Below are 388938 nucleotides of genomic sequence, written 5' to 3'. Positions count from 1 at the left end.
TGATCACGATTGGTGGGGAAACTGATGGTGATAAGATCGAAATTACTAACGTAAAAGAAGAGCCTCGTGTCCTTTCTGGTGTTGCAGAGGGTCAGGTTGCAAAAGGCTCGCAAGATGCGGTTTCTGGTAAGCAGCTTTATAAGTTTGGTCAATACATTGAGCAGTTGAATAGCGGTGCTAAGGATGTTGAGGCAGATATTGCAACCTTTAATAAGAATCTGAATGCTTATTTAGGTGGTGGTGTAGATGTCCTTAAAGATCAACAGCCGACGTATGAAATTCAGGGCAAAGAACATGATAATATTGCGTCTGCTTTTGAGGGTATTGATACTTCATTGGCAGGGCTTGCTGATAAAATTGACGATGTAGCAAGTAGTGCAGCAAGCGGTAGTGGTAGTGGTGTGGTAGATAACGGCTTTGTGGAGCAAAATCCAGATAGTGGTTTAATCATTGTTGGCGCTGAAGCAGAAGGTACGGAGATCAATATTGCAAATAATGAAAAAGCATCTCGAACACTTTCAAATGTAGCTGATGGAGATATTTCGGAACGTTCAACACAAGCAGTGAATGGTGCACAGCTTTATGAGATAAACACCACAATTGCGCGGTATTTTGATGGTGGCGCTGATTATAATGGCCAATGGAAAGAGCCGACATTTATGGTTACAAACTTTGGTGCGCAAGGCAAGGGTGAAGATCAACAATATCATAATGTAGCTGAAGCCTTTGGTGCTGTTAACACTAGTATGTCAGGTTTCAATGATCGTGTTCAACAGGTTGAAAATCAGTATTCTAGTAGTGTAAATTGGGATGCCGACAAAGATGCCTATAGCGCTAGCCATAATGGTCAGGCTGGTAAGATTACCAATGTGGCCAATGGTAACATTAGCAAGGGTTCCACTGATATGGTCACAGGTGATCAGCTTTGGGAGACGAATGAAAAATTTAACAAAGTCGAAAACAAGGTTGACAATTTTATGGGTGGAATTGTCACCTATGACAGAGATACAGATGGCAACAAAATCAATAGCATCACCTTAGTAGGTACTAATGATGATACACCTGTGCTCATTGACAATGTTGCAGACGGTAAGATCGAAGAAGGTTCAAAAGAAGCAGTCAATGGTGGTCAGCTACATGATTACACCAAAGAACAAATGGACATTATTCTCGCAGACGCAAACAAATATACAGATGAAAAAATACAAAATATAAAAAATATAGAAAATATACCTGCCGATATCACGACACAAGCCAACGCTTACACTGATATAAAGTTTAACACTTTAAACTCTGAAGTCGAAAAAGCCCAAAAAGAAGCAAGACAAGCAGCGGCTGTTAGTTTGGCCGTATCTAACTTACGTTACAACAATACAGCTGGCAAATTCAGCGTTGCATTTGGTAGCGGTGTATGGCATGGTCAATCTGCATTTGCTTTTGGTGCTGGCTATACATCTGAAGACGGAAGTATTCGCTCTAACCTATCTGCCACAACTGCAGGCGGACACTGGGGCATAGGGGCAGGCTTAAGTTTAATGCTAAAGTAATAACCCCATTTATAAGATCTGACGCACCTAAACATTTTTTGAGGTATTTGTTATGAAAACTACACACCTTTAAATTTACACGCCCTTTATAAGGATAGACTCTTAAAGGTTTTCTCTCCTTACTAATTATTGTTGACACGAAAGCTTATTTGAAGGCTGAAAAACTGCACTCTTTTGTTTTTTAGCTACGAAACTGGCTCCGCTTTATGGTTTGTTTTTATGTTTTTTTGCAACACAAAACCCATTGTCAAATCACATAGCGCCCAATTGTGACTTTTAAATGGCTCAAATGCATTTTTTTGATGTTTTTTTATTTTTGAAAGATTTGTTATGAAAAAAGTATATATCACTCCAAAAAACAAAGGTTTAAATTATCAAAAGTTTTTTTCTGAATTACCTATAGTTAAAGCTGTTTCATTAGGGGCGGTAATGGCTGGGCTTTTGTCGAGTGTTTCTCCGATTTTTGCTTCTCATCTTTCTTCAACGGGGTTGACAGTTCAAAGTATCAGTACAGGTGTGGTTTCTGCTAATGTTGCTCATGGGCGTATTGGGGGAGCTAATGGCGATCGTTCTTGTGGGGCAGATGCATCAGTAAATGCTTTAATGAGTGCAAGTGCATGTTCTTCAGTTGATGTAGATGGAGCGACAAACGATTGGTTTTTGGAAGAAAATAATACCATCAACGGGTTTGCTAATACAAGGTCTGTTAATACAGTGGGTACGGGTGTTGCTAGCAGGCAGACGAGGGGCGTATCTTTTAGGGGAGACAGATCATATTGGTGTCAGGATAACGGGAGTCAACAAGGTGGGATATGTCTAGGTCTTAGGACTGGCGTTTATGTACAGGCTGGTGTTGCTTTAAGGGAAGATTCTGTAGCAAGACGTGGTTCTGGTCATTTTGTTTTTAATCCTTCAATTACTAGTCTTTTGTTTGAAGATGAAGTTCCTACATGGCAGGCTACTCTTGCAGACATTGCTGTTGGAAATTTTAAAACAGGAAAGACACGACAGGTTACGGGGGTAGCTGCTGGTAGTGAAGATACTGATGCAGTGAATATTACTCAGCTAAAAGCGTTACAAAAATGGGTAGAAAAGGGACATGGGGGTGCGGGAGGGAGAGGTGGGTCTGATCTTGTAATTCGACAAGACTCACGTGATCTAATTAGCCTAACAGTAGGTGATGTTATCTTGATTGGAAATGAAAGAGGCGGCGATGTTGTTAAATTTTTCAATAAAAACGGTGGGGAGCGTTTTCTTCTCGGTGTAAAAGGTGGCACTATTGGAAGAGGCTCGACAGATGCAATAAATGGCTCGCAGCTTTTTGAAACGAACACCATGGTTGCGAAGTATTTAGGTGGAGGTACTAAGTACGAAGGTAAATGGACAGAACCGACGTTTACGATTCAGAGGAAGCTTGTTCATGATGTTGGGGATGCCTTTGCTAGTGTTGATGCGAAATTGACAGAGCTTTTTCAGCAGGTTGGGAGTGCGGGAGGTGATGGCCTTGTTAAGCAAGATGGGTCATCGCATATTATCACGATTGGTAAGGAAGCTAAGGGTAATGAGATCTCTATTACCGGTAGTGATGGTTCACGCAAACTTACCGGTTTGAAAAATGGAGATGTTTCAGATAAATCAACAGATGCAATTAATGGTTCACAGCTTTATGAGCAGGGCAGTCGTATATCTCAGTATTTAGGTGGTGGTGCGAATGTGCTGAAGAATGAAGCACCGGTTTATACAATTCAGGGACAAGGTCATTCTGGTGTTGAAGCCGCCTTTGCCGGTGTTGATAAGAAATTGACAGAGCTTTCTAAGCAGGTTGGGAGTGCTGGAGGTGACAGTCTTGTTAAGCAAGAGGAATCAAATGTCATCACGATTGGTAAGGAAGCTAAGGGTAATGAGATCTCTATTACCGGTAGTGAAGGTTCACGCAAACTTACCGGTTTGAAAAATGGAGATATTTCAGGAAGCTCAACAGATGCAGTAACAGGTGCGCAGCTTAATGAGACGAACACCACGGTTGCGAAGTATTTAGGTGGAAAAGCTGCGTATGAGGGTGGTAAATGGACAGAACCGACGTTTACAATTACGGATTTTGGCGCGCAGAGCAAGAATGGCGAACAACAATATCATAATGTAACTGCTGCTTTTGATGCTGTTAATAACAGTATGTCTGGTCTTAATGATCGTATTAAGAAAGTTGAACAACAGACAGGTTCTTCAGTAAATTCTAATAGTTTAAATTGGGATGATGGCAAAAATGCTTACGATGCTAGTCATAGTGGCCAGGCTGGTAAGATCACCAATGTGGCAAATGGTGAAATTGAAAAGGGGTCTACTGATGTGGTCACAGGTCATCAGCTTTGGGCGATGAATGAGGAGATTGACAGCCTTAAAGACAAAGTTGATAATATAATGATTAATGGAGGTGGCACTCTTACTACTGAGGGGGTTGTTACCTATGATAAAGATAAACCTAATACCATTACGTTAGCAGGTACTGATGATGATACACCTGTGCTCATTGACAATGTTGCAGATGGTGAAATCGAAGAAGGTTCAAAACAAGCAGTCAATGGTGGGCAGTTGAAAGAACAGATGGGCGTTGTTCTTGCAGATGCCAACAAATATACAGATGAAAAAATAGGGAATATGGTTAATGATGCTGTTGTACAAGCTAATGCCTATACTGATATGAAGTTTGAGGCCTTAAATTATAGAGTTGAAAGCGTCCAGAAAGAAGCAAGACAAGCAGCAGCAATCGGTTTGGCAGTAGCGAACTTGCATTATATTGAGACACCAGGAATGCTCAGTGTTGCATTTGGTAGTGGTGTATGGCGTGGTCAATCAGCACTTGCTTTTGGAGCTGGTTATATGTCTGAAGATGGGAAGATGCGTTCCAACTTCTCCGTTACCACTTCTGGAGGTCACTGGGGTATAGGAGCAGGATTAAGCTTAGCATTAAAATAATGATGAGAAATCGGAAAATTATTGCAGGTCTTTTGTTTGTTCTTGTTTTTTTAGGAAAGGCTGTAAGCTTTGCTGAAGAGCAAGAGAGTGTTTATACAGTGCATCCACCGCAATTATCAGTGCCCGGTGGAAAGCCTGGTGAAACACGCCGGATTATTATGCAGTTTGATTACTGGACATTAATTTGCGATGAAAACAAAACAGCTAAACAAGGGATCTGTAATGTAACTCAGACAATCCATGATGATAAAGAAGGTAACAAAGTTTTTAGCTGGTCTCTTGTTTCTACAAAAAATGGTCAACCAGTTATGCTGTTACGGACATTGCCAAACGCTAACACAAATGCTCCTATTCAAGTCTTTATGGAAGGTGTCAAAAAGCCGCTTCTTATTAGTTATAAGCAGTGCAATCAAGAAATCTGTTTAGCGCAGTATCCTGTAGGGCCTGTTTTAATGAAACAGATAAGTAAGAGTAGCAATGTACGTATTTCTTATCAGCTTAAAGAGGGAAAGATGCTTTCCTTTCTAGCCCCATTTAAGGGGTTGGGGGAAGCGCTTCTCTCTTTGCAATAATAAAATCAAAAATATAATTTATTGGCGGAATTATAATGTTATCAATTATTGAATTTCATTTTATACAAAATTATCGGTAATTGAGCTTTTATATTGCAGTGTACTATAGAAACGATTTTTTCGAATAATGTATTGTTTTGTGAGAATAAAATCGCATAAATTTTTGTATATTTTTAATTGGTGCAAAACATTTTAAGCAATTATTGTACGATAAAAGCTTACTATTTTGACTGAACATGGCCAGTCCATTCAATGGATTTTGGGTGAGGTTGTAGCCTTAAATTAGAGATTGTGAATCAGGCAACAGAAGTGTGTTGTTCTTTTTGAGATTGGCGCATTAATTAGTTAAGTAAATACTCACACGATCGTGCTTTTTGATGTTGAAAGTAGATCATCAAGAATTGCATTCCTTGATATTTCTCAAAAGTGTTATTTACATTTGGCTAGGTAGATTACAATTTAAACATTTTTTATCGGTGTTATTTGCATTTTCTAGGTGTTTGAAAGTAGAGATATAATTTAAAAATCGTCAAAATGAAGAGATTTAATTAACAATCTGAGTTTTTATATTTTGGAACTTTTGGAACGCTTATTGCTTTAAGGAATATAGCTTAATTTAGTGCTTACAATCGAAATACATATGGGTATTAGATAGGTATAACTATAAGAGATTAGTTTTAGGTATTTGGTGAATTAATATAGGGATTGTTTTTGTAATAAAGCGCTTATTGTCATGAGAGAGCAGGAAACGAGAAATTAATCCTTACAATAGTCTGAAAAGAGCAAGTTTAATTTTAGATTTCTGTGTAATTTAAAACCTTATTTGAAAAGTTTAACCTTGCTAATGGCTAAAAGTTTCTAACCATTGGGTAAAAGAAGGTACTTTGGTAGCATTTCTGGTGCACTGTGGTGTATGGTGTAGTTATAAGAAAAGAGATTGTAAGTGCTAGTAATTATCAAAATATAGAGATAATAAACGACCATGAAAAAAACTATAAAAACATCGACAGGTGGACGTGGTGGTGCAGGGTCACATGAATTATATCAACGAGTCAAAAAAAAAGCAGGGACCATTAAAGCCTCATCACGGCGGTGGTTAGAAAGGCATTTGAATGATCCTTACGTTCATCAGTCGAAAGTGGATGGTTATCGTTCACGTGCTGCTTATAAATTAATCGAAATTAATGAACGCTATAAGATACTCAAAAAAGGTCAAAAAATTATTGATTTAGGAGCAGCGCCTGGGGGGTGGTGCCAGGTGGCAGCGCGTATAGTGGGGTCAAATGATCAACGCCCTAGCGTAGTTGGAATTGATTATTTACACGTAGATCCGCTACCTGGAGTTGTAATGTTAGAAATGGATTTTTTTCATGAAAATGCACCACAACAATTGATAAGTGCTTTAGGGGCAAAACCAGATGTAGTCCTTTCTGATATGGCAGCACCAACAACAGGTCATCGTCAGACAGATCATTTGAGAACAGTTTATTTATGTGAATCTGCTGCTGATTTTGCTATTTCAGTTCTCAAACCTGGCGGGCATTTTGTAGCAAAAACTTTTCAAGGAGGGGCAGAAAACGCTCTTCTTACGAAATTGAAACAGAATTTTAAAACAATCCACCACGTTAAACCACCTGCAAGTAGGGCTGAATCAGTTGAGCTATATCTTGTAGCTCTTAAATTGAAGGAGAAAGCCAAAACACAATAATAATTCTTTTTTTTGAAAAAGTTGGAAATTATTTTACTGATTTGAATATAAAAACATTTTCAAATAGTTTTGAATAATATTATGTGTGGTTTTCTTTTTTGAATGGAAAACTGGTAAAATTAATCCATTTTCTATAGAAATAAATATAATTAATTCCTCTGTGTGAGCACTGCCATGAAATTTCTTGATCAGGCTAAAGTTTATATTCGTTCTGGTAATGGCGGAGCAGGAGCGGTATCGTTTCGTCGTGAAAAGTATATAGAATTTGGAGGTCCCGATGGGGGCAATGGGGGACGTGGGGGTGACGTTTGGGTTATTGTTGTTGATGGGCTCAACACATTGATTGATTATCGCTACCAGCAGCATTTTAGAGCAAAAACGGGTGGGCATGGTAAAGGGCGTAATATGACGGGCGAAAAAGGTGAAGATGTTGTCCTTAAAGTACCGGTTGGAACACAAATTTTTGCAGAAGATAATGAGACACTGATTTGTGATTTAAAAGAAGTTGGCCAACGATATTGTCTTGCAAAAGGGGGCAATGGTGGTTTTGGTAATCTTCATTTTGCTACATCTACAAATAGGGCGCCCCGCCATGCAAATCCTGGTTTGAGTGGAGAGGAGCATACATTGTGGCTGCGTTTGAAACTGATTGCTGATGGAGGGTTGATTGGTTTGCCAAATGCTGGAAAATCTACCTTTTTATCGTCAGTAACGGCTGCAAAGCCAAAAATTGCGAGCTATCCTTTTACCACGCTGTATCCTCATCTGGGTGTTGTGCGGATTGATGATAGTGAGTTTGTTTTGGCTGATATTCCTGGCTTAATTGAAGGGGCGCATGAAGGTGTGGGAATTGGTGACCGTTTTTTAGGGCATGTAGAACGGTGCCGTGTTTTAATTCATTTAATTTCTGTTCAAGAAGAAGATGTGGTCAAGGCGTACCAAATTATTCGTACTGAACTTGAGGCGTATGGAAATAGTTTAAGCGAAAAAAATGAAATTGTCGCTTTAAGCCAGATAGATACTCTTTCTATTGAGGAGTGTAAGGCTAAACAGGAGATGTTGCAAAAGGCGATTGGTAAATCTGTTATGATGTTTTCTGCTGTTAGTCATGAAGGTTTAAACAATGTGTTACGCGTTGTCACTCACATGATTGAAATGGAGCGTAAAGGCAATATTAGTAAAGATGAGCAGGGTTAAAAAAGATGGCGGTTGGATTGCAAAAACTTGAGCAATATAAACGCATTGTAATTAAAGTTGGTTCTGCACTTTTAGTTGACCCCCAAATAGGTTTACGCGTTGAATGGCTTCAAAGTTTGATAAGTGATATTGTTGTATTACACCAAAAAGGGGTTGAAATTTTATTGGTGTCTTCTGGTGCTGTTGCTTTAGGGCGAACATTATTACATCTTCCTAACAGTGCTTTAAAATTAGAAGAAAGTCAGGCATGTGCTGCTTTGGGGCAAATTGAACTTGCCAAAGCTTATACTGATATCCTTGCTCAACATGGGTTGAGAACAGGCCAAATTTTGCTGACATTATTCGATACAGAAGAACGTCGGCGTTATCTCAATGCACGTGCTACGATTAATACGCTTTTACGCTTTAGAGCAATACCTGTTATTAATGAGAACGATACCATAGCAACCAGCGAAATTCGTTATGGTGATAATGATCGTTTAGCAGCACGTGTCGCAACTATGATGGGTTGCGATCTTTTAATACTTTTATCAGATATTGACGGCCTTTATACACAGTCACCTCATCTCAATCCAAATGCTGAATTTATTCCTTTTATCGCATCCATTACAAGTGATATTGAAAAAATGGCAGGTGGTTCTGATTCACTTCTTTCTCGGGGTGGAATGAAAACAAAACTTGATGCTGGGAAAATAGCTAATTCTTCAGGAACGGCTATGGTCATTACTTCGGGAAAGCGTATGAATCCTCTTTCCACGCTTGACCAGGGAAAACGTAGCAGTTTTTTTGCTCCAAGTAAAAAGCCAGTCAATGCGTGGAAAACGTGGATTTCCGGTAATTTAGATCCATCTGGTATTTTGATTATTGATCAAGGGGCTGTGAAGGCTCTTAAATCTGGAAAGTCATTATTGGCTGCGGGGGTTGTAGCCGTTAAGGGAGTTTTTTCCCGTGGAGATACAGTCGCAATTGTTGATGAAAGTGGAGTTGAGATTGCTCGCGGTCTTGTAAGTTATGACAAAGATGAAGCAGCAAGCATTATAGGGCGTAAAAATGAAGAAATAGAGCATATTCTTGGGTATGAGTCGCGCTCTGCTATGGTGCATCGCAATGATATGATTGTACGTAATTTGGCTAGTTTTTCTTAAAAGCTAGTTTAATGTATTGATTGTTTTTGATAAATGGATAATTGCATGACTTTAAAAGAAGAGATGAAAGCCATAGGGCAAAAGGCGCGTAATGCTGCTTCAAAGCTTGCAATTCTTTCTGCTGAACAAAAGAAAAATGCATTGGAAATGATAGCTCTGAGTTTAGAAGCTCAGTCAAGTGAGATTTTACGTGCTAATAGTCAAGATTTAGCAAATGCAGCTCAAAATAATTTAAAGCCAGCAATGATTGATCGGCTAAAGTTAGATGAATTACGTTTGCGCACAATAATAAACAGTGTCAGACAGATTGCATATTTTCCTGATCCTATCGGGCAAGTGATAAGCGAATGGACACGCCCCAATGGGTTACATATACGCCGTGTACGAACACCACTTGGTGTGATTGGTATTATTTATGAAAGTCGACCGAATGTTACAATTGATGCAAGTGCTCTGTGCTTAAAATCTGGAAATGCTGCAATTTTGCGTGGTGGTTCAGATAGTTTTCATTCTGCATATGCTCTCTATTTAGCGTTGGTAAAAGGGTTAGAGAAAGCTGGTTTACCTAAAGACATTATTCAAATGGTTGAAACCACAGATCGTGCTGCTGTTGGAGAAATGCTCAAAGGATTAGATGGTGCAATTGATGTGATTATACCTCGTGGTGGAAAAAATCTTATCGCACGTATTCAATCTGATGCGCGTATTCCTGTTTTTGCACATTTGGAGGGTCTTTGTCATATTTATATTGATAAATCAGCAAATTTAGACATGGCACGTGATATTGTGTTAAATGCAAAATTGCGACGTACAGGTATATGTGGAGCTGTTGAAACAGTTTTAATTGACCACCAGGCATTAGACAAATTTCTTCCTGTTCTTACTGCTTTACAGGAAAAAGGGTGTGAAATTCGTGCGACAGAAGATATTGTTGCAATGATGCCAGAAGCCAAATTGGCGGATGAGGAAGACTGGTCTTATGAATATCTTGATGCAATTCTTTCTGTCAAAACAGTTGATAGTGTAGAAGGAGCCATTGCACATATTAAACATTATTCATCAGGGCATACTGAATCAATTATTGCTGAGGATATGAAAGCGGTGGAAATATTTTTTGAGCATTTAGATTCAGCTATTTTACTTCATAATGCATCGACACAATTTGCAGATGGAGGTGAATTCGGTTTTGGAGCAGAAATTGGAATCGCAACAGGAAAAATACATGCACGTGGACCAATTGGTGTTGAACAATTGACGTCATTTCAATATCAAATTACAGGAAATGGACAGGTTAGACCTTGAATCAATTCCGATGGGAAAATTGTATGCCACATATCGAAAGGTCGAGTGTTGTTGGCCTGTTTGGTGGTTCATTCAACCCACCACATGCTGGGCATATTCTTGTTGCGAAAACTGCAATTCGGCGTTTACGTCTTGATCAATTATGGTGGATGGTAACTCCAGGAAATCCTTTAAAAGATTGTACACAATTACCATCTGTACACGAAAGAATGCGACTAAGTTTTGAGCTTATTGATCATCCAAAGATTCGTGTCACTGGTTTTGAGAAGGAGATAGGCAGCACGATATCGGTGGAAACGATTACTCATATTCTTGCACACTATAGAGGGATACGTTTTGTATGGGTTATAGGTGCAGATACTTTAGCAACGTTTCATCATTGGCATCGGTGGCGTGATATTATATCTATGCTTCCTATTGCGATTGTTGATCGCCCTTCGGTACGTACGCCAGCACTTTCTTCTCCTATGGCACGAACTTACCGTTATTTTCGTTTGGATGAAAGAAAAAGCGCACTTTTACCTTTTATGTCGCCACCAGCTTGGACTTATTTACATGGACCTTTATCTTTTCAGAGTTCAACACAACTTCGTTTAAAAGAAAATAATTTTTCTTGAACATTTTATAAGATTCTGCAAATCTCTATAGTAAAATTCCTCTTTTTTTATATTTCGAATGATAAGAAAGGGTATCAACCTGGAAAACAACTCACAAAAACGCCATCATTTCGCGGAAGTACCGGTCCTTTTAGTATCTGATGGTCTTAAAATTATTCTCAATAGTTTAGAAAATGCAAAAGCAGAAGATATTGTTTCTATTGATATTCAGGGCAAATCATCTTTAGCTGATTATATAGTTATTGCTTCAGCGCGTTCGCAACGTCATGTGTCAGCTATTGCTGATCATTTGTTATCGACTTGGAAAGATAGTGGATATGGCAAGGCAAAAGTAGAAGGGCTTTCTACGGGTGATTGGGTATTAATTGATATGGGAGATATTATAGTCCATCTTTTTCGTCCAGAAGTTCGTGCTTTTTATAATTTAGAAAAAATATGGCTTGCTCCAAATTTAGACGATATAAAAACGATTGTCTTTGGAGACAATTGATATGCAAATTTCTATTTTTGCTGTTGGACGCATGAAAAAAGGAGCTGAGCAGACATTAACTCATCGTTATTTGGATCGTTTTTCGAAAAGTGCTGGAGTTGTTGGATTTCATTTTAAAAAAATGCAAGAAATATCGGAGAGTCGTGCTCAAACGGCGTGTCAGCGCATGGAAGAAGAAGGCGCAAAACTTTTTGAGGCTTTGCCCGAAAAGAGCCGATTAATTGTATTGGATGAACGTGGAAAATTAATTTCATCATTTGCTTTTGCTGAAAAGTTAGCGTTTTATCGTGACGAGGGTATTCGTGATTTAATAATCGCTTTAGGAGGGCCTGATGGACATAGTGAGCACGTTAGAAATCGCGCTGACTTTCTTTTATCTTTTGGTTTAATGACATGGCCACATCAAATTGCACGTATGTTACTTACAGAACAGCTTTATCGGGCTGTAACAATTATGAGTCATCATCCATATCATCGTTTCTAGCTTTTTGTGTGATTTTTAGCATCGATTATTCCAATTTATTAATATTGTTTTAGTTGACACCGTTTAAAGCGTTTTATTTGATATGATTGTGCTTAACAGTTAGGCAAATGAAGCAGATTCTTCATGAAAAAATGCAATATTTTATATAAGCCATACATGATGTTTATGGTACTGATGTTGAGTATAGGGTCTTACTCATCTGTATCGTGTGCTGAAGATAATGATAGTCGTGAAGCAGCGCGTAAAATGTTGATAGAAATTCGCCAAAATATTTCTGTATCACGTGAGCGTATTGCTTTTCTTGATCGTCAAGTTACTCGTTTAAAGAAAGATCAACGGACTTTAACTGATGAATTAATAAAAGTAGCTAAAGCAGAATATGATATAGAGCGTAATATTATTGAAAAAAAAGAAAAACTTGAGAAACTTATAAAGCAGCAGGCACAAGTACACAAAAATTTAAAAAACAGTCGTGCTGAATTTGCAGAAGTATTAGCTATTTTGGAACGAATAGGGTTAAATCCGCCTCCTGCTATTATGGTGCGGCCTGAGGATGTATTGGCTTCTATACGTAGTTCTGTGCTATTGGGGTCTGTCATTCCTAAGATGCAGGAAAAAACACTGGTTTTATCTGCTAATCTCAAGAAATTAACCGATTTGAGCAATTCCATTACTGCAGAATATACGGCTTTAAGAGATGAAATGCAAAATCAAGCTGAACAGCGAAAACATTTAGAGCTTTTATTAAATGAAAAAGCAAAATTACAAAAAAAATCGGAAAAAGAACTAATAGAACAACAACAAAAAAATAGTGTTCTTTCTAAAAAAGCTCAGTCTTTGGAAGAATTAATTTCACAGCTTGAGCATGAATCACAGTTTAGCGCGGATTCATCAACACAAATGCAGAAGAATATTCGATTATTAGAAAAGCTTAATTTTGAGCGTCAAAAAGGCTCTTTGCTTTTACCTGTATCTGGAAAAAAAATTCAGCGGTTTAATAGCGGTTCTCATGCTACGCGCTTTGGTGAAATAATTGAAACAGAACCAGCGGCTTTAGTAACAACCCCTACAAATGCTCTTGTTGCTTTTGCTGGAACATTCCGTTCTTATGGACAGATAATTATTCTCAATGTTGGAAGCGGTTATCATATCATCCTTGCTGGGATGGAAAAAATAAATGTAACTCAAGGACAATTTGTTTTTGCGGGTGAGCCTCTTGGGGTGATGAGTACACAATTTGTTGCAAGCACAGTTACATTAGATATAGGTAAAAATGCTCTAATGCTTTACATTGAATTTAGAAAAGATGGAAAACCTGTGAATCCAACTCCTTGGTGGCGGACTGAAGAATTGAAAAGGGACCAAAATGATTCGTAAAGTTGTTTTTTTAGTTGTTGGGGTGTTGCTCAGCGCCAGCTCTATGATTGTAGTACAATCTGTTTCTGCAAATAATGAAAATAATACTTATAAACAACTAGCTATATTTGGTGATATTTTTGAACGAGTGCGTGCCCAATATGTGACAGTTCCGGATGATAAAAAGCTTGTTGAAAATGCTATCAATGGTATGCTCTCATCGCTTGATCCACATTCGTCTTATATGGATGCTGAGAAAGCCAAAGACATGAGGGATTCTACTAAAGGGGAATTTGGTGGCCTTGGTATTGAGGTGACTATGGAGAAAAACTTAATAAAAGTTGTGTCTCCGATAGATGATACACCTGCTTCAAAAGCAGGTATTTTAGCAGGGGATGTCATTTCAAAGATTGATGGCAAAGAAACGAACGGTCAAACATTAAGTGAAGCTGTCAATAAAATGCGGGGTGCCGTTGGAACACCAATTACGCTGACAATTATTCGCTCTGGTGTTGATGAACCGTTAGAAATTAAGATTGTTCGTGATATCATAAAGGTAAAAGCAGTAAAATATCGTATTGAAAATGATATTGGTTATTTAAGACTCATTCAGTTTAGTGAACAAACTTTTGTTAATCTTAAAGCTGCAATTAAAGATATTCAGTCTAAAATTCCTCAAGATAATTTAAAAGGATATGTTCTTGATTTACGGCTTAATCCTGGTGGTTTATTAGATCAGGCTGTAAATGTTTCAGATGCTTTTCTCAATAAAGGTGAGATTGTATCAACACGTGGTCGTAAAAAAAGTGACGTAATGAGGTTTGATGCTAAACAAGGTGATATAATTAATGGGAAACCTCTTATTGTTCTCATTAATGGGGGTTCAGCTAGTGCCTCTGAAATTGTTGCAGGTGCTTTACAAGATCATCGTCGCGCTACAATTTTAGGAACACAATCTTTTGGTAAAGGATCTGTTCAAACTATTATTCCTTTGGGTGAAAATGGGGCTTTACGCTTAACAACAGCACTGTATTACACGCCATCTGGTACATCAATTCAAGGAACCGGAATCACTCCAGATATTATTGTAGAGCAGCCATTGCCTGAGAAATATAAGGGTTATAATGTAACGCTTGGTGAATCTGAATTAAAAGGGCATATTAAAGGGAAAAGGGAAAGTGATAAAGGGTCTGGTTCAGCTGCTTTTGTTCCAAAAGATCCTAAGGATGATGTTCAATTGAATCAAGCTTATAAACTTTTACGGGGTGAAATAGTGAATGCAGCATTTCCACCAGATCCTAATAAAGGTATTTTAAAGTAACAATAAATATTTATAATTCACACTTTTATATGGGTTGTGCTCTTTTGAGAGGTTATTCAATGGATACAATTGCAGATTTCAAAGTTCTTCCTTATCGGAAAGGCGTTGGAATGCTTGTATTTAATCATGAAGGTAAGGTTTGGATAGGGCGCCGTTTAATGACCTTTTCTTATGCAAACACTGATGTATCTAAACTTTGGCAGTTACCTCAAGGGGGGATTGATGAGGGCGAAAATCCACTAGATGCTGCACGACGTGAACTTTATGAAGAAACAGGTATCCGATCGATAAAGTTAATTAAAGAAGCGCAAGATTGGTTCTATTACGATTTTCCACAAGAACTTGTTGGGCACGTATTAGGCAGTAAATATCGTGGACAAACACAAAAATGGTTTGCTTTTCAGTTTATAGGAGAAAACTCTGAAATCGCAATTAATCCTCCACCTGACGGTAATAAAGCAGAGTTTAATCAGTGGAAATGGGTTAATCTAGAAGAACTTCCATCACTTGTTATTTCTTTTAAGAAACATGTCTATATGCAAGTTGTTAGTGAGTTTCGAAATAGTTTTAGATATTTATAAATGTATGATTACAAAAAGCTATTGTTTCATTGAAATACTTTAGTATCATATACCGCTATTAGAAGTAGTTGAAATGATTCTATTTATGTGAGGAACTGAGTATAAGATGAAAAAATTACTAAATTTCTTTGTAATTTCTGCGTTATTAAGTATTTCTCCTGTAGCATTTGCCCAGAATTCAAAGCCAATTGCTAAGCCTTCTGTAACTACGTTGCCAAATGGTGCTTCTTCGTTAACAGAGACGTATGATTTGTGGAGCGTTAACTGTGGTATACAGGAGGGAAAGAAAGTTTGTTTCATGCTCCGTCAGGAAGTTAATGACCAGAATCGTGTTGTAGTGGCTATGAATGTTATGCTCGAGGCTGATGATGTTGTGTCTGGAAATTTGACAGTTCCTTTTGGTATTTTAGTTTCTAAGCCCATTCGTTTACATGTAGATGATTCAAAAACTGTTATTGAAACCGGTATTCGGACTTGTGTGCCAGCAGGTTGTGTTGTTCCAATAATTTTTGATAAAAGTTTTGTAGCAGCTTTACGCAGTGGAAAGCAGCTGAAATTATCTATGACGGTTGCTGCTCCAGGCGAACCACCTTTAAATGATTTATTTGTTCAACTGAATGGTTTTGGTGATGCACTTAATCGTTTAATCGTCTTGCAGAAATAATTTTCTTCTCAAAGAGAAAACGGCCTTTTTAGGCCGTTTTTAATTTAAAAACAGTTTCTTATAGAAAAAAGAACTGAAGTTACTTGATTAGTTAAGTGGAAGGCAATTGGGCAGTTTTTGAGGCTTCTTTTCCATTTGATTTTGCTCCTATTTAAAACTGGCTATTATCTTATCTAATATTTGTTGTTTAGTTTATATGGTATGTGTTTAACGATTAAGCCTGCTTAATTATTCTTTTTTGTGAAAAAGGGCTTAATTGTAGAGCCGTTTTGATAGGTTTGTTGGTATGAATGCACTATATATGATCTTTTATTCTATTGGTTGGTAAAGGAATAAAGAATGATCTATGCATTGCTTCAAGTGATTGATCTCATTCTCAATATTTATGTTGCTATTTTGATAGCTAATGTTGTCTTTTCTTGGCTTTGTGCATTTAATATCGTAAACATGCGTAATCCCTTTGTTGCGATGATAGGGAATTTCCTTTATTGTGCTACAGAGCCAATTTTAGGACGTATCCGGTATTTTTTGCCAAATCTTGGAGCAATTGATATCTCACCTCTTATAGTATTTCTGATTATTTATTTTATTCGTATTTTTATGTGGCGAGCTTATGTAGGTTTATTCTTATAAATATGAGAATATTACACCAGATAGATAAAGATGCTGTACCGTATTGATTCCAGTGGCTTAGTTTTATTCGTGCGTTTAATTCCCAAAGCTTCAATGGATAGCATAGTAGGGGTTGAGAGTAGAGATGGTGAGACACAGCATTTAGTTATACGTCTTCGTACTGTTCCTGAAGATGGCAAGGCAAACAAAGCATTAATTAAATTTTTAGGAAGGCAATGGAAAATACCGCCTTCTTATATTTCTCTTAAAAGTGGTATGACATCACGTTATAAACAGCTTCGTTTTTCAGGATATGTAGAAGAACTTGAACAGAAACTGCAACTTATGAGCAATATACATTCACAAAAATATGAATGAAAGCTGTATAAGCCTGTTTGAACAACAGGCTTTGATTTATTAGAGTTAATCTATTCTATTCCTTTGTTGCGTTTGCGATAGCTTCCTTAATCAATTCACGTGCAAAGTTTTTGTCACGCCAACCTTCAATTTTAACCCATTTTTCAGGTTCGAGATCCTTATAATGCTTAAAGAAATGTTCAATCTGCTTTAATGTGATTTTTGGAAGATCCGTATAATCATGAACATCAACATATCGCTGCGTTAATTTTGGGGTGGGAACAGCAATGATTTTTTCATCTTTACCACCATCATCTTCCATAATTAGGGCCCCAATTGGGCAAACATTAATGACACAACCAGGCATGAGTGGACGGGTGTTACAAATAAGAACGTCAAGTGGATCACCATCTTCTGAAAGTGTATGTGGGATGAAGCCATAATTGCCGGGATAGACCATAGGTGTATAGAGAAAGCGATCAACAAATAATAATCCAGATTTTTTATCCATCTCATATTTTATTGGTTGGCTACCAACAGACACTTCGATGATAACATTAATATCTTCTGGTGGATTATTGCCAATAGGGATCTCTTTAATATTCATTGTAAATATCCTTTCCGGAGTGAAATCAAACCAAATGCACTAGAATATTTGGTTAAAAGAGTATGATCAGGTTGAAATTGGTGAACGTGTTTTTTCAAAGCGTTTACGTTCATTCGGGTCTAAATAAAGTTTACGTAGACGGATATTTTTAGGGGTTACTTCAACAAGTTCATCATCTTGTATCCACGATAATGCACGTTCTAATGTCATTTTAATTGGAGGGGTCAATTTTACAGCTTCATCTTTACCAGAAGCACGCATATTGGTTAGCTTTTTTCCTTTTAGAACATTCACTTCTAAGTCGTTATCGCGTGAATGGATGCCAATAATCATACCTTGATAGACTTTAGCACCAGCATTGATCACCATAGGTCCTCGATCTTCGAGGTTAAAAAGTGCATAAGCAACAGCTTCACCATTATCATTTGAAATCATCACGCCATTAGTACGGCCGCTGATATCTCCTTTATAAGGTTCATAAGAATGGAAGAGACGATTCATAATTGCTGTACCACGTGTATCGGTTAAAAGTTCTGATTGGTAACCAATAAGTCCACGAGTCGGTGCATGAAAGACAAGGCGTACACGATTACCACCAGATGGACGTAATTCAATCATGTCTCCTTTGCGCTCTGACATTTTTTGAACAACAGTTCCGGAATATTCTTCATCAACATCGATCACGACTTCTTCGATTGGTTCAAGAGTTATTCCATTTTCATCCTTCTGCATAACTACACGTGGGCGTGAAACACTGAGCTCGAATCCTTCTCTGCGCATATTTTCGATGAGCACTGCAAGTTGTAATTCCCCTCGTCCTGAAACATAGAAAGAATCTTTATCGGTTGATTCCTCAATTTTAAGGGCTACATTACCTTCCGCTTCTTTCAACAAACGATCACGGATAACGCGGCTTGTTACTTTATCTCCTTCAGTACCAGCAAGGGGGCTATCGTTCACCAAAAAACTCATAGTCACAGTGGGAGGGTCAATGGGTTGAGCAGTGAGTGGTTCATTGATGGTGGGGTCACAGAAAGTATCAGCAACAGTGCCTTTTTGTAGACCAGCAATTGCTACAATATCACCGGCAACGCTTTCTTCAATTGGTTGTCGTTCCAGCCCACGAAATGCCAAAATTTTTGAAATACGTCCAGTTTCTAAAAGCGTTCCATTTTGTCCAAGAACCTTAACGCTTTGATTAGGTTTAATAGAACCAGAATGAATTCGACCTGTGATGATTCGGCCTAAAAATGGATCTGCTTCCAGAATAGTGCCAATCATACGAAACGGTCCTTCTGCCACAGTAGGTTCAGGCACATGGCGGATCACAAGATCAAATAAGGAACTCAGTCCTTGATCTTTTGGTCCTTCAGAAGTTTCAGCCATCCATCCATCGCGGCCTGATCCATAAAGAATAGGAAAATCAAGCTGTTCATCAGTTGCATTAAGAGCTACAAAAAGGTCGAAAACTTCATTAATGACTTCATCAGCGCGTGCATCAGATCGATCAATTTTATTGATAACAACAATAGGGCGTAATCCTACTTTCAATGCTTTCCCAACGACAAATTTAGTTTGCGGCATAGGACCTTCAGCTGCATCAACAAGCAAAATTGCCCCATCTACCATATTGAGAATACGCTCAACTTCTCCACCAAAATCAGCATGACCAGGGGTATCAACAATATTAATTCGGGTATCTTTCCAAACAACTGATGTAGCTTTTGCCAGTATTGTAATACCGCGTTCTTTTTCAATATCATTTGAATCCATCATACGCTCACTGGTGCGCTGATTATCGCGGAAATTTCCTGATTGTTTGAGAAGCTCGTCCACAAGTGTTGTTTTTCCGTGGTCGACATGGGCAATAATGGCAATATTACGCAATTGCATAAATTTTCTTCTTTTCGTTTAATGAAATTTCATTTCAGGCAAAGTTTTTGTATTTTTAACTTTGCAGTTTGAAGCCTTTTACAGTTTTTTTTATACTTTTGGAAGAGGAGAACTGTTTTTATAAAGAAGTAGTTGAGAAGATTTCTACAATTTTAAGCGAAAATGCCCAAAAACACCTTTTTATAAGATGGGCATTTTATAGCATGTATAAAGAATAAATAACACAATCTAATTACGTCATAAAAGAGCTTTTAGGTTGTTTTGAATATGTTTTTTCTTCTTATTTAAAGTAAAATTCCAGATAAAATAAGAGAAGCAACAGAAAAATAGATTACAATACCTGTAACATCTACTAAAGTTGCTACTAAGGGAGCTGAAGCACTTGCTGGATCAAATTTTAAACGTTTAAGAATAAAAGGCAACATGGAACCAGACAAGGAACCGAATGTGACGATTCCAACCAAAGTTGCACCCACTGTTATAGCAATGAAAATCCAATGTTCACCGTAGTTATAGATGCCCAGTTGTTGCCAGATAATAATGCGCATTATTCCAATAATTCCAAGTAAAAGGCCAAGAGACATTCCTGCTGGGATCTCGCGAAGGATGACTCTCCACCAGTCTTTAAGTGTAAGTTCACGTAAAGCTAATGCACGAAGAATAAGTGATGTTGCTTGTGAGCCAGAGTTTCCTCCTGAACTCATAATAAGGGGAATGAATAGTGTAAGGGTGATAACTTTTTCAATCTCTGCTTCGAAATATTGCATAGCGCTGGCTGTTAACATTTCACCAAGAAAAAGCAGAGCTAGCCAGCCACCACGTTTTTTCATCATTCCAAGAAAATTTATCTGCATATAGGGTTTATCTAGAGCTTCCATACCCCCAAATTTATAAGCATCTTCACTCATTTCATCAACCATAGTATCAAGCACATCATCAACTGTTACAATACCAATAACATGGTTACTGTCATCAATAACTGGTACAGAGAGAAGATCATGGCGTTGGAAAAGACGAGCGATATCTTCATGATCTGTAAAGGGTGATATTGTAATAGGTGTGTCATGTGTAGAGACGTTGAGAATTTGATCATCAGGTGAGGCAAGAATAAGATTTCGTAACGAAACAGCTTTGAGAAGTGCACCTGTTTTGGGGTCAATAACATAGCTTGTGTAAACTGTTTCACGTGTTCGTTCAACGTCACGAATGTGATCTAGAGTTTTTTTAACAGTCCAGTCTGCTGGGATAGCAATAAACTCGGTTGTCATTAATGCACCAGCTGTATGGTTGGGATAACTGGTGAGTTTTTTAAGTTCGGTTCGAGTTAAGGGTTTCAACAAGGCGTAAAGCCGTGTACGGGTCTTTCTATCCATTTCTTGAAAGACGTCTGCAGCAGCATCTGCGGACATACCCTCAAGAATTTCAACAGAACGATTAGTAGGTAGAAGTTCAAGAATAGCTGCTGGTTGTTCGAGTTCTGGTTTATCAAAGAGCTCAATAGCATAATCAAGAGGTAAAAGACTAAAAACGGTCACGCGTTCCATAATATCTAGATCGTTGATTATATCAATTGAATCAGCAAAATGACGGTTTTTTAATTCTTCAGCGAGAGTTTCAGGAGAAAGGTTTTTAAAGTCGAAGGTTGTGTTTATTTCAGTCATGGTAAAGCGCCTTCCAAAATTATAAGATTCAGGTATATGGATAGGATCAATCAAAGTGATAGAAAACTTAGAAACATCTCTCTGAATTGTTTTTGAGATTGTGAATATTTAAAATAAAGTCAAGGATAGATCACAATCTATAAACAATTTCATTTTTCAAATAAATGGAGCTTGTTCGTTTTTATGTATCCTATAATAAAATAGTTTTTTGCTTTTTTATTTTTTCTATCGAAATATTGGATTTAAAAATTTGTTTTAGAGCATACTCGATAATTCTTCCAAGATAGTTTGTATACTGAAAGTAATCATTTTGTTTTAAAGCATATAGTGGAGGCATAGATATTATGACAAAAACAGCAGTTTTAGATTGGAACGGATTTTCAGGACTTCCCGATTTTGCCTCAATAAGTGACGATGATTTTAAACCCGCTTTTGAACAAGCTCTTAAAGAAGCCGAAGAAGAAATAGAGGCAATTGCATCTGTGGAAGAGCCTCCAACACTTGAGAATTTTTTGCAGCCTTTTGAGCTTTCTGGCAAGGCACTTGATCGTATATGTTCAATATTTTTCTTACGTTCAGGCGCGCATAGCAATGTGTTGATTCAGAAGTTAGAGCAAGAATTTACTGTACAACTATCTCGTTATTTTTCAAAAATTATGATGGATGCGAGGATATTTGTAAAGATGGATACACTGTATGTACAGTCGCAACGGGGTATGTATAACAGTGAAACGAAGCGCGTAATTGAATTATGGTGGAAAAAGTTTGTTCGTAACGGTGCAAAACTTGATGTACAAGGTAAGAAACGTCTTGTCGAAATCAATGAAAAACTGGCTCTTTTAGGCACTACTTTTGGTCAACATGTATTGAAAGATGAAGCTGAATGGATTTTGTTTTTAGAACAAACGGATTTATCTGGCTTACCTGATGATCTTATTGCTTCAATGAAGGAAATTGCTTGCGAAAAAGGTCGTGAAGGATTTTATGCATTAACATTAGCACGTTCGATTGTTGAACCTTTTTTAAAATTATCTAATCGCCGTGATTTGCGTGAGATAGCATTTCAAGCTTGGTCTAAACGTGGTGAAAATAATGATGATAATGATAATCGAGCGATTATTGTAGAAATGATCACGCTTCGGAATGAAAAAGCCAAATTGCTGGGATATGAATCTTTTGCAGATTTAAAACTTGATAATACCATGGCCAAGAGTGTTAATTCAGTTATGAATTTGCTCATGCCTATATGGGAACGAGCAAAAGTTAGAGCTGTTACTGAACAGACTGAATTACAAAATTTAGCAAAAAATCTAGGGAGCAATGAACCTTTAGCAGCTTGGGATTGGCGTTATTATGCTGAAAAATTACGTGCTGAAAAATTTTCTTTTAATGAATCTGAGGTTAAACAATATTTTCAACTAGATCGTATGATTGAAGCGGCTTTTGCAGTGGCAAAGAAGCTCTTTGGAATTTCATTTGAAGAAAAAACAGCTATTGCACTTTGGCATCCTGATGTGCGTTTATGGGAAGTTAAACATTCTGATGGTAGTTTACTTGGGCATTTTATTGGCGATTATTTCGCACGTTCTTCAAAACGATCTGGCGCATGGATGAGTCAACTGCAGTCGCAGCATAAATTGAATGGTGGACAAAAACCGATTATTTATAATATCTGCAATTTTGCAAAGCCTCCTAAAGGGGATGCTGCTCTTTTGTCGCTAGATGATGCGCGTACACTTTTCCATGAATTTGGACACGCGTTACATGGTTTGCTTTCTGATGTAACATGGCCATCCGTGGCAGGAACATCGGTTTCGCGTGATTTTGTTGAACTTCCTTCTCAACTTTATGAGCATTGGTTGACTGTGTCAGAGGTGCTAAAATCTTATGCTACGCATGCAAAAACAGGTATTCCCATGCCACAAACTTTGCTGGATAAGATTATGTCAGCACAGACATTTAATGCTGGCTTTTGTGCTGTTGAGTATATTTCATCGGCTTTAATAGATATTGCTTTTCATAAAGGAGTAATAGTTTCTGATCCAATATTGTTTGAATATAAGGAATTAGAAAAGTTAGAAATGCTTGACACAATTATTATGCGCCATCGTCCTCCACATTTTACACATGTGTTTTCAGGTGATAGTTATGCTGCTGGTTATTATTCTTATATGTGGTCAGAAGTACTTGATGCTGATGCATTTCAAGCTTTTGAGGAAACTGGTGATGTTTTTAACCCAGAACTTGCTAGCCAATTGAAGCGTTTTATTTATTCTTCTGGAGGTAGTTGTGATCCAGAAGAGCTTTATAAAGCTTTTCGGGGAAGGTTACCTTCACCAGAAGCGATGATCAAAAAACGAGGGCTGTAAATCATACATAATACGAGATAGTCCATACCGATTTTTTATATTTTAGGTGTTTAGGTTATGTGCAATTTTAAATGTATTTATGACAGTATAATGAAAAATTAGAGTTGATATTTTTAACGAGTTTATAGGGAAAATTGTCAGCTTAACTTACTTAGTAGCTATTTACGTAATTTGTATTTTATGAGGTTCTAATTTATTTTGTTGAGTAAATAGCTATTTTGTACCACCTCATAAAGAAATTGTGGGTAATTTGTACTCAAGATTGTAAATTTAGCTTTTTCTTATAGCTTGAATAAAAGGCTTTGTTTGTTAATAAAATCGTTTCAAATATAGACAAAATATTCTCCCTATACTTCTAGAATTTTCATATAGAATACGTAAAAATTTGTTTTTCGTCGTTCAAGGGCAGGTTAGTCTCTATCCATGTTCATAATTTTCTAGGATTATGAAAGTTTTTATCAATTTTGATAGTTCTTTACTCATAGAAGTTTATTCATTTTGGCTAAATAATTGCTAAGAATACTATTGGATATCGTGATTGATTTTACTTCACACTTATCACCATAAAATATGCCTGGCTTATTTTTTCAATGAATTAAAAATATGATTTTTCCAAGAATAATAATCAATCGAAATGAAGCTGGAAGTAGGCATTACAATTTTATGGTGACTGTATTTGTTTTCTACATGCATACACAATTCAAAAAAGTTTTACATTTTAGTTGAAATGAGCTTTGTCATTGTAAAAGCAAACGTCAAAAAAAGAAAGTAAATCAAATATATTGAGTAGAAATGGTATGACTGTCTATTCTAGATCATTGTTTTCTGAGAAGAGAGAGAACTTGATAACTTGGGTATCCATTAGCTTCTAAGCCATGGCGCAGTTGAAAAGATTTAATGGCTTGTTTGGAAGCTGTACCAATTTTACCGTCAATTTCTCCTTTATAATCTCCAAGTGCAGCTAAGCGAGATTGCAGCTCTAAACGTTCTTGGAAAGTAATAGGTTTGAATGGTCGGTTCCAATCTTGCACTAATCCAGGGTGTCCAGCGATACGATTAGCAAGGAGAGCAACGGCAAAAGCATAACGATCTGCATTATTGTAACGTTTAATAACAAAGAAATTTTTTGTTACCAAAAATATAGGTCCCTCTGGCCCATCGGGAAATTTCAATATTGCAAGTTGAGAAGAAGAAGGAAAAGGTTGCCCGTGGGCATGGCGAACACCTAGCTTTGCCCATTGTTCAAAGGAAAGCCAATCTTCAGGGAGTTTTTTTCGATGTGGCAGTTTAACTTCAACACCCCAAGGGAGGTCAGATTGCCACCCATTCATGTGAAGAAGATTAGCAGCGGTAGCAAGTGCATCTGGAATTGATGTCCAAATATTACAGCGTCCATCTCCGTCCATGTCAACACCATAGGCAAGATAACTCGTTGGGATAAATTGGGTGTGCCCTAATGCACCGGCCCAAGATCCAATGAGTTGAGAACGATGAATGCCACTGCTTTGTAAAATTTTCATTGCAGCAATAAGTTGTGTGTGCGCATATTTTTTACGTTTTTGATCTGCGTAAGCTAAAGTTGCAAGTGAACGGATGACGTCATGCATCACATTTTTGTTTTGCAAAACTTTTCCATAGCTACTTTCTATAGACCAAATAGCAAGGAGAATATTGCGGTTAACACCGAAACGTTTTTCAATTTTGGAAAGCCATGGTTCCCATTTTTGGGCGTGGCGCTGTCCTTCCACAATGGCGATATTATGGACACGATTGTCAAAATAGTTCCATGGGGAATCAATAAATTCTGGTTGATATGCCGCTTTTTGTAAAACTGCCGGGTCAATTGTTTCAACAGTTTTAAAAGCCATATCAAATGTAGTTGATGAGATATTGTTGGCTAAAGCTATTTTTTTAAATTCGTTAATCCAGCTTTTAAAATCACGCTCAGTGTGTGCAAATGAAAAAAAAGGCGTTGAAAGAGCCAAAAGAGTAGAGATTACACCAATGATAAAAGCTCTGTGATTTATTAATTTCTTTGAAGAAGAAAATAGATTCAGTGTTATTGGTTTCATCTTTTTATTACTGCCGATTTTAGAACACTTTAGTGTGAAGTAAGTTCGTTTTTTGTATTTAGTTTGTAAAGTATACTACCCAGCTAAATCGAAAAACTTTGAAAAAGTATGCTGATATTTAACTATTCGTGTCTTTTATTATAACTAATTTTTATGATAATCCAACCAAAACAGTGAAGCATCTTTTTAGCATTTTAGTTAAAACACGGTGATACATTAAATCAGAAAGCTATATAGTAAACGCTATATTCATAATCAGGAGAATAAGTGTGCGTAAAATCCGGAAGGCAGTATTTCCCGTAGCAGGCCTTGGTACTCGTTTTCTTCCAGCAACGAAAACAGTTCCTAAGGAAATGCTGACTGTTGTTGATAAACCTATTATTCAATATGTTGTAGATGAAGCACGTGAAGCGGGCATTGAGCATCTTATTTTTGTTACTGGACGCAATAAAGCAGTGATTGAAGATTATTTTGATGCGCAAGTTGAATTATATACAGTACTTACTGAACGTGGCAAAAAAGAAGAACTTAAGCATTTACAAGATTTGCAGCCGCAACCTGGCATGACTTCTTTTACTCGGCAGCAACAATCTTTGGGTCTTGGGCATGCTCTCTGGTGTGCACGTGAGTTAGTTGGCAAGGAACCTTTTGCTTTATTATTACCAGATATGTTGATACAGGCTAAAAAGAATTGCCTTTCTGAAATGATCTACCTTTATGAAAAAACGGGTGGAGGAAATATTATTTCTGTTCAAGAATGTAAACTTGAAGACGTTCACAAATATGGTATTGTCGGTAGGGGTAAGCAAATTGCAAATGGTTTTGAAATCACAAAAATGGTAGAGAAACCAGAAAAAGAAACGGCTCCATCTAATTTATACATTAATGGACGTTATATTTTACAACCAGAAATTTTTGATATTCTTTCCAATCAAGAACGAGGGGCAGAAAATGAAATTCAGTTGACAGATGCTATGGTGCGGCTTTCAAATGAGCAAGCTTTTTTTGGTTTCCAATTAGATGGGTATACTTTTGATTGTGGCTCTACAACGGGTTTTATTGAAGCCAATGTTGCGTTTGCTTTAGCGCGTGCTGATATGCATCAGCATGTTTCTGTTTCATTGAAAAACTTACTTGAAACGATAAAAGCTTAAAAATTATATAGATCTCTGTTTTGATTTCATTTATCAAACTTAGTTATGATGATAGGGTCTTCTAATATGTTGGCTTTACAAGGTGCAATTACATCGGCACTTAAAACTATTTCTCGCGAAAAACAAGGGCTTGAAGCTCTTGAGAAAGCTCTTTCAAGCTATCTTTCAGATTCTTTTAAAAAAGCTGTTCAAACCATTAGTAATGCCCAGGGTCATGTGGTGATTACTGGTCTTGGTAAGAGTGGTCATATAGGAACAAAAATTGCTGCGACTTTAGCCTCAACGGGGACGCCTGCCTTTTTTGTGCACGCAGCAGAGGCTAATCATGGTGACCTTGGTATGATTAGTTCTGATGATGTTATTCTTGCTTTGTCATGGTCAGGTGAAACTATGGAATTAAGCGGCATTATAAACCATGCTGCGCGTTTTCGTATCCCACTTATTGCAATGACATCTGGCGAGCACTCTGTATTAGGGCGAAAAGCTGATATTGTATTATTATTACCAAAGGTAGAAGAGGCTTGTCCTCATGGACTTGCTCCGACAACTTCCACAGTTATGCAACTGGCAATGGGTGATGCATTAGCTGTTGCTCTTTTAGAAAGGCATGACTTTAGCGCAACAGATTTTAAAATTTATCATCCTGGTGGTTCGCTTGGTGCAAACTTTAAATATGTACGCGATATTATGCATCAAGGTGATAGTCTTCCTTTGATTATACAGGGTGCACCTATGACTGAAGCTGTAAATATTTTGGTTGAAAAACATTTTGGTTGTGTTGGTGTTATAAACCAAAAAGGTGAGTTAATTGGAATTGTAACAGATGGCGATCTTGCGCGTAATATTCACTGTGATTTATCAAAATTCAATGTTGATGAGGTAATGACAAAGGATCCTAAAATTGTAAACCCAGATACACTCGTTGGTGCTGCGACAGCTTTTATTAATGATCATCAGATTGGTGCTTTTTTTGTCATTGAAGATAAAAAACCCGTAGGGATTGTTCATTTTCATGATCTTTTGCGTATTGGTGCTGTTTGAGTTAATAGGTGCCGATATCAGGTAAGATTTTAATGTGCAAATTAAGGTGAATTCAATAATAACAGAAGCAATTTTAAATATAAAATTACTTCTGTTAAGATATCGTTGTCAAAGGACTATTGTTTACATATCTTAAGGTTGTACAGCAAGTTTATCAGCGAAATAACGTGTTAATGTTTACATTAATTCTAAAGCTCTATTAGGAAGAGGAATTACAATTTCTTATGAGTTTGTTTTGTAAATTTAAATAAAATTTTGACTTTCATTTAAATTTGACGGTTGAGAAAAAATTGTGATCCAGTACTTGATGTGCAGAAAAGCTGCATTGTGTCATTTGATAATCTACAATCAGCCCTAGATATAGTTCCACGGAGAATTGAGCGTATTTCAATTTCTACATGTTGGGCATTGACGTAATTGTAAGTGCCTTCTGATAATTTTTCTTTTGTGTCTGCTGCTCGTGTTTCAAAAGTGCCATTGCGGAAAGAAGAAATAATACCGTTTTTATCAATCCATTCACCATCAATTCCAGTTGGTATATTTTCTACAGTTGGGTGTTGCCCATAATGGTGTGGAAGGCTACAGGCTCCTATAGCCAAAACAGTAATTGTAAGCCATAAAATGCGGCAGATATGTTGCATTTGTTTCACTCTATTTATTTTATGTTGCTTTTCAATTGTTTATAATAAACTTAAGATTATTATTATTAAGTTACTTTATTAATTAATATTGAGGTTTTTGCTGAAAAATAATGAAAAAGCAAAAAATTGGAAAAAATATCTTAATGTTGTTAATTATTGAAATAATAAATTTAACACGCGCGATACAAAAGGTAAAATATTTTTTATGATTTACATAATTCTCAATATTAATATTGTTTAGTAGTCTCAAAGGAGATTATTAAATTATGGTTGGCCCTATTCTTGTTGCGAGTGAAGACCACGGAAAGCGTATAGAGTTTTCTACTATGCTCCGAGATCTTGGTTATCGTGTCATTGAAGCAGAAAATAGCTTACGTACGATTGATCTTTTACATAGACGTAAAAATGTCATGCTTGCATTGCTTGATGTTGTTATGAGTGATTTAAGTATAAGTGATTTGATTACGACAATTAGAGCTGCTGGAGTCTCTGTTCCTGTTATTGTTATAGCAAAGCAAGATAATCAAGAATCACTTCAAAAAGCTTTAAGAGCTGGAGCTATTGATTATTGGATTTATCCGGTTACACCACTACGATTGAGAATTACATTGAATAATCTTTCACGTACTTCTGCGTTAGAACGTGAAGTTTATTATATCCAACGACGAAATAAAAATTATTTACGATTTTCTGATCTCTATACAAAAAGCAGTGTCATGCAAGCGATTTTAGAACAATCGAAAAGTGCAGCTATTTCCCCACAGAATCTTTTGATAAAAGGTGAAATAGGAACTGGTCGTGAAACGTTAGCACGCATTATTCACTGTGAAAGCTTATTTTCAAAAGGGCCTTTTGTTCGTTTCCAATGTTCACCTGTTGTTGATCCAGAGCAAGAAAAACACATATGGTTTAAAGAATTTTTACCACTAGTTTCTTCTCTTGAAAAGGGAACTCTTTGTCTTTGTGATATTGATCGACTCGAGCCCATACAACAAAAACGTTTTGCACATTATCTTAAAGAGAGAGAAGAGGCTATAAAGAATGAACAGCCTCCTTTTCGCATTATTGCCATATCAACATCACAACTTGAGGATCTAGTTAAAGATGATGTTTTTTTTCATGGTTTATTTGAACAGTTTTCCCAATTATGTATCAATGTTCCCACTTTGCGAGAATTGAGAGATGATCTTCCAGAAATTTCTCAGCGCTTGATTGATCATATCATCACTGAAACAGGACGATCACATATACATGGTTTGTCGGGGTCAGCTATTTCATTACTTATGCAATATGATTGGCCTGGTAACCATAGTGAACTTGAAAATTTATTATTTCGCGCAGTTTTACTCAGTGAAGGACCTTTGTTAACTGTTCGCGATTTTCCACAATTAATGGGAAGTTCATTACTTGGTGTTCCAAGTATTATGTATAATCATGTTCAAGAGCATTCTGAAAAAAAGTCTATACAATTTTTAAATTCTGAAGGACATGTCCGTACCTTTGCGGATATGGAGCGCGATATTATTGAAAAGGCAGTTAAACATTATAAGAGACGTATGAGTGAGGTTTCTCGCCGTCTTTGTATAGGGCGTTCTACACTTTATCGTAAAATAGAAGAATACGAGGGTGACAAACAGTCAAAAATAGAAGGAAAATCTATAATAGATTTCCATTCATAAGAATTACTGCTTTTAATAGTAATAATATGAAGATTTCTGTCTTTTCTAAAGTACCGTTTACGATATAACTGACTAAATTTGAAGTGGTTTTTCAATCAATGTTTTTGTTTTAACTTAATAAATATGAAATTTTATTTGAGGGTATTCTCATTAGCTTTATTGCTTAAGGCTTGTGGTATTAAAGTTAAGACTGCATTTACAATAATAAACAGACATTTCATGCTCTCGCGCATCGGACGCAGAATTTTAGAATCACTGATGGGGTAAGTTAGGTTATATTTTTTCAAGTAAATAATAAAGATTCTACTTTATTGTATTAATTGAATGATAAGAACGTTGATTTTAGTGTTAGAGTACGTATTTATGAGTGTGCAATAGCTTTTAAAGTAGAAAGTGTATCACTTTGATTCTGTTAAATATTATTATCGGATCTATTATCTTTTTTACTACAGCATTTATGTTGGCAATTTACGCTTATGGCTGTTTTACCAAAAGTGCGATAAAAGAGTATTCTTATGCGTTTAATGTTGAGAAAGATGCGACCAAACTTGATCGTATAGTGAGTCGATTAGCAAAAGAGACGAATGGATTAGGGGTCGACAAGGATGCTCTTTCACTCATTACTAGCAATTTAGATGCGTTTTGTGTCCGTACAATGGCAGCGGCACAGGCTGAGCGCAGTCTTGATCTGATGTATTATATTTGGGACGATGATTTAACAGGGCGTTTGTTACTTAGCGAAGTGGTAGAAGCGGCTGATCGTGGTGTGCGTGTGCGTCTTCTTTTGGATGATATTAATGCTCAGGGTCGTGATCCAGCTTATATTGCGCTTAATAAACATCCTTATATTGAAGTTAGAATGTTTAATCCAGGGCGAGCACGCAGTGGTGGTTTACGTCGCGGTCTAGAGATTATATTGCGGGCACTTGTTGTAACACGCAGAATGCATAATAAAGCTTTTATTGTAGATGGACGGGTAGCTTTTGTAGGAGGACGCAATATTGCAGATTCTTATTTTGATGCAGGTAAGGAGGCAAGTTTCCGAGATCTAGACCTGATGTTAATTGGTCCATCGGTAAAAAAAGTAGAAACTATCTTTGATGATTTTTGGAATAGTTCTGTAGTTTTACCAATTCATGCTTTAGTCGTTCCAAAAAGTACAAATAACCTTGATGATTGGAAAGATAAATTGCAAAAATTTCGTCATTCCAAAGTCGCAAAAGTTTATTTAGATTATGTCAACAAATATATCAGTTTTGAATGTTTTATCCAAACGAGAAAGCGATTATTTCTAGCAGATAAAGTTGAAGTTCTTTCTGATCCTCCAGAAAAAGCATTAGGCAAAAAAGTAGGCAATTGGCTGATGGAGGTGCTCTCACAGGTTATTGAAGGTGCAAAAAAAACAGTCCAAATTACATCACCTTATTTTGTTCCTGGTAAAGCGGGTACACAGCATTTGAGCAGTTTGGTGTCAAAAGGTGTTGATGTTAGAATTCTTACTAATTCTTTAGCGGCGACTGATGTGGTGGTGGTGCATAGTGGTTATGCACCTTATCGTAAGGTTTTATTGAAAAGTGGTGTTAAACTTTATGAATTAAAACCGGATGGAGGTCCCCACCGATTGTGGTTGTTTAGATCAAGTAAAGCAAGTTTACATACAAAAGCTTTTTTAATTGACCATAAAACTGCTTTTATTGGATCTTTAAATTTTGATCCTCGATCAGCTTCATTGAATACAGAAATGGGCATTCTTTTTGAATGTGCACCAATTACAGCTATGTTGGATTTGCTTTTTTTAGAGGAAACAACAGGTGAAATGAGTTATTGTTTACGTCTTGGGGATAATGATCGTATTTATTGGGATTTTATTGAAAATGAAAAACAATATAGTATTGATTATGAACCAGAAAGCAGTTTTAGGCGTCGCGCATTTGCAAAGATAATGAGTTGGTTGCCAATTGAATCACAATTATAGCTTATACAAGAATATACTAGAAAAAATATTTATTTTTCTTTTCATTTTGTTTGTAACATGGCATAATTGATTGCCAAATTCACAGTGCACAAAAACTACAGCTGCATTTTATATTTATTTGCCAGTGTTTTATTATTAAAGGAATTTGGCTATGACAAAAATTGTTGAAACCAAAACAGGTGTATTGGCGCTTACCTTTGATGATGTACTTCTGCAACCTGGCCATTCGCTTGTTATGCCTAGCCAGGTGGATCTTAAAACACGTATTGCAGCTGATATTGAATTGAATTTACCCTTACTTTCTGCCGCAATGGATACGGTGACAGAATCGCGTTTAGCAATTGCTATGGCTCAAGCTGGGGGTCTTGGTGTTATTCATCGCAACATGTCCCCTACAGAGCAAGCTGAAGAAGTCCGTCAAGTGAAAAAATTTGAATCTGGTATGGTTGTTAATCCGGTAACAATTGGGCCAGATGCGACACTGGAAGAGGCAAAGAATTTAATGCGCTCTCATGGTATTTCAGGTATTCCTGTTGTTGAAAATGGAGCTAAGGGTGGAATTTCTGGTAAGCTGGTTGGTATTTTAACCAATAGGGATGTGCGCTTTGCATCAGATCCAAAACAAAAAATCCGTGAATTAATGACGCATGAAAATTTAATCACAGTACGTGAAAATGTTCAACTGGATGAAGCAAAATGTCTTTTACATTATCATCGTATTGAAAAATTATTGGTTGTAGACGAGCAAAATCGCTGTGTTGGTTTAGTGACAGTCAAAGATATTGAAAAAGCACGGTTACATCCGAATGCTACTAAAGATTCTCAAGGTCGTTTACGTGTTGCAGCTGCCAGTGGTGTAGGGGATAATGGAATTGAACGAGCTGAACGATTAGTTGATGCAGGCGTTGATGTATTGGTGATTGATACAGCTCATGGGCATTCTCAGCGTGTGTTAGAAACGATTGAACGTATTAAAAAAATGGCACTTTCTACAACTATTATGGCTGGTAATGTAGCGACTGCGCAAGCAACACAAGCTTTAATTGATAGTGGTGCAGATGCGGTAAAAGTTGGTATTGGGCCTGGCTCTATTTGTACAACGCGGATTGTTTCGGGCGTTGGTGTACCTCAGCTTTCAGCTATTATGGATGCTGTAGAAGTTGCTGATAAAGCAGGGATTCCCATTATTGCTGATGGTGGTATCAAAACTTCAGGTGATTTTGCTAAAGCTTTGGCAGGTGGAGCTTGTGCTGCTATGATTGGCTCTCTTTTAGCTGGTACAGATGAAAGTCCTGGAGAAGTTTATCTTTATCAGGGTCGTTCTTTTAAAGCTTATCGGGGTATGGGGTCTGTCGCTGCTATGGCGAGAGGATCGGCAGATCGTTATTTTCAAGCTGAGGTTCAGGATGAACTTAAACTGGTGCCTGAAGGTGTTGAGGGGCAAGTTGCTTATAAAGGCCCTATAGCATCAGTTCTACACCAGCTGGCTGGTGGATTACGTGCTTCAATGGGCTATGTTGGAGCACAAGATTTAGTTGAATTTCGTAAAAAAGCAACATTTGTTCGTATTACGAATGCTGGCCTTTATGAAAGTCATACACACGATGTTTCTATTACACGGGAAAGCCCAAATTATCGTGGTCCTGTTTAGACAACTAAGCTTGGCGTTATTTTTATATCAATACCACAAGTTCTTTTGGAAAAATGATATGATATCTATCATTTGTGCGCAGTCTTGTGTATTGCAATTCCAAATTTACCAAAAGAAGGAATTGGGTGTTATTATTCCAATTCCTTCTAGCAGTTATCTTAAAATGAAAAGATTAGCTTTTCATATTTTTCCGTCCTGCTTTTAATGCACAGTTGCGATCGCTAGCCTGATTACTTTGGACGGATTTCTTTCTATTATGTGAGGACATTGTATTCTGGTTGCTTTTAGATGCAGCTATTTTCTCATTATTATGGGTATTCATTAATTTTCTCCTTTTTAACTATCTGGCATATGCCAGTATAGAGGAACGGTCATATCAAATAGTAGTTCCGAGAATTTTTGAAAAAGTTCATCTATGCTTTGTTTGAAATGAGATAAATATAGTGGGGCAAGAGCTTTCCTAAGCAAACAGCGTTTTTTATAATGTTAACCGTTTAGTCTTCAAAACTATTGGTTAAGTCATTTAGTGTTTATTTTTATTTTCCAAGATGAAGAGAGCTTTATAATTCTCGTGCAATCATAACTGGAATAGGCGCTTTATGGATAATATTCTGAGTTTTAGAGCCAAATAAAAAATTATACATTTTAGAGTGGTGAAAAGCTCCCATAACGAGCATATCAAGATGAAGTGTCTGAATGTTCTGAAGAATCATTTGTTCAAGACTGTCTTCTGTTTTGAGTGGTTCAACTTTAATTTTAGCAGCTTGTAATCGCTCTAATGTTTCGTTGAAACTGTCTTGCACAGCTTGTGTTTGCAATTCTGCCATACCTAATACAAAGGTTAGGTTATTAAAAAATTTTCGTGTACAAATAAAATCAATAGCTTTCATGATCAAAGGGCCACCGTCAAAAGCTATGAGAACTCTTTGAATTGGGCGAAAATGACGTGAAGCAACGAGAATTGGAAGCTCAGAAGAGCGTACAACGTTTTCAAAATTGAGCCCTAATCGTTTTTTATCAGATGCTGTTTGTTCACCACGTTTTCCCATAACGATAAGGGAAGATTGAGTATTATAAGTATTCAATGCATCAATAAGACTGTCATGACGTAAGCGTGTTTCAATTTCAATATGACTCTGAGAATTGAGATAATCTTTCGCTTCTTCCAAAGCTGTTTGTCCAACTTTTTGTGCAAAGAGTGCTTTAGCAAGAGTGGTATCTTGTTGTTTTAAGTCAGATGGATTTAGTGTGTTATTGTCGGCTTGTTGTGTATCTGGTAAGCTAATTTCTTTTTCCGATTTGTCCAAGACGTGCAACAACCGAATTGTTGTTTGCATAGATTTAGCAGCCCATAACGCTAGGTCACATACATGTTTTGCATAAATTGAAGAATCAATAAGAGCGAGTATCGGTTTTGTCATTATATTATGTCCCAATGTTATTGCTTATAGAAGAGGTTTATAATTTTCGTTAATATCTACAAGTTATAGAAATAATAATTCTATCTTTCTTCAGAATAAAATTCTAGCCTACAGTGAGAAATATTCGGTTTTCAATAATAAATTTGGGGGTTATTTTAAGATTATCACTGAAAATGAAGAAGATCATTTAAAGTTTTTAATTTAATTATTTATTGATAGCATTTGCATAGGAGAATGAATTGCGATTAGGTGGGCGTTTGCAAGCAGCAATAGATGTTCTAAAAGAGATAGAGATGCGGCACCGTCCTGCAAGTGAAGCTCTGAAAGATTGGGGGCTTTCTCACCGTTTTGCTGGAGTGAGTGATCGTGCAGCAGTTGGTACAATTGTTTATGATGTTTTAAGACGACGTTATTCATTACAATGGCGTATGGATAGTGATGATATTCGAAACATAGCTTTTGGAGCTTTGTTAGATACCGGAGCAATGACCATTGAACAGGTTGATAGCACTTTAGAAGGAGATCGGTTTGCACCACAATTATTAGCGCTTAAACAGCGTCATTCATGGCAAAAACGTCAGCTGGTTGATGCACCAGACTATATTCGTGGTGATATTCCCCAATGGTGTCAAGCTCATCTTCAACCCTTATTTGCCGACAATTGGGTAACTGAAGCTGCTGCTTTAGCAACACGTCCTCCGTTAGATTTACGAGTGAACAGCTTAAAAGCAACACCAGAGAAAGTGCTCAAAGAATTAGCAAAAATAAAAGTTCAATCTTTTTCATGGTTTCGGCAAGCTTTAAGAATTGCACCAATTGAAAAATTTGGACGTCATCCTAATGTGCAAGCTGAACCTGCCTTCCAAAAAGGGCACTTTGAAGTACAGGATTTGGGATCTCAAATTGTTGCTCATCTTACAGAAACAAAAGCAGGTATACAGTTATTAGATTATTGTGCAGGAGCTGGTGGAAAAACATTAGCTTTGGCTGCCAATATGAATAATCGGGGGCAAATTTATGCTTATGATTCAAATAAAGTCCGCTTGGCTCCTATTTTTAGTCGTCTTCGCCGAGCTGGTATCCATAATGTACAATCACGGGTGCATGTAGAAGAATTAAAGCCATTAGTAGGTCAGATGGATATAGTTTTATTAGATGCTCCATGTAGTGGAACAGGAACATGGCGCCGTCGCCCAGATGCGAAATGGCGTCTGACGCCAGAACAAGTAAAAAAGCGCCAAGAAGAGCAATTTGCTATTTTGAATGAGGCATTGGTTTATCTTAAGTCAAATGGACGTTTAGTTTATATTACATGTTCTCTTTTTATAGATGAGAATGAAGAGCAAATTTCCCGTTTTCTCCAACGACATTCCAACTTTTTTCCTATAGATCTGCGTGCACTTTGGCAGCGACATTTTAGTTCTTCAACTATACAGCCAATGTTTTCGAGTTATGGATTGACTTTATCGCCAGCATCAACTCAGACAGATGGTTTCTTTTTAGCTGTTTTACAAAAGAAGCATTGAAGATATATTTCCACGTTTTTTATTTCAAATTGTATAACAATGATATTTTTCTAATGCCAAAAGGCTTGTGAAAAGAGAAAGATTAAATCATAAATCTCATTTGCTATTCTTTGCAATTATTGATTGGTTTTCTATGAGTACATCGCATTCAAATACTATTCTTATTATTGATTTTGGTTCACAAGTTACACAGCTGATTGCACGGCGAGTGCGGGCAATAGGCGTTTATTCCGAAATTGTTCCTTTTCAATTGGCTTTAGAGAAGTTCAAAAGTATTAAACCTAAAGCTGTTATTTTATCGGGTAGTCCTTATTCGACTGTTGATGATGGTTCACCGCGTGCTCCGATAGAAATTTTTGAAGCCGGCATCCCAGTTCTTGGTATTTGTTATGGTGAACAAATCATGTGTGTTCAACTTGGTGGAAAAGTTGAAGCTGGACATGAGCGTGAATTTGGACGTGCTTCTTTGGAAGTAAAAGAAGAAAATGCGCTTTTTGATGGTGTTTGGGAAAAAGGGTCATCTCAACAAGTATGGATGAGCCATGGTGATCGTGTAACAGCTTTGCCAGAAGGTTTTCGTGTAATCGGAACATCACAAGGTGCTCCTTATGCTGCCATTGCTGATGAGAAACGGCATTTTTACGCAGTGCAGTTTCACCCTGAAGTTGTTCATACACCAGATGGTATAAAACTTTTGCAAAATTTTGTTTATAAAATCTGTGGTCTTAAAAGTGATTGGTCCATGGCTGCTTATCGTGATCAGGCTATAGCTGCGATTCGCAAAAAAGTCGGAAAAGGTCGGGTAATCTGTGGTCTTTCAGGTGGGGTGGATTCATCGGTTACAGCTGTATTACTTCATGAAGCGATAGGAGAGCAACTGACATGTATTTTTGTAGATCATGGGTTGATGCGTAAGAATGAAGCTGAAGAAGTTCTTACATTATTTCGTGATAATTATAATATAAAGCTTGTTCATATTAATGCTGCTCATAGGTTTATCAATGCTTTGAAGGGTGAAACAGATCCAGAAAAAAAGCGCAAAACTATAGGTCACCTTTTTATTGAAGTTTTTGAAGAAGAAGCCAAAAAGGTAGGTGGTGCGCAGTTTTTAGCTCAAGGAACACTTTACCCAGATGTTATTGAAAGTATTTCAGCTGTTGGTGATGGGATAACAATTAAAAGTCACCATAATGTGGGTGGATTACCAGAGCGAATGAATATGCAACTTGTAGAGCCATTGCGTGAATTGTTTAAAGATGATGTCCGCTCTTTAGGGAGAGAATTAGGTTTGCCTGAGCAATTTATTGGCCGCCATCCTTTTCCAGGTCCCGGTCTTGCGATTCGATGTCCAGGTGGAGTAACGCCTGAAAAATTAGAAATTTTGCGTGAAGCAGATGCTATTTACCTTGATGAAATTCGTAAAGCAGGTCTTTATGATGAAATTTGGCAAGCTTTTGCTGTTCTTCTTCCTGTTCAAACTGTTGGTGTTATGGGTGATGGACGCACTTATGAATTTGTTTGCGCTCTTCGTGCTGTAACATCTGTAGACGGTATGACTGCTGATTTTTATCCGTATGATATGAATTTCTTGGGCAAGGTAGCAACGCGTATTATTAATGAAGTTCGAGGTATTAATCGTGTTGTTTATGATGTAACTTCAAAGCCTCCTGGTACTATTGAATGGGAATAATTAGAATCAGATGCAAGTGTTTGAAGAATCGAAAGCTGTTGGGGAGTGGCATTTTAGGTAATTGAAAGAAAAGAATAATTGCTTGGAAAGGAATATTCTGGGGCTGATATTGCCTTTAATCCTCATTTTTATTCTCTTTAATTGAGTTTGGAAGTAAAAAATAATCTATGTTTAAACCAAAAATTGTTGCTCATCGTGGTGGAGTTAATCTCTATTCTGAAAATACACTTTCAGCGTTTCGTCATGCAATTGCGTTGGGAGTTGATGAAATTGAATGTGATGTTCATCTCCTTAAAAGTGGTGAGGTGGTTGTATTTCATGATTTTTGCCTTGAGCAATTGGTGGGGCAAAAAGGGTATATTCATGATATTGATAATGAAACACGCAAGCAACTTTGCGTAAAAGGCAGTACTGAGTCTCCTCCTTTACTAGAAGAATTATTAGATCTTTTAGTACCAACAAACATTGCACTGCATCTTGAAATCAAAACATGTGGTGCGATTGAGCGCGAATATATTTTATCTCAAAAAGCCCTTGAATTGATTAATAGCCGCAATTTGGCAAAAAGAGTTTCAGCAATCAGTTTTGATTCTACTTGTTTACGCCCTTTTATTGAGGCAGGAATACCATCTGGTCCATGTATAGATAATTTTGAAGGTAATATGTCTTACCAGTTTTCTAAGTGGAAAAAATTAGGGTATTCTGATCTGAGTTTAGATGGTTCAATTGTATCGCGAAAATTTATTGAATCTGCACTTGATGCTGGCTTTACTGTCGGTGTTTGGACAATAAACGGGAAGGCTCGTTTATCACATTGGCTTGATATGCCTGTGCATTACATTACAACAGATCAACCTGATCTTGCTTTAGAATTACGTTCACAAAAATGAAAAATAGTCTTATACATCATGACAAAGACGAAAATTAATTAAGTAAAGAGCTCTCTAAAAAAGCTTATGAGGTTTAAATTAACTTTATTAATTTTATTAATTATGTGCGTTTTCCTGTAATCTTGTTAAAAGTATGAAAACTCTGATTAGGAACGGTGAAATTTAATTGTTGCCCATAACTATTTGTAAGGCGCTCTTTTATATCAACTGTGAAAACGGTATTATTCCAACGTGTTAAGACATGGCACCCTGTTCCTACAGGTTTGATGAGTTCAATATGCGTATGAAAAACGGGACCTTTGTCTGGATGCTCACCCAACAAAATTGCTTCCGGTCTAAATGCTAAAATATCAGTTTGTTCACTACAAGAAAATGAACTGTTTAAATGTTGTTCTAGAGCTTGACGATCAAGAAAATTCATAGGGGGAGAGCCAATAAAATTTGCAACAAATATAGTTTCTGGATAATCGTAAATTTCCATTGGCGTTCCAATTTGTTCTATGGCTCCTTGATTCATAACGACTATTCTATCAGCCAGTGTCATAGCTTCTAGTTGATCGTGGGTGACATAAAGGCTAGTTGTTTTTAGTGAGCGTTGTAGTTTTTTTATTTCGATACACATTTGTGTACGTAATTTTGAATCAAGGTTTGAAAGTGGTTCATCAAAAAGAAAGACACGTGGTTGACGAACAATAACACGCCCCATTGCAACACGTTGGCGTTGCCCTCCTGATAATTGTTGTGGTTTGCGATCAAGAAATGGCTCTATTTCCAAAAGTTTTGCAGCATGTGTCACACGCCTCTTAATTTCTTCTTTGGGTGTTTTTCTATTTTTAAGGCCATATTCCAAGTTTCCACGTACTGTCATATGTGGATAGAGTGCGTAATTTTGGAAAACCATAGCAATGTCACGATCAGCCGGTTCATAATCATTGATAAGTTCATTATCAATATAGAGCTCACCTGAGGTGACTTGTTCGAGCCCAGCAATGATACGTAATAAAGTTGATTTTCCACATCCTGAGGGACCAACAATAACAAGAAGTTCGCTATCAGCAACGGTTAAATTTAAATCATTAATGACCACAGTGTCATTGTCATATTGTTTTTTTATATTTGATAACTGAATGATAGCCACGGCTATTTCTCCATTTCGATGAGGCCTTTAACAAAAAGCCGGTGCATGCAGATGACAACTAAAACAGGTGGTACCATAGCGACAACTGATACTGCCATAAGGATATTCCATTGAGGATCATGTTGAAGTGATTCTACAATGAGTTGTTTCAGGATAATAAGAATGGTTTGGTGGTCTTGATCTGTCATAACAAGTAAAGGCCAGAGATACTGTACCCATCCATAAACGAACATAATAATAAATAAAGCAGCTATATTATTTTTACTAAGGGGTAAAAGAATATCCTTAAAAAATTTAAATGGTCCTGCACCATCAACGCGAGCAGCTTCTAAAAGTTCATCGGGAATAGTCAAAAAGAATTGACGAAATAAAAATGTAGCAGTTGCCGAAGCAATCAATGGAATAATCATTCCACTGTAAGTATTTATCATGTTTAACTGTGCAACGACTGCATATGTCGGAATAATACGAACTTCAATAGGTAACATTAATGTGACAAAGATCAAAGCAAATGCCATTTTACGAAAAGGGAAGCGCATATAGACAATTGCGTAAGCAGAGAAGAGCGAAATAATAATTTTTCCAACGCTAATACCAATTGCCATTATAAGTGAGTTTATTAAAAGTGGTAAGAGGTTTGGAAGACCAAGTTGCGCAAGACCATCACCAAGAATTATTTTATAATTTTCTAAAGTATATTGTCCTGGTAAGAGAGGGATTGTTCCCGAGCTAAATGCAGCTGAGTTATGAGTTGAAGCAATAATAGCAACGTAAACTGGAAAACAAATAATGATAATGCCAACAATGAGGATAAGATGGGTCAGAAATGTCAAAAAAGGGCGATTTTCAACCATATTTTCTTTCCTTAATATTGTACACGGCGATCAATCCAGCGAAACTGGATAAGTATTAAGCCAATAACTATAAACATTAAGATTATTGATTGCGCTGCTGATGCACCGATTATTTGGTTTCTAAAACCGTCGTCATATATTTTATAGACAAGCGTGGTTGTTGCATGCGCAGGTCCTCCAAAAGTTATATTATCAATAATGCCGAATGTATCGAACATGACATAATTGATGTTGATAACAAGAAGAAAAAAGGTTGTTGGTGAAAGTTGTGGGAAGACTATAGTCCAAAATCGTTTAAAGGGACCAGCGCCATCAATGGCAGCTGCTTCTATTTGAGATTGTTGTATAGATTGAAGTCCAGCTAGAAAAAAGAGAAAATTGTAGGAAATTTGTTGCCAGCTAGCAGCAATCACAATAAGGATCATTGCTTGAATACCATTAATACGGTGATTCCAAATAATATTTATTTTCTCAAGAAGAAAAGGAACAATTCCAATGGTTGGGTGGAAGATAAACAACCATAATATGCCTGCTAATACGGGAGCAACCGCATAAGGCCAGAGCAAGAATATTGTATAAGCCTTTTTTGCATGAATAACGCGATCAACTGAAACCGCTAAAAGAAGCGATATCGTCATTGAAACAACAGTAACACAGACAGAAAATATTATGGTTGTAAGAAATGATTTTATATAAATTGGATCAGAGAGAATCGTTACGTAGTTTTCAAATCCAATAAAAGTTGTGGTTAAACCGAATGGATCTTCACGTTCAAAAGATGATTTTATTGCTTGGGCAGTAGGCAAAAGGAAAAACAAGAAAGTTATAGCAAGCTGAGGCAAGAGTAGACAATAAGGGAGTAGTCTATTTTTAAAATATGCGTGTTTTTCTTGCATTTGCGTGCTCTTTAATAAGAGGCGTTGGAAGAGAAATTAAAAGAAAGTTGAAAAAATCGGCTTTTAAAGTCGAATTTTTAGCTTTTAACAATAATCATGAAATCTTAATGATTAGCTTTTTCAAATTCACGTAAAAGCTTATTGCCACGTTCAACCGCTTTATCCAATCCAGCTTTAGGTGTTTTAGAGCCGTTAAGAATAGCTTCCAATTCTTGATCAAGGATAGAACGAATTTGTGGCAAGTTACCAAATCTTATTCCTTTTGAGTTCTCTGTTGGTGGGTTAAGATCAATTTGTTGAATAGCGATATTTGCACCTGGGTTTTTTTCGTAGAAATGTTGTTCTTTGTTTAGCTCATAAGCAGCTTTTGTGATGGGAAGATAGCCTGTTGTCTGGTGCCATTTTGCTTGATTATCTGTCCGCGAGAGGAATTTGAGAAAGGCTGCTGCTCCTGCATATTCTTCAGGTGTATGACCTTTTAACACCCAAATAGAAGCTCCCCCGACAATTGAGTTTTGTGGTGTATTTTGTACATCAGCATAATAGGGCAGCATACCAACTCCAACATTAAACTGAGCTTCTGAAATGATACTGCTAAGTGATCCTGAAGATTGCATAAAGATTGCACAATGTTGTGCCATAAACATTGGAGCTGAATCTAATGCACCAGCTGGGCCACCGTAGCGGAAAATACCTTGATCTGACCATTTTTTAAGGTCAGTCCACATACGTATTTGCAAAGGTCCATTCACTGTTAGTTCTGAGTCAAGCCCATTAAAACCATTTTCTTTTGTTCCAAAGGGGATATTATGCAATGCTGAAAAATTTTCTAAACCAATCCATTGGGCTGCATAAGCCATTGTAAAACCACAACTTGCTGCTTTACTGTCAAGAATTTTTTGGGAAAAATTTTCGACATCTTGCCATGTTTTTGGTGGCTGTTCTGGGTCAAGTCCTGCTTTTTTAAAAATGTCTTTATTATAAAAAAGAATTGGTGTTGAAGCATTGAATGGCATGGAAAGCATTCGTCCTTTTTCATCAGAGTAATAACTACTGATGGTAGACAAATAGTCTGCAGAATTAAATTCTTGCTTTGTGTCATTCATAAGTTGATAAAGTGGATAAATTGCACCTTTTGCAGCCATCATGGTACTCGTACCAATTTCATAAATTTGGGCAAGAACGGGTTGCTGTTTTCCGCGAAATGCTGCAATAAGTGAGACCATACTTTCTTCATATTCTCCACGAAATGAAGGAATGATTTTGTAATCAGATTGGCTTGCATTAAAATCATTAATTAAATTTTCAGTTTGTTTTCCTAGCTCACCGCTCATAGAATGCCAAAAACTGATTTTTGTTTGCGTGAAACCCGTTGTTGCTGCAGTCATAATAATTGCAAATGCTGCTGCGGAAAGATAAAAACGGTTCATAATTCACCTTTTCTGAGTTAATGGAACACAGTTTTCAAGATTATATATTATGATGCATAAATAATACCATGATGGTTCATTTCAGAAATACGTTAATTTATTTAAACATGAACCATAAAAAGGTCAAACGAATTTGTATAAACTCACCAATTTTACCATTTTGAAATATTATGCAAATGAGTATAATAATAACTACAAGTAATTGACTGCAATAATTCAAAAAAAATAGAATAGAGGCCCGATCAAAGATAAAATCAAGCGGCTTGTTTAGATAAGAATATACAATATTTAAATTTATTATTTTTCAGTAAGATGCCATTGAATTTTTGTAATGTTTGTTGATAGTTTTGAATATTATTTTAAAAGCTGTTGTTCACGTCTTAGTTATTGATAATTTGAGTGGTCTGTATTGCATTGATGATAGTGTTAACATTGTATTGTATCATACTCAGATAAGTTGCTGCAGGGTCGTTTTTTTCCGATAATGCATCAGAATAAAGAGTGCCACCAATTTTCAAATTTGTTTCTTTTGCAATCTGTTCTATAAGGCGGGGGTTGGAGATATTTTCAACAAACAATGCAGATGCTTTATTGGCTTTAATTTGCTTAATAAGGTTGGCAACATCTGCTGCGGTGGCTTCTGTCTCTGTTGAAATACTTTGAGGTGCAAGTATAGTAAAATCATATTCATGAGCAAAATAATTAAAAGCATCATGAGATGTAATAATGATGCGTTTATCTTGTGGGATGGTCGCAATTTGTTTTGTAATAGCTGCTTGCAGTGTATCGAGTTTTTGGAGATAAGCATCAGCATTTTTATTATAGCTTTTACATGATTGGTGATCGATTGTACAAAAAGCAACAGCAATATTTTTGACATAAATTTTTACATTAGAGATAGCTTGCCAAGCGTGTGGATCAATACTGTTGTGATGATGGTGATGTTTTGTACCGTGTTCTTGATCTTTAAGTGTAAGTGCGGGAATGTTGGCACTAGCTTCAATAAGAAGTGCTTTTGTATCGCTTGCTGCGATGAGTCGGTTAATAGAATCTTCTAAATGAAGTCCATTTACAAAAATAATATGAGCGTCTTTAAGAACTTTTACATCACGTGGAGTGGGTTCATACGTATGAATGCTTGCATTAGGGCCAACTAGAGTTGTCATAGAAATATGATCACCTCCTACATTTTCCACCAAGTCTGCGAGAATAGAAAAGCTTGCAACAACTTTGATTTTATTATTTGCAGTGGCAGAAGATGAAAAAAAGGGAAAGAATAAAATAAAGCCGAGCAAGGCAAATTGTTTAACACGTGTGTGCATATTGTTTTCCTATGATGAAGAAGAGGTATAAAAAAGACGAGGAAACCGTGCTGCAATAAGGCCGCGTGGGCTTATAAAGCAAGAGAGAATATAGATAAATCCTGCAACTAAAATAATAGTAGGGCCAGAGGGAAGTGACATGTGAAAAGAAAGTAGTAGACCAAATGCGCTAGAAATTATTCCTAAAATGATAGATAGCACACAAATAGGCCCTAGCCGCGAAAGCCAAAAACGAGCCGTGATGGCTGGAATCATCATAATGCCGACTGACATTAAAGCTCCTAGTGAGTGAAAACCACCAACCAGATTAAATACCATAAGTCCAAGTAATAATATATGGATATATTTTCCTAAGGGAGAAAGTGATTTAAAAAACAATGGATCAAGGCTTTCCATTATAAGAGCACGCCAGAAAATACACAGACTGCTCATTGTTATCAACATTAAGGTGGTAATTAACCAAAGGGCTTCTGTGTCAATAGAAAGAACTGAACCAAATAAAAAATGGAGAAGATCAACAGTTGATCCTCTGAGTGAAATAATAATAACTCCTCCTGCCAACGCAATAAGGTAAAAGACTGCCATTGATGCATCTTCTTTTTGAAAGCCATTGCGTGAAATTAAGGCAGTTGCTAACGCGACAATAATGCCCGCTATGATTCCACCAATAGCCATAGGAATGAGGACAAACCCATAAAATAGAAAGGAAATTGCGACACCAGGAAGAATAGCATGAGACATGGCATCGCCTATTAAGCTCATTCCACGCAGTGTTAAAAACACGCCAATAGGACAGGCGCTAATGGCTAATAGAGTCGAACCGATTAAGGCATTTTGCATGAATTTGAAATCAATGAAAGGTGCAAGGAAAAATTCGTACACGTATTATGATCCAATCTGCTTAGAATCATTGATAGGGAAATATTGTTTTGATGAATTGTTAGGAGAAAAACTGGGTATAAAAAATGGCATGCTATGATGGTCACTAGGGGTGAGGAGTGGTGTCGTTTCTCTATAAAAGGCACATTGTTTATTGATTTGAATCGTTTTGGGAAAATGCTCTTGAACAATAAGAGGATCATGCAGTGCCATAAGAACAGTTCGTCCTTGTTTTTGCCAATGGGTAATCAGTGCAAGAAGATCTTTTTGGGTATTAAGATCTACACCGTTGAAAGGTTCATCAAGCAATATGATATCAGAATCCTGTACAATGATACGTGCAAAAAGAGCACGCTGTAATTGACCACTTGATAGTGTATCAAGTGAGCGATTGGCGAGCTCTGTAAGCCCAACTATTTCGAGTGCATTTTTAATTTTATCTTGATAAGAGCGCTGGTTTTTCAACAACCCACAAAAAGACCACAGTCCTGTCTTTATAAGCGTTTCTACATTGATTGGAAACGTTCGATCAATTTCACACTGTTGGGCAAGATAAGCGATACGGCTTTTCATTGGTTTTACAATTTTGCCACTAATAGGCTTAATCAATCCTGCAATGGCTTTAAGCAATGTAGATTTTCCAGAACCGTTATCACCAATTATTGCGATTAATGAGTTCACTGTTAATTTTGCTGAAAAATCCTTTATTATCGTCCTATTTGCATAACCTAGTGTTACATTGTTGAAATATAAGCACATATCCATACCATTTTTATTCTTTCTCTATAAGTTATGTTATATAGTTACATTTGTCAATGAAATGTTATATCATTGCATATGTTTTTGAAGGTTATATCCTTTGATGGGAAGATCGTGGAAAATTCACAATAATGGTTGAATTTTTCTTGACGAAATAACGTGCGTGTATACTATATATAGTATCGAAATGATTGATTGTTTTAAATGAGCGCAAATGGGAATATCACGCATTTTTGAAGCTCTGATTGCTTCTACAATATAGCAAAAATTATATTATGAATAATTGGGTAGTAGTTCCGCTAAAGTGTTTGTTTAGCGAGGGAGGGTCTTTTTGTATTGTTTGTAAATCGAAAACCTTTTTGCAATGTAAGAAGCCTAGAGGGATATAAGGAACATCCTCTTACTATTTTTATAAAAACAGTAAGAGAGGGGAATGGAAAATGAGTAAAGTAAGATGTTAAAAATGTTGTTTTGTAACTGATTATTGTGAAATGACCATTTGTTAGCATCAAGTTTTTATTATTTAGTAATGGAGTGTCATAACTTAATATTTAAGTTTGTATTTATTTGTAACTAAAATATAGCTGCATGTATTTTACATGAAAGTTGCTGTTTTATTATTTTGTATTTGTATAAATTGTCAGGGTAAACTTTTTTAGGTTGTTTTTTTTGAAATATGAAAGTTGAAGAGAATGTCTATAACTATTTATAGTAAGCCATCTTGTGTCCAATGTAATGCTACTTATCGTGCCTTCGATGCTAAAGGTATTAATTATCGTGTCGTTGATATTTCACGTGATGAACAAGCCTATAATTTTATTCAATCTCTAGGGTATCGTCAGGTTCCTGTAGTTGTATGTGGTGAAAATCATTGGTCGGGTTTTAGACCAGATATGATTAATGGTCTTTGTGGCTAATGGGGCTTATTGTCTATTATTCGAGTGTAACGGGTAATACTGAGTATTTCGTTTCTCAGCTAGGTCAACAGCTTTTCAAAATTGATAAAAAGAAACCATCTGTGTTAGTTGGGGAGCCTTATATATTGGTCGTGCCTACCTATGCAGATGGAGAAGGTAGAATGGCGGTGCCAAAGCCCGTTATTCATTTCCTTAATGAAATAGAAAACCGTAAATTAATTCGTGGAGTAATTGGAGGCGGAAATCGTAATTTCGGTCGTAATTATAGTTTAGCGAGCAAGATTATTTCTGAAAAATGTTTTGTGCCTTGCCTTTATCGTTTTGAGTTGCGTGGAACAGATGAAGACGTTATTTTTGTTAAAAAGGGATTAGAAAAGTTTTGGAAAAAATAGATATGGAAGGGCTTCAGAAGCCGGATCAAATTACAGATTATCATGCACTCAATGCAATGCTTAACCTTTATGATGAAAATGGTCATATTCAATTTGATATGGATCGCCTTGCTGCGCGGCAATATTTTCTCCAGCATGTTAATCAAAATACGGTTTTTTTTCATGATTTGAAGGAAAAAATAGATTATCTGATAGAAGAAGGTTATTACGAGAAAGCGTTATTTGAGCTTTATGATTTTTCTTTTGTCAAAAAGCTGTTTAAACGTGCTTATGCATTTAAGTTTCGTTTTCCTACCTTTTTGGGGGCATTCAAATATTATACCAGTTATACGCTGAAAACCTTTGATGGAAAGCGCTATCTTGAGCGTTATGAAGATCGTGTTTGCCTTGTTGCTTTATATTTAGCACAAGGCAATAAAACTCTTGCTGAGTGTTTGGTTGATGAGATTATTACAGGGCGGTTTCAACCTGCAACACCAACGTTTTTAAATGCAGGGAAAAAGCAACGAGGTGAGTTGGTATCGTGTTTTCTATTGCGGGTTGAAGATAATATGGAGTCGATTGGTCGCTCAATTAATTCAGCTTTGCAACTTTCAAAACGTGGTGGAGGTGTTGCGCTTTGTTTGACTAATTTGCGAGAAGCAGGGGCACCGATCAAACAGATAGAAAATCAGTCATCTGGTGTTTTGCCTGTGATGAAATTGTTAGAAGATGCATTTTCTTATGCTAATCAACTTGGTGCACGACAAGGCGCTGGTGCTGTCTATTTACATGCGCATCATTTAGATATTATGACATTTTTAGATACAAAGCGCGAAAATGCTGACGAGAAGGTTAGAATTAAAACTCTTTCACTTGGTGTTGTTATCCCTGATATTACTTTTGAACTTGCACGTAATAATGAGGATATGTATCTGTTTTCGCCTTATGACATTGAGCGGGTTGTGGGAAAACCCTTTAGCGACATTTCTTTGACAGAGCATTATCGATCTTTTGTTGATAATTCAAAAATCCGTAAGAAGAAAATAAGTGCACGTGTTTTTTTTCAGACATTAGCGGAAATACAGTTTGAATCAGGTTATCCATATCTTTTATTTGAAGATACAGCTAATAGAACCAACCCGATAGCGGGCCGTATTAATATGAGTAATTTGTGCTCAGAAATTTTGCAGGTAAATGAAGCAAGTGAGCTGGAAACAGATTTAACTTATCGTACAGTTGGGAATGATATATCGTGTAATCTTGGTTCAATGAACATTGCAAAAGCGATGGAAAGCAGTAATTTTGGTTGGACAGTGGAAACAGCTGTTCGTGCTCTTACTGCTGTTTCTGATATGAGTAATATTGCGTGTGTACCTTCTATTGCAAAGGGCAATTCCGAAAGCCATGCAATTGGTTTGGGACAAATGAATTTGCATGGTTTTTTAGCACGTGAGCGGATTTATTATGGGTCGCCGGAAGCTATTGATTTCACTAATATCTATTTTTATACAGTGGCATATCACGTACTGCGTGCTTCCAATTTGATTGCACGCGAACGTCAGAAAGTATTTGTAGGATTTGAAAAGTCAGCTTACGCAGATGGCAGTTTTTTTACAAAATATATTGAAACAGAATGGAAACCACAATTTCCACTTGTACAAGAGCTTTTTGAGCGTAATAACATCGTTATACCAAATCAAGAAGACTGGAAGGAGCTCAAGAAATTAGTTATTGAACATGGGCTTTATAATCGCAATCTTCAAGCTATTCCGCCTACGGGGTCTATTTCCTATATTAATCATGCGACTTCTTCGATTCATCCAATTGCTTCAAAGATTGAAATTCGTAAGGAAGGCAAGATTGGACGCGTTTATTATCCTGCTCCTTATATGGATAATACAAATTTAGATTTCTATCAGGATGCTTATGAGATTGGGCCTGAAAAAATTATTGATACTTACGCTGCTGCGACGCAGCATGTAGATCAAGGTCTTTCGTTGACTTTATTTTTTCCTGATACAGCTACTACGCGTGATGTTAACTGTGCACAAATTTATGCTTGGAAAAAAGGTATAAAAAGTGTTTATTATATCCGTCTGCGGCAAAAGGCATTGAGTGGAACAGAAGTTGATGGCTGTGTTTCGTGCAGCTTGTAGAAGGAAAATCATATGACACGAATTTCAACTAAAAATCCTGTTATTTGCGCTGTAAATTGGAATAAGTTGCATGATGAAAAAGATCTTGAAGTTTGGAATCGTTTAACTGGAAATTTTTGGTTGCCTGAAAAAGTACCACTTTCCAATGACATTCCTTCATGGGCAAGTCTGACAGAGGAAGAGCGCAAGCTGACAATTCGTGTTTTCACGGGTCTGACTTTGCTTGATACAGTTCAAAATACTGTAGGAGCCATTTCACTTATGGCTGATGCAATAACAGAACATGAGGAAGCTGTTTTGACAAATATTGCATTTATGGAAGCAGTTCATGCACGTTCTTATTCTTCTATTTTTTCAACCTTATGTTCAACAGCAGAAGTCGATGATGCTTTCAGATGGTCAGAAGAAAATGCTAATTTACAGAAAAAAGCAACATTAGTGCTTGAACGTTATGAAGCAAGTGATCCATTAAAGAAAAAAATTGCCTCGACTTTGCTTGAAAGCTTTTTATTTTATTCTGGTTTTTATTTACCTATGTATTGGTCAAGTCGTGCTAAGCTGACTAATACAGCTGATTTAATCCGGCTTATTATCCGTGATGAGGCGGTTCATGGTTATTATGTTGGTTATAAATTTCAATTAGGGTTTGCTAAACTTGATGAAGCTAAAAAGCAAGAAATAAAAGACTTTGCTTTTAATATGCTGTTTGATCTTTACAGTATTGAATGTAAATACACTGAAGATCTTTATGATGCTATCGGATTGACAGAAGATGTTAAAGTTTTTATTCATTATAATGCGAATAAGGCATTAATGAATTTGGGTTTTGAGCCTCTTTTTCCACCTGAAGTTTGTCGAGTTAACCCTGCTATTTTGGCAGCTTTATCGCCAAATTCCGATGAAAATCATGACTTCTTTTCAGGTTCAGGTTCTTCTTATGTTATTGGTAAAGCAGTTGCAACCACAGATGACGACTGGGAATTTTAAGCATTAAGTGAAAAAAGAAGTGCGCGAGGTATGCCATTTAAATCTTTGCGCATTTTTAAATATTCGAAACCGTTTTTTTTAAACAAATCGCAAACTTCTTTTTGCTGAGAATATCCTATTTCAACGGCGACATAAGCTTTTTCTTTTAAATAATTTGCTGATTCATGTGCGAGTTTTCGATAAAAATCAAGGCCATCTTTTCCACCAATTAAAGCACGTAGCGGATCATGCAGACGCACTTCTTTTGCAAGGTTTTGAACATCTTTTTCTGGAATATAGGGTGGATTGGAAATAATAAGATCAAATTGGCCTGTAACAGAAGTAAACCAATCACTAAGCAAAGGCGTAAAGCGTTGCGCAATGTCTGCATGTTTCGCATTTTTTGTAGCTGTTTTTAAAGCATCTTCAGAAATGTCAACGGCTATTGCATAAGTTTGAGTAATTTGTTTGAGAATAGCAATAGCAATGGCACCACTTCCTGTTCCCATGTCAAGAAAAGTTGCTTTCCCTGTTTTTTCTACCTGTTTTTTAAGAATTGGCAAAACAAGATCGACAAGTGTTTCTGTATCGGGGCGTGGCTCTAATGTATCTTGAGATAAAGCAAGTGATATACCATAAAAATCTCGTTTTCCAATAATGCGATGGGTGGGCTCTCCAGCAATACGGCGCTGTATGGCTTTTTCTAATTGTGCGATCTGTTTAGAAGACAGACGCATATTTGGTTGCAGAATTCGATCAGTAGGGGTTGTGTCTGTTACCCACTCAACAAGTAGCTTTGCATCAAGATTGGCTTCAGGAATTCCTTGATATTGTAACTTTTCTTGGGTTCTCCGGATGGTACTGTTTAGAGAATGATCACTCACTTGTTATCATCCATTTCAGTAAGGAGTCCTGTCTGATGATTGGAAATAAGTGCATGAATAAGTTCATCAAGATCTCCCTCCATGACACGATCAAGCTTATACAAAGTGAGATTAATACGATGGTCAGTCACACGTCCTTGTGGGAAATTGTAGGTACGAATACGTTCTGATCGATCACCGGAGCCAATTTGAGTTTTACGAGATTCTGAACGCTCATTTTCTGCTTTTTGTCGTTCAATATCAAATAAACGCGCGCGCAAAATTTGGAGTGCACGTGTTCGATTTTGGTGTTGTGATTTTTCTGCTTGTACAACCATAATTCCTGTTGGAATATGGGTGATACGTACAGCTGAATCCGTTGTATTTACATGCTGCCCACCTGCACCAGAAGCACGCATTGTATCAATACGAATATCTTCTGGGTGAATTGCAATGTCAATTTCTTCTGCTTCTGGCAGTACTGCGACTGTGGCAGCTGATGTATGAATACGTCCACCAGCTTCTGTTTCAGGGATTCGTTGTACACGGTGAACACCTGATTCAAACTTAAGTTTAGAAAATACACCTTTGCCAGAAACAGTAGCAACAATTTCTTTATACCCACCAACATCTCCATCACTTAATGAAATGATTTCAACTTTCCAGTTATGAGTATTGGCATAACGTTCATACATGCGAAAAAGGTCACCAGCAAAAAGCGCTGCTTCTGATCCACCTGTTCCTGCTCGAATTTCAATAATGGCGCTTTTTTCATCAGCAATATCTTTGGGTAGAAGAAGAATTTGGAGTTCACGCTCAAGTTGCTCAATTTTTTGACATAATAATGACAGTTCTTCTTGAGCAAGATTACGCATTTCCACATCTGTTTGCTTATCACTAATGATGTTTTTGAGCTCTTCTATTTCTTTGTAGAGAGCATTTAATGTGCGTATAGGAGTAACGATTAACTGTAATTCTGCATATTCAGAAGCTAATTTTATATAAGTTTCAGCATTTGGGCTTCCGGCCATTTGGCTTTCAATTATTTCAAAGCGCTTTTCAATTTGCTTTATACGGTTTTGTGGCAAAGAAACCATGGGCAATATTAGCCTAATTTGTTATAATATTAATAGTTCGTATAATCATCATATGGTAAAGGCTTGATCAAGCAAAAAAACGTTTTTAACTATGAAAACTGTAAAATTCTAAAGCGAATTTGTGTAAAACTTATTTTGCGTGGGCAATTTCTAAATAAGGCACATTAAATCACCAATTTAAGAATTACGTTTTTTCCCATAAAGCTCAAGACGGTGGTGGATTATATTGTAGCCAAGAGAATGGGCAATCTCTTCTTGCAATTTTTCAATAATATCAGACTGAAATTCGATAATGTGTCCTGTTTCCACATCAATAAGATGGTCATGGTGTTGGCCATTTGCTTGTTCAAAACGCGATGGTCCGCCACTGAAAGCATGACGATGAATTGTTCCATTTTCTTCTAATGTTTTCATTGTGCGATAAACAGTCGATAGTGAAATACTAGAATCTATTTTGTTTGCATGCTGAAAAATTTCAAATGCATTAGGGTGGTCATCTGTATCGGTTAAAATATCGAGAATAATACGTCTTTGGCGTGTTATCCTTAAACCTGCAGTTCGCAATACTTGTTCATAGTTTTGTTTTCTGTCCATCTTAACTGTCTACTTCTATGTGAAGGAGCCATGACAATGTTTATATTTTTTTTCTGAACCGCAAGGACAAAGCTCATTGCGTCCAATTTTTCCCCATGTGGTTGGATCATTGGGGTTACGTTCAGTTGGATCAACAAACCTATTTTCTTGTGTTCGAGCCCACAAGAAAGTATTATTTTTTTCACTTTGATTATTAGAAGCAGACTGGTCAATACAGGTTTGCACAGGTGCTGTTGGTTCTGTAGGTTGTTGAATAACCTCAAAACGCATGAGTTTAGAAACAGCATTTCTACGTAGATTTCTGAGCATGGTTTGAAAGAGTTCAAATGCTTCTGTTTTATATTCATTGAGAGGATCTCGTTGGGCATATCCACGAAAACCAATAATAGAGCGTAAATGATCTAAATTAACCAAATGTTCACGCCATAATGTGTCAATTGTTTCAAGTAATATAGCTTTATAAAAATAGGCCATAATTTCTGGACGATATTGCTCAGTGCGCTCATTTTCAAGTTTGGTAACGGCTTCTAATACGCGTTCGAAAATTTGTTTTTCAGCAACTCCATCTTCTTTTGCCCATTCTTCCACTGGTAGTTCAAGATTAAAAAGCTGATGCAACTCTTTTTGCAGAGCTTTCGTATCCCATTTTTCAGAATATGTTCCAGATGGGATGTAGGCTTCTACCAAATTATCAACCACCTCATGTCGCATTTCACTAATTGTTTCCGTTAAATTTTCTGCATTCATAATTTCCATGCGCTGCTCAAAGATAACTTTGCGTTGATCATTCATCACATCATCATATTTTAACAGATTTTTACGGATTTCGAAGTTTCGTGCTTCAACTTTTTTTTGAGCTTTTTCAAGCGCCTTATTAATCCATGGATGGATAATAGCTTCATCTTCTCTCAACCCAAGTTTTTGCAGCACGCTATCCATACGATCGGAACCAAAGATACGCATAAGATCGTCTTGAAGTGAAAGAAAGAATTTTGAACGACCCGGATCGCCCTGACGTCCAGAACGACCACGAAGTTGATTGTCAATACGACGACTTTCATGGCGCTCGGTAGCAAGAACATAAAGACCACCAGCAGATAATGCTTTTTCTTTAAGTTGCTTGACGTCTTTTATAATTTCTTCAATTCTAGCAGTTCGTTCTGCCCCTTCAGGGATATCCTGTAGCTCTTGTCGAATTCGCATCTCAACATTACCACCAAGCTGTATGTCAGTACCACGGCCTGCCATATTTGTTGCGATGGTTAATGCTCCAGGAACACCAGCTTGCGCGATAATATATGCTTCTTGTTCATGGTAGCGAGCATTTAAAACTTTAAAATTGGTAATACCTTCTTTGCGTAAGCGTTCTGCTAATTGTTCTGATTTTTCAATAGAAGTAGTACCTACAAGAATAGGTTGTCCTTTTTCGTGTGCTTGACGAATGTCTCGCACAATGGCACGATATTTTTCTTCTGCTGTTCGATAGATTTCATCATCTTCATCAAGGCGTTGCACCGGAAGATTTGTAGGGATTTCAACAACTTCAAGGCCATAGATATTATTGAATTCTTCAGCTTCTGTTACAGCAGTCCCCGTCATACCAGACAATTTTTTATACATACGGAAATAGTTTTGAAAAGTAATAGATGCTAATGTCTGATTTTCTGGTTGAATGGCTACATGTTCTTTGGCTTCTAATGCTTGATGCAAACCTTCAGAATAACGCCGCCCTGGCATCATACGACCTGTAAATTCATCAATAATGACGATTTCGCCATTACGGACAATATAATCTTTGTCCTGAATAAATAGTTTATGGGCTTTCAAGGCATTGTTGATATAGTGAACAGTAGCAACATTTTCTATGTCATAAAGACTTCCACTTTTAAGAAGCCCGGCTTGTTCAAGCATTTTTTCAATTTTTTCAGTACCGATTTCGGTAAAAATTGTTGTTTTTTGTTTTTCATCTATTTCGTAGTCTTCTGGAGTTAGAGAAGAAATAAATGTGTCAATAAGGTTATAGAAGTCGGTGCGATCTTCTAAAGGACCGGAAATAATAAGAGGGGTACGTGCTTCATCTATGAGGATTGAATCAACTTCATCGATAATTGCATAATGATGTCCACGTTGAACCATTTGGTTAGGGCTAAAGGTCATATTATCACGTAAATAATCAAAACCCAATTCATTATTTGTCGCATAGGTAATGTCACACGCATAGGCTGCTCGGCGAGCATCGCTATCGAGATCATGTAGAATAACACCTGTGCTTAAACCCAAAAATCCGTAAATTTTGCTCATTGCTTCAGCATCACGGCTAGCAAGATAATCGTTCACAGTAACAACATGAACACCTTTTCCTTCTAATGCGTTGAGGTAAACTGGCAAAGTTGCCATTAATGTTTTACCTTCACCGGTACGCATTTCAGCGATACCTCGATCATGAAGAACCATTCCACCGATGAGTTGTACATCAAAAGGACGCATGTTATAAACGCGTTTTGCTGCTTCACGGACAGTTGCAAAGGCTTCCACCAAGAGCGAATCAATAGTTGCGCCTTCAGTTAATCTTTGACGAAATTCGCTAGTTTTTTGGCAAAGCTGCGTATCACTTAATTTTTGGAATTGTTCTTCCAACGCATTAATTTGTACAACTTTTTGGCGAAAAGTTTTGATACGACGCTCATGAGCCGAACCAAAAAGTTTGCGCACAAAAACACCTAAATTGACCATTCCTGGTCCTTTCTTTTATTTATTACCATTGCGCTTGGTCGCTTCAATATTCAAATATATTGTCCCTATTTTGTATCTCTTAGAAGTACTTGATACAATCAAAATGTGGGCAGTATTATCATATTTCTAGTAGGTAACTTCTTTATATTTAAATTCTACCATAGAGATAAAAGGCTAAATTCATCGTGTCAACTTTAGGAATATTATTTAGTTTATGAGTATAGAATGATTTAGGGTATAATATGACATTTTTCATTATGGTCATGGTATATATTATCCGAGTAAAACAAGATAAAAGGATAAATTCTGTGTTTTTTTAACAAAATTGCTGATTTATTTATCATGTTAGAGATTAAAGTGCTATGATAAAAATTGAAGCCGGGAAGTACATTCATTCTTAAGGGAGTATATTTATGAAATTCAAATTAACAACGCTCTTTGTGGCATCAACTTTATTGGTAAGCACGAGTTTGAGTGTAGTGGCTCAAGATCACGTAAAATCTGCACCAAATGATTTGAATACTTTGGATAAAGCCTCAGCAAAACCAATTGCACCTTCTCACGTTATGGCCATTATTAATGGGAAGAGTGTTACAGCGGGTGAATTGGATGAGCTAGCACTTGAAATAAATCCTAATTTGGCACGTCTTTCTGATGAACAGCGTCGTATAACAGTTTTAAAAGCCTATTTAGATATGCAAGCGTTTGCTAAAGCAGCAATTGAGAAAGGTATCGATAAAACAGAAGTTTATGATAAACGTATGGCAATTATGCGTGATAATGTTCTTCAGCAACTTTATTTTAAACAGATGGTTGTTGATAAGATTCAAGATGCTGATTTGCAAGCTCTTTATGATAAGGAAGTTGCTGCTTTACCTAAAGAGGATGAGGTTAAAGCGCGTCATATTTTGGTTAAAACGAAAGAAAAAGCAGAAGCTATTATTAAGCGCTTAAAAAAGGGTGAAAGTTTTGAAGAGATTGCAAAAAAGGATTCAACAGATGGTTCGGCTTCTGTAGGCGGTGATCTTGGTTATTTTAGTTATGGTCAAATGGTTAAACCCTTTGAAGATGCTGCATTTAGTTTGAAAGTTGGTGAATACACTAAAAAGCCTGTTGAAAGCCCATTTGGTTGGCATATTATCAAAGTGGAAGATCGTCGCCCCAAACAACCTCCTGCATTTGATGATGTTAAAGAGGTATTGCGTACACAGATTATGAAAGATCGTTATCATGCATTAATCATTGATTTGCGTAATAAGGTAGATGTGAAATATCCTGATTCTCATATTGCAAAACTCATGCAATCACTTAATGAAAATAATGCAGCCCTTCCAGGTGAAACATCCAATGAAGAAGAGGAATAATATTTTTTCAATCTAGGTTATTTAATGTTTTTTCTTTTTCAAAAATTTCAGCAGTTATTTAATTGCATGAGATTTCATTGATTTTGACGGGAAAATACGTAATGGCTGTACAGATATCGCCTTTATCTCCCAAAACAATACAAGAGCTTCCGCCATTATCTGGTGTACGGATGGCGACGGCGGAAGCTGGGATTAAATATAAAAATCGTACAGATCTTCTTTTGATCGTATTTGATGAGCCAGCAAATGTGGCAGGTGTTTTTACACGTTCTAAATGTCCGTCTTCTTCTGTGGATCATTGTCGTGCATCACTTTCTCATGGAGTTGCGAGGGGTGTTGTTGTTAATTCTGGGAATGCAAATGCTTTTACAGGGTGTAAAGGGAAGCAAACAACAGATGCGATAGTACACACTGCAGCGAGTATCTTAAAGGCTAGAAAAAATGAAATTTTTTTGGCCTCTACTGGTGTTATTGGCGAATTAATGAATGCATCTTGTTTATTAAATCTTTTGCCCAATATGGCTGATGAAGCAGAAGAAGGAAATTGGTTAGAAGCTGCAAAAGCTATCATGACAACTGATACGTTTCCAAAGCTTGCAACACGCAGATTTGACTTTGGTGGGGAAGTTGTGACCATTAATGGAATTGCAAAAGGTTCTGGTATGATTGCTCCAGATATGGCAACAATGCTTTCTTTTGTAGTAACTGATGCAGCAATTGTTTCTGATATACTTCAATCTATGTTATCAGAGGCGGTTCAGGGATCTTTCAATTCCATTACTGTTGATAGTGATACTTCAACATCCGATACATTGATGCTATTTGCAACAGGGAAAGTAACAGGCAATTCCCTTTGTTTGACGAGTAAATCAGATCCGCGTTATAAGGCATTTACAAAGCAATTGAGTGAGCTTTTGCATGAACTTGCATTACAGGTTGTTTGTGATGGTGAGGGGGCCCGTCATTTAATTGAAGTTAGTGTAACTGGTGCCACAACAGATAGTGCCGCTAAAAGCATTGCTCTATCAATTGCAAATTCACCACTTGTAAAAACGGCTATTGCGGGTGAAGATGCTAATTGGGGGCGGGTGGTTATGGCAGTTGGAAAAGCTGGTGTTGAAGCAAATCGCGATCTCTTAACGATCTGGTTTGGCGAACATCGTGTGGCTGTTAATGGCGAGCGTGATCCTGATTATAGTGAAGAGATGATGAGCGCTTATATGAAAAACCAATACATTACGATTCGTGTCGATATCGGTCTTGGAAGTGGTAAAGCAACAGTTTGGTCTTGCGATTTAACAAAAGAATATGTTGCAATTAATGGCGACTATAGAAGTTGATTGATGTAATATAAATTAAGTACCATTCTCTTTTAATTATTAGACACTCAAACTTTTTCAATTCTTTAAGGGAAGATAATAGAAGAGCTTAGAGTTATATATTACTGTTGGAGATAAATAATGCAGATAAAACGCTCACTTCTTCTTGTCGTTGCATGTGCATTGTTGGATAGAGATAATCGAGTTTTACTTGCAAAGAGGCCTCCAGGAAAATCAATGAGTGGTTTGTGGGAATTTCCTGGTGGAAAGGTTGAAGAGGGGGAAACACCAGAGGAATCATTGATTCGTGAATTAAAGGAAGAGCTTGATATTCATGTTCAAAAAAATGATTTTTTGCCTTTAACATTTGCAAGCCATAGTTATGAAACATTTCATTTATTAATGCCATTTTATATATGTCGCCATTATAGGGGTATCCCTCAAGGACGAGAAGGGCAAAATTTAAAATGGATTTTTATTAACGATCTTGATAAATATTCTATGCCTGATGCTGATAAGCCATTAGTGCAGGTGTTGAAAAACTTTCTTCTATAATATGTTTATGAGTGGAGAAAATATTGAAAAATGGACGTTTTGTTCATTAAATATTTTGATAAAAAGAGGCTTTAGATAGATCTACCTCCGAAAAGGTGTTTTGTGATTATCCTCAAGGGTTTTCTTATTTCTCTTTAAGATCAAGAGCTCCATCATTACTGTTTATGGCTTTTATATATTGTTTTTCATTGAGATGCGATAGTGATTGCATGTAGCTTATTATTTATGAAAGAAATATTATATTCTTTAAAATAGAATTTTGCAGATATGTAAAAATCAGCTTATTTATTTTCTATTTTTATATAACTATGAATAGGTGAAAATTCGTTTCTGGCCTATAACTAATAAAAACAATGATTTTGTAAAAATGTAGTAAGCTCTATATTTTTAAAATATTACGAGTGAATTTTAAATTATATATTATTTTTTAATGTAAAGCACAAAAAATAGTAGGCATAAGCAATGACATTTAATTTTTTTATTAATTTATTTCTATTTATTATTTTTTTATTATTGCTTTCTCAAAGTAAAAAAATCAAATGGGGTTTTGCGTTACGTGTTATGTTGGGTCTTATTGTTGGCCTGATTTTTGGAAGTACTTTGCAGTTTATTTATGGGGAAGGTGAGTCAACACTATTAAAATCTGTTGAATGGTTTAACATTATTGGAGATGGTTATCTATTATTATTGCAAATGATTGTTATGCCATTAGTGTTTATCTCTATCGTTTCAGCGGTAGCACATTTGCATTCTTCTTATGCTGTTAGCAGAATTAGTGTAGTAACAATTTCAATATTACTTTTTACAACGTGCATTTCAGCATTGGTTGGTATTTTAGTAGTTAACTTTTTTGGATTAACAGCGAATGGTTTGGTACATGGAGGGGAGGATATATCTGCTGTTCTTGGTGGGAATACTTTTCAAGTTGGAGAAATAAATATACAAAAATTAATTTTATCATTTATTCCCCAAAATCCATTTGCTGACTTAATGGGATCTGAGCGTACATCGATTATTAGGGTTGTTATTTTTTCAGCGTTTTTAGGATCTGCTGTTCTTCTTTTAAAGAAAGATGATCCAGATAAAGGGGAGAAAGCTCTTTCGTTTATTCAAGTTATACAGTCTTGGGTTATGTGGTTAGTACGTATTGTAATTGCGTTAACACCTTATGGTATTTTTGCTCTTATGACTAAGGTGGGTGCAACCTCAAATGTTGCTGATATTTTTAAATTATTAGTTTTTATTGTTGCTTCTTATATTGGTATTATTCTTATGTTTGGAATTCATGGTGTGTTGCTTGGTATATCAGGCATTAACCCATTTCGTTTTTTCAAAAAAGTTGTACCTGTTTTGACATTTGCTTTTAGTAGCCGTTCAAGTAGTGCTACTATTCCTCTAAATATTGAAGCGCAAACACAGTGGATTGGTGTACCACAATCAATTGCAAGTTTTGCAGCTTCTTTTGGTGCAACGATTGGCCAAAATGGTTGTGCAGGTCTTTATCCAGCTATGCTTGCAACCATGATAGCACCATCTGTTGGTATTAATTCTTTCGACCCTATCTGGATTGCTACTCTTGTTGGGGTGGTAACTTTGAGTTCTATTGGAGTTGCGGGTATTGGTGGTGGTGCTGTTTTTGCTGCATTAATTGTTTTACCAATTATGGGGCTCCCTATTGCTTTGGTAGCCGTACTTATTTCTGTTGAACCTTTAATTGATATGGGGCGTACAGCTCTTAACGTTAATGGTTCAATGTTGGCTGGAGCTATGACAAGTCAAATATTACGCACAACGGATAAGAGCATTTTTGAAAAATGATTTTCCTATAAAATTTGCGGTTTTTTCATTGTTATTTTGATTGTTTTTCTAAAACATCAACAAGGGATATTTGCGCTGAACCAGGACGTAAGGGTTTTTGTTGATTTTGATCAGGTGCCCAACCGGATAACCATATGAAAGAAAAATGCGCGCGAATGCGACCATCTGGGTCACTAAACTGTTGTGCGTAGATTTCAGCAGCGCGAAGAAAAAAGCGCTTAGATACAGGGCGTTGTGAGCGATTAATTAACGCATTTTGCATCCCCATGGCTTTAAGGTCATGCATGAGATCAAACATTGTATTGTAGCGTATTGTGATATTTTCGACATCCACTACGGGCATAGCAAAACCAACACGTTGTAAAATAGCTCCTACATCACGAATATCGGCAAAGGGGTAAATTCTTGGGCTAACTCCTCCATAAATTTCGAGTTCAGCTTGAAGCAAACTTTCTCGCAATTCTCTTAATGTTCCAGCTCCAGTCATAACTGCAAGAAATAGGCCATCTGGTTTAAGAATGTCCTTTATTTGTTTTAAAATACCAGGGGTATCATTGGTTAATTGTAGTGAGAGAAGCGAAACAATAAGATCGCAATAGTGTGGTGGAAAATCAAGAAATTCTCTGTCACGTAAATGAAATTTTTGATCATGACTTTGGTAAAGAATGTCAGTTTCAACACGTTCTATAGAGCTAATTTTGCCAGATTTTTTTAAAGCTTGTACAGCAAGGCCCGTATGGCTATGTAAATCTAGAGCTAGTGTGAATTGACGCTCAACAGTTTTTAGACGTTTGTAAAGATCTTCAGCAACATAGGATAATAAAAAATCATATCCCTCTTTTGCTTTTTTAAAAGCGCGTTTGCGAAATTGTTCAATGCGGATATGATCAAAAATAAGAGGATGAGACATATCGCTTACCATTTCCTGTTTTGGGGATATAGTTTTAAATCAGTTTATTATGATGCAATGCTATATCAAGCTTATGATGAAAAAGGAACGACGAAATAGCTTGATAAAACTGAGTATTTTTGAAAAAATCAAATTTCATAGGTTTTGAAACGTAAAAAAAATGTCTTATGCTACAAAGCTATGAAAGAGTAAACTGATGAAGTGATACTTTTAAGATTTTTTTAAATAGGGGGATATGTTGGGTAAATTCATTGAGTCCTTAATAAAAATTTTATATCCACCGACTTGCCCTGGATGTAAGAAAATTGTTTCTGCTTATAGTACGGTTTGTTCTGATTGTTGGAAAGATTTTCAATTTATTACGAAACCTTATTGTCCTGTTATGGGGATTCCTTTTGCTTACGATATGGGAGAAGGTTTTCTTAGTGGTGAAGCAATTCAAGCTTCTCCTCCTTTTTCACGTGTTCGTTCAGTGGTTGTTCATAAGGGGTTAGCGCGACTTTTGACAATCCAATTGAAATATAGTGATCGTCTAGAATTAGCACGTTTTATGTCTAATTGGATGGTACTTGCAGGGCGTGAACTTCTTGATGATTGCGATGTTATTATTCCTGTTCCATTGCATTTTCGTCGTTTTTTCTGGCGACGTTATAATCAATCTGCTGAACTTGCCCGTTATATTGCAGCAGCACGGAAAAAACCTTTTAAACCTGGCTGGCTTGTTCGTTCTCGGCATACTCGTCCACAGGTTGGTTTATTTGCTAAGGAACGAAAACTTAATGTGCAAAGCGCTTTTAAGGTACCTCATAAAATTAAAAAGCATTTAAAAGGGCGTTCTATTTTGCTGATTGATGATGTTTTGACAACAGGTGAAACAATTACTGCAGCAGCTGCAACATTAAAACGTGCAGGTGCACAACAAGTTGATGTACTGACATTTTCGCGCGTATTAAAAGACGTTTCTGTTTTGTCTCACTCTTGAGAAGTGATTAAAGATTGATTATATCAAAAAAACATTGGAGAAATATTATGAAAGAAATAACACTTTATACACGTCCCGGTTGTCCCTATTGCACAAAAGCGCGTGCTTTATTTGATAAAAAGGGCGTCAAATATACAGATATTGATGCATCAACTTCCCTTCGTCAACAAATGGTACAACGAGCCAATGGGCGTAATACATTTCCTCAGATTTTTATAGGCGATTATCATGTTGGAGGTTGTGATGATCTTTATGCTTTAGATGCTGAAGGTAAACTCGACTGTTTACTCAAAAGTGCCTAATAATTATCTGTTATGGTTAGCTTATTCAAATCGTTTTGCAAGAAGCATATAGTTAACGTCCATATCTTTTGAGCGATTCCAGCTATCATTCAATGGATTATAAGTAATGCCAATTTCATCAATAACGGATAGAGTGTTTTGAGATAATAGCTTTTTAAGTTCTTGAGGTTTTAGAAATTTTTTATAGTCATGAGTTCCTTTTGGGAGCCAACGTAGAATATATTCAGCACCGACAATTGCTAGCCCCCAAGCTTTCCATGTACGGTTAAGTGTTGCGACAAACATAAGCCCTTGAGGTTTGAGCATTTTGGCAGTGGCCGATATGAAGAGATTAACATCGGCAACATGTTCAACAATCTCCATGTTGAGAATTACATCAAATTGTTCTTCTTCATCTGCAAGTTTTTCTGCAGTGGTGGCGCGATAATCAATTGAAAGACCGCTTTGGATTGCATGGGTTTTTGCTACCTCAATATTGGTTTGCGAAGCATCGGCTCCTATAATAGTGGCTCCAAGGCGTGCCATTGGTTCACATAACAAGCCGCCCCCACAACCAATATCAAGAATCCTCAAACCTTCAAAAGGCGCAAGAGACATAGGGTCACGATCAAATTCTAAACAGATTTTTTCTTTAATATAAGCAAGGCGTGTTGGATTGAATTGATGAAGGGGGCGAAATTTGCCCTGCGGATTCCACCATTCAGAAGCAATTTGTGAAAAATGATCAATTTCACTCTGATCAATCGTAGTGTGAGCTTTATTTATCATATCACTCTCCTTTTATTTTCATATTATCAAGTCAGGTAGATTTTTCTAAAGTCAAGAGTAAATTAACATAATCATGCTGGGCTTGCGAAAATTATAGATATTGGTTATGTCGAAAAGAAATTTGATACGGCGACAGGACCTTATTCTAACTGTCTCATTTGAAATAAGAAATATAAGAGTATTATAAATGGCACGTATTGTCATGAAATTTGGTGGCACATCTGTAGCAAACATTGAATGTATTCATAATGTTGCTCGACATGTCAAAAGAGAAGTAGATGCGGGTAATGAGATTGCAGTGGTGGTATCTGCAATGGCTGGTAAAACAAATGAGCTTGTTCAATGGACGCGTGAAGCTTCACCAATGCATGATGCTCGTGAATATGATGTAATCGTTTCTTCTGGGGAACAAGTAACAGCAGGTTTGTTGGCTATTACACTCCAAGCAATGGGGGTGAATGCTCGCTCATGGCTTGGGTGGCAAATCCCTATTTATACTGATAATGCGCATAGTGGTGCACGGATTGTAGATATTGATGGATCTTTTTTAATACAGCGTTTTCAAGAGGGGCAGGTAGCAGTTATTGCTGGTTTTCAAGGATTAGCTCCAAATAATAGAATTTCTACCTTGGGACGAGGTGGATCAGATACAAGTGCGGTTGCAGTAGCGGCGGCTTTGCAGGCTGATCGTTGTGATATTTATACAGATGTAGATGGTGTTTATACAACTGATCCGCGAGTTGAACCTAAGGCACGTCGTTTACCGAAAGTGGCTTTTGAAGAAATGCTTGAAATGGCTTCTCTTGGGGCAAAAGTTTTGCAAGTTAGGTCTGTTGAATTAGCTATGGTCCATAAAGTTCGTACTTTTGTACGCTCAAGTTTTGAAGATCCCGATGCTGTAGACATGTGCAGTTCAGTTAATCCCCCTGGAACACTTATTTGCGATGAGGATGAGATTGTGGAACAACAAAATGTTACTGGTATTGCTTTTGCTAAAGATGAAGCACAAATTTCACTACGCAGGCTGGCAGATCGTCCGGGTATTTCTGCAGCAATTTTTGGCCCTTTGGCTGAAGAGCGTATCAATGTTGATATGATTGTGCAGAATATTTCTGAAGACGGTTCAAAGACTGATATGACTTTTACTGTACCATCAGCTGATGTAGATAAGGCTGTTGCACTTCTTGAGAAGAATCGTGCAGAGATTGGGTTTGATGTTATTCAATTTGAGAGTGATCTTGCAAAAGTTTCTGTTATTGGTGTTGGTATGCGCAGTCATGCAGGGGTTGCAGCTACAGCATTTAAGGCTTTGGCTGAAAAAGGCATTAATATTCAAGCAATTACCACTTCAGAGATTAAGATTTCTGTTTTAATTGATAGTGCTTATACTGAACTTGCAGTAAGAACTTTGCATGCTGTTTATGGCCTTGAAATAGGATAAGTATTTTTAATTTTAAATATTTTCCAATTAATTAGGCATATTTAGATTTTATATGTACTCTAGCTAAGAGCCTTACTAAGATTGCTTCTTGTTTTTTACATCAGCTATTATGAGCATAAAGTTTTTCTTTATTTTGTTCTAAAAATATAGAAGAGTCTATTATTGAGGTGTTTATTATTAGAGTGTTATGTGGTTTGTTGACGCTTAATCAAGCTACATTAGTATGAATGCAAATTATACGCACTTTTAAAAGATTCTTGTAGGTATAAATTGCACTTTTTGTTGCCTATGATGAATGACTGAAATCAAAATAAATAATCATGTGCAGTCATTCATGGAGTGTAATTAAAGCCTTAAATGTTTTCAAAGTTTTAGCTTAAAGTAAGCTCTATGGCTTGGTTAATTGCAATTTGTGACACGCTTTTTGTTATTTTTGATATAACAGAGGCCATATCCAAGGCCAATAAGGGCAGAAAGGCCAGAACCACAAAGTACACCAATTTTTGCAGAATCAAGTTGAACAACATCTTTAAAAGCAAGCATTGAAACAAAGATTGACATTGTAAAACCAATACCTGCTAAAAATCCAATTAATAATATACCCGCCCATGCTACATTAGGAGGAAGGCGACATAGACCTGATTTTACTGCTAAATAGCTAGCTGCAATAATACCAAGTGGTTTACCAATACATAGTCCCATGATAATGCCGAGAACAATCAAGAATGATTTGTCGGAAGAGAGGTCAAAGTTTGCAAAGTTAACGCCAGCATTTGCGAAAGCAAAAATTGGCATCACACCGTACGCCACCCATGGATGTAACGCTTTTTGAACCCGTGTTACAGGTGCGATTATATCGCGTTGTCCTCTACGCACTTTTTTTAATGTGCTTGAGATATGATGAAGATCTGTGCTTGTGTTTTTTTCTTGAAGTGTTTCAACTGCGTTGCTTAGCATTGTAAGAGGAGCTACAAGATTACGGGTAGGTAAGACTGGGGTCATCATGCCTAAAATTACGCCGGCGAGTGATGGATGAGCGCCTGTTATCATTAACCCCCACCAAATGATTGCACCAGGCAAAATATAAAGCCACGCTGATGCAAACCCAATCCATTGAAAAAATAAGACTAAAACAATACCTGCTGCTGCGATAGCTAAACCACTGGGATCTAAATTAGTTGAGTAGAAAAAAGCAATAATAAGAACAGCGATAATATCATCAATAATTGCTAATGATAAAAGAATGATATGAAGATTAGAAGGAATTGCTTTCCCAAGAAGCGCGAGAATACCTAATGCAAAAGCAATATCGGTAGCTGTCGGCACAGCCCAACCATAAGTATCCCCCCCATTTAAGTTAATGCTCAGATAAATAATTGCAGGAAGGCAAACTCCACCTATTGCTGCTACAATTGGTAAAATTGCTTGTTTAAAATTAGCAAGAGCACCTTCGTGAATTTCACGCCGAATTTCCACTCCCGCTACAAGGAAAAACACAGTCATAAGAGCATCATTAATCCAAAAATGTAGATCCCATGATAAGTTAAAATAGCCAAAATTAAAGCCAAGAGGTGTATGCCAAAATGCTTCATAGGAAGAGGAATATTTAGAATTAGCAAGTATGAGCGCAGTTGCAGCTGCCAATAAAAGAACAATACCACTTACCGCTTCGATGTGGAGAAAACGCTCAATTGCGGAAAGTGCCCGATTTGTGACGAGAGAGGCTCGATTTGGTAAGCGATTTGAGGATAAATCAGGCATAAAAAACTCCAAATATCAATTTATTCATAGATGCTTTGTTTATAAGCTATTTCTGTATATCGCTTATAGTATTATATGAAGAAAAGAGGGGATGGTAATTCTCCAATTTTAAAACCAATTATGTTTTTAATGAGATGCTTCATTTTTAACAGTAAGACTCATTTTATTAAGAACAGCTGATAGATTATTTTGCAAAGCGGCTTCAAGATCAGATGCTGTAAGCCCTTTATTATCTTTTGCTGCTATTTTTATTTTTAATGTTTGTGGATTTCTAGCAAAATTACCGAGGGCTTTCGAAATATTTTCAGCTTCATCATGATTTTTTAATAATATTTTGGGGCTTTGGGTCACGATTAAATAAAAATTATCATAAAGTTCTTGTTTGAGATCATGTTTATTATCGTTAAGACTTTGTGCAAGATAAGAAAAGATTTTATCAATGAGGCCAGCATCTGTATAATATATGTCAATTTCAGAGATGCCAAGATTTTGAGAAGCAGCAATCATTGCGTCCTTTTGACCAGAGAAGAATGTTTTATCAACATCAATAACTCTAGCTGAAATTTTTCCAGAGCCAATGTTTTGGACGTTGAAAGACATTGCATTAAGCGAAAGGACACGCTCTTTTTCATTGTAAGAGATATCAAGCTTTCCTGAAACATCAAGGTACTCAAAGCCCGTATTTTTAAGAAAATCTAAGTTTTTTCTCTCCATTTTTTTAGGTAAGATTGAAAGGCCATTAAGAGAGAGCAAAAGATTTTCTGGTATGGCTTGTTGCCATTGATCTGATTTTAATTGGAATGATTCAAGATTTGTTTTTATCTGTGGTGTATCAATAATTACTTTATCAATTTTAGCATCAATTGAGGTAATAGCTGAAAGGCCATTTACGAGAATGGCATTTTGTGCTGTTTGATTGTTTGCTTTTTTTGCGCTGAGGTAATCTTGAATAAGTTTTTTAAAAGGCTGATCGAGAGGTTGTATTTTTAAGCCAGATGTTTCAAATTTCCTAAAGGAGAAAGAAGTGTTTTTTTCTTCTCCTTCAAAAATATCAGCTACTACATTACCCAATGTGATAGGGCCAATAACGGTTTCGCCTTGATTCTTGACGTTGTTTTTATCAGAAATGATAGAATAAGCATAACCCACATCAATATTATGGGCTTTTATTGGGTTACCTTTAACGGTTAGATATAGCTTTTTAGTACTATCTGCAGCTGTCTTTGCAAAACTTATATTAGTCGTTATGTCTTTGATACCAACGGAATGAATACGACCATTTTGAAGATTAGAAAGCTGAAAATTCTTGATATTAATTCTTTCAGTTGGCTTATTTTCATCCTCTATGAAAAGTGATATATCTGGTGCATTAATTGATGAAATATCAATACGCATAAACGATTGCAAAAAAGAAGACGTGATCGTAGCATCTTTGTTTTTCAAGGATACATTATTAATAGAGATTTTAGGAATTTGTAGACGAACATTCTTATATGTTAAATCAATATCATAAAGTGTGAAAGCACCAGGAATGAAGGCAATGGGGGGACGTCCTGAAATAGAACCAATTTTAAGTGATGTATCAGCTGGGGTTGGTAGAGTGACGTTAATCAAATTTATTTTACCTAGAATACTGACTTCGGATGTTTCTGCGTTGATAGAACGGCGGGCTATTTCTTTTTGTACAAAGCTATCAAGGTGGGGTTTTGCCATATAAAAACCACCAATAACTATGATTATTAAAATAGCAACAAATCCAATAATATACGTCAACCAATATTTTAGGTTATTGCGATACCAACTATTAAAATTGATCATTATTTTTTCTTTCAGTTTTGTCACTATATGCTGAGAGTATAAATAAATTTCTTTAAACAACGATAAAAGCTCAGATATGATGTATATCAACTACATATCTGTCTATTTCCTTTGATGTAAGATCATCATAATTTTTTTTTCAACAAGCTTTTATCAACTGTCACCAGTTTTTTTCAATATTTTACATGAGACTATAACCATGAATAAGGAACTATGCACTAATTATGACCTTATTTATCATGTTTAATCATTTTTAAGGAATAATAATGTGTCGTTTTTTATGTCGCTGACTAAAGGAACGATTAAAGGGAATATATGATGTTGGTGATTATAAGCTGACAGGGAGTCGTTAGTATTATGACAGAAGATCAAATAATGGCTTTTTCTATTATTGGTCTCATGATGGCTGTTTTTATGTGGGGTCGGTTTCGTTATGATATCGTTGCTGTTTGTACATTGTTAATTGCTTGCATTCTCGGTCTTGTTAATCCGAAGGAAGCATTTAGTGGTTTTAGTAATGATATTGTTATTATCGTAGGTAGTGCGTTTATCATCAGCACAGTTATGTCACGCTCTGGCATTGTGGAATATATTATTCAACGAATGTGGCCTGATGTAAGGTCAGTAAAACTTCAATTAGCTTTTTTAGTTATTTCTGTGGTTCTTTTATCAATGTTTGTTAAAAACATTGGTGCTTTAGCCATTATGCTTCCGATTGCTTTCCAATTTGCTCGCCGTTCTCATGTTTCACCATCTGTGTTTTTGATGCCCATGGCATTTGGTTCTTTATTAGGTGGACTTATGACACAGATAGGCACTTCTCCCAACATTGTTGTTTCAGCTATGCGAGAACGTTTAGAAGGAATCCCTTTCACTATGTTTGATTTTATACCGGTTGGTGCAACAATTGCTGCTATTGGAGTTTTCTATTTAGTATTTTTTTCTTGGCGTTTACCTATTCGTACGCATTCAAGCACATCATTTGATGATGCTGTTGATATTTGTAATTATGTTTCAGAAGTGCGTATTCCCGTTAATTCTCCCATTGTGGGAAAAACTATTATTGATCTCATTAAACCATCAGGCGGTGAAGTTATGGTTATTCAGGTCATTAGAAATAAAGTATCCATTTCACCATTACCAGATTTTGTTTTTGCCAAGGATGATACTGTTCTGCTGGAAGGATCACATACAGGGCTGGACACTGTGATTAATTCAGCTCGCTTAGAATTTGCTACTGGTCGTACTCTTTCTGCAGGTGATAAAGGTAGCCAACTTGATATTGTTGAGGCTGTTATTACAGATAATTCTCCTCTTATTGGTATCAGTGCTAAAAGACTTTCGTTGTTTGATCGCTATGATGTAAATTTACTTGCTTTAAGTCGTCAATGCGAAAGGATACGTGGTAGGCTTGGTGATGTTGTTTTCCGTCTCGGGGATGTCATTGTTTTACAGGGACAGGATATGGTTATTCCGAGCTTGTTAAGAGAATTGAAATGTCTTCCTTTGGCAAAACGCAATATCATGTTTGGTAATTTACGACATGGCCTTATGTCTTTAGCTATTTTATTTGTAGCAATTATTACGACAGCTTTTCAAATTGTTCCGGTTGCATTTTCTTTTTTTTCTGCAGCTATTGCGATGGTCGTTTTTCGGATTCTTCCAATGCGGGATTTGTACCATGCTTTAGATGGACAAATATTGGTGTTATTAGCAACTCTTATTCCAGTAAGTGAAATATTGGAAAAAACAGGGTGCACGGATTTGATTGGTGGTTGGCTTAGCCAAATGGCTGTATTTTTACCACCATCTGGTGCATTAGCACTTATCTTAATTACAGCAATGCTGATAACGCCATTTTTAAACAATGCAGCAACAGTGATGGTTATTGCACCAATTGCGTCAAGTTTTGCTCATTCTCTTCATTATAAACCTGAGGCTTTTTTAATGGCTGTTGCGATAGGCGCTGGGTGTGATTTTCTTACACCTATTGGACATCAATGTACTATGTTGGTAATGGGGCCTGGTGGTTATCGTTTTAGTGATTATGCACGTTTTGGTGCTCCGTTGGCAGTGTTAATAGCAATCGTTGCGGTTCCGATGTTAATGTGGGTTTGGCCATTACAATAGAACAATAGGAAAACCTTTGAATAGATTTTTTTTACTGAGGTGAAGATTTAAGTGGAAAAGCTATGTTTATGCAGAGGTATTTTAAGATGGGGAGATCTATTATGATAAAGCGCAAGCGTTTCCTTGGTATTGTAGCAATGTTTGTCTATTTTTCTCCAGATATTCTTAGTTATGAAAAGCTGGGCATATATAAATTGATAAGGATTTTTATGAACGTTTTAATTGTAATATTGACAGAAATAAGAATGATGTTTGTTGGTTGAAAATTTAATGATTGGCATCACCCTATAAAGTTATTTTTCTGATTTTGAGGCCATTGTAGTTGACACTTGATGTATGAAAAAACTATTTTCATGAGTTAATTTTTAATAATAGTTTTCTAATAGAAGCTATGGAAAGATACAGTACAATAGTTGTTATTTTAAGGTTTTAGAAGTTGTAATGTACACATAGATTGTTAATACAGCTAAACAATGCTACCGGAAATTGGCATGTAATCTATGCGTGTTAGATATTAAGGTGATTGTATCCGGTTGTTATTAGTATATTTGCAATTATCTAGTAGGTAATATAAAGCAGTATGGGCCAAATATTTCGCTTTTGTTTTAAGTTAACAATATAACATTAATGTATAACAAAAGTTGAAGTGATTGAAAGTAACTTTACGCATTTCAATAGGAGTGAGATGCGTAAAAAATTCATGTCAATCAAAAGATAATCGCAAGAGATTTTAGTTCGGTACAGTTATAAAGACAGTTGATAAAGGTATATGTTAATTTTAAATCAATCAACTGACAAAATTAAAGAGTGTTAGTGGATAGGGCTCTATCTTTGTTTATTTATACGTAATAGTGTAGGAATTTAAATTCTTTCTAGGGTAGGGTGCATGTCATACGATAGTTTTATTCGTGAAGTTAATGAAGAGCTCCGTCAGGAAAAAGTCCGTGCTTTTTGGGGGCGTTATAGTTTCTTGATTATTGTTTCAGTTATTATTTTTGTACTAGCGATAGCTGTTTATCAAATTTATCATTATGGGCAAATGAATAAAGCCAGCAAGATTGGTGATACATTTATAACAAGTCTTAATTTGGCGGACTCACTTCAATTTGATGAGGCGATGAATCAATTAGAGAGTGTCAAAACATCTGATTTTGGAGGGTATCCTTTTCTTGCTCGTTTACGTGAAGCTTCTTTGCTGATGCAGCAAGGCAATGCTGTTAAGTCAGTAGAGGTTTTTGATGCGGTTGCGGCTGATAAGAATGCACCGCAGATATTACAGAGAGTTGCAAAAATTCGAGCGGCTTATATTTTAGTTGATATAGGCACATTTAATGATGTAGAAAAGCGTGCCAAAGATATGGCAAATGATATCGATCCTATGCGCATGTCTGCAAGAGAAGTTTTAGGTTTAGCTGCTTATAAAGCTAACAAGATAGATGATGCGATTTATTATTTTCAAAAAATTTCTGAAGAAAATGTTTTAGGACTAAAAATAATTGATCGAGCAAAAATTATGCTTGAGCTTATTCAGTCTGAAAAAAAGGTGAATAAGGGGTAAATTAATGAGCCTCACCATTGCTATAGTTGGCCGGCCCAATGTTGGGAAATCAACATTATTTAATCGTTTGGTTGGGCAAAAATTGGCTTTGGTTGATAATAAGCCAGGTGTAACACGTGATCGGCGTGTTCATGAGGCAAGGCTTCAAGATTTACGTTTTAATGTAATTGATACAGCCGGTTTAGAAGATGCAAGTGATCAAACACTTGAAGGTCGTATGTTTTTTCAGACAAAGGCTGCTATTAAAGAAGCGGATCTTATCCTATTTGTACTTGATGCAAAGAGTGGGGTAACACCAAGTGATTGTAGTTTTGCTTCATTGGTTCGCAAGTCCGGAAAACCGATTGTGCTTATTGTCAATAAATCTGAGTCAAAGATGGCAATAGAAGGAGGATATGAAGCATGGTCTTTAGGTTTAGGTGAGCCTTGCGCAATATCTGCTGAACATGGTCTAGGCTTTTCGGATCTTCGTGATGCAATTGTAAATGCTGTTGGTAAAGATAAGGCTTTTGAGCAAGTAAAAGAAGAGGAATGTGCTCTTACGCGGTGTGTGTCTTTAGATAATGATTTTGACGATTTGGAAGAAAGAGGTTTTGTTTACGATGAAAGCAAACCTATTCGGATAGCAATTGCTGGTCGTCCCAATACTGGAAAATCAACACTGATCAATAGTATGTTGGGGCAGGATCGTTTGCTGACAGGGCCTGAAGCTGGTATTACGCGTGATTCTATTTCTGTAGATTGGGAATGGCGTGGTCGTTGTTTTAAACTCTTTGATACGGCGGGGTTGCGTCGAAAATTAAAAGTTCAAGAAAAGTTAGAAAAACTTTCTGTTGCAGACACTTTACGCGCAATCCGTTTCTCGGAAGTAGTGGTGATTGTTTTTGATGCAACCATGCCTTTTGAAAAGCAAGATTTACAAATTGCTGATCTTGTGATTCGTGAGGGGCGAGTTCCGATTATAGCTTTCAATAAGTGGGATCTTATTGAAAATTGCCAAGAAATATTGGCTGATTTACATGAAAAATGTGCTCGTCTTCTTCCTCAGGTTCGTGGTTTGAGAGCTGTCCCTTTATCAGGCCAGTATGGTAAAGGGATTGATAAACTTATGGAAAATATCATGATGATTCATCGTGTGTGGAATCGTCGTATTTCTACAGGGAAACTTAATCGCTGGCTTGAAACTATAGTTGCGCACCATCCACCACCGGCGGTTTCTGGGCGTCGACTTAAGATTAAGTATATAACACAAATTAAAACACGTCCTCCGGGGTTTATGATTTCTTGTTCACGGTCAGATGCAATGCCTCAATCATATTTGCGTTATCTGTCTAATGGGTTGCGTGATACATTTGATATGCCAGGCGTGCCCATCCGTTTATTACTGCGAACATCTGATAATCCTTTTGCATGATGGAAAAAGGTAACAATTTCCTTTATGTTCTAAGTCATTTTTAGACTTTTTAAAGGTTTAAAATGGGCATTTAATAACTAGCTTTTAAAGAGGCTTTGCTTTGATTTGTTAAGTTTTTGAAACAAAAATGAATGTGTAAAATAAACAAGCAATAATATTGCGTTCATTACAATCAAAGATATGAAATATATTTTTGTTAAATCGCTAAAAGTCAAAAGTTTTATAGAGAGTGCAACAGTTTTTCCTCAGTTTTTCTAAGGTGAAGTTTAATAGTTGTAACGATAATATATTTTTTGAATGACTAATATTTTCAAGGTTATCAATGTTTGAGCTTTTTGTATTTTGATCAATCATGGTTGTATTTGATGTATTAATTCTTGGTTATGCTCTTCTTAAAAATGCTATTTCTTTATCTTTGAGCAGTGTAATGAGGGGAGTTAAGACAGGAGAGATTAATCGTTTTTTCTGCGTTAGAAATAAGCATTTTGTGGGTAAGCGATGCTATGACCTGTAGCGACTTTTGAAATAAAAAAATGTCACATTGAAGCTCTTTATTTGAGGTGCACATGAAAATACTAAAAAGCAAAAGGCTAATTGTATGGGGATGGTTAGAATTCTATTATCGTCATTTATGTATGGCATTATGTATTATTAATATTATAAATTGAGTTAGTTTGTATTGACGTATGGTGGCTAAAATATATATGAATCAAAAGATTCCAATAGAGCAATTGTTTAATAGATTTCTAAAACTGCACAGTAAAATATAGCTTTTAAAAGTGAGAGCAGAAATGCAATTTATTGGTTCTAAGATAGCTATCTTGTTGTTTTTGTTGTTTGATAGTTAAAATTGATATACTTAAGTATTATAGGGTATATTTAAGTATTATAGAACGCATAATGTTAACCAGGAGTTGAGTCATATTATTATGTTTTTCGATGATAAATCATTATTGGTTTATTTATTGATAAAATCCTTGTGATAGACGCTTTTGGGTAGCTTGACGAATGAATTTAGTAACAATATGTTGCAGGAAGCTTTAGATGTATTTTGATTTTGCTTTTGATTAAGGAGCCAATTATGGCAAAGGGCGATAAACCCATTGTGCCACAAAAGGAGGCTGAAGAGAAAAAGCAAAGAGATTCTTTTCATTTAGAGGATTTAGAATGGCGTAGTCAAAATTTGGGATTGGCTTTAATGCGTAAGAAAGCATTAAAGAAACAGGATCTTAAAAATGAGAACAGGGAGTCACAAAACAAGGTAGGGCATGCCGTTAAGTTGTCGAGTGAGTTTCTGGCAAGTGTTATTGTAGGTATTGTTTTAGGGTTGGGATTTGATAAGCTAACAGGTTTGTTGCCATGGGGATTGATATTTTTTCTTTTTCTTGGGTTTACTTCTGGTATAGTAAATATTCTTCGGTCTTTAGGGCACATTGCTCCTAGTCAATTAGGAAAAAATAGCGTATCGCATCAGAATAAAAGGGTCGATAAATTTAATAAATGAGGTTAAAGTGACAGCGCACGCTCCAGATCCTATTCATCAGTTTGAGGTTTCACGGCTGATTAATATTTCTATAGGAAATATGGATTTATCGTTTACGAATGTATCATTTTTTATAGTCGTTACGGTTGTTTTATCTTCAGTATTTCTTTTTCTCTCATCATCAAGTCGTAGATTGGTTCCAACGCGTATGCAGTCTATTTCTGAAATGGCATATGAGTTTGTAGCGTCGACTTTGCGTGAATCAGCTGGCGTACAGGGAATGCGTTTTTTCCCTTTAGTATTTTCATTATTTATTTTTATTTTGGTTGCTAATTTTATTGGTCTTTTTCCTTATTTTTATACTATTACCTCTCAAATTATGATCACTTTTTCATTGGCGATGTTAGTTATCTTGACGGTGATTGGTTATGGTTTTTATAAACATGGGGTTTGTTTTTTAAAACTTTTTGTGCCTAGTGGTGTGCCTGTTATGATTTTGCCTTTAGTCACAATGATTGAGCTTATTTCTTTTTTGTCTCGCCCTATTAGTCTTTCACTTCGTCTTTTTGCTAATATGCTTGCTGGTCACATCACGCTTAAAGTATTTTCTGGTTTTATTGTTTCAATGGTTGGAGTAGGGGTTATAGGTATTGGTGGTTCTGTTTTACCTCTCATTATGACTGTGGCAATTACTGCTCTTGAATTTTTGGTAGCATTTCTACAAGCTTATGTCTTTACGGTTTTAACTTGTATGTATCTTAGTGATGCTGTTCACCCGGGGCACTAATAAATAATGAATTTTAGTCAAATAATGCAATTTCACTTCAAAGGAGAATAATATGGAATTAGCACTTGCAGCAAAATATATTGGCGCTGGTCTTGCCTGCTTTGGTATGGCTGGGACAGCATTGGGGCTGGGAAATATTTTTGGTAGCTATCTTTCTGGTGCCTTACGTAATCCATCAGCAGCAGATAGTCAGTTTGGTCGTTTAGTTTTTGGTTTTGCTGTGACGGAAGCTTTGGGTATTTTTTCGTTGCTTATTGCTCTTTTGCTTCTTTTTGCAGTTTAACCAATTTAAAAAGGTATGTCTGTTTTTGTACAAAGAGCAGACATAGTCTTGCGTTTTTTAATAAAAGGGAAATGACTCAGTTATCATAGGTTCTAAATAAAGGGCCTGAGGTAGTTGTTTGAAGGATAAAATAGGATGTTTATTTCCAGTGCTTATGCACAAGCTGCTGAAACGCCCATAGAACATATTGAAAATGCGGTAGAGCACGCAAACCGCGTGTTTCCGCCTTTTGATTTTGTGCATTTTAGTTCTCACCTTTTTTGGTTGGCAATTTCTTTTGGTTTTTTTTATCTCTTCATTGCTCGGGTGATTGTACCCCGTATTGGAAATGTCATTGAAACGCGTCGTGATCGAATTGCATCTGATTTAGATCAGGCTATGCGTATGAAGCAAGAAGCAGATACTGTGATTGAAGTTTATGAGAAAAAACTAGCAGAAGCTCGTTTACAGGCGCGTATTATAGTGCAAGAGGCAAGAGATAAAATCAAAGAAAAGGCTGATTTTGAACGAAAAGAAGTTGAAAAAGAATTAGAGAAAAAGCTAGCAACTGCTGGAGATCAAATAGCAGAAATTCGAGATAAAGCTATGCAAAATGTTGGTTTAATTGCAGAAGAAGTAACTCGTGAAATTGTTAAGAAATTGCTTGATATTGATGTGAGTGAAGAAGTTGTCAATTTAACTGTTAAAGCTACGAGCTGTAAGGAATCACAAGGATGACTGATACATTTTGGGCTTTTATTGGATTAGTTCTTTTTTTAACTCTTTTAGTTTATTTTAAAGTTCCAACTATGGTAGCGCGTAGTCTCGATATGCGGACAAAGCGTATTACGGATGAGCTTGATGAAGCTCTTCGTCTTCGTGAAGAAGCGCAGGAGATATTGGCTGAATGTCAGCGCAAATGTGTAGAAGCAGAAAAAAATGCTCAAGAAATTATTGCTGCTGCTAAGAATGAAGTTTCAGTTATTGTTGCTGAAGCTCGCACAAAAACAGAAGAATATGTTAAAAATCGCAAAAAAATGGTAGAGCAAAAAATTGCTCAAGCAGAAGCAGATGCAATTCGAGTTGTTTCTCTATCTGCTATTGATTTAGCAATTTCTTCCTCACGTACGCTTATTAATAAGGAATTAGATTTTAAGGAATCTAAAGATCTTATTGAAAAATCTCTCACTAAAGAGTCTCTTTCCAAAATGAAAGAGTACCTTAATTAATATTGTTTGAAGAGTTTAAAACGCTGGTCTTTTACTTTTAGGAGCAAAGCTTTGGGGGAAGTAGATTTGCGTAGACTTCCAAGAATTGGTGCTTTTATCAAACAAAATATTTATTGAATATGATTTTTATTTTTCGAGGTTGATCAAGAATTTCTGACTTTTACCTATCCTCGATTTATGTTTTCTAAATTTTTCGTCAATTTATTAGAAAGTGTAATTTCTATTTGATTTTTACTGTTTTGAAATTATTTAAGGCACTATCAACAAGTAGTTTATTATTTTGAGCTATTTTCAGTATAAAAAGCATTTCAAAAATAACAAAAATTATTTTTATCATTTTTAAAATTGAAAGAACGTTAGGTTTTAGATTGCAAGCTTCGAGAAATCCGTGACATTTTGTGTGATTAAGCGGATACGTTCAAGAAGAGCAAGACGATTAGCGCGAATAGCGGAATTTTTATCGTTTACTAATACTTTTTCAAAAAATGTATCAATAGGTTTTTTTAGTGGTACAAGGGCATTGAGTGCAAGTGATAAATTAGTTGCATTAGTCTGATCATGAAGCTTTTTTTCTGCGTCAATGATTGCTTGATATAATTGTTTTTCTTCTATTTCGCTAAAAAGTTCAGGGTTAAGTGTGTTTATTGTTGTGATATCTTTAGATGGTTGATTTTCAAGAATATTTACGACACGTTTTACAGAAGCTAAAAAATCATTTCCATCATTTGTGTTGATGAAAACAATGAGTGATTCAATACAACGTGCAACTAATAAAAAATCATCAGCATCTTTGGTTAAAACTGCTTCAATAGCATCATAACGAGCTCCTTCATCTTTAAGATAAATTTTCAAGCGTTCATGTAAAAATGACAAGAGATCTGATAAAATATCTTTTTTTGTTTCTGAAAGAGTATTTTGTTGTTGTTTAGCTTCTATTTTGGGGGAGGTATATTTTATTTTTTGTTGTAAAAAAAGATCCACCGCCTGATCAAAGAGGGGCATAAGATTAATTTTCCAATCACGTGAAAGCACAAGCTTTATAATTCCTAGTGCTGCTCGCCTTAATGCATAAGGATCTTTTGAACTGGTTGGTTTTTCATTAATAAGCCAAAAACCAACAAGTATGTCAATTTTGTCAGCTAATGCAACTGCTATAGCGATAGGTTCACACGGGATGCGATCTGTTGGTCCTAGAGGTTTGTAGTGATCTTCGATTGCTTCAGCCACGTGGGGATCTTCTCCTTGGAGAAGTGCATATTTTCGCCCCATCAGCCCTTGTAGCTCAGGAAATTCGGCAACAATTCCTGTTTGCAGATCAGCTTTTGCAAGTATTGCTGCACGTTTTGCCAATAGAGGATCTGCTTGCACTAAAGGTGCGATTTTTTGCGCTAAAGCAGCAATCCTTTCTACCCTTGCACCTTGCGTCCCTAACTTGGCATGGAAGGTCACATTCAAATAATCTAGCTGTGCCATTCGCTGATCAAGAGGTTTATTTAAATCAAGATCAAATTTTGCAGCAGAATCTTTCAAATGCGCGATATCCGGTAAATCATGCTGATCTGTTTGCCAAAAATAAAGTGCATCGGAAAGACGAGCGCGTACAACTTTACTATTACCCTTGGTAATTTCTTTACCACCATCATTTGCAAGAACATTGGAAACGAGGATAAAATGATTAGATAGTTTAATCTTTTCCCCCTGTTTGCGAGTGACGAAGCATTTTTGATTAGCTCGAATGGTTAAGCGGATAATTTCTGGAGGAATATCAAGAAAAGTCTTATCGAAATCGCCCATAAGGACGACAGGCCATTCAACAAGTCCTGCGACTTCTTCCAAAAGCGCATTGTCTTGAACAAGCTCTAAACCATTTGCAAAACAAAGATTTTGAGCATCTGCTAAAATAATATTTTTTCGCCTTTCTGTATCCAGAATAACTTTGTGAGCTTCAAGTAGAGTGACATAGTCATCAAAACGGCGTATTTGGATAGGTTTTCCATCACTTAAGAAACGATGACCATAGGTTAAATTATTACTTTTAAGAGAACCAACTGTAAATGGAACGATGTGTGTTTCGCCAATTTCTGGTCCGAAAACACAAAGAATATTTTGTAAAGATCGGACCCATTTCAAGGCTCCAGTTTGGGCTGAATCTTGGCCCCAACGCATGGATTTTGGCCATGGAAAATTACGGATAATATCAGGCAAAATATCAGCAATAATTTCTTCTGCAGCCCGACCTTTTTTGGTGATTTTAGCGACATAAAAATCACCTTTTTTATTATCATGTACAATATGTGCTTCAGAAATATTATTAAGGCCTGTAGCACGCAAAAAACCATCAATCATATGCTGCGGTGATTTTGTGCTGGGACCTCTGCGTTCCTCGTGGGTATCTTGTGAGCTTGTAGAAAGACCACGTATATCTAATGTTAACCGGCGGGGTGTCCAATATTCACAGGCAGCTTTATAAGTTAATCCTGCATGAACAAGTTGATCAGTAACACACTTTTTGAGATCAGAAGCAGCTTTACGTTGCATCCGAGCAGGGATTTCCTCACTAAAGAGCTCGAGAAGAAGATTAGACATTAGATTTCACCTTTCGTATGAGCTTGACCAGCCTCAGTTGATAGAAAGGCTTCACCACAACGGCGTGCTAGATCACGGATACGAAGAATATAACTTTGTCTTTCGGTTACAGAGATAACACCGCGTGCTTGAAGAAGATTAAAAATATGACTAGCTTTAATGCATTGATCGTAAGCTGGTAAAACACATTGATGGTAGCTATTTTCTTTGTTTGGTTTTCCAACTTCAAGCAGTGCGATACACTCACGTTCTGCATCAATAAAATGTTGATGTAGCAATTTGGTATCAGCAAATTCAAAATTATAATGTGAATATTCCTGTTCTGCTTGTAAAAAAATATCTCTATAACTTATTTTGTTTGCGCCATCTAAACCATTAAAATTAAGATCATAGACGTTGTCAACTCCTTGGATGTACATGGCTAAGCGTTCAAGCCCATAAGTAATTTCTCCTGAAACTGGCATACACTCAATGCCGCAAACCTGTTGAAAGTAAGTGAATTGAGAGATTTCCATTCCGTCGCACCAGCATTCCCATCCAAGTCCCCAAGCTCCAAGTGTTGGGCTTTCCCAATCATCTTCGACAAAACGAATATCATGCAGTTTTGTATCGAGGCCAATAGCTTGTAGAGAGTTAATGTAAAGCTCTTGTAAATCTGGAGGAGAGGGTTTGAGAAGCACTTGAAATTGATAATAGTGCTGTAAACGATTTGGATTTTTACCGTACCTACCATCTGCTGGACGCCGGGAAGGCTGGACATAAGCCACTTTCCAAGGGCGTGGTCCTAATGAACGCAGCGTTGTAGCTGGATGGAAAGTCCCAGCGCCTACTTCCATATCATAGGGTTGCAGAATTGCACATCCATATTGAGCCCAGTAATTTTGCAAAGTTAAAATGAGCCCTTGAAAAGAACGTGCAGGATTGAGATACTCAGGGAAGTTCACGTTTGATACTCTTAATGTGTGATTAGTAGATAAATCAAAGAAATTTATAATCTTTATTACTGTTTATTGCTTTGTATGGTCAAGCGTTGTTGTGTCTTGCAAACCAAATTTCAGTTTTTCTTTGATTTTTTTTAAATTTTCTGGCTGTCCATCAATAGCATGATTCCATTGAAATACTGCTTCACGTTTGCGCCCAACTTTCCAATAAACATCACCCAAATGATCATTCAATGTTGGGTCTTGAGGTTGTAATTTGACGGCAGTTTCCAATATTTTTACAGCCTGATTATATTGCTTTAGTTTATAATGGGCCCATCCTAGAGAATCGAGAATGTAACCATTTTTTGGCTGTAATGCTGAGGCTTTTTGAAGCATGGATAATGATTCTTCAAGTTTTTGATTACGATCAATAAGTGTATAACCTAGATAATTAAGTACGTATGGCTGATCAGGGAATAATTCCAGGGCTTTTCGTAAATCAGTTTCGGCTTTTGTCCAATGTTTTAAACGTTCAAATGCGATGCCACGTTGATAAAAGAGTTTCCAATCATCTTTTTGAAAATCTACCGTTTGTACAATGGCGCGATCCATAATTTTAACAGCTTCAGCAAAGTTATTTTTTTGCATATAAATAGCAGATAGCGCTATATAAATAGTGCGGTCATTGGGATTTTTTTTCTCTAATGATGTTAATAACTTAATGGCTTCAGTGTGTTGATTGTTATTGGCAAGGGTTAATGCGAGCTGCAATTGTCCCTCTCTATAATAAGGAGAGTGGGGTGATAAGGCGCGATAAAGTTTTATTGCTTGATCAGGGTCATTCAATTTAGCAGAGACGTTTGCTAGTTGGAACAATGTGGCATCATTTTGAGGATATAAGGCTAGAGATAATTGTTTAAAAATACGTGCAACATGTTCTGATTTTCTTCGATTGAGTGTTGTTCCAAAGTCATACAATATTTCACCCGCTCCTTGCTGAGGTGTTTTAACGGGATTTTCTAAATTAGCGCCTTTTTCAACTTTTTGTCGGATGTTTTTAAGTATCTCTCGGCCTGACAACATCTTTTCGCCGTTCTGAATAGTTTGAATAGCTTGGCTACGCATTTTTTGACGCAATTGGAATGAAGCATAGGCTATGATAATACGTTCATAGGTGTCAGGAGAAACCATAGCACCTTGTTGATTGTTTAATGCTTGCATAAAATATTTTTTTGCTTCTTTAGGGCGTTTTGCCAGATCACTCATAAGAGCGAGGTGGTAGTGTATGAAAAGATTATACCAAATAGGCCCTAAAAGTTTTTTAAGATCAGCTATTGCTTGAGAGTGATTACCTGATCCAAATGTAGCCCAAGCGCTTATCACGTCAAACGCCGGGTTATTGATTGAAGGAGATGTTTTTAATTGTGGGAGGGGTTTAACGTCTTTATAATTTTTTTTGATGAGGTTATCTATTGACAATGTCAGGGAAATAAAAGGATGGCTAATATTTTGTGCTTCCAATTTTTTTGCTTGTTTGACAGCCTCTTTAAATGCACCTACTGAAAGCATTGCTTCAAAGATTTCTTTTTGTGCATCAATGTTATTGGGGTTATAGGTGAGTGCTTGTTTAAAATAATTAATAGCAAGATTAGTTTCATTTTCATGATTTGCAACTCGCCCTGCTAGATAGGCACCTGTAAATGATTTTGCATCAATAGCTGAATCGATTTTGCTATAGACGGGTGAGGACATCAGCACGATTCCCGCTATAGCGAGAGTAAAAAAGCAGGGCCTTATTGCACAGTGCATAGAGCTCATCCTTCTTAAAAATCATAAATTTATGATACGATTTATAAACATATTAGGTGTCTTTGTAGAAAATATTATTATTCTTGCAAATAATCAGTTTACACGTGCAATACAAAAATCAACAATTTCAATGAATGCATTTTTTTGAGGGTTTTCTTTTATTGGAGAAAGAGCGTCGATTGCTTGTTTTCCATAGATGCGTGCCTGTTCTATAGTATCGGTTAGACTGTCATATTTTTCCATTAAATGTTGTGCGTGTGCTAAAGATTCATCGTTGTTATTATTGTCTTCAAGAGCTTGTTTCCAAAATGCTTTTTCTGTTGCATTACCGCGTGTATATGAGAGGATAACGGGCATAGTAATTTTGCCTTCTCGGAAATCATCTCCTATATTTTTTCCTAAATGTTCAGCATTGCCACTATAATCAAGTGCATCATCAACCAATTGAAAAGCTAATCCTAATGATGTGCCATATTCGCATAATGCTAAACGTTCTTCGTGTCCATAACCAGCGATGATTGGCCCAACTTCAGCGGCAGCTGAAAAAAGTGCGGCTGTTTTTGCATTAATGATTTTAAGATAATCTGAAGCAGTGGTTTCTATATTTTGGGCAGCGGCAAGCTGCATGACTTCTCCTTCAGCAATAATTGCTGCAGCATTTGCTAAAATAGCAAGCGCTTCCATAGAGCCAACATCTACAATCATTTTAAAAGCTTGCCCTAGAAGAAAATCACCAACAAGTACACTTGCTTTATTTCCCCAAATCATTCGTGCGGTAGATTTTCCACGGCGGAGATTACTTTCATCAACTACATCATCATGTAATAAAGTTGCTGTATGCATAAACTCAATTGCTGTTGCAAGCTTTATATGCCCATCACCTTGATATCCAAACATATCAGCTGCAGCTAGTGTAATCATTGGACGTAACCGTTTTCCTCCTGATGAAATAAGATGATTACAAATTTCAGGGATCATTTCGACATCAGCTTGAACCATAGAGATAATTAATTGGTTTACACGTTCCATATTATCTTTGGTGAGGTTGATGAGAGTTTGGGAAGAAACCTGGTTATTTTTTTTATGGTCTTGTTTTATGATAGCACCCAATTGGTTTACTCCTAGAGTATTTTCAATAAATATAGATAAGCTTTATTTTCTATTTGTAGCATAAAGCGGGATTACTTTTGACTCAAGCTTTGATACTGCCTTGAAGCAGAAGTTTTTTAAATATTTAGAAAAGTGTTTTTCTACTCTTAGAGAATATAATTATTATAATAAGGCAATAATTTTGAAATTAAGATAATTTAATTACAATTGAAAGAAGGGCAATATAAGGATCAATATTAGGCTTACAGATGGATAGCACGACGAATCATAGTGATGAGACAATTGATGAATTTCATCGTGGGAAGTTTTACTTAGTTCAACCACGTTTGCAGGGGCATCGTTCTGGTATGGACGCTATGTTATTGGCTGGTCTGGTTCCTGATAACTTTAAAGGAAAGGTTGTCGATTTAGGCGCAGGTGCAGGCGCAGCGGGATTAGCAGTTGCTTCACGTTGTTTAAAAACTCATGTTACATTAGTTGAACGATCAGCTTTTATGATATCTTATGCTCAAAAAACGCTTGCGCTGAAACAAAATAAGAAACTAGCTAGTCGAGTGTGCTTATTAGAAGCAGATATTGCTTTAAAAGGCAATGCACGCTTAAAGGCAGGTTTAATGGATAATGTTTTTGATTTTGCGATTATGAATCCACCTTTTAATAATCCTATGGATCGTAAAACACCTGATGAACAGAAGTCTGAGGCACATGTTATGCCTGAAGCAATGTTTGACAATTGGTTACGCAGTGCAGCTGCAATTGTTAAACCAGGTGGATATCTAGGGTTGATTGCACGTCCCCAATCGCTTAATGATATATTACACGCTTTAGAGGGGCGTTTTGGTAATATATGTGTAATTCCTGTTCATTCTCGAGCTAAAGCGGCCGCAACTCGTATGTTATTTTATGCAAAACGGGGAAGTCGAGCAGCTTTATCTATATTGCCGGCGTTAATTGTGCATGAAGATGAAGGTCATGCTTTTTCACCACGGGTTGATGCAATCAATAATGGGTGTATAAGCTTGTGGGAACTTTTTTAATGATGTCTTGTGTTTTTTAGCTTATTTTTTAAATTCGGATTAAGCTTTTTATTTATTTTCGAGTTATGTTTTCTCGATTTCTTATAGGGAGATTTTGTTTTGATTAACAGTGTTAAAAATCTTATTCCACGTCGTTTTCTTTCCAGTAAACTTGAAATTCCTGTAGTACGACTTCATGGGGCAATTATGGATTCAAATTCATTTATGGCTCGTACGCTTTCGCTAGGTAGATGTGCCCCCCTTTTAGACAAGGCTTTTGCCGATAAAAAAGCACCAGCTGTTGTTTTAATTATCAATTCTCCCGGTGGCTCACCTGTACAATCACGTCTCATTTTTCAGCGTATTCGGGATTTGGCAAATGAGAAAAATAAACAGGTTCTCGTATTTATTGAAGATGTAGCAGCATCAGGTGGTTATATGATTGCTTGCGCTGGGGATGAAATTTTTGCTGACCCTTCTTCTGTTGTTGGTTCTATTGGGGTTGTTTCAGCTTCTTTTGGTTTTCCTGAGCTTTTGAAGAAAATTGGTGTGGAACGGCGTGTTTATACAGCAGGAAAAAACAAAGTTGTATTAGATCCATTTCAGCCAGAAAAGAAGATGGGCGTTGAACATTTGAAATCTTTGCAACTTGAAGTTCACCAAACTTTTATTGATTTGGTCAAAGAACGGCGTGCATCGAAATTATCAGATGATTCAGATATTTTTACAGGAATGTTTTGGAGTGGAAAGAAAGGTGTTGAGCTTGGCTTGGTTGATCAGTTAGGTGATGTACGCTCTGTTATTAAAGATCGGTTTGGTCATGATACAAAGCTTCGGTTAATTTCTCCTTCCAAAAGTTTTTTTGGGCCTAAAATGCCTTCGGGGGTTACTGCTGATATGGTTTATACAGCAGTTGATGGTGCATGGATGGCAGCAGAAGAACGGGCACTTTGGCAACGGTATGGTTTGTAGTTAGCATACCATTTTAATTTACATTTAATTTTGTTGGCGATTTTGCTTAGAAGCTATTGCGAGAGGAAAAGGGATTTAAAATGATCCGACTTATTTTATTCAGTTTCATTGGTGTGATGATTCTGTATATTTATTATTTATTTAGGCGCCAGTTACACTGGGTGTTGCAACGTGTTTGCCATACAAGAGTTAAATCACGTACAGATGTAAAAGGAACTCTTGTGAAAGACCCTCGTACAGGTGAATATTACGTTAAATGATATCAGGTGCGCAGGCTTCTCTTAAAGAGGGTTTTCATCTTTTAACGCCTATTAAGTTGAATCTGGCTTTGCATGTTGTGGGTCAGCGCGCTGATGGTTATCATTTATTAGAAAGTTTGGTCTATTTTAGTCTTAGTGGTGATTGTTTAAGTTATACACCTTTTACAAAAGATCACTTTATTGTAAAAGGTCCCTTTGCTAATGGGCTTGTTTCTTATTCAGATAATTTAGTTATCCGCGCCCACAATTTGATGCGCAAGATATTTCCTGAAAATGCTAAACCTGCCTTTTTTCAGCTTATTAAAACGTTACCTGTTGCTTCGGGTATTGGTGGTGGATCAGGAGATGCTGCTGGGGTTTTTAGTATATTGCGTCGGCAATGGAATCTTGATTGTTCTTGTGAAGAATTAGCAGCAATTAGTTTAGAACTTGGTGCTGATGTACCGATGTGTCTTTTTGCGTTAGAATATCAGCAACCGCTTTTTGTTCAAGGAATTGGCGGTGATATAACACGACTAAAAGAAGCCTGTTCTATTGCGATGGTATTGGTAAATCATGGTCAACAAATTGCAACATCCGCTATTTTTCAGGCTTTGGAAAAGCGCGATCATCCTCATTTAAAAATTGATCCAGCAGCTTTAAAAACAGTTTTTTCATTGGTTGAAGCTTTACGAGAAACGCGTAATGATCTTTTTGCTCCTGCATTAAAAATTGCACCTCAATTGGCTGAGGTTTTATATGCATTAGATGAAAGTGGAGCCCTTTTTTCTCGTATGTCTGGTTCAGGCGCAACTTGCTTTGGCATTTTTAAAGATCAACAAGCAGCTCAAAAAGCGGCTTTCCTTATTAAATCAGCACATCCAAATTGGTTTGTTAAATCAATTATGACTGTAGGAAGGTTTTGATAAGCAATGTGAAGATTAAGGACTGTTGTTTATAGTGATAATTAACGAATTTATGTTTCTGCTCTTTAGTATTAAATTCTTTATTCATATCCAAATACATTTTGGAAAAGCACAATAATTCCTTTACGGCTTTTGAAAAGGGTAGCTTAAAATAATTTTCCTAGTCGAGTGATACGTATTTTTTAAAAGTGATGTTAGCAATAATATGTTGTGTAGGTAAAAGACATGGGGGATGCTCTTTATTTGAGATTATCATCACAATAGTTTTTTGTTTAGAGGGTGGAAGTGTTTATGCGAGAAACTTTAAAGCCTCTTTTAAACAAACAAATAAGAGAATTTTGAATATATTTTTCACAGAGTTTTTTATTAAGATGATTGATGTTGTAATAACTTCATCATGTATAAGAGTGGGAGATAATCAATGGAATTTTCGTGTTTGTTTTCTAGGTTTGATTAAGGCATGTAAAGATGTATAAATAATATTTAGTTGGAAAATTAACGCTCCCCCCTATACTTGATTTTTTTGTTATCATGTTGTTTGAGAGCTAAAAAATGTTGGAGTAAGCTATTTTTACTGTGGGGCTTGCGGAAAATAGGTGGTAATGCAAATATAAATATATGTTTCGTCGTGTTCGCAATTTGTCAAATGTATTTAATGTGCCACTTCAGCCAGATTTTTCGCACGAATTGGATTTACACAAACAAGGCTTCTTTTATATAGCGGGTGTTGATGAAGTTGGGCGAGGGCCTTTAGCTGGACCTGTGGTAACAGCAGCAGTTATTTTAGATAAAAACCACATTCCTGAAGGGTTGAATGATTCAAAGAAATTTTCTGCTCAACAGCGCAATCAACTTTATGGTGAAATTTTGCAAAATGCGTTGGCAATTTCTGTTGCAAGTATTTGCGCCCGTGCGATTGATCAATCTGATATCAGGAAAGCAACTTTAGAAGCAATGCGCCGTTGTGTTATAGGACTTTCTATTCCAGCTCATTATGTATTGGTTGATGGGCGTGATATTCCACCTCATTTGCCATGTCCAGCAACTGCTTTGATAAAAGGTGATCAGCGTTCGGTTTCAATTGCGGCAGCATCCATTGTTGCCAAAGTAACACGTGATCGAATGATGGAATGTGCTGGGCGGGTTTATGAAGGTTATGGTTTAGAAAAACATGTGGGTTATGCAACAGTAGCACATCGTACGGCTATTGCTAAATATGGGCCCATTTTAGGATTGCATCGTTATAGTTTTGCACCACTGAAAGAAGATTATAAGGATGACATTTCATGACAATCCTACCTTTAAACAGTGCTTCAATAAAAGAAGCGGTTGAGGTTCTTAAACAGGGTCAATTAGTGGCTTTACCAACAGAAACTGTTTATGGATTGGCTGGTGATGCAACTAATGGAAAAGCAGTTGCTTCTATTTTTACTATAAAGAAGCGGCCACAATTTAATCCTCTTATTGTTCATGTAAGTAGCATTGTTATGGCAGAACATTATGTGGAAATTGATTTGCTTTCACGTCGATTTATGGAAGCATTTTGGCCAGGGCCTTTGACATTAGTTTTACCATTAAAGGTTAATCATAATATTCATCCTTTAACGACTTCTGGTCTTGATACATTGGCTGTTCGTTTTCCTGTTGGTGGCTTTGCAGAAGTTGTTCAACATTTTGGTCGACCTTTGGCAGCTCCTAGTGCAAATCAATCGGGAGGTCTTAGTCCCACTTCAGCTGCATCTGTATTTGCATCTTTAGGGGCATCAGTGCCTTTAATTATTGATGGAGGAGTTTCTAAGATAGGGCTTGAATCAACGATTATTAAGGTTTGTAATAAAAATATCTATCTATTGCGTCCTGGTGGGGTAACTGCTGAAGAAATTGAAGAAGTGGCAGGGCAGTCTTTAAAACAATTAGATCAGCGTGCTGCAATTGAGGCACCAGGTATGTTAAAATCACATTATGCTCCTAATGCTTTAGTACGTTTAAATGCACAACAAGTAGAGAACGGCGAAGCACTTTTAGCATTTGGCCCTAATCGCATTGTAGGTGCTGAAAATGCTATCTCTATTTTAAATTTAAGTGAAAGTGGTCAATTGGAAGAAGCTGCATTCCATTTGTTTGACTATATGAAACAGTTGGATTCATTAAAGGTGAAATGTATTGCAGTGGAGTCTATTCCATTTTACGGATTAGGTGTAGCTATTAATGATCGTTTAATGCGTGCTGCAGCACCGAGAGGAAAATGAAGGTGGAGCAGAATTTAGTTGAGTGTTTTAGAAAAATTGTTGGTTCTGCAAATACTATCACAGATCAATCTTTGATTGCACCATATTTGCTTGAAAATCGTGGACTTTTTCATGGAAAAACGCCATTACTTTTACGGCCATCTTCAACAGATGAGGTATCATCTATTATGCGTTTGGCCAGCAAAACACGCACACCAATCGTACCTCAAGGAGGAAATACTGGTCTTGTAGGTGCTCAACAGCCAGATGATAGTGGGCGTAGTGTTGTTTTATCTATGGAACGTTTAAACAAAATTCGATTAGTTAATCCTGAGGGTAATTTTGCTGTTGTGGAAGCTGGTGTTATTTTACATACCTTACAAAAAAAGGCAGATGAAGTAGATCGTTTTTTCCCTCTTTCTTTAGGCTCAGAAGGTTCTTGTCAAATAGGGGGCAATCTTTCATCTAATGCCGGAGGGACAGCTGTTTTAGCTTATGGTAATATGCGTGAGCTTTGTCTTGGTTTGGAAGTTGTTTTGCCTGATGGGCGTATTTTAGATGATCTGCGTTTTGTTAAAAAGGACAATAGCGGTTATAATTTGAAAGACCTTTTTATTGGTTCAGAAGGGACTTTAGGGGTTATTACTGCAACAGTTTTAAAGCTTTTTCCAAAGCCTAAAGGAAAAGCAGTTGCTTTTGTAGGTTTACGCAGTCCAGCTAATGCTCTTAAGTTTTTATCCCTTGCTCAGTGTTATGGGGGGCCATTGTTAACTGGTTTTGAGCTTATGGGAAAACTCAGCTTACAAATGGCTTTAAATTATACGATCCATGCTAGTTCATTTTTTGAACATGAGCATGAATGGTATGTTTTGATTAATATTTCATCATCACGTAGTGATGATGAAGCGCTATCGGTGTTAAATGTTATTTTAGAAACAGCTTTAAAAGATGATATTATAGAGGATGCAGTTGTTGCACAATCGTTAAAACAGCAAGATTTTTTTTGGCAATTGCGTGATAATATGTCACCAGCGCAGAAGTTAGCAGGAGGGTCTATTAAGCATGATATTGCTGTACCTATTGCCTCCATTCCTGACTTTATTGCTGAAGCTGCTCTTATTGTTGAAGAGATTGCCCCAGGTGCGCGGGTGGTATGTTTTGGTCATATGGGTGATGGGAACCTCCATTATAATATTACACAACCCATAGGGGCTGATACTGCATCATTTTTGCAATTATATTCACAAATGAATGACCGGATCCATTGTTTAGTGATGCATTATCAAGGTACATTTTCTGCCGAACACGGAATTGGGCAGCTCAAGCGGAAGGAACTGCATACTTTTAAATCACCCGTTTCATTAGAAATTATGCAAGCGATTAAAAAAACATTCGACCCTTTAGGAATTATGAATCCTGGCAAAGTGTTATAAATTGAAAATGATGAATATTTTTCTATTCTTATTGGGATTTTGATAACGGAAAAGAAAACAATTTTTTTACCTAAAGCTTAATAATTCAATGAGAAAAAGATATTATATAAAGTATGTTTTATTGAAATGAATTGGGAAAACTATATGGCTAATCAATGTTTTAATCGGGCAAAAGTGGGGTTTGAGTTTCGGTTAGATCCGTGCCATTTGCCGCAAACAGCGACATACTTTGTATCAAGAACGGGAAATCACATGATTTGTTCGTTGAATGAACACAGTGTTTCTCTGAAAGTTGATAATTCTTCCAGTCTGTCACGTTTGATTCCAGTTTATTACTTCAAAGGAATTGCAGCGCGTATAGTAGAAACTCTTACAGGAGAAAAAGCTGTCGCATTAGAATTGCTCCATACAGATGAAGAAGCTTGTATTCCACTTTTAGTTTCTAGAGATTTGAATAATGTTCTATTAGACTGGCGATTATGGGGAAAGATTTATAATCTACCAATGTTTATGATCTGTGAAGATAAGAATATTATCACTATCAAAGATCATTCTATTTTACGTCAATTTTTTTATATGACATCATCATCTTCTTCTAGGGGAAAGAGCTTTTTACTCCGTTGTGGTAATTCATTAGGTTTACGTTTAATGGTCACTAATCGGATTGTCTCACAATAAATTGATATAGATTAATCTTTTATGTTGCATGAGTAGACATGTTTATTTCAGAGGCATTCTGCATTCTATATTTTCATTAATTATGGCAAAAAGGTAGTTTTAGTTGTGTGATTAGGGAAAAATCTTTTTTTCCGATTTTTACATATCTGCTACAATCGTTTGTGTTTTTAGGGTGTTATATTATTATGCTTTGATGTTATACAAAGCATATCACTTTCATGGAAAGTGATTGGCAAATTGGTCGCAAACAAATAAGATGGTAAGATGATCGCAAATATGTAGTTTTTGTGTTTGGAACATCTACTCTTTTCATCTCATCTAAAGCTTATTGTGAATAAAGGGTAATAAGCAGGTCAATTGATCTTTTTACTGTGTCAAAACCTCACCTCAAAAAAGAGCTTAAGAGGTCTAATTTTTTTGTGCGATAGCACGCCAGCCAATATCTCGGCGAACAAAGCCTTGTGGCCAATCAATACAATCGACAGCTTCATAGGCGCGTTTTTGTGCGTGTGCAACAGTTTCTCCTGTTGCTGTTATATTTAAAACACGTCCACCATTGGCGATTAATTCTCCATTATGGAAAGCTGTGCCCGCCTGGAAAACTTTTACATCAGGAAGAGCGTTTACCTTGTCGACATTGCGGATAATGCTGCCTTTTTGAGGAGCATTTGGGTAACCTTTAGCAGCCATAACAACTGTTAGAGCGGTTTTTTCAGACCATTGAATGTGTTTATTTTTAAGGTTTCCTTGAGCTGCTGCAAGGAGAAGTGGTAAAATATCATCTTTTAAGCGCATCATTAAAACTTGGCATTCAGGATCACCAAATCGTACATTAAACTCAATTAATTCAGGCCCTTTTTGGGTTATCATCAATCCGGTGAAGAGAATACCTTTAAAGGGGGCTCCCATTGCGGCCATATCATGCAAGGCGGGTTCAACAATTTCTTTAAGAGTACGGTTCACCATTTCCTCAGTCATAATTGGAGCTGGTGAATAGGCTCCCATACCGCCAGTGTTGGCTCCAGTATCGCCATCACCAACACGTTTATGATCTTGTGCTGATCCAAAAGGGATGGCGGTTTTACCATCACAAAGACAAAAGAAGCTCGCTTCCTCACCCTCTAGAAATGCTTCGACAACAATTTTCTTTTTTGCATCATCAAATGTACCTTCAAAGCAGGCATCAACGGCATCAAAGGCTTCTTGCATTGTCATAGCCACAACAACACCTTTACCAGCGGCCAGGCCATCAGCCTTAATAACGATAGGGACGCCTTGTTGGCGGATGTAGGATTTAGCTTGTAAAGCATTGTTAAAACATTGATAGATACTTGTAGGAATGTTATTTCTGTAACACAAATCTTTTGTAAAGCTTTTTGAGCCTTCCAATTGAGCTGCTTTTTGAGTGGGGCCGAATACACAGATGCCAGCAGCATTAAGAGAATCAGTTATACCTTCAACCAACGGTCCTTCTGGTCCAACAATGACGAGGTCAATAGAGTGTTCTTTACAGAAATTAATAACAAGAGGGTGATTATTGATGTTTAAATCAATATTTTCACCTAATTCTATTGTTGCAGGATTTCCAGGAGCGCAATATAATTTTGTGAGTAGCGGTGACTCTGCTATTTTCCATGCTAAAGCATGTTCTCGTCCACCTGATCCAATAAGAAGAACGTTCATGATTTGCTCCTACCATAAAAGATGATTAAATCAGTTTTTCTTTCATAAGAATGAAATGGTTCTATCGCAAGACCAAAGGTGAAATCATTTGATGAAAAAAAGTAAAAATATTTTACATGTTCAATCCTGTGAAAATCAAGGACGAGTTATGGATGCACCCTCTAAACAATGGGTCTACTATTTACTTCCTTGTTCTTTATGGTTTTATGCTCAATTGGCACGTTGGGATAGACCTATTGGATGGAAATTGTTGATGTGGCCTTGTTTCTGGTCAACAACCATGGCTATGCTTTCCTATGAGATGCCCCAAGTACCTCTTTTGTCAATTATAATGTGTTGGATTTGGTATCTTTTTCTTTTCTTTTTAGGTTCCATAGCCATGCGAGGTGCAGGCTGTACTTGGAATGACCTTGTTGATCACAAAATTGATTCTCAGGTAGAGCGAACACGCTCTCGTCCATTACCTGCAGGTCAAGTAAGCCGGTTTCAAGCAAAAATTTTTATATTAGTGCAGTGTTTTATAGGTTTAAGTGTTTTATTACAGTTTAATGCATTTAGCTTTTTTTTAGGTATTTCGTCCTTAGTGGCGGTTGCAATTTATCCTTTTATGAAACGCATAACAAATTGGCCACAATTTTTTTTAGGCGTTGCGTTTAATTGGGGTGCATTAATGGGGTGGGCGGTTGTATATGGAAGTCTGAGTTGGGCACCAATCGCACTTTATGCAGGATCAATCTTATGGACGATTGGATATGATACAATTTATGCTCATCAAGATAAGCAAGATGACGCTATTGTTGGTGTGCATTCTACAGCACGCCTCTTTGGAAAAAGCACCAAATGTGCACTAGTGATTTTATATAGTGGTTTTATAATTCTGGTCAGTTTGGCATTTTATTTAGCGCAAGTATCCATTCTCAGCTTTGTAGGGGTTTTTATTGCTGCCATCCATATGTTCATTCAAATCAAAGTCATCGATATAGATGATAGCTCACAATGCTTAAAACTTTTCAGATCCAATTCGTTTGTTGGTTTTTTTATTTTTGCTGGTTTAGTATGTGGGGGTATTTGGATGATATTACATTCTGCAGTTTAAGAACAATCTAGTTTAGAGACAAGGTCATATATTCTGTAATAGTAGAGCAGAAAGCCGTTATTATAAGAGTAAAGGCTTCATAAAGAAGTGGTTAAGGATAGAGTCTTTGTTTTTGCCAGTTATCTTGTTCAATAGAGTCGCGTGTAAAAAGTAAGCGATCATGTAAACGAAACGGCCGATCGCACCAAAATTCAATAAAAAGAGGTTTAATGCGGAAACCAGACCAATAGGGTGGGCGAGGAATATTCCCTACTGCATAACGTGCAGCATATTTAGCAACTGCTTTTTTGAGAGTAAGGCGATTTTCTAATGGTTGAGATTGTTTAGATGCCCATGCACCGATTCGACTTTTTCGTGGTCGCGACTGAAAATATGCATCTGCTTCTTCAGTACTTACTTTTTCGACAATGCCTCTAATTCTAATTTGGCGGCGAAGTGATTTCCAATGAAAACCTAAGGATGCTTTCATCGATCCTAAAATTTCTCGTCCTTTACAGCTTTCATAGTTGGTATAGAAGACAAAACCTTTGGGACTAAAATCTTTAAGAAGAACCATACGAACATTGGGTAAACCTGTTTCATCAACTGTTGCTAGTGCCATAGCATTGGGATCGTTTATTTCGCTTATTTTTGCTTCTTCAAGCCAATTTTCGAAAATTGCAAAAGGATTTTGTGTTTGTATAAAATCATCATTCGTTTGTGTTTTATTATTCATAATATACTCCACTGTTAGTTAGTGTGAGTGAGAAATTCTTTGATTTATTTTTGCCATCAAGAATAACATGCTGCTATTCTTTTGTTCTAAAAAGCTAATAACTTTATATATTTTTATTATGGTGTTTCAATTATGTTTATCTTTAACATAGGGCTCCATAAACTATATTGAATTAAAAATATTCATTTTATCTGGTATTTTGTTTTTTTATAAACATATTAGATAAGAAAAGTGATTTTATTGAATAGCTTGATGAAGTAATGAAAAATATTTAACGATATTACTGGTTAATATTTGAAAAACGGGAAGGCTAGAAAGAGGGCAATATGCGTGATCCCTATACGGTTTTGGGTGTGGCACGTACCGCAAAACCGCAAGAGATTAAATCTGCATTCAGAAGATTAGCAAAGCAGTATCATCCAGATCATAATATGGGTGATGCCAAAGCTAAAGAAAGATTTTCTGAAATTAATCAAGCTTATGAAATTATAGGCGATAAAGATAAAAAAGCACAATTTGACCGTGGTGAAATTGATGCAGAAGGAAAACCACTTCACCAAGCTTATGGCGCTGGGGGAAATTTTAGGAGCAGACAAAACCCTTTTACTGGTGGCACAAGAGGATTTGATTTTGGATCTTCAGGTGCTGCAAGTTTTGATGCAAGCGATATTTTTCGTGATTTATTTGGAAGAGGAAGGAATTTTTCAAATTCAACACAATATAGTCAACCTCAACAAGGGGCGCATGTTCGTACCAGCCTTTCAATTACATTAGAGCAAATGGTGGGTGCAAGCAAAGTAGAAGTGACTTTTCCTACTGGAAAAAAATTAAAAATTAAATTACCAGACTATGTTGAAGATGGGCAAACCATTCGTTTAAAAGGTCAGGGAGAAGAGGTGGCACACGGGCAAGCAGGGGATGCTTTAGTAACTATTCGTATTCAAAAACATCCTCGTTTGCGAGTTGAAGGGCGAGCACTTCATCTTGATTTGCCGGTTTCTCTTAAGCATGCTGTTTTAGGAGCCAAAGAAGAAGTTGATACTTTGGAAGGGCGTGTGGTTTTGAAAATTCCCCCATGGTCGAGTTCTGATCGTGTTTTACGGTTGAAAGGAAAGGGGCTTCGTTTAAAAAATGGTGAAAGAGATGATCTTTATGTGCATGTTCGTATTATGTTGCCAGAAGGTGGAGATGCTGCATTAGAACAATTTTTGCAAATGCAAAACAATTAACATCTTTTTTCTTATACAAAAGCATAACTTAAGTTTGATTTTAAACCAATTGCTTGAAGAAAAAGGTAACCTGTGTCATAGGCATATAGATAATGTTGATGTCAAATAGCAATGAGGCGATGCTAATGACGAAGAGTAATGGTTTATTGTACGGAAAGCGTGGCTTAATTTTAGGATTGGCAAATAATCGCTCTATCGCTTGGGGAATAGCGAAGGCGGCCCATGCAGCAGGGGCCGAGCTTGCTTTTACCTATCAGGGTGAAGCAATGAAGAGGCGTGTTGAGCCTTTGGCCCAAGAGTTGAACGGTTTTGTTTGTGGTCATTGTGATGTTTCTGATAGCGCATCTATTGATGCAGTTTTTAACACAATAGAAAAAGAGTGGGGTAAACTTGATTTTTTAGTTCACGCTATTGGTTTTTCCGATAAAGATGAATTAAGTGGTCGTTACGTTGATATTAGTGAATCAAATTTTATGATGACGATGAACATTTCTGTTTATTCGTTAACGGCTCTTACACAGCGTGCAGAAAAGTTGATGTCAAATGGCGGTTCAATTTTAACGTTGACCTATTATGGTGCAGAAAAGGTTGTTCCTAATTATAATGTAATGGGGGTTGCTAAAGCTGCTCTTGAGGCTAGTGTAAAGTATTTAGCTGTTGATTTAGGACCAAAGAACATTCGTGTTAATGCTTTATCTGCAGGGCCAATTAAAACATTGGCTGCTTCTGGTATTGGTGATTTTCGTTATATTTTAAAATGGAACGAATATAATGCTCCTTTGCGTCGTACAGTGACAATCGAAGAAGTAGGTGATTCCGCCCTTTACTTTCTTTCAGATTTATCGCGTTCTGTTACAGGTGAGATTCATCATGTTGATTCTGGATATAATATTATAGGCATGAAGGCTGTTGATGCACCTGATATTTCTGTTGTCAAAGAATAAAGCTTGGTTCATAAAGTTTTATATGTTAGCGACAATTTGATTTAAAGTTCAGACAGTCAATGACACATTTGGATGAAATCGCATTACGCGGTTCAGTCCACACTATAGTTGCATGTATTTGAAGAAGAAATGGATCTTTCTCCATGTCGCATAATACATTTGGTCATTTGTTTCGTGTAACAACATGGGGTGAAAGTCATGGTCCTGCTCTTGGGTGTGTTATTGACGGTTGTCCTCCAGGAATTGCCTTCACTCTTGCAGAAATTCAGGCATATCTTAATAAACGTAGACCCGGGCAATCAAAATATACAACGCAGCGTCAAGAGTTAGATCAAATAGAAGTGCTTTCAGGGGCTGTGACTCAAGATAACGGCACAACATTGATAACAACAGGTACACCAATTTCACTATTTATTCAAAACACAGATCAATGTTCTAAAGATTATGATGAAGTTATTTATCAATATCGCCCAGGTCATGCAGATTACACCTATGATATTAAATATGGCATTCGTGATTATCGTGGTGGTGGGCGTGCTTCAGCGCGAGAGACGGCGGCACGTGTTGCAGCAGGTGCTCTTGCCCGTAAAATTGTTCCTGGTTTGATTGTGCGAGGAGCTGTGACGGCGATTGGCCCTTATAGTATTAATCGTGATCATTGGGATTGGTCAGAGGTTGATAACAATCCTTTTTTTACACCTGATGCAGAAGCAGCACGCATTTTTGCTGATTATATGACTCAGTTACAAGAAAGCGGTTCATCAACTGGTGCTATTGTTGAGATTGTTGCGGAAAATGTTCCAGTAGGTTTAGGGGCACCTATCTACGCAAAACTTGATCAAGATATCGCATCATTTTTAATGTCAATTAATGCGGTTAAGGGCGTTGAAATTGGTGATGGTTTTGCCGCAGCTCGCTTGACTGGTGAACAAAATATAGATGAAATGCGAATGGGAAGTGACGGTAAACCGCTTTTTTTATCTAATCATGCTGGGGGTGTTTTGGGTGGGATATCAAATGGGCAGCCGATTATTGCACGTTTTGCGGTTAAACCCACTTCATCAATTTTGGCTCCTTGTCGTTCAATTGATGTTAATGGTAACAATGTGGATGTGGTTACAAAGGGGCGTCATGATTCATGTGTTGGAATTCGTGCTGTTCCTGTTGGTGAAGCGATGGTTGCTTGTGCTATTGCTGATCATTATTTAAGACACCGTGGTCAGATCAGTTGTAGTTGAAAGGTAAACGATGGCTTATAATCAGAAAAAAGTTGTTGCTGCTATTCAGGCTTTTGAACGCGGTGAAATTGTTGTGGTTACAGATGATGATGACCGTGAAAATGAAGGTGATTTAATTGTTGCTGCTGTTCATTGTACAGAAGAAAAAATGGCATTTATCATTCGCCATACGTCGGGTATTATTTGTACACCAATGCCAAAAGAAGAAGCACAACGATTTAATCTTGCTCCTATGGTGTCGGATAATGATTCGGCACATCGTACCAAATTTACTGTTACCGTGGATTTTAAACATGGAATAACGACGGGTATTTCAGCATATGATCGTACATTGGCTGTTCGTAATTTAGCTAATCCCAATGCGAGTGCTAGTGATTTTGTCCGTCCGGGACATATTTTCCCTTTAATTGCACATGAAGGTGGTGTTCTTATGCGCTCAGGTCATACTGAGGCAGCTGTTGACTTGTGTAAATTAGCTAGTTTGCCACCGGTTGGTGTTATTGGTGAATTAGTTAATGATGATGGTAGTGTTAAACATGGAGATGAAGTTACAAAGTTTGCACAAGATAATCAGTTACACATCATAACTGTTGCTGATCTTATTGCTTATCGTCAGCGTAAAGAGACGCTTATAAAATATGTTGGAGAAATGCATATTGAAACATTTGTAGGTCCAGCTATAGTCAAAAGTTATCAACTTCCTTGGGAAACAGTTCAGCATGTGGCAATTGTTTTTGGCGATATTCGTGATGGGGAAGATATTCCGGTACGCCTGCATCGTGAAAATATTCTAAAGGATGTTTTTGGTCAGTCACCAGATGTTGAAGTTGTCATGCGGCGCATGGTAGAAAAAGAAAAACGTGGTGTATTTGTTTATTTGCGTGAAGGATCTGTTGGTGTTGGTTCTCAATTAGCTGTTCGTGATCAGAAAATGGCAATGGTAGGTTTAGAAAACCATACACAAGCAATTGAACGTGCAGAAGAATGGCACCAAATTGGTCTAGGAGCGCAAATTTTGAAACATCTAGGGATTAGTTCTGTTATTGTTTACTCTTCTAAAGAGCGTCATTATGTTGGTTTAGAAGGTTTTGGAATTCGCATATCTAGAACAGATATCTTGTGAGGGTTATATGAAGAAAGGAATGAAAAAGGGCGACATTGCTGCATTAAGTTTTGAGGAAGCACTGAAACAACTTGAAGTGATTGTTGAAAACTTGGAACGTGGAGATGTTCCTTTAGAACAATCAATTGATATTTATGAGCGTGGTGAAGCTCTTAAAAATCATTGTGATAAACTGTTGAAAGTGGCTGAAGCTAAAGTTGAAAAAATCCGGCTTTCAGATACAGGTCATCCAGAAGGTTTAGAGCCACTTGATTCTGAATGATATTTAGTAATCGTTTATTGTTATTGATTGTAAAAACAAGAATCTTAATTGATTAGAATAACTTATCAGTCTTATTTCTGATGAATGAAAAAGAAGAAAATCTGTAGATAATCTTAAATAAGTAAAGTATTTCAATGAATAATACATCACATTCTACACGAAATAATAGAAGATGTGTGCCTATATAACTATTATTGGTAAGGGAAGGAGTTTTTTTTGTCTCGGTCATTAACGCCATTACTTGATCGTATTTGTTTCCCACAAGATTTGCGGGCATTTCCTGAGTCTGATTTAGTACAGTTAGCTAATGAATTACGAGCTGAAACAATTGATGCAGTTTCTGTAACAGGTGGTCATCTTGGCGCAGGGCTTGGTGTTGTTGAGCTCACTATTGCGCTGCATTATGTTTTTGATACACCTGATGATAAGATTATTTGGGATGTTGGTCATCAAACTTATCCCCATAAAATTTTGACTGGTCGTAGGGATAAAATTCGTACTCTACGCCAAGATGGCGGCTTATCAGGTTTCACAAAGCGTTCAGAAAGTGTGTATGACTCATTTGGGGCAGGTCATTCTTCTACTTCTATTTCAGCTGGTCTTGGTATGGCAGTGGCAAGCATGTTAAAGGCAGAAGAAAGACGGAACATCATTTGTGTGATTGGTGATGGCGCTATGTCTGCTGGTATGGCTTATGAGGCGATGAATAATGCTGGCGCTTTGGATGCACGTTTAATTGTTATTCTTAATGATAACGATATGTCTATTGCACCTCCTACTGGTGCTATGAGTGCTTATCTTGCAAGATTAGTTTCTCGTCCTTCTTATCGTAGTTTGCGTGAGCAAGTAAAAATATTAAGCAAGAAGTTACCAAAGTTTTTTTCAGATAAAGCACGGCTTTCAGAAGAGTTTGCGCGTGGTTTTTTAGTTGGGGGAAGTTTATTTGAGGAGCTTGGCTTTTATTATGTCGGGCCTATAGATGGCCATAATATGAATCATTTATTGCCTGTTCTAAAGAATGTTCGCGAATATCCCAATGGTCCTGTTTTAGTGCATGTGGTAACACATAAAGGGAAAGGGTATGCACCTGCAGAGGTGTCGTCTGATAAATATCACGGTGTTAATCGTTTTGATGTTGTTACGGGCAAACAGGTTAAAACACAAAGTAAGTTTCTTCCTTATACTAAAGTGTTTTCTAAGGCTTTAATAGAAGAAGCCAGTCATGATGATAAGATTGTTGCTATAACGGCTGCAATGCCAACAGGAACGGGTCTTGATTCTTTTGCTGAAAAGTTTCCCGATAGAATGTTTGATGTTGGTATTGCTGAACAACATGCTGTAACTTTTGCTGCAGGTATCGCCTGTGAAGGGTATAAACCTTTTGTTGCAATTTATTCTACCTTTTTACAGCGTGCTTATGATCAGATTATTCATGATGTATCGATTCAAAAGTTACCCGTGCGTTTTGCAATTGACCGCGCAGGTTTTGTTGGCGCGGATGGTGCAACACACGCTGGGAGTTTTGATATTGTTTTTTTGGCAACACTTCCTGAGTTTGTTGTGATGGCCCCTTCTGATGAAGTTGAACTTATGCATATGGTGCGCACAGCAGCAGCTTATGATCAAGGGCCTATTTCTTTTCGTTATCCGCGTGGTGAAGGTGGTGGTATAGATTTACCACAACGGGGTGAGATTCTGGAGATTGGTAAAGGGCGAATTTTGTGTGAAGGTAGCAAGATAGCTTTAGTTTGTTTTGGAACACGGTTATCTGAAGTGTTAATAGCAGCTGATGAGTTAGGAGCAGAGGGGTTATCAACAACTGTTGCAGATGCACGCTTTGCAAAGCCTTTGGATAAAAATTTAATACGTCGTTTAGCACGTGAGCATGAAGTATTAGTCACAATTGAAGAAGGGGCAATGGGTGGATTTGGGGCGCATGTACTGCAGTTTTTGGCACAAGAGGGGCTATTAGAGCACGGTTTAAAGGTTCGCACATTGAAATTTCCTGATGAATATTTAAATCATGGTTCACCAAATAAAGTTCTTTCGAGTATTGGGCTTGATGCAACGGGTATTATTAATACTGTTTTTAATGCTTTGGGACGTGAAATGTCGATAATGCCGCAAGTTCAAGTATAACAATAAGGTAGTCGTAAATAGTCGTAAAAATTGATGTTTTTTAGTTATTTTTACAATCAATGTGTTTACGAGCATGTAATGCAAATTGTGTGGCAAATGGTTAGAATTGACGAGAAAATACTTTTTCAATTGAGAAGATAATTTCTAATAATATAGAGCTTATAGTTTGTTATTCTGTGTAGAGTTATGCTTTACTTTCTAGAATTACAATTGCTGAATGCATTTAAGTATATTTCTGATTATAGTGAATCAAGTGATGACTATAATATTGGTACGTCAATAGTAGTTTTAAGCAAGTTTTCTTAAAATATGATGGTAAATCTATAATTATTGCTTCTGATATTGATTATAATAAATTTTATGCACATTTAATCTAGTACTAGCGTGTATAATATTATGAAAATGTTTAAATGTAGAGATTTAAAGCAATAATAATTGTGAAATTAATTTCACAATATTAAATTTCAATTCACTTCTCTTAAGTTTGTATTGCTACTTATTTTAGCTTTTTTCAAGAAGAGAGCCGAGTTATTTTGCTAGTAAAATCTCAATTTGAAATTGATGATAAGGGTGGGGTATTGAAAAATCCATCAATTGTAAGGAACTTTAGAAGTACTTTTTTGATAAACTGAATCTTAAAAGGGATAAATAAAAAAGTTTTCTTTCTTCACTCAATTATAAACGATGATAAGCGTTTAGAATATTGATTATTCGGAGAAAAAAGAGTGAGTAACAACGTTATAATTGATCATATTGGAGCTGATGGTCATGGTGTAGCAAAAACACCGCATGGCTCTGTTTATATACCTTTTACCTTACCGGGAGAGGTTGTTAAAGTTGCTCTTCATGGAAAATACGGTACATCTATTGCATTAATGAAAAAATCATTAGAACGCATTGATGCTATTTGTAAACATTTTAAAGAATGTGGAGGGTGTATGCTTCAGCATTGGCATGTTGATGCATATCATTCTTGGAAGCGACAGTTAGTTGTTGATGCACTTAAAAAGCACCGGTTTGATATAGCTGTTTCTCCTTTAGTAAAGTGCGCACATTATAGCCGCCGGCGAATCATTTTAACAGCATCCATGACAAAGCAAGGTCATATCGTTGGTTTTAATCGTCATCTTTCACATGATGTTGTGGCTATTGAGGAATGTCCGGTTACTCGGTCACAGATTATATCAAAATTAAATGATATTAGAGCGATATGTGCTCTTTTAGGCAATCATGCTAAGCGATTTCATGTAACAGTAACATCTGTTGATAATGGTTTTGACGTTGCTTTAAGGGGTTGTATTGTGCGCGATGAGCTTATTCGTCAAAATATGATACATGCAGCTCTTGTACGTGGAATTACGCGCTTATCTATTGAAGGTGAAGTTTTAGTTGAGCAAGAAAAACCGTTGATTTACTTTGGTGATGTTTGTGTTGAACTTCCTTCTGGCGGTTTTCTTCAGGCAACTTCTGAAGCAGAGGATATCATCAGTCATATTATTTTAACTCATTTTAAAAAAGCAAAAAGTGCTGTTGATTTATTTTCAGGGGTGGGAACTTTTACTTTACGTATGGCTAAAACAATGAATGTTCATGCAGTAGAAAATGATGAAACAGCATTGGCGAATTTAGAGCACGCAGCACGTTTTGCTTCTGGCTTAAAAACAGTCACTTGTGAAAAGCGTGATTTGTTTCGTCGTCCACTTTCTGCAAAGGAACTTGAACGTTTTGATAGTGTTGTTTTTGATCCACCACGCGCTGGTGCAAAAGAACAAGTATGTGAATTAGCAAAGACAACAATACCACGTGTGGTAGCTGTTTCATGAAATCCTGTTACATTTGCTCGTGATTTATCCATTCTTGTTGCAGGCGGTTATACAGTAGAAAAGGTTATACCGATTGATCAATTTTTGTGGTCGCCTCATGTTGAAGTTGTTGCGATTTTAAGTAAACGCAAAACAAAGGTGCGCTAAGAAATTTAGCTAACATAAAAAGGCTATTTAAACATATTGAAAATTTTTTATTAAGCTTAGTTGATTGATGTTATGAAAGCGTTGTCCCACCGATCGTCATATTATTGATTCGTAAATGGGGCTGTCCAACGCCAACAGGAACATTTTGTCCTGCTTTTCCACACATACCTACACCATTATCCAGTTTGCTGTCATTTCCAATCATTGTAATGCGTTTCATGGCATCTGGCCCATTACCAATAAGGGTTGCGCCTTTGATTGGAGCTAAGATTTTGCCATTCTCTACTCGATAAGCTTCGGTACACTCAAATACAAATTTTCCAGAAGTAATATCAACTTGTCCTCCACCAAATGAAACTGCATAAATACCGCTTTTTAATGAAGATAAAATTTCTTGAGGTGTTTTATCTCCCCCTAGCATAATTGTATTTGTCATCCGTGGTATTGGTGTATATGCATAAGATTCACGCCGCCCATTTCCGGTTGGATTAACACCCATGAGCCGAGCATTTAACCTATCTTGCATGAAGCCTACGAGTTTACCGTTTTCAATCAAAACGTTATGTCTTGATGGTGTTCCTTCATCATCAATAGTAAGTGACCCGCGGCATTGGGGAATTGTGCCATCATCAACAATAGTCACACCTTTTGCAGCAACTTGTTGCCCCAAAAGCCCAGAAAAAGCGGATGTTTTTTTGCGGTTAAAATCACCTTCCAAACCGTGTCCAACAGCTTCATGCAGCATAACGCCAGGCCATCCATTAGCCAAAACAACATCAAATGTTCCTGCTGGTGCTTCTTGTGCTTCTAAGTTGACTAAAGCCATACGCAAAGCTTCATCGGCAGCCATTTTCCAATTTTCTTCACTAATGAATTGATTAAATGTTTGTCGTCCACCACATCCGTAAAATCCATTTTCACGTCGGTTATTATCAGAAACTACCACAGATATGGTAAGTTTTACGAGGGGGCGAATGTCATGAACGAAGTATCCATCACCACGTAAAATTTCAACATGTTGAAGTGAGCCGGAAAGAGCAACGGTAACTTGATGCAATTTGTTATTTTTTTCACGTAAATATGCGTCAATTTTTTGTAAAAGTGCACTTTTTTCTTTAAATGATGGAGCATCAAGAGGATTATTTGGTTGGTATAATCTTTGCTTTGGTTGTGAGGGAGCTGCACTATAAGACTCTGTATGATTATTATAGGTTACAGCTTTAGCAGCTTCAATGGCGCGTTTGAGTGAAGCGGCTGATAATTCACCAGAGTGAGCGTATCCAGTAGCTTCTCCAGAAACAACGCGTAAGCCAAATCCTATATCTTGCTGAAATGACCCATTTTTAAGCTGGCTATTATCAAATAAAAGTGTTTCACTTTCTGTATATTCAAGATAAAGTTCACCATCATCAGCATTATGAAGAGTTTCTTGAACAAGAGACTGTACTTTGGACGAAGAAATATCAAAACGGTCAATCAGTGATTTCATGGTGGTTATCCTATTTGCATTGGTGCCGGCAATGTTCATTTTCTTTATTTAGGAACGCTCCCAAATTTAAGAAGATTCCCAAAGAGTTATTGAATGCACTGATCATTTAGTATTTGCAAATACTTTTTGTTATTCTGATAAGTCTGCGTAAGCTTCACTCAGTCCACGTAAATCAATAAGACCGCCGACTCCTTGCTCAGGAGTTGTAAAGATAAAATAAGTGGCTGTTTTGCCATTTAAAAAGAGTTTTAGTACATCTTCTTTAAGGAGAGCTTCAGCAACACAGTTATCGCCCAAACAACGCCGATATTCTATTTTTCCTATATTTTTATCATCGATTTTAATACCAATACCAGAACGCAATTCCACACGAATAGGAACAAAAACCCGCATCAAAGTTTCTTGATTTTTAGGCAATTTATGAAATGTGACCCGAAAGGTAATATCGCGACGATCTTGTGTGCGCACATCTTGTGTGATTTCACATTGTATATTAGGTGTACCTGGTGGTAGTGAGCAAACTTTTGTCCATGCACCATAGGTTTGTGGGGCAGGGATATTTTGTGTATTAGGTACTTGCGCAATAGCATAATTGGTAAAAGAAACGCAAAATGCGCAAATAATAACGCAAAAGAAGTTTTTTTTAAGAAATTCATAAAGTGTCATGGAAAACCCTGCCCAAATCGTTATTATGTTATTGTGCATAGGTTTTTATGAAAAGTAAATCCTTGTCTTAAGAGTATAACACAAAACCAATTCTTTTCCGGATGTATTTATGCATATTCCATATAAATGGAACAGAAGTACAAAATAAGAATAATATTTCACCAAAGTGGGATCTTCTAGTACTATCTTGTGGCATTTAGTAAAATCTATTTATTTTTGTGATGCCTTATTTTATATAAAGGATAACATTGATTGGAATTAATGTAAGTATTTCTATCTGTTTTGAAAATACATATAAATAAGATAGATATTATATGGTCTCGAAAATGCTATAATATTAATGGGTCATTTCCATATATTAAATAGTATTTTTTGTGAGTAATACTGATAGAAAAGGTTCTTTAGTGGAATGTGTATTTTAGAAGAATTATCAGCTAAAAATAGTCAGTCAATTCCGCCAAAAGCCAATCTTTATGATTATATTACATTATTGAAACCCCGAGTTATGTCACTTGTTGTGTTTACAGCGCTGGTTGGGCTGATGGTGTCACCTGTTACTGTAAATCCACTTCATGGTGTGTTAGCAATTTTATGTATCGCTGTGGGTGGTGGTGGTGCGGGGGCACTTAATATGTGGTATGACGCTGATATTGATGCAGTAATGAAACGTACGAAAAATCGCCCTATTCCTACTGGTAAAATTAGCCGTAAGAAAGCATTTGTTTTTGGTTTGGCCCTTTCTGTGCTTTCGGTTACAGTTATGGGAGTTTTTATTAATTGGTTTTCAGCGATTTTTCTTGCTTTTACAATTTTCTTTTATGTTGTTATTTATACGATTTGGTTAAAACGTGCAACGCCACAAAATATTGTTATTGGTGGTGCATCTGGAGCTTTTCCACCAATGATTGGGTGGGCAGCTGCGACAGGGGCAATAAGTATTGAAAGTTTCTTATTATTTTTGATCATTTTTATGTGGACTCCACCGCATTTTTGGGCTCTTTCTTTATTTTCATCTATTGATTACGATGCAGCAGGTATTCCTATAATGCCCAATGTACGAGGTGAATATTCAACCAAGAAACAAATTTTAGTTTATACTGTAATTATGGCGTTATGCGCTGTTGGGCCTTATATTATAGGTCTTGCAGGTGTGACTTATGGTGTTTGTTCAGCAATTTTAAGTGTTACTTTTGTTTATCTTTCTTATCGTTTATGGAAAGCTGATACACGTGATGAAACCATTTCTATGGCAAAGAAAGTGTTTTTCTTTTCATTGTTTTATTTAGCCGCTATATTTGGAATTCTTTTAATTGAAAATCGTATTTTGTATTTTATTATCTAATGTGATTTAAGCCGAGGAGCAAAAATTAATTCGCATCAATAGGATAATAATGTCCTATAGGTGCAACTCTTTATATAAAAAGGTGATATTTTAGTTTTTCTCTATACATTTCTTATATAGTGCATAACAACAGTGTGTTTTGATACATGGAGAAAGTCATAAAAATGAAGGATGAATTATGTGCTTACTCCCCCCTTTAACAATACGCCTTTGTAGTCCGCGTGGTTTTTGTGCTGGGGTTGACCGTGCTATTCAAATTGTTGTTCTTGCATTAAAAAAATATGGTGCTCCAGTGTATGTTCGCCATGAAATTGTGCATAACCGCTATGTGGTTGAAGGGTTACAACAGCGTGGAGCCATTTTTATTGAAGAACTTCATGAAATTCCAGAAGAACATCGTAATCAACCCGTGGTGTTTTCTGCTCATGGTGTGCCAAAATCTGTACCAGAAGAGGCACATCGTTATAATTTATTCTATATCGATGCAACATGTCCGTTGGTTTCTAAGGTTCATAAGCAAGCGATACGGCATCAACGTTATGGTCGTCATGTCATATTAATTGGTCATTCTGGACATCCTGAGGTGATAGGAACAATGGGGCAGCTTGAAAAAGGAGCTGTTACATTAATTGAAACAGTAGAAGATGCTTGGCGTTATCAACCGGAAAATCCAGATAAATTGGGATTTGTGACACAAACAACACTTTCTGTTGAAAATACAGCTGAAATTTTAGATGTTTTGCAAAAACGTTTTCCTGCGTTAGCAACACCGGCCGCCGAGTCAATTTGTTATGCTACGACCAATCGACAAGAAGCTGTTAAGGCAGCGGCGTTAGGGAGTGATTTATTTTTGATTGTTGGTGCACCAAACTCATCTAATTCGCGGCGTTTGGTAGAGGTTGCTGAAAGGTTTGGTGCGCAGCGATCTATTTTAGTTCAATGTGCTGATGAAATTGATTTTGATAGCTTGGGTGCTCTTTCCGTTGTTAGTCTTTCAGCTGGGGCATCTGCTCCTGAAATTATTGTCGATGAAATTATTACAGCTTTTCATAAGCGTTATAATGTCAAAATAGAATTAGCTGAAACTGCGTTAGAGACAGAGACATTTTTGGTCGCTCGCGAGTTGCGTGATGTTGTTTTAACCCCTCAAGATATGGCTTTTGTTAATGGTTATGCTAAAAATACTAACAAATAGAAATTATAATATTACTAGTGCTTAAAACGAAAGCAAAATAATGGCAGTTCATACTGACGTACATCAGAGCGATTTGGAAGAATTTTTAACGTGTTATTCAATAGGTTGTCTTCTATCTTACCAGGGAATAGCAGAAGGTATCGAAAACTCAAATTTTACACTTTATACAACAAAAGGAAGGTTTATTTTAACACTTTATGAAAAACGCGTTTCAGAAAGTGATTTACCCTTTTTTTGTAGTCTTATGCAGCATTTACATCAGCGTGGGATTCCTTGTCCTCAGCCAGTTCTGCAGAATGATGGTACAATAATTGGTAAGTTAGCAGAGCGCCCTGCTGTTATTGTTACCTTTGTGGAAGGGGCATGGGTGCGTAAGCCTGATGTATATCATTGTTGTGAAGTAGGTACTGGTTTGGCACAGTTGCATTTGGCTGGGCAAGATTTTGTACCCAACCGCAAAAATACTCTTTCTATTGTAGATTTGAGACCATTGTGGGCAAGTTGTCAAACAAAAGAAGATACTTTATTGCAAAAGTTTGGACAAAAAATTGATACAGAGTTAGCATTTTTAGAAAAAAACTGGCCATTATATTTACCAACAGGCATTATTCACGCTGATTTATTTAATGATAATGTATTTTTTTTGGACCATTGTCTTTCTGGTATTATAGATTTCTATTTTGCTTGTAATGATTTTTTTGTTTACGATTTAGCGATTTGTTTGAATGCTTGGTGTTTTGAAAGCGATTATTCTTATAATCTTGTCAAAGCACGTGGATTATTAGAAAGTTATCAAAAAATTAGGCCATTAATACCTTTAGAATTAAACGCAATTCTTTTATTGGCACGTGGTGCAGCTTTGCGTTTTTTACTAACACGCCTTTATGATTGGTTTAATACACCTGCTGGTAGTTTTGTTGTTAAAAAAGATCCGTTGGAATATTGGCATAAACTTAGTTTTTTTAGTAGTGTGGATTCGTTGACTGAATTGGGTTTTTAGATTTTATGTTCAATCGAAAAAAAGTCATTGAAATTTATACAGATGGTGCTTGCTCTGGAAATCCTGGGCCTGGGGGATGGGGGGCAATTTTACGCTGGAATGGTCGTGAGCGTGAACTGTATGGTGGAAAAGAATATACGACTAATAATCAAATGGAACTTATGGCAGCAATTTGTGCGTTAAATGCCCTTAAAGAATCTTGTTCGATTGATCTTTATACAGACTCAGTCTATGTGCGCAATGGAATATCTATGTGGCTTAAAGGCTGGAAGAAGAATGACTGGCGCACTGCATCGAATGATCCTGTTAAAAATGTGGAATTATGGCGGGCTCTTGATGATGCTTGCTCTCGGCATGATGTTAGATGGCACTGGGTAAAAGGGCATGCTGGCCACCCAGATAATGAACGCGCAGATGCTCTTGCGCGTAAAGCAATTGCTGAATATCGCAAAAATGGGAGTTTTTCTACATAATTTATGAGATAGCCTTTCTAATGTATTATGGAATGACAGTAGAATTTGATTGCGTATTTATTATAAATGTTCCGCTCAAGGCATGATTTTGAGAAGAAATTGCATAAAAAATTGTTTGGTTTAACTCGTCTGGCATAAAATATATAGGTGCACTAAAGAGTGTATATTCTTCATGATCGCTTACTTTTTTTGCTGGTCCAATTTGCATATCTCCTCCATCTAAAAAGAGAGATAAGATTTTGATTTTGCTATTATTTTGTATTTTTATAAATAAGGTATTTTTATCTTTTTCAGCACTTATTATAAATTCATTATCCATTGCACGAGGAAGAGCAGCTTGGGCATGCTTTAATAAAGATGGAGAGAGATATGTATTTTTCTGAGTGGATGAGGAAAAATCAAAGTCAACAGTAAAAGGGATACAGATTTCATCACACAGTCCAAGGGTTAAAGAGCCACTAAGATTTTCACTTGAATCAGAAACACTAAATGGTAGTATAACTTTATTTTTATAGCCTAATGACCAATCATTTTCTGTTTCATAAAGTTGTGGTATGGGATAAAAAATTTCATAAGAGACTTGTTGGTTAAAGTTAAAAAATGGTGCCATACCGGAGTTTCCTGGATTGCGCCAATAGGTTTTCCATTTTGGCTTAAGCATCACTTCAATAAAACCGTTTCTTATTCCAGAAGGGGAAGGTTTGGTGAGTGCCAATCTCACGCTGCCACCTTCTGATTCATACCAAGGTGTCGCAAGAAGTTGTGGTTCTTGTTCTTTTTGAGCAGCAATGGTGAAATTGGATGAGCTTAAAAGAACAAATGTTAAGCTAAAAATGATTAAAAACTTTTTATAAAAGATATTTGAAATTCTTTGTAAATTTAGAAATATTTGAATTTTTTTCATCTAGTTTTTATTTTCTTCTTGTACTGCCTGAATTGAAGTTTAACATATAGATTATGGAAAATGTCAAATTAATGAAGCAGCGTGATGGATTTTTAAATGGAAAATTGCTCATAGCAATGCCCGGAATGAGTGATAAACGCTTTGTCCGTTCTGTTATTTATGTTTGTGCTCATTCTAATTCTGGTGCTATGGGAATTATTCTCAATCAATTGCACAGCATTGATTTTCCTGAGCTTTTACTTCAGCTTGGAGTGATCGAGCAAGCAAAAAAAAGTTATCTTTCTGAATCAATAAAAAAGTTTCCAGTGCGCTATGGTGGGCCTGTTGATCCTTCTCGTGGTTTTGTACTTCATTCGGGTGATTACACTTGTGAGGCAACTATTTCTGTTACAGACAAGATTTATCTTACTGCAACTATTGATATATTAAAAGCAATCAGTTGTGAACAAGGCCCTCAACATGCGCTGGTAGCATTGGGTTACGCTGGGTGGAAAGCAGGGCAGCTTGAAACAGAAATTTCTGAGAATGGTTGGTTGATCAGTTCTGCATCGCCTAGTTTTATTTTTGAAAGTGATTTAAGCAATACGTACGATGAAAGTTTTACCCGCATGGGCATTAACCCAACTTATCTCGTTTCTGAAATAGGTCATGCATAAACTGTATTTTCTATCTTCTCTGGGTTTTATAAAAGCCTATGAGTCTGATTTATCTTTATAAGAAAATTGATTTTGAATAAGAGTAATTAATTCTTCGGCAGTGATTGGTTTGGTGATAATTGTACTTTGAATATATTTGCAGCCTTCTTGACGCAAGAAGAGAGCCACTTTTTCATCTTCAACACCTTCTGCAATAATCTGTAAATTAAGATCAGTAGCCATATTAATAATTGATTTAAGAACAAGCTTTTTCTTAGGTGAATCGAGAGAGACAAATGAGCGGTCTAATTTGACCATGTCAAATGGATAACGAACGAGATAAGCAAGTGATGAATAGCCTGTTCCAAAATGATCTAATGCCAGATTCATTCCTAGTGCTTTAACCTGCTCAAGGAAATGAGCTGATTGTTCAGGATTTTTTCTCAAAACAAATTCTGATACCTCTATCATCAAGTGCCCTTTATTAAGTGGATTGCGAAGAAGGGTAGAGCGCAATTGACTTATAAAATTAGGGTGAATCATTTCTACACTTGGTAAATTGATTGAAATGAAGAAAGGTTGTTGAGCGCATTTCTTTTTTATCTTGATAAGATCAGCAATAGCATTATCAATGATAAATTGTGCCAGATCTGTAGTGATCTGTTCACTTTCTACGATTTTAATGAAATCATTGACATTTAAATTTCCATGATATGGATGATGCCATTCTACGATCGCTTCAAAACCTATAATTTGTCCATCTGATAGATTAAAAATAGGATGGTAGAGAATTTTTATTTCATTATGCTTTATGGCAGAATGAATATCATGTTCAATGTTGTTATGTTTAAGGCCTAAAGTACGAAAATTTGGGCGAAAAGGTACAATATCATTACCACCCATTTGTTTTGCTTGGATCATTGCCAGTTCACTATCATGGAAAATATCTTTAGCATTTAATCTACATTCATTCCATGTAACCAGTCCAATTGATGTTGAAAGCGATATTTCTTGTTCTGCAAGTGAAATAGGTGCTGAAATTGTTTTGTGCAGATGATTTACAAATGCTGCAATTTTTTGTGGTTCAATTTCACTAAGTAAAATAATTGCAAAACGATCTGCAAAAAGACGAGTTAAGGTATCTTGGGTATTAATAAGACGGCTCAAACGTCGTGCAATGATCAAGAGTACAGTATCACCAACAGCTATACCTAACTTGTGATTGATTTGACGGAAATTGTCGAAATCAATCATCAAAACAGTTGGTTTAATTTTTATATTTACTTTAGCAAGAGAGATATAATGCTGTAATCTGTCCAAAAAAATTTGTTTGTTAGGAAGACCAGTTAAGTTGTCATAAATTGCATTATGTAGTAAACGTTCTTCGGCTTTTTTGTGGTTGGTAATATTGATAATGGTTCCAATCACACGGGTAACTTTTCCATCTTTTTTAACAATAGCTGGACTCGCGCGAAGTGAAAACCAATGATAGTGACCACCACCGCAAGAAAGTCGAAAAATTTGGTCAATGCGTCCTTTTTTGTGTTTAAGAATGATGTCTAGCATGGCGTGAAAGTGTTCACGGTCATCATGATGCAAGGCTGAAATCCAGTCGTTCATAGTACCATTAAGTTTGTGTGCTTCAGTACCAAAGAGGGGCGTCATATCCGGATGAACAACAATACGATCACGCTCCACATCCCAATCCCAAATGATATTCCCAGCTCCTTTTGCTGCAAGTGCTTGTTGTTCAAGGTCAGAAAAAATTCCTTCATAGAAAGCATCATGGGAAAAAGTTTGTTGCATAATGGTAAAGCTAATAAGAAGAACAATAAGCACCAACCCTCCTGCTAGAGCTGGTTGAATAATATCATTATCTAAATATCCTTCTATGCAGGCAAAAGCTGCAATAGACCAGAGACTGATGAGCAACCATGTTGGGATAAGCATAATTGCACGATCATAGCGGCGGATTGAAAAATAACTGATTAAGATAATACCAAGTATGGTGGTAAGACCAAATGATACGCGTGCGATACCAGCAGCTCTGGTCGGATCATAAATAGCAAATGTTCCCAAGCCACAAAGAGCTATAATCCATATGATTGCTCCATAGCTAAAATGATAATGCCAGCGGTTTAAACATAAATAGGTAAAAAGGAAAATGAAAAGTGTTGCTGCAAGTGCAATTTCTGTACTAGCACGCCAAATTGGCTCTATTGTTGGTGTAATTGCAAAGAGTTTATTCAAAAAATTGAAGTCAATACCAATATAGAAAAGAATTGCCCAAGCAACAGCAGCTGTTGCAGGAAAGAGACCTGTTCCACGAACAACGAATAGAACGGTTAGTAAGAGTGCTAAAAGGCCCGATATACCAAGGAGGATACCATGATAGAGCGTATAGGAATTGATTGTATCTTTATAAGCTTCAGGTTTCCATAAATAGATTTTTGGCAGATTTGCAGAGTTAAGTTCTGCAACAAATGTAATGACAGCGCCAGGGTTGAGTGTAATACGAAAAATATCAGAATTTGTACTAGCTTGACGGTCAAGAGAAAAACCTTCATTTGGAGTGATAGATTGAATACGCGTTGATCCAAGATCTGGCCAAAAAAAGCCTGAATTAGCTATACGATAGTGAGGTGCAACAATAAGGCGGTCTATCTGTTCATCTGTTGGGTTTGCAAGGGCAAATACTGCCCAGCTTCCAGAAAAATTTTCATTGTTAGCCTGTACTTCAATACGCCATATAATACCATCTGGTCCTGGTGCAGTACTTGTTTGAAAGATGGGGTTGTTTGTGTGGTGAATTTCAATTGCTTTTGATAGATCAATAGCCGTATCTTGAGGAGAAATTTTAATTGGCTCAATGGCTTGCGCTGATGTCAGTTGAACAAAAAAGCTAATGATTATAACAATGATAATATTGATTATCTGATGCAAACTTTTCACAACGTCTCACTCTTCAGTATTTTAGACTGTTTAATTTTAGATTATATTTTTGGGAAAATACATTCATCTTTTAAAATTTATTTTTATAAGAGGTAGCTATCATTTTCTTTAAAAAAGAATATTTTATACAAAGATAAACCAGATATCTATTCTTATAAACGAGGCTTAAAACGAGTGTTTATGTTTTAAAAAGACAAGCTTAAGCTATGGGTTTTCAAGATTTCACTAATATATCTTTGCTTGTTTATTTTCTATCACATGAAGCGTTGGTTGAGTAGCTTTACACGCTTTTTAAATTCATCTTTCCAAAACTTATTTAATGAGTAAAACTCTTGTATGATGATTTTATAATCAAAAATGCGTAGATGGTGTTAATATCAGCTACTTATATAATTGCTTTATTCATTACAAAGGCGATGAATTGAAGTTTTGGAAAGGATTTTGTTTAGTTTATTTACGTTCAGAAGGAGCGGTTATATTAGACAAAAGAGTTGATGTTAAATCATCAAAGTTTATAAGCCGGCCAACAGGACCAATAGCTGCTAATGTTGGTTTTGAGTTGGTAAAAAGGTGAGTGGCAAGTTCAGTTAGTCGTTTTGGGGTAATAAGCTCTAAGCGTTCAATCATTTCAGATATTGGAATTGGTCGATCATAAAGAAGCATTTGGCGGGCAATAAGATGCGCTTGGCTAGATGGGTTTTCTTGTGATATTGTGAAGTTGGCACGATATTGTGCTCGCGCTCGTTGAAGTTCGCTTTCGTGAATATTTTTACTCGCTTTAGAAAGTTCATCGAGAATGACAGGCAAAAGTGTTTCTAGCCCTTCTTGTCCGGTAGCAGCATGGATACCAAAAAGCCCAGTATCTGAAAACCCCCAGTGAAAAGAATAAATAGAGTAACATAATCCACGTTTTTCTCTAACTTCTTGAAATAAGCGTGATGACATGCCTCCTCCAAGAATAATTGAAAGAATCTGAGCTGTATAGAAATCACGTGCATGATATGGGCGCCCTTCAAAACCAAGAACAACTTGTGTATCCATTAAATCACGGTATTCACGAAAGTCACCACCGATATAATTGGCAAGGTTGGTAAAAGAGGTCGTTGAATGAGAGCGAAAAGTACTAAGACGGCTTTCAACCTCACGCAAAAAGCTTTCATGATTCACAGCTCCTGCAGCCACTACAATCATGCGGTCTGCACTGTAGTGTTTATTCATAAAACTATGTAAGTCAGCAGACGTAAATGATTGGACTGTCTTTGGTGTTCCTAAAATAGAGCGCCCAAGAGACTGATGGCGAAAGGCTGTTTCAGTAAAATGATCAAAAACAATATCATCCGGAACATCATAGGTAGCACCAATTTCCTGAATAATCACTTGTTTTTCTCGCTCTAATTCGTCTTCATCAAATTTTGAGCATATCATGATGTCAGATAGAATATCGATAGCCAGCGGGATATCGTCTTTAAGTACACGTGCAAAATAGGCAGTTGTTTCAATACTGGTATGGGCATTAATTTCCCCTCCAACATCTTCAATATCAGCTGCAATTTTAAAGGCTGTACGGTTTTCAGTTCCTTTAAAAGCCATATGTTCAAGGAGATGGGCAATGCCGTGTTGTGTAAAAGTTTCGTTACGTGAGCCAACTTTAACCCATATTCCAAGTGCGACACTGTCAATTTGTTGCATTGTATGCGTGGCAATAGTCAAACCATTACTAAGGCGGCTGATATCTACACCCATGCTTTATGACTCCGTTAAACAAACTAAATGCCCAATTATAAGGACATTACATATTTTTTGATTTGGATAGACGCAGTTAACATCTAATGCGATGTACGCGATTTTAAAGAGATATAATCTTTGACTATTTTTTCATCATTAGCAAGACTTGTAAAGTGCTCTTCGCGCTGCATTAAATCATTTAGACAAGATGGCCATGGCGCATTAATACCACAAGCGTTTTGGATAGCATCAGGAAATTTAGCAGGGTGAGCAGTAGCAAGGACGATCATTGGAATAGGTGATTGTTTTTTTTCTCGGGCTACTTTCAGTGCAACTGCTGTGTGTGGATCAACCAGATAACCACTTTCTTTATAAACACTATTAATTGTTTGTGCTGTTTCAGTTACACTACTTTTCCCAGCAGAAAACAAAGTACGAATATTTTTAAGTTGCTTTTTATCAAGGTTAAACCAGCCTGATTGGTTCAAATTTTCCATTGCATTACAAATCCATACTGAATCACGATTGCAACTTTCAAATAATAAGCGTTCAAAGTTGGAAGAGACTTGAATGTCCATCGAAGGAGATGTGGTATGTATTGTAGGACGTATTTCGTAAGTACCACTGGTTAATGCACGATGAAGAATATCGTTATCATTTGTTGCTATAATCAATTGAGCAATAGGTAGCCCCATACGAGCAGCAACATAACCTGCAAAAATATCACCAAAGTTTCCAGTGGGAACGGTAAATGAAACAGATCTATCGGGTGCTCCAAGGGAAAGTGCAGATGAGAAATAATAAACAATTTGCGCCATGATACGCGCCCAGTTTATAGAGTTTATTCCTGAGAGCGCTGTTTTTTGACGAAAATTATGATCATTAAACATTGCTTTGACGAGTGCTTGGCAGTCATCAAAATTGCCTTGAATAGCTATAGCATGAACATTAGCACTGTGATTAGTGGTTATTTGCCGTTGCTGAACTGATGATATGTGCCCTTTAGGAAATAAAATAAAAATATCTGAGTTCTCTCTCCCAGCAAAAGCTTGGATCGCAGCACCGCCTGTATCACCTGATGTAGCACCAATGATTGTTGCACGTTTATTTTTTTTAGTCAGGATATAGTCCATTAGTCTAGCAAGAAATTGCATTGCGACATCTTTAAATGCCAAAGTAGGGCCGTGGAAAAGTTCAAGGATAAATTCATTGGGGCCGGTTTGCTGCAATGGACAGATTGCTGGATGGCGAAAAACAGCATAAGATTCAGTAATTATATTTTCAAAAGTTGTGCGCTCAATCTCATTATCTATAAAAGGCCAAAGAATGGTTTTAGCAATTGTAGCATAAGATTGACCACGTAGCGCTCGTAATGCATCAGGTGAAAATTGAGGGAATTTTTCTGGAAGATAAAGACCACCATCACTAGCTAGACCCGTCATAATTGTGTCAGTAAAGTTTAAAGCAGGAGCCTTGCCTCTTGTACTGATATATTTCATAAGTCTTCGCTTTCATTTATTTTGAGCAAATAGGCAATTTTTATATTTTACTTTTTTAATAATATTTAAATTATCCAATGAATGAAAGTGCGGTTGCTCATTTTTGTGCAAAATGAGAAAATTACGCTAAAAATTTCAGGTGTTAATATAGAACTCAGGTGCTAATATAAAATATTCATTATTAAAGAATATGCTAGTTTATAAACAAAGTATCTATTTTATTTTTTTGTTAATTGTGATTTATATAACTTTATCTCGTTCTTTAAAACTGAAGAAAAAATCACGATAATTTTTCCTGAAGATATCTTTATATTATAAATCTTGCCATATTGCCATTGCTTCTAAAACTTCCGGTAAATGTGCATGTTTAGTAATCACTGTTTCAGCTCCAGCATCTATAAGAGCATTGGAGTGGCTAAGATAACTGTGCGATCCTCCCGTAAAGCCAACAACGCGCATCCCCGCTGCTTTTGCTGCATGTACGCCATGAATAGAATCTTCTATAACAATAACATTTTGTGGTTGTACACATAATTTTTGTGCAGCAAAAAGAAAAATATCGGGTGCAGGTTTTGGTTTTTGAGTTCCAACTTCGAGTGCGGAAAATATTTTGTTTTCAAAAAGATCATAGAGATTAACGGCAATGAGCATCTGTTTTATATCTGCGCTCATTGCATTAGAGCAGATACAATAGGGGTATCGAAGTTTAATAGTTTCTATTGCTTTTCTTATACCGTCAATGGCACGTAATTTAGTTGTTATTTGTGCACGAAAAAGGTTTGACATTTGATCTATAAGGCGAGCAGAAATTGGCTTTTTTGTTTCCTGTTCGACTTTTTGAAGAATATCACGAAAAATAAGCCCTGCGTAGCGTTCACTTAATTCTTCAGGTGATATTTCATATCCTGCTTCTGTCAGTAATTGCGCACCAATTTCTGCTGCTAGATATTCAGAATCTACCAAAACTCCATCACAATCAAAAATAATAAGGTCGATTTGAGGCATAAGATATTCCTTATTTATGGCTTAAAAGCTTGTAATAAAACGATATAAAGGGATCCCTTTTTATAAAAGTATATTTTGAAAGGTACGCCCTATTAACTTAATAAGGTAAGAAATGTCTAAACTATGCACTGAAGAAAAGGAAATAAAAGTTAATAGATGTGAAATTATTTTATCCGATTTTAAAGAAAAAAGGCAATTAGTTTTAAAATAGTTTAACGATCCTTTTACTCTATTTTGTAAATATAAGGCATAATATCAAATCCGTAAATCATTTTGACTAGAGGATAGTCTCAGCCCGTATTGTTGAATATTTTATGACAGTTGTTCAGTTTCAAAAAGATCTGGTTTGTACGTCTTTACAGACACAGTGGTGCAATAAAATCCTCAAAGGTGATTGTGTTGCAATGCTGGAAAAGCTCCCTAAGCATTCGGTTGATATGATTTTTGCAGATCCACCTTATAATTTGCAGTTAGAAAATACATTATATCGTCCAGATTATTCACGTGTTGATGCGGTTAATGATGCATGGGATCAATTTGAAAATTTTGCTGCTTATGATGCTTTTACACGTGCATGGCTATTGGCTTGCCGTCGCGTATTAAAACCCAATGGAACGCTTTGGGTTATAGGGTCTTATCATAATATTTTCCGGGTTGGTACGGCATTACAGGATTTAGGTTTTTGGTTACTCAATGATATCATTTGGCGCAAAAATAATCCTATGCCTAATTTTCGTGGGCGTCGCTTTCAAAATGCTCATGAGACTCTTATTTGGGCTGTGCGTGATCAAAAAGATAAGAAATATACATTTAATTATAAGGCATTAAAGGCTGCCAATGAAGATGTACAAATGCGTTCAGATTGGCTTTTTCCTCTTTGTACAGGCGCTGAGCGTTTAAAAGATGAAATAGGGCGTAAGTTACATCCAACACAAAAGCCGCAAACATTATTAGCACGTATTATTATGGCTTCTAGCAAGCCAGGTGATATTATTCTTGATCCGTTTTTTGGTTCGGGAACGACAGGAGCTGTTGCTAAACTTTTAGGGCGTAATTTTGTGGGTATTGAGCGCGAGCAAAGCTACATTGATGCAGCGCATGAAAGAATTGCTATGGTTAAGCCTCTAGCTGAATCGGAATTAACAGTTTTAGCAAATAAAAAAGCAGAACCGCGTGTAGCATTTACTAATTTACTTGAGGCAGGTTTGTTACATCCTGGAATGATTCTTTATGATCGGAAGAAACGAGTATCTGCTATTGTAAAAGCTGATGGTACTATTATGTATGGCGGTGAAGCTGGCTCTATTCATATGATGGGAAGAAAAGCTCAAGCTTCACAAAGTTGTAATGGCTGGACATTTTGGTATTATGAAGAAGATGGTCAGTTGAAATCAATTGATGATTTAAGAATGATAATTCGTTCACAAATGTTAAAAACTGGCATTGTATGAGCAATAAATCACATTTATTTGCCTTTCAAATCTCAATAAATTAGCACTAATTAGATACTAAAGCTTTTACGCAAGCAAAGCTATTTTAGTTTAAAAGAGTTGGGGATTGCTACAGAAATGGCTTTTTTCATAACGGTAGGAAGTGCCTCTTTGGAAAGATCATGGATATCACACCACCAGCCGTTTTTAAGTTTTGTTTCGCTAATATTGTCGACACAATAGACATCGAATTTCAGAGAAAAATGAGTAAAAATATGTGTAACTTGTCCTTTAAATTGCCAATTGGCTTGGAAAGGTGCATTTTGGAGCTCATTTTCACCATTTGTTCCAATATGATTGGGTATTTGGGTCATTCCATTGAGTAGTCTGTTACTTTGTTGTTTTTCTAAGTAAATTTGCTTATTTTTATTGAGTACTACAAAAGCAACGCCAGTTTTGAAGGGCCGTGCTTTTTTAGGGGCTTTAACTGGAAATGCTTCTGTTGTATGCATTTTTTTTGCTTTGCATAGATTTTGAAGAGGGCAGAGTAAACAAGATGGTTTACGTGGTGTACAAATTGTTGCACCTAAATCCATCATGGCTTGTGCAAAGTCACCAGGACGATTTAAATCAGTAATTTTTTGAGTTTTTTCTTTTATTTCAGATTTTGCTTTAGGTAATACTGAAGTAATAGCAAATAAACGGGTTATAATGCGCTCAACATTACCATCAACAACAGCTACGGGGTGTTCAAAAGCAATTGCAGCAATAGCTGCTGCAGTATAATCTCCGATACCGGGTAAAATACGTAATGTTTTTACAGACTGAGGAAATTCACCTTTATAGTTTTCAACAAGTTGATGAGCACAATTTTTAAGGTTACGTGCCCGCGAATAATAGCCAAGACCAGCCCATGCTTTCATAATATCATCTTGTGATGCTTGTGATAGGGAAGAAAGATTAGGCCAAAGCTTTAAAAATTTTTTAAAATAAGGTTTAACTGTTTCAACGGTTGTTTGTTGAAGCATGATTTCAGATAGCCAAACTTTGTAAGGATCAGGGCGAATACCTTCCATTTGTTCTTTGGGGGTAATACGCCATGGCAAATGCCGATGATTTTGATCGTACCAAGAAAGAAGGCGCGAAGAAATTTCATGCATCATTGTCTTCAATCATAGGAAGGTATAAAATACAAAGAAAAAATTGTTATAATTTAGTAATAATCTGATATGAAATGAGCAAGACATCTCAAAAGCACCATTTTTATTCTCTTTCTAAAACAGTGTCCAGTATGCTTGATCCGATTTTACGCAGGCGGACGGGGCTTAATATGGCGCTTATAGAACACTGGTCGCAGATTGTAGGCTATGATATTGCTGAATCCACAATACCACTCAAAATTATTTGGAAACGTCGTGCAAATCAAGATGAAATTTTTAAACCTGCAACACTTGTTATAGCATGTGAAGGATTTACTGCGTTAAAATTGATCCATGAAACAGAGGAATTGATTCAGCGAATTAATGGTTTTTTTGGGTATGTCGCTATTGACCGTATTAAGATAGAACAAAAGCAAGTATCAACTCTTACTGAGCAGCTAAGGGCAGAGCCAATTGCCAATGAAAAAGATAAACAACACGTGAAGAAAATGCTTCAATATGTTGAAGATGAAAACCTCCGTCAATCGCTTTATGAACTTGGATGTTGCATTTTTGCAGAAAAAAATAATAAATAAATCAAAACATTTTTGTATATTTTTACTATTATCTTTAATATATAAAAACACTGAATTTCTACATATCTAATAATAACAGAAAAGTTTTTTTTATGCTAAACTATCGTTCTTCTTTATTTTGCATGGTGATTTTAATCTCGGCTATAACTGCACAGATTAATGCGACTACAGCCTTAGCTGGTAAAGTTAAACCAGTTGCAACTGTTGATATGGTTAAGCTTCTTCAGGAGGGTAAGGATAGAGTTGAAGGTGATATTAATGCACCAGTGACTATTGTTGAATATGCTTCAGTTACCTGTGGTCATTGCGCTGACTTTTATAATAATGTGCTGCCCAAAATTCGGAAAAAATATATAAAAACGGGTAAAGTAAAGCTTATTTTCCGGGAATTTGCTTTTGATCCTCGGGCAACAGCAGGCTTTATGTTGGCGCGTTGTGCACCAGAAGATCGCTATTTTCCTTTGATAGAAGTTTTATTTCAAAAACAAAGTGAGTGGGTTTGGGTAGAGGATTCTTTAACGCCATTGAAGAAGATTAGCTCACTGGCTGGTTTTACAGATGAGAGCTTTGAGGCTTGTCTAAAAAATCAGTCTATTTTAGATGAAGTGAATGCATCTTTTGAGCGTGGGAAAGAATTTGGTGTTACAGCAACACCTACCTTTTTCATTAATGGTAATAAGTATGAAGGTTTGATGTCAGAGGAAGATTTTTTCTCAATTATTGATAGTTTTCTTTGAACACACACATTCTACTAAGAAAATAAGCAATTGATAATTATGGCGGTTCTCCTTCTTTTTACAAAGGGTTACTTTCGTGCGTTTATGAAACAACGTTTTATTTGGTTAAGCTAATTTGGGATAGGGTGATTCATTTGGACAGTTAGCTTAAGTCAAATGATACTTTAATGCTGATAATGGGAGAACTTGTACAGTGACAAAATGGGTTTATAGTTTTGGTGATGGTAACGCAGAGGGAAGCGCGAATGAGTGTAATCTCCTTGGCGGCAAAGGGGCTAATTTAGCAGAAATGAGCAAGCTTGGCTTACCTGTTCCTCCCGGATTCACTATTACGACAGAAGTTTGTAACTTTTATTATACGCATAACAAGGCATATCCAAAGGAATTGCAAGGAGCTGTCAAGCAGGCACTCAAACGCATTGGTGAACAAACAGGCCGCGAATTTGGTAGTAAAAGTGCACCACTGTTGCTTTCTGTTCGTTCTGGGGCTCGGGCTTCTATGCCGGGGATGATGGATACAATTCTTAATCTTGGTATGAATGATGAGACAGTAAAAGCAATCGCTTTGCAGACTAGTAATGAACGCTTTGCTTATGACAGTTATCGCCGTTTTATCCAAATGTATTCCAATGTTGTTTTAGGTTTGGATCATTCGTGCTTTGAAGAGATTCTTGATGAGGTAAAAGTATCCAACGGTTATGATGTCGATACAGAAATGACAGCCACTGATTGGAAAAATGTTATTATTTCTTACAAAGCATATGTTGAAGAAAAGTTAGGTAAGCCTTTTCCGCAAGATCCTGAAGAGCAACTGTGGGGTGCAATTGGTGCAGTTTTTTCAAGTTGGATGACTACTCGTGCAATCACTTATCGTCGTTTGCACAATATTCCTGAAAACTGGGGGACGGCGGTTAATGTGCAGGCTATGGTCTTTGGTAATATGGGTGAAGATTCTGCAACAGGTGTTGCGTTTACACGCAATCCATCAACAGGGGAAAAAGAACTTTACGGTGAATTTTTAATCAATGCACAGGGTGAGGATGTTGTAGCAGGCATTCGTACTCCACAAAATATCACTGAGGTTGCACGGATTGCTGCTGGTTCGAATAAGCCGTCGCTAGAAAAAATTATGCCAGAAGCTTTTTTACAGTTTTGTCAAATTGCCCAAAAACTTGAAAAGCATTACCGTGATATGCAAGATCTTGAATTTACAATTGAAAAGGGTAAATTATGGATTTTACAAACCCGCTCAGGAAAGCGAACGGCACGTGCAGCTTTAAAAATGGCAGTACAAATGGTTGAGGAGGGGTTGATCAGTCGTGAAGAGGCGGTGATGCGAATTGAACCAAAATCGCTTGATCAACTTTTACATCCGACTCTTGATCCCAAAGCGGCCCGTTTTGTTGTAGCGCGTGGTTTACCTGCTTCTCCGGGTGCAGCAACTGGTGAAATTGTTTTTACTTCAGAAGAGGCAGAGGCAGCATCAAAAGAAGGCCGTAAGGTTATTTTGGTGCGCGTAGAGACGAGCCCAGAAGACATTCATGGTATGCATGCTGCAGAAGGAATTTTAACAACACGCGGTGGTATGACAAGTCACGCTGCTGTTGTAGCACGTGGTATGGGGAAGCCCTGTATTTCTGGTGCAGGTAGTGTACGAATTGATTATACCACAAACACAATGATTGTTTCAGGAGAGACTTTTCAAAGGGGAGATGTCATTACAATTGATGGTGCAAGTGGAGAGATCCTTAAAGGAAAGGTTGCAATGTTGCAGCCTGAGCTTTGTGGAGACTTCGCTCAATTAATGGAATGGGCTGATAAAATACGGCGTATGAAAATTCGCGTTAATGCAGAAACACCATCTGATGCACGTATGGGGCGTTCTTTTGGAGCTGAAGGTATTGGCCTTTGTCGTACTGAGCATATGTTTTTTGCTGGTGAACGTATTGTCGCTATGCGTGAAATGATTTTAAGCAATGATCAAGATGGACGCCGTAAAGCATTGGATAAGCTTTTGCCAATGCAACGGTCAGATTTTACAGAATTGTTTGAAATTATGTCTGGTTTGCCTGTCACTATCCGTTTTTTGGATCCTCCTTTACATGAGTTTTTACCAAAAACGGATGCAGAAATTCGTGATGTTGCAATGGCTATGGGAATTCCTTCTGAAATTATTTCCGAACGGGCGCAGCAACTACATGAATTTAACCCTATGCTTGGGTTACGGGGATGTCGTTTGATCATTACTTACCCTGAAATTGCTGAAATGCAGGCACGAGCAATTTTTGAAGCAGCGGCAGATGCTGCTCAAAAGTCTGGATCTCCTGTTATGCTTGAAATTATGATACCGCTTGTTGCGCTTAAATCTGAATTGGATTTTGTAAAAACCTGTATTGACGATGTAGCTAGTACAGTAATGAAGGAAAAGGGAAGGGAAATTCAGTATATAGTTGGAACTATGATTGAACTACCAAGAGCTGCTCTTCGTGCAGGTGAGATTGCTGAAACTGCAGAATTTTTTTCGTTTGGAACAAACGATTTAACACAAACTACTTTTGGTATTTCACGTGATGATGCAGCTCCTTTTTTAGCAACTTATTCTCAAAAAAGAATTTTGGAACAAGATCCTTTCGTGTCAATTGACCGTGATGGAGTAGGGGAGCTTATCGCTATTGCTGCACAGCGTGGGCGTTCTCAGCGTGCAAAAATTAAATTAGGTATTTGTGGTGAACATGGAGGAGATCCTGATTCTATCGCTTTGTGTGAGGAAAATAACTTAGATTATGTTTCGTGTTCACCTTTTCGGGTACCAATTGCACGTTTAGCTGCAGCACAAGCAGCAATTGCCCAAAAGGTATAAAAATCTAAAGATATTATTCTTTACTTTAATGGCTTTGGTATATTGGAATAATACTTTAATACGTTGCTAAAGGTAGACAAGAAAATTTCTTAAGATGCTTTGTTTGAGGTGCCTTATTTGAGTTATGTATATGGAAGATAGCATTGCGTTTGATGTATTTTATGGGAAAGCTTAAGGTACAAAGCACGTTATCATGTTATGCATACATACCGTATCTTATGATGCGTAATAGTAGGTATTAAAGTATTAGACTTGTGGAATTTTTATTGAATGTTAATAGTGATGTTTCTTTACCTGTAAAATAATAGGTGAATATATTAAAGAAACAAAAAACACATTGATTACTACTTGTGTAAATTTACTAATAACTATCGAAAATGAATGTTGTGTAGAGTTATTTATGATCTTATAAATAAGTACTTATTTGTGTCATGTGATTGAAATTTCTCTATAGAATATGAAATTGGAAGAGAATTTTTTGTAAAAGTGCTTTACAATTTATAACTATATAGCACTCATGATGGAATAGAAGCTCTAAGAGGGTAATATCTATTCGTTACTGTTACTTCATTAATACCACTCATTTAATTTTTGTTTGTTTTGCTCCCCCCATCCACTATGGATCCAACTAATACAGAAAGTTCCAATTTTTTATACCGTATGTTTTAGAGATTTTTGTCATTGAAGTTTTCTAAACGTATTTCAATATCTTAGAAGGGGGATGATTTATGAAAAGCACTTATTTATAGTTGGGAATAAAGTGTATCGTTACATGTGAGAAGTCTATTTGAGTGATAGCACGTGATCTTTTGTTGAATTTTCTAAACCCAGCTGCGATAATATTTATCTATAAGAGAATAACTAAAAGAAAAAGTACTGTTTTTGTATACAAAAAGTTTATATAATTGCTGTATCGCTTAAGTATTGTTTAGTTACCGTTATTCAATAATTTTAGCATTTTTCAAGAAGATATTTGAATTAAGTTTACTCTGTGAAATGATGATATTTATGATAAAAAAGCTATAACAGCTATAATGTGAACTAAAATTATTTGATCAAGAGAATAAACGTATAGATTTTTTTTGGTATAGTTCTTTTAATATTTGTGGTGTATTGCTCTGTGTTATTGTAATAATTAGAAAGCTTTTGTAAGAAGAAAAATGAAAGCTTTAGCTTTCAGATATTGCGTACAATTACAAGAATCGGTATAAGGCGCGAGCATAGTGTAATAGTTTTCTTTTTTTTGGGGTATAGCCAAGCGGTAAGGCACCGGTTTTTGGTACCGGCACTCCCTGGTTCGAATCCAGGTACCCCAGCCAAATATCAATAAAATAAATCGGCTACTGTACAAATAAAGGAATTTGTACTTATTGATTCTATTGCCCTTATTTTTTGTTATCCTGCACTTTTTTGAAGTTTTTTAATTGCTTTTATGGCAGGTCGCTTTCTATTTGCTGTCTTTAGTCTTTATATAGAGAGTGATGCCATATCATCTCCAGTCTACCCAAAATGCTTTAGCTGGTAAAATCGTAGCACCTACATGCAGCTCTTATTGTTGCGAATTTTCTCAATCCATGAACTGATTTCTTAACGCCAGCTGTATTACAAGCATCTCTCAACAGATTACCAAAGCTTTTCTTTGGTTAGTTTTTTGCCCCTTTTCTATTAAATATAAATGTTTCATGGCAGATAGGGTCCCGTTTCAAATGTTTTTGCTAATTCAAGTAAAATAAGAGCAAAAAGCAGTACGGCCATTGCAAGTCATGGGGAGTATACTTCCTTTATATCTGATAATAGTTTTACCAGATCAATAATGAGGGTGAGGTACTGTTTATTGGTTTTAGTAAGGTCAATAAAACGGTTTTTGCACTCTATCACAATTTTGCTATCGGTGACATGCAAGCGTGCATTAATCCGGTTTATTTATGGGTATACTTTTCAGCTAATGACGGTATCATCAAAATACATATTCATGTTTATGATTAGATTTTACAAATATATAGAGTGTAATTAGAAGGCATAGTAAGTCAGAGGAATGTAAGCAGCTTTATGTTAATATTCTAACCGATTTGTGAAGAGGAATGACTATAGTTGATGTGTTTATGTGCTTACTCACTTTAGTGACAGCATAAATATGGATTTAATTTTATGTATGCATTGGTAAGATTTTCATTAAGTGCGGTATATTATGATATTTAATGTATTCAAACTTAGATTATTTTTACTAAATAAGGGGGATAAGAACTTTTTTAGTTTATAATTTTTATCTTTTTTGATGACTTAGTAGGAGAACAGTTTTCTATAAATTAATTTGGCATATTTTTCTTATTAGTGCCATTATAGTGTTTAGTTTCTCATTAGTTTAGTTGGTTCATAAAAATGGCTTTTAAAGCTAAATTGATTGTAAACAAATATTCAATAACATTTGCTTTTAAGTGCTGTAAGTGCCAAAGTAAATTTTGGGAGAGAGCTTAATAATTAGAATCGAGGAGATTTTTAAAATGGCTTTTGAATTAGCTGAATTGTCTTATGATTATGACGCCCTTTTACCTTATATGTCACGTGAGACGCTTGAATATCACCGTGATAAGCATCATTTCGCTTACCTTACTAATACAAATAATTTGGTAAAAGATTTAGGTTTAGAAAATAAGAGCCTTGAAGATATTATTAAGGAAAGTTTTGGCAAAAATCCTGGTTTGTTTAATAATGCAGCTCAATCTTATAATCATCATCATTTTTGGAATTGGATGAAAAAAGGTGGTGGTGGTCAGAAACTACCTGGAAAATTAGCAAAGGCTATTGAGTCTGATCTTGGTGGTTATGAGAAATTCCGTACAGATTTTATTGCAGCTGGTAGTACTCAATTTGGTTCTGGCTGGGCGTGGATAGCTGTTAAAAATGGCAAGCTTGAGATTATGAAGACACCCAATGGTGAGAACCCTCTGATTCATGATGCTCAACCTATTTTAGGTGTTGATGTGTGGGAGCATTCTTATTACATTGATTACCGTAATGCACGTCCGAAATATCTTGAGGCTTTCGTGGATCATTTAATTAATTGGGATTATGTTTTAGAACTGTATGAAAATTGCGGGTTTTAAGTAGTCTATAGGGCTATTTATCTTAAAGAATAAAGGCTTCATAATTTATTAGATTGTGGGGCCTTTATTAGTAAGATGTTTAGTTATCAATAATTTTTCCAACTATTTTTAGGATATATGCGTATATATATGCGGTTTCTTCCAATTTTGAGAAACGTCCAGCCGCACCTGCATGACCTGAATCCATATTTATACGCAATAAAATTGTATTATCATCTGTTTTAAAATCACGCAGTTTTGCTACCCATTTTGCAGGTTCCCAATAGGTTACACGAGGGTCTGTTAAGCCTGCAATGGCAAGAATAGGGGGGTATTCCTGGTGTTTGATGTTATCATAGGGTGAATAAGAAGCGATAAGGCTATAGTCTTCTTTTGATTCAAGAGGGTTACCCCATTCAGGCCATTCTGGAGGTGTTAGGGGCAATGAAGCATCTAGCATTGTTGTTAAAACATCAACAAAAGGGACATTAGCAACGATGCCAGCAAAATCCTGAGGAGCTAGATTTGCTATAGCTCCCATCAGCATTCCTCCTGCTGAACCACCTTGGGCGATTAGCCGGTCATGAGCAGTAAATTTATGATTTACAAGATGGCGTGCACAGGCAATAAAATCATTAAATGTATTGTGTTTAAAAAGATGTTTTCCTTTTTCATACCATTCAGTGCCCTTTTCTTTTCCACCACGAATATGAGCAATGGCATAGATAAAGCCTCTATTGACTAATGAAAGTACATTACTATTGAAACTTGCAGGAATAGAAAATCCATAAGCACCATAACCGTAAAGTAGACAAGGTGCACTACCATTAAGCACAGTAGTTTTATGATATACAAGAGAAATAGGGATTTTTTCACCATCATCTGCAATTGCTGTAATACGCCGTGTTATATAGTCATCTTTATTATGCCCAGAAGGGATTTTTTGTGTTTTTAAAAGCACTCGTTTACGACTTTTTACTTCATAATCAAAAATTTGATTAGGTGTTGTCATAGATGAATAAGCAAAACGAATGGTTTGGCTATTATATTCTGCAGCCCCTTGTAGATCTAAGGAATAGGCTTCTTCTGTAAAGGCAATGGAATGAATTTGTTTTGTTGATCGCTCCATAAGTTGTATGGAAGGAAGCCCTTCAAATTGTTCAAACCAAATAAGAAAATCTTGATAGGCATCATGAGATAGGATCAGTCGTCCGGATTGATGGGGTACAAGCTCAGACCAGTTTTCTGATTGTGGAGATGAATATGGGGCGACCATGATTTTAAAGTCTTTTGCATTATCCTGATTGGTGAGAATATAAAAAACATCGCCTCCTTCTGTAAGCGAATATTCAATGCCTTTTTGTCGTTTTTGTACACATTGGGGTGCTGTAAGGGGCGCTGTAGCAGGGATAAGCCAGGTTTCTGATGTTTCATGGTCGTGAATGTTAATATAAATAACGTCATTAAGTTTAGAGCCACTCACATGTAAGAAAAACCCGGGGTTATCTTCATGAAAAATAAGCTTATCTTGAGAAGGGTCAGTGTTTAATTGGTGGTAATAGAGTTCTGAGGGGCGGTGGTTTTTATCCATTTTAGTGTAGAAAAAGCCTTCAGATTTAGCGTCCCAGACGAGTTGTCCGGATGTATTTATGATTGTATCTGTGTAATCAGATAATGTTTTAAAGCTACGAATTTTAACTGTATAAAATTCAGAACCCTTATCATCATAGCTCCACGCAACATGTGTATGATCAGGAGATACATGGACTGAGCCAAGATTCAAATAATCTTTACCTTCAGCCAAAACGTCACCATTAAGGTAAATGTTTTTTTTACCTCCATTTCTTGGTGTACGAAAATAGTGTGGCTGTTCTCCCCCAGTTTTATAGCATAGCCCATAGGCAAAAGGGCCACGTTTTATAGGAACGGAACTGTCATTTTCTTGAATACGGTTTTTCATTTCTGCAAAAAGCAGATTTTGTAATGTTTTTGTATCGGCCATTTGAGAAGTTTGATAAGCATTTTCTTCTTCAAGGTGGCGTCGAATATTTTCGTCAAGACAGCTAGGGTTTTTTAAAACATCTTGCCAATTAGCTGCACGCAGCCAATGGTAGGGATCCTCTCGGTAAATACCGTGATACATCTTTTTATAAATGATTTTAGATGCTTTTGGGGGAAGTTTAGGTAGATGCATCATACCATGGTCCTATAAGATCTAATGGTTTTATTCATATGTTAGAGCAACACCATTCATGCAAAATTCATTGCAAATAGCATAAACTTGTAAATTCTAATTTACCTGTAAAACATGGTTAAGTTAATTTTTACAGTTTATGCAATGTATGTTTATTCGCCGTATTTTATAGATATTACCTTCTATAAATATAATAATATCTTTATTAATTAAGTTAAAAAATTAGCTAGTGTTAGAATTGAATTTGACCTCTCCATGGTGAAGTAAATTTCTATCATATACACAATAAGATTATACTGAAAATAAGGATACAAAAATCTGAATAGAAAGAGTTTTTTAGATATTGTATTAATACGTGATGTTATATCTTTCTGGTATTAATGACCATACCATTCTTGGTTTTTTGTACGTTTTTGATTTTTATTTTGTCCGCTGTGTTCTTTTTTGCTGAACTTAGAAAATTGTTTAAATCACTTTTTGTGTTTTTAAAAAGTTGTTTATTTATATCAGGATTGAGATTTGCATGGTGGATAGAAAACTATAAAGTTATCATTGTTTAATACAAAATCCGTTCTATATATCATGATTTTGTATTAAATATCTTTATAAATTCAATGAAAAATAACTAATTTTGTGCTATATTTCGTGTTTATAGACGATATTTTATAACACAAAATTAGCTTACAAAAGGAACAGGTTGAATTTTTATAATATAATATGTCAAAAAGGAGAAGTTTATTTGTTTTTTCTGTGTTGAGATGATTTTATAAAATAATTGAATTGACAAAAAAGATTTTTGTACAATATGAAACTTATATGCATTAAAATTTCAATGTCATGAGTGTAAATGCGAATATTGCCTCAATTTTAAAATTAAAGGAAACAAGGATGGAACATCACCCAGTCCTAGAGACTGAAAGCAATTTAGTTATTACGTTAGTTGCTGATATTGTTGCTGCTTATGTAAGTAATAATTCAATTCGGCCGACTGAAGTGCCAGGTCTAATTGCTGATGTTCACGCTGCTTTTTTGAAAGTAGGGAATGCTGCATCGGCAGAAGCTGGAGTTGAAAAGCAAAGGCCTGCTGTTAATCCAAAACGTTCGATTTTTCCCGATTATCTTATTTGTCTTGAAGATGGAAAAAAGTTTAAATCTTTAAAGCGTCATTTGATGACACATTATAAAATGTCTCCTGAGGAATATCGTGAAAAATGGCAATTGGATAGCTCTTATCCTATGGTTGCGCCTAATTATGCAAAGGCTCGTTCAAATTTAGCTAAGGAAATGGGACTTGGGCGCAAACGCCAAAAAAAGAAAATTAAGTAATCTATTTTCAAAAAACACTCTTCAAATTTAACATTTCAAAATACTTTTTTAGAAAGTGCGTTTTTATAAGGCGGTTTATATGGTTGTTAGTATGAAAGTTTTAAAGGTTATGAATAGCTTTCAGTACGAATTCGTTCAATCATAGATTTAAAACCATTCGATCGTTGTGGTGTTAATTGTTCATTTAAACCGAGTGTTTTAAGCAATCCCTCAGCATCAGCTATACGAATTTCAGAGGTTTTTTTACCTGAATAGAAGGCGAGAAGAATATAAATTAGCCCACGAACAATATGGGAATCGGAATAGCCTTGAAATGTTAATGTAGGATCTTCTGAATTATCACGTGAAAATAAAAGCCATACTTGACTGACACAACCAGGAACTTTGTGAGCATCATTTCGTGCATTTTCTGGAAAGGGCGGTAATTCGTTGCCGAGTTCAATAATGTAACGATAACGATCTTCCCAGTTATCAAGAAAGGAAAAATTTTCTATAATATCATCAATCGTTTCTGCCATAACTTCAATCCTTGTTTTGTTTTTGTGATTGTATAGTACATTTAGTTGACAGATACGTATTTCTTTCTTGTAAAATACAAAAAACAGTAAAAGTTAAGAATTTTTGTTTCAAGGTAATTCTATATAATCTTGTTTGATTTGCTTTTCTGCGGGGGGTAAAATATCGTCTTCGGAGGTAGTATTTTCAGGTTGAATGGTATTTTGATTACTAAATATACTGTCAAGGTATTCATAGGCTATTTTTGCACCATCACGTGCGCGTTCACCAAGTGGGTTGAAAAAGGATTTTCCAGTTTTACAAACCTCTACATTACGCTCACAGAATTTTCCTAAATCAGTGATTGTATTTTTTAAAGCGATAATAGCATCGCTTGCTGTTATATTAGTTTCTAGGGTGGAGGAGTGATTGTCCTTTGGTTTTGCAGAAAAAAATGAAATAACTACAAAAATAATAAATAGAAAAAATGCTGATTTGATTAAAAAACGTATCATAGAACACCAACATGCTGTAGTTACAACTGAATAAAAAAATAATTTATGTTATTTTTCTTGATGAAAGATTTATATAACACTGACTTTGTAAAATTTTGCGTTCATTTCTAAGATTGCATTATTAGCTCTTGTTGCCAAAATATATAATATAGTCTCGTGTACAGGCGTTATTTATTTTCTTTTCATAAAAAACTAGATTTCCAATTTGTTTTGTAAAAATTCTCTCATTTTGTAAATACATAGGAATAAACACAGTTGCGAAAGAGAATATGATCAATAATCACACCCTTGAGTTAGGGTAATGAATTGATATTCAAGGTATTATATAACTATTTGTTTTAATGTTTTATTATGAAAGAAATTTCAAACCTTAAGTGTTTTAATGGATTCTATGCACCTTAAACTGAATTATATTTTTACGTTTTTTTATAATTTGGGTGAATGTAAAAAGGACCAATTGTAATTTGGATTTATAAGGCAGACCTTATACATTTTGTTTTTATGCTATTTAATGCGTGATGTAAAAGTTTAGATAATGATCTTTCATTTCAGTATTTTTGATTATTTTTTCAATTGTTTGTTGTTATTTTAGGCGGTGCTAATTTTGTCGCTTATATTGAAGAAGGATGAAAAGCCGAAAAAATAAACGCGCATTTTTAGTGGGAGGGTTAAATAGTTTTTTGTCCTTCAGATATTGCAAATAGAATCCAAAATAAATCTTATAAGATTGAGCAGGATATTAGTGGATAAAATTGCTATCAACGTGTGATATTATATTTGAATTTGTATTGATCAAATCATTACGTTGAAGGGTGTAAGTTCATAAATAAGCTATCTAGAAAAAATATGCTGCAAAGTTGGCTTTTAATATTATGAAATATATCTCAATGTGATTTCACTATAGCATAATAAGCACAAGAAAGATGTAATTTAAGATACAACATTGTTAAGGTAGTTGTTAGAGGGTATTTATATGCAAGTAAGATTGAGATGAAAAGTTATATAAACTAGATATCTCTTTACAGATTGCTAAAAATATTGTGGCAATGTGAAATTGAGAAAAATAGATTAAGACTTGTCTTACTTGTGTATGTAAGTTTGTATATCGGTATAATGAACATATTGAGTCTAACTTAAAAAAGCACAAATGATAGCAGTAGGTACGCTTTTCTAGCTGAAAATGATAATAAGTTTGATTTTATATGGAAAGCAATTACGGTTAAAAATAAAAAAATAAAATAATGGCAAAAAAACGAAAAACGCGCAAAACGAAAGTCATAAAAAAGCGTAGTATTATTATAACATTTTTCTTAATAAATTGCCGTTTTCTGCTTTGGTTAGTAAAATGGCTTTATCGTCGTACGCGCATAAATGCTTTATTGGTTATAGGCTTTTTCTTTTTTATTATCAGTTTTGGTTTTTTTGCTTTCAATGCTTTATTTTCACAAATAAAAATGCGTCAGGATAGTTTCGTTGAAATGAGTTTGGCGGTAGTTCCAACTGTTATACAGAATTTTATTTTACTTAAAGAACGCGCTACATCTCAGGAAAATACTTTTGTTATTCCTGTACCTGCTACAAAGAGTTTGCATCAAAATTTATCGTTGAATTCTTTGCAGAGTGCTTTACCGGAGGATTTGTTGGAAATACAAAAAGAATTAGCAAAACTTGGATTGTATGATGGTCCTTTAGATGGTGTGCATAATCTTAAGATGCGTCGTGCTATAGAGCTGTGGAAACAACAAACTGCTAATAAAACTTTACTAGTGCAAAAAGATAAAGATATTGTGTCAAAACATCCGAGAGATGAAGTTGCTGCACTCATTGAGCGTAGCGAAATAGAGATGGCAAATAATCCAATAACAACAAGTGATTTAACTCACTCAGAGGAAGTTATTCTAAAGCCTCTTGTTACAGATATTATACGGGTACAGGAAGCATTACGTATGTTTGGTAACCAAGAGGTGACAATCACTGGTATAGAAGATGAAAAAACTATGCGTGCTTTAAAGCAGTTTCAAAAAATGTTTAATCTTCCCGTAACAGGTAAGATTGATCGTGAAGTTTTGCTCAAAATGCATGAAGTTGGTCTGCTGAGTTGAAAATAATTTTTTCTATAGATTCCTTATTTTTTGATTTGGGTTTTATGACTTATAATTTGGATTCCATAAAAAATAAATTGAGACTAGAATTTTTAAAAGTAAATATAAATTTGTTTATGTAAAATTTTTGGATATCTGCTCTTGTTTGTTCTATACATGGCGTGTGGGAAGTGTGTGTTATGCTGTTGTAGAGATAATTAGGGTATCATATAAGTTAGATTTTTTTGAATTTGTCATTGCAAGTCAGGTACTACTTTATGATTTTGCCTAAATAAAATTCTATTGTTCATTTTCTATTCAGGTAAAGTAGATTATAAGCTATTTATGATAGAAAAAATTTTCTTATTTATAATGTTCTTAAGTGTCATCAGTGTGGATTCTGTTTTAGCTGCCGATTGTGCTGAGGTAGGTAAAAGAATTGCTAGCCGTCAAGGCGGAATGTTGACGCGCTCAACACCAATTATGCGAGATGGCGAAAATATGTGCGTGGTTGTAATTGTAGTGCCTGCTCATAATGGTAAGAGACCACGTCGTGTTGAAGTTGTTGTTCCTGCTGATTAATTTTTTGTGCAGGTATAGTGATGCGCATTTTAATTGTTGAAGATGACCGAGATCTTAATGATCAATTAGCAGAAGCTTTGAAAAATGCAGGATATGTTTTTGATTGTGTTTTTGATGGTGAAGAAGCTTATTTTTTAGGAAGTACAGAGCCTTACGATGCTGTGATTCTTGATATTGGTTTACCACGCATGGATGGGATTCGTGTTGTTGAGAAATGGCGCCAAGAGGGGTATTCCATGCCTGTTTTAATGCTAACAGCACGCGATCGTTGGTCTGATAAAGTACTTGGCATTGATGCAGGTGCTGATGATTATGTTGTTAAACCGTTCCATATAGAAGAGGTAATAGCACGATTGCGGGCGTTAATTCGTCGAGCTGCAGGCCATGCAACAAATTCATTATCTTGTGGGAGTGTTTTGTTAGATACTAAGACTTCTCGTGTTTTTGTTGATGGTCAATTGATTAAATTGACATCACATGAGTTTAGGCTTCTTTCTTACCTTATGCACCATTGTGATCAAATTGTTTCAAGGACAGAGCTTATCGAACATCTTTATGATCAGGATTTTGATAAAGATTCAAATACGATTGAAGTTTTTGTAGGGCGATTACGAAAAAAGCTTGGAGTAGATTTGATAGAAACTATTCGTGGAATGGGTTATCGGGTAAAAACATTAGGTGACAAATGACAACCTTGAAGAACAATAGCCAGTTTAAGAAGTTCTTTTATTTTGTTGGTAACTCTCTTAGTTTACGTGTTATGATTTTGTCTACATTGTGGGTTACTATCTCGGTTTCATCTATTTCAGCAATCAGTATTTTATTTTATCAGCGTTCAAGTGAACAAAGTCTATGTCGTATCCTTTCTGCTCAGCTTTATAGTCTTATTGCAACTGTAACTGTAACGCCTGAGGGATATTTAAAAGGAGGTCTTGGATTTGATGATATTCGTTATTCAGATTCCACATCAGGGTGGTATTGGGAAGTAGTTGCTGTATCACCTGATTTACATGGAAGATTGATGTCACCGTCATTGGGAACTAAAAAAATTTTTTCACCAAGCGATATTGATGTGCCTTTTGACAATCAATTCTTTCGTTCTTATCGAGTAAAAGGGGATGATGGTAAGAACCTACAGGTTGTTGAAAGCGATATTGTTTTAGATAATCAAAATAGGGTTGCACGTTTTCGCCTCGTTGGGAATATTGATGAAGCGCATGCGCAAGTAAAAGAGTTCAAGCAAACTTTACAAATTTTTCTTTGGAGTTTTGGTATAGGCAGTGTTCTTATCAATATTGCTGTTATTTTTTTTAGTTTTCAACCATTGAAACGGATTCGACAAACATTGAATGATATTCGTGAAGGTAAAGCTGATTATGTCAATACGGATTTATTGAGTGAAGTTATGCCGTTGGCACAAGAAATGAATGCTCTTATTAATAATAATCAGCGTATTATTGAGCGATTTCGGATGCAAGTTGGTAATCTTGCTCATTCATTGAAGACACCTTTATCAGTTATCATGAATGAAACTGATAAAATGAGCGGAAAACAGGCTGTTTTATTATGTGAACAAGCTAAAATAATGCAGGCTCAAATCAATCATTATCTACAACGTTCTCGGATTGCAGCGCAGTGCAACAGTATTATTAATCACACGTCTGTTCGTAAAGTGCTCGATCGTTTGGTGCGGGTTATGGAAAAGCTCAATTCTGATAAACATATTCAATTTATCATGGATATTGATGATATTGTTTTTTCTGGTGAAAGAGAAGATTTAGAGGAAATTGTCGGTAATTTGGTTGAGAATGCTGCTCAATGGTCTCGCACCCAAATTTTAATTTGCTGTGGTTTAGAAGAGGGTGTTAAAGAGGAAGCATTCTTTAATATTATTATCGAAGATGATGGTCCTGGTTTAACAGAAGAGCAAATAGATAAAGCTTTAAAAAGGGGACAGCGACTTGATGAAAGTAAACCGGGAACGGGATTAGGATTAGCGATCGTTTCAGATATAGTCAGTGAATATGGGGGAAGTCTTTCTTTATCACGTTCTAAATTGGGTGGATTATATACAAAAGTTTTATTGCCAAGGCGGTAAATATATTTTTTCTAAGAGGCGCGTATATTAGAATTAATAAATAGAGTAGTATCTTCATACAACGCATTGAGGTAAAAAAGTCATTTTTTGTATGTTAGGATGGTGTTTGTATATACTAAAGATCTATAAGTGGAGTCTTTGTATATGTGGGTAAAATTAATAATGAATTTTGCTCAAGTCATAATGCAAAAGTGGCTTTGTTTTCATGGGTTTTTTAATGCTTTTATTTTTGGCAAGTCATTACAAAATTTGTAAAGGATATAATGTATTAGAGGATGTTGGATACTGAAAAATCACTTGAATGTTTATATGAGGTAAGTATTCCTAAAAATGGTGATACTAGGATTATTTTATCCCAATTGATTTGAAAATTGTTATCAATACAGTTTTTTATCTTCAATGATACGCTACAAACAGTTTATAGCAGTACATGCCACAATTCTAATGGAAATTAGGGGATTTCTTACATGAATTACGAAGTAAAGAAGAACAGATTATAGCTTTTTAATTATTATAATGATATTACAGTAATATGCTATTATTAATTTTAGCTGCATTTTTTCTCATTCTTTTAACAATTGCTATCTTTTTTTTGCTGCATTTTGACTATGGATCTAAAAAAGGTAAGCAAGTTCTGGTTATGGATGAGGGCAAAAGTCAGATTCATAGAATTGAATCTGGCTTTGAACATAACTTCATTGATAAAGAGCGCATACAAGAAGTACATCTTGAATTACCTAGTAAAGCTATTTCTGTTGAAACACACAAGGCTTTTGTACAAAAACCTTATAAGCACCGTAAGGGCCTTTGTGTTTTAAAGGCATTTGTTATTTTATTTGTTCCATTTGTAACATGCGGTATTTACAGTTTAACAGGCAGTCCAGGAACCAAAAGTTATTTTTTTAATGAATTAATGGATAAGGATCCACAAACGTTAAATAGGCGTGAGAAACTTGTACGTTTACAAACGCTTTTTTTTCGCACGCCCAATGATGGCAAGATAGCAGATGTTTTAGCAATCAGTTATTTTGAGGAAGGTCTTTTTCAGGATGCGGTGAATATTTATTTAGATGCACTTCGTTTAAATGGAGAGACAGCTCCACGGTTGATGGGGTATGGTCTAGCGTTGGTTGGTTATGAAGGCGGAATAATTACACAAGAAGCACAGAATGCTTTTCAAAAGGCTGCAGATTTAGCTCCAGATGATTTTTATCCTCGTTTATTTTTAGCTGATGCACTTTGTCAGGCTGGTAAGCCTGAACAGGCAGTCCATCTTTTACAAAATTTTCTCAGTACAGTGTCTAAGGATGTTTCAGGACGATCCCGTATTGAAGAAATGATAGTTCAGTTACGTAATACATGTAATTAGATGTCAAAGAAGTAAATTGGAGCAGCTTAAGGCTATTGAAACAAATGGGCTTATTGAGTAGTAAAATTAGATAAGCAAATTGATCGTGTACAGAATACTGCAAAGCTGTCTAAAAAGATGAAATATATGAATGATTAATTGTATTTATGTATATCACGTAATTTATAAAAATATTTTTTGTAAATAGGCTATGAACAGTCAATCTTTAAAAAGTCTCCCTTCACTTAAGCTTATTTTGAAAAAGCGGAAAAAAAAGCGTTTGCTACTCATTTTATTATGCCTTTTTATAATGGCAATTGCAGCAGGCTTTTTATTGTACGCAATGCGTAATGCTGCAAGTTTTTTCCGAACGCCATCTGAGATCACTAGGGAGGATATTTTAACAGGTCACTCTTTGCGTCTAGGTGGCTTTGTTGAAAAAGGGACCGTTGAGTACGGTGACAAGATAAAAGTAACTTTTTTCGTGACTGATCATTCAAAGCGCCAAAAAGTAGTGTTCAATGGTATATTACCAGATCTATTTCGTGAAGAGCAGGGTGTTATCGTAGAGGGATATTTTGACGAACAGGGGCTTTTTATAGGCACACGTGTTTTGGCAAAACATAATGAGACTTATATGTCTAAGGAAACAGCTGGTCATTTAAAAAAACGTCATAGTGTGGAAAGGGCATTTGATCGTGCTCGTTGAATTGGGTCATATTTTTTTAGCTTCAGCATTTACGGTTAGTTTATTGCAGGCTTTTTTACCTATTTTGGGTATTTTGTGGGCAGAACGCTCATTGATGCGGATAGTGGAACCGCTGGCATATATCATCTTTATATTATTGTTCTTGTCTTTTTCAATTATTGTACATGCCTATATGGTATCTGATTTTTCTGTTCTAAATGTTGTTGAGAACTCCCATTCAGAAAAACCAATGTTTTATAAGGTCATTGGTGTTTGGAGTAATCACGAAGGATCAATGTTATTATGGGTTTTAATCCTAGCTTTTTTTAGTGCATTAGTGGCATTGTTTAATCATCAACTGCCAGAAAAATTTAAAGCATTAGTTTTAAGTTGCCAAAGTTGGATTACAAGCGCTTTTCTTTTATTTATTCTTTTTTTATCCAACCCATTTGTACGTATTAATCCACCAGCATTACAAGGAAATGACCTTAATCCTCTTTTACAGGATAATGCTTTAGCAATTCATCCACCACTTCTTTATTTAGGCTATGTTGGTTTTTCAGTTTGTTTTTCTTTTTCAATAGCTGCATTAGTTACAGGATATGTCGATAAAGTTTGGGCACGTTGGGTACGGCTATGGATTCTGCTCTCATGGGTTTTTTTAACACTTGGGATTATGGTTGGTTCATATTGGGCTTATTATGAACTTGGCTGGGGTGGTTATTGGTTTTGGGATCCCGTTGAGAATGTTTCACTTATGCCTTGGCTTTCAGGAACGGCTTTCTTGCATTCTGCTATTGTCCTTGAAAAGCGAAATGCCTTAAAAAGTTGGACTTTGTTTTTAGCTATTCTTACTTTTTCTCTTTCTCTTATGGGGACTTTTCTTGTTCGTTCGGGTATTTTAATGTCTGTTCATAGTTTTGCTGTTGATCCAACACGTGGGCAGGCAATTCTTTCTATTTTGCTTTTTTTCATAAGTGGGGCTTTTTTGCTCTTTGCTTTGCGTGTACCTGTTTTGAAAATAGGTGGATTTTTTCAACCAATTTCGCGTGAAGGTTTTATTGTTTTAAATAATTTATTTCTCACCACGGCAACAGCAACAGTGTTAGTTGGTACAGTTTATCCTTATTTTATTGAAGCATTAACTGGACAAAAGATTTCCGTAGGTGCTCATTTTTTTAAACTTACATTTGGGCCTTTAATGGTGGTGCTATTATTGTTGGTTCCATTTGGGCCAATGATAGCATGGAAGCGCGGCGATTTTCTTGCAGTTTTTGAGCGGTTGTGGTTTGTTTTTGTACTAGCTTGCGTGGCCTGTTTTGTCACATTTTATACAACGTCTTGGCGTGATATTTTTGCAGCTTTGGGAGTTGGGCTTTCAATTTTTGTTGTCTTGGGTAGTTTAGCTGGTCTTTGGGTGAAGAGTGGTCATAGAAAAACACCCGTGCTGATACGAGCGAGGAGATTTTTTGGGTTGCCGTGGTCTGTTTTTGGAACTGCATTGGCACATATGGGATTAGGGGTTACATTATTTGGTATTGTTTGTGTTGCAACTTTTGAGCAAGAGCAGATGTTAACCATGCAAATAGGGGATACGGTTACAATAGCTGGTAAAACTATTCGTTTTGATGCATTACGTAATGTTGCTTTCTCAAATTATTCTGAAATGCAATTTGATTTTAAAATATATAAAAATCAGAAATCTGTGCGCAATGTAACGGCATCGAAAAGATTTTACTCAAGTAAAAATATATCAACGACAAAAGTTGGTATTAAAAGTTATGGTTTTTCTCAATTTTATGTTGAACCAGGTCGGATAGGTGATCAAGGTCTTGATGTATATATACGATGGAAACCTTACGTGATCTGTATTTGGTTTGGTGCATTGATGATGGCAATTGGTGGCTGTTTTTCCTTTTTAGGTTATTGGTTACGTATAAGGATGCATCAATGAATAATTTCCAATTTTAAATATTTTTGAAAGAGTATTGCGATGAAAAGGTTTTGCTTTTTGGCTTTTATTTTTTGTGTTATCCTTTCTCCTATACAATTTGTGATAGCAGTAGAGCCACATGAAATTTTAGAAGACCCAATACTTGAATCACGGGCTCGTAATATTTCATCACAGTTACGTTGCCCAGTTTGCTACAATCAATCGATTAATGATTCAGATGCTCCATTGGCACATGATTTACGCCTTTTAATACGTGAACGTTTAAAAGCAGGTGATAGTGATCAACAGATTATTGATTTCCTTGTTGAAAGATATGGTGAATTTATTTTATTAGAATTACCATTCAATAAAGTAACATGGTTTTTATGGTTATTTCCTCTGATATTTCTTATCATGGGTATCAGTGTTATATTTTTTCAAATAAAACGCCGTAAACGCTCAAAATTAATTGCTTTCAAAACTAAATGAATAGAGATGACTAAAATGTTATCAAAGTGAAATAAATTATATACAGAAAAGAAGTTTGGTCTGTTTAAATTAATGCTTTGTCTCTATTTATTATTATGAATTGTTGTTTGTCTAACCTTACAAAACTTTAACGATTTAGACAGAAAACGGTAAGGTCTGTTGTTTTATTACTAATTTTATAAAGACCTCAATATTACTAAATAGGAGCACACAAAATGGTTAAACCAATCTTCCGTATGATATCGCCGGCAATAGGTCTTTCTACGGTTTTAGCAAGTACAATGTTTTTGAGTGGATCAAACTTTTGGATGACAGAAGCTCATGCAGATCCTGTATTTGTTCCATCAGTGCAGCAGCAGGGGTTTGCAAATATTGTGTCTCAAGTAAAGCCTGCAGTTGTTTCAGTGCAGGTGAAGAGCAATGCAAAAAAAGAAGAGTGGTTCTTTGATGGCTTTTTTAGTGCTCCAGGTATTGATCAATTACCAGATCAACATCCTTTTAAAAAATTTTTCAAAGAGTTTTATGACCGTGGTTGGCCTAACAGTAAGCATTCTCATCGTTCGCATAAACCCCGTCCTATAGCTTTTGGATCTGGTTTTTTTATTTCATCTGATGGTTATATTGTGACTAATGATCACGTAATTTCTGATGGAACAAGCTATTCTGTTGTTCTTGATGATGGTACAGAACTTAATGCCAAACTGATTGGAACAGATTCTCGAACTGATTTAGCAGTGTTAAAAGTAGATGATAAACGAACATTCCCATATGTTGATTTTGCTGATGATTCAAAGCTTTATGTTGGCGATTGGGTTGTTGCTGTTGGTAATCCATTTGGTCTTGGTGGAACTGTAACAGCAGGGATTGTTTCAGCACGTGGACGTGATATCGGTGCTGGTATTTATGATGATTTTATTCAGATTGATGCTGCTGTTAATAGGGGAAATTCTGGTGGGCCAACTTTTAATCTTAATGGGCAAGTTGTTGGGATTAATACAGCAATTTTTTCTCCTTCTGGAGGAAACGTTGGAATTGCATTTGCTATCCCTGCAACAACAGCAAAACAGGTTGTAAAGCAGCTTATTGAAAAAGGTTCAGTTCAACGTGGTTGGCTTGGTGTTCAGATTCAACCAGTAACCAAGGAAATTTCTGATTCAGTAGGTTTAAAAGAAACCAAGGGTGCTTTAGTTACTGATCCGCTTAAAGGGCCTGCAGAAAAGGCTGGTATTAAAACAGGTGATGTGATTATTGCAGTAAATGGTGAAAAAGTTACTGATGCGCGTGATCTAGCAAGACGTATTGCACATATTAGACCGGGAGAAACAGCAGTCTTAAATGTTTGGAGATCTGGCAAAGAAGAAAAAATTAAGGTTAAGCTTGATGCAATGCCAGAAAGTGAAAATAAGAAAGAGGCTTCAAGGTCTTCATCAAGTAAGCAACAAAGTTCGAATGAAACGCTAGAAGATTACGGTTTGATTGTGACCCCTTCTGATGATAGCACAGGAATGGTTGTAAACGATGTGGATTCGGATTCAGAAGCAGCAGAGAAGGGAATTCGCCCTGGTGATGTAATTGTAACAGTTAATAATAAACCGGTCAAAAAGGTGTCTGATATTACTGATACAATTAAGAATGCGCAAAAGCTAGGACGAAATGCAATATTATTGCAAGTGCGTACAAATGATCAAAATCGTTTTATTGCTCTTCAAATTGTTAAGAAATAACGTCTGTTAACAATGGGGCAGAATTTTTATAAATTTCTGTCCCATAATTGTTTAATAAAATAATTGGAGAAGCGTTTTATGAAGATACTTGTCATTGAAGATGATCGTGAAACAGGACGTTATCTTGAAAAAGCGTTTTTGGAAGTAGGATATACAGCTGATATTGCTTGTGACGGGGACACAGGTTATTCTTTGGCTGAAACAGGCAATTATGATGTTATGGTTGTTGATCGGATGCTCCCATATCGTGATGGTTTGTCCATTGTTTCTGAATTACGTGCCAAAGGTAATGAAACGCCCGTTCTTATTCTTTCTGCTTTAGGGCAAGTTGATGATCGTGTAACGGGTTTACGTGCAGGAGGTGACGATTATCTGACAAAGCCTTATGCATTTTCAGAGCTTCTTGCACGTGTTGAAGTATTGCAACGACGGAAAAGTCCTAAAGAAGCAGAAACTGTTTATTGCGTAGGCAATCTTGAGCTTGATCGGTTAGCGCATACAGTAAAACGTGGTGGAATAAATATCATATTACAACCACGCGAATTTCGTTTGCTTGAATATTTAATGCGGTATGCTGGTCAGGTTGTTACACGCACTATGCTTTTGGAAAATGTTTGGGATTATCATTTCGATCCACAAACAAATGTAATTGATGTTCATATATCTCGCTTAAGAGCAAAAATTGAAAAAGACTTTGATATTCCACTTTTACATACGGTACGTGGAGCTGGATATATGCTAAAGGCTCCAGACAAAACAATATGAACCGTTTAATCAATATAATGCGCACAACTGCTCTAAGGCTTTCTGCACTTTATATTTTATTGTTTAGTTTGGTTGCAGCTGGTCTTTCTATTTATATGACAGCATTTGCTGTCTCATTATTAACAGATCAAACTGAACAAGCTTTACGTGAAGAATTAAGGAATATTGAAAGCGCTTATAATTATGGTGGGTTGTCTTTATTAATGCGTACTATTGATTATCGTTCGCGACAACCTGGGGCTTTTCTTTATCTTGTTACTGATCCTATGGGGCGTATTTTAACAGGCAATGTTGCGCGTATTGAACCTGGTTTACTTAAATATAATGGCTTTCTTTCGGATTCTTTTTTATATTCACGTTTTGGAGAACATGGCAAAACAAGTGAGCATCGTGCTTTAGCAGTTGTTGTTGATTTACCAAATGCTATGAAACTTCTTGTTGGACGGGATTTAGATGAACCAGAACGTTTTGCAAAGGTTATTCGTAAAGCTGTGGTGATTGCTCTTATAGCAATGGTTGGAGGGGCTTTGCTAATATGGTTTTTTGTTGGCAGACGGGCGTTGCAGAGGATTGATCGTGTCACGGCTGCATCACAACATTTAATGGATGGTGATTTTAGTGAGCGCTTACCTGTTTCTCAAGCAGGTGATGAGTTTGATCGACTATCAGCTAATCTCAATGTTATGTTAGATCGTATTGAAGAATTAAATATTGGTCTACGTCAGGTATCAGATAATATTGCTCATGATCTTAAGACGCCGCTAACACGTCTTAGAAATCGCGCTGAAGAGGCGCTGTCAGGGCAAAAGACAGAGCTTGAATATCGGCAAGCGCTGGATGATGTTATTGCTGAATCAGATCAACTTATTCGTACTTTTAATGCTATTTTGATGATTTCCCGCATTGAAGCGAGCAGTTCTGTTGCGCATCTTGAACCCATGAATGTGAAGTTAATTCTTGAAGATGCGGTTGAACTTTATGAACCTTTTGCTGAAGAAGCGGGTATTTTGCTTCGATTAGGGCATGTATTTGATAAAGAGGTCAGGCTCAATCGTGAGCTTATTGCACAATCGATTTTTAATCTCATTGATAATGCAATCAAATATGCACCTAGTGGTGAAAAAAATACAGAAATTTCTTTATCAATGGAATGCCGTGGCGAATGTTTGCTCGTTGTGGTTAGTGATAATGGTCCGGGAATTGCAGAAGATAAGCGTGAAAAAGTAACAGAACGGTTTGTTCGTCTTGAGAAAAGCCGCACACAGCCTGGTTGTGGTATTGGTTTAAGTATAGCAAAAGCTGTTATGAAATTTCATGGGGGAGAGCTGTTACTTGAAGATGCAAACCCAGGGCTTAGAGCTGTTTTGATGTTCCCTTAATATTTGTTTATTTCTCATTACCTTATTTGATGTGTGTAAGACTGTTTTTCTAAGTCTATAATGTAAATACAATAAACGAAACTCAAAATGCTTCCTCAAGGAAATGTAGATGAAAAAAGCTTTTTTAAAAACACAGCTTCTCTCTTTACGTCCACTTGATGAAAGTGGTTCTCAATGGTTGAAGGATATTACAGAACAAGCAAGAAAAGAAAATTTAGAATCATTGGTTTCCTATATTACAGTTGGGGGAGAACAGGTTGACTTCATTAGTGCAGTTATGACTTTATCTCCTTTTTTGCGTGGAGCTTTGATTGCCAATCCATCTTATCTTAATTCCTTATTGGACGTTGATATAGAAACAAGGCTTAGCAAAATTATAGAAGATATTGCAGCTATCGATAGAGTTGAAGATATTCATGAAGCTTCATTAATGGCGGCTTTAAGACGCAAGAAAAAAGAAGCACATGTTCTTATCGCTTTAGCTGATTTAAGTGGTATTTTTACTTGCGCAGTATCATGTATGTGGTTAACCCGCTTGGGTGAAGCGGCTTTGGGTGCGGCTTTACGTTTTCTTTTAAGGGAAGCACATGATCATGGAAAGATTAATTTGCTTAATCGTGACAATCCAGAACAAAATTGTGGTTTGATTATTTTAGGTATGGGAAAGTTTGGTGCAGGAGAACTTAATTATTCTTCTGATATAGATCTTATTATTTTTATTGATGACACGTTGCCTCAGATTAGTGATTTTTGTGAAAGTGTCGATATATTCTCTAAAATAGTACGTCGATTGATTCATATCATTCAAGCTCGCACTGCTGATGGATATGTTTTTCGGCTTGATTTGCGACTTCGTCCTGATCCGGGTTCAACGCCTTTAGCATTACCGGTAGGAGCAGCTTTGCGTTATTATGAAGGACGTGGACAAAATTGGGAACGTGCAGCTATGATTAAAGCACGTCCGGTGGCAGGTGATATTATTGCAGGTTTTAATGTACTGAAAGATCTTTCACCTTATATATGGCGAAAATATTTAGACTATGCTGCTATTGCTGATATTCATTCTATCAAACGTCAAATCCATGCGTATAAAAATTATGGTCAGATTGCTGCTTTTGGCCATAATATAAAATTGGGAAGAGGTGGTATTCGTGAGATTGAATTTTTTGTTCAGACACAACAGTTAATTGCAGGTGGACGCTTTCCTCAATTGCGTGGACGTGAGACAGTTGCAATGTTGAAAGAACTTCATAATCTTGGTTGGATTGGTAAGGAAACTAGAGATAGTCTTATAAAAAGTTATGCTTTTTTACGTAATGTTGAACACCGTATTCAAATGTTTGCAGATGAGCAAACGCATATTTTACCAGAGGATGTTTCTCAATTCACTAGCGTTGCATATTTGATGGGGTATAAAAAGAAAGACTGCTTTATTAGTGATTTATTAGAAACACTTAAAATAGTTGAAAAACATTATGCAGCGTTATTTGAGCATGAACAAGAACTTGGCTTGGAAATTGGTAATTTAGTTTTTACAGGTGAAGAAGATGATCCCGAAACACTTATCACATTAAGTCGTTTAGGTTTTGAAAGGGCTAGTGATATTTGTCGTATTATGCGCACGCTGCATTGTGGGCGTTATAAAGCCACTCAATCTGCTGAAGCACGTGAAAGGCTAACGGAACTTACACCAGCACTTTTGAAAGCTTTCGGTGCTACTAAAAGAGCTGATCAGGCGATGTTGCGTTTTGATAGTTTTTTGCAAGGTTTACCTTCAGGGATTCAACTTTTTAGTTTATTGCAGTCTAATCCATCTCTTTTGAATATGTTGGTACGTATTATGGGAGCAGCTCCGCGCCTTGCGGAAATTATTACACGTAAACCGCATGTTTTTGATGGAATGCTAGATCCAACAATTTTTTCAGAATTACCGACAAAAGCTTATCTAGAAAATCAAATTAATTATTTCCTTGAGGGTGTAACTGCTTATGAAGATATTCTGGATCGTTTAAGAATTTTTGCAGATGAACAACGTTTTTTGATTGGTATCCGGCTTTTGAACGGTACAATTACAGGAGATAAAGCAGGCTTTGCTTTTACTACACTTGCAGATCTTATGATTGCAAAAACGATTGCTGTTGTTCAAGAAGAATTTTCTCGTTGTCATGGTCATGTTAAAGGAGGACGTATTGGCATATTAGGTATGGGTAAGCTTGGAAGCTGTGAATTAACTGCAGGTTCAGATGTCGATCTTATTGTGCTTTATGATCATGATGAGGACGCAGAAAAATCTGATGGAGAAAAGCCTCTTTATGTTTCCCAATATTATACTCGTCTAACACAACGTTTTGTTTCTGCTTTATCTTCTTCTACAGGTCAAGGTGTCCTTTATGCGGTTGATTTACGATTGAGACCATTGGGCAATAAAGGGCCTGTTGCTGTTTTTTTTGAAGTTTTTGCAAAATATCAGCGTAAGGAAGCATGGATATGGGAACATCTTGCTTTAACCCGAGCACGGGGTATAGCTGGCGATGCTGATTTTTTACAAAAATTAGAAAATGAGGTTCGTGCAATTATTGCACTTCCTCGCGACAAGAAAATGATAGCAAAAGAAGTACGTGAAATGCGTGCTTTAATTGAGCAGAAGAAACCACCAAAAAATCGATGGGATTTAAAAACTATACCTGGTGGAATTATGGAGCTTGAATTTATTGCTCAATATGCTCTTATAACTCATATGATTGAATTCCAGATTGGAACGACGACTGCTGATATTCTTTCTCATTTACCGAAAAGTTTTCTTGATCAATCACTTATTTCTGAATTACATCACGCTTATTGCCTTTATACAAATTTGAGTCAAATTATACGTCTTTGCTTAAATGATTATCTTAATCCTGATGATATGCCGCCTGGACTAGGTGATCTCTTATTACATAGCGTTGGTGAGCCTGATTTGCTGCGCGTTGAGAAACTTATTGAAGAAACAGGCCAATTGGTACATTCAATTTTTACACAGGTGTTTAAAGATTGAATACGCTTTATCATAAAATCATAAAATTTCCATTTTGTTAGAAGATTAAATTGTACAAAGTGTTAACTCAATTCTCGAAAAACATTCATGATAGGGCTTAAGAACAAGAATTCGCAAGATGCGATTGTTGTTATCTTAAAAGAGACATCAATAGGGGTTCTCTTAATTGCAAAATCTCGCAAAGGTATTTGTAATATAGCTTTAGGCGATACTGCCGGACAGTTATTACAGGAATTGAAAATAACCAATGTGCAATACAATATTGATGACAATATATTAAATAGAGAAATTGCGCATATTATAGCAATGGTGGAAACTCCTAAATTGGTAGAACATCATGATTTACAATTAGATATTAAAGGTACGGCTTTTCAGCAAAAAGTGTGGAGTGCATTATGTGAAGTACAGTGCGGGGAAACGGTCTCTTATAAAGAATTAGCGCAACATATCGGTATGCCGAAGGCTGTTCGTGCGGTTGCAAATGCGTGTGCACATAATAAGTTGGCATTAGTCATTCCTTGCCATCGTGTGATATACAAAAATGGCGCTATTGCAGGTTATCGTTGGGGTATTCAACGAAAACAAATTTTGCTCCATCGAGAACGGCAAGAATATTTTGTTTGAAAATTTTAATTTTGTTGAATTGGCATTGTAATAGTTACAGTTGTACCTTTTTCTTCTTTAGAAGTAATTTCAAGTTTTCCTTTGTGTAGTTTAACGAGAGAACGAGAAATAGCTAACCCAAGGCCTGAGCCGGTATGAGTTTTGGTAAATTGATTTTCAACTTGTTCAAAGGGTTGCCCAAGTTTTTTGATTGCTGCTTGAGGAATACCAACTCCTGTATCTTTTATTTTAAAGATAAGGTTATTTTCTTTCTGGAAGGCACAAACATCAATATTGCCACCAGAAGGTGTAAACTTAACGGCATTGGAAATAAGATTAAGGAAAATCTGTCTTATAGCACGGCAATCAACTTCAGCATGAAGTTTTGGTGCAATATTCTCTGTAACGGAAACCTTTTTTTCTTGTGCTTGTGGGGTAAGTGTTCGAACTGCTTCACTGATGATTGGTCCAAGATCAATGTTTTTACAATCAAGAGTAAATCTTCCAGCTTCGATTTTTGACATATCGAGGATATCATTGATGAGAGTTAAAAGATGAGTTCCTGAATTGTGAATATCACGCATATATTCTTTATAGCGTTGTGAACCAAGAGGACCAAAGGTAGATTGCAACATGATATCTGAAAAACCAAGAATAGCGTTAAGAGGGGTACGTAATTCATGGGATATATTGGCTAAAAATTCTGATTTAGCTTTATTAGCACTTTCAGCTCGCTCTTTTTCTGCTTGCAGACTTTTGTTCAGTTTTTCAACCTCTGTTGCACGTTGCTGGGCATTTCCTCGTGCACGTTTGAGTTCTTGAATGAAAGAAAAAAGGCTTTTTTCGCTGTTTTTAAATTTTTCTTGCTGTTGTTTAAGTTCGGAAATGTCAGTACCAGTGCAAACAAGCCCTCCATCTTGTGTACGCCGTTCATTAATTTTGAGCCAGCATCCATCTGCGGTTTGGCGAATACTGGTTAGGTTACCAGTTCCATCTTCTTTGAGGAGATATTCACTAATAGCAGGACGTGCCATAGCTTCAACAGTTGCACGTTGAATGCCTGATTGCAGCATTTGTTTGGGGATAGCTGCATATTCGCAAAATTTGCTATTGGACATAACTAAACGCCCTTCAGAATCCCACAATACAAAAGATTCTGAAATATTTTCAATAGCATCGCGAATACGAAGATCAGCTTGTGCTGTTTGTTCAGCAAGTTGACGTTGTTCGCTAATATCGAAGGAAATACCAACTAAATGAGGCTCTTCTCCTTCAGTAACTTCAGCACGAAAACGCATCCATATATAATGACCATCAGCATGACGCATGGGAATATTAATATCGATGTGTTTTTTTTCACCGCTCATTAATTCCTGAGCAAGATCAAAGAAATTAGTATCAGTTGGGTTGATGATGGCAGTAATTTGAGAAATTGACAGCAATGCATCTTGAGGCACATAACCAAGCATTTCATACATGGCTCGTGACCAATATACTCGACCGCTTGCCATATTCCAATCCCACAATCCACAACGTCCACGCATCATTGCCATATCGATACGGTTTTGATTTTTTTCTGAAACCAGATCCATATTATGTGCGCGTGAAACTTGGTTATAATATGCATAAAGAAGAGCCAGTATAATACCGGTGGTTCCTATGAATAAGGTCATATTTAATGAGAAGATTTTACGCCATTCCATATAGATGTCGTGTGTTTTCTCACTCATAAATACGCTATATTGACTATTTTTTGTTTGGCTGAGTAAAGCTAAGGCAGGTTCTGTTCCTATTTTGATTTGTGTAGCGCCAGTGTGCTGTTTAAGAGACTCTAAAGCGGCATTTTCAGAGATGAAATTTTTTAAAGGTTTTCCTAAGATTACCTCTGAACTAGATGAAGCTAAAACATTTTCATTTTGATCGACTATAGCGATTATAGTATTGGTATTGACAAGGTTTTGGTTACGCAGATCAACAAGGATATCTTCTAAATGACTATGAGAAAGGCTGGTAGTTTTTCCTTGCTTGGTAATGGTAGATAAGTCACGATCAATCGTATTTACGATGTGAGCAGCTAATAGATTCATTGTAGAGCGCGTATCTTTATCAATTGTATGGCGTAAGTCATAAATTGACACAAAGCGGACTGCTGCTAACACAATGAGAAAAAGAATGATGATAAACGGAATAGACCGACGTAGCCAAGGCTCAATCGATAAAAGTTTTTTATGAATTGAACCAGAAAGTAAATCAATATACGCTTCCTGTGCCTTGCGATTTTGAACGCTCGGCTTTGAATCGGAATATATTCCTGTGGGCGCATTATATACGTCCAATTTCTCCATTTCTGGTTCCTCTAATCATGAATAATATGACTGGAAAACTATTTCTGTACTCATAACAAACCAGTGGGTACAGTGAATCAAAACAGGAGTCTTCTGTCTAGTCTTTTTTTTAGGAGAAAGTAATTTTACTGCTATGAACGTAAATTATTGACTATTGAAAACGCTTTAATATTGCTCATAAACAAGCTTGCACGACTTGTTTATGAGCTTACCTTTATTGAATAGATATTTCTAATTTATCTTCAAAACATCTTATAATATATTGATTATAAATATATTTTAATTGAGCATACGATTAATGATATCTGCTACATCACTTGACAATTTAGGTGCTGCTGCAATTGTTTTTAATGCAGTTTCAAGTTTCTGCTGCCGAATGGGCTCCCATTGTCGCCAAGAGCGCATAATTGTTAATAATCTCGAAGAAAGCTGTGGATTCTTTTTATCAATTTCTAAGATGATTTGGCAAAGGAAATGATAAGCTGCTCCATCAACTCTATTAAAACCTGTTTGGTTTCCTGCTGCAAAGGCACCAATCAGGGCACGAACTCGATTAGGATTATCCTTTGAAAAGAGCGGATGTTTCATAAGTTTTTGAATCTGACTAAGTGTTGCCTCTCCAGCAACCATTGCTTGAATAGAAAACCATTTATCCATAACCAAAGGATCGTGACGATATCGGTTTTCAAAATCATTTAAGGCGTCTTGTGCTTGTTTACTTTCATTAAAGTGTTGCACTAAAATCGTTATGCTGGCCACGCGGTCAGTCATGTTATCAGCCATTGCATATTGTGTGGCAGCACGGTCTGGTTTGTTTTCTGCAATAGAAAGATAGTCTAATATAACATTGCGTAATGCTCGTTTTCCAATTTGTGCAGTGTTTGGTGAATAGGGCTCTTTTATCTCCATCTGCGTGTAGATTTTTGTTAAGAGTTCTTGATGAGTGTGTGCGATAGAAGCTAAAAATTGATTACGCACGTGATGAATACGATCTGGATCGACATTTTCAGCAAGTGTGCGAGCAAGTTCAACTTCGTTAGGTAAGCTTAAGCAAAATGCACGAAATTCAGGTTCAAGATTTTCATCTTTAACGATAATTTCGATGAGTTCTAGCAAATTAGAGGGCATGCCACTCTTTTCTAGCGTTTTATCTTTAATTACTTGAATAAGGGCTTGCGTTATCAAATGGTTGAGTGATTGCCAGCGATTAATTTGATTACTATCGTTTTTAGCAAGAAAGATCAGTTCATCTTCATTGAATGGGGTTTGTAAAGTAATAGGGGCAGAAAAATTTCTGAGAAGTGATAAAATAGGCTTTTCACTCAATCCTTTTAATGTAAAGGTCTGAGTTTCTTGAGATAGTATCATAACATCTGCTTGAATATTTGCATCAGATTCATAAGTTAATTCTTCTCCCTTATGCCCCAGTAAACCAAAAGCGATAGGAATGAGCATAGGTTTTTTTTCGTTTTGTTGTGGTGTTGCTGGAATATGTTGTTTTGCATGAATCTTTAAAACGCCATTGTTATAATCACTATCGATTTTCACATGAGGCGTACCAGCTTGTTCATACCACAACATAAATTGTGAAAAATCTTTACCAGAGACTTCAGCAAAACAGGCGATAAAATCCTCAATAGTGCATGCTTGTCCATCATGGCGTTGAAAATAGAGATCCATACCTTTACGAAACAGAGTAGGGCCTAAAATAGTGTGCACCATGCGGACCACTTCTGCTCCTTTCTCATAGATAGTCGTAGTATAAAAATTGTTGATTTGACTATATTGACGAGGTCGTACAGGATGAGCCAATGGACCAGCATCTTCAGAAAATTGTGTAGCTTTCAGAGTTTTTATGTTTTCAATTCGCTGTAGGCTGCGTACATTTTGATCTGCAGAAAATTCCTGATCACGATAAACAGTTAATCCTTCTTTTAAACAGAGCTGGAACCAATCACGGCACGTAATACGATTTCCCGTCCAATTGTGGAAATATTCATGTGCAATAACACGCTCAACATTTCGGTAATCATGGTCAGTTGCTGTTTCATGGTCTGCAAGGACATATTTATCATTAAAAATGTTTAATCCTTTATTTTCCATTGCACCCATATTGAAATCTGAGACAGCAACAATATTGAAAACATCAAGATCATATTCGCGTCCAAAGTACTGCTCATCCCAACGCATGGAGCGCTTGAGTGCATCCATCGCATAGATTGCTCGTTTTGTTTTTCCTTTTTCTACATAGATGCCAAGTTTGACACGTCGTCCAGATTCCGTGGTAAAATGATCTTCTAACTCATCAAGATCTCCACCAACTAGAGCAAAGAGGTAGGATGGTTTCGGATAAGGGTCTTCCCAAATAGCAAAGTGACGGTTGTTATCAAGGGTTCCTGTTTCAACAAGGTTACCATTAGAAAGCAAGATAGGAATTGTGTGAGAATCTGCTTCAATTCTTACTGTATAAGTGGAAAGAACATCTGGGCGGTCATAAAAATAAGTAATACGGCGAAAACCTTCCGCTTCACACTGTGTGCAATAAACACCGTTTGAAAGGTAAAGCCCCATGAGTTTGCGGTTATTTTCAGGGTTTAATTCTGTAACCAATTGCAATGTAAAAGGAGAAGTAGGTGGAGTTGTAATTTCCAGATATGAAGGGGTGCTTTTGTAAGCATTATCGGCTAATTTTTCATCATTTATGGCAACAGAAATTAATGTAAGTTCATCACCAGAAAGTACCAAAGGTGTTAATTTTTTTATATTTTCACGAGGCTCAATCAGCAATGTTGCTGTAACACGAGTTTTTGTTGGTTCCAAGCAAAAATCAAGCTGCGTTTTGGGTATAGCGTAAGGTGTGGGCTGATAATCTTCCAAACGATAAGTGGGAATAGTTGGTTGTTTCATAATTTTTTCCTTATTGTATTTGGGAATATGAGTAATTAAGCGTTTATGTTTTAAAAGAAGGAAGATCAATAAGTTATAAAAGATTATTGAGACGGTCTTTTACTTCTAGAAAATCCATCCATGTAAGCTTTTTTTGACTAGGGGTTCGTAAAAGATAAGCAGGATGAAAAGTTGGCATAACAGGTATTTTAACGTTATTTGCGCTCTCATAGATTTGCCATTTTCCCCTTATGCGTATAATTCCGCCTTGAGCCCCCGTAAGAAATTGTGCAGCAGTTCCTCCTAGCGCAATAAGAACACGAGGGTTAGCTAGCTCAATTTGCCGTTCAATAAAGGGGCGACATAATGCAACCTCTCTTGGTGTTGGTGTGCGATTTCCAGGTGGGCGCCATGGAATAGTGTTTGCTATGTAAACATTTTTTCTTGTTAGACCAATGGATGCCAATATTTTGTTAAGTAGCATTCCTGCTTTTCCAACAAACGGAATTCCTTGTATATCTTCGTCTCGTCCTGGTGCTTCTCCTATGAGCATAAGTGGACTTCCTGCTGTTCCATCTGAAAAACAGGTGTTTTTAGCTGTCAGTTTTAATGAGCAACCATTAAAGGCGAGGAGGGCAGATTTTAATTCGTCAAGTGTATGGGCATTTTTTGCCATCTCTATGGCTGAGAGCGTGTCATGTATTTTATTGTCAAGGTTATGCGGTTGTTTGTTATGCAGTTTTATGGGTTGGGAAGTTTGTTTATGATGGCTAATATCAACTGCTTGTTTTGATTTTTGCTCTAAAATAGCAGATTGGCTAAAACGGTCAATTGGCGTATCGTTAAGCGCAGCATCTACACCACTTTCTTTATAAAAGCTTAATAGTTCTTTATATGAGATTAAACATTGAGTTTGTTCTGACATTTCGCTTTTTTACTTGTAACCAATCCATTAATGGATAAACCAAGCAGAATTATTCTTCAAGCTTTATAATGTATTTTATTACGAATGAAGGTATAGTAATATTGTTTGATGATTTCTTAGAAACTGGCCTTAATGAAATTATAAGATTCAATAATTGAAGTTCATAGTTTTTCTTTGGTGTACAAATGACTGGAACTTTTATCTATGCCCTTATTGATACACAGGTTTTCTGTATGATTTATGCGATGTGAAAGATGTAAGGGTAATTTTATATTTTGTATTTGTTAAAAGCGCGTGATGGATCATTTCAATGTATTTATATGTTTTAGTATCATGCGATTACTCTAAAACCAGTTATTTTATTCCATTATAGGCAGGTCTCACGTGATATAAAAGGATTAAAACAATTTTTAAAAGAAATAGAATGGTGTTTAAAATTTTAATGCTCTTTTTGAGAGTGATTTAAAAGTAATGTGTAAAGGTATTCTTTTGATTTTTTTACGGCTGTCGTTATAGATTTGTTGAATGCCAAATGTGCAGCAATAGCACTTGAAAGGATACAACCTGTTCCACGCATTCCTCCTTTTAAACGTGGAGCAGAAATATTTATTGCTTGAGTTTTATCAATTAAAATGTCGGTTGCAAAAGTGCCATGTGCGTGTCCACCTTTTATCAATATATAGCGTGGACCAAATGAAAGAAGTTTTTTGGCTTGTTGTATTGCCTCTTCACAATTAGAAGCTAAAGGACTTTGGCTAAGAAGCGCTAGTTCTTCCATATTAGGTGTTAAAAGTTCAATGTGAGGAAGCAGTTTATTAAGCATAATTTCTGTAGTTTTTTCTGTTGTAAGTTTTCCCCCTGATGAGGCAATAAGAACAGGATCAAAAACAACTGGAATATGGGAGTAGTCTTCTAATACATTGCAGATTTCCACTATAATTTCTTGAGTGCCTATCATTCCGATTTTGATTGCGCGTATAGGATTGGCTTCTAGGGCCACTCGCATTTGTGCGCCAACAAATTCTCCACTCATGGGTACAATTTTGGCAACGTGGTTGTCATCTTGCACATTAACACAGGTGATTGCTAAACTTGCTTTTGTTTGAAAATATGCAGCTGTCTCTATATCGCGAACAATGCCAGCACCACCTGTTGGATCAGTACCAGCAACAATAAGAATAGAAGGAATTAACGCCATTTTTGAGTTACCTTCATCCACTGTTGGGTGCGCTCTTCTGGTTTTTTATGTAAAATAATATCAGTTACAACAGCAGCACTATTAGCCCCTGCTTCCAAAATATCAATTGCGCGTTCTGGTGTTAAACCACCAATGCCAACTAAAGGCAAAGCTCCAATCCGTTTTTTCCATTGTTTGATTTTTTCTAATCCTTGTGGAGCCCATTTCATTTTTTTTAAGATTGTCGGATAAATCGGACCAAGTGCAATATATTCAGGAGAAACAGACATACTAATATCTAACTCATGTTCATCATGAGTACTAAGACCAAATTTAATACCATTTTTACGGATTGCAGGAATGTCAGCGTTGCATAAATCTTCTTGTCCAAGATGAATAAAATCGCACTTTTCATCAATTGCTATTTTCCAATAATCATTAATGATTAATTGTGCTCCAAATTTATCGCATATATTTTTTGCTCGTTTTATATGGTGGTTTATTATTTCTATATTTTTGTTTTTCATACGTAATTGTATCAGTTTAACCCCGAGAGGAACCAAGCGTTCAACCCAATCGGCATTGTCAACGATGAGATAAAACGGATCAAGTTTCATGAAAATACTGCTTGCCCAATAACTGGTGTTGAAGGCACAGCTACATTGCGTGCTTCAAGGATTCCTGCTTTGTACCCCATACGTCCTGCTTTAATAGCGTGAGAAAATGCTTCAGCCATTAATACAGGGTCACCTGCTTTGGCAACAGCGGTGTTGAGCAATACTGCATCATAACCAAGTTCCATAGCAATAGCAGCGTGCGATGGTCGCCCAATGCCGGCATCAATAACAAGAGTAAGATCAGGCAAGTAAGCACGGATAGAACGCAATCCGTCAGTGTTACAGGGGCCTTTGGCAGATCCAATAGGAGCACACCAAGGCATAATGACACGGCAGCCAGCTTCTAAGAGTTTTTCAGCTACAATGAGATCATCTGTTGTATAAGCAAAAATTTGAAACCCTTCGTTGTTTAGAATTTTTGCTGCTTCAACTAAGGCAAAAACATTTGGCTGTAATGTATCCGAATTGCCAATAACTTCGAGTTTAATCCAAGATGTCTTAAAGAGATCTCGTGCTAATTGGGCTGTGGTAACAGCTTCTTTAACAGTGTAACAGCCAGCAGTATTAGGAAGTACTGTTACGTTAAGTTCTTTTAAAAATTGCCAAAATTGTCCGCCTTGTTTTCCGCCTGCAGTTTCTCGACGTAATGAAACTGTCACAATTTCTGTATTAGATTTACGAATGGCTTCACGAAGAATTGCTGGTGAAGGATATTGAGCTGTTCCCAATAAAAGGCGGGAAGAAAACTGAAAGCCATAAAAATTCAACATAAGTTTCAACCTCCTTGCATTGGGCTTAGAATTTCAATTCTATCTCCTTCATGCAAAACAAATTGATTTCGTGCATCTGCAGGAACAACTTCGGAATTTACAGCGGTTGCTAGCCAATTTCCTTCATAACCTAATTCTTCAAGAAGTAAATTAAGGTAAGTTACTTCTGTTTTGAGCATTTGACCATTGACAAATATTTGCATGCTTTATTCCAATGCTAGTTTTACTGCTTGTTTTGCCATTTCTGGAGACAAAAGAAAACCATGTCTATAAAAACCATTAATAGAAATATGATTACCGTGTCTATTAACGCAAGGTAAATTATTAGGATAGCATGGACGTACACCGACGCCAGATTCTATAATTTCTGCTTCTGCAAAAGCAGGATGCAAAGTATAGGCAGCATTAAGAAATTCCATCATTGATCTTGCCGAAATTGCACCATTAAAGTCACTTTCAATCATTGTCGCTCCAACCATAAAAATGTTATCTTCTCGGGGAACGATATAGAGAGGAATACGCGGATGAAGAAGACGAATGGGGCGAGAAATTTGAATATCTGTACTGCGTATTAAAAGCATTTCCCCGCGTACTCCCCGTATATTTTTGTCTGTTCCTAAACGCGCTATTCCTGTTGCATCAATAATGATGTCAAAATTCTTTTCAGGTACTCCTATATCAGCAAAACATGCTCCGTTTTTTATGAGGGTTTCTTTTAAAATAATCAGTGCTTTACGGGGATCAATATGTGCTTCATTTTCATAAAAAAGTGCATAATTAAAACGTTCTGCAAGATCAGGTTCAAGATGCGCTATTTCTGAGCCTTCTATAGTTTTGTGATTATTGGTGCGCACTGAAAATCGTTTAAGTTCTGTTATATCTCGTGTGGGTGCAATGACTAAAGTGCCTTTTTGTATCACAATTTCGGGAAGTATTTCTTTCCACCATTGTAAACCTTGTATGCCAAGATCTTCAACAATTGGTTCAGAGCTTTCCCTTTCACAATAAGGCGCTAGCATACCTCCTGCATACCAGCTTGCAGTTCCTATAGGGGAATGGGGGGGAGCAGATACAGTAACAGTTGCGCCTTTTTGTTGTAACATAAAGGCAACTGTTAAACCGCCTACACCTGCACCTTTTACAAGAATATTTTTCAACCGTTTACTATTTCTTTTTTTGTAGGAACAGCTTCTATATAGAGATCACCGTTCTTTCGATATTGTTCGGCCATGGCGACCATGCCTTCATCTTTCACTTTTTTTGTTTCTACTGCGTCACGGATATCATGAGAAATGCGCATTGAGCAGAACTTTGGTCCACACATAGAACAAAAATGGGTTAATTTATGTGCTTCTTTGGGGAGAGTTTCATCATGAAAAGCACGTGCTGTGTCTGGATCAAGTGAGAGATTAAATTGATCATACCACCGGAAATCAAACCGTGCACGTGAAAGAGTGTCATCACGCATTTGAGCTCTAGGAAGGCCTTTGGCAAGATCAGCAGCATGTGCAGCAATTTTATAAGTGATAACACCAGTTTTTACATCATTTTTGTCAGGTAGTCCTAGATGCTCTTTAGGTGTTACATAGCAAAGCATGGCAGTTCCAAACCAACCGATCATAGCAGCTCCAATTGCTGATGTAATATGGTCATATCCAGGGGCAATGTCAGTTGTAAGGGGGCCTAAGGTATAAAAGGGTGCTTCATGACAAAGAGCTAGTTGCTGTTCCATATTTTCTTTAATTTTATGCATTGGCACATGACCAGGTCCTTCGATCATAACTTGTACGTCTTTTTCCCATGCAATTTTTGTTAACTCTCCTAAAGTTTTCAACTCAGCAAATTGAGCTTCATCATTAGCATCAGCAATAGAACCAGGACGCAATCCATCACCCAATGAAAGAGAAACATCATATGTGCGTGCAATGTCACAAATTTCATCAAAATGTTCATATAAAAAATTTTCTTTGTGGTGATACAAACACCACTTAGCCATAATAGATCCCCCACGTGAAACAATACCTGTTACGCGATCAATAGTAAGCGGAATGAAAGGTAATCTTACTCCTGCGTGAATAGTAAAATAATCAACACCTTGTTCTGCTTGTTCAATGAGGGTATCGCGAAAAATATCCCATGTTAAATTTTCAGCAATACCGTGCACTTTTTCGAGTGCTTGGTAAATTGGAACGGTTCCAATGGGAACTGGAGAATTTCGAATAATCCACTCACGAATATTATGGATATTACGCCCTGTTGAAAGATCCATGACTGTATCTGCTCCCCAGCGAATGGCCCAAACCATTTTTTCAACTTCTTCTGCCATAGATGAAGTGACTGCTGAATTGCCGATATTAGCATTAATTTTAACACGAAAGTTACGCCCAATAATCATTGGTTCGCATTCTGGATGATTGATATTTTTAGGAATAATAGCTCGTCCGCAAGCAATTTCATTGCGCACAAATTCTGCAGTATAGATTTCTGGTATTGATGCACTAAATGCCTTATTATTTAATGCTGTTTTTTGTTGGTCTTGTTCTGTTAGACCTTCATTTTCACGGATAGCAACATATTCCATTTCTGCAGTAATAATACCGGCACGTGCATAAGCCATCTGTGTAATTGTTTTTCCATTTTTTGCACGCAAAATAGGCCGTTTTTGTTCAAAAGCTGGTGTAAGGTTGTTATCGTGAGTATAGCCATTATCTTCAGGTTTGACTAATCGAGCAGGATAAGATTCAGTGTCAGCACGTTCAGATAGCCAAGGTTCACTGATTGCAGGAAGTCCTTTAGTGATATCAATGACAGCATCTTTATCGGTATAGGGCCCTGAAGTATCGTAAACGTTTAAAGATTTTTCATTACAACCATCTGTCAGTGAAATCTCGCGTAATGGTACACGCACATTAGCAAAGAGAGAACTTTGTTGATAAATTTTGCGTGAGGCGGGAAAGGGACTGCAACTAACTGATGGAGTGTTTTTTTGCACAAACTTTTTCCTTATAAATTCATAATTAAAAAACGCATTGCAGGATTAACAAAAATGTATTCAACTAATAAGGTGCACTTTAGTGAGGTTGTATACAATATCACTTTACCCCCAACACGTATTATCTAATCAAGCTCTGAAGATTTCATTGTGAGAAAGCCAATAAAAACTTTTATATATTTGCTTATAATATTCCAACCATAATCAGAGCATTTTATTTCCTAATTATGATCAGCTTAAATGTTTATGTTGTCAATCGCAAAGATGTGTTCTCAACGATTTTAGAATATTTTGGAAGGATGAAGGCAAAAATCATTGCAAATAATTAGCCAATAACATTAAGCATTCTTTCAAAAAGCAGCATAAAGAATGTCTTATCATTAATTCACTCACTATAATATCCAACGTAAAAGATAGAATATTGGTTATTGCTACGTACTCGTGACATATTCCTTAAAGTTCAACAATGATTGGGGTTAAGAGCCAGCAGGGCACAATACGTTTGCTAGGCAATATTAGAATAGTGACTTGTTATTTTGAGGAATATAGTTGCCACTCCATAAGTACATATCCTCAAATATCAGAAAGGCTATTAAAACTCATAAATTTATTATTAGGTTTTTAAATGGCTGTTATTGATAGATAGTCTCGACCTGTGAAAATATGCAGATAAAACTCTTAACGGTAGATCAAGATTTTAAATTAGCATTTAAAGGCATTCACACGATCTTAATAAGAAACTATATTATAAGGAATTGCATTGGCGATCAAAATTTGCACTTAATTTCTTATGACTTATATAGAAGCTGAGATGTATATTTATCAATACGCTATCGAATTAATTCGTATAAATATTTTCATAAAGCAACCAATTTATGTCATAGGATAATGATGAGTAAATTTAATGCTTTATGACTTTATGGATATTTTTAAGAAATAAAAAAACTGGCAGTTTAAACTGCCAGTTTTAAGAGCGTAATTCTTAAAATGTTAGAATGAGCGCTGAAAGCGAATCATACCTTGTAAAGCATTTTTTCCATTTAAAGCAGCTGTATAGTTTCTTTCAGAATTTTTGTCAGCGAAACTGCGATTGTCATTCCAAGAAACATAAGTTAATTCAGGTGTAATAGTGAAACCTGGAACCAATGTGTATGCAATATTCACAGAAGTTGAGAAAGTTTTTGCAGCACTGTACGAAATTTGAGCATTTAGATTTGCTTTTGGTGTAATCTTATAGGTTGCACCAGTCCAAGCAGCCCATTTACCGCCCCAGTTTGCATAAATTGTGGTGTTTTCTCGTGATAATATATGGTCATCACTTTCGGTGTAATAATCAAGGTTGTTTTTATAACCACCCATAGCCCAGAGGCTTAAGTAGTCGTTAACATTGAAGTCAACACGCATTTTACCCGCCCATTTTTTATAGTAAGCGTCATAAGCGGCAACTGTTGACACACCTCCCCATTCTTGGAAAAATTTCATACCCAAAAGAATATTTGGAGTGTAACCTTTTATGCTTTTACTTGGAACGTCAACAACATTGGTAATTGTATCATCTTTATCAACGTAATAGTAATCATTTCCAGAAGGGCCTGAAGCATTACCTGCCTCAGCTCCGATAATAGCAGAAAAACCGGTGTTGCTATTGAAAGTATAAGAAATAACATTGGTACGTGTATTTCCTGCTGGTGCTATAAGGTCATCATTGATGACGTTACCATAAAAACCAGTCCAATGATTGAAAATTGTGTCATCAAGACCTACACGAAAACCACCAAGCTCAATATAAGCAGAGCGAAGCTCTCCACCACTTTTATCTTTTCCACTGTTCCATTCTGAACGGATCTCTGCATGTGAACGAAGTGTTCCTAATTCGGTTTCAGAAGCAGTTTGAAAAATAAGGGTCAAGCGCGAGGCTACACGATAGGTTTTTTGATCATTATTTAAATCGGCATTAGTTTTTGCATCGATCTTATCACCACTTTTGAAGTCAGCACGAACATAACCTGATAAACGAATGCACGTCTCTGTTCCAGGAATATAAAAGTATCCTGGACCATATGCATCACAAACACGCACATATTCTATAGGCTTTGATTGTGCAGTAACTGTTGCATCAGCTTGTGCACTAGAAATTTCTGCAAGAACTACCGCAGAGCCTAAAAGAAGAGCTTTAATATTCATAATTAATTAATCTCCGATTGAAGTTTAGTTTTAAGGGTAAAATCATGCAGTTTTTGAATTGATTAAGAAAATGACATCAAAAGAGATTCGACCCCCTCATCAACTACAACATACTAGTCTTTGCCCAATATACATAATACGAAATGGTTTTATTAAAAGTTATCCATGTATTATTTAGGCTATTGTGGCAAAAATGTTACAATACATCTCCTGAATGTTTATTTGTTAATTTTTCGTCTTAAATAAGATACAGAAAAAAACAAAATTTTAGATTTTTTAAAAAAAATCGAAAATGTCTTGAACTTTTTGTCGATACCGTTTATGCACCGCTTTTGGAGAGGTGGCCGAGTGGTCGAAGGCGCTCCCCTGCTAAGGGAGTAGGGCTCAAAAGGCTCTCGAGAGTTCGAATCTCTTCCTCTCCGCCAGATTTTAATAAAATCAAAGAGTTATGTAGAGGCTAGGGATTTTGATTCTCTTAACTTATTTGTTGCTATCCTACTCTTTTTGAGATTTTTTGATTACTTCTATTTTAAATTGTTTTCCACCAATTGTTTTAGATTTAGATGAAGTAATGCTATAATATTCTCAATTTAGCCAAAAAGTGCGTTCATTTGTGAAATGGTAGCTTTTGTATTAATTGATGCGGTATTATTCATTTTCTTCATCTACATACGCTGATTTTTGATATTTGCTTAAGATAGGCTTTATAAAATAATTTACAAAAGTTTTGCGTAATCAGTTTTGTACCTTTTTCAATAAATAAAGGCCTCGTGTTAATTGAGATGACTTTAAATATTATAATTTATCCATGCCAAATTGAAGAAATAGCTGTTTAAGATTAGCTCTTTTTTATTTTTATCAATTTTTATTGTAAAAAATTACTCTTTTAAGGAAAGTGTAGTGACTTTTTTAAAGATAAGTTGAAAGCTTTATATTCTAAGTTTATTATAAAGCTCAAGTCATTAAAATATCAAAAAAACAGTATATTATGGGATTTGTGCTTTAATTTTTCTATTTATAGAATATATCAGAAAAATACACTATTTCATGTTTATAAGTAAGTTGCTGTCTGTGGTAATATAAAAGGGATATCTGCTTTAGGTAATGTAGAAACGCTTAAAGAACAGTGATAAACATCGCGCAAATTTTGCGTCGTTAAAACGGAGGAAGCATTTCCTTCGCAATAAATTTTTCCCTGACTGAACAATATCATTTTATCTGCATAGCAGGCAGCCAAATTAAGATCATGCAGGACAGCAATAACACCACCACCACAACGAGCAAAATTTTGAGCAATATTCATAACAATGAGCTGATGTTGGATATCAAGGTTGGCAATAGGTTCATCTAGTATTAGCCAACGAGGGATTTTATTATAAACAGGTGTCCATACTTGGCAAAGTACACGGGCAAGTTGTACTCTAGCTTGTTCTCCACCTGATAATTCATGATAATACCGGTCACTATAGTTAGCTAAACCAACACGTTCTAGAGCTTTTTTAGGCAAAATTTTCAATTCTGTTTTTGTTATATCACGTTGGTGAATAGAAAGGCCGAGTTTTACCACCTCATGAACTAAGAATGGAAAAGCTAGTGTTGTTGATTGCGGTAGAACTGCACGCATCATTGCCATTTTACAAGTTTTTGTCTTGGTAATATCATGACCATTCAATGTCATTTTTCCTCTGTAGGGAATCTCTCCACTCAATGCTTTAATGAAAGTACTTTTTCCAGATCCATTTGGACCAATAATGACAGTGAAAATACCACTTTTAATTTGAAGATTAATGTGATCAATAATGTATGTTTTTCTGCGTTGAATGCAAAGATTAATTGCCTCAATCATAAAACATTTATCCCCCGTTGATATATGAGAATCCAAAGAAAGAAGGGTGCTCCAAAGAGTGCTGTAACAATCCCGATTGGTAATTCTGCAGGGGCAATAATAAAGCGCGCAAATGTATCAGCAGAAATAAGCAGAGCTGCTCCTAAAAGAGTAGAACAAGGAATAAGATAGCGATGATCAGGCCCAATAAGCAGGCGTAAAATATGTGGGACTATAATGCCAATAAAACTAATGCCACCGCTGACAGCAACTGCACCACCGCACATAAGAGCAACAAGTATAATAGAAATATTTTTAACTTTTTGAATATGAAAACCAATATGACTGGCAACAGCTTCTCCAAGAGACAAAGCATTTAGTGCGCGTGACAAGAATGGAGAAAAAAAGAGACCAATTCCAACAAAAGGTATAATAAACCCAACTTTTAACCATGTTGCACCTGCAAGGGATCCAAGGTTCCAAAAGGTAATATCACGCAATTGCTGGTCGTTTGCGATAAAGATTAAAGCTCCCACAATAGCACTATTTAAAGCGCTAAGAGCAATTCCCGCAAGGAGCATTGTTGCAATAGAAGTACAATTATGACGTGTTGCAATTGCATAGAGAGTAATTGTTGATAAAAGTCCGCCCAAAAAAGCACTTATAATGACTTTATAAGATTCTAAAAAAGGCGGGAATAGAGGCGGAAAAGTAACACCTACAACAATTGCTAAAACAGCACCAAGACTTGCACCTGCTGATACACCTACAATTCCAGGATCAGCAAGGGGATTACGGAAAATTCCCTGCATAAGAACACCAGAAACCGCTAAAGCTGAACCAACTAATAAACCCAAGATGATACGGGGGAGTCTTATATCAATAAGCACAAGATAATCATGGGTTTTACTGCTTACTGAAAAATCTTGTGTAAGAATCGCATGAATAAGATTAATAAAAGAAACATTTGACGCACCGTTTAATAACCCTACTAAAATGCTAAAAATAAGAAATATTATTAAACTTAATAATGCAATTTTCCCTCGAATTGCATGCTTTTCTTTTTTAATTTCAGTTACTTGTGCTGTTGAGATGCTATTGATCATTTTTATTAGCTCTTACCATTTTAATTCTCACTATAAAGCAGATTAATCAGTTCTTTTGATGCCTCTGCAGTACGTGGACCAAAACTTAAAAAATACATAGCATCTATTTGTTTAATAGCATGATTTTGTGCTGCGGGTGTAGCTTGAATTGCTGGTATAGCTAAAATTTGATCAATTTGGGATGAATTTTTGGGATGTGTCATAAGCAAGATAACATCGGGATTTGATTTTAATAAGGCCTCATTATTTAAAGGTTTATATCCTTTATAACTAGAGATGGCGTTAATACCACCTGAAAGTTTTATCATACTATCGGCAGCTGTATTTGTTCCAGATACCATGATACGCCCGTTTTGCATTGAAAAAATAACAAGAACGCGTTTTGGTTTAGTTACTTTTGCCAAAAGCATATCATTATCCATGAAGCTACGGTTTATCTTTTTAATTAATGCAGCTGCTTGTGTTTCTCGGTGAAGTGCTTTGCCAACAAGGTGAATTTTTTCTATTACATTTTCACGAGAAAAATTTTCTGGCACAATCACTAACGGTATTGACGTTTTTTTGAGAATGTCAATTGTTAAGGGAGGGCCACTTCCTTCAATCAGCAATATACCTTCTGGGGTGAGCGATAAAACTCCTTCGGGTGAAAGGGCTCGCATATATCCAAGTTCAGGAAGTTTGAGTGCTTCTTGGGGGTATATACTCGTACTGTCGCGAGCAACAAGCTGATTTTGAGCTCCTAATGCATAGACAATTTCTGTGAGAGATCCACCAATCGAAACAATTCGTGCATTTTTAGGAAAACTGGTTGTAATTTCAGCGATTGCTTGGTGAGAAAAAGAGGTAAAATAAAACAAAATGGAAATAAAAATAAGGCTCGATAATCTGCGCAAAAGAAGTGTGGACATTTCTTACCTTACCTTTTTTAAGTAATTGTTGTTTTCTAGTATAGGAGGCAAATCATTCAATAAAGAACGCCAATCTTCACGTTCTTTTTGGCCCTCTTTTCTTAGGCCAAAAAATTGAACAATCATCTCACCATTTTTATCAAAAACTTCTAGTGAACTGACATAACCATCGCGAGTAGGTTTACGAACACGCCATATTTTATCAATACCAGAAACAAGCATATGAAGGTTAAATTTTTTATCAAGAATATTGAGCCAAGGGCCTATTTGTTTAATATTTTTAATTTGTCCACTGAAAATTTGAATGCACCCTTTATTGCCGACAAAACACATAATTGGTATTTCTTGTTGTGCGCTTTTGTTTAGCATCATTTCAAGAGATTCTACGCTTAATTCATCAGCAAATTCATTACCAGCATATTTTACAGCATCATGTCGATTGATTTTAAATTCTGAAATAATTTCATGGAGTTGATGTACATCAGTCATTTGTCGCCAACGATCGCGGAATTTTTCAACATTTATATCTGCTATATCATGTTGTATGAGGGTAGGAGAGGGCTGAATTTCAAGATTAGGTAACTGATCTTTACTGAGCAGTTTTTTAACAAGTGTATTCCATTCCTCCATATTTGTTGTATCTTTAGAATAGATTTTGAAGATAGCAACACCGTACTGATCAAAAAATTGCAAACTTTTAGTGGGTTTTCCCAAAACCACCATTTCATATTCAAAACCGAATTTCCATTGTTTTGGAAAGATACGCAAATCGATTTCACCAAGCGTTATAGGAACATGTTGGTTTTGCACGATTTTTTCAAAACATCCTATTTTTTCGTGAACAGCATATTCATTACGCGTTAATACCATAACTGTTCCAATTTTGGGAGCATTTTTAAGGAGAGTAGTCACATCAGCATTTAATTTTTTTGCTTTTTCAGTAGTGCAATAAGCAGCAATAAGCTCTGCTTCAGATATGCCAATTGAAGTAGCAAAATCACGATTACGCATTTCTTTTTTTTCTCGCAGTCTAATAATTTCTTCAGCTGTGTAAGACATAAATTTTCCTTGAATTATTTATTTGAAGTAGACTTCCCATATTTTATAATTTTAAAACGATAAGCTGAACTATAACTTTGCAATAGTTCAGCTTACCATCAAACAAATCTTTATTATCGATAATAGAACAACCAAAACCAGGTAAATTAGAAACATTAAAAGCACTTATCTCAATTTTTTGTTTAAGGAAAAAAGAGAGTAAAGCGCAATATTTCTCCTTTTTAATATGATTTTTGAAATTTCTAATAAAGATAGTTAAAATTTTTGCACAAGCGATACCTTAAAGTTACGACCTGGCTGACTGAAATAGTCTTTAGGTAGTGGTGGTGCACCCCTAGGTGAAGCAGAAGGAAGATCAGTTGCATTCCAATATTTTTTATTGAAAAGGTTATAAACACCTACTCTTATAATAGGGCCTTTTTCACCAAAAGGTTCCCACCACCCCAACACATCAACTAAATTATAACTTGGAGTTTTTGCATAATCGGAATTCTTTTCTACCTTATCACGTTTAGCGGCTAAAGTAAGCATAATATCAGCTCCCCAAGTCTCTTGTGCATACCCAAATCCTATAACAGCTTTTAAAGCTGGGATTGAGTTGAGATATTCATTTTTATCAAGATCTTTTCCTTGTGCGTATGCAAAGGAAAAATTACTATGGAAATTTTGATTAAGAGCTAAATATGTTTTAGCCTCAATACCAGAGATACGGACATGAGCACGATTTATGTAATGCCTGCGCGCTAACATAAATTCTCGTGATGGTCCTTTATCTATAATATCAATAAAGTTTTTATATTGATTGGTGAAGACGCTGATAGAACCATCAAAATTTATATTTCCGTATTTTATGCCAATATCATACCCATTGCTGATTTCTGGCTTAAGATTGGGGTTGCCAGCCATATAATAAAAAGAGGGATTGATATAGGTGAGGTAAAGTTCGGAAACACTTGGTGCACGAAAAGCTTGTGCCCACTGGCCATAAAATGTCACTTGATCATTAGCATCCCATTCTATACGCAATTTGGGAGAAAAATGCGAACCGCCATTTGCTGTAAGCTGTTCTTTAAAAATGATTGTTTTTTTATAAGAAGGTGTTTTTTGCGGGACGTGTTTATACCAGTCGTAGCGGATTCCAGGTATAACGCGAACATGGTTATTAGAAAAACCGATTGCATCTTCAAAAGCTAAACTAAAACCATGACTATGAGTATCTGGTGTATCAGATTGATTGGTATGTAAAAAAGCACATCCACGCGCATTCTCTCTCAAGTGACAATTATCTTGACCCGACGCATATTGATGAAGTTTGGATGCAAAGATGTCAGTAGAAAATTTCAGTGTATGACTGATAGCACCTATATCAATTTTTTTGAGACTATCGGCATTAAAGCCATAGTTAATATTACGTATAAGGTTATCTCTTAAATAGTTCCCTTGTGGCTGTTTGATACGATGCCCTTTTAAAACCTGGTTATTTGATAGTTTCTGCCAATGAAGTTGTCCATGAAATGCATCAAAAACAGCATCTCCATTACCACTATAATCATAGGAAATCGAAAAACGCTCACGATATTTATTATTCTTATCATAAACTGAGCCTGGAGAATATATTGTGGAGGAAGCATTTAATGAATGAGTGTCTTTATTGTAAGAAAAACGTTCTGCTGTAAAACCAACCTTATGATCGCTATTAAAATATTGATGCATTTTAAAAAGCAGATTATTTTGGTCAAAATCAGCAGGATTTGCACGTGTACGTTCACTTCCATAAGTATCTACAGTTCCCATATTTTTGCGTTCATGACCTCCTACACGAGATCCTTGGAACAGTAGAAAGGTTTGGTAAAATCGTACTGCAAAAGCTTCATCTATATGCCAGCTACTATCAGCAGAATTATAACTGCCTTTTGTAAGACTACCCCAATTTTTTTCTTCTGTGAGAAGATCTTCAGGATCAAGAGTACGTAAAGCAACAATTCCACTCAGTGCTCCAGAGCCATAACGGCTAGAATCTGACCCTCGAATGATATCAAGTGTAGAAAGGGCGTTAAGGTCAAACATTGAACTCCCACCCTTAACACCGCGTACTCCATCATTAAGCCACGGAAGGGGAATGCCATCCATTGTCACGAGAACGCGATTGGCACTTAAACCACGAATTACAAAACTATCATTATTTGAATTATAAGTTATAGCTGGATTAAGACGCCCAATATCGTGAATATCATTTATTTGTTTTTGTTCAATATCTCGAGCAGTTTCACGGTCAGTTAAAACTGTTACTGTATCCAGAGGATTTATCGGTTGCCTTTTTTCAATCACAATTGGGTTGAGCTCAATTACGGTGTTCGAATTGCTGTTTTGTGAAAAAATGATATTGTTATTTTGTGCAAAAACGAAAGAGGGTACCCAGATTGATAATGCGCTTAAAGCTATACAGCTTTTATAAATACTTTTTGGTTTTATTTGCATAAGACACCATTAAAAATTTTTTTAATTTCTCTTAAATGCCCCGTAACTTTAAAATATTTTACACCACAAAAACCCCGTTCCCCAACCACAAAGATTAGTTAACCGAGCCCTAATGATCCCAATATGAAGTAAAAGTAATATATTAAACATGATAAAAAGCGTCAAGAAAAAAGTTGTAATTTAAAAAGGATCAGTTTTAATACAGTTTGGTGCTAATTTAATGTGGAATACTAATGGATGGAGATTATGAATTTTACAAATACTAGGCGGTTATCAATCCTTTGGATAGGGGCGTTTATGAGTGCTCTTTCTTTACATGCTGCATTGGGGATACAGTTTTATTTTCAAAATATTAATGTGAGCGATAATGTATTTCCACCGGCAATTATGCTGACTTTTGCACAGGAAATTTCACACCCTAATATTATTAATACTAATACGGATTTGGAAATGTTGCAGTCTAGTGTTTTAGAGCAAGAACAAAAGATATCAGAGCCAGCACTCAATGAGGTTCAATCGATGGAATCTCAATTTTCAGAAGAGATACAATCTTTGCAAGAACTCCAACCTGTTATAGAAAAAAATGATTTTATAGTAGAAAAAACTTTGAAAGAATCTCAGACTTCTAAAATGGCACATAAAGCGCTTGTCAAAAAAGCATTATCAGTGTCAAAAATTGCAGCAAAACAAAGTGATGCAAAATCAGTACACTCGTTTGCGGTTAGTAAGGATAATTATACAAAGCTTGATGATGCATTATCTATGCAGTGGTTGGCAAAGGTACAAGCACAATTAGAAAGGCAAAAAAATTATGTTATAAGGCACCGTACTACTCATGCAAAAGGGGTAGTGCAATTAGAATTTAAAGTGCATAAGCAGGGGAATATTTTTGCAAGCCGTATTGCACTTTCTTCTAATGATCAGGAACTTGATCGATTAGCTATGGCAGCACTTCAGCGTGTTGGTATTCTTCCTCCTCCACCGCTTTCAAAAGAGAATAAAATTATTAGAATATCTTTAATATTTAACTGATTTTACACAGTTTTATCCGTGAATAGAACATATCTTGTACAAAAAAGATTAGATTAAAGTGCATTGGTGTTCATTCAAAACAAATAGATTTTGTTATATTGGGCTTTTGAATCAGCTTTTATATGTATATTTTCAAAATTAGTATGGCATTGTAATTTATGAAATAAATAGTAGCTGAAAAACTTTTCTTTAAATGAATTAAATTTATAATCTTTATTGTCCAGTAACAAGGTGTGTTTTAATATCTGTTGTTCCATGAAAACGTGTTTTGTAAACTACATAATTTTCCATAACGCGCATTACATAGTTACGTGTTTCTGGATAAGGGATCCGCTCAACCCAATCGACAACTTTATCGAGAGGTTGTCCTCTAGGGTCGCCATAACGTGCTATCCACTCATTTGCACGACGCGGTCCTGCATTATAACCGATACAAGTTAATATATAAGATCCATTAAAACGTTCCAACTGTTCACTTAGAAAATGGGCACCTAATGTAGTGTTATAACTAGGATCGTTTCTAAATTTTTGCGGTGACCATGCAATCGAATATTTATCTGCAAGTTCTTTTGCTGTTGTTGGTAATAATTGGAGCATACCTTGGGCTCCTGCTTTTGATGTAGCTGTTGGGTTAAATTCGCTTTCTTGGCGTGCAATAGCATAGACGAGAGCTTTTTCTGTTGCAGAAATGTTAGCAGATGGTGAAATGGCACCGATAGGGTGGGATAGTGCACCAACATTTTTACCTTGAAAAACAGCAGTTTTACCTATTTTAAGACTGGTATGATAGTCGCCCTTTTTTTCTGCCATAACGGCCAGAAGGGCTAATTCGCCAGGGCTCTCTATTTCTTTACTAAGTTCTCTATAAAAAATATTAGCAAGATTAGCATACTCGGCAGCTTCAAGTCGTTGAATAATTTTTACAGCTTTTCGTGTGCTAAAACGTTGCCGTTCAGCCGTTGTTGGTTTAGGGAAGGAAATGCTAAGCTTTTTTTGATTAAGTCGTGAAGCTGCTAATTGACCATAATAAGTTATATTAAAACGGGCAGCACGATGAAAATAATGCCGAGCATTTTCATGATCACCTAAGATTTCTGCTGTTCGTCCCATCCAATAATAACCGCGGGATTTTAAAAAATGATGAGAAGATAACTGAGGAATACGTGTAAAATGGTGCATTGCCAATTTAGGATCATGAAGAAATCTTAATGCATACCATCCTGCATGAAATTCAGCATCAGCTGCTGATGAAGGTGTTAAACCGGTGTAAGTTGCAACCAGTTGGTAAGCAATTTTAGGTTTGTTTAAGTCGAGCATTTCGCGGGAAATAGTGCGCCGTTCTATCCACCATGCATCAGGGTTAATAAGGCTTGCTGCATCTCGGGGTGCTTTCATCATGAGTGTTGCAGCAGCACTGTATTGTCCAGTTCGTCTAAGATAGCGAATATGAGTAAATTGTAAAAGAGGATCTTGTTTCCAAGATCGATCAACAGCTTGTAATTTTTGTGCAGCTCTAGGGTCATTGTTTGCAACTGCAGCAAACGCGTTAAAAAGAGATTGGGCACGAGCTAGCGTTGCGATTCGCCCAGCTGAATCAATGCGGTTTTCATACAGCATAATCTGCATGCGTTTTAGATGGTCAATAGGTTTTAGTGCAGTGCTTGCGTTTTTAAGGATGAGCTCTTCTTCTTTTGCACTAAGTTGTGCTTTATACCACCATGGTGCAATAATTTGTCGTGCACGGGTGGTTTTCCCAGTTGCTATAAGCGCTTTAGCAAGTGCAGCCATACCTTGTACGGTAAGGGGATGTGTGTGTGCAAATTTTTGAATGATTATTTGTGAAGAATTAGTTTCATTGATAAAAGCACGTTCAGCATTACGTTTCATAATGGATATGCCAGGCCACCCTTTTAATTCATTAATTGCATTAAATAGTTCAGAGCTGGGTATGCCAGTATGATTTGATGTGTTGATTGCCCATGTTAAAATATGGCGGTCAAGGCTATTTTTCGCCATTGCGTTACGAAGAGCTATCGTTTTTGCAATATTTTTATTTGAAAGGGCATCTAAACCTAATTTAAGTTGATTGACTGAAATGATATCGTTAGTCGTAAGATTGTTGTTAATTGTATTGTTAGTCGATTTAAGTTGGTTTTTAGGTTTTTCTGTTATTACAAATGGGTAAGGTCGAGCTGAAGGGATTGGTATTTTTTTCGGTGGCAAAACTGTTTGAGAAAACGCATTTGAGCACAAAATTGCCAATATTAATGTAATAAAAATTGGCATGAAAAGATGGACAGAAAATACACGCATCGAAAAATCTTAAAATCTTGCTCTTTTAAGCATTTTATAAACTTTAAAACAAAAAGCGTGAAAGACACGTTAACGGATTATAGTATTTTTAAGAAATATTCTAAATTGAAAAAAGTAATATATTAACGTTGTAAAAGCATTTATGGAATTCTTCTTGTTTAAAGAATAGAGCAGGACTATGCTCTATAATGAGTAGTTTAAAAGACAATTGTTTTTAAGTAAAACTTAAATTGCGAGGAGTTTATCATGCTCGAGGGAGCGTTGACTGCACTTATCACACCATTTGATGAAAATGGTGATGTCGATGAAAAAGCATTTTGCAATTTTGTCGAATGGCAGGTTATACAGGGTATTAATGGTGTGATCCCTGTTGGAACAACGGGTGAGTCACCAACTTTAAGCCATGAAGAACATAAGCGAGTTGTAGAGTTATGTGTTGAGCAGGTTGCTAAGCGTATTCCTGTTGTTGCAGGGGCAGGGTCGAATAGTACAGATGAGGCTGTGGAACTTGCCCAACATGCAGAAAAAGCAGGTGCTGATGCAGTTTTGGTTGTAACCCCTTATTATAATAAACCTAATCAAAGAGGGTTATATGCTCACTTTGCAGCTATTGCGAAAGCTATTTCTATTCCGATTGTGATTTATAATATTCCTGGGCGTTCTATTGTTGATATGAGTGTAGAAACCATGAAAAATCTATATCAGGATTTTAACAATATTATTGGTGTCAAGGATGCAACAGGAGACATTGAACGGGTAAGTCAACAACGCAAAGAGTGTGGCAGGGATTTTGTGCAGCTTTCTGGTGATGATAGTACAGCATTAGGTTTTAATGCACATGGTGGCGTGGGGTGTATTTCAGTTTCATCCAATGTGGCTCCAAAACTTTGTGCACAACTTCAAGCTGCTTGTCGTCGTGGTGATTATAAGATGGCATTAGAATTAAATGATCGTTTGATGCCTCTAAATTATGGAGTGTTTATTGAACCAAATCCAGCAGGTATTAAATATGCTGCTGCAAAATTAGGACTTTGTCGTGATACTGTTCGTTTGCCGATTGTTCCATTAGAAGATACTACAAAAAGAATTATCGATGCGGCTTTACAACATGCTGGTCTCATCCAATAATAAAATGGTATTGAAATAACCATGAACAGAAAAAAAAATGCACTAGTGCGTACAGTAATTGCTCATAATCGTAAAGCTCGTTTTAATTTTGAAATTTTGGATAATCTTGAAGCTGGGCTTGTGCTTCATGGAACTGAAGTTAAATCTTTACGTTCCAATAATGCTAATATTTCTGAAAGTTATGCTAGCTTTGAAAATGGAGAGTTATGGTTGATCAATGCCTATATTCCTGAATATACGCAAGCTAATCGTTTTAATCATGAACCACGTCGTTTACGTAAGTTATTGCTTTCAAAACGTGAAATGGCACGTTTTTTTAATGCAGTTTCTCGTGAAGGGATGACCATTGTTCCACTTCAACTTTATTTTAATGAAAAAGGGTGTGTGAAGTTAGAGATTGCTGTAGCGCGGGGTAAAAAACTTCATGATAAACGTGAAACAGAAAAAAAACGTGATTGGGGACGTGAAAAAGCAAGATTGTTGAAAAAGTACGGATAGTTTGGTTGGTTTGTATTTTCTTTTTTATAATAATACTAAAGGAATTTCAGCATTGATCTAAATATGTTTTCGCTGTTTGAAAGATTTGATGAAACATAGCATCTGTCAAACGGTTGGTATTAGTATTATAGCGGGAACAGTGATAGCTTGAGAAGATGCGTAATCTACCAATATTGTTTATTGCTCCGTGACCGAAAGGATGTTCTGGGACTTTTGCATTTAAAGCACGTATGGTTGAATGATGAGCAATGGCACCAAGGGTAATAACGGCTTTGAGTTGAGGAAGATTTGTTAAAAGAGGTGCGAAAAAATATCGGCAAGTATTAATTTCTGTGCTGGTAGGTTTATTTTCTGGGGGTACACAACGAACTGAGTTAACAATTGCTGCATCAATCAGTTCAAGACTATCATCAGGTCTTTCTTCGAAAGTTCCTTGGGCAAAACCAAATTTTTTTAAAGTAGAATAGAGCAGTAGACCAGCGTAATCACCAGTGAAAGGGCGTCCAGTTCGGTTTGCTCCACGCAATCCAGGTGCAAGTCCGACAATAAGAAGGCGTGTTGTTGCAGCACCTTTAGAGGGGAAGAATGGGCTCACAGGTGCATTGTGCCAATGGGGTTCTTTCATACGCCAGCCAGAGATAAAGTCGTGTAAACGAGGGCATAAGTCGCAATTTTGCGGTGGTTCTGGGCAAAATGTTGTTAATTGACTATTCATGGTCGTAGGCATTCGTCATCTTGATAAAAAAATTTTTGAATTATTTTATTGGGTATACGGCAGATATTACTTTTGTAAATAAATTAATGATTTGTTTGATGGTTAAAGTATTGATTGGCATAATGTTAAATAAATTCAAAGCTTTTATTTTAGATTAATACGGTTATAAATAATACATTACAGCGTTGTAATTCAAAAGATTTTTAAGAAATTTGAATGATTATATAGTTTTAAAACTTTGGAATCTGAAAGAAACTCACTCTATTAATGGGGAGGGTTATTGTTGCATTTGAAACCAATATCATTCCATTTATTTTTTTAAAGAATGCTATTAGTCATTTAAACTTAGCTGATTGTGTTCTTTTTATACAATTATGTTATCAAGAAATTTCTGCAAAAAAATGCTAAAGTTTGCATTGTTTTTCTTGTTTTTTGTTTTGATTATTGTATATACTCTAAATTAAATATTGGGTTTTGAACTTTAAGAAAGGGGCGTAAATGGCCCGCGTAACGGTCGAAGATTGTATTGATAAAGTTGATAATCGTTTTGAATTGGTGCTTTTAGCCGGGCATCGAGCACGCCAGATTTCACAAGGTGCGCAGATTACAGTTGATCGTGATAATGATAAAAATCCAGTTGTAGCTCTACGTGAAATAGCAGATGAAACCTTATCACCTGCAGATTTAAAAGAAGATCTTATTCATTCATTGCAGAAGCATGTAGAAGTGGATGAGCCGGAAACGGTTAATGAATTTATTTCTCACTCAAGTGAATCTGAAAGTGCTTTTGGTACATCACAGGAAGAAGAAAATTGTTCATTTGACTGTATATCGGAAGAGGGGCTTTTAGCAGGTATTGAAGGTTTAGTTGTACCCGAGAAAAACGACGATTATTAATTTTGTAGTTTATTGAGAGAATATTATATATACTTTATTTAAGAGTGTATATTTTATTTTGAGACCTTTTATTGATAGAATATTCAATAATATTTAAATTATGAAATTTCTGAGGATATGTCTATATGATGCGTCAGCATGAGCTTATTGAGCGGGTGCGACGTTATAAGCCTGATGTAAATGAGGCTTTATTGAATAAAGCCTACGTTTATGCAATGGAAAAGCATGGGCATCAAAAGCGTGCTTCGGGTGATCTTTATTTTTCTCATCCTTTGGAAGTTGCTATTATTTTAACGGATATGCGTTTAGATGAAGCAACAATTGCGGTTGCTCTTTTGCATGATACAATTGAAGATACAAGCGCTACACGAACAGAAATTGATCAGCTTTTTGGACCTGAAATTGGTAAGTTAGTTGAAGGGCTAACAAAGCTTAATAAGCTTGATTTTGTCTCGAAAAAGGCCATACAGGCAGAAAATCTTCGTAAGCTTCTTATTGCTATTTCTGATGATATCCGTATTCTTTTGGTCAAACTTGCAGATCGTCTTCATAATATGCGCACTCTTGGTGTTATGCGTGATGATAAACGTCGGTGGATTGCTGAGGAGACGATGGATATTTATGCACCGCTTGCTGGCCGTATGGGTATGCAGGATATGCGTGAAGAATTAGAAGATCTTTCTTTCTTTTATTTAAATCCAGAAGGTTACCGTATTATTACTGACAGAATTTCTGAATTGTCGAAGTGTAATCAGGATTTACTTTCTACAATCGAAAACGAATTGACAAGACTTTTTTCTCAGCATGGTATTAAAGTTGATGTTAAAAGCCGTCGGAAAAAATCTTATTCAATTTTTCGCAAAATGGAAAGCAAGGCATTATCTTTTGAGCAATTGTCTGATATTTTTGGATTTCGTGTGATTGTTGAAACGGTGGATGATTGTTACCGTGCTCTTGGTATTATCCATACTACATGGCCAATGGTACCTGGTCGTTTTAAGGATTATATTTCTATACCTAAACAAAATGAGTATCGTTCAATTCATACGACAATTGTGGGGCCTTCAAGGCAGCGTGTTGAATTGCAAATTAGAACCAATGCAATGAATACAATTGCTGAATATGGTGTTGCAGCACATTCCATTTATAAAGATTATGGTTCTAATTATTCAGTCTCGAAATTGTCGAGAGAAACCAATGCTTATGCGTTGTTGCGTCAAACAATTCAATCTTTATCAGATGGAGATAATCCGGAAGAGTTTTTAGAACATACAAAGCTTGAACTTTTTCAAGATCAGGTTTTCTGCTTTACACCAAAAGGGCGGCTAATTGCCTTTCCAAAAGGTGCCACACCTATTGATTTTGCTTATGCAGTTCATACAGATATTGGTGATTCTTGTGTGGGGGTGAAAATCAATGGTCGTATTATGCCTTTAATGACCAAATTAAAAAATGGTGATGAGGTTGATATTATACGTTCACAAGATCAAGTTCCACCGGTAGCGTGGGAATCTTTTGTTGTAACGGGGAAGGCACGTTCCGCAATTCGCCGAGCAACACGTGCAGCAGTGCGTAAGCAATATTCAGGTTTAGGTTATAATATTCTTGAACGTTCGTTTGAATGTGTGGGAAAACCTTTTTCAAAGGATATGCTTAAACAAGTTCTACCGCGTTTGGCACGCAAAGATGTGGAAGATGTATTAACAGCTGTTGGGCGTGGTGAATTGTCTTATGTTGATGTGGTTAAAGCAATTTATCCAGATTATCAAAAACACAATGGAGTGCACCAGTCATTTTTAAAATCTGAGGAAAAGGGTCGGTTTAATATTGAGACTTCTCAAAGCATGGTCTTTAAAATGCTTGAAAATGAAAAGGAAGGAACTTCAGAAAAGAAAGATCAATACAAAGCATTACCTATTCGAGGAATTAGTGGAGATATTCCAATACGATTTTCTCCTGAAGGAGCTGTACCAGGGGATCGAATTGTTGGTATTATGCAGCCGGGTGCAGGTATTGTTATTTATCCAATACAATCTTCAGCTTTAATGGCTTATGATGATCAGCCAGAACGATGGATTGATGTATGCTGGGATGTTGATACCGAAACAAGCGAACGTTTTCCTGCTCGGATAAATATTTGGGCTGTTAATAGTCCTGGTTCTTTGGCTAAAGTAACTCAGGTTATTTTTGCAAATGATGCCAATATTCAAAATTTATCTTTGATCCGTATGGCTTCAGATTTCACGGAAATTGTGCTTGATTTAGAGGTTTGGGATCTAAAACACTTGAATCGTATTCTTTCTCAGTTAAAAGAAACAGGCTCAGTTAGTGCGGTGAGTCGGGTGCACGGATAAAAACACGAGATTTTGCAATGAATACACAAGATGTAATTGATATTTTTAAACAGGCAGATGCGATTCTAGAAGGGCATTTTATTTTAACATCAGGTCGCCATAGTGCTACTTATATGCAGAAGGCGAAAGTATTCATGCATGCTGATCTAACCGAAAAACTATGCTGTGGGTTAGCTCAAAAAATTAGGGAGCGTGTTGAAGGAAAAATTGATTATGTAGTTGGTCCTGCAATTGGTGGTCTTATTCCTTCTTATGAAACTTCACGTCACCTTGGTGTACCTTCTATTTGGGTAGAGCGTGAAAATGGCATATTTCAGCTGCGTCGTTTTGAAATCGAAAAAGGGGCAAGAGTTGTAATTATCGAAGATATTGTGACAACTGGTCTTTCTATTCGTGAGACGATTGAAGCTTTAATTAAAGTGAAAGCTAATGTTGTGGCAAGTGCATGTATCCTTGATCGTTCTGGTGGTAAAGTTGATGTTGGAGTTCCGTTAATTACGCTTGCAGAATATGAAGTGGCATCTTATGCTGCTGATGCACTACCTCCTGAGCTTGCTTGTCTTCCTGCAATTAAGCCAGGAAGTCGCAATATCTAACCATTTTAAAATATGCTCTGTTTTGTGCAAAAACTTCATTGAAATTAATTTGAATAACAAAGATTGTTTTGTACAAATAGTATGTGTATGAGTATCTTATGCTTTTTCATCATCGAAAATTAGTAGATTTTGGAGAGCGTATTCGGCTTTGGTTTTGGTCGCGTCGCTCATTTTGTTATATGCGCAAGCGTATTTTGCGCATATCAGAAACGCCACATAAAGTAGCGTTGGGGTTAGCTATTGGCATTTTTTCAGCTTGCTCACCCTTCTTTGGATTGCATATTATTTTGGCACTATTTTTTTCTTGGATTTTACGCGGTAATTTTACTGCAGCAATTATTGGGACCGTTTTTTCGAATCCGCTAACATTTTTGCCTATTGTTATGATTGATTATAAGATAGGTTATCTATTTTTATCACTTTTTGGAAATGTGGGTAAAATTTCTCTTTCCCAAATTCGTACTATATTTAGTAACTTGACGTTTTCGAAGGTATGGATAATTTTTGGGAATACGTGGGATTCTATTATGCTACCAATGATTTTGGGTGGCATTCTTTTAGGTTTTGTCTTTGGAGGTTTGTCTTATATAGGTGTTTACAAGGCAATGGGTCGTTTCCAGCAAAGAAGATATCAGAAGATGATGCAAAGAGTACATTTGCGGCAAGAAAATTCAAGTAATGTTTTATGATTATAGGTCTTGGCAGTGATATAGTTGATATAAGGCGAATTGAGAAAATGCTGGTTCGTTATGGTGACTATTTTATCCAACGCATTTTTACAGATGTTGAACAGGCCAAATCTGAAAATGTCCAAAAAGGTTCTTTTTCTTATGCTAAAAGATTTGCCGCTAAAGAGGCATGTGCTAAAGCTTTAGGGACAGGTATTGCCTGTGGTGTTAGCTGGAAAGACATGGAGGTCGTTAATTTACCGTCGGGAAAACCGACTATGCAATTAACAAATTGCGCGCAGTTGCAATTACAAAAGTTATTACCTCCTCACCATAATGCTTTCATTCATCTCAGTATAACAGATGATTTTCCTTGGGCGCAGGCAGTTGTTATTATAGAAGCACTTCCACGTGGATAGACAGGGGAAGAGATTGTGCTTTTGTTATTTGAGCATTATGATGAAAAATGAATTTTATTTGTAATGAGAAGGCAGTGTATGATGAGTCAAAAAGAAAAAGTACAAAAAAAGAAAGAGAAAGGTGGAGTCTTTGAATTGATTTCTGTTCTCATTCAGGCTCTATTTTTGGCTGCTCTTATTCGCACGCTTTTTTTTCAACCCTTTACAATTCCTTCTGGTTCTATGCGTCCTACTTTACTTGTGGGGGATTATCTTTTTGTTTCCAAATATGCATATGGATATTCTCGTTTTTCCCTTCCTTTTTCTCCTCCTGTTTTTTCAGGACGTATTTGGGCATCTCAACCTAAACGAGGGGATGTTGTAGTATTTCGTTTACCTAGCAATCCAAGTGTTGATTATATTAAACGCGTCGTTGGATTACCGGGTGATTATGTTCAGGTTCGTCAAGGCGTTCTTTATATTAATGATAAAGCTGTTTCACGCCAATTAATGGGGCAGATTGATGATGCTGACGTAACAGAGCTCAACCGCCCTGTGGATGTTTATCGTGAGACACTGTCTAATGGTGTAAGTTACAATACGCTTGATTTAGGTTTTTTTCCACAGGTTGATAATACAAAAGTTTTTGAGGTTCCTCCAGGGCATTATTTTATGATGGGTGATAACCGTCATAATTCAGATGATAGCCGTTTGGGTGTAGGTTATGTTCCAGAAGAAAATCTTATTGGTCGAGCAAATTTAATCTTTTTCTCTATAAGTAATGGTTCAAGTGCATGGCAGATTTGGCGCTGGCCGTTTGATGTGCGCTGGGCACGTTTGTTTTCTTTTGTTAATACTATTCACTATTTTCCACTGACTAAGTAGGGTCTAATGATGAAGCGTCACATCATTGATCAGCTTGAAAAGCTGACGGGGCATCGCTTTAAGAATGAAGATAGATTAAAAAGAGCATTGACACATTCTAGTGTTCAAGGGTTGGCGGAAGGTAATTATGAGCGGTTGGAATTTCTAGGTGATCGCGTTCTTGGGCTTTTGGTTGCGGAGATGTTGTATCAATTTTTTCCACACGCTAGTGAAGGTGAATTATCGGTACGTTTAAATGGCTTAGTGAATACGCAAACATGCGCTGAGATTGCACTAGAAATGGGTTTGCCTGATATGATTCATGTTGGTTTTGAAATGAAAAACTTAGAGAATCGTCGGGTAGCTAATATGTATGCTGATGTCATTGAAGCGTTAATTGCTGTAATGTACCTTGATGGGGAGTTGGAGTGTGTACGGTCTTTCATCCGAAAATATTGGCAAGATCGTGCAAGGAAGATGGATGCCGGTAGGCGTGATGCCAAAACAGAGTTGCAAGAATGGGCTCATACACAAGATGGTGCGCAGCCGCAATATCGGGTTGTAAAGCGCTATGGACCAGATCATGATCCCATTTTTATGGTTGAAGTAAAAGTTTTTGGTTTTGCACCTGAGATTGGGCAAGGCAGTTCTAAACGACATGCTGAAAGAGTAGCTGCTGAAAAAATTTTACGACGTGAAGGTGTATGGCAATCAATAGAGAAAAGTGATCATGAATGATGTTATCAAAACACGCTGTGGTTTTGTTGCGCTCATTGGGGTGCCCAATGCTGGTAAGTCGACATTAGTTAATCAGTTGGTTGGAACAAAAGTTTCAATTGTAACCCATAAGGTGCAAACAACACGAACTTTGGTACGTGGTATTGTTATTTATGAGAATACTCAAATTGTTCTCATTGATACCCCAGGTGTTTTTCGTCCTCATAAGCGGTTAGAGCATGCTATGGTTTCTGCTGCTTGGGGCGGTGCTAGAGGTGCTGATATCCTGTTAATTTTAATTGATGTTCAAAATGGTCTTTCAGACGAAGTTGATGCAATGTTGAATGTTCTAGAAAATATTAAACAGGATAAAATTCTTGTTCTTAATAAGATTGATACAGTTGCAAGAACATCTCTTTTAGCATTAACCGCTAAAATTAATGAACGAATGAAGTTTTTGCAAACATTTATGATTTCAGCTTTAAATGGTTCGGGTTGTAAGGATTTACTTCATTATCTAAGTACAATGATGCAAGAGGGGCCATGGTACTATTCAGAAGATCAAGTTTCGGATATGCCTATGCGTCAACTTGCTGCTGAAATTACGCGTGAAAAACTTTTTCTTCGTCTCCATGAAGAAATTCCTTATTCCTCTACAGTTGAAACAGAAAATTGGGAGGAACGTCCAGATGGATCAGTTAAAATTAATCAGGTTATCTATGTAGAGCGTGATAGTCAGAAAAAAATTGTTTTAGGAGCGGGAGGTGATACAATTAAAGCGATTGGTCAAGCAGCACGTAAGGAATTAATGGAAATCATGGAACAAAAAGTTCACCTTTTTCTTTTTGTGAAAGTGCGTGATAATTGGAGTACTAATCCAGAGCGCTACCAAGAAATGGGATTAGATTTTTTAAAATAAAATGAGATGGAAAGAACAGGCTATCATCCTTGGTACACGTCAGCATGGTGAAACGAGCGTTATTCTTGAAATTATGACACGTCAGCATGGTCGCTATATGGGAATGGTAAAGGGGGGGCGTTCTCGTAGTATGGCGGCTCTTCTTCAACCTGGAAATTTTGTTGAGGCTGAATGGTGGGCACGTTTGGATGAGCATTTGGGGTTATTTAAGCTTGAAGCGCTTGATTTACATGCTTCACGATTAATGCTCATACCAGAAGCGCTTTATACTTTGCAGTTGATGGCTTCTCATTTACGCCTTCTTCCCGAACGTGATCCTCACCCTATTTTATATGATATGTTGCATATTTTTATGCAGAATTTTGATGAATGGTTTGTTATCGCTGAATTACTTATACGTTTTGAAATGCGGCTTCTTAAAGAACTTGGATTTGGTCTTGATTTATCTTGTTGTGTTGTAACAGGTTGTCAGGAAAACCTTCATTATGTGTCGCCAAAATCAGGACGTGCTGTGAGTGAGGAAGCAGGGTACCTTTGGAGAGATAAACTTTTACCTCTACCGCAGTTTCTTATACAAAGATCCAGTCGTCCTATTGATTTTAATGATATGAGAAATGGGTTTGCTTTAACAAATTTTTTTTTAACACGCCATGTTTGGGAGCCAAGAAGGATACAACAACCGTCTGTTCGCGTTAATTTAATGAACTTATTTGAACGGCGATTTTGTGTGAAAGAGTCAATTTACTGATTTTATAAAATAGGTATAATTTAAATATGCAAATCTTAAAAACAATTGCTGAAGTACGGCAATGTATCGCAAAGGAGCAACGTTTAGGATTATCGATTGGTTTTGTTCCAACTATGGGAGCATTGCATAGTGGTCATATTGCTTTGGTGCAACAGGCAAAAGTAATGTGTGATCGAGTGTTAGTTTCTATTTTTGTTAATCCAAAGCAATTTGGACCTGATGAAGATTTTGATATGTATCCAAGAGATCTTGCGGGTGATTGTGCTTTGTTGAAAAAAACGGGTGTTGAATATGTTTTTGCACCTTCTACAGAAGAAATGTGGCCACTGGAAAATGAGACAGTTGTGAGGGTAGAAAAATTATCACGTGTTTTAATAGGAAAATTACGCCCAGGGCATTTTTGTGGTGTAACCAGTGTTGTTGCTAAGCTTTTTAATATTGTGCAGCCAGATAAGGCTTTTTTTGGGGAAAAAGATTTTCAACAGCTTCTCATTATTCGTCGTATGGTTAAGGACTTAGCTTTTCCTGTTGAAATTGTTGGTGTACCTATTTTACGTGATGCAGATGGTGTAGCCAGCTCTTCACGCAATCAGCTTTTAACATTAGAAGATCGCAAAGCTGCAAAAATTATTCCTGAAAGCGGTGAGGCTGTTGTAAGGCTTTATAGCCAAGGCGAACGATCAGTTAATAAATTGTGCAAAATTGCCCGTGATATTTTGCAACAAGAACCGCGTGCTATCATTGAGTCAATAGATTTAAGAGACATAGAAACTTTGTGCATGTTTAGAGGAAAACTGAATAAACCTGCTGTTTTATTACTATGCGTCCGCTTTGGTGAGGTTAGGCTTATTGATCAATATATTTTACAATAGGAAATACAACAATGACTTCATATAAAACTATAAATCGTATTACTGCTTCTGAAATACGCTCCAAAAAGGGTCAAGAGCCAATCGTTTCTTTAATGGTTTACCAGGCTTATAGTGCTCGAATTGCTGACCCATATTGCGACTTTCTTTTAGTGAGCGACAGCGTTGCTATGATTGTGCATGGGTTTGATACAACATTACCTGTTGATGTAGATATGATGATTTTGTACGGAAAAGCCGTTATGCGTGGTTCTCAAAGAGCGCTTGTGGTTGTTGATATGCCTTTTGGTTCTTATGAAGAAAGTCCACAACAGGCTTTTAGAAATGCGTCACGGATTATTGCAGAAACAGGGTGTGGTGCAGTCAAACTTGAAGGTGGTGTTCATATGGCTGAAACGGTTAGGTTTTTGCACAAACGTGGTATTCCAGTTATATGTCATATTGGTCTCATGCCACATGCAGTTCGTTTAGAGGGGTTTAAGGTACAAGGGCGCGATGAGAAGAGTTGGCTCCAGATTGAAGCTGATGCATTGGCAGTTGAAGAAGCAGGAGCTTTTGCTGTTATGGTGGAAGCGGTAGTAGAGCCATTAGCAATAAGGCTTACAGAAAAGCTCTCTATTCCTACTATTGGTGTTGGTGCGTCCAATCAGTGTGATGGGCAGATTTTGGTAATGGAGGATATGTTAGGCTATAATACTTGGTTAGGTTATGGTAGTTGGATGCCTAAATTTGTACGTCGGTATGGTTCTTTTGAGGAAGTAGTGGGTACAGCAGTCAAAAATTATGCAAATGATGTTAAGTCACGTGCTTTTCCAGCTGATACAGAGGTTTATAAGCATTAATTGGACTTTAAAAAATTCTATAAAAGCGTATTTGATGCTGAAATCACATATAAAAAGGCTTTTTTATGTATTTTTGCAGTTTTATTGCTGACTCTTAATTTTAGTGAAGTTAGACTTATTAATTAGTGTATTTTACGTATGGAAACTAAAAATGGATTCACATAAAGCTATAAAGCGTGTTTCTTCTTCTGAAATACGGTCGAAAAAGGGACAAGAACCAATTATTGCTCTAACAGCCTACCAGGCTTATAGCGCGCGGATTGCTGATCCATATTGTGATTTTCTTTTGGTTGGTGATAGCGTTGGTATGGTTGTGCATGGTTTTGATACAACACTGCCTGTTACTATGGATATGATGGTTTTACACGGACAAGCGGTCGTACGTGGTTCTCAAAAAGCGCTTGTAGTTGTTGATATGCCTTTTGGTTCTTATGAGAAAAGTCCACAGCAGGCTTTTGAGAATGCATCACGGATTATTGCAGAAACAGGGTGTGGTGCAGTCAAGCTTGAAGGTGGCATTTATATGGCTAAAACAATTGATTTTTTATGCCAGCGGGGTATCCCAGTTATGGGGCATGTTGGTCTTACACCACAAGCGGTAAATCGTTTTGGTAGTTTTAAGGTGCAAGGGCGCACTGAAAATGATCGGTTAAAGATTGAGGCTGACGCAACAGCGGTTGAAGAGGCAGGTGCTTTTGCTGTTGTATTAGAGGGGGTAGTAGAACCCTTAGCAGTGAAGATCACAAAAAATCTTTCTATTCCTACTATTGGTATTGGTGCATCCAATCAGTGTGATGGGCAAATCTTAGTGATGGAAGATATGTTAGGTTACGGGGCTTGGGTACCTAAATTTGTACGTCGTTATGGTGATTTTGAGCAAGCAATGGATACAGCAATTAAAAATTATGCGAATGATGTTAAGTCACGTGCTTTTCCATCTGATTCAGAAATTTATAAGCCCAAATAAAATTAAGTTTAAGAGAAAACCCTATAAAATATATTAGTTATATGCAGCGTAAGATAAAAGAAATTTTCTTAAGTGTGTTTTGCTTACACTAAATTTGAACTATTTTTCATATGACTATTCTGTTTATATCTCATTGATTAATGAGACCCTGAAATCTTTTTGTATATCTTAAAGTATTTGTAGCAAGGCATTGAGAATCAATGATATTTATTTTGTAAGGGTAAACTACAGATAATAGAAAAAACAAAGATTATGGATTAGGTAATCTATAAGTTAATAGAAATAAGAAGGAAAACAAATTCTGTTCTATTTATAAACCATATTCAAACAAGGTATGACTATAATAAGATAATATGTAATAAAAACTTGCGTAAGATATTTAATATTTATCCAACTGGTGAGGCTATAAGCTAAGATACTTTGCGTTTTATTCCCGTAAAAACAAAAGACAAGTGACTAAAAGATATGAATATTATCTTTGACTATCTATATCACGAAAGCGGGTTAAAAAGGCATTTTCAATTTGTTGTGTGGAATAGGGCTGCAAATTAAGTTTATCGGGTAAAACATTATTTGGAGAACCAAAATAACGCATGGCTTCTTTTGTACTAAAGCCAGCAAGAGTGATAGCTTCGTAGAAAGCAGCAATACGATCAGCTTGTTTGATTTTTTTTAATAGTTTGTGAGGTGGATTAACAGGTAAAGAAAAGCGTATGCAGATGGTATCTTGTATGCGTTTTTCGACAAGCTGATACTGTTTTCCTATAACAGCTTTAAAAGGTGAAATCATATCACCAATAACATATTCTGATGCATCATGGAGAAGAGCTAAAAGACATTCGTCATTGTGGGATTGTGGAAAGAGTATCTGAAATATTTGTTCCACTAAAAGTGAATGTTGCGCGACAGAATATGTATGTTCACCGTGTGTTTGGCCGTTCCAACGTGCAACACGAGAAAGGCCGTGTGCGATATCTTCAATTTCGATATCAAGAGGAGAAGGATTAAGTAAATCAAGCCGCCGACCAGAAAGCATTCTTTGCCAAGCACGTGCTGTTCCATCTTGTGATAATTCAGCTTTAGCCATTAGTTAGTTTCCACGCTACTTTCAGGAAAGCTGAAGTCCATATTTTCAGCAATACTTATTGTTACAGGAAGATTTTCTATTGTAAATGGAATATGTTTGTCCATAACATCTTTAACATGGTCAATACGCATTAAAGCTAATGCTTCATTTTCTACACATGTTCCTAATTCACCAAGTATTTTAGTGCCTGCTTGAATGGTGGATCCTGGTATTAATTTATGCTGACCTTTTACTATCAAAAAACGGCGACGAGCTGCTTTGCGGTGGTGCATTCGTGAAACAACTTCCTGTCCGATGTAACAACCTTTATTGAATGATAATCCACGGATTTGATCGTAATTAATATCATGAGGGAAGACTTTACCTATTTCATAGTCTTGCCCACTTTCTGCAATTGCATAGCGGATACGCATTCGGTTCCAATTATCATTATGTTCTGGAGCAAGAAACGGTATTTTCCCATAGACACGTACCATTTTTTCCTTTTGTGGAAATCGCTTATCAATAAAACTTGAATCAAAATCACAAATATTTATTTCATTTTGCCAAGAAACTGTAATAACTTTTTGTAATTGCTGTATAATTTCAACTTTTGTATGTAATTTATAAAGGGTAAGGCGTTGTTGAAAGGTATTAGCTAAAGGTGCAGCGATATCAATCATATAACCTTGGTCTATTTTACCGATTAGAAAATCAGCGATAACTTTTCCTTGTGGCGATAAAAGAGCACCAGGAAAGAGTTCTTGTGAGTTGATTTTTTCAACATCTGTTGTAATCAGGGTCTGTAGGAAACGTGTTGCTTCTTCACCTATAACTTTAATAATTCTGCGGTTTTTTAAGCTAATAGTGTTTTGTTTTTCGATCATGGTCCTTGCCTTTCTGCTCAGAGTTACATAATCGGTAAAGAGATGATATCTAAGGAGTATGGCTGTGTTTAAAACATTTGATACAATTTTTAAAGGTGCAACACTTGTTAATCATGATGGAAGTGGCAAACGTGATATTGGTGTCACAAATGGCCGTATTGCTGAAATTGGTGATTTGACGTGTGCATCTGCTAATGAGGTGATCGACTGTACAGGGCTTCATATTTTACCAGGTATCATTGATAGCCAGGTTCATTTTCGTGAACCAGGGCACGTACATAAGGAAGATCTAGAAAGTGGTTCTCGTTCTGCGGTTTTAGGGGGGGTTACAACGGTTTTTGAAATGCCTAATACAAATCCACTGACGATAACAGAAGAGATGTTGACTGATAAAGTTAAACGCGGATTTCATCGGATGCATTGTGATTTTGCGTTTTGGGTTGGGGGAACACGTGAAAATGCGCATGAATTGGCTGAATTAGAGAGACTTCCCGGAGCTGCTGGAATTAAAGTATTTATGGGGTCTTCTACAGGTAATCTTTTAGTTGATGATGATGAAGGTGTTCGTCTAATTTTGAAAAATACGCGTCGTCGCGCAGCTTTTCATTGTGAAGATGAGGAGCGGCTCAATGAACGTAAAGCGTTTTGCATTAAGGGAGATGTGTCATCACATCCAGTTTGGCGTGATGAAATTGCTGCTTTAAAATGTACACAACGCTTAATTAAAATTGCGCGTGAAATGGGTAAGCGTGTCCATATATTACATCTTTCTACAGCGGAAGAAGTTGATTTTCTGAAAAACCATAAAGATCTAGCAACGATTGAGGTAACGCAACATCATTTGACTTTGACTTCTGATGATTATCAAAGGCTTGGCACATTGATCCAGATGAATCCACCTATTCGTGAAAGCCACCACAGTAAAGGTCTTTGGTACGGTGTTCAGCAAGGTATCATTGATGTTTTAGGTTCAGATCACGCTCCTCATACGCTTGAAGAAAAGCATAAGTCTTATCCTCTTTCACCTTCGGGTATGACAGGTGTTCAAACCACAGCAGCAATTATGCTGACTCATGTGAATACGGGGAGGATATCTCTTGAACGCTTTGTTGATCTCACCTCGCATGGTCCTAGTCGGGTTTTTGGTATAAGCTGTAAAGGACGCATTGCAGTTGGATATGATGCTGACTTAACCATTATTGATCTTAAACGGGAAGAGATTATAACCAATGCACATATTGGTTCACGAGCAGGGTGGACACCTTATGATGGCAAAAAAGTTAAAGGTTGGCCAGTTGCGACAATTATTCGTGGAATGCGGGTTATGTGGGAAGGTGAAATTGTTACACCTTCGCAAGGTGAACCTGTTAAATTTATAGAAGCATTAGCATAATAAGACTCAAAGCTTGGTGTGTTGTTTGAATGATTGTCTTTTGCAAAAATACTATAATGATCATTATGCGCTTATCTGTTCAAACAATATTATCTTCCATTTATCATTTTATACTTGCGATTATAAGTCGTAACAATGTTATGCAGTGATTTGATTGTTATTATTGGAAGATAGGATGTTATGGGATTTCATCAAAATGTCAGAATATGGTATTTGAGTTTTATTCTGTTGCAGATGAAGTAAATAATATAACTGATATGTTGCCAAATATTCCAGATATTCTTGAAGCAGTATCATTTGCCAAGTGGAATGGTCTATTTATCCAATATCAAACTAATAAACAGCTTGATCTGTTTTGATTATTTTATGTACGTATTATGTATTTAGTATGTATTTATTAGTTATCGTTAATTAATATTTTTTGCATTATATGGATCAAATAGTTCAATGTTGGAAATAAAAATCCAATATCGCGATATTTTTTTCAAGCAGTGTTATTAGCTCATAATATGAGTAAGTTTTGCCGGAGCGACACAAAGTAATATCACTAACGGAGTATAATTATGGGAAATTTGCGGTTTTATAACACGCTTACACGCAAAAAAGAAAATTTTACACCGATTGATGCTGCTAAGGTACGTCTTTATGTTTGTGGTCCGACAGTTTATGATTATGCTCATATTGGTAATGCGCGTTCTGTAATTGTTTTTGATATTTTATTTCGTTTTTTACGTCATATTTATGGCGAGGACCACGTGATATATGCCCGTAATATTACGGATGTTGATGATAAGATTAATGCACGAGCAATCCATAAATACCCAGAGCTTGCATTAAATGACGCTATTCGTCAATTAACAGAATGTACATATGACCAATTTCAAAAGGATACAGAAGCGCTTGGTTGTTTATTACCAACCAGCCAGCCACGTGCAACCGATCATTTGGAAGAAATACGATCTTTGATTGAAAGACTTCTTGAAAGAGGACATGCTTATATAGCAGGAAATCATATATTATTTTCTATAAGCAGTATGGGGGAATATCCCCGTTATGGCGAATTTGCAAAACGATCGCTTGATGAAATGAGAGCAGACTCCCGTATAGATATTGCTATTTATAAAAAAGAGAAAATGGATTTTGTTTTATGGAAACCCTCTCAGGAATGGGAACCAGGTTGGCCATCGCCAGCAGGAATTCCTGGTTTAGGGCGCCCAGGTTGGCATATTGAATGCTCAGCAATGTCGATGGCAAAGCTGTTGGCTCCTTATGGTGGTGGTTTAAATTGTGATGATCCTGCAGCAAATGTTTTTGATATCCATGGTGGTGGTATTGATTTACTTTTTCCTCATCATGAAAATGAGATTGCACAAAGTTGTTCAGCTTTTGGAACTGAGCGAATGGCTAATTTCTGGATGCATAATGGTTTTTTGCAGGTTGAAGGCAAAAAAATGTCTAAAAGCCTTGGTAATTTTATCACTATTCGTTCTCTATTAGAAAGTGATTTTCTTGAATTTAATGATGCTTTGACAGATGAAATAAGACAAAACTGGGCAGGTTTGTCTATCCGTTTTTCAATGTTGCAAACTCATTATCGTGAACCGTTAAATTGGACAACTCATCGTTTAGTGCAATCTAGTAGCGAATTATATCGTTGGTATGAATTTCTTCGTTGTGAGAAATGTTGTTTGGATAATAATGAATCTATAGATGAGTCTTTAATCAATACATTAAGTGATGATCTTAATACTTCAAATGCATTTACTATTTTACGAAAATTTTATAAAGAAGGAAATGCTATAGCTCTTGCACGTGGTATGGATTTATTTGGGCTATTGCGCCAAGAGTGGGTTCAAGAAATAGAATGCCCGCTTTTTGTTAGAAAGACATACCTTGATTTAAAATTTATTGATCAGCGCATTGCCGAAAGGCTACGACTTATCCATAATAAAGAGTGGGAAGCTGCGGATAAAATTCGTGATGAGCTTGCAGTAGGGGGGATCTCATTAAAAGATGAAAAAGACCCGCAGACTGGTGAGCGTATTACTACGTGGGAAATAAAACGACAATAATTCCTTATGTTCCAGCAGCTCTCATAAAAAAGGAGAGAGTTTGATGGAATTTTTATGCTTTTATGGATATATCGCACTTAAGTTAGTTGTGGGTCTTACCGCTTTTTTGTTAATTTTAAGAACAACAGGTCGTGGTAATCTCAGTCAAATGACGCCAGTTGATTTGGTGAGTAATTTTGTAATGGGGGGCATTATTGGGGGGGTTATTTATAATCCGAGTATTAGTAGTATCCAATTATTGCTTGTTTTATTTATTTGGCAAACCTTGATCACATTTCTTAATTTTTTTGCACGGCATTCAGTTTTTTTTCACCGGCTTATTGCGGGAGGGAATGTTATATTAGTTTCAGATGGTGTATTTCAAATAGATGAAATTAAGCGTTTGCGCATTAGTATAAGTGATCTAATTACCATGTTGCGTATTAAAGGCTGTAGTTTACATGAGGCAGCTTTTGTTCGTTTGGAAACCAATGGTGATTTTTCTGTAATTAAGAAGGAAGAAGGTAAAAAATCTACCATTGTGATACAAAATGGTGAAATTCTGGAAGAAGGCCTTAAAGCAATTAATAAATCAAAAACGTGGCTTAAAGCAGAATTGAAAAAAAAGCATGTGAAAGTAGAAGATTTATTCGTAGCAGAATGGTACGAAAATACAGATAAAAACGATAAATCTTATAGCGGATTGTTTCTTGTTCCTTTGTCGAAAATGGTCTAACCTTAAATTTAAAGCATATAGGTTATTCAGAGGTGAAGGAAAGGTAATAAATAATCTATGGAGGACAGTTTAGAAATTATTTTTTACATGTTTATGAATAATAAAAGAAATTAAAGGCTTTATGAAACAGAATGAAATAGTAAAAACCGTTTCGGTAGATTCAGACCAAACTCTACGCACCCTTTATAATTTGTGGCCTTATATGTGGCCATCAGCCAGGTCTGATCTGAAAATGCGTGTGGTATGGGCAATATTTTATCTTATTTTGTCCAAACTTATTCTCATATCTGTGCCGTATTTTTTTAAATATGCTACAAATGCGCTTGATCTAAACTTTTTTCAAGTATTTACAAGGTCTTCATCCATTTGGGTGGTGCCTATTATGCTGGTTCTGGCATATAATTTTGCACGCATCGTTCAAGTTGGATTAAACCAGTTACGTGATTCTCTTTTTGCAACTGTTGGTCAATACGCTATTCGTCAATTGGCATATAAGACTTTTGTTCATATTCACGAATTGTCTTTGCGCTTCCATTTAGAGCGGCGAACTGGTGGTCTTTCTCGCGTGATTGATCGTGGCACAAAGGGGATTGAGGCCCTTGTTCGATTTTCAATTCTTAATACAGCGCCGACCATTTTAGAATTTGTTTTAACAGCGTTTGTACTTTTGATAAATTATGGGTGGCGTTATTTTCTTGTCGTTGTTGTGATAGTTGGTTTGTATACTTGGTTTACGATCAAGGCGAGTGATTGGCGCATTAGTATTCGGCAAGAAATGAATACGGCTGATACTGAAGCAAATACACGGGCAGTTGATTCTCTTTTGAATTTTGAAACAGTCAAATATTTTGGCAATGAAGCTTTGGAAGCAAGTCGATTTGATTCTTCTATGGCAGGATATGAAAAAGCTGCAACAAAAATCTGGACATCTCTAAGCTGGCTTAATTTTGGTCAAGCTCTTATTTTTGGTATTGGAATGACAATCCTGATGTTAATGTCAGCTTATGAAGTTTTGCATATGACACAAACTTTAGGGGACTTTGTTTTTATTAATGCGCTTTTAATACAGCTTTCCATTCCGTTGAATTTTATTGGCTCGATTTATCGTGAGGTTCGGCAGAGTTTAAGTGATATTGAAGCTATGTTTGATCTTTTAGATGTTCAGCAGGAAATTGTTGATAAACCAGATGCTAAACCGTTGGTGGTAAGCAATGGTACTATTCGGTTTAATCAGGTGAAATTTTCCTATGATTCCGATCGTTCAATTCTCAAAGATATCGATTTTGAAATTCCTGGAGGTAAAACAGTTGCAATTGTTGGGCCATCAGGTGCTGGTAAGTCAACGATCTCCCGATTGCTTTTTCGATTTTATGATGTTGACTCAGGGTCGATAACAATTGACGGACAGGATATTCGTGATGTAACTCAAAAAAGTTTACGTGAAGCGATCGGTATGGTGCCGCAAGATACAGTTTTATTTAATGATACGATTGCATATAATATTCGTTATGGACGCCCTAGTGCAACAGATGAAGAGATGCACAAGGCTGCTGAAATGGCACAGATATTAAAATTTATTGAAATGCTTCCAGAGGGCTTTCAATCCATAGTAGGTGAACGAGGTCTTAAATTATCTGGTGGTGAGAAACAACGTGTGGCAATTGCGCGGACACTTTTAAAAGCACCTCCACTTCTTATTTTGGATGAAGCAACTGCGGCTCTTGATACAACGACAGAACAAGAAATTCAGCGCGCATTGGATATTATAAGCCGTGGTCGTACAACATTAATTATTGCTCATCGCCTTTCTACTGTTATTAATGCTGATGAAATTTTGGTATTAAAAAATGGCCGTATTATTGAGAAGGGAAGTCACGCTGATCTTTTAAGCAAGAAAGGTTTATATGCTTCTATGTGGAATAAACAGCTTGAAGCTTCACAGGCTGAAGAAAAATTACGTAAAATACGTGAAGAAGATGAACTAGGCGTTGTTAATCGTAAGAAATGATCTACATGGAAATCATATCTAGTTTTGTATAAAATAATTGATTAGATATACAAAAGAGAAGAGGGGAAAACAGGAGTTTATTTATTGTTCAATCATTTGTGAATAGGAAGTTATATGCGTATTGTTCAATCTATCTGTAATAGTTTTGTCCCAATTCATAAAGAAGGCTATCCTTTTATTATAGCATTTTTTGTTGTTTCACTCGTTCTTGGTTGGATATGGAGCCCGTTGTTTTGGTGTGGTCTTATTTTAACCGTGTGGTGTATATATTTTTTCCGTGATCCAGAACGTGTAACGCCTGTAAATTCAAATTGGATTATCTCTCCTGCTGATGGTCGTATTTCGTGTATTGAATCATGTGTTCCCCCTGCAGAATTAGGGTTGGGGAGTGACGAAATGATGTGTGTTTCTGTGTTTATGGATCTTTTTTCATGTCACGTAAATCGCATTCCTATGAGTGGTACAATAGAATCTATTGTTTATCATCCGGGTAAGTTTGTAAATGCTGAGCTTGATAAGGCCAGTCAATTTAACGAACGTAATGGGGTGGTGATTGACAGTGAACACGGCAAAATTGGTGTCGTACAGATAGCGGGGTTGATTGCACGTCGAATTGTTTGTTGGTCTCAAAAAGATGATGCTGTTATTACTGGGCAACGTTTTGGGTTGATACGTTTTGGTTCTCGCCTTGATGTTTATATGCCTACTGAAGTAAAATTGCGTGTCGCTGTTGGTCAGGTAGCAATTGCTGGAGAAACGGTTTTAGGTTCTTTTGGTGATGCTACTGAGATAACTGACTTTAGACTTGATTAGGATGAGTCATGAAAATTTTTTCGCTATTTTCTTCATTTGATCCTGAAGAGCAACGTGGCGATATTACGCATCGGTTACGTTCACCTATGCCGATGCGATTTGTTATTCCTAATATTATCACTATTTTAGCGATTTGCGCGGGGATAAGCGGTATCCGTTTGGCTTTTGAGCATCACTATGAGTCAGCTATTTTGATGGTGCTTTTGGCAGCAGTTTTAGATGGAGCTGATGGTCGTGTTGCACGTTTGATGGATGGCAGTTCGTCTTTTGGAGCCCAGATGGATTCACTTGCTGATGTTATTAATTTTGGTGTTGCTCCTGCTCTTGTTGTTTATTCTTTTATTCTCGCTCAGGTTCATCAAGTAGGCTGGGTTGCAGCGCTTGTGTATTGTGTTGCTTGTTGTTTGCGGTTAGCTCGTTTTAATGTTACGTTAGATAATACAGATATACCAAGATGGCAGAAGAATTATTTTGTTGGTGTTCCTGCACCAGCAGGGGCATTGTTGCTTTTATTGCCTGTTTATTTAGGGGCCCTTGGTTTGATACCCAGTAGGGGTTGGGCTTTATTTTTTAGCTTGTATACTGTGGTTGTCGCTTTTCTTTTAGTAAGCCGCTTACCGGTATGGAATGCGAAGGAAATTGGTCAAAAGTTAAGGCGTGATATTGTTGTGCCGTGTATGCTGGTTATTGTTATTTATGTTGGTTTTCTTGCAACTTACACATGGTATACTTTATTGATAACAGCTGTTAGCTATATGATTTTTCTACCTTGTAGTGCTTTAGCATATAATAAACGAGCTGCTTTAGAAGCAAAGAAGATAACCATTCAAACTGACCAGGAGTCATAAGGTTTTACCTGATTTTAAGAAGCAGAGTAAAATTATAGAAGTTTAGTTCAATATATAAACTGTTATCAATGAGGTGTATGATAGTTTATGAACTGATTTTTACGAACATCAAAAAGCCTACCTGTTTCTTTTAAATAAGGTGAAGATAAATATACTATTTTTTCAGCAACTTCTTGAGGAGAGGGTAAGGTCTGAGGATTTTCGTTAGGCAGAGCTTGTGCTCGCATTGCAGTGCGTGTTGCACCTGGGTTAACGCAATTAATTTTGATTGGCGTTTCTTTAAGTTCTTCTGCCCAGCAACGAGCAATAATTTCTAAAGCAGCTTTAGAAGCTGCATAAGGCCCCCAGAAAGCGCGTGCGCAGTGAGCAACGCTTGATGATAAAAAAATAGCACGTCCAGCATCCGATTTGCGTAATAAAGGTTCAGCTGCTTTCATTAAACGCCATTGATTGATGAGATTTACTTGAAACACTTCTTCAAATACCGTATTTTCAATATGAGCCATTGGTGAAAGAATTCCCAGAATTCCTGCATTTACAACCATAATATCAAGTTTTTTCCAGCGTTCAGCAATTGAAGTACTTAGAGTATCAATGGCGTGTGTATTATGTAAGTCAAGTGGTACCAACGTTGTGGAGGAACCTTTCTCTTGGATTTTTGTATCAAGCGTGGTTAAATCACTAATTGTTCGTGCAAGGGCTATAATATGAGCACCCCGTGCTGCTAACTCTAATGCTAAATGATACCCAATTCCTCTGGAAGCACCTGTGACTAGTGCGACACGTCCAGAAAGGTTAAAATCAGATTTCCTCATTATTAATTTCTTGTTTTCAGAACAGATAATTTATGAACTTTTGGAATACTTTTTTGATCGGTAAGATGTGTGGGATAGTGGCCAGTAAAATAATGATCAGTAAATTGAGGGGAAGAGTTATTTCGTTTTTCCCCTATAATAGCGAGATAAAGGCCATCAGTTGAGAGAAATTCTAATGAATCGGCTCCAATGAAATTACACATGGATTTTAAGTCTGGGTATTTATTCGCTAAAAGATCTTCAGTTTTAGGTGTATCGATTCCATAAAAATCAGGATAAAAAATCATTGGGCTGGAAATACGCATATGAACTTCTTTTGCTCCTGCATCGCGGAGCATTCGTACAATTTTAGTGGATGTTGTTCCACGCACAATGGAATCATCTACTAGAATGACACGTTTTCCTTCAATAATAGGGCGGTTGGCAGAATGTTTTAATTTCACGCCAAAAGCACGAATTTGTTGAGTTGGTTCAATAAAAGTGCGACCAACATAATGATTGCGAATAATGCCGAGTTCAAAGGGAATACCAATTTTTTGTGCATAACCAATTGCAGCAGGTGTTCCCCCATCAGGAACGGGGACAACAACATCACCCTCACACGGTGCTTCTTGAGCTAATTGGATACCCATATTTTTACGAACTGCATAAACACTGCGCCCTCCAACGATTGAATCAGGTCGAGCAAAATAGACATATTCAAAAAGGCAAAGTTTTTCTTGTTTTTCTATTTCTGGTTTAATAATTTTTGTAGTGATTTCACCATTGTCTTGTATTTCACATATGATTATTTCGCCATTTTTGACGTCACGAACGTATTTTGCTCCAATAATATCAAGTGCACAGGTTTCTGAACAGAAAATTGGTTTACCATCAAGTTCACCTAGAACAAGTGGACGAATACCTATTGGGTCACGTGCAGCAATAAGCTTGGTACGTGTTAGCGCTAACATGGCATATCCACCTTCCACTTGGCGAATAGCATCAACAAAACGATCGGATGATGATTCATGACGTGAGCGGGCAATAAGGTGGAGAAAGACTTCAGAGTCTGAAGTTGATTGACAGATAGCACCAGAAGCAATTAATTCATGGCGTAGTGTAAGGCCATTTGTTAAATTACCATTATGTGCGATAGCAATACCTCCGGCTTTTAATTCAGCAAATAGAGGCTGTACATTGCGTAATGCTATTTCTCCCGTTGTTGAATAACGAGTATGTCCAATCGCGCGATCCCCAGGCAAACGGGCAAGTGTTGCAGGATTTGTGTAGTGATCTCCAACAAGGCCTAGGTGTTTTTCTTGATGAAACATCTTGTTGTGATAAGAAACAATTCCAGCAGCTTCTTGGCCACGGTGTTGTAGCGCATGGAGTCCAAGAGCTGTTAGTGTTGCTGCATCTTTGTGCCCAAGAATACCAAATACTCCACATTCTTCATGAAGGGTATCATCGTCAAATGAGGGTTCCTGATAAGGAATATTAATTTTTGTCATCATATTACTTTCAGTAATGATGTTAAATGATTAATATCACAACTACTACATGTTATTTAAGACCAGTTCTCAAATAAAAACTCTAATTTATTGTGTAGAGATATGTTTTTGTTAGTGTTTTTAAAATCTTGCGGAAAAATCATCTTTGTTAAAGAGCTTTTCTAGTTTTTCGAGGGCATAATCGGGATTTTTAGGCAACAATTCCCAAATTTGTTGGCTTAATGAATCCAACATAGGCTTTGTTTTTGCATCTTTCAGCCAATGAGATTGTTGTTCAGGTTTAATAAGTGCATTGATAAGTAAAATACCAATAACTGTAATTAATAAACCGCGAAATGCTCCAAAGATAAAACCAATAATGCGATCAAGTTTGCCGATTCGACTATCAATGATAAAATCAGAAATTTTCATTGTAATGAGAGAAATAATAATTAGAGCAATAATAAAAATCGTAACTAATGTAGCTATTAATGCGACTGTTTCGTTAGAGAGGTATTGTTCAACAAAAGGCAATACAGGTTTAAATAAAAACAGTGTGATAACAGCTGAAATTACCCAAGAAAGCAATGATAAAACTTCGCGGGAGAAACCTCGGAGCATGGCTAGAAAAGAAGAAAACAGGATGATTGCAATGACAATGCCATCAAGAACTGTTACACTCATTTGTTTGCTCCTTATATAGATTATGTAAAATTACGTTTTATTTTAATCAGTCTAAAAGTACGTAAGAACATTTTCTGTTATGCTAGTTTCTATTTTATAGCAAGGCTCTTTTGTACTTTATAGAAGTGATTCTATATTATTATTTGTATGACAGTCATTTTTTACTTGCAACAATAGTGGCAACAAATTCAGAAAGGTCGGAAAATATTTTTTGTTGAAAGGTTGTTGATTTTATCATTTCGGTTGTTATTGCGGGCTGAACAGCACCTTGAAAGCCGAGTTTTTGAGCTTCTTTGACACGTTGTCCTGAATGAGTAACAGCGCGAATTGTTCCTGAAAGGCTAACTTCACCAAAATATACATAATGAGTTGGAAGAGGAATATTTACAAGCGAGGATACCAAAGCTGCTGCAACGGCTAAGTCAGCTGCGGGTTCTGATATTTTGTAACCACCTGCAACATTAAGGTAGACATCATGTTGTCCAAAGCGAATACCACAGTGAGCTTCTAATACGGCGAGAATCATTGAAAGACGATTTCCATCCCATCCTAAAACAGCGCGCCGTGGTGTACCAAGCGAAGAAGGTGCAACAAGAGCTTGAATTTCCACCAATATAGGGCGTGTTCCCTCCATTCCTGCAAAGACAGCAGCTCCTGGAGCTTTTTCATTACGTTCACCTAAAAATAGTTCGGATGGATTGGTGACTTCTTTTAGACCTTTGTCGGACATTTCAAAAACACCAATTTCATCAGTTGGTCCAAAGCGATTTTTCACAGTTCTAAGAATTCGATAACAATGACTATTCTCGCCTTCAAAATAGAGAACACCATCAACCATGTGCTCAACAACACGGGGACCAGCAATTTGCCCATCTTTTGTAACATGCCCAACAAGCACAACGGCTGCCCCTGTTTTTTTAGCAAAACGTATGATTGCTTGGGCGCTAATGCGTACTTGTGTTACACTTCCAGGAGCTGAATCGGCTGCATCTGACCATAGAGTTTGAATTGAATCGATAATAACTAGATCAAGTTTTTTATGCGCATTTAAAGTTGTTAAAATGTCTTCAACATTGGTTTCTGCAGCAAGTTTAACTGTTGTATCATCTGCGCCAAGCCTTTGTGCTCGTAGACGGATTTGTGCAACAGCCTCTTCACCAGAAACATAAATGATATTATACCCTTTTCGCGATAAGGCAGCTGCCGTTTGTGTAAGCAAAGTTGATTTGCCAATACCTGGATCACCACCAACAAGTAATGCTGATCCACGAACAAAGCCACCACCGGTCACACGATCAAGTTCAGAAATACCAGAATGGATACGTGGAGCATCTTCAAGATCTCCAGAAAGAGAAGTCAACGTTATGATACGCCCTTGACGAATATTTTGCGTTGGCCCACTTCCAATGCCACTGTTTGTACCTTCTTCGACAAGGGAGTTCCACTCCCCACAAGAATCACATTTTCCAGCCCAGCGTGAGTGGACGGTACTACAATTTTGACAGATAAATTGAGTGCGATTGCGTGCCATAGTGGTTAATTACGTTGTTCTGGAAGATAATCACTTTCTGCCAAGTCGCTAAAGCGTGTAAACTCTGACTGAAAAGCAAGATGAGCTGTTCCTGTTGGTCCGTGTCGTTGTTTTGCTATAAGAATATCTGCTATTCCGAAAACTTTTTCCATTTCAGCTTGCCATTTTACATATTCAGGAGTTCCTTCTTTAGGCTCTTCATTTTTGAGATAATATTCTTCACGATATACAAAAAGAACAACATCCGCATCTTGTTCAATGGAGCCAGATTCACGTAGATCTGATAATTGTGGACGTTTATCAGTTCGGTTTTCAACTTGACGTGAAAGTTGTGAAAGGGCGATGATAGGAACATTAAGTTCTTTAGCTAAAGCTTTAAGCCCTGTAGTAATTTCTGTAATTTCTTGAACGCGATTTTCAGATGAACGTTTTGAATTGCTTGTCATTAGCTGTATATAATCAATAATCAATACGTCTAAACCATGTTGTCGCTTTAGTCGACGTGCGCGTGCAGCCAATTGAGAAAGCGATATACCACCAGTTTGGTCGATGTAAAGTGGCGCTTTTTGGAGGCGACGCGTTGCATTCACTAGTTTTTCAAATTGTTCTTCTGAAATATTACCACGTCGAATTTCAGAAGAAGATATTTCTGTTTGTTCAGAAATAATACGCGTTGCAAGTTGTTCTGATGACATTTCAAGTGAGAAAAATCCAACGATTCCTCCCTCATTTTCTTGTGATGAATTATTCATTTTAGCATCATGATTATAAGCATCGGCAATATTAAAGGCTATATTGGTTGCAAGAGAGGTTTTTCCCATACCGGGGCGCCCAGCCAGGATAATCAAATCAGAAGGCTGCAATCCTCCCATTTTTTCATCAAGTTTTTTCAAGTGAGTAGCTATGCCTGATAGATGCGAGGACCGTTTTTTTGCAGCGGATGCCATATCAATAGCTTTTTGGATAGCGTCATTAAAACTTTCAAATCCACCACCATATTTTCCCGTTTCTGCCAATTGAAATAAATTACGTTCGACAATCTCAATTTGTTCGGTTGGCGTAAGTTCAACAGGAGCATCAAAAGCTGTATTTACAACTTGATTTCCAATATCAATCAAGGATCGTCGGATAAAAAGATCATAAATTACTCGACCATAATCTTCAGCATTAATAATGGTAACTGCTTCTTTGGCTAAGCGAATAACGTAATTGAATACAGTGATATCCCCGATTTTCTCTTCAGCTGGAATAAAAGGTTTAATGGTAACAGGATTTGCAAGTTTTCCTTTTTTTATAATTTGTGATAAAATATCAAAAATTTTTTGATGCAATATTTCGAAAAAATGTTCTGGTTTTAAAAAATCTGAAACACGATCAAGTGCATCATTATTAATGAGAATAGCGCCAAGAAGTGCTTGTTCAGCTTCAATATTATGTGGTAGTTGCCGAAAAGAAGAAGTCTCTTCTTTATGTAGAGGGTTGAAATTAAGGATGCTTGTTTCTTCCATTAAATTTTTTCCACTAAGATTTTAAGTTTAGTCATCTTAGACAACGGATTAAATGCTGTACATTAAAAGAGCAAAATTGCAAATTTCCACTTTCAATTAAAACCATATTTTTAATTTTTAATGATACTTTTTTCAACAAATCAATTGTTTATAATATGCAGCTTATATTTTTTGTATTTTATGGTTTATAATTGCAATTATTTCAGACAAATATCAGAAACTGTTTTTTATATAAAATATAATATGGGTAAGAAAGATTGCAATTTATATACAAATTATTTGAATTTGAAAAAACGCATTTTATCAGAGAAAAAGAGCATTTTCAGGGATTATAAAAAGGCGTTACATAAAATACAAACGGATGCTCTAAAGAAATTTTTCTTTTTTCCAGAATGTTTAAAAAGTATGGAGCTATGTTTTAAATATTTTATAGTAATATAGGCTCAAAATTATTATCAATGATAATAAGCTTACTTTTCTCTATAATCTCCTTAATAAGGATAACTTCAGATAAAATGGGGGTATAATCGTTTTTTCCCCGGTATAGTTTTTTTAGTTGGGATATAATATTATAATATCATTATAAAATACCCTGCTTAAAAGCAGGGTATTTTTTGTAAGATATCAATATGTTAAATAATAAAAAATAAGAACAAAAAGTCGACAAGATAAGAAAAATATCAATTAAGCTGTTTCGTTCACGCTCTTTTCATCATTGTCATCAATTTCTTCTGCTAATGGCTGTTCTTGAATACCATATATTGCTTCGATTGAGGTGAGGTTTTCACCTTCTGCTTGACGTTGTGCTTCATTAGTCGAACGTGCAATATTAATTGTCACAGAAATTTGAACTTCAGGATGTAGACTAATTGTGATGGTATGAAGACCGATTGTTTTGATTGGGTGATTAAGCTCAATCTGATTGCGCCCAACAGAAAAGCCTTCTTCTGTTATAATTTCTGAAATATCACGTGTTGACACAGAACCATAAAGTTGACCTGTTTCACCAGCGGAACGGACAACAATAAACGATTGACCATCAAGTTTTTCAGCCACTTTTTGAGCTTCATTTTTTCGCTCAAGATTACGGGCTTCAAGCTGTACACGTTGTGTTTCAAAATATTTTTTATTAGCTTCATTAGCTCGTAAAGCTTTACCTTGAGGCAACAAAAAATTACGTGCGTAACCATTTTTAACTGAAACAATATCACCTATTTGACCAAGATGAGGAATGCGTTCAAGTAAAATAATATCCATAGTTTATTCCTTTCGAATAAATAAATTAATGAAGTTTGTTGTGTGATTGGAAGTTGTATTGAATAGTTGCCCAAATGCCCATCAATATGGTCATGAAAACAATAGGTGTTGTAAAAACAACAGTCAAAGCAGCTATATAAACGAGCGATAATATAATTACCCGTCCATTTACCCCTTTTGTAATATGATGGAGATACGCTAAACCACTGATTGATATGACAACAGTATATGCAGTGGTAAAAACGCGTGTACCTAAATTAAGAATAGAACCGAGTTCAAGCATTGATGCTATACAAGCGACGATAAAAATAATGAGTCCAGAAAGTGGAAGGCGGAAAGTTTGCCCCCAATCATCACGAGGTCTTGTTAACCACTTCATATGTCGTGCTGTTATCATTGAAAAATAAAGATTGCCAACGAGAAAAATCAAACTGTAACCAGTAAGTGCAATAGCTATTAAGGTGGCTGCATGTGTCGTTAAAAGTTCGCTAAAGGCAAGAATATCATCTTCATTTATAGACTGTGATTGACGCATAACTTGCACTATATTTGCGGTAACCTCTTGTGCAATGATAGGAGTTATTGGGTGCATTTGCACATAGATTCCAATAAAGGTTAATGTAAGAGCAATAAAATTGGTTGAAAGGAAAACAACTGATGATAATGGATACCATATTAGTTCATTTTCCTTTTGTGTTAATCGAGCAAGCCCAAAGAGCCAAGAGGTATAGACGGCTGGAAGAAAAAACAGCAACATAAAGCCAAAACCAATATAAATATTGTTAGCTATGCTAAAGATAAAAGTGACACTTGTTAAAGCAATAAGGCTAGATAACGTTCCAAAGCCGAAGGCTACAATAAAAATTGGAAGTGAAATAAAGAAACCAAGAAGGAGAGAAAAATAAGGCGCAATATTGGCAACACTAATAATTGCCATTCCTATAACAGCAGCAAATAATCCTGCTAAAATACCAATCATTATTTTATAAAAATGAAAATGTTTCATTTATCGCTGTCCTGCCTTTTGCAGTTAGGGGCAATGCCCCAACTTTAGGTATTTTAACGTTTGCGTACTCGACTTGTATGTGGAGTAGTTAATGTACTTCTAACATACCAATAAAAATAGTTTTAAAATATTCTGATTCTATGTTGAATATATACAGTCTATTTAACAACATACGGAAGCAACCCGAGAAAACGGGCACGTTTGATAGCATTAGCTAATTCACGCTGTTTTTTCTGGCTGACGGCGGTAATACGTGAAGGAACAATTTTACCACGTTCTGAAATGTAACGCTGTAACAGCTTAATGTCTTTATAATCAATCTTCGGAGCATTTGCACCTGAAAACGGACACGTTTTACGACGACGATGAAAAGGACGACGTACAGGGGTTTGATTAATTTCAATCATTATTCCATTCCTTCCGTGGTGTCTTCATGTTGGTGACGCGTAGGGCGAGACCGCTCCTCATTTTTGCTAAAGGAGTCTTCCTGATTAGATCGTGAAAGCATGGCAGATTGTTCTTTTTCATGCTTTTCTACGCGGATTGTCATATAACGCAAAACGTCCTCGTTAATGCGCATTTGGCGCTCAATTTCAGCCATTGCTACAGCTGGGGCATCGATATTAAGCAATACATAGTGAGCTTTGCGGTTTTTGCGGATACGGTAAGCAAGAGTGCAAAGACCCCAATTTTCAATACGCCCGATTGTTCCTCCGTGCGCTTCAATGACATTTTTATAAATTTTTAAAAGTTCATCAATCTGCTGTGGCGTGACACCCTGTCGGGCAAGAAACACGTGTTCATAAAGAGCCATTAATTTTGCCTTTCTTCAATTAAACTTCACCAGTTTTGGCGCAAAGCCTCTGCGACTTGTCTTTTTAGGAAACCCAAAAAGAAGAAAGGACGCATTTATAATTCGAGACATCCGAGAGTGGAGATACGGGAGGTCGGAATTATTGTATTTCCTACTGGTATTTTCCAGTCCTCCGTTCAACCTCCAGCCAAATGCTGGTAATGAGTGGCTGATATTTACAGCTTATCTCAAAAAATAGCAAGTTGATGATTGTAAAAAATGTGACTTAATTAAGTTTTGATATATTTTTATATATCTTATTGTCTTTAAATATATAAAATAACATTCTGTCGACTGTAGGAACAAAAGAGGTGAAAATGGTTTTTTTAAACCAGATTGATGTAGCACTTTTTGAGATATTTTCTGGCAATCATCCAATGGGGATGGTGTTGGTTTGGATTGGTATTATTTGTGCAAAGTTTTTAATTTATGTAATTCCTGTACATCTTTGTGCGCTGTGGTTTTGCAGCGGATATATGGAACGACGTGTAGCACTAAGTATTTGTGTTAGCATTTGTGCTGCTCTTTTTTTTAGTTATCTTATTTCTCTTATTTATTTTCGTCCACGTCCGTTTGTTTCAGGTTTAACACAGTCACTAATTGAGCATAAAGCAACAGCTTCTTTTCCTAGCCATCACGCTCTAGTTATTGCATCTTACACTACTTGTCTTTATTTCTATCAGTACAAACTTGTCTCTAAGTTTGCATTAGTACTGTTATTTTTGATCTGTTGGGGGCGTATTTTTACTGGCGTACACTATCCTTTTGATGTTTTAAGTGGTGCAGTTTTGGGAAGTCTAACGAGTTGGGGTGTTATTCGATTGATTGCACCTTATTTTCCTGAGTTTTTATATCAAATTCCACCCTTAAAATATAATTTTAAGACAAATATCTGTTCTAAATAGGTTGCTTTGTTTTGATTTATGCTTATGTGTTGGGGCAATAACAAATATTAATGCTCGATTGAGGAGTAAAACTAATGGTAGCAGCCTTTACTTTTCCAGGCCAGGGAAGCCAAGTTGTTGGTATGGGCAAAGTGCTTGCAGAGCAATTTGTTGAAGCACGTATGGTCTTTGAGGAAGTTGATGATGCTTTAGGTGAAAAATTATCACATATTATTTTTGAAGGACCAGCAGATGTTCTTGCATTAACAGCAAATGCACAACCAGCTTTGATGGCTGTGTCGCTGGCAATTATTCGTGTGATGGAAAAGTTGGGATTAGATATAGAATCAAAGGTAAAATTTGTTGCAGGACATTCTTTAGGGGAATATTCAGCACTTTGTGCGGTTCGTACATTGAGTTTGGCTGATACAGCAAGGCTTTTACGAATTCGTGGCAATGCTATGCAGAGAGCTGTTGCTGTTGGTGAAGGTTTAATGGCAGCACTTATCGGTTTGGATGAACAAAATGTTGAAGAAATTTGCAGCACCGTTTTAGGAGAAGGTCTATGTCAGATTGCTAATGACAATGGTGGTGGACAAATTGTTATTTCAGGTGAAGCAAAAGCAGTTGAAGCGGCAATGAAAGCTGCTTTAGAAAAAGGTGCTAAGCGTGCGCTTCTTCTACCGGTTTCAGCGCCGTTCCATTCGGCTTTAATGCAACCTGCTGCTGATGTAATGAAAGATGCTCTTTTAGCTGTTAACAAAGCAGCACCTATTGTTCCGGTTGTCGCAAATATTTCTGTTGTACCAGAAAGTGATCCAGAGCGCATTTTTATGCTACTTGTTGAACAAGTGACTGGGCGAGTGCGGTGGCGTGAAACAGTTGAGTGGTTTGGATCTAATGGAGTTGATACACTTTTTGAAGTTGGTTCTGGAAAAGTGTTAACAGGTTTAGCTCGACGTATTAATAAAAATATTAAGGGGTTAACAATTGGTACGGCTGAGGAAATTGAAAGTGCATTACAGGTACTAGGTGTTTAATTTTAGGAAGTTTGAAAGATGTTTAAATTAACAGGTCGTAAAGCTCTTGTAACGGGAGCGTCAGGGGATATTGGTGAGGCAATTGCGCGTTTTTTTCATGCGCAAGGAGCAATTGTTGGGCTTCATGGAACACGTGAGGAAAAGCTCAAGGAAGTTGCTGCAGATCTTGGTCGGAATGTTTTTGTCTTTCCTGCTAACTTTTTTGAGCGTGAAAGCATTAAACAATTGGCTGAAACGGTGGAAAAAGAAATGGGTGGTGTCGACATTCTTGTTAACAATGCTGGTATCACTCAAGATGGCCTTTTTGTGCGTATGCAAGACCAACATTGGGATGATGTATTAGCTGTCAATTTGACAGCTACTTTTACTCTAACGCGTGAATTGATACATGCTATGATGCGCCGTCGCTACGGACGTATTATTAATATAACATCTATTGTTGGTGTTGTTGGTAATCCTGGGCAAACAAATTATTGTGCTGCAAAAGCTGGTGTGATAGGTTTTTCTAAATCATTGGCACAGGAAATTGCATCACGAAATATAACTGTTAATTGCATTGCTCCAGGATTTATTAAATCTGCGATGACTGATAAACTTAATGAAAAACAGAAAGATGCAATTATGACTGCTATTCCCATGAAGCGTATGGGCATAGGTGAGGATATAGCTTCTGCAGCTGTTTATTTAGCGAGTGATGAAGCTGCGTATGTCACAGGTCAGACGATCCATGTTAATGGTGGTATGGCAATGATCTGAGTATTTATTTTATTCTACATTGATTTATAAGTTTTATTATTTTAGATAATAACAAGTGAAATAAAGCGATGCGTTTATTTCTTTGACGGGGTGATTGCTCAATCTTATATCTACGATGCAAAATTAGTTCATTTTTAAAGGATATCCACAGAGTGTTCTAAAAATCATCGTTAAAATTTTGGAGCAATGCATCTATTGCTTGATTAGGTGAACTTATATCGCTAACCAAACAGGGAAACAATATAGAATTGTGAGGACAATATGAGTAATACAGAAGAGCGCGTTAAGAAGATTATCGTAGAGCATCTTGGAGTTGACGCAGATAAAGTTGTAGAAAATGCAAGCTTTATTGATGATCTAGGTGCAGATAGCCTTGATACGGTTGAGCTCGTTATGGCTTTTGAAGAAGAGTTCGGTGTAGAGATTCCAGATGATGCTGCTGAAACGATTTTCACAGTTGGTGATGCTGTAAAATTTATTGATAAAGCCTCTGTGTAATTTGATGTAAAGGGCAAGAGTGGTAGAATGCTTTTGCCTTTATTCTTTACTTAAAGCTATTTGAATTTGGACATATGGCTTTGAGGGGGTGAAGGGTTGATTCAAGGTTAAAAATATGAGACGGGTTGTTGTTACTGGTTTGGGATTAGTATCTCCATTAGCTGGTAATGTCGAATATAGCTGGAAGCATCTTCTTGAAGGAAAAAGTGGTGTTCGACGTATTACAGAGTTTGATGTAGCTGATTTACCGTGTCAAATTGCTGCACGTATCCCCTTGGGGGATGGAACAAACGGTACATATAATGCTGATTTGCATATGGAGCCTAGGGAACAGCGCAAAGTGGATGCATTTATTACTTATGCGGTAGCTGCTGCCGATCAAGCATTTGCAGATGCTGAATGGTGTCCCCAAAATGATGAAGATCAAATTCGTACGGGTGTGATGATTGGTTCTGGTGTTGGCGGCATTGAAGGCATTGTTGAAGCTGGTTATACACTTCGTGATAAAGGGCCAAGGAGGGTTTCTCCTTTTTTTATTCCAGGACGTTTGATTAACCTTGCATCTGGTTATGTCTCTATTAAATATGGTTTACGTGGTCCTAATCATTCAGTTGTAACAGCTTGTTCAACAGGTGCGCATGCGATTGGTGATGCAGCTCGTTTAATTGCGTTGGGTGATGCGGATGTGATGGCGGCAGGTGGTGCTGAATCCCCAATCAATCGGATATCTCTTGCTGGTTTTGCTGCTTGTAAAGCTCTTTCTACTGGACGTAATGATGATCCTGAGCGTGCATCACGCCCTTATGATGCAGATCGCGATGGTTTTGTTATGGGAGAGGGGGCTGCAGTTGTCATTTTAGAAGAGCTTGAGCATGCAAAGAAGCGAGGTGCTCGTATTTATGCTGAGGTTATTGGTTATGGTTTATCTGGCGATGCTTATCATATTACAGCTCCTTCAGAAAGTGGCGAAGGCGCTCAGCGCAGTATGGTAGCTGCTCTTAAACGTGCACAAGTGAATGTATGTGATATTGATTATATTAATGCTCACGGTACATCAACAATGGCTGATGTTATAGAATTAGCAGCTGTTGAATGTGTTTTAGGTAGCCATGCATCGCAGGTATCAATGTCATCAACAAAATCGTCTATTGGGCATTTGCTTGGTGCGGCTGGTGCAGCTGAGGCTATTTTTTGTATTTTAGCAATACGAGATAATATAGCGCCAGCTACCCTTAATCTTGATAATCCATCTATTGAAACGAAAATTGATCTTGTTCCACATAAGCCACGTGAACGAAAAATTGATACGATTCTTTCTAATTCGTTTGGTTTTGGGGGAACAAATGCATCGTTGGTGATGCGACGCTTTGGAGAATAGTAAACATTTTTATTTATTATTATCGCTTCTTGAGCTTTTTTCTTTATAATAAGTTTAGGGTAAGAAATGATAGCATAATATTTAAAAGTTACCAAAATTGATAATCATGTCCGATGCGAAAAATGAAATACCACCACAGGACGTAAATAATTCTTTATTGAATCATTTGCTCAGTAATAATGGTATGTTACCGTATAAAAAGCGGAAGAGGTCGTCTATTTCCCGTAATCCATTTGTCATTCTCGGTAATTTTTTCCTAATGTTGATAGTGGTTATTATTTTGGCTGTCAGCATTCCTCTTTATATTGGGAAAAGTATATTTGAAGGAAAGGGAACGGCTGAGAAAGAAGAAATTATTTTGATCCGTCCTGGAACGGGAATTCGTGAAATTGCATCGTTGCTTGAGCAACGTGGTCTTATTCGATCGTCTGATGTTTTTGTTTATGGAGTTGGTTATCATCAGAGTACGACACGTCTTAAAGCGGGTGAATATTTAATACCAGTTCATGCTTCGATGAAGGATATCATGGATATTCTTGTGAAGGGAAAGTCTATTGAGTATACATTCACAGTACCAGAAGGTTTAACGGTTCAACAAGTTTTTGATCGATTAGCTGCTAATGAAGTTTTGGTTGGTGATCTTCCTGAGGTTTTACCTCCAGAAGGGAGCTTAATGACTGATACCGTTCATTTCATTCGTGGCACAACACGTGCAGAGATTATAAAGAGATTGCGTGAAGAACAAACAAAATTAATTAATGAGATATGGGAATCTCGTTCTTCCAATTTACCAATCAAGACCGTTGACGAATTTGTTATATTGGCATCAATTGTTGAAAAGGAAACGGGAATTGCGTCAGAAAGACCTCAAATTGCTGCGGTATTTCATAACCGCCTTTCTAAAGGTATGCGCCTTCAATCCGATCCAACGGTAATTTATGGTATTTTTGGTGGAAAAGGTAAGCCTTCAGGTCGCCCGATTTATCGCTCGGATCTTGAAAAGGAAACTCCATATAATACTTATAAAATTAATGGGTTACCGCCAACAGCTATTGCAAATCCAAGTCGTGATTCTTTAAAAGCAGTAGCGCATGCACCAAAAAGTGATGCGCTCTATTTTGTAGCTGATGGTTCAGGTGGGCATATTTTTTCTAAAACTTTAAATGAACATCATATAAATGTCCGTAAATGGCGTGCATTAGAGAAAATACGTTAGATCTTTTTAGATCTGAAAATTTATGACTTAAATTTTAATATACGGTTTTAGAAAAAAACTTAAAAAAGAGTGACATGATGGCATTACTAGATAGTAAATTAAGCGCTCAAACAACAAATAGACGTCGTGGTTTTCTATTTATTCTCTCTTCACCTTCAGGCGCTGGTAAATCAACCCTTTCTCGGTTAATGCTGAAAGATGAACAATTAGAACTATCTATAAGTGTGACGACACGACAAAAACGTCCCAGTGAAGTAGATGGTCTCCATTATCACTTTATTTCAAAGGAAGAATTTGAACATAAGCGTGATAAAGATGAGTTTATAGAATGGGCTGAAGTTCACGGAAATTATTATGGAACTTTACGTAAAAACGTTGAAAATGCGCTGATAAATGGCCAAGATATGCTGTTTGATATTGATTATCAGGGGACAGAACAGCTTCAACAAAAAATGCCAGGGGATACTGTATCTGTTTTTATCCTCCCCCCATCGATGAAAGAGTTAGTTTCTCGTTTACATCGTCGAGCAGAAGATAGTCAGAGTATCATTGATCTGCGGTTGAATAATGCACGAACAGAGATACAACAATGGCGTTCTTACGATTATGTTGTGATTAACGAAGATTTAAATCAGTCCTTATTGCTTATTAAATCAATTTATTTAGGAGAAACAGTGAAACGTAAGCGTTGCAGTTTTCTTGAATCTTTCGTTAATACACTTGTTACCGAAAAAATTAATTGAGACATTTATTGTTTTAAAAAGCCTTTACATGAGTAAAAGTTTTAAACTTTTAAATGACTAAATTTGCTAAAGACACAAATTCAGAAATCGAGAGTGTTTCAGCTCGACGTGTTCCGTCAATTCCAGATTTTTCTAAAAGCATTTCACCTCCAATAGTTTTAAGACTTTGACGAAGCATTTTCCGCTTTTGTCCAAAGGCAGCTTTTGTCACAAGGCTTAATTTTTGTGTTGAGCAGGGGAGAGGTTGTGAACGCGGAATAATGTGAACAACGGAAGAAGTAACTTTAGGTATTGGTGTGAAGGCTTTTGGAGAAACGTCAAAAGCAATTTTTGCAATAGCGCGCCAGCCAATTAATACACTAAGGCGGCCATAGTGAGGGGAATGAGGAGTAGCGGTAATACGTTTGGCTACTTCACGTTGAAACATCAGTGTCATTGATTTATAAAAAGGAGGCCATGGTTCAGTTAAAATCCAGTTTAATAAGAGCTGTGTTCCAATATTGTATGGAAGATTTGCAATGATATGTGGTTTCTCTGGATATGCTTCAAAAATTTCTGAAAAATTTTGCTTTAGTGCATCATTATAAATAACTTTTAATTTTTGCGGATAGTGTTTTTCTATATCCAATAGCGCCTGTAGACAGCGTTCATCACGTTCTATTGCTGTTACAATGGCACCTTTTGCGAGCAAGGCGCGCGTTAAACCTCCAGGGCCTGGACCAACCTCAATGACAGGTTTTCCTGCTATATTTCCTGCTTGTTGGGCGATTTTAGATGTTAAATTAAGATCAAAAAGGAAATTTTGACCAAGAGATTTATTAGCTTGCAGTCCGTATGTATTAATTACTTCACGCAGAGGAGGGAGGTTATCTATTGGCATGTTATAAAACTATTTTTAGCAAGTTGATTTGCAAGTGTAAGAGCAGCAATAAAACTTTCAGGAGAGGCTATTCCCTTGTTGGCAATGTCAAAAGCAGTTCCATGATCTGGAGATGTTCGAATAAAGGGCAATCCTAAGGTAATATTAACAGTGGTATCAAAGTCCAAAGTTTTAACGGGAATAAGGGCTTGATCGTGATACATGCAAAGAGCAACGTCATATGTTTGTCTCGCACGTTGATGGAACATTGTGTCAGGAGGTAGAGGGCCTATGATATTAAGTCCCTTTTTCTTAAGGTATTTAATTGCAGGAGCAATAATTTCGATATCTTCTTTTCCCATCGTACCATCTTCTCCAGCATGCGGGTTAAGACCGGCTACAGCTAAACGAGGTGTAGTGATTGCAAATCGTTTTTTTAAATCATTTTCAACAATTAATGCAGTTTGAATGATTAAGTTATACGTGAGGTGTGAGGGAATTTCATTAAGTGGAATATGGACAGTAATAGGCACTGTTTTTAATTGCGGTCCAGATAACATCATAACTGGGTGGTAATGTTTATTTGAAGCTTTATAGGCAAGATAAGCAAGAAATTCAGTATGGCCTGGAAATTTAAATCCAGCATCATAAAGGCTTTTTTTTGCAATAGGGCACGTGATTAGTGCACACGCATGACCATCTTGAATCAATTGAACGCCGCGTGTGATAGCTTCAACTATTCCAGCGATATTGCTTGATGAGGGGATTCCTAATTGGTTGTTTTGCCGATTTTTTAATGGCATTACAGGAAGAGCCGTTTGGAAGTTTTTTACAAGATTATCTACAAAAACAGTTTCTATATCAACATTGAGTTGTAAAAAATGAGCACGTGAACGAATAACTTCAGGATCAGCCAAAAGAACAAAAGGTGGAACATGCCGTGTATTACGCATACTCCACGCTTTTAAAACTATTTCAGGGCCAATACCGGCTGGATCACCACTACTAACGACTAGTGGAACCATGATGATTTTGAATATGCGCTCTTTCTCGCAATTCTTTCAAATATTTCTCACTTAAAGCTTCAAGTTTTTGAGGAGTCCTTTTTTGACTGTCTTGAATAGAAAACATCAGTTGGGCAACACGATCATCAGAAACTTTTTTTATTTGGCAGACAGCAAGCGCTTCAATACCATATGGAGTTTCATGCGGTTGGGTCATTTTTCCAGCAGGTGTTGCACGGATAGCTTGTTCCCAATCTGTAGGAAGTTGAGGTTCCAAAAATTTACCTAAATTACGAACAGTAACATCTAGAATGCCTCGTGTTTGTTTTTTGGTATTATCGCATCCTCGGAAATGTGCACGGAAATTGTTTATTTCTTGTGTACGTTTTGTGAGAAGTTCTGCACGACGGTGGGCAGGAATAACAAAAATAATTTGCTGTAATGTATATTCATTTGTTGAAGGTTTTATACCACCATTTTTTAATATTCTATGTGCGGCTTCTTGTTCACTAAGGTACCCATCTTCAGATTGATAACGCGCATTAACAAGACGCCCCCATCCCATTTGTCCGCTAATATATGCTTTAAAGTGCTCTTCTGTGACCTCAGTTTGATTCAACATTTCACTAAGCTGATCAACGGTCATATTATTTTGTTCTGCAAAATTTGCAAAGGCGCTATTAATCTCATTATCACTAACATCAATATTAAGACGCTGTATTTCAATATTTTTAAGCATCTCATCAATGAGTTCATTTCTGGCTTGTGCAAAAAGATCACCCTGTTTTTGTTGTAATTTGAGAAAGGCGATGCGTCTTTGAATATCGTAATTTGTAATAGGATTACCATTGACTGTGATAGCAACTGTCGTTTGCGCAAATACTGATGATATAAAAAATGCACTTATAAAGCTACTTACACCCAAAACAGCAATGCAAAAGGTTAAAATAGAAGCGTAAAATAAAACAAAAGAACTATTTCTTAATCTGTTCATATGAGTAAAATTTCGCATTGGTTATCAATTTTCATTGGCAAATTAAAATATATGTTTTCCTACATAAAAACAATGATAAGTTAAAGTATTTCTACATTCATTATAAATCTAATTTTATCTTTTGCCCAATATCTGTGATTGTACGTAATGAAAGAGAGAAATTAAAATTCTGCAAAGGTGCATTTTTTCCTGGATTAGCTATTTGTTGATAGCCGATTTTTATTTCAAAGCATTCATCTTTATAATTTAAATTTATTTCCCGCTTTACAAATGCACTAGATACTAAGTCATAACTGATATTATTATATATAGACCAATATTTAGAAAATTTAATACCAGTTTGAAAAGAAATTTCTTGACGATCCTGTGTATATTCATAATTGGGTTGGCTTTGGATATAAGCATATTGTAAGGATGCTTTAAAATTTTCCCATTTTTGAGATGCTTCTATTTCACCACGGCGGATTTGACCTGTTTTTTTATCAAAACGTCCACGAGATTCTAAAGCAAAACCACTATCATGATTTGCATTAAACATTGCAACATAATCTGAACGCGATGTTTCAAGACCAGAATTAGCACTTGTATTGATAAAGTTTTTTTCTGCAAAAGAATTTTTTCCTGTAAGATGAAAAGATTGTCCAACAAGACCGTAAAGTGACCAATCATTGTTGAAACTTCCGGAATATCTTAAGCCTATATTTGCTCTTGTTCCACCTTCAACACGGTCATAACCAGAGAATTTGTCACGTTGAAATAGAGTGGTTGCATCAAATACGAAGCTTTGTGCATCTTCATTTGGTAATAGTCTGGCATATTGTTCATTATTGCGTATAAAGAGCTGTGCTGTTGGTTCTAAGACATGTGTAGAGATGCCAGAAGTTACAAGGAGGGGGTAACGTACTTCTAAACCTGCTGTTGCCATGCCGCGAATAGTTGGTGAGGCAATATTAAATTTTGTCGACGAGTCATTTGTGAGATGGTCAGGATAACTTTCTCGGGCATTTGTTATTGTATCAGTACGTAAGGCGAAAATAGGGGTTATTAGTAATCCGTTTTGTGTATTAAAACGCTTTTTCCATTCTATTTCACCGGTTAACCGAAAACTATTTCCAGGTATATCAGAAGGCCGAGAGACATAAGGGGGATGTTCTTGCCAATTGGTATAATTGAAGTCAGAGTGATTACGATAAATTGATTGCATATTGCCATGAAAAGTAAGTTCCCCAGTGTAAACTTCTTTGTCTGGTGTAAAAAAATAATCGATACGGGGTAAAACCCATGCTTGCTGAAAATGACGTTTGTTAATGGTATTTGTAGGTATCAAATCTTGGACTGTGAAATGGTAAAAACGCGTATCAAAGTAGTTTTTTCCTCCAAGGCCGTTCAAATAAAGCTGAGAAAGCTGTACAGGATTACTATAGTTTTCAAGTTTATATGTACGGCTAAAATGCCTATCTGACTGGGCAAAAATATCCCAACCATAAGTCCAGCGTGAATTAATATGGAAATCGCCTTTTGTTGCCACCATATAACGGTTATTTTTTTGCGCATCAATTGTATCATTATCGAACTTATGAGGATTAATTTGATATATATGAGCAAAACGGATGTTATAATTTCCTGTTTTTAAACGCTGACGCCATTCTCCTTCAGTTAAAAGTCCTTGTTTTGTGTAGAAAGTGGGGGAAAGTGTAAAGTCATAATGAGGTGAGAGATTCCAGAAATAAGAATTCTTAATACCAATACCAAGATGATCAGTATAAGAAAGGTGAGGAGCAAGCAGACCGCTGACGCGTTTTACATTTGGATCAGGCAATTCAAAAATAGGAAACCGGACAATTGGTACACCAAAAACTTCAAAATGACCGTCTTCAAATTGAATTGTTTTAGTAGTACTATTCCATATGATCTTTTTTGCTTTAATTTGCCAAAAGACTTCATTATCTGATTTGTAATGATGAGGTTCACACGCTGTATAGACAGCATTATTGAAGATTGTAAGTTGACTTCCTCTGCGTTCAGCATTTTCAGCTACAAAATGTGTACTGTTAATAGCTTCAACACGTAAAAAATTTACAAATCCTTCACCAAGGTCTTGAGTCATATCAATATAATCAGAATAGACTTTATTACCATCCTTTTGAACAATTTCGACATTTCCTTGTGCTATAATACGTCCTGTTTTTTGATTGTAAGTGACTTTTTGGGCAATAACTTTATTGTTATCATATTCAATTTGAACATTTCCTTCAGCAGAGACAGTGTCTGCGTCATGGTTGTAAGTGAGTTTGTCAGCAGAAAGTAAAAGGGGAGATGTTAGGGATTGAATATGGTTTTGAAGAGAAAGATTAGAATTTTGTGCTATTGCAGAATAAGATAAGGTTATGCCTAAAACAAAACTAATAGCACTTTTAAAAACCAATGTGTCCAGTTTTGTCAAAATTATCCTCTTACTTATAAGCAATTTCACCTAGCCATCCTCTTTATGAAGTAAAAAGGAAATTCCAAAAAACAACGCAATAACAACTGGCGTCCAAGCAGCAATAACTGGAGGAATGTATCCAGCATTACCAAACGCTTGAACGAGTACGGAAATGACATAAAGCATGAATCCAGCGATTACACCACCAAGAATTAACGCTTTAGATTGTCCAAATCGTGTAAATTTTAGTGATACTGTTGCAGCAATAAGAGTCATTGCTACAAGTAATGCTGGTAATGCAATCAATGATTGTAAGTACATATCGAACTTATTTGCAGAATAACCAAATGATCGCGCAGCTGAAATTTTTCTTGGTAATTTGTAAAATGGAATAGTTGCAGGATCGGCTAGATATTCAGTTAAAAACTCGGGTTTTAGATTTGTTTTTATCCGAAATTCAGTAAATTTTTCAGGAACATAACCTGTTTTGTAGATCGTGCCATTTGTTAACAGCCAAGTGTCATTTGTTAGTGTTGCTTGTTTTGCGTGGATCCAGTTCTTAACTGTTGCGTTATCATTATATTGCACAAAGGTTGCATCAATAAGAGAAAGACCTTGCTGTGTGATTGATCTGGCTCCAATAGTTGTTGTCCCTAAATTTGTATGCTGTGTTAACCATGGGATACGATTCTTGTTGATAGATGTTTGAATATTATTACTACGCCATTCAGCAATCATTTTTTCTGCTTGAGAAGATCCCCACGCGGCAAGTGGATTTATAAAAAGAATCGAAAACAATCCAAAAAGAAAAGCTCCAAGACAAGCGGGTATGAGAAATTGCCACGCAGAAACACCGATTGAACGAGCAACAACAAGTTCAAATTTTTTGTTAAGTGATATTAGCATAGTCATTGCAGAAAATAGTGCAATGAAAGGAAAGAGTTGCTGCATAATAAAAGGAACACGCAACGCTGAAATGAGAAGTGCGCCTTTTGCTGTATAATGGGGAAGAGAGGCTAGTCGACCAGAATTTTCCGTAAAGTCAATTAAAAGGGCAAGTATAAAAATACTCAATACAAAATAACAGGTTGTTTTGATATAACGTACAAAAAAATATCGTCCAAGCGTCCATCCAATCATGATGTTTTGTCCGAAGAATAGTGAGATTTTCGATATTTAGATTTGTTCGTCATTTTCTGAAGAAGTGCTTGAATAGTATCGTTAAATCTTGCGGGTATACTAATTTTACGGTTTGTCAGTAGCATAAAAAAGATTAATACGCTTACTCCTATTGGTATAATATAGAGCAGAGGAACGTAAGTGAGATCATTCTTCGTTTTTTCAGCAAAAAAATATTCTATCCAATAAATCAGCAAGGAAGAAGTAATCGTAAAAATAATTGCTGATGTGCGTGCTTGTCGATGTGAACGCGCATTTCCTGCTGCAGCCACTGCAATTAAAGCAAAAACAATTGGGTAGAGCCACTCTGTGAGTCGACGGTGAAATTCAGCTTTGTATTGAAGTGGGTTACGCTGATAATAAGGATCATATGAATCAGGATGCAATAAATAAGAAAGAGGCCTGTCTTTAGGATAAATAGTTGGTACTCCATTATTGGGGATGAATTCACTTAAGCTAAAAGTATAGGAGTTAAATTTAACAATCGAAACACTATCATTTTGATAATTCACTCTTTCAATTTCACCGTCATTGAGGACTAAAAAATTTCCATTTTTATTACTAACAACTGCACCTTTGGTTGCATAATAGAGAAGGTCAATCTTAGAATCGCGCTGGTCGGCAATGAAAAGACGTCCAATGGTTCCATCTGGGTAGCGTTCACCAATTTCTATATAAAGATTGTTTGTTAGTGCTTGAAAACTGCCTTCGCGAATAAAAAGATTAATGAGGTCTGAATGAGTGTTTGCCAGCATTTGTCGCATATTAAGGCGCGCTTGAGGAGCAACAAAATTAGCGATTGAAAAAGATGTACATGCAGTAAAAATAGCTAAAAGAAGAATTGGTTTTAAAACAGTGTTTTTGGAAAAGCCAGAGGCACTGATAATAGCTAGCTCTGAATCTTGATTCATTGTTGAAAGGATAGTTGTAATTGCAATCACTAGTGCAAATGGGATGATGAGGGAAATAACAGGAGGAACTAATAAGGATGAAAAGTATAAAACTGTTAGGAATGTTTGCCCACTTGTTGTAAGAAAATCAATTCGTGCAAGGACTTGCACTGTCAAACTAATACCGATTGCTGCGACCATCACAGCACTAAATAAAATAAAAACACGTTTTAGGATGTATAACTCAATAATACGCATAAATTGGGTAACATCCTTAGTTTTAATTTAAAGAAGATACTATATAATGTGCCAAGTTAAGACATAGTCGTCAAAATTAAAAAACAACCTCTTTGTGCTCTTTTTTCTAATAAGCAACAGGAGATAGTTAAATAATCTTAATTCATTTTGCCATGTTTTTTCAAGTATGGTATCAAGAAAAGCTAAGAAAATAACATAGAATAAATTTTTTTATTTATTTTTTAAAATTATGATTTTTCTTGTTTCTTTTTGCTATTGTTTAATACATTACAAAAAAAACAATACACACATAGTAAGAAAAAAATATGGTGTTCCAAACCGTTCCTTCTCTTTTTAGAAATACAGAAATGTTTTTAAAAAAAGTGCTACACTTTTTCGATAAAGAGTGATGAGGATTAAGAGATGGATATTCTGTTCTATCATTTAACACAGTCAACATTAGAAGATATTTTACCAGTTTTAGTAGAGCGTGCAGTTGCACGTTTTGAAAGAGTAACAATACAATGTATAAGTGAAGAACAGCGCGATGCCATAGATACTCGTTTATGGGTTTACGCTGAGGGATCATTTATTGGGCATGGAACTGAATGCGATAAATATCCAAATTTTCAGCCTGTATTTCTCACTACGGGTGATGAGAACCCGAATGATTCAAAAATACGCTTTCTTATAGAGGGAGCAGTTTGTCCGGATATTAATATTTATCAACGGCTTGTAGTGATATTTGATGGTCGTAATAACGAGCAATTGAATCTCGCTCGCGCACAGTGGAAGGAATATGGAACAGAAAACCATAATTTAACTTACTGGAAACAGACTGAAAATCGCGGTTGGGAAAAACAAATTTGATATGCATAGCGTTTATCATTCTATTCTAATTTATTGGTATTGTCGGGATAATTAATAAAAAACTCTTTATTATGAAAAAATTAGAAGGAAAATCATTAGTTTTATTGTTATTTTTCTTTTAGGGAGCAATAAAAATGTTGCCTGTAATCACAATATTCAAATGGAATAATAGCGGTGGTTGATCGGATTTTACTTGCTTTATGGTCAGTAATGCTGGCTTTTTTTTGTGTTTCATGGTTGGGTACAACGCATATTCTATCACAAATATTTTCTGTCATTCATATTGATTACATTGCAGATATTTTATTCTTTTTTCTTTGTGTATTGTTTGCTGGGATCTTATGGTGGAGTGTGCCTCGACCAATGTCTTTAAAAATAAAATTGGCGGCATTTCTGCCGCCAGCGTTAATTTTATTATATTTCATTGTATCTTAGTAAGATATTTCTTTATCTGTAAAGCAAATAAAGCAAATAAGTGAAATAAAAGCAGAAAAGAGAAGATAATAGCCAACGTAAGTTACATCAAAATGCTGCACCAAAGATTCTGCAATATAAGGTGCAAAAGATCCGCCAACAATACCAGCTAAGTTGAATGTTAAGGATACACCAGTGTACCGAATAGCTGTTGGGAATGGTGATGCAAGAATGGTACCCAACGGGCTATATGTAATCCCTAGAAGCATTAAGCCAATGATAGACATTGCAAGAACGCCTATAATTCCAGAATGTAGGAAGTAGGGAATTGCAAAAGAGTAAATACCAGTACTTATTGTTACCCAAATCATCAAAGTTCTGCGCTTAATACGATCAGCGAATTTTCCAGTGAGGGCAATAGAAAGGCCAAAAACAATAGCTCCAATCATCTCTATTTGCAGTGTTTGATTAAATGGTAATTGCAGATGATTTTTTGAATAACTTAATAAATAGGCAGTGACTAAATAAAATAAGACAAATGCTGTCATGCTGGCAAATGTACCAAGAAGCACAATCCGTGGATGTTTGAAGAACACATTGATAACGGGTATTTTGACACGCTCTTCATGATCAAGCGTTTTTTTAAATTCAAGTGTTTCACCAATTGAAGTGCGCACCCATAATCCTAAGATGACGAGAAAAGCTGAAGCAATGAATGGAATACGCCATCCCCATGTGAAAAGTTGGTCAGAGTCAAGTATATTCCACAGCCCAAAATAAACTGCAATAGATAAAAGTAAACCGGCTGGAGATCCTAATTGGGGAAACATTGCATACCAACCACGTTTTTCCGGTGGAGCGTTTTCTGTTGCAAGTAGAACTGCTCCACCCCATTCTCCCCCTAATCCAATTCCTTGACCAAGACGGCACATAGTTAAAAGAAAAGGCGCCCACCAACCGACTGTTTCATAAGTGGGAAGAATGCCAATAATAACTGTTGAAATACCCATTGTGAGAAGAGCAGCGACAAGTGTTGCTTTTCGTCCGATTTTATCACCAAAATGTCCAAAAATAATAGATCCGAGAGGACGGGCAAAAAAAGCGACACCAAAAACAAGGAAAGATTGTAGAATAGCCAGTTGATTGTTTTGCGGTGGAAAAAACAAATAAGGAAATACAAGAGCTGCAGCAGTTGCAAAAATGTAAAAATCGAAATATTCAATTGTTGTGCCAACAAGGCTTGCTAACAAAATTCGAATAGGTGAATTTGTTTGATTTACGCGCTGTCTTTCTACGCTTATAGACATGAATAGGATATTCCTTTTAATATAGATAATTAAAATATTAAGATAAAATTTTAATAGTTATAAGAATTTCATATTAGTGTCGAGTCAGTATTGTTACGATTTAATTGTATAAGAATAATAATAGGGCATGATAAGAGTGAGGGAATATGTATTGTTACTACTAATCATGCTATGTATTAAATTTAGCATTAGATTAAATGTAATAAGAAATCTTTTTTAAAAGCAGCAGGGGGATAGAGGTATATCATTCTGCATAAACGGTTTAACCTCTAAATTGTTTCATTTTGTATTTTTAAATGAAGAATATTGTTTTCATTTTTTCTACACGGATTTGCTTTTACAAGCTAAAGAAATCCGCTAAAAAGTGCTTTAGCAATTTCTGATTAAAATTTATTATCGCTGCATATAAAACACATTACGACATAAATAAAACACATTATGATATAAACAGGAACGCTCTGTTAAGAAGGAGGGGTATTTATTTAATTATTGATAATGGAGTGTAGATTGTGCAGCACAAATACAGACTAAATGTTTCGATATTATTAATGAGTAGTCTTCTCATACAAAATGCAGATGCACGTGAAGGTAATTCGAGTAGTTTTGATCAGTCGCTAAGAAATAGACTATTAGAAAATTTTTCCTATGGAGAGACATTAACCAATTCTACACGCACTACTTGGAGTGTCAGTCAGAATATTAGAATAGAAAGTGGGGGTATTGAGATTGTTCAGAATGGTGGAACCTCAACGGATGCTACTGTTTACAAAGGTGGAAAACAGATCATTACGAACCAAGGAAAGGCAATTGGAACTAAAGTTAAGGGTGGTGTGCAGTTTGTTTTCAATCAGGATGATTCTACAGGTACGTCTAATAATAGCAAAGTTTATGATGCCGTAGTTTCTGGTGAAAATGGAGTTTGGGGGCAACAAAATGTATATGATGGTGGAGAAGCTTGGAATACACAAGTTATGCAAGAAGGAGAGCAAAATATTTATAAAGTACGAACAAAAAAAGGTGGCATTGCATCAAAGACTGAAGTCTCTAAAAATGGTAGGCAGCGCATTTTGGCAGGAGGTGAGGCTGAAGATGTTACTTTAACAGATTATGCTACTCAAATAGTATATCAAAGTGGATCTGTGAAAAATCTAACGATTAAAGGTTCCGCCAATTCGTGGGTATATGCTGGCGCAACATTAACAGGGAAAACAATAGTTAATAATTCTGGACATCTTCACCTTTATGCTGGTGATCCTACAAATCATATTACGGAGAAAAATATTACTGTAAGTAGACAACCAAGTATATCATTGTTTTCTGTTGGTACGTGGAATGATAAAAACAATTCTCGGATTAGTGTTGAAAATTTAAGTGGGGATGGAACAGTTAGTGTTGCTTCTGTTGAGTATAATCCTCACCATTTACAACTTTATGTTAAAAGTCTTTCAGGTAGTTTACATTTCCAATTTAATTTGAGTAACATAGAAGACCGTAGTGATTATCTCTTAATTGATGATGGTATAGGTAGTCACAAAATAAGCGTTACTGATTCAGGCACTGAAATTACAAATTTTTTCTTACAAAAAAATCATATAGTTACCGAACTAAATTTAATTACTGATAAAAGCGGAAAAGCTAATTTTACTTTAGTAGATCGATCTGGTCAAAATATTAATGCTTTTGATGGTGGAACCTACCTGTATGGTTTGCAGTCTAGAACAATCACAAAAGATAGAAAAAATGGGAGAATTTGGTATTTGAGTACAAATATTTCTGAGATGAAACGTCAGAGTCGATCCCGTCGGTATTTAGATTCACAATATCTAATTGCTAGTCCATCAAGTGTTCCATTTATGGAAGATTGGGCTGCTGAGCCTAAATCTCGGAGACGTCCTCCTCGGCATATGAATCAGGATGAGTCTGATACTCCAGTACTTAGCTCAGAAAGTCAGCAGTTTTCTAATCCGTCGACTGCTCGATCTCTTGAAGATCAAACCACTGAACTTAAACCTCGAAGACGTTCTCGTCGGCATGTGAATCAGGATGAGCCTGATGCTCCAGTGCTTAGTTTAGAAAGCTCGCAGGTTGCTGATCCGTCAACTACTCCATCTGCAGAAGATCAGAACACTCAGCTTAAATTTCAGAAACGTTCTCGTCGGCACTTAAGTCAGCATCAACTAAACTTTTCGAAGCTTGATTTAGAGGAACCGCAAGCTTCTGATTTTTTAACTACTCCTTCAACTGATGCAGTACTATCTCTAGCGGTTGCTCCTGAACTTGTTTTTAACAATGAGTTACAAAGTTTGCGTGCTGGAAGGGGTATTTTAGAGAGAAGTAGGAAGAATGCAGCTTTCTGGACATATACGATCAAGAACAAAGAACGAATTGCTACAGGTCATACACACTTTAAGTTAGATCAAACAGGAATAATATTGGGTACTGATTGGGTAGCACAGTTACTATATGGAAATCTTTATATTGGTGGTTTTGGTAGTTATGATCAAGCACGTATTAATCATGTTCGTCGTGGTGTCAGTGGTATGAATACTTATAGCTTTGGAACTTATGCGACCTATTTAAATGAATATGGTTGGTATTTGGATAATATTTTGAAATATAATCGTTACCAAAATCATCTTAAAGCAGTTTCTACAAGTGGTTTGGCTATCCAAGGAGACTATAATCAATGGGCGATAGGTACATCCTTGGAAGGGGGGTATCGTTTTCAAATAGGGCAGAGCACTTGGGTGCGACCTTATAGCCAATTTACATGGTTACAGGTTACAGGTAAAGAAATACAGCTTTCCAATGGTATGATAGGTGATATAAGCTCATCTACTTCATTACGTAGTGAAATTGGTTTATCTATTAGGCGTGCATTTAACTTTAATACAAATGCTTCATTAGTAGGTTATGTAACGGCCGCTTGGTTGCGTGAGTATATAGATAGTAATCATACAATGATTAATAAACGGCATAAATTTATTACTGACTTGTCTGACAATGCAGGTAAATTGGCAATAGGTTTGAATAGTTTTGTCAGCAAAAATTTAACATTTTATACAGAAGCTCAATATCTTAAAGGTTATAAAATGATGCAGTCACTTCAGGGGATTTTGGGTATACGTTATAGTTTTTAAGTATGCGATTATTTGTTTTTTGATCAACTTTAGATATGTATTTGTTTATTGCAAATAAATACTTCAATATGAGACCTATTTTTAAAAAATGTACTTTGTTATAATAAGCCTTAATGTATTTAAACCTTAATGTGTTATTGTGTGTTGTGTTTTTTTGTATTTTGTCCTCCTATTTAACCCTTAGATCATAGAGACATATTTTAGAACAAACGAGGTATTCTTAAGTCAAATAAAATCTCATAGAATGAGAAAGGAGTCTTTGTTTTGCCTGCTTTTGAAACATATAAGTAATTTGACCTGTAGAAAATAGAAGATGATTTTGTAGGTGTGAAGTCATTGACCGATAGCATTTCTATTTTATAGAGATAAGCTTTGTAAAAATATGCAATTTTAAAATTGATATAAATTCACTAACGGTTACTTGGCAAAAGGCTCCTTATAGAATAACAAGGTAATTTTTTATGAAATTAAAGGTAATCAAATGGCTGTAGAACGCACTTTTTCGATGATTAAACCCGATGCAACGCGCCGTAATTTAACAGGAGCAATTACTAAAATGCTTGAAGATGCAGGTTTGCGTGTTATTGCATCTAAGCGCGTGTGGATGAGTCAGCATGAAGCTGAAGGGTTTTATGCGGTTCATAAAGAACGCCCTTTCTTTGGAGAGTTAGTACAATTTATGTCTTCTGGTCCAACTGTTGTTCAGGTTTTGGAAGGTGAAGATGCAATTGCGAAAAACCGTGAAGTTATGGGGGCTACGAATCCTGCTGATGCACAGGAAGGGACAATTCGTAAAGCATATGCCTTGTCGATTGGTGAAAATTCTGTTCATGGTTCAGATAGTGCTGAATCTGCAAAAACAGAAATAGCTTATTGGTTTTCCGATATTGAAATCGTTGGTTAATGAAAGCATGTACGAAAAGTGGAAAATCCTGAAATAGTATTCAGGATTTTTTCTGCTAAGTTATAAATCTTTATTCAAAAGTTCATAACATAAATATCATATAAATTTTTTGATTGTTTTAAGATAATACTCCATTTCAAATATATGCAATGGAGTATTTTTCATGACAGAAGCTCAAAAATGCATCATTGTAATCGATGGTTTTATTTTATTATTTGCATATTTTCCGATTTTACCATTGATATTAAAACATTACATTTCAGTACATAGTGCCGGATATTTTTCTAATCGCTGATTAAGCCACAATTTTATCATTTGTCTTTTATGTAATAACGTGTTTTAAGCCTGCACGAAAATAATCCCATCCTGTCCATAATGTGAGAAGAGCTGCAATCCATAGCATAATTATGCCAAATTCCATTGTATAAGGGAAAATTTTATTACCAGCTGGGCCCGCTAAGAGAAAGACAATGGCTACCATTTGTACAGAAGTTTTCCATTTTGCAAGACGAGAGACAGGAACACTAACTTTTAATTCAACCAAATATTCACGTAAGCCTGATACGAGAATTTCCCTACAAAGAATGATAATAGCTGCCCAAAGTGTCCACCCAGCAATAGTGCTATCTGCAGCAAGCAGGAGCAAACATGATGAGACAAGCAGTTTATCTGCGATTGGATCTAACATACGGCCGATATTGGATGTTTGTTTCCAAATGCGTGCAAGATAACCATCCAAAAAATCTGTAATAGATGCAATCACAAAAATAAAAACAGCAATCCAGCGCCCAATATCACTTGATTGTAGCCGTCCTTCTAAAAAAAAACACGCAACAACTAATGGAACCGCGACAATTCGTGCATAAGTCAGAATATTTGGAAAAGAAAAAGTATGATTTTCCATCGAGCCGTTTTCAATCCTTTGTGAAGTACAGCATATTTTATAAACGTAACAAGGCAATGAATATGAAGCAAGTCCTTATTTTTCATTAAAATGGTTATGAATTTTTTGTGCCATTGCGGTGGAAATACCTGCTACTTTGTTTAAATCTTCAACAGAAGCGTTGGCAATGGCTTTGGTGCTTCCAAAATGGTTAAGCAAAGCGGATTTTCTTGTGGGGCCTATATTTTCGATTTCATCAAGTAAATTTTTAAATGTTTCTTTTTTTCGTTTTGTTCTATGGGTTTCGATCGCAAAACGGTGTGCTTCATCACGTAAACGTTGCAAAAAATAAAGAATAGGATCGTGTGAGGGCAGTGTGAAAGGTGATTTTCCTTTTATAAAAAATCGTTCACGACCGGCGTTACGGTTAGCACCTTTTGCTATACCGATTGCTGTGACAAAATCATCTAATCCCAATTGAGATAATAATGTACGAACGACATTTATTTGTCCTTCACCACCATCAATTAAGATAAGATCAGGCCAAATGGGAAAAGAATTATCACTATCATTTTTTGTATCTTTGTTTCTATTGGGCAAGCCATGCTCTTTGATAAGGCGTGAAAATCTTCGTTCAATAACTTCTTTCATCATGCCAAAATCATCACCAGGTGTAATATCGGTCGAACGAATGTTGAATTTGCGATATTGATTTTTGATAAATCCTGTTTGATCGAAAACAACCATCGCACCTACCGCATTGGTACCCATGATATGTGAATTGTCATAGATTTCTATGCGCCGTGGAGTATAGGGTAGTTGAAATGTTTCAGCAACACCTTGAAGGAGTTTTATATGTGTTGCTGTTTCAGCAAGTTTTCGTCCCAGCGCTTCATAAGCGTTGGTATAAGCGTGATTAACAAGAGATTTGCGTTCACCTTTTTGCGGTAAGGATAGAGATATTTTGTGATTTGCTTTTAGATTTAATGCTTCTGTAAGAAGTGCTTCTTCTTCAATTTTTTCCGATAAAAGGATGAGTTTTGGAATTGGTTTATCATCATAAAATTGAGTGATAAAACTTGTTAAAATCTCAGCATTAGAGAAAGATGAATCTGCTTTTGGAAAATAAGCTCGATTTCCCCAATTTTGCCCCATGCGAAAAAAAAACACTTGAATACAGGTCATTCCTCCTTGTTGTGCAATTGCAAATACATCCGCTTCTTTTACCGTTTGAGGATTAATGCCTTGATGGCTTTGTATATGAGAAAGGGCTGATAAACGGTCGCGATAAGCAATCGCTTGTTCAAAATCAAGATTTTCTGAGGCTTTATGCATAGCTTGAGCCATATCTTTTTTTACCGATTGGCTTTTTCCAGAAAGGAAAGCTTTTGCTTTTTGAACCAGTTTTATATAATCGCTATCATTGATTTCATGTGTACAAGGGGCTGAACATCGCTTAATTTGATAAAGCAAACAAGGTCGTGTGCGATTGTTAAAAACTGAATCAGCACAAGTTCTTAATAAAAAAGCACGTTGCAAAGCGTTGATTGTTTGTGCAACAGCACCCGAAGAGGCAAAGGGACCAAAATAATGGGCTTTTCGTGTTCGAGCACCACGATGTTTGTAAAGTGCAGGTGCTCGGTGATCATCAGTGATAATGATATAGGGAAAGCTTTTGTCATCGCGCAGTAATACATTAAAACGTGGGTGTAATCTTTTGATGAGGTTAGCTTCTAAAAGTAATGCTTCTGTCTCTGTATGGGTAACAACAAATTCCATATGATATGTCGCACTAATCATACGGATAATACGGTTATTATGCCCTTGTTCACGGGTATAGCTTGAAACGCGTTTTTTTAAATTCCGCGCTTTACCAACATAGAGAACGTCACCATTTTCATTAAACATTCGATAAACCCCTGGTTTATGAGGAAGGTGTTTAACAAATTCTTGTATAAGTGCAGTTCCTTTAAGTTTATGGTTATCATTTCTTTGGTGAGCATTGTCCCATATGATGTTAGACAGAAAAGATAGTTTTTTTTCTTTATTTGGAAGACAGGATATATCGTTTTTCAGGGTCATTCAATTTTTCCAACAAGATTTTGCGTTTGCCACGTGAAATATTGTTTTCTGTCAAGTATTATTATTCATTTGTTTGAAGTTTTATCTCCCAATAAATAAGCGCATTATAGTATAAATTCTATGATTTTTAGTTATCATTTTAAACTAAAGATCACCAAGATAATTCTATAAGGCAATTTATGAGCTGGCCTATCTTACCTATAAATTGATTGAAAGAGTAAGTCTAATTATGGTTTGATTATCAGAGATTTTTAGAATGGTTTTGTAAAAAAGAAAATCAAATTTATACTGTTATTCCGTCATATTCATTTCTGTTTTTGTCATCTTCAGAAATTGAAGAATCTGTAGTGGAGTAAGTTCTCTATCTAATCAGTTTGATAGATTTATCTTTATTGTGAAGAATGCTTTATTTTAAAGTAAGATGCTTTCATATTATAACTATTCTTTATGGAGCCATTTGTAGGTAATTTGCGCACTCTTATCTTGTCCAAGGCGGTTGATAAGAAAAGGACTAAGTTTTTGCATTTCTTCTTCCAGAAGATAAGGAGGGTTGATAAGAATCATACCGCTCCCATTCATTGTAGTTGGTGTTAATTTTTTTCTAATACGCATTTCAAGCTGGAGAATTTTTGGAATTCCCGTTTTATGTAGAGCGTGAAGAAAATTCTCAATTTCTTTATTGTATTTAACAGGATACCATAAAGCATAAGTACCTCCAGAAAAACGTCGATATGCTTTCACCATTCCATCAATGAGACGAGAAAATTCACCCGGTTTTTCAAAAGGTGGGTCAACAAGAATAAACCCACGTTTTTCTTTTGGTGGTAAGTGAGAATTTAAAGAGAGCCAACCATTTAAATGCAAAACTTTTGTTTGATAATCGCCGGCAAAGTTTTCTGCTAAGGTTTGGTAATCTTCTTTGTGTAATTCAATTGCAGTGAGCCGGTCTTGCTTACGCAATAGTTGACGGATAAAAATAGGTGATCCAGGGTAGAATATAAGCTCTTTGTTTCCTTTATTCATTGTATAGATAACATTACACCATGGATGTAAGAGTGTTTTCACATCTTCCGGAATGGGTGTTGACAAAAGCTTTCCCACGCCATCACGCCATTCTCCTGTTTTATGTGCTTCTAGGGAAGAGAGATTATAAAGTCCAATTCCTGCATGTGTATCTATAACACGAAAAGCTTTTTCTTTACGTTTGAAGTATTCTACAATGCGTGTGACAATAATGTGTTTAAAAACATCAGCAAAATTGCCAGCATGATAAATATGCCGATAATTCATAATAAAATTTTATCATATATATAATTGACTGACCAAGATTCTTTTATTTCTTTTTAAATCTTTTTTTGATGTAAAATAATAAATTTATGTATCAATAAGAGCTCTGTTATAAATAGCAATATATTGATTAAAAAGGCTTGATACATCTAGAAAAACTTCAACGCTATGTATTGGCATTTATCCATTAAATTATTCTTTACATCAATGCTATTTGTATAAACCAGATTTATTGTTAATGAGATCATTTACCAACCCAATGAAAAATTAAGAAGTACAAGCTCAGTCATTCCAATTGAGGTGTTAATTTATAGGGTTAAGTAATTTTATTATCACTAAGCTTAAAGTTATAGCAAAAGATAGTGAATTATTATGGGTGATAAAGATAGTTCTATTTATGATTTATTCTATAAATGTTTGAATGAATAAGATTTTTAAAATTGTTTTTCTAAGGGAATACTCTCTCTTAAACTTTATAATTAAATTTCAACCATGTCAGATTGGTGAAATGTTATTAAAAATAATAATTACCTCCTTTTTTCTTTCAACAGCTGTAATTTACAATTTTCTATAATAGAAACTTTAATAGCAAAAAATATTCGGAGTTTTTAGTTGTTTTAAAATTTAGAACGTTAGAAAATATCTAATGATGAATACAAATAAATAATTACAAGCCAAGTTTGGCTTTCCAATAGAAAAATATTAATGCTTGTAAAACAAAAATAGAATTATTTTGTTAGAATGTTTTTTAAAATTATGAAAGCATATTTGGAAAAAGAATCTTTTCAATTCACTCAAAATTTATTGATGAATCATTATCAAATAAACATTAAGGTTTCATAATAATGTTAGAAATGAAAGCCATGATTACCGGTATTTCAGGTCCGGTTCTAACAAATGATGAAAAGGCATTTATTACTGAGCATAAGCCTTGGGCTTTTATTTTATTTGCGCGTAATATTAGTACTGCAGACGATATCAAAGCACTTACTGCGTCTTTATGTGAAGTTAGCGGACGTGATGATATTTTTATTTTCATTGATCAGGAAGGGGGAAGGGTGCAACGCTTGCACCCACCTTTAGCACCTAATTATCCAATGGCTGCAACTTTAGGAGCTATTTATAAAAAAAATCAGGAAGCAGGGCTTCGTGCTGCTTGGATTATGTCACGGCTTCATGCTTTTGATTTGATGAAGCTTGGTATTAATGCAAATTGTCTTCCACTATTGGATGTACCAGTGGTAGGGGCTCATGATGTCATTGGAACGCGCGCTTATGCTCAAGAACCAGAAACGGTTACTGCTTTGGGGCGTGCAGCTGCTAGGGGGCTTTTAGATGGTGGTGTTTTACCAGTAATGAAACATATCCCCGGACATGGTCGGGCATTGTGCGATACGCACTTAAAAATGGCACGCGTAGATGCAGCCCTTGATATTTTAGAACAATATGATTTTGTGCCTTTTAGGAATTTAGCGGATTTTCCAGCTGCAATGACTGCCCATATTGTTTATGAGGCAATTGACGATAAAGTACCTGCAACACTGTCTAAAAAAGTTATAGAGGATATTATTCGTAAAAAGATTGGTTTTGATGGCCTTTTAATGACAGATGATGTGTCAATGAAAGCTCTTTCAGAGAGTACATGTTCGAACAATCTTTCAGATTTAACACATAAAATTTTTGCAGCTGGTTGTGATATTGTTCTTCATTGTAATGGTAATTTGGAAGAAATGCTTGTCATTGCTCATGCTACTCCGCTTTTATCAGGAAAAGCATTAAAGCGTGCTTATAATGCCCATGCTAGGGTTGGGAAGCCTGATTTATCAGATGAGGTTGCTTTAAGAGAAGAATTTTCAAGCCTCTTAGCTTTTGTTAAATAAATGCGTAATTTTGAGTTAGCTTAATTTATTAAATATGCTGAATAAAAATGAAAATGGCATAACAATATTAGTTTGAGACAATTGATGTTTTGTTACCTTTCATTCAGAAAGGAAATATACAAATAAAATATAATTATATTTGAAATATCACTTATATAGTGAGCATTCATGCTATGAAATTGATGTTGGTCTCAACAATTTCAATTGCTATCAATAAAATTTGCAAGTCAAGTGCCAAAAGAAATTCTTTTTCCGTTAAAAGAGGAAAAAGCCTGTTTCTAAAAAGTAATATGAAATCATAATTTTAGCATCAATCACTTTAAGTGAGGAAGTCGAGTGTAAACAAATAATGTATGGGATATGGGATTAAATAGGGCAGAATTTTTAATTATCTTACTTGTTTTCATTATTGTAGTAAAATTAAAAGATTGGCCTAACTTTTTAAGATAATCATAAAGGCTAATATATATACGTTCGATGGCCAATGAGTTTTAACATCAGTTTGATGACACAATAAAACAAACTGAATTGAATGATTTGAAAAAACATTATCAGACAGCAGAAGTCCTTATTTCTTACAAAGGGTTAACGAAAGTTTTTGATTCAATTCATGATGTAGTAAAGGATGTCCAAGATAATCTTGATGTAAATACGATATTTCATAAATTGGAAAAAGATAAAGACGTTTTTTACATGCGATAAAAGCATAGAGATAAAAAGTTAAGGGTATCTGTTGTTTATAGTCATGAGCTATAGGTGTGACTTCTAAAGATAGGAAAAATAGTGAAAACGCATCATGAATTTTAAAAAAGATGCAATTGATACCAATGTAGCACTGCTTTTAGAGCACTTAAGTTAAATTACGTCAGCAAGTTATTGCATCTCTAATTGCATTTTTATCACATTTTATAATGTGTTTTTTCCATCAAGGATTATTTTTGTATTTTTTGATATAGCCTTATCAGTGGGTGATAAAGATATCAGGTGGTGACCCTGAAAATATTTGTCTTTAATCAGAGCAAGTATAGGAAACTTTTTTAACGAAAATGAAACTTTCCGTTTTTGGGATAGCCATTTTATTCATTTCCTATATGGTTTCAGTTTTATAGTGCCAGAGCTTTATAAAACAAGCGTATGGCTTTTTTACCATTTTTTATTAGTGCACCATTTTATTTTTAATTGGGGTGCATTTGTTTACGGTTTATTAGCATCTTATAATACTTTGGTCTAGCCTCTCTCTGAATCTTCATTAAGAATAGAATTTATAGCGCATGTCTTTGATTATCTGAGATTTATGACATCATTTATCTGGATTTTTGGTTTGATTTTTCAATTACCTTTATCGCTAGCCTGTTAACAAAAGTCGGGTTGTTAACATTTCATATGTTGCCGTCCAAATGAAAGTGGGTCATCCTGATTTCTTTTATAATTATGGTTATGGTAACACCGTCGGATTTTTTCTATGTTTGCAGTAGCTTTACCGACGATAATTCTTTATGAAATATCAATTTTAATTGCTTGCTGGATAGGAAAAAGAAATCCTCTTAATAGAAGTTTATATTTTGTATGATAAGTAATCAAATAGAAATGATGCAAATAAGGAGTTCTAATGCTCGATATTAAATGGATCCGTGAAAATCCTGAAAAATTAGACGCAGCTCTAAAAAATAGGGGGATTGAACCACAAGCTCAAAGATTGATAGAGCTTGATCTTGAACGTCGATCACACGTTGCAAAAATACAATGCGCACAAGAACGTCGCAATGTGGCTTCAAAAGAAATAGGGCAAGCATTAGCTGCGGGTGATCAGAAAAATGCTGAACGTATTAAAGCAGAGGTTGAAGAAATTAAAGATTTTCTTTCTTCTGCTTCAATGAAAGAAAAACAATTGACTGAAAATCTTGAAAAGTCTCTTTCATCTATACCAAATATTCCATTAAATGATGTTCCAAAAGGCAAAGATGAAAGCGCTAATGTTGTCGTTCGGCATTTTGGTACACCTACGACGTTTGATTTTGCACCGAAGGAACATTTTGATCTTGGTCAGAATCTTCAACAGATGGATTTTGAGCAGGCAAGTCGTTTATCTGGTGCACGCTTTACAGTACTTTCAGGGGCATTGGCGCGTCTTGAACGTGCATTGGGTCAATTTATGCTTGATATGCATGTGGATGAACATGGTTATACAGAGGTTTCAGTACCTCTTCTTGTGCGTGATGAAATTGTTTATGGAGCAGGACAATTACCAAAATTTTCTGACGATCTTTTTCAGACTACAGATGGCAAATGGCTTATTTCCACAGCGGAAGTACCATTAGTTAATTTAGTAAATAGTGAAGTTCTTGATATATCAGATTTACCTCTGCGGTTTTCTTCTCTTACACCTTGTTTTCGTTCAGAAGCAGGGGCGGCTGGGCGTGATACACGTGGGATGTTGCGTCAGCACCAGTTTTGGAAGGTAGAAATGGTATCGATTACCACTGAGGAACAATCCTTAATTGAATTAGAGCGTATGACAGAGTGTGCAGAAAATGTATTAAAACGACTTGGGTTGCCTTTTCGTACTGTACTTCTTTCTACTGGTGATATGGGGTTTTCTGCCCGTAAGACCTATGATATTGAAGTTTGGCTTCCAGGCCAGGGGTGTTATCGTGAAATTTCAAGTTGTTCAGTCTGTGGAGATTTTCAGGGGCGACGTATGAATGCTCGATATCGTACAAAAGGTGAAAAAACATTACACTTTGTGCATACTCTGAATGGTTCTGGTACAGCTGTTGGTCGTTGTCTTATTGCTATTCTTGAAAATTATCAGCAGGCTGATGGATCAGTTATTGTTCCAGATGTTTTGCAGCCTTATATGAAGGGAACAAGTCGTCTTACTATTTAACTTGTGTGAAATAAGCACCAATACACGTTTATTATCGATAAATGATAATAGCGTTTATCAGAAAATTTGAATGCTTTTTAAAAGTAATGCACATGTAAATAGAGTAATCGTTACATTAAAAATCGAATGATATTATGGAGCAGAAAAAAAATTTACAATTTCGTGAGGAATTGGCAAGCCTTGTACTGAAAATGCGCAGTAAAGGGGTCGATGATCTACGCTTTTTTGCTGCGTTTGAGAAAATTCCACGTCATCATTTTGTCGCTGTTTCTTGGCTTAAGAATGCATATGATAATAAAATTATTCCAATTGAGTGTGGTGAATATATTGAGCGTTTAGAAGAACAACTTTTAATTCTCGCTGCGTTATCGTTGAAAAAAAAACACCGTGTTTTAGAAGTTGGTACAGGTTCTGGTTTTTGTACTGCTCTTATGGCATGTCTTAGTGATCGAGTGATAACGATTGATCGTTATAAAACACTTGTTGAATTGGCGCGGCAAAGATTTCAGATTTTAGGGCTTGACAATATTATTGTACAGCAGATTGACGCAAGCAAAGGTATTACGGGTTTTGGATCGTTTGATCGTATTCTTATTTGGCCATCACGCTCTGATGAACCAGAAGAATTTTTAGACATCTTAGCTGGGAATGGAATTCTCATTCAAGCTATTGGGCCAGATGAAGGGGTGCAAACTGTTATGCGTTATACGAAAATTGGTAGCCAATTTGAACGTTCGGAAATGTTTCAAGTGCGTTATCAACCCTTTATTGAAAACGTTGCAGAAATACTTTGATTTTTTAGGTTAAGAGGTTGTGAAGAAATCTATGTGCTCTATTTATAACAAATTCATTTTGGTCTTTTTGTGAAATTTTTATAGGTAAAATATTCAATCTTTAACTCTTAGGTAATATTAGCAAGATTTAATAGAATGAGTTGGGTATTGGCCAATAAATAAACCATATATTTGAATTTTTGAGTAACATTATGCGGTATAGTCTTCAGGGGATAGTTCTTTGGGTTGTAGTAACGATAATAACGGGTTGTAGTTCTGGTACACAGCGTTTTTATGATGGTTTTTATAAAGGTCCTGCTCAGTCGACTACAGTCACAACAATGTCTGATGACCCACAAATGTTATCAGAAGGTGGAGTAATACAAAGCAGTGAGCTACCACCTGTGGAGTCACCTTATGATTCAGGAGTTAATGATAGTTCATATGATTCTCTAGAACAGGGAGCCACATCCTATTCTGATAAGCACAGAGAGTTTTCGTCTGATGGGCGAATTATGGGCTCTCCACCACAAAATCTTGGAACACTTTCTCGTTCACAAGTGAATAATCCTCCTACTTCTAGGCGGGGATCTTATATTGTACAAAGTGGTGATACCCTGTTAAGTATTGCACGGCAAATAGGAGTTAGTGTTGAGGCGTTAAAATTAGCAAATGGTATGAATAATCATTCTATCCATGTTGGTCAGGTGCTCATTATCCCAGATGAACGCACAAGTGTACCTTCGAATGCTCCCAATAATACTCAAGTAACATCACAAACCCCATCTCCAACTCCATCTAAAGTTGTATCCTCTGTTGAAAGTAAAAAGGATCCATCATCTGCGTATGGAACTTCTGTAACAACTACATCTGCGACAAAGACTGATTCTTCAAATGTTAAGCAGGATTCTTCTCTGCAAAAGCCTGTAACTGCTTTATCAGATACAGTGGTTGATTCAGATGATGTTGTTGCTCCACAAGCAACAGGGATTTCTAAAATGCGTTGGCCGGTACGAGGACGTTTGTTAAGTCACTTTGGTCAAAAGAAAGGAACAGTAGTTAGTCGAGGGATAGAAATTACTGTACCTGAAGGTTCATCAGTAAAGGCAGCGGAAAATGGTGTCGTTATCTATGCAAGTGATGGATTAAAAGAACTTGGCAATGTTGTCATGATTCGACATGAAGACAATATTATTACTATTTATGGGCATAATGATAAACTTGTTGTTAGTAGAGGGCAAAAAGTACGGCGTGGTGATGAGATTGCTAAGTCTGGTGTTTCAGGAGATGCTACAACGCCGCGCGTTTATTTTGAAGTCCGTAAAGACACTGTGCCTGTTGACCCTATCAAATATTTAGAAAATTAACGAAGGGTCATTTTATTATTAAAATTCAAAATTCTTTAAGTCGTTTTTGATTGTGTATTAACAACGGCTTATTTAGGCTGTTGTTCAGGTTCTTGTCTATTATAATTTTGCTGTTTTTATAATATTAGAATGATTTTCGTATGTTATTGTTCATTCTAAGATGTGATTATGAGTTTTTTAAATTATTTTGTAGTCTATTATAAAAAGAGTACCGTAAGTATCCATCACATTATAATGTAATTTTTTACTGCAATTTATAAAAAAGCTAAAAGCTAGAATGATTAGAGAATCATCTTTTTATAGCCGTGCAGAAATAGTAATAACTATAAGGTACTTGTTGTCAGTTATATATGGTAGCCATAGATGGTACCTTTTTGAGGTTGCATGAAACATGATATTTTGAAAGTATTTTTGACACTATTATCAAAGTAATTTTTAAAGCTTTATTATAATAAATAAAAACTATTACAGAAGATGATAAGGTGATATTGCTTATTTTAAAGGGGTTCATTAAAGTAAGAAGAGTGACGCTTTTAAACAGTATTTTCAATAAGTTTAAGAGTTTTTTTTCAATATCCAGTGTATTTTGATTACACTATATAATTTATTGAATCACTAATGACTAATCTGTGTTGTATATGTTTCTACAGCCCCATAAAATGGGCTGTCCTTTAACAGATTGTTACATGTTTTTAGTGAGATGTTCTTTATATTAAAGATTGCAAATAAAGTTTATGTCAACTCAATTGACGTTATTAACAAACCCGAAATATAATTTACTGGAATTTAGCAAAATAATCAGTTCAGGTAGCATTTAAACGAAAGATATTATACGATTAAGATTGGCGATCAATTGATCTAATTTTGGCAACAAAAAATTATTTTACATTAGTTGTTTTTTCAATTTATGAGAGATCTTATATTTTTTTGTATGTATTGGACAGAATGAAATCGTTTTTTAGAAGTATTTATTTGTTGTGTTTTAGCTTTTAAGGTTTTATTTCCTTTGGAAAAGCTAAAACTGTATGATGTAGTGGTTAGGATATATAGTATCTAAGAAATTTTTCTTTCTCTAAGCCAAAAGCTTATTTTAGTAGAGGGGAAATATATGAAGTTTAATCTATAGGAGATCAAAATGTTTATTACTAACGCTTATGCTCAGGCTGCAGGCGGCATTTCTGGTGGGTCGTCGCTTATTACCTTTGTTCCTTTCATTCTGATTTTTGCTATTATGTATTTTTTGATTATTCGCCCGCAGCGTACGCAAATGAAAAAGCGGCAGGAAATGCTTAATGCTGTGCGTCGTGGTGATACAGTTGTAACGGGTGGCGGTATTATCGGTAAAGTTACAAAGGTTTATGATGAGCAGGGTGAGTTAGAGGTTGAAGTTAATGATAGTGTACGCATTCGTGTTGTTCGTTCAACTTTAGCTGATGTTCGTATTAAAGGTGAGCCACTTTCGGAAGAAAAGCCAAAATCTACTGCTAAGGTAAAGGCACCTAAAAAACCTGTAGCTAAAACTGTAAAGAAAGCAAGTACGGTAATAACGAAAAAGGAGAAAGTTGCACCAAAGGAGAGTAAGTCGAAACTGTAATTGCATTTGTAGAATTTTTCACCCTTATAGAGGTAAAATGGCTTTTCAGAGAAAAGCCATTTTATTTTAGGGTAAAGATTGTATCTTTGATTGTTATTCTATGAGAGTATATTTTTTGAATAGTCGTTGTTAAATTAATGAAGGATTAGAACGGTTTTAGCTGTTAATATAATTGCTATATGACTGAAATTACTTATTTTTTAAGCAAATAGGCTAAAATAAATCTTCCTTTTGGGCATAGTTGTTTAAATATCATTTGTAATATTTTTTTGTATATTCACTTATTTTGTTTGATAATATTGATGAAAGATTTTGTGTCAGTGTTGTTATAAGAGCTATTATAGCGTCCTGATTTATTACTGGTCTTTTATTAGTTTTTGGGGGGAGGAAAAAGGACAGTTGGGTTTTTAAAAAAGGTGCTTATTATGTTTCATGCAATTCAAATCCGTGAAGCACATTTTCCGGGACGCGCACCTATTGATGCTTATGGAAATGGTGGTTTTCGTTTCGCTGATATGTCACATCGTGGTTCTATTATGTGTGTACCATCGGGCGTTTACAGTATTAATATGATAGAGCCTATACCCACTCAGGATGATATTTCTCGTATTTTAGAAGAAGCAGATCAGATTGAAGTTTTATTAGTGGGTACTGGGGTCGAATTGTTGCGATTACCTGAAACATTACGAGCACTTTTACGAGAAAAGCATATTTCAACAGATACTATGAGTACAGGGGCGGCAGTGCGTACATTTAATGTTCTTTTAGCTGAAAATCGCGCAGTTGCTGCAGTGTTGTTTGCAGTAGAATGACAAATTTTCTCCCTTATTGTCTTAATATTTTACGCGCTACAGACCGTGATCGCTATATATCAGTTTTATTTGCACCAAAAAAAAAGCGCAGGGCATTAGCTGCTCTTTACGCTTTTAATGCAGAAATTGCTCGTATTCGTGAAAGTGTGCACGATCCACTTATTGGTGAGATACGATTACGTTGGTGGTATGATTCTATTGCCAATGGTGAAATAAAAAATAATAAACATAATCCAATTTTGGATGATTTATTGACAACAATTGCTTTGTTTAATTTACCTAAGACAGCTTTTTTACGTTATTGCGATGCGCGGGTTTTTGATCTTTATAATGATTCAATGACAACCATTCATGATCTTGAAGCTTATTGTAGTAAGACAGCAAGTACAATTTTACAGCTTGCATGCCAGATATTAGATTTTGATGCAGCGCAAAATTTTACAAAAGCATACGAACATGGAGGAATTGCTCAAGCATTGAGTGGTATATTGCGTCTTTTATCGCTTATGCAATCACGATATCAAGGCTATTTCCCTTCTGATATGTTAAAAGCTATGGGGATGGAAAGGGAAGAGTTGGAGTTCAATCACATCAATAATGAACAAAAACATGAGATCATTAAAGCTATGGTAGCGTTATCAAAAGACCATTATCTCAAGTTTTACGAACATTCTATCACTTTACCTAAAACACTCAAACCAGCATTCCTTCCATTGTCAATTACACCAGCATCTCTTCAAAGAACGATGCAATTAGGAGCGAAAGTTTTTCAAGAGAATGCAACTTTATCGCAGCTTCATCGTTATTGGCTGATAACAAAAGCAGCGATGAGTGGACGTTTTCCAAAATTATTATAAATCAATGTCATCCAGGAAGGAGTTTATTTAACTTTTTCCATTGTTAAACAAAACGCTTATACAATTTTATCATTAGATACGTAAAATCGTTCATAAAATTTCACTAAAAAGTATTGAAGATGCGATTATAGTTAGAATTGTTAATTTTCACTGGGTGTTCTTTATTCGCAACTTGGAGTATTTCTAGCTTTAAATCTTCTCTTATCATCATATCCAGATTGTTGCGGACATCAGATGAAATGGTTTGAGCAGTGATATTGTCAGGTATTGCTGAGGCTGTTATTTTATAGATGATACGGTTTGTTGTGAGTGTACCTTTTGCGATGCCATAGTGACCTTTAGGATTAGAAAATAATGCTTTAATATCTTCAGATCCAAAAACTTCTGATGAATCTTGGCGCCGTAAAGCTTGAGTCGTTTGTCTTTTTACGCCAAATTCAGCAGCAAGAGAATCAAAGCTTTTTCCTTTATTAAGCTGTTTGAGAGCATTTTCAGCTTTTTCATCGAGAAGGCGTTGGATTTCTTCACTTTTCCATTGAGCAATGGCATCTTGTTTTACTTCTTCAAGTGTTCTGTCACGGGAAGGGATGATCGTATCTACTTGATACCAGAGATACCCTCCTTCTTGAAGAGAGAGCAGGTCAGGCTCAGTTTCTACATTCGCTTGATAGATAACATCTAACAAGATGTCTTTTTCAGGTAAATCTGTTAGTGTTATCCCTTCAATTGTTGTTCCTTTTTTATCGATGGTGACTTTACGCAGAGGCAAGTTATATTGGTCGGCAATTTCTTTAAGAGAGGCTCCTTCAAAACGGGCATTTTCAATTTCTGTATACTTATTATGCATATCAGTAGCAGCACGGTTTTGTGCAAGTGTTTGGCGAATATTCTTTTCTACAGTTTCAAAAGGAATAGGACTTGAAGGTGTAATATCTATAACACGAATAATTACAGGACCTTGCAGATCATCAATAACAGTACTAACTTGCCCTTTTTTGAGTTCAAAAATCTCAGATTCTAGGTAATTAGGGCGTTCACTTTTTACTAAGGGCCCTTTTTTAATGTCATTGAGAGTCTTTTTTTCACCTTTAACTAAGTCAGCAAAACTTAAACCATCAGCTATTTTTTTGGCAGCTTCATCAGCTGCTTTGCGTGTAGGGAAGCGTAATTCTTCAATTATGCGTTTTTCAGGAGTTGTAAAACGTGAGATATTTTGAGTGTAATAGGTTTTAGCTTCATCTTTAGAAATATCTTCTAATTGCACTAACTTTTCTGGTGTTATAGACAATAAAGAGACAGTGCGATACTCCGGGGCGCGAAATGCATTTTTGTGCGTATCAAACCATTTTTGCAAAGTTTTTTGATCGGGATCAGCAGTACTTTCTTTTTCTTTTAAATTGACAATGAAATAATCAGCGATACGTGTTTCTTCCTGATAAATAGCAAAGGCTTTATAGAAGAGGTCTGGTACCTTCATACCGGATAGTAAAGCTAGAGTGAGCTGATTGCGTTTTTCTTTTTGAGTGTAATAATCAAAGAAATCATTTTGGTTAACACGTAATTGCTGAAGAAAATTGAGAAATAAATCTCGACTAAAGGCTCCATTTTCTTGAAAAATATTGTCAGCACTAATGGTCTGGGCTATCATGTCTTTTGAAAGATTAATTTTCATTTTACGTGCTTGTTCATTAAAAAGTACATCTTGTTGTAACTGATTAAGAACAAAAGCAGAGATTCTATATTGCTGTATTTCCTCTGGGGTAAACATTCGTCCAAGATGGGAATTGAGCGCTAAACGTAAACTTTGATCAGCAAGTGCAAGGCGGTAAGTATCAACAGTTATTGTCGACTTGCCAGAGGTGAGTAAATCTCTCTCGCCTTGTGTGTATAACTGTGGTACACCCCATAAAAAAATGAAACATAAAAGTAAAACAGCAAAAAAAAGCCTAGCAAACCAAGAATTTTTAGCGCTTCTTAGGGTATCAAGCATCGTTTAATTCCATTTATATACACAATGATTATCAAAGCAGTGATCGAATTTGCAATAAAGATGCACAAGATGCAAGCTTAAAGACTTGCTTTCGTTTCATAATTTGGTACTTAAAGCGATAATTTTTTTTAAAAGCTCTTGAGGTAAAGACATGACTCCAAATATTCGGCCTTTAATTGCTGGAAATTGGAAAATGAATGGAATGGGTGAATCTCTTAAAGAGTTACATGCCATCGCTACTGGTATTCGCTCTGATTTGGGTTGTTTATTTGAAGCGCTTATTTGCGTTCCAGCAACACTTTTATCGCGTGCTTCTGATGTGGTGAGTGGTGAAAAGTTGCTTTTAGGAGGGCAGGATTGTCATTTCAGTGATAGTGGTCCTTATACTGGGGATATTTCAGCTGCTATGCTTAAAGAGGCAGGGGCCAGTCACGTTATTATTGGGCATTCAGAACGTCGTACAGCTTATCATGAAAGTAATGCGATTGTTTGTGCTAAAGTACAGGCTGCATGGCGGGCAAATCTTGTTGCTCTTGTTTGTATCGGTGAGACATTGGAAGAGCGTGAAAATGGCGAAGTATTAGATGTAATCGCACACCAGCTTGAGAGTTCTTTACCAGATAACGCGACAGCACAAAATATAATTATTGCTTATGAACCTATATGGGCTATAGGTACGGGTAAAACTCCTACTTCAGAGGATGTTGCACAAGTGCATAATTTTATTCGTGATAAGATAAGCTATCGTTTTGGTAATGAGGGATGTAACATGCGCTTGCTTTACGGTGGATCTGTCAACTCATCAAATGCACTTGAACTTTTGAATACTGCTCATGTTAATGGTGCTTTAATTGGTGGAGCAAGTTTAAAAGCGGTTGATTTTTTAACTATTTGTGATGTTTATCGTCAATTATAAGAAAAGAATTCATAATTATCTCTTGGATTATGCGCAATTTGTATATAAATAACTATAAGTGTTTATAAAGAGCAGAGTTTATGCAAACAGTACTAATTGTAATTCATTTTTTGATTGTTATTACTTTGATTGGCGTTGTGTTGATTCAGCCCTCAGAAGGTGGCGGGCTTGGTACGAGTAGTGGCTCAGGGTTTATGAGTACTCGTGGGACCAAAAACATGTTGACACGTTTGACGACTATCTTGGCAATTTGTTTTTTTACAATGTCCATTGTACTGGTTGTGGTTGGAAATATATCGAACTCTGATTCTGATATTCTTAATCGCATTCCAATTAATTCAGAACAAGATCCGACAAACAAAAATACGACAGAGGAAAGTAAACCATCATCTAATCAAAGTTCCAAGCCCTCTATTCTTGAACAATTAGGTGGTGCTTCGACATCTTCTCAAAAGCAAAGTAAACCTGCTACTCCTGCAGTTGAAAATCCGATTCCATCACCAATTGAAAATCCAAGTGATAATGGCGTCAACTAATTTTTAAAATAAAGTTTAGATTGTAAAAAATTGTTTTTGCATCTTTTTTTGCTTTGCGAAGATAAAAATTCCTTTTTAGCATTTTTTTGACTAGAAAAATTATAATAAACTGCTTATTACCGTAAGCCCATGGCACGTTATGTTTTTATTACTGGTGGTGTGGTTTCTTCTCTTGGAAAAGGCATTGCTGCTGCAGCTTTAGCTGCGATATTACAGGCACGAGGATATCGTGTACGGATCCGTAAGCTTGATCCTTATTTAAATGTTGATCCAGGCACGATGTCGCCTTATCAGCATGGTGAAGTATTTGTTACCGATGATGGTGCAGAAACAGATCTTGATCTTGGTCATTATGAACGTTTTACTGGGCGTTCTGCTAATAATCAGGACAGTATCACGGCAGGGCGTATTTATCGCAATATCATTGAGAGGGAGCGTCGCGGTGATTATTTAGGGGAAACAGTTCAAGTTATTCCTCATGTTACAGATGAAATTAAGGCATTCATTACTGCAGGAAATGAAGAATTTGATTTTGTCTTATGTGAAATAGGTGGAACGGTTGGTGATATTGAGGCAATGCCTTTTTTGGAAGCAATTCGTCAACTGCGTAATGAGTTGCCAAGGCAAAGTGCTGTTTATATGCATCTTACATTAATGCCTTATATTGCTTCTGCAGGTGAGTTAAAAACTAAACCGACACAACATTCTGTTAAAGAGTTACAATCGGTTGGTATTGCTCCTGATATTTTATTAGTGCGTGCAGATCGACCTATTCCAGAATCAGAACGGCGTAAATTATCACTTTTTTGTAATGTTCGTCCAAGTGCAGTTATTCAGGCATTAGATGTTCTGACTATTTATGATGTTCCCGTAGCATATCATAAAGAGGGTTTAGATTCAGAAGTTCTTTTTGCTTTTGGAATTAATTCAGCACCTCAACCAAATATGGATCGTTGGGAGGATATTGCATATCGCATTCACCATCCTGAAGGGGAAGTAACGATTGCAATTGTTGGGAAATATATAGGCCTGAAAGATGCTTATAAATCTCTTATTGAAGCAATTGCGCACGGTGGGTTAGCTAATAGAGTGAAGGTTAATATTGAATGGATTGAAGCGGAGCTTTTTGAAAAAGAAGATCCTGCGCCTTATTTACAAAAAGTTCATGGGATTTTAGTTCCTGGTGCTTTTGGTGGACGTGGTGCAGAAGGTAAAATCCGAGCAATTCAATTTGCACGAGAACGTAAAATTCCATTTTTTGGCATTTGTTTTGGAATGCAATTAGCTTGTATCGAAGCTGCTCGCAATATTGCAAATATTGTAAATGCTTCATCAAGTGAATTTTGCGAGACAAAGGATGCGGTTGTAGGTTTAATGACGGAATGGCTTAAGGGGGATTTGCTTGAAAAACGTACAGCATCTGGAAATCTTGGTGGAACAATGCGTCTTGGTTCTTTTGCAGCGCAATTAAAAGAAGGTAGCCATATCTCCCAAATTTATGGAACAACAAATATTTGCGAGCGGCATCGCCATCGTTATGAAGTCAATATTCATTATAAAGAAAGGCTAGAACGACTTGGATTTATTTTTTCTGGTATGTGTCCAGATGGTATTTTACCAGAAACAATAGAATATGTAGATCATCCATGGTTTATTGGTGTTCAATATCATCCAGAGTTAAAGTCACGTCCATTTGATCCGCATCCACTTTTTTCTTCTTTTATTGAGGCTACTTTGGAACAGAGCAGGTTGGTTTAGCTTTATAAATTACGTGCTCACTTTTTGAGGAATACAATGTCTAAACCAAATGTTTCTGTTAAAGTTGGAAATATTGTTTTTTCTAATGATGCGCCTCTTTCTTTAATTGCAGGTCCTTGCCAGATGGAAAGTCGAGATCACGCTTTTGAGATAGCGGGTCGGCTTAAAGCAATTGCTGATCAAATTGGCATTGGGTTTGTTTATAAATCTAGTTACGATAAAGCTAATAGGACGTCTCTTAATGCGGCGCGTGGTATTGGTCTTGAAAAAGCAATGATTATTTTTTCTGATCTTAAGAAAGAATTTGGCTTTCCGATATTGACTGATGTGCATACAGAAGAGCAATGTGAGGCTGTTGCTTCAACAGTAGATATTTTGCAAATACCAGCTTTTTTGTGTCGTCAAACAGACCTTTTAGTTGCAGCAGCTAAAACGGGGCGTGTAATCAATATTAAAAAAGGTCAGTTTTTAGCTCCTTGGGATATGGAGAATGTCTTAAAAAAAGTAACTCAGAGCGGTAATCCTAATGTTATGCTTTGTGAACGTGGCACTTCATTTGGTTATAACCGTCTTGTTTCTGATATGCGTTCATTGCCAATTATGCGTTCATTTGGAGCGCCTGTTATTTTTGATGCGACACATTCTGTTCAAGAACCAGGTGGAAAGGGTGATTCATCTAGTGGGCAGCGGCAGTTTGTTGAAGCATTAGCACGTGCAGCTGTTGCTGTTGGTGTTGCAGGTGTTTTTTTGGAAACACATCAAGATCCAGATAATGCGCCATCTGATGGGCCTAATATGATTAAAATTGATAATTTACAAAGGTTGCTTGAAATTTTAATGGATTTTGATTGTTTGGCAAAAAAACATTGAATATTCGAGTGTAGATAATTTTTATGAATGACGTTAAGAATAATGTGAATCAAAAACATTCATTGTAAAAGAGAATTCGTATGACTGTAATTGTAGATATCATTGGGCGTGAAGTGCTTGATAGCCGTGGCAATCCAACTGTAGAGGTTGATGTTTATTTGGAAGATGGAGTTTTTGGTCGTGCCATGGTTCCTTCAGGGGCGTCGACTGGTACGCATGAGGCAGTGGAACTTCGTGATGGTGGTACGCGCTATCAAGGCAAAGGTGTTCAAAATGCTATTGCTGCAATTAATGGCGAAATTCTTCAAGAACTTGGTGGGAGAGATGCAGGAAATCAAATGGCAATTGATCAAGCAATGATTGCTTTGGATGGAACACCTAATAAAGCACGTCTTGGTGCTAATGCAATTTTGGGTGTTTCATTGGCAGTTGCAAAAGCGGCGGCAACATCATTAGGTCTACCTTTATATCGTTATATTGGTGGGACGCAAGCTCACCTTCTTCCTACACCAATGATGAATATTATTAATGGTGGTGTGCACGCTGATAACCCAATTGATTTTCAAGAGTTTATGATTATTCCGGTGGGGGCACCAACACTGAAAGAAGCGGTTCGCTATGGTGCTGAGATTTTTCATACACTGAAAAAACGTTTACAGGATGCAGGTTATAATACCAATGTTGGTGATGAAGGTGGTTTTGCACCTCATTTTAAAAGTGCTGAACAAGCAATTGATTTTATTATGGAATCTATTACTGCATGTGGGTATAAACCAGGTGAACAAATTGCTATTGGTTTAGATTGTGCTTCAACAGAGTTGTATAAGGATGGTTCATATTTTTATGAAGGTGAAGGCAAGTGTCGTAATGTAAACCAACAGGTGGAGTATTTAGCTCAGCTTGTTGATGCTTATCCCATAATAACGATTGAAGATGGAATGGCTGAGGATGACTGGGAAGGCTGGAAGCTTCTTACTGATTCGATCGGCAAAAAATGCCAACTTGTTGGTGACGATTTATTTGTGACAAATTCAGCGCGTCTGCGCGATGGTATTAAAATGGGTGTTGCTAATTCTATTCTTATTAAAGTCAATCAAATTGGCACATTAAGTGAAACGCTTGATGCTATAGAAACAGCGCACAAAACAGGTTATCGTGCTATTATATCTCATCGTTCAGGTGAAACGGAAGATTCTTTTATTGCTGACCTTGCAGTTGCGACAAATTGTGGGCAGATTAAAACTGGCTCACTTGCACGCTCAGATAGATTAGCAAAATATAATCAACTTATTCGTATTGAAGAAATGTTAGGAACACAGGCCCTTTATGCGGGCAATTTGCATCGTTAATAGCTGTTAAACAAAATATTATATTCTTTATATTAACAGCATTTTTTAATTTTACTATTTTATTAATAGCTTCACTGTTTTATTAATAATAAGTAAATAATAATTTTATAGGTGGTTGTGATGAGAGGAAGAATTATTAGTCAGGAACAGGGGACATACCTTATTTCAGGTGACGATGGTGAACGTTACCGATTTGCGCTTTGTGATTGGTTAGGAAAAAGCTCCCCAAAAGTTGGTGATTATCTTGACTTTGTTGGTAAGGATGGTGCTGCTACTTCTGTTTTTCCATTGGTGAAACAACAATATTCAAAATTAGTTCTTGCACTTGTTTGTTTCTTTATAGGTACTTTTGGTGTTCATCGTTTTATAGTTGGTAAAACTGGAACTGGTGTTTTTATGCTTATCCTGTCTTTATCTATTTTGGGGTTACCTATTTCTGGAATTTGGGCATTTATTGATTTTATCGTCATTTTAACAGGAGGTTTTACTGACAAAGATGGAAATAAAATCAGAAGTTAGCGGATTTTATGTTTCGCTATAAAGTGTGATATTTTTATTGTTGTGGGTAATATAAAGTATAAAAATAGGCTACGTGCGATTTTTTTGATAATAAGCTGTTAATCAAAGTCATGCATAAATTGCATAGAATATTTTAAAAAGATCATGACTGTTATGTGGACAAAACAAAAACGTAGATCAATTACAGCGCGCTTTATTCTACCATTTATGACGGTTGGGGTTTTAAGCTATTTTGGTTATCATATTTATCATGGTGACTACGGACTTTCTGCACGCAGCAAAATTATTCAGCATATTACTGAATTGAAGGAGGAGCTTTATAAAATAGAAGTTGAGCGAATGTCTATTGAAAAGCGTATTTCTCTTTTACGTGATGGGCATATTGAAAAAGATATGTTGGATGAATATGTGAGGAAAAATTTAAACTTTTCCAAACCCAATGAATTGACAATTTTAATTTCTCCTGACGAGATTAAAAGTTAACTACAATCGGTTAATCTAAAAAAACAATTTAAAACAGTCACTTATGATGAAATGTGAGCTGATTTTATAATACTTGTAACTTTTGTTCGTAAAGGTTATTTCTAGGTAATCATCGAAGGGAGTTTAATATGGCAGAACGGGCTAAAAAAAAATCTGCGCCGGTAATGCAAGCCACATTATCAAACGTTACCAAAACAGCGAAGAAAGCTAATTTTACAAAAGATGAAACAATTGCCGCTTATCGCGAAATGCTTTTGATTCGTCGTTTTGAAGAAAAAGCAGGTCAACTTTATGGTATGGGCTTAATTGGTGGGTTTTGTCATCTTTATATCGGGCAAGAAGCCGTTGTTGTTGGCACATTAAAAGCAGCAAAAGAAGGTGATCAGATCATCACATCTTATCGTGATCATGGCCATATGTTAGCAGCTGGTATGAGTCCGCGTGGTGTTATGGCGGAATTGACAGGGCGTCAGGGAGGTTTTTCCAAAGGAAAAGGTGGCTCAATGCATATGTTTTCCAAAGAAAAGAATTTTTATGGTGGGCATGGTATTGTTGGTGCGCAGGTTCCAATTGGTACAGGCTTGGCTTTTTCGAATCAGTATCTTGGTAAAGATAATGTGACATTGGTTTATTTTGGTGATGGCGCTGCAAATCAGGGGCAAGTTTATGAAAGTTTTAACATGGCCTCACTTTGGAAGCTTCCTGTTGTCTATATCATTGAAAATAATCAATATGCTATGGGGACATCAGTTTCTCGTGCATCTGCGGAAACGGATTTTTCCCGTCGTGGCCTTTCTTTTGAAATTCCAGGCATTGTCGTTGATGGTATGGATGTTCATGCAGTAAAAGGGGCTGCTGATGAGGCAATTGCTTGGGCACGTTCGGGGAAGGGGCCGATTATTCTTGATATGCAGACTTATCGCTATCGTGGTCATTCCATGTCTGATCCAGCAAAATATAGATCAAAAGAGGAAGTACAAAAAATAAAAGAAGAGCAAGATCCGATTGATCAAATAAAACAACACGTTATTAAACAAGGTTGGGTTAGTGAAGACGATTTAAAGTCTATTGATAAAGAAGTCCGTGCAATTGTCGCTGATGCAGCAGATTTTGCACAAAATGATCAAGAGCCAGATGCTTCTGAGCTCTATACTGATATTCTAGTTTAAAGTGGGGAACGTGAATATGTCTATTGATATTTTGATGCCAGCACTTTCACCAACGATGGAAGAGGGTAAATTGTCTAAATGGCTCAAGAAAGAGGGTGATAACGTCAGCTCTGGTGATGTGATTGCTGAAATTGAAACTGATAAAGCAACAATGGAAGTAGAAGCTGTTGATGAGGGTACTATTGGTAAAATTTTAGTTCCTGAAGGTACTGAAGGTGTAAAGGTTAATACTGCTATTGCTATATTGTTGGAAGAGGGTGAAGATGTTGCAAACATTTCACAAATCACAACTAAAAAAATAGAGAAAGCTTCTTCTTCTTTATCAATGCCGGTTCGTCCTGTTTTTGATGTTGGAAGTGATCCTGATATCCCTGCGGATGTTGAAATGGTTACGATGACAGTACGTGAAGCACTTAATCAAGCTATGGCTGAAGAAATGCGACGCGATGAGGCGATTTTTTTAATGGGTGAGGAAGTAGCACAATATCAAGGTGCTTATAAGGTCAGCCAAGGTTTATTGGAAGAATTTGGTACGCGCAGAGTTATTGATACACCAATTACAGAACACGGTTTTGCGGGGTTGGGTGTTGGTGCTGCATTTGGAGGTTTGCGTCCTATTGTTGAGTTTATGACATTTAATTTTGCTATGCAGGCGATTGATCAGATTATTAATTCAGCAGCAAAAACTCGTTATATGTCTGGTGGACAAATGTCTACTCCTATGGTTTTTCGTGGTCCCAATGGTGCTGCAGCACGTGTTGGAGCTCAGCATTCACAGTGTTATGCTGCATGGTATAGTCATATTCCAGGTCTCAAAGTTGTTATGCCTTACAGTGCAGCTGATGCAAAAGGTTTGCTAAAGGCTGCTATTCGTGATGATAATCCTGTTATTTTTCTTGAAAATGAGATTCTTTATGGTCATCAATTTGAAGTTCCTCAAATGGATGATTTTGTTTTACCCATTGGTAAAGCGCATATTCATAAATCTGGTCAGGATGTAACAATTGTTGCTTATGGGATTGGAATGCATTATGCAATTCAGGCATTGCCGGAAATTGAGAAGCTTGGCATTGATGTTGAATTAATTAATTTGCGTACTATTCGCCCAATGGATCTTCCAACAATTCTTGCTTCAGTTAAAAAGACAGGTCGTTTAATAACGGTTGAAGAGGGGTATCCTCAATCATCTGTTGGTACTGAAATAGCAACACGTGTTATGCAGCAGGCTTTTGATTATCTTGATGCGCCAGTTTCTACAATTGCTGGCAAAGATGTTCCCATGCCTTATGCTGCCAATCTTGAAAAATTGGCTTTACCGAGTATTACTGAAATTGTCGAAGCTGTTAAGGCTGTGACTTATCGAGCATAACGAAGGAAAAAGCACTATGCCTATTAAGATTACAATGCCTGCGCTTTCTCCCACAATGGAAGAAGGAAATTTGCTGAAATGGAATATCAAGGAAGGTGATAAGGTCTCTACAGGTGATGTTATTGCTGAAATTGAGACAGATAAGGCGACGATGGAAGTAGAAGCTGTTGATGAAGGAACAGTTGCAAAGATTGTTGTTCCTGCTGGAACGCAGGGAGTTAAAGTTAATACTTTAATCGTGGTTTTGGCAGAAGAAGGTGAAGACTTAAGTGAAGTGGCTAAAATCGCGGAAGATAAGTCTTCTTCTGTTTCAAAGAGAGCGCCAGTTGATGAAAAGCAGGTGGTATCAAAGGATATACAGGTTGCTAATGCGCCACAAGTTCAGCTATCAGTGCAGAAACATGAAAATAGTATACGTCTTTTTGCATCACCTTTGGCACGGAGGTTAGCGGCTCAAGAAGGCCTTAATTTATCACTTATTTCTGGCACAGGCCCTCATGGGAGGATTATTAAGCGTGATGTAGAGAAAGTTCTAAGTGATGGTGCTCTTAAAGCTTCTTGTTCATTACAAGTTGGTCAGCCAATGGCAACGGGTATTGCGGACGAACAAATAATAAAACTATTTAGAGAAGGTGAATATACACTTACACCTCATGATAGTATGCGTAAAACAATTGCTAAGCGTTTGACTGAATCAAAACAAATGGTGCCGCATTTCTACGTAACAGTAGACTGTGAGCTTGATGCATTGTTGGCATTACGTGCGCAACTTAATGCTGCTGCTCCAATGGTTAAAACGCAAGAAGGTACTAAACCCGCTTATAAATTGTCCATAAATGATATGGTTATTAAAGCTATTGCGCTTTCTTTGAAAGCTGTACCTGATGCCAATGTGTCATGGCTTGAAGGTGGAATGCTTTATCACAAACACTGTGATGTTGGTGTTGCTGTTTCTATTCCAAATGGGTTAATTACGCCAATTATTCGCCATGCAGAAGAGAAATCTTTGCCTATTATTTCTAATGAGATGAAGGATTTTGCAACGCGTGCTCGTGAACGTAAGTTGAAACCAGAAGAATATCAGGGGGGGACAACAGCAGTATCGAATATGGGTATGTATGGTGTGAAAGAGTTTTCTGCTATTATTAATTCACCGCATGCAACGATTTTTGCAATTGGTGCAGGTGAACAGCGGGCAGTTGTTAAGGATGGTGCATTAGCAATTGCTACTATGATGTCAGTTACACTTTCCACTGATCACCGCGCAGTTGATGGTGCGTTAGCAGCAGAACTTGCTCAGACCTTTAAAAAGCTGATTGAAAATCCACTAGCAATGTTGATGTAGTGATTGTTAAAGTACTTCACATAAATTGTGTATGTGGCAAGAGTGGTGATATGGAAAAAGTAGATCTGAATAGTCTTAATAATAGTTTTGTAGCTTCTTTTGATTTGAAGAAGGTGTTTATATGTATTCTTAGAGACAGGATATACGAAAAAGATTTATCCTGTTAGTTTTCTGTTTTAAGCTCGGATAGTCTGGATCCGTTTTGTTTATGTCCATGGAGGGATTACTGTGGCAAATCTTTATGATATAATTGTGATTGGTTCAGGACCGGGCGGATATGTAACTGCAATTCGCGCGGCACAATGTGGTTTCAAGACTGCAATTGTTGAACGTGAATATTTAGGTGGTATTTGCTTAAATTGGGGTTGTATCCCAACAAAAGCTCTTTTGCGTTCAGCGGAAATGAAGCATTTTGCTGAACATGCGGAAGATTATGGGCTAAAACTTAATGGTTCAATTGAAGTAGATATTAAAAATGTTGTAGCGCGTTCGCGTGGGGTTTCAGCACGTTTAAATGCTGGTATTGGTTTTCTAATGAAGAAAAACAAGATTGATATTATTTGGGGTGAAGCAAAGCTAACTAAGGCAGCTAAAGGTAGCCAGCTTGCAGAAATTGTGGTTTCTCCATCATCCAAAGCAATTGTGCAACCACAAAATCCAGTTCCTAAGGGAACATTAGGTGAGGGGACTTATCAGGCAAAACATATAATTGTTGCGACTGGTGCCCGTCCACGTTCTATTCCCGGTATTGAACCAGATGGAAAACTTATTTGGACTTATTTTGAAGCAATGGTACCGCATACACTACCAAAGTCACTGTTGGTGATGGGGTCTGGAGCAATCGGTATTGAATTTGCTTCTTTTTATCATGATATGGGCTCTCAAGTAACTGTCATTGAAATGATGCCTCAAATTATGCCAGTTGAGGATATTGAAATTTCAACATTTGCGCGTAAACAATTAGAGAAAAAAGGCATACGTATTTTGACTGATGCAAAAGTTACAAAGGTTGAAAAAGCTGTTGATTTTATTACGGCGCATATCAATGTTAAAGGTAAAACAGAAACAATAACAGCTGACCGATTGATTTCAGCTGTTGGAGTTCAAGGTAATATTGAAAATCTTGGTTTAGAAGCATTAGGTGTCAAAACTGATCGTGGATGCATTGTAACTGATGAATGGAGCTGGACGGGTGTAGAAGGGATATATGCTATTGGTGACGTTGCTGGTCCCCCTATGTTGGCTCATAAGGCAGAAGAAGAAGGCGTAATCTGCGTTGAACGTATTGCAGGTCTGAAAAGTGCTCATGCACTTGATAAAGGGAAAATTCCTGGATGTACCTATTGTACACCACAGGTTGCCTCTGTAGGGCTTTCAGAGAAAGCAGCAAAAGAGGCTGGCTACGATATACGTGTTGGTCGTTATTCTTTTTCAGCTAACGGTAAGGCAATTGCTTTAGGTGAAGATCAAGGGTTGGTTAAGACTATTTTTGATAAAAAAACAGGGCAGCTTCTTGGTGCCCATATGGTAGGAGCAGAAGTGACAGAACTCATTCAAGGTTTTGTTATTGCCATGAATCTTGAAACAACTGAAGAAGAGTTAATGAGCACTGTTTTTCCACATCCGACATTATCAGAGATGATGAAAGAAAGTGTATTAGATGCGTACGATCAGGTTTTAAATGCTTGATAATTAGGTTATATGAAAAATTTTGTGTTTTATGATTTTTCATCGGCGTTTGCTCTTAAGAAGGCAGAGATCTTAGATGGTTACGGTGGTTGATAGAGTTGCGAATAGACGTGTCCGTCATCCTGAAAAGGTGCATCGCCCAGATACGGTCATTCAAAAAAAACCAGATTGGATTCGTGTAAAAGCACCAACATCACAAATTTATAGGGAAACCCATGGTATTGTACGTTCCAATAAATTGGTGACAGTATGTGAAGAAGCTGGTTGTCCAAATATTGGTGAATGTTGGAGCCAGCGACATGCTAGCTTTATGATTTTAGGTGAAATATGTACGCGAGCTTGTGCTTTTTGCAATGTTGCAACAGGTATTCCACTTGCAGTTGATGATGATGAGCCAGAGCGTGTGGCAGATGCTGTTGCACAGATGGCGTTAAAGCATGTTGTTATTACATCTGTTGATCGCGATGATTTGGTTGATGGTGGTGCACAGCATTTTGCGAAAGTTATTCATGCTATTCGTCAAAAGACTCCTACAACAACAATTGAAGTCCTTACACCTGATTTTCGGCATAAGGATAATGCATTAGAAATTGTAGTTGCTGCTAAACCTGATGTTTTTAATCATAATTTGGAAACAGTTCCATCTAAATATTTGAAAGTGCGCCCAGGGGCACGTTATTTTCATTCAATTCGACTGTTACAACGCGTTAAAGAACTTGACCCAACAATTTTTACAAAATCGGGAATTATGGTTGGTCTTGGGGAAGAACGGAATGAAATTTTTCAATTGATGGATGATTTGCGTTCTGCTGATGTAGATTTTATGACAATTGGGCAGTATTTGCAGCCTACGCGAAAGCATCATCCTGTCATTCGTTTTGTAACTCCTGATGAATTTGAATCTTTTGCCAAGGTTGGTAAGGCAAAAGGTTTTTTACATATGGCTTCTAATCCTCTGACACGTTCATCTCATCATGCTGGAGATGACTTTAAAGCTTTACAAAAAGCACGTGCTGAAAAATTTGCTTGATAGAGAGAATTATGCCAACTTTTACAACACATCGGCAAATTGCCCATACTGCTCATGAAATGTTTAATCTTGTTGCAGATATTGAGTCTTATCCTGAATTTTTACCAATGTGTGAGGCTTTAATAATACGTTCTCGGAAGGAGTATGAGGAAAAGACATTGCTCCTTGCTGATATGACAGTTGGTTATAAAATGATTCGAGAAATGTTTACGACACAGGTACTTCTTCAACCTAAGAAAAATCTTATTGAGGTTAAATATATTGATGGTCCATTTAAATATCTTGAAAATCATTGGGTATTTCACCAAATTCAAAATATGAATGCGTGTAATGTAGAGTTTTTTATTAATTATGAATTTAAGAGCAAAATGTTAGAATTACTCACGGGATCGATGTTTGATATTGCTTTTCATAAATTTACAAATGCTTTTGAGAAACGTGCTCATCAGATTTACGGTGTTTTAGAGATATAATAGTTGAGTTTGCTTGGATGCGTAATAAATATTGCGTTTGCAGGCTGCATTATAACAAGACCAAAAACTAAAAATTGAATGCGGAGGAATATTATGACAAAATGCACAAATCTCATAGATTTATTGAGGTGCTATTTTCAAAATTTTTCATGTTTATAACAAAAATTGAAATTATAGTCTTTTAAGTATTTTCAGCTATTGTAAGAACAAATTTTTGTAAAATGCATAGTGCGTTTATAAATTCAGTGCATATAGCTACCAGATTTATTTTAATTTCTTTGAATAAACAATGAATTTGCCAATCGGATCTATCCAATGATTTTACAATATCGGTAGGGTTTGCAACGGTGATTTCTTTATAAAAATGCTACTGTTGTGAGTAATAGACCTTTTGAAAAACAAGTCGTTAGAACTATATGGTCTACATTTCACAAATGCATATTATTTTAAAATTTCTCCTGGGTAAATGACAGTAGCTGTTGCAAGAGAAGCAATGCCTTCTTCACGGCCTATGAATCCTAGTTTTTCGTTAGTTGTTGCTTTAATAGAAATACGATCAGCTGAAATTGTGAGTATATTCATAAGGTGTGTTACCATCCTATGACGATAAGGACTGATTTTAGGTTTTTCTGCAATGAGTGTGATATCAACATTAGCAATACGACCGCCTGCTTTCTTAATAATACTAACAGCGTGGCTTAGGAAGATTTCTGATGATGCATTTTTCCATTGGGGATCAGAGGGAGGAAAATGAGTGCCTATATCTCCGGCACCTTGAGTAGCTAAAAGAGCATCTGTTAGTGCATGAAGAGCAACATCAGAATCTGAATGCCCATTTAATTTCTTTGTAAAAGGGATTTTTACGCCACATAATGTGATATAATCACCATCTATAAAAGAATGGACATCATAGCCATTTCCAGTACGAATATCAGGGAACATAGGTGCTCTTTTCTGGAGATATGAATGTGCGGTTTCAAGATCTTCCGGCCATGTAATTTTTATATTATTAGGATTTCCAGGAATGATTCGCATAGGAATACCAAACCATTCGGCAATTGCTGAATCATCGGTGAAATTGTGTTTGCAAGATTGTATTGCTTTTTCATGAGCTGCTAAAATAAGTTCAAATGGAAAGCACTGCGGAGTTTGTGCACTATAGAAATTGGTACGCGGAACTGTTTCTACAACATAATGTGCATTATTTACACGTTTAAGAGTATCGGAAATGGGAAGAACAGGCAGAACACCTTCTTGATGGTTGACAGTAGTATGAATTTGCTCAAGAAGCTTGCTTTCGATAAAAGGGCGTGCACCATCATGAATATGAACATAGTCTGGTTTAATATCTTTAAGTGCATGAAGCCCGTATAAAGCGGAGAGTTGCCGTGTAGCGCCCCCTTCTACAATGATGAGATCTTTCTTAAAATCAGCTATAGCATTTTCACATATTTGGTGGTCGTCTGGGTGGATAACCAAAATAATGGTTGTGATAGCTGAATGTTGCAAAAAACAACGCACAGTATGATAAATAACCGGCTTTTGCCCTAAAAGTCGGTATTGTTTTGGACTATTTTGTAAAGATCCTGCTCTTTCGCCACGTCCAGCGGCTAATATTATAGCTGCAATAGAAATACTTAATTCCTTTTTAAAGTTTGGTTTAGGCTAATTGTTTTATTATTTTTTCTATGATCAACTCTTTATTAACGTTGTAATAATGGTTGTTGTAAATCAGAAATGGATGTTGTTGATAACACATCGAAAAAAGCATTTAATGCATTTTTGAGTACGATATTTAAGTTACAGGAATTAACCAGTGGGCAATTAACTTCTGTTTTATCAAAACATTCTGCCATAGAGAAATTGTCTTCTATTATTTTTACGACATCAGCTACCGAGATCTCTGTTGCTGGTTTAGCCAATTTGATGCCACCATTGCGTCCACGTACTGTTTGTAAAAAACCTGCTTCCACTAATGGTTGAAGGATTTTAAATAAAAAAAGCTCAGAAATGGCATATGTTTTAGCAATTTCAGGGATAGAACTTAAACTATCTTGATTAGACGCGCAGTACATGAGTATTCGGAGAGCATAATTTGTTTTTTTTGTTAATCGCATGACATCTCCTTGAAAAGTATTAATCAGACATACTTTATTTTAAAACTGTTTCAAAAATGTAGAAATTCTTTCTTAATTTTCTGAATTAGTTATATTTTAAACATAGCATTGCCAATTTTTATCACAAAGGGTTGTGTGAGAACAAGGAGATAAGTAACGTAAGATCACCATGAATACAACATCTGTGACAAATATCCAGGATATAAACCAAAATACTTATAGCGATGAGTCGCGTCGTTTAAGTAATGTGTATACATTTTGGGGTATCACAATTATTGTATTAGCTTTGCTAACAGCTTCTGTTTCATTTGTTATTCTTGTCGGGTTAACCTCTATTGTACCTAATAGAGCTGTAACATTGGTTCTTATAGGAATTAATAGTATTTGGATTTTGGGGCTTGGAGTTATTGTTCTATATGAAATAATTCCTATTATGCGTGCGTGGCGGTCAAGGCGTGCTGCTTCACGTCTTCATGTGCGTCTTATTTCATTGTTTGCACTTGTAGCAACATTGCCGGCTGTTGCTGTTGCTCTTGTTTCAGGGCCTGCTCTTAATTTGGGGCTTGATCGGTGGTTTGATACAACAACTCGGCAAATTGTGGGTTCTTCTATCGATTTAGCTAATGCTTATGCGGATGAAATGCTCCAAAATTTGAAAAATTTATCTTATGCTATGGCATTTGCGCTTGATAATAAAAAGCTCCTAGCACACAATCCAGTTGAATATCGGTTACAATTAACACGTCATGCTGCAGGTCGTAATCTTCGTGGTGCGTTTTTGTTAAGCTCGACAGGGGCTATTTTTGCTTCAAGCGATCTTGGTGATGAAGATAAATTGCCCATTCCACCATCCCATCTTATTGCTCAAGCAACCAGTGAAAGACCTTTTTCTTTTCAGCCGGGAGTTCATGATTATTTTGGTATTGTTTTAAAATTTACGAATATCTCAAATACATTTTTATATTTGGTGCGTGATGTTGATAAAGATGTATTATCTGCTTTGCGTTTAACGGAAATCAATACAGATCGTTATCGTGGTTTGAATGAAAATCGCCTGCCAACGCAAATTGCTTTTGGTATGCTTTATTTATGTCTTTTTTTAAGTTTATTTCTATCAGCTATTTGGGCTGGTATAGCTGTTGCTGATCGTTTGGTACGTCCTATTCGGCTTCTTATAGGTGCGGCTGATGATGTGGCCTCTGGAAATATGGAAGTTTTTGTACCGGTACGTGCGAAGGATGGAGATATTGCGCAATTATCAAAAACTTTTAATTACATGGTTAGCGAACTTAAGAGTCGGCGCAATGAGTTGATAGCAGTTCGCGATCAAATCGACGAAAGACGGCGTTTTTCTGAAGCTGTTTTATCGGGTGTAACAGCGGGTGTGGCTGGAATTGATGATAATGGGAATATTACAATTATTAATAGGTCTATTGAGACAATGTTTGGTATTAATTCTGAACAAGTTATAGGACACAGCCTTTTATCATTAAGTGCTGAAATCGGGAAGGTTTTTGAGTTTGTTCGTTCGTCAGGGCGCAAAAACCATCGTGAGCAGGTGACTTTAAATGTTGCAGAGCAAGAGCGCGTCTGTAATGTACAAATTACGATGGAGGAAGATGATGGGCAAGGGCAATCTTGGGTTCTAACAATTGATGATATTACAGACCTTGTAGAAGCACAACGTTCATCAGCATGGGCAGATATTGCACGCCGTATTGCGCATGAAATCAAAAACCCACTTACACCTATTCAGTTATCGGCTGAGCGTATTCGTAGACGCTACGGCAAAGTTATTACGCAAGATCAGGAGGTTTTCAATCAATGTGTTAATACAATTATTCGACAAGTTGGGGATATTGGGCGTATGGTTGATGAATTTTCTTCTTTTGCACGTATGCCCAAACCACACATGAGTTTTTCTGATGTACGTGGATTACTGCATGAGGCGTGTTTTTTGATAGAAGTTGCACGACATGATATCCATTTTGAACGAGATTTGGGAGATGTACCGCTTATAGGTGAATTTGATAATCGTCTTATTGTTCAGGCATTCAGTAATGTTATTAAAAATGCGAGTGAAGCGATTGATGCAGTTGCGCGAGAAAAAGGTGTTCATGGACATATTTTAATACGTTCTTATCGTCAAAGAGAGCACTTGGTTGTGGATGTTATTGATAATGGTAAAGGGCTTCCTAAAGAGCAAAGACAAAAATTATTAGAGCCTTATATAACAACGCGGGAAAAAGGGACAGGGCTTGGTTTGGCTATTGTCCGCAAAATTATTGAAGATCATGGTGGCTACATGGAATTGCATGATGCACTAGATAGTTTTTATGAAGGTCGTGGTGCGATGATTCGTATGGTATTTCCGGCGGTTTGAGCAAGAAGTGTGGCACAAATCATAAGATAAGGGAATGAGATGGTAGCAGATATCTTAATTGTTGATGATGAAGCAGATATTCGTGAGCTTATTGCTGGTATTTTGAATGATGAAGGTTATGAAACACGTGTTGCGTGTCATGCTGATGAAGCATTAGCACAAATTAATGAGCGCGTTCCAAAGCTTATTTTTTTAGATATTTGGTTGCAAGGAAGTCGTCTTGATGGTTTGGCATTGCTTGATGAAATTAAAGCACGACATCCCTCTCTTCCAGTAGTGATGATTTCTGGTCATGGCAATATTGAAACAGCTGTTTCTGCTATAAAGCGAGGTGCGTATGATTTCATTGAAAAGCCTTTTAAAACTGATCGCCTTATCTTGGTTGCTGAACGAACTCTTGAAAACTCAAAATTAAAACGTGAGCTTTTAGAATTACGACAACGCTCAAGTGAGATACAAGAATTGCTTGGAACATCGACTGTTATGAAGCATTTGCGCCAAGTTATAGAAAAAGTGGCGCCGACTAATAGTCGTATTATGATTACTGGTCCTTCAGGTGCAGGGAAAGAAATGGTGGCGCGTACTATTCACGCACTTTCAACACGTTCTAATGGACCATTTGTTACGATAAATGCCGCAACGATTGTTCCTGAAAGAATGGAAATAGAATTATTTGGCAATGAAATAGAGGGCAGTGAACGCAAGATCGGTGCATTGGAAGAGGCTCACGGTGGGATATTATATATTGATGAAATTTCTGATATGCCGCGTGAAACTCAGGGTAAGATTCTTCAGGTGTTAACGACACAAACATTTGAGAGAGTTGGTGGTACAAAGCGTGTCAAAGTGGATGTTCGTGTAATTTCTTCAACAGCACAAAATATTGAAAATTTAATTTCTGATGGGCGATTTAGAGAAGATCTCTTTCATCGTCTTGCAGTTGTTCCCATTACTGTTCCACCGCTTTCTGCACGTCGAGAAGATATTCCCGAACTTGTTCGACATTTTGTTAGAATCATATCACATCAACTTGGTATTAAACCACGTGAAATCAGTGATGATGTTATAGCTGTTTTGCAAGCACATACATGGCCAGGTAATGTGCGCCAATTACGTAATAATATTGAGCGTCTCCTCATTCTTGTGCGTGATGATGAACCAATAACAACAGAGTTACTTCCTGTTGAAGTGAGTGATTCTTTTCCACGTGTTAAAATAGATACAGATGAGAATATAATGGATTTACCATTGCGTGAGGCGCGTGAATTATTTGAAAAGAGATATTTAGTGGCGCAGATCGGACGTTTGGGTGGGAATATATCTCGTACTGCTGAATTCATAGGTATGGAACGTTCAGCTTTACATCGTAAACTTAAAGCGCTTGGAGTTTCATAAATTATGCGTGTTATTATTTGTGGGGCAGGGCAGGTCGGTTATGGGATAGCAGAGCGTCTTGCTGCTGAGAATCATGATATAACTGTTATAGATGTTGAAGCGAGATTGGTTGAAAAGATTCGCGATGCATTAGATGTTAGAAGTTTTGTTGGTCATGGTTCACATCCTGAAGTTCTTTTGGCTGCAGGTGCTGATGAAGCTGATATGCTGATCGCAGTAACTTTATTTGATGAAGTCAATATGGTGGCTTGTCAGGTGGCACATTCATTATTTAATGTTCCAACTAAAATAGCTCGTATTCGTTCACAATCGTATTTAGATCGACGTTATAAAACTCTGTTTGCAAGGGAGAATATTCCTATTGATGTAGTTATTTCGCCAGAAGTTGAAGTTGGGGAAATGGTTCTACGACGGATTGCCTTGCCTGGGGCGATAGATGTTCTCTATTTTTGTAATGATGATATCGTTGCATTTGCTTTGGAGTGTATGGAGGATTGCCCAGTCATTAATACACCTTTACGCCAGTTAACGGAGCTTTTTCCCGATCTTCGAACAACAGTTACTGCTATTAAACGTGGTTCAGAATTACTGGTAGCGCATTCAGATACACAATTGCGCGTTGGTGATGTTACTTATCTTATTGCAGCTCGCGATCAGGTACGTCGTGCAGTTGGACTTTTTGGCCATAAAGAACAGGAGGCACATCGCATAATTATTGCAGGGGGTGGTCACATTGGTCTATACGTTGCTCAGGCTATTGAAAAACGCCTGCATAAGTTAAAATTGAAAATTATAGAGGCAGATAAAGAAAGAGCACTAACAATTGCCGATCAACTCGAAAAAACAACTGTTTTATATGGTAATGTGTTAGACCCGGTAATTCTTCAAGAAGCTGGAATTGACCAAGCTGATTTAATGATTACATTAACCAATCAAGATCAGGTTAATCTTTTAAGTGCTATTATAGCTAAAAGACAGGGGTGCAAAGCCAATATGGTTTTGATTAATAATGTTACTTATCAGGAATTTAGCCGTACAGTTGGTGTAGATGCGCACTTAAATCCTCGTAGTGTTACTGTATCAAAAATTTTACAACAAATGCGTCGGGGACGCATTCGTGCTGTTCATTCGGTTTTTAATGGTGCTGCAGAAATTATTGAAGCTGAAGCAATGCAGACTTCCTCATTGATTGGTAAGTCATTATCAGAGCTCAAGTTATCAGAAGGTTTAAGGATTGGTGCAATTTATCGCAATAATACAATTATACAGCTTTTAGCAGATACGCGTATTTTACCGGGGGATCGAGTAGTGATGTTTGCTCTTGCTGATAGTGTTCGTGATGTTGAGCAATTATTTCGTGTAAGCTTAGAATATTTTTAAATTACCTAGGATATTTGTATTTTTAGTGTGATGCATAATAAAACCTATTAACGGGCTTTTGTTAAGCAATCAAAAATTGAAATCAGCTAGTATCTTAAGTTTTAATGATGAAAAAATGCACTTTTACCTGTTGGTGTTAATCATATAAGGCCGAATCAATTCTATTGTATTTAATAACTATTACTTTAGCTTCGATTTTCATAAGTTATGAGCACAATTATATAAATTACTCAATTTTCAGATTTTTTTGTGTTATATTAATGTTCAAATTAATAAAGTGTTTGGTTAGATCTGAGTATTTATCTTGAAAATGGTTTCATCTAATAGCAAATCAAATGTGGTTAGCGAAAACAATGCTAAAAAAGTGAGAATTTTAGCATTTTATTGTTTATCCGGTAATCCCAATGGTAAAAATGTTTGAAGGTTATTTTGCAAGCTCAAAAATTATTTCTGATATTAATTGGAATTTTAAACACTGCATCTGAAAGCCATAATTAATAAAAAGAAAAATTCCTAATTCCACCAAAAAGGTTTGGAATAATAATATCTAGTAATGATGATATTGTGTGATTAACTAAGTAATATGATTTTTTTCATAAACGAGAAAATTTTATTACTAAACAAGGTGGCAAAACTGGGAGGATTTTTAATTTAGCTTTTAATTTTGAAATAATGAATAAGCTACTTTGTATAGAGTTTCATTATACAAAATGTTAGAAATATCTTATTTAAGAGGAAAGTTTTAAGCATTAAGCAAAATTGCGCATATTTGATGCTCAGAATTTGTTTGAGTAGAGTTTTTATAACTATTTTAACTATTGGAATTTTAATTCTATTTATCATGGTTGATTGTGGCTTGCGTCAGGGAGTATTGCTAGCCTATGACTAATACAATTATATGCGTCAATAGCAATTTTTATTAATGGAAGTAAAAATATGAGCGATCCAATAAAAACAGCACTGAATTTGGTTCCTATGGTTATCGAACAGACTAATCGTGGTGAACGTGCTTATGATATTTTTTCCCGTCTTCTGAAAGAACGAATCATTTTCATTAATGGTCCTGTTGAAGATGGTATGGCAATGCTTGTGTGCGCTCAATTGCTTTTTTTAGAAGCGGAAAATCCTAAAAAGGAAATCAGTCTTTATATTAATTCACCAGGTGGTGTGGTAACATCTGGAATGGCCATTTATGACACTATGCAGTTTATTCGTCCTCCTGTTTCTACTTTATGCATGGGGCAAGCAGCATCTATGGGGTCGTTACTTTTAACAGCTGGAGCAAAAGGTCACCGTTTCTCGTTGCCAAATGCACGTATCATGGTACATCAACCGTCTGGTGGTTTTCAGGGGCAGGTCTCTGATATTGAACGGCATGCGCAAGATATTATAAAGATGAAACAACGTTTAAATGAAATTTATGTTCAACATACAGGTCAGGATTATGAAATTATTGAAAAAACTCTTGATCGCGATCATTTTATGACAGCAGAAGAATCTAAAAATTTCGGTTTAATTGATGATGTTATACAATATCGCACGGTAACTGAAAAAGAAGAAACAGATTAAGAATTTTTATAGAAAAAGTAGCTAATTGTTAAGTATATAAAAATTGCCTTTAAAATAGCTATTTTAAAATATAAGTTTTATAAAATTTGTCATAAAATAATAAGAAAATACCCAAAAATATTGTGATAATCGTAGTTTTGATATATTTGGGATTGTTGTTATAAAAAACCTCTTTAAGAAGATGAAGTTCAGATATTGAGGTGAAAGGAAAATGAGATGAGCAAAGTTAGCAATAGTGGGGGCGAATCAAAAAATACTCTCTATTGCTCATTCTGCGGCAAAAGTCAGCACGAAGTGCGTAAGCTCATTGCAGGGCCTACTGTATTCATTTGTGATGAATGTGTAGAACTTTGTACAGATATTATCCGTGAAGAAAGTAAATCTTCAGGGGTCAAAGCACGTGATGGTGTTCCTACTCCACAAGAAATTTTAACAGTTCTTGATGACTATGTTATTGGTCAGCGGTATGCAAAACGTGTCCTTTCTGTTGCTGTTCATAATCATTATAAGCGTCTTGCACATCAGTCTAAGAATGGTGATATTGAATTATCTAAATCGAATATTCTTCTTGTTGGTCCAACGGGATGCGGTAAAACGTATCTTGCACAAACATTGGCACGCATTATTGATGTGCCCTTTACTATGGCAGATGCAACCACTTTGACTGAAGCAGGTTATGTGGGTGAGGATGTTGAGAATATTATTTTAAAACTTCTGCAATCTGCAGATTATAATGTTGAGCGTGCACAACGTGGCATTGTTTATATTGACGAAGTTGATAAAATTTCTCGTAAAGCTGACAATCCTTCTATTACAAGAGATGTTTCAGGTGAGGGGGTTCAACAAGCATTGTTGAAAATTATGGAGGGGACAGTGGCTTCTGTTCCTCCCCAAGGTGGGCGTAAACATCCACAGCAAGAGTTTCTTCAGGTTGATACGACAAATATTTTGTTTATTTGTGGAGGTGCTTTTGCTGGTTTAGAGCGAATTATTTCAGGGCGCGGTGAAAAAACTTCAATAGGTTTTTCGGCTACTGTGAAGGCTCCTGATGAGCGTCGGGTTGGTGAAATTTTTCATGATTTAGAGCCTGAAGATCTTGTAAAGTTTGGTTTAATACCAGAGTTTATTGGCCGTCTTCCTATTATAGCTACTTTAGAAGATTTAGATATTAATGCGCTTGTTCAAATTTTATCGCAACCCAAAAATGCATTGGTTAAGCAGTATAAACGTCTTTTTGAGATGGAAGATGTTGAATTAACATTTCATGAAGATGCTTTACGCGTTATCGCCAATAAAGCGATTGAACGTAAAACTGGAGCACGTGGTTTACGCTCCATTATGGAAAAAATTCTTCTTGATACTATGTTTGAATTGCCAACTCTTGAAGGGGTCCAAAAGGTGGTGATCTCAAGTGATGTAGTTGAAGGAAAAGCTCGCCCTCTTTACATTTATTCGGAGTGTACAGAAGATAAAGAAAACGTATCAGCATGACGTTATAGTAAATATCGTTAATGAGTACTATTTTAAGTGGATCTTCTGAAGTATTATAGCGTAATGCTTGATTTATTTATTCGTAATTACTACTTCATTTATTATAGAGAAGCTGCTATTTTCTAGAGATAAGCTTATGTGGGGGTGAATTATAGGCTCCAGAAAGGAAAAATATGCAACATATTGATGAAAAGACAAAAAAGGTAACAGAAGAGCTTTACGCTGTTTTACCGCTTCGTGATATTGTTGTTTTTCCACATATGATTGTTCCGCTTTTTGTTGGTCGAGAGAAATCAATTCACGCTCTTGAAGAGACGATGATAGTAGATAAGCAGATATTATTAGCCACGCAAAAAAATGCTTCTGACGATGATCCAAAGTCGGAAGATATTTATGATATTGGTACTTTTGCCAATGTTCTTCAACTTTTAAAACTTCCTGATGGCACTGTAAAAGTTTTGGTTGAGGGGACTGCGCGTGCAAAAATTAACCAATTTACTGAAAATGAAAGTTATCATCAAGCTTATGCAACTGTTATAGAAGAGTCTGAAGAGAATGAAGTTGAGATTGAAGCTCTTTCTCGGTCAGTGATTGTTTATTTTGAAAATTATGTAAAACTTAATAAGAAAATTTCTCCTGAAGTTGTAAGTGCTATCGGTCAGATTGATGATCCTTCTAAGCTTGCTGATACTATTGCTTCACATTTGGTGATTAAACTTTCAGAAAAACAAGAGATTTTGGCATTATTATCTGTTCGTGATCGTCTTGAACGTATACTTTTCTTCATGGAAGGGGAAATTTCTGTTTTACAAGTTGAGAAACGTATTCGTTCACATGTCAAGCGGCAGATGGAAAAAACTCAACGAGAATATTATCTCAATGAACAAATGAAAGCTATTCAGAAAGAGCTAGGAGCGGGTGATGATAGCCGTGATGAGTTGTCTGAATTAGAGGATCGTATCAAAAAAACAAAGCTTTCAAAAGAGGCACGTGTAAAGGCTGGGGCGGAGCTTAGAAAATTGCGTAATATGTCTCCCATGTCTGCGGAAGCAACAGTTGTACGTAACTATCTTGATTGGCTTTTAACTGTACCTTGGGGTAAAAAGTCGAAGATTAAGAATGATTTGAACTTTGCTGAAAAAGTCATGGACAATGAGCATTTTGGTCTTGAAAAAATTAAAGAACGAATCGTTGAATATTTAGCAGTACAAAGTCGGTCATCAAAAATAAAAGGTCCTATTATTTGTCTTTTAGGTCCTCCAGGTGTCGGAAAGACATCACTTGCGCGTTCTATTGCAAAGGCAACAGGCCGTGAATATGTCCGTATCTCATTAGGGGGTGTTCGCGACGAGGCAGAAATTCGTGGGCATCGCCGAACTTATATTGGTTCTATGCCTGGAAAAATTATTCAGTCTATGAAAAAGTCTAAAAAGACTAACCCTCTTTTTTTACTTGATGAAATTGATAAGATGGGCCAAGATTTCCGTGGTGATCCTGCTTCAGCTTTGTTGGAGGTGCTTGATCCTGAACAAAATAGCACATTTATTGATCATTATTTAGAAGTGGAATATGACCTTTCTGATGTGATGTTTATTGCAACTGCAAATACGCTTAATATTCCAGGGCCGCTAATGGATCGGATGGAGATTATTCGTATTGCTGGTTATACTGAGTGTGAAAAGGTAGAGATTGTTAAGCGGCACCTCTTACCAAAAGCATTGAAAGATCATTCTTTATCCAAAAAAGAGTTTAGTGTTTCTGATGGTGCTATAAAATCGGTTATCCAGTTTTATACACGTGAAGCCGGTGTTCGTAACCTTGAGCGTGAATTAATGAAGATGGCACGTAAATCGGTTACAAAAATTCTTAAAACAAATCAAAAGTCTATAGAAATTACAGAAGATAATATTAATGATTTTTTGGGAACGAAGCGTTATCGTTTTGGTCAGATTGAGGGTGAAAACCAAATTGGTGTTGTTACGGGACTTGCATGGACCGAAGTTGGCGGGGAACTGTTGACTATTGAAGGTGTTATGATGCCAGGTAAAGGCAAAATGACTGTTACTGGGAATTTGCGAGATATCATGAAAGAATCAATTTCTGCGGCAGCATCTTATGTGCGTTTCCGTGCTGTTGATTTTGGTATCGAGCCGCCTCTTTTTGATAAGCGTGATATCCACGTTCATGTTCCAGAAGGCGCTACACCAAAAGATGGTCCATCAGCTGGAATTGCAATGGTAACGGCAATTGTTTCAGTATTGACAGAGATCCCTGTTCATAAGGACATTGCTATGACTGGTGAGATTACCTTACGTGGGCGTGTTTTACCAATTGGTGGACTGAAAGAAAAATTGCTTGCGGCTCTTCGGGGAGGTATTAAAAAAGTGCTTATTCCTGAGGAAAATGCAAAAGATTTGATTGATATTCCTGATGACGTCAAAAATAATATGGAGATTATTCCAGTAAGTCATGTGAGTGAAGTTCTTAAACATGCTTTAGTTCGTTTTCCTGAAGCAATTGAATGGACAGAGCCTTCTACAGTGTCTACGTCTATCAGAACGGAAAGCGATAATGAAGGGGTACCGGTAGCGCACTGATTCTTATATTGATTCTTATTTTGTTCTATAATTTCTAAATTTTAAAGACGGTGAAGTCCATTTTTGGGGTTACTACTTTATTTATTTTAGAAAAAAATGAAAAATTCCGTGAATAACTGTGATTAATGCTAAAAAACAATATTTTCAAAGAAAATAAAACTTCTGTTTGCTGCACTTTTCAATAAACTTATTGACGATCGGATGAATTATATTGTCCGACTAATATAGGGAAAGGAAATATTCAATGAATAAAAGTGAATTGGTTAATTCTATTGCTGAAAAAGCAGGTGTTTCAAAAGCACAGGCTGGTTCAATTCTCGATGCTTTTATCGCTTCTGTAACAGAAGCTTTGGCTTCAGGAGGTGATGTTCGTCTTCCAGGTTTTGGTTCTTTTGAAGTTTCTAAACGTGCTGCTACAAAAGGGCGTAACCCTTCAACAGGTGTTGAAATTCATATTCCAGCGCGCTCTGTACCTAAATTTTCTGCAGGTAAAAGCCTTAAAGAAGCCGTTAATAAAAAATAATTGAACTACATGAAAAAAACCCGATTTATGTATAATCGGGTTTTTTTAAAGTTTTTTTTAAATACTTTTACGCAACTTTGCACAAGCAAGGGCGGTTTGTATATTATACGATACGGCTATTTATTAATAAAGGCTCTTTTAAATAGCTGAGATGGGGTAATAGCTATATATTCAAAAATGTATTTACCCTACATTTTAAATAAAGTGCTCGATTACAAGTTAGATATCTGTCGTGAATAAGAGTTGATAATTCAAGTTAGGTTAATAATTATCACGAGTTTGTTCATACAAGCTAGATTTATTGAAGTACTTGAAATATTATAATTATAAGCAGATCTAGAATAGCTTTTTAACTCTGTTTAAGCACTGCAATGTATTGAATGCCCTACTATTTTAAGGTTAATTAAAGTTTGTTTAATGGGCTAAAGACAGAAGCAATCAGTGCTTTACTAAGATTAAAAAGATAATGATTAATTTAGAGATTATTTTGATTCTTCATGTGTTAACCACTGAATACAATCATTTAAGGCTCGTGTAATTATAGCTTGTTTTTTCGCTAGTTTTTTCTCTTTGCTAGATAAACGTTTTTCTGAGTGATGAACACAGTCAACAGGTGGAAAAAGACCAAAATTGATATTCATTGGTTGGAAAGATTGTTTGCCTGTTTCTTGGGTTGCAATGTGTCCACCAGTAATATGGTTTAAAAGAGCTCCAAATGCTGTAGTTTTGGGCGGTAAAGAAGGACAAGTATGATTATATTCAGCAACAGCAAAACGCCCAGCTAAAAGCCCAATTGCAGATGATTCTACATAACCTTCGCAACCTGTGATTTGTCCAGCAAAACGTAATTGGGGCTTTTGTTTTAAGCGAAGGCTTTTATCAAGAATGATTGGTGAATTGAGATAAGTATTGCGGTGAAGACCACCAAGGCGCGCGAATTCTGCTTTTTCAAGTCCAGGTATTGTTCTAAAAATACGAATTTGTTCACCATATTTTAGTTTCGTTTGAAAGCCAACCATATTGTAAAGAGTGCCAAGTGTGTTGTCTTGACGTAATTGAACAACGGCATAGGGTTTAACTGTAGGGTTATGAGCGTTCGTTAGTCCTATAGGTTTCATTGGCCCATATCTGAGGGTTTCAAGGCCACGTTCAGCCATCACTTCAATTGGTAGGCATCCATCAAAATAGGGTGTCTTTTCAAATTGACGAAATTCTATTTTTTCTGCACTTTTCAGTGCTTGAACAAATGTTTCATATTGTTCTCTATTAAGGGGGCAGTTAAGGTAATCTTTTTCAGTTTTTTCAGGGCCGATTTTGTCATAGCGAGATTGATACCAACAGATGTCCATATTAATGCTATCAGTATAAATGATAGGTGCAATAGCATCAAAAAAGGAAAGTGCTTCTGTTCCTGTTATTGCTTGTATTGTTTGTGCAAGTGCTGGTGAAGTAAGCGGACCTGTTGCAATAATAATATTATGCCAGTTTTCAGGAAAGTTATGAATTTCTTCACGTTTTATAGTTATAAGGGGATGATTTTCAAGTGCTTCTGTAACAGTTTGGGAAAATCCATCACGGTCAACAGCAAGAGCGCTTCCTGCTGGCACTTTATTAGCATCTGCAGCCTTCATAATTAGGGATTTGGCTAATCTCATTTCAGCATGTAAAAGACCAACGGCATTTGTGGATGAATCATCTGAACGAAATGAATTTGAACAGACAAGTTCTGCAAGTTTATCTGTTTTATGAGCATCGGATTTTCTTTTTGGTCGCATTTCATGTAAAATGACAGGGATTCCTGATTGAGCAATTTGCCAACTTGCCTCACTGCCAGCAAGACCACCACCGATGATATGAATTGGAATGTTAAATTTATTTGACATAATCTCCTTTTAATGGAAGTAGTGCTATCTGAAAAGCATAGATTTTACTTCTGTAATTTATAAGAAGTATATATATTTGAGTTTTTAATGTATTTACTTTCTTTTTTGCTTTAATTGGTTGGGATTGAGTGGTATAGAAACGCCGCTTATATGAGGTTATTGGTTAACGGGTTTAAGCGGATGTGGCGAAATTGGTAGACGCACCAGATTTAGGTTCTGGCGGGAGACCGTGGGGGTTCGAGTCCCTCCATCCGCACCAAAATAATCCTTACATACCAGGGTTTTTTGCATATGTGAAAATCCGCTTCATGTAGATCTAACACTACAGTGTTGGGGTGTAATTGTTACCGGAGTGGATTTATCCATTCCTCAGAAATATGAAAGTTGTTCGATGCAAGTTACCGAAACGCTTAATGAAGGACTGAAGCGCGAAATTAAAATCGTGGTTCCAGCAAAAGATTTGGAAATAAAATTGAATGAACGGTTGGATGAAACCAAAGATAAGATTAAGCTTAATGGTTTTCGTCCCGGTAAAGTGCCCGCTAGTCATTTGCGGAAAATGTATGGTAAATCTTTTATGGCTGATGTTCTTAATGAGATTATTAAGAATGCTCCAAGCTCCATTTTGGCTGACCGCAATGAACGTTCTGCAACACAGCCGCACATTGATATAAAAGAAGATAAAGAAGTTCTGGATGGCAAGGCTGATTTTGTTTTTAATTTGAAGTATGAAGTTTTACCAAAGTTTGACATTAAAGACTTTAAGAACATAAAAGTTACCCGTGAGCTTGCTGATATTCCTGAAAAAGAGATTGATGAACAGGTAAAGAATGTTCTTTCTTCTACTCGTAATTATTCTGAAAAAAATTCTCCTGCTGTAGAAGGTGATCGCGTTACAATCGATTATATTGGTAAACTTGATAATGTTCCATTTGATAATGGAGCAGGTAATGATGCGCAATTGATTCTTGGTTCGAAACAATTTATTCCTGGTTTTGAGGAGCAATTGGTTGGTGTAAAGGCAGGCGATACAACAACAATTTCTGTTAAATTTCCTGATGATTATAGTGCTGCACACTTAGCTGGTAGAGATGCTGTGTTTGATGTCACTGTTAAAGCTGTGTTCAAACCAGATGAATTAGAGATTAATGATGAATCAGCTCAAAAGCTTGGTGTAGAGTCTCTTGATCGTTTACGTGAAATTGTGCGTGGGCAAGTTGAAAGTAAATATGGTTCAATGACACGTCAAAAAGTTAAGCGTCAAATTCTTGATGCATTAGATGCTGACTATAATTTCGAGATTCCTGAATGCCTTTTGGATGTTGAATTTAATAACATATGGGGGCAGGTTAATAACGATTTACAAAAAGCTGGTAGCAGTTTTGAAGATGAGGGCACTACAGAAGAACAAGCACGGCAAGAATATCAGATGCTTGCTCAGCGTCGTGTTCGTCTTGGTCTAGTACTTTCTGAAATTGGGGTGCGAGCCGATGTTAAGGTAAGTGAAGATGAGTTACAAGCAGCAATCTTTGATCAAGTTCGTCAGTATCCTGGGCAAGAGAAAGAAATTATGAATTTTTTCCGGAATACACCGGGAGCTATAGCGAGTCTACGTGCACCGATTTTTGAAGAAAAAGTCATTGATTATTTGTTGGCACAGATAAAAGTCACAGATAAAAAAGTGTCTGTTGAAGAGTTAATGAAAGAGGATGACGAATTAGATTTAACTAAGAAGAGTGTAACTAAGAAAAAATCCGCAGTGAAAGAAAAAGGTGTAAAAAAAGTTTCAGCTAAGAAGAAAGCACCTAAAAAGGATTAATTGCATACAATAAAATAGTCTAATAAAACCAGGGTTTTATTAGACTTATATTCTTAAAGTTTGCACTTAAGTAGTTTTAACCGGCTTGAGTGTATTTTCAATATTGATAGTGGATTAGCAATGGAAATCGTTGATACTCGTACCCCTGATCCTAGGCGTTTTATTTCCGGAGCTACAGGCGATTGGGAAGTTATCATTGGCATGGAGGTCCATGCGCAGATTACATCAGATTCAAAACTTTTTTCGGGTGCATCAACTAAATTTGGTGCTGAACCAAACAATCATGTATCATTTATTGATGCAGCTATGCCTGGTATGTTGCCTGTTATTAATCAAGAATGTGTTCGCCAAGCTATTCGGACTGGTTTGGGGTTAAAGGCTAAAATTAATTTAAGATCTGTTTTTGATCGTAAAAACTATTTTTATCCAGATTTGCCACAAGGGTATCAAATTTCGCAATTTCAGTATCCGATTGTAGGGGAGGGGAAAGTCGTTGTCTCTGTTGGGCCAGATTCGAATGGTCAATTTGAAGATATTGAAATTGGAATTGAGAGATTGCATCTTGAACAGGATGCAGGCAAATCCATGCATGATCAGCACCCAACAATGTCTTTTGTGGATCTTAATCGCTCTGGTGTAGCTCTTATGGAAATTGTTTCCAAACCGGATATGCGTTCATCAGATGAAGCCAAAGCTTATATGACGAAATTACGCACTATTGTTCGTTATTTGGGTACTTGTGATGGTAATATGGATGAGGGCTCCATGCGTGCTGATGTGAATGTATCAGTTCGCCATCCTGGTGAGGCTTTTGGAACTCGTTGTGAAATTAAGAATGTTAATTCCATTCGCTTTATTGGTCAGGCGATTGAATATGAAGCACGTCGTCAGATTGCGATTTTAGAAGATGGTGGTGTAATAGATCAGGAAACTCGACTTTTTGATGCCACTAAAGGTGAAACACGATCTATGCGTTTAAAGGAAGAGGCGCATGATTATCGTTATTTTCCTGATCCTGATCTTTTACCATTGGAGTTTGATCAAGCATTTGTCGATGCTTTAGCTGCAGAATTACCGGAATTTCCTGATGATATAAAACTACGCTTTATCAATGAGATGGGGTTGACTGCATATGATGCATCCATTCTTGTAACAGAAAAAGCAATTGCTGATTATTTTGAGGAAGTAGCGCGTGGACGTGATGGAAAAATAGTTGCCAATTGGGTGATTAATGACCTTTTAGGTGCTTTGAATAAAGATAATCGTGAAATTGAAGATACGCCAGTTACTCCAGATCAATTAGGGGCGATTATTGATCTTATTAAAGAGGGGGTTATTTCTGGAAAAATTGCCAAAGATTTATTTGAAATTATCTGGAATGAAGGTGGAGATCCACGTCAAATTGTAGAAGAGCGTGGCATGAAGCAAGTGACGGATACAGAAGTTATTAAGGGTGTTGTTGATGAAATTATTGCCAATAACTCTGATAAGGTTGCTCAAGCAAGGGAAAAGCCCGCTTTAGTTGGTTGGTTTGTTGGACAAGTTATGAAAGCAACAGGGGGTAAGGCAAATCCTCAGGCTGTCAATGAATTGGTTAAAACGAAACTAAAAATAGATTAGATATTATAGGGTGGAGGAAAGTTTATCGATATGATATTTATTTGTAATATGAAGTATATGAAATAAGAATTCGTTTTTCAAAAGGGTACGATTGAGTTTTATGATAGTTTTTTTATTTTTGGGTAATTTCAGGCATCGTAACAATTTATTCTAAGGGGTAAGGTTATAGGTGTGCTAAAGAAGTGGAATCGGAAATGGCTGGTTTTTTAAAACAAACCTTTACATGGTGGAATGGTAATACTATCAACACACGTTTTTTTACGTGGCTCAAAGGTAAGCGTGTAGGGGAAGATCAGTTAGGAAATGTTTATTATGAAGGTGGTTACCATAAGGATGGTTATCCACGCCGTTGGGTGATTTATAAAGATTATTCTGAAGCCTCTAGCATTCCTCCAGGTTGGCATGGATGGATTCATCATCGTTGTAATACACCACCTACGGAAGAAAATTATCAATCGCGTGAATGGGAAAAGCCCCATATTTCAAACATGACAGGGACAAGCAAAGCTTATCGGCCAAAAGGTTCTATTGGCTATAATGATGAACATATTGTTTGTAAGGATTATCATGCATGGTCACCTAAAAAATGAAATATTTTTTTGTATGGTGTGTTGTTTTTTAAATGTTGCACTATCTTATAGGTAGTTTTGTTAAATGCAGTTGATTTAGTTTTATGAAGTTTTTCCTACAGTTAGAAGTAAGACGTCTTTTTTGTGCTTATTTAATAGGAATTATAGTAATTTTGTCCTCCGTTAATGGTGTGCAAGCTGAACGTGTTAGCAATGCAGTTGTTGTTTTTGCAGGTCTTGATAAGATTACTGGCCGGACCATTCGTTTTGAAGTTTCTATTGGTGAAGTTTATCAATATGGTGCTTTACGAGTAACACCACGGGTGTGCTATACAAGTTCTGAAGGTGAACCAACTCGTACTAACGGTTTTGTTGAAGTAGATGAAATAACATTAAACAAAGAAACGCGACGTATTTTTACAGGATGGATGTTTGCAGATAGCCCTGGTTTGAATGCTGTAGAGCACCCTATCTACGATATATGGTTAAAAGATTGCAAGCAGAATTCTGATATTCCTTCAGTTCAATAATTTAAATAGTTTCTTTGTTTTTTAGTGGGTGTTTTTATATAAGCTTGGCGCAAGAATAGTTTTCTAAACTGTAATAATCAGATTGTGAAATTACAGGTTTTCTTATGTTCTCACCTTTGCGTTTAACAAGCAGATTATTTATTGTCGTGTTTATAATTGTGTTAACGGGGTGTCAGTTTTCAAGTCAGCCAACTACCAAGCATAATGATTATACGCGGGTTACAGAGATCAGTTCTGAAGTTTTTTATTATACCGATAACCCTTTAATTCTACTTGAAATGCGAGCTAAATGGATCAGCAATCAAGGTTATGTTGTTGATATCATAACAACTTCGGTTGCTTTAGATAATCTTGATTTAAATTTAGCATGGTCTCAAAATCGCAATTATAGGTATGTTTCAGGTGGAAAATCGTCACTAGTATGCGTTATTGGTTGTACGGTGTCTGAAAAGGGGCGTTTATTTATTCCTGAAGATGAATTCCGTACATATGCACATACAGGATTCACATTTAAATTAATAGGGCGTAGCAATTCTGTAGATGGTTTTCTTAATGCTCGTGCTTTTCAGCGTGTTTTGTATAAGATGCAAATATTACCACGTAGATAATATTTGGCATTTAGAATGCATATTGGAAGAATACAAAGCTTAGTTTTTCATTTATAATAGTTGATATATTTGGGTTTTGCAAAGTACTATTAATTTATAAGTAAGATGGGGATTTTAAAAAATGTGGGATTTTGTTCCTCAACATAATAATTCTCCGTTATTATCAAAACAACTTAAAGAACCATTATTCAATGTTCCATTTATTATAATTGTTTTGATAGCGTTTTGTTTTTTCGGTTATATTATTTCTCAATATTTCCTTTCTGATCAGCTATATATGAAAAGTCTTATTCTTTTTTCATTTATACCTGTTTTCTTTCAAGCTGAGCCTTTAATGTTTTGCTACACCATTGTTAGTTACTCATTTATGCATGGCAGTTTTGGACATATTGCTATGAACATGGTTTGGCTTTTAGTTTTTGGGTCTCCTTTAGCAAAGCATTTTGGTAATTTACGTTTTTTGCTTTTTTGGATGTTAACAGCAGGTATTTCTGCGTTGACCTATTTTATTTTTCATCAAGATAGTATGATACCACTTGTTGGAGCTTCTGGCGCAATTTCTGGAATGATGGGCGCTATTGCGCGTTATGGTTTTTTTGCTGTTTTTAATTCCAATATGCACAATGAGAGATTTTTAGGTCCTATTTGGCCTATCAAGAAAGCACTTCGTTCAAAGACTGTTCTTGTTTATATTGGTATGTGGCTTATAATTAACTGTCTCACAAGTATATTTCCATATCTATTTGGAGACAGTGATATTTTAATAGCATGGGAAGCTCATGTTGGTGGACTTATTTCAGGTTTTATGTTGATTAGTTTTTTTGATAGCTCACGGAAAAAATCAAAAATTAATGTTTAAGATAATTATGAGCCGCATAAAGTGCTATTGCTGCTGCATTTGATACATTTAATGATTTAATATCTCCAGGTATATTAAGGCGTGCTAATGAGTGAACAGTTTCGCGTGTTTTTTGGCGCAAACCTTTGCCTTCTGCTCCTAGGATAAGAGCAATTTTTTTACCTGTTAATGCTGTCTCTAAAGGCAATTCACCTTCTGAATCAAGCCCAAGGCTATTAAAACCGGCTTGATGAATTTCTTTAAGTGCTTCAGCAAGGTTTCGTACGGTAATGTAATCGATAAGCTCTAAAGCTCCAGAAGCTGCTTTGGCAAGCACACCGCTTTCTTGTGGTGAATGACGATAGGTGGTAATAATTGCTCCAGCTTTAAATGCAACTGCAGAACGCATAATAGCGCCAACATTATGTGGATCGGTAATTTGATCCATTACAATAATAAGGTTAGTATTTGTAAGTTCAGATAAATGTCGTGGTTTAAGAGCTTCAGTTTCTAAGACAACACCTTGATGAACTGCATCTTTTCCAACAAGCGTATCAAGTTTTTTAGGTGGGTATAATTTTAAAGGGCAAGGTAAGTCTGATTCGGTTATATTTAATCGTTTTAAGGCATTGGGTGTAGCATAGAGATGATTGAAAACTCTCTTGGGATTTTTAAGTGCTTCTTTGACTGAATGGATACCATAAAGGTAAACTGTACCTTGTATTAGTGGAGCAGATCGGTGCTTTAGGTGTGTTGAAGACACACGAGTGGCGCTCTTTATATCGCGATATTGGCGACGAGGATGAGGAAAATAAGAATTTTTAGATATTTTTTCTTTCATATTTTTCTTATAGCGTGTTCAAAGTAAATGTAGTAGAAAAAACATAAAGTTTAAAAAATTAGTAGGAAATTTGTACAGAACCGTATTTATTCTGTTGACAGATACGCTAGTAATCGTCATAACCGCCCCGCGGCCAGTTTGAATTGAATAAGAGAAAATTGGTTGCTATAATGCCTTATCGCGCAACTTTACCGATGATGGAATGGAGGGGTGCCCGAGTGGTTAAAGGGGGCGGACTGTAAATCCGTTGCGTATGCTACGTTGGTTCGAATCCAACCCCCTCCACCATTCATTTTAGTAAAGTTGGTGTGTGGGCGGGTATAGCTCAATGGTAGAGCAGCAGCCTTCCAAGCTGAATATGCGGGTTCGATTCCCGCTACCCGCTCCAAATAATAGTTGTTAGTGGTTAGGCGAATAACTATGATGGGAGTATGCTTTCATCATAATAAATGAGGCGAATATTTTCGTCTTAAAGTTGTAGTAATCGGCTTGATATATCAGGTCGATGGGATTCACTTCTAAAGGCCTGTTTTTCAGGTACGGAAAAGACAAGAGAACGACTGCGATGGCAAAGAGCAAATTTGAACGTACGAAGCCGCATGTTAATATAGGAACGATAGGTCACGTTGACCATGGTAAGACGTCATTAACGGCTGCGATTACGAAATATTTTGGTGAATTTAAAGCGTATGACCAAATTGATGCGGCGCCTGAGGAGCGTGCTCGTGGAATTACCATTTCAACAGCGCATGTTGAATATGAGACAGAGCAACGTCACTATGCGCATGTTGATTGTCCAGGCCATGCGGATTATGTGAAGAACATGATCACAGGTGCAGCCCAGATGGACGGGGCGATTTTGGTTGTTTCAGCAGCTGATGGTCCGATGCCTCAGACGCGTGAGCATATTTTGCTAGCACGTCAGGTTGGTGTTCCTGCGATTGTAGTTTTTTTGAATAAGGTTGATCAGGTTGATGATGCTGAGCTTTTAGAGCTTGTTGAGCTTGAAGTTCGGGAGCTTCTTTCGAAATATGACTTCCCTGGTGATGATATACCGATAATTAAGGGTTCTGCGTTAGCAGCTCTTGAGGATTCAGATAAAAGTATAGGTGAAGATGCAGTTCGTCGTTTGATGAATGAGGTTGATAATTATATCCCAACGCCTGAGCGTCCGGTTGATCAACCGTTTTTGATGCCTATAGAAGATGTTTTTTCGATTTCTGGGCGTGGAACGGTTGTAACGGGTCGTGTTGAGCGTGGAATTATTAAAGTTGGTGAAGAAATCGAGATTATAGGTATTCGTCCGACTTCTAAGACGACGGTTACAGGTGTTGAAATGTTCCGTAAGCTTTTGGATCAAGGTCAGGCAGGTGATAATATTGGTGCGTTGCTTCGTGGTATTGATCGTGAAGGGATTGAGCGTGGGCAAGTTTTGGCGAAGCCTGGTTCTGTTACGCCGCATACCAAGTTTAAAGCTGAGGCTTATATTTTGACGAAAGATGAGGGGGGTCGTCATACACCGTTTTTCACGAATTATCGTCCACAGTTTTATTTCCGCACCACGGATGTGACAGGAATTGTTACACTTCCAGAAGGTACGGAAATGGTTATGCCGGGTGATAATGTTGCAATGGATGTTTCTTTAATTGTTCCGATTGCAATGGAAGAGAAGCTTCGTTTCGCTATCCGTGAAGGGGGGCGTACTGTCGGAGCTGGTATCGTTTCTAAGATTATTGAATAATATCAATAAATTATGTGAAGGCTTTGAAGGAAGGGGCTTCAAAGATTAGGGGTATAGCTCAGTTGGTAGAGCGGCGGTCTCCAAAACCGCAGGTCGCGGGTTCGAATCCTGCTGCCCCTGCCATGTAGTTATAGTTTTTAATCATATTGTTGGTGAAGGAGGTTTTTTTGAACTTCCTTCTTGCTTTTTTTTATACAGGGCTTGTTTTTTTGTGTATGAATCGGTATTGAGTAAATAAAATAAAGAAGACTGCGTAAAGTTGATTATGGCTTTTCAGGTTTTTATTGTATGTGTTTTGTTGTATGATTTACGGTAAGTTTAGAAAGAATGTAGTGTAACTTATGGCGTCTAAAACCAATCCCATTACTTTTTTTAAGCAGGTTTTTGCGGAAACAGCTAAAGTAAAATGGCCTACGCGGCGTGAAACAGTAGTCTCTACTGTTATAGTATTGGTGTTGGCGGCGTTTGCTTCGATTTTCTTTTTTGTTGTGGATCAAATTATAAATTTTGGTGTGTGGCAAGGTATTGATCTTCTAAAGTACCTTTTTGGTCGATAGTGCAAGGAAGTGTGACTGTGGCTGCTCGTTGGTATATTGTTCAAGCGTATTCAAACTTTGAAAAAAAAGTAGCGGAAGCTATTGAAAAAGAAGCAAAACAAAAAGGGCTTGATCATTTATTTGAAAAGATTTTTGTTCCAACTGAGCGTGTTGTTGAGGTTCGTCGGGGTCGTAGGGTTGATTCTGAGCGTAAATTTTTTCCGGGTTATGTTTTGGTTTGTGCTGAATTGACAGATGAGGTTTATCACCTCATTAAAAATACTCCTAAAGTAACAGGTTTTCTGGGTTCGGATGCACGACCTGTTCCTATTTCTGATCGGGAGATTGAGCATATTCTTAAACAGGTGCAAGAAGGTGTTGAGTCTCCTAAATCTTCCATTTTGTTTGAGGTTGGTGAGCAGGTCCGGGTGGCTGATGGGCCTTTTGTTTCGTTTAATGGTATTGTTCAAGAGGTTGAAGAAGAGCGCTCTCGTCTTAAGGTTGAGGTGATAATTTTTGGGCGTCCTACACCTGTTGATTTAGAATTTAGTCAGGTTGAAAAGCTCTGATTGAACTTAAAGTGATGTTTGGTCGCTTTAAAAATAATAGGTAGAAGGTGATTTTATGGTTTTTGCCGGCTTAATGATCCGAACTACCCAACTGCAGCGGGTATTCTGTGTGATAAATTGCCAGTTTACCAGTTTAAATTAAAGGCAGATTATTATGGCAAAAAAAAATGCAGGGCAGCTAAAATTGCAGGTTCCAGCGGGGGCGGCTAGTCCTTCTCCTCCAATTGGACCTGCTCTTGGTCAGCGTGGTATCAATATTATGGAATTCTGTAAGGCGTTTAATGCGGCTACGCAGGAAATGGAAAAGGGAGCTCCGATTCCAGTAATTATTACTTATTATCAAGATAAGTCTTTTACGTTTTCTCTAAAAACTCCTCCTGTATCGTTTTTCTTAAAGAAAGAGGCAAATTTGAAATCTGGTTCAAAAGAGCCTGGTAAGGTATCTGCAGGGACTATTTCTCGTGATAAGATTCACTTGATTGCGGAAGCAAAAATGAAAGATCTTAATGCAAATGACATTGAAGCGGCGATGCGTATGGTTGAAGGTTCTGCTCGCTCGATGGGTTTAGAAGTCGTAGGCTAATGTTATGGTAAAAGTAGCAAAGAGAATAAAAAAAATTCGTGAAGGTATTGATTTTGATAAACTCTATGCCTTAACAGATGCTGTTTCAATGGTTAAAGAGCGTGCGGTTGCTAAGTTCGATGAAACAATTGAGATTTCGATGAACTTAGGTGTTGATCCTCGTCATGCAGATCAAATGGTTAGAGGTGTTGCTCATTTACCTAATGGAACAGGAAGAAATATCCGTGTTGCTGTTTTTGCACGTGGTGACAAGGCTGAAGAAGCTAAGGCTGCTGGTGCTGATATTGTAGGTGCTGAAGATTTATTTGAGACTATTAATGCTGGGGGTATTGATTTTGATCGTTGTATTGCAACGCCAGATATGATGCCTCTTGTTGGTCGTCTTGGTAAAGTTCTTGGTCCGCGGGGTTTGATGCCAAATCCAAAGGTTGGTACTGTAACGCTTGATGTTGCTGCTGCTGTTAAAGCTTCTAAAGGTGGTGCTGTTGAGTTTCGTGTTGAAAAAGCTGGTATTGTACATGCTGGTATTGGTAAGGCTTCTTTTGGGGTTGATCAAATCGTGGAAAATATTAAAGCTTTCGCTGATACAGTTACTAAAGCTAAGCCGCAAGGTGCAAAAGGTGAATATATTAAGCGAGTTGCAGTTTCTTCAACAATGGGAGTTGGGGTTAAGATTGATCCTGCAACAGTTTGTGCAGAGTAGGTTGAGCAAACTTATGATTTTACTGTAAATAATTATTGCAGTTTTTGGTTGTCGGGTTCCTTCGGCATCCAGTTATCTAAGCTTTTTTTAAGCTTAGGTCATACCGGAAGAAATTCCGGGATGTCCTGTCCGAGATTGTGGGTGATACTTTGGGTATCTTAATCAAAAGAAAGCCTGCATGAGACTAGGGTAAAAGCTTTAAGTTAAGAGACTTAAAGGGTTTGAGCCAAGGTTGCCTTTGATCGTTTATGCGTGAAAAGGGGGCAGGATCCTCGTCGGTAGCATAGAAAAATGATTTTATGTTATCAAAGGTAACCAACAGGTTTGTTTCAAATGGGCCTGTTAAATGGAGAGAAACAGTGGATAGAGCGGAAAAACGCGAATTTGTCACATGGCTTAACGAGGCTTTTCAAAAGTCTGGTTCTGTCATTGTTGCGCATTATTCTGGTTTAACGGTTTCGCAGATGAACGATCTTCGTTCAAAAATGAGCGAAGCAGGTGGTGCTATTAAAGTTGCCAAAAACCGCCTTGCTAAAATTGCCCTTCAAGGCACGGATTCTGAATCAATGAGAGATCTGTTTACTGGGCAGACGCTTATTGCTTATTCAGAAGATCCGATTACAGCACCGAAAGTTGCTGTTGATTTTGCAAAAACAAATGAGCAATTTGTCATCCTTGGTGGTTCAATGGGTGCAACAAGTTTGAGTGTTGATGCTGTGAAATCATTAGCTTCGTTGCCTTCATTGAACGAATTGCGGGCAAAGCTTGTAGGTATGATTTCCACTCCTGCAACTCGTGTTGCTCAGGTTGTCAATGCTCCTGCGAGTCAAGTTGCGCGTGTTGTTGGTGCATATGCTCAGGAGGGCCAAGCGGCTTAGTACTGTTTTGTGTTTCACAATTGCAGAAAGTTTTTAATGCTTTTCTGTTTTTGAGATAAATTTTAAACAATGATTCAAACCTTTTAGTTGAAGGAATTTAAAAATGGCTGATCTAACAAAGATCGTAGAAGATCTTTCTAACCTTACTGTTTTAGAGGCTGCTGAGCTTTCAAAATTACTTGAGGAAAAATGGGGTGTTTCTGCTGCTGCTCCTGTGGCTGTTGCTGCTGTTGGTGGTGGAGCTGCTCCAGCTGCTGAAGAAAAAACAGATTTCGATGTTGTTCTTGTTGATGGTGGTGCTCAAAAAATTAATGTCATTAAAGAAGTTCGTGCTCTTACTGGTCTTGGTCTTAAGGAAGCAAAAGACTTGGTTGAAGGGGCACCTAAGCCTATTAAAGAAGGTGTTTCGAAAGACGAAGCAGAAAAAATTAAAACTCAGCTCGAAGCAGCAGGTGCTAAGGTTGAGCTTAAATAATCTTAATTGTGTCGGTGGGCATTTATGTCCATCGACTTCCTCTTTTTATGAAAAAGGCTTGATTGATATAGCTTTTTTCTGACAGTTTAGTAGCTGTAAGAGGAGTGGGTTTAATCTGTGGGAACTTTAGTAACAGAACTAAATAGGATAAATATTTGGTTATGTGTATGAAAGTAAACGGTTGCTCACAGGGTATCAAATAAACTGGTCTGTGTATGCAGGCTAATGATATGGAGCTTTCAAGGTTTAGTCTGCCTTGAATAGTAAAGATCGAGGAACGATGATGGCTCAGACCCTAGCGATGATGTCTCAATTCAATGGTCGTAAGCGCGTACGCAAGTTTTTTGGTAAGATTCCTGAAGTGGCAGAAATGCCGAATCTTATTGAGGTCCAAAAAGCATCATATGATCAATTTCTCATGATTGAGGAGCCAGAAGGTGGGCGTCCAGATGAAGGCTTACAAGCTGTTTTTAAATCAGTATTTCCTATTTCGGATTTTTCTGGTACAGCTATGCTTGAATTTGTTCGTTACGAATTTGATTTACCAAAATTTGATGTTGAAGAGTGCCGTCAGCGTGATTTGACTTACGCAGCTCCATTAAAGGTAATATTGCGTTTAATCGTATTTGATATTGATGAAGATACAGGTTCGAAAGATATCAAAGATATTAAAGAGCAGGGCGTTTATATGGGCGATATGCCTTTAATGACGAGTAATGGTACTTTTGTCATTAACGGTACAGAGCGTGTTATTGTTTCGCAAATGCATCGTTCTCCAGGGGTATTTTTTGATCATGATAAGGGAAAATCGCATTCATCAGGAAAATTACTTTTTGCGGCTCGTGTAATTCCTTATCGTGGTTCTTGGCTTGATATTGAGTTTGACGCTAAAGATATTATTTATGCCCGTATTGATCGGCGGCGTAAGATTCCGGTTACGAGTCTTTTGATGGCGTTGGGTATGGATGCGTCGGATATTTTATCAACGTTTTATAATAAAATTACTTATGAGCGTGTTGAAAATGGTTGGCGTGTTCCTTATTCAATTGATCGCTTTAAGGGGATGAAGCTGGTTTCTGATCTTATTGATGCAGATAGTGGTGAGGTAGTTGCTGAAGCGGGTAAAAAACTCACAGTTCGTACTGCAAAACTTTTGGCAGAAAAAGGTCTAAAAGCGATTAGAGTCAGTGAAGATGATTTGCTAGGGTCTTATCTAGCAGAAGATATTGTTAATTATCAAACGGGTGAGATTTATCTTGAAGCTGGCGATGAAATTGACGACAAAGCATTGAAGATTTTGTTTGATATTAATGCCGATCAAATTGATGTTCTTGATATTGATCATATGAATGTTGGTGCGTATATCCGCAATACTTTAAAGGTTGATAAAAATGAAAGTCGGCAAGACGCACTGTTTGATATCTATCGGGTAATGCGTCCAGGTGAGCCTCCAACAATAGATACGGCAGAAGCTATGTTTCTTTCGTTGTTTTTTGATCCTGAACGATATGATCTTTCAGCTGTTGGTCGTGTTAAAATGAATTTGCGTATGGGGCTTGATTGCCCTGATACGGTTCGTACTCTGCGTCAGGAGGATATTCTTGGCGTTGTTAAGATGTTAGTTGAACTACGTGATGGCCATGGTGAGATTGATGATATTGATAATCTCGGTAATCGTCGTGTTCGATCAGTTGGGGAGTTGATGGAAAATCAGTATCGGATTGGCTTGCTTCGTATGGAGCGCGCAATAAAAGAGCGTATGTCATCGGTTGAAATTGATACTGTTATGCCACAGGATTTGATTAACGCAAAGCCAGCAGCGGCAGCGGTTCGTGAATTTTTTGGATCTTCGCAATTGTCGCAGTTTATGGATCAAACTAACCCCTTGTCAGAAATTACCCATAAACGTCGTCTTTCTGCTCTTGGGCCAGGTGGTTTAACACGTGAGCGTGCAGGTTTTGAGGTGCGTGATGTGCATCCTACGCATTATGGTCGTATTTGCCCAATTGAAACACCAGAAGGTCCTAATATTGGTCTTATTAATTCTTTAGCAACATTTGCACGAGTTAATAAATATGGCTTTATTGAAAGTCCATATCGCAAAATTATTGACGGTAAAGTTACAACAGAGGTGATTTACCTTTCTGCAATGGAAGAATCAAAACATTATGTAGCTCAGGCTAATTCTTCATTAGATTTAGAGGGGCGTTTTACGGAAGAGTTTGTAGTTTGCCGTCACGCAGGTGAAGTTTTGATGGCTCCACGTGATCATGTGGATTTGATGGATGTTTCACCAAAACAGTTAGTTTCTGTGGCTGCTGCTCTTATTCCATTTTTGGAAAATGATGATGCAAACCGTGCGTTGATGGGTTCAAACATGCAGCGTCAAGCGGTTCCACTTATACGTGCTGAGGCACCATTTGTCGGTACGGGTATGGAATCGATAGTTGCTCGTGATTCTGGTGCTGCTATTGGCGCAAAACGTGGTGGTATTGTTGATCAGGTTGATGCGACACGTATTGTTATTCGTGCAACAGAGGATCTGGATCCTTCAAAATCTGGTGTTGATATCTATCGTTTACAGAAATTTCAGCGTTCCAATCAATCGACTTGTATTAATCAGCGTCCTCTCGTGCATGTTGGTGATCGGGTGGAAAAAGGTGATATCATTGCTGATGGTCCATCAACTAATCTTGGTGATTTAGCTCTTGGACGAAATGTTCTTGTAGCATTTATGCCTTGGAATGGTTACAATTATGAAGATTCCATTCTGCTTTCTGAGCGTATTGTTGCTGATGATGTATTCACTTCGATTCATATTGAAGAATTTGAAGTTGCTGCACGCGATACTAAACTTGGACCAGAAGAAATTACCCGTGATATTCCTAATGTTGCAGAGGAGGCATTAAGGAATCTTGATGAGGCTGGTATTGTTTATATTGGTGCTGAAGTTCAGCCTGGCGATATTTTAGTTGGTAAAATTACACCAAAAGGTGAAAGTCCAATGACGCCAGAAGAAAAACTTTTGCGTGCGATTTTTGGTGAAAAAGCTTCAGATGTCCGTGATACCTCTATGCGGATGCCTCCTGGAACTTTTGGTACTGTTGTTGAGGTGCGTGTTTTTAATCGTCATGGTGTGGAAAAAGATGAGCGTGCAATGGCGATTGAACGTGAGGAGATCGAGCGTTTAGCTAAAGATCGTGATGATGAACAGTCGATTCTTGATCGAAACGTTTATGCACGTCTTGCAGATATGTTGAAAGATAAAGTTGCAATAGAAGGTCCGAAAGGGTTTTCAAAAGGCAAGAAGCTTGATAGCGCAATAATGGATTCTTATCCACGATCGCAATGGTGGCAATTTGCTGTTGATGATGAAAAGATTCAAAATGAAATTGAAGCTTTACGTAAGCAGTATGATGAATCAAAAGAAACATTGCAACGTTGCTTTATGGATAAGGTTGAAAAAGTTCAAAGGGGCGACGAGATGCCTCCTGGTGTCATGAAAATGGTAAAGGTTTTTGTGGCTGTAAAGCGCAAAATCCAACCAGGAGATAAAATGGCAGGGCGCCACGGTAATAAAGGTGTTGTATCGCGCATTCTTCCTGTAGAGGATATGCCTTTTCTTGAAGATGGAACACATGCTGATATCGTGTTAAATCCACTAGGTGTGCCTAGTCGTATGAATGTTGGTCAAATTCTTGAAACGCATCTTGGTTGGGCGTGTGCAGGGATGGGTAAAAAAATTGGTGATTTGGTTGAGCTTTATCAAGGGACTGGGGATATACTTCCTTTACGTCAGTGTATTGAGAATCTCATTCCTGATAATGACCGTAATGAACCAGTGCGTCAGTATAATAATGAGAGTCTTTTTAAATTGGCGCTTCAGATGAAAGATGGTGTTTCAATTGCAACACCTGTTTTTGATGGTGCTCATGAAGCTGATATCAACATGATGTTGGAAGATGCGGGTTTAGATAGTTCAGGACAGGTGACGCTTTACGATGGTCGCACGGGAGAGCCTTTTGATCGTCCGGTGACGGTAGGTTATATTTACATGCTTAAATTGCATCATCTTGTTGATGATAAAATTCACGCACGTTCAATTGGGCCTTATTCGCTTGTTACTCAGCAACCGTTAGGTGGTAAAGCGCAATTTGGTGGTCAGCGTTTTGGTGAAATGGAAGTATGGGCTCTTGAGGCTTATGGTGCTGCATATACTTTGCAGGAGATGTTGACAGTTAAATCAGATGATGTGGCTGGTCGGACAAAAGTTTATGAAGCGATTGTTCGTGGTGATGATACATTTGAGGCAGGTATACCTGAAAGCTTTAATGTGTTGGTAAAAGAAATGCGTTCACTTGGTCTTAATGTGGAACTTGATGATGCACGCGGACTTGTAGCGCACCAGGCGTTGTCTGATGCAACAGAGTAATGAATGGGGGCGCGCAGGAAACAGTGCGCTCTAATCACTTTGAAAGGCTGTAATAAAATTCTATTAAGGTAGTAAAAGCTGATTTAAAAGTAGAAATAGGTTTTAAATAAGACTGTGATAAAAAAAAGAGCCATCGCAGCGGATTCTAAAAATCTTTGAAGGAGAACAGCATGAGCCACGAGGTCATGAATCTTTTCAATCCTCAGGTACCAACGCAGACATTTGACTCTATTCGTATTTCAATTGCGAGTCCTGAGAAGATTCTGTCCTGGTCATATGGCGAGATTAAAAAGCCAGAGACTATTAATTATCGGACATTTAAACCAGAGCGTGATGGTCTTTTTTGTGCGCGTATATTTGGTCCTATTAAAGACTATGAATGTCTATGTGGCAAATATAAGCGTATGAAATATAAAGGCATTATCTGTGAAAAGTGTGGTGTAGAAGTTACTCTTTCGCGTGTACGCCGTGAACGTATGGGGCATATTGAACTTGCAGCACCGGTCGCTCATATTTGGTTCCTTAAATCATTACCGGGTCGTATTTCTACTCTTTTAGACTTAACTTTAAAAGATATCGAAAGAATTCTTTATTTTGAAAATTATATTGTTACCGAACCAGGTCTGACGTCTCTCAAAATGCACCAGCTTCTTTCCGAAGAAGAGTATATGTTGGCTATTGATGAATTTGGAGAAGACCAATTTACTGCTATGATTGGTGCAGAAGCTATTTATGAGCTTCTTGCTGCAATGGAGTTGGATAAAATAGCGAATGATTTACGCGTTGAATTGGCTGAAACGACTTCGGAATTAAAACAAAAAAAACTGATTAAACGGCTCAAGATTGTTGAAAGCTTCCTTGAATCCGGTAATAAACCGGAATGGATGATTATGAAAACAATTCCGGTGATTCCGCCAGATTTACGTCCATTGGTTCCGCTTGATGGTGGTCGTTTTGCAACATCGGATTTAAATGATCTCTATCGACGTGTTATAAATCGTAACAATCGTTTAAAACGACTAATTGAGCTGCGTGCTCCTGGAATTATTGTACGTAATGAAAAACGTATGGTACAAGAAGCGGTCGATGCATTATTTGACAATGGTCGCCGTGGACGTGTGATTACTGGTGCAAATAAACGTCCATTAAAGTCACTTTCAGATATGCTAAAAGGTAAGCAAGGGCGTTTCCGTCAAAACTTACTTGGGAAGCGTGTTGATTATTCAGGTCGTTCGGTTATTGTGACAGGGCCTGAATTGAAATTACATCAATGTGGTCTTCCTAAAAAGATGGCTCTTGAATTGTTTAAGCCATTCATTTATGCGCGCCTTGATGCAAAGGGCTATTCATCGACTGTAAAACAAGCAAAAAAGCTTGTTGAAAAAGAGCATCCGGAAGTTTGGGATATTTTGGATGAAGTTATTCGTGAACATCCTGTTTTGTTAAATCGTGCACCAACACTTCATCGTCTAGGGATTCAAGCTTTTGAGCCTGTTTTGATTGAAGGAAAAGCGATACAACTTCACCCATTGGTGTGTACAGCTTTTAACGCGGATTTTGACGGCGATCAAATGGCAGTACACGTTCCTCTTTCGCTTGAAGCTCAGCTTGAAGCTCGTGTTTTAATGATGTCGACTAATAATATTCTACATCCAGCCAATGGTGCGCCAATTATTGTTCCATCACAAGATATGGTTCTTGGTCTTTATTATCTTTCAATTGTTTCTGATAAAGAACCAGGTGAAGGAATGGCATTTGCTGATATGGGTGAGCTATATCATGCCTTAGAGAACAAAGTTGTGACTCTTCATACGAAGATCAAAGGCCGTTTTAAAAGTATAGATGAAAATGGTAAAGAGGTTGCCAAGCTTTACGACACAACGCCTGGTCGTTTGATTATTGGTGAGCTTTTGCCTAAAAATCCAAATATCTCATTTGATATTGTTAATCAGGAGATGACTAAAAAGAACATTTCTAAAATAATTGATCAAGTTTATCGGCATTGTGGGCAAAAAGAAACGGTTATTTTCTGTGATCGTATTATGCAACTTGGTTTTTCTCATGCTTGTCGTGCTGGTATTTCCTTTGGTAAAGATGATATGGTTATCCCCGATAGCAAGTCACGTTTGGTTGCAGAAACGGAAGCTTTGGCTAAGGAATATGAGCAGCAATATAATGATGGTTTGATTACACAAGGTGAAAAATATAACAAAGTTGTAGATGCCTGGGGTAAATGTACTGATCGCATTGCGGATGAAATGATGAAGCGTATTCAAGCTGTTGCATTTGATCCAAAGACAGGTTCTCAGCGGCAAATGAATTCAATCTACATGATGTCGCATTCGGGTGCGCGTGGTTCTGCTAATCAGATGAGGCAGTTAGCTGGTATGCGCGGATTAATGGCAAAACCATCTGGTGAAATTATCGAAACACCGATCATTTCTAATTTTAAAGAGGGTTTAACTGTTAACGAATACTTTAACTCAACCCATGGTGCTCGTAAAGGACTCGCTGATACTGCATTAAAAACTGCTAACTCTGGTTATCTAACACGGCGTCTTGTTGATGTTGCGCAGGATGCTATTATTTCAGCGGTTGATTGTGGTACTGTAAAAGGTCTTACTATGCAGCCAATTGTTGATGCAGGACAGATTGTTGCGTCGCTTGGTCAGAGAATCCTTGGTCGTACAGCACTTTTTGATATTTTGCATCCAGTTTCTGGTGAAGTTATTCTTCAGGGTGGTGCGATGATTGAAGAAGCTGATGTCGCTAAGATTGAAGAAGCTGGAATTCAGTCTGTTCAGATTCGTTCTGCTTTGACTTGTGAAACGCGTCTTGGTGTTTGTGCTAAATGTTATGGTCGTGATTTAGCACGTGGAACGCCAGTCAATCAAGGTGAAGCAGTTGGTGTGATTGCGGCTCAGTCAATTGGTGAACCAGGAACGCAGCTTACCATGCGTACATTCCACTTAGGAGGAACGGCGCAGGTTGTTGATTCATCTTATTTTGAAGCGTCTTATGAAGGTACAGTAGAATTACGTAATCGTAATGTAGTTCGCAACTCTGAAGGCCATTTGGTGGTCATGGGGCGCAATATGGCTGTTATTGTCAAGGATGAGACTGGTAAAGAGCGTGTTGTGCATCGTATTAGCTATGGTTCACGCATTTTTGTTGATGATGGTGATGTTGTTAAACGTGGACAACGTATAGCAGAGTGGGATCCTTATACACGTCCAATTCTTACTGAAGTTGATGGCTATATAGGTTTTGAAGATATGATTGATGGTTTATCAGTAACTGAAACAGCTGATGAATCTACGGGGATTACGAAGCGTTTGGTTATTGATTGGCGTGCTAATCCACGCAGTGCTGAACTAAAACCAGCAATTATCATCCACGCAGATAAGAAAGGTGAGCATATTGCTAAATTGAACAAAGGGGGGGAAGCTCGTTACATGATGTCAGTGGATACTATCCTTTCTGTTGAGCTTGGTTCTTACGTTAAGGCGGGTGATGTTATTGCGCGTTTACCACTGGAAAGTGCTAAGACCAAAGATATTACGGGTGGTTTGCCACGTGTGGCTGAACTTTTCGAAGCGCGGCGTCCAAAAGATCACGCTATCATTGCTGAAGTCAGTGGTACAGTTCGATTTGGTCGTGGTTATAAAAATAAACGCCGTATTATTATTGAGCCAAATGATGCAAATCTTGAGCCAGTAGAGTATTTAATTCCAAAGGGTAAGCTATTTCATTTACAAGAAGGCGATCAGATTGAAAAAGGTGATTATATTCTTGATGGCAACCCAGCGCCTCATGATATTTTAGCAATTAAGGGTGTTGAAGCTTTGGCGTCTTACCTTGTTAATGAGATTCAAGAGGTTTATCGTTTACAGGGTGTTTTGATTAATGATAAGCACATTGAAGTAATCGTTCGTCAGATGTTGCAAAAAGTTGAAATTACAGAATCTGGAGATTCTGGTTATATTCCAGGTGATAATGTTGATCGTATTGAATTAGATGAAATCAATGATAATTTAATTGCGGAAGGTAAAAAGCCTGCATCTGGTAATCCTATACTTCTTGGGATTACGAAAGCATCTCTTCAGACACCATCCTTTATTTCAGCAGCGTCATTTCAGGAGACAACTCGGGTACTTACTGAAGCAGCAGTTTCAGGAAAGATTGATACTTTGCAAGGGTTGAAGGAGAATGTTATTGTTGGCCGGCTTATTCCTGCAGGTACAGGTGGCACAATCGCTCAAATTCGTCGTATTGCCACGATTCGTGATGATTTGATTGTAGATGAACAGCGTAAGTCTAGTCATAGTGAAGAAAGTAAAGCTATGTTGACGGATATGACGGCTAATGCTGCTGTTGAATAATTTTGATTAAACGCCAAAGAGTAATAGGAAAATGCCTGAGTAAAATTCAGGCATTTTTTTTGGTTTTTAAATGCAGAAATGGCGGATTATTCCTAATAAGTATAACTGTAAAATTATAAGCAATTATAGTTTTGCTTTGTTTTTACATTCATTGATAATAATATTGGCAATGCTTATTGTTTAGCTGTAAAGTTTTAATTGTTGTGCAACCAAATGAAAATTCATGTCGACTGAGTATTTTCTATAAAAGGTCATGAGAGGGGGTAGAGAGCGACAGATTGTCTCAAATGATCTAAAATGATTGATTTTAGGGGATGTCAGAGAAGTAATTTGTTAGATCAATTCTGTATTATCTTTTTCCAGAAAGGTGCTAGAGTGATATTATGATGGAAGGGTTAAAAGTTAAAGCCAGCAAAAAAATAAAATATGCTCTTAATGCATAAGAATTTATAGATTTTCACGAGTTGATATAGTGGAAAAACATGTGAAACATAACTCAAATCTTAGGCTTAGGTAATATTTCATGCTAATTAAAGTCATGACTATTTGGGAACTCAAATTTTGGGAAGCGAGTGTGTTTTATTTAATTACATTGCATTGGTTTTTCTTGTGCCATAGAAAATTTTTTCTATTAAACAGCAATGGTATTTCAGTTTATCTTCTTGTAGGGGGAAAGTAAAAACAAATGGCTAGTTCTACTTTTGATATTTTTCAATCTGTTTTGTCACGAAAATCAATTAGAGCTTTTACTGATCAGCCTGTTGAGCAGGAAACAATCAAGAAAATTTTAAAACTCGCAGCGCGAGCACCATCTGGAGCAAATCTTCAGCCTTGGCAAGTAATTGTTATAACAGGGGATATGTTGCAGAAAGTAGGGGAAGAACTTTCACAGCTTGTACTATCAGGTGTAAAAGGAGAGCGTGAATATCATTATTACCCTCGCCAATGGCGGGAGCCTTATCTTTCTCGGCGTCGAAAAGTTGGTTTGGGTCTTTATAAAAGTCTTGGAATCCAGAAAGGTGAGCAGGAAAAAATGCTTCGACAACATGCGCGAAATTTTTCATTTTTTGGTGCACCTGTTGGACTCTTGTTTACAATGGATCAAGATATGGAAATTGGTAGTTGGCTTGATTTAGGTATGTTTATGCAGACAATTATGTTAGTAGCGCGTGGATTTGGATTAGACACATGCCCTCAAGCAGCTTTTGCTGATTATCATAAGCAAGTTTGTACACTTTTATCAGTGTCTTCTGAGCAACGTCTTATATGTGGTATGGCGCTTGGTTATCGCGATGCAAATGCTCCAGAAAACAATTTTGAAACTGAACGCGAACCGATTGAAAATTTTGTACGTTTTGTTTGATTTGTGCTAATGAAATGTTCTTGTGTATTGGATGGTTAATTTTAAAATTTGAGGTATTATAAAAAATATCTCAATGCAATTTATAAACTCCATTTTATTTTAACATTGCATGTTAACATTTATTTTACTAAACTCATCACGCTAAAATAGCGGTATTTGGGATAACCAATTAGTTCCTCAAAGGTTGAAAATGGAAGATAGTATAGAAAAAAATTGTTGGGTGGTAGCAAGGCGCGCAACATTGGTATTTATTGCTGTCATTTTTTTAGCTTATCTTACAATTTGATTTTAAATGAGACAAAAATAATAAAAGAACTTATACTCAAAATCTGCATTTTGTTTTGGGGTAAGTGATGTTTCTATCTGTTTTTGAACTTTTTAAAATTGGTATTGGCCCTTCTAGTTCTCATACAATGGGGCCGATGACAGCTGCTAATATGTTTTTGCAGGAAATTATTGCAAAGGATTTATCTTGTTCATCTCATATGAGAGTTTCTCATATTCGTGTTTATCTTCACGGTTCGCTGGCTTTTACTGGTGTTGGTCACGCTACAGATAAAGCTATTATATTAGGGTTGTTGGGAGAAAAAGTGTCTACTGTTGATCCTAATAGTATGGGGATGCTTTTAGAAAAAGTTAAACATGAAAAAAAGGTGCAACCAATAGGTCACCCTGCTTATCATTTTGATTTGCAGAATGATCTTATTTTTGAACAAAAAAAAGTTTTATCTGGGCATGCTAATGGTCTTGTATTTGAAGGGCTTGATTCTAAAGGGAACATCCTCTTGCGGCGGGTTTATTATTCTATCGGTGGCGGTTTTGTGGTAACCGAAGATGAATTAAATGATGCTAATTATAATACAAAATTAGAAACATCTCAGGTGCCATATCCTTTTGACTCGGCGAGTGAAATGTTGCTAATGGCAGAAAATTCAGGTCTTTCAATTGCTGAAATGAAGCGCATCAATGAAGAAACAAAAATGGAACGTGCTGCTTTTGATGCTGCACTCGATGAGATTTGTTCAGCTATGTCAGATTGCATTGATAGGGGGCTTTCACAAGAAGGTGAGTTACCGGGCGGGTTGCGTATTCCAAGACGTGCTAAAAAACTGTATAAAGAGCTTTTAGAAGACCAGAAAAAAAATCGTAACCACTCACTTTGGATCAATGATTGGCTTTCTGTATATGCTATAGCAGTAAATGAAGAAAATGCAGCAGGTGGCCGTATTGTTACCGCACCGACGAATGGTGCGGCTGGTGTTGTACCTTCTGTTTTACGTTGTTATCTGCAATTTAATAATAGTTCCAATCGGGAAGGGGTGCATAATTTTTTATTAACGGCAGCAGCTATTGGCGGTATCATTAAACATAATGCTTCTATCTCTGGTGCAGAGGTTGGTTGTCAAGGTGAAGTGGGAACAGCGTCTTCAATGGCAGCTGCAGGATTGACAGCAGCATTGGGTGGTACGCCCGCTCAAATTGAAAATGCTGCTGAAATTGCTCTTGAACATCATTTAGGAATGACATGTGATCCAGTTGCGGGCCTTGTACAGGTTCCATGTATTGAACGTAACGCTATGGGTGCTGTTAAGGCTGTAACAGCTTCTTCTCTTGCTTTACATGGTAATGGAGCACATTTTGTTTCTCTTGATGCTTGTATTGAAACGATGCGTCAAACAGGCCATGATATGAGTGAGCGCTATAAAGAGACAAGTAAAGGCGGCCTTGCACGCAATGTTACATCATGTTAGCTAAATAAAGGTACTTTATTTGATAAAATTGTCGGGTTATTTATGCATAAAGAGAAGCACTACTTTCTTAAGAGTGCTTTATGCATTGAAAGAATGTGATTTTAATAAGGAAATATCGTTTAAGTGAAGTAAGCAAACGATCGGAAGAATTTCTTTTTAGTAAATCATTAGTATCAATATTCAGTGTTGCTATTATCGTCTCATGGATATTTTTTTATTACAACGAAGGTGTAAGCAATATACCGTTTAATGTTAGATTCTGTATTGATACTAATAGTTTTGGTATTTTTGCGTCTTTTAAGAACAATGTTATTTAAACACTATAAATGTAAAATAATAAAAACAGAAATTCACGCTGGAATTTCTGTAAATTTAAGATAAAAAACCACGCACTTAAATTTCTTTAAAATCTCACATAGTGAATAAATATTTTGTTATCAATCAAGTATCTCTTATAAGGGATAGCTGATAATTAAGTATTGGTTGCTCCTAAACGAAGTTTGACAGGTATATTTCCTGTGCGACTTGCAACTCGTAAATGAATACGTACAGGAGGCGTAGCTAAACGACGGTTTCGATTTGTTTGACAAATAAGAAGACTAACAAGAGAATGTGTGTTTGGCACCATTGGGGTATGCTTTAAATTGGCAAGTTTAGTTGCAGCATCGTGAAGAGAACGTAATGAGAGGAGAGACGATTGTTTTGACTGCTTTCCCTTTTCAAGAGACGGGGAAATAACATTATGTGTCATGGCACTGTCCTTAATACAGAATTCAAAAACTTTTAATAGATTACAGTATAGCAGTTAAAATTTGCTTTCTTTAGGGTAGAACAAGCATCGTGTGCAGCTTTTTTTGATTGAAATCCAACAAATCGAGCACGATAATAACGATTTCCGCTTTTTTCAAACAGTTGCATATGTGCAGATGTATGTTTTAGAGCTGAATAAGCTGTGTTTTTGGCTTTTAAAAGCAGAGAGTTTGCCTGTTCTTTACTGGGAAGAGAACCAATTTGAATAGCCCATCCACCAGTTGTAGATAAAGAAGCAGTAATGATTTTATCTATCTCCCCAGATGTAGTTTTTTGAGGATTAGGAGTTGGTATAATCACCTGATTTACGGCAGCTATAGCTGTGTTTAATTCATTAGGTTGTGCTGCAAGTGCTGTTAGAAGTGCAGAAACATCATCATCTAAATCAGTTAGATTTGTTTTAGCGACAGGTATAGGGGTGGCTGCTCCGGTAGGTAAATTATGAGACACTGCAGCTACTAAATATCCATTTGTTTTCTTACGACTTGCTCTTGGCAAATATCGGTTCAACAAGTTAGTCATGTGAATATCACGCTCTGTAGATGATTTTCCTCCCATTACTACGGCAACAATGGATCGTCCTTCAATATGCATTGACGTGGCTAAATTAGAACCTGACATTTGTGTATAGCCTGTTTTAATTCCATCAACACCTTTTATTGTTTTTACTAATTTATTATGGTTGTTAATTGTTTTGCCACGAAAAGAGAAACTTGTTGTTTTAAACAGTTTATACTGCTGGGGAAAATGTTTGCGCAAAGCTAATGCCAAAGTGGCCATATCTTTTGCTGTAGAATAATTGCGTGCATCTGGAAGACCTGAAGCATTTGCAAAACGAGTATTTGTCATACCAAGTTTACGGGCTTTCACTGTCATCATTCGAGCAAATTTTGGTTCACTGCCACCAAGATATTCACCTACAGCAGTAGCAACATCATTTGCTGATTTGGTAATAAGAGCTTTAGCAGCTTCTTCTACAGAAATTGTTTGACCTGCTTTAAAACCTATTTTTGTTGGTGGACGTGCAGCTGCGTAAGCTGAAACAGGAATGGGTGTGTTTGGCGTTACGCGACGTACTTCCATAGCTTCAAAGAGCATGTACAACGTCATCATTTTTGTTAAAGAGGCAGGATAACGTTTTAAAGTTGCATTGGCTTGAAATAAGGTCTTTCCTGTGTGTGCATCTATAACAATAGCCGCATATTTATCGGGGTAAGCTTCTTTAGGAGTAGCTTTCGCTGAAGAATAAGAAATAGCTAAAACAATAAAAGTAGTTACTATTCCTTTATAGAAAGGTGCAATTTTTCGCCAGTTAATATACACGTGTAATACCTTATTTATGCCAAATAATCGCATCAAGATCTTTCTTGTTGCAGTTAGTTTAACACAATTTAGATGAATGGTGTTACTAATTTATTTATAAAATCATTTTGTAAGTCTCTCCATTTGACTTAAATTTGATCATAAAAGAAAATTTATTCTTCATATACTCAAATGTTGCAATGGTTATGAGAGGATTTTAAATTAATAAAAAGTATACTACATGGAAAATCATAATGATATTAACTGAAAAACCCGCACTTCATACTATGCAAAATGAAAAGGGCAAGGGCTGGAGTGAAGATAAATATGATACTATTGTTATACCTCAAGTTAAGCCGAAATTTCAAAAGCCTAAATTATACCGTGTTCTTTTGCTGAATGATGATTACACACCTATGGATTTTGTTGTTTTTATTTTGGAGAGCTTTTTTAAAAAAAGTTTTGAGGAAGCAACTCGTATTATGTTAAATGTTCATCAAAATGGGGTAGGTGAATGCGGTATTTATACCTATGAAGTAGCTGAAATGAAAGTTGTGCAAGTTATGGAGTGTGCACGTCAAAATGAACATCCATTACAATGTGTAATGGAATAAAAGAGAGAGGGTTATGCCGTCTTTTACGCCCAGCCTTGAAGAAGTTTTGCATCGTGCATTAACAATTGCTACTCAAGCGCAGCATGAATACGCAACATTAGAGCACCTTTTACTTGCTTTGTTAGATGATGCTGATGCAAGCTCAGTAATCCACGCTTGTCAGGTAGATTTGGAAGAATTACGGGAACGTTTGACTAATTATATCCAATCGGAATTGGATGTACAAATTAAAACCGATAAGGATACAAAACCAACAGCATTTTTTCAGCGTGTTATTCAACGTGCAGTGATTCATGCTCAATCAGCAGGGAAAGATGAAGTATCAGGAGCAAATGTTCTTGTTGCAATTTTTTCTGAACGTGAAAGTCATGCGGCATATTTTCTTCAAGAAATGGGAATGACACGCTATGATGCTGTGCGTTTCATTTCACATGGTATTGTGCGTGATGATGGGTTATCCCTATTACTTGAAGATCTTGAAGAGCAGTTAGATCAACATGTTTTGGAAAACAATGACAAAGTGGCCAGTGCGCTTGCTACTTATTGTATTAATTTGAATTGTAAAGCGCGCAGTGGAAAAATTGATTTATTAATTGGTCGTGACGTGGAAATTTCACGAATGATGCAGGTTTTATGTCGAAGGTCAAAAAATAATCCACTGTTGGTTGGCGAACCTGGTGTTGGAAAAACGGCTATAGTTGAAGGGTTGGCTAAACGCATCGTTGATGAAAAGGTGCCCGAAGTTTTATTAAATGCAACAATATTTTCTCTTGATATGGGGGGGCTTGTTGCTGGCACACGCTATCGTGGTGATTTTGAAGAGCGATTAAAGCAGGTTGTTAAAGAATTAGAACAATATCCTGGCGCTATTTTATTTATTGATGAAATTCATACACTGATTGGGGCAGGAGCTACGTCTGGGGGGCATATGGATGCAGCAAATCTTTTAAAACCTGCATTATCTTCAGGTATGATTCGATGTATTGGTTCGACAACTTATAAGGAATATAGAAAAATTTTTGAACTTGATCGAGCTTTGACGCGTCGTTTTCAGAAAATTAATGTTAATGAACCATCTGTCGCTGATGCAATTAAGATTTTGCAAGGATTGAAGCCTTATTTTGAAAAATTTCACCAAATTAAATATACCGATGCAGCAATGATAGCATCAGTAGAATTATCCTCACGTTATATGGCTGACCGCCGATTACCCGATAAAGCAATTGATGTTATTGATGAAAGTGGTGCTGCGCAGATGCTTTTGCCAAAAAAACAAAGAAGAAAGAGTGTCGGTGTTAAAGAAATTGAATCTACAATTGCAGCTATGGCAAGGATTCCACCAAAAACAGTTTCTAATAATGATCGCAAAGTCCTTGAAAATCTTGAAAAAGAGCTCAAACATGTTGTTTATGGGCAAGATCAGGCGATTGGAATACTTGTATCGTCCATTAAGTTAGCACGAGCGGGATTACGTGAGTCAGAAAAGCCGATAGGAAGTTATTTATTTTCAGGACCAACAGGTGTTGGGAAAACTGAAGTTGCAAAACAACTGGCATTTTCTTTGGGAATTGAGTTGTTGCGTTTTGATATGTCAGAATATATGGAACGGCATACAGTAGCACGTTTGATAGGAGCTCCTCCAGGCTATGTGGGGTTTGATCAGGGTGGTCTTCTCACAGATGCTGTTGATCAGAATCCTCATGCGGTTGTGTTGTTAGATGAGATTGAAAAGGCTCATCCAGAATTGTTTAATATTTTATTGCAGGTGATGGATTATGGTAAATTAACAGACCATAATGGTAGAAAAATTGATTTCCGCAATATCATTTTAATTATGACAACCAATGCTGGCGCTTCGGATATGGCAAAGTCTGCTGTGGGATTTGGTAAGATACATCGTGATGGCGATGATATAGAAGCTATCAATAAATTATTTACACCAGAATTTCGTAATCGGTTAGATGCTATCGTTCCCTTTGCACCTTTATCTCGATTAGTAATTAATCAAATTGTGCAGAAATTTATTTTTCAACTTGAAGCACAATTAATTGATAGAGGAATCTCTTTTGAACTCAGTGAATCTGCAATGGTATGGCTTGCTCATAAAGGGTACGATGCTCAAATGGGAGCACGTCCGTTGAGTCGTGTTATACAAGAACATATTAAAAAGCCGTTAGCTGATGAAATTTTATTTGGGAAATTGCGCACCGGTGGCATAGTTCGCGTGTTTGTGCACAAATTAAACAATGGTAGAGAAAAACTAGAATTAGAAATTTTATCTCCTGACCCTTCTGTTGGCTCAAATGATAGCAAAGCTCACAAGAGCTTATTGAATTCTGCAAAATATATAAGAAAAAAGAGCTCTACAACTTAAAACCATTTTTAAAGAACTGATCGGATTTTTTGTGCATGTTCTTTGAGTATTTCTGTAGGCGTTATGACATTATTATGGGGTTTAAGTTCTACTCCTTCCATCCGTGGTATAATATGGAAATGAAGATGGTAAACGGTTTGTTGACTAGCTGCTTCATTAAATTGCATGACTGTTACACCATCCGCTTGAAAAGCTTTTTTAACAGCATTAGCAATTTTTTGAACAACTTTAATGACGGGAAACAATATTTCCGTATCTGCATCTAATAAATTTCTACAGCTTTTTCGGGGAATAACCAGTGTATGGCCTGGAGCTTGGGGCATGATGTCCATAAATGCAATAACATCATTATCTTCATAGACACGAACGGAAGGAATTTCGTTACGAATCAATTTAGCAAAAATATTGTTATCGTCATATACTTGTTTCATAAAGCATTTTCTTTCAGTATTTATCTAGAAATAGAATTCATTCACACTGTTTTTTAAAGACTAAAAAATGTAAACTCTTTGAGAATATAAACTCAAGGCAATTTATAATATTCTATTTTGTGCAAATGTTGAATTTATGAAAGAGTTAGATTTCTATAATAGCTTCTACTTCTACAGGAACGCCCATAGGTAGAGCACAGACCCCGACAGCAGAACGAGCATGTTTACCTGCATCACCAAGAATATTAACAAATAGATCGGAAGCTCCATTAGCAACAAGAGGTATATCGGTAAAATTAGGATCTGCTGCAACAAAGACGGTAATTTTTATTATGCGTTTTATTTTACTTAAATCACCAAGGGTTAATTTTATTTGTGCAAAGATATTAAGAGCACATACTTCTGCGGACTTTTTTGCTTGTTCAGCACTGACAGTTGCGCCAACTTTTCCAATTGCTACTGGTTTTCCACAAGACAGTGGTAGCTGGCCAGAAATGAAAAGTTGATTACCAATTTGTGATGTTGTTATGTAATTTGCAATGGGTTGTATTGCTTCAGGAATAACAATACCAAATTTTTTTAAACGACTTTCAATTGAGTTGGTCATATTTTAACTTCCATATTTTCTATGATATAGTGATATAATGTGTCTCATAAACTATTTTCTAGCTTAAAGAAATGTATTGAAGTGATTTAAGGGGAGGTTTTTCGTTTTTTATATGATTGTGTGCAGAATAAAAAATTGGAAGTCAAAAATAATCAAGCCATTATTTATGATAGGTTTATACAATATTCTCCTATGTTCCGCAGGAGCTGAAAAACCTATTTTTTTGGTACCTCATCGAGCTATTTACGATTTTCAACTTGAAAGTGTTTCTCATGAAATGTCAATCCTAGGAGTTTCTGGGCGGATGGTTTATGAACTTACAGGTTCAGCATGTCATGGTTATACTACAAGGTCTCGCTTTGTGAACCGTATTTATATGAAAGATGCACCGATACGTTTAACGGATCAACAAATAACGAGTTATGAAACAGCTAATAGTCATGAATTTCATTTTAATGTTCAAAATAAGATTGGAGAAGACGTTTCAGATAATGTCGAAGGGGTGGCTGAGCGCACTAAAGATGGAATTATAGTTAAATTAAAAAAGCCAAAAGAGGATATCTATAAACTTACAACAGCTGAATTTCCAATTATGCAATTGAAAACTATTATTCAGCAGGCAAAAGCAGCTCGTCATTTTTATCACACAGCTGTATTTGATGGAACAGATGGTGCAAATGAAGTGATAAAAGAAAGCATAGTTATTGGAGACAAAAAGAAGCTAACATCTGATTCTGAAACAAAAAAATTGGGAAAATTAAGTGAGGAAAGCCATTGGCCTGTTACAATTTCTTATTTTGATGATAAAAAAAATAAAGATGGTTTGCCTCTTTATCGTACCAACTTTCTTTTATATGAAAACGGTATTATGCGAGACTTACTCATCGATTATGGGGATTTTTCAATACGCGCAAAATTGAAAAATTTTGAACTACTCGATCTTGGAAAGAATTCTGATACTTGCAATCATTAAATAAATGATATGCAGAAAATGACTTGAAAAAAAATCAAATATTAGTATGATATTTTTATTCCACACGCGAAATTCGGGTGCTTATAGAAAAAAAACTATCAAGTGTCCACCGGTAGTAAGTCTTTTTACTTTTTTCGCGGAGGTTAAACCGGAAAGGATAAAATTGTGGCATTACCAGACTTTACTATGCGCCAGCTTTTAGAAGCAGGTGTACACTTTGGTCACCAGACACAGCGCTGGAATCCAAAAATGGCTCCCTATATTTATGGTCAGCGTAATAATATTCATATTATTGATCTTGCTCAGACAGTTCCTCTTTTGTATCAAGCGCTTAAGCTTGTTTCAGATACGGTTGCGCAGGGGGGGCGTGTTCTATTTGTTGGTACTAAACGACAGGCGTCTGATATTATTGCTGATGCAGCTAGTCGATCGGCTCAATATTACGTTAACGCGCGTTGGCTCGGCGGTATGTTGACAAATTGGAAAACAATTTCTAATTCAATACACCGTTTGCGTAAACTTGATAAAATTCTAACTGCTGAAGCGCAGGGCTTTACTAAAAAAGAACGGTTAAATCTTGAACGTGATCGTGAGAAATTGAATCGTGCACTAGGCGGTATTAAGGATATGGGGTCTGTTCCAGATCTTATGTTTATTATTGATACAAATAAGGAAAATATTGCCATTCAAGAAGCAAAGCGTTTGGGTGTTCCTGTAATTGCTATTGTTGATACAAATTGTGATCCTGATGGTATTGATTATCCAATTCCAGGTAATGATGACGCTTCGCGTGCGATTTCTCTTTACTGTGATCTTGTTGCACGTGCTGCTCTTGATGGTATTGCTCGTCAACAAGGTGCAATGAATATTGATGTAGGAGCTCAGGCTGATGTACCTGTGGAGCCTGCTTTGGAAGATGCGGTTTCGGTTGTGGAATCATGATTTAAAAACGCCTGTTGAGGCATTTATTTTCTAAAGGAAAGGTTATGAGCGTGCAGAGGGGTTTCGTCTATGCGCGCTTTTGCCATTATAGGATAAAGAGGCTAATATGAGCATTACTGCTTTACAAGTAAAAGAACTTCGCGAATTATCAGGGGCTGGTATGATGGATTGCAAAACAGCTCTGGCGGAAACTAATGGTGATATGGAAGCTGCGGTTGATTGGCTTCGTAAAAAGGGGATAGCCAAAGCGGATAAAAAAGCTGGGCGTACAGCGGCTGAAGGGTTAATTGGTGCAGTATCGAAGGGTTTAAGTGCTGTTTTGGTTGAAGTAAATTCTGAGACAGATTTTGTTGCGCGCAATGACGCTTTTCAGGAAATTGTGCGTAATGTAGCAGTTGCTGCTTTGGATACACAGGGTAGCGTTGAATCTGTGTCTGCATCTATTTATCCAGGCTCTGAAAAAACTATAGATGCAACAATTAAAGATGCAATTGGCACAATTGGTGAGAATATGGCGTTGCGTCGTTCAGCTAAATTGTCTGTTAAAAATGGTGTTGTTGCTACTTATATTCATAATAGTGTGGCTGATGGTCTTGGAAAACTTGGTGTTATCGTTGCTATTGAAACTTCTGGAGATAAAGATGCTGCTGTTGCTTTTGGTCGTCAGGTTGCGATGCATATTGCTGCAACCAATCCATTAGCGTTAACTGCAAAGGACGTTGATGCTAGTGCTGTTGAGCGTGAAAAAGCGATTTTTTCAGATCAAGCACGTCAATCTGGAAAGCCTGAAAATATTATCGAAAAAATGGTAGAAGGGCGTATGCGTAAATTTTACGAAGAGGTTGTTTTGCTTTCTCAAGCCTTTGTTATGAATCCTGATGTTACTGTTGAGGCTGCTTTGAAGGATGCTGAAAAAACAATTGGGGCACCAGCAACGATCACTGGTTTTATTCGTTTTGCATTAGGTGATGGTGTGGAAAAAGAAGAAACTGATTTTGCTGCGGAAGTTGCAGCTGCAGCAAAGAGCTAGTTGTTTTTGTAAAATTGTTGGGCAGAAGCCTAAAATTTATATCATTAATATGAAAAAATATACCTAATTTAAAGGGCATCACGTGACAAGGTGGTGCCCTTAGTGTATCGAAAGTAGAAAATAAATGTGCTCTTTAGGAGATCATAGATGACGTTAGCTCTTCGATATAAACGTATTCTATTAAAAGTGTCTGGTGAAGCACTTATGGGGGGGCAAAGTTTTGGAATTGATGTTTCAGTTGCAGATCGTATTGCTTCCGATATTGCTGAAGTGCGGGCAATGGGTGTGGAAGTCGCTATTGTTATAGGTGGTGGCAATATTTTTCGTGGGGTTGCTGTTGCTTCACGGGGTGGGGATCGTGTAACTGGCGATCATATGGGAATGCTTGCCACAGCTATTAATTCTTTAGCGTTACGAACATCATTAACGAAATTGGGGATTGAAGCGGTTGTACTGTCTGCGATTGCGATGCCGCAAATTTGTGAAAGTTTTTCGCAGCGTAAAGCAATAAGTTATATGAATCAGGGGAAAGTTGTTATTTTTGCTGGTGGTACAGGTAATCCATTTTTTACGACTGATTCTGCTGCTACTTTGCGTGCGGCAGAAATTGGAGCGGATGTCTTATTGAAAGGAACGCAAGTGGATGGCATTTATTCTGCTGATCCAAAGATAGATCCTACGGCTAAGCGTTTTGATCAATTAACACATGTTGAGATTTTAAAATGGGGATTATCTGTTATGGATACGACAGCGGTAACTTTAGCGCGTGAAAATAATGTGCCGATTATTGTTTTTTCTATTCATGAAAAAGGTGGTTTGATTAAGGTGTTGAATGGAACGGGTCGATTTACAATAGTGTCGGAATAAAATAATTTTCAGGGCGTAATTAAAGGAGACAGAAATATGAATGTTACATCGATGATGGATGATCTGAAGCGTCGCATGGATGGCGCAGTTTCAGCTTTTAAACACGAATTGAGTGGTTTGCGAACTGGGCGGGCTTCAGCCAGTTTATTAGAGCCATTAACAGTTGAGGCTTACGGTTCTACTGTACCTATACAACAGGTTGCCAATATTTCTGTTCCGGAGCCGCGTATGCTTTCAGTTTCTGTATGGGATAAAACAATGGTAGGGGCTGTTGAGCGCGCTATTCGCGATTCTGGCCTTGGTTTCAATCCCATTACAGATGGTATGAATTTGCGTATTCCTATACCTGAATTAAATGAAGAACGCCGTAAGGAACTCGTAAAAATTGCACATCAATATGCAGAACAAGCTCGTGTTGCCGCTCGTCATGTTCGTCGTGATGGTATGGATAATTTGAAAAAATTAGAAAAGGAAGGTGAAATTAGCCAAGATGAATCCCGTAATTTATCTGAAAAAGTTCAAAAACTTACAGATGAAACCATTACAGATATCGATAAGATTTTGAGTGTGAAAGAAGCAGATATTATGCAAGTTTAATTTATTTTGTTAAAAAATAATGTCATATCTGCATTATATCGTCATTGTTATGAATGGAAAAGAATTGATAGGCACGTATAACAATTAACTTTGATAACAAAACATCAAAAATAGACGTTCTTTATTTATTGTATTGTATTGTATGCTCTGCAAGAAGGATAGGTCTGAAATGGTTGATAGTTTTTGTATTTTTATATGAAAATTAAATAAGGCCATCTGTTACTAACTAAATTCTCGATAAAATTATTAAAAATTTTTATTAAGTGTGTCTTATTGATCTGCATAATAGGGAATGTTCGTACTTATATTATGGGTAATCGATTAAGTTTTTCATAAGGTGTTTTAGCAGTGCTTGTGAGTACAGAGTATATAGCGCAATATTAAATGTCTAAATCTTATCGTTACTTTTAAACGGGGAGTACAATAAAATAAGTTAAACACGCTGTTATCTCGTCCAGATTAGTTTCTGATGTTTTTTTGATCTCCTGAGTACATTACAGATGGTTTGGCAGAAAAAAGATCTGGATATGAAACAGATGTTGGGCCTTGATTTAATTATTTGCAAAAGTAGTGAATAACAATTTTCTAATTTTTCGTGTCAGGCAGTATGTTTCTGAATTGTATTTTTGTTTGATTTTGATGAACAAACTTTTAAGGCGACTGTAACTTAAGATTATTAGTTTAATGGGCACTACTTAATATGCTGAAATAATTTGTGATTAGTGTCGGTAAAACTTTAAAAAATATGAATATATACATATCGCATGGGTAGAAAATTTTCTCATGTTGATTTTTGTTTTATACCCTTTTTGAATTATGTGGAGATCGTTTTGTCTAATCTTGTTTCTCGTATTCTGACAGCTTTTGTTTTTGGCACTATTGCTTTGTGCTTGACATGGTTTGGAGGGGTTTTATTTTTTTTATTTGTGTGGGGAATTGGAGGCTTCATCCTTTATGAATGGGTTAATATTACTAAAGAAAAATGGAGCACTTTACAAAAAATATTAGCCGGGATTTTTTATCTGGTTTTTGGTTTGTTTTTAATTTTAAGTGCACCTGCTGTATTGATCTTTGGTGTTTTAATAGTTTTAGCAGCACTGTTAAGTATTGGATCTCTTGAGAATATTGGTTGGGTTTTTTGTGGTTTTTTGTATGCATCTGTTCCTGTGGTGGCTCTATCCTTTTTACGAGGTCATGAAGTATTAGGATTTTGGGTGGTTATTTTTTTATTTGTGGTCGTATGGGGAACAGATATTGTTGCGTATTTTGGAGGTCGTGCATTTCGTGGTCCCAAATTAGCGTCGCGGTTTTCGCCTAATAAAACATGGTCAGGAGCGGTTAGTGGTACACTTGCCGGAATTTTGGGTGGTATATTAGTTGCTTTTTGGGCCTTTGATAAAAGCCTAGTAAATTTTTTTATGCCATTACTTGCTTTAGTTTTGTCAATTATTTCACAAATAAGCGATTTAGGGCAATCATGGCTGAAAAGGCGATTTTCTGTTAAAGACTCTAGTTCTTTATTGCCTGGACATGGCGGATTTATGGATCGTATGGATGGTTTAGTTGGTGCCGCTTTTCTTCTATATATTATTGGTTCATTTATGTCTGGTATGAACACACCTTTTAACTTCTTTTATATGATTTAAATTGGGGGAGGGTATTTTGGAATTTTTTCATCATATATTTAGTGTAGGTGATTTGTTTTTAAGGGGGCTAGGTATTGTTTTCGTTATTATGGTTATCATTTTTGTACATGAAATGGGACATTATCTTATTGGGCGATGGTGCGGTATTAGGGTATCAGTTTTTTCGCTTGGGTTTGGGCCACAAATATTCAATTATACAGACAAACATGGTACACAGTGGCGTTTAGCACTTATTCTCTTGGGAGGATATGTGAAATTTGTAGGGGATAAAGATGGAACAAGTATGCTGTCATCACAATCGTTTCCCCAAGTGTGTGGTTCATTTGCGAGTGCTCATGCTTGGAAAAGAGCAGCAACTGTTTTTGCAGGTCCCTTATTTAATATTTTTTTTAGTATTGTTGTTTTAACATTTTTTTTCTTTTCTTATGGACGCGTCGCCATTGAACCTGTTGTTGGCTCATTGGTGGAAAATGCTCCTGCTATTCAAGCAGGTTTGGTATTAGGTGATCGTTTTGTTGAAATGGATGGCAGGCGAGTTGAAAGTTTTGAAGATTTAATAACTTATGTGACTTTTCATAGTGAAGATCCCATAGAGTTTAAACTAGAACGTATGGGGCAAGTGTTTAAGGCAGTTATTACACCAACAATGACTGAAAGGGATGATGGATTTGGCAATCGGGTTCGGGTAGGCATGATCGGTGTGGGAGCACCTGTTGATCCAGTTAATCCTATGCGTTTGGATCAAGCTTATAAGAAACATATTCACTATAATCTTTTAGAAGCAGTAAGAGAGGCGTCAAAACGCACAGCGTTTATCATTACTCAAACAGTTTTTTTTGTTAGTCGTTTAATGGAGGGGCAAGGAGATCGTTGTCAGTTAAGTGGCCCTTCTAAAACTGTTAAGATTGCTTGGCAGATTAGTGAGTCAGGATTTATCTCTCTTTTAAATTTTACAGCTTTTCTTTCAATTGGCATTGGTTTGATTAACCTTTTTCCAATTCCTCCGCTTGATGGTGGGCATTTATTATTTTATGTCATTGAGGCTGTTGCTGGAAGACGAGTGCCAATTAAAATTCAGGAAATCATTTTCTACATAGGTTTCTTTGTTGTGTTCATATTTATGATTTTTGCACTATTTAATGATTATTTTTGTTGGTTTGGTTATTAAATTATGGAAAATGCTTTATAAATTAGATAATGGTAAAAGAAATGGAGATTAAAAGCTGTTTACCATATCCATAGATTTACTATATCTGCAAAATATTATGGCGTTGTTTATGCTATAGTCAGTAAAAATAAGTGGATAGAACATGAGAGTCTCGTTGAATAAAAAGTTATTTTATACATATTTTTTGAGACGTCATGTTTAAAGAAAAAGATTAAGGTAAAAAAACTAATGACTACGAATTCGAAACTTCTTAACGCAGCATCTATGTTGGTGTTAGCTATGGTTGTAGTTGCTCCAACGGTAGCCGTTACGTCAATTTCGATGGTTGAAAAAGCACAGGCGTCTGTCGTTCATTCTATTGAGGTTCATGGTAATAAATTTGTGGATGCTCAAATAATTCGGGATAACATACAAATTGTAATTGGAAAAAGTTTAGCGAGTGACGATATTGATGCTGCAGTGAAACGTCTTTTTGCATTAGGTTTATTTTATGATATTAAAATAAACCAAGTGGGTAATAAGCTGATTGTTGCAGTTAAAGAATATGAAGTAGTTAATCAGGTATTGTTTCAAGGTAATAAAACACTCAAAGATCCTGATCTTAAACGTTTTATTTCTTTGAAACCAAATGAAACTTTTAGTTCTGCTAAGCTTTCAGCTGATATAAGGATAATTCGTGAGGCTTATAGCACTGTTGGTCGAAAGAATGTTGCAGTCACAGCTCAGACTATTGATTTAGGGAAAGGGCGTGTGAATGTAGTTTTCAACGTTGTTGAAGGTCAGAAGACGAAAATTGCCGATATTACATTTGAAGGAAATAATACATTTCCAACACGCCGTTTGCGCGATGTCATTTCAACAAGACCTTCAGGAATATTCTCATTATTGCTGAGAGGTGATGTTTATAATGAGGAGCGTTTAGCCGCAGATGAAGAGGCATTGCGTCGTTTTTATTATAATCGTGGTTATGCAGATTTTCGGATTGTTTCATCTAAAGTAGTTTTTGATGAAAAGAGTAATAGTTACAAAATTAATTTCATTCTTGATGAAGGGGAACGCTATAAAATTGGCGATGTTCAAGTTGAAAGTGATATTGAGGGGATTAATACCCAATTTATAAAAGAAGCACTTAAAACCCGTCCAGGTATTATTTATAACGCGGCGTATATTGAGAAATCTGTTGCAATTATTAATAATAAAGTTGCTGATTCTGGGTATGCGTTTGCTAAGGTTGATCCACGAGGAAATCGTGATTTTGCAAATCGTACAATTTCGATTGTCTATAATATTGAACAAGGTCCTCGGGTTTATGTTCAGCGGATTGAAATACGTGGTAATGAAAAAACTCGAGATTATGTTATTCGTCGTGAAATTGATTTAAATGAGGGGGATGCTTATAATCAAACGTTAGTACAACGAGCAAAACGTCGACTAGAAAATTTAGGTTTTTTCAAAGCGGTTAATATTTCGATGGTTCCAACTGATGAATCTGATCAGGTTGTATTGGTTGTAGATGTCGTAGAGGTTCCAACAGGAGATCTTTCTTTTTCAGGTGGTTATACAACAGGGGGTAATACTCCAGGTATGTCTCTTGAGGTTTCTGTTACCGAGCGCAACCTTGGTGGACGTGGTCAATATGTTCGATTGAGTTTAGGTGCTGGACAAGAGAAGTCTCGTAATTATAATCTGTCGTTTGTTGAGCCTCATTTCTTAGGTTATCGTTTGTCTGCTGGTGTTGATATTTTCCGTAGTACTTATCGTGCTGATAATGCATATGATGTACGACAAACAGGGGGATCGCTCCGGTTTGGTGTATCAATTTTTGAGCAATTATCTGCTAATGTAGGTTATTCTTATGTGCAAGAAGAATATGATTTTGGTAAAGGTTATGATTTAACTAATGATGATGTCGTAGCAGAATTATATGGCAAATATTCTGGTGCAATTGTTCAGGCTGCAAAGCATAGCCCTTGGAAGCGTTCGTCCATTGTTTATGGTTTAACTTATAGTTCTATTGATGATATGAATAATCCGCATGATGGTTTATACATTCGGGCTATGCAGGAATATGCAGGGCTAGGTGGAAATGCTCAATTCTTAAAAACAACTGGTAAAGCAATGATGTACAAGACACTTTCTGATGAGATGGATCTTGTCAGTCTGCTTTCTGTTGGTAGTGGTTATATTCATCCGATAGGTAAAGATGGTGTCCGTATCTTTGATATGTTTAAAAGTGATACTGATATGATCAGAGGGTTCAAATATAACGGAATTGGTCCTCGTCAGGTTTCTAATAGTGGTGAAGCATATTTCTTAGGTGGTAAAACATATATGAATGCAACTGCTGAATTACAGTTTCCTATACCTGTTGTACCTGAAAGTTTAGGCTTCCGTGGTGCTATATTTGCAGATGCTGCAACGCTCTATGGCCATAACTATAAACCTGTTCTTGAAAATGAAATGCCGGTTACAGATACAGGGAGTGCGTGGCGTACATCTGCGGGTGTTAGTTTGATGTGGGAATCCCCGTTTGGTCCTCTTCGTATTAATTATGCTTGGCCAATAACTCAGAAGAAAGGTGATCAAGTGCAGAAATTTGAGTTTGGTATTTCTACTAAGTTCTAATTTGAATTTTCTCTGGGAGGAGGGGAAATTTCATTAAGAAATAAATAGGCTAGGAAAGAGTGTTTGTAATGGCGGGTGCATTTTTTTTTACGCCCTCTCGGCGGTTGACAGTCGCTGATGTTGCAGAGCTGACGGGTGCAAAACTTCTTAATCTAGAGTTTTCTAATACAGTTATAAATACTCTTTCTTCTATTGAAAGTGCTGAGGAAGGTTCTCTTGTTTTTATAGAGAATCAAAAATTTTCTGATGCTTTATTAGGAAGTTCTGCAGTTGCTGTTTTTTGTAAAAATGATATCGCTCTTAAAATTCCTAAATCTATTGCAATTTTAGTGACGTCAACACCGCAACGTGATTTTGCTCAGATTGGACGTATTTTATTTCCTGATTCTGTTAAGCCAATACCTTGGCTTGGTAAAAAAGAAATTTCACCACATGCATATATTCATCCAAGCGCTAAACTTGAACACGATGTGTGTGTTGAAGCTGGGGCTGTTATTGGTAAAAATGTTGAAATTGGTTCGGGTACACTTGTTTCATCAACTGCTGTTATTGGAGAAAATTGCCGTATTGGACGTGAATGTTATATTGCTCCTAAGGTTACAGTTCAGTACTCTTTAATAGGTGATAGGGTTTATCTTTATCCTGGTGTTTGTGTTGGGCAGGATGGTTTTGGCTATGTTAATGGTGTTGCTGGAATTGGAAAAATTCCACATCTTGGTCGTGTGATCATTCAAGATGATGTAGAAATTGGTGCAAATACAACGATTGATCGCGGAACACTTGAAGATACAATTATTGGTGAGGGAAGCAAAGTCGATAATCTAGTACAAATTGCTCATAATGTAAAAATTGGTCGTTATTGCCTTATTGCTGCTCAATGTGGGATTGCTGGAAGTACATCTATAGGCGATATGTCTCGGCTTGGTGGAAGTGTTGGAGTTGCAGATCATATCGCGATAGGTGAATGTGTTCAAATTGCTGCTGGCAGTGGCGTCATGAATGATATTCCAGATGGTGAAAAATGGGGTGGTATTCCAGCACGACCATTTAAACAGTGGTTTCGTGAAGTGGCGGCACTGCGTAGTATTGGTAAAGTCAAAAGGGAGAAACGTTGATATGATCAACACAGGAGAGATCAAAAGTCTAGAAACTGTGGATATTGATAAATTACTGTCAATATTACCGCATCGTTATCCGTTTTTATTGATTGATCGTATCATTGAAATTGATGGCGATCAAAAAGCTATTGGTATTAAAAATGTGACAATTAATGAACCCTATTTTATGGGGCATTTTCCTGAAAAACCAGTTATGCCTGGTGTTTTAATTTTAGAAGCTATGGCGCAAACAGCAGGAGCTATTTCACTTTTAAAATTAGATGAAAAAAAAACAGGCTTAGTTTACCTTATGACTGTTGATAATGCAAAATTTCGTAAACCAGTTGTACCTGGTGATCAATTAAAGCTTCATGTTCAACTGTTAAAAAAGCGATCCGGTGTTAGACGTTTTTCATGTGTTGCAGAAGTAGATGGTATTCGCGTTTCTGAAGCAGAAGTTTCTGCAATGATTGTCGAATCAGAGCAAACAATGAAATAGGGGTTTAAAAATGTCTGGTACAAAAATTCATCCGACTGCCTTTGTAGAGGAGGGAGCACAGCTTGGTGAGCATGTGTCAATTGGACCATTTTGTCATATTGGTCCCAAAGCTGTTATTGGCGATGGATGCAATTTGATGAGTCACGTTGTAATAATGGGAAAGACAACGTTGGGTGCTAATAGTAAAGTGTTTCCACATGCAATTTTAGGTGGAGATCCACAAAATAATAAACATAAAGGTGGTGATACAACGCTTTCTATTGGTAGAAATTGCACAATTCGTGAAGGTGTAACAATGCATAGGGGGTCTGATTCAAGTATAGGTACCACGATTGTTGGTAATGATTGTCAATTTTTTGCTTATGCACACGTTGCACATGATTGCCATGTAGGAAATTGTGTAACATTTGCAAATAATGCGATGATCGGTGGTCACGTTACAGTTGGCGATTATGTTATTATCGGTGGTGGTTCTGGTGTTCATCAGTTTGTTCGTATTGGGCATCATGCATTTGTTGGCGGTGTATCTGCATTGGTTGGTGATCTAATTCCCTATGGGATGGCTGTTGGTGTACAGGCAAAATTTGCGGGATTAAATATTGTCGGTATGAAACGCGCCGGTTTTAAACGTAAAGAAATTCATACATTACGTCATGCAGTTAATATGCTTTTTGATCATTATAAACCACTTAAAGAACGCGTGAATGATGTTTTTTCTTCTTATTCTACATTTCAATCTGTAATTGATATAGTTAATTTTATTCAAGAAGGAGGAAAACGCTTTTATTGTACACCTCGATTTGAAAGTGATACAATGAGCTCAAATAAGAGTTAAAAATGTCTTTTTCCGGTACCAGCAGTTTTCTTTCTGGCAGAGTTGCCATCATAGCGGGGAATGGTATTTTACCCGTTACTGTTGCTCGGGCACTTGAAGAAACAGGACAAAAGCCTTTTCTTGTACTTTTGCGTGGTGAAGCAGATGCTGCATTATATAATTATGAACATTGCGAGCTATCGATTGGAGAGTTAGCGCGGTTGTTTAAGACTTTAAAAAAAGCTGCGATTTGCAATGTTATTTTGGCAGGTGGTGTAAAAAAGCGGCCGAATCTTTTACAATTACGACCTGATTGGACAACTTTATTGGCTTTACCTAAGTTGTTTAAGGCATTAGGGAGTGGGGATGATTCATTATTGAAAGCTTGTATACACGTTATTGAAGCGCATGGCTTTCAAGTTATTGGTGCTCATGAAGTGCTACCAGATCTATTAGCTCCGATAGAATTTAATTTAACATCGCGTCGCGCTACTCAAAAGGAAAATGTGGATATTCAATTAGCGGCTAAGGCAACAAAACTTTTAGGTCAATTAGATGTTGGACAAGCAGCTGTAGCTATTAATGGCCGAATTGTTGCATTAGAGGGTGCAGAAGGAACCGATGGTATGTTGCGGCGGGTCCATGAAATGCGAGAAAAAAAGCAAATTCCGTTAAAAGGTGGTGTTCTTGTCAAGTCGGCAAAGCCACAACAAGATCATCGGGTTGATTTGCCATCAATTGGGCCTACAACAGTAATTAATGTTGCAAAAAGTGGATTAGCTGGCATTGCAGTAGAGGTAAATAGAAGTTTGATATTGTCTTTAAGAGAAACAATAGAGGAAGCTAACAAGCATTCGTTGTTTATAGAAACATTTGAAAAGTTTGATGATGAATGATCGTTCTTTTAAAATTGCTATTATTGCAGGCGAAGAATCTGGTGATTTACTCGGAGCAGATTTGATTTCTTCTTTATCTTATAAGACAGGGCGTGATATTCATTTAATTGGTGTTGGGGGCAGGCATTTAAAAGCACTAGGCTTAAAAAGTGTTTTTAATTCTGATGATCTCGCTTTAATAGGTTTGGGGGCGGTATTAAAAAAAATGCCATTATTATTGGCACATATTCATAATTTATCCAAATTTATTGCACGGGAAAAACCTGATTGTTTAATTATTATTGATAGCCCTGATTTTACCCATCGTGTTGCAAAAAAGGTGCGCATTTTAGCGCCTTCTATTCCTATTATTAAATATGTTGCACCAACTGTTTGGGCATGGCGACCGGAACGTGCAAAAGCTATACGCAAATTTGTTGATCATATTTTAGCTGTTTTTCCTTTTGAAAAAAATATTATGAGGGATTTAGAAGGGCCACCTACTACCTATGTTGGGCATCGTCTTTTAACTTACCCACCGCTCTTGACTGTTCAATCAGAAAAAAAACGTTTGCCTTTTAAACAGGCATCACTACCTACAATGATTGTTTTGCCGGGATCACGCAGTTCGGAAATTCGTTGTTTAATGCCTATTTTTGGAAGAACAGTGGAGATTATTAAACAACGCATCCCTAATTTAAAGATTGTTGTATTGACTTTACCACGTTTGATGGATGAAGTTCGTTTTTTAACGCAAGCTTGGAAAAACGAAGTTGAGATTGTTGCTGGTGAAGATGCGAAATGGCGTGCTTTTATGGATGCTAATGTTGCTCTTGCAGCACTTGGGACGGTATCCCTTGAATTAGCTTTAGCAAGAATTCCAATGGTACTTTGTTATAAACTTGATTATTTGTCTAAATTATTCATTTTTCCAAAGATAACATTATGGAGCGCTGCTCTTCCAAATATTATTGCTGATAAACCTGTTGTTCCAGAATATTTCAATGAATTTTTGCGACCTGGTATGTTAGCAAGACAGATAGAGCAACTTTTGTATAATCGTTTATTACGACAAGCGCAGTTAGATGCTTTTGATATGATAGAAGAAAAAATGAAAACCGAGTTGCCATCAGGAGTTATCGCAGCTCAAGTGATCACAAACTTTCTCAAGAAAAAATCGGGGCATTTAGAAGTGTAGATAAAATAGTGCTAATAATTAATGTTTAATTTTAGCAAGAAATTCACGAGCACGTTGGCTTTTAGGGTTAGTAAAAAATATATTAGATGCTGTATCTTCAATAATTTTCCCGTTTTCTAAAAAAAGTATTCTTTCTGAAACTTCACGGGCAAAATTCATTTCATGAGTAACACAGAGCATCGTTATCCCTGTATTTGCTAGTTGAGCCATAACCTCTAAAACTTCTCCCACACTTTCTGGATCAAGCGCTGATGTTGGCTCATCGAAGAGCATCACTTTAGGTTCCATACAAAGTGCACGAGCAATAGCAACGCGTTGCTGTTGTCCGCCAGATAGTTGTAAAGGATATTTGTCACAATGTTTTTCAATACCAACGTGTGTAAGGTAACGAATTGCTCGTTCTTTTGCTTGTTTTTTAGAAAGCCCTTGAACTGTCATAGGTGCTAAAATACAATTTTGTATAACAGTCATATGAGGAAACAAGTTAAAGTTCTGAAAGACCATTCCTATTGTACGTAGGACAGCTTTTTGTTGTTGTATGGGAGCAGTATGAATATCAACATCATGAATGCGAATTGAGCCTTCTTGTGCTTTTTCCAATTGATTAATACAACGGATTAAAGTTGATTTTCCTGATCCAGAAGGGCCACAAATAACAATACGTTCACCAGTTTCTACATGCAGATTGATATCATGTAATACCTGAAAGGTTCCATACCATTTATTTAAATGTTGAATAGAAATAATTGGATCTTTAGCGGTATTTACAGGTTTATTCTTTTTATTTTCCAGATTCATTTTATTGGGTTCTCTTATTGATGCATTACTCAATTCATTTAGCATCTTAGGTTAGGTGAAAAATTTTGTGCCATGTTTCATTTAACGTAAATGTCGGGTTAGACGGCGTTCGATAAGAACGATAAAACCATGAATAAGCTCAACGATAAAAAGATAAATAATAGCAACCCAAACATAAACTTGGAAATCAAATGTGCGTGCATAAATTAGTTTAGCAATACCCATTAGATCATAAATAGTTACTAATGAAGCTATAGCGCTGGATTTAATTATTAAAATAAACTCATTTCCTAAGGGGCGTAATGCTAGAATCATTGCTTGAGGAATGAGAATTCTAAAAAATGTTGTAAAATTACTCAGCCCTAAAGCTTTTGATGCTTCATGTTGCCCAGTTGCTACAGATTGAAAACTTCCTATAAAGATTTTAGCCTGATATGCAGCTGAATTGAGCGCAAAAATGAAAAGACAACAATACCATGCGCTTTGAAAAAACCACCATAAACCGATTTTTTGCCAAAAGTCGCTCATCGATCCAAGGCCATAATAAAAAAGGAATAATTGCGCCAATAAAGGAGAACCACGGAAAAAATAGGTATAAGCACGTGATAAATACTGTAAGGGCTTATTGCTTGATAGATGTGCAAGCGTAATAAGTATCCCAAGAAAAAAGCCAATAAAGCAAGAAATAAAAGTTAGCTCAAGAGTAATAATAAGGCCATCAATGAATCTTGGGCCGTAATGGCTTAGGAATTCAGTATTTAAAGGAAAATGGAGCCACTCAGGAAACATCAGATTAGACCTTTTGATAGGCTGTTTGAGTGTATGTTTCTAAATAACGTAGGATTGTAGAAGAAACTGCTGAAAATAATAAATAGAGTAAACACGCTACAAAATAAAAAAACATGGGTTTATTGGTTGCAGCAACTGCTAAATTAGTTTGTCGCATTAGATCGACCAGTGAGATAGTTGAAACAAGAGATGTATCTTTGAGCAAAGTAAGCCAAGTGTTGGAAAGCCCTGGTAAGGCATTGCGAGTGAGCTGAGGAAAAACAATCCGAAAAAATGTAGTAAAACACGAAAAACCTAAAGCTTTAGCTGCTTCATATTGACCTTTATCAAAAATTTTGAATGCTCCAAGCCAAACTTCACAAGAAAAAGCTGCAAAAACCATACTCAGTGCAAGAACACCAGCGGTAAAAGCGTTAATGCTAAATGTTGTTTCAATATAAAAATAGTTAAATATAGCTTGGATCAGATTTTGTAAACCGTGGTAAACAAGAAATAAGGTTAAAAGTTCTGGTAATCCACGAAATACTGATGAAAATAGAGTAGCTATAACTTTAAATATCTTGATATTAGATTGAATCATCACTGCATTTAGGAGACCTAAAGGAAGTCCTAAAAGTACACTACATAAAGCTAATGACAGTGTTATTCCTGCACTAGAAAGTATAACCACACCCCACCCCCCATTGCTAAGTGATAGCAATGCCAAATTTTCGATCATTTCTGTGCTCCTAATAAAGGTATGGATAATTATTTTCTGGAAGTATAAATAGTGGATTCAATGTCCATTTTTTAATAAATATCAACCTCAAAATATTTTTTTCTAATTTTATCATATGTTCCATCCATACGGATTTCCTTTATAGCTTCATTAAACTTGTTTTTAAGGTCATCATTGTTTTGACGTATGCCAATAGCAATGGGCAGTTGTGTTTCTTCAATGCTTCCCAAAAGTCGGCAACATTCTTTCCCTTCATTTTCAAGCCAGCTTAATATTTGTAGTTTATCAAGAATAACAACATCAAGGCGATGACTTAAAAGGTCACGATTTACTTCTATTGCTGTAGGATAGAGTTTAATATTCACTCCTTTAGAGGCATAATTATCTTCTGCATACATAGATTGTGTCGTATTTGATTGTACACCAAGATTTTTGCCTTTAAATGCTTCCGCTGAAATTTCTTTAATCTGTGAATCTTTAGGAATAATTACAGCTAATGCTGTTCTATAGTAAGCATCTGTGAAGTCAATTTTTTGTAATCGCTCTTGTGTAGGAGCGAGGGATGCAATGATAGCATCATATTTTTTTGCAAGAAGACCGGGGATGATTCCATCAAAATCTTGAAGAATGATTGAGCATTCAACATTCATTTTTTCGCAAAGTGCATAAGATATATCAATATCAAACCCCTGAAGTTTATTATTTGAATCAATATAACTAAAAGGGGGATAAGAACCTTCAGTTGCAATTTTCAATGTTTTAGCATTCACCAATTGGGTAAATAGCGTTACACTTACCATAAGAATTATTGATAATAATTTCATTATGTTCTCCTGTTGAATGCATAGCAAGATGTCAAATCATCACATATTTTTATAATCTGTAAACTCTATTGAGAGCAATGCAAAAATTTATTGGTATTTGCTTTGTTACGAGTATAAAATATTTATCATGAGAGTTTTTATTTTCTCTGTTAAATATCAGTGTGTTAAAATACATATTATAATAAATCTACAGTGGTATAAATTGTTGATCTGAAATAGTTAAAATCTGTTATTTTATGACGTAGAGCGAGTATGATTTCAACAATGGTATTATACTTTTGCAAAAAGATTTTTAATTAAAGTTCGGTAGCTATTTCGGCCTTAATGTTGTTTGAGCAATTATAAAATCTTTAATATTCAAAAATAAAGCCTCAGTAAATTGAGGCTTTATTGGTTAGTTTTTTATTGTTTAAGTTTATCTCTCATTTAAAGAAACATATTTACGTGCAGCACGACCTGTATAAAGTTGGCGCGGGCGTCCAATTTTTTGCGCTGGATCTTCAATCATTTCTTTCCATTGTGCAACCCAACCAACACTACGTGCCAATGCAAAAAGAACAGTAAACATTTCAGTAGGAAAGCCTAGAGCTTTTAATGTAATTCCAGAATAGAAATCAACATTAGGATAAAGCTTTTTTTCAATAAAGTATTCATCACTTAAGGCAATTTTTTCAAGCTCCATAGCAATGTCAAGAAGTGGATCATCTTTAATATTTAGTTCTTTTAAAACTTCATGGCAGGTTTTTTGCATAAGTTTTGCACGTGGATCGTAATTTTTATAAACTCTGTGGCCAAAACCCATAAGACGGAAAGGATCATTTTTATCTTTTGCACGTGCGATAAATTCAGGAATTTTTTCAATAGAACCTATTTCTTGCAGCATTTTTAAGCATGCTTCATTAGCACCACCATGGGCTGGCCCCCAAAGGCACGCAACACCTGCTGCAATACACGCAAACGGGTTTGCTCCTGATGAACCTGCCAGACGTACGGTTGATGTGGATGCGTTTTGTTCATGATCTGCATGCAAAGTGAAGATTCGGTCCATAGCTCGCGCAAGAACTGGATTAACTTTGTATTCTTCACAAGGAACAGAAAAGCACATGTGAAGGAAATTTGCAGCATAACCAAGGTCGTTACGTGGATAAACAAAAGGTTGTCCAATGCTGTATTTATAAGCCATAGCAGCAAGAGTTGGAACTTTTGCAATAAGACGAATAGAAGCGATCATTCTTTGTTTTGCATCTGTAATATCAATGGAGTCATGATAAAAAGCAGACATGGCTCCAAGACAAGCAACCATAACTGCCATAGGGTGAGAATCACGACGGAATCCATGGAAAAAACGTGAAAATTGTTCGTGCACCATTGTATGGTGCATAATCCGGCGATCAAAATCATCTTTTTCTTGTTTAGTTGGCAATTCACCGTAAAGTAAAAGATAACATACTTCGAGGAAGTCTCCATTTTCAGCTAATTGGTCGATAGAGTAACCGTGGTAAAGTAATACTCCTTCATCGCCATCAATATAAGTAATTTTTGATTCACAAGAAGCGGTTGAGGTAAACCCAGGATCATAAGTAAAACTATCAGTTTCTTTATAAAGAGAAGTAATTTCAATTACATCAGGCCCAATGGTTCCTTTATGCACTGGCAGTTCTATTTTTTTATCATTTACGATAATATATGCTTTATTCTCAGACATTAAATATTCCTTTCAGATCCTTCATCTCTGAAGTTGAGACGCCGCTTTGTCGGATAAGGAGGTATATAGTTAAAGATTTTCCTACTTATATTAAGAATAGATTTACTCTAAAAGTTAGTTTATGCAATCTAAAAATATTTTTATTTTCAGTTTTATAAATATGTATTTCAATTTTTAAAGTTAAAAAATAATTTCATTTTGCATTAAGGCATTTGTACTTTCGATCTTTATTGTGTCCACTATGTTTGTATTCATATGAATTAACATTCAGATAAAATAATTTGGTCATTAATACGATTGAGAGATTCGTCTCGTCCCAATAGAATAAGAACATCAAAAACCCCAGGGGATGATGCACATCCTGTAAGAGCTGCTCGCAAAGGTTGGGCAACATCTCCAAATTTGAGCTGTTGTGTTTGTGCATAGTTTCGAAGAGTTTCGTCCAGCGTTTCTGAATTCCAATGGGAGCAAGTTTTTAAGGCAAAATAGACTCCTTTTAAAATGGTTCGACCATTTTCATTTAAAAGTATTTTGGCTTTTTCATCGAGAGGTAATGGTCGTTGTGTAAAGATAAAGGAGGCACCATTGATAAGCTCAAGCAGTGTTTTCGAACGTTTTTTTAAATTTGGTATTGCAGTTAGAAATTGGACACGTTTGTGTTCATCAAGTTTTTTCATGATTTCTAAACCGCCTTCAATTTCTGGCAAAATACTAAGAGTTGCATCAAAAAGGCTTTGATCGTTGCTCATACGAATGTAATGTCCATTAATGGCATCTAGTTTTTTGAAATCAAAACGAGCAGCACCTTTGTTAATATCATTAATATCAAACCAAGAAATCATATCTTCTGTAGAGATAAGTTCATCATTGCCATGGCTCCAGCCTAAACGAACAAGATAATTACGTAAAGCATCAGGAAGATATCCCATTGCTCGATAGGCCTCGACACCTAATGCACCATGTCTCTTTGATAATTTTGCACCATTTTCACCATGAATAAGTGGAATATGCGCCATAATGGGGATATCCCATCCCATTGCATTGTAGATAATTGTTTGACGGGCTGCATTGGTGAGATGATCGTCCCCCCGAATAATATGTGTTATTTCCATATCATGATCATCAACAACAACGGCATGCATGTAGGTTGGGGTGCCATCAGAACGTAAAATGATAAAGTCATCCAGATCTTTGTTAGGGAAACGAATATCCCCCTGAACGCGATCGTGTAAAATTGTTTCACCATCTTGTGGTGCTTTAATGCGAATAACAGGCTTAATCCCTTTGGGAGCTTCAGATGCATCACGGTTGCGCCAACGCCCATCATAACGTGGTGGTCGGCCTTCTGCACGAGCAATTTCACGCATTTCAGCTAATTCTTCAGGTGAAGCATAGCAATAATAAGCTTTGCCATCTTTAACTAATTGTTCAGCAATTTGACGATGGCGTTCTGCTCGTTCAAATTGTGAGATAGGAACTCCATCATAATTGAGTCCCATCCAGTGCAAACCATCTATAATAGCTTTAACTGCTGCTTCTGTTGAGCGTTCTCGATCTGTATCTTCAATACGTAGAAGCATTTTGCCACCGTTATGTTTTGCATAAAGCCAGTTAAACAGAGCAGTGCGGGCGCTACCAATATGAAGAAAACCTGTGGGTGAGGGGGCAAAACGGGTGATAACAGGCACGGATATATCCTTTGATTAAGATGTTATTTCTGGGACTTTACTAAAAGATTATGTTAGCATAGCCAATAGGGTGTGCAATAGCCGCATTGCGAGTAAAGTGGGGATTTGCGGATGTTAGGTCCAAATAAAGTTAATGATAGTCTATCAAGGAGAAGCTTCTCGAAAGAGAAAAGTTTGGATCTAATACAACAGGATGATCTTTCTATTCGTAATAGTGCAGATAATATCATTTGTACTAGGCAAAGCATTTATTTACTCACATTTTTAAAAGAAAATATAATTATCTTCTGGAAATGGTTGACAGACTGCATACAAAAGGAAATTTCTTTTGGACTGCCTTTCTTACTAATTTTAATATTTTTTTCCACAGGTGTTATTTTTTATTTCAATTTGGATAGAGAACCAAGTTGGAAGCTATTTATTATATTGATTAGTACATTTCTTGGAGTGTTGTATATTTTACGCCGTTATCGAGAAATGTGGCTCATAACTGGTTTTTTATTTTGTATTATATTGGGTGCTTTAGCAGCAAAGATAGAAACCTGGCGTATGTCTACAACAATGTTGGACAGCGATGTTTCCACTACATTAACAGGGAGAATTGTTTCTATAGAACCAATAGAAAAAGGAGGATTCCGCTTAAATGTAGATGTCTTAAACACAGAAAAACCAATATTACGTCATGCACCTGATCGTGTTCGTTTAATAGCAAAACATTTGCCAGATGGATTAGCTTCCGGTGATGGATTATATGGGAAAGTAAGGCTTCGTGCTTTATCTGGGCCTGTTCGTCCAGGAAGTTATGATTTTAGTTTCCATAATTATTTTAAAAGAATTGGTGCTCATGGAATTTATCTTGGAAAACCAATTAAGATATCAGTTACACACCCCGATACAATATTAGATAGAGTTTTACAAAAAATTGAAAATTTACGAATAGTAATGACTCAAAAAATCAATACAGCAATTGGCGGAGAGGAAGGACAAATTGCTGCTGCTTTGATAACTGGGCAAAGGGGTGGTATTTCAAAGGAAACTAATAAAGCATTGCGTGTAGCTGGGTTAGCTCATATTTTGTCAATATCAGGTTTGCATATGGCTCTACTTAGCGGTATGGTTCTTATCGTTATTCGTAGTTTTTTAGCGCTTTTTCCTAATTTTTCATCTTATTATTCAGCTAAGAAATTTGCTGCTGTCGTTGCATTAATAATAACAGCTTTTTATTTGGTGTTATCTGGCATGAATATAGCGGCGCAAAGAAGCTTTGTGATGGTTTCTGTTCTGTTGATTGCTGTATTGTGTAATCGTTCTGCTGTGACAATGCGCAATTTCGCTATTGCTGGTTTGGTAACTGTAGCTACTATTCCACATGCGATATTAAGTCCCAGTTTTCAAATGTCATTTTCTGCAACCGCAGCTTTGATTGCCGTTTTTGGTTGGTGGAGTGAAAGGCGATCTTCTTATACAGGAAGAACGACACCTTCTTATGTTGGAGGTGGAGTACTTCGTCTTGTTTTTGCACCACTTATTTCAATCTGCGTATCTTCACTTGTGGCAGGCTCTGCTAGTGGAATTTACGCTGCTTACCATTTTGCAAATGTAGCACCACTTGGCATGATCAGTAATATTTTAGCATTACCTATTGTCTTCATTTTTGTTATGCCATTTGGGTTAATAGCAGCATTTGCAATGCTTGTGGGGCTTGAATGGTTGCCACTACAGATTATGGGTTTTGGTATCTCTCTTGTAACGAAAATTGCTTATGCTGTAACAGCTATTTCTCCTGCTTTTCATCCTGGATTTATGCCATTATCTGCATTGGTTTTATTAAGCTTAGGCTTAGTTGGTCTTACCTTTTTCAAAACACCTATCAGATTCTTTTTTAGTATTTTTATTTTTATAGGTATTTTTGTTTGTATGGTGTCTTCACCCGTGCAACTAATCATAGCAAATAATATGAGCCTTGTGGGGATCATAAATGAAAGAAAATTATATATTGATCGTTATTATGCCTCTAAGTTTACACTATCTATATGGGAAAATTCATTCCACGCGCAAAATGCTATAAAACCAACAGAAAGTGGTCCATCACTCAACGGACAATTTATTTGTAATGATAATATTTGTACAGCTTTTTTAGAAAACAAATTAAAAGTTGCTGTTTTACATGGGAAAACAGATCAGTGTATAACCGCAGATATCGTAATTGAAGCATCTACAATAAAAAACCAAATATGCGATAAGATTACACCTATAACATTTACACTTCAACAATTACTATCACGAGGAAGTGTTATAATGACTAAAAGCGGAAATATTATTTGGTCTTCTAATGGGTTTCATAGACCTTGGAACATACATAGACAAAATTCTCAAAGGTCACGGAACGATCGTATCAAAAAAATATAACTCTATTTTAGAAACTCTAAAATAAAGTTATATTTCAAAAACATTCTAACGTAACAGCTAGTTTTATGAAAATACATTAAAGGCAATTTTATTCTAATTCAGAAAAGCTCACACTAAGCTGACTGTATCTTTCTTCTCCAATAGTGTTAAGAAGTTGAATCTGAGTTTCAAGAAAATCAATATGATTCTCTTCATCTTCAAGCAATTCATCGAATAACTTCTTTGAAACATGGTCAGAGAGCTTAGAACAAATCTCGCGCGACTTAAGGTAGGATTCTCGAGCATCATACTCACTTTTAAGATCATATTCTAAAACTTCTCTAAGGTTTTTTCCAATACGCAATGGCGCAGGGAATTCGAGGTTAGGGTGCCCTTCAAGAAAAGTTACACGCTTAACAATTCTATCTACATGTTTCATTTCTTCTGTAGCTTCTTTACGTTCTATTTCAGCTAACCTTGTATAACCCCAACTTTCTGTCAGGCAAGAATGCAATTGATATTGATTAACGGCACTAATCTCAAGAGCAAGGGCTTCATTGAGCTGCTTGATAATTTCTGGATGACCTTTCATGGTATTTAATTTCCCTATGTTGATTTCTTTAATGGGTGGACACAACTAAAATAAGAGGATAATGCATTATTCTGCCTAATTATTTTACGAGAATAATTTTCTATTACCTTAATAATAATTTCTACAATATTAGAAAATAACCTCAACATTTCTTACATCACTTCATTAAATTATATAATTTTTTATGAGCTGTAATCAATGACCAACATTCTTTTTTAAAAAGAGAAGGGATGATTTTTCATTATCTAACTACTTAATCACTGATAGTTTTGCAGGAATGTATGATCACTATAAATTTTAATAATGAAGATTGATGCTAAAATTGTTTACTAAATGAAGAAAATATAAACAAACTTCAAAGGAGCTGTAGTTAATCATTGTATTCTATAGAGTGATATGTTTTGTTATAATAAACTGATATTTTAAACAGAAAATGGCAAATAAGTCTGTGAGTAAGTCCTGTGAGAATTGGGAAAACAGAGCGCTTTTTTGTTATTAATTCGTAATGAATAAAGATAATCGGTAACAGGAAAAGTGATTCAATGGATGCTCAAAAATTAAAAAAAATGGCGGCTACTAAAGCACTTGAGTTTGTTCAAAATGATATGCGACTTGGTATAGGCGCTGGTTCTACAGTTAATGAATTTATTCGTCTACTTGGTGAACGTGTTGCAAATGGTCTGCGTGTGATTGGTGTTGCTGCCTCTCATTATTCTGAACAATTATGCCTTAAATACGGAGTGCCAGTCACGACTTTAGAACAAATATCTGAACTTGACCTTGATATTGATGGAGCTGATGAAATTGGTCCTAATATGACCTTGATTAAAGGAGGGGGGGGAGCATTATTGCGTGAAAAAATTGTAGCAGCAGCATCTCGTACAATGCTTGTTATTGCAGATGAAACAAAAGTGGTAAAAACGCTTGGTTCTTTTGCTCTGCCAATTGAAGTTAATCAATTTGGTATGAGCGTTACACGCAAAGCAATTGAAAAAGCAGCTGATGATCTAGGGCTTTCGGGGGAAATTAGGTTACGGATGAATGGCAATGTTCCTTTTAAGACAGATGAAGGCCACTTTATTCTTGATGCATTTTGGGGGTGCATTATGCAGCCCAAAATATTATCAGATGCATTATTTGAAATTCCTGGTGTTGTTGAGCACGGTCTTTTTTTGGGGTTGGCTTCACGTTCAATTATAGCGATGGCAGATGGTACAATAAAAATTTTAGAACCATGTGATTTTTGAATGAGATAAGTTATATTTGATGTATTGGTTATAATAAAAGGCTGTTAAAATTTTGAATAGAAATAATATAATTATGGAGTAATAATTGAATGAGAACTATATTTTCTCTCCAACGCTTTGTAGTATTTCTTGGTGTAGTTGCTGTTTTTATTGTGAATATCGGAATGGTTTATGCACAAGATGTGAAAGCCCAACATTTAGATTCAGCAAGAAAGATGATCAAAGCCATTCAAGCAACCGATCAATTTGATAGTTTTTTGCCAAGTGCTGCATATAACCTTAAAAATGAACTAATAAGTGGTGATCCAAATTTAGCAACAACTATTTCTGAAATTGTTGATAAGCAAGCACTTATTTTGGCTAAACGACGTGCTGATTTGGAAGAAGAAATTGCTCATGTATATGTAAAACATTTTAGTCAGGAAGAACTAGATACAATTGCAGCATTTTATAATTCTGCTGCTGGTAAAAAGTTTTTAACAGAAGTTCCAAATGTTGCGCGTGACACTTATTCTGTCTTTGATAAGTGGCGTTCTACTGTCATGCAAGATCTTGTACAAAATGTAGAAAAAGAAATGGTTGAAATACTCGGTTTGAATAAACCCATTACTTCAGAGCCTGATTCTTCAACGGATTCAAAATAGTTTTATTGGTAGTATAGAGTTATCAGTATTTTTATCTAATTAAAGCGGCGGTTTTACCGTCGTTTTTAATGAAAATGAGCGCTTTTTAAGTATCGTATCTGTACAAAAATTTTATTAAGGACAAAAAAGACTTTCATTCAGTGATAAAGATTAATAACCTGTACGGTATAAAGCGTATGGGAAGGAATAATTTGTGGCATCTTTTGATTTTGATTTATTTGTTATTGGGAGCGGTTCTGGTGGTGTGCGTGCTGCTCGTCTCGCCGGGGGGCTTGGTAAGCGTGTAGCTATAGCAGAAGAATATCGCATAGGGGGTACTTGCGTTATTCGTGGTTGTGTCCCCAAAAAATTATTTGTTTATGCGTCAAAGTACGCACAAGAATTCAGTGATAGCGTTGGTTTTGGTTGGCAATGTACTGATCCAATTTTTAATTGGGAGAAATTAGTTGCAGCTAAAAATAAAGAAATATCAAGACTAGAAGAACTTTATCGAAGACAATTAAAAAATAATAATGTTCATATTTATGAAAGCCGTGCTGTTTTTGTTGACGATCATACATTGGAGCTTTCTGCAACAGGTGAACGAGTAACAGCAGAAAAGATTTTAATCGCAACAGGGGCAAAAACTTTATCCAATACTACAATAGATAGCGATTTATGTCTTACTTCTAATGAGATTTTTGATCTTAAAGAGTTACCAAAATCAATAATGATCGTTGGTGGGGGGTATATTGGTGTTGAATTTGCTAATATTTTCCATGGATTAGGTGTAAAAACAACATTGCTCCATCATGGTGATTTAATTCTTCGTAATTTTGATCATGATTTGCGGCAGTTATTAAGTGATGCAATGATTGAAAAGGGGATTTCTATTGTCTATGGGGCAACAATCTCTCAAGTTAAAACCAACGGTAATGGCTATGATGCTATTTTGTCAGATGGACAAACTATCAGTGTTGATCAGATTATGTTTGCTACGGGGCGGGTACCAAACACTGTAGGTTTAGGGCTTCAGCGGGCAGGGGTTAAGTTTGATGAAATTGGTGCAGTTATTGTTGATGAAAAAATGACCACAAATGTACCCCATATTTGGGCTGTTGGTGATGTGACTGGTCGTCGTCAATTAACACCTGTCGCTATCCATGAGGCAATGTGTTTTATTAAAACCGCATTTAAGAATACTCCAACTATACCTGATTATGATTTAATTGCGACAGCTGTTTTTTCACAACCGGAGATTGGGACAGTTGGTCTTTCAGAAGAGGATGCAATCCGCTGTTATAAACGTGTTGAAATTTATCGTACGTTATTTCGCCCTATGCGCAATACTCTTTCTGGTAATTCAGAAAAAATGTTTATGAAGCTTGTTGTTGATGGTGAAAGCCGTATCGTTGTTGGTGCACATATTTTAGGCGAAGGCGCTGGTGAGATGGCGCAGCTTATTGGAATTTCTCTCAAAGGAAAACTGACAAAAGATGTATTTGATGCGACTATGGCAGTCCATCCAACGGCAGCAGAAGAACTGGTAACGATGTATGAACCAAATTATATATATGAAAATGGAAAGAAGTTAGAAGACTAAACGTTGGATACTATAGTGAACTGACTTAAGGCTTTTATGCTATAATCTGCATGGAGGGGCTTTAGAGAGAGTTACGATGGTAAAAAAATGGGCACCTGGATCTTGGAGAGAAAGGCCAATTAAGCAAGTTCCAACTTATCCAGATCAATCTCTATTAGCAAATATTGAAAATGAGCTGCGCAGATATCCTCCTTTAGTTTTTGCTAGTGAAATTCGTGATTTGAAAGATAAATTAGCAGCAGTTACTAAAGGTCAGGCTTTTTTGTTACAAGGTGGTGATTGTGCAGAGAGCTTTGCAGAATATGAGGCTAATAATATTCGTAATTTTTTTCGTGTGTTTTTGCAAATGGCGATTGTTTTAACTTTTGGCAATTCTAAGCCAGTTGTTAAAATTGGTCGTATTGCTGGTCAATTTGCAAAGCCACGCTCTTGCGATATGGAAAGCAAAGGTAAAGATAAGCTTCCTGCTTATCGGGGTGATATTATTAATAGCATTGAATTTGACAAAGATTCTCGTATTCCTGATCCGCGACGAATGTTAATGGTCTATCGTCAATCGGCTGCAACGCTTAATTTGTTACGTATTTTCTCACAAGGTGGCTATGCTAACTTAGAAAATGTTCATAAATGGATGTTGAGTTTTATTTCCAATAGCCCACAAGGTGAACGTTATGAATTGTTGGCAAAACGTATTTCTGAAATAATAGATTTTATGCATTCAATAGGAATTACGGCCAAAGCAAATTCTTCATTGTACACAACGTCTTTTTATACAAGCCACGAAGCACTTTTGCTTAACTATGAAGAACCTTTAACACGAATTGATTCAAGTTCTGGAAATTGGTATGCGACATCTGGCCATATGTTATGGATAGGTGATCGTACACGCCAACTTGATCATGCACATGTTGAATATTGCCGGGGTATTAAAAATCCTATTGGATTAAAATGTGGTCCTTCTATTGATCCTGATGAGCTTTTGAGGTTAATTTATATTCTTAATCCTAAGAATGAGCCAGGTAGGCTTACTCTCATTGTACGTTTTGGTTATGATAAGATTGAGAATTATCTTCCTAGGCTCATTCGTGTAGTTGAGCGTGAGAAACGCAATGTTTTATGGTCTTGTGACCCAATGCATGGCAATACAATTATGGCGAATGGTTATAAAACTCGCCCCTTTGATCATATTTTAAAAGAAGTCGAAAGTTTTTTTTCGATACATCAGAGGGAAGGAACTTATCCAGGTGGTATTCATATTGAAATGACTGGTCGTGATGTGACTGAATGTACAGGTGGTACACATGCTATTTCAGTAGAAGATCTTTCTGATCGCTATCATACTCATTGTGATCCACGATTGAATGCGAATCAGGCATTAGAATTAGCTTTTCTTGTCGCTGAACTTCTTAAAAATAATTGTGATGCTAGTTCATTAACTGTTGAGTCAAATACGTAAAGAGGAAAATCACCTAGCGTAATTTATAATTAATGCTTTTCTATTTGTGAAATTAAACGCTTTTTAAGAAAAGGAATGCTTTGGTGATTGAAACTAAGTTATAGTCACACTAAATTAATTTAATGACACAACAACTTATAGAGAATGATTTTCGGATTGCAGTTGCCCAATTAAATCCTGTTATCGGTGATATTGAAGGAAATTTTGCTCTCGCAATAATGGCCCATCAGAAAGCTCAAGAACAAGGCGCTGATCTTGTATTATTAACGGAGCTTTTTATAAGTGCTTATCCACCAGAAGACCTTGTGCTTAAGCCTGCTTTTATAAAGGCATGTGAAAATGCTGTGCAGAGATTAGCAAAAGTGACCAAAAATGGACCAGGTATTGTTATTGGTGTTCCACTAAGACGTGATGATGCTATTTATAACGGTGTTATGCTCCTTGACGATGGGCAAATAGTTGCTGAACGCTTAAAGTTTGATTTGCCTAATTACGCTGAATTTGACGAAAAGCGGGTGTTTTCTTCTGATTCGTTTCTTGAGCCTATTGTTTACCGTGGAGTAACACTCGGGATTGTGATCTGTGAAGATATTTGGAGTGATTCTTCTATTTGTGCACAGCTTAGCAATAAAGGAGCTGAGATTATTCTTGTTCCTAATGGATCTCCTTATACGCGTCATAAAACACTCAAACGTTTAGATATTGTTCGAGCGCAAGCTATCCAATCAGGTGTGCCGATTATTTATGCTAATCAAGTTGGTGGTCAAGATGAGTTAGTTTTTGATGGAGGATCTTTTGCATTGAATGGACAAGGCAAAATGGCATTTCAGATGAAACATTTTGAGAGCCATATTGCTTTAAGTCACTGGCAACGACAATCTATCGGATGGCAGTGTATTTCTGGTCCTAATGAAGAACTTTTAAGTGGACTAGCTGCTGATTATCAAGCTTGTGTTTTAGGTTTAAGAGATTATGTTAACAAAAACTGTTTTCAAGATGTTATTCTTGGCCTTTCAGGGGGTATTGATTCAGCACTTTGCGCAACAATGGCAGTAGATGCTCTTGGCGCTGAGAGAGTTCGCACTGTAATGATGCCTTATCATTATACTTCACAAGAATCGTTGAGAGATGCTGAAGATTGCGCGCGTTTTTTAGGCTGCCATTACGAGGTTATACCAATTATTCAACCTGTTGAGGGCTTTTTAAATGCACTAGCACCTGTGTTTTCACAATTGAAACCTGATCTTACAGAAGAAAATCTTCAAAGTCGTACACGTGGAACTATTTTAATGGCTCTTTCGAATAAATTTGGTTCAATGGTGATTACAACAGGTAATAAGTCAGAAATGGCAGTTGGATATGCAACACTTTACGGTGATATGAACGGTGGTTTTAACCCTATTAAAGATATTTATAAAATGCAGGTCTATGCATTGGCAAAATGGCGTAATAAAAATCATTTGCAGAATTTATTAGGGGCAAAAGGAGTTGTCATCCCATCTAATATTATCATGAAAGCACCTTCTGCGGAGTTACGGGAAAATCAGAAAGATGAAGATTCTCTTCCTCCTTATCCTATTTTAGATGATATTTTACAATCTCTTGTGGAAGATGATATGAGTGTTGGTGAGATTGTTCAATGTGGGCATTTGCGAGAAACGGTTGAGAAAATTGAACACTTGCTTTATTTAGCTGAATATAAAAGGCGACAGTCCGCACCTGGTGTAAAAATCAGTTCTAAAAGCTTCGGACGTGACCGTCGTTATCCTATTATCAATCGTTTTCGCGATAAAAGTTGAGCATTGTTTAATGATAAAAGTTCGTTTTGCCCCATCTCCAACAGGTTATATTCATATTGGCAATGCCCGTATTGCTTTATTTAACTGGCTTTATGCGCAAGCATGTAATGGCACATTTGTTTTACGCTATGACGATACAGATGTTGAACGTTCTAAACAAGAATATATTGATGGTATTATGGTTGATCTTGAGTGGCTTAGTATTAGGCCAGATGAAATTCATTATCAATCTAAACGATTTAGTCGATATGATGAGGTTACAGAAACTCTTAAACAACGTGGTCTTCTGTACCCCTGTTATGAAACGGCGGAAGAATTAGATCGGCGCCGCAAAATCCAGCTTTCGCGCAGGCTACCTCCTGTTTATAATCGTGAGGCGTTAAAATTAACGCCAGAAGATAAAAGAAACTTTGAATCTCAAGGTCGTAAACCCCATTGGCGTTTTCTTTTACCTAATTTTGAAAATGATCCATTTCAAACAAAGCGGACAGAAATTCATTGGGATGATCTTGTAAAGGGAAAGCAGCTGATTGATTTAGCTTCTATTTCAGATCCCGTTTTAATTCGTGAGGATGGGAGCTATCTTTATACACTGCCTTCTGTAGTTGATGATATAGATATGGCTATTACACATGTTATTCGTGGTGATGATCACATTACCAATACGGGTGCACAGATCGCTATTTTTGAAGCTCTTGGTATAAAGCCGCCGATTTTAGGGCATATTAATTTGTTGACTACGATTTCAGGAAAAGGGCTTTCAAAACGTAACAATGACCTTTCTGTGCGTTCTTTACGACAAGAAGGGTTTGAATCGATGGCTGTTCAATGTCTTTCTGTTTTGACTGGAACATCACAAAATGTGCAGATTTATTCTAATCAGGCTGCTCTTTTAGAGCATTTTGATCTCCAAAACACATCAAAATCAGCTGCAAAATTTGATTCTGTTGATCTTCTTTCTCTAAATAGTCATCTTGTTCATGAGTTGACGTATGAGGATGTCAAAGAACGGCTTGAGAAGCTTTCTATTGATGGAGAAAAAGTAGAAGAATTTTGGAATGCGATAAGAAAAAATATTGATAAAGTGAATGATGCAGCTTTGTGGTGGACAATTATTCATGGTGATATGCATGATGGTCAGAATTTCAAGGCGATTGCTCCTGAAGATCACGCATTTGTACGTCAATCTGTTGATTTGTTACCGAAAGGTGTATTAAATGATGAAAGCTGGCAAATTTGGACAACAGCATTAAAAGAAAAAACAGGACGTAAAGGGAAGGCTTTATTTATGCCATTGCGTCGGGCACTTACTGGAATGGAACATGGTCCTGAAATGGGTAAACTTTTGCAGCTTTTAGGGCGTGAAAAAGTCGTAAATAGATTGACTGTTTAGAAAAATCACTCAGTAAAGAACAATTAAAAAATATTTTATCGATCTTATCGTTATTCTCAATAATCAGATTTGCGATTTAAGAGCGGATTTTTATGAGCATAAATGCTGGGACATCAGCACCAAACCCAAGGGGAGTATGATTTTGATCTTTCTCTGAATGGGATAGCGCGGGTGAATCTACTTTATTTTTTGTAGTTTTACTATGAGATGTTTTATCTTCTTTTGATGCTTTTTTAATGTGAGCAGTGTGTTTTTTAGGGGTGGATTTTTTTGAAAGTTTTGCAGATTTTGTTTTTACGATAGAGTCATTTGTCTGATCACTGATAGATAAGGTAGAAAGATCTCCATTGAGCCATTCAATTTTTTCTTTACTTATTTTTTCAATGGCGCTGATGTATTTTTGGTCATCGTGTGTAACAATGGTAAAAGCTTTTCCACTACGTTTTGCACGCCCTGTACGACCAATCCGATGAATATAATCTTCGGCATGTGTTGGTACATCATAGTTGAAAACATGACTGACATCTGGGATATCAAGCCCACGGGCGGCAACGTCAGAAGCAACAAGAAGTGTGAGTTTATTGTCTTTAAAATCAGCTAATGTATTCATGCGTGAGTGCTGATCCATATCACCATGAAGTGCACCTACACTAAAATTGTATTTGGTAAGTGATCTAAAAAGCTCAGAAATATCTTTTTTCCGATTGCAGAAAATAATAGCATTTTTAAGTTCATCACCTTCATTATAAATAAGCTCTCGCAAAACAGCTCTTTTATCCCACGCTTTGCTTCCAGATTTGACAAGACGTTGCGTAATTGTTGTAGCTGTTGATGACGCTTTTGTAACTTCAACACAGATGGGTGAATGTAAGAATTGTTCTGTCAATTTTGTAATTTCTGGCGCCATTGTTGCTGAGAAAAACAAAGTTTGACGGGTAAACGGAGTTAGTTTGCAGATACGTTCAATATCAGGGATAAAACCCATATCCAACATACGATCGGCTTCATCAATGACAAGAATTTCAGTACCTATCAAAAGCAATTTACCACGTTCAAAATGATCGAGAAGACGTCCTGGTGTTGCTATAAGAACATCGGCACCCTGTTCAAGTTTGCGATTTTGATCTTCAAAAGAAACTCCACCAATTAAAAGAACGACATTTAAACGATGATTCAATCCATATTTATCGAAATTTTCTTGAACTTGGGCTGCAAGTTCTCGCGTTGGCTCTAATATAAGAGTACGAGGCATTCTTGCTCTTGCGCGGCCTTTTTCCAGTAATGTAAGCATAGGGAGAACAAATGAGGCTGTCTTACCAGTACCAGTCTGAGCGATCCCAAGCACATCTTTACGTTGAAGCACATGAGGAATTGTTTCACTCTGAATAGGTGTTGGAGCCGTATATCCTGCTAATCTTACAGCTTTAATAACTTTTTCGGAAAGGCCTAAATCGTCAAAACTATTCAAAGGTGGTGCCATTTTTCTATCGATTGTTCTGCAATTTTAACCTAGTTAGTTAGGTTGGTTCGCATCCCATATTATGAAGAGGGTTAAGACGCATTTGCAAAAAAGTCAACTGTAACTACTCTATATGTATAAGAAAACAACGATAAAAATAATTAATAACGAAATTGTTCAGATAAAATACGTTCATCCCATGAATGGTCAGGGTCAAAAAGAATAGAAGCTGTTATATCTGAAGCTGATGAAATGATAACTGAATGAACAGATTTAACTTCCACATTATCAGCGGCAGCATTTACCGGGCGTTTGTTTGCTTCGAGCATATCAAAACGTACTGTTACCGTATTGGGCAGTAATGCTCCATGCCAGCGTCGAGGGCGAAAAGGGCTAACAGGGGTGAGGGCCATAAGAGGTGCCATAAGAGGTAAAATGGGACCTTGTGCTGAAAAATTATATGCGGTAGATCCTGCTGGTGTGGCAACAAGGATACCATCACAATTGAGTTGTTCCATGCGTACTTTGTTGTCAATGCTGATACGAATCTTAGCAGCTTGATAAGATTGACGAAATAAGGATACTTCATTAATTGCAAGTGCTTCAATATGTTGTTGACATTCAGTGTTTGCAATCATGCGTAGGGGATGAATTTCTTTTTTATGCGCAGCAGCAATGCGGATTGGCAATTTCTGCTCATGAAACTCATTCATAAGGAATCCTATTGAACCTCGATTCATGCCATAAATAGGTTTTCCAGTATTCATAACATCTCGCACCGCTCGTAACATTGTTCCATCACCACCGAGTGCAACAACTACATCGCTTTCTTCAAGAGAAGAATGGCCATAAACGGAGATTAATTGATTGGTGGCTTTAATAGCCTCTTCAGTTTCAGCAGAAATGAAATGAAAGCGACTTGGTAATGGTGACATTGAGAGTTGTCCTGGTATTTTCAGTATATTTTTAATGTATTTTTTAGAATTTGGAAGTTTTATATAAGCACCATTTTTGCAAAAAGAAGGAATTTTGTATGAAAAGTTAATCTATTGTGGGACAATATTTTTCTTTTTGCAATTTTTTTCAAAATGGCAATTCACCATTGAAGCTGAGAGCATGATCAGTTAAAAGGCCTCAACTGGTTTTAAAACAGTTTTTCGGCACCCGTAGCTCAGTTGGATAGAGCGCTGCCCTCCGAAGGCAGAGGTCACAGATTCGAATTCTGTCGGGTGCACCAAACTTTTTTCAATACTATTGAATATCATTATAAATAATATACCGTATAAGTAATATACCGTTAGTTTATGTACTTAAATAAAAATTGAACAGCCGCTGCTTACAAATATAAGGAAATTTTTCTTTATTGTGTGCTTGTTATTTTATAAAAAACTAAGATAGTTTTATTTATAAAGTTTTGAAGCTTTGTATCTGCAAAATATCTGAAATATAATATTTTACAGAACTATATTAATAGACAAATTATTCTAACAATATTTTTGTTAAAATTAATATTCATTAGCAAAATGGTAGATTGGTTTTATTATATTAAAGCACCATTTTACAATTGATGACGCTATTTTAATATATTTGCTATCATCAATTAATTATAAAACTGGCTAAGATATTCTAATCTAATACAACAGTTTTCGTTGATATATTGTTAGTTTCTAACTTCAAACAATTATCTCTATTTACACGGCATTTTATAGGCATATTTTATTATTGAGACGTTTAAAAATCATGCTTATAGATTAGGTATATTCACTGTAATATTTGATATTAAATTTTAATGACCTAGTATTATTTTTGATAAAATAAATACAAGCTGTATAGAGCTGTGATATTTTTTTTCATAAGCAAGACGCTAATCTTACATTATACTAGATTAATAAGAAAGAAGATTATGACGATTATACTCAAGCCAGGCGAGGTAACACTTAGCGAACTTGAATCTGTTTATTGGGGTGGTAAAATAAGCAAACTTCATGAAGATACCCACCTAGCTATCAAGAAGGGGGCGGCGTGCATTGCTGAAATTGCTTCGGGTGATGAGCCAGTTTATGGCATTAATACCGGTTTTGGAAAGTTAGCTTCCATTAAAATTGATGTAGATGATGTGGTCATCTTACAAAGAAATCTTATTTTATCGCATTGTTGTGGTGTAGGGGCTCCTTTAGCTGAAAATATTGTACGTTTGATAATGACATTAAAGCTTATTTCGCTTGGGCGAGGGGCTTCTGGTGTTCGTCTGGAGTTAGTGCGTTTATTAGAAAATATGCTTGAAAAGGGAGTTATTCCTATCATTCCTGAAAAGGGATCAGTTGGTGCATCAGGTGATCTGGCGCCACTTGCTCATATGGCAGCCGTTATGATAGGTGAAGGAGAAGCGTTCTTTCAAAATATTCGTATGAGTGGAGCAGCTGCTTTAGAAAAAGCAGGGTTATCGCCTATTGTTTTAGAAGCAAAAGAAGGTTTAGCTCTTATCAACGGCACTCAAACGTCAACAGCACTTGCAGGTCTTTTTCGCGCTTATCGGGCATTGTGTGGAGGGCTTCTTTCTGGCGCAATGTCTACAGATGCCATTATGGGCTCAACGGCTCCATTTCATCCCGATATCCATATTTTACGTGGACATCATGGGCAAATTGTTGTATCGCAAGCATTAGAAAGACTTATAGAAGGTTCAGGAATTCGGGTAGAGCATTTACATGATGATAAACGTGTTCAAGATCCTTATTGTATACGTTGCCAACCACAAGTTATGGGTGCTTGTTTTGATATTCTTACAGCAGCAACAAAAACACTAATTATTGAAGCAAATGCAGTAACAGATAATCCATTAATTTTAAGCAACGGTGTAGTTGTATCGGGTGGAAATTTTCATGCTGAACCTGTGGCTTTTGCTGCTGATCAGATCGCGCTTGCTTTATGTGAAATAGGTTCAATTTCTCAAAGACGTATTGCTCTTATGGTTGATCCAGCAGTTTCCTATGGGCTTCCTGCTTTTTTAGTACAAAATGCAGGTCTTAATTCAGGTTTCATGATCGCTGAAGTAACAGCAGCAGCTTTAATGTCTGAAAATAAACAAATGGCATATCCCGCTTCAGTTGATTCAACACCAACTTCAGCAAATCAGGAAGATCATGTTTCAATGGCTTGCCATGGTGCTCGTCGATTATTAGCTATGAGCGAAAATCTTTTTACTATTATTGGTATTGAAACACTTGTTGCAGCACAGGGAATTGAATGCCGTTCTCCTCTAAAAACAAGTCCTTTGTTGCAGTCTGTTATGGAATATTTACGTAAGAATATCACCACTCTTAAAGCGGATCGTTATATGGCTGTAGATCTTGAAAAGGTGCATGTACTTGTAAGTGGGGGGCATTTATTATCTATTTTACCAAAAACAATTTTTCCGCAATTGGAGCTGAAATAATATTTATTTTAAGATTAAGCAAAGGAAAAACTCATTATATTTTCTGGACTTTCCTCATATAGGTTTGGTGTCAGATGATATATTTGATCGATTAAGTAAGTAGAGACGATTTATAAATCAAACGAGCATCCTCACCATTTCTGTGATTAGGTTTGTAATAATGTAATGGCAATATATCGAAAGCATCATAAAAAAGGCATTATTTATTATAAACACCTCTTAAAACTGAGAGGACAAAAAGAATACAATTTTTTGTTATGAACAGTGCAAATTGCATCATCATATATAATGATTATGCATTTTAACCGTTATGATATTATATTTTTATGAGATGAAAAAATAGAAATTTCAAAATCTTTCAGATCCATTAAAGTTTTTTGCATTTCAGTTGGCTTCGGTGCTTGTTAGTCTGAAGATTTGCGCCTTTATAAGGATTATATAGCATTTGAAAAAGGAAAAAAATGTCAATAAACCAACTTAAACGAGGTATGAATAAACGTCAGGTTATATTTTTAGCTTTCGGGTCTGCTATAGGAACAGGTCTTTTTTATGGGTCTGCACAAGCAATTAATCTTGCTGGTCCAAGTGTTCTTATTGCGTATTGTGTTGCAGGTTTAGCCGTTTTTATGGTGATGCGGGCTCTAGGTGAGATGATTATTCATAATCCTTTGCCGGGTTCTTTTGCCCGTTATGCTGCAAATCATATATCACCTTTGGCTGGTTTTTTAACAGGGTGGACATATGTTTTTGAAGTGGTTCTTGTTGGTTTAGCTGATATCACAGTTTTTGCTACTTATATGGGTTTTTGGTATCCTAGTGTTTCTCCTTGGATCTGGACATTGAGCATTACACTTATCATCACTGCTATTAATTTAGCGGCAGTAAAAGTATATGGTGAGCTAGAATTTTGGCTGTCTTCTATCAAAGTAATTGCTATTATTGTTATGATTATTTTAGGTCTAGCAATTATTGTATTTAATTGGAATATGGGGGCGCAACCCACCATTCATAATTTATGGCAAAATGGTGGTATATTTCCCAATGGTTGGTTTGGTTTTTTAGCTTGCTTTAGCGTCGTTGTTTTTTCTTTTGGTGGGGTAGAGATTGTTGGAATAGCGGCTATGGAAACGCAAGATCCTAATAAAACTATTTCAAAAGCAATTAATTCTATTCCGATTCGGATTTTATTATTTTACGTTATGACTTTAACGGTTTTAATGATACTTTATCCTTGGAATAAAATTAGTTTTATTGATAGTCCTTTCGTTTCAATTTTTGAAAATCTTGGTATTTCATCAGCAGCTAATATTCTGAATGTTGTGGTTGTTACAGCGGCTGTTTCAGCCATTAATAGCGAAATGTATGGTGCTAGCCGCATGATTCATGGGCTGTCACAAGAAGGCTATGCATTTAAGAAATTTCAATGTCTGTCAAAAAACGGTGTGCCGATTTTTGTTATTTTATTAATATTTATCATATTTCTTTTTGGTGTTGTTCTTAACTATTTTTATCACGATCAACTTTTCTTTCTTATTGCAGCAATGGCAACATTTGCGACAGTTTTCGTTTGGGTGATGATTTTGCTTTCGCAAATTTTTATGCGACTTAAAATGCCCAAAGAAGAACAGCATAATCTAAAATTTCCAATTCCATTTTGGCCAATAGGATCGATTTTTGCTATTTTGTTTATGATTTTTATTTTCGGTTTGTTATGCTTTTTTGGTGATACACGACCAGTTTTAATCATAGGAGTGATTTGGATTAGTTGGCTTGTAGTTTGTTTTTATATACTTCATTTTTTAAATAAAAAAAACAGAAAAACTATCTGTAAAAATTGAGTTTTTCATTTATTAAAAACAAGAAATTTTTGCTATTCTTAATAAATAATCATTGCAAACGCGGTAAATATTATAAGCACTAATTTCATTGATAAACTGAGTTTTAGTGATTGAGTGGGTGGAAAAATCTACTTTATGGGAATTCTATATTACTGATAAAATTAGCATAATGTGGTATATATGAAATTTTTTTTATGTATTATTGATAAGCATTTAAATGAATTTTTTCATAAAATGTTTTAAATAGCTGAGGAGGGTATAATTATTATTTATAAATTTACAACCCTCATACAAATATATCAAATTCGCATCTCAACTTTTCTTACTTCCATATTAAGATAATCGCCTTAAATAAAAAGGGGAATAACTAATTACCACTTGAATTGTTATAGTAGAATTTATGTTCATTCTGTTATTTAACGCATTTATACAATTATTACATTATAATATGCTGCATTAGTTGAGCTTGTTTGTATGATGCTAAGCTATTGGTTCAATGACAACTTAAAGACTATATGCTAACAGATAAAAGCAGTGTTTAGGCGAATATGCTGCTATTATCGGTATAAAATTTTCCATAGATTTGGATCTCGTTATAAATATAATTCAAAGTAAAAACCAAGCCTTGGGAGTTCTGAGTGTTTTAATGTTTGGCTTTCCATAGATCAAAATCAAATCTGGTTTGATATGATAATTACAACACTTATACCTTTGACCTATTAATACATGATCTTACCAATGTATCTTTAGTGGTTTATTTTCCGCTAATGCTTTAGTCACAAGCGACAAATCCATCTCTAATGCATTATTAATACCTACTTTTCGCCTTTAATCTCTGCAGAACGATCGAGTATAAACAATTTTCCACATAGCTAACTAAGATTGCTTTGCAAGCTTCTTTAGCTTTGTCGTCGCGGATCATATTTCGTAAACTGTTTAATGATGTACGTTCAACACGATTTGCTTTGAGCAACTTAATAGCTTTGTGTGAATGTTTCAGGGATGGATTGGAATAAATCAAGTGGTAACACTTGTTCCTAGTAATGCTGGTCATGAATATCCACACGCATCTGACGCAGTAAGAGCTGTGGATTTGATGACAGTAACTGTAGTTTCCTGAATTTCATTAGCAATATGAGCTGGAATTTTTCCGTTATTAGATCTTCTATTCATCTTGTAACTGTGATGTAATACAAAACAAGTTTGTGTTGAGAAAATCTTATTCCCTAACCTTATTATTTATCTAGGACCTTTAAAAACAATAATAAAATCAAACGAATGTAGAAACGTAAAAATAAATGGTGGGCGTGACAGGGATTGAACCTGTGACCCCTACGATGTCAACGTAGTGCTCTCCCGCTGAGCTACACGCCCATTCAATGATGGTGTATACGCGCATACTGCATATAGAATTATAAACGTCAATGTCTGATTTAATTTTTTATTTGGTTAAATGCAGATAATTTACAGAAAATGTTCTGTTAAGCAGCTATAAGTATTTTTTCAACTTCGCTAACTAATTCACGCAAATGAAACGGTTTAGAGAGCACTTTAGCATCGGGAATGGCATCACTATTTGAATTTAAAGCAACTGCTGCAAAACCTGTAATGAACATAACTCGTAAATCAGGATCAATTTCAGTAGCACGTCGTGCTAACTCAATTCCATCCATTTCTGGCATCACAATATCAGTGAGTAGAAGAGAAAATGGCTCTTCTTGTAGACGTTTATATGCACTAGCACCATTATCAAAGTCGATGACTTCATAACCTGCACGTTCTAGTGCTTTTACTAGAAAGCGGCGCATATCATTATCATCTTCCGCGAGCAAGATTCGTTTCATGATTATGTCCAATTGTTCCATTTATCAGTTTTTCACTACACTAGTGTATACGATATAAAGTATTTATAAAAAAGCGGTAAAATGTTTTATAATTAGAATGAATAGCAAAATGGTTAACTGTTGCATATTTGTCAAGGATACATAATGTTGTTTTTAGTTGAATTCAATGTAAAATATGTATGACATTGGAAGAAAACCGAACATTTTGTATATTTTGAACTGTCGGTATTACCTGTTTTTAGTAATGTGAATTGTAAGATATGTGCGTTTAATCCCAATTTTTTCCTCACCGAATTTTGCTTATTCAAAGAGAAAAGATAGGAGAAGATAGGTAAAAAACTTTCTTACTGAAGTTCTTAAATCAATACAAAAAGCTATATTTTTTTATCAATAGCGCTAAAACCAAAAAAGCACTTAGTACTAACAAAAAAGAACTTAATGCTAAATTGTGATAGTGATGAAGAAATAAAAAACAGTTATCCTTATTTTTGCTCTCTTTTACGAATTAAAATACAAAAGAGTTGAAATGGAAAAGATTGATTACCAAATAAATATTACAATCGCCATAATGGGATTGTTAGTTTGTAAGAAAGTCTGCCATTTGGAGACTTTGTAAATTAATTATAGTCGCTCTAAAGGAGGGCAATTATGCGTCAAGTAGATTTTTCACCATTCTATCGTTCAACAGTAGGTTTTGATCATCTTTTAAACTGGTTTGATTCCAGAACACAACCGGATGATGTTTCTTCTTATCCACCATATAATATTGAGCGTTTAAGTGAGGACTCTTATCGGATTTCTATGGCTGTTGCTGGTTTTTCTTTAAATGAAATCGATATTGAAACGCATTGTAACCAGCTAACTATTAAAGGTGAGAAAATACCTGAAAATGATAATGAAGGGCGAGAATTCCTTTATCGAGGAATTGCTTCGCGTGCTTTTGAAAGGCGTTTTCATTTAGCTGATCATGTTAAGGTCATAGGAGCAGAATTAAGAGATGGTCTTCTTCATATCCAGCTTAAAAGAGAAATGCCGGCTGAATTAAAACCCAAGAAGATAGTTGTACAACAAGCGTCGCCATCTGTTGCTAAAAGTAGCAATGGTCATAATATACATAAAGCGAATTTAGAAGTTGAAACAACGGAATAAATTATAATTTTTGAAGATATTCAAAAACGCGAGGCAAAAGTCTCGCGTTTTTTATTTTCTGCTGATAAAAAAGCTATTTAATTAAAAGTTTATTGCGTAAATAATGATTATGAATAATAGCATTATTTTCAATAACACAAGATAATAGAGATGGATTAAATGTAGCTAAAGGCAGGATGATTTCTGTAGATCAATTAGTAACTGTGATAAATATTATAATTTACTTCCTAATAGCTATTTATATGAGCAACGATTTTTTGATAGTTCAATAGAATGTTTGATAAGGCAGCAAGATATTAGATTAGAATAAGCGTGTTTATTGTATATACTAAAGTAGGTATCAAGACGATTATTCTGATTTGAAAAAATGTATATTTCTTACTTTTTATAAGTAGAGCAATAAAAGATGGTCGGAGCGGCGGGATTCGAACCCACGACCCCTTGACCCCCAGTCAAGTGCGCTACCAGGCTGCGCTACGCTCCGAACTGTCCAAAACGACTAAACGACTGTCTCTTTAAAGGCAAGAGAAAAAATAAACAGGGTAAAATCTAATGAAACGCCTTTTTTCTGCTTTGAGAAAAAGCTTAAAAAAGTAAAAATGAGATTTTGATACTTCATCTCGGAGTAGATTTGAAATAAGAAATCAAAGCTCAAGTTTACAGAAAGGGTTAAACGTTCCAATTTGTGTCTTGTTATTTTGTTTTTAATGTATCAAAAAATGAAATTATCGTAGATAAAGTCATTGAAAATGCTTGTTTAGTAAGGGAAAAGTGAACGATGGGTCGTTCGGTAATAAGTTTGACAGAAGCTGCAATAGATCGCATTAAAGATATTATGAAAACAAAAAATGCGTGTGGTATTCTTATTGGCATCAAAAAAGGTGGCTGTGCGGGAATGGAATATACAATTGCTCTCGCAAAAGAAGAAATGCACGATGCGGATGTTGTTGAAATTAATGGTGCTCGCGTTTTTATTGCGCGCAATGCAATATTGTTTTTATTAGGAACACAGGTAGATTATGAAGTAACCACACTTCGTTCTGGTTTTATATTCAACAATCCCAATCAAATTTCAGCATGTGGGTGCGGTGAATCAGTAGAGATTCGTCCTGCTTCACAAAATAAATTGAATGAAATATATGAAACTCATTGAGTTTTGTGAGATTGCATTTAGTAAAGTAGGGGGGCCGTTAGTTTATTTTCTTATTGTGTATTTTAGCTTCATTCCAAAGAGCTTCCATTTCTTTTAAAGATACATCAGTCAATTTTTTTGACTGGTTTGATAGACTTTCTTCAATATAGGTGAAGCGATTTCTAAATTTTATATTTGTTTTTTTTAATGCCTTTTGGGGATCAATATTCAAATGGCGTGCAAGATTAAGTATGGCAAAATAAAGATCACCAAATTCAGCTTCTATTTCCAAAGCTTTATCAGCATTAATTGCTTCTTTAAGTTCATTGATTTCTTCTTTTATTTTTTTGAAGACTTTATCTTTCTTACGCCAATCAAAGCCTACTTTAGCAGCCATATTTTGTAAAGCGAGCGCTTCTCGATCTGCTGGTTGAGTCTGCTTTACTTGTGCAAGATAGCCTGTTGGTGTATCGTCTGGTAAACCTGCCTCTTTGAGCCGTTGTTTCCGTTCAGCTTTTTCTATTTTTTTGATATGTTCCCATGTATCCTCTGGGAAATCTAAGTTTCTTTGTTCTGCATTTCCAAAAACGTGAGGATGGCGGCGAATTATTTTTGCAGTAATAGCATAAACAACATCGTCAAAAGAAAAGCTACCTTCCTCCTTAGCAATCGCAGCATAATAGACTATCTGTAAGAGAAGATCACCTAATTCATCACAAAGATCTATTCGGTTACCTCGCTCAATGGCATCAATAACTTCATAAACTTCTTCGATCGTATAAGGTATGATAGATTCAAGAGTTTGTTTTATATCCCAAGCACAACCACTATCGCGATTTCGTAACATCGTAATAATTGTAATAAGGTCATTAATATCTTTTGATGCTAACATTGCTGTCTCTTTTGTGAGGATGATATGGACACATTATTCACCCCAGCGTCTATGAAACCACATCCATTGTCCGGGATATTCACGCACCCAAGTTTCAACAATATCATTTAATTTTTGCACAGAGGCATTTATGTCAATTTCATTTTTGTCATCAAGTGGAAGTTCCATACGCTCATATAACTCCAAACGATAACGGCCCCCAGCTAATCGGATACAACGTGCTGGATAAATATCACAATTATATTGCCGGGCAAGTTTTATGATTAAGGGATTGGTTTTAAGTGGCCGATTAAAAAATGTACTAGGAATGCCTCGGCGAAATTTTTGATCAACAAGCATACCAACATTTTCATTTTTTGCTAATTTTTCTGCTAATGCCCAAGTTACATGCGCTGCAGATGGTAAAAGATGCCCCATGGAATTTTGTCGAGCTTTCAAAACTCGATCTGCAATATAAGGGTTGTTGGGTGGTCTAAATAACACTGTAACATTAAGATCAAAGCTTTGTGCACATATAGGAAGAAGCTCAAAGTTTCCGGTATGCGCTGTGAAAAAAATATGAGGCTTTTTTTCATTTTTTAATCGTTGAAATATTTCAGCACCACTAACTTCAATTAAACCAGGTTGGCTAGCATTGGGATCAAAATCAAAAATTTTATCGAGAAAGATATATTCGACAAGAAGTCGCCCCATATTTTCCCACATTTCTAGTGCAATTGCATGTAATTCTTGTTCCGTTTTTTCTGGATATGCAGCTCTAAGATTTGCAAGTGCAATTTGATGACGAGATACAAGAGGACCAAATGTCTTTGCTAACCAGGAAATAAAAGAAAATCCAATGTTAATAGGGAGATGTCGTAAAATAGCTAGAAAAGCAATAAGCAAATGTGCCCACAGCCAATTTACAGAATTTTTAATAATGATTTTAATGCGATACATTGAAATTTTGATAAAATACTTTATCATGATTTAGTCAATTTTGAGGATAATTTTACCAAAAACATCACGGCTTTCCATTCGTTTTAAAGCTGTGTCTATTTTATCAAAGTCGACAATCGTATCAATAATAGGGGAAACAATCCCTTGTGCCATTTTCTGCATAGCATTTGCCATATTTTCCATACGACAGCCAAATGAACCAAATATTTTAAGTTGTTGCTGAAATAGTTGCATTAAATTCATAGGTGCTGAAACACCAGAAGTTGAACCACAAGTTACTAAACGAGCTCCCCGTTTCATACACAATATAGAGCCTGTCCATGTATCGGCACCCACGTGTTCAAAAACAACATCAACGCCTTTTTTTTGAGTTAATTTGCGGACCACACCTTCAAAACGATCTTTGCGGTAATTAATCACATAATCCGCTCCAAGGGATTGTGCTTTTGCAATTTTATTGTCTGAACCAACAGTGGTAATGACTGTGCACCTCATAGCTTTTGCGATCTGGATGGCTGCTGAACCAATACCAGAACCACCAGCTTGTATTAAAATTGTTTCTCCAGCTTGTAATTTCGCGTTATCAAAAAGCATATGCTCTACAGTACCAAAGGTAATCGGAGCAACAGCTGCTTTTATTGCGTCACACTCTAGTGGAGCTGGCACCAATAAACGTGCTGGCAGATTAACAAGTTCACAAGCAAAGCCATCAAGATGAAAACCATAAACGCCTTTTACATCACTGCAAAGATTATCACGTCCTTCACGACAGGGTTTGCACACGCCACAGGTTTGTGCACCATAAATTGAAACAATTTGCCCAAGCTGTAGATTTTCAACACCATCTCCCAGTTGAACAACCTCACCAGAAGCTTCTGCACCTATAATGAGCGGCATTTTTCTTTTAGCAAAGGCCATACCACGCCATCCCCATACATCAATATGATTAAGAGCAACGGCCTTTATACGGACTGTTACCTCACCAGGGCTAGGCGGTGGTGGGGGGGCAATATTAGTGATCTCAAGTTGACGCTCATTGAGTAGTTGCAGTGCACGCATCATTATTCTCTGTTAATATATTACTTAAGATTGGTGTTTTCGAAATTTAATCATTAAAGGATTACCCTTTATATGCCGTAATAACAAGACTAGTATTTTGACCGCCAAAGCCAAATGAATTAGATAAAACCGCATTGACACAAGCTTTACGGCTATAATTAGGAACAACATCCAAAGGGATAGTAGGGTCTGGATCATCATAATTGATTGTAGGGGGAAGTATTCCCGATTGGATAGTTAAAAGTGAAAAAACAGCTTCTATAGTGCCAGCAGCAGTTAAAGTGTGTCCAATCATTGATTTATTGGAAGAAACGGGAATATGTTCTAAAATATCTCCAAATACTGTTGATAATGCTAGATATTCCATCTTTTCATTTTCAGGTGTGGAAGTTCCATGTGCATTGATATAATCAATTTCATTAATTGTTATTTGCGCATCAGTTAAGGCTTTACGGACTGCTTCAGTTGCTGGGGATGCATCGGGTTTTGAGCGAGTACGGTGAAAATCATCTGCTGTTTCTCCACAACCTGCTAAAATCCCTAGAACTTTTGCTTTACGATTTAAAGCACTCTCAAGAGATTCAAGAACAAGAGCGCCCGATCCTTCTGCCATGACAAAGCCGTTTCGGTCACGGCTAAATGGTTTTGATGCTTTTTCTGCAGGATCATTATGGGTTGAAAGAGCAGATAATAAAGAAAAACGAATAAGGGATTCCGCTGAAACTGAACCATCTGTAGCGATAATAAGTGCGCGATCTGTTTCTCCTCGTCGAATAGATTCCACACCTAGTTGAATTGCTGTCGCACCAGATGCACAAGCAGTTGAAAGTGTAACAGGAAGTCCTTTTGTTCCAAATGTTTTTTGAAGTTTTTCCGCAATTGCTCCAAATTGCGTTGTCTCAAAAAGTGCATGCTGGGGTTTACGGCTACAGACTTCAAGAAGATGCGCATAAGAAGGTTCATCATTAGATGTCTCTTCTTGATCAAGAGCAAAACGAGCTTTCCACTCAAGTTCAACAGGGGGAGCTGCTAAGAATAATGGTCCATTAAAATTTGTTTTATCAAGATTGGCTTGCTCTAAAGCTTCTTCTGCTGCAAGATGTGCTAGTTTTTCAGAAAGAGCTGAAGCTCCAATTGTACTTTCTTCAAGAAAATCAACAGTTCCTGCAATAACTGTATTTAACCCTTCAACGGGAAAGCGCGTTATTTTATGAATACCACTAACGCCATTGATTAATTTTTGCCAGTTTTCTTGTTTGCCTTGCCCCAGTGATGTTACAACTCCTGCTCCAGTTATTGCTATAAGTGGACGTCCGAAATGATCGTTATATTCCGTCATAGAAATTCCTTTTAAACAGCAGCTAAGTGCACTATACCTTCAGCTCTTTTTATACCAACTGTAGTGGCTAATGCTTCACGTACTTCTCCAGAAAATGGTTTTTCATGAGCACTCAGTGTTGGAAAGCTAAGTTTTTTCTCAACAGCAATTGCAGCTAATGCGAGCGCTAAAGGAAACTGTGCTTCTCGTAAGTAGCCAAATAATGTTGTCATCCCACGGTAAGGTATATTAGCAGCGTCAAGTACACTTTGTTCCGCTTTTGTTGCTTCATGGGAACCTGAAGCACCTGAAATTGTAAAAGCAGATTTAGCCTTTATTGTTTTTAACATTGTAGCAATTGTGTCTTTAAGTGGAATTTTTGTCCTATTTGTTTGATCTGTGATGATTTGGCTGATTTCAGCATAAACACGGGCATTTCGTTTTTTTGCTTGTTCGCCGTTTTCAAGCACTAGAAAAATACCTGCAGAACCGGTTATTATTTCACTGCCAAGAGAGTTTTTACGCCCCCAAACTGGTGACCACCCATTGCGTGCTAAGAGGCCTCCAAGCCCATGAGCTAACAACATATCATAACTTTGAGCATTATAGGAGCTACCTACTAAAACGTGCGTACTCTGTCCTGCTCGAATTCGGGCAACAGCTACTTGCACAGCAGAAAGCCCACTACCTTCTTCCCCCATAAATGTGCGAGAAGAGCCCGTTACTTTATGAACAATTGAAATATTACCGGCTAGAAGATTGGATAGTTGTGCTAAAAATAAAGTTGGGCGAAGTTCAGTTGAAAGGACAGAATTAAGCATAGAAGCGTGATCATCTGTTGTGCGTGCTTTAGCAAGAATTTGTGTATCAACAGCAATATCGCGCTCGCCTCCACTGGCTGCAACGATCATATCCATTGTTGATGTTAACTGTTCATTGTTTTTTATTCCCGCATCCTCAAGAGCAAGGCCAGCTGCATAGGTACCAAGACGCTGCCATGTTTCCATTTGTCGTTGGTCGCTACGTTTTGGAATTTGTAAATTCCAATCGACTTCAGTTAATTTATGGACAGTGTAGGGTGAAAAACTCGTACAATCTAGATTTGGTGTAACTGTAGGGTCGTTCAATTTTTTCCAATGGCAATCAACCCCTTCACCTAAGGAGCTTATCAGTCCTATACCAGTAATGAATACAGATTGATTCTGCATGATACAAGAAATCAATTAGCCTGTTTTAAGGCAATGAGTTCATCAATTTTTGCACAAAGGTTTTTAAGAACAAAATATTCTTCGGTTGCAACTGAACCTTCATTAATTTCTTGAGTCCACTGTTCTAATGGAATTTTAATTCCAAAAGCTTTATCAAGAGCAAAAACGATATCAAGAAAATCCAGACTATCGATTCCTAAATCATCAATTGTATGACTTTCAGGCGTAATCATGCTGCGATCGATTTCACTGATTTCCGCAATAACATCAGCAACTTTATCAAAAGTAGAGGGCAATGTGTAATTCCTTATTATAGGTTGATAGCTTCATAAAATATTTAAATATAACTCTATCTAGCTTTTTTTACCTAAAAAAAAAAGACTTAATCCAAAATGCAACTGTCTTTTCAATATGAAAAGTGAATTTGCAATGGACTAAGTCCTTACTTTTTGATTGTTTATAAGAAGAAACGCTAAATTTTATCGTAAAACACGAGGATTATTTATTTTTATTTGCCTTACTATGAGATTTTTTTCTATTTGCGGCAAGCACTGCCAGTGCTGTCATATTGACAACTCCTCGTGAAGTTACTGAAGGTGTGAGAATATGTACAGGACGTGCAGCCCCAATTAAAATAGGGCCTACATGGAGTGAATCTGTTAGGTTTTTTACAATATTAAGTGTGATATTGGCCGCATCAAGTGTTGGAAAAACAAGCAAATTAGCTTCACCCTTAAGACGTGAATCAGGAAAAACACGATCACGAAAAATTTGAGAAAGTGCTGAATCACCATGCATTTCCCCATCTGATTCCAAATCTGGGTATAACTGTGCCAAGATTTCAGCTGCACGGCGCATTTTACGCGCACTTTCTGTATTTTTGGAACCAAAATTTGAATGCGATAATAACGCTACTTTTGGTGTTATACCAAAAGCTTCAACTTCTTGTGCTGCTAAAACTGTCATTTCCACTATCTCTTCAGCAGAGGGATTTTCATTAACGTAAGTATCCGTTAGGAAAAGAGTACTATGTGGAGAGATGAGTAAACTGACAGAAGAAAAACGACTAACATTGGAATCAAGTCCAATAATTTGCTCGATTAATTGAAGATTACGTTCAAAACGTCCTTCTAAACCGCAAATCATTGCATCAGCTTCTTCACGCATAACTGCAAGGGCAGCAATAGCTGTTGTTGATGTTCTTACAATTGTTTTTGCAACCTCAGGTGATACACCACATCTACCTGTATAACGAAGCAATAAATTAACATAATCACGAAAACGTGGGTCATCTTCTGGATTTGTGAGTTCAAAATCTATGCCGGGACGAATTCTTAAGCCAAAGCGTTCTAATCTAGATTCCACTACATGTGGACGGCCAATAAGAAGAGGAATTGCAGTTTGTTCTTCAAGAACAATTTGTGCTGCACGAAGTACACGTTCATCTTCACCATTGGCATAAATTACACGTTTGCGTTTTGCTGTTTTTACAGTAGCAAAAACAGGTTTCATTGTTAGACCAGAGCGGTACACAAAGCGATTAAGGCTATCATGATAAGCAGCAATATCTTCAATTGGTCGAATTGCTACGCCGGTTTCCATTGCTGCTTTGGCAACAGCAGGTGCAATCCGCAGTATTAAGCGTGGATCAAAAGGGAAGGGGATAAGATAGTCTGGACCAAAATTAGATGTTTCTTTTGAATAAGCACGTGCTGCAACATCTGAAGATTCTTCACGGGCAAGGGCAGCAATAGCATGAACTGCTGCTACTTTCATTTCTTCATTAATTGCAGTGGCACCAACATCTAATGCGCCACGGAAAATATATGGAAAACAAAGGACGTTATTAACTTGATTGGGATAGTCAGAACGCCCTGTGCAGATCATTGCGTCTGGTCGCACGGCACGTGCTTCTTCTGGCATGATTTCCGGTGTTGGGTTAGCGAGTGCTAAAATTAAAGGCTTTGGGGCCATTTTTTTGAGATATTCGGGTTTTAAAACACCACCTGCTGAAACACCTAAAAAAATGTCTGCATTATCAATAATCTCGGATAAAGTTCGTGCATCAGTTTTTTGCGCATAATTGATTTTCCAACGATCCATAAGTGTTTTGCGGCCTTCATAAACAACACCGTCTAAATCACTAAGCCAAATGTTTTCAACTTTTGCTCCAAGATGAACTAAAAGATTAAGACAAGCTAAAGCGGCAGCACCTGCACCTGAGGTAACTATTTTTACGTCTTCAATTTTTTTACCAGCAAGATGTAATCCATTTAATACGGCAGCAGAAACAATAATGGCAGTTCCGTGTTGGTCATCATGGAAGACTGGGATATTCATTTTAGCACGAAGTTGCTCTTCGATTTCAAAGCATTCAGGAGCTTTGATATCTTCAAGATTGATACCACTAAATGTCGGTTCTAATGCAGATACGATTTCTACCATTTGCGCAATGTCAGGTGCATCAAGTTCGATATCAAACACATCAATATTTGCAAACTTTTTGAATAAAACAGCTTTTCCTTCCATGACAGGTTTAGAAGCAAGCGGGCCAATGTTTCCTAATCCTAAAACAGCTGTTCCATTTGATATAACAGCCACTAAATTGGAACGAGAAGTATATTGAGCTGCTAGGTTTGGATCTTTATGAATTGCAAGACATGGCGCAGCAACACCCGGAGAATAAGCAAGCGCTAAATCGCGTTGATTACCAAGCGGTTTTGTTGCTTGTATTTTTAGTTTTCCAGGCTTTGGATATTGGTGGTAAAAAAGCGCTGCACTATCAAGTTCAGTTTGATGTGAACTGACATTGTTATTTGATTTTTTAGACATTTTTGTGATATCCAAGTTAATATATGTTTATAGGGACATTGCCATTTATAATCAGATTAATGCCCGCTAAAAGATTTTGATTTTTCTAAATATAAAAAGGCATAAACGTGCGCAAATTCTTCTGAATTTTTAAACTAATACACCAGATTAATTTATTTGCATTAATTAATAATTTCATTGACATTAGCATTATTATTTTTTGCCTCCTTAACAAATTTTACAGCAACTGATCAGTTTGAAAAGGTCCTGATAAGATAGTATTGGTGGTTACGTTACAAGTAGTTATGTTTTTGTAATACTTACAAGAAATGATGCAAGCCCTAATGTGCATACTGGAAGGAAGATCTAAATTTATGATTGATGTATAAAGGGGTGAGAAGATAATATAAGTCACGCTTAACTATTTGTAATATAAGATAATTTAGCATTACTTTTATAATTCTTATGAGAACAATTGCATTTTGGATGAGGTTTGTCATAAGTTTTTCATATTTTAAATTTTTCAATTCGCAACATGCGAGATTGTCGTTATTAACTAACATTGTCGTTATTAACTAACATTGTCGTTATTAACTAACAAAGATTCAAAGTAAATGTGTTGGAGTGGATATGCTTTGTTTGTCTTTTTTCCATATATTTGCAATAGTGTGCGTCATTTCTATATTAAATTAACAATAGTTTATGTTGTTATTTTTAAGGTATTGTTGAGGCGTTCATTTATAACCAATGTATCTTCTTATTCCAGTGCATGTACACATACTTTTTTGTTTCCTGCTTAAGTATAAACAATGGCTCGTGATTTCTTTAATCCTAATCCCGTGAAGTTGAAGTATATTTCTTTTATAAGCGAGCAACGAGATTTTGAATCAACATTTACACTTTTTACTTACTAAGTATGCTTAAAAAAGAGTATTGGCAAGTTGAATGATGAAAGAACTGCCAGCTTATAATTGACGCAATGTAAAAGTTAGATACCTTTACGGTCAAAACTTATTAATATTACTCATAATATTATAATAAATTCGTCATGATGATGATTAATTAATGCAATTGAAAAAAGGGAAAAAGAGTAACTTTTTCCCTTTTTTATTATTTTATTGAATTCGTCCGCTTGCATGGGCAAGTATAGTATAAACTTTTCCGGTATCTGAAATTAAATATTGTCGTGCTGTATGGGTATTTCCAGAACTACGAGATACATCACGTAATAGTTTTTCAAAATCTGCAATGTATTGATTGACGGAGTCTTTAAAATTAATATCACTTGTATATTTTTGCTTAATTATTTCAAATATCATTTTCCCATTCGAAGTATAAAGCTGCTCAGGTATAATATTTTTTTGTCCACGCCGATAATGATTCCATAACTCAACAATGGCGTTGTGATTAATAGCTTTTAAAATACTCGTTGCTAATGAATTAAGAGATCCATTCGCAGGATGAGATTTTGTTTGTACCGATGAAGAAATTGGACTGTTATTGGTACTTTCAGGCTGTGTTTTTTCACACGAAGCTCCTGCCAACAGATCTGATACCCATCTGTTTTGGTTTTGTTTGCTTTGTTCTTGCGACCAGATAGGCTTTGGTGGCACTATCTTCTTTGTAGTTTCAGAAGAAGTACTATTGACCCTATTTGATGTTAATGATGTAGGCGCAGCTGACATCAATTGCTCTTTTTCGTTATTTTTGTCATCGTTTTGTATAACATTTGCCAAGTCCTTTAACGCTGTAATTTGTTCATTCAGAGTGTAACGGACTGTTTGTATTGTTTCTTTTGTTTGAGCTGGTAGTTTTTGAATATTCTCATTAATATCATTATTAACTTTTAAAAGTTCTAAACGAATTTCATCAGCTGATTTGCGTATATCTTCTGCAGCTCCTGAAAAACGCACTGAAACTTCATTAGTAAGTTGATTAAGAGTCTGTTCCAGTAATTGCGTAGAATTACGTGTATTTTCATCGGTGCGTTTAAATGCTAAACTGAGAGCATCTTCATAATGTCTAATAAGTTGATTAATCTCATTAGACTTTGAAACAAGAGTATTGCTCAACGTGGATAGCGCATTTCGCTTTTCTTCAAGTGTCACACTCAGTGTGTTTTCTGATTGTTCAAGCATATGAATGGTTTCAGAAAGTGTTTGAGTGTGTTCACTGAAATTTGTTGTGATATGACTAATTTTATCAAATGTATTTTGCATAAATCCTTGCAGAGCTTCCATATTATTATGGAGTGTTTGGCCTGAAGTTGATAAATGTTCTGCTGCTTGGTTAGTGTTTTGGAAGAAACTATTTGTTGTTTCATTAAACTGAGTATCAATATTTTGAACTGTTGATATCAAAATATTACTATTTTCGTGGATATTATAAATTGATTGATTTAATTGCTCAAGAATTGCCGAGACATTATTGATAAGGTCTTCCTTCATAGTAGCCATGGTTTGAATAGTTTCAGAATTTGTTTGTGCAAAAGTATTCATCCATGCTTCATTTTGTGCATAAATTCTTTGTTCAGCATCTTGCGTTGAGAGAGCAAGTTGTTCACTGATGTGCTGTGTTAAATTGCTGAATGACTCAGTTGTATTTTGTGCAGTTTGATTTAAATAATCTGTTAATTCTGTTAAGTGTTCAACATATCCTGAAACTTGAGAAGTTGTTTGATTATTTACCTCTTCTAAACGATTACCTACATCAGATAACCGATATCCTAAATTATTTTCGAGCTCCTGCATGGATTGATATAGAACGTTGGAGCGCTCATTAAGTAATTGTTCAATGGCTGTTGTTGAAGAATAAATTGCTTCATTAAACAATGTTTGTGCATTATTACCTGCCATTGTAAAGGCTTCTGCAGTATAAGCTGTCTGCTCTTCTAGAACAGAGAGAATTTTTTCACTGGTATTGTGAATTGTTTGTTCAACGTTTGATACAATACGATTACCAGATTCAAAAATAATATTTTCTGCTTTTGCAGTAACATCACTAACAGATGAAACAAACTGGTTACCAGCAGAAAGAATAGAGGTTTCTGATTTTTCTACTTGATCAGCCATTATTAATGCCGCTTGCTGAGAAGCGTTAACAAGCTTTTCTTGTGCTTTATTTGTTTCATTATCTAATGATGAAAACATTTGTTCACCGGTAGAGGCAAGGATATCAGACGCTTCCATAAGCTTGTCATGTAAACTACCTGTAACCGTATTAACGGAATTTTCTAATGTACCGCATATATTATCTACGCTTGTTTCTAGCGCTTGTTGGACTGCTTGGGCATGTTCATTATTGAGAGCAATAGATGTTTTTAAGGTGTCAGAGCGTTCCTCAAATACAGATGTTTGTTCCTTAATAGTTTCACATATTTGGCCCATTTTTTCAGATAATTTTTCTTCTAACGTAGTTACACGTTCAAAGATTTGACTTGCTTTATTTTCTAGATTTTCATCGAACGACTCTATACGATTTTCAAAGGTTTCAAACAATGTCTCATTAGATTGAGAGAGAGTATCCTTTAAAGTTTCAGTATGACTTTCAAGGTTTTTGATGTGGTCTTGGACAGTTTCGGTGATAGTTTTATTGTTACTGTCAATAATATTTTCAACCAAGTCCATTTGCTGTTTTAAGGCTGTATCAATGTGTATATCACTTTTTGCAATGATATTATGGATTGTTTCCATACGTTGCTCGATCGTGCGAGTTTGATCTGCAAGAACTTCGTTAAGAGAAAAACTGTTGGTAGCCAAAGAATCGCGCAAAGCTTCAGCACGTATGTCAATATTTTTAGCCTGCATTTCTAAGGCATCTTGAGTTGTTTGGCAGCTTTGCGTAATGGTTTCTTGCAGTTTTTCTGTGCAGTGAGCTATAGCGGATAGATGATTTTCTGCGCTCTGATCAATGATTTGAATATTATCAGTTAAAGTTTTTTCAATAGATGAAACATTTTGGGTTAACTCATCAATTTGATTTTTCAATGTATCAGCAATTTTATCCTTTTCGCTGGTGAGCATATTTTCCATTATATCTCTTTGATCAGCAATTTGTAATTTAAAGTCTTGTGAACGTTCCTTTATAATATCAACAATTGCATCATCAACATTTTGGATTTCTTCTCTCAAAAGTTTTTTGCTTTCGTCAATTGCGGAAAGAACATTATCACGACCGTTTGTAAATACATTGGCAATATCAGCAGTTCTTTCTTGAAGATTTGCATTAATTTGCAAGGTATGAGCTTCCAAAAATCCACCAAGTTTTTCAACGTTATCTTCTAAGGTTTGACTACGAGAAATAAAGGATTCAATAATAGAATCACCATGCTCTTTAAGAGATAAATCAGCATTTGCTAAACGGTTTTCAAAAGCTTCAAGCGCTTGTGCGGTGATATTATCGAATGTAGAAGAGATTTTATAAGCCTGTTCGTCAAGCTGTATGATTTTTTCATCTAAATTCTGCAATGATTGATTATGGCGATCAACAATTACTGTATCGACAGTTTTAAATTTTTCATCAATACTGGAAAGGGTTTGATCTGTTGCAGCTTGTATATTCTCCGCAATTTTAGCGATATGCATTTCAGCTTTAGCAGTTGTTTCGTTAAAGGTTTTTTCTAATTGCTTTTCATTATTATCAAAGCGTTCTGAAAAACCATCAAAGTTCTTTCCCAATTCATCGAAAAACTCTGTGTTCTTTTGCTGAATGTGTACCGTTGTTTCGTTAAATTTTTCAACAAGCTGTTTTGTTATACCATCTCCTGCATAGGAAAGTTTCGTAACAAGATCTTCACCCTGTTTTTCTAAAGTTTGAGAAAGAGTTTGTGTAAGTTTGTCAATATTGGTTGAAATTTTAGATGCAACCAAATCAAACTCATCACTCAGCTGTTCTTGTGTTCCTTTAATTGTTGACTGTACGCGGTTAGCATGATTCAAAATTGCCATGCGTTCATTATTTAATTCTTCTATTAATTTGTGAATCCGCGATTCATTTTCTGCATAAGCCTGCTCAAGGTTATGAACTTCACTTTGTATAATAGCTTCAAGTTCAACAGCACGCCCAAGAGTACGCTCAATTCCTTCATTCATTGCAGCTACTTCTTTACGAATGGTCTCTCCTATAGCAATGGCTTGCTTTTCAGATATGTGCTGCGGTTCGTTAAGTTGTTGTGCTGCATGTGTTATAAGAACAGCAATATTGCGTAGTTCAGTTGAACGTTTTGTCAGCTGAGCAAAACCCCAAGACATGAGAATAGGAATCATAGTCCCTGCAGTTACAGCGAGCCCAGTAGGAGATGTAATAAAGGCAGTAATGTTCGCTAAAGAATTTAATCCAGCAGGAGCTAGTTTATGGGCAATAAAAGCACCTCCTGTTGCCCACAGAGCACTAAGTGCTGTTGTACTCCAATAAATCCGAGAGATAGAATTTTGCTTTAATGGCCCTAAATTTAAAGGCTCTATTATGTCGTCATTAGCGGGGAGAGGCTTTGTAGCTAATAACGTGTCATGCACAGTTCCACCGGAAAGCTCATCTGTAGGTTTTTGTCCAAAAAGTTGTTCAGCAACAGATTCATCAATAACAACATCATCATGAACATTAGAGGTAAGAGTAGAAGCATTGTTTTCAGAAAGAAGTTCTTCTTCTGCTGTTGCAATTTTTTGAATCAAATCATCCTCATGAATAGGATTTGAAGGATCATTTAATGATACTGCTTCAATTATCGAATCATCAAGGTTAAAGTCCATTGCTTTGTCGAGAGCTTCTTCAAATTCGACTTCAAATGCTTGTAATTTGGTTCTACGTGCCATACTCGCCTCATACTTTTACAGATGGAAAAGAAATACGCCCCTTTCCAGTTACTTCTAATATATTAGCTGTTAATTATTTAGAAAGGAATATGTATAAGGTAAAAGTTTTGTAACTTATCAAGATAGGGTTAACGCGGATTTTGTTGCTTATTCAAAAATGCTGAAAAATTCATAAAAAACAATACAGTACAAAATTATGTCTGAGATAAAATTTGTTGATTGTTTATTTTAATAACCAATATTATAAGCTTAATATGTTTGATGGAACAATTGAATCGGCATTTCAGTTGCATATGATGCTTTGAAAATTTTTGCACAATATGCCAGTTCTTGTAAGCGCATAAGCACTCATGCTTAAATTGATGCAAAATAATTATGCTATAACAAAATTTAAACAAAATAATTAATTATATAACAAACAATTGGATATGTGTTTTTTTAGCACCATGCTAAAGTTATTTCATAAATGAACAGGTAGTGAGCCGCGTTGAACAATAAAAACATATACTTTATAATAGAAACAAATAAACAGCCTATAATAGTGATAAGTTAGTTGAATATATTTAAGAAACAGATGAAAAATTAATGGGATAAATACTAGACCAAAACATTGCATTTTTTAGCTGTTTTATCCATTCCAATATAGCATGTGTAATAATCTATATTGAGTTTGTCATGTTATTTAAAGGCATTTTTCCACCTTGTTACTATAGTTGCAAAATTTGCTAATAGTGACAAAAACTGAATTTGACGATCTAATCCTCTGCAAGAAGGCGCCTCTTTGTTATGCCTTTAAATTATAGTATATTAGTTGATATTCGGTATTTTGTATTGAATAGACACTAAAGCCTAGTCAGTAAATTATATGACAAATACTATTATGTAGAAAATATTATATATGTTGATGCCTTTTGTACAAAAAATTGTTTTTAGACATAATAATCAGTAAAAAACGAAAGTTTTAAAATTTTTATATTTGATTTTTGATCTTATTAATTGTGCTGTTCATTACTTACACGTAGTAGATTATTTTTCTAATATTGAGCAGAATTTTTCTGGATTTTTAATGCTGATACATTGACAATTTATTATTTTTTAGTCGATATGAAACAGTGGATATTTTTACGATTCGCAGCAAAGGTGTAAAATATGGTAGAACGATCACAACACCTGCAAGATGTATTTTTGAATACAGTTCGTAAGCAAAAAATTTCTCTTACAATTTTTCTTGTGAATGGTGTTAAGTTGACAGGTGTTGTAACGTCATTTGATAATTTTTGTGTTCTTTTGCGCCGAGATGGGCATGCGCAATTGGTTTATAAACACGCTATTTCGACGATTATGCCGGGCCAATCTGTACAAAAGTTTGAAGGTGAGGGGTCTGAATAGATAGGGCTGTTATCTTTAAATCTTTTGCTCTTTTTCTTCTATTACCTTGAATTGTTATGATGGATACAAATAAAAGATCTGGGAAATTGATTTCACAGGTTGCAGAGCAGGTACGTGCTGTTATTTTTTTACCGTTTTTCCCCGTAAACAAGAATGAAACAGTTTTAAGTGAGCACTCAATAGATTCTCGGATAAAAGAAGCGTTAGGATTAGCGCGTGCTATTGAGTTAGATGTTGTCCATTATGAAACCATTAATATTAGCACACCACACCCTTCGACTTTGTTTGGGGTAGGCAAAGTGGATGCATTTGCTGATTATATAAGTGAGCATCATATTGCACTTGCAATTGTGGATCATGTTCTCACACCAGTGCAGCAACGTAATTTGGAAAAAATATGGAGTTGCAAGGTTATTGATAGAACGGCTTTGATCCTTGAAATTTTTGGTCGTCGTGCACGAACAAAAGAGGGGAAATTGCAAGTCGAATTGGCACATTTATCTTATCAAAAAAGCAGGCTTGTCCGAAGTTGGACACACTTGGAAAGACAACGCGGTGGTAGTGGTTTTTTGGGAGGGCCTGGTGAAACTCAAATTGAAGCAGATAGACGCCTTCTGCAAGATAAAATCACTCGTATTCGTCGTGAATTAGAGAATGTTGTTAAAACGCGTGCTCTTCATCGAGCTAAAAGAAAAAAGACGTCTCATCCTGTTGTTGCTTTAGTAGGATATACTAATGCGGGAAAATCAACACTTTTTAACCGCTTAAGTGATGCAGGTGTATTAACAAAGGATATGTTGTTTGCAACGCTTGATCCAACTTTACGCAGAGTTATTCTCCCTCATGGGCAAACTATTTTTTTATCCGATACTGTAGGTTTTATCTCTAATTTACCAACACATTTGATTGCGGCTTTTAGAGCAACTCTCGAGGAGGTAATTGAAGCTGATTTAATTATCCACGTAAAAGATATATCAGATCCTGATCATCGTGCTCAGGCTCAAGATGTATTAGAAATACTTTCAAGTTTAGGTGTTGATATTGGTAATACAGACCATATCGTGGAAGTTTGGAATAAAGCTGATATGTTGGATGAGCATACATTGAATGTTTTGCAAACAAGTGCAAGAACATTGTTAAATCCTGCATTAATGATATCAGCCCTCACTGGGGAGGGGTTAAATCAATTGTTAATAACAATTGAAAGGCGGCTTTCTGGAGAAATGCAGAGCGTTAAATTGGTTTTAAAGCCTGATGAAATGCAGCTTATTGATTGGTTTTATAAAAATTCTGGTAAGATAGAACAGGAAAATCATGATGATGGTTCTGTTACTATCCGAGCACTTCTTACTTGTGAAGCAAAGAAACGGTTAGATCATCTTAAAAAAATATGTATAAACACTTCTTTTAAGCTATGACCTCAGCAAAACTTCTTTTATCTTTACGTTTTTCTAATCCAAAATAACATAGCTTTAAATAATATAGCTTTGAGTTAAGAGGATAGTTACTCCTTTCTCTTAAATAGAAAACGTGAAATATTTTGTTGGTTGAAATAAGATGAATTTTGAGCGTGATAAAAGATTGTTAATGCGCATAATATCGCAAAACGCTTTAATTGTTTTTTTCTCGGCAATGTTATGCGTATTTTTGATTTGGTTATATTATTTTGTTCAGCCACGGTCCTACCAAGCGACCTTAACATTTACGTTGTCTGATTCTGTTGGAATCCCATTACCAAGTGATGAACAAAATAGTATTGTTGCATTACTATTTGCCCAACCTATTTTTTTTAATAATTCAAATACACAGAGATTTTTCCCTTATGATGTACATAAGAAAAAGCTTCATGAAAATATTCGATTTTCTCGTGATGATGATCTGATCAAGCTTGCTTTTGAAGCAAAAACTGCTGAAGATGCTCAAAAAGGGTTAGAAAGTTGGTTTTCTGCTTTTTCAGATACAGTCATTAAACGAAATCAAAAATTATTGTCGATAGAAAAAAAAGCTGATCAACAATATGATAATACTGCAATATTAAATATACTTCAGACATTTCGCTCATCTACTAATTCTTCCATTCATCATGAAGCAAAACAGGCTGAACTTAATAACCTTTATGCAAAATTAACAGATGCAACTTTAAGGCGTATTCATTTAACAATTTTAAATTCGACCATAAAAATGATGCGTAAAAATGGTCAGTCTTTATTGTCTTTGTCATTTATTGCAAATAACCCAGCTATTGTTGCATTAGAAGCTAAAATTAATCTTTTGGAAACACAGAAAGCTCATATGGCTGCCCAATTAGGTTGGGAACATCCTCAAATCAAAGCGATGATTGCGGAATCAAAAGCACTTTCTAGCCAGTTAGAAGATAAAATTTTGCAGATTACTAATCAAATTCATTCAGATGAGACTGTCGCAAAAAATTTTGAAATACAGCTAAGAGAAAAAATTAGAATTTTTGTAAAGGATCAATCTCAGTCTTTCAATCAAATGTTAAATGAACTGGAAAATAAAGTAAAAGTAGTAATAGATGAGCAAAATAAAGAGATGAACCTTCATACTCCTTTATTACAAAATGCAAAGATTCGCATAATTACTCCAATAGCAGTCGCTCCTGTTTCTTTTATGGCTCTTTATGGCAAAAGTGTTCTTGTGAGTATATTAGCAAGTTTGATAGCTTTTTTAGTGGGGTTATTATTATTTCAAATATATTCTGGAACAAGAAAAACTCAATCGGAAGAAGATTTAGAAAGCAGTAGAAATGCTTTATTGTCTAAAGTGATAGAAAATTCTGAAACTTTTATGACAATAGAAGGATTATCGGTTTTTTTAAAATTACGTTCTTCGATGGTTGTTTCAATAATTGGGGCACAGGCTGCTCGGATGGCGGCAAAATTATCTCTTCATCTTGTAAAAGAGAAAAAAACAGTTTTGCTGGTAGATGTTTCTGGTCAACAAATAGAAAAAATAATTGGCCCACATCGAGGATTGAGTGATGTATTAACTGGCGATGCGCAGTTGCAAGATGTTATTTATCGCGATTACGATACGGGAGTTGATATTCTTCCCCAAGGGTTGGCGAGTGCTGTTCGTGCTCAGGATTTTTCAAATGATATTCCCCGTTTATTAGAAGAATTTAAAAAAAATTATGATTTAATCATTTTAGAAATAACTAGCGAACCCAAATACGGGTCTGAGCAAATTGCGCAATCGACAGATTATTATATTTGTAATGCTGCTCTTGATAAATATAACTGGATAGTGCAGATGATATCCAGATTTCCAAAAACTGTTTGTCGTGTGAATTCGTATTGAACATTGGCAAAAAACAGGCATGGTAATTACGTATTGTGGCAAAAGCACTTTCTTTTTGCATAGCATTGGTGAATCTTATAAAAACAATAGAGATTTAATTTAGATTTAAGAAATATTTGCAGTTGAAGACAAACTAAAGGAACCCCAAAATGGCAATAGAGAAATTGAATGATGTAGCTTTGACATCGCTGCAAAAACAAAATCGAAAACAGATTCAAGTGTGGCTTTATGCCATTTTATTGCTTTGTTTGGCAATTGTTTTAGTGGGAGGAGCTACCCGTTTGACGGGGTCAGGATTATCTATAACTGAATGGAAGCCAATTCATGGTGTAATTCCACCAATTGGTATAGATCAGTGGCAAGAAGAATTTTTGAAATATCAACAAATAGCACAATATAAGTTGCTTAATCGTGATATGACATTAAGTGCATTTAAGGTTATTTTCTGGTGGGAGTGGGGGCATCGTGTTCTTGGGCGTCTTGTTGGTCTTGTAGCTTTATTGGGTTTGATTTGGTTTTGGATTACCAAACGTATTGAAAGAGGTATTTTGTGCCAACTTATTGTTGTGCCAATTCTTATCGCTGTTCAAGGTGTTATTGGTTGGTGGATGGTAGCATCAGGGCTTGGTCAAAGCAATCTGACAAGTGTCAGTCAATATCGTTTGGCAATTCATCTCATGGCAGCATGTTTTGTTATTGTTTTTGTCACTTATTTATCTCGAGGCCTTACAAAATGTACAGAGAAACCAGCAACGCAGACTGTTCAACGTTTTGCAGGTTGGCTTGTTTTTCTTGTTTTAATTGAGATTTATTTTGGTGCTTTGGTTGCAGGTCTTCATGCAGGTAAAGTCTATAATACATGGCCATTGATGGATGGGCAGATTATTCCTGACGGTTTACTGAATTATGATCCAATTTGGATTAATTTATTTGAAAATCCTTTGACAGTTCAATTTGTTCACCGTTGTTTTGCTTACTTTTTATTTATTATAGCACTTGTTCACGCTTTCTATGTACGAAAAAGCATTCCACATTCAGCTCATGCTCGTCGTGCATTTTTTTTATGCGTTGCCATAGTTGTTCAAGCGCTTTTTGGCATTGTTACCTTATTAAATGAAGTACCCCTAGGTTGGGGAGTTCTTCATCAAGGTGTTGCGTTAGTTATATTGTATTTTTCAGTTGTACATTGGCGAGCAACAAAGGGAGCATATCGCGTTATTGAATAAAGATCTGCAATCAGAAAATTAGTTATTTGCAAGCATTAGATCAAGATTTTGGATAGCAGCCGCGGATGCACCTTTCCCAAGGTTGTCTAATATGGCACATAGGTTGAAAATACCTTCATTGTCATTGCCAAAGACAAAAAGTTTCATACCGTCTTTATGCGCTAGACATTCTGGATTTAATTTAGTAAGTGTTTCAGTCTCTTCTTGCGATGCGACTGAGATGATATCTTGACCATTATAGTGAGCATTGAAAATTTCACGCAGATTGGAACAGTTAGCTGATTTTGCGAAGAGATGACGATGGAGTGGGAGATTTACAATCATTCCTTGGGGAAAACAGCCAACACTTGGTGTAAAAATAGGTGTTTGGCTGATCAGCCCATGAAATTTAATCTCTGGTACATGTTTGTGTTTGAGATTAAGACCATAAGTAAAGTAATTTTCTCGAAGAGTATCTTCTCGAGAGTGATTTTCCATTTGTGCAATTAATTGTTTACCTCCACCCGTGTAACCAGATATAGCGTTAATTGATACTGGGTAATGAGCATCTAGTAAGCCTACTTCACGTAATGGTCGAATTAAACTAATTGCACCGGTTGGATAACATCCGGGGTTTGAAACGTAACGTGCTTCTTGGATACGCTTTTTTTGTCCTGTTGTCATTTCAGGAAAACCGTAAACCCAGTCTGGTGCAATACGGTGTGCTGTTGAACTATCAATAATTCTAATTTTTTTATTGTTTTTGAGCAATTCTACTGTTTGGCGTGCAGCATCATCTGGAAGACATAAAATAGCAATGTCTGTTTGGTTAAGATATTCTTGGCGTACATCAATTTTATGCCGATCTGCATAAGGAATAGAGAGCAATTCTAAATCATAGCGCTCTGCTAATCGCTTTTGTATTTGCAATCCAGTTGTTCCATGCTCACCATCAATAAAGATTTTTGTTACCATTATATTTTACCTTAAACTGATGTTTTCTGTCATATTAAGCTTGTGAATATCGTATTCAGCCTAAATAATTGAGTACTTTGAGACTATAGTCTGTCTTGCTTGCATGGAAGATGTTGTAATAAAGAGAATTTTTAAAAAGCTCGACACTTATTTTGCATTATTTATTTTTGTGTGGCTAGAATTTTATTGCTTAAATAGCAAAAGAATAAGATAGATATTATAGTGTTTGCAATTTTTGAATTAAAATGGTTCAAAATGTTTGGTCTGTGATACGTACTATGTTACTTTTTATTTTGTTTTAACGTTAGGACATGCTTTATGACTAAGAAAGCAAGTGATCTACAAAAGTGCTTTTTTAACAGTAATTTGCAAACTGTTGATTCTGCAGTCTTTGATGCAATCAGTGGTGAGTTTAAACGCCAACATCATGAGATTGAGCTGATTGCATCAGAAAATATTGTTTCAAGAGCAGTTCTTGAAGCTCAGGGATCAGTTTTAACCAATAAATATGCAGAGGGCTATCCAGGGAAGCGTTACTATGGTGGTTGTCATTTTATAGATCTAATTGAGGAATTGGCAATTGAACGAGCAAAAAAACTTTTTGGTGCTGCTTTTGCAAATGTTCAACCCAATTCTGGTAGCCAAATGAATCAAGCTGTATTTTTAGCTTTGCTTCAGCCTGGTGATACATTTATGGGATTAGATTTAAATTCTGGCGGTCATCTTACGCATGGCTCTCCTGTTAATATGTCAGGAAAATGGTTTAATGTTGTTTCTTATGGTGTACGTCAAGAAGATCAGCTTCTTGATATGGAGAGTATTGAACACCTTGCAAAAAAGCATAAGCCAAAGCTTATTTTAGCAGGAGGAACGGCTTATTCACGCATATGGGATTGGAAACGGTTCCGTGAAATTGCTGATGAGGTTGGGGCTTATTTAATGGTTGATATGGCTCATATTGCAGGCTTAATTGCTGGTGGTGTTCATCCTTCACCTGTGCCATATGCTCATGTTGTTACCACTACAACGCATAAATCACTCCGTGGTCCCCGTGGTGGTATGATATTAACCAATGATGAAACCTTAGCTAAGAAGATTGATTCAGCTGTTTTTCCTGGTTTGCAAGGTGGCCCTTTAATGCATGTGATTGCTGCTAAGGCAGTTGCATTGGGAGAGGCTTTGCAGCCTGCTTTCAAAGATTATATTACCAATGTGGTTTCTAACGCTAAAACTTTAGTAAAACGCTTACAGAATAGTGGTTTTAATATTGTTTCCGGTGGTACAGACAATCATTTATTATTGGTTGACTTGCGTTCTAAAAATTTAACAGGAAAAAGTGCAGAATTGGCTTTAGGACGTGCTGGTATTATCTGTAATAAAAATAGTATTCCTTTTGATCCCCAAAAACCATTTGTAACCTCAGGTATTCGTTTGGGTACACCTGCAGCAACAACACGTGGTTTTTCAGAAAATGAATTTATCCAAATTGGTGACTTCATTTCAGAAGTTCTTGATGGTCTTAAAGCAGCACAAAGCGCTGAAGATAATGCTTCTATTGAAAACGCTGTTAAGAAAAAGGTAAGAGATATGACAGATAATTTTCCTCTTTATTCTCATTTGAGCACTTGTTGAGGCACGAAAAAGATGCGCTGCCCTTACTGTCAATATGAAGATACACAAGTTAAGGATTCACGTCCTGCAGAAGAGGGCGCGGTAATTCGTCGTCGACGTGTGTGTTCTGTTTGTGGTGGTCGTTTTACGACCTTTGAGCGTATTCAGTTACGTGAATTATCAGTTTTCAAGAAAAGTGGTCGGCGTGAACCGTTTGACCGTGATAAATTAATAAGATCAGTTAATGTAGCGGTGCGTAAGCGTAATATTGACCCTGATCACATTGAACAAGCAATTTCAGGTATTGTACGCCAGCTTGAGAATTTAGGGGAACCTGAGATTGCTTCAGAAAAAATTGGGCATCTTGTAATGGAATGGTTGAAGAGCATTGATGACATTGCTTATATTCGTTTTGCTTCCGTGTATCGCGACTTTCGTAATGCAACCGATTTTCATGATATTATAAACGAACTTTCAAAAGATGTAGCGGATGTAAAATCTTATTTTGATGAGTAAAAAAGAACAAGATAACCGCTTTATGGCCGCAGCCATTCGTTTAGCACAACGTCACATTGGGCTTACCGGACAAAACCCATCTGTTGGTGCACTAATTGTCCGAGATGATGATGGAAAGGCATCCATTGTCGGCTATGGTATAACAGCTATCCACGGAAGACCCCACGCTGAAATGCAAGCCTTATTAATGGCAGGCCCATTATCCCATGGCGCTACTGCTTACGTTACTTTAGAACCTTGTTCACATTATGGTGAAACTTCACCTTGTGTAAATGCACTTATTGATTCAGGTATTTCTCGAGTTGTTGTTGCACTTACTGATCCAGATGAACGGGTTTGTGGTCGTGGTATTGCTCTTTTACGTGCAGCTGGCATTGAAGTCATTGAGGGAGTTCTGGCTAGGGAGGCTTTTGAAACGTTAAGTGCTTATTTATGCATAAAAAAACTGCAGCGGTGTGAAGTAACTTTAAAAATGGCAATTTCTGCAGATAATGGTATAGGAATAAAAAAGAAGGGGAGGGTGGAAATTAGTGGGGCGCAAGCTCATACATATACTCATATTTTGCGCGCTCAAAATGATGCTATTATGGTTGGTATTGGTACTATATTAGCAGATAATCCACAATTAAGTTGCCGTTTGCCTGGGCTTGAAATACGCTCTCCTATACGTATCATTTTAGACACAGATTTACGTATTCCATTTGATGCAAAGGTTATACAAACAGCGACAAAAATCCCTACATGGGTTATTTGTAATACAACTTTTGCAGAAAAAAGTAAAAAAATGGCACTAGAACAGTGTGGTGTATGTGTATTTCCAATAGAAATGAGCGCTCATTTGATGCAGCCTTTTGCTATTTTACAGCTGCTTTGTCAGCGTGGAATCAATAGTATTTTGCTTGAGGGAGGAGCAAAGACAGGAGAAAATTTTTTAAATGCTGGTTGTGTGGATCAGTTGATATGTTTTTATGCACCAGTTATTTTAGGTGCAGATCGTATTGATGCTCCCCATTTTGCAACTTATCTTTCAGAATTTAATGAAATTGAGACGAAAATGTTAGGAAATGATCGTTTGTGCAAATGGAGGCGCAAAACATTATGTTTACAGGGATTGTAACAGATATCGGTTGTGTTGAAGACATTCAGTCTTTAAAACAAGGAATACGCTTAAGTATTTCTACACATTATGATGTAGAGACTATAGAAATTGGTGCATCAATTGCGTGTTCAGGTATTTGTCTAACCGTTATTGAACATGAGCTAAAACAGGCGAATGTTAATTGCTTTGTTGTAGAAGCATGGAAAGAAGCATTGTGTTTGACTAATATTGCTCAATGGACAAAAGGGACTTTTGTTAATTTGGAGCGTTCATTGCGGCTTGGTGATGAGATAGGTGGGCATTTGGTTTCTGGTCACGTTGATGGTTTGGCTGAGATCGTTGATCAAAAAAATGAAGGTGATGCAATTCGTTTTTATTTAAAAGCTTCAATGCGGTTAGCGCCTTTTATTGCAGAAAAAGGCTCTATTGCGCTTAACGGTACATCTCTAACCGTTAATTGTATTGAAAATAATATTTTTGATGTTCTTATTATTCGCCATACGCTTGAAATGACAACATGGGGGCAGGCTAAAGTGGGGGACCAAGTGAATTTAGAAGTTGATCAGCTTGCTCGTTATGTTGCCAGGCTTTCTAATTTTAAAATGAAAGATAAGTGAACTGAAAAAATTTTTGTATTGTTTTTGAAATTTGGTGGTTATGTAATCTTTGAGTCCTTTATTGGTTTTAAATAGGGGTTTTGTTGTGACAAGAAAAATACATAAAAAGTTGCATTTATTAATTGTTGAAGCACGCTTTTACGATAAAATTTCAAATGAACTTCTTGCAGGTGCGGTGAATGTTTTACAAAAAGCTGAAGTAAGTTATGATGTTGTAACAGTTCCAGGGGCACTAGAAATACCTGGTGCAATAGCTTTTGCTGAAAAAAACAATAAAGTATCCTATGATGGTTATGTAGCGCTTGGTTGTGTTATTCGGGGTGATACATATCATTTTGAAATTGTTGCTGATAATTCTTGTCGAGCATTAATGGATTTAACTCTTCATAGGCAATTAGCGATTGGAAATGGTATTTTGACTGTTGAGGATGAAGAACAAGCATGGGCACGTGCTAAACAGAGTGAAAAGAATAAAGGTGGTTTTGCTGCTGAAGCTGCTTTATGTATGATTGCTCTAAAGAAGAAATTTGGAGATAATCATTAAATATGGCTGATATAAAAAGCAAACATTCTTCGCATTTGGCTAATAAACGCGGAGTAGCAAGGCTTGCTGCAGTTCAGGCGCTATATCAAATGGATATAGTTGGCATTGGTGTTAGGGAAATAGCAGTTGAATATAAAGCTTATCGTTTAGGAAAAGATATTGATGGTGATCAATATCTTGATGCTGATTTTCAATGGTTTCGAGCTGTTATAGCTGGTGTTGTACAAAATCAAAAGCAACTTGATCCTATGCTTCAGCAAAAACTTTCTGAAGAATGGTCACTTTCACGTCTTGATTCGATTTTACGTGCAATTTTGCGTGCAGGTTTATGGGAGCTAATGAATCATAAGGACATACCCACTGCCGTTATTGTAAGTGAATATGTTGATGTAGCAAAAGCGTTTTTTGAAGGTGATGAGCCAAGACTTGTCAATGCAATTCTTGATAGAATAGCAAAAGAAATTCGCCTGCAAGGATAATAAAATAAAATTCTAGTATTATTAGAATTTTATAAACGTTAGTTCAGTTAAGACTACAGAGAGGTAATTGATTAACGTGAACTATTGGCAGGGCCTTTAACGACTTGGATTAAAAAAGACTGATCACTACCACCTGTTGGTGTTGTTTGAGTGATAAAATCGAATATTTGACCATCTTGTAGACCATAATTGGCTATCCTTGCGACCTGACCATTTCTATTGAAATAAATAGCCAAGACTTTACGATCAATAATTTTGGTTTTCATAAACCGCATTTTACGATACCGAGTCTGTGAAATATAGTAAAAAACCTCGTTATCATATTTTGTTTTTAGTGAGGGAGTTCCTAGAGCTAAAAGAACCTGCTCCTGACTTGATCCAACAGAAACAGAATCGAGAGCATTTTGATCAAGAACATAACCTTCCTTATAGGTTTGACTTGAAGTTAAAGAATGCATTGAACTGCATCCAGCAAACGCTGCTATACTTGCTATAAATAGGCTAATCAATAATTTATGTTTGATTAAATTTACCAAGTGAGGCATCTGAATGATATCTCCATTTACACATAAGTATAGATAAGAAAGTGACCCGCGATTTTCCAACTTTTAGCTTAATTTTCTATAATCTGCAATAGCTTACAATGAGTTTCTTCTGTTATAAAATCAGTAATTTTATAGAAAACTGCTTTAAAAGTTATAAAATATGTTGATTAAACGAAGTTACAATATACTACATTTTTTTTATTTTGGAGTTATCAATGAGTGTTAAAAATGTTTCTCAAATGATGTTTGCTCTGACTTATCCAGTGTCAGTACGCTCATTGTCTGCTAAGGGGGTAAAAATTCGTATTTGTGCAGATCAACAAGAATGCGCACATTTAGCCAAGAATCATGATTTACTTGAAGTAAAATCTTGTGAAGGAGAGTTTCATGTTTTACCGTGGAAAAAGCGTGGGGTATATGTAAAAGGTTTATTGAAAGCACATATAGTACAATCATGCGTCATTACACTGGAGCCATTGGAAAATATTCTTCATGAGAATATTGATATTACATTTGTTCCTGAAGATTCAAATTTGGTTAAACCAAAAGTATCAAAGGATACAAGGGAATTGCTTTTAGATGCAGATGGACCAGATATACCAGAAGTTTTTTATGGCGATAAAATTGACATAGGTGCAGTTATGGAAGAATTTTTTGAACTATCAATTAATCATTATCCACGCAAAGAAGATGAGAATATGAGTTTAGTTAAAAATTCAGAAGAAATTGAACAAAAAACATCACCGTTTTCTGTTTTGAAAGAATGGAAATGATTATAAAGTATGTAAAAGACACCTGCTATATGGTTAAAGAGACAATATTTCTGTAAGCTTGTTGTAGTGATAATTTTTGTGACTTGTTAAATAACGAAAAATTTCGGTGTGAATTTAAATATAGGATGTGCAAGTGTGATTAGAATTTCTGTAGATGTCATGGGTGGCGATTATGGCCCAGAGGTTACTATTAAGGGGGCAGCAGTTGCGCAAAAACATTTGCCAAATGTTCATTTTTTGTTTTATGGGATAGAAGAGGTTGTTAAGCCAATTTTAAAAAAATATCCTCATTTGGTTGCAGCATCGCAATTTTATAACACAGAAAGTTATACACGTATGGATGAGAAGCCAAGCCAAGCGCTTCGCATTGGACGCGGTAAATCATCAATGTGGCATGCAATTGAAGCTGTAAAAAATGGCGAGGCTGATGCCTGTGTTTCTGCTGGCAATACTGGTGCACTTATGGCAATGTCTCATTTTTGTTTAAAAATGATGGCAGAATCTAACCGTCCTGGAATTGCTGGTATTTGGCCAACTCTTCGTGGGGAGAGTATTGTGCTGGATATTGGTGCAACAATTGGTGCATCTGCTGATCAATTGGTTGATTTAGCGGTTATGGGTGCCGGTATGTTTCGTACTTTATATAATGTTGAAAAACCAAGCGTTGGACTTTTGAATGTAGGTGTTGAAGAGGTAAAAGGCTTGGATGAAATCAAAAAAGCTGGAATAATATTGCGTGAAGTGCAATTAGAAGGGTTAGAATATAAGGGGTTTATTGAAGGCAATGATATTGGAAAAGGGGTAGTCGATGTGGTTGTCACCGAGGGGTTTTCCGGTAATATTGCTTTAAAAGTTGCAGAAGGAACTGCACGGCAAATAGCTGGGCTTTTGAATAGTGTTATGCGCCGTTCTATTTTTTCACGCCTTGGATACGTTTTGTCTCGAGGTGCTTTCCGTCAGCTGAAACAGAAAATAGACCCTGATCGGATTAATGGTGGTGTGCTTTTAGGTTTAAATGGTATTGTTATCAAAAGTCATGGTGGTGTTAGTGCTGGCGGTTTTGCTTCTGCTATTCGCATTGGTTATGAAATGGTAAATAATGAACTTTTGAAAAAAATAGTTGAAGATTTACGACACTTTCATGAAAATAAAATGACACTTTGAAAATGGTGAAGGTAGAGCTGTCAATTAATATGCAAACAATATGATCGGTATTCGTAGTAGAGATAAAAAATTCTAAGAGAGGGTGAGGACTGTATGATTCGATCAGTTATATGTGGTGTGGGAAGTGCTTTACCAAAAAAAAGTTTATCGAATGATGAGATTACCAAATTTGTTGAGACATCTGATTCGTGGATTGTTCAACGTACAGGAATTCGCCAACGTTACATTGCTGATACAAATGAGACGACTGTTTCTTTAGGGGTAGCAGCTGCACAAGCTGCACTTGAAAATTCAGGCATGGCAATAGAAGATATTGATTGTATTATTTTAGCTACTTCGACGCCTAACCATACTTTTCCTGCTTCCGCCGTTGAAATTCAACATGCTTTGGGAATGAAGCATGGTTTTGCTTTTGATATTCAAGCTGTTTGTTCTGGTTTTATTTTTGCATTGACAACAGGAGATGTATATTTACGTTGTGGAGCAGCAAAAAGAATCTTAGTAATTGGATCTGAGACATTTTCTCGGATTTTAGATTGGCAAGATCGTACGACATGTGTTTTATTTGGTGATGGTGCAGGTGCAGCTATTTTGGAAGCGCAAGAAGTTGAAGGTAATATTATTGTTGATAGTGGTATATTGTCTGCAAAATTGCGCTCTAATGGTGCATATGTAGATAAATTATATGTTGATGGTGGTCCTTCAACTACACAAACAACAGGTCATTTACGCATGAAAGGACGAGAGGTTTTTAAACATGCAGTTGGTATGATAACCGATGTGATTGATGATTGTTTTGCAGCTGTTAATATGAATTCTTCTCAGTTGGATTGGTTTGTACCTCATCAGGCTAATAGGCGTATTATTGAAGCCTCGGCTAAAAAGCTAGGGATCACATTAGATAAAGTTGTGATGACTGTTGATCAACATGGTAATACGTCTGCGGCATCAGTGCCATTAGCTTTAACAACTGCTGTTCAAGATGGAAGAATTAAAAAAGGAGATCTCATTATGTTAGAAGCCATGGGGGGGGGGTTTACCTGGGGGGCGATTCTTGTTCGTTGGTAGATTATTAGCGGCTTGACCATATTTGAATAAAACGTATAAATCGTTTTGTAACTTTAAATTTTAATAGGTGGTTATGATGACAGGTAAGACAGTAACACGTGCAGATTTGGCCAGTGCGGTTTGTAAGAAAGTGGGCTTGTCATATACTGAATCGTCAGCTTTGGTTGAGTTGATTTTGGATGAGATTTGCAATTCACTTGTAAAGGATGAAGTGGTTAAATTATCTTCTTTTGCGACTTTTCAAGTTCGTAGTAAAAGTGAACGAATTGGGCGCAATCCCAAAACAGGTATTGAAGCACCTATTCCACCACGGCGTGTGGTAACATTTAAAGCTGCGAATATACTGAAAAAAAGAATTTTAGATGCTCATCGTGCAAAGCAGAAGTAGATCCATATAAATAAGAGATATTTTAAATATCTGAGGTTTGATGAAGAATTTAATATGGGTAATTTTTTCTGTTTAAGTAACAGATTTTGTATTAAAATATAATTGAGGATAATCTCTATTTTTGATCAATCGTAGCAAGAAATTTAAACTTATTCAGTTATTATAAAATCATTAGTACAATATTTAAATAAGGTATTGCAAAATGGACAAGAGCCCTGATGCTTTTCGGACAATTAGCGAAGTAGCAGAATTACTGGGGCTGCCACAGCACGTGTTAAGATTTTGGGAAACACGTTTTGTTCAGATTAAGCCACTAAAGCGTGGTGGTGGAAGGCGTTATTATCGTCCTGTTGATGTTGATTTGCTCAATGGTATTAAACAATTACTTTATGGAAAAGGTTATACTATAAAGGGTGTACAACGCCTTTTAAAAGAAAATGGCACTTCTTTTGTTATTGCACTTGGTAATAGCGATCTTGGTGACATGAATGTTATAATAGAAAAAGAATGTGCAGAACAAACATCTGAATCTACCAAAATTAATGAATCCACTAAAACTAAGTCAAAAAAGGCAGCGTTTGGACTTTTAGGGTTTATGAAGGGTGAAGAAGAATCTGTAGGTGCCGTAAAAAGCCATCAAGACAAGACTGATAAAGCATTATTACAGGAAACACTCTTCGAATTGATTGAATGTAAACGCATGCTTGATAGAGCACGATAAGCGGTCAATAATTCTAGATTTAGCACAATTACTTTCATTATTGAATGTTTATTAAACGGCGTAAATCTGGGGGAGTTGCTTCATTTGAGAGTTGTTTCATTACTTCTTCTATAGATAAAACAGTCTGATCCGTGCTTCCTAAACGGCGCATACTCACACTATTTGTTTCAGATTCACGTTTACCGCATACAAGGATTACAGGGACTTTTTGTAAAGAATGTTCACGTATTTTATAATTAATTTTTTCATTACGAAGATCTGCTGTGGCTGAAAGGCCAATGGCTTTGAGTTTTTTCGTTATTTTTTCTGCATATTCATTTGCTTCAGATGTGATTGGTGCGACAACGACCTGTTGAGGGGCCAGCCAAAGCGGCATATGTCCAGAAAAATTTTCAATTAATATGCCAAGAAAACGTTCCATTGACCCCAAAATAGCTCTATGAATCATAACAGGCTGACGTTTTTCTGAATCCTTATCAATATAGAATGCCCCAAAACGCTCAGGTAGATTGAAGTCTACTTGTGTTGTTCCACATTGCCATTCGCGACCAATAGCATCTTTCAATGTATATTCAAATTTTGGTCCATAAAATGCACCTTCACCTGGAAGAATGCTTGTTTTAATACGTCCTTCTGATTTTTTCTCAATAGTTTTAAGAACAGATAACATTATATTTTCACAATGGTCCCATAATTCATCAGAACCGACACGTTTTTCTGGACGCGTTGAAAATTTAAGACTAATTTCTTCAAAACCAAAATCTGCATAAGTTGATAAAATTAAATCATTAATATTAAGACATTCATCAGCTAATTGTTCATCTGTACAAAAAATATGTGCATCATCTTGTGTAAAGCTACGAACGCGCATAAGACCGTGTAGAGAACCTGAAGGTTCATAACGATGGACAATACCAAACTCAGCAAGTCTAATAGGCAAATCTCTATAAGACTTTAAACCATGTTTAAAAATTTGCACATGACCAGGGCAATTCATGGGTTTGAGAGCGTAAATACATTGATCATCCCAGTCATCAGCGGCTGGGGTTGTTTGAAACATATTTTCCTTATACCATCCCCAATGACCCGATATTTCCCAAAGTGATTTATCTAGAACTTGTGGTGCGTTAACTTCGTCATATTTATGATCATCAAGGCGGCGACGCATATAGCTAATTAAATTTTGAAACATTTTCCAACCTTTTGGATGCCAGAAAATCATTCCTGGGCTTTCTTCTTGGAAGTGAAATAAATCCATTTCACGCCCTAAGCGGCGATGATCGCGTTTTTCTGCTTCTTCTAGCGTATGGAGATAGGCTTTTAGGTCATTTTCGTTAGCAAATGCTGTACCATAAATTCTCGTTAACATAGGATTATTGGCATCCCCACGCCAATAAGCTCCTGCGACTTTCATTAGTTTGAAGGCATTGCCAATTTGGCCAGTAGATTGCATATGTGGACCACGACAAAGATCAAACCAATCTCCTTGATAATAAACTTTTACGTCTTGATCTTCAGGGATAGCATCAATAATCTCAACCTTATACAATTCGTTTTTTTCAGAAAAAATTTTCTTAGCTTTTTCACGAGACCAAATTTCTTTTCTGAAAGGTTTGTTTCGTTGAATAATTTCACGCATTTTTTTTTCAATAATGGTGAGATCATCTAACGTAAAAGGTTGTTTACGTGCAAAATCATAATAAAAACCATTTTCAATAACGGGGCCAATTGTAACTTGTGTTTCAGGAAACAGTTCCTGTACTGCTTCAGCTAAAACGTGGGCACAATCATGGCGTATCAATTCAAGTGCACGTGGATCGTCGCGAGTGATAATTTCCACTTGTCCAGATTGTTCTAATGGATCTGAAAGGTCTCGGATGATTCCGTTAAGGCTATAGGCAACTGCTTTTTTTGCGAGTGATTTAGAAATAGACTCGGCCAATTCTAAACCTGTCATTTCAGAAGGGTAATCACGTTTTGAACCATCAGGAAAAGAAAGAAAAATAAGGTCAGACATGAAACACCCCTTTAGTCCAATTCCGCCAACGATTGCGGATGGTTTTGTGAAAATTTAACAATAGTCAGATAGAGTTAGTAGATTAATTTTCTATCAATATGCATAAAAAAAGAAAAGTAATTATTTATCATGTTTAGCAGAAATTTTCCAATAGCGCCAAGGTTTATAGGAGTAATCAAGAGAAGTTGGTACAGGATCAAAACCATATGTTCCAAATGGGCCACAACGTATGATACGAAAAAAGCCCATCCATGCACCCGCCCACAAACCATAGCGTGCAATCGCTTCATAGGCATATTCTGAGCAAGTTGGAAGATGGCGACATTGATTTCCAATCAAACTGGAAAGTGTTATTTGATAAAGACGTATCAACGTAGTACCAAGTAATCGTCCGAGTGTTTTTCGCCAAGGACCTGTATAATTGCGAGTTTGTATTTTTTTTTGTTTGGGCTGTAATTTAACCATTTATTTTTTCTTCAATTTGTTCAATACAATCTACCACTGCATCAAAGGTAAGCATTGTTGAAGCATGGCGTTCTTTATAATCCTTAATAGGTTGCAAACAGGAAAATGCTTCAAATGGAGCTGGGGGAGGGGGGCCATTTTCTGTTAACATATAAAGGATAGTTTCACGTAATGCTTTAAGATCTTGCATTTTTTTGCCAATAATATGATGCGCTAAAATAGAAGATGAAGCCTGTCCAAGTGCACATGCATATACTTCATGAGCAAAATCTATAACAATATCATTGTCTACTTTTAAATCTACAAGAACTGTTGATCCGCAAAGACGTGCATGTTTTTTTGACGTTGCATCAGGATTATTAAGACGCCCAATTCTACTTATATGGGCAGCATATTCAAGAATTTTATCGCTATAAATGTTGTCCATCATGAGCTGTTGCTTGGAATTTTAAGAGTTTTCACTATTCAAGCTTTTAATTCACTTGCGTAAAGATTATTATAAAATAAATAATGTATATTAAATTATTTTATACATAATAAGCTGGAGTTTTTTAAATGCATAGTCCTATGAAAGGAATCGCTAAAGATCTTTCTCTATCTGAGAAAAAGCGTCCTAATTTTGAAGAAGTGGAAGCAGCGGTCCGTACATTGTTGTTATGGGTAGGGGAAAATCCAGATCGAGAAGGGCTTTTAAATACTCCCAAACGTGTTGCTAAAGTGTATAGTGAACTTTTTTCTGGTTGTGATGAATCAGTTGAGGAGATTTTAGGAACAGTTTTTGAAGAGGTTTCAGGTTATAATGAGCCGATAATTATGAAGGATATTAGTTTTTATTCACATTGTGAGCATCATGTTCTTCCAATTGTTGGTAAAGCTCATATCGCCTACCTTCCCGATACAAAAATTGTTGGTCTTTCAAAAATTGCACGTGTCATAGATATTTTTTCTCGCCGTTTGCAAACACAAGAAGCCATGACAGCTCAAGTGGCTAATGCTCTAAAAACACATTTAAAACCCCGCGGTGTTGCAGTGGTCATTGAAGCTGAACATATGTGCATGGCTATGAGAGGAATAAGAAAGCAAGGAGCTACAACAATTACAACAAGTTTTCATGGCTCTTATAAAGAAGATCAAGTTGCGCAGGCTAATTTAATGATGGTACTTCGCCAGTTATGATAAAGTGCGGAGTTTGGCGGTTTGTGTCTAAAATATACTGTGGTAGTTGAGTAAAATAAGTTATAAAAACACGAAAATGGGCTTGTATCGCGCTTTATGATTTGTTAAATCCCCCAAAGTATAATGTATTTGGCCTCTACCATGTGCGGTCGTGGCGGAATTGGTAGACGCGCAGCGTTGAGGTCGCTGTGGGGCAACCCGTGGAAGTTCGAGTCTTCTCGACCGCACCATTTTGTTTATTTAATATGTTGAAATATATAGACTTTCACTTAATTAAATAATTTTAGCCTATCTTTTAGTTCGCCCTTTAGGTTTATACAATTTTACTTAAATTGTTGTTATTTACAGCGTATTGTCTTTGACAGAAATGCCAAGGCTTCGTTTTCCATCTTACTGTTCTACCTAGCCTTATATGGTTTTGGGAATACTTCTTGCATTGCCCAATTGCGAATTTTTGTTATTGATATGCTGAAAGCTGTGCACATTCACGTGTCGTGACATATCTATCGCCATCATTAATATTGTTTCATTTTTCTATTACAAAATGGGTGGGGGCGCTTAAGAGTATGAAAGCGAAAGAGTCTCCTATAGGTTAAGCAGCTTGTGTCAAGATTTGTATTTTTTGTTTTATTTCTTTTTAAAATTTTTGCGACAGCTTTATTGATGGATGTACACTAGTCTGTTCATCATCGCGCGGAGTGCGTTGAATCTCTAAATGAATATGAATTAATTTACCTTTGAGTAGGGGGTCATAACTGAAAAAATACACTATTTTTGCTTCATGCAAACCATTTGGAACTGCATTTGTAAAATACAGTGTGTGAAAAAATATCTTGAGATTATACTTAATACATCCGCTGCTCTTTTAGAAATTTTGGTGAATGTTTGTTAGATTGGAAAGAAAATTGAACAATACAAATAAACGGAGGGAATCTTTAAGGCAGCAACAACAAGGCTAGAAATAGAAGATGAGATTAACAAGAAAAATGATGCTGATATACGCTCTGATCTTTCTGATTAGGTATCTAACAAATGAAGATGCTTCTTGTGTTGGGTAGTTGCTAGTGTATTTTGATCAAAAAATTATAACGAGATCAGTTCAAACTTAGCAAGAGACATTTTAAAGCATAATCAGCATGGACAAAATCTATGTGGGTGGAAGCCTGTTCACAAAACCTGAAAAACACACAGAGCTCACGGAAACAAAACAATAATTGCTTCATGAGGTTATTACTTACCTATCAAGGTGTGAAGATGATGTCTCATTGTATAAAATAGCTTCTGCCGATCAGTTTTGTGTTTATTGTTGATTTTGCACTTCTTATGGATGCACTAAACAATATCCTCTCACATTTGAGACAATGATTTTCAAAAAATTGAAAATTTGCTGTATGATAATACGAATTATTAATGCTACATGAGTTCAGTTGACATATCCAACAATGTTATTGGCTTAAAAGAGGGGAAGAGTAATTATGAAAAATGTCACAGTTAAAAAACAAGAAAAGAATAAAACTGAACAGTTTTCTATGAGAGAAAATCTTGCTGGTAGAGTTCGTCGTTTTCCTAAACCTTCTAATGCAAGAGCAGCTTTGCAGCCTGTTTTTGAAGCTGTAAGTAATGCTATTCACGCACTTGAAGATTCTACGCAAGGTAGTTACAAAAAAGACGGTAACATAGATATAACAATCAAAGATATAGATAATCATGAATTACTTGTAATTATGATTGAAGACAATGGTGTAGGGTTGAATAATGAACACTTTCGAGCTTTTTGCACTATAGATACTGATTTTAAATTACAAAAAGGAGGAAAAGGGGTCGGGCGTTTACTGTGGTTGGATGCTTTTAAAAAAATATCAGTTAACAGTGTATTCCTAGAAAAAAATCAGCTTTACCAGAGAAGTTTTAAGTTTTGTTTAGAAGAGAACAATCAGATTCTTGATCATTCAAAAATACCTCTGATTAATCAAGAGATAACGGGAACAAAAATTACTTTTACAGGCTTAAGAGATGGTGCATACCAACAGTATTTTCCACGCACAAATGAAAAAATTATTGATCATCTTGGGGCGCATTTTTTTGCAGATTTAATTTTAGGACACCTTCCTAAAATAAATCTTCATTTTGATCTGATACCTGTTGATTTAGCGGAGGAAACTAAACAATATTTAGTAGAAAATAGGGGAGAGACTACACTTAAAACCAAAGAGTTTGGTTTATTTAAAATTCGTAATTTTATTTGCAAGGAAGATGCTAGCCGTAATTTCAGAGGAAAGAATCAGCTTCATTTTTTTGCAAATGGTCGCACTGTTATTACTGAATGCATAGATAATTTGCTTGGTTTTGAAACATTTGGAAAAGAAAAGCTAGTGTATCATGGTTGCATAAGTGGTCAGTATTTAGATGATAGAGTTAATCAAGAAAGGACTCATTTTTCTTTTAATAATAAAACCTTAGAAGATATTTTACGTACTGTTGTTGAAAGTATTAGAAAAAATGCTCTCGCTTCAGAAAATGAAGAATATGAAAAAGTACGTTTAAATGGATTGAAAGAGTTTTGTAGAGCGCATCCTGGTTATCACCTTGATAGTTATGAAAATTTATTACTAAAACTTCCTAAATTTGCAAAGACACCAGAGGATTTTGTTAAGGCACTATCTGTTTATAAGCTCAGAAACGAAAACGAGCAAAATGTTAGAATTGAAAAAATATACAATAAAATTACTGAAGGTAATGCCAACACGGAAAATTTTTCCGAAGAAGTTTCTAAACTTGCAAAAGAAGTTAAAGATGGAGAAAGAAGACAATTAGCGGAGTATGTTATACGCCGTAAAGTTATACTTAACATTTTAGAAAGATTAATAACAGAAGTTAAAAAGAATGTTAATGGTCAAGACGTACCACATCTAGAGAAAACGTTGCATGAACTTATTTGTCCGATGGGTGTTCTGGGAAATGATCCGGATTCTTCAAAAAGTTTGAATCATGATTTATGGATTATTGATGAACGATTAACATTTACGAGATATTTCACTTCAGATCGTTCTCTCAAGAGCTTCATAAATGACAGCGAAGAAACAAGTCGTCCTGATTTTTTATGTTATGATCAACTACATACTCTAGGGCTTGAAGGACATTCCGATGCAGATCTCAATAGGTTGATGTTGGTGGAATTTAAAAGGCCAGGTAAGACACAATATCAACAGGGCTATTCCCCCATAACTCAGATAAGTACATACCTCGAACGACTTAAAGGAAAACGTATAAAAATATCTGATAACAAGAGTATAAGAATTTCAGATCAATGTGTTTTTTATTGTTATATTATTGCTGATATAGTAGGTGAGCTTAAAACTCAAACAGCTGCGTGGAAAAAAACAGCTAATGGGCGGGGAAGAATTCAAGATCTACAGGGTGATTATCGAGGATTGGTGGAAATAATAGAGTGGCATGATTTATTGGTAGATGCTAGATCAAGGAATGAGGCATTTATTTCTCAATTACAGATTTAATTTGTAAAAGTGTTAACAACATTTCACGCATTTTTAAAAGAGGTTAATGAAGAGTTAGAGCTTTTCTATTTTCCATATGTTATTTTGCAAAGATCAGCGTGTGTTCCTGTATGTATAAGATCTAATTTGTCTCCTTCAATTCCATTAATTTAGTAATCAATCTGGTTTAATGTAGCTATCGCAGTAACTTGCTTAAGTTCCTTTTTAAATGGTGATCACGATAATGTTTCGGTAACGGCTTTTTTTCGATAAGCAGAATCCCAATGGGATCAGTTCAACTTAGTAAGAGACATTAAAAGATAATGAATACGGAAAACGTTTGTGTAGGTAGAAAACTATTCAAAAGAATTCAAGATTATTTTGATACAAATCTAGCCCACTGTTCCAAGAGAACACGTCGTTGTTCTAAAAAGTCTGTTTGTATATAAGCTTTTGTCACTGAACTACCGATTGAATGAGCAAGGACAGTTTCGGCAATTTCAAATGGTGTTGACGTTGTTTCTGCTATCCAGTCCCGTAAACTTGAGAGAAAACCATGAGGGCGATACTTTAAGCCACAAGATGCCATATACTTTGCCATACTTGCAGCATAAATCGGTTTGCCTTTAAGACCAGAAAATAGAAAACCATTTTTTTCAAAAGGGAGAGCTTTTTCAATTACTTTTAGAGCTTCATCACTTAGCGGCACGCGAGAATCTGAAACTTTTCCTACAATACCTTTCATATTTTCTTTTGGTATCGTCCATATATTTTTATCAATTTGCTCAAGACGCAAATATCGCAAGGGATACGACCGTACTCCAGTTAAAATTAACAATTTCAGTGCTAAATTTGAAAGGAGATCATCATTTAAGTTTTGATAAAAGCCGGAACTTCTCGCCATGGCATAGCGGGAATATTTGTTGATATAGCGCGTGATTTTCCTAAAAGGATGCGTGCTTTCATACAAGCGTGTAAATCAACATCTAAATCAAGAGCAGCAGCGTATTTCAAGCAAATATTAATACGGTTCAGTGCTTTTCGCGCTGTATCTCCTTTTTTATGCCAAAGTGGAGCAAGAACATTGCGAATAATATTCGCTGTTAATTTTTCTATGGGAAGATTACCTATATGTGGAATAACGTGTAACTCTAGTGGAGAAAACCAGCGACCATTTTTACCTTCATTTTTTAACTCAGTTTTTTACTCTCAAAAGCTGCTTGAACAATTTTTTGAAAAACATTACTTTGCTGCCTTAAAATGCTTTGTTCTCGAAACACAATAGGATCATTGCCACTTTTAAGAATATCGCTATAATGTTTAGCAAGCTCGCGTGCTTCTTTTAAAGAAATTTTTGTAACAGAACCAAGCCCCATTTCACGGCGTTTATTGCGGTAGGTGTAACGAAAAAACCAAGCGCGTGTATTGTCTTTTCGAACATTCAACCATAAGCCTGCTCCATCACAATGCTTGCCCTGAGGAGATGTCTTTATAAACGATGCTGATAGCCTATGAATTTGCCCTCACTTAATCCTCTTTCTTGATCACTTTTTAGTCCATTTTTAATTTTTGATATGAGGTTTTTTCTTTAACAATTAATTTTCTTATTGAGTCATAAAACGTTATATACAACAGCACGTCTTTGCACCATTTTATATAATTGGATTCATATTGTTAAAGCTTGCTTTGCCCTCTCGCAGTATTATTTATATTTTTTATTATTACTATTTGTATTTTCTTTTATTATTGTTGAAGTGTGGATGAACACAAAAATTCCTTCTTTATCTATTTTTATTATAATACATTTCTAATAGTAATTCTATTTAAGTTCGTGAAGAGTCATTTTTTACTATAAACTTAAAGCGTGAGCTCTTTTTTTAATAAGGTTGGGTGTTGTTGTAATGAAAATATTTTTAAAATGTGTAATATTTTTTATTTGCACCACTTTGCTCATAGCGTGTACCAATCAGCGTGCTGTGCTTTGGCATGGAGTAAATGCAACACCATCTATGATTGCTACGCAACGAGAAGTTGAAGGTGGATTAATTTCTCCGAAAGCTATTGTTCCAGTGTATGTTGCAACAAGTCGCAGGGTTCAAGACAATTATTCTCAACCTTATGGAGCAGAGCGATCAAATAGAATGTATTATAATCGCGTTGATGTAGGAATTCCTCAACAGCATATGAAGGGTATCGTTGAAAAAAACGCGTATAAACCCAGTCTTGATAAATATTTTACAGCAGTGGCTTTGCAACAATATGACAATAAAGAACGGTTTAAACAGCAATTAAATTTTGCGTTAGCCAAAAAGCCAAAAGGAAAAAAAGAAATTTTTCTTTTTATTCATGGTTATAATAATAATTTTGCAGATGGCACATTCCGCACAGCTCAATTTTCTTATGATTATTCTTTAGATGCAGTTGCTGTACATTATTCGTGGCCTTCTGCTGGATCCATGCCTTTTTATATTTATGATCGTGATAGTGCTAATTTTGCACGTGATGGGTTAATAGAGCTCTTAACAGTTATTAGTGAAACATCAGCTGATCAAATTTCGGTTATTGCGCATTCTATGGGCAATTTCGTTATCATGGAAGCATTTAGAACTTTAGCTTTGCAGAAAAAGTATAAACCAATTTACCGTATTACAAGCTTCTTAATGGCTGCACCAGATATTGATCTTGATGTATTTGAACGCCAACTTCATGATATTAAAAAATTACCTCATCCAACAGCTATTTTAGTATCTCGCAAAGATAAGGCTCTCGCTTTATCAAGGCGTCTTACGGGTGGGCATGCTCGCGTAGGGGATGGTTCAAGTATTGAAATATTGCGCAAGAATAAAATAGCAATTTTAGATTTTTCTAATGTTGATGGTGGGGCGCATAGTGTATTTGCATCTTCTCCAACATTAATGGCTCTTTCAAGAGAAGGGTCTTTGGCTTCAGCGATTATGCAGGGTACGGAATTATCACCTGGTCAAGAGATTTTTGCTGATAGTGGTCATATTTTGAAGAAAACAACAGACTTTATTCTTTCTGTACCTATACATCTTTTGTCTCCTTTGACTAATTATTAAATGTGAGGTTTGTAAAGCATAATATCGAATATCAATGAATTAAGAACAATATTTTGCAGTATTTTAGCACTTTTTTTAGAATAATTTTATAAAGTAAGAGTGAATAGTGGGATAATTTTGTAAAACCAGTCATTAGGTGAGTTTGTGATGGTTACAGAAAAGCACTATGTTAACACATCTACATTAGTTGATTATTTATCCTATTCTGCAGTTAAGTTACTAGATGTTTATGCTATGCTTTTGAAGGTAAAAAAAGATAGCAAGGGAAAAAACCCAGATTTATTGCGTCAAATTGATGTTACTAAAAAGCAGCTAGATGAGATGAGTTATGCTCTTATTTTGGAATATCGCAAGCGTCAAGAACATGAGCGCTTTTTAAAACAAGTTTTAATATCAATTTCTGATCAACTATTTTCATTGAATAATAATTTTAAAGAAACGAGTCGTTTTTTATTTCAGGAAATTAGAACACTTCAATCTCAAATGCAGTGTTTCTGTGAAGGTAGAGAGAAACAATCTCTATTAAATAATCAAGAATCTTCCCGTTCTACGTCAAAGATTGATGAAGTCATTAAGCGATTACAAAAAGCACGAGAAAAGCTTTCTTTTGAAAATCCGCATCTCTTTGAGGAATAAGCTTACATAAAATTAGTACTAAAATGCTTTCTAGATTGAGATTTCTGCTTTGTGATGAAGTTTCAAATTTTTTGGTTACCAAAATAGAAAATATTGATTATAAATAAAACTGTTCTTTTTATTTAGAGATCATTTAATAATGATGGATAATTACTTATAACCTTGAAATTTATAGTGTTATTTTCCCTTAAATTCAATTATTAAAGTATATAATAATACACTATGAATTGAATTCATTATAGTGAATTTGAAAAAATATAAATTATTGTTTATTAACAGAATAATAAAAAGTAATTATGCTTAAATAAAATTAATATATTATGATAAGTATTTTATTATTTTGATAAAAAATAAATACAATTTAAATGATTATAGAAATATTATTATGATTATAGAAATATTATAATAAAGTGAATTTTAAATTATAAAGTACATTATTTGATAAATTATAAACCTACTTATAAACCTTCATTGCTATTTATTATACTTATTGTGTGTTTATCAGTAGGTGGTTTGATTTCTACGGATATCTTTTTGCCTGCACTTGGAGATATGCGTTATCATTACCAGGTTACTGAATCTCAAATCCAAAGTACAATAGCAATTTTTTTATTGGCGTTAGCTTTTGGGCAACTAATCTATGGGCCTTTTAGTGATAATTTCGGGCGTAAAAAGACACTGTTATTTGGTTTATTTTTATGGCTGTTTACAACACTTAGTATAATTTATACAGATACTTTTCAGGTTTTACTTGTATTGCGTTTTTTGCAAGGTCTTGGAGCTTGTGCAGGGATTGTTTTGAGCCGCGCTATTGTCAATGATTTGTTAAATAAACAAGAAGCAGGGAAACTTTATCTAGTTATTTTTCCGTTTGTGGGGGCATCGCCAGCACTAGCACCGTTCATTGGGGGAATATTATTACAGACTTTTCATTGGCAGGCTACTTTTATCTTTTTAAGTCTTTTTATACTCTTAACTATTGTATTATGTTGCTTTGTACTGACAGAAACTTTACCGCCTATAAAACGTCAATCTTTTACTACTGTAAGACTCATTAAGAACAGTTTTGGGGTTCTAAAAAATAAACAGTTTCTCTTTTATGCAATTGTTCCGTGTTTTGCTTACGCGACTTATTTTGCTTATATCGTAGAATCGCCTTTTTTACTAACAACTTTAGGTTTGTCGTCCGCCTACATTGGTTATAGTTACATTGGTGTTTCTTTAACTTATATCTTGGGTAATTTAGTAGCGAGAAGGTTTCTCAAGAGAGAGGTTATGGAACAAACTATACGGCGTGGATATATTATTTTTGTCATAGGGGGAATGTTGTTTG

Annotated in this window: 312 protein-coding genes, 10 tRNA genes and 6 pseudogenes (1 of these 328 running past the window's edge); 215 read left to right on the top strand and 113 right to left on the bottom strand. The window is 36.4% G+C overall.

Translation table 11 applies throughout. From position 1 onward, the window contains the following. The 16 genes from GGR10_RS02370 to GGR10_RS02295 all read left to right on the top strand — a co-directional run. A partial coding sequence (locus GGR10_RS02370; protein ID WP_182479727.1) for a YadA-like family protein occupies positions 1–1547 on the top strand: 1547 nt, incomplete at its 5' end. Positions 1548–1877: 330 nt separating this feature from the next. Further along, complete coding sequence (locus GGR10_RS02365) at positions 1878–4520, top strand: YadA-like family protein (RefSeq protein WP_182479726.1); 2643 nt, start codon at positions 1878–1880, stop codon at positions 4518–4520. Further along, positions 4520–5092 (top strand): invasion associated locus B family protein, encoded by a 573-nt coding sequence (locus tag GGR10_RS02360; RefSeq protein WP_182479725.1) that lies wholly within the window; start codon positions 4520–4522, stop codon positions 5090–5092. Before GGR10_RS02365 ends, GGR10_RS02360 begins: the two co-directional genes overlap by 1 nt. Before the next feature lie 982 nt (positions 5093–6074). Beyond that, positions 6075–6800 (top strand): RlmE family RNA methyltransferase, encoded by a 726-nt coding sequence (locus GGR10_RS02355; protein WP_182479724.1) that lies wholly within the window; start codon positions 6075–6077, stop codon positions 6798–6800. A 174-nt stretch (positions 6801–6974) separates the two neighbouring features. Further along, entirely contained in the window at positions 6975–7997 is a 1023-nt protein-coding gene (gene obgE, locus GGR10_RS02350; RefSeq protein WP_182479723.1) for a GTPase ObgE, read from the top strand. 5 nt (positions 7998–8002) lie between these two features. Further along, positions 8003–9142, top strand: a complete 1140-nt coding sequence (proB, locus tag GGR10_RS02345) for a glutamate 5-kinase (protein WP_182479722.1) — start codon at positions 8003–8005, stop codon at positions 9140–9142. Positions 9143–9187: 45 nt separating this feature from the next. Next, positions 9188–10444, top strand: coding sequence for a glutamate-5-semialdehyde dehydrogenase (locus tag GGR10_RS02340; RefSeq protein WP_182479721.1), 1257 nt, complete (start codon positions 9188–9190; stop codon positions 10442–10444). A 23-nt stretch (positions 10445–10467) separates the two neighbouring features. Then, on the top strand, positions 10468–11061 hold the full coding sequence (locus GGR10_RS02335; RefSeq protein WP_182479720.1) for a nicotinate-nucleotide adenylyltransferase: 594 nt from the start codon (positions 10468–10470) through the stop codon (positions 11059–11061). A 58-nt stretch (positions 11062–11119) separates the two neighbouring features. Next, entirely contained in the window at positions 11120–11551 is a 432-nt protein-coding gene (gene rsfS, locus GGR10_RS02330; RefSeq protein WP_182479719.1) for a ribosome silencing factor, read from the top strand. Position 11552: 1 nt separating this feature from the next. Beyond that, positions 11553–12035 carry a 23S rRNA (pseudouridine(1915)-N(3))-methyltransferase RlmH gene (gene rlmH / locus GGR10_RS02325; protein ID WP_078689459.1) on the top strand — a complete coding sequence of 161 codons (483 nt, stop codon included), beginning with the start codon at positions 11553–11555 and terminating at the stop codon, positions 12033–12035. A 174-nt stretch (positions 12036–12209) separates the two neighbouring features. Further along, positions 12210–13412: a murein hydrolase activator EnvC family protein gene (locus GGR10_RS02320; protein ID WP_343038523.1), complete on the top strand. Its 1203-nt coding sequence runs from the start codon at positions 12210–12212 to the stop codon at positions 13410–13412. Beyond that, the gene (locus GGR10_RS02315) at positions 13402–14712 is read left to right on the top strand and encodes a S41 family peptidase (protein ID WP_010703408.1); all 1311 of its coding nucleotides are present in this window, start codon (positions 13402–13404) and stop codon (positions 14710–14712) included. Before GGR10_RS02320 ends, GGR10_RS02315 begins: the two co-directional genes overlap by 11 nt. A gap of 59 nt (positions 14713–14771) precedes the next feature. Further along, the gene (locus tag GGR10_RS02310) at positions 14772–15293 is read left to right on the top strand and encodes an RNA pyrophosphohydrolase (RefSeq protein ID WP_182479717.1); all 522 of its coding nucleotides are present in this window, start codon (positions 14772–14774) and stop codon (positions 15291–15293) included. 106 nt (positions 15294–15399) lie between these two features. Continuing rightward, on the top strand, positions 15400–15957 hold the full coding sequence (locus tag GGR10_RS02305) for an invasion associated locus B family protein (RefSeq protein WP_182479716.1): 558 nt from the start codon (positions 15400–15402) through the stop codon (positions 15955–15957). 339 nt (positions 15958–16296) lie between these two features. Continuing rightward, positions 16297–16590 carry a YggT family protein gene (locus GGR10_RS02300; protein WP_182479715.1) on the top strand — a complete coding sequence of 98 codons (294 nt, stop codon included), beginning with the start codon at positions 16297–16299 and terminating at the stop codon, positions 16588–16590. A 30-nt stretch (positions 16591–16620) separates the two neighbouring features. After that, positions 16621–16947, top strand: coding sequence for a DUF167 domain-containing protein (locus GGR10_RS02295; protein ID WP_182479714.1), 327 nt, complete (start codon positions 16621–16623; stop codon positions 16945–16947). Positions 16948–17002: 55 nt separating this feature from the next. Here the strand turns inward: GGR10_RS02295 and ppa are convergent, their stop codons facing one another. The 3 genes from ppa to mgtE form a co-directional block, all read right to left on the bottom strand. Then, complete coding sequence (ppa, locus tag GGR10_RS02290) at positions 17003–17533, bottom strand: inorganic diphosphatase (RefSeq protein ID WP_010703413.1); 531 nt, start codon at positions 17531–17533, stop codon at positions 17003–17005. A 66-nt stretch (positions 17534–17599) separates the two neighbouring features. Then, positions 17600–19426, bottom strand: coding sequence for a translational GTPase TypA (gene typA, locus GGR10_RS02285; RefSeq protein WP_182479713.1), 1827 nt, complete (start codon positions 19424–19426; stop codon positions 17600–17602). A 284-nt stretch (positions 19427–19710) separates the two neighbouring features. Continuing rightward, the gene (gene mgtE, locus GGR10_RS02280; RefSeq protein ID WP_182479712.1) at positions 19711–21087 is read right to left on the bottom strand and encodes a magnesium transporter; all 1377 of its coding nucleotides are present in this window, start codon (positions 21085–21087) and stop codon (positions 19711–19713) included. 344 nt (positions 21088–21431) lie between these two features. Between mgtE and GGR10_RS02275 the strand changes: the two genes are divergently transcribed. After that, the gene (locus tag GGR10_RS02275; protein ID WP_182479711.1) at positions 21432–23456 is read left to right on the top strand and encodes a M3 family metallopeptidase; all 2025 of its coding nucleotides are present in this window, start codon (positions 21432–21434) and stop codon (positions 23454–23456) included. 815 nt (positions 23457–24271) lie between these two features. On the opposite strand, the gene GGR10_RS02270 is transcribed toward GGR10_RS02275, so the two are convergent. Next, entirely contained in the window at positions 24272–25528 is a 1257-nt protein-coding gene (locus tag GGR10_RS02270) for a lytic murein transglycosylase (protein ID WP_182479710.1), read from the bottom strand. A 269-nt stretch (positions 25529–25797) separates the two neighbouring features. Between GGR10_RS02270 and galU the strand changes: the two genes are divergently transcribed. Both galU and GGR10_RS02260 read left to right on the top strand, forming a co-directional pair. Continuing rightward, positions 25798–26682, top strand: coding sequence for a UTP--glucose-1-phosphate uridylyltransferase GalU (gene galU, locus GGR10_RS02265; RefSeq protein WP_182479709.1), 885 nt, complete (start codon positions 25798–25800; stop codon positions 26680–26682). A 45-nt stretch (positions 26683–26727) separates the two neighbouring features. After that, positions 26728–27723 (top strand): KpsF/GutQ family sugar-phosphate isomerase, encoded by a 996-nt coding sequence (locus tag GGR10_RS02260; RefSeq protein WP_182479708.1) that lies wholly within the window; start codon positions 26728–26730, stop codon positions 27721–27723. A 266-nt stretch (positions 27724–27989) separates the two neighbouring features. On the opposite strand, the gene omp10 is transcribed toward GGR10_RS02260, so the two are convergent. Then, entirely contained in the window at positions 27990–28364 is a 375-nt protein-coding gene (gene omp10, locus GGR10_RS02255) for an outer membrane lipoprotein Omp10 (RefSeq protein ID WP_182479707.1), read from the bottom strand. Between the two features lie 266 nt (positions 28365–28630). Between omp10 and GGR10_RS02250 the strand changes: the two genes are divergently transcribed. From GGR10_RS02250 to guaB, 3 genes are all read left to right on the top strand, one after another. Next, positions 28631–30043 carry a sigma-54-dependent transcriptional regulator gene (locus GGR10_RS02250; protein WP_182479706.1) on the top strand — a complete coding sequence of 471 codons (1413 nt, stop codon included), beginning with the start codon at positions 28631–28633 and terminating at the stop codon, positions 30041–30043. 403 nt (positions 30044–30446) lie between these two features. Next, the gene (locus GGR10_RS02245) at positions 30447–32018 is read left to right on the top strand and encodes a phospholipase D family protein (protein WP_182479705.1); all 1572 of its coding nucleotides are present in this window, start codon (positions 30447–30449) and stop codon (positions 32016–32018) included. A gap of 151 nt (positions 32019–32169) precedes the next feature. Further along, a complete protein-coding gene (gene guaB, locus GGR10_RS02240; protein WP_078662964.1) occupies positions 32170–33669 on the top strand; it encodes an IMP dehydrogenase in 1500 nt (499 codons plus the stop codon). Positions 33670–34229: 560 nt separating this feature from the next. Here guaB and GGR10_RS02235 read toward each other — a convergent pair. Then, complete coding sequence (locus tag GGR10_RS02235; RefSeq protein ID WP_182479704.1) at positions 34230–35090, bottom strand: universal stress protein; 861 nt, start codon at positions 35088–35090, stop codon at positions 34230–34232. 239 nt (positions 35091–35329) lie between these two features. Here GGR10_RS02235 and GGR10_RS02230 point away from each other — a divergent pair, with 239 nt between their 5' ends. The 3 genes from GGR10_RS02230 to GGR10_RS02220 all read left to right on the top strand — a co-directional run bounded on the left by GGR10_RS02230 (position 35330) and on the right by GGR10_RS02220 (position 39196). Beyond that, positions 35330–36616 carry an RsmB/NOP family class I SAM-dependent RNA methyltransferase gene (locus GGR10_RS02230; RefSeq protein WP_182479703.1) on the top strand — a complete coding sequence of 429 codons (1287 nt, stop codon included), beginning with the start codon at positions 35330–35332 and terminating at the stop codon, positions 36614–36616. Between the two features lie 133 nt (positions 36617–36749). Beyond that, positions 36750–38306, top strand: a complete 1557-nt coding sequence (guaA, locus tag GGR10_RS02225) for a glutamine-hydrolyzing GMP synthase (protein ID WP_182479702.1) — start codon at positions 36750–36752, stop codon at positions 38304–38306. Positions 38307–38473: 167 nt separating this feature from the next. Then, on the top strand, positions 38474–39196 hold the full coding sequence (locus GGR10_RS02220) for a glycerophosphodiester phosphodiesterase (protein ID WP_182479701.1): 723 nt from the start codon (positions 38474–38476) through the stop codon (positions 39194–39196). Positions 39197–39296: 100 nt separating this feature from the next. Here the strand turns inward: GGR10_RS02220 and GGR10_RS02215 are convergent, their stop codons facing one another. The 7 genes from GGR10_RS02215 to GGR10_RS02185 form a co-directional block, all read right to left on the bottom strand. Further along, positions 39297–40334, bottom strand: a complete 1038-nt coding sequence (locus tag GGR10_RS02215; RefSeq protein WP_078689472.1) for a sn-glycerol-3-phosphate import ATP-binding protein UgpC — start codon at positions 40332–40334, stop codon at positions 39297–39299. 2 nt (positions 40335–40336) lie between these two features. Continuing rightward, complete coding sequence (gene ugpE, locus GGR10_RS02210) at positions 40337–41188, bottom strand: sn-glycerol-3-phosphate ABC transporter permease UgpE (protein WP_182479700.1); 852 nt, start codon at positions 41186–41188, stop codon at positions 40337–40339. An 11-nt stretch (positions 41189–41199) separates the two neighbouring features. Then, entirely contained in the window at positions 41200–42084 is an 885-nt protein-coding gene (ugpA, locus tag GGR10_RS02205) for a sn-glycerol-3-phosphate ABC transporter permease UgpA (protein ID WP_182479699.1), read from the bottom strand. Positions 42085–42188: 104 nt separating this feature from the next. Then, complete coding sequence (ugpB, locus tag GGR10_RS02200) at positions 42189–43514, bottom strand: sn-glycerol-3-phosphate ABC transporter substrate-binding protein UgpB (RefSeq protein ID WP_182479698.1); 1326 nt, start codon at positions 43512–43514, stop codon at positions 42189–42191. Between the two features lie 380 nt (positions 43515–43894). Then, positions 43895–44836 carry a metal ABC transporter solute-binding protein, Zn/Mn family gene (locus tag GGR10_RS02195; RefSeq protein WP_182479697.1) on the bottom strand — a complete coding sequence of 314 codons (942 nt, stop codon included), beginning with the start codon at positions 44834–44836 and terminating at the stop codon, positions 43895–43897. A 9-nt stretch (positions 44837–44845) separates the two neighbouring features. After that, entirely contained in the window at positions 44846–45718 is an 873-nt protein-coding gene (locus GGR10_RS02190) for a metal ABC transporter permease (RefSeq protein WP_182479696.1), read from the bottom strand. 3 nt (positions 45719–45721) lie between these two features. Next, positions 45722–46474: an ABC transporter ATP-binding protein gene (locus GGR10_RS02185; RefSeq protein WP_182479751.1), complete on the bottom strand. Its 753-nt coding sequence runs from the start codon at positions 46472–46474 to the stop codon at positions 45722–45724. 692 nt (positions 46475–47166) lie between these two features. Between GGR10_RS02185 and nrdH the strand changes: the two genes are divergently transcribed. The 4 genes from nrdH to nrdF are packed head-to-tail and all read left to right on the top strand — an operon-like array spanning position 47167 to position 50908. Beyond that, on the top strand, positions 47167–47391 hold the full coding sequence (nrdH, locus tag GGR10_RS02180; RefSeq protein ID WP_007477950.1) for a glutaredoxin-like protein NrdH: 225 nt from the start codon (positions 47167–47169) through the stop codon (positions 47389–47391). Then, complete coding sequence (gene nrdI, locus GGR10_RS02175) at positions 47391–47783, top strand: class Ib ribonucleoside-diphosphate reductase assembly flavoprotein NrdI (RefSeq protein WP_182479695.1); 393 nt, start codon at positions 47391–47393, stop codon at positions 47781–47783. Before nrdH ends, nrdI begins: the two co-directional genes overlap by 1 nt. Continuing rightward, positions 47771–49921 (top strand): class 1b ribonucleoside-diphosphate reductase subunit alpha, encoded by a 2151-nt coding sequence (gene nrdE, locus GGR10_RS02170; RefSeq protein WP_182479694.1) that lies wholly within the window; start codon positions 47771–47773, stop codon positions 49919–49921. Before nrdI ends, nrdE begins: the two co-directional genes overlap by 13 nt. 12 nt (positions 49922–49933) lie before the next feature. Further along, complete coding sequence (nrdF, locus tag GGR10_RS02165; RefSeq protein WP_010703437.1) at positions 49934–50908, top strand: class 1b ribonucleoside-diphosphate reductase subunit beta; 975 nt, start codon at positions 49934–49936, stop codon at positions 50906–50908. Here the strand turns inward: nrdF and prmC are convergent. From prmC to secA, 4 genes and pseudogenes are all read right to left on the bottom strand, one after another. Beyond that, entirely contained in the window at positions 50905–51771 is an 867-nt protein-coding gene (prmC, locus tag GGR10_RS02160) for a peptide chain release factor N(5)-glutamine methyltransferase (protein ID WP_182479693.1), read from the bottom strand. The genes nrdF and prmC overlap by 4 nt on opposite strands. Next, entirely contained in the window at positions 51768–52847 is a 1080-nt protein-coding gene (gene prfA / locus GGR10_RS02155) for a peptide chain release factor 1 (RefSeq protein ID WP_078689478.1), read from the bottom strand. The genes prmC and prfA overlap by 4 nt, the downstream gene beginning before the upstream one ends. Positions 52848–53024: 177 nt before the next feature. After that, positions 53025–53518 (bottom strand): annotated as a pseudogene (locus GGR10_RS02150) (Fur family transcriptional regulator). Next, the gene (gene secA / locus GGR10_RS02145; RefSeq protein WP_182479691.1) at positions 53457–56174 is read right to left on the bottom strand and encodes a preprotein translocase subunit SecA; all 2718 of its coding nucleotides are present in this window, start codon (positions 56172–56174) and stop codon (positions 53457–53459) included. Before secA ends, GGR10_RS02150 begins: the two are co-directional and overlap by 62 nt. Positions 56175–56587: 413 nt before the next feature. Between secA and GGR10_RS02140 the strand changes: the two genes are divergently transcribed. From GGR10_RS02140 to GGR10_RS02125, 4 genes are all read left to right on the top strand, one after another. After that, on the top strand, positions 56588–57538 hold the full coding sequence (locus GGR10_RS02140; protein ID WP_182479690.1) for a peptidylprolyl isomerase: 951 nt from the start codon (positions 56588–56590) through the stop codon (positions 57536–57538). Between the two features lie 101 nt (positions 57539–57639). After that, positions 57640–58878 (top strand): bifunctional glutamate N-acetyltransferase/amino-acid acetyltransferase ArgJ, encoded by a 1239-nt coding sequence (argJ, locus tag GGR10_RS02135; RefSeq protein WP_182479689.1) that lies wholly within the window; start codon positions 57640–57642, stop codon positions 58876–58878. 120 nt (positions 58879–58998) lie between these two features. Next, positions 58999–59412, top strand: a complete 414-nt coding sequence (gene mutT / locus GGR10_RS02130; RefSeq protein WP_182479688.1) for an 8-oxo-dGTP diphosphatase MutT — start codon at positions 58999–59001, stop codon at positions 59410–59412. A gap of 462 nt (positions 59413–59874) precedes the next feature. Then, positions 59875–61230 carry an L-cystine transporter gene (locus tag GGR10_RS02125; protein ID WP_182479687.1) on the top strand — a complete coding sequence of 452 codons (1356 nt, stop codon included), beginning with the start codon at positions 59875–59877 and terminating at the stop codon, positions 61228–61230. A 31-nt stretch (positions 61231–61261) separates the two neighbouring features. Here GGR10_RS02125 and GGR10_RS02120 read toward each other — a convergent pair whose 3' ends face one another. Continuing rightward, on the bottom strand, positions 61262–62140 hold the full coding sequence (locus GGR10_RS02120) for a methyltransferase domain-containing protein (RefSeq protein ID WP_182479686.1): 879 nt from the start codon (positions 62138–62140) through the stop codon (positions 61262–61264). Between the two features lie 235 nt (positions 62141–62375). Between GGR10_RS02120 and GGR10_RS02115 the strand changes: the two genes are divergently transcribed. Next, complete coding sequence (locus tag GGR10_RS02115) at positions 62376–63122, top strand: ComF family protein (protein WP_182479685.1); 747 nt, start codon at positions 62376–62378, stop codon at positions 63120–63122. A gap of 47 nt (positions 63123–63169) precedes the next feature. Beyond that, entirely contained in the window at positions 63170–63424 is a 255-nt protein-coding gene (gene grxC, locus GGR10_RS02110) for a glutaredoxin 3 (RefSeq protein WP_010703447.1), read from the top strand. A gap of 21 nt (positions 63425–63445) precedes the next feature. Here the strand turns inward: grxC and ubiG are convergent, their stop codons facing one another. Continuing rightward, positions 63446–64192 carry a bifunctional 2-polyprenyl-6-hydroxyphenol methylase/3-demethylubiquinol 3-O-methyltransferase UbiG gene (gene ubiG / locus GGR10_RS02105; protein WP_182479684.1) on the bottom strand — a complete coding sequence of 249 codons (747 nt, stop codon included), beginning with the start codon at positions 64190–64192 and terminating at the stop codon, positions 63446–63448. Between the two features lie 187 nt (positions 64193–64379). Here ubiG and GGR10_RS02100 point away from each other — a divergent pair, with 187 nt between their 5' ends. Then, entirely contained in the window at positions 64380–65633 is a 1254-nt protein-coding gene (locus GGR10_RS02100) for an aspartate kinase (RefSeq protein ID WP_182479683.1), read from the top strand. A gap of 399 nt (positions 65634–66032) precedes the next feature. Here GGR10_RS02100 and nhaA read toward each other — a convergent pair whose 3' ends face one another. Both nhaA and GGR10_RS02090 read right to left on the bottom strand, forming a co-directional pair. Then, positions 66033–67394: a Na+/H+ antiporter NhaA gene (gene nhaA, locus GGR10_RS02095; protein ID WP_182479682.1), complete on the bottom strand. Its 1362-nt coding sequence runs from the start codon at positions 67392–67394 to the stop codon at positions 66033–66035. A gap of 126 nt (positions 67395–67520) precedes the next feature. Next, entirely contained in the window at positions 67521–69212 is a 1692-nt protein-coding gene (locus GGR10_RS02090; RefSeq protein ID WP_182479681.1) for a hypothetical protein, read from the bottom strand. Positions 69213–69569: 357 nt separating this feature from the next. Between GGR10_RS02090 and GGR10_RS02085 the strand changes: the two genes are divergently transcribed. From GGR10_RS02085 to GGR10_RS02050, 8 genes are all read left to right on the top strand, one after another. Further along, positions 69570–71342, top strand: a complete 1773-nt coding sequence (locus GGR10_RS02085; RefSeq protein WP_182479680.1) for an SLC13 family permease — start codon at positions 69570–69572, stop codon at positions 71340–71342. Positions 71343–72228: 886 nt separating this feature from the next. Continuing rightward, on the top strand, positions 72229–72900 hold the full coding sequence (locus GGR10_RS02080; RefSeq protein WP_182479679.1) for a DUF2659 family protein: 672 nt from the start codon (positions 72229–72231) through the stop codon (positions 72898–72900). Positions 72901–72904: 4 nt separating this feature from the next. After that, on the top strand, positions 72905–74314 hold the full coding sequence (der, locus tag GGR10_RS02075; protein WP_182479678.1) for a ribosome biogenesis GTPase Der: 1410 nt from the start codon (positions 72905–72907) through the stop codon (positions 74312–74314). Positions 74315–75395: 1081 nt separating this feature from the next. Next, the gene (locus GGR10_RS02070) at positions 75396–75818 is read left to right on the top strand and encodes an AtpZ/AtpI family protein (protein WP_010703454.1); all 423 of its coding nucleotides are present in this window, start codon (positions 75396–75398) and stop codon (positions 75816–75818) included. 7 nt (positions 75819–75825) lie between these two features. After that, positions 75826–76584, top strand: a complete 759-nt coding sequence (locus GGR10_RS02065; RefSeq protein ID WP_182479677.1) for a F0F1 ATP synthase subunit A — start codon at positions 75826–75828, stop codon at positions 76582–76584. 52 nt (positions 76585–76636) lie between these two features. Beyond that, positions 76637–76867, top strand: coding sequence for a F0F1 ATP synthase subunit C (locus tag GGR10_RS02060; protein WP_007477984.1), 231 nt, complete (start codon positions 76637–76639; stop codon positions 76865–76867). A 135-nt stretch (positions 76868–77002) separates the two neighbouring features. Continuing rightward, on the top strand, positions 77003–77584 hold the full coding sequence (locus GGR10_RS02055) for a F0F1 ATP synthase subunit B (RefSeq protein WP_182479676.1): 582 nt from the start codon (positions 77003–77005) through the stop codon (positions 77582–77584). Next, entirely contained in the window at positions 77581–78075 is a 495-nt protein-coding gene (locus tag GGR10_RS02050; RefSeq protein ID WP_182479675.1) for a F0F1 ATP synthase subunit B, read from the top strand. The genes GGR10_RS02055 and GGR10_RS02050 overlap by 4 nt, the downstream gene beginning before the upstream one ends. Positions 78076–78438: 363 nt before the next feature. Here the strand turns inward: GGR10_RS02050 and glyS are convergent, their stop codons facing one another. The 4 genes from glyS to GGR10_RS02030 form a co-directional block, all read right to left on the bottom strand. Next, on the bottom strand, positions 78439–80661 hold the full coding sequence (glyS, locus tag GGR10_RS02045) for a glycine--tRNA ligase subunit beta (protein WP_182479674.1): 2223 nt from the start codon (positions 80659–80661) through the stop codon (positions 78439–78441). Then, the gene (locus GGR10_RS02040) at positions 80661–81605 is read right to left on the bottom strand and encodes a glycine--tRNA ligase subunit alpha (protein ID WP_078689495.1); all 945 of its coding nucleotides are present in this window, start codon (positions 81603–81605) and stop codon (positions 80661–80663) included. Before GGR10_RS02040 ends, glyS begins: the two co-directional genes overlap by 1 nt. A gap of 63 nt (positions 81606–81668) precedes the next feature. Continuing rightward, on the bottom strand, positions 81669–83393 hold the full coding sequence (locus tag GGR10_RS02035) for a tetratricopeptide repeat protein (protein ID WP_182479673.1): 1725 nt from the start codon (positions 83391–83393) through the stop codon (positions 81669–81671). A gap of 93 nt (positions 83394–83486) precedes the next feature. After that, a complete protein-coding gene (locus GGR10_RS02030) occupies positions 83487–84503 on the bottom strand; it encodes a polyprenyl synthetase family protein (protein WP_182479672.1) in 1017 nt (338 codons plus the stop codon). Positions 84504–84751: 248 nt separating this feature from the next. Between GGR10_RS02030 and GGR10_RS02025 the strand changes: the two genes are divergently transcribed. The 7 genes from GGR10_RS02025 to GGR10_RS01995 all read left to right on the top strand — a co-directional run bounded on the left by GGR10_RS02025 (position 84752) and on the right by GGR10_RS01995 (position 91995). Next, a complete protein-coding gene (locus GGR10_RS02025; RefSeq protein ID WP_182479671.1) occupies positions 84752–85540 on the top strand; it encodes a tRNA1(Val) (adenine(37)-N6)-methyltransferase in 789 nt (262 codons plus the stop codon). Positions 85541–85639: 99 nt separating this feature from the next. Then, positions 85640–86491: a S49 family peptidase gene (locus GGR10_RS02020; protein ID WP_182479670.1), complete on the top strand. Its 852-nt coding sequence runs from the start codon at positions 85640–85642 to the stop codon at positions 86489–86491. Positions 86492–86747: 256 nt separating this feature from the next. Beyond that, positions 86748–87656: a 4-(cytidine 5'-diphospho)-2-C-methyl-D-erythritol kinase gene (locus GGR10_RS02015; protein ID WP_182479669.1), complete on the top strand. Its 909-nt coding sequence runs from the start codon at positions 86748–86750 to the stop codon at positions 87654–87656. A 618-nt stretch (positions 87657–88274) separates the two neighbouring features. Next, complete coding sequence (locus tag GGR10_RS02010) at positions 88275–88946, top strand: ribonuclease HII (RefSeq protein ID WP_182479668.1); 672 nt, start codon at positions 88275–88277, stop codon at positions 88944–88946. Then, on the top strand, positions 88943–89905 hold the full coding sequence (locus tag GGR10_RS02005; RefSeq protein WP_182479667.1) for an L-threonylcarbamoyladenylate synthase: 963 nt from the start codon (positions 88943–88945) through the stop codon (positions 89903–89905). Before GGR10_RS02010 ends, GGR10_RS02005 begins: the two co-directional genes overlap by 4 nt. Positions 89906–89907: 2 nt before the next feature. Continuing rightward, positions 89908–91317, top strand: coding sequence for an FAD-binding oxidoreductase (locus GGR10_RS02000; protein WP_182479666.1), 1410 nt, complete (start codon positions 89908–89910; stop codon positions 91315–91317). A 144-nt stretch (positions 91318–91461) separates the two neighbouring features. Beyond that, a complete protein-coding gene (locus GGR10_RS01995; protein ID WP_182479665.1) occupies positions 91462–91995 on the top strand; it encodes a DUF6101 family protein in 534 nt (177 codons plus the stop codon). 408 nt (positions 91996–92403) lie between these two features. Here GGR10_RS01995 and purD read toward each other — a convergent pair whose 3' ends face one another. Beyond that, entirely contained in the window at positions 92404–93678 is a 1275-nt protein-coding gene (purD, locus tag GGR10_RS01990; RefSeq protein ID WP_182479664.1) for a phosphoribosylamine--glycine ligase, read from the bottom strand. Positions 93679–93769: 91 nt separating this feature from the next. On the opposite strand from purD, the gene ubiA reads away from it, so the two are divergent. Continuing rightward, positions 93770–94774 (top strand): 4-hydroxybenzoate octaprenyltransferase, encoded by a 1005-nt coding sequence (ubiA, locus tag GGR10_RS01985; protein ID WP_182479663.1) that lies wholly within the window; start codon positions 93770–93772, stop codon positions 94772–94774. Between the two features lie 91 nt (positions 94775–94865). On the opposite strand, the gene pdxH is transcribed toward ubiA, so the two are convergent. Next, positions 94866–95489, bottom strand: a complete 624-nt coding sequence (gene pdxH / locus GGR10_RS01980; protein WP_010703472.1) for a pyridoxamine 5'-phosphate oxidase — start codon at positions 95487–95489, stop codon at positions 94866–94868. A 326-nt stretch (positions 95490–95815) separates the two neighbouring features. On the opposite strand from pdxH, the gene GGR10_RS01975 reads away from it, so the two are divergent. The 7 genes and pseudogenes from GGR10_RS01975 (at position 95816) to GGR10_RS01945 (ending at position 104394) form a co-directional block, all read left to right on the top strand. Then, positions 95816–96718, top strand: a complete 903-nt coding sequence (locus GGR10_RS01975; protein ID WP_078689505.1) for a DnaJ C-terminal domain-containing protein — start codon at positions 95816–95818, stop codon at positions 96716–96718. Between the two features lie 125 nt (positions 96719–96843). Next, the gene (gene fabI, locus GGR10_RS01970) at positions 96844–97662 is read left to right on the top strand and encodes an enoyl-ACP reductase FabI (RefSeq protein WP_182479662.1); all 819 of its coding nucleotides are present in this window, start codon (positions 96844–96846) and stop codon (positions 97660–97662) included. Between the two features lie 143 nt (positions 97663–97805). After that, on the top strand, positions 97806–98900 hold the full coding sequence (gene aroC / locus GGR10_RS01965; RefSeq protein WP_182479661.1) for a chorismate synthase: 1095 nt from the start codon (positions 97806–97808) through the stop codon (positions 98898–98900). Positions 98901–98910: 10 nt separating this feature from the next. Then, positions 98911–100023, top strand: a complete 1113-nt coding sequence (gene ribB / locus GGR10_RS01960) for a 3,4-dihydroxy-2-butanone-4-phosphate synthase (protein ID WP_182479660.1) — start codon at positions 98911–98913, stop codon at positions 100021–100023. 7 nt (positions 100024–100030) lie between these two features. Next, positions 100031–100285: an exodeoxyribonuclease VII small subunit gene (locus GGR10_RS01955; protein WP_010703477.1), complete on the top strand. Its 255-nt coding sequence runs from the start codon at positions 100031–100033 to the stop codon at positions 100283–100285. 216 nt (positions 100286–100501) lie between these two features. Continuing rightward, the gene (dxs, locus tag GGR10_RS01950) at positions 100502–102424 is read left to right on the top strand and encodes a 1-deoxy-D-xylulose-5-phosphate synthase (RefSeq protein WP_182479659.1); all 1923 of its coding nucleotides are present in this window, start codon (positions 100502–100504) and stop codon (positions 102422–102424) included. A gap of 725 nt (positions 102425–103149) precedes the next feature. Then, positions 103150–104394 (top strand): annotated as a pseudogene (locus tag GGR10_RS01945) (class I SAM-dependent RNA methyltransferase). 70 nt (positions 104395–104464) lie between these two features. On the opposite strand, the gene tldD reads toward GGR10_RS01945, so the two are convergent. Beyond that, positions 104465–105883: a metalloprotease TldD gene (tldD, locus tag GGR10_RS01940; RefSeq protein ID WP_182479658.1), complete on the bottom strand. Its 1419-nt coding sequence runs from the start codon at positions 105881–105883 to the stop codon at positions 104465–104467. A gap of 129 nt (positions 105884–106012) precedes the next feature. Continuing rightward, positions 106013–106549: an invasion associated locus B family protein gene (locus GGR10_RS01935; RefSeq protein WP_182479657.1), complete on the bottom strand. Its 537-nt coding sequence runs from the start codon at positions 106547–106549 to the stop codon at positions 106013–106015. Positions 106550–106958: 409 nt separating this feature from the next. Here GGR10_RS01935 and cyoE point away from each other — a divergent pair, with 409 nt between their 5' ends. From cyoE to rnhA, 4 genes are all read left to right on the top strand, one after another. Then, the gene (gene cyoE / locus GGR10_RS01930) at positions 106959–107891 is read left to right on the top strand and encodes a heme o synthase (protein ID WP_182479656.1); all 933 of its coding nucleotides are present in this window, start codon (positions 106959–106961) and stop codon (positions 107889–107891) included. 178 nt (positions 107892–108069) lie between these two features. Then, on the top strand, positions 108070–109086 hold the full coding sequence (gene ispH, locus GGR10_RS01925) for a 4-hydroxy-3-methylbut-2-enyl diphosphate reductase (protein WP_182479655.1): 1017 nt from the start codon (positions 108070–108072) through the stop codon (positions 109084–109086). A 40-nt stretch (positions 109087–109126) separates the two neighbouring features. Continuing rightward, a complete protein-coding gene (locus GGR10_RS01920) occupies positions 109127–110086 on the top strand; it encodes a homoserine kinase (RefSeq protein ID WP_182479654.1) in 960 nt (319 codons plus the stop codon). Between the two features lie 5 nt (positions 110087–110091). Then, positions 110092–110559 carry a ribonuclease HI gene (gene rnhA, locus GGR10_RS01915; RefSeq protein WP_182479653.1) on the top strand — a complete coding sequence of 156 codons (468 nt, stop codon included), beginning with the start codon at positions 110092–110094 and terminating at the stop codon, positions 110557–110559. Positions 110560–110584: 25 nt separating this feature from the next. Here the strand turns inward: rnhA and GGR10_RS01910 are convergent, their stop codons facing one another. Beyond that, positions 110585–111463, bottom strand: a complete 879-nt coding sequence (locus GGR10_RS01910; RefSeq protein ID WP_182479652.1) for a protein-disulfide reductase DsbD domain-containing protein — start codon at positions 111461–111463, stop codon at positions 110585–110587. A gap of 71 nt (positions 111464–111534) precedes the next feature. On the opposite strand from GGR10_RS01910, the gene GGR10_RS01905 reads away from it, so the two are divergent. After that, positions 111535–112119, top strand: a complete 585-nt coding sequence (locus tag GGR10_RS01905; RefSeq protein ID WP_182479651.1) for a YqgE/AlgH family protein — start codon at positions 111535–111537, stop codon at positions 112117–112119. Between the two features lie 36 nt (positions 112120–112155). Here GGR10_RS01905 and GGR10_RS01900 read toward each other — a convergent pair whose 3' ends face one another. The 4 genes from GGR10_RS01900 to GGR10_RS01885 form a co-directional block, all read right to left on the bottom strand. Then, complete coding sequence (locus GGR10_RS01900; protein WP_182479650.1) at positions 112156–115050, bottom strand: EAL domain-containing protein; 2895 nt, start codon at positions 115048–115050, stop codon at positions 112156–112158. Positions 115051–115500: 450 nt separating this feature from the next. Continuing rightward, entirely contained in the window at positions 115501–116793 is a 1293-nt protein-coding gene (locus GGR10_RS01895) for a M16 family metallopeptidase (protein ID WP_182479649.1), read from the bottom strand. Between the two features lie 83 nt (positions 116794–116876). After that, entirely contained in the window at positions 116877–118274 is a 1398-nt protein-coding gene (gene thrC / locus GGR10_RS01890; RefSeq protein WP_182479648.1) for a threonine synthase, read from the bottom strand. 312 nt (positions 118275–118586) lie between these two features. Continuing rightward, positions 118587–119279 (bottom strand): HAD family hydrolase, encoded by a 693-nt coding sequence (locus GGR10_RS01885; protein ID WP_182479647.1) that lies wholly within the window; start codon positions 119277–119279, stop codon positions 118587–118589. A 314-nt stretch (positions 119280–119593) separates the two neighbouring features. On the opposite strand from GGR10_RS01885, the gene GGR10_RS01880 reads away from it, so the two are divergent. Beyond that, on the top strand, positions 119594–120730 hold the full coding sequence (locus GGR10_RS01880) for a site-specific DNA-methyltransferase (RefSeq protein WP_182479646.1): 1137 nt from the start codon (positions 119594–119596) through the stop codon (positions 120728–120730). Positions 120731–120810: 80 nt separating this feature from the next. Here the strand turns inward: GGR10_RS01880 and mutY are convergent, their stop codons facing one another. Further along, positions 120811–121869 carry an A/G-specific adenine glycosylase gene (gene mutY, locus GGR10_RS01875; RefSeq protein ID WP_182479750.1) on the bottom strand — a complete coding sequence of 353 codons (1059 nt, stop codon included), beginning with the start codon at positions 121867–121869 and terminating at the stop codon, positions 120811–120813. Between the two features lie 74 nt (positions 121870–121943). On the opposite strand from mutY, the gene GGR10_RS01870 reads away from it, so the two are divergent. From GGR10_RS01870 to GGR10_RS01855, 4 genes are all read left to right on the top strand, one after another. Then, positions 121944–122444, top strand: coding sequence for a DUF721 domain-containing protein (locus tag GGR10_RS01870; RefSeq protein WP_078689523.1), 501 nt, complete (start codon positions 121944–121946; stop codon positions 122442–122444). Positions 122445–122536: 92 nt separating this feature from the next. Beyond that, on the top strand, positions 122537–123181 hold the full coding sequence (locus GGR10_RS01865) for a DsbA family protein (protein ID WP_182479645.1): 645 nt from the start codon (positions 122537–122539) through the stop codon (positions 123179–123181). 193 nt (positions 123182–123374) lie between these two features. Further along, the gene (gene ppdK / locus GGR10_RS01860) at positions 123375–126041 is read left to right on the top strand and encodes a pyruvate, phosphate dikinase (protein ID WP_182479644.1); all 2667 of its coding nucleotides are present in this window, start codon (positions 123375–123377) and stop codon (positions 126039–126041) included. Positions 126042–127285: 1244 nt separating this feature from the next. After that, positions 127286–127360, top strand: a tRNA-Gln gene (locus GGR10_RS01855). Positions 127361–127436: 76 nt separating this feature from the next. Here GGR10_RS01855 and GGR10_RS07000 read toward each other — a convergent pair. Further along, positions 127437–127784, bottom strand: a pseudogene (locus tag GGR10_RS07000) (tyrosine-type recombinase/integrase); the annotation flags it as partial. 758 nt (positions 127785–128542) lie between these two features. Here GGR10_RS07000 and GGR10_RS01850 point away from each other — a divergent pair. Then, positions 128543–129145, top strand: a complete 603-nt coding sequence (locus GGR10_RS01850) for a superoxide dismutase (protein ID WP_010703497.1) — start codon at positions 128543–128545, stop codon at positions 129143–129145. Between the two features lie 79 nt (positions 129146–129224). Here the strand turns inward: GGR10_RS01850 and GGR10_RS01845 are convergent, their stop codons facing one another. Beyond that, complete coding sequence (locus GGR10_RS01845) at positions 129225–131318, bottom strand: S9 family peptidase (RefSeq protein WP_182479749.1); 2094 nt, start codon at positions 131316–131318, stop codon at positions 129225–129227. Positions 131319–132206: 888 nt separating this feature from the next. Between GGR10_RS01845 and GGR10_RS01840 the strand changes: the two genes are divergently transcribed. Continuing rightward, on the top strand, positions 132207–132644 hold the full coding sequence (locus tag GGR10_RS01840) for a Ros/MucR family transcriptional regulator (RefSeq protein ID WP_078689527.1): 438 nt from the start codon (positions 132207–132209) through the stop codon (positions 132642–132644). Positions 132645–132751: 107 nt separating this feature from the next. Here the strand turns inward: GGR10_RS01840 and GGR10_RS01835 are convergent, their stop codons facing one another. Together GGR10_RS01835 and GGR10_RS01830 are read right to left on the bottom strand one after the other, a co-directional pair. After that, complete coding sequence (locus tag GGR10_RS01835) at positions 132752–133162, bottom strand: SufE family protein (RefSeq protein WP_182479643.1); 411 nt, start codon at positions 133160–133162, stop codon at positions 132752–132754. Positions 133163–133270: 108 nt separating this feature from the next. Beyond that, positions 133271–133654: a DUF5330 domain-containing protein gene (locus GGR10_RS01830; protein WP_182479642.1), complete on the bottom strand. Its 384-nt coding sequence runs from the start codon at positions 133652–133654 to the stop codon at positions 133271–133273. Between the two features lie 1241 nt (positions 133655–134895). Between GGR10_RS01830 and GGR10_RS01825 the strand changes: the two genes are divergently transcribed. The 13 genes from GGR10_RS01825 (at position 134896) to GGR10_RS01765 (ending at position 150399) form a co-directional block, all read left to right on the top strand. Beyond that, a complete protein-coding gene (locus GGR10_RS01825; RefSeq protein WP_182479641.1) occupies positions 134896–135756 on the top strand; it encodes a peptidoglycan-binding domain-containing protein in 861 nt (286 codons plus the stop codon). 324 nt (positions 135757–136080) lie between these two features. Continuing rightward, the gene (locus GGR10_RS01820; RefSeq protein WP_182479640.1) at positions 136081–136317 is read left to right on the top strand and encodes a hypothetical protein; all 237 of its coding nucleotides are present in this window, start codon (positions 136081–136083) and stop codon (positions 136315–136317) included. Between the two features lie 20 nt (positions 136318–136337). Beyond that, positions 136338–137006 carry a response regulator transcription factor gene (locus GGR10_RS01815; RefSeq protein ID WP_182479639.1) on the top strand — a complete coding sequence of 223 codons (669 nt, stop codon included), beginning with the start codon at positions 136338–136340 and terminating at the stop codon, positions 137004–137006. Beyond that, positions 137003–138415 carry a sensor histidine kinase gene (locus tag GGR10_RS01810; protein WP_182479638.1) on the top strand — a complete coding sequence of 471 codons (1413 nt, stop codon included), beginning with the start codon at positions 137003–137005 and terminating at the stop codon, positions 138413–138415. Before GGR10_RS01815 ends, GGR10_RS01810 begins: the two co-directional genes overlap by 4 nt. Before the next feature lie 532 nt (positions 138416–138947). Then, a complete protein-coding gene (locus GGR10_RS01805; protein ID WP_182479637.1) occupies positions 138948–139784 on the top strand; it encodes a tetratricopeptide repeat protein in 837 nt (278 codons plus the stop codon). A 190-nt stretch (positions 139785–139974) separates the two neighbouring features. Next, positions 139975–140472 (top strand): cytochrome c maturation protein CcmE, encoded by a 498-nt coding sequence (gene ccmE, locus GGR10_RS01800; RefSeq protein WP_182479636.1) that lies wholly within the window; start codon positions 139975–139977, stop codon positions 140470–140472. Beyond that, positions 140462–142405, top strand: coding sequence for a heme lyase CcmF/NrfE family subunit (locus tag GGR10_RS01795; RefSeq protein ID WP_182479635.1), 1944 nt, complete (start codon positions 140462–140464; stop codon positions 142403–142405). Before ccmE ends, GGR10_RS01795 begins: the two co-directional genes overlap by 11 nt. 39 nt (positions 142406–142444) lie before the next feature. Beyond that, positions 142445–142873 (top strand): cytochrome c-type biogenesis protein, encoded by a 429-nt coding sequence (locus GGR10_RS01790; RefSeq protein ID WP_182479634.1) that lies wholly within the window; start codon positions 142445–142447, stop codon positions 142871–142873. A 215-nt stretch (positions 142874–143088) separates the two neighbouring features. After that, the gene (locus GGR10_RS01785) at positions 143089–144597 is read left to right on the top strand and encodes a Do family serine endopeptidase (protein ID WP_182479633.1); all 1509 of its coding nucleotides are present in this window, start codon (positions 143089–143091) and stop codon (positions 144595–144597) included. A gap of 78 nt (positions 144598–144675) precedes the next feature. Further along, positions 144676–145362: a response regulator transcription factor gene (locus GGR10_RS01780; RefSeq protein WP_182479632.1), complete on the top strand. Its 687-nt coding sequence runs from the start codon at positions 144676–144678 to the stop codon at positions 145360–145362. Then, on the top strand, positions 145359–146741 hold the full coding sequence (locus GGR10_RS01775; RefSeq protein WP_182479631.1) for a sensor histidine kinase: 1383 nt from the start codon (positions 145359–145361) through the stop codon (positions 146739–146741). The genes GGR10_RS01780 and GGR10_RS01775 overlap by 4 nt, the downstream gene beginning before the upstream one ends. A 109-nt stretch (positions 146742–146850) precedes the next feature. Continuing rightward, entirely contained in the window at positions 146851–149775 is a 2925-nt protein-coding gene (locus GGR10_RS01770; RefSeq protein WP_182479630.1) for a bifunctional [glutamine synthetase] adenylyltransferase/[glutamine synthetase]-adenylyl-L-tyrosine phosphorylase, read from the top strand. An 87-nt stretch (positions 149776–149862) separates the two neighbouring features. After that, positions 149863–150399 carry a methylated-DNA--[protein]-cysteine S-methyltransferase gene (locus tag GGR10_RS01765; RefSeq protein ID WP_182479629.1) on the top strand — a complete coding sequence of 179 codons (537 nt, stop codon included), beginning with the start codon at positions 149863–149865 and terminating at the stop codon, positions 150397–150399. Between the two features lie 5 nt (positions 150400–150404). On the opposite strand, the gene GGR10_RS01760 is transcribed toward GGR10_RS01765, so the two are convergent. From GGR10_RS01760 to GGR10_RS01715, 10 genes are all read right to left on the bottom strand, one after another. Continuing rightward, a complete protein-coding gene (locus GGR10_RS01760) occupies positions 150405–152723 on the bottom strand; it encodes a PAS domain-containing sensor histidine kinase (RefSeq protein ID WP_182479628.1) in 2319 nt (772 codons plus the stop codon). A 279-nt stretch (positions 152724–153002) separates the two neighbouring features. Beyond that, positions 153003–155630 carry an aminopeptidase N gene (gene pepN / locus GGR10_RS01755; RefSeq protein WP_182479627.1) on the bottom strand — a complete coding sequence of 876 codons (2628 nt, stop codon included), beginning with the start codon at positions 155628–155630 and terminating at the stop codon, positions 153003–153005. Positions 155631–155703: 73 nt separating this feature from the next. Then, the gene (locus GGR10_RS01750; RefSeq protein WP_182479626.1) at positions 155704–156534 is read right to left on the bottom strand and encodes a uracil-DNA glycosylase; all 831 of its coding nucleotides are present in this window, start codon (positions 156532–156534) and stop codon (positions 155704–155706) included. A 439-nt stretch (positions 156535–156973) separates the two neighbouring features. Then, on the bottom strand, positions 156974–157732 hold the full coding sequence (locus GGR10_RS01745) for a hydroxymethylpyrimidine/phosphomethylpyrimidine kinase (RefSeq protein ID WP_182479625.1): 759 nt from the start codon (positions 157730–157732) through the stop codon (positions 156974–156976). Continuing rightward, on the bottom strand, positions 157723–158328 hold the full coding sequence (locus tag GGR10_RS01740; RefSeq protein WP_182479624.1) for a thiamine phosphate synthase: 606 nt from the start codon (positions 158326–158328) through the stop codon (positions 157723–157725). The genes GGR10_RS01745 and GGR10_RS01740 overlap by 10 nt, the downstream gene beginning before the upstream one ends. Next, entirely contained in the window at positions 158325–159098 is a 774-nt protein-coding gene (locus GGR10_RS01735) for a thiazole synthase (protein WP_182479623.1), read from the bottom strand. The genes GGR10_RS01740 and GGR10_RS01735 overlap by 4 nt, the downstream gene beginning before the upstream one ends. Before the next feature lie 5 nt (positions 159099–159103). Beyond that, positions 159104–159301 (bottom strand): sulfur carrier protein ThiS, encoded by a 198-nt coding sequence (gene thiS / locus GGR10_RS01730; protein ID WP_182479622.1) that lies wholly within the window; start codon positions 159299–159301, stop codon positions 159104–159106. A gap of 3 nt (positions 159302–159304) precedes the next feature. After that, entirely contained in the window at positions 159305–160255 is a 951-nt protein-coding gene (locus tag GGR10_RS01725; RefSeq protein ID WP_010703521.1) for an FAD-dependent oxidoreductase, read from the bottom strand. Continuing rightward, complete coding sequence (thiC, locus tag GGR10_RS01720) at positions 160252–162090, bottom strand: phosphomethylpyrimidine synthase ThiC (RefSeq protein ID WP_182479621.1); 1839 nt, start codon at positions 162088–162090, stop codon at positions 160252–160254. The genes GGR10_RS01725 and thiC overlap by 4 nt, the downstream gene beginning before the upstream one ends. A 990-nt stretch (positions 162091–163080) precedes the next feature. Further along, positions 163081–164274, bottom strand: coding sequence for a porin (locus GGR10_RS01715; RefSeq protein WP_182479620.1), 1194 nt, complete (start codon positions 164272–164274; stop codon positions 163081–163083). A gap of 334 nt (positions 164275–164608) precedes the next feature. Here GGR10_RS01715 and GGR10_RS01710 point away from each other — a divergent pair. Further along, positions 164609–164699 (top strand) — tRNA-Ser (locus GGR10_RS01710). 626 nt (positions 164700–165325) lie between these two features. Here GGR10_RS01710 and GGR10_RS01705 read toward each other — a convergent pair. The 5 genes from GGR10_RS01705 to GGR10_RS01685 form a co-directional block, all read right to left on the bottom strand. After that, positions 165326–166120, bottom strand: coding sequence for a heme ABC transporter ATP-binding protein (locus tag GGR10_RS01705; RefSeq protein ID WP_182479619.1), 795 nt, complete (start codon positions 166118–166120; stop codon positions 165326–165328). Next, entirely contained in the window at positions 166117–167205 is a 1089-nt protein-coding gene (locus tag GGR10_RS01700; protein WP_182479618.1) for a FecCD family ABC transporter permease, read from the bottom strand. Before GGR10_RS01700 ends, GGR10_RS01705 begins: the two co-directional genes overlap by 4 nt. 20 nt (positions 167206–167225) lie before the next feature. Further along, positions 167226–168113 (bottom strand): heme/hemin ABC transporter substrate-binding protein, encoded by an 888-nt coding sequence (locus GGR10_RS01695; protein ID WP_182479617.1) that lies wholly within the window; start codon positions 168111–168113, stop codon positions 167226–167228. Positions 168114–168116: 3 nt separating this feature from the next. Continuing rightward, positions 168117–169172: a hemin-degrading factor gene (locus GGR10_RS01690; RefSeq protein ID WP_182479616.1), complete on the bottom strand. Its 1056-nt coding sequence runs from the start codon at positions 169170–169172 to the stop codon at positions 168117–168119. A 255-nt stretch (positions 169173–169427) separates the two neighbouring features. After that, positions 169428–171650 (bottom strand): TonB-dependent hemoglobin/transferrin/lactoferrin family receptor, encoded by a 2223-nt coding sequence (locus tag GGR10_RS01685; protein ID WP_182479615.1) that lies wholly within the window; start codon positions 171648–171650, stop codon positions 169428–169430. A 246-nt stretch (positions 171651–171896) separates the two neighbouring features. Here GGR10_RS01685 and GGR10_RS01680 point away from each other — a divergent pair, with 246 nt between their 5' ends. Beyond that, entirely contained in the window at positions 171897–172682 is a 786-nt protein-coding gene (locus tag GGR10_RS01680) for an energy transducer TonB family protein (RefSeq protein WP_182479614.1), read from the top strand. Between the two features lie 213 nt (positions 172683–172895). Here GGR10_RS01680 and GGR10_RS01675 read toward each other — a convergent pair whose 3' ends face one another. After that, positions 172896–174995, bottom strand: a complete 2100-nt coding sequence (locus GGR10_RS01675; RefSeq protein WP_182479613.1) for a lytic transglycosylase domain-containing protein — start codon at positions 174993–174995, stop codon at positions 172896–172898. Between the two features lie 246 nt (positions 174996–175241). Between GGR10_RS01675 and dapA the strand changes: the two genes are divergently transcribed. After that, on the top strand, positions 175242–176123 hold the full coding sequence (dapA, locus tag GGR10_RS01670) for a 4-hydroxy-tetrahydrodipicolinate synthase (protein ID WP_182479612.1): 882 nt from the start codon (positions 175242–175244) through the stop codon (positions 176121–176123). Positions 176124–176144: 21 nt separating this feature from the next. Continuing rightward, the gene (smpB, locus tag GGR10_RS01665) at positions 176145–176621 is read left to right on the top strand and encodes an SsrA-binding protein SmpB (protein ID WP_182479611.1); all 477 of its coding nucleotides are present in this window, start codon (positions 176145–176147) and stop codon (positions 176619–176621) included. Between the two features lie 46 nt (positions 176622–176667). On the opposite strand, the gene GGR10_RS01660 is transcribed toward smpB, so the two are convergent. After that, positions 176668–177336, bottom strand: a complete 669-nt coding sequence (locus GGR10_RS01660) for a uracil-DNA glycosylase (RefSeq protein WP_078689556.1) — start codon at positions 177334–177336, stop codon at positions 176668–176670. 498 nt (positions 177337–177834) lie between these two features. Between GGR10_RS01660 and rpoZ the strand changes: the two genes are divergently transcribed. The 12 genes from rpoZ (at position 177835) to panB (GGR10_RS01600) (ending at position 188175) form a co-directional block, all read left to right on the top strand. Continuing rightward, positions 177835–178233: a DNA-directed RNA polymerase subunit omega gene (rpoZ, locus tag GGR10_RS01655; protein WP_182479610.1), complete on the top strand. Its 399-nt coding sequence runs from the start codon at positions 177835–177837 to the stop codon at positions 178231–178233. Between the two features lie 125 nt (positions 178234–178358). Further along, entirely contained in the window at positions 178359–180587 is a 2229-nt protein-coding gene (locus GGR10_RS01650) for a RelA/SpoT family protein (protein WP_182479609.1), read from the top strand. 17 nt (positions 180588–180604) lie between these two features. Next, entirely contained in the window at positions 180605–181183 is a 579-nt protein-coding gene (pyrE, locus tag GGR10_RS01645; RefSeq protein WP_182479608.1) for an orotate phosphoribosyltransferase, read from the top strand. A gap of 98 nt (positions 181184–181281) precedes the next feature. Then, positions 181282–181872 carry a DUF2062 domain-containing protein gene (locus GGR10_RS01640; protein WP_182479607.1) on the top strand — a complete coding sequence of 197 codons (591 nt, stop codon included), beginning with the start codon at positions 181282–181284 and terminating at the stop codon, positions 181870–181872. Next, a complete protein-coding gene (gene acpS / locus GGR10_RS01635) occupies positions 181869–182270 on the top strand; it encodes a holo-ACP synthase (RefSeq protein ID WP_182479606.1) in 402 nt (133 codons plus the stop codon). Before GGR10_RS01640 ends, acpS begins: the two co-directional genes overlap by 4 nt. A gap of 81 nt (positions 182271–182351) precedes the next feature. Further along, a complete protein-coding gene (gene lepB / locus GGR10_RS01630) occupies positions 182352–183134 on the top strand; it encodes a signal peptidase I (protein WP_182479748.1) in 783 nt (260 codons plus the stop codon). Between the two features lie 9 nt (positions 183135–183143). Next, a complete protein-coding gene (gene rnc / locus GGR10_RS01625; protein ID WP_034990062.1) occupies positions 183144–183851 on the top strand; it encodes a ribonuclease III in 708 nt (235 codons plus the stop codon). Next, positions 183844–184749 carry a GTPase Era gene (era, locus tag GGR10_RS01620; protein WP_078689562.1) on the top strand — a complete coding sequence of 302 codons (906 nt, stop codon included), beginning with the start codon at positions 183844–183846 and terminating at the stop codon, positions 184747–184749. The genes rnc and era overlap by 8 nt, the downstream gene beginning before the upstream one ends. A 1-nt stretch (position 184750) precedes the next feature. Further along, on the top strand, positions 184751–185497 hold the full coding sequence (recO, locus tag GGR10_RS01615) for a DNA repair protein RecO (protein ID WP_182479605.1): 747 nt from the start codon (positions 184751–184753) through the stop codon (positions 185495–185497). A gap of 26 nt (positions 185498–185523) precedes the next feature. After that, positions 185524–186369 carry a pantoate--beta-alanine ligase gene (gene panC, locus GGR10_RS01610; protein WP_182479604.1) on the top strand — a complete coding sequence of 282 codons (846 nt, stop codon included), beginning with the start codon at positions 185524–185526 and terminating at the stop codon, positions 186367–186369. Positions 186370–186380: 11 nt separating this feature from the next. Continuing rightward, positions 186381–187208 carry a 3-methyl-2-oxobutanoate hydroxymethyltransferase gene (gene panB, locus GGR10_RS01605; protein ID WP_182479603.1) on the top strand — a complete coding sequence of 276 codons (828 nt, stop codon included), beginning with the start codon at positions 186381–186383 and terminating at the stop codon, positions 187206–187208. 151 nt (positions 187209–187359) lie between these two features. Beyond that, positions 187360–188175, top strand: coding sequence for a 3-methyl-2-oxobutanoate hydroxymethyltransferase (panB, locus tag GGR10_RS01600; protein WP_182479602.1), 816 nt, complete (start codon positions 187360–187362; stop codon positions 188173–188175). Between the two features lie 472 nt (positions 188176–188647). On the opposite strand, the gene GGR10_RS01595 is transcribed toward panB (GGR10_RS01600), so the two are convergent. Together GGR10_RS01595 and ygfZ are read right to left on the bottom strand one after the other, a co-directional pair. Then, positions 188648–189262: a YfbR-like 5'-deoxynucleotidase gene (locus tag GGR10_RS01595; protein ID WP_182479601.1), complete on the bottom strand. Its 615-nt coding sequence runs from the start codon at positions 189260–189262 to the stop codon at positions 188648–188650. Continuing rightward, the gene (ygfZ, locus tag GGR10_RS01590; protein ID WP_182479600.1) at positions 189262–190128 is read right to left on the bottom strand and encodes a CAF17-like 4Fe-4S cluster assembly/insertion protein YgfZ; all 867 of its coding nucleotides are present in this window, start codon (positions 190126–190128) and stop codon (positions 189262–189264) included. Before ygfZ ends, GGR10_RS01595 begins: the two co-directional genes overlap by 1 nt. Positions 190129–190192: 64 nt before the next feature. Between ygfZ and GGR10_RS01585 the strand changes: the two genes are divergently transcribed. The 6 genes from GGR10_RS01585 (at position 190193) to pssA (ending at position 197977) form a co-directional block, all read left to right on the top strand. Beyond that, the gene (locus tag GGR10_RS01585; RefSeq protein ID WP_182479747.1) at positions 190193–191521 is read left to right on the top strand and encodes a dihydroorotase; all 1329 of its coding nucleotides are present in this window, start codon (positions 190193–190195) and stop codon (positions 191519–191521) included. A gap of 563 nt (positions 191522–192084) precedes the next feature. Next, complete coding sequence (gene cysS, locus GGR10_RS01580) at positions 192085–193593, top strand: cysteine--tRNA ligase (RefSeq protein WP_182479599.1); 1509 nt, start codon at positions 192085–192087, stop codon at positions 193591–193593. Positions 193594–193636: 43 nt separating this feature from the next. Continuing rightward, positions 193637–194308, top strand: coding sequence for a DUF421 domain-containing protein (locus GGR10_RS01575; protein ID WP_010703550.1), 672 nt, complete (start codon positions 193637–193639; stop codon positions 194306–194308). A gap of 121 nt (positions 194309–194429) precedes the next feature. Continuing rightward, positions 194430–196316: an ABCB family ABC transporter ATP-binding protein/permease gene (locus GGR10_RS01570; RefSeq protein ID WP_182479598.1), complete on the top strand. Its 1887-nt coding sequence runs from the start codon at positions 194430–194432 to the stop codon at positions 196314–196316. A 114-nt stretch (positions 196317–196430) separates the two neighbouring features. Continuing rightward, positions 196431–197129: a phosphatidylserine decarboxylase gene (locus tag GGR10_RS01565; RefSeq protein WP_182479597.1), complete on the top strand. Its 699-nt coding sequence runs from the start codon at positions 196431–196433 to the stop codon at positions 197127–197129. An 8-nt stretch (positions 197130–197137) separates the two neighbouring features. Then, positions 197138–197977 carry a CDP-diacylglycerol--serine O-phosphatidyltransferase gene (gene pssA, locus GGR10_RS01560; RefSeq protein WP_182479596.1) on the top strand — a complete coding sequence of 280 codons (840 nt, stop codon included), beginning with the start codon at positions 197138–197140 and terminating at the stop codon, positions 197975–197977. A 65-nt stretch (positions 197978–198042) separates the two neighbouring features. Here pssA and GGR10_RS01555 read toward each other — a convergent pair whose 3' ends face one another. From GGR10_RS01555 to rpsF, 9 genes are all read right to left on the bottom strand, one after another. Beyond that, positions 198043–198792 (bottom strand): SDR family NAD(P)-dependent oxidoreductase, encoded by a 750-nt coding sequence (locus tag GGR10_RS01555; RefSeq protein WP_182479595.1) that lies wholly within the window; start codon positions 198790–198792, stop codon positions 198043–198045. A 2-nt stretch (positions 198793–198794) separates the two neighbouring features. Then, positions 198795–200285, bottom strand: coding sequence for an amidophosphoribosyltransferase (gene purF / locus GGR10_RS01550; RefSeq protein ID WP_182479746.1), 1491 nt, complete (start codon positions 200283–200285; stop codon positions 198795–198797). 120 nt (positions 200286–200405) lie between these two features. Next, complete coding sequence (locus GGR10_RS01545) at positions 200406–200948, bottom strand: CvpA family protein (protein WP_182479594.1); 543 nt, start codon at positions 200946–200948, stop codon at positions 200406–200408. A gap of 154 nt (positions 200949–201102) precedes the next feature. Continuing rightward, the gene (radA, locus tag GGR10_RS01540) at positions 201103–202479 is read right to left on the bottom strand and encodes a DNA repair protein RadA (protein WP_182479593.1); all 1377 of its coding nucleotides are present in this window, start codon (positions 202477–202479) and stop codon (positions 201103–201105) included. A gap of 5 nt (positions 202480–202484) precedes the next feature. Then, positions 202485–203987 (bottom strand): replicative DNA helicase, encoded by a 1503-nt coding sequence (locus GGR10_RS01535; protein WP_182479592.1) that lies wholly within the window; start codon positions 203985–203987, stop codon positions 202485–202487. Between the two features lie 684 nt (positions 203988–204671). Further along, a complete protein-coding gene (gene rplI, locus GGR10_RS01530; RefSeq protein WP_078689576.1) occupies positions 204672–205244 on the bottom strand; it encodes a 50S ribosomal protein L9 in 573 nt (190 codons plus the stop codon). A 25-nt stretch (positions 205245–205269) separates the two neighbouring features. Beyond that, a complete protein-coding gene (locus GGR10_RS01525; protein ID WP_182479591.1) occupies positions 205270–206250 on the bottom strand; it encodes a hypothetical protein in 981 nt (326 codons plus the stop codon). Positions 206251–206408: 158 nt separating this feature from the next. Further along, positions 206409–206657 carry a 30S ribosomal protein S18 gene (gene rpsR, locus GGR10_RS01520; RefSeq protein WP_007477487.1) on the bottom strand — a complete coding sequence of 83 codons (249 nt, stop codon included), beginning with the start codon at positions 206655–206657 and terminating at the stop codon, positions 206409–206411. Continuing rightward, complete coding sequence (gene rpsF, locus GGR10_RS01515) at positions 206657–207064, bottom strand: 30S ribosomal protein S6 (RefSeq protein ID WP_182479590.1); 408 nt, start codon at positions 207062–207064, stop codon at positions 206657–206659. The genes rpsR and rpsF overlap by 1 nt, the downstream gene beginning before the upstream one ends. A 356-nt stretch (positions 207065–207420) precedes the next feature. On the opposite strand from rpsF, the gene GGR10_RS01510 reads away from it, so the two are divergent. The 7 genes from GGR10_RS01510 to gmk all read left to right on the top strand — a co-directional run bounded on the left by GGR10_RS01510 (position 207421) and on the right by gmk (position 213618). After that, positions 207421–208008, top strand: a complete 588-nt coding sequence (locus GGR10_RS01510) for an undecaprenyl-diphosphatase (protein WP_182479589.1) — start codon at positions 207421–207423, stop codon at positions 208006–208008. 74 nt (positions 208009–208082) lie between these two features. Then, on the top strand, positions 208083–209027 hold the full coding sequence (fabD, locus tag GGR10_RS01505) for an ACP S-malonyltransferase (RefSeq protein ID WP_182479588.1): 945 nt from the start codon (positions 208083–208085) through the stop codon (positions 209025–209027). Positions 209028–209045: 18 nt separating this feature from the next. Further along, positions 209046–209783, top strand: a complete 738-nt coding sequence (gene fabG, locus GGR10_RS01500; protein WP_182479587.1) for a 3-oxoacyl-[acyl-carrier-protein] reductase — start codon at positions 209046–209048, stop codon at positions 209781–209783. 261 nt (positions 209784–210044) lie between these two features. Next, positions 210045–210281, top strand: a complete 237-nt coding sequence (locus GGR10_RS01495; RefSeq protein ID WP_007477496.1) for an acyl carrier protein — start codon at positions 210045–210047, stop codon at positions 210279–210281. 115 nt (positions 210282–210396) lie between these two features. Continuing rightward, positions 210397–211659: a beta-ketoacyl-ACP synthase II gene (gene fabF, locus GGR10_RS01490; protein WP_182479586.1), complete on the top strand. Its 1263-nt coding sequence runs from the start codon at positions 210397–210399 to the stop codon at positions 211657–211659. A gap of 106 nt (positions 211660–211765) precedes the next feature. Then, a complete protein-coding gene (gene mltG, locus GGR10_RS01485; protein WP_182479585.1) occupies positions 211766–212875 on the top strand; it encodes an endolytic transglycosylase MltG in 1110 nt (369 codons plus the stop codon). A 77-nt stretch (positions 212876–212952) separates the two neighbouring features. Next, complete coding sequence (gene gmk / locus GGR10_RS01480) at positions 212953–213618, top strand: guanylate kinase (protein WP_182479745.1); 666 nt, start codon at positions 212953–212955, stop codon at positions 213616–213618. A gap of 49 nt (positions 213619–213667) precedes the next feature. Here the strand turns inward: gmk and rsmA are convergent, their stop codons facing one another. From rsmA to lptF, 6 genes are all read right to left on the bottom strand, one after another. After that, positions 213668–214498 (bottom strand): 16S rRNA (adenine(1518)-N(6)/adenine(1519)-N(6))-dimethyltransferase RsmA, encoded by an 831-nt coding sequence (rsmA, locus tag GGR10_RS01475; RefSeq protein ID WP_182479584.1) that lies wholly within the window; start codon positions 214496–214498, stop codon positions 213668–213670. After that, positions 214489–215502, bottom strand: coding sequence for a 4-hydroxythreonine-4-phosphate dehydrogenase PdxA (pdxA, locus tag GGR10_RS01470; RefSeq protein WP_182479583.1), 1014 nt, complete (start codon positions 215500–215502; stop codon positions 214489–214491). Before pdxA ends, rsmA begins: the two co-directional genes overlap by 10 nt. Continuing rightward, the gene (locus GGR10_RS01465) at positions 215483–216493 is read right to left on the bottom strand and encodes a peptidylprolyl isomerase (RefSeq protein WP_182479582.1); all 1011 of its coding nucleotides are present in this window, start codon (positions 216491–216493) and stop codon (positions 215483–215485) included. The genes pdxA and GGR10_RS01465 overlap by 20 nt, the downstream gene beginning before the upstream one ends. Before the next feature lie 82 nt (positions 216494–216575). After that, on the bottom strand, positions 216576–218948 hold the full coding sequence (locus tag GGR10_RS01460; protein ID WP_182479581.1) for an LPS-assembly protein LptD: 2373 nt from the start codon (positions 218946–218948) through the stop codon (positions 216576–216578). Beyond that, positions 218949–220040, bottom strand: a complete 1092-nt coding sequence (gene lptG, locus GGR10_RS01455) for an LPS export ABC transporter permease LptG (protein WP_182479580.1) — start codon at positions 220038–220040, stop codon at positions 218949–218951. Beyond that, positions 220037–221227: an LPS export ABC transporter permease LptF gene (gene lptF, locus GGR10_RS01450; protein ID WP_182479579.1), complete on the bottom strand. Its 1191-nt coding sequence runs from the start codon at positions 221225–221227 to the stop codon at positions 220037–220039. The genes lptG and lptF overlap by 4 nt, the downstream gene beginning before the upstream one ends. Before the next feature lie 402 nt (positions 221228–221629). Between lptF and GGR10_RS01445 the strand changes: the two genes are divergently transcribed. After that, the gene (locus GGR10_RS01445; RefSeq protein WP_182479578.1) at positions 221630–222076 is read left to right on the top strand and encodes a DNA polymerase III subunit chi; all 447 of its coding nucleotides are present in this window, start codon (positions 221630–221632) and stop codon (positions 222074–222076) included. 210 nt (positions 222077–222286) lie between these two features. Next, positions 222287–222511 (top strand): hypothetical protein, encoded by a 225-nt coding sequence (locus GGR10_RS06825; protein WP_051101994.1) that lies wholly within the window; start codon positions 222287–222289, stop codon positions 222509–222511. On the opposite strand, the gene GGR10_RS01440 is transcribed toward GGR10_RS06825, so the two are convergent. Continuing rightward, a complete protein-coding gene (locus tag GGR10_RS01440) occupies positions 222508–223797 on the bottom strand; it encodes an MFS transporter (protein ID WP_182479577.1) in 1290 nt (429 codons plus the stop codon). The genes GGR10_RS06825 and GGR10_RS01440 overlap by 4 nt on opposite strands. Before the next feature lie 509 nt (positions 223798–224306). Between GGR10_RS01440 and bafA the strand changes: the two genes are divergently transcribed. Further along, positions 224307–226937, top strand: coding sequence for a BafA family autotransporter (gene bafA / locus GGR10_RS01435; RefSeq protein WP_182479576.1), 2631 nt, complete (start codon positions 224307–224309; stop codon positions 226935–226937). A 481-nt stretch (positions 226938–227418) separates the two neighbouring features. Next, positions 227419–227841, top strand: a complete 423-nt coding sequence (gene ndk, locus GGR10_RS01430) for a nucleoside-diphosphate kinase (protein WP_182479575.1) — start codon at positions 227419–227421, stop codon at positions 227839–227841. 322 nt (positions 227842–228163) lie between these two features. On the opposite strand, the gene pgsA is transcribed toward ndk, so the two are convergent. The 3 genes from pgsA to GGR10_RS01415 form a co-directional block, all read right to left on the bottom strand. After that, positions 228164–228745, bottom strand: a complete 582-nt coding sequence (gene pgsA, locus GGR10_RS01425; protein WP_010703580.1) for a CDP-diacylglycerol--glycerol-3-phosphate 3-phosphatidyltransferase — start codon at positions 228743–228745, stop codon at positions 228164–228166. A 75-nt stretch (positions 228746–228820) separates the two neighbouring features. Then, positions 228821–230806, bottom strand: a complete 1986-nt coding sequence (gene uvrC, locus GGR10_RS01420; RefSeq protein WP_182479574.1) for an excinuclease ABC subunit UvrC — start codon at positions 230804–230806, stop codon at positions 228821–228823. Positions 230807–231244: 438 nt separating this feature from the next. Then, positions 231245–232096 (bottom strand): 23S rRNA (adenine(2030)-N(6))-methyltransferase RlmJ, encoded by an 852-nt coding sequence (locus GGR10_RS01415; protein WP_182479573.1) that lies wholly within the window; start codon positions 232094–232096, stop codon positions 231245–231247. A gap of 842 nt (positions 232097–232938) precedes the next feature. On the opposite strand from GGR10_RS01415, the gene nagZ reads away from it, so the two are divergent. The 8 genes and pseudogenes from nagZ to GGR10_RS01380 all read left to right on the top strand — a co-directional run bounded on the left by nagZ (position 232939) and on the right by GGR10_RS01380 (position 242263). Continuing rightward, on the top strand, positions 232939–233973 hold the full coding sequence (gene nagZ, locus GGR10_RS01410) for a beta-N-acetylhexosaminidase (RefSeq protein WP_182479572.1): 1035 nt from the start codon (positions 232939–232941) through the stop codon (positions 233971–233973). A 796-nt stretch (positions 233974–234769) separates the two neighbouring features. Continuing rightward, positions 234770–235543, top strand: a pseudogene (gene tatC / locus GGR10_RS06820) (twin-arginine translocase subunit TatC). A 39-nt stretch (positions 235544–235582) separates the two neighbouring features. Beyond that, the gene (gene serS / locus GGR10_RS01405) at positions 235583–236860 is read left to right on the top strand and encodes a serine--tRNA ligase (protein ID WP_182479571.1); all 1278 of its coding nucleotides are present in this window, start codon (positions 235583–235585) and stop codon (positions 236858–236860) included. A 134-nt stretch (positions 236861–236994) separates the two neighbouring features. Then, a complete protein-coding gene (locus tag GGR10_RS01400; protein ID WP_182479570.1) occupies positions 236995–237654 on the top strand; it encodes a protein-L-isoaspartate(D-aspartate) O-methyltransferase in 660 nt (219 codons plus the stop codon). Between the two features lie 191 nt (positions 237655–237845). Then, positions 237846–239000 (top strand): M23 family metallopeptidase, encoded by a 1155-nt coding sequence (locus tag GGR10_RS01395; RefSeq protein WP_182479569.1) that lies wholly within the window; start codon positions 237846–237848, stop codon positions 238998–239000. A gap of 1135 nt (positions 239001–240135) precedes the next feature. Further along, positions 240136–240594 carry a preprotein translocase subunit YajC gene (yajC, locus tag GGR10_RS01390; protein WP_182479568.1) on the top strand — a complete coding sequence of 153 codons (459 nt, stop codon included), beginning with the start codon at positions 240136–240138 and terminating at the stop codon, positions 240592–240594. 425 nt (positions 240595–241019) lie between these two features. Next, complete coding sequence (locus GGR10_RS01385) at positions 241020–241406, top strand: Mth938-like domain-containing protein (protein WP_182479567.1); 387 nt, start codon at positions 241020–241022, stop codon at positions 241404–241406. Further along, positions 241403–242263 carry a phytoene/squalene synthase family protein gene (locus tag GGR10_RS01380; protein ID WP_182479566.1) on the top strand — a complete coding sequence of 287 codons (861 nt, stop codon included), beginning with the start codon at positions 241403–241405 and terminating at the stop codon, positions 242261–242263. The genes GGR10_RS01385 and GGR10_RS01380 overlap by 4 nt, the downstream gene beginning before the upstream one ends. 103 nt (positions 242264–242366) lie before the next feature. Here the strand turns inward: GGR10_RS01380 and GGR10_RS01375 are convergent, their stop codons facing one another. Beyond that, the gene (locus GGR10_RS01375; protein WP_182479565.1) at positions 242367–244253 is read right to left on the bottom strand and encodes a peptidyl-prolyl cis-trans isomerase; all 1887 of its coding nucleotides are present in this window, start codon (positions 244251–244253) and stop codon (positions 242367–242369) included. A gap of 151 nt (positions 244254–244404) precedes the next feature. On the opposite strand from GGR10_RS01375, the gene tpiA reads away from it, so the two are divergent. The 13 genes from tpiA (at position 244405) to GGR10_RS01310 (ending at position 257759) form a co-directional block, all read left to right on the top strand. Further along, entirely contained in the window at positions 244405–245169 is a 765-nt protein-coding gene (gene tpiA, locus GGR10_RS01370; protein ID WP_182479564.1) for a triose-phosphate isomerase, read from the top strand. 80 nt (positions 245170–245249) lie between these two features. Further along, positions 245250–245705 carry a preprotein translocase subunit SecG gene (gene secG / locus GGR10_RS01365; protein ID WP_182479563.1) on the top strand — a complete coding sequence of 152 codons (456 nt, stop codon included), beginning with the start codon at positions 245250–245252 and terminating at the stop codon, positions 245703–245705. A gap of 129 nt (positions 245706–245834) precedes the next feature. Further along, a complete protein-coding gene (gene pyrG, locus GGR10_RS01360) occupies positions 245835–247463 on the top strand; it encodes a CTP synthase (RefSeq protein ID WP_182479562.1) in 1629 nt (542 codons plus the stop codon). Between the two features lie 36 nt (positions 247464–247499). After that, positions 247500–248333 carry a 3-deoxy-8-phosphooctulonate synthase gene (gene kdsA / locus GGR10_RS01355; RefSeq protein WP_182479561.1) on the top strand — a complete coding sequence of 278 codons (834 nt, stop codon included), beginning with the start codon at positions 247500–247502 and terminating at the stop codon, positions 248331–248333. 80 nt (positions 248334–248413) lie between these two features. Next, entirely contained in the window at positions 248414–249682 is a 1269-nt protein-coding gene (eno, locus tag GGR10_RS01350) for a phosphopyruvate hydratase (RefSeq protein ID WP_182479560.1), read from the top strand. A 120-nt stretch (positions 249683–249802) separates the two neighbouring features. Next, positions 249803–250201: a TM2 domain-containing protein gene (locus GGR10_RS01345; RefSeq protein WP_010703597.1), complete on the top strand. Its 399-nt coding sequence runs from the start codon at positions 249803–249805 to the stop codon at positions 250199–250201. Between the two features lie 153 nt (positions 250202–250354). Beyond that, the gene (locus tag GGR10_RS01340) at positions 250355–250684 is read left to right on the top strand and encodes an FtsB family cell division protein (protein ID WP_034990117.1); all 330 of its coding nucleotides are present in this window, start codon (positions 250355–250357) and stop codon (positions 250682–250684) included. Positions 250685–250812: 128 nt separating this feature from the next. Next, a complete protein-coding gene (gene pdhA / locus GGR10_RS01335; protein WP_182479559.1) occupies positions 250813–251853 on the top strand; it encodes a pyruvate dehydrogenase (acetyl-transferring) E1 component subunit alpha in 1041 nt (346 codons plus the stop codon). A gap of 16 nt (positions 251854–251869) precedes the next feature. Continuing rightward, positions 251870–253222: a pyruvate dehydrogenase complex E1 component subunit beta gene (locus GGR10_RS01330; RefSeq protein ID WP_182479558.1), complete on the top strand. Its 1353-nt coding sequence runs from the start codon at positions 251870–251872 to the stop codon at positions 253220–253222. 16 nt (positions 253223–253238) lie between these two features. After that, a complete protein-coding gene (locus GGR10_RS01325) occupies positions 253239–254567 on the top strand; it encodes a pyruvate dehydrogenase complex dihydrolipoamide acetyltransferase (RefSeq protein ID WP_182479557.1) in 1329 nt (442 codons plus the stop codon). Between the two features lie 228 nt (positions 254568–254795). Continuing rightward, a complete protein-coding gene (lpdA, locus tag GGR10_RS01320) occupies positions 254796–256256 on the top strand; it encodes a dihydrolipoyl dehydrogenase (protein ID WP_182479556.1) in 1461 nt (486 codons plus the stop codon). 76 nt (positions 256257–256332) lie between these two features. Next, positions 256333–257286: a lipoyl synthase gene (gene lipA, locus GGR10_RS01315; RefSeq protein WP_182479555.1), complete on the top strand. Its 954-nt coding sequence runs from the start codon at positions 256333–256335 to the stop codon at positions 257284–257286. Between the two features lie 11 nt (positions 257287–257297). Next, a complete protein-coding gene (locus GGR10_RS01310) occupies positions 257298–257759 on the top strand; it encodes a type II toxin-antitoxin system RatA family toxin (protein ID WP_010703604.1) in 462 nt (153 codons plus the stop codon). A 441-nt stretch (positions 257760–258200) separates the two neighbouring features. On the opposite strand, the gene GGR10_RS01305 is transcribed toward GGR10_RS01310, so the two are convergent. Next, complete coding sequence (locus tag GGR10_RS01305) at positions 258201–259394, bottom strand: bifunctional 2-C-methyl-D-erythritol 4-phosphate cytidylyltransferase/2-C-methyl-D-erythritol 2,4-cyclodiphosphate synthase (RefSeq protein ID WP_182479744.1); 1194 nt, start codon at positions 259392–259394, stop codon at positions 258201–258203. Between the two features lie 68 nt (positions 259395–259462). After that, positions 259463–259876: an iron-responsive transcriptional regulator RirA gene (gene rirA, locus GGR10_RS01300; protein WP_078689619.1), complete on the bottom strand. Its 414-nt coding sequence runs from the start codon at positions 259874–259876 to the stop codon at positions 259463–259465. Positions 259877–260045: 169 nt separating this feature from the next. On the opposite strand from rirA, the gene GGR10_RS01295 reads away from it, so the two are divergent. The 7 genes from GGR10_RS01295 to GGR10_RS01265 all read left to right on the top strand — a co-directional run bounded on the left by GGR10_RS01295 (position 260046) and on the right by GGR10_RS01265 (position 271214). After that, positions 260046–262259: a sensor histidine kinase NtrY-like gene (locus tag GGR10_RS01295; protein WP_182479554.1), complete on the top strand. Its 2214-nt coding sequence runs from the start codon at positions 260046–260048 to the stop codon at positions 262257–262259. 39 nt (positions 262260–262298) lie between these two features. Beyond that, entirely contained in the window at positions 262299–263654 is a 1356-nt protein-coding gene (gene ntrX / locus GGR10_RS01290) for a nitrogen assimilation response regulator NtrX (RefSeq protein ID WP_182479553.1), read from the top strand. Between the two features lie 3 nt (positions 263655–263657). Further along, the gene (gene trkA / locus GGR10_RS01285) at positions 263658–265034 is read left to right on the top strand and encodes a Trk system potassium transporter TrkA (protein ID WP_182479552.1); all 1377 of its coding nucleotides are present in this window, start codon (positions 263658–263660) and stop codon (positions 265032–265034) included. A gap of 936 nt (positions 265035–265970) precedes the next feature. Further along, positions 265971–266603, top strand: coding sequence for an ATP-dependent Clp endopeptidase proteolytic subunit ClpP (gene clpP, locus GGR10_RS01280; RefSeq protein WP_182479551.1), 633 nt, complete (start codon positions 265971–265973; stop codon positions 266601–266603). Between the two features lie 216 nt (positions 266604–266819). Beyond that, positions 266820–268094, top strand: a complete 1275-nt coding sequence (gene clpX / locus GGR10_RS01275) for an ATP-dependent Clp protease ATP-binding subunit ClpX (RefSeq protein WP_182479550.1) — start codon at positions 266820–266822, stop codon at positions 268092–268094. A gap of 173 nt (positions 268095–268267) precedes the next feature. Continuing rightward, positions 268268–270691: an endopeptidase La gene (gene lon / locus GGR10_RS01270; RefSeq protein ID WP_182479549.1), complete on the top strand. Its 2424-nt coding sequence runs from the start codon at positions 268268–268270 to the stop codon at positions 270689–270691. A 244-nt stretch (positions 270692–270935) separates the two neighbouring features. Beyond that, positions 270936–271214, top strand: coding sequence for an HU family DNA-binding protein (locus tag GGR10_RS01265; RefSeq protein ID WP_078689623.1), 279 nt, complete (start codon positions 270936–270938; stop codon positions 271212–271214). A 482-nt stretch (positions 271215–271696) separates the two neighbouring features. On the opposite strand, the gene trmFO is transcribed toward GGR10_RS01265, so the two are convergent. Next, the gene (gene trmFO / locus GGR10_RS01260; RefSeq protein ID WP_182479548.1) at positions 271697–273097 is read right to left on the bottom strand and encodes a methylenetetrahydrofolate--tRNA-(uracil(54)-C(5))-methyltransferase (FADH(2)-oxidizing) TrmFO; all 1401 of its coding nucleotides are present in this window, start codon (positions 273095–273097) and stop codon (positions 271697–271699) included. A gap of 176 nt (positions 273098–273273) precedes the next feature. Here trmFO and GGR10_RS01255 point away from each other — a divergent pair. From GGR10_RS01255 to GGR10_RS01225, 7 genes are all read left to right on the top strand, one after another. After that, positions 273274–273356 (top strand) — tRNA-Leu (locus GGR10_RS01255). A gap of 132 nt (positions 273357–273488) precedes the next feature. Continuing rightward, complete coding sequence (gene tig / locus GGR10_RS01250) at positions 273489–274916, top strand: trigger factor (protein ID WP_182479547.1); 1428 nt, start codon at positions 273489–273491, stop codon at positions 274914–274916. Positions 274917–275036: 120 nt separating this feature from the next. Then, complete coding sequence (gene gatB / locus GGR10_RS01245) at positions 275037–276536, top strand: Asp-tRNA(Asn)/Glu-tRNA(Gln) amidotransferase subunit GatB (protein WP_182479546.1); 1500 nt, start codon at positions 275037–275039, stop codon at positions 276534–276536. Between the two features lie 194 nt (positions 276537–276730). Next, positions 276731–277126 carry an NADH:ubiquinone oxidoreductase subunit NDUFA12 gene (locus GGR10_RS01240; protein ID WP_182479545.1) on the top strand — a complete coding sequence of 132 codons (396 nt, stop codon included), beginning with the start codon at positions 276731–276733 and terminating at the stop codon, positions 277124–277126. Positions 277127–277209: 83 nt separating this feature from the next. Further along, entirely contained in the window at positions 277210–277635 is a 426-nt protein-coding gene (locus GGR10_RS01235; RefSeq protein ID WP_182479544.1) for a DUF2155 domain-containing protein, read from the top strand. A gap of 146 nt (positions 277636–277781) precedes the next feature. Beyond that, entirely contained in the window at positions 277782–278243 is a 462-nt protein-coding gene (locus tag GGR10_RS01230) for a hypothetical protein (protein ID WP_246784625.1), read from the top strand. Between the two features lie 121 nt (positions 278244–278364). Next, the gene (locus GGR10_RS01225; protein ID WP_182479542.1) at positions 278365–279102 is read left to right on the top strand and encodes a rhomboid family intramembrane serine protease; all 738 of its coding nucleotides are present in this window, start codon (positions 278365–278367) and stop codon (positions 279100–279102) included. Here GGR10_RS01225 and GGR10_RS01220 read toward each other — a convergent pair. Continuing rightward, entirely contained in the window at positions 279092–279922 is an 831-nt protein-coding gene (locus GGR10_RS01220) for a TrmH family RNA methyltransferase (protein ID WP_182479541.1), read from the bottom strand. The genes GGR10_RS01225 and GGR10_RS01220 overlap by 11 nt on opposite strands. Positions 279923–280126: 204 nt before the next feature. On the opposite strand from GGR10_RS01220, the gene GGR10_RS01215 reads away from it, so the two are divergent. The 14 genes from GGR10_RS01215 to GGR10_RS01150 all read left to right on the top strand — a co-directional run bounded on the left by GGR10_RS01215 (position 280127) and on the right by GGR10_RS01150 (position 297335). After that, positions 280127–280210 (top strand) — tRNA-Tyr (locus tag GGR10_RS01215). 26 nt (positions 280211–280236) lie between these two features. Beyond that, positions 280237–280310: transfer RNA gene (locus GGR10_RS01210), tRNA-Gly, on the top strand. Positions 280311–280487: 177 nt separating this feature from the next. After that, a complete protein-coding gene (gene tuf / locus GGR10_RS01205) occupies positions 280488–281663 on the top strand; it encodes an elongation factor Tu (RefSeq protein WP_007477058.1) in 1176 nt (391 codons plus the stop codon). 47 nt (positions 281664–281710) lie between these two features. Next, positions 281711–281786: transfer RNA gene (locus GGR10_RS01200), tRNA-Trp, on the top strand. A 218-nt stretch (positions 281787–282004) separates the two neighbouring features. After that, complete coding sequence (gene secE / locus GGR10_RS01195) at positions 282005–282220, top strand: preprotein translocase subunit SecE (protein WP_010703622.1); 216 nt, start codon at positions 282005–282007, stop codon at positions 282218–282220. A gap of 17 nt (positions 282221–282237) precedes the next feature. Next, the gene (gene nusG, locus GGR10_RS01190) at positions 282238–282768 is read left to right on the top strand and encodes a transcription termination/antitermination protein NusG (RefSeq protein ID WP_034990066.1); all 531 of its coding nucleotides are present in this window, start codon (positions 282238–282240) and stop codon (positions 282766–282768) included. A gap of 154 nt (positions 282769–282922) precedes the next feature. Beyond that, on the top strand, positions 282923–283351 hold the full coding sequence (gene rplK / locus GGR10_RS01185) for a 50S ribosomal protein L11 (protein WP_010703624.1): 429 nt from the start codon (positions 282923–282925) through the stop codon (positions 283349–283351). A gap of 4 nt (positions 283352–283355) precedes the next feature. Further along, the gene (gene rplA, locus GGR10_RS01180; protein WP_182479540.1) at positions 283356–284054 is read left to right on the top strand and encodes a 50S ribosomal protein L1; all 699 of its coding nucleotides are present in this window, start codon (positions 283356–283358) and stop codon (positions 284052–284054) included. A gap of 359 nt (positions 284055–284413) precedes the next feature. Then, the gene (gene rplJ, locus GGR10_RS01175) at positions 284414–284932 is read left to right on the top strand and encodes a 50S ribosomal protein L10 (RefSeq protein WP_078690298.1); all 519 of its coding nucleotides are present in this window, start codon (positions 284414–284416) and stop codon (positions 284930–284932) included. A gap of 103 nt (positions 284933–285035) precedes the next feature. Further along, positions 285036–285407: a 50S ribosomal protein L7/L12 gene (gene rplL, locus GGR10_RS01170; protein ID WP_010703627.1), complete on the top strand. Its 372-nt coding sequence runs from the start codon at positions 285036–285038 to the stop codon at positions 285405–285407. 283 nt (positions 285408–285690) lie between these two features. Beyond that, positions 285691–289839 (top strand): DNA-directed RNA polymerase subunit beta, encoded by a 4149-nt coding sequence (rpoB, locus tag GGR10_RS01165; RefSeq protein WP_182479743.1) that lies wholly within the window; start codon positions 285691–285693, stop codon positions 289837–289839. 170 nt (positions 289840–290009) lie between these two features. Then, positions 290010–294221 carry a DNA-directed RNA polymerase subunit beta' gene (gene rpoC / locus GGR10_RS01160; RefSeq protein WP_182479539.1) on the top strand — a complete coding sequence of 1404 codons (4212 nt, stop codon included), beginning with the start codon at positions 290010–290012 and terminating at the stop codon, positions 294219–294221. Positions 294222–294906: 685 nt separating this feature from the next. Next, entirely contained in the window at positions 294907–295584 is a 678-nt protein-coding gene (locus GGR10_RS01155; protein ID WP_182479538.1) for a nitroreductase, read from the top strand. A 353-nt stretch (positions 295585–295937) separates the two neighbouring features. After that, positions 295938–297335, top strand: coding sequence for an L-serine ammonia-lyase (locus GGR10_RS01150; protein ID WP_182479537.1), 1398 nt, complete (start codon positions 295938–295940; stop codon positions 297333–297335). A 472-nt stretch (positions 297336–297807) separates the two neighbouring features. On the opposite strand, the gene GGR10_RS01145 is transcribed toward GGR10_RS01150, so the two are convergent. Beyond that, on the bottom strand, positions 297808–298086 hold the full coding sequence (locus GGR10_RS01145; RefSeq protein ID WP_007477604.1) for a hypothetical protein: 279 nt from the start codon (positions 298084–298086) through the stop codon (positions 297808–297810). 32 nt (positions 298087–298118) lie between these two features. After that, the gene (locus GGR10_RS01140) at positions 298119–299468 is read right to left on the bottom strand and encodes a D-alanyl-D-alanine carboxypeptidase (RefSeq protein ID WP_182479536.1); all 1350 of its coding nucleotides are present in this window, start codon (positions 299466–299468) and stop codon (positions 298119–298121) included. 233 nt (positions 299469–299701) lie between these two features. Between GGR10_RS01140 and clpS the strand changes: the two genes are divergently transcribed. Together clpS and clpA are read left to right on the top strand one after the other, a co-directional pair. Further along, positions 299702–300061, top strand: coding sequence for an ATP-dependent Clp protease adapter ClpS (gene clpS, locus GGR10_RS01135; protein ID WP_182479535.1), 360 nt, complete (start codon positions 299702–299704; stop codon positions 300059–300061). Positions 300062–300074: 13 nt separating this feature from the next. After that, positions 300075–302435 carry an ATP-dependent Clp protease ATP-binding subunit ClpA gene (gene clpA / locus GGR10_RS01130; protein ID WP_182479534.1) on the top strand — a complete coding sequence of 787 codons (2361 nt, stop codon included), beginning with the start codon at positions 300075–300077 and terminating at the stop codon, positions 302433–302435. 8 nt (positions 302436–302443) lie between these two features. Here clpA and GGR10_RS01125 read toward each other — a convergent pair whose 3' ends face one another. Both GGR10_RS01125 and GGR10_RS01120 read right to left on the bottom strand, forming a co-directional pair. Next, on the bottom strand, positions 302444–302866 hold the full coding sequence (locus tag GGR10_RS01125; protein WP_182479533.1) for an HIT family protein: 423 nt from the start codon (positions 302864–302866) through the stop codon (positions 302444–302446). A 145-nt stretch (positions 302867–303011) separates the two neighbouring features. Continuing rightward, positions 303012–303473 (bottom strand): RidA family protein, encoded by a 462-nt coding sequence (locus GGR10_RS01120; RefSeq protein ID WP_182479532.1) that lies wholly within the window; start codon positions 303471–303473, stop codon positions 303012–303014. A 148-nt stretch (positions 303474–303621) separates the two neighbouring features. Here GGR10_RS01120 and GGR10_RS01115 point away from each other — a divergent pair, with 148 nt between their 5' ends. The 13 genes from GGR10_RS01115 to lpxB all read left to right on the top strand — a co-directional run bounded on the left by GGR10_RS01115 (position 303622) and on the right by lpxB (position 317804). Continuing rightward, positions 303622–304446, top strand: coding sequence for a cell envelope integrity EipB family protein (locus GGR10_RS01115; RefSeq protein ID WP_182479742.1), 825 nt, complete (start codon positions 303622–303624; stop codon positions 304444–304446). Positions 304447–304611: 165 nt separating this feature from the next. Next, entirely contained in the window at positions 304612–305388 is a 777-nt protein-coding gene (rpsB, locus tag GGR10_RS01110) for a 30S ribosomal protein S2 (protein ID WP_182479531.1), read from the top strand. Positions 305389–305494: 106 nt separating this feature from the next. Beyond that, positions 305495–306418 carry a translation elongation factor Ts gene (tsf, locus tag GGR10_RS01105; protein WP_182479530.1) on the top strand — a complete coding sequence of 308 codons (924 nt, stop codon included), beginning with the start codon at positions 305495–305497 and terminating at the stop codon, positions 306416–306418. A 147-nt stretch (positions 306419–306565) separates the two neighbouring features. Further along, positions 306566–307285 (top strand): UMP kinase, encoded by a 720-nt coding sequence (gene pyrH / locus GGR10_RS01100; RefSeq protein WP_182479529.1) that lies wholly within the window; start codon positions 306566–306568, stop codon positions 307283–307285. A gap of 36 nt (positions 307286–307321) precedes the next feature. Beyond that, complete coding sequence (gene frr / locus GGR10_RS01095) at positions 307322–307882, top strand: ribosome recycling factor (protein WP_182479528.1); 561 nt, start codon at positions 307322–307324, stop codon at positions 307880–307882. Between the two features lie 830 nt (positions 307883–308712). Then, complete coding sequence (locus tag GGR10_RS01090; protein WP_182479527.1) at positions 308713–309528, top strand: phosphatidate cytidylyltransferase; 816 nt, start codon at positions 308713–308715, stop codon at positions 309526–309528. A gap of 16 nt (positions 309529–309544) precedes the next feature. After that, on the top strand, positions 309545–310696 hold the full coding sequence (gene rseP, locus GGR10_RS01085; RefSeq protein ID WP_182479526.1) for an RIP metalloprotease RseP: 1152 nt from the start codon (positions 309545–309547) through the stop codon (positions 310694–310696). A 228-nt stretch (positions 310697–310924) separates the two neighbouring features. Continuing rightward, the gene (bamA, locus tag GGR10_RS01080) at positions 310925–313321 is read left to right on the top strand and encodes an outer membrane protein assembly factor BamA (RefSeq protein ID WP_182479525.1); all 2397 of its coding nucleotides are present in this window, start codon (positions 310925–310927) and stop codon (positions 313319–313321) included. A 68-nt stretch (positions 313322–313389) separates the two neighbouring features. Beyond that, a complete protein-coding gene (gene lpxD, locus GGR10_RS01075; protein WP_182479524.1) occupies positions 313390–314436 on the top strand; it encodes a UDP-3-O-(3-hydroxymyristoyl)glucosamine N-acyltransferase in 1047 nt (348 codons plus the stop codon). Position 314437: 1 nt separating this feature from the next. Further along, positions 314438–314917: a 3-hydroxyacyl-ACP dehydratase FabZ gene (fabZ, locus tag GGR10_RS01070; protein WP_182479523.1), complete on the top strand. Its 480-nt coding sequence runs from the start codon at positions 314438–314440 to the stop codon at positions 314915–314917. Positions 314918–314927: 10 nt separating this feature from the next. Continuing rightward, positions 314928–315752, top strand: coding sequence for an acyl-ACP--UDP-N-acetylglucosamine O-acyltransferase (gene lpxA / locus GGR10_RS01065; protein WP_182479522.1), 825 nt, complete (start codon positions 314928–314930; stop codon positions 315750–315752). A 2-nt stretch (positions 315753–315754) separates the two neighbouring features. Then, the gene (locus tag GGR10_RS01060; RefSeq protein ID WP_182479521.1) at positions 315755–316627 is read left to right on the top strand and encodes an LpxI family protein; all 873 of its coding nucleotides are present in this window, start codon (positions 315755–315757) and stop codon (positions 316625–316627) included. Beyond that, positions 316620–317804, top strand: a complete 1185-nt coding sequence (gene lpxB / locus GGR10_RS01055) for a lipid-A-disaccharide synthase (protein ID WP_182479741.1) — start codon at positions 316620–316622, stop codon at positions 317802–317804. Before GGR10_RS01060 ends, lpxB begins: the two co-directional genes overlap by 8 nt. Before the next feature lie 18 nt (positions 317805–317822). Here lpxB and GGR10_RS01050 read toward each other — a convergent pair whose 3' ends face one another. The 6 genes from GGR10_RS01050 to gltX (GGR10_RS01025) all read right to left on the bottom strand — a co-directional run bounded on the left by GGR10_RS01050 (position 317823) and on the right by gltX (GGR10_RS01025) (position 324326). Beyond that, positions 317823–318602: an amino acid ABC transporter ATP-binding protein gene (locus GGR10_RS01050; RefSeq protein ID WP_182479520.1), complete on the bottom strand. Its 780-nt coding sequence runs from the start codon at positions 318600–318602 to the stop codon at positions 317823–317825. An 81-nt stretch (positions 318603–318683) separates the two neighbouring features. Further along, positions 318684–319391: an ABC transporter permease gene (locus GGR10_RS01045; RefSeq protein ID WP_182479519.1), complete on the bottom strand. Its 708-nt coding sequence runs from the start codon at positions 319389–319391 to the stop codon at positions 318684–318686. Between the two features lie 4 nt (positions 319392–319395). After that, on the bottom strand, positions 319396–320109 hold the full coding sequence (locus GGR10_RS01040; RefSeq protein ID WP_010703653.1) for an ABC transporter permease: 714 nt from the start codon (positions 320107–320109) through the stop codon (positions 319396–319398). A 71-nt stretch (positions 320110–320180) separates the two neighbouring features. Further along, positions 320181–320933 (bottom strand): transporter substrate-binding domain-containing protein, encoded by a 753-nt coding sequence (locus tag GGR10_RS01035; RefSeq protein WP_182479518.1) that lies wholly within the window; start codon positions 320931–320933, stop codon positions 320181–320183. Between the two features lie 415 nt (positions 320934–321348). Further along, positions 321349–322638 (bottom strand): citrate synthase, encoded by a 1290-nt coding sequence (gltA, locus tag GGR10_RS01030; protein WP_078689664.1) that lies wholly within the window; start codon positions 322636–322638, stop codon positions 321349–321351. A gap of 260 nt (positions 322639–322898) precedes the next feature. Further along, positions 322899–324326, bottom strand: coding sequence for a glutamate--tRNA ligase (gene gltX, locus GGR10_RS01025; RefSeq protein WP_182479517.1), 1428 nt, complete (start codon positions 324324–324326; stop codon positions 322899–322901). A gap of 111 nt (positions 324327–324437) precedes the next feature. Here gltX (GGR10_RS01025) and GGR10_RS01020 point away from each other — a divergent pair, with 111 nt between their 5' ends. Further along, on the top strand, positions 324438–326735 hold the full coding sequence (locus GGR10_RS01020; RefSeq protein WP_182479516.1) for a ComEC/Rec2 family competence protein: 2298 nt from the start codon (positions 324438–324440) through the stop codon (positions 326733–326735). Positions 326736–326823: 88 nt separating this feature from the next. Here GGR10_RS01020 and bfr read toward each other — a convergent pair whose 3' ends face one another. Then, positions 326824–327306 carry a bacterioferritin gene (gene bfr, locus GGR10_RS01015; protein ID WP_010703658.1) on the bottom strand — a complete coding sequence of 161 codons (483 nt, stop codon included), beginning with the start codon at positions 327304–327306 and terminating at the stop codon, positions 326824–326826. Between the two features lie 542 nt (positions 327307–327848). Between bfr and rpiA the strand changes: the two genes are divergently transcribed. From rpiA to gltX (GGR10_RS00985), 6 genes are all read left to right on the top strand, one after another. Continuing rightward, positions 327849–328553 (top strand): ribose-5-phosphate isomerase RpiA, encoded by a 705-nt coding sequence (gene rpiA / locus GGR10_RS01010; RefSeq protein ID WP_182479515.1) that lies wholly within the window; start codon positions 327849–327851, stop codon positions 328551–328553. An 89-nt stretch (positions 328554–328642) separates the two neighbouring features. Next, positions 328643–329197: a DUF2059 domain-containing protein gene (locus GGR10_RS01005; protein WP_010703660.1), complete on the top strand. Its 555-nt coding sequence runs from the start codon at positions 328643–328645 to the stop codon at positions 329195–329197. 193 nt (positions 329198–329390) lie between these two features. Then, complete coding sequence (gene gor / locus GGR10_RS01000) at positions 329391–330779, top strand: glutathione-disulfide reductase (protein WP_182479514.1); 1389 nt, start codon at positions 329391–329393, stop codon at positions 330777–330779. 76 nt (positions 330780–330855) lie between these two features. Beyond that, positions 330856–332235, top strand: coding sequence for a class II 3-deoxy-7-phosphoheptulonate synthase (locus GGR10_RS00995; protein WP_182479513.1), 1380 nt, complete (start codon positions 330856–330858; stop codon positions 332233–332235). A 122-nt stretch (positions 332236–332357) separates the two neighbouring features. Then, positions 332358–334034 (top strand): NAD+ synthase, encoded by a 1677-nt coding sequence (locus tag GGR10_RS00990; protein WP_182479512.1) that lies wholly within the window; start codon positions 332358–332360, stop codon positions 334032–334034. A 10-nt stretch (positions 334035–334044) separates the two neighbouring features. Next, the gene (gene gltX, locus GGR10_RS00985; RefSeq protein WP_182479511.1) at positions 334045–335427 is read left to right on the top strand and encodes a glutamate--tRNA ligase; all 1383 of its coding nucleotides are present in this window, start codon (positions 334045–334047) and stop codon (positions 335425–335427) included. A gap of 76 nt (positions 335428–335503) precedes the next feature. Here gltX (GGR10_RS00985) and GGR10_RS00980 read toward each other — a convergent pair whose 3' ends face one another. Together GGR10_RS00980 and GGR10_RS00975 are read right to left on the bottom strand one after the other, a co-directional pair. Beyond that, a complete protein-coding gene (locus GGR10_RS00980; RefSeq protein WP_182479510.1) occupies positions 335504–336907 on the bottom strand; it encodes a DEAD/DEAH box helicase in 1404 nt (467 codons plus the stop codon). A 140-nt stretch (positions 336908–337047) separates the two neighbouring features. Beyond that, positions 337048–337821 (bottom strand): NAD kinase, encoded by a 774-nt coding sequence (locus tag GGR10_RS00975; RefSeq protein ID WP_182479509.1) that lies wholly within the window; start codon positions 337819–337821, stop codon positions 337048–337050. A gap of 225 nt (positions 337822–338046) precedes the next feature. Here GGR10_RS00975 and GGR10_RS00970 point away from each other — a divergent pair. The 4 genes from GGR10_RS00970 to GGR10_RS06930 all read left to right on the top strand — a co-directional run bounded on the left by GGR10_RS00970 (position 338047) and on the right by GGR10_RS06930 (position 343280). Then, positions 338047–338123: transfer RNA gene (locus tag GGR10_RS00970), tRNA-Arg, on the top strand. Positions 338124–338789: 666 nt separating this feature from the next. After that, a complete protein-coding gene (gene hutH, locus GGR10_RS00965) occupies positions 338790–340322 on the top strand; it encodes a histidine ammonia-lyase (RefSeq protein ID WP_182479508.1) in 1533 nt (510 codons plus the stop codon). 461 nt (positions 340323–340783) lie between these two features. Continuing rightward, positions 340784–342160, top strand: coding sequence for an amino acid permease (locus GGR10_RS00960; protein WP_182479507.1), 1377 nt, complete (start codon positions 340784–340786; stop codon positions 342158–342160). A gap of 991 nt (positions 342161–343151) precedes the next feature. Beyond that, the gene (locus tag GGR10_RS06930) at positions 343152–343280 is read left to right on the top strand and encodes a hypothetical protein (protein WP_281371260.1); all 129 of its coding nucleotides are present in this window, start codon (positions 343152–343154) and stop codon (positions 343278–343280) included. Between the two features lie 179 nt (positions 343281–343459). Here the strand turns inward: GGR10_RS06930 and GGR10_RS00955 are convergent. Both GGR10_RS00955 and cpdR read right to left on the bottom strand, forming a co-directional pair. Further along, positions 343460–343534: transfer RNA gene (locus tag GGR10_RS00955), tRNA-Val, on the bottom strand. Between the two features lie 107 nt (positions 343535–343641). Continuing rightward, positions 343642–344004: a cell cycle two-component system response regulator CpdR gene (gene cpdR / locus GGR10_RS00950; RefSeq protein WP_010703673.1), complete on the bottom strand. Its 363-nt coding sequence runs from the start codon at positions 344002–344004 to the stop codon at positions 343642–343644. A gap of 648 nt (positions 344005–344652) precedes the next feature. Here cpdR and GGR10_RS00945 point away from each other — a divergent pair. Next, the gene (locus GGR10_RS00945; RefSeq protein WP_182479506.1) at positions 344653–345153 is read left to right on the top strand and encodes an Hsp20 family protein; all 501 of its coding nucleotides are present in this window, start codon (positions 344653–344655) and stop codon (positions 345151–345153) included. A gap of 407 nt (positions 345154–345560) precedes the next feature. On the opposite strand, the gene GGR10_RS00940 is transcribed toward GGR10_RS00945, so the two are convergent. Further along, positions 345561–345637, bottom strand: a tRNA-Pro gene (locus GGR10_RS00940). Positions 345638–345931: 294 nt separating this feature from the next. On the opposite strand from GGR10_RS00940, the gene GGR10_RS00935 reads away from it, so the two are divergent. Further along, positions 345932–346306: an iron-sulfur cluster assembly accessory protein gene (locus GGR10_RS00935; RefSeq protein WP_182479505.1), complete on the top strand. Its 375-nt coding sequence runs from the start codon at positions 345932–345934 to the stop codon at positions 346304–346306. 37 nt (positions 346307–346343) lie between these two features. Here the strand turns inward: GGR10_RS00935 and mazG are convergent, their stop codons facing one another. The 8 genes from mazG to GGR10_RS00895 form a co-directional block, all read right to left on the bottom strand. Then, positions 346344–347177 (bottom strand): nucleoside triphosphate pyrophosphohydrolase, encoded by an 834-nt coding sequence (gene mazG, locus GGR10_RS00930; RefSeq protein ID WP_182479504.1) that lies wholly within the window; start codon positions 347175–347177, stop codon positions 346344–346346. A gap of 33 nt (positions 347178–347210) precedes the next feature. Next, complete coding sequence (locus GGR10_RS00925) at positions 347211–348143, bottom strand: lipid A biosynthesis lauroyl acyltransferase (protein WP_246316821.1); 933 nt, start codon at positions 348141–348143, stop codon at positions 347211–347213. A 3-nt stretch (positions 348144–348146) separates the two neighbouring features. After that, complete coding sequence (locus GGR10_RS00920; RefSeq protein ID WP_182479740.1) at positions 348147–349175, bottom strand: zinc-binding dehydrogenase; 1029 nt, start codon at positions 349173–349175, stop codon at positions 348147–348149. A gap of 61 nt (positions 349176–349236) precedes the next feature. Then, a complete protein-coding gene (locus tag GGR10_RS00915) occupies positions 349237–350514 on the bottom strand; it encodes a beta-ketoacyl-ACP synthase (protein WP_078689680.1) in 1278 nt (425 codons plus the stop codon). Between the two features lie 11 nt (positions 350515–350525). After that, positions 350526–351701, bottom strand: a complete 1176-nt coding sequence (locus tag GGR10_RS00910; protein ID WP_182479503.1) for a beta-ketoacyl-ACP synthase — start codon at positions 351699–351701, stop codon at positions 350526–350528. 11 nt (positions 351702–351712) lie between these two features. Continuing rightward, the gene (locus GGR10_RS00905; RefSeq protein WP_078689681.1) at positions 351713–351997 is read right to left on the bottom strand and encodes an acyl carrier protein; all 285 of its coding nucleotides are present in this window, start codon (positions 351995–351997) and stop codon (positions 351713–351715) included. 202 nt (positions 351998–352199) lie between these two features. Next, positions 352200–354533, bottom strand: a complete 2334-nt coding sequence (locus GGR10_RS00900) for an NADP-dependent malic enzyme (RefSeq protein ID WP_182479502.1) — start codon at positions 354531–354533, stop codon at positions 352200–352202. Between the two features lie 1094 nt (positions 354534–355627). Continuing rightward, entirely contained in the window at positions 355628–360322 is a 4695-nt protein-coding gene (locus GGR10_RS00895; RefSeq protein WP_182479501.1) for a rhoptry family protein, read from the bottom strand. Positions 360323–361471: 1149 nt separating this feature from the next. Here GGR10_RS00895 and hfq point away from each other — a divergent pair. From hfq to GGR10_RS00875, 4 genes are all read left to right on the top strand, one after another. Next, a complete protein-coding gene (gene hfq / locus GGR10_RS00890; protein ID WP_010703684.1) occupies positions 361472–361711 on the top strand; it encodes an RNA chaperone Hfq in 240 nt (79 codons plus the stop codon). A 56-nt stretch (positions 361712–361767) separates the two neighbouring features. Beyond that, positions 361768–363129: a GTPase HflX gene (gene hflX, locus GGR10_RS00885; RefSeq protein ID WP_182479500.1), complete on the top strand. Its 1362-nt coding sequence runs from the start codon at positions 361768–361770 to the stop codon at positions 363127–363129. Positions 363130–363298: 169 nt separating this feature from the next. After that, positions 363299–365032, top strand: coding sequence for a hypothetical protein (locus GGR10_RS00880; protein WP_246316820.1), 1734 nt, complete (start codon positions 363299–363301; stop codon positions 365030–365032). A 149-nt stretch (positions 365033–365181) separates the two neighbouring features. Next, positions 365182–366258, top strand: a complete 1077-nt coding sequence (locus GGR10_RS00875; protein ID WP_182479498.1) for a COX15/CtaA family protein — start codon at positions 365182–365184, stop codon at positions 366256–366258. Between the two features lie 18 nt (positions 366259–366276). On the opposite strand, the gene argC is transcribed toward GGR10_RS00875, so the two are convergent. Further along, the gene (argC, locus tag GGR10_RS00870) at positions 366277–367212 is read right to left on the bottom strand and encodes an N-acetyl-gamma-glutamyl-phosphate reductase (protein WP_182479497.1); all 936 of its coding nucleotides are present in this window, start codon (positions 367210–367212) and stop codon (positions 366277–366279) included. A gap of 318 nt (positions 367213–367530) precedes the next feature. On the opposite strand from argC, the gene glyA reads away from it, so the two are divergent. From glyA to nusB, 6 genes are all read left to right on the top strand, one after another. Next, positions 367531–368844 carry a serine hydroxymethyltransferase gene (gene glyA, locus GGR10_RS00865; protein WP_182479496.1) on the top strand — a complete coding sequence of 438 codons (1314 nt, stop codon included), beginning with the start codon at positions 367531–367533 and terminating at the stop codon, positions 368842–368844. Between the two features lie 12 nt (positions 368845–368856). Then, a complete protein-coding gene (gene nrdR / locus GGR10_RS00860) occupies positions 368857–369339 on the top strand; it encodes a transcriptional regulator NrdR (RefSeq protein WP_182479495.1) in 483 nt (160 codons plus the stop codon). Next, positions 369332–370456 (top strand): bifunctional diaminohydroxyphosphoribosylaminopyrimidine deaminase/5-amino-6-(5-phosphoribosylamino)uracil reductase RibD, encoded by a 1125-nt coding sequence (ribD, locus tag GGR10_RS00855; RefSeq protein WP_182479739.1) that lies wholly within the window; start codon positions 369332–369334, stop codon positions 370454–370456. The genes nrdR and ribD overlap by 8 nt, the downstream gene beginning before the upstream one ends. Then, entirely contained in the window at positions 370438–371055 is a 618-nt protein-coding gene (locus GGR10_RS00850; RefSeq protein ID WP_182479494.1) for a riboflavin synthase, read from the top strand. The genes ribD and GGR10_RS00850 overlap by 19 nt, the downstream gene beginning before the upstream one ends. A gap of 85 nt (positions 371056–371140) precedes the next feature. Then, the gene (locus GGR10_RS00845) at positions 371141–371599 is read left to right on the top strand and encodes a 6,7-dimethyl-8-ribityllumazine synthase (protein WP_182479493.1); all 459 of its coding nucleotides are present in this window, start codon (positions 371141–371143) and stop codon (positions 371597–371599) included. Positions 371600–371601: 2 nt separating this feature from the next. Next, positions 371602–372078 carry a transcription antitermination factor NusB gene (nusB, locus tag GGR10_RS00840; protein ID WP_182479492.1) on the top strand — a complete coding sequence of 159 codons (477 nt, stop codon included), beginning with the start codon at positions 371602–371604 and terminating at the stop codon, positions 372076–372078. Positions 372079–372149: 71 nt separating this feature from the next. On the opposite strand, the gene GGR10_RS00835 is transcribed toward nusB, so the two are convergent. Then, the gene (locus GGR10_RS00835) at positions 372150–372623 is read right to left on the bottom strand and encodes an outer membrane protein assembly factor BamE (protein WP_010703695.1); all 474 of its coding nucleotides are present in this window, start codon (positions 372621–372623) and stop codon (positions 372150–372152) included. Positions 372624–372838: 215 nt separating this feature from the next. On the opposite strand from GGR10_RS00835, the gene GGR10_RS00830 reads away from it, so the two are divergent. The 5 genes from GGR10_RS00830 (at position 372839) to GGR10_RS00810 (ending at position 376737) form a co-directional block, all read left to right on the top strand. Further along, the gene (locus tag GGR10_RS00830; RefSeq protein ID WP_182479491.1) at positions 372839–373396 is read left to right on the top strand and encodes a YceD family protein; all 558 of its coding nucleotides are present in this window, start codon (positions 372839–372841) and stop codon (positions 373394–373396) included. A 135-nt stretch (positions 373397–373531) separates the two neighbouring features. Further along, positions 373532–374560 carry a phosphate acyltransferase PlsX gene (gene plsX, locus GGR10_RS00825; protein ID WP_182479490.1) on the top strand — a complete coding sequence of 343 codons (1029 nt, stop codon included), beginning with the start codon at positions 373532–373534 and terminating at the stop codon, positions 374558–374560. Positions 374561–374653: 93 nt separating this feature from the next. Beyond that, positions 374654–375628, top strand: a complete 975-nt coding sequence (locus tag GGR10_RS00820; RefSeq protein WP_182479489.1) for a beta-ketoacyl-ACP synthase III — start codon at positions 374654–374656, stop codon at positions 375626–375628. A 76-nt stretch (positions 375629–375704) separates the two neighbouring features. Continuing rightward, positions 375705–376016, top strand: a complete 312-nt coding sequence (locus tag GGR10_RS00815) for an integration host factor subunit alpha (RefSeq protein WP_182479738.1) — start codon at positions 375705–375707, stop codon at positions 376014–376016. Positions 376017–376218: 202 nt separating this feature from the next. Beyond that, a complete protein-coding gene (locus tag GGR10_RS00810; protein ID WP_182479488.1) occupies positions 376219–376737 on the top strand; it encodes a MerR family transcriptional regulator in 519 nt (172 codons plus the stop codon). A gap of 37 nt (positions 376738–376774) precedes the next feature. Here GGR10_RS00810 and thrS read toward each other — a convergent pair whose 3' ends face one another. From thrS to GGR10_RS00795, 3 genes are all read right to left on the bottom strand, one after another. Next, positions 376775–378754, bottom strand: a complete 1980-nt coding sequence (gene thrS / locus GGR10_RS00805) for a threonine--tRNA ligase (RefSeq protein WP_182479487.1) — start codon at positions 378752–378754, stop codon at positions 376775–376777. Positions 378755–378874: 120 nt separating this feature from the next. Next, a complete protein-coding gene (gene yidD / locus GGR10_RS00800; protein ID WP_182479486.1) occupies positions 378875–379219 on the bottom strand; it encodes a membrane protein insertion efficiency factor YidD in 345 nt (114 codons plus the stop codon). Beyond that, positions 379212–379649 (bottom strand): iron-sulfur cluster assembly scaffold protein, encoded by a 438-nt coding sequence (locus GGR10_RS00795; RefSeq protein ID WP_182479485.1) that lies wholly within the window; start codon positions 379647–379649, stop codon positions 379212–379214. The genes yidD and GGR10_RS00795 overlap by 8 nt, the downstream gene beginning before the upstream one ends. A gap of 125 nt (positions 379650–379774) precedes the next feature. Between GGR10_RS00795 and folE the strand changes: the two genes are divergently transcribed. Both folE and GGR10_RS00785 read left to right on the top strand, forming a co-directional pair. Continuing rightward, on the top strand, positions 379775–380395 hold the full coding sequence (gene folE / locus GGR10_RS00790) for a GTP cyclohydrolase I FolE (RefSeq protein ID WP_182479484.1): 621 nt from the start codon (positions 379775–379777) through the stop codon (positions 380393–380395). 145 nt (positions 380396–380540) lie between these two features. Beyond that, positions 380541–380625: transfer RNA gene (locus GGR10_RS00785), tRNA-Leu, on the top strand. An 83-nt stretch (positions 380626–380708) separates the two neighbouring features. Here the strand turns inward: GGR10_RS00785 and GGR10_RS06815 are convergent. After that, a pseudogene (locus GGR10_RS06815) lies at positions 380709–380915 on the bottom strand (helix-turn-helix transcriptional regulator). A 955-nt stretch (positions 380916–381870) separates the two neighbouring features. On the opposite strand from GGR10_RS06815, the gene GGR10_RS00780 reads away from it, so the two are divergent. Then, on the top strand, positions 381871–383910 hold the full coding sequence (locus GGR10_RS00780) for an ATP-binding protein (protein ID WP_182479483.1): 2040 nt from the start codon (positions 381871–381873) through the stop codon (positions 383908–383910). Positions 383911–384265: 355 nt separating this feature from the next. Here the strand turns inward: GGR10_RS00780 and GGR10_RS06780 are convergent. Next, positions 384266–385406, bottom strand: a pseudogene (locus tag GGR10_RS06780) (tyrosine-type recombinase/integrase). A gap of 384 nt (positions 385407–385790) precedes the next feature. Here GGR10_RS06780 and GGR10_RS00760 point away from each other — a divergent pair. The 3 genes from GGR10_RS00760 to GGR10_RS00750 all read left to right on the top strand — a co-directional run. Beyond that, a complete protein-coding gene (locus GGR10_RS00760; RefSeq protein ID WP_182479480.1) occupies positions 385791–386969 on the top strand; it encodes an alpha/beta hydrolase in 1179 nt (392 codons plus the stop codon). Between the two features lie 147 nt (positions 386970–387116). After that, positions 387117–387605: a hypothetical protein gene (locus GGR10_RS00755; RefSeq protein WP_182479479.1), complete on the top strand. Its 489-nt coding sequence runs from the start codon at positions 387117–387119 to the stop codon at positions 387603–387605. A 441-nt stretch (positions 387606–388046) separates the two neighbouring features. Next, on the top strand, positions 388047–388938 hold the 5' portion of the coding sequence (locus GGR10_RS00750; RefSeq protein WP_182479736.1) for a multidrug effflux MFS transporter. 320 nt of this gene lie beyond the right edge of the window; the window shows 892 of its 1212 coding nt (coding positions 1–892); its start codon is at positions 388047–388049; the stop codon falls past the right edge of the window.

It is taken from the genome of Bartonella chomelii (assembly GCF_014138465.1).
GTDB classification, from domain to species: Bacteria; Pseudomonadota; Alphaproteobacteria; order Rhizobiales; family Rhizobiaceae; genus Bartonella; species Bartonella schoenbuchensis.
Note: the sequence above shows the minus strand (reverse complement) of the source record. Positions and strands in the feature narration are given on the sequence as shown.

Excerpts from the sequence above, each read along its gene's own strand:
- GGR10_RS02365 (WP_182479726.1), top strand. The coding sequence starts at position 1,878 with ATGAAAAAAGTATATATCACTCCAAAAAACAAAGGTTTAAATTATCAA.
- GGR10_RS02360 (WP_182479725.1), top strand. The coding sequence starts at position 4,520 with ATGATGAGAAATCGGAAAATTATTGCAGGTCTTTTGTTTGTTCTTGTT.
- GGR10_RS02355 (WP_182479724.1), top strand. The coding sequence starts at position 6,075 with ATGAAAAAAACTATAAAAACATCGACAGGTGGACGTGGTGGTGCAGGG.
- obgE (WP_182479723.1), top strand. The coding sequence starts at position 6,975 with ATGAAATTTCTTGATCAGGCTAAAGTTTATATTCGTTCTGGTAATGGC.
- proB (WP_182479722.1), top strand. The coding sequence starts at position 8,003 with ATGGCGGTTGGATTGCAAAAACTTGAGCAATATAAACGCATTGTAATT.
- GGR10_RS02340 (WP_182479721.1), top strand. The coding sequence starts at position 9,188 with ATGACTTTAAAAGAAGAGATGAAAGCCATAGGGCAAAAGGCGCGTAAT.
- GGR10_RS02335 (WP_182479720.1), top strand. The coding sequence starts at position 10,468 with ATGCCACATATCGAAAGGTCGAGTGTTGTTGGCCTGTTTGGTGGTTCA.
- rsfS (WP_182479719.1), top strand. The coding sequence starts at position 11,120 with ATGATAAGAAAGGGTATCAACCTGGAAAACAACTCACAAAAACGCCAT.
- rlmH (WP_078689459.1), top strand. The coding sequence starts at position 11,553 with ATGCAAATTTCTATTTTTGCTGTTGGACGCATGAAAAAAGGAGCTGAG.
- GGR10_RS02320 (WP_343038523.1), top strand. The coding sequence starts at position 12,210 with ATGTTGAGTATAGGGTCTTACTCATCTGTATCGTGTGCTGAAGATAAT.
- GGR10_RS02315 (WP_010703408.1), top strand. The coding sequence starts at position 13,402 with ATGATTCGTAAAGTTGTTTTTTTAGTTGTTGGGGTGTTGCTCAGCGCC.
- GGR10_RS02310 (WP_182479717.1), top strand. The coding sequence starts at position 14,772 with ATGGATACAATTGCAGATTTCAAAGTTCTTCCTTATCGGAAAGGCGTT.
- GGR10_RS02305 (WP_182479716.1), top strand. The coding sequence starts at position 15,400 with ATGAAAAAATTACTAAATTTCTTTGTAATTTCTGCGTTATTAAGTATT.
- GGR10_RS02300 (WP_182479715.1), top strand. The coding sequence starts at position 16,297 with ATGATCTATGCATTGCTTCAAGTGATTGATCTCATTCTCAATATTTAT.
- GGR10_RS02295 (WP_182479714.1), top strand. The coding sequence starts at position 16,621 with ATGCTGTACCGTATTGATTCCAGTGGCTTAGTTTTATTCGTGCGTTTA.
- ppa (WP_010703413.1), bottom strand. The coding sequence starts at position 17,533 with ATGAATATTAAAGAGATCCCTATTGGCAATAATCCACCAGAAGATATT.
- typA (WP_182479713.1), bottom strand. The coding sequence starts at position 19,426 with ATGCAATTGCGTAATATTGCCATTATTGCCCATGTCGACCACGGAAAA.
- mgtE (WP_182479712.1), bottom strand. The coding sequence starts at position 21,087 with ATGACTGAAATAAACACAACCTTCGACTTTAAAAACCTTTCTCCTGAA.
- GGR10_RS02275 (WP_182479711.1), top strand. The coding sequence starts at position 21,432 with ATGACAAAAACAGCAGTTTTAGATTGGAACGGATTTTCAGGACTTCCC.
- GGR10_RS02270 (WP_182479710.1), bottom strand. The coding sequence starts at position 25,528 with ATGAAACCAATAACACTGAATCTATTTTCTTCTTCAAAGAAATTAATA.
- GGR10_RS02260 (WP_182479708.1), top strand. The coding sequence starts at position 26,728 with ATGATGATAGGGTCTTCTAATATGTTGGCTTTACAAGGTGCAATTACA.
- omp10 (WP_182479707.1), bottom strand. The coding sequence starts at position 28,364 with ATGCAACATATCTGCCGCATTTTATGGCTTACAATTACTGTTTTGGCT.
- GGR10_RS02250 (WP_182479706.1), top strand. The coding sequence starts at position 28,631 with ATGGTTGGCCCTATTCTTGTTGCGAGTGAAGACCACGGAAAGCGTATA.
- guaB (WP_078662964.1), top strand. The coding sequence starts at position 32,170 with ATGACAAAAATTGTTGAAACCAAAACAGGTGTATTGGCGCTTACCTTT.
- GGR10_RS02235 (WP_182479704.1), bottom strand. The coding sequence starts at position 35,090 with ATGACAAAACCGATACTCGCTCTTATTGATTCTTCAATTTATGCAAAA.
- guaA (WP_182479702.1), top strand. The coding sequence starts at position 36,750 with ATGAGTACATCGCATTCAAATACTATTCTTATTATTGATTTTGGTTCA.
- GGR10_RS02220 (WP_182479701.1), top strand. The coding sequence starts at position 38,474 with ATGTTTAAACCAAAAATTGTTGCTCATCGTGGTGGAGTTAATCTCTAT.
- ugpE (WP_182479700.1), bottom strand. The coding sequence starts at position 41,188 with ATGGTTGAAAATCGCCCTTTTTTGACATTTCTGACCCATCTTATCCTC.
- ugpA (WP_182479699.1), bottom strand. The coding sequence starts at position 42,084 with ATGCAAGAAAAACACGCATATTTTAAAAATAGACTACTCCCTTATTGT.
- ugpB (WP_182479698.1), bottom strand. The coding sequence starts at position 43,514 with ATGAACCGTTTTTATCTTTCCGCAGCAGCATTTGCAATTATTATGACT.
- GGR10_RS02195 (WP_182479697.1), bottom strand. The coding sequence starts at position 44,836 with ATGCACACACGTGTTAAACAATTTGCCTTGCTCGGCTTTATTTTATTC.
- GGR10_RS02185 (WP_182479751.1), bottom strand. The coding sequence starts at position 46,474 with ATGTGCTTATATTTCAACAATGTAACACTAGGTTATGCAAATAGGACG.
- nrdH (WP_007477950.1), top strand. The coding sequence starts at position 47,167 with ATGTCTATAACTATTTATAGTAAGCCATCTTGTGTCCAATGTAATGCT.
- nrdI (WP_182479695.1), top strand. The coding sequence starts at position 47,391 with ATGGGGCTTATTGTCTATTATTCGAGTGTAACGGGTAATACTGAGTAT.
- nrdF (WP_010703437.1), top strand. The coding sequence starts at position 49,934 with ATGACACGAATTTCAACTAAAAATCCTGTTATTTGCGCTGTAAATTGG.
- prfA (WP_078689478.1), bottom strand. The coding sequence starts at position 52,847 with ATGGTTTCTTTGCCACAAAACCGTATAAAGCAAATTGAAAAGCGCTTT.
- secA (WP_182479691.1), bottom strand. The coding sequence starts at position 56,174 with ATGGTCAATTTAGGTGTTTTTGTGCGCAAACTTTTTGGTTCGGCTCAT.
- GGR10_RS02140 (WP_182479690.1), top strand. The coding sequence starts at position 56,588 with ATGAAATTCAAATTAACAACGCTCTTTGTGGCATCAACTTTATTGGTA.
- argJ (WP_182479689.1), top strand. The coding sequence starts at position 57,640 with ATGGCTGTACAGATATCGCCTTTATCTCCCAAAACAATACAAGAGCTT.
- mutT (WP_182479688.1), top strand. The coding sequence starts at position 58,999 with ATGCAGATAAAACGCTCACTTCTTCTTGTCGTTGCATGTGCATTGTTG.
- GGR10_RS02125 (WP_182479687.1), top strand. The coding sequence starts at position 59,875 with ATGACATTTAATTTTTTTATTAATTTATTTCTATTTATTATTTTTTTA.
- GGR10_RS02120 (WP_182479686.1), bottom strand. The coding sequence starts at position 62,140 with ATGTCTCATCCTCTTATTTTTGATCATATCCGCATTGAACAATTTCGC.
- GGR10_RS02115 (WP_182479685.1), top strand. The coding sequence starts at position 62,376 with ATGTTGGGTAAATTCATTGAGTCCTTAATAAAAATTTTATATCCACCG.
- grxC (WP_010703447.1), top strand. The coding sequence starts at position 63,170 with ATGAAAGAAATAACACTTTATACACGTCCCGGTTGTCCCTATTGCACA.
- ubiG (WP_182479684.1), bottom strand. The coding sequence starts at position 64,192 with ATGATAAATAAAGCTCACACTACGATTGATCAGAGTGAAATTGATCAT.
- GGR10_RS02100 (WP_182479683.1), top strand. The coding sequence starts at position 64,380 with ATGGCACGTATTGTCATGAAATTTGGTGGCACATCTGTAGCAAACATT.
- nhaA (WP_182479682.1), bottom strand. The coding sequence starts at position 67,394 with ATGCCTGATTTATCCTCAAATCGCTTACCAAATCGAGCCTCTCTCGTC.
- GGR10_RS02090 (WP_182479681.1), bottom strand. The coding sequence starts at position 69,212 with ATGATCAATTTTAATAGTTGGTATCGCAATAACCTAAAATATTGGTTG.
- GGR10_RS02085 (WP_182479680.1), top strand. The coding sequence starts at position 69,570 with ATGACAGAAGATCAAATAATGGCTTTTTCTATTATTGGTCTCATGATG.
- GGR10_RS02080 (WP_182479679.1), top strand. The coding sequence starts at position 72,229 with ATGTCATACGATAGTTTTATTCGTGAAGTTAATGAAGAGCTCCGTCAG.
- der (WP_182479678.1), top strand. The coding sequence starts at position 72,905 with ATGAGCCTCACCATTGCTATAGTTGGCCGGCCCAATGTTGGGAAATCA.
- GGR10_RS02070 (WP_010703454.1), top strand. The coding sequence starts at position 75,396 with ATGGCAAAGGGCGATAAACCCATTGTGCCACAAAAGGAGGCTGAAGAG.
- GGR10_RS02060 (WP_007477984.1), top strand. The coding sequence starts at position 76,637 with ATGGAATTAGCACTTGCAGCAAAATATATTGGCGCTGGTCTTGCCTGC.
- GGR10_RS02055 (WP_182479676.1), top strand. The coding sequence starts at position 77,003 with ATGTTTATTTCCAGTGCTTATGCACAAGCTGCTGAAACGCCCATAGAA.
- GGR10_RS02050 (WP_182479675.1), top strand. The coding sequence starts at position 77,581 with ATGACTGATACATTTTGGGCTTTTATTGGATTAGTTCTTTTTTTAACT.
- glyS (WP_182479674.1), bottom strand. The coding sequence starts at position 80,661 with ATGTCTAATCTTCTTCTCGAGCTCTTTAGTGAGGAAATCCCTGCTCGG.
- GGR10_RS02035 (WP_182479673.1), bottom strand. The coding sequence starts at position 83,393 with ATGCACTGTGCAATAAGGCCCTGCTTTTTTACTCTCGCTATAGCGGGA.
- GGR10_RS02025 (WP_182479671.1), top strand. The coding sequence starts at position 84,752 with ATGGATAGCACGACGAATCATAGTGATGAGACAATTGATGAATTTCAT.
- GGR10_RS02015 (WP_182479669.1), top strand. The coding sequence starts at position 86,748 with ATGATATCAGGTGCGCAGGCTTCTCTTAAAGAGGGTTTTCATCTTTTA.
- GGR10_RS02010 (WP_182479668.1), top strand. The coding sequence starts at position 88,275 with ATGTTTCGTCGTGTTCGCAATTTGTCAAATGTATTTAATGTGCCACTT.
- GGR10_RS02005 (WP_182479667.1), top strand. The coding sequence starts at position 88,943 with ATGACAATCCTACCTTTAAACAGTGCTTCAATAAAAGAAGCGGTTGAG.
- GGR10_RS01995 (WP_182479665.1), top strand. The coding sequence starts at position 91,462 with ATGGCTAATCAATGTTTTAATCGGGCAAAAGTGGGGTTTGAGTTTCGG.
- purD (WP_182479664.1), bottom strand. The coding sequence starts at position 93,678 with ATGAACGTTCTTCTTATTGGATCAGGTGGACGAGAACATGCTTTAGCA.
- ubiA (WP_182479663.1), top strand. The coding sequence starts at position 93,770 with ATGAAAAAAAGTAAAAATATTTTACATGTTCAATCCTGTGAAAATCAA.
- pdxH (WP_010703472.1), bottom strand. The coding sequence starts at position 95,489 with ATGAATAATAAAACACAAACGAATGATGATTTTATACAAACACAAAAT.
- GGR10_RS01975 (WP_078689505.1), top strand. The coding sequence starts at position 95,816 with ATGCGTGATCCCTATACGGTTTTGGGTGTGGCACGTACCGCAAAACCG.
- fabI (WP_182479662.1), top strand. The coding sequence starts at position 96,844 with ATGACGAAGAGTAATGGTTTATTGTACGGAAAGCGTGGCTTAATTTTA.
- aroC (WP_182479661.1), top strand. The coding sequence starts at position 97,806 with ATGTCGCATAATACATTTGGTCATTTGTTTCGTGTAACAACATGGGGT.
- ribB (WP_182479660.1), top strand. The coding sequence starts at position 98,911 with ATGGCTTATAATCAGAAAAAAGTTGTTGCTGCTATTCAGGCTTTTGAA.
- GGR10_RS01955 (WP_010703477.1), top strand. The coding sequence starts at position 100,031 with ATGAAGAAAGGAATGAAAAAGGGCGACATTGCTGCATTAAGTTTTGAG.
- tldD (WP_182479658.1), bottom strand. The coding sequence starts at position 105,883 with ATGAAATCACTGATTGACCGTTTTGATATTTCTTCGTCCAAAGTACAG.
- GGR10_RS01935 (WP_182479657.1), bottom strand. The coding sequence starts at position 106,549 with ATGACACTTTATGAATTTCTTAAAAAAAACTTCTTTTGCGTTATTATT.
- cyoE (WP_182479656.1), top strand. The coding sequence starts at position 106,959 with ATGTGTATTTTAGAAGAATTATCAGCTAAAAATAGTCAGTCAATTCCG.
- ispH (WP_182479655.1), top strand. The coding sequence starts at position 108,070 with ATGTGCTTACTCCCCCCTTTAACAATACGCCTTTGTAGTCCGCGTGGT.
- GGR10_RS01920 (WP_182479654.1), top strand. The coding sequence starts at position 109,127 with ATGGCAGTTCATACTGACGTACATCAGAGCGATTTGGAAGAATTTTTA.
- rnhA (WP_182479653.1), top strand. The coding sequence starts at position 110,092 with ATGTTCAATCGAAAAAAAGTCATTGAAATTTATACAGATGGTGCTTGC.
- GGR10_RS01910 (WP_182479652.1), bottom strand. The coding sequence starts at position 111,463 with ATGAAAAAAATTCAAATATTTCTAAATTTACAAAGAATTTCAAATATC.
- GGR10_RS01905 (WP_182479651.1), top strand. The coding sequence starts at position 111,535 with ATGAAGCAGCGTGATGGATTTTTAAATGGAAAATTGCTCATAGCAATG.
- GGR10_RS01895 (WP_182479649.1), bottom strand. The coding sequence starts at position 116,793 with ATGGGTGTAGATATCAGCCGCCTTAGTAATGGTTTGACTATTGCCACG.
- thrC (WP_182479648.1), bottom strand. The coding sequence starts at position 118,274 with ATGAAATATATCAGTACAAGAGGCAAGGCTCCTGCTTTAAACTTTACT.
- GGR10_RS01885 (WP_182479647.1), bottom strand. The coding sequence starts at position 119,279 with ATGCCTCAAATCGACCTTATTATTTTTGATTGTGATGGAGTTTTGGTA.
- GGR10_RS01880 (WP_182479646.1), top strand. The coding sequence starts at position 119,594 with ATGACAGTTGTTCAGTTTCAAAAAGATCTGGTTTGTACGTCTTTACAG.
- mutY (WP_182479750.1), bottom strand. The coding sequence starts at position 121,869 with ATGCATGAAATTTCTTCGCGCCTTCTTTCTTGGTACGATCAAAATCAT.
- GGR10_RS01870 (WP_078689523.1), top strand. The coding sequence starts at position 121,944 with ATGAGCAAGACATCTCAAAAGCACCATTTTTATTCTCTTTCTAAAACA.
- GGR10_RS01865 (WP_182479645.1), top strand. The coding sequence starts at position 122,537 with ATGCTAAACTATCGTTCTTCTTTATTTTGCATGGTGATTTTAATCTCG.
- GGR10_RS01850 (WP_010703497.1), top strand. The coding sequence starts at position 128,543 with ATGGCTTTTGAATTAGCTGAATTGTCTTATGATTATGACGCCCTTTTA.
- GGR10_RS01845 (WP_182479749.1), bottom strand. The coding sequence starts at position 131,318 with ATGCATCTACCTAAACTTCCCCCAAAAGCATCTAAAATCATTTATAAA.
- GGR10_RS01840 (WP_078689527.1), top strand. The coding sequence starts at position 132,207 with ATGGAACATCACCCAGTCCTAGAGACTGAAAGCAATTTAGTTATTACG.
- GGR10_RS01835 (WP_182479643.1), bottom strand. The coding sequence starts at position 133,162 with ATGGCAGAAACGATTGATGATATTATAGAAAATTTTTCCTTTCTTGAT.
- GGR10_RS01830 (WP_182479642.1), bottom strand. The coding sequence starts at position 133,654 with ATGATACGTTTTTTAATCAAATCAGCATTTTTTCTATTTATTATTTTT.
- GGR10_RS01825 (WP_182479641.1), top strand. The coding sequence starts at position 134,896 with ATGGCAAAAAAACGAAAAACGCGCAAAACGAAAGTCATAAAAAAGCGT.
- GGR10_RS01820 (WP_182479640.1), top strand. The coding sequence starts at position 136,081 with ATGATAGAAAAAATTTTCTTATTTATAATGTTCTTAAGTGTCATCAGT.
- GGR10_RS01815 (WP_182479639.1), top strand. The coding sequence starts at position 136,338 with ATGCGCATTTTAATTGTTGAAGATGACCGAGATCTTAATGATCAATTA.
- GGR10_RS01810 (WP_182479638.1), top strand. The coding sequence starts at position 137,003 with ATGACAACCTTGAAGAACAATAGCCAGTTTAAGAAGTTCTTTTATTTT.
- GGR10_RS01805 (WP_182479637.1), top strand. The coding sequence starts at position 138,948 with ATGCTATTATTAATTTTAGCTGCATTTTTTCTCATTCTTTTAACAATT.
- ccmE (WP_182479636.1), top strand. The coding sequence starts at position 139,975 with ATGAACAGTCAATCTTTAAAAAGTCTCCCTTCACTTAAGCTTATTTTG.
- GGR10_RS01790 (WP_182479634.1), top strand. The coding sequence starts at position 142,445 with ATGAAAAGGTTTTGCTTTTTGGCTTTTATTTTTTGTGTTATCCTTTCT.
- GGR10_RS01785 (WP_182479633.1), top strand. The coding sequence starts at position 143,089 with ATGGTTAAACCAATCTTCCGTATGATATCGCCGGCAATAGGTCTTTCT.
- GGR10_RS01780 (WP_182479632.1), top strand. The coding sequence starts at position 144,676 with ATGAAGATACTTGTCATTGAAGATGATCGTGAAACAGGACGTTATCTT.
- GGR10_RS01775 (WP_182479631.1), top strand. The coding sequence starts at position 145,359 with ATGAACCGTTTAATCAATATAATGCGCACAACTGCTCTAAGGCTTTCT.
- GGR10_RS01770 (WP_182479630.1), top strand. The coding sequence starts at position 146,851 with ATGAAAAAAGCTTTTTTAAAAACACAGCTTCTCTCTTTACGTCCACTT.
- GGR10_RS01765 (WP_182479629.1), top strand. The coding sequence starts at position 149,863 with ATGATAGGGCTTAAGAACAAGAATTCGCAAGATGCGATTGTTGTTATC.
- GGR10_RS01760 (WP_182479628.1), bottom strand. The coding sequence starts at position 152,723 with ATGGAGAAATTGGACGTATATAATGCGCCCACAGGAATATATTCCGAT.
- pepN (WP_182479627.1), bottom strand. The coding sequence starts at position 155,630 with ATGAAACAACCAACTATTCCCACTTATCGTTTGGAAGATTATCAGCCC.
- GGR10_RS01750 (WP_182479626.1), bottom strand. The coding sequence starts at position 156,534 with ATGTCAGAACAAACTCAATGTTTAATCTCATATAAAGAACTATTAAGC.
- GGR10_RS01745 (WP_182479625.1), bottom strand. The coding sequence starts at position 157,732 with ATGGCGTTAATTCCTTCTATTCTTATTGTTGCTGGTACTGATCCAACA.
- GGR10_RS01740 (WP_182479624.1), bottom strand. The coding sequence starts at position 158,328 with ATGAAACTTGATCCGTTTTATCTCATCGTTGACAATGCCGATTGGGTT.
- GGR10_RS01735 (WP_182479623.1), bottom strand. The coding sequence starts at position 159,098 with ATGTTGAATTTTTATGGCTTTCAGTTTTCTTCCCGCCTTTTATTGGGA.
- thiS (WP_182479622.1), bottom strand. The coding sequence starts at position 159,301 with ATGCAAATATTTGTCAATGGTCAAATGCTCAAAACAGAAGTAACTTAC.
- GGR10_RS01715 (WP_182479620.1), bottom strand. The coding sequence starts at position 164,274 with ATGAATATTAAAGCTCTTCTTTTAGGCTCTGCGGTAGTTCTTGCAGAA.
- GGR10_RS01705 (WP_182479619.1), bottom strand. The coding sequence starts at position 166,120 with ATGATTGAGGCAATTAATCTTTGCATTCAACGCAGAAAAACATACATT.
- GGR10_RS01700 (WP_182479618.1), bottom strand. The coding sequence starts at position 167,205 with ATGATCAATAGCATCTCAACAGCACAAGTAACTGAAATTAAAAAAGAA.
- GGR10_RS01695 (WP_182479617.1), bottom strand. The coding sequence starts at position 168,113 with ATGTCCACACTTCTTTTGCGCAGATTATCGAGCCTTATTTTTATTTCC.
- GGR10_RS01690 (WP_182479616.1), bottom strand. The coding sequence starts at position 169,172 with ATGTCTTACACAGCTGAAGAAATTATTAGACTGCGAGAAAAAAAAGAA.
- GGR10_RS01685 (WP_182479615.1), bottom strand. The coding sequence starts at position 171,650 with ATGCAAATAAAACCAAAAAGTATTTATAAAAGCTGTATAGCTTTAAGC.
- GGR10_RS01680 (WP_182479614.1), top strand. The coding sequence starts at position 171,897 with ATGAATTTTACAAATACTAGGCGGTTATCAATCCTTTGGATAGGGGCG.
- GGR10_RS01675 (WP_182479613.1), bottom strand. The coding sequence starts at position 174,995 with ATGCGTGTATTTTCTGTCCATCTTTTCATGCCAATTTTTATTACATTA.
- dapA (WP_182479612.1), top strand. The coding sequence starts at position 175,242 with ATGCTCGAGGGAGCGTTGACTGCACTTATCACACCATTTGATGAAAAT.
- smpB (WP_182479611.1), top strand. The coding sequence starts at position 176,145 with ATGAACAGAAAAAAAAATGCACTAGTGCGTACAGTAATTGCTCATAAT.
- GGR10_RS01660 (WP_078689556.1), bottom strand. The coding sequence starts at position 177,336 with ATGAATAGTCAATTAACAACATTTTGCCCAGAACCACCGCAAAATTGC.
- rpoZ (WP_182479610.1), top strand. The coding sequence starts at position 177,835 with ATGGCCCGCGTAACGGTCGAAGATTGTATTGATAAAGTTGATAATCGT.
- GGR10_RS01650 (WP_182479609.1), top strand. The coding sequence starts at position 178,359 with ATGATGCGTCAGCATGAGCTTATTGAGCGGGTGCGACGTTATAAGCCT.
- pyrE (WP_182479608.1), top strand. The coding sequence starts at position 180,605 with ATGAATACACAAGATGTAATTGATATTTTTAAACAGGCAGATGCGATT.
- GGR10_RS01640 (WP_182479607.1), top strand. The coding sequence starts at position 181,282 with ATGCTTTTTCATCATCGAAAATTAGTAGATTTTGGAGAGCGTATTCGG.
- acpS (WP_182479606.1), top strand. The coding sequence starts at position 181,869 with ATGATTATAGGTCTTGGCAGTGATATAGTTGATATAAGGCGAATTGAG.
- lepB (WP_182479748.1), top strand. The coding sequence starts at position 182,352 with ATGAGTCAAAAAGAAAAAGTACAAAAAAAGAAAGAGAAAGGTGGAGTC.
- rnc (WP_034990062.1), top strand. The coding sequence starts at position 183,144 with ATGAAGCGTCACATCATTGATCAGCTTGAAAAGCTGACGGGGCATCGC.
- era (WP_078689562.1), top strand. The coding sequence starts at position 183,844 with ATGAATGATGTTATCAAAACACGCTGTGGTTTTGTTGCGCTCATTGGG.
- recO (WP_182479605.1), top strand. The coding sequence starts at position 184,751 with ATGAGATGGAAAGAACAGGCTATCATCCTTGGTACACGTCAGCATGGT.
- panC (WP_182479604.1), top strand. The coding sequence starts at position 185,524 with ATGCAAATCTTAAAAACAATTGCTGAAGTACGGCAATGTATCGCAAAG.
- panB (WP_182479603.1), top strand. The coding sequence starts at position 186,381 with ATGACTTCATATAAAACTATAAATCGTATTACTGCTTCTGAAATACGC.
- panB (WP_182479602.1), top strand. The coding sequence starts at position 187,360 with ATGGATTCACATAAAGCTATAAAGCGTGTTTCTTCTTCTGAAATACGG.
- GGR10_RS01595 (WP_182479601.1), bottom strand. The coding sequence starts at position 189,262 with ATGGCTAAAGCTGAATTATCACAAGATGGAACAGCACGTGCTTGGCAA.
- ygfZ (WP_182479600.1), bottom strand. The coding sequence starts at position 190,128 with ATGATCGAAAAACAAAACACTATTAGCTTAAAAAACCGCAGAATTATT.
- cysS (WP_182479599.1), top strand. The coding sequence starts at position 192,085 with ATGGGAAATTTGCGGTTTTATAACACGCTTACACGCAAAAAAGAAAAT.
- GGR10_RS01575 (WP_010703550.1), top strand. The coding sequence starts at position 193,637 with ATGGAATTTTTATGCTTTTATGGATATATCGCACTTAAGTTAGTTGTG.
- GGR10_RS01570 (WP_182479598.1), top strand. The coding sequence starts at position 194,430 with ATGAAACAGAATGAAATAGTAAAAACCGTTTCGGTAGATTCAGACCAA.
- GGR10_RS01565 (WP_182479597.1), top strand. The coding sequence starts at position 196,431 with ATGCGTATTGTTCAATCTATCTGTAATAGTTTTGTCCCAATTCATAAA.
- pssA (WP_182479596.1), top strand. The coding sequence starts at position 197,138 with ATGAAAATTTTTTCGCTATTTTCTTCATTTGATCCTGAAGAGCAACGT.
- GGR10_RS01555 (WP_182479595.1), bottom strand. The coding sequence starts at position 198,792 with ATGAGGAAATCTGATTTTAACCTTTCTGGACGTGTCGCACTAGTCACA.
- purF (WP_182479746.1), bottom strand. The coding sequence starts at position 200,285 with ATGACAAAAATTAATATTCCTTATCAGGAACCCTCATTTGACGATGAT.
- GGR10_RS01545 (WP_182479594.1), bottom strand. The coding sequence starts at position 200,948 with ATGAGTGTAACAGTTCTTGATGGCATTGTCATTGCAATCATCCTGTTT.
- radA (WP_182479593.1), bottom strand. The coding sequence starts at position 202,479 with ATGGCACGCAATCGCACTCAATTTATCTGTCAAAATTGTAGTACCGTC.
- GGR10_RS01535 (WP_182479592.1), bottom strand. The coding sequence starts at position 203,987 with ATGGAAGAAACAAGCATCCTTAATTTCAACCCTCTACATAAAGAAGAG.
- rplI (WP_078689576.1), bottom strand. The coding sequence starts at position 205,244 with ATGGATATTATTTTACTTGAACGCATTCCTCATCTTGGTCAAATAGGT.
- GGR10_RS01525 (WP_182479591.1), bottom strand. The coding sequence starts at position 206,250 with ATGAAACATTTTCATTTTTATAAAATAATGATTGGTATTTTAGCAGGA.
- rpsR (WP_007477487.1), bottom strand. The coding sequence starts at position 206,657 with ATGATTGAAATTAATCAAACCCCTGTACGTCGTCCTTTTCATCGTCGT.
- rpsF (WP_182479590.1), bottom strand. The coding sequence starts at position 207,064 with ATGGCTCTTTATGAACACGTGTTTCTTGCCCGACAGGGTGTCACGCCA.
- GGR10_RS01510 (WP_182479589.1), top strand. The coding sequence starts at position 207,421 with ATGGTTTTTTTAAACCAGATTGATGTAGCACTTTTTGAGATATTTTCT.
- fabD (WP_182479588.1), top strand. The coding sequence starts at position 208,083 with ATGGTAGCAGCCTTTACTTTTCCAGGCCAGGGAAGCCAAGTTGTTGGT.
- fabG (WP_182479587.1), top strand. The coding sequence starts at position 209,046 with ATGTTTAAATTAACAGGTCGTAAAGCTCTTGTAACGGGAGCGTCAGGG.
- GGR10_RS01495 (WP_007477496.1), top strand. The coding sequence starts at position 210,045 with ATGAGTAATACAGAAGAGCGCGTTAAGAAGATTATCGTAGAGCATCTT.
- fabF (WP_182479586.1), top strand. The coding sequence starts at position 210,397 with ATGAGACGGGTTGTTGTTACTGGTTTGGGATTAGTATCTCCATTAGCT.
- mltG (WP_182479585.1), top strand. The coding sequence starts at position 211,766 with ATGTCCGATGCGAAAAATGAAATACCACCACAGGACGTAAATAATTCT.
- gmk (WP_182479745.1), top strand. The coding sequence starts at position 212,953 with ATGGCATTACTAGATAGTAAATTAAGCGCTCAAACAACAAATAGACGT.
- rsmA (WP_182479584.1), bottom strand. The coding sequence starts at position 214,498 with ATGCCAATAGATAACCTCCCTCCTCTGCGTGAAGTAATTAATACATAC.
- pdxA (WP_182479583.1), bottom strand. The coding sequence starts at position 215,502 with ATGGTTCCACTAGTCGTTAGTAGTGGTGATCCAGCCGGTATTGGCCCT.
- GGR10_RS01465 (WP_182479582.1), bottom strand. The coding sequence starts at position 216,493 with ATGCGAAATTTTACTCATATGAACAGATTAAGAAATAGTTCTTTTGTT.
- lptG (WP_182479580.1), bottom strand. The coding sequence starts at position 220,040 with ATGATTGGATGGACGCTTGGACGATATTTTTTTGTACGTTATATCAAA.
- lptF (WP_182479579.1), bottom strand. The coding sequence starts at position 221,227 with ATGCGTATTATTGAGTTATACATCCTAAAACGTGTTTTTATTTTATTT.
- GGR10_RS01445 (WP_182479578.1), top strand. The coding sequence starts at position 221,630 with ATGGATATTCTGTTCTATCATTTAACACAGTCAACATTAGAAGATATT.
- GGR10_RS06825 (WP_051101994.1), top strand. The coding sequence starts at position 222,287 with ATGCTGGCTTTTTTTTGTGTTTCATGGTTGGGTACAACGCATATTCTA.
- GGR10_RS01440 (WP_182479577.1), bottom strand. The coding sequence starts at position 223,797 with ATGTCTATAAGCGTAGAAAGACAGCGCGTAAATCAAACAAATTCACCT.
- ndk (WP_182479575.1), top strand. The coding sequence starts at position 227,419 with ATGGCTGTAGAACGCACTTTTTCGATGATTAAACCCGATGCAACGCGC.
- pgsA (WP_010703580.1), bottom strand. The coding sequence starts at position 228,745 with ATGGAAAATCATACTTTTTCTTTTCCAAATATTCTGACTTATGCACGA.
- uvrC (WP_182479574.1), bottom strand. The coding sequence starts at position 230,806 with ATGACCCTGAAAAACGATATATCCTGTCTTCCAAATAAAGAAAAAAAA.
- GGR10_RS01415 (WP_182479573.1), bottom strand. The coding sequence starts at position 232,096 with ATGAATTATCGGCATATTTATCATGCTGGCAATTTTGCTGATGTTTTT.
- nagZ (WP_182479572.1), top strand. The coding sequence starts at position 232,939 with ATGTTAGAAATGAAAGCCATGATTACCGGTATTTCAGGTCCGGTTCTA.
- serS (WP_182479571.1), top strand. The coding sequence starts at position 235,583 with ATGCTCGATATTAAATGGATCCGTGAAAATCCTGAAAAATTAGACGCA.
- GGR10_RS01400 (WP_182479570.1), top strand. The coding sequence starts at position 236,995 with ATGGAGCAGAAAAAAAATTTACAATTTCGTGAGGAATTGGCAAGCCTT.
- GGR10_RS01395 (WP_182479569.1), top strand. The coding sequence starts at position 237,846 with ATGCGGTATAGTCTTCAGGGGATAGTTCTTTGGGTTGTAGTAACGATA.
- yajC (WP_182479568.1), top strand. The coding sequence starts at position 240,136 with ATGTTTATTACTAACGCTTATGCTCAGGCTGCAGGCGGCATTTCTGGT.
- GGR10_RS01385 (WP_182479567.1), top strand. The coding sequence starts at position 241,020 with ATGTTTCATGCAATTCAAATCCGTGAAGCACATTTTCCGGGACGCGCA.
- GGR10_RS01380 (WP_182479566.1), top strand. The coding sequence starts at position 241,403 with ATGACAAATTTTCTCCCTTATTGTCTTAATATTTTACGCGCTACAGAC.
- GGR10_RS01375 (WP_182479565.1), bottom strand. The coding sequence starts at position 244,253 with ATGCTTGATACCCTAAGAAGCGCTAAAAATTCTTGGTTTGCTAGGCTT.
- tpiA (WP_182479564.1), top strand. The coding sequence starts at position 244,405 with ATGACTCCAAATATTCGGCCTTTAATTGCTGGAAATTGGAAAATGAAT.
- secG (WP_182479563.1), top strand. The coding sequence starts at position 245,250 with ATGCAAACAGTACTAATTGTAATTCATTTTTTGATTGTTATTACTTTG.
- pyrG (WP_182479562.1), top strand. The coding sequence starts at position 245,835 with ATGGCACGTTATGTTTTTATTACTGGTGGTGTGGTTTCTTCTCTTGGA.
- kdsA (WP_182479561.1), top strand. The coding sequence starts at position 247,500 with ATGTCTAAACCAAATGTTTCTGTTAAAGTTGGAAATATTGTTTTTTCT.
- eno (WP_182479560.1), top strand. The coding sequence starts at position 248,414 with ATGACTGTAATTGTAGATATCATTGGGCGTGAAGTGCTTGATAGCCGT.
- GGR10_RS01345 (WP_010703597.1), top strand. The coding sequence starts at position 249,803 with ATGAGAGGAAGAATTATTAGTCAGGAACAGGGGACATACCTTATTTCA.
- GGR10_RS01340 (WP_034990117.1), top strand. The coding sequence starts at position 250,355 with ATGTGGACAAAACAAAAACGTAGATCAATTACAGCGCGCTTTATTCTA.
- pdhA (WP_182479559.1), top strand. The coding sequence starts at position 250,813 with ATGGCAGAACGGGCTAAAAAAAAATCTGCGCCGGTAATGCAAGCCACA.
- GGR10_RS01330 (WP_182479558.1), top strand. The coding sequence starts at position 251,870 with ATGTCTATTGATATTTTGATGCCAGCACTTTCACCAACGATGGAAGAG.
- GGR10_RS01325 (WP_182479557.1), top strand. The coding sequence starts at position 253,239 with ATGCCTATTAAGATTACAATGCCTGCGCTTTCTCCCACAATGGAAGAA.
- lipA (WP_182479555.1), top strand. The coding sequence starts at position 256,333 with ATGGTTACGGTGGTTGATAGAGTTGCGAATAGACGTGTCCGTCATCCT.
- GGR10_RS01310 (WP_010703604.1), top strand. The coding sequence starts at position 257,298 with ATGCCAACTTTTACAACACATCGGCAAATTGCCCATACTGCTCATGAA.
- rirA (WP_078689619.1), bottom strand. The coding sequence starts at position 259,876 with ATGCGATTAACAAAAAAAACAAATTATGCTCTCCGAATACTCATGTAC.
- GGR10_RS01295 (WP_182479554.1), top strand. The coding sequence starts at position 260,046 with ATGAATACAACATCTGTGACAAATATCCAGGATATAAACCAAAATACT.
- ntrX (WP_182479553.1), top strand. The coding sequence starts at position 262,299 with ATGGTAGCAGATATCTTAATTGTTGATGATGAAGCAGATATTCGTGAG.
- trkA (WP_182479552.1), top strand. The coding sequence starts at position 263,658 with ATGCGTGTTATTATTTGTGGGGCAGGGCAGGTCGGTTATGGGATAGCA.
- clpP (WP_182479551.1), top strand. The coding sequence starts at position 265,971 with ATGAGCGATCCAATAAAAACAGCACTGAATTTGGTTCCTATGGTTATC.
- clpX (WP_182479550.1), top strand. The coding sequence starts at position 266,820 with ATGAGCAAAGTTAGCAATAGTGGGGGCGAATCAAAAAATACTCTCTAT.
- lon (WP_182479549.1), top strand. The coding sequence starts at position 268,268 with ATGCAACATATTGATGAAAAGACAAAAAAGGTAACAGAAGAGCTTTAC.
- GGR10_RS01265 (WP_078689623.1), top strand. The coding sequence starts at position 270,936 with ATGAATAAAAGTGAATTGGTTAATTCTATTGCTGAAAAAGCAGGTGTT.
- trmFO (WP_182479548.1), bottom strand. The coding sequence starts at position 273,097 with ATGTCAAATAAATTTAACATTCCAATTCATATCATCGGTGGTGGTCTT.
- tig (WP_182479547.1), top strand. The coding sequence starts at position 273,489 with ATGCAAGTTACCGAAACGCTTAATGAAGGACTGAAGCGCGAAATTAAA.
- gatB (WP_182479546.1), top strand. The coding sequence starts at position 275,037 with ATGGAAATCGTTGATACTCGTACCCCTGATCCTAGGCGTTTTATTTCC.
- GGR10_RS01240 (WP_182479545.1), top strand. The coding sequence starts at position 276,731 with ATGGCTGGTTTTTTAAAACAAACCTTTACATGGTGGAATGGTAATACT.
- GGR10_RS01235 (WP_182479544.1), top strand. The coding sequence starts at position 277,210 with ATGAAGTTTTTCCTACAGTTAGAAGTAAGACGTCTTTTTTGTGCTTAT.
- GGR10_RS01225 (WP_182479542.1), top strand. The coding sequence starts at position 278,365 with ATGTGGGATTTTGTTCCTCAACATAATAATTCTCCGTTATTATCAAAA.
- GGR10_RS01220 (WP_182479541.1), bottom strand. The coding sequence starts at position 279,922 with ATGAAAGAAAAAATATCTAAAAATTCTTATTTTCCTCATCCTCGTCGC.
- tuf (WP_007477058.1), top strand. The coding sequence starts at position 280,488 with ATGGCAAAGAGCAAATTTGAACGTACGAAGCCGCATGTTAATATAGGA.
- secE (WP_010703622.1), top strand. The coding sequence starts at position 282,005 with ATGGCGTCTAAAACCAATCCCATTACTTTTTTTAAGCAGGTTTTTGCG.
- rplK (WP_010703624.1), top strand. The coding sequence starts at position 282,923 with ATGGCAAAAAAAAATGCAGGGCAGCTAAAATTGCAGGTTCCAGCGGGG.
- rplA (WP_182479540.1), top strand. The coding sequence starts at position 283,356 with ATGGTAAAAGTAGCAAAGAGAATAAAAAAAATTCGTGAAGGTATTGAT.
- rplL (WP_010703627.1), top strand. The coding sequence starts at position 285,036 with ATGGCTGATCTAACAAAGATCGTAGAAGATCTTTCTAACCTTACTGTT.
- rpoB (WP_182479743.1), top strand. The coding sequence starts at position 285,691 with ATGGCTCAGACCCTAGCGATGATGTCTCAATTCAATGGTCGTAAGCGC.
- rpoC (WP_182479539.1), top strand. The coding sequence starts at position 290,010 with ATGAGCCACGAGGTCATGAATCTTTTCAATCCTCAGGTACCAACGCAG.
- GGR10_RS01155 (WP_182479538.1), top strand. The coding sequence starts at position 294,907 with ATGGCTAGTTCTACTTTTGATATTTTTCAATCTGTTTTGTCACGAAAA.
- GGR10_RS01150 (WP_182479537.1), top strand. The coding sequence starts at position 295,938 with ATGTTTCTATCTGTTTTTGAACTTTTTAAAATTGGTATTGGCCCTTCT.
- GGR10_RS01145 (WP_007477604.1), bottom strand. The coding sequence starts at position 298,086 with ATGACACATAATGTTATTTCCCCGTCTCTTGAAAAGGGAAAGCAGTCA.
- clpS (WP_182479535.1), top strand. The coding sequence starts at position 299,702 with ATGATATTAACTGAAAAACCCGCACTTCATACTATGCAAAATGAAAAG.
- clpA (WP_182479534.1), top strand. The coding sequence starts at position 300,075 with ATGCCGTCTTTTACGCCCAGCCTTGAAGAAGTTTTGCATCGTGCATTA.
- GGR10_RS01125 (WP_182479533.1), bottom strand. The coding sequence starts at position 302,866 with ATGAAACAAGTATATGACGATAACAATATTTTTGCTAAATTGATTCGT.
- GGR10_RS01120 (WP_182479532.1), bottom strand. The coding sequence starts at position 303,473 with ATGACCAACTCAATTGAAAGTCGTTTAAAAAAATTTGGTATTGTTATT.
- tsf (WP_182479530.1), top strand. The coding sequence starts at position 305,495 with ATGAGCATTACTGCTTTACAAGTAAAAGAACTTCGCGAATTATCAGGG.
- pyrH (WP_182479529.1), top strand. The coding sequence starts at position 306,566 with ATGACGTTAGCTCTTCGATATAAACGTATTCTATTAAAAGTGTCTGGT.
- frr (WP_182479528.1), top strand. The coding sequence starts at position 307,322 with ATGAATGTTACATCGATGATGGATGATCTGAAGCGTCGCATGGATGGC.
- bamA (WP_182479525.1), top strand. The coding sequence starts at position 310,925 with ATGACTACGAATTCGAAACTTCTTAACGCAGCATCTATGTTGGTGTTA.
- lpxD (WP_182479524.1), top strand. The coding sequence starts at position 313,390 with ATGGCGGGTGCATTTTTTTTTACGCCCTCTCGGCGGTTGACAGTCGCT.
- fabZ (WP_182479523.1), top strand. The coding sequence starts at position 314,438 with ATGATCAACACAGGAGAGATCAAAAGTCTAGAAACTGTGGATATTGAT.
- lpxA (WP_182479522.1), top strand. The coding sequence starts at position 314,928 with ATGTCTGGTACAAAAATTCATCCGACTGCCTTTGTAGAGGAGGGAGCA.
- GGR10_RS01060 (WP_182479521.1), top strand. The coding sequence starts at position 315,755 with ATGTCTTTTTCCGGTACCAGCAGTTTTCTTTCTGGCAGAGTTGCCATC.
- lpxB (WP_182479741.1), top strand. The coding sequence starts at position 316,620 with ATGAATGATCGTTCTTTTAAAATTGCTATTATTGCAGGCGAAGAATCT.
- GGR10_RS01050 (WP_182479520.1), bottom strand. The coding sequence starts at position 318,602 with ATGAATCTGGAAAATAAAAAGAATAAACCTGTAAATACCGCTAAAGAT.
- GGR10_RS01045 (WP_182479519.1), bottom strand. The coding sequence starts at position 319,391 with ATGTTTCCTGAGTGGCTCCATTTTCCTTTAAATACTGAATTCCTAAGC.
- GGR10_RS01040 (WP_010703653.1), bottom strand. The coding sequence starts at position 320,109 with ATGATCGAAAATTTGGCATTGCTATCACTTAGCAATGGGGGGTGGGGT.
- GGR10_RS01035 (WP_182479518.1), bottom strand. The coding sequence starts at position 320,933 with ATGAAATTATTATCAATAATTCTTATGGTAAGTGTAACGCTATTTACC.
- gltA (WP_078689664.1), bottom strand. The coding sequence starts at position 322,638 with ATGTCTGAGAATAAAGCATATATTATCGTAAATGATAAAAAAATAGAA.
- GGR10_RS01020 (WP_182479516.1), top strand. The coding sequence starts at position 324,438 with ATGTTAGGTCCAAATAAAGTTAATGATAGTCTATCAAGGAGAAGCTTC.
- bfr (WP_010703658.1), bottom strand. The coding sequence starts at position 327,306 with ATGAAAGGTCATCCAGAAATTATCAAGCAGCTCAATGAAGCCCTTGCT.
- rpiA (WP_182479515.1), top strand. The coding sequence starts at position 327,849 with ATGGATGCTCAAAAATTAAAAAAAATGGCGGCTACTAAAGCACTTGAG.
- GGR10_RS01005 (WP_010703660.1), top strand. The coding sequence starts at position 328,643 with ATGAGAACTATATTTTCTCTCCAACGCTTTGTAGTATTTCTTGGTGTA.
- GGR10_RS00995 (WP_182479513.1), top strand. The coding sequence starts at position 330,856 with ATGGTAAAAAAATGGGCACCTGGATCTTGGAGAGAAAGGCCAATTAAG.
- GGR10_RS00990 (WP_182479512.1), top strand. The coding sequence starts at position 332,358 with ATGACACAACAACTTATAGAGAATGATTTTCGGATTGCAGTTGCCCAA.
- gltX (WP_182479511.1), top strand. The coding sequence starts at position 334,045 with ATGATAAAAGTTCGTTTTGCCCCATCTCCAACAGGTTATATTCATATT.
- GGR10_RS00980 (WP_182479510.1), bottom strand. The coding sequence starts at position 336,907 with ATGGCACCACCTTTGAATAGTTTTGACGATTTAGGCCTTTCCGAAAAA.
- GGR10_RS00975 (WP_182479509.1), bottom strand. The coding sequence starts at position 337,821 with ATGTCACCATTACCAAGTCGCTTTCATTTCATTTCTGCTGAAACTGAA.
- hutH (WP_182479508.1), top strand. The coding sequence starts at position 338,790 with ATGACGATTATACTCAAGCCAGGCGAGGTAACACTTAGCGAACTTGAA.
- GGR10_RS00960 (WP_182479507.1), top strand. The coding sequence starts at position 340,784 with ATGTCAATAAACCAACTTAAACGAGGTATGAATAAACGTCAGGTTATA.
- GGR10_RS06930 (WP_281371260.1), top strand. The coding sequence starts at position 343,152 with ATGTTTCAGGGATGGATTGGAATAAATCAAGTGGTAACACTTGTTCCT.
- cpdR (WP_010703673.1), bottom strand. The coding sequence starts at position 344,004 with ATGAAACGAATCTTGCTCGCGGAAGATGATAATGATATGCGCCGCTTT.
- GGR10_RS00945 (WP_182479506.1), top strand. The coding sequence starts at position 344,653 with ATGCGTCAAGTAGATTTTTCACCATTCTATCGTTCAACAGTAGGTTTT.
- GGR10_RS00935 (WP_182479505.1), top strand. The coding sequence starts at position 345,932 with ATGGGTCGTTCGGTAATAAGTTTGACAGAAGCTGCAATAGATCGCATT.
- mazG (WP_182479504.1), bottom strand. The coding sequence starts at position 347,177 with ATGTTAGCATCAAAAGATATTAATGACCTTATTACAATTATTACGATG.
- GGR10_RS00925 (WP_246316821.1), bottom strand. The coding sequence starts at position 348,143 with ATGATAAAGTATTTTATCAAAATTTCAATGTATCGCATTAAAATCATT.
- GGR10_RS00920 (WP_182479740.1), bottom strand. The coding sequence starts at position 349,175 with ATGCGTGCACTGCAACTACTCAATGAGCGTCAACTTGAGATCACTAAT.
- GGR10_RS00915 (WP_078689680.1), bottom strand. The coding sequence starts at position 350,514 with ATGACGGAATATAACGATCATTTCGGACGTCCACTTATAGCAATAACT.
- GGR10_RS00910 (WP_182479503.1), bottom strand. The coding sequence starts at position 351,701 with ATGCAGAATCAATCTGTATTCATTACTGGTATAGGACTGATAAGCTCC.
- GGR10_RS00900 (WP_182479502.1), bottom strand. The coding sequence starts at position 354,533 with ATGTCTAAAAAATCAAATAACAATGTCAGTTCACATCAAACTGAACTT.
- GGR10_RS00895 (WP_182479501.1), bottom strand. The coding sequence starts at position 360,322 with ATGGCACGTAGAACCAAATTACAAGCATTTGAAGTCGAATTTGAAGAA.
- hfq (WP_010703684.1), top strand. The coding sequence starts at position 361,472 with ATGGTAGAACGATCACAACACCTGCAAGATGTATTTTTGAATACAGTT.
- hflX (WP_182479500.1), top strand. The coding sequence starts at position 361,768 with ATGATGGATACAAATAAAAGATCTGGGAAATTGATTTCACAGGTTGCA.
- GGR10_RS00880 (WP_246316820.1), top strand. The coding sequence starts at position 363,299 with ATGCGCATAATATCGCAAAACGCTTTAATTGTTTTTTTCTCGGCAATG.
- GGR10_RS00875 (WP_182479498.1), top strand. The coding sequence starts at position 365,182 with ATGGCAATAGAGAAATTGAATGATGTAGCTTTGACATCGCTGCAAAAA.
- argC (WP_182479497.1), bottom strand. The coding sequence starts at position 367,212 with ATGGTAACAAAAATCTTTATTGATGGTGAGCATGGAACAACTGGATTG.
- glyA (WP_182479496.1), top strand. The coding sequence starts at position 367,531 with ATGACTAAGAAAGCAAGTGATCTACAAAAGTGCTTTTTTAACAGTAAT.
- nrdR (WP_182479495.1), top strand. The coding sequence starts at position 368,857 with ATGCGCTGCCCTTACTGTCAATATGAAGATACACAAGTTAAGGATTCA.
- ribD (WP_182479739.1), top strand. The coding sequence starts at position 369,332 with ATGAGTAAAAAAGAACAAGATAACCGCTTTATGGCCGCAGCCATTCGT.
- GGR10_RS00850 (WP_182479494.1), top strand. The coding sequence starts at position 370,438 with ATGTTTACAGGGATTGTAACAGATATCGGTTGTGTTGAAGACATTCAG.
- nusB (WP_182479492.1), top strand. The coding sequence starts at position 371,602 with ATGGCTGATATAAAAAGCAAACATTCTTCGCATTTGGCTAATAAACGC.
- GGR10_RS00835 (WP_010703695.1), bottom strand. The coding sequence starts at position 372,623 with ATGCCTCACTTGGTAAATTTAATCAAACATAAATTATTGATTAGCCTA.
- GGR10_RS00830 (WP_182479491.1), top strand. The coding sequence starts at position 372,839 with ATGAGTGTTAAAAATGTTTCTCAAATGATGTTTGCTCTGACTTATCCA.
- GGR10_RS00820 (WP_182479489.1), top strand. The coding sequence starts at position 374,654 with ATGATTCGATCAGTTATATGTGGTGTGGGAAGTGCTTTACCAAAAAAA.
- GGR10_RS00815 (WP_182479738.1), top strand. The coding sequence starts at position 375,705 with ATGACAGGTAAGACAGTAACACGTGCAGATTTGGCCAGTGCGGTTTGT.
- GGR10_RS00810 (WP_182479488.1), top strand. The coding sequence starts at position 376,219 with ATGGACAAGAGCCCTGATGCTTTTCGGACAATTAGCGAAGTAGCAGAA.
- thrS (WP_182479487.1), bottom strand. The coding sequence starts at position 378,754 with ATGTCTGACCTTATTTTTCTTTCTTTTCCTGATGGTTCAAAACGTGAT.
- yidD (WP_182479486.1), bottom strand. The coding sequence starts at position 379,219 with ATGGTTAAATTACAGCCCAAACAAAAAAAAATACAAACTCGCAATTAT.
- GGR10_RS00795 (WP_182479485.1), bottom strand. The coding sequence starts at position 379,649 with ATGATGGACAACATTTATAGCGATAAAATTCTTGAATATGCTGCCCAT.
- folE (WP_182479484.1), top strand. The coding sequence starts at position 379,775 with ATGCATAGTCCTATGAAAGGAATCGCTAAAGATCTTTCTCTATCTGAG.
- GGR10_RS00780 (WP_182479483.1), top strand. The coding sequence starts at position 381,871 with ATGAAAAATGTCACAGTTAAAAAACAAGAAAAGAATAAAACTGAACAG.
- GGR10_RS00760 (WP_182479480.1), top strand. The coding sequence starts at position 385,791 with ATGAAAATATTTTTAAAATGTGTAATATTTTTTATTTGCACCACTTTG.
- GGR10_RS00755 (WP_182479479.1), top strand. The coding sequence starts at position 387,117 with ATGGTTACAGAAAAGCACTATGTTAACACATCTACATTAGTTGATTAT.